This window comes from Streptomyces sp. NPDC003247, from assembly GCF_042888135.1.
Classification (GTDB): Bacteria; Actinomycetota; Actinomycetes; order Streptomycetales; family Streptomycetaceae; genus Streptomyces.
The window spans coordinates 634335-1009150 of sequence record NZ_JBIAPF010000003.1 but is presented as its reverse complement, the minus strand read 5'-3'; the positions used below and the strand labels follow the sequence as shown (position 1 = coordinate 1009150).

At 72.4% G+C, this 374816-nt stretch carries 291 protein-coding genes, 2 tRNA genes, 1 rRNA gene, 5 pseudogenes and 1 riboswitch (1 of these 300 only partly in view); of the genes and pseudogenes, 182 read left to right on the top strand and 117 right to left on the bottom strand.

Annotated elements, in window-relative coordinates:
* The 3 genes from rrf to ACFYWQ_RS13675 all read left to right on the top strand — a co-directional run.
* Positions 1-92 (top strand): 5S ribosomal RNA (gene rrf / locus ACFYWQ_RS13685); the annotation flags it as partial.
* A gap of 114 nt (positions 93-206) precedes the next feature.
* A complete protein-coding gene (locus tag ACFYWQ_RS13680) occupies positions 207-869 on the top strand; it encodes a DegT/DnrJ/EryC1/StrS family aminotransferase (RefSeq protein WP_389515968.1) in 663 nt (220 codons plus the stop codon).
* 75 nt (positions 870-944) lie between these two features.
* Positions 945-1017 (top strand) — tRNA-Thr (locus tag ACFYWQ_RS13675).
* A gap of 53 nt (positions 1018-1070) precedes the next feature.
* Here the strand turns inward: ACFYWQ_RS13675 and ACFYWQ_RS13670 are convergent.
* Positions 1071-3812: a SpoIIE family protein phosphatase gene (locus tag ACFYWQ_RS13670; protein WP_389515898.1), complete on the bottom strand. Its 2742-nt coding sequence runs from the start codon at positions 3810-3812 to the stop codon at positions 1071-1073.
* 327 nt (positions 3813-4139) lie between these two features.
* Between ACFYWQ_RS13670 and ACFYWQ_RS13665 the strand changes: the two genes are divergently transcribed.
* From ACFYWQ_RS13665 to ACFYWQ_RS13625, 9 genes are all read left to right on the top strand, one after another.
* On the top strand, positions 4140-9605 hold the full coding sequence (locus ACFYWQ_RS13665; protein ID WP_389515896.1) for a HAMP domain-containing protein: 5466 nt from the start codon (positions 4140-4142) through the stop codon (positions 9603-9605).
* 245 nt (positions 9606-9850) lie between these two features.
* Positions 9851-10537 (top strand): two-component system response regulator, encoded by a 687-nt coding sequence (locus tag ACFYWQ_RS13660; protein ID WP_389515895.1) that lies wholly within the window; start codon positions 9851-9853, stop codon positions 10535-10537.
* A 157-nt stretch (positions 10538-10694) separates the two neighbouring features.
* Entirely contained in the window at positions 10695-13415 is a 2721-nt protein-coding gene (locus ACFYWQ_RS13655; protein ID WP_389515893.1) for a DNA translocase FtsK, read from the top strand.
* Between the two features lie 257 nt (positions 13416-13672).
* On the top strand, positions 13673-14506 hold the full coding sequence (locus ACFYWQ_RS13650) for a helix-turn-helix domain-containing protein (RefSeq protein WP_389515891.1): 834 nt from the start codon (positions 13673-13675) through the stop codon (positions 14504-14506).
* Between the two features lie 184 nt (positions 14507-14690).
* Positions 14691-16160, top strand: a complete 1470-nt coding sequence (rimO, locus tag ACFYWQ_RS13645; protein WP_389515889.1) for a 30S ribosomal protein S12 methylthiotransferase RimO — start codon at positions 14691-14693, stop codon at positions 16158-16160.
* The gene (gene pgsA, locus ACFYWQ_RS13640; protein WP_389515887.1) at positions 16157-16888 is read left to right on the top strand and encodes a CDP-diacylglycerol--glycerol-3-phosphate 3-phosphatidyltransferase; all 732 of its coding nucleotides are present in this window, start codon (positions 16157-16159) and stop codon (positions 16886-16888) included. Before rimO ends, pgsA begins: the two co-directional genes overlap by 4 nt.
* A complete protein-coding gene (locus ACFYWQ_RS13635) occupies positions 16885-17430 on the top strand; it encodes a CinA family protein (protein ID WP_389515885.1) in 546 nt (181 codons plus the stop codon). The genes pgsA and ACFYWQ_RS13635 overlap by 4 nt, the downstream gene beginning before the upstream one ends.
* Before the next feature lie 109 nt (positions 17431-17539).
* Entirely contained in the window at positions 17540-17920 is a 381-nt protein-coding gene (locus tag ACFYWQ_RS13630; protein ID WP_167997591.1) for a helix-turn-helix domain-containing protein, read from the top strand.
* A 296-nt stretch (positions 17921-18216) separates the two neighbouring features.
* On the top strand, positions 18217-18687 hold the full coding sequence (locus ACFYWQ_RS13625) for a Dps family protein (RefSeq protein ID WP_389515883.1): 471 nt from the start codon (positions 18217-18219) through the stop codon (positions 18685-18687).
* 607 nt (positions 18688-19294) lie between these two features.
* On the opposite strand, the gene ACFYWQ_RS13620 is transcribed toward ACFYWQ_RS13625, so the two are convergent.
* Entirely contained in the window at positions 19295-20137 is an 843-nt protein-coding gene (locus tag ACFYWQ_RS13620) for an Fpg/Nei family DNA glycosylase (RefSeq protein WP_389515882.1), read from the bottom strand.
* Positions 20138-20175: 38 nt separating this feature from the next.
* The gene (locus ACFYWQ_RS13615; protein ID WP_389515879.1) at positions 20176-25077 is read right to left on the bottom strand and encodes an ATP-dependent helicase; all 4902 of its coding nucleotides are present in this window, start codon (positions 25075-25077) and stop codon (positions 20176-20178) included.
* Positions 25078-25372: 295 nt separating this feature from the next.
* Between ACFYWQ_RS13615 and ACFYWQ_RS13610 the strand changes: the two are divergent.
* The 3 genes and pseudogenes from ACFYWQ_RS13610 to ACFYWQ_RS13600 all read left to right on the top strand — a co-directional run.
* Positions 25373-26212: pseudogene (locus ACFYWQ_RS13610) on the top strand (AraC family ligand binding domain-containing protein); the annotation flags it as partial.
* Positions 26213-26235: 23 nt separating this feature from the next.
* The gene (locus tag ACFYWQ_RS13605; protein ID WP_389515877.1) at positions 26236-27000 is read left to right on the top strand and encodes an AzlC family ABC transporter permease; all 765 of its coding nucleotides are present in this window, start codon (positions 26236-26238) and stop codon (positions 26998-27000) included.
* Complete coding sequence (locus ACFYWQ_RS13600) at positions 26997-27305, top strand: AzlD domain-containing protein (RefSeq protein WP_389515875.1); 309 nt, start codon at positions 26997-26999, stop codon at positions 27303-27305. Before ACFYWQ_RS13605 ends, ACFYWQ_RS13600 begins: the two co-directional genes overlap by 4 nt.
* A gap of 239 nt (positions 27306-27544) precedes the next feature.
* On the opposite strand, the gene ACFYWQ_RS13595 is transcribed toward ACFYWQ_RS13600, so the two are convergent.
* Positions 27545-28489 carry a hypothetical protein gene (locus tag ACFYWQ_RS13595; RefSeq protein WP_389515873.1) on the bottom strand — a complete coding sequence of 315 codons (945 nt, stop codon included), beginning with the start codon at positions 28487-28489 and terminating at the stop codon, positions 27545-27547.
* Positions 28490-28568: 79 nt separating this feature from the next.
* Here ACFYWQ_RS13595 and ACFYWQ_RS13590 point away from each other — a divergent pair, with 79 nt between their 5' ends.
* The 6 genes and pseudogenes from ACFYWQ_RS13590 to ACFYWQ_RS13565 all read left to right on the top strand — a co-directional run bounded on the left by ACFYWQ_RS13590 (position 28569) and on the right by ACFYWQ_RS13565 (position 34330).
* Entirely contained in the window at positions 28569-28763 is a 195-nt protein-coding gene (locus tag ACFYWQ_RS13590) for a DUF3046 domain-containing protein (RefSeq protein WP_389515871.1), read from the top strand.
* Between the two features lie 60 nt (positions 28764-28823).
* Positions 28824-30080 carry an AI-2E family transporter gene (locus ACFYWQ_RS13585; RefSeq protein ID WP_389515869.1) on the top strand — a complete coding sequence of 419 codons (1257 nt, stop codon included), beginning with the start codon at positions 28824-28826 and terminating at the stop codon, positions 30078-30080.
* 363 nt (positions 30081-30443) lie between these two features.
* Entirely contained in the window at positions 30444-31571 is a 1128-nt protein-coding gene (gene recA, locus ACFYWQ_RS13580) for a recombinase RecA (RefSeq protein ID WP_389515867.1), read from the top strand.
* Positions 31572-31574: 3 nt separating this feature from the next.
* Positions 31575-32432, top strand: coding sequence for a recombination regulator RecX (gene recX, locus ACFYWQ_RS13575; protein WP_389515865.1), 858 nt, complete (start codon positions 31575-31577; stop codon positions 32430-32432).
* Between the two features lie 162 nt (positions 32433-32594).
* Positions 32595-32966 (top strand): annotated as a pseudogene (locus tag ACFYWQ_RS13570) (FtsX-like permease family protein); the annotation flags it as partial.
* Between the two features lie 398 nt (positions 32967-33364).
* Complete coding sequence (locus tag ACFYWQ_RS13565; protein ID WP_389515863.1) at positions 33365-34330, top strand: sugar ABC transporter substrate-binding protein; 966 nt, start codon at positions 33365-33367, stop codon at positions 34328-34330.
* 35 nt (positions 34331-34365) lie between these two features.
* Here the strand turns inward: ACFYWQ_RS13565 and ACFYWQ_RS13560 are convergent, their stop codons facing one another.
* The 8 genes from ACFYWQ_RS13560 to ACFYWQ_RS13525 all read right to left on the bottom strand — a co-directional run bounded on the left by ACFYWQ_RS13560 (position 34366) and on the right by ACFYWQ_RS13525 (position 40990).
* On the bottom strand, positions 34366-34767 hold the full coding sequence (locus ACFYWQ_RS13560; RefSeq protein ID WP_389515966.1) for a rhodanese-like domain-containing protein: 402 nt from the start codon (positions 34765-34767) through the stop codon (positions 34366-34368).
* Complete coding sequence (locus tag ACFYWQ_RS13555; RefSeq protein WP_389515862.1) at positions 34758-35306, bottom strand: cysteine dioxygenase; 549 nt, start codon at positions 35304-35306, stop codon at positions 34758-34760. The genes ACFYWQ_RS13560 and ACFYWQ_RS13555 overlap by 10 nt, the downstream gene beginning before the upstream one ends.
* Positions 35307-35392: 86 nt before the next feature.
* Positions 35393-35464: a putative leader peptide gene (locus ACFYWQ_RS13550; protein ID WP_309544753.1), complete on the bottom strand. Its 72-nt coding sequence runs from the start codon at positions 35462-35464 to the stop codon at positions 35393-35395.
* A 196-nt stretch (positions 35465-35660) separates the two neighbouring features.
* Positions 35661-37292 (bottom strand): FAD-dependent monooxygenase, encoded by a 1632-nt coding sequence (locus tag ACFYWQ_RS13545; RefSeq protein ID WP_389515860.1) that lies wholly within the window; start codon positions 37290-37292, stop codon positions 35661-35663.
* A gap of 175 nt (positions 37293-37467) precedes the next feature.
* Entirely contained in the window at positions 37468-38376 is a 909-nt protein-coding gene (locus ACFYWQ_RS13540; protein WP_389515858.1) for an amino acid ABC transporter permease, read from the bottom strand.
* The gene (locus ACFYWQ_RS13535; RefSeq protein ID WP_389515857.1) at positions 38373-39041 is read right to left on the bottom strand and encodes an amino acid ABC transporter permease; all 669 of its coding nucleotides are present in this window, start codon (positions 39039-39041) and stop codon (positions 38373-38375) included. Before ACFYWQ_RS13535 ends, ACFYWQ_RS13540 begins: the two co-directional genes overlap by 4 nt.
* Positions 39042-39274: 233 nt before the next feature.
* Positions 39275-40120, bottom strand: coding sequence for a glutamate ABC transporter substrate-binding protein (locus tag ACFYWQ_RS13530; protein ID WP_389515855.1), 846 nt, complete (start codon positions 40118-40120; stop codon positions 39275-39277).
* Positions 40121-40213: 93 nt separating this feature from the next.
* Entirely contained in the window at positions 40214-40990 is a 777-nt protein-coding gene (locus ACFYWQ_RS13525) for an amino acid ABC transporter ATP-binding protein (RefSeq protein WP_389515853.1), read from the bottom strand.
* 325 nt (positions 40991-41315) lie between these two features.
* Here ACFYWQ_RS13525 and ACFYWQ_RS13520 point away from each other — a divergent pair, with 325 nt between their 5' ends.
* Both ACFYWQ_RS13520 and ACFYWQ_RS13515 read left to right on the top strand, forming a co-directional pair.
* The gene (locus tag ACFYWQ_RS13520) at positions 41316-42002 is read left to right on the top strand and encodes a response regulator transcription factor (RefSeq protein ID WP_389515850.1); all 687 of its coding nucleotides are present in this window, start codon (positions 41316-41318) and stop codon (positions 42000-42002) included.
* A gap of 9 nt (positions 42003-42011) precedes the next feature.
* Positions 42012-43424, top strand: a complete 1413-nt coding sequence (locus tag ACFYWQ_RS13515) for an ATP-binding protein (RefSeq protein WP_389515848.1) — start codon at positions 42012-42014, stop codon at positions 43422-43424.
* 178 nt (positions 43425-43602) lie between these two features.
* Here the strand turns inward: ACFYWQ_RS13515 and ACFYWQ_RS13510 are convergent, their stop codons facing one another.
* Positions 43603-44601, bottom strand: coding sequence for a TAXI family TRAP transporter solute-binding subunit (locus ACFYWQ_RS13510; RefSeq protein WP_389515846.1), 999 nt, complete (start codon positions 44599-44601; stop codon positions 43603-43605).
* A gap of 412 nt (positions 44602-45013) precedes the next feature.
* On the opposite strand from ACFYWQ_RS13510, the gene ACFYWQ_RS13505 reads away from it, so the two are divergent.
* Positions 45014-45421: a MazG nucleotide pyrophosphohydrolase domain-containing protein gene (locus ACFYWQ_RS13505; protein ID WP_389515844.1), complete on the top strand. Its 408-nt coding sequence runs from the start codon at positions 45014-45016 to the stop codon at positions 45419-45421.
* Positions 45422-45527: 106 nt separating this feature from the next.
* Here the strand turns inward: ACFYWQ_RS13505 and ACFYWQ_RS13500 are convergent, their stop codons facing one another.
* Positions 45528-46751, bottom strand: a complete 1224-nt coding sequence (locus ACFYWQ_RS13500) for a cation:proton antiporter (protein WP_389515842.1) — start codon at positions 46749-46751, stop codon at positions 45528-45530.
* Positions 46752-46755: 4 nt separating this feature from the next.
* The gene (locus ACFYWQ_RS13495; protein WP_389515841.1) at positions 46756-47241 is read right to left on the bottom strand and encodes a cation:proton antiporter regulatory subunit; all 486 of its coding nucleotides are present in this window, start codon (positions 47239-47241) and stop codon (positions 46756-46758) included.
* A gap of 261 nt (positions 47242-47502) precedes the next feature.
* Between ACFYWQ_RS13495 and ACFYWQ_RS13490 the strand changes: the two are divergent.
* The 4 genes and pseudogenes from ACFYWQ_RS13490 to ACFYWQ_RS13475 all read left to right on the top strand — a co-directional run.
* Positions 47503-48426 (top strand): annotated as a pseudogene (locus ACFYWQ_RS13490) (histidine kinase); the annotation flags it as partial.
* Positions 48427-49154: 728 nt separating this feature from the next.
* Positions 49155-49865: a response regulator gene (locus tag ACFYWQ_RS13485; RefSeq protein ID WP_389515839.1), complete on the top strand. Its 711-nt coding sequence runs from the start codon at positions 49155-49157 to the stop codon at positions 49863-49865.
* Positions 49866-50024: 159 nt separating this feature from the next.
* Positions 50025-50192, top strand: coding sequence for a hypothetical protein (locus ACFYWQ_RS13480; RefSeq protein ID WP_389515837.1), 168 nt, complete (start codon positions 50025-50027; stop codon positions 50190-50192).
* Positions 50193-50234: 42 nt separating this feature from the next.
* Positions 50235-52130, top strand: coding sequence for an HEXXH motif domain-containing protein (locus tag ACFYWQ_RS13475; protein ID WP_389515835.1), 1896 nt, complete (start codon positions 50235-50237; stop codon positions 52128-52130).
* Between the two features lie 30 nt (positions 52131-52160).
* On the opposite strand, the gene fxsT is transcribed toward ACFYWQ_RS13475, so the two are convergent.
* From fxsT to ACFYWQ_RS13450, 5 genes are all read right to left on the bottom strand, one after another.
* On the bottom strand, positions 52161-56561 hold the full coding sequence (gene fxsT, locus ACFYWQ_RS13470) for an FxSxx-COOH system tetratricopeptide repeat protein (protein ID WP_389515833.1): 4401 nt from the start codon (positions 56559-56561) through the stop codon (positions 52161-52163).
* Complete coding sequence (locus ACFYWQ_RS13465) at positions 56558-57673, bottom strand: AAA family ATPase (RefSeq protein WP_389515831.1); 1116 nt, start codon at positions 57671-57673, stop codon at positions 56558-56560. Before ACFYWQ_RS13465 ends, fxsT begins: the two co-directional genes overlap by 4 nt.
* Before the next feature lie 86 nt (positions 57674-57759).
* Positions 57760-59250, bottom strand: a complete 1491-nt coding sequence (locus ACFYWQ_RS13460) for a hypothetical protein (RefSeq protein ID WP_389515829.1) — start codon at positions 59248-59250, stop codon at positions 57760-57762.
* Positions 59251-59317: 67 nt separating this feature from the next.
* The gene (locus ACFYWQ_RS13455; RefSeq protein ID WP_389515827.1) at positions 59318-60376 is read right to left on the bottom strand and encodes a hypothetical protein; all 1059 of its coding nucleotides are present in this window, start codon (positions 60374-60376) and stop codon (positions 59318-59320) included.
* A 499-nt stretch (positions 60377-60875) separates the two neighbouring features.
* Positions 60876-61649, bottom strand: a complete 774-nt coding sequence (locus ACFYWQ_RS13450; protein ID WP_389515825.1) for an IclR family transcriptional regulator — start codon at positions 61647-61649, stop codon at positions 60876-60878.
* 89 nt (positions 61650-61738) lie between these two features.
* Here ACFYWQ_RS13450 and ACFYWQ_RS13445 point away from each other — a divergent pair, with 89 nt between their 5' ends.
* The 5 genes from ACFYWQ_RS13445 to ACFYWQ_RS13425 all read left to right on the top strand — a co-directional run bounded on the left by ACFYWQ_RS13445 (position 61739) and on the right by ACFYWQ_RS13425 (position 66519).
* Complete coding sequence (locus ACFYWQ_RS13445; RefSeq protein ID WP_389515823.1) at positions 61739-62908, top strand: cupin domain-containing protein; 1170 nt, start codon at positions 61739-61741, stop codon at positions 62906-62908.
* Positions 62905-63753: a fumarylacetoacetate hydrolase family protein gene (locus ACFYWQ_RS13440; RefSeq protein ID WP_389515821.1), complete on the top strand. Its 849-nt coding sequence runs from the start codon at positions 62905-62907 to the stop codon at positions 63751-63753. Before ACFYWQ_RS13445 ends, ACFYWQ_RS13440 begins: the two co-directional genes overlap by 4 nt.
* Entirely contained in the window at positions 63753-64472 is a 720-nt protein-coding gene (locus ACFYWQ_RS13435; protein WP_389515819.1) for a maleylpyruvate isomerase family mycothiol-dependent enzyme, read from the top strand. Before ACFYWQ_RS13440 ends, ACFYWQ_RS13435 begins: the two co-directional genes overlap by 1 nt.
* A gap of 380 nt (positions 64473-64852) precedes the next feature.
* Positions 64853-66223 carry an FAD-dependent oxidoreductase gene (locus tag ACFYWQ_RS13430; RefSeq protein ID WP_389515817.1) on the top strand — a complete coding sequence of 457 codons (1371 nt, stop codon included), beginning with the start codon at positions 64853-64855 and terminating at the stop codon, positions 66221-66223.
* Positions 66224-66327: 104 nt separating this feature from the next.
* On the top strand, positions 66328-66519 hold the full coding sequence (locus ACFYWQ_RS13425) for a hypothetical protein (protein WP_389515815.1): 192 nt from the start codon (positions 66328-66330) through the stop codon (positions 66517-66519).
* A 6-nt stretch (positions 66520-66525) separates the two neighbouring features.
* Here the strand turns inward: ACFYWQ_RS13425 and ACFYWQ_RS13420 are convergent, their stop codons facing one another.
* Genes ACFYWQ_RS13420 through ACFYWQ_RS13405 form a run of 4 tightly spaced genes read right to left on the bottom strand, consistent with a single transcriptional unit; the run spans position 66526 to position 71874 of the window.
* On the bottom strand, positions 66526-66921 hold the full coding sequence (locus ACFYWQ_RS13420; protein WP_389515813.1) for an STAS domain-containing protein: 396 nt from the start codon (positions 66919-66921) through the stop codon (positions 66526-66528).
* Positions 66921-67280, bottom strand: coding sequence for a hypothetical protein (locus ACFYWQ_RS13415; protein WP_389515810.1), 360 nt, complete (start codon positions 67278-67280; stop codon positions 66921-66923). Before ACFYWQ_RS13415 ends, ACFYWQ_RS13420 begins: the two co-directional genes overlap by 1 nt.
* A complete protein-coding gene (locus ACFYWQ_RS13410) occupies positions 67277-67588 on the bottom strand; it encodes an STAS domain-containing protein (RefSeq protein ID WP_389515809.1) in 312 nt (103 codons plus the stop codon). The genes ACFYWQ_RS13415 and ACFYWQ_RS13410 overlap by 4 nt, the downstream gene beginning before the upstream one ends.
* Positions 67588-71874 (bottom strand): SpoIIE family protein phosphatase, encoded by a 4287-nt coding sequence (locus ACFYWQ_RS13405; protein ID WP_389515807.1) that lies wholly within the window; start codon positions 71872-71874, stop codon positions 67588-67590. The genes ACFYWQ_RS13410 and ACFYWQ_RS13405 overlap by 1 nt, the downstream gene beginning before the upstream one ends.
* Positions 71875-72410: 536 nt before the next feature.
* Here ACFYWQ_RS13405 and ACFYWQ_RS13400 point away from each other — a divergent pair.
* The 3 genes from ACFYWQ_RS13400 (at position 72411) to ACFYWQ_RS13390 (ending at position 75406) form a co-directional block, all read left to right on the top strand.
* Positions 72411-72779: an STAS domain-containing protein gene (locus ACFYWQ_RS13400; RefSeq protein WP_389515805.1), complete on the top strand. Its 369-nt coding sequence runs from the start codon at positions 72411-72413 to the stop codon at positions 72777-72779.
* Positions 72780-72863: 84 nt separating this feature from the next.
* A complete protein-coding gene (gene miaB / locus ACFYWQ_RS13395; RefSeq protein WP_389515803.1) occupies positions 72864-74393 on the top strand; it encodes a tRNA (N6-isopentenyl adenosine(37)-C2)-methylthiotransferase MiaB in 1530 nt (509 codons plus the stop codon).
* Positions 74394-74689: 296 nt separating this feature from the next.
* Complete coding sequence (locus ACFYWQ_RS13390; protein ID WP_389515801.1) at positions 74690-75406, top strand: class III extradiol dioxygenase subunit B-like domain-containing protein; 717 nt, start codon at positions 74690-74692, stop codon at positions 75404-75406.
* Between the two features lie 244 nt (positions 75407-75650).
* On the opposite strand, the gene ACFYWQ_RS13385 is transcribed toward ACFYWQ_RS13390, so the two are convergent.
* Together ACFYWQ_RS13385 and ACFYWQ_RS13380 are read right to left on the bottom strand one after the other, a co-directional pair.
* A complete protein-coding gene (locus ACFYWQ_RS13385; protein ID WP_389515799.1) occupies positions 75651-75920 on the bottom strand; it encodes an antitoxin in 270 nt (89 codons plus the stop codon).
* Positions 75921-75944: 24 nt separating this feature from the next.
* Positions 75945-76292 carry a hypothetical protein gene (locus tag ACFYWQ_RS13380; protein WP_389515798.1) on the bottom strand — a complete coding sequence of 116 codons (348 nt, stop codon included), beginning with the start codon at positions 76290-76292 and terminating at the stop codon, positions 75945-75947.
* A 182-nt stretch (positions 76293-76474) separates the two neighbouring features.
* Here ACFYWQ_RS13380 and miaA point away from each other — a divergent pair, with 182 nt between their 5' ends.
* The 6 genes from miaA (at position 76475) to hflX (ending at position 85147) form a co-directional block, all read left to right on the top strand.
* Positions 76475-77413, top strand: a complete 939-nt coding sequence (gene miaA, locus ACFYWQ_RS13375; RefSeq protein WP_389515796.1) for a tRNA (adenosine(37)-N6)-dimethylallyltransferase MiaA — start codon at positions 76475-76477, stop codon at positions 77411-77413.
* A gap of 108 nt (positions 77414-77521) precedes the next feature.
* Complete coding sequence (locus ACFYWQ_RS13370) at positions 77522-78031, top strand: hypothetical protein (protein WP_389515964.1); 510 nt, start codon at positions 77522-77524, stop codon at positions 78029-78031.
* 135 nt (positions 78032-78166) lie between these two features.
* Positions 78167-79036 carry a diaminopimelate epimerase gene (gene dapF, locus ACFYWQ_RS13365; RefSeq protein ID WP_389515795.1) on the top strand — a complete coding sequence of 290 codons (870 nt, stop codon included), beginning with the start codon at positions 78167-78169 and terminating at the stop codon, positions 79034-79036.
* A 299-nt stretch (positions 79037-79335) separates the two neighbouring features.
* Complete coding sequence (locus ACFYWQ_RS13360; RefSeq protein ID WP_389515793.1) at positions 79336-81654, top strand: RelA/SpoT family protein; 2319 nt, start codon at positions 79336-79338, stop codon at positions 81652-81654.
* A gap of 229 nt (positions 81655-81883) precedes the next feature.
* Positions 81884-83518 (top strand): M1 family metallopeptidase, encoded by a 1635-nt coding sequence (locus ACFYWQ_RS13355; protein ID WP_389515791.1) that lies wholly within the window; start codon positions 81884-81886, stop codon positions 83516-83518.
* Positions 83519-83653: 135 nt separating this feature from the next.
* Entirely contained in the window at positions 83654-85147 is a 1494-nt protein-coding gene (hflX, locus tag ACFYWQ_RS13350; protein WP_389515788.1) for a GTPase HflX, read from the top strand.
* Positions 85148-85353: 206 nt separating this feature from the next.
* Here the strand turns inward: hflX and ACFYWQ_RS13345 are convergent, their stop codons facing one another.
* Complete coding sequence (locus tag ACFYWQ_RS13345) at positions 85354-86577, bottom strand: trypsin-like serine peptidase (RefSeq protein WP_389515786.1); 1224 nt, start codon at positions 86575-86577, stop codon at positions 85354-85356.
* A gap of 284 nt (positions 86578-86861) precedes the next feature.
* Positions 86862-88202 (bottom strand): DUF6351 family protein, encoded by a 1341-nt coding sequence (locus tag ACFYWQ_RS13340; RefSeq protein ID WP_389515785.1) that lies wholly within the window; start codon positions 88200-88202, stop codon positions 86862-86864.
* Between the two features lie 202 nt (positions 88203-88404).
* Here ACFYWQ_RS13340 and ACFYWQ_RS13335 point away from each other — a divergent pair, with 202 nt between their 5' ends.
* The 4 genes from ACFYWQ_RS13335 to ACFYWQ_RS13320 all read left to right on the top strand — a co-directional run bounded on the left by ACFYWQ_RS13335 (position 88405) and on the right by ACFYWQ_RS13320 (position 95461).
* Positions 88405-90045: a diaminobutyrate--2-oxoglutarate transaminase family protein gene (locus ACFYWQ_RS13335; RefSeq protein WP_389515784.1), complete on the top strand. Its 1641-nt coding sequence runs from the start codon at positions 88405-88407 to the stop codon at positions 90043-90045.
* Between the two features lie 266 nt (positions 90046-90311).
* Positions 90312-92450: an IucA/IucC family protein gene (locus ACFYWQ_RS13330; RefSeq protein WP_389515782.1), complete on the top strand. Its 2139-nt coding sequence runs from the start codon at positions 90312-90314 to the stop codon at positions 92448-92450.
* 108 nt (positions 92451-92558) lie between these two features.
* Positions 92559-93179, top strand: a complete 621-nt coding sequence (locus ACFYWQ_RS13325) for a GNAT family N-acetyltransferase (protein ID WP_389515780.1) — start codon at positions 92559-92561, stop codon at positions 93177-93179.
* Between the two features lie 284 nt (positions 93180-93463).
* Positions 93464-95461, top strand: coding sequence for an ATP-dependent DNA helicase (locus tag ACFYWQ_RS13320; protein WP_389515778.1), 1998 nt, complete (start codon positions 93464-93466; stop codon positions 95459-95461).
* Positions 95462-95716: 255 nt separating this feature from the next.
* On the opposite strand, the gene lexA is transcribed toward ACFYWQ_RS13320, so the two are convergent.
* Complete coding sequence (gene lexA / locus ACFYWQ_RS13315) at positions 95717-96496, bottom strand: transcriptional repressor LexA (RefSeq protein WP_365458901.1); 780 nt, start codon at positions 96494-96496, stop codon at positions 95717-95719.
* A gap of 583 nt (positions 96497-97079) precedes the next feature.
* Between lexA and nrdR the strand changes: the two genes are divergently transcribed.
* Positions 97080-97649, top strand: coding sequence for a transcriptional regulator NrdR (gene nrdR, locus ACFYWQ_RS13310; protein WP_385064644.1), 570 nt, complete (start codon positions 97080-97082; stop codon positions 97647-97649).
* 163 nt (positions 97650-97812) lie between these two features.
* The gene (locus ACFYWQ_RS13305) at positions 97813-100707 is read left to right on the top strand and encodes a vitamin B12-dependent ribonucleotide reductase (RefSeq protein WP_389515775.1); all 2895 of its coding nucleotides are present in this window, start codon (positions 97813-97815) and stop codon (positions 100705-100707) included.
* Positions 100708-100807: 100 nt separating this feature from the next.
* Here the strand turns inward: ACFYWQ_RS13305 and ACFYWQ_RS13300 are convergent, their stop codons facing one another.
* Positions 100808-101341 carry a TerD family protein gene (locus ACFYWQ_RS13300; RefSeq protein WP_389515773.1) on the bottom strand — a complete coding sequence of 178 codons (534 nt, stop codon included), beginning with the start codon at positions 101339-101341 and terminating at the stop codon, positions 100808-100810.
* Between the two features lie 153 nt (positions 101342-101494).
* Between ACFYWQ_RS13300 and ACFYWQ_RS13295 the strand changes: the two genes are divergently transcribed.
* The 3 genes from ACFYWQ_RS13295 (at position 101495) to ACFYWQ_RS13285 (ending at position 103797) form a co-directional block, all read left to right on the top strand.
* Entirely contained in the window at positions 101495-102100 is a 606-nt protein-coding gene (locus tag ACFYWQ_RS13295; protein ID WP_389515772.1) for a YdbC family protein, read from the top strand.
* 119 nt (positions 102101-102219) lie between these two features.
* Positions 102220-102879 (top strand): histidine phosphatase family protein, encoded by a 660-nt coding sequence (locus ACFYWQ_RS13290; RefSeq protein WP_389515770.1) that lies wholly within the window; start codon positions 102220-102222, stop codon positions 102877-102879.
* A 12-nt stretch (positions 102880-102891) separates the two neighbouring features.
* Positions 102892-103797: an ADP-ribosylglycohydrolase family protein gene (locus tag ACFYWQ_RS13285; RefSeq protein WP_389515768.1), complete on the top strand. Its 906-nt coding sequence runs from the start codon at positions 102892-102894 to the stop codon at positions 103795-103797.
* A gap of 396 nt (positions 103798-104193) precedes the next feature.
* On the opposite strand, the gene ACFYWQ_RS13280 is transcribed toward ACFYWQ_RS13285, so the two are convergent.
* Positions 104194-105747, bottom strand: a complete 1554-nt coding sequence (locus ACFYWQ_RS13280) for an MFS transporter (protein ID WP_389515766.1) — start codon at positions 105745-105747, stop codon at positions 104194-104196.
* A 191-nt stretch (positions 105748-105938) separates the two neighbouring features.
* Here ACFYWQ_RS13280 and ACFYWQ_RS13275 point away from each other — a divergent pair, with 191 nt between their 5' ends.
* The 3 genes from ACFYWQ_RS13275 to ACFYWQ_RS13265 all read left to right on the top strand — a co-directional run bounded on the left by ACFYWQ_RS13275 (position 105939) and on the right by ACFYWQ_RS13265 (position 108064).
* Positions 105939-106562 carry a TetR/AcrR family transcriptional regulator gene (locus tag ACFYWQ_RS13275; protein ID WP_389515764.1) on the top strand — a complete coding sequence of 208 codons (624 nt, stop codon included), beginning with the start codon at positions 105939-105941 and terminating at the stop codon, positions 106560-106562.
* 93 nt (positions 106563-106655) lie between these two features.
* Positions 106656-107357 (top strand): ribonuclease HII, encoded by a 702-nt coding sequence (locus ACFYWQ_RS13270; RefSeq protein ID WP_389515762.1) that lies wholly within the window; start codon positions 106656-106658, stop codon positions 107355-107357.
* Positions 107358-107425: 68 nt separating this feature from the next.
* Entirely contained in the window at positions 107426-108064 is a 639-nt protein-coding gene (locus tag ACFYWQ_RS13265) for a hypothetical protein (RefSeq protein WP_389515760.1), read from the top strand.
* 325 nt (positions 108065-108389) lie between these two features.
* Here ACFYWQ_RS13265 and ACFYWQ_RS13260 read toward each other — a convergent pair whose 3' ends face one another.
* Positions 108390-109010, bottom strand: a complete 621-nt coding sequence (locus ACFYWQ_RS13260) for a hypothetical protein (protein WP_389515759.1) — start codon at positions 109008-109010, stop codon at positions 108390-108392.
* 761 nt (positions 109011-109771) lie between these two features.
* On the opposite strand from ACFYWQ_RS13260, the gene ACFYWQ_RS13255 reads away from it, so the two are divergent.
* From ACFYWQ_RS13255 to ACFYWQ_RS13215, 9 genes are all read left to right on the top strand, one after another.
* Positions 109772-111931 (top strand): RecQ family ATP-dependent DNA helicase, encoded by a 2160-nt coding sequence (locus tag ACFYWQ_RS13255; RefSeq protein WP_389515757.1) that lies wholly within the window; start codon positions 109772-109774, stop codon positions 111929-111931.
* A 462-nt stretch (positions 111932-112393) separates the two neighbouring features.
* Positions 112394-112540 carry a hypothetical protein gene (locus ACFYWQ_RS13250; protein ID WP_389515755.1) on the top strand — a complete coding sequence of 49 codons (147 nt, stop codon included), beginning with the start codon at positions 112394-112396 and terminating at the stop codon, positions 112538-112540.
* Complete coding sequence (locus tag ACFYWQ_RS13245; RefSeq protein ID WP_389515753.1) at positions 112537-114093, top strand: DUF4192 domain-containing protein; 1557 nt, start codon at positions 112537-112539, stop codon at positions 114091-114093. Before ACFYWQ_RS13250 ends, ACFYWQ_RS13245 begins: the two co-directional genes overlap by 4 nt.
* A 693-nt stretch (positions 114094-114786) precedes the next feature.
* Positions 114787-116706 carry a glycogen debranching N-terminal domain-containing protein gene (locus tag ACFYWQ_RS13240; protein WP_389515961.1) on the top strand — a complete coding sequence of 640 codons (1920 nt, stop codon included), beginning with the start codon at positions 114787-114789 and terminating at the stop codon, positions 116704-116706.
* Between the two features lie 132 nt (positions 116707-116838).
* Positions 116839-117597, top strand: coding sequence for an NUDIX domain-containing protein (locus tag ACFYWQ_RS13235; RefSeq protein WP_389515751.1), 759 nt, complete (start codon positions 116839-116841; stop codon positions 117595-117597).
* 75 nt (positions 117598-117672) lie between these two features.
* Positions 117673-119964, top strand: coding sequence for an ATP-binding cassette domain-containing protein (locus ACFYWQ_RS13230; RefSeq protein ID WP_389515749.1), 2292 nt, complete (start codon positions 117673-117675; stop codon positions 119962-119964).
* Between the two features lie 162 nt (positions 119965-120126).
* The gene (locus ACFYWQ_RS13225) at positions 120127-121014 is read left to right on the top strand and encodes a FadR/GntR family transcriptional regulator (RefSeq protein ID WP_389515747.1); all 888 of its coding nucleotides are present in this window, start codon (positions 120127-120129) and stop codon (positions 121012-121014) included.
* A 425-nt stretch (positions 121015-121439) separates the two neighbouring features.
* Positions 121440-122972 carry an RNA polymerase sigma factor gene (locus ACFYWQ_RS13220; protein WP_389515745.1) on the top strand — a complete coding sequence of 511 codons (1533 nt, stop codon included), beginning with the start codon at positions 121440-121442 and terminating at the stop codon, positions 122970-122972.
* A gap of 171 nt (positions 122973-123143) precedes the next feature.
* Positions 123144-124004, top strand: a complete 861-nt coding sequence (locus ACFYWQ_RS13215) for a S1 family serine peptidase (RefSeq protein WP_389515743.1) — start codon at positions 123144-123146, stop codon at positions 124002-124004.
* A gap of 124 nt (positions 124005-124128) precedes the next feature.
* Here ACFYWQ_RS13215 and ACFYWQ_RS13210 read toward each other — a convergent pair whose 3' ends face one another.
* Complete coding sequence (locus ACFYWQ_RS13210; protein WP_385064691.1) at positions 124129-124359, bottom strand: hypothetical protein; 231 nt, start codon at positions 124357-124359, stop codon at positions 124129-124131.
* 441 nt (positions 124360-124800) lie between these two features.
* On the opposite strand from ACFYWQ_RS13210, the gene ACFYWQ_RS13205 reads away from it, so the two are divergent.
* The 3 genes from ACFYWQ_RS13205 (at position 124801) to ACFYWQ_RS13195 (ending at position 129212) form a co-directional block, all read left to right on the top strand.
* Positions 124801-126924 carry a type IIA DNA topoisomerase subunit B gene (locus ACFYWQ_RS13205; protein WP_389515740.1) on the top strand — a complete coding sequence of 708 codons (2124 nt, stop codon included), beginning with the start codon at positions 124801-124803 and terminating at the stop codon, positions 126922-126924.
* A 138-nt stretch (positions 126925-127062) separates the two neighbouring features.
* Positions 127063-127623 carry a DUF485 domain-containing protein gene (locus ACFYWQ_RS13200; protein WP_389515737.1) on the top strand — a complete coding sequence of 187 codons (561 nt, stop codon included), beginning with the start codon at positions 127063-127065 and terminating at the stop codon, positions 127621-127623.
* Positions 127620-129212, top strand: coding sequence for a cation acetate symporter (locus ACFYWQ_RS13195; RefSeq protein ID WP_389515735.1), 1593 nt, complete (start codon positions 127620-127622; stop codon positions 129210-129212). The genes ACFYWQ_RS13200 and ACFYWQ_RS13195 overlap by 4 nt, the downstream gene beginning before the upstream one ends.
* Positions 129213-129256: 44 nt before the next feature.
* On the opposite strand, the gene ACFYWQ_RS13190 is transcribed toward ACFYWQ_RS13195, so the two are convergent.
* The 3 genes from ACFYWQ_RS13190 to ACFYWQ_RS13180 form a co-directional block, all read right to left on the bottom strand.
* Entirely contained in the window at positions 129257-129937 is a 681-nt protein-coding gene (locus tag ACFYWQ_RS13190; protein ID WP_389515733.1) for a response regulator, read from the bottom strand.
* Complete coding sequence (locus tag ACFYWQ_RS13185; RefSeq protein WP_389515731.1) at positions 129934-131604, bottom strand: ATP-binding protein; 1671 nt, start codon at positions 131602-131604, stop codon at positions 129934-129936. The genes ACFYWQ_RS13190 and ACFYWQ_RS13185 overlap by 4 nt, the downstream gene beginning before the upstream one ends.
* Positions 131605-131972: 368 nt before the next feature.
* Complete coding sequence (locus tag ACFYWQ_RS13180) at positions 131973-132911, bottom strand: sucrase ferredoxin (protein ID WP_389515730.1); 939 nt, start codon at positions 132909-132911, stop codon at positions 131973-131975.
* A gap of 333 nt (positions 132912-133244) precedes the next feature.
* On the opposite strand from ACFYWQ_RS13180, the gene ACFYWQ_RS13175 reads away from it, so the two are divergent.
* On the top strand, positions 133245-134438 hold the full coding sequence (locus ACFYWQ_RS13175) for a CobW family GTP-binding protein (protein WP_389515727.1): 1194 nt from the start codon (positions 133245-133247) through the stop codon (positions 134436-134438).
* 95 nt (positions 134439-134533) lie between these two features.
* Here ACFYWQ_RS13175 and ACFYWQ_RS13170 read toward each other — a convergent pair whose 3' ends face one another.
* Positions 134534-136990, bottom strand: a complete 2457-nt coding sequence (locus ACFYWQ_RS13170; RefSeq protein ID WP_389515725.1) for a DNA topoisomerase (ATP-hydrolyzing) subunit A — start codon at positions 136988-136990, stop codon at positions 134534-134536.
* 323 nt (positions 136991-137313) lie between these two features.
* Between ACFYWQ_RS13170 and ACFYWQ_RS13165 the strand changes: the two genes are divergently transcribed.
* The 4 genes from ACFYWQ_RS13165 (at position 137314) to ACFYWQ_RS13150 (ending at position 142253) form a co-directional block, all read left to right on the top strand.
* On the top strand, positions 137314-138696 hold the full coding sequence (locus tag ACFYWQ_RS13165; protein ID WP_389515724.1) for a M16 family metallopeptidase: 1383 nt from the start codon (positions 137314-137316) through the stop codon (positions 138694-138696).
* Positions 138693-140081, top strand: a complete 1389-nt coding sequence (locus ACFYWQ_RS13160) for a M16 family metallopeptidase (protein ID WP_389515722.1) — start codon at positions 138693-138695, stop codon at positions 140079-140081. Before ACFYWQ_RS13165 ends, ACFYWQ_RS13160 begins: the two co-directional genes overlap by 4 nt.
* A 244-nt stretch (positions 140082-140325) precedes the next feature.
* A riboswitch (cyclic di-AMP (ydaO/yuaA leader) is annotated at positions 140326-140493 on the top strand.
* 13 nt (positions 140494-140506) lie between these two features.
* Positions 140507-141262, top strand: coding sequence for a M23 family metallopeptidase (locus ACFYWQ_RS13155; protein WP_389515721.1), 756 nt, complete (start codon positions 140507-140509; stop codon positions 141260-141262).
* 298 nt (positions 141263-141560) lie between these two features.
* A complete protein-coding gene (locus ACFYWQ_RS13150) occupies positions 141561-142253 on the top strand; it encodes a GntR family transcriptional regulator (RefSeq protein WP_389515719.1) in 693 nt (230 codons plus the stop codon).
* Between the two features lie 361 nt (positions 142254-142614).
* Here ACFYWQ_RS13150 and ACFYWQ_RS13145 read toward each other — a convergent pair whose 3' ends face one another.
* Complete coding sequence (locus ACFYWQ_RS13145; RefSeq protein WP_389515717.1) at positions 142615-142896, bottom strand: HPr family phosphocarrier protein; 282 nt, start codon at positions 142894-142896, stop codon at positions 142615-142617.
* A 178-nt stretch (positions 142897-143074) separates the two neighbouring features.
* Between ACFYWQ_RS13145 and ACFYWQ_RS13140 the strand changes: the two genes are divergently transcribed.
* The 10 genes from ACFYWQ_RS13140 to ACFYWQ_RS13095 all read left to right on the top strand — a co-directional run bounded on the left by ACFYWQ_RS13140 (position 143075) and on the right by ACFYWQ_RS13095 (position 156352).
* Positions 143075-146053 (top strand): GNAT family N-acetyltransferase, encoded by a 2979-nt coding sequence (locus ACFYWQ_RS13140; protein WP_389515715.1) that lies wholly within the window; start codon positions 143075-143077, stop codon positions 146051-146053.
* A 325-nt stretch (positions 146054-146378) separates the two neighbouring features.
* Positions 146379-146975: a DUF5998 family protein gene (locus ACFYWQ_RS13135; protein ID WP_389515713.1), complete on the top strand. Its 597-nt coding sequence runs from the start codon at positions 146379-146381 to the stop codon at positions 146973-146975.
* On the top strand, positions 146975-148168 hold the full coding sequence (locus ACFYWQ_RS13130) for an alkaline phosphatase family protein (protein ID WP_389515711.1): 1194 nt from the start codon (positions 146975-146977) through the stop codon (positions 148166-148168). The genes ACFYWQ_RS13135 and ACFYWQ_RS13130 overlap by 1 nt, the downstream gene beginning before the upstream one ends.
* Before the next feature lie 49 nt (positions 148169-148217).
* A complete protein-coding gene (locus ACFYWQ_RS13125; protein WP_389515709.1) occupies positions 148218-148865 on the top strand; it encodes a thymidine kinase in 648 nt (215 codons plus the stop codon).
* A gap of 360 nt (positions 148866-149225) precedes the next feature.
* Positions 149226-149298 (top strand) — tRNA-Arg (locus ACFYWQ_RS13120).
* Between the two features lie 108 nt (positions 149299-149406).
* On the top strand, positions 149407-150540 hold the full coding sequence (locus ACFYWQ_RS13115; protein ID WP_389515708.1) for a gala protein: 1134 nt from the start codon (positions 149407-149409) through the stop codon (positions 150538-150540).
* Complete coding sequence (locus tag ACFYWQ_RS13110) at positions 150537-152354, top strand: ankyrin repeat domain-containing protein (RefSeq protein WP_389515706.1); 1818 nt, start codon at positions 150537-150539, stop codon at positions 152352-152354. The genes ACFYWQ_RS13115 and ACFYWQ_RS13110 overlap by 4 nt, the downstream gene beginning before the upstream one ends.
* Positions 152351-153565, top strand: a complete 1215-nt coding sequence (locus tag ACFYWQ_RS13105) for an AAA family ATPase (protein WP_389515704.1) — start codon at positions 152351-152353, stop codon at positions 153563-153565. Before ACFYWQ_RS13110 ends, ACFYWQ_RS13105 begins: the two co-directional genes overlap by 4 nt.
* A gap of 11 nt (positions 153566-153576) precedes the next feature.
* Complete coding sequence (locus tag ACFYWQ_RS13100) at positions 153577-154773, top strand: VWA-like domain-containing protein (protein WP_389515702.1); 1197 nt, start codon at positions 153577-153579, stop codon at positions 154771-154773.
* Positions 154774-154900: 127 nt separating this feature from the next.
* A complete protein-coding gene (locus ACFYWQ_RS13095; RefSeq protein ID WP_389515699.1) occupies positions 154901-156352 on the top strand; it encodes a hydrolase in 1452 nt (483 codons plus the stop codon).
* Between the two features lie 83 nt (positions 156353-156435).
* Here the strand turns inward: ACFYWQ_RS13095 and ACFYWQ_RS13090 are convergent, their stop codons facing one another.
* Positions 156436-156651: a DUF397 domain-containing protein gene (locus ACFYWQ_RS13090; protein ID WP_389515697.1), complete on the bottom strand. Its 216-nt coding sequence runs from the start codon at positions 156649-156651 to the stop codon at positions 156436-156438.
* Positions 156648-157583, bottom strand: coding sequence for a helix-turn-helix domain-containing protein (locus tag ACFYWQ_RS13085; protein WP_389515959.1), 936 nt, complete (start codon positions 157581-157583; stop codon positions 156648-156650). The genes ACFYWQ_RS13090 and ACFYWQ_RS13085 overlap by 4 nt, the downstream gene beginning before the upstream one ends.
* Positions 157584-157731: 148 nt before the next feature.
* Here ACFYWQ_RS13085 and ACFYWQ_RS13080 point away from each other — a divergent pair, with 148 nt between their 5' ends.
* Positions 157732-158259, top strand: coding sequence for an ATP-binding protein (locus tag ACFYWQ_RS13080; protein WP_389515695.1), 528 nt, complete (start codon positions 157732-157734; stop codon positions 158257-158259).
* A 45-nt stretch (positions 158260-158304) separates the two neighbouring features.
* Here ACFYWQ_RS13080 and ACFYWQ_RS13075 read toward each other — a convergent pair whose 3' ends face one another.
* Positions 158305-159108 carry a VOC family protein gene (locus ACFYWQ_RS13075; protein WP_389515693.1) on the bottom strand — a complete coding sequence of 268 codons (804 nt, stop codon included), beginning with the start codon at positions 159106-159108 and terminating at the stop codon, positions 158305-158307.
* A 307-nt stretch (positions 159109-159415) separates the two neighbouring features.
* Between ACFYWQ_RS13075 and ACFYWQ_RS13070 the strand changes: the two genes are divergently transcribed.
* Positions 159416-160267 (top strand): sulfurtransferase, encoded by an 852-nt coding sequence (locus tag ACFYWQ_RS13070; RefSeq protein WP_389515691.1) that lies wholly within the window; start codon positions 159416-159418, stop codon positions 160265-160267.
* Positions 160268-160355: 88 nt separating this feature from the next.
* Here the strand turns inward: ACFYWQ_RS13070 and sepH are convergent, their stop codons facing one another.
* The 3 genes from sepH to ACFYWQ_RS13055 form a co-directional block, all read right to left on the bottom strand.
* Complete coding sequence (sepH, locus tag ACFYWQ_RS13065; protein WP_389515688.1) at positions 160356-161387, bottom strand: septation protein SepH; 1032 nt, start codon at positions 161385-161387, stop codon at positions 160356-160358.
* Between the two features lie 415 nt (positions 161388-161802).
* Positions 161803-163122, bottom strand: a complete 1320-nt coding sequence (locus tag ACFYWQ_RS13060) for a D-arabinono-1,4-lactone oxidase (protein WP_389515685.1) — start codon at positions 163120-163122, stop codon at positions 161803-161805.
* On the bottom strand, positions 163082-164320 hold the full coding sequence (locus ACFYWQ_RS13055) for an MFS transporter (RefSeq protein WP_389515684.1): 1239 nt from the start codon (positions 164318-164320) through the stop codon (positions 163082-163084). Before ACFYWQ_RS13055 ends, ACFYWQ_RS13060 begins: the two co-directional genes overlap by 41 nt.
* Before the next feature lie 692 nt (positions 164321-165012).
* Between ACFYWQ_RS13055 and ACFYWQ_RS13050 the strand changes: the two genes are divergently transcribed.
* Together ACFYWQ_RS13050 and ACFYWQ_RS13045 are read left to right on the top strand one after the other, a co-directional pair.
* The gene (locus ACFYWQ_RS13050; RefSeq protein ID WP_389515682.1) at positions 165013-166140 is read left to right on the top strand and encodes a ferrochelatase; all 1128 of its coding nucleotides are present in this window, start codon (positions 165013-165015) and stop codon (positions 166138-166140) included.
* An 8-nt stretch (positions 166141-166148) separates the two neighbouring features.
* A complete protein-coding gene (locus tag ACFYWQ_RS13045; protein ID WP_389515681.1) occupies positions 166149-166964 on the top strand; it encodes an inositol monophosphatase family protein in 816 nt (271 codons plus the stop codon).
* A gap of 71 nt (positions 166965-167035) precedes the next feature.
* Here the strand turns inward: ACFYWQ_RS13045 and ACFYWQ_RS13040 are convergent, their stop codons facing one another.
* Complete coding sequence (locus tag ACFYWQ_RS13040) at positions 167036-167209, bottom strand: hypothetical protein (RefSeq protein WP_385070576.1); 174 nt, start codon at positions 167207-167209, stop codon at positions 167036-167038.
* A gap of 417 nt (positions 167210-167626) precedes the next feature.
* Here ACFYWQ_RS13040 and ACFYWQ_RS13035 point away from each other — a divergent pair, with 417 nt between their 5' ends.
* The 4 genes from ACFYWQ_RS13035 to ACFYWQ_RS13020 all read left to right on the top strand — a co-directional run bounded on the left by ACFYWQ_RS13035 (position 167627) and on the right by ACFYWQ_RS13020 (position 171204).
* Positions 167627-168280: a response regulator transcription factor gene (locus ACFYWQ_RS13035; protein WP_003993508.1), complete on the top strand. Its 654-nt coding sequence runs from the start codon at positions 167627-167629 to the stop codon at positions 168278-168280.
* Positions 168281-168284: 4 nt separating this feature from the next.
* The gene (locus tag ACFYWQ_RS13030) at positions 168285-169520 is read left to right on the top strand and encodes a sensor histidine kinase (protein WP_389515679.1); all 1236 of its coding nucleotides are present in this window, start codon (positions 168285-168287) and stop codon (positions 169518-169520) included.
* Positions 169521-169916: 396 nt separating this feature from the next.
* On the top strand, positions 169917-170213 hold the full coding sequence (locus ACFYWQ_RS13025) for a DUF4193 domain-containing protein (RefSeq protein WP_003993510.1): 297 nt from the start codon (positions 169917-169919) through the stop codon (positions 170211-170213).
* 13 nt (positions 170214-170226) lie between these two features.
* A complete protein-coding gene (locus ACFYWQ_RS13020; RefSeq protein ID WP_389515677.1) occupies positions 170227-171204 on the top strand; it encodes a hypothetical protein in 978 nt (325 codons plus the stop codon).
* Between the two features lie 594 nt (positions 171205-171798).
* Here ACFYWQ_RS13020 and ACFYWQ_RS13015 read toward each other — a convergent pair.
* The gene (locus tag ACFYWQ_RS13015) at positions 171799-172263 is read right to left on the bottom strand and encodes a DUF3093 domain-containing protein (protein WP_389515675.1); all 465 of its coding nucleotides are present in this window, start codon (positions 172261-172263) and stop codon (positions 171799-171801) included.
* Between the two features lie 58 nt (positions 172264-172321).
* Between ACFYWQ_RS13015 and ACFYWQ_RS13010 the strand changes: the two genes are divergently transcribed.
* The 6 genes and pseudogenes from ACFYWQ_RS13010 to ACFYWQ_RS12985 all read left to right on the top strand — a co-directional run bounded on the left by ACFYWQ_RS13010 (position 172322) and on the right by ACFYWQ_RS12985 (position 176173).
* The gene (locus ACFYWQ_RS13010) at positions 172322-172906 is read left to right on the top strand and encodes a PaaI family thioesterase (protein WP_389515674.1); all 585 of its coding nucleotides are present in this window, start codon (positions 172322-172324) and stop codon (positions 172904-172906) included.
* The gene (gene dut, locus ACFYWQ_RS13005) at positions 172903-173454 is read left to right on the top strand and encodes a dUTP diphosphatase (RefSeq protein WP_389515672.1); all 552 of its coding nucleotides are present in this window, start codon (positions 172903-172905) and stop codon (positions 173452-173454) included. The genes ACFYWQ_RS13010 and dut overlap by 4 nt, the downstream gene beginning before the upstream one ends.
* Before the next feature lies 1 nt (position 173455).
* Positions 173456-174226: a DUF3710 domain-containing protein gene (locus tag ACFYWQ_RS13000; protein WP_389515671.1), complete on the top strand. Its 771-nt coding sequence runs from the start codon at positions 173456-173458 to the stop codon at positions 174224-174226.
* A gap of 205 nt (positions 174227-174431) precedes the next feature.
* Positions 174432-174946 (top strand): annotated as a pseudogene (locus tag ACFYWQ_RS12995) (hypothetical protein); the annotation flags it as partial.
* A gap of 66 nt (positions 174947-175012) precedes the next feature.
* A complete protein-coding gene (locus ACFYWQ_RS12990) occupies positions 175013-175411 on the top strand; it encodes an OB-fold nucleic acid binding domain-containing protein (RefSeq protein ID WP_389515669.1) in 399 nt (132 codons plus the stop codon).
* Positions 175412-175414: 3 nt separating this feature from the next.
* The gene (locus ACFYWQ_RS12985) at positions 175415-176173 is read left to right on the top strand and encodes a DUF3159 domain-containing protein (RefSeq protein ID WP_389515667.1); all 759 of its coding nucleotides are present in this window, start codon (positions 175415-175417) and stop codon (positions 176171-176173) included.
* Positions 176174-176332: 159 nt separating this feature from the next.
* Here the strand turns inward: ACFYWQ_RS12985 and ACFYWQ_RS12980 are convergent, their stop codons facing one another.
* The gene (locus ACFYWQ_RS12980) at positions 176333-177010 is read right to left on the bottom strand and encodes a potassium channel family protein (protein ID WP_389515665.1); all 678 of its coding nucleotides are present in this window, start codon (positions 177008-177010) and stop codon (positions 176333-176335) included.
* Complete coding sequence (locus tag ACFYWQ_RS12975; protein ID WP_389515664.1) at positions 177010-177678, bottom strand: potassium channel family protein; 669 nt, start codon at positions 177676-177678, stop codon at positions 177010-177012. Before ACFYWQ_RS12975 ends, ACFYWQ_RS12980 begins: the two co-directional genes overlap by 1 nt.
* 394 nt (positions 177679-178072) lie before the next feature.
* Between ACFYWQ_RS12975 and ACFYWQ_RS12970 the strand changes: the two genes are divergently transcribed.
* The 3 genes from ACFYWQ_RS12970 to ACFYWQ_RS12960 all read left to right on the top strand — a co-directional run bounded on the left by ACFYWQ_RS12970 (position 178073) and on the right by ACFYWQ_RS12960 (position 182367).
* Positions 178073-180178, top strand: a complete 2106-nt coding sequence (locus tag ACFYWQ_RS12970) for an APC family permease (protein WP_389515663.1) — start codon at positions 178073-178075, stop codon at positions 180176-180178.
* Positions 180179-180291: 113 nt separating this feature from the next.
* On the top strand, positions 180292-181683 hold the full coding sequence (locus ACFYWQ_RS12965) for a class I SAM-dependent RNA methyltransferase (protein WP_389515661.1): 1392 nt from the start codon (positions 180292-180294) through the stop codon (positions 181681-181683).
* 396 nt (positions 181684-182079) lie between these two features.
* Positions 182080-182367: a hypothetical protein gene (locus ACFYWQ_RS12960; RefSeq protein ID WP_389515659.1), complete on the top strand. Its 288-nt coding sequence runs from the start codon at positions 182080-182082 to the stop codon at positions 182365-182367.
* Between the two features lie 168 nt (positions 182368-182535).
* Here ACFYWQ_RS12960 and ACFYWQ_RS12955 read toward each other — a convergent pair whose 3' ends face one another.
* On the bottom strand, positions 182536-183072 hold the full coding sequence (locus ACFYWQ_RS12955; protein WP_389515657.1) for a hypothetical protein: 537 nt from the start codon (positions 183070-183072) through the stop codon (positions 182536-182538).
* A 132-nt stretch (positions 183073-183204) separates the two neighbouring features.
* Here ACFYWQ_RS12955 and ACFYWQ_RS12950 point away from each other — a divergent pair, with 132 nt between their 5' ends.
* Complete coding sequence (locus ACFYWQ_RS12950; protein ID WP_389515655.1) at positions 183205-188055, top strand: hypothetical protein; 4851 nt, start codon at positions 183205-183207, stop codon at positions 188053-188055.
* Positions 188056-188344: 289 nt separating this feature from the next.
* Here the strand turns inward: ACFYWQ_RS12950 and ACFYWQ_RS12945 are convergent, their stop codons facing one another.
* Together ACFYWQ_RS12945 and ACFYWQ_RS12940 are read right to left on the bottom strand one after the other, a co-directional pair.
* Positions 188345-189013, bottom strand: coding sequence for a nucleotidyl transferase AbiEii/AbiGii toxin family protein (locus tag ACFYWQ_RS12945; RefSeq protein WP_389515957.1), 669 nt, complete (start codon positions 189011-189013; stop codon positions 188345-188347).
* Positions 189014-189018: 5 nt separating this feature from the next.
* A complete protein-coding gene (locus tag ACFYWQ_RS12940; RefSeq protein WP_389515653.1) occupies positions 189019-189411 on the bottom strand; it encodes a hypothetical protein in 393 nt (130 codons plus the stop codon).
* Between the two features lie 728 nt (positions 189412-190139).
* Between ACFYWQ_RS12940 and ACFYWQ_RS12935 the strand changes: the two genes are divergently transcribed.
* Positions 190140-190334 (top strand): ribbon-helix-helix protein, CopG family, encoded by a 195-nt coding sequence (locus ACFYWQ_RS12935; RefSeq protein ID WP_356122721.1) that lies wholly within the window; start codon positions 190140-190142, stop codon positions 190332-190334.
* A complete protein-coding gene (locus ACFYWQ_RS12930; RefSeq protein WP_389515651.1) occupies positions 190331-190723 on the top strand; it encodes a type II toxin-antitoxin system death-on-curing family toxin in 393 nt (130 codons plus the stop codon). Before ACFYWQ_RS12935 ends, ACFYWQ_RS12930 begins: the two co-directional genes overlap by 4 nt.
* Before the next feature lie 579 nt (positions 190724-191302).
* On the opposite strand, the gene ACFYWQ_RS12925 is transcribed toward ACFYWQ_RS12930, so the two are convergent.
* From ACFYWQ_RS12925 to ACFYWQ_RS12910, 4 genes are all read right to left on the bottom strand, one after another.
* On the bottom strand, positions 191303-191596 hold the full coding sequence (locus ACFYWQ_RS12925; RefSeq protein WP_389515649.1) for a hypothetical protein: 294 nt from the start codon (positions 191594-191596) through the stop codon (positions 191303-191305).
* 491 nt (positions 191597-192087) lie between these two features.
* On the bottom strand, positions 192088-192324 hold the full coding sequence (locus ACFYWQ_RS12920; protein WP_078992515.1) for a helix-turn-helix domain-containing protein: 237 nt from the start codon (positions 192322-192324) through the stop codon (positions 192088-192090).
* A gap of 35 nt (positions 192325-192359) precedes the next feature.
* Positions 192360-193127: a hypothetical protein gene (locus tag ACFYWQ_RS12915; protein WP_389515647.1), complete on the bottom strand. Its 768-nt coding sequence runs from the start codon at positions 193125-193127 to the stop codon at positions 192360-192362.
* Positions 193128-193431: 304 nt separating this feature from the next.
* On the bottom strand, positions 193432-193590 hold the full coding sequence (locus tag ACFYWQ_RS12910) for a hypothetical protein (RefSeq protein ID WP_157854403.1): 159 nt from the start codon (positions 193588-193590) through the stop codon (positions 193432-193434).
* Between the two features lie 243 nt (positions 193591-193833).
* Between ACFYWQ_RS12910 and ACFYWQ_RS12905 the strand changes: the two genes are divergently transcribed.
* Positions 193834-196593, top strand: a complete 2760-nt coding sequence (locus tag ACFYWQ_RS12905; RefSeq protein WP_389515645.1) for a tetratricopeptide repeat protein — start codon at positions 193834-193836, stop codon at positions 196591-196593.
* A 30-nt stretch (positions 196594-196623) separates the two neighbouring features.
* Here ACFYWQ_RS12905 and ACFYWQ_RS12900 read toward each other — a convergent pair whose 3' ends face one another.
* Positions 196624-197529, bottom strand: coding sequence for a serine/threonine-protein kinase (locus ACFYWQ_RS12900; protein WP_389515643.1), 906 nt, complete (start codon positions 197527-197529; stop codon positions 196624-196626).
* 336 nt (positions 197530-197865) lie between these two features.
* On the opposite strand from ACFYWQ_RS12900, the gene ACFYWQ_RS12895 reads away from it, so the two are divergent.
* Genes ACFYWQ_RS12895 through ACFYWQ_RS12880 form a run of 4 tightly spaced genes read left to right on the top strand, consistent with a single transcriptional unit; the run spans position 197866 to position 206545 of the window.
* A complete protein-coding gene (locus tag ACFYWQ_RS12895) occupies positions 197866-199131 on the top strand; it encodes a PD-(D/E)XK nuclease family protein (protein WP_389515955.1) in 1266 nt (421 codons plus the stop codon).
* Complete coding sequence (locus tag ACFYWQ_RS12890) at positions 199128-200273, top strand: hypothetical protein (RefSeq protein WP_389515641.1); 1146 nt, start codon at positions 199128-199130, stop codon at positions 200271-200273. Before ACFYWQ_RS12895 ends, ACFYWQ_RS12890 begins: the two co-directional genes overlap by 4 nt.
* Complete coding sequence (locus ACFYWQ_RS12885) at positions 200266-203772, top strand: hypothetical protein (RefSeq protein ID WP_389515638.1); 3507 nt, start codon at positions 200266-200268, stop codon at positions 203770-203772. The genes ACFYWQ_RS12890 and ACFYWQ_RS12885 overlap by 8 nt, the downstream gene beginning before the upstream one ends.
* Positions 203773-203803: 31 nt before the next feature.
* Positions 203804-206545, top strand: a complete 2742-nt coding sequence (locus ACFYWQ_RS12880; RefSeq protein WP_389515636.1) for a pPIWI_RE module domain-containing protein — start codon at positions 203804-203806, stop codon at positions 206543-206545.
* An 801-nt stretch (positions 206546-207346) separates the two neighbouring features.
* On the opposite strand, the gene ACFYWQ_RS12875 is transcribed toward ACFYWQ_RS12880, so the two are convergent.
* From ACFYWQ_RS12875 to ACFYWQ_RS12855, 5 genes are all read right to left on the bottom strand, one after another.
* Positions 207347-208321 (bottom strand): SGNH/GDSL hydrolase family protein, encoded by a 975-nt coding sequence (locus ACFYWQ_RS12875; RefSeq protein WP_389515633.1) that lies wholly within the window; start codon positions 208319-208321, stop codon positions 207347-207349.
* 351 nt (positions 208322-208672) lie between these two features.
* Entirely contained in the window at positions 208673-209677 is a 1005-nt protein-coding gene (locus ACFYWQ_RS12870) for an ABC transporter substrate-binding protein (RefSeq protein ID WP_389515631.1), read from the bottom strand.
* A gap of 23 nt (positions 209678-209700) precedes the next feature.
* Entirely contained in the window at positions 209701-210528 is an 828-nt protein-coding gene (locus ACFYWQ_RS12865; protein ID WP_389515629.1) for an ABC transporter ATP-binding protein, read from the bottom strand.
* On the bottom strand, positions 210525-211601 hold the full coding sequence (locus ACFYWQ_RS12860) for a FecCD family ABC transporter permease (protein WP_389515627.1): 1077 nt from the start codon (positions 211599-211601) through the stop codon (positions 210525-210527). The genes ACFYWQ_RS12865 and ACFYWQ_RS12860 overlap by 4 nt, the downstream gene beginning before the upstream one ends.
* The gene (locus tag ACFYWQ_RS12855; protein ID WP_389515626.1) at positions 211598-212650 is read right to left on the bottom strand and encodes a FecCD family ABC transporter permease; all 1053 of its coding nucleotides are present in this window, start codon (positions 212648-212650) and stop codon (positions 211598-211600) included. The genes ACFYWQ_RS12860 and ACFYWQ_RS12855 overlap by 4 nt, the downstream gene beginning before the upstream one ends.
* A 71-nt stretch (positions 212651-212721) precedes the next feature.
* Here ACFYWQ_RS12855 and ACFYWQ_RS12850 point away from each other — a divergent pair, with 71 nt between their 5' ends.
* The 3 genes from ACFYWQ_RS12850 to ACFYWQ_RS12840 all read left to right on the top strand — a co-directional run bounded on the left by ACFYWQ_RS12850 (position 212722) and on the right by ACFYWQ_RS12840 (position 214894).
* On the top strand, positions 212722-213531 hold the full coding sequence (locus ACFYWQ_RS12850) for a siderophore-interacting protein (RefSeq protein ID WP_389515953.1): 810 nt from the start codon (positions 212722-212724) through the stop codon (positions 213529-213531).
* A gap of 231 nt (positions 213532-213762) precedes the next feature.
* Positions 213763-213903: a hypothetical protein gene (locus ACFYWQ_RS12845; RefSeq protein ID WP_389515624.1), complete on the top strand. Its 141-nt coding sequence runs from the start codon at positions 213763-213765 to the stop codon at positions 213901-213903.
* A gap of 58 nt (positions 213904-213961) precedes the next feature.
* Positions 213962-214894 (top strand): GntR family transcriptional regulator, encoded by a 933-nt coding sequence (locus ACFYWQ_RS12840; protein WP_389515623.1) that lies wholly within the window; start codon positions 213962-213964, stop codon positions 214892-214894.
* Between the two features lie 64 nt (positions 214895-214958).
* Here ACFYWQ_RS12840 and ACFYWQ_RS12835 read toward each other — a convergent pair whose 3' ends face one another.
* The 3 genes from ACFYWQ_RS12835 to ACFYWQ_RS12825 all read right to left on the bottom strand — a co-directional run bounded on the left by ACFYWQ_RS12835 (position 214959) and on the right by ACFYWQ_RS12825 (position 217978).
* Entirely contained in the window at positions 214959-215339 is a 381-nt protein-coding gene (locus tag ACFYWQ_RS12835) for a DUF1330 domain-containing protein (protein ID WP_389515622.1), read from the bottom strand.
* 207 nt (positions 215340-215546) lie between these two features.
* Complete coding sequence (locus ACFYWQ_RS12830; protein ID WP_389515620.1) at positions 215547-217619, bottom strand: FAD/NAD(P)-binding protein; 2073 nt, start codon at positions 217617-217619, stop codon at positions 215547-215549.
* Positions 217616-217978: a hypothetical protein gene (locus ACFYWQ_RS12825; protein ID WP_389515618.1), complete on the bottom strand. Its 363-nt coding sequence runs from the start codon at positions 217976-217978 to the stop codon at positions 217616-217618. Before ACFYWQ_RS12825 ends, ACFYWQ_RS12830 begins: the two co-directional genes overlap by 4 nt.
* A 661-nt stretch (positions 217979-218639) precedes the next feature.
* On the opposite strand from ACFYWQ_RS12825, the gene ACFYWQ_RS12820 reads away from it, so the two are divergent.
* From ACFYWQ_RS12820 to ACFYWQ_RS12790, 7 genes and pseudogenes are all read left to right on the top strand, one after another.
* The gene (locus tag ACFYWQ_RS12820; protein WP_389515616.1) at positions 218640-219779 is read left to right on the top strand and encodes an LLM class flavin-dependent oxidoreductase; all 1140 of its coding nucleotides are present in this window, start codon (positions 218640-218642) and stop codon (positions 219777-219779) included.
* Positions 219776-220288, top strand: a pseudogene (locus ACFYWQ_RS12815) (GNAT family N-acetyltransferase); the annotation flags it as partial. The gene ACFYWQ_RS12820 and the pseudogene ACFYWQ_RS12815, both read left to right, overlap by 4 nt.
* A 169-nt stretch (positions 220289-220457) precedes the next feature.
* Positions 220458-221486 (top strand): amino acid ABC transporter permease, encoded by a 1029-nt coding sequence (locus ACFYWQ_RS12810; RefSeq protein WP_389515614.1) that lies wholly within the window; start codon positions 220458-220460, stop codon positions 221484-221486.
* On the top strand, positions 221483-222247 hold the full coding sequence (locus ACFYWQ_RS12805; protein WP_389515612.1) for an amino acid ABC transporter ATP-binding protein: 765 nt from the start codon (positions 221483-221485) through the stop codon (positions 222245-222247). Before ACFYWQ_RS12810 ends, ACFYWQ_RS12805 begins: the two co-directional genes overlap by 4 nt.
* Positions 222248-222321: 74 nt before the next feature.
* On the top strand, positions 222322-223302 hold the full coding sequence (locus ACFYWQ_RS12800) for an ABC transporter substrate-binding protein (RefSeq protein ID WP_389515611.1): 981 nt from the start codon (positions 222322-222324) through the stop codon (positions 223300-223302).
* 12 nt (positions 223303-223314) lie between these two features.
* On the top strand, positions 223315-224697 hold the full coding sequence (locus tag ACFYWQ_RS12795; RefSeq protein ID WP_389515609.1) for an FMNH2-dependent monooxygenase: 1383 nt from the start codon (positions 223315-223317) through the stop codon (positions 224695-224697).
* Positions 224698-224943: 246 nt separating this feature from the next.
* Positions 224944-226200 (top strand): acyl-CoA dehydrogenase family protein, encoded by a 1257-nt coding sequence (locus ACFYWQ_RS12790; protein WP_389515607.1) that lies wholly within the window; start codon positions 224944-224946, stop codon positions 226198-226200.
* Positions 226201-226360: 160 nt separating this feature from the next.
* Here ACFYWQ_RS12790 and ACFYWQ_RS12785 read toward each other — a convergent pair whose 3' ends face one another.
* The 10 genes from ACFYWQ_RS12785 to ACFYWQ_RS12740 all read right to left on the bottom strand — a co-directional run bounded on the left by ACFYWQ_RS12785 (position 226361) and on the right by ACFYWQ_RS12740 (position 236551).
* Positions 226361-227263: an ABC transporter permease gene (locus ACFYWQ_RS12785; protein ID WP_389515605.1), complete on the bottom strand. Its 903-nt coding sequence runs from the start codon at positions 227261-227263 to the stop codon at positions 226361-226363.
* Positions 227250-228041 (bottom strand): ABC transporter ATP-binding protein, encoded by a 792-nt coding sequence (locus ACFYWQ_RS12780; protein WP_389515951.1) that lies wholly within the window; start codon positions 228039-228041, stop codon positions 227250-227252. Before ACFYWQ_RS12780 ends, ACFYWQ_RS12785 begins: the two co-directional genes overlap by 14 nt.
* Before the next feature lie 43 nt (positions 228042-228084).
* Complete coding sequence (locus ACFYWQ_RS12775; RefSeq protein ID WP_389515603.1) at positions 228085-229191, bottom strand: aliphatic sulfonate ABC transporter substrate-binding protein; 1107 nt, start codon at positions 229189-229191, stop codon at positions 228085-228087.
* Between the two features lie 322 nt (positions 229192-229513).
* Positions 229514-229615: a putative leader peptide gene (locus tag ACFYWQ_RS12770; protein WP_389515601.1), complete on the bottom strand. Its 102-nt coding sequence runs from the start codon at positions 229613-229615 to the stop codon at positions 229514-229516.
* A gap of 139 nt (positions 229616-229754) precedes the next feature.
* Entirely contained in the window at positions 229755-230213 is a 459-nt protein-coding gene (locus ACFYWQ_RS12765) for an RrF2 family transcriptional regulator (protein ID WP_389515599.1), read from the bottom strand.
* Between the two features lie 28 nt (positions 230214-230241).
* Entirely contained in the window at positions 230242-231135 is an 894-nt protein-coding gene (locus ACFYWQ_RS12760; RefSeq protein ID WP_389515597.1) for a prohibitin family protein, read from the bottom strand.
* A 185-nt stretch (positions 231136-231320) separates the two neighbouring features.
* Positions 231321-232169, bottom strand: a complete 849-nt coding sequence (locus ACFYWQ_RS12755) for a class I SAM-dependent methyltransferase (protein ID WP_389515596.1) — start codon at positions 232167-232169, stop codon at positions 231321-231323.
* Between the two features lie 107 nt (positions 232170-232276).
* Positions 232277-233590, bottom strand: coding sequence for a DUF6379 domain-containing protein (locus ACFYWQ_RS12750; protein WP_389515595.1), 1314 nt, complete (start codon positions 233588-233590; stop codon positions 232277-232279).
* A 69-nt stretch (positions 233591-233659) separates the two neighbouring features.
* On the bottom strand, positions 233660-235021 hold the full coding sequence (locus ACFYWQ_RS12745; RefSeq protein ID WP_389515593.1) for an MFS transporter: 1362 nt from the start codon (positions 235019-235021) through the stop codon (positions 233660-233662).
* Between the two features lie 261 nt (positions 235022-235282).
* On the bottom strand, positions 235283-236551 hold the full coding sequence (locus ACFYWQ_RS12740) for an ROK family protein (RefSeq protein ID WP_389515591.1): 1269 nt from the start codon (positions 236549-236551) through the stop codon (positions 235283-235285).
* A 194-nt stretch (positions 236552-236745) separates the two neighbouring features.
* Here ACFYWQ_RS12740 and ACFYWQ_RS12735 point away from each other — a divergent pair, with 194 nt between their 5' ends.
* From ACFYWQ_RS12735 to ACFYWQ_RS12685, 11 genes are all read left to right on the top strand, one after another.
* On the top strand, positions 236746-237813 hold the full coding sequence (locus ACFYWQ_RS12735) for a Gfo/Idh/MocA family protein (RefSeq protein WP_389515590.1): 1068 nt from the start codon (positions 236746-236748) through the stop codon (positions 237811-237813).
* Positions 237810-238730 carry a sugar phosphate isomerase/epimerase family protein gene (locus tag ACFYWQ_RS12730; protein ID WP_389515588.1) on the top strand — a complete coding sequence of 307 codons (921 nt, stop codon included), beginning with the start codon at positions 237810-237812 and terminating at the stop codon, positions 238728-238730. The genes ACFYWQ_RS12735 and ACFYWQ_RS12730 overlap by 4 nt, the downstream gene beginning before the upstream one ends.
* Before the next feature lie 34 nt (positions 238731-238764).
* The gene (locus tag ACFYWQ_RS12725) at positions 238765-240249 is read left to right on the top strand and encodes a GMC oxidoreductase (RefSeq protein WP_389515586.1); all 1485 of its coding nucleotides are present in this window, start codon (positions 238765-238767) and stop codon (positions 240247-240249) included.
* 492 nt (positions 240250-240741) lie between these two features.
* The gene (locus tag ACFYWQ_RS12720) at positions 240742-241956 is read left to right on the top strand and encodes a pyridoxal phosphate-dependent aminotransferase (RefSeq protein ID WP_389515584.1); all 1215 of its coding nucleotides are present in this window, start codon (positions 240742-240744) and stop codon (positions 241954-241956) included.
* A gap of 52 nt (positions 241957-242008) precedes the next feature.
* Positions 242009-242404: a cell division protein SepF gene (locus tag ACFYWQ_RS12715; protein ID WP_389515582.1), complete on the top strand. Its 396-nt coding sequence runs from the start codon at positions 242009-242011 to the stop codon at positions 242402-242404.
* 108 nt (positions 242405-242512) lie between these two features.
* Positions 242513-243688: an ATP-binding protein gene (locus ACFYWQ_RS12710; protein ID WP_389515580.1), complete on the top strand. Its 1176-nt coding sequence runs from the start codon at positions 242513-242515 to the stop codon at positions 243686-243688.
* Positions 243685-244011: a nucleotide pyrophosphohydrolase gene (locus tag ACFYWQ_RS12705; RefSeq protein WP_389515578.1), complete on the top strand. Its 327-nt coding sequence runs from the start codon at positions 243685-243687 to the stop codon at positions 244009-244011. The genes ACFYWQ_RS12710 and ACFYWQ_RS12705 overlap by 4 nt, the downstream gene beginning before the upstream one ends.
* Before the next feature lie 210 nt (positions 244012-244221).
* Positions 244222-244683 carry a DUF6099 family protein gene (locus tag ACFYWQ_RS12700; protein WP_389515949.1) on the top strand — a complete coding sequence of 154 codons (462 nt, stop codon included), beginning with the start codon at positions 244222-244224 and terminating at the stop codon, positions 244681-244683.
* Positions 244684-244837: 154 nt separating this feature from the next.
* The gene (locus ACFYWQ_RS12695; RefSeq protein WP_389515575.1) at positions 244838-245761 is read left to right on the top strand and encodes an LLM class F420-dependent oxidoreductase; all 924 of its coding nucleotides are present in this window, start codon (positions 244838-244840) and stop codon (positions 245759-245761) included.
* 283 nt (positions 245762-246044) lie between these two features.
* Entirely contained in the window at positions 246045-247619 is a 1575-nt protein-coding gene (locus ACFYWQ_RS12690; RefSeq protein WP_389515573.1) for a 3' terminal RNA ribose 2'-O-methyltransferase Hen1, read from the top strand.
* A complete protein-coding gene (locus ACFYWQ_RS12685; RefSeq protein ID WP_389515570.1) occupies positions 247616-250171 on the top strand; it encodes a polynucleotide kinase-phosphatase in 2556 nt (851 codons plus the stop codon). The genes ACFYWQ_RS12690 and ACFYWQ_RS12685 overlap by 4 nt, the downstream gene beginning before the upstream one ends.
* A 135-nt stretch (positions 250172-250306) precedes the next feature.
* Here ACFYWQ_RS12685 and ACFYWQ_RS12680 read toward each other — a convergent pair whose 3' ends face one another.
* Both ACFYWQ_RS12680 and ACFYWQ_RS12675 read right to left on the bottom strand, forming a co-directional pair.
* The gene (locus tag ACFYWQ_RS12680) at positions 250307-251209 is read right to left on the bottom strand and encodes a hypothetical protein (protein ID WP_389515568.1); all 903 of its coding nucleotides are present in this window, start codon (positions 251207-251209) and stop codon (positions 250307-250309) included.
* Complete coding sequence (locus tag ACFYWQ_RS12675; RefSeq protein ID WP_389515566.1) at positions 251206-252408, bottom strand: SPFH domain-containing protein; 1203 nt, start codon at positions 252406-252408, stop codon at positions 251206-251208. The genes ACFYWQ_RS12680 and ACFYWQ_RS12675 overlap by 4 nt, the downstream gene beginning before the upstream one ends.
* Positions 252409-252578: 170 nt before the next feature.
* Between ACFYWQ_RS12675 and ACFYWQ_RS12670 the strand changes: the two genes are divergently transcribed.
* The 3 genes from ACFYWQ_RS12670 to ACFYWQ_RS12660 all read left to right on the top strand — a co-directional run bounded on the left by ACFYWQ_RS12670 (position 252579) and on the right by ACFYWQ_RS12660 (position 256521).
* Positions 252579-253802 carry an arginine deiminase gene (locus ACFYWQ_RS12670; RefSeq protein WP_389515565.1) on the top strand — a complete coding sequence of 408 codons (1224 nt, stop codon included), beginning with the start codon at positions 252579-252581 and terminating at the stop codon, positions 253800-253802.
* A 109-nt stretch (positions 253803-253911) separates the two neighbouring features.
* Complete coding sequence (gene argF, locus ACFYWQ_RS12665) at positions 253912-254919, top strand: ornithine carbamoyltransferase (protein ID WP_389515563.1); 1008 nt, start codon at positions 253912-253914, stop codon at positions 254917-254919.
* Positions 254920-255087: 168 nt separating this feature from the next.
* On the top strand, positions 255088-256521 hold the full coding sequence (locus ACFYWQ_RS12660) for an amino acid permease (protein ID WP_389515561.1): 1434 nt from the start codon (positions 255088-255090) through the stop codon (positions 256519-256521).
* Here the strand turns inward: ACFYWQ_RS12660 and ACFYWQ_RS12655 are convergent.
* Positions 256475-256933 carry an ATP-binding protein gene (locus tag ACFYWQ_RS12655; RefSeq protein WP_389515560.1) on the bottom strand — a complete coding sequence of 153 codons (459 nt, stop codon included), beginning with the start codon at positions 256931-256933 and terminating at the stop codon, positions 256475-256477. The two genes, ACFYWQ_RS12660 and ACFYWQ_RS12655, sit on opposite strands and share 47 nt — an antisense overlap.
* A 323-nt stretch (positions 256934-257256) precedes the next feature.
* Here ACFYWQ_RS12655 and ACFYWQ_RS12650 point away from each other — a divergent pair, with 323 nt between their 5' ends.
* Positions 257257-258084, top strand: a complete 828-nt coding sequence (locus tag ACFYWQ_RS12650; RefSeq protein WP_389515558.1) for an enoyl-CoA hydratase family protein — start codon at positions 257257-257259, stop codon at positions 258082-258084.
* Positions 258081-260489, top strand: coding sequence for a bifunctional salicylyl-CoA 5-hydroxylase/oxidoreductase (locus ACFYWQ_RS12645; RefSeq protein WP_389515556.1), 2409 nt, complete (start codon positions 258081-258083; stop codon positions 260487-260489). Before ACFYWQ_RS12650 ends, ACFYWQ_RS12645 begins: the two co-directional genes overlap by 4 nt.
* Positions 260490-260493: 4 nt before the next feature.
* On the opposite strand, the gene ACFYWQ_RS12640 is transcribed toward ACFYWQ_RS12645, so the two are convergent.
* On the bottom strand, positions 260494-261318 hold the full coding sequence (locus ACFYWQ_RS12640; RefSeq protein WP_389515555.1) for a PaaX family transcriptional regulator C-terminal domain-containing protein: 825 nt from the start codon (positions 261316-261318) through the stop codon (positions 260494-260496).
* Between the two features lie 15 nt (positions 261319-261333).
* Positions 261334-262950, bottom strand: a complete 1617-nt coding sequence (locus ACFYWQ_RS12635; RefSeq protein ID WP_389515553.1) for an AMP-binding protein — start codon at positions 262948-262950, stop codon at positions 261334-261336.
* Between the two features lie 169 nt (positions 262951-263119).
* Here ACFYWQ_RS12635 and ACFYWQ_RS12630 point away from each other — a divergent pair, with 169 nt between their 5' ends.
* Entirely contained in the window at positions 263120-264250 is a 1131-nt protein-coding gene (locus tag ACFYWQ_RS12630) for an acyl-CoA dehydrogenase family protein (protein ID WP_389515552.1), read from the top strand.
* The gene (locus tag ACFYWQ_RS12625) at positions 264247-264648 is read left to right on the top strand and encodes a RidA family protein (RefSeq protein ID WP_389515550.1); all 402 of its coding nucleotides are present in this window, start codon (positions 264247-264249) and stop codon (positions 264646-264648) included. Before ACFYWQ_RS12630 ends, ACFYWQ_RS12625 begins: the two co-directional genes overlap by 4 nt.
* 1 nt (position 264649) lies before the next feature.
* Here ACFYWQ_RS12625 and ACFYWQ_RS12620 read toward each other — a convergent pair whose 3' ends face one another.
* A complete protein-coding gene (locus tag ACFYWQ_RS12620; protein ID WP_389515548.1) occupies positions 264650-264838 on the bottom strand; it encodes a DUF5999 family protein in 189 nt (62 codons plus the stop codon).
* A gap of 229 nt (positions 264839-265067) precedes the next feature.
* Between ACFYWQ_RS12620 and ACFYWQ_RS12615 the strand changes: the two genes are divergently transcribed.
* A complete protein-coding gene (locus ACFYWQ_RS12615; protein WP_389515547.1) occupies positions 265068-265532 on the top strand; it encodes a DUF6299 family protein in 465 nt (154 codons plus the stop codon).
* Between the two features lie 182 nt (positions 265533-265714).
* Here ACFYWQ_RS12615 and ACFYWQ_RS12610 read toward each other — a convergent pair whose 3' ends face one another.
* From ACFYWQ_RS12610 to ACFYWQ_RS12575, 8 genes are all read right to left on the bottom strand, one after another.
* Entirely contained in the window at positions 265715-266989 is a 1275-nt protein-coding gene (locus tag ACFYWQ_RS12610; RefSeq protein ID WP_389515545.1) for an ATP-grasp domain-containing protein, read from the bottom strand.
* Positions 266986-267153, bottom strand: coding sequence for a hypothetical protein (locus ACFYWQ_RS12605; RefSeq protein WP_389515543.1), 168 nt, complete (start codon positions 267151-267153; stop codon positions 266986-266988). The genes ACFYWQ_RS12610 and ACFYWQ_RS12605 overlap by 4 nt, the downstream gene beginning before the upstream one ends.
* Positions 267154-267214: 61 nt before the next feature.
* Positions 267215-269053 carry a carbamoyltransferase gene (locus ACFYWQ_RS12600; protein ID WP_389515541.1) on the bottom strand — a complete coding sequence of 613 codons (1839 nt, stop codon included), beginning with the start codon at positions 269051-269053 and terminating at the stop codon, positions 267215-267217.
* Between the two features lie 44 nt (positions 269054-269097).
* A complete protein-coding gene (locus tag ACFYWQ_RS12595) occupies positions 269098-271329 on the bottom strand; it encodes an iron-containing redox enzyme family protein (protein ID WP_389515539.1) in 2232 nt (743 codons plus the stop codon).
* A 126-nt stretch (positions 271330-271455) separates the two neighbouring features.
* Positions 271456-272481, bottom strand: coding sequence for an SGNH/GDSL hydrolase family protein (locus tag ACFYWQ_RS12590; RefSeq protein WP_389515537.1), 1026 nt, complete (start codon positions 272479-272481; stop codon positions 271456-271458).
* Positions 272482-272719: 238 nt separating this feature from the next.
* Entirely contained in the window at positions 272720-273994 is a 1275-nt protein-coding gene (locus ACFYWQ_RS12585) for an MFS transporter (protein WP_389515535.1), read from the bottom strand.
* Positions 273995-274198: 204 nt separating this feature from the next.
* Positions 274199-275470, bottom strand: a complete 1272-nt coding sequence (locus tag ACFYWQ_RS12580) for an adenosylhomocysteinase (protein WP_389515533.1) — start codon at positions 275468-275470, stop codon at positions 274199-274201.
* A gap of 97 nt (positions 275471-275567) precedes the next feature.
* On the bottom strand, positions 275568-277016 hold the full coding sequence (locus tag ACFYWQ_RS12575; protein ID WP_389515531.1) for an MFS transporter: 1449 nt from the start codon (positions 277014-277016) through the stop codon (positions 275568-275570).
* A 494-nt stretch (positions 277017-277510) separates the two neighbouring features.
* On the opposite strand from ACFYWQ_RS12575, the gene ACFYWQ_RS12570 reads away from it, so the two are divergent.
* From ACFYWQ_RS12570 to ACFYWQ_RS12550, 5 genes are read left to right on the top strand one after another with little or no spacing between them, the layout of a single operon-like run.
* Positions 277511-278287 carry a hypothetical protein gene (locus tag ACFYWQ_RS12570; RefSeq protein ID WP_389515529.1) on the top strand — a complete coding sequence of 259 codons (777 nt, stop codon included), beginning with the start codon at positions 277511-277513 and terminating at the stop codon, positions 278285-278287.
* A complete protein-coding gene (locus ACFYWQ_RS12565; protein ID WP_389515527.1) occupies positions 278284-279534 on the top strand; it encodes an aminotransferase class V-fold PLP-dependent enzyme in 1251 nt (416 codons plus the stop codon). The genes ACFYWQ_RS12570 and ACFYWQ_RS12565 overlap by 4 nt, the downstream gene beginning before the upstream one ends.
* Positions 279535-279566: 32 nt before the next feature.
* A complete protein-coding gene (locus ACFYWQ_RS12560; RefSeq protein ID WP_389515525.1) occupies positions 279567-280436 on the top strand; it encodes a class I SAM-dependent methyltransferase in 870 nt (289 codons plus the stop codon).
* A 33-nt stretch (positions 280437-280469) separates the two neighbouring features.
* Positions 280470-281588, top strand: a complete 1119-nt coding sequence (locus ACFYWQ_RS12555) for a trans-sulfuration enzyme family protein (RefSeq protein WP_389515523.1) — start codon at positions 280470-280472, stop codon at positions 281586-281588.
* Between the two features lie 22 nt (positions 281589-281610).
* Positions 281611-282534 (top strand): homocysteine S-methyltransferase family protein, encoded by a 924-nt coding sequence (locus ACFYWQ_RS12550; protein WP_389515521.1) that lies wholly within the window; start codon positions 281611-281613, stop codon positions 282532-282534.
* Between the two features lie 573 nt (positions 282535-283107).
* Here the strand turns inward: ACFYWQ_RS12550 and ACFYWQ_RS12545 are convergent.
* The 4 genes from ACFYWQ_RS12545 to ACFYWQ_RS12530 all read right to left on the bottom strand — a co-directional run bounded on the left by ACFYWQ_RS12545 (position 283108) and on the right by ACFYWQ_RS12530 (position 285848).
* A complete protein-coding gene (locus ACFYWQ_RS12545) occupies positions 283108-283944 on the bottom strand; it encodes an HAD family hydrolase (RefSeq protein ID WP_389515518.1) in 837 nt (278 codons plus the stop codon).
* Complete coding sequence (locus ACFYWQ_RS12540; protein WP_389515516.1) at positions 283941-284381, bottom strand: hypothetical protein; 441 nt, start codon at positions 284379-284381, stop codon at positions 283941-283943. Before ACFYWQ_RS12540 ends, ACFYWQ_RS12545 begins: the two co-directional genes overlap by 4 nt.
* A gap of 64 nt (positions 284382-284445) precedes the next feature.
* Positions 284446-285153, bottom strand: coding sequence for an SDR family oxidoreductase (locus ACFYWQ_RS12535; RefSeq protein WP_389515514.1), 708 nt, complete (start codon positions 285151-285153; stop codon positions 284446-284448).
* Positions 285150-285848, bottom strand: a complete 699-nt coding sequence (locus tag ACFYWQ_RS12530; RefSeq protein ID WP_389515512.1) for a phosphoribosylaminoimidazolesuccinocarboxamide synthase — start codon at positions 285846-285848, stop codon at positions 285150-285152. The genes ACFYWQ_RS12535 and ACFYWQ_RS12530 overlap by 4 nt, the downstream gene beginning before the upstream one ends.
* Positions 285849-286567: 719 nt before the next feature.
* Between ACFYWQ_RS12530 and ACFYWQ_RS12525 the strand changes: the two genes are divergently transcribed.
* On the top strand, positions 286568-287908 hold the full coding sequence (locus tag ACFYWQ_RS12525) for an APC family permease (protein WP_389515511.1): 1341 nt from the start codon (positions 286568-286570) through the stop codon (positions 287906-287908).
* Here the strand turns inward: ACFYWQ_RS12525 and ACFYWQ_RS12520 are convergent.
* The gene (locus tag ACFYWQ_RS12520) at positions 287827-288609 is read right to left on the bottom strand and encodes a thioesterase II family protein (protein ID WP_389515509.1); all 783 of its coding nucleotides are present in this window, start codon (positions 288607-288609) and stop codon (positions 287827-287829) included. The two genes, ACFYWQ_RS12525 and ACFYWQ_RS12520, sit on opposite strands and share 82 nt — an antisense overlap.
* A gap of 551 nt (positions 288610-289160) precedes the next feature.
* Here ACFYWQ_RS12520 and ACFYWQ_RS12515 point away from each other — a divergent pair.
* The 7 genes from ACFYWQ_RS12515 (at position 289161) to ACFYWQ_RS12485 (ending at position 298292) form a co-directional block, all read left to right on the top strand.
* Positions 289161-290348, top strand: coding sequence for a LeuA family protein (locus tag ACFYWQ_RS12515; RefSeq protein ID WP_389515507.1), 1188 nt, complete (start codon positions 289161-289163; stop codon positions 290346-290348).
* A gap of 2 nt (positions 290349-290350) precedes the next feature.
* The gene (gene leuC, locus ACFYWQ_RS12510) at positions 290351-291814 is read left to right on the top strand and encodes a 3-isopropylmalate dehydratase large subunit (RefSeq protein WP_389515505.1); all 1464 of its coding nucleotides are present in this window, start codon (positions 290351-290353) and stop codon (positions 291812-291814) included.
* 17 nt (positions 291815-291831) lie between these two features.
* Positions 291832-292467, top strand: coding sequence for a 3-isopropylmalate dehydratase small subunit (gene leuD / locus ACFYWQ_RS12505; RefSeq protein ID WP_389515947.1), 636 nt, complete (start codon positions 291832-291834; stop codon positions 292465-292467).
* The gene (locus ACFYWQ_RS12500) at positions 292464-293639 is read left to right on the top strand and encodes a pyridoxal phosphate-dependent aminotransferase (protein ID WP_389515503.1); all 1176 of its coding nucleotides are present in this window, start codon (positions 292464-292466) and stop codon (positions 293637-293639) included. Before leuD ends, ACFYWQ_RS12500 begins: the two co-directional genes overlap by 4 nt.
* Positions 293640-293697: 58 nt before the next feature.
* Entirely contained in the window at positions 293698-295650 is a 1953-nt protein-coding gene (locus tag ACFYWQ_RS12495; protein WP_389515501.1) for an amino acid adenylation domain-containing protein, read from the top strand.
* A complete protein-coding gene (locus tag ACFYWQ_RS12490) occupies positions 295647-296861 on the top strand; it encodes a cytochrome P450 (RefSeq protein WP_389515499.1) in 1215 nt (404 codons plus the stop codon). The genes ACFYWQ_RS12495 and ACFYWQ_RS12490 overlap by 4 nt, the downstream gene beginning before the upstream one ends.
* A 267-nt stretch (positions 296862-297128) precedes the next feature.
* Complete coding sequence (locus tag ACFYWQ_RS12485) at positions 297129-298292, top strand: aminotransferase class I/II-fold pyridoxal phosphate-dependent enzyme (RefSeq protein WP_389515497.1); 1164 nt, start codon at positions 297129-297131, stop codon at positions 298290-298292.
* Between the two features lie 7 nt (positions 298293-298299).
* Here ACFYWQ_RS12485 and ACFYWQ_RS12480 read toward each other — a convergent pair whose 3' ends face one another.
* Positions 298300-298842 carry an Lrp/AsnC family transcriptional regulator gene (locus tag ACFYWQ_RS12480; protein ID WP_389515495.1) on the bottom strand — a complete coding sequence of 181 codons (543 nt, stop codon included), beginning with the start codon at positions 298840-298842 and terminating at the stop codon, positions 298300-298302.
* Positions 298843-298960: 118 nt separating this feature from the next.
* Between ACFYWQ_RS12480 and ACFYWQ_RS12475 the strand changes: the two genes are divergently transcribed.
* Positions 298961-299365 (top strand): DUF2000 domain-containing protein, encoded by a 405-nt coding sequence (locus ACFYWQ_RS12475; protein WP_389515493.1) that lies wholly within the window; start codon positions 298961-298963, stop codon positions 299363-299365.
* A 201-nt stretch (positions 299366-299566) separates the two neighbouring features.
* Entirely contained in the window at positions 299567-300652 is a 1086-nt protein-coding gene (locus ACFYWQ_RS12470; protein WP_389515491.1) for a branched-chain amino acid aminotransferase, read from the top strand.
* A gap of 313 nt (positions 300653-300965) precedes the next feature.
* Here ACFYWQ_RS12470 and ACFYWQ_RS12465 read toward each other — a convergent pair whose 3' ends face one another.
* Complete coding sequence (locus ACFYWQ_RS12465; RefSeq protein ID WP_389515489.1) at positions 300966-301400, bottom strand: VOC family protein; 435 nt, start codon at positions 301398-301400, stop codon at positions 300966-300968.
* A 271-nt stretch (positions 301401-301671) separates the two neighbouring features.
* On the opposite strand from ACFYWQ_RS12465, the gene ACFYWQ_RS12460 reads away from it, so the two are divergent.
* Entirely contained in the window at positions 301672-302712 is a 1041-nt protein-coding gene (locus ACFYWQ_RS12460) for a beta family protein (protein WP_389515487.1), read from the top strand.
* 136 nt (positions 302713-302848) lie between these two features.
* Here ACFYWQ_RS12460 and ACFYWQ_RS12455 read toward each other — a convergent pair whose 3' ends face one another.
* The 7 genes from ACFYWQ_RS12455 to ACFYWQ_RS12425 form a co-directional block, all read right to left on the bottom strand.
* Positions 302849-304117 (bottom strand): ABC transporter substrate-binding protein, encoded by a 1269-nt coding sequence (locus ACFYWQ_RS12455; RefSeq protein WP_389515485.1) that lies wholly within the window; start codon positions 304115-304117, stop codon positions 302849-302851.
* Positions 304114-305271: a hypothetical protein gene (locus ACFYWQ_RS12450; protein WP_389515483.1), complete on the bottom strand. Its 1158-nt coding sequence runs from the start codon at positions 305269-305271 to the stop codon at positions 304114-304116. Before ACFYWQ_RS12450 ends, ACFYWQ_RS12455 begins: the two co-directional genes overlap by 4 nt.
* Positions 305268-306656, bottom strand: coding sequence for a hypothetical protein (locus ACFYWQ_RS12445; protein ID WP_389515482.1), 1389 nt, complete (start codon positions 306654-306656; stop codon positions 305268-305270). Before ACFYWQ_RS12445 ends, ACFYWQ_RS12450 begins: the two co-directional genes overlap by 4 nt.
* 150 nt (positions 306657-306806) lie before the next feature.
* Positions 306807-309119, bottom strand: a complete 2313-nt coding sequence (locus ACFYWQ_RS12440; RefSeq protein WP_389515481.1) for a tetratricopeptide repeat protein — start codon at positions 309117-309119, stop codon at positions 306807-306809.
* 46 nt (positions 309120-309165) lie between these two features.
* Positions 309166-310488 carry a serine protease gene (locus ACFYWQ_RS12435; protein ID WP_389515479.1) on the bottom strand — a complete coding sequence of 441 codons (1323 nt, stop codon included), beginning with the start codon at positions 310486-310488 and terminating at the stop codon, positions 309166-309168.
* A 146-nt stretch (positions 310489-310634) separates the two neighbouring features.
* Positions 310635-310823 carry a DUF397 domain-containing protein gene (locus ACFYWQ_RS12430; RefSeq protein ID WP_389515477.1) on the bottom strand — a complete coding sequence of 63 codons (189 nt, stop codon included), beginning with the start codon at positions 310821-310823 and terminating at the stop codon, positions 310635-310637.
* A complete protein-coding gene (locus ACFYWQ_RS12425; RefSeq protein ID WP_389515475.1) occupies positions 310820-311671 on the bottom strand; it encodes a Scr1 family TA system antitoxin-like transcriptional regulator in 852 nt (283 codons plus the stop codon). Before ACFYWQ_RS12425 ends, ACFYWQ_RS12430 begins: the two co-directional genes overlap by 4 nt.
* A 163-nt stretch (positions 311672-311834) precedes the next feature.
* Here ACFYWQ_RS12425 and ACFYWQ_RS12420 point away from each other — a divergent pair, with 163 nt between their 5' ends.
* Complete coding sequence (locus ACFYWQ_RS12420) at positions 311835-312293, top strand: ATP-binding protein (RefSeq protein ID WP_389515473.1); 459 nt, start codon at positions 311835-311837, stop codon at positions 312291-312293.
* Between the two features lie 114 nt (positions 312294-312407).
* Here the strand turns inward: ACFYWQ_RS12420 and ACFYWQ_RS12415 are convergent, their stop codons facing one another.
* The 3 genes from ACFYWQ_RS12415 to ACFYWQ_RS12405 form a co-directional block, all read right to left on the bottom strand.
* Positions 312408-313937, bottom strand: coding sequence for a helix-turn-helix domain-containing protein (locus ACFYWQ_RS12415; RefSeq protein WP_389515471.1), 1530 nt, complete (start codon positions 313935-313937; stop codon positions 312408-312410).
* A gap of 84 nt (positions 313938-314021) precedes the next feature.
* Entirely contained in the window at positions 314022-314222 is a 201-nt protein-coding gene (locus ACFYWQ_RS12410) for a DUF4236 domain-containing protein (RefSeq protein WP_389515470.1), read from the bottom strand.
* Between the two features lie 77 nt (positions 314223-314299).
* Positions 314300-315271, bottom strand: coding sequence for an Lrp/AsnC family transcriptional regulator (locus ACFYWQ_RS12405; protein WP_389515469.1), 972 nt, complete (start codon positions 315269-315271; stop codon positions 314300-314302).
* A gap of 344 nt (positions 315272-315615) precedes the next feature.
* On the opposite strand from ACFYWQ_RS12405, the gene acnA reads away from it, so the two are divergent.
* The 5 genes from acnA to ACFYWQ_RS12380 all read left to right on the top strand — a co-directional run bounded on the left by acnA (position 315616) and on the right by ACFYWQ_RS12380 (position 322560).
* Positions 315616-318333, top strand: a complete 2718-nt coding sequence (acnA, locus tag ACFYWQ_RS12400; RefSeq protein WP_389515467.1) for an aconitate hydratase AcnA — start codon at positions 315616-315618, stop codon at positions 318331-318333.
* A gap of 191 nt (positions 318334-318524) precedes the next feature.
* On the top strand, positions 318525-319250 hold the full coding sequence (locus tag ACFYWQ_RS12395) for a response regulator transcription factor (RefSeq protein WP_389515466.1): 726 nt from the start codon (positions 318525-318527) through the stop codon (positions 319248-319250).
* Entirely contained in the window at positions 319247-320800 is a 1554-nt protein-coding gene (locus ACFYWQ_RS12390; RefSeq protein WP_389515464.1) for a sensor histidine kinase, read from the top strand. Before ACFYWQ_RS12395 ends, ACFYWQ_RS12390 begins: the two co-directional genes overlap by 4 nt.
* Before the next feature lie 161 nt (positions 320801-320961).
* The gene (locus ACFYWQ_RS12385; protein ID WP_389515462.1) at positions 320962-321174 is read left to right on the top strand and encodes a DUF4287 domain-containing protein; all 213 of its coding nucleotides are present in this window, start codon (positions 320962-320964) and stop codon (positions 321172-321174) included.
* A gap of 315 nt (positions 321175-321489) precedes the next feature.
* Positions 321490-322560: a lytic polysaccharide monooxygenase gene (locus ACFYWQ_RS12380; RefSeq protein ID WP_389515460.1), complete on the top strand. Its 1071-nt coding sequence runs from the start codon at positions 321490-321492 to the stop codon at positions 322558-322560.
* 482 nt (positions 322561-323042) lie between these two features.
* Here the strand turns inward: ACFYWQ_RS12380 and ACFYWQ_RS12375 are convergent, their stop codons facing one another.
* A complete protein-coding gene (locus ACFYWQ_RS12375) occupies positions 323043-324071 on the bottom strand; it encodes an acetylxylan esterase (protein ID WP_389515458.1) in 1029 nt (342 codons plus the stop codon).
* A gap of 225 nt (positions 324072-324296) precedes the next feature.
* Between ACFYWQ_RS12375 and ACFYWQ_RS12370 the strand changes: the two genes are divergently transcribed.
* Genes ACFYWQ_RS12370 through ACFYWQ_RS12345 form a run of 6 tightly spaced genes read left to right on the top strand, consistent with a single transcriptional unit; the run spans position 324297 to position 332247 of the window.
* Positions 324297-325289, top strand: coding sequence for an ABC transporter permease (locus ACFYWQ_RS12370; protein ID WP_389515456.1), 993 nt, complete (start codon positions 324297-324299; stop codon positions 325287-325289).
* Positions 325283-326164: a carbohydrate ABC transporter permease gene (locus ACFYWQ_RS12365; protein ID WP_389515454.1), complete on the top strand. Its 882-nt coding sequence runs from the start codon at positions 325283-325285 to the stop codon at positions 326162-326164. The genes ACFYWQ_RS12370 and ACFYWQ_RS12365 overlap by 7 nt, the downstream gene beginning before the upstream one ends.
* 38 nt (positions 326165-326202) lie before the next feature.
* Positions 326203-327888: an extracellular solute-binding protein gene (locus ACFYWQ_RS12360; RefSeq protein WP_389515452.1), complete on the top strand. Its 1686-nt coding sequence runs from the start codon at positions 326203-326205 to the stop codon at positions 327886-327888.
* The gene (locus ACFYWQ_RS12355) at positions 327885-329396 is read left to right on the top strand and encodes a xylan 1,4-beta-xylosidase (protein WP_389515449.1); all 1512 of its coding nucleotides are present in this window, start codon (positions 327885-327887) and stop codon (positions 329394-329396) included. The genes ACFYWQ_RS12360 and ACFYWQ_RS12355 overlap by 4 nt, the downstream gene beginning before the upstream one ends.
* Positions 329393-330181, top strand: a complete 789-nt coding sequence (locus ACFYWQ_RS12350; RefSeq protein WP_389515447.1) for a hypothetical protein — start codon at positions 329393-329395, stop codon at positions 330179-330181. Before ACFYWQ_RS12355 ends, ACFYWQ_RS12350 begins: the two co-directional genes overlap by 4 nt.
* The gene (locus ACFYWQ_RS12345) at positions 330178-332247 is read left to right on the top strand and encodes a beta-galactosidase (RefSeq protein WP_389515445.1); all 2070 of its coding nucleotides are present in this window, start codon (positions 330178-330180) and stop codon (positions 332245-332247) included. Before ACFYWQ_RS12350 ends, ACFYWQ_RS12345 begins: the two co-directional genes overlap by 4 nt.
* Here ACFYWQ_RS12345 and ACFYWQ_RS12340 read toward each other — a convergent pair.
* Positions 332241-334244 (bottom strand): alpha-glucuronidase, encoded by a 2004-nt coding sequence (locus ACFYWQ_RS12340; RefSeq protein WP_389515443.1) that lies wholly within the window; start codon positions 334242-334244, stop codon positions 332241-332243. The genes ACFYWQ_RS12345 and ACFYWQ_RS12340 overlap by 7 nt on opposite strands.
* Positions 334245-334589: 345 nt before the next feature.
* Between ACFYWQ_RS12340 and ngcE the strand changes: the two genes are divergently transcribed.
* The 9 genes from ngcE (at position 334590) to ACFYWQ_RS12295 (ending at position 347000) form a co-directional block, all read left to right on the top strand.
* On the top strand, positions 334590-336053 hold the full coding sequence (gene ngcE, locus ACFYWQ_RS12335) for an N-acetylglucosamine/diacetylchitobiose ABC transporter substrate-binding protein (RefSeq protein WP_389515441.1): 1464 nt from the start codon (positions 334590-334592) through the stop codon (positions 336051-336053).
* 28 nt (positions 336054-336081) lie between these two features.
* Entirely contained in the window at positions 336082-337008 is a 927-nt protein-coding gene (locus ACFYWQ_RS12330) for a carbohydrate ABC transporter permease (protein ID WP_389515439.1), read from the top strand.
* A 2-nt stretch (positions 337009-337010) separates the two neighbouring features.
* A complete protein-coding gene (locus ACFYWQ_RS12325) occupies positions 337011-337934 on the top strand; it encodes a carbohydrate ABC transporter permease (RefSeq protein WP_389515437.1) in 924 nt (307 codons plus the stop codon).
* A 307-nt stretch (positions 337935-338241) separates the two neighbouring features.
* Positions 338242-339441, top strand: coding sequence for an ROK family transcriptional regulator (locus ACFYWQ_RS12320; RefSeq protein WP_389515945.1), 1200 nt, complete (start codon positions 338242-338244; stop codon positions 339439-339441).
* Between the two features lie 123 nt (positions 339442-339564).
* Positions 339565-340656 carry a sugar ABC transporter substrate-binding protein gene (locus ACFYWQ_RS12315; RefSeq protein ID WP_389515435.1) on the top strand — a complete coding sequence of 364 codons (1092 nt, stop codon included), beginning with the start codon at positions 339565-339567 and terminating at the stop codon, positions 340654-340656.
* A gap of 274 nt (positions 340657-340930) precedes the next feature.
* Positions 340931-341722: an ATP-binding cassette domain-containing protein gene (locus ACFYWQ_RS12310; RefSeq protein WP_389515433.1), complete on the top strand. Its 792-nt coding sequence runs from the start codon at positions 340931-340933 to the stop codon at positions 341720-341722.
* Complete coding sequence (locus tag ACFYWQ_RS12305; RefSeq protein WP_389515431.1) at positions 341719-343149, top strand: sugar ABC transporter permease; 1431 nt, start codon at positions 341719-341721, stop codon at positions 343147-343149. The genes ACFYWQ_RS12310 and ACFYWQ_RS12305 overlap by 4 nt, the downstream gene beginning before the upstream one ends.
* A 210-nt stretch (positions 343150-343359) precedes the next feature.
* Positions 343360-345288: a 1-deoxy-D-xylulose-5-phosphate synthase gene (gene dxs / locus ACFYWQ_RS12300; RefSeq protein ID WP_389515429.1), complete on the top strand. Its 1929-nt coding sequence runs from the start codon at positions 343360-343362 to the stop codon at positions 345286-345288.
* A 185-nt stretch (positions 345289-345473) separates the two neighbouring features.
* Positions 345474-347000 (top strand): amino acid permease, encoded by a 1527-nt coding sequence (locus ACFYWQ_RS12295; protein ID WP_389515427.1) that lies wholly within the window; start codon positions 345474-345476, stop codon positions 346998-347000.
* Positions 347001-347034: 34 nt separating this feature from the next.
* On the opposite strand, the gene ACFYWQ_RS12290 is transcribed toward ACFYWQ_RS12295, so the two are convergent.
* Positions 347035-347421, bottom strand: a complete 387-nt coding sequence (locus ACFYWQ_RS12290) for an NTP pyrophosphohydrolase (RefSeq protein WP_389515425.1) — start codon at positions 347419-347421, stop codon at positions 347035-347037.
* Positions 347422-347538: 117 nt separating this feature from the next.
* Here ACFYWQ_RS12290 and ACFYWQ_RS12285 point away from each other — a divergent pair, with 117 nt between their 5' ends.
* The gene (locus ACFYWQ_RS12285) at positions 347539-348561 is read left to right on the top strand and encodes a hypothetical protein (RefSeq protein WP_389515423.1); all 1023 of its coding nucleotides are present in this window, start codon (positions 347539-347541) and stop codon (positions 348559-348561) included.
* Between the two features lie 81 nt (positions 348562-348642).
* On the opposite strand, the gene ACFYWQ_RS12280 is transcribed toward ACFYWQ_RS12285, so the two are convergent.
* The 4 genes from ACFYWQ_RS12280 to ACFYWQ_RS12265 form a co-directional block, all read right to left on the bottom strand.
* Positions 348643-350772, bottom strand: a complete 2130-nt coding sequence (locus tag ACFYWQ_RS12280; RefSeq protein WP_389515422.1) for a 3-hydroxyacyl-CoA dehydrogenase NAD-binding domain-containing protein — start codon at positions 350770-350772, stop codon at positions 348643-348645.
* Positions 350769-351986 (bottom strand): thiolase family protein, encoded by a 1218-nt coding sequence (locus tag ACFYWQ_RS12275; RefSeq protein WP_389515421.1) that lies wholly within the window; start codon positions 351984-351986, stop codon positions 350769-350771. The genes ACFYWQ_RS12280 and ACFYWQ_RS12275 overlap by 4 nt, the downstream gene beginning before the upstream one ends.
* Before the next feature lie 124 nt (positions 351987-352110).
* Positions 352111-353148 carry a LacI family DNA-binding transcriptional regulator gene (locus ACFYWQ_RS12270; protein ID WP_389515419.1) on the bottom strand — a complete coding sequence of 346 codons (1038 nt, stop codon included), beginning with the start codon at positions 353146-353148 and terminating at the stop codon, positions 352111-352113.
* On the bottom strand, positions 353145-355535 hold the full coding sequence (locus ACFYWQ_RS12265) for a glycoside hydrolase family 2 protein (protein ID WP_389515417.1): 2391 nt from the start codon (positions 355533-355535) through the stop codon (positions 353145-353147). Before ACFYWQ_RS12265 ends, ACFYWQ_RS12270 begins: the two co-directional genes overlap by 4 nt.
* 192 nt (positions 355536-355727) lie before the next feature.
* Here ACFYWQ_RS12265 and ACFYWQ_RS12260 point away from each other — a divergent pair, with 192 nt between their 5' ends.
* Genes ACFYWQ_RS12260 through ACFYWQ_RS12250 form a run of 3 tightly spaced genes read left to right on the top strand, consistent with a single transcriptional unit; the run spans position 355728 to position 358818 of the window.
* On the top strand, positions 355728-357041 hold the full coding sequence (locus tag ACFYWQ_RS12260) for an extracellular solute-binding protein (RefSeq protein ID WP_389515415.1): 1314 nt from the start codon (positions 355728-355730) through the stop codon (positions 357039-357041).
* Positions 357041-357991, top strand: a complete 951-nt coding sequence (locus ACFYWQ_RS12255; protein ID WP_389515412.1) for a carbohydrate ABC transporter permease — start codon at positions 357041-357043, stop codon at positions 357989-357991. Before ACFYWQ_RS12260 ends, ACFYWQ_RS12255 begins: the two co-directional genes overlap by 1 nt.
* Entirely contained in the window at positions 357988-358818 is an 831-nt protein-coding gene (locus tag ACFYWQ_RS12250; RefSeq protein WP_389515409.1) for a carbohydrate ABC transporter permease, read from the top strand. The genes ACFYWQ_RS12255 and ACFYWQ_RS12250 overlap by 4 nt, the downstream gene beginning before the upstream one ends.
* Before the next feature lie 102 nt (positions 358819-358920).
* Here ACFYWQ_RS12250 and ACFYWQ_RS12245 read toward each other — a convergent pair whose 3' ends face one another.
* From ACFYWQ_RS12245 to ACFYWQ_RS12235, 3 genes are all read right to left on the bottom strand, one after another.
* Positions 358921-360210 (bottom strand): HRDC domain-containing protein, encoded by a 1290-nt coding sequence (locus ACFYWQ_RS12245; RefSeq protein ID WP_389515407.1) that lies wholly within the window; start codon positions 360208-360210, stop codon positions 358921-358923.
* A gap of 353 nt (positions 360211-360563) precedes the next feature.
* Positions 360564-361226, bottom strand: coding sequence for a response regulator transcription factor (locus tag ACFYWQ_RS12240; protein WP_003993737.1), 663 nt, complete (start codon positions 361224-361226; stop codon positions 360564-360566).
* A gap of 310 nt (positions 361227-361536) precedes the next feature.
* A complete protein-coding gene (locus tag ACFYWQ_RS12235; RefSeq protein WP_389515406.1) occupies positions 361537-362205 on the bottom strand; it encodes a DUF3000 domain-containing protein in 669 nt (222 codons plus the stop codon).
* Positions 362206-362358: 153 nt separating this feature from the next.
* On the opposite strand from ACFYWQ_RS12235, the gene hemE reads away from it, so the two are divergent.
* Positions 362359-363426 (top strand): uroporphyrinogen decarboxylase, encoded by a 1068-nt coding sequence (gene hemE, locus ACFYWQ_RS12230; RefSeq protein ID WP_389515404.1) that lies wholly within the window; start codon positions 362359-362361, stop codon positions 363424-363426.
* A 12-nt stretch (positions 363427-363438) separates the two neighbouring features.
* Here the strand turns inward: hemE and ACFYWQ_RS12225 are convergent, their stop codons facing one another.
* Together ACFYWQ_RS12225 and ACFYWQ_RS12220 are read right to left on the bottom strand one after the other, a co-directional pair.
* Positions 363439-366279: a LuxR C-terminal-related transcriptional regulator gene (locus ACFYWQ_RS12225; RefSeq protein ID WP_389515403.1), complete on the bottom strand. Its 2841-nt coding sequence runs from the start codon at positions 366277-366279 to the stop codon at positions 363439-363441.
* 170 nt (positions 366280-366449) lie between these two features.
* Positions 366450-366911 (bottom strand): Lrp/AsnC family transcriptional regulator, encoded by a 462-nt coding sequence (locus ACFYWQ_RS12220; protein ID WP_389515401.1) that lies wholly within the window; start codon positions 366909-366911, stop codon positions 366450-366452.
* Positions 366912-367106: 195 nt separating this feature from the next.
* Here ACFYWQ_RS12220 and ACFYWQ_RS12215 point away from each other — a divergent pair, with 195 nt between their 5' ends.
* From ACFYWQ_RS12215 to ACFYWQ_RS12195, 5 genes are all read left to right on the top strand, one after another.
* Positions 367107-368600: an MFS transporter gene (locus ACFYWQ_RS12215; protein ID WP_389515400.1), complete on the top strand. Its 1494-nt coding sequence runs from the start codon at positions 367107-367109 to the stop codon at positions 368598-368600.
* Between the two features lie 92 nt (positions 368601-368692).
* Positions 368693-371356 (top strand): class III lanthionine synthetase LanKC, encoded by a 2664-nt coding sequence (gene lanKC, locus ACFYWQ_RS12210; RefSeq protein ID WP_389515398.1) that lies wholly within the window; start codon positions 368693-368695, stop codon positions 371354-371356.
* Positions 371357-371556: 200 nt separating this feature from the next.
* Positions 371557-374157 carry a class III lanthionine synthetase LanKC gene (gene lanKC, locus ACFYWQ_RS12205; protein ID WP_389515396.1) on the top strand — a complete coding sequence of 867 codons (2601 nt, stop codon included), beginning with the start codon at positions 371557-371559 and terminating at the stop codon, positions 374155-374157.
* A 147-nt stretch (positions 374158-374304) separates the two neighbouring features.
* Complete coding sequence (locus ACFYWQ_RS12200) at positions 374305-374445, top strand: hypothetical protein (protein WP_389515394.1); 141 nt, start codon at positions 374305-374307, stop codon at positions 374443-374445.
* A 279-nt stretch (positions 374446-374724) separates the two neighbouring features.
* Positions 374725-374816, top strand: partial view of a helix-turn-helix transcriptional regulator gene (locus ACFYWQ_RS12195; RefSeq protein ID WP_389515392.1) — the start only. It continues 2884 nt past the right edge of the window; only the first 92 of its 2976 coding nucleotides appear in the window; it begins with the start codon at positions 374725-374727; its stop codon lies off the right edge, out of view.

Genomic DNA, 374816 nt, shown 5'->3' with positions numbered 1-374816 from the left:
CGCCCGGTTACATTCCGAACCCGGAAGCTAAGCCTTACAGCGCCGATGGTACTGCAGGGGGGACCCTGTGGGAGAGTAGGACGCCGCCGAACAATCATTCAAAGGGTTGGGCCCTGAACTTCGGTTCAGGGCCCAACCCTTTTTTGTTTCCCGTCACTTGACGTTCATGTTCCGCGCCCAGCATCCACCGCATGGGTACTGCAGCAATGCTCAGGGCCGCAGGTGTCGGAATCGGAGACGAGGTCGTCGTGCCGGCCTTCGGGAACGTCGAAGTGGCCGAGGCGGTGACCCTGGCAGGCGCGTTCCCGGTGTTCGCCGACGTGGACCCGGTGACGTACTGCCTCGATGCGGAAGCCGTCGAACACGCCGTCACCCAGCGCACCGCGGCCGTCGTCGTCGTGCACCGGTTCGGGCGGCCGGCGGACGTCACCCGGCTGCACACGGTGGGGCAGCGGCACGGACTCCTCGTGCTGCAACAAGGAGAGTCCGAGGCGCCGTACGACGAGGTCGCGCGGCGCAGGGAACGGGCCGCCTTCCTGGACGCGCGACTGCGGGGAGTGCGGACGCCCGACGGCGGCGACGGGCACACCTACCAGCAGTACGTCGTGCGGGTTCCGGGCAATGGCAGGCCCGACCGGGACGCGTTCGCACGCGCCCTGCGGACGAAGGGCGTGGAGTGCCGGGTGCCGGTGAAGACACCCCTGCACCGGCTGCCCGAGTTCCGGCGGTGCGTCACGCTGCCGCAGACCGAACTGGCCGCCGACGAGACACTCGCACTGCCGGTGGACGCGTCGCTGACCAAACGGGACATGCAGCGGATCGTCGGCGCCTGCAACGCACTCGGCGGACTGCTCCAAGCCGCTCTCTGAGCGAATTTGGGAGTACGGCTTCGTTCGGGGTATGATCTATTCCGTTGCCGCAAGGGAAACCTCGCAAAGCAACCGGCCCCTATAGCTCAGTCGGCAGAGCGTCTCCATGGTAAGGAGAAGGTCAACGGTTCGATTCCGTTTGGGGGCTCGAAAAAAATCCCCCCGCCCATCCGGGCGGGGGGATTTTTCGTGCTCTCTCCCTCACGCCACCCGCATCGCCAGAATGGCCATGTCGTCGGACGGGGCGTCCGACGCGAAGCGCTCCACCGCGCGCATGATGCGGGCCGCTACCGCGCCGGCCGTCAGACCCGTACACGTCGTCAGAACGTCGGCCAGACCGTCGTCGCCGAGCATCCGGGTGCCCTCGCGGCGCTCCGTGACACCGTCCGTCACGCACAGCAGCACATCACCCGGGTCCAGCGTGACCGACTGCTCGTAGAGCTCCAGGTCCTCCATCACCCCGAGCAGCGGCTGGGGCTCGGCGGCCGCCTCGACCGTGCCGTCCTGGCGGAGGCGCAGGGGCAGCGGATGACCGGCACAGACCACCTTCAGTTCCGCGCTGCCGTCCTCCTGCGGGCGCATCTCGCCGTAGAGGAGCGTGAGGAAGCGGCTGCGGGCTCCCTCGTCGAGGATCGCGGAGTTCAGGCGCTCCAGGACCGCCGGGCCGCTGAGGCCCTCCCGTGCCAGCAGCCGCAGCGCGTGCCGGGCGAGGCCCGTCACCGCCGCCGCGTTCGGGCCCGTACCGCACACGTCGCCGATGGCGAAACCGTAGGCGCCGTCACTGATGGGGAAGATGTCGTAGAAGTCGCCGCCGACCTCGTTGCCCTCGCCGGCCGCGCGGTAGATGACCTCGACCTCGACGCCGTCGATCTCGGGCAGCTCCGGCGGCAGCAGGCTGCGCTGGAGGGACTGGCTGATGGCCGTGCGCTCCGAGTACAGCCGGGCGTTGTCCAGGGCGAGCGCCGCTCGGCGGCTCAGGTCCTCGGCCAGTTCCAGGATCTCCTGGCGGAAGTGTTCGTCGGTCGGCTTGCCGAGGGTGAGCATGCCGATCACACGGTTGCGGGCGACCAGCGGCAGGACGACCGTCTCGCCGCCCACCGCCGCAGCCGTCGCCAAGGTCGGGCCGATGCCCGACGCCACCTGGTGCGTCGGGCCGCCGGACAGCCCCAGACTGCGCATGGAACTGCGCAGGGCCGCCTCGTGCGCGGCCTCGCCGGGGGCCGACCAGACCCGGGCGCCCGGAGTGGGCACCGGATCCGGCGGGGCGATCTTCGAGAGCAACGACTTGATGCCGTCGATGAGTTCCTCGTCCTCGTGCAGGACGTAGGACAGGTACGGATCCGAGGCCTGGTCGGCGATCGTGTAGACGGCGCACCAGGTGGCGAGGGTGGGAACCGTCATCTGGGCCATCAGGGCGAGGGTCTGGTCGCGGTCCAGCGTCCCCGCCAGCAGATCGGAGGCCTCGACGAGGAAGCTCAGCGAGCCGCGGCGCAGCCGCTCCAGCTCGCCCAGGCGGGCCGACTCGACGGCCAGCGCGATCCGGTCGGCGGCGAACTGAAGGCGCAGCGCCTCCTCGTTGGAGTACCTGCCCGGGGACTCCGCCGCGACACCCAGGGAGCCGGTGAGACGGCCCTCGACCTTCAGCGGAACCGTCACCACCGAGCGCATGCCCGTGCCGTTCAGCAGGGGCACGGCGCCCGGAACGGCGAGGAGGTCCTCGTGGACGGCCGGCATACGGGCCGAGCCGTAGCGGCCGGGCCCCGCCTCGACGGGCACCCGCGCGAAGCGCTGGCGTGCCGAGGGCAGGCCGGTGGAGGCGCGGACCTCCAGCTCCGTCTCGTCGTCGGTCGCGAGGAGGAGGAACGCCGAGTCGCCGTCGAGCATGTCGCGGGCGCGCTCCACCGTCCGCTGGAGGAGACCGTCGAGGTCGTCCGGGGCGGGGGAGCCGATGAACACCTCGAAGGGGTCGGTGTTCTGGCCGTCCCCGGCGGGCGCCGCGTCGGCGGAGGCCGGGATGCGCGACGGCGTCTGCAACACCGCGCGTTCGTGGTCGCGGACCAGGAGGCACACCGTGGACGGGTCGCCGTCGGTGTCGCGGACGCGCAGGTGGGAGGCGTACACCGGGATCACGCGGCCGTGGGCGCCGCGAATGCCGTAACTGCCCTCCCAGCGGGAGAGCCGGAGGGCCTCGGCGATGCCGGTGCTGGTGCCGGGGGTGTGCGGCCAGGCGGCGAGGTCGGTGAGGGGCTTGCCGGTGACCAGGTCGGCCGGATAGCCGAAGAGATCCTCCGCGTCCTCGTTCCAGGACGAGATGCTGCCCGTACGGTCGATCTGGACGACGGCGACGCGGACCCGGCCGTCCGCGAGCGGCAGGAGGTCCGCGGGCAGGGACGGGCCGGCCGCGCGGGTGCCGACCGGACGCTCGGGCACGGCGAGCTGGAACCACACGTTCTTGTGCGTCGGGGTGTACTCCACGCCCCAGCGGCCGGCGATGGCCGCGCACAGCTGGAGGCCGCGGCCGCCCTCACGGTCCGGACTGCCCATGGAGGCGGGGGAGCCCTGGAGGGGCACCTCGCGCTCGGGATAACGGTCGGCGACCTCGATGCGGACGCCGTCGTCGGTGCGCAGGCACAGGACGTCGGCGTGGGTGCCCGCGTGGACGACCGCGTTGGTCACCAGTTCACTGGTGAGGACGACGGCGTCGTCGACGATGTCGGCGAACCCCCAGCCCTGAAGGGTGTCGCGGACGAAGGAGCGGGCGGTGGCGACCGACCGCCCCAGGGGCTCGAAGCTGGCGGCCGCGCGCGCGGTGATCACAGAACTCCTCGGCCGGTTGTCGACGTGCAGGGCTGCCCGGCCGTCCTGCTCCCGCCGCTGCTGCGGGAGCCCGTCCGACGGCCGGGGGTCCGGGGGCTGTCCCCCCGGGATCAGTCCGGTGGTCATGGTGCGGCCGCCCCTCCGATGCCCGCTCGTGCTCGTGCCACCGCCCAGACCGGACGGACCGGCGCGGCTGGACAGCCGCATGCAAGGTTACTTACCTTCCCCGTCCTCGCGGATGCCGGTCCGCTGTGATTCCGCCCCACGGGTTGTGCGGACGATGTGCGAAGCTGCCGAACTGTTATGGCCTGGTTCGGGGAGGGTGAAACACTGGGCAGGCTTCTTGTGAAGGTCGGGCAGACTGGGTGTCTTGAGTGGACGGTGGGCAGCAGTGCCTCGGGCCTGCCTGATTTCATCGGGCACTAGGACGGACGACCCCTGCGGGAGGGACAAGTGGAGTCTGGCGCAGCGACGCGGGGCACGGAGACGCGCGCGAAAGGCGGACAGTCCCTGAGCAGGCGGCGGGCGTCCCGGGGCGGGACGACGACGGTGGACACGGCGGCCCTGAACCGTCTGCTGGCCGCTCTCGGGTCCATGCGCGACGGGAACTTCCGCAAGCGGCTCACGGTTTCCGGCGACGGCGTGATGTCGGAGATCGCGGCCGTGTTCAACGAGGTGGCCGACCGCAACCTGCATCTGACGGGTGAACTGTCGCGGGTGCGGCGGATGGTCGGACGCGAGGGCAAGCTCACCGAACGGCTGGAGACGGGTCCCTGCGAGGGGTCCTGGGCGGCGGCCGTCGACAACTCGAACGCGCTGGTCGACGACCTCGTACGGCCCGTCTCCGAGGTCGGGCGGGTGCTGTCGGCCGTCGCCGAGGGTGATCTGTCGCCGCGGATGGAGCTGCGGACCCACACCCCGGAGGGGAGCGGGCATCCGCTGCGCGGGGAGTTCCTGAAGGTCGGGCGGACGGTCAACAACCTGGTCGACCAGCTGTCGACGTTCACCGACGAGGTCACGCGGGTGGCCAGCGAGGTGGGAACCGAGGGCAAGCTGGGCGGGCAGGCCCAGGTGCGCGGGATGTCGGGTTCGTGGAAGGACCTCACGGAGTCCGTCAACACGATGGCGGAGCGGCTGACCGCGCAGGTGCGCGACATCGCGCTGGTGACGACCGCGGTGGCCAAGGGCGACCTGTCGCGCAAGGTCACCGTGCACGTCGAGGGCGAGATGCTGGAGCTGAAGAACACCGTCAACACGATGGTGGACCAGCTCTCGGCGTTCTCGTCCGAGGTGACGCGGGTGGCCCGGGAGGTCGGCACCGAGGGCATCCTGGGCGGTCAGGCGCGGGTGTCCGGTGTCGACGGGGTGTGGAAAGAGCTGACCGATTCCGTGAACACCATGGCCGGGAACCTCACGGCCCAGGTGCGGGGGATCGCGGAGGTCACGACGGCGGTCGCCAACGGTGACCTGTCGCGGAAGGTGACCGTGCCGGCGCGCGGCGAGGTCGCGCAGCTCGCCGAGACGATCAACCAGATGACCGAGACGCTGCGGATCTTCGCGGACGAGGTCACGCGCGTGGCCAACGAGGTCGGTGGCGAGGGGCGGCTGGGCGGGCAGGCGAACGTGCCGGGGGCCGCCGGGACGTGGAAGGACCTGACCGACTCGGTCAACACCGTCTTCCGGAACCTGACCACGCAGGTGCGGGACATCGCGGCCGTGACGACGGCGGTGGCCAACGGTGATCTGTCGCAGAAGGTCACCGTCGACGTGGCCGGCGAGATGCTGGAGCTGAAGAACACCGTCAACGGGATGGTGGACCAGCTGTCCGCCTTCGGTGCCGAGGTCACGCGGGTGGCCCGGGAGATCGGTGTCGAGGGTGAACTGGGCGGTCAGGCGCAGGTGTCGGGCGCGGCCGGGACGTGGAAGGACCTGACGGACTCCGTCAACACGGCGTTCAGGAATCTCACCGGACAGGTGAGGAACATCGCCCAGGTGACGACGGCGGTGGCCAACGGTGATCTGTCGCAGAAGGTCACCGTCGACGTGTCCGGTGAGATGGCGCAGCTGAAGAACACCGTGAACACGATGGTGGACCAGCTGTCGTCGTTCGCCGACCAGGTGACGCGGATGGCGCGGGACGTGGGCACGGAGGGCCGGCTGGGCGGTCAGGCCCGGGTGGACGGCGTGTCGGGCACGTGGAAGGAACTGACGGACTCCGTCAACTCGATGGCGGGGAACCTCACCTCCCAGGTGAGGAACATCGCGCAGGTGACGACGGCGGTCGCCCGCGGTGACCTCTCGCAGAAGATCGACGTGGACGCGCGCGGGGAGATCTTGGAGCTGAAGAACACCATCAACACGATGGTCGACCAGCTCTCCGCGTTCGCCGACCAGGTGACGCGGGTCGCGCGCGAGGTGGGGACGGACGGGCGGCTCGGCGGTCAGGCGCAGGTGCCCGGTGTGGCCGGTGTGTGGCGGGACCTGACCGACTCGGTGAACGGCATGGCCGGCAACCTCACGGCCCAGGTGCGCAACATCGCGCAGGTCGCCACCGCGGTGGCCCGGGGTGACCTGTCCCAGAAGATCACCGTGGACGCGCGCGGGGAGATCCTGGAGCTGAAGAACACCCTGAACACGATGGTCGACCAGCTGTCGTCGTTCGCCCAGGAGGTCACGCGGGTGGCCCGTGAGGTGGGTACGGAGGGGCAGCTCGGCGGTCAGGCCGAGGTGCAGGGCGTCTCGGGCACCTGGAAGGACCTCACGCAGTCGGTGAACTTCATGGCGAACAACCTGACCATCCAGGTGCGTCAGATCGCCGAGGTCACGACCGCGGTCGCCAAGGGCGACCTGTCGAAGAAGATCACCGTGGACGCCAAGGGCGAGATCCTCGAACTGGTCACCACCGTCAACACGATGGTGGACCAGCTGTCGTCGTTCGCCGAGCAGGTGACGCGGGTGGCCCGGGAGGTGGGCACCGAGGGCATCCTGGGCGGCCAGGCGCACGCGTCGGGCGTCACGGGCATCTGGAAGGACCTCACCGACAACGTCAACCTGATGGCCAAGAACCTGACCATGCAGGTGCGCAACATCTCCCAGGTGGCCGCGGCCGTCGCCAACGGTGACCTGACGCGGACGGTGACGATCGAGGCGCGCGGTGAGGTGGCGCAGCTCGCGGACACCTTCAACACGATGGTGAAGACGCTGAGTTCCTTCGCCGACCAGGTCACCAAGGTGGCCCGGGAGGTGGGGACCGACGGCATCCTGGGCGGGCAGGCGCATGTGCCGGGTGTGGCGGGGACGTGGAAGGACCTCACCGAGTCGGTGAACCAGATGGCGTCCAACCTGACCGGTCAGGTGCGCAACATCGCCATGGTGACGACGGCCATCGCCAAGGGCGATCTGACGAAGAAGATCGACATCGATGCGCGTGGGGAGATCCTGGAGCTGAAGACGACCATCAACACGATGGTCGACCAGCTGTCGTCGTTCGCCGAGGAGGTCACCCGGGTGGCCCGTGAGGTGGGCACCGAGGGGCAGCTCGGCGGGCAGGCACGCGTGCGTGACGTCGACGGCACCTGGCGGGACCTGACGGAGTCGGTGAACGAGATGGCCGGGAACCTGACCCGGCAGGTGCGGGCCATCGCGCGCGTGGCGACCGCGGTGACCCGTGGCGACCTGAACCTGAAGATCGACGTGGACGCGTCCGGGGAGATCCAGGAGCTCCAGGACTACATCAACAAGATGATCGCCAACCTGCGCGACACCACGATCGCGAACAAGGAGCAGGACTGGCTGAAGGGCAACCTCGCGCGCGTGTCCGCGCTGATGCAGGGGCGGCGCGACCTGGAGGACGTGGCGTCGCTCATCATGAGCGAGCTGCCGCCGCTGGTGGCCGCGCAGCACGGTGCGTTCTTCCTGGCGATGCCGCCGGCCGACAGCAGCGGGGACCAGTACGAGCTGCGGATGCTGGGTTCGTACGGCTATTCGATGGGGTCCATGCCGACATCGTTCCGGCCGGGTGAGGCGCTGGTGGGGACGGCGGCCGAGGAGAAGCGGACGATCCTCGTCTCCAACGCGCCGAGCGGCTATCTGAAGATCTCCTCCGGGCTGGGCGAGGCGCCGCCCGCGCAGGTGATCGTGCTGCCGGTGCTGTTCGAGGGCAAGGTGCTCGGGGTGATCGAGCTGGCGTCGTTCACGCCGTTCACGCAGATCCAGAAGGACTTCCTCAACCAGCTCGCCGAGATGATCGCGACGAGCGTCAACACCATCTCCGTGAACACCAAGACGGAGCAGCTGCTGAAGCAGTCGCAGGAGCTGACCGAACAACTGCGTGAGCGGTCGGCCGAGTTGGAGCAGCGGCAGAAGGCCCTCCAGGCGTCCAACGCCGAACTGGAGGAGAAGGCCGAGCTGCTGGCCCGGCAGAACCGCGACATCGAGGTGAAGAACACCGAGATCGAGGAGGCGCGGCAGGTCCTGGAGGAGCGCGCCGAGCAGCTCGCCGTGTCGATGCGCTACAAGAGCGAGTTCCTCGCCAACATGTCGCACGAGCTGCGCACGCCGCTCAACTCGCTGCTGATCCTGGCCAAGCTGCTCGCCGACAACGCGGACTCCAACCTGACGCCCAAGCAGGTCGAGTTCGCCGAGACCATCCACGGCGCCGGGTCCGACCTGCTCCAGCTGATCAACGACATCCTGGACCTGTCGAAGGTCGAGGCGGGCAAGATGGACGTCTCGCCGACGCGTATCGCGCTGGTCCAGCTCGTCGACTACGTGGAGGCCACGTTCCGGCCGCTGACCGCGGAAAAGGGCCTGGACCTGTCGGTGCGGGTGTCGCCGGAGCTGCCGGCGACGCTGCACACCGACGAGCAGCGGCTGTTGCAGGTGCTGCGCAATCTGCTCTCCAACGCGGTGAAGTTCACCGACTCCGGAGCGGTCGAGCTGGTCATCCGGCCCGCCGGGACGGAGGTGCCGGTGGCGATCCGGGAGCAGTTGCTGGAGGCGGGTTCGCTGAACGATCCGGACGCCCCGCTGATCGCGTTCTCGGTGACCGACACCGGTATCGGGATCGCGGCCAGCAAGATGCGGGTGATCTTCGAGGCGTTCAAGCAGGCCGACGGGACCACCAGTCGCAAGTACGGCGGTACGGGCCTGGGGCTGTCGATCTCGCGGGAGATCGCGCAGCTGCTGGGCGGCGAGATCCACGCGCAGAGCGAGCCGGGGCGTGGCTCGACGTTCACGCTGTACCTGCCGCTGCACCCGAGCGAGCTGCCGCCGCAGGGGTACCAGCAGGTGGTGCCCGCGCTGGAGGCCGGGGACCTGGTGGCGTCGGAGAGCGGCGTGCGCGAGCTGTCGGAGCTGTCCGACGTGGAGATCGAGACGCCGGCCGAGGTGAAGTCGTACCGCGAGACGCAGAACGGTCCGGCCGCGCTGTTCCGGCGCCGGCGCCGCTCGGTGGCCGGGAGAGAGCCGACGGTGGGTCGGCCGGAGCAGTGGGCGCCCGTGGGGCACGAGGCGGCGTCGCAGGGGCACCGGGGGATCCGGTTCACCGGTGAGAAGGTGCTGATCGTCGACGACGACATCCGCAACGTGTTCGCGCTGACCAGCGTCCTGGAGCAGCACGGACTGTCGGTGCTCTACGCGGAGAACGGCCGCGAGGGCATCGAGGTGCTGGAGCAGCACGACGACGTGGCGGTCGTCCTGATGGACATCATGATGCCCGAGATGGACGGGTACGCGACGACCACGGCGATCCGCCGGATGCCGCAGTTCTCCGGGCTGCCGATCATCGCGCTGACGGCGAAGGCGATGAAGGGCGACCGGGAGAAGGCGATCGAGTCGGGTGCCTCCGACTACGTGACGAAGCCGGTCGATCCCGATCATCTGCTGACGGTGATGCGGCAGTGGATGCGGCAGGAGTGACGGGAGCCTTCCGGGGAGGCGGGAAGTCGCCGGCGCCCGGGGTGGTCACGGTCGTGTGGCGCGGCGGGATCCGGGAACCTTCGGGTCTCCTGCCGCGTTCCTGCAACGTGCACAGTGACATCACGGTGACAGGGTGTGGCGACGGTCGGGGTGGGGCTACGATGACCGGCACAAGGAAGGGCGGCGCAAAGGAGTCGTCCCCAGGGGCGGCGCCCGGTGCACTGCCGGGGCGAGGAGGGCGGGCCATGGTGCAGAAGGCCAAGATCCTCCTGGTCGATGACCGGCCGGAGAATCTGCTGGCGCTGGAGGCGATCCTCTCGGCGCTCGATCAGACGCTGGTGCGGGCATCGTCCGGGGAAGAGGCGCTCAAAGCACTGCTGACGGACGACTTCGCGGTCATTCTGCTGGACGTCCAGATGCCGGGAATGGATGGTTTCGAGACAGCCGCCCACATCAAGCGGCGGGAGCGGACGAGGGACATCCCGATCATCTTCCTCACCGCGATCAACCACGGTCCCCACCACACCTTCCGCGGGTACGCGGCGGGCGCGGTGGACTACATCTCCAAGCCGTTCGACCCGTGGGTGCTGCGTGCGAAGGTCTCGGTGTTCGTCGAGCTGTACATGAAGAACTGCCAGCTGCGGGAGCAGGCGGCTCTGCTGCGGCTCCAGTTGGAGGGCGGTGGCGCCAAGGCGCCGGTCGGCGGTGCCAAGGAGTCGCCGGGGCTGCTCGCGGAGCTGTCCGCGCGGCTCGCCGCCGTGGAGGAGCAGGCCGAGGCCCTGTCCAAGCAGCTGGACGACGAGTCGGCGGACGCGGCCGCGGTGGCCACGGCGGCGCACCTGGAGCGCAAACTCACCGGCCTGCGGCGGGCCCTGGACGCCCTGGAGCCGGGTACGGGCGGCGGTGCGCCGTCGGTGCCCTCGCAGACCTGAATCCCATCGGCGGGCGGGGTGCCGGGAGTTGCGGATGAGCGGGATCCGGCCTCCCGCCTGAGCGCGCGTCAGCTTCGCGCCCCCGCCGGGACGACACGAACGGGTGAAGCAGTGTGCACGCGTGTCCGCTGTCGTCTCCCCCGGTAATCTCACCTCCATGGCCTCACGTCCCTCCGCAGCCAAGAAGCAGCCCGCGAAGAAGGCGGCCGCTCCCGCGAAGGCCGCGGTGAGGAAGGCCGCCGCGAAGAAGGCCCCGGCGAAGAGGGCGCCCGCGAAGAAGGCCGCGGCGAAGAAGGTCGCGCCCAAACCGGCGCCCAGTCCCACCGGGGGCGTGTACCGGCTCGTACGCGCCGTCTGGCTGGGCTTGGCGCACGCCGTGGGCGCCGTGTTCCGCGGCATAGGGAACGGCGCCAAGAACCTCGACCCCGCCCACCGCAAGGACGGCGTGGCGCTGCTGCTGCTCGGCGTGGCCCTGATCGTCGCCGCGGGGACCTGGGCCGATCTGCGCGGGCCGGTCGGCGATCTGGTCGAGATCCTGGTGACCGGTGCCTTCGGCCGCCTCGACCTGCTCGTGCCGATCCTGCTCGCGGTCATCGCGGTGCGCTTCATCCGCCACCCCGAGAAGCCCGAGGCCAACGGGCGCATCGTGATCGGTCTGTCCGCGCTCGTCATCGGTGTCCTCGGCCAGGTCCACGTGGCGTGCGGCTCGCCCGCCCGCAGCGGGGGCATGCAGGCGATACGGGACGCGGGCGGTCTGATCGGGTGGGGCGCGGCGACCCCGCTGACGTACGCCATGGGCGAGATCCTCGCCGTACCGCTGCTGGTGCTGCTCACGGTCTTCGGGCTGCTGGTGGTCACCGCCACGCCCGTCAACGCCGTCCCGCAGCGGCTGCGGCAGCTCGGGGTGCGGCTGGGCCTGCTGCGCGATCCCGAGGCGGACGCGTACGGCGCGTTCGAGGACGACGACGCGCGCTACGACGAGCAGTGGCGCGAGGCGCTGCCCGCGCGCCCCCGTCGGCGCTCGGGCGCCCCGCAGGCGTACGACCCCGAGGGCGCCGAGCAGGAGGCCCTCTCGCGGCGGCGCGGCCGCCCCCGGCGCTCGGCGGTGCCGCAGCCCGCGATGGACCGTCAGCCGGACGCGGTGGACATCGCCGCGGCCGCCGCGGCCGACCTCGACGGCGCCGTGCTGCACGGCATGCCGCCCTCGCCGGTCGTCGCCGACCTCACCCAGGGCGTGAGCACGGGCGACCGCGAGCCGACCGCACCGGTCCCGGTTCCGGCCCCGGCCGCGCGTCCCCGGCAGGAGAAGCCGAGGACCGGGGCGGTGCCCGACCTCACCAAGTCCGCCCCCGAGGAGCCGCGCGACCTGCCGCCGCGCGCCGAGCAGCTCCAGCTCTCCGGCGACATCACCTACGCGCTGCCCTCGCTCGACCTCCTCACGCGCGGGGGCCCGGGCAAGTCGCGCAGCGCGGCCAACGACGCGATCGTCGCCTCCCTGACGAACGTCTTCACCGAGTTCAAGGTCGACGCCGCCGTCACCGGCTTCACCCGCGGCCCGACGGTCACGCGCTACGAGGTCGAGCTCGGCCCCGCCGTGAAGGTCGAGCGGATCACCGCGCTGACGAAGAACATCGCCTACGCCGTCGCCAGCCCCGACGTGCGGATCATCAGCCCGATCCCCGGCAAGTCGGCGGTCGGCATCGAGATCCCGAACACCGACCGGGAGATGGTCAACCTCGGTGACGTGCTCCGGCTGGCGGAGTCCGCGGAGGACGACGACCCGATGCTGGTCGCCTTCGGCAAGGACGTCGAGGGCGGGTACGTCATGCACTCGCTGGCGAAGATGCCGCACATGCTGGTGGCCGGCGCGACCGGCTCGGGCAAGTCGTCCTGCATCAACTGCCTGATCACGTCGGTCATGATGCGGGCGACCCCCGAGGACGTCCGGATGATCCTCGTCGACCCCAAGCGCGTCGAGCTGACCGCCTACGAGGGCATCCCGCACCTGATCACGCCGATCATCACCAACCCCAAGCGGGCCGCCGAGGCGCTCCAGTGGGTCGTTCGCGAGATGGACCTGCGCTACGACGACCTGGCGGCGTACGGCTACCGGCACATCGACGACTTCAACCGTGCCGTGCGCGAGGGCACCGTCAAGCCGCCGGAGGGCAGTGAGCGCGAGCTCCAGCCGTACCCGTACCTGCTGGTGATCGTCGACGAGCTGGCCGACCTGATGATGGTCGCGCCGCGGGACGTCGAGGACGCGATCGTGCGGATCACCCAGCTCGCGCGCGCGGCCGGCATCCATCTGGTGCTCGCCACGCAGCGGCCGTCCGTCGACGTCGTCACCGGTCTGATCAAGGCGAACGTGCCCTCGCGGCTCGCGTTCGCCACCTCCTCGCTCGCCGACTCGCGCGTCATCCTCGACCAGCCCGGTGCCGAGAAGCTGATCGGCAAGGGCGACGGGCTGTTCCTGCCGATGGGGGCGAACAAGCCGACCCGGATGCAGGGCGCGTTCGTCACCGAGGCCGAGGTCGCGGCGATCGTGCAGCACTGCAAGGACCAGATGGCGCCCGTCTTCCGGGACGACGTCACCGTGGGCAGCAAGCAGAAGAAGGAGATCGACGAGGACATCGGCGACGACCTCGACCTGCTGTGCCAGGCGGCCGAGCTGGTCGTCTCGACCCAGTTCGGGTCGACGTCCATGCTCCAGCGCAAGCTGCGCGTCGGCTTCGCCAAGGCGGGCCGGCTGATGGACCTCATGGAGTCGCGGGGTGTGGTCGGGCCGAGTGAAGGTTCGAAGGCTCGTGACGTTCTTGTGAAACCCGACGAGTTGGACGGCGTGCTAGCGGTGATCCGAGGGGAAACTGAAGGATAGTCGTTTCTTCGCGGGGGCAGCGGGCGTTCGTGACGCACCCGTTAGGGAGCTGTGGGCAACCGTTTCCCCTCGGCGTACGTCAAGTTGAGCGACTGGACAGGCGTGGCGTTCACCCTGGGCTCCGCACCTGGCCCGTCGTCGGGGTGTCCGGCCATTCCGATGGCGTAAATGCCCCACCGACCGGTTGCCCCTCCCTTTTGCCCCCCTCCTAGACTGAACCTCCAGCACAGGTGGCTACACGCTCGAAAGGCGCCCCCGTGTCCCTCGGCAACTCTCCTGAAGACGAGCGTCCGTTCGAAGACGTTCCTGAGGATGCCCGCCCCTCCATCGGCCGCGCCCTGCAGCAGGCGCGCATCGCGGCCGCACTGACCGTCGACGACGTCAGTACCGCCACCCGAGTCCGTATCGCCATCGTCCATGCCATCGAGTCGGACGACTTCGCCCCCTGCGGCGGGGACGTCTACGCGCGCGGGCACATCCGTACCCTGGCCAGGGCCGTCCGGCTGGACCCGGCCCCGCTGATCGAACAGTTCGACGCCACCCATGGCGGCCGTCCGGCGCCGACGCCGGCCGCACCCCTGTTCGAGGCGGAGCGCATCCGGCCCGAGCGGCGCGGGCCGAACTGGACCGCGGCCATGGTCGCCGCGATCGTCGCCGTGATCGGGTTCGTCGGCTTCACCGCGTTCAAGGGCGGCGACGAGGGCACCCAGGACGTCGCCGGCGGCGCCGCGCCCACCACCAGTGCCCCCGCCCCGCCCACCCCCAAGAGCGACAAGAGCATCGACGAGACGCCCGAGCCCTCCGACAGCGCCATCGCCGCCGCCCCTCAGGACAAGGTGACCGTCCAGGTCAGCGCCACCGACGGCAAGAGCTGGATCTCCGCCAAGGACCACAACGGCCGACTGCTCTTCGACGGACTGCTCAAGCAGGGGGACACCAAGACCTTCCAGGACAGCGAGAAGATCAACCTGGTCCTCGGGGACGCCGGCGCGATCCAGCTGTACGTCAACGGCAAGAAGATCGACGACGACTTCCGGCCGGGTGCCGTGGAGCGGCTGACGTACACGAAGGGCGACCCGGAGGCCGGGTGACGGGCTCAGGGCGCTTCTGACGGATCTCCGCGGCGTCGCGACGCCCGGCACGCCCCCTCGGCGATCCGTCAGAAGCGCCCTACCCACCGCGTGCGGGGCCGTCGACACCCGCCGGCCCCGCACGCAGGAAGATCGCCAACCCCGTCGGCGGGGGCTGTCAGCCGGACGAAGTAGTCTTGAGCCCATGCCTGAACGCCGTACCGTCGCACTCGTCACCCTTGGCTGCGCCCGTAACGAGGTGGACTCGGAGGAGCTCGCAGGCCGTTTGGAGGCGGACGGCTGGCACCTCGTGGAGGACGCCGCGGACGCGGACGTCGCCGTCGTCAACACCTGCGGTTTCGTCGACGCCGCCAAGAAGGACTCCGTCGACGCCCTCCTCGAGGCGAACGATCTCAAGGGACACGGCAGAACCCAGGCCGTCGTGGCGGTGGGCTGCATGGCCGAGCGGTACGGCAAGGACCTCGCCGAGGCGCTCCCGGAGGCCGACGGCGTCCTGGGCTTCGACGACTACGCCGACATCTCCGACCGCCTCCAGACCATCCTGTCCGGCGGCATCCACGCCGCCCACACCCCGCGCGACCGGCGCAAGCTGCTGCCGATCAGCCCGGCCGAGCGGCAGGACTCGGCCGCCGGTGTCGCGCTCCCCGGGCACGCTCCGGCGGACCTCCCCGACGGGCTCGCCCCGGCCTCCGGCCCCCGCGCGCCCCTGCGCCGCCGTCTCGACGGCGCCCCGGTCGCCTCGGTCAAGCTCGCCTCCGGCTGCGACCGGCGCTGCACCTTCTGCGCCATCCCCTCCTTCCGCGGCTCCTTCATCTCCCGCCGCCCGAGCGACGTGCTGAACGAGACGCGGTGGCTGGCCGAGCAGGGCGTCAAGGAGATCATGCTGGTCTCCGAGAACAACACCTCCTACGGCAAGGACCTCGGCGACATCCGCCTGCTGGAGTCGCTGCTGCCCGAGCTGGCGGAGGTCGACGGCCTCGAGCGGGTGCGCGTCAGCTACCTCCAGCCGGCCGAGATGCGGCCCGGCCTCATCGACGTGCTGACCTCGACCCCCAAGGTCGCCCCCTACTTCGACCTGTCCTTCCAGCACTCCGCGCCCGACGTGCTGCGCGCGATGCGCCGCTTCGGCGACACCGACCGCTTCCTGGAACTGCTCGACACCATCCGGAGCAAGGCGCCCGAGGCCGGCGTCCGCTCCAACTTCATCGTCGGCTTCCCCGGCGAGTCCGAGGCCGACCTGGCGGAGCTGGAGCGGTTCCTGAACCACGCGCGGCTGGACGCCATCGGCGTCTTCGGCTACTCCGACGAGGAGGGCACCGAGGCCGCGACGTACGACAACAAGCTCGACGAGGACGTGGTCGCCGAGCGGCTCGCCCGGGTCTCCCGGCTGGCCGAGGAACTCGTCTCGCAGCGCGCCGAGGAGCGCCTCGGGGAAACCGTGCGCGTACTCGTGGAGTCGGTGGACGACGAGGGCGTCCACGGCCGCGGGGCGCACCAGGCGCCGGAGACGGACGGCCAGGTGCTGCTCACGTCGGGCGAGGGACTCGTCGTCGGCCGTATGGTCGAGGCGAAAGTGGTCGGTACGGAAGGTGTCGACCTGGTGGCCGAGCCCCTGCCGGGCTCGATCGGGTGTCGTGAGGAGGCGGACAGATGACGGGTGTCCCGGCATCGGCCGCGGGCGGCGCCTCACCGGCGAAGGGCGCCGCGGCCGCTGCGGGCGCGTCCGCCGACGACGAGGCCCCGGGTGCCGGCAAGGCGCCGCGGGGCGGCAAGCTGGCGGCCGCGGCCGTCAACCAGGCGAGCGTCTGGAACGTCGCCAATCTGCTGACGATGCTCCGCCTGGTCCTCGTGCCGGGCTTCGTCGCGCTGATGCTGGCCGACGGCGGCTACGACCCGGCGTGGCGTGCGCTCGCCTGGGCGGCCTTCGCCGTCGCCATGATCACCGACCTGTTCGACGGTCATCTGGCGCGGACGTACAACCTCGTCACCGACTTCGGGAAGATCGCCGACCCCATCGCCGACAAGGCGATCATGGGGGCGGCCCTGATCTGTCTCTCCGCGCTCGGTGATCTGCCGTGGTGGGTGACGATCGTGATCCTGGGCCGGGAACTCGGGATCACCCTGCTGCGTTTCCTCGTCATCCGGTACGGCGTCATCCCGGCGAGCCGGGGCGGCAAGCTGAAGACGCTCACCCAGGGCGTCGCCGTCGGTATGTACGTCCTGGCGCTGACGGGCTGGCTGGCCACCCTGCGGTTCTGGGTGATGGCCGCGGCGGTCGTGCTGACCGTGGTGACCGGGCTCGACTATGTGAGACAGGCCATCCTGCTGCGCCGGCAGGGGATCGCCGAGCGCAACACGGTGGCGCAGGAGACGGAAGGGTGAGCTCCACGGCCGCCGACGTGGTCCGACTACTGACCGTGACAGGCCAGACGCTGGCCGTCGCGGAGTCGCTGACCGGTGGCCTGGTGGCCGCGGAGATCACCTCGGTCCCCGGCGCGTCCAAGGTCTTCCGGGGGTCCGTGACGGCCTACGCCACCGCCCTGAAGCAGGAGCTGCTCGGAGTCGACGGGGATCTGCTGGCCGCCCGGGGAGCGGTGGACCCGCAGGTCGCGGCCCAGATGGCGGCCGGGGTGCGCAGGGCGCTGGGCGCCGACTGGGGCATCGCGACGACCGGCGTCGCAGGTCCGGACCCCCAGGACGGGCAGCCGGTCGGGACGGTCTACGTCGCCGTGGACGGGCCGTCGGGGGCGGACCCCGGTTCTGCCTCTGGCGGAAAAGTGGAGGCCCTGCGGTTGAACGGCGACCGTGCGGAAATTCGTAGAGAGAGTGTACGGAGCGTACTCGCAGTGCTTCTGAAGGAGCTCGCGGGCGAACAGACCGGGAATGAGCGGGCACAGGATACGGAACAGAACGGGGGGTTTTGATGTTTGCAGCCCTGAGTGAACACGACATCGCTCCCCGCACGGCCGCAGCGCAAGGCGGTACGGTGGGGCGTGAAGGATGCGGCTACGCGGTCCGAGGAGGGAGCCACCGATGATTCTGCTCCGTCGCCTGCTGGGTGACGTGCTGCGTCGGCAGCGCCAGCGCCAGGGCCGTACTCTGCGCGAAGTCTCCTCGTCCGCCCGAGTCTCACTCGGCTATCTCTCCGAGGTGGAGCGGGGGCAGAAGGAGGCTTCCTCCGAGCTGCTCGCCGCCATCTGCGACGCGCTGGACGTACGGATGTCCGAGCTCATGCGGGAAGTGAGCGACGAGCTCGCCCTCGCCGAGCTGGCCCAGTCCGCTGCGGCCACCCCCAGTGAGCCTGTGCCCACGCCGGTCCGTCCGATGCTGGGTTCCGTGTCGGTGACCGGTGTGCCACCGGAGCGGGTGACCATCAAGGCGCCCGCCGAGGCAGTGGACGTGGTCGCCGCGTGAGACGCCCCTCGGCGGCCGTGCCGGCCGGCGGGTGTGCGCGAGGCGTACGGCACGAGTGCGGGTGAGTCGCTCACTGTGTGTGTGAGGCCCCGGCCGGGGCTCCTCCGGATCAGGCCGGAGGGGAGCGGTCGGGGTTTTTGCGTGGGGTTCTTGTCTGTCCGGGGGTTTCTTCTGCCGGTTCAGGTGCTGTGTGCCGGTTCGGGTGAGCTTGGGCTGATTCGGGTCCGTTTGCCGGTCATGCGTGCTGCGGTCATCGTGGAGGGGCATGACGGGAGCCGACCCACCCGGAGGTATGGATGAACGCCGTGAAGAGCCCGCTGCCCGACGCCGATCTCAAGACCGTCGCCGAAGCCCTGCAGGGGGCGCTGGTCGATCTGGTCGACCTCTCGCTCGTCGCCAAACAGGTCCACTGGAACGTCGTCGGGCCCCGTTTCCGGTCCATCCACCTCCAGCTCGACGACGTCGTGGCCAGCGCCCGCACACACACCGACGCGGTGGCGGAGCGCTCCTCGGCGCTGGGCGTGTCGCCCGACGGCCGGGCGGCGACGGTCGCCTCCGGCAGCGGCATCGACACGGTCTCCCCCGGATGGATCAAGGACGCGGACGCGGTGGGCGCCTTGGTGGCGGCCCTCGGTGCGGTGATCACCCGGATGAGGGAGCGGGTCGCGGCCACCGAGGACCCCGATCCGGTGAGCCAGGACCTCCTCATCGGGATCACCGCCGATCTGGAGAAGCATCACTGGATGTTCCAGGCGGAGAACGTGTGATGTGAGGGGTGAAGAGTGGTCCGCGCGACGGTGGTGCGCCCTCTCGGTGGTACGGGTGGGCGCTTCGCCGTCCTGTCGTCCCGCCGTCCCGCCGTCCCGCCGTTCCGCCGTCCTGTCGTCCTGCCGTGCGAAGGCAGTGGCTCGCCTGCGGCGGGCCGGTGGGGGCGGGTGGGAGGAGGTGACGGCCGTGGCGGGCCGGACAGTGGGCCGGGCGGCCTTCCTCGGGCTCGGGGTGCTGTGGTGGTGGGCCGTGCTGCGGCTCGCCGTGGTGCCCGAGGCCGGGGTGCTGGAAGGGGCCGTCGCCGCCGGGGGGTGGGGCCTGAGTCTGCTGCCGGTCCACTGTGTGGCCAAGGGGCGGGCGGTGGGGGCGGTCGCCGACGGGCGGTGGGCGGCTGCCTGGCGGGGGACGCGGGGTGGTCGGGGGGTGCCGGCGAGGGGGAGCGCGAGTGGGAGCGGGAGCGGGAGCGGGAGCGGGCGTGGGTGGCGGTGCAGGCGCGGCCTCGGCCGTATGCGGCGCCGGTGACGGGTGCGGTGCGTCCGGTGGCGGGGCGTATGGTCGCGCAGCCTCGCGCTCGCGCGCGACTGTTTCTCGTTGACCGGTGGGGCGTCAGACGGCCGGGTGTGAGCGGACCCGGCGGGTGGCCGGGGAGCCCGGGGCCGGGGCGGGTCCCGTCTGACAGCTCGGGCACCAGTACGTCGGACGTTCGCGGGAGCCGTCGCCCTGGTCGGCCACCCGCACCGGTGTCCCGCAGCGCAGACAGGGGCGGCGTGCGCGGCCGTAGACGAAGAGGTCCTGGCCGCGCCGGCCCGTGGTGACGCGGGTGGGGCGGTCGCGGTTCACCTCCAGGAGCCGCTGCGCGAGGACGGGCAGTTTCGCCGTGCGGTCGGCGGGGAGCTTCCCGACGGGCAGCCAGGGAGTGGCGCCGAGGAGGAAGCAGAGCTCGCACTTGTAGACATTGCCGATGCCGGCGAGGTTGCGCTGGTCGAGGAGGGCCTCGCCGAGGGGGCGGTCCGGGGCGGCGAGGAGGTTGGCGAGGGCCCGCTCCGGATCCCAGTCGGGACCCAGCAGGTCGGGGCCGAGGTGGCCGACGGCCCGCTCCTCCTCGCAGGTGCGCAGGAGTTCCAGGACGGGGAGGCGGTAGCCGACCGCGGTGCGGTCGTCGGTGCCGAGGACGGCCCGGATCTGGTGGGCCGGACCGCCCGTCCAGCGCTGGTCGTTCGCGTACACCTTCCAGGAGCCGTCCATCCGCAGGTGGGAGTGGAGCGTCAGGCCGCCCTCGACGCGGGTGAGGAGGTGCTTGCCGCGCGGGGTGACGTCCAGGACGGTACGGCCGGTGAGGTCGGCGGTGGCGTACTTCGGCACGCGCAGGTCGGAACGGGTCAGCACCTTCCCCGCGAGGGCGGTGTGCAGCCGCCTCGCGGCCTGCCAGACCGTGTCGCCTTCGGGCATGGGTCAAGGGTGGCACGGAGAGACGCGGCCGGGCGGCGTCAGGCTCTCAGTCTGAGGCCGCGGGGGGTCGCGATGAAGCCGGCGCCCTCCAGCAGGGTGCCCAGCGGGGCGGTCAGGGCCGAGGCGCCGTTGACGCGTTCCACGGTGACCGTGCCCAGGGAGCCCGCGCGGGCGGCGGCGGCGAGGGCTTCCGCCGCCGCGTGCAGGCGCGGGTCGTCGCCGACGGCGCCCTCGCCGTCCGCGGTGGCGGGCCAGGCCAGCAGGGTCTTGCCGCCGCGCTCCATGTAGAGGGTCAGCTCGCCGTCCACGAGCACCACCAGGGAACCCGCCTTGCGGCCGGGCTTGTGCCCGGCGCCGGTGGGCGGCTCGGGCCAGGACAGGGCGGCGCCGTACGCGTTCGCGGGATCGGCCGCGGCGAGCACCACGGCGCGCGACGCGGGGGAGGGCGTACGGCGGTGGCGGTCGGAGAATCCCGAGGCGTACGGGAAGCCGTTGCCGCCGCGGGGGCCGCCGGCGCCGGGGGCGGCGAGGTCGCGCGGGGAGAGGCGGCCGCCCGGTGCGGTGGGGGCCGCCGGGGAGTCGAAGGCTCCGTCGAGGCCGGGGACGTCCCAGCCGAGATCGTCGGAGGGGGCGGTGTCGGGGAAGGCGAAGCCGTCGGGGGCGTCGCTCTCCCCGGCCGGGGCGGGCAGCGTCTCGTCCCGGTCGCGGGCGTTGGCGACGGCGCGGACCCGGTCCACGGCGCCGTCCATGGCGAACTGTGCCGCGCCGAGGCCCTCCACCACGTAGCCGCGGCGGGCCTGGCCGCTCTCCTCGAAGACGGACAGGACGCGGTACGTCGCCGAGAACCCGCCCTCGATGCCCTCGGCCGAGACCGCGCCCCGGGTCACCACGCCGTGGCGGTCGAGCAGGGCGCGGGCGACGGCGTGGGCGCGGACGGTGGGATCGGGTTCATGGGCGGGCAGGAGCGACCAGCGGCCGGCGACGGTCGGAGGGCCGTTGCGGGAGGCCGACCGCGCGGCGGCCGTCAGTGAGCCGTAGCGCCCGCGCGGGACCGCGCGCTTGGCACGGTGGGCCGTGGACCCGGCGGTGCGGCCCGAGCCCAGCAGGGCGCGCATCGGCGCGAGCGTGTCGTTGGTGAGCCGGCCCGACCAGGCCAGGTCCCAGACGGCGTCGGCGAGTTGCGGGTCGGTCGCCTCGGGGTGCGTGGTGGCGCGGACCTGGTCGGCGATCTGGCGGAAGAACAGGCCGTAGCCGCCGGCCAGGGCGTCCAGGACGGACTGGTGCAGTGCCGTCAGCTCCAGCGGATGGGGCGCGGGCAGGAGCAGGGGGGCCGCGTCCGCCAGGTACAGGGAGACCCAGCCGTCCTTGCCGGGGAGCGCGCCCGCGCCGGCCCAGAGCACCTCCCCGGAGGCGGTGAGTTCGTCGAGCATCGCCGGGGCGTAGTCGGTCATACGGGACGGCAGGACGAGCTTCTCCAGGGCGGAGGCCGGCACGGACGCCCCCTGGAGCTGCTCGACCGCGCGCACCAGGCCGTCGACGCCGCGCAGGGCGTGGCCCTTGCCGATGTGCTGCCACTGGGGCAGGAACTGGGCGAAGGCGGCGGGCGGTACGGGTTCGAGTTCGTGCCGCAGGGCGGCCAGGGAGCGGCGGCGCAGCCTGCGCAGGACGGCCGCGTCGCACCACTCCTGGCCGATGCCGGCCGGGTGGAACTCCCCCTGGACCACCCGGCCCCCCGCGGCGAGGCGCTGGAGGGCGCCCTCGGTGACCGCGACGCCCAGGCCGAAGCGGCCGGCGGCGGTGGCCGACGTGAACGGGCCGTGGGTGCGGGCGTACCGTGCCAGAAGGTCGCCCAGCGGGTCCTTCACCGGCTCGGTGAAGGCCTCCGGCACCCCGACCGGGAGGGCGGTGCCGAGGGCGTCGCGCAGCCGGCCCGCGTCCTCGATCGTCGCCCAGTGGTCGGCGCCGGCGACACGGACCCGGATGGCGCGGCGGGCGGCCGCCAGCTCCCGGGCCCAGTCGGGTTCCGCACCGCGCTCGGCCAGCTCGGCGTCGGTGAGCGGGCCGAGCAGGCGCAGCACGTCCGCGACGCCTTCGGCGTCCTTCACCCGGCGGTCCTCGGTCAGCCACTGGAGCTCCCGCTCCAGTTCGGTGAGCACCTCCGCGTCCAGCAGCTCGCGCAGCTCCGCCTGACCGAGCAGTTCGGCCAGCAGACGCGAGTCCAGGGAGAGGGCTGCCGCGCGGCGCTCGGCGAGCGGGGAGTCACCCTCGTAGAGGAACTGGGCGACGTAGCCGAACAGCAGGGAGCGGGCGAAGGGGGACGGCTCCGGGGTGGTGACCTCCACCAGACGCACCCTGCGGGACTCCAGGTCGCCCATCAGCTCGACGAGCCCCGGGACGTCGAACACGTCCTGGAGACACTCGCGGACCGCCTCCAGGACGATGGGGAACGAGCCGAACTCGCTCGCCACCTGGAGCAACTGGGCGGCGCGCTGGCGCTGCTGCCACAGCGGGGTCCGCTTGCCGGGGTTGCGGCGCGGCAGCAGCAGGGCGCGGGCGGCGCACTCGCGGAAGCGGGCCGCGAACAGGGCGGAGCCGCCGACCTGGTCGGTGACGACCTGGTCGACCTCGCCCTTGTCGAAGACGACGTCCGCCGCACCGACCGGCGCCTGCGCGGCGTCGTACTCCGCGCCCGCCTTCAGCGGCTCCTGGTCGAGCAGTTCCAGCCCCATGAGGTCGGCGTCCGGCAGGCGCAGCACGATGCCGTCGTCGGCGTGCATGACCTGGGCGTCCATGCCGTACCGCTCGGAGAGCCGGGCGCCGAGGGCGAGGGCCCAGGGGGCGTGGACCTGGGCGCCGAAGGGGGAGTGCACGACGACCCGCCAGTCGCCGAGTTCGTCGCGGAAGCGCTCCACGACGATCGTGCGGTCGTCCGGGACGTGGCCGCAGGCCTGGCGCTGTTCGCTCAGATAGGAGAGCACGTTGTCGGCCGCCCAGGCGTCCAGACCGGCGGTGAGCAGGCGCAGGCGGGCGTCGTCCTCGGGCAGGGAGCCGACCTCGCGCAGGAAGGCGCCCAGCGCGCGGCCCAGCTCCAGCGGGCGGCCCAGCTGGTCGCCCTTCCAGAACGGGAGACGGCCGGGGACCCCGGGGGCGGGGGAGACCAGGACGCGGTCGCGGGTGATGTCCTCGATGCGCCAGGAGCTCGTGCCCAGGGTGAAGACGTCGCCGACCCGGGACTCGTAGACCATCTCCTCGTCGAGCTCGCCGACCCGGCCGCCGCCCTTCTTCGGGTCGGCGCCGGCGAGGAAGACGCCGAACAGGCCGCGGTCGGGGATGGTGCCCCCGGAGGTCACCGCGAGCCGCTGCGCCCCCGGGCGGCCGGTGATCGTGCCGGTGACGCGGTCCCACACCACGCGCGGGCGGAGCTCCGCGAAGGCGTCGGAGGGGTAGCGGCCGGCGAGCATGTCGAGGACGGCCGTGAAGGCGGATTCCGGCAGTGCGGCGAAGGGCGCGGCACGCCGGACCGTGGCGAGCAGGTCGTCGAACGGCCAGGCGTCCATCGCCGTCATGGCGACCAGTTGCTGGGCGAGGACGTCCAGCGGGTTCGCGGGAATCCTGAGGGACTCGATGGCGCCGGTGCGCATGCGCTCGGTGACCACCGCGGCCTGGACGAGGTCGCCGCGGTACTTGGGGAAGACCACGCCCGTGGAGACGGCTCCCACCTGGTGGCCGGCCCGGCCGACGCGCTGGAGGCCCGAGGCGACGGAGGGCGGGGACTCGACCTGGACGACCAGGTCGACCGCGCCCATGTCGATGCCCAGCTCCAGGCTGGAGGTCGCCACGACGGCGGGGAGGCGGCCCGCCTTGAGGTCCTCCTCCACGAGCGCGCGCTGCTCCTTGGAGACCGAGCCGTGGTGGGCGCGTGCGATGACCGGCGGGGCGCCCTGGGCCGCGCCGGAGCCGCCCATCAGCTCCGCCGGGGCGTGGTGCTCGTCGAGCGGCTCGCCGGTGGCCCGCTCGTAGGCGATCTCGTTGAGGCGGTTGCACAGGCGCTCGGCGAGGCGGCGGGAGTTCGCGAAGACGATGGTGGAGCGGTGCGCCTGGACGAGGTCGGCGATCCGCTCCTCGACGTGCGGCCAGATCGAGGGGCGCTCCGCCCCCTCGGAGCCGTCCGCGACCGGGGAACCGCCCAGTTCGCCCAGGTCCTCGACCGGGACGACGACCGAGAGGTCGAACTCCTTGCCGGACTCGGGCTGGACGATCTCCACCTTCCGCCGCGGGGAGAGATAGCGGGCCACCTCGTCGACCGGACGGACGGTCGCCGAGAGGCCGATGCGGCGGGCCGGCCTCGGCAGCAGCTCGTCCAGGCGCTCCAGCGAGAGCGCCAGGTGGGCGCCGCGCTTGGTGCCGGCCACGGCGTGCACCTCATCCAGGATCACCGTCTCGATGCCGGTCAGCGCGTCACGGGCGGCCGACGTCAGCATCAGGAACAGGGACTCCGGGGTGGTGATCAGGATGTCCGGGGGGCGGGTGGACAGGGCGCGGCGCTCGGCGGCGGGGGTGTCGCCGGAGCGGATGCCGACCTTGACCTCGGGCTCGGGCAGCTCCAAGCGCACGGCCTCCTGGCGGATGCCGGTCAGAGGGCTGCGGAGGTTGCGCTCCACGTCCACGGCCAGGGCCTTGAGCGGGGAGACGTACAGCACGCGGCAGCGCTTCTTCGGGTCGGCCGGCGGGGGCGTCGAGGCCAGCTGGTCCAGGGCGGCGAGGAACGCGGCGAGGGTCTTGCCGGAGCCGGTCGGGGCCACCACCAGCACGTCCGAGCCCTCGTGGAGGGCCTGCCACGCGCCCGCCTGGGCCGCGGTGGGCGCGGAGAACGCCCCCGTGAACCAGGCGCGGGTCGCGGGGGAGAAGCCGTCCAGGGCTCGGTGCGCGTTGCTGACCATGCGTCCATCGTGCACCCGGGGTCTGACAATGCGGCCGGGGCGGGGGTGCGGCGCGGGGCGGCGGGCGGGGGTGCGCCGGGCCGGGCCGGGCCGCGGGGGTGGGGCGGCGGCGCGCCGGGCGGCCGGAACCGGGGGTGTCGGGCGGCCCGGACCGGGAGGTGTCGGGTGGCCGGACCGGGAGGAGTCCGGCAGGAGCGCTTCGGGCCGGGGTGAGGGCACCGAGCGTTCGGGAGAGGGGCGCCGGGCGGGGTGGGGTCGGGCGGAGGGGGTGCGGAACGGTGCGCAGAATGGGGGTATGGCGGGATCGGGTGAGGTGGCGCGGCACTGGCGGTACGCCGAGCTGCCCGGGGTCGACCTGCTGCGCGCCCGGTACGTGCGGAAGAACTTCGTGCGGCACACCCACGAGCACTTCGTGATCGCCGGGATCGCCGAGGGCGTGGAGGTCTTCCACCACGGTGGGAGTGATCAGTACGCGGGAGCCGGCGCGCTCGCGCTGGTCAACCCCGATACGCCGCACACCGGACGGGCGGGGGTCCCCGAGGGGTGGCGGTACGGGGCCGTGTACCCCTCCGTGGAGGTCGTGGCCGGGATCGCCGCCGAGACGACCGGCCTGCGCGGCACGCCGGGCTTCGTGCGCCCGGTGCTCGACGACCCACAGGCCGTGCGGCTGGTGCTCCAGGTGCTGCGGGCCGCCGACGAGGGCAACGCGCTGGCCGCCGACACGCTGCTGCGGGTGGCCGTGACGCGGCTGCTGCGGTCGAACGGCGGGTCGCTGCCCGTTCGGCGGGTGCGTACGGCCGGGGGCTTGGTCGCCGTACGCGCGCGTGCCGTGCTGGAGGAGCGGATGGCCGACCCGCCGACGTTGGAGCAGCTCGCGCGGGAGCTGGAGACCGGTCCGTTCGCGCTGCTGCGCGCGTTCCGCGACACCTACGGGATGCCGCCCCACACCTGGCTCACCGACGCGCGGGTCCGTCGGGCGCGGCGACTGCTGGACGCGGGCAGGGCACCCGCGGAGGCCGCCCTCGCGGTGGGGTTCACGGACCAGCCGCACCTCAACCGTCACTTCGCCCGCATCGTGGGAGTGCCGCCGGGCGCCTACCAGCGTGAGCGCAAGAACGTACAAGACGCGCGACGGTGACCGCTCCTACCGTCCGACGTGTGGCAGAACAGGCAGAAAAAGCACGACAGACAGCTCGCTCGGACACCGGCGACGGCCGCCGGTACGGCAGGCCCGACGCCGCCGTCGTACGGGACGCCCTCGGCGTCGGGGTCGCCGTCGGCCTCTCCGGGTTCGCCTTCGGGGTGACCTCGGCGGGCAGCAGCCTCACCGTGTGGCAGAGCTGTGCGCTCAGCCTGCTGGTGTTCACGGGCGCGTCCCAGTTCGCGCTCGTCGGGGCGCTCGCGGCGGGCGGCAGCCCCCTCACGGCGGCCGCCGGCGCCTTCTTCCTGGGCGTGCGCAACGCGTTCTACGGCCTGCGCCTGTCGCAGGTGCTGGCCCTGCCGCGCGCGGTGCGTCCGTTCGCCGCCCAGTGGGTGATCGACGAGACGACGGCCGTCTCGCTGGCACAGCGCGACCGGCGGGGTGCGCGGATCGGCTTCGCGGTCACCGGGCTCAGCCTCTATGTGCTGTGGAACCTCACCACGCTGCTGGGCGCCCTGGGGGCCGAGGCACTCGGGGACACCGACGCCTGGGGGCTCGACGCGGCCGGCCCGGCCGTGTTCCTGGCGCTTCTCGCCCCCATGCTGAAGACCCGCACCGACCGGGCCGCGGCCGCTCTCGCGGTCGTGCTGGGGCTCGGTCTGCTGCCCGTCCTGCCCGGCGGCGTGCCGGTCCTGGTGGCCGCGCTCGCCGCACCGCTCGCCCTCTGGGGCGAGGGCCGTCGCGCGGGGCGTCCGCGGAACCGTCAGGAGGACGGACGATGAACATCTGGATCGCGATCGTGGCGACCGCCCTCGGCTGCTACGCCGTCAAGCTCGCCGGACTGCTCGTTCCCGCCGGGCTGCTCGAGCGGCCCCTGGTGCGGAGGCTCGCGGCCCTGCTGCCCGTGGCCCTGCTCGCCGCCCTCACGGCCCAGCAGACGTTCGCCGACGGGCGGGCGCTGGTGCTGGACGCGAGGACGGCGGGGCTCGCCGCGGCAGCCGTGGCGCTCGCCCTGCGGGCGCCGTTCCTGCTCGTCGTCGCGGCGGCCGTGGTGGTGACGGCCGGGGTGCGGGCCGTGGGGGGATGAGGGCGGCCGGGAGCGAGGGGCGGGACGGCTGAAGGAGGGAGGGAGACGGCCGGGATGCCGGCCCTCGGAGGACGGTGGTGACGGTACGGCGGCGGAGGCGGCCGGACGGCGGGGGTGGCGACGGTCGGGTGGTGGAGGTGGCGGGGCGGCCGGACGGACGGCGGGGGTGGTGGCGGCCGGGTGGTGGAGGTGGCGGGGGCGGTCGGGGCGGCCGGCCGCGGTGCGGATGTGGTCCGGCGTCAGCCGATGGGGCGTCCGTACGACCTCAGGGTGCGCAGGGCCTCAATGGTCGCCACGGGACGTGACTCCAGGTCGGTTCCCGGTGCCCAGCGGCGCCATCGGATCGGCCAGCCGCCGTCCTGCTGCTGGTCGGCGGCGAGGAAGTCCAGGGACCGCTCCATCTCGTCGTCGGTGAACCACGCGCGCGCGAGAGAGCCGGGCGTGCGGGCGTAGTCGTGGGGGAAGTGGTGCTCGCCGGGGGCGTAGCCGGGCGGGACCGGGGGCGTGTCGCGACGGTCCGGGTCCAGTACGGCGAGCCGGTGGGCCCGGACCAGGCGGCCGAGACGGTCGGCGGCCGCCTCCGCGCGCGGGCGGTCGGGCGCGGAGTCGAGGAACGCCACGGCGGCCTGGATCTCATAGGGGTGGGACGTCTCCAGGGAGTCCACCGCCTGCCAGCAGAAGTCGGTGGCCCTGAAGAGCCAGGCGTGCCAGACCTCGTTGCCGTGCAGGACGCCCACCGCCGGACCGGTGGCCAGCAGCTCACTGGGCGGGGCGTCCACGATCGGGACGAACGGAGCGGTGGGATAGCCGCGCTGGCTGGGGCGGATCGCCGGGAGCGCGCCGTCGGGGTTGGAGACGGAGGTGAGGTAGCGGCACACCTGTTCCACGCGCCGGCCCGCGCAGCGGCCCAGCGAGTCCAGGACGCGCAGGGCGCGCACCACGTGCAGGGGCTGGCTGACGGGCCCGCGCAGATCGGGCTCCAGCGCGTGGCCGTATCCGCCGTCGTCGTTGCGGTAGGCGTCGAGTGCGGTCTCCGCGGGGTCGGCGCCGCCGTGCAGGAAGTGGTGGGCGAAGAGGCGCTGCTCCAGCACGCGCGCGGTGAGCCAGACGAAGTGCTCGGCGCGGAAGAGCGGGGTGGGCGCCGGGGGCGCCGGGGGGAGTGGGGCTGCTCCGGTTTCGGCCATGGAGCAGACCGTAGGACGGAAAGCGGTGTCGGCAGGCGGTCACGGCCGGGGCCACCCCCGGGGGCGGGATACTGGTGTCATGCGGTTGACGGTCTTCTGGCAGCGGATGGCGGAGCACTTCGGTACGGGCTACGCCGACACCTTCGCGCGCGATCACGTGATGGCCGAGCTCGGCGGGCGGACGGTGCACGAGGCGCTGGCGGCCGGCTGGGACGCGAAGGACGTGTGGCGCGTGGTGTGCGCGGTGATGAACGTTCCGCGGGAGAAGCACTGATCAGCGGTGAAGATCGCGGAGGGCTCTCCGATTGTCGGTGCGGTGGGCGAGACTTGAGCCGTGGCACCCACTGACGAGTCCGGGCAGGCCGGCCCGCACACCTCCCCGTCGGACACGACGTCGCCCGCCCTGCCTCCGGACGGCGGCGTGGCCGCGTCGGGCGCGCGCATGCCCCGATGGCTCCCGCGCGCGATGGTGCTCGCGCTCGCCCTCTTCGGCGTGTTCCAGCTGGGCACCTGGGCCTTCCACCAGGTCATAGGCCTGCTGATCAACATCCTCATCGCGTTCTTCCTGGCCCTGGCCATAGAACCCGCGGTGAGCCGGATGGCCACCCACGGCATACGCAGGGGGCTCGCCACCTTCCTGGTCTTCCTCGGCCTGCTGATCGTGGTCGCGGGCTTCTTCACCCTGCTCGGCTCGATGCTCGCGGGACAGATCATCAGGATGATCGAGGGCTTCCCGGAGTACCTCGACTCCGTGATCAACTGGATCAACACGACGTTCCACACCGAGCTCAGACGCGTGGACATCCAGGAGGGACTGCTCCACTCGGACTGGCTGAAGAGGTACGCGCAGAACAGCGCAGCCGGTGTCCTGGACGTGTCCACGCAGGTCCTCGGCGGCCTCTTCCAACTGCTGACGATCGGGCTGTTCTCGTTCTACTTCGCCGCCGACGGACCCCGGCTGCGCCGCGCGCTCTGCTCCGTCCTGCCGCCCGCACGGCAGGCCGAGGTGCTGCGCGCATGGGAGATCGCCGTCGACAAGACCGGCGGCTACCTGTACTCGCGCGGACTGATGGCGCTGATCTCCGGAGTGGCCCACTACGTCCTGCTGGAGGCGCTCGGCATCCCGTACGCGCCGGTCCTCGCGGTGTGGGTGGGGGTGGTGTCGCAGTTCATCCCGACCATCGGCACGTATCTCGCGGGCGCGCTCCCCATGCTGATCGCCTTCACGGTCAGCCCGCTGTACGCGGTGTGGGTGCTGATCTTCGTCGTGGTCTACCAGCAGTTCGAGAACTACATGCTCCAGCCCAAGCTGACCTCGAAGACCGTCGACATCCACCCTGCCGTGGCCTTCGGCTCGGTCGTCGCCGGCACCGCCCTCCTCGGCGCGGTCGGCGCGCTGATCGCCATCCCCGCGGTCGCCACACTGCAGGCGTTCCTGGGCGCGTACGTGAAGCGGTACGCCGTCACGGACGACCCCCGGGTGCACGGTCACCGCAGACGGGGCGAGGGGCCGGGGCCGCTCGCGCGGGCGCGACAGCTGTGGTCCAGGTCGCGGGAGCGCATCGCGGGACGGCGGCGGAAGTCCGGCTGACGGCCTCGCGGCCTCGCGGCCTCGCGGCCTCGCGGCCTCGCGGCCTCGCGGCCTCGCGGCCTCGGGGCTTCCCGGCCTCGGGGCTTCCCGGCCACGTTGCCGCGAGCCGCGGATCTGTGACATCCGGCGGGGCGTACGTGTCCGGGCAGTGCTCGGTGTGCCGCGCGGTGCGCTTGACACGAAAATCGAACATCCATTCTTATTGGGGTTCCGGCAGGGCTCTCGGTGGGGATTTCGTCCTGGTTTGGGTAGGAAGGCAACCGAGTTATCCACAGGCCGGACCGGCGTCGGGGCGCATTGTCAGTGGCAGGCGTTAGCGTCTTTGACGTGAAGCGATCGACTCAAGCAAACCGGGTGGAACCCATGGCAGGAACCGACCGCGAGAAGGCCCTGGACGCCGCACTCGCACAGATTGAACGGCAATTCGGCAAGGGCGCGGTCATGCGCATGGGCGAGCGGTCCAAGGAGCCCATCGAGGTCATCTCGACCGGGTCGACCGCGCTCGACGTGGCCCTCGGCGTCGGCGGTCTGCCGCGTGGCCGCGTCGTGGAGATCTACGGACCGGAGTCCTCCGGTAAGACCACGCTGACCCTGCACGCCGTGGCCAACGCCCAGAAGGCCGGCGGCCAGGTCGCGTTCGTGGACGCGGAGCACGCCCTCGACCCCGAGTACGCGCGCAAGCTCGGCGTCGACATCGACAACCTCATCCTCTCCCAGCCCGACAACGGCGAGCAGGCCCTGGAGATCGTGGACATGCTGGTCCGCTCCGGTGCCCTCGACCTGATCGTCATCGACTCCGTCGCGGCGCTCGTCCCGCGCGCGGAGATCGAGGGCGAGATGGGTGACAGCCACGTCGGTCTGCAGGCCCGCCTGATGAGCCAGGCCCTGCGGAAGATCACCAGTGCGCTCAACCAGTCCAAGACCACCGCGATCTTCATCAACCAGCTCCGCGAGAAGATCGGTGTGATGTTCGGCTCCCCCGAGACCACGACCGGTGGCCGGGCGCTGAAGTTCTACGCCTCGGTGCGCATCGACATCCGCCGCATCGAGACCCTGAAGGACGGCACGGAGGCGGTCGGCAACCGCACCCGCTGCAAGGTCGTCAAGAACAAGGTCGCGCCGCCCTTCAAGCAGGCCGAGTTCGACATCCTCTACGGCCAGGGCATCAGCCGCGAGGGCGGTTTGATCGACATGGGCGTGGAGCACGGCTTCGTCCGCAAGGCCGGCGCCTGGTACACGTACGAGGGCGACCAGCTCGGCCAGGGCAAGGAGAACGCCCGCAACTTCCTGAAGGACAACCCCGACCTCGCCAACGAGATCGAGAAGAAGATCAAGGAGAAGCTGGGCGTCGGTGTGCGCCCGGAGGAGCCCGCCGCCGAGCCGGGCGCGGACGCGGCGGCCGCCACGGGCACGGCCGCCGACGACGCCAAGACGGTTCCCGCTCCCGCCGCCAAGGCCGCCAAGACCAAGGCCACGGCTGCCAAGAGCTGACCCGTGACACGACGAACGGACTGGGCCGAGTACGACGCCCACCCCGGCGTCCCCCGGGAGCCGGGGAGCCGGGACGGCGCCGGCCTCGCCCGGGGCGGCGACGACCGGCCGGCCGACGGCCGCCGCTACGGGAGCGACGGAACCCACCGCGACGGAACCGGCCCGGCCGGAACCGACGACGACGGCCGGCGCCGTGACGGCAGGAGCGGGTGGGGCGGCGGCCGGGCCGAGCGCGGCGGTGACGGCGGCCGGGGCGGTGCACGCGGCGAGCGGGGACGCCGTCGGCGCGGTTTCGGGGAACCGTCCACCGAGGACGAAGGCACCTTCACCTCGTCGAGGGCCGGGAAGGGGGAGCCTTCTGGGGACCCGGCTGAGCGGGCACGGGCGATCTGCCTGCGCCTGCTCACCGGGACCCCGCGCACGCGGAAACAACTCGCCGACGCGCTGAGCAAGCGGGAGATTCCGGACGACGTGGCCGAGGAGGTGCTCTCCCGCTTCGAGGAGGTCGGGCTCATCAACGACAGCGCCTTCGCGGACGCCTGGGTGGAATCCCGGCACCACGGCCGTGGACTGGCCCGGCGCGCACTGGCGCAGGAACTGCGGACCAAGGGTGTCGACTCCACGCTGATCGACGAGGCGGTCTCCCAGCTCGACTCCGAGCGTGAGGAAGCGACCGCCCGTGAACTCGTCGACCGCAAACTGCGCTCGACCCGCGGCCTCGACCGCGACAAACGGCTCCGCCGTCTCGCCGGGATGCTCGCACGCAAGGGCTACTCCCAGGGCATGGCCCTGCGCGTGGTCCGGCAGGCGCTGGAGGAGGAGGGCGAGGACACGGAGTTCCTCGAGGACGGGGACTTCTGAGGCCTTGGCCCGGCCCTGGCCCGGCACTGGGCCCTGGCCCCGATCCGGCCCTGGCCCCGATCCGACCTTGGGTCCCGATCCGGCTCTGGCCCCGGCACTGGGCCCAGACGGGGGCGTCGGGCCGCGGTTCGCCGTTCCCGGGCTGATGACTCCACCCTCCCCGTCGTCGACACGCTGGCCATGTCCGTCTCCGAACGGGTGAGGGAGTTCGCGCTGCTGCGTCTCGCCGGGGCGCCCCGCCGTCAGGTGCTGGGCATGCTCCGCATCGAGGCCCTGTCCCTGCTGCTCCTCGCCACGGCCCTGGGCAGCGCCGTCGCCCTGTCCGTCCTGACGGCGTTCAGCGTCGGCATGACGGGCCGGGCGGCGCCCCCGGTCACACCCCTCGCCTACGTCACCGTCGTCGCCGGGGCCGCGCTCGTCGCGACCGCGCTGCCCGGCCGTGTGGCGCTCAGGATCCCCGCGGTGACGGTGGCCAGGGCCGAGGAGCGACCCGGGCGGAGCGGCCCGCCCCGACCGTCGAGCGTTCGAGGCTAGGTGATGCCGCGCCGGACGAGCCCCCTGCGGAGCGCAGGATTACCTTGCGCTCCCGGGAGGGTGAGGTCCCGACGGCCCGGTTGTACCGTCTGCCTCCGTCGCGCCGCCGCAGGGAGCCCTCGGTCCCGTGCGAACCCCCGGCCTCGTACGACCCTCCTGCCCACACAGCCGCCGCGACCCGCACATCCCACTTCACCTCGCGCATCCGACTCCACCTCGCACGCCCCACTTCACTCGCACGTCCCCCTCGCACATCGCACCTGCCACGCCACCCGCACATCCCATCCACCTCGCACGCCCCACTCCACCCGCACGTCCGACTTCACCCCCCGCACGTTCCTCCCCTCCCCCCGGCACGTCCCTCCCACTACACCCGCACGTCCGAAAGGCGCCCAGCCATGCCCGTGTCCGTCCGCTCCCGAAGACCGCTGGTCGCCTCCGCCCTCGGCATCTGCCTGTTGAGTGGTTGCGGAGTGTGGGCGCCGCAGGAGTCCACGGGCGGGGTCACCGGGCAGATCACGCTCGGCTTCGTCAACGGCGGCACCTCCGAGTTCCACACCTGTCTGCAGGAGTCCGTCCGGCTCACGGCCCGCAACAACAACGTGGAGCTGCTCACGGCGAACTCGCGTCAGGACGCCGAGACGGAGGCCGCCAACATCGAGGATCTGATCGCCTCGGACGTCGACGCCCTGATCGTGCAGACCGTCGACGTGGACGCCCTCAAGGGCGACATCGCCGAGGCCAGGAAGGCGGGCGTGCCGATCTTCCTCACCTCGGTCACTCCCGACGACACCTCCGACATCCTCGGTGCCGTCGTCGTCGACCTGGAGGAGGTGGGGAAGCTGGACGCCGGGTGGATCGAGAAGGACGCCGGCGGCCGCGCGGTGTCGGTCGGGGTGATCGCGGGAGCCCCCGGCGCCGCCTCCGACGTTCTCGTCGACGCCTTCACCGACGGCCTGCCGGACAGCGCCGAGGTCGTCGCCAGCCGGCCCGGCATGTACGACCCCGACACGGCGCGGACCGTGGCCGCGGACATGGTGCGGGCCCATCCCGACCTGGACTACGCGTTCATCGCCAACGAGGAGATGGCGTTCGCCGCCCGGAAGGCCTTCGACGCGGCCGGCGCGCAGGACGTCCGGATCGTTACGGTCAACGGCACCGACGAGGCGCTGGCGGCGCTCAAGGACGGCCGGTTCTCCGCCACCGTCTCCAACTCGGCCGCCGACACGGGCGAGCTGGCGGTGGAGAACGTCATCTCCCTGCTCCGCAACGAGCGGGCCGACAAGATCGAGGCCACACCCGTCCGCCTCGTCACCGCGGACAACGCGGACACGGCCCCGCTGTACTGCCCGCCGGCCGGCTGAGCCCCACGCGCGCGTGGGGCCCCGCTCGCCCCGCTCTACGGCGTCACCGGCAGCCCCGCCGCCCGCCACGCCTGGAACCCGCCCACCAGGTCGGTGGCCCGGTGCAGCCCCAGCCGGTGCAGGGAGGCGGCGGCGAGGCTCGACGCGTAGCCCTCGTTGCAGACCACGACGATCCGCAGGTCGTGGCCGGTGGCCTCGGGGGCGCGGTGACTGCCCTGCGGGTCGAGGCGCCACTCCAGTTCGTTGCGTTCGACGACCAGGGCTCCGGGGATCAGACCGTCCCGCTCGCGCAGGGCGGCGTACCGGATGTCCACGAGCAGCGCCTCGCCCGCGTGGGCGGCCTCGTACGCCTCCCGGGCCTCCACGCGCGCGTACCCGGAACGCACCTGTTCGAGCAGCTCGTCGATGCCCGGGGGCCGCTCATCGCTCACTGCCAGTCCTCCGGGCGCTCGACCTGCTCCAGGCGCAGGACCTGTCCGGTGCGGCTGTAGCGGCGGATGCGGGGCAGCGGCGGGTAGTAGGCGTGCACGGAGATCGCGTGTTCCTCCGTGGACTCGTTGAGCACTTCGTGGACGTGGTGGTGTCCGAAGGCGCGGCCCTTTCCGGCCGGAAGCCGGCGCTCCCGGTCCACGCCCTCCGTCAGCTCCAGGGTCTTCCAGCCGTCGGTGGGCAGTCGCGCGGCGAGCGAGTGCTCCTTCAGCTCGCCCCGCGCGGTGAGGAAGGCGCCCAGCGAGTCGGCGTGGTCGTGCCAGCCGGTGCCGGTGCCGGGCGGCCATCCGATCAGCCAGGCCTCGCTGCCGCCGGGTCCCTCCAGGCGCACCCAGGTGCGGCCCTCGGGGTCGAGGGGGAGCGAGGCGATCAGATCGGTGTCGGCGGCCGTCCGCCGGACGAAGTCGAGGAGGTCCGCCTGCGTGGGAGCGGCGACGGGCGCGGCGGCAGGGGCGGAGGCAGGGTCGACTGAAGGGGAGACAGACACGTGTACCGTCCTGGGAACGTTCGCGGAGGAGCGCGCGGCGGCGCGGGAGCGCTCGGCGGGGCGCGCAGGGGGAGAAAGACGCGAATTCAGCAGGACGGACGACACACGCAGCCCGCGTAGCGGACGAGGTCCATATGGACCCTCCGCCACAGGCGCACGTCGGTGTCGGTCACGATCCGGAGTACACCATGCCGGTGCACACCGGTCAACTCGCTGTCACCATGCGGACCGCACGGTGACGGTGCGTGCCGGCGGTCGGCCGTCGATCGCGGAAGCCCTCGATCGCGGAGGCCGTCGATCGCGGAGGCCGTCGATCGCGGAGGCCGTCGATCGCGGAGGCCGTCGCTCGTACCGCTACTTCGCCCCCGCCCCGGCCCCGGCGCCCGCCCCGGCGTCGGCCCCGGCTCCGTCCTGCGCGCCGGCCGGGCCGCCCACCGCCGCCTCCGCCGCCGCGTACAGGTCGGCCGGGCGCACCCCGCCCAGCGCCGCGACGAGATGGCCGTCGGGCCGGATCAGCAGGACCGTGTGGGCGGCCGCTCCCGGGTAGCTCTCGGCCACCAGCAGCTCGGCCGGACAGGGCAGCGCGGTCACGGCGGCGGCGAGCCGGGGCATGACCCCGGCGCCCACCCAGTGCTTGCGCTCCCACACCCCCGTGCCCGGTGCGATCAGCAGGACGAGCAGGGCGCCCCGGCCCAGCCGGTCCTCCAGCCGTACGGAGGAGCCGTCCTCCGCCGTCACCCGTACGTCCTCCACCGGCGAGCCGGGGAGCGTGTCCACGGAGACCTCCGACTCCAGCCGCCCGGGCGCGAGGGGGGAGGCGGCGTAGGTGCCCGGCGCGCCCAGCGGGCCGCGGCCCAGATGACCGTCCGTGAGCAGCGCGTCGTGACCGCGGCCGGAGCCGGGGACGTACGCCCTTATGCCGCCGCCGCTCCGCAGCAGCGGCAGTGCCTGGTCGGCGGCGCGCAGCCGGGCGGCGACCACCGCGCGGCGTTCCGTCTGGTAGCTGTCGAGCAGTCCCTCGTGCGGCCCGTGGTGCCAGGCGAGGGCCAGCTTCCAGGCGAGGTTGTCGGCGTCCCGCAGGCCCTCGTCGAGGCCCTGGGTGCCGAGCGCGCCGAGCAGGTGGGCGGCGTCCCCGGCGAGGAAGACCCGTCCCGCGCGCCAGCGGCGGGCCAGCCGGTGGTGGACCGTGTGCACCCCGGTGTCGAGCAGTTCGTACACGGGGGCCGTCTCGCCGCTCCAGCCCGTGAGGGTCTCGCGGATCCGGCCGACCAGCAGCTCGGGCGTGACGAGGTCCTTGCCGGGCGGCAGCAGCCAGTCCAGCCGCCAGACGCCGTCCGGCAGCGGACGTCCGGTGACTTCCCCGACGGACGGCCCGGACGTCCGCCAGGGCGGCATCCGGTGGAGCACCGCCTCACCGGTCCAGGGGAGTTCCGTGCGCAGCGCGGCGACGGCGTGCCGTTCCACCGCCGTACGGCCGGGGAAGCGGATGTCCTGGAGCTTGCGGACCGTGGAGCGGGGGCCGTCGCAGCCGACCAGGTAACTCCCGCGCCACCACGTGCCCCGGGGGCCCCGGGTGTGGGCCGTGACGCCGGAAGGTTCCTGCTCCAGGGTGTCCAGGCGGCTGTCCACGGCGATCCGCACCAGCCGCTCGCGCGCGAGGGCCGCGCGCAACGCGCCCGTCAGCACGTGCTGGGCCAGGTGCAGCGGGGCCGGTCCGCCGTCCTCGAAGGTGATCTCGCGCGTCACCTGCCGGCGCCGCATCGCCCGCCATCCGGTCCAGCGCAGCCCGGCCCCGGCCAGGGACGTTCCGGTGAGCCGCTCGACGAGGGCCGTGGTGTCCTGGCGCAGGACGACGGTGCGCGCGAGGCGCGGCTCGTCCTTGCCCGGGCCCTCGTCGAGGACGATCGAGGGAACCTCCTGACGTGCCAGTGCCAGGGCGAGCGTGAGCCCCACGGGCCCCGCTCCGACGATGATCACCGGTTCCACGGCGTGGCGCCCCCTGCCCGCGACGGTGTCCTCAGGGACGTGGGTGAACAAGAGGTTGGAGCAGGGTGCACGATCACAGAACGTATGCAACCCATTGCCACCGCTTGCGTCAAGCGACGGAGGCAGTGGCGAGCACGCCACTGCCTCCGTACAGGTCACACCGCCTGAGTGCGCGTCAGGCCTTGTCGACCGGGGCCGCCCCGTGGAGACCGCCTACCTCCGCCGCGTTGATGTCGTCGACGTCCTCGGCGCCGAGCACCGCGCCCGTGCCGCGCTTGCTGCGCCGCAGCCGGCCCTCCAGCCAGGAGGCGAAGGAGGTGAGGAGGAAGTTCAGGACGATGAAGATGATCGCCACGACGATGAAGCTGGGGATGACGTTGGCGTAGTTGGCCGCCAGCGTGCTGCGCGCGTTCAGCAGTTCGGTGAACCCGAGCATCACGCCGCCCAGCGCGGTGTCCTTCACGATGACCACGAGCTGGCTGACGATGGCCGGCAGCATCGCGGTGACCGCCTGCGGCAGCAGGATGCTGGTCATCGTCTGGCCCTTGCGCAGACCGATCGCGTACGCGGCCTCCGTCTGGCCCCTGGGCAGGGCGAGGATGCCGGCCCGGACGACCTCGGCGAGGACCGAGGCGTTGTACAGCACCAGGCCGGTGACGACGGCGTACAGGGGCCGTTCCTCGCTGCTGACGCCCGTGGAGCGGACGTAGAACTCGTTGGCGAACAGCATCAGCAGCAGTACCGGGATGGCCCGGAAGAACTCGACCACCACGCCGGCCGGGACGCGCACCCAGCGGTGGTCGGACATGCGGGCGATGCCGAAGAACGCGCCCAGCGGGAGCGCGATGACCATGGAGAGCGCCGCGGCCTTCAGGGTGTCGCCGAGGCCGGGCAGCAGGTAGGTCGTCCACGCCTGGGAGGTGGTGAACGGCTCCCACAGCGCCCATTCGAGCTGGTTCTTCTCGTCCATCTTCTGCCAGATCCACCACAGCGCCAGGACGAGGAGGACCACGAAGAGGACCGAGAGGAGGACGTTGCGCCGCTGGGCGCGCGGTCCGGGGGTGTCGTAGAGGACCGAGCTCATCGCTTCACCGCCAGTCGCTTGCCGAGCCAGCCGAGCAGCAGGCCGGTGGGAAGGGTCAGGACCACGAAACCGAAGGCGAAGACCGCGCCGATGGCCACCGTCTGGGCCTCGTTCTCGATCATCTCCTTCATCAGGTAGGCGGCTTCGGCCACGCCGATCGCGGCCGCCACCGTGGTGTTCTTGGTCAGGGCGATCAGGACGTTGGCCAGGGGGCCGATGACCGAGCGGAACGCCTGGGGCAGCACGATGAGCGACAGCGTCTGGGTGAAGCTCAGTCCGATCGCGCGCGCCGCCTCGGCCTGGCCGAGGGGCACGGTGTTGATGCCGGACCGGATCGCCTCGCAGACGAAGGCCGCGGTGTAGGCGACCAGACCGAGCACCGCGAGACGGAAGCCCTGGAGTTTGAAGTCGTCGGCCGCGCCCATCGTCATGCCGAAGATGTCGGCGAGGCCGAGCGAGGTGAACACGATGATGACGGTCAGGGGGATGTTCCGGACGATGTTGACGTAGGCGGTGCCGAACCCGCGCATCAGCGGGACCGGGCTGACCCGCATCGCGGCCAGCAGGGTGCCCCAGACCAGGGAGCCGACGGCGGAGAGGAGGGTCAGCTTGACCGTCATCCAGAACGCCGCGAGGACGTCGTAGCCTTCAAGAAAGTCGAACACGATCTCCCGCGCTTCCGGGTGTGTGGCGTACGTGGAGGGAGGGCGGACGCGCACCGCCGTGATCGCGGCGGACGGCGGCGCGCCCGCGGAACCCCACGTCGGCCGCGGGATTCCGGGTCCGGTCGGCGTCCTCCCGTCGGCCCGCGCTTCGGGCGGACGACGGGAGGGCGCCGGCGGGACCTACGGCAGCGAATGCCGTATGGCGTGCGGAGGACGCCTTGCGTGACGACGCCTTACTTGACGACGACACCGATCTTCGGCGCCGGCTCGTTCTCGTAGTTCGCCGGGCCGAAGTTGGCGTCGACCGCCTTCTCCCAGGAGCCGTCGGAGACCATCTTCTCCAGCGCGGTGTTGATCTTGTCGACGGTGGCGGTGTCGCCCTTCTTGACGCCGATGCCGTAGTTCTCGTTGCTGAGCTTCTCGCCCACCAGCTTGAACTGGCCCTTGTACTTGTCCTGCGCGGCGAAGCCCGCGAGGATCGAGTCGTCCGTGGTCAGCGCGTCGACCGCGCCGCTCTGGAGACCGGCGACGCACTCCGAGTAGCCGCTGTACTCGCGCAGGTTGGCCTTCGGCGCGATCTTGTCCTTGACGTTCTGCGCCGAGGTCGACCCGGTCACCGAACACAGGTTCTTGCCGTTGAGGTCCGCGCCCTTGGCGATGTCGGCGTCGGCCTTGACCAGCAGGTCCTGGTGGGCCAGCAGGTACGGGCCGGCGAAGTCGACCTTCTGCTTGCGCTCGTCGTTGATCGAGTACGAGGCCACGATGAACTTCACGTCGCCACGGGCGAGCGCGTTCTCGCGGTCGGCGCTCTTGGTCTCGACGAACTCGATCTGGTCCGCGTCGTAGCCGAGCTGCTTCGCCACGTAGGTCGCCACGTCGACGTCGAAACCGGAGAAGGAACCGTCCGGCTCCTTCAGGCCGATACCGGGCTGGTCGTACTTGATACCGATCTTGATCTTCTCGCCGCCGCTGGACCCGGAGCCGCTGGAGGCGTCCTTGTCGTCGCCGCCGCACGCGGTGGCGGACAGGGCGAGGGCGAGGACGGCGGCCGAGGCGGCGGTGACCTTGCGAAGCTTCATGGTGAACTTCCTTTGGGTGGTGCCTTCGGATGACGAAGGGATACGGGCCGTCGAAAGGCGGGTGACGCAGGTCGTCGGGCGCGCCGGGGCGCGTCAGTGGTGCAGGATCTTCGACAGGAAGTCCTTGGCGCGGTCGCTGCGCGGGTTGCTGAAGAACTGGTCGGGCGCGGCCTGTTCGACGATGCGGCCGTCCGCCATGAACACCACGCGGTTCGCGGCCGACCGGGCGAAGCCCATCTCATGGGTCACGACGATCATGGTCATGCCGTCCCGGGCGAGCTGCTGCATGACCTCCAGCACCTCGTTGATCATCTCCGGGTCCAGGGCGGAGGTCGGCTCGTCGAAGAGCATGACCTTCGGATTCATGGCCAGCGCCCGCGCGATCGCCACGCGCTGCTGCTGGCCGCCGGAGAGCTGTGCGGGGTACTTGTCGGCCTGGGTGCCCACGCCGACCCGGTCCAGCAGCTCGCGGGCCTTCTCCGCGGCCTGCTTCTTGTCGGTCCTGCGGACCTTGATCTGGCCCAGCATCACGTTCTCGAGCACCGTCTTGTGCGCGAACAGGTTGAAGGACTGGAAGACCATGCCGACGTCGGCGCGCAGCCGGGCCAGCGCCTTGCCCTCCTGGGGCAGCGGCTTCCCGTCGATGGTGATCGTCCCCGCGTCGATCGTCTCCAGGCGGTTGATGGTGCGGCACAGGGTGGACTTCCCGGACCCGGAGGGTCCGATGACCACGACGACCTCACCGCGCTCGATCGTCAGATCGATGTCCTGGAGAACGTGCAACGCGCCGTAGTGCTTGTTGACGCTCTTCAGGACGACCAGTTCGCCGGGCGCGGCCGCGTCTTCCTTGGCCACCGATACTTCGGTCATCGCTCTCAGGCTCCGTCCTCCTCGGTTTCGGAGGACAGTAGTAACCAGTCTCGACCAGCGTCATTACATCTGAGAAAGATCTGAGCATCACGATCCGATAGCAATCGGACACGTGTCGTAGCACTCGAGATCAGCGCGCGTATCGGCCGGGTAACGGAAGCCGCGCGCAACCGGAACGCACTTGACGGCGTCCTCGTCCATCAGCGTGACTGCCATGGTGCGCACGGGGGTGCGCACCGCTGTCGCGCGCGGAACCGAACGCCCCGGGTGCACGACCGGGTCCACCGGGCGGGGCCGTACGACCGATGAACCGAAGGGGGCCGGGATGCGGCTGCTGCTCGTCGAGGACGACAACCATGTCGCCGCCGCGCTGTCCGCGGTCCTGAGGCGGCACGGTTTCGACGTCACCCACGCGCGCAGCGGCGAGGAGGCGCTCCGCGCGCTGGTCCCGGAAGGCCCCGGTTTCGGTGTCGTCCTGCTCGACCTCGGCCTGCCCGACCAGGACGGCTACGAGGTCTGCGGCAAGATCCGCAAACGCACCTCCACCCCGGTCATCATGGTGACGGCCCGCTCCGACGTGCGCTCGCGCATCCACGGCCTCAACCTCGGCGCCGACGACTACGTGGTGAAGCCCTACGACACCGGGGAGCTCCTCGCCCGGATCCACGCCGTCAGCCGGCGCACCGTCCCCGAGGACCCGGCCGAGGCCGGCGAGGGCGCGCTCAGCCTCGGGCCGGTGCGGATCGAACTGCCCACCCGACGCGTCACCGTGGACGGGACGGTGGTCCAGCTCACCCGCAAGGAGTTCGACCTCCTGGCCCTGCTCGCGCAGCGCCCCGGCGTCGTCTTCCGCCGGGAGCAGATCATCAGCGAGGTGTGGCGCACCAGCTGGGAGGGGACGGGACGCACCCTGGAGGTGCACGTCGCCTCCCTGCGGGCCAAGCTGCGCATGCCCGCGCTGATCGAGACCGTACGCGGCGTCGGCTACCGGCTCGTCGCCCCGGCCGGGTAGCGGGGACCGTTGCGCACACGTCTCCTGCCGCTGCTCATCGTGCTGATGGCGGCCGTGCTGCTCGCGCTCGGCGTGCCCCTGGCCGTCAGCGTGGCCGGCGCACAGCAGCAGAAGGTCGTCGTGGACCGTATCGACGACACCGCGCGGTTCGCGGCCCTCGCCCAGTTCGTCACCACCCCGCCCGCCGGCTCCGGCGAGGCGTCCACGTCCAACGACGAGCGGCGCGCGACCCTCGGCCGCGAGCTGACCAGCTACTACGAGGTCTACGGCATTCGCGCCGGGGTCTTCTACCGCAGCGACACCCCCATGGCCCATGCGCCGAGGGACTGGTACCTCCCCGAGACGGGTGAGGTCAGGGACGCGTACGAGGAGGCCTTCCTCAGCCGCCGGAGCCACGACCCGCGGCAGGTGTGGCCGTGGCAGCGCAACCGCCTGGTGGTGGCGTCCCCGGTGATCCGCGACGGTGACGTCGTCGCCGTCGTCGTGACCGACTCGCCCACCGGCGCGATGCGGTCGCGGATCCTGCACGGGTGGCTGGTGATCGGCGCGGGCGAGATCGCCGCGATGCTGCTCGCCATAGGAGCGGCCCTCCAGCTGACCGGCTGGGTGCTCAAGCCCGTACGCGTCCTGGACACCACCACCCACGCCATCGCGAGCGGCCGTCTGAAGTCCCGGGTCGCGGTCGCCAGCGGCCCGCCGGAACTCAGACGCCTGGCCCGGTCGTTCAACGAGATGGCGGACAACGTCGAGGACGTGCTGGAGCAGCAGCGCGCCTTCGTCGCCGACGCCTCCCACCAGTTGCGCAACCCGCTCGCGGCGCTGCTGCTGCGCATCGAACTGCTCGCCTACGAACTCCCGGAGGGCAACGAGGAGATCGCCTCCGTCCAGAACGAGGGAAAGCGTCTCGCCCAGGTCCTGGACGACCTGCTCGACCTCGCCCTGGCCGAGCACAGCGAGGCCGACCTGCGGGTCACCGACATCGGCGCGCTGGCCGCCGAGCGCGTCGCGGCCTGGGCGCCCACGGCCGAGGCCAAGGGCGTCCGCCTGCTGGGCGACTGCCCGCCCACCACGGCCTGGGCCGACCCGGTCACCCTGTCCAGCGCCCTGGACGCGGTGATCGACAACGCGGTGAAGTTCACCCCGGAGGGAGAGAGCGTGGAGGTGGCGGTCGCGGCCGACGGCGAGACCTCCACCGTCGTCGTCACGGACAACGGACCCGGTCTGAACGACGAGGAACTCGCGCGCGTCGGCGACCGGTTCTGGCGCAGCGGCCGCCACCAGAACATCAAGGGCTCCGGCCTCGGCCTGTCCATCTCCCGGGCCCTGCTCGCGGCCGGCGGCGGTTCGCTGTCCTACGACCGCCACGAGCCCACCGGGCTCAGGGTGACGGTGTCGGTGCCGCGGTCGCGGCCCCTGGCCTGAGCCCGCCGGGGGCCGGGTCCGGCCACGGCACGGCCCCGGAGACGGGCGCGTCCACGGCGTCGAGGAGAGAGGCTCGTCCTACGGCTGACGGACCGGTCTGCGGCGTGACGGCCGGTCTACGGCGTGACGGCCGGTCTACGGCGTGACGGCCGGTCTGCGGCTTGACGGACCGGTCTATCTACGGCTTGACGGACCGGTAGTAGCGTCGTGCGCCCTCGTGCAGGGGGAGCGGGTCGGTGTAGATGGCGGTGCGCAGGTCGACCAGCTGGGCGGAGTGGACGTGCGCACCGATGCCGTCCCGGCTCTTGATCACGGTCCGGGTCAGCCACTCGGTGAGCCGGGCATCGGTGTCCGTGCGGGTCATCAGCAGGTTGGACACCGCGATCGTCGCCACGGTGGCGCCGTTCTGGACGGTGGGGTAGGCCGACTCGGGCATGTTCGTGGCACGGTAGTAGCCCGCGGTGTCGTCCTGCTCGTGCATCTTGGCGACCAGCGCGGCGTCGATCGGCACGAACCGGAAGCTGAATCCGTCCGCCAGCTTCTCCAGCCCGGCCGTCGGCACCCCGCCGGACCAGAAGAACGCGTCGATCGTGCCCTGCTTCAGCTGCTCCGGCCCGGTGTCGATGCCCTCCGACACCGCACTGAGGTCCTTCGCCGGGTCCAGGCCCGCCGCCTTGAGCACCCGGTTGGCGATCAGCCGCACACCCGAGCGGGGCAGGCCCGTCGCGACCGTCCTGCCCTTCAGGTCGGCGACGGACCGGACGTCCGAGTCGCGCGGCACGACGAGCTGGACGTAGTCGTCGTACAGCCGCGCCACACCGCGCAGCCGGGCGGCCGAGCCGGGGTACTGCGCCTCGTACGCGGCGACCGCGTCGGCCGCGGCGATGGTGAAGTCCGCGCGGCCCTCCGCCACGCGCGCGACGTTCTCCTGCGAGCCGTTGCTCGTCGTCAGGTTCACGTCGAGGCCGGGCATGTCCTCGGCGAGCTCGGTGCGCAGACGGCTGCCGTACTCGTAGTAGACGCCGCTCGTCGTGCCCGTGCTGAAGGTGATCGATCCGCTCGGCGGATCCTCGCCCAGGGGCAGCAGCCACCACAGCAGCAGCCCGAGCACGACGGCGCCGGCGGCCGCGCCCTGGAGGGCCCGGCGCCTGCCGACAGGGGGGAACACCGTGGACATGAGCGCGATCCTGCCAGGCCGGGACGGGGACTGGCCAGGGCGGGGTGCACTCGCCCGGGACCGGCCGGGTGGGGTGCACTCGCCCGGGACCGGCCGGGTGGGGTGCACTCGGCCCGGACCGACCAGACGGGGCTCATATCCGGCGGACCGGCTGGGTGGGGTGCACTCGCCCGGGACCGGCCGGGCGGGGTGCACTCGGCCCGGACCGACCAGACGGGGCTCACACCCGGCGGGCCGGCCGGGGCGGGGGTTCACACGGTGCGGACCGGCCGGGCGGGGGTTCACATGGTGAGGTCCAACGGGGGCGGGTTCGTACCCTGCGGACTGGCAAGGGCGCGGCTCACACCCCGTGGCGGAAGGCGGCGGGCGGTCGGGGGGCGGGGGTGTCAGTGGGCGTCGCTACAGTCGGTGCATGAGTTCCTCGCCCGCCGACCTGGTCCGTGAGTTCCACCGAGCCTGCGGGCTCGACGTCCGCAGTACGCCCACGGAGGTGTCGCCCCGGCTCGCCGCGCACCGCGGGGAGCTGCTCGCCGAGGAGGCCGCCGAGGTCGCCGAGGTCTCGGTGAGCGGCCCGCTGGACCGGCTGGCGCACGAGCTGGCCGACGTGGTGTACGTCGCCTATGGGACGGCCCTGGTGCACGGCATCGACCTCGACGCGGTGATAGCCGAGATCCACCGTTCCAACATGACCAAGCGGGGCCCCGACGGCCGGATCGCCCGCCGCGCCGACGGCAAGGTCCTCAAGGGCGAGCACTACGAGGCCCCGGACGTGTCGGCGGTGCTGCGGCGCCAGGGGTGGGTCGCGGGCGGGGCGGACTGAGGGGCGGGGACGCGCCCACCGCGCCCAACCGCGCCCACGGCGCCCACCGCGCCCACCGGAGGTGCCGGCGCGGGCCCGCCCGGCGTCCGGACGGGCCCGCCTGCCGTCAGTCACCGACGCGGGATCCGGCCCGTACCTCGGCCGGCGGCCGTGCCGGGCTCTGGGGCGTGCCCCGCCGCCGTGTCCACCACGACGCCAGCGGTTCCGTGTAGCGGGCGGTGAGCGGTCCCACGACGACCAGGATCAGGACGTACGCCGTCGCCAGCGGGCCCAGCGAGGGCTCGATGCCGGCGGTGACCGCCAGCCCGGCGATGACGATCGAGAACTCGCCGCGCGCCACCAGCGCCCCGCCCGCGCGCCAGCGGCCCCGGACCGAGATCCCGGCACGCCGGGCCGCCCAGTAGCCGGTGGCGATCTTCGTCGCCGCGGTGACGACGGCCAGCGCGAGGGCCGGCAGCAGGACCGGCGGGATGCTCGCCGGGTCCGTGTGCAGCCCGAAGAAGACGAAGAAGACGGCGGCGAACAGGTCCCGCAGCGGGCTCAGCAGGGTGTGCGCGCCCTCGGCGACCTCCCCGGACAGCGCGATGCCCACCAGGAAGGCGCCCACCGCCGCCGACACCTGGAGCTGCTGCGCCACACCGGCGACCAGGATCGTCAGGCCGAGGACGACGAGCAGCAGCTTCTCCGGGTCGTCGCTCGACACGAACCGGGAGATGACCCGGCCGTAGCGCACCGCCGCGAACAGCACGAGACCCGCGACGCCCAGCGCGATCGCCAGGGTCACGCTGCCGGCCGCGAAACCGACCCCCGCGACCAGCGCGGTGACGATCGGCAGGTAGACCGCCATCGCCAGGTCCTCCAGCACGAGGACGCTCAGGATCACCGGGGTCTCCCGGTTCCCGACCCGGCCCAGGTCGCCCAGGACCTTGGCGATCACCCCGGACGACGAGATCCAGGTGACGCCGGCGAGGACCACGGCGGCCACCGGCCCCCAGCCGAGCAGCAGCGCGGCGGCCGCACCCGGCAGGGCGTTCAGGGCGCAGTCCACGAGACCGGACGGGTAGTGCGCCTTGAGGTTGGAGACCAGATCGCTCGCCGTGTACTCCAGGCCGAGCATGAGCAGCAGCAGGATGACGCCGATCTCGGCGCCGATGGCCACGAACTCCTCGCTCGCGCCGAGCGGCAGCAGCCCGCCCTCACCGAAGGCCAGACCGGCCAGCAGGTACAGGGGGATGGGCGAGAACTGGAAACGGGCCGCGAACCGGCCGAGCAGGCCGAGGCCCAGGATGATGGAACCGAACTCGATCAGCAGGACGGCGGAGGAATGCACCGGTTCACCCCCGCCCGAGTATCGCCGCGGCCGCGTCCACGCCCTCACGGGTGCCGATGACGATGAGGATGTCGCCTCCCGCCAGCCGGAAGTCCGGCGCCGGTGACGGGATGGCCTCGGCCCGCCGCAGCACCGCCACGATCGAGGCGCCGGTCTCCGTGCGCATCCGGGTGTCGCCCAGCAGCCGCCCGTTCCAGCGCGAGGTCGTGGTCACCTCCACGCGCTCGGCGACCAGTCCCAGGTCCGTGGTGTACAGCAGGCTCGCGCTGTGGTGGGAGGGCTTGAGCGCGTCGATCAGCGCGCCCGCCTCGGAGCCGGTCAGCCGCAGGGACTGGGCGCAGGAGTCCGGGTCGTCGGCGCGGTACACGCTCACCGTCCGGTTGCCGTCGCGGTGCGCCACCACGGACAGGTGCCGTTGCTCCCGCGTCACGAGGTCGTACTGGACGCCGATCCCTGGCAGCGGGGTCGTGCGAAGACGCGGAGCAGACACGTTTCTTCTCCTTGTGGAAGTGAGGGCCGACGTCGTGGTCGACGTGGTGCCGGTGGGGTCGTGTTCCCGGGGCCGGGATCCCGTCGCGGCCGACCGCCCACGGGTGCCCGGAGCAGCCATGCTGCCATCCCCCCGTACGGTGGCGACATGGGTGTCGCGACGGATGGACAGGATCGGTGCAGGACGGAGAGGCTGGTCACGGCGGTGCCATGGACGAGGACCCGGCGGACTGCTGGGCCCGGGAGAGGAGGATCCGCGCACGTGTCGCTGTTCTGGCGGATCTTCGCCCTCAACGCCGCCGGCCTCGTCGTGGCCACCGCGCTGCTCCTCGGGCCGATCACCGTCTCCACGCCCGTGCTGCCCGGCGAGGTGCTCGTCGTGGTGGCGGGCCTGGCCGCGCTGCTCGCCGTCAACGCGGTCGTCCTGCGCGTCGGTCTGGCCCCGCTGGGGCGGCTGGGCCGGGCCATGGCCGGCGCCGACCTGCTGCACCCCGGGGCCCGGGCCGTCGTCTCCGGGCCGGTGGAGACGGCCGAACTGATCACGACCTACAACGCCATGCTCGACCGGCTGGAGGCCGAGCGCGCCACCAGCGCCGCGCGCGCCCTGTCCGCGCAGGAACGTGAGCGCCACCGCATCGCCCGGGAACTCCACGACGAGGTCGGCCAGACCCTCACCGCCGTGCTCCTCCAGCTCAAGCGTGTCGCCGACCGCGTCCCGGAGGGACTGCGCGAGGAGGTGGGCCAGGCGCAGGAGGCCACCCGCGCCGGCCTCGACGAGATCCGCCGTATCGCCCGGCGCCTGCGCCCCGGCGTCCTCGACGAGCTCGGCCTGACGAGCGCCCTGCGCTCGCTCGCGGCCGAGTTCACCACCCACGGGCTGACGGTCCGGCGCGACCTGCGCGGCGGTCTGCCCCCGCTGACCGAGGAGACGGAACTGGTGCTGTACCGCGTCGCCCAGGAGGCCCTCACCAACACCGCCCGGCACTCCGGCGCCGACCGCGCCGACCTCAGCCTCCGCCCGGTCGCCGGCGGCGTGGAACTCCTCGTCCGGGACAACGGCACCGGTCTCGGCCCCGCGGCCGAGGGCGCCGGCATCCGCGGCATGCGCGAACGGGCCCTGCTGGTCGGAGCCACGCTCACCCTCACACCCGGCGCCGAGGGAGGGACGGACGTACGGCTGCGGATCGGACGGACCCGGAGCGGGGAGGGCCCTGGGGCAGTGACCGGGGAGGGCTCGGGGGCAGTGACCGGGGAGGGCCCGGGGGCAGTGACCGGGCAGGGCTCAGGGGCGGTGACCGGGGAGGGGCCGGGAGCCGTGACCGGGGCGGGCCCGGGGGCAGTGACCGGGCAGGGCTCAGGGGCGGTGACCGGGGAGGGGCCGGGAGCCGTGACCGGGGCGGGCGCGGGAGCAGAGCTCGGGGAGGGCCCGCGGACCGGCACCGAGGGGTGGCTTCCCGCCGACGCGGCCTGCGGCACCCGAGCCGTCGGCCGGGGGGCGGGCCGGTTCCGAGCCGCCGCCTTGCGTGACCGCCCCGCGGCCACCCCCGGCGGCCGCCGATGACCCACGAGACGCCCCCGCTCCCGCCCGCTCCGCCGACCGCGTCCGCTCCGCCGCGTACGTCCGCTCCGCCGCGTACGTCCGCTCCGCCGGCCGCGTCGTCTCCTCCCGCCGCGTCGGCATCTCCGGCCCGGCCGGCCCCGCCGGTATCTCCGGCCGCGCCCGCCCCTCCCGTCTCGCCCGCTTCTCCGGCCGCGCCCGCCCCTCCCGTCTCGCCCGCTTCTCCGGCCGCGCCCGCCCCTCCCGTCTCGCCCGCTTCTCTGGCCGCGCCCGCTTCTCTGGCCGCGCCCGCTTCTCTGGCCGCGCCCGCTTCTCTGGCCGCGCCCGCTTCTCTGGCCGTGCCCGCTTCTGCGGCCTTGCCCACTCCCCTGACCGCGTCCGCCCCTCCCGTCTCGCCCGCACCCCCAGCCCCGCCGGTCCGTGTGCTGCTCGCCGACGACCACACACTCGTACGCCGGGGCGTGCGGCTCATCCTCGACGGTGAACCGGACCTGACGGTCGTGGCCGAGGCCGGGGACGGGGCCGAGGCCGTGGAGCGGGCCCGGGCCGGGGACATCGACCTGGCCGTCCTCGACATCGCGATGCCCCGCACCACCGGGCTCCAGGCGGCCCGGGAACTCTCCCGCCGCCTCCCCGGCCTGCGCATCCTCATCCTCACCATGTACGACAACGAGCAGTACTTCTTCGAGGCCCTCAGGGCCGGCGCCGGCGGCTACGTCCTGAAGTCGGTCGCCGACCGGGACCTCGTCGAGGCGTGCCGGGCGGTCATGCGCGACGAGCCGTTCATCTACCCGGGCGCGGAACGGGCGCTCGTACGCTCCTACCTCGAGCGGCTGCACCGGGGGGACGGCATCGAGGGGCTGCCCGAGCGGCCCATCACCGAACGCGAGGAGGAGATCCTCAAGCTCGTCGCCGAGGGCCACACGTCGAAGGAGATCGGCGTGCTCCTCTTCATCAGCGCGAAGACGGTCGAGCGGCACCGCGCCAACCTCCTCCAGAAGCTGGGCATGCGCGACCGTCTCGAACTCACCCGCTACGCCATCCGGGCGGGCCTCATCGACCCCTGACGGCTCGTGCCACCCGCCCGGGAGGACCCGGAGCCCCTCCCGGCGCCGGCATTGGCCATTTGTGGTGCTCCCGGCGGGCCACCATCTTTCGCGAGCCCCTGGAATGCGTAACCATGAAGGGGGACGCCTGTGCCGCCGGTCTGACAAGGGGGACGAGCTGTGGATCTGTCGGCACCCGATGTCGAGACCGAGCTGGTGGATCTCTCGGAAGTGCCGCTGGCAGCCGTCGGCTCCCTCGCGTCCGCCGGGCTCGTCGAGGAGGCCCGTCGTCTGCTCGCGCTCGTCGACGAACCGCCGACGCTGGGCAACTCGTCGGTCGGTTGCTGACGTGGCCCGTGTGCCCCGGGCCGGTCCGTGGTGAGGAGAACCATGTCGGACCAGGGAGCCACCTCCTCCGTGGGGGGAACCGGGGGAACCGCGCCCGACCCCGGCCCGTCACCCCCCGCTCCGGCCCGTCACCGGCTGACGACGGAGCATCTCGTGGACCTCGCCCGGGGCGGCGGCCGGGACACCGTCGCGGTGCTGCGGTCCGGCCAGCGCAGCCGACGGCTGGTCCTGCTGCGGGCCCTGGTCGAGACGCTCGACGGGCACCCCCCGCCGGACGCCTCCTTACCGGCGGCACAACACGCCTGGGACCTCCTCGCCGCGGCGGAGACCGCGAACCGGCCGGCCGTGGAGGCGGTCCTGCTCCATCCGAGCGTGGGCAGCTGGCTCGCCCGCACCCTGCGCGCCCTGCGTCCCGGCGCCGGCTCCCCGGCTCCGCACGACGCCCTGGCCGACGCCCGGCAGGTGCACGCCCTGGCCGCCGCGGCAGCCCTCAGCGCCCGCCTGCGGTTCACCGCCCGCGTGCCCGTCCTGGAAGCCGGAGTGCTGCTGCCGTCGCTGGGCGGCGCCCCGCTCCCGCGCCCGACGTCCGCACCGGCGGTCGAGGTCTACCGGGACGCGAGGGGCGCCGGGGTGCGATGGCCCTCGGGCACCGTGCCCCTGCCCGACGACCTCACCGAGGACGCGCCCGGCTGGTGGGCCCTGCGACGGCTACGCTCGACCGGTGAGCGGCCCCCCGGCTCCCTGGTGCTGGACGATCTCGACCCCTGGCGGCACTACCTGCGCCGGCTGCCCGTCGAGCGGCTGGACGACACGGAGGCGGCCACCTGGCAGCGTCTCTACCGGGCGGCCTGGCGGCTCGTGGCCGGGCAGCGGCGCATCGACCCCGCCGGTGTCGCGGACTGCCTGCTCGCCCTCACCCCCCTGCCCGACCGCAGCCCCGCGGAACTGTTCAGCGGCAGTGCCCCCGAGGCGTACGGGGGCGTGCTGATGACCAGGCCCGCCGAGCCCGCCGAACTGGCCGCGGCGCTCGTCCACGAGGCGCAGCACATCAAGCTCAGCGCGCTCATGGACATGGTGACCCTGCTGAGCGGTGGACTGGAGGAGGTGCACTACGCGCCCTGGCGCGCCGACCCCCGGCCGTTGAGGGGGATGCTGCACGGCGTCCACGCGTTCCTCGGCGTGGCGTCCTTCTGGCAGGCCCGCCGTGAGCAGGGCGGGCTCGGGGACGCCGAACTCGCCCGGGCGGATTTCGAGTTCGCGTTGAGCAGGGGGCAGGTGGAGGAAGCGCTGGGCACCCTGTGGGCCGAGGGGACGCTGACCGGCATGGGGGAGCTGTATCTCCGGGAGGTCGGGGACACGCTCGCCGCGTTGCTGGAGCAGCCCGTTCCCCGGGAGCCGGCCCGGGCGGCCCAGGAGGCGCGCGACGACCACCGGACGGTGTTCCGGCTGTCCCACTCGCGCTGCGACTCCGCGCGGGTGAGCGCCTGGGCGGACGCCCTGGTCCGCGGGGAGCCGGCGCCCCGCCGCTTCCCCGAGGTGCGCCGGCGGACCGGGCCCGTGGTGCCCGACGTCCGGACGCGGCTCGTGCGCGTGCGCCTCGGCGACCCGGAGCGCTTCGCGCGGCTGCGGGCGGATCCGGTGGCGGGGGCCGGAGCCTCGGCGACGGACTACGCCTGGGCGGCGGGCGACCGGGCCGCCGCCCTGGCCGGCTACCGGCACCTGGTCGCGGAGGACCCCGACGCCCCGGCCGCCTGGGCCGGGCTGGGGCTGAGCCTGCCCGAGGGGCAGGCCCGTGAGGCGCTCCTGCACCATCCCGAACTGGTCGCCTCCGTCCACCGGGAACTGCTGCGCCGGGGGAGCGGGCGCACCCCGGAGGCGGTCGCCGCCTGGATCGGGGAGGCCGGCGCCCGGGCCCGGAGCGGGCCCGGGGGAGGCTGACCCGGTGCCCGGCCGTCCCGGACGGCCGGATCAGCGGTGCGCCTCCACGTCACAGTCCGCCCGGATGCCGCGCGAGCAGCCGGTGGTGGCCGGGTGGTTGCCGCCGAGCACCTGGCTGTAGCGCTCCAGGGCGTCGACCCGCAGCCGGGAGGCCTCCTCACCCCGCCCGAGCGCCCGCAGGTCCAGGGAGAGGTTCGTCAGGCAGGCCAGCGTGCCGGGATGGTTCTCCCCCAGACGCGCGCGGCACAGGGGCAGTGTGCGCTCGTTGATCTCGGCGGCTTCGGTGTAGTCGGCGACCCCGTAGTGGTCGCTGGCCAGGTTGACGGCGATGGACAGCGAACCGGGATGGTCCTCGCCCAGCGCCTCGCAGTGCAGCCGGTAGGTCTTCTGGTCCATGGTCAGGGCTTCCTGCGGATCACCGAGCGCGCGGACGGTCACCGCGAGGTCCGCGGCCGCGGCCAGCGTGTACGGGTGCCGTGGGCCGAGCAGCTCCTGCAGTGTCCGCAGGCAGTCGCCGCCCACCGCGCGGGCTTCCTCCAGCTCGCCGTTCTGCCGGAGGTCCATGGAGAGGTTGAGCACGGTGGCCGCCACGTTGAGGTTGCGCTCACCGAACCTGCTGCGGTAGAGCCGCAGGGTCTCGTCGTTCAGCTCCAGCGCTCCCGCGTGGTCGCCGGCCTTGCGGCGGTGCACGGCGAGGGTGCGGGCCGCGATCAGGCTGAGAGGCGCCGTACGGTCCCTGGTGACCTGCCGGACGAGTTGCAGGGTCTCCTCCTGCATGCGCCGGCTGCCGATGTAGTCGCCGTTCTCGCGGATGTCGATGGAGAGGTTGTTGGTGAGGAGCAGCGGCAGCAGGGCGTCGTAGCCGAGGAGCTGGACGGCGGCGTCCCGGGCCTGGGTGTCGATGCGCAGCGCCTCCGCGTAGTCGCCGACCAGGCGCAGGGCGAGGGCGTAGTCGTTGGCCGCGGCCAGGGTGGTGGGGTCGTTGTCCCCGAACTCGCGCACGGCCCGGCGCCAGCGGTCCTCCTCCAGTTCCACCGACCGGGCGAAGTCGCCGCGGATCTGGGCGTTCTCCGAGACGGCACCGACCGCGGCGAGCGTGTTGGGGTGGTCCTCGCCGACGCTCTCGCGCAGCAGGCGCAGGCTGTTGTCGTTCAGCTCCGAGGCTTCCCGGTAGTCGCCCAGGGTGCGCAGCGCGTGTCCCAGGGTGGCGGCCACGGTGAGGGTCTGCAGGTCGTTCTCGCCGAGCCGTTCGGTCCACGCCTGGACGACCTCACGGCCGTACTCCACGCAGGTCAGGTGGTCGCCCGAGCCGTGCAGGTAGCGGATGATGTTGCGGACCATGTCCCGCACCCAGCCGTCGTCGCACTCCTGGGCGCGCGAGAACCGGGCGTGCACCATGAGCTCCGAGTACCGCGGCCAGTTGACCGAGACCACGTCGCCCGGGTCGTAGTTGGCGAGCAGGACGTGGGCGGCGTGCCGCATGTCGGCCTGCTCCTGCGGGGACATCCGGCCGACCAGCACGGCCCGCACCAGTCGGTGCATCTGGATGGTGTTGTCCCGGTGGTTGATCCTGATGAGGGAGAACCGGTTGATCTCCCGGATGGCCTGCCCCAGTTTGACCGGGTCCCGGAGCACCTCGGTCAGTTCCGCGGGCAGTTCGACACCGCGCACGCCGGTGAAGATGCGCCGTGCGATCGGCTCGGGTGCGAAGAACGAGCACACCTGGAGCAGCTGGTGGGCCCCCGCGTGGCGCTCGGCCAGCCGTCCGAGGGACATGTTCCAGGCGGCGGCGACCGGCTCCGGGTAGTCGACGGGGACGCCCGCGGCGAGGAGTTCGCCGCGCTGCGAGTCCAGGTCCGCCCGTTCGTCCTCGAAAATCTGGAGGTACTCGTCCACGGGCATACCGGTTTCGGACAGCCACGCGGCGGCCTGCTCCAGGGCCAGCGGCAGATTGCCCAGGGCCTCGGCCACCCGGGCGGCCTGGGGGTGTTCGAGCTCCGGCCCGCGCCGGGCCAGCAGCTCGATGCTCTCCTCGGGGGTGAACACGTCGATGTCCACGGTCTGGGCGATCCTGCCCCACTGCGCGTTGCGCGAGGTCACGAGGATCCTTCCGGTGCCCCCGGTGGGGAAGAACTGGCGCACGGTCTCGGGATGCTCGGCGTTGTCGAACACCAGCAGCCACCTCCGGTAGGGGCGGCCCATGCGCAGGGCGCCGAGGACCGCCGCGATGGTGATCTTCTGCTCACCGCCGGTCTCGACACCGAGAACGGCTCCCAGTCGGGCGAGGGACTGCCGGATCTGCTCGGGGTGTTCGGCCGAGATCCACCAGACGACGTCGTATTCGTCCGAATGCCGGTATACGTACTCGACGGCGATCTGTGTTTTCCCCACACCGCCCAGACCGTGCAGAGCCTCGGGAAGAACCGCGGCCGATCCTTCGGTGGTGAGCCTCTGGTGAAGGGCATCCAATTCCTTGCCTCGCCCGGTGAAGGCCGGATTCCGGGGCGGGGCGTTCCACGCCGGGGGCAGATCTCCGGCCCGGCGCTCCTCCATGGGGGGAGAGCTCCCGACGAGGGGGACTGGCACAAAGGCTCCTTTCGTCGATGTGTCGATAAGTTCGTTCTCAGGTGTGTGGCCGCCCGAGGCCCCGGCCTCGGGCGGTCCGGAACCGGGCTTGTGACCGTAAGTCACGTGTGTCACCTCGGATTGACTGTTTGACCCCTCCTGTCCCGTGCCCGAGGCCGAGGGGGTGGGCGTGAACTGCTCCAGACGGCTGCGCAAGGACCGGGAGGACGCCAGGTACGGGCCACTGAGGGCCTTCGCCACTTTCACCTGAACGTGTGCGTACGGAATGAGCTGTTCGGGTAGCGGAAGGGTCGTCGCCTGCGCCTCGGGGTCGTCGAGCAGCGCTCCGAGATCGCGCAGCGGCTGCCAGCGCCGCCCGAGGCGCTCCAGCGTGCTGCGCAGCATGTACCGGGTCTCGTCCCGGGATCCGGCCGCGGACAGCATCAGTTCACGGACGCCGTCGTGGAATTCGTAGGCGATTTCCAGTTCGTCGAGCGGATCACTGCCGACCTTGCGCAGCAGGCCGCCCAGCATGACCTCGGCCAATTCGCCGGGCCCGGCTCCGGTGCCGCTGTGGTGCAGCACGTATTCCATCGTCGGCACGTTGAGCGGAATCGCCGCCAATCGGGCGGCGAGTTCCCAGGCGGCGGGGCTGGCGTCGGCCCGGAATCGGGTCACGCGCTCCATCGGGTCGGGGAATCCGGTCTCCCACCCGGCGTCCTCCGCCGGGACGCCCTGCTCCGGGGGCGTCGTCACCCAGACGTCGTGGTCGCCCGCCGTCGCCCCCGTCGCCAGCCGGGCCCAGCGCCCCAGCCACGCCGGGGACAGCTCCAGCACCGGCACCACCGGCCGGTCGTGCGGGCCGGCGCCCCGCACCCGCCAGGTGCCGTTGGGCGCTCCGGGGCCCGGAACGCGCACTCGGGCCAGGTGGGCGGCCAGTCCGGTGCGGTGCCAGACCGCCTGGGCGAGGACGTGCACCACGGCCACCGAGGCGTGCGGTGTCCAGTCGTCGAGCAACCGGGCCGCCCGTCCGCCGCGCCAGCCGGGGCCCACGCCGTCCGTCAGCACCAGGACCACCAGCCGCCCCCGGTCCGGCCACCCCCGGTCCGGCCGCCGCCCGGCCGGGTGCGGGCGCCCGGGGTGCCAGGGCGGATCCGTCTCCGCCGGCCGGTCCCCGTCGACGGTGTGCACCCGGATGTCCCGGAAGGCCCCGGTGTGCCGGACGGCCTGCTCGAACTCCGCCACGGTCCGCCGCCAGATCGCCATCGACGAGCTCACGTCGGCGACGAGGACGGCGTCCATCCAGCGCTCGCGCACCGGGCGGAACCGCGGGATCCAACGGCGGCTGAGCGCCGCGGCGTCCGCGGTCCTCTCCTCGTCCAGTTCCTCCTCGGTCGCCGAGTCGACCGTCCTCTTGAACGGCCGTAACGCGCGCGTGAGTTCCCGGGTCCGCCCCGGCGCCCGGAACGCCCGGGGTGCCCGGTGCGCCCGGTGCGCGGACATGCCCGGATCGCCCGTCGGCGCGGCGCCCGGCGTGGGCGTCCCGCCGGGCGGCTCGGCGCCCGGCGCCGAGCCCTCCGGAGCCCTGATGTGCGATTCCGGGCCGGGCGGCTCCTCCGGGCCGTCGGCGCCGGGGTCCGCCGACGGGGGAGGGGGGTCCGGGAGGCCGTCCGCGTCGCCCGGCGCGGGGTCGGCCGGCGGCGGCTCGTCCGGCCGCCCCGCCACCGGTTCCGCGCCGCCGCCGTATCCGTCACGGTCCTCGTCCCCGGCCCCGGCGGTGAGCAGGATCAGCGCGTCGGCTATCTCCGACCACGAGGCGCCGAACGGCTCCTTCCCGACTCCCTCGCCGCCGCCCTCGCGCGTCACGTCTCTGTCACGCCGTCGAGCCGGTGCCAGACGGCGCGCAGCAGTGCCTCCCAGTCGGCGCCACGGGAGTACGCTCCCGACGTCGCGAGCCAGATCGAGTTGAGCAGCTGGTCCGTGGCCAGTCCGCTCTCCTGCGCGCTGCGTTCCGCGAACAGCCGTACCAGCTCGGCGACCCGGGGGTCCGCGTCCTGGGGGCCGAGATGGGCGGCCACGATGCCGGCCAGCCGGTCCAGCCTCGGCTCCTCGACGTGCAGGTGGAGACACCGGCGCAGGAAGGCGGGAGGGAACTCGCGCTCGCCGTTGCTCGTGATGACGACCAGGGGGAACTCCCGGCACCGCACCCGGCCGTCGCGGATCAGGGCGGTGCGGCCGGGGTCGTCGGACTGGACCTCCACCACCGGCCGGCGGCTGCGCATCCGCGCCAGCTCGGGGACGACGAACTCGCCCGCCTCGAAGACGTCGAGCAGGTCGTTCGGCAGGTCCATGTCGCTCTTGTCGAATTCGTCCACGAGGAGCACGCGCGGGAGCCGGTACGGCAGCAGCGCCGTGCCCAGCGGGCCGAGCGCGAGGAACGAGCCGATGTCCGTCGTGGGGCCGGCCGCGTCCTCCTTGCCGGCCTCCCCGAAGCCGTCAGAGGTGGCGGCGGCGTGGATCCGGCTGACGGCGTCGTACCGGTACAGGGCGGACTTCAGCGTCGTCTTCGAGGTGACCGGCCAGCGCAGCACCCGTCCCAGCCGTAACTCCCGGCTGATGCGGTACGCCAGGGCCGACTTGCCCGTACCGGGCCGGCCCGTCACCAGGAGCGGGCGGCGCAGGATCAGCGCGGCGTTGACCAGGTCGGTCTCCGCGGCGTCGGCCGGTGTGCCCACGGGGCTCGCGCCGAGCCGGCGCCGCAGTTCCGCCTCGTCCTCCTGGGGCGGCGGCGGTTCGACGGATCCGGCCGGTCCGGCTCCTTCCGCGGATCCGGCGGGCCCGGCTCCTTCCGCGGATCCGGCCGGAGCGCCTCCTTCCGCGTCCCGGTGCGCGGAGGGGGACGGGGAGCTGCCGGTGAACGTCCGCCAGGGCGGCGCCGGGGGCAGCAGGTCGGTCAGCTCGATATCGTGCAGCGGCAATCCGGTGCCCCTGTACACCCACCAGGACCGCGGAACACGTGCGGACGGGGCACCCGTGCCGTTCCCCTCGGATCGTGCCGTGCCGGTCATCGACCGTCCACCCCCTGGTCCGGTCCGGTCAGCGGCTGGGGGTTCTCGATCGGCCTGGTCGGGTCGTCCCACAGGAGGACGGTGTGGTGCCCCGGATGATCGTCGCGGCCGTTCAAGGAACCCCCGTGGGCTTCGATGCGTAATTCTGTCACGGCCTCACGGAGCCCTGAAAGGTTGCGGAGCAAGCCGTATACGGTCTCGTCCGTTTTCTCAACTCCCTTGCGGGTCGCGGAGTTACGGGCGTCCCACACCAGTGCGGGTATCCCGCACCGAAGTCCCACGAGTGCTTCCTGCGCCCCATCGGTCGAGCCCTCCGGAGGCTGCGACAGGACGAGGCAGCCGATCGACCGGTCGCCTTTCAGGCGGGCGTCGAGCCCGGAGACGTCCCCGTGCCGGGGGTCCTCCGGCCGGCCGCCCCCCACCACGAGCGGCCGGGCCAGTTCGGGCGTGTCCGTGACGGCCGCCCAGCGCTGCCGCCACGCCCGGTGCCACCGCGGGGTGCGGCAGCGTTGCAGACTGCGGACGACCACGCAGTAGCCGACGCTCAGCGAGGACGGCGGGTCGCTGTCGAGTTCGGTGCGGAAGCGGTGCACCGGCAGGTTCAGGTCCTCCGGTCCGAGCACGAACTCGACGTGGAGGCGGTTGGCGTCCCGGGCCCAGTCCTCGTCGGCCTCGAACACCAACCGCTCGACCACCCGCTCCACCTCGGCCAGCGACACCTCCACACTGCCCTCCTGCCGGGGACGCCAGGAGGTCGGTTCGTCGGGGTCGTAGTGCCGCCACGAGGTGAGCTGGTAGCGGCCCGGCTCCTCGCGTCGCAGCAGCCGGATGACCAGGTAGGCGTTGCCGGGTTCGGGGGTGTGGGCGTAGGCCACCTGCTGCCGGAGGCTGCGCAGCTCGGTCAGCAGCGACAGGGCGTGGGCCCGGGCGTCGTTCCAGGCCCGCAGGGCGATACCGCGCTCGTAGGGGGCCTCGGCCGCCACGTACTCGACGAAGGCGAGGGTGGGCGGCAGCCCGTCGGGGCGGGCGTTGAACCGGCTGAGGCTCTCGAAGGCGCTCCAGGCGTCGCCGTACGGGGGGACGGGACGCAGGTCGGCGACGGCCCTGCGGCACAGCGCGGGCAGGTTGGGCAGGGCGAAGCCGTCCAGGAGCGGCCGCAGGGTGAGGACGTCGTCGGGCGGGAGGACGGGGTCGGCCAGCAGGCTGTCGGTGAGCGCCCGTACTTCCTCGACGTCCTCGTTGAGGGCCGACAGCGCCTCCAGCAGGGCCCGCATGGTGCGCGGGTTCTCCAGGCAGACGGCTGCCAGGTCGAGTAGGAAGTACTGGGTCACGTCGTACTCCCGCACCGCGGGCGGAGTGCCGAGCTCCTTGGCCATGAGCCGCAGGCACAGGGCCCGCGAGCCGCGCTCCTGCAATCCGCCGCACTTGCCCAGGGCGTCCGCGAACTCCTTCACGAGTCCGAGACCGCCGCCCCCGTAGGCAGTCATCCCTCACTCCTTCGAGCGTCATGTGGGGACCGGGTCCGCGCACGGGGAAGGTCCGGCGCCCCCGGTGTCAGACGAGCCGGTGCTCGTCCAGGTAGTGGCGTACCTGCCGCACGGCGGGCGTGTCGGGCCACAGCACCTCGAGCGCGTCCAGCAGCGACTGCCACCCGTCCAGGTCCTCACAGGTCCGCACCAAGGACACCGCCTCCAGGCGTGGGTTCTGCTGGCGGCTCGTCATGACGCCTACGCGCGGCAGCTGGTCGAGGAGCATCTGCCAGGACGCCGGAGCGGCGATGCCGGGCACGCGCAGCAGCAGCGTGGCCAGCTCGCCCGTCTGACGGGCGGTCAGCCCCTGCGGCGGGGTGGCGGGGGCGCGCGCCTCGGTCTGGGCGAGCAGCTCGAAGGCGAACGCGGCGGCGTGCCGGGCGGCCACCGGCTGCCAGTGGGCGTCGTGCCCCTCGTCCTTGTCGCCCAGGAGATCGGAGACGCCCCGGACGACCAGTGCCTGCACCCGGGGGTTGATCCGGGCCGCGGTGAGCAGGCCGAGCCCCTCCATCTCGACGGCCAGCGCGTCGCCCGTCACCTCGCGCAGCAGCCGGCCGGACGCCGACCCGGTGTCGGCGACCACCTTCGCGCCCGCGGCCAGCGCCCCGACGTATGCCGCCGGGGGCCGCGGGGGAGACGGCCGGATACGGCGCCGCCACCGGCCGTCGGCCGCGACCAGGCGCGCCCTCTGCACCAGCGCGAACGACGACGGCCAGGACTTGATCCGGGGCCGGAAGCCGTCGGCCTCGTCCCGGCCGCTCTCGTAGCCGTAGACCGTGTCGGCGGCCACCACGTCCCCCAGCCGGACGTCCTTGCGGCCGCCCGCGACGCCCACGAACAGCAGCACGGAGGGGCGCAGGCGGGCGACCGCGCGCTCGGCCAGCGCCGCGGCCAGCTCGTTCCCGGCGCCGCCCAGTTGCACGGCGACCCTGAGGCGGCCCCGCTCCCCGTGGAAGTGCCCCACCTCGTACGCGGCGCCGTCGGCGCTCCGTCTGCTCCGGCCGGGTTCGAGATGCCCGACGACGGCCCGGAACTCCGGCTCGACGGCGGTCAGCACGAACGCGTCGACGTCGTCGTCATCCACAGGCAGTCCCCCCGTCGCCGGCCGTTCCCCCCGGCCGCCTCACCCCCGACCGTCGCCGTGCCCGATCGGGACCTCCATGGTGAGGGATGCGGGGGGCCAGGGGAACAGGGCGGGGCGGGCGGGGGCCCGCTCGCGCCCCGGGCTCTGCCCCCCGGCCCGGGCTCTGGCCCCCGGCCCGGGCTCTGGCCCCCGGCCCGGGCTCTGGCCCCCGGCCCGGGCTCTGGCCCCCGGCCCGGGCTCTGGCCCCCGGCCCGGGCCCTGGCTCGCACCCTGGGCCCTGGCTCGCGGCCCCGCCTCCGCCCGCACCGTCGTACGGGCCGTGCGCGTCGGCGTCGACGCCGGCTGGGCGGACTGCGGGATGCGGGACGACCGTCGGCTTCAGGACGTCGTCGGCGGGCATCCCGCACTGCCTCACGGGCTGCCGGACGGCGACCCGCGGGGGCCTGTCGTTGGTGGCACGGGTCGCCCGGCCGCCTGCGCGATCCGTTCGGGTCTCCGGTCAGCCCGCGGCCAGGTCGGCCTCGATGCCGCGGGCGGCCGCGTTCAGGGTCGCGACCAGGGACTGGAGCCGGCCCGGGTCGTAGCGCACGCCCGGCATCGACACCGACACCCCCGCCAGGGCGACCCCGTCCGTGCCGCGCACCGGTATGCCGACGGCCACCAGACCCCGTTCGGAGCGGTCCTGGTTCACCATGAAGCCGCCGCGGCGCGCCCGCTCCAGGTCCGTGGCGAGCGCCGTGAGGTCGGGCCGCTCGCCGGGCCGGTCGTGGTAGCGCTCGACGGCGTACACCTCCCGGAGCTCGTCCTCGGCCAGCTCGGCGAGCAGCAGCAGTCCGGCGGTCGTGCGGTGCGCGGGGAAGACCATGCCCTCGCGGGACCCCACCCGCAGCGCCTGCGCGCACTCCACGCTGGCGATGAACCGGGCGGTGTCCCCGGTGCGGATCGTCAGGTTGGCGGTCTCCTCCAGCAGGCCGACCAGCCGGTGCAGATGCGGCAGGGCGACCGCGCGCAGCCGGGACACCTGCGACTGCGAGTGCGCGGCCAGCTCCAGGACCGGACCCGCGCGGTAGACCCGCTGCTCGTCCTGCACGGCGAAGTCCCGGTATACGAGCATCGCCAGCAGCCGGTGCGCGGTCGACCGGGCCACCCCGAGGCGCTCGGCGACCTGCGACACGGTCAGCCCGCCCTCCAGCTGGAGCATCGCCGCGGCCCGCAGGGCGTGGTCGACGCTGCTGATGGCGTATGGCGGCGGGTTCTTCAGCGGCTTGTCCAACGCGGCCTCCCGGTTCCGCTCACCCCCCGCACTGTTCTGTCCTCCAGAATCTACATGTCTTCCAGGTGAACGCGGCGCACTCTGAGCCCGTGACCGAAACCTCCCTCGCACCCGACATCGCCACGGGCTCCCCCGTCCGCCTGGAAGCCGTCTCGGCGCCGGGCCAGCCCGAGGTCACCCCGGCACTGGAAGACCTGTACCGGGGCTTCGAACAGGAACTCCTCGTCCCGCTGTGGACCGAGATCGGCGACCTGATGCCCGCCCACCCGCGCTCGCGAGCCGTGCCGCACCTGTGGCGCTGGGAGCAGCTGCGCGCGCTCGCCGCCCAGGCCGGCGAGCTGGTCCCGGTGGGCCGGGGCGGCGAGCGCCGCGCCATCGCCCTCGCCAACCCGTCGCTCGGCGGCCGGCCCTTCGCCACCCCGACCCTCTGGACCGCCATCCAGTACCTGATGCCCGGCGAGGACGCGCCCGAGCACCGGCACACCCAGCACGCCTTCCGCTTCGTCGTCGAGGGCGAGGGCGTATGGACGGTCGTCGGCGGCGACCCGGTCGCCATGCGGCGCGGCGACTTCCTGCCGCAGGCGGGCTGGAACTGGCACGCCCACCACAACGCCACCGCCGAGCCCATGGCCTGGATCGACGGCCTGGACATCCCCTTCCAGTACGCCTCCGAGGCCCAGTTCTTCGAGTTCGGCCGCGACGAGATCAGCGACGCCGAGCGCATCACCCCCGACCGGTCGCGCGCCGAGCGCCTGTGGGGCCACCCCGGCCTGCGTCCCGTCGCCGCCGGCGAACCCACCCCCGGCTCCCCGCTGCTGGCGTACCGCTGGGAGCACACCGACCGCGCCCTGGCCGACCAGCTCGCCCTGGAGGCCGAGGGCTTCGGCGGCACCGTCGAGCGCGGTCACGCCGCCGTCCGGTTCACCGACCCGTCGACCGGCGCCGACGTGCTGCCCACGATCCGCGCCGAGATGCACCGCGTCGCCCGCGGCACCGAGACCGCCCCGGCGAAGGAGACCGGCTCCTCGGTCTACCAGGTGTTCGACGGCTCCGGCACGGTCACTGTCGGTGACACCTCCTGGTCGGTCACCCGGGGCGACCTGTTCGTCGTGCCGTCCTGGCAGCCGTTCTCGGTCCGCTCCGAGGCGGGCGCCACCGACTCCGACTCCGGAGCGCTGGACCTGTTCCGCTTCAGTGACTCCCCGATCTTCGAAGCGCTGCGCCTCGACCGCACCCACGTGGAAGGAACCACCCGATGAAGCTCGCCACCATCCGTACCGAAGGCACCACCCGGGCCGTCCGGCTCGACGGTGACGTCCTGGTCGACCTCGGGGTCCCCGACGTGGGCGCACTGCTGGCCGAGGACGGCTGGGCCGAGCGCGCCGCCGCCGTCACCGCCGGGGGCGCCGCCACCTACGCCGTCGCGGACGCCGACTTCGCGCCGGTCGTGCCGGCCCCCTCCAAGGTGGTGTGCGTCGGTCTCAACTACCGCAACCACATCCAGGAGATGGGCCGCGACCTGCCCGAGCACCCCACCCTGTTCGCCAAGTTCGCCGACTGCCTGATCGGCGCGGGCGACGACATCCTGCGCCCCGACGAGACGGAGGAGTTCGACTGGGAGGTCGAGCTCGCGGTCGTCGTCGGCAAGCAGGTGCGCCGCGCCCGGGGCGCCGAGGCCGAGGCGGCCATCGCCGGCTTCACCGTCCTGAACGACATCACCTGCCGCGACTGGCAGTTCCGCACCCGTGAGTGGCTCCAGGGCAAGATGTGGGACTCCTCCACCCCCGTCGGCCCCTACCTGGTCACCCCGGACGACCTGCCCGGCGGCGTCCGCCCCGCCCTTGACGTCAGGCTGACCGTCGACGGTGAGGTCATGCAGTCCGACAACACCGGCGACCTGCTCTTCGACCCGGTCGCGCTGGTCGAGTACGTGTCGACGGTCATCCGCCTGAACCCCGGCGACGTCATCGCCACCGGCACCCCCGGCGGCGTCGGCCACGCCCGCAAGCCCTCGCGCTACCTGCTCGGCGGCGAGACCGTCGTCACCGAGGTCGAGGGCATCGGCCGCCTGGAGAACAAGGTCGTCAAGGAGAGTGCGGTCTGATGGGCCGCCCCGCCCGCACCTTCGACGACGCCCGCGCCTGGGAACGCCTCGGCACCGAGCTGTTCCTCAGCGCCGCTGGCGTGGACGACGCCGCGATCGCCGCGCCCAGCGCGCTGCCCGGCTGGAGCCGGGGCAACGTGATCGCCCACGTCGCCGCCAACGCCGACGCCCTGGGCAACCTGGTCCACTGGGCCGCCACCGGCGAGCCGACCCCGATGTACGCCTCCCCCGACGAGCGCGCCGCCGGGATCGAGAAGGGCTCCGTCCTCCCGGCCGCCGAGCTGACCGAATGGCTGCGCCGCTCCGCCGGCGAGCTGGCCGCGTCCACCGCCGACCTCGACGACGAGCAGTGGGACAACGAGGTCGTCACCGTCCAGGGCCGCACCGTCCCCGCGACCGAGCTGCCCTGGATGCGCTCGCGCGAGGTGTGCGTCCACGCGGTCGACCTCGGCACCGGCCTCTCCTTCGCCGACCTGCCGGACGGCTTCCTCGCCGCCCTCTGCGACGACGTCGTCGGCAAGCGTTCCCAGAACACCGCCGGGCCGGCCCTGCGGCTGGACGCCACCGACACCGCGGACAGCTGGGAACTGCCCGGCGAGGGCACCCCGACCGTGCTGGCCGGACCCCTGTTCCAGGTCACGGCCTACCTCACCGGACGGGCCCACGCCCTGACCACCGCCGCCGGCGCGCCCGCGCCGGAGATCGGCCCCTGGCTCTGACCCGCCGCGTCCGGGCCGGCTCCCCGCCGGCCCGGGACGTCCGGACCGAGCCCGGCGCGGACTCCACCATGGCCCGCGCGGACCGCCCGGCGACCTCCTGACGGACCGCCGGCCGCCCCCGGAACCCACCTGCCCGCCCACGGCCGGCCACCGGAGAACCGGCCGCCCGCCCACCCACCGCCGGTCACCCGGGGGCACCGGACCCGCCCGGCGACAGCCCGCCGCGCCGTGCCGCGCCCGCGCACCGGCGCCGGCCCCCGCGCCGTCGTACGCCTCCCCGCTCCGACGGCCCCGCCCTTCGACGCGCCCGCCGCCCGACGGGCACCCCGAGTCGACGGCAACGCCGCCGATGACCCACGCGACTCGATCGAGGAAAGACGATGAACCCTGCCACCCCTTCCACCGGCGACCAGCCCGACGTCCTCATCGTCGGCGGCGGCATCGGCGGTCTCAGCTCCGCGTTCGCCCTCGCCCGCCAGGGGCTGCGCGTGCGCGTCCTCGAACGGGCCAAGGAGTTCGGCGAGGTCGGCGCCGGCATCCAGATCGCCCCCAACTGCACCCGCATCCTCCACGAGTACGGCCTGCTCGACGAGGCCAAGGACCTCGGGGTGCTCCCCGAGAACATGGTCATGCGCGACGCCGTCGACGCCCGCGAGCTGACCCGCCTCGACCTGCGCGACCTGGAACGCCGCTACGGGTTCCCGTACATGGTCATCCACCGCAGCGACCTGCACGGCATCTTCCTGCGCGCCTGCCGCCGGGCCGGTGTCGAGCTGGTCACCGACAAGACGGTCACCGGCTACGAGCACACCGAGGGCGGCGCCCTGGTCCGGCTGGAGGACGGCACCAGCGAGTCCGCCCCGCTGGTCGTCGCCGCCGACGGCCTGCACTCCGTCGCCCGCCGGCAGCTCGTCGGCGACGACGTCGTCAGCTCCGACTACGTCGCCTACCGCGCCGCCGTCCCCATCGAGAAGGTGCGCGACAACGGCATCGCCGAGAAGGACGTCACCGTCTACGTCGGCCCCCGCTGCCACTTCGTGCAGTACGCCCTGCGCGGCGGCGACATGTTCAACCAGGTCGCCGTGTTCGAGTCGCCGAAGGCGCTGGCCGGCCGGGACGACTGGGGCACACCGGACGAGCTGGACGCCGCGTTCGCCCCGACCTGCGACACCGTGCGCAAGGGCATCCCGCTGATGTGGCGCGACCGCTGGTGGCAGATGCTGGACCGCAACCCCGTCGACACCTGGGTGCACGGCCGGATCGCGCTGCTCGGCGACGCCGCCCACCCGCCGCTCCAGTACATGGCCCAAGGCGCGATCATGGCCATCGAGGACGGCTGGGTGCTCGCCCGGCACGTCGCCCGGCTGCGCGCGGAGTCCGGCGCCGAGGCCACCGCCCCGCCCGACTGGGACGCCGCCCTCGCCGCGTACGAGGCGGTCCGCGTCGAGCACTGCCGCCGCGTGGTGGAGACCGCCCGCGCCTGGGGCAAGCTGTGGCACCTCGACGGCACCGAGCGCCTCCAGCGCAACGCGATCATGGCGGAGCGCGACACCTACGACTACGGCTTCACCGACTGGGTGTACGGCCCGACCGCCCTCACCCCCGACGAGGAGCCGGCCATGTTCACGCCGATCCCGCTCGCCTCCGCCGACCTCGGCCCGGTGTCCGGGGCCGCCTCCGCCGACCTCGGCGCCGGGGCCGGGGCCGGGACGGCCTCAGCCGCCGAACCGGTCGCGGGAGGCGCCCGCTGAGCGACGCCTTCCTCTCCGCCGCGGCCCGCACCCCCTTCGGCCGCTTCGACGGATCCCTCGCCGAGGTCCGCCCCGACGACCTCACGGCCGACGCCCTCACCGCCGTGCTCGCCCAGGCCCCGGGCCTCGACCGGGACGAGATCGGCCAGGTCGTCCGGGGCGAAGGCATCGGCGTCGCCGACCTCAGGCGGCGGCTGGAGGCGACGGCGCTGGGCCGACCCGCGACGCGCGGGTGCGGCCGCCGCGTCGGCGGCGTTCACCGCCACCGGCCGCCCCGGCGCTGCCGGTGGCGGTGAGCGCCGTCAGGAGGTTCCGCCCCCGCTGTCCGCGCCGCCGGGTGAACCGTCGGCGCCGCGCCCGGCCAGTGCGTCGGCCACCGTGGCGCGGACCGGCAGGATCAGGGAGAGACCGGTCATGTTGATCATGCGCTCCAGGCGGTCGGGCACCGCGGCCAGGACGAGCGAGCCGCCCGCCCCCTGGGCCGCGTGCCACAGCCCGATGAGCGTGCTGAGACCGGTGGAGTCGAAGAAGTCGACCCGCGCCAGGTCCAGGACGAGGTGCACGGTGCCCCGTTCGAAGAGGGCCAGGGCGTGCGAGCGCAGCGTCGAGGCCGTGTGCAGGTCGACGTCTCCGGTGACGGAGAGGACGGCGAGGCCTTCGTCGAGGTGCTGGACGGTCACCTGAAGGGTGTCGGTCATCACTCCCGGGCGAGGTGCGTGGGCGCTGCGGTGGGGTGGGCGGTGCCGGTGGTGCCGTCGTCGGCGGGGGCCTCGGCCGAGGGGACGGACAGGGCCGGCGGGGCGACGTCGGGCTCCGTCCCGGCGTCCCGGCTCCCGGCCTTCCGGCACCGCCGTTCGTGCCGCAGCTCCGGCTGGTCCCTCAGGGGCGCGGCCGGATCGGCGAGCGTGGCGCCGTCCGACGGGGTGCCGAGGACGTCGTGGCGGCGCACCGCCGCGGTCCGGGCGCGTTCGTCCCGGGGCGCGCTCGTCCCGGACGCCCGGCCCGGTCCGTCCAGCGCGCCCGCAGCCGCGCCGCACCGCGCCCGTCCCCCGGTCACCGCGGCGGCGCGCCGTCCGGGTCCGGGCCCCGGACGGTGGTCAGCCCGGCGAGACCCGAGACGGTCAGGACGGGCTCCAGCAGCGGCGTGACGACGAGCACCAGGCGGTCCGCGTGCGCGAAGAGCACGCTCAGCCCGGCGCTGTCCAGGTACTCCACCCCGGTCAGGTCCAGGACGAGGGGGCCGGAGGTCGCGTCGAGGGCGTCCGCCAGGGAACCGATGTTGCTCATGTCGATCTCCCCGGCGGCCACGAGCCGGGCGGTGCCGTCCGGGTTCCGGCCGGGAGTGAGGATCAGCGGGGTGGTCATCAGGCGATCCTCATCTGCATGTCGACGGTGGTGCCGGACGGGCCGGGAGTGATGGTGACGTGCTGCATCATGGCGCGCATCAGGGAGACACCACGGCCGCGGTGGGGGTTGAGCTCGGGCCGCGGGGTCTTCCACCGGCCGCTGTCGGCGACCGTCAGACGCAGGTCGTCGCCGAAGGCCTCGGCGCGCAGGCGCACCGCCTCCCCCGGGGTGTGCCGGTGGCCGTGCTCGATGGCGTTGGCACACGCCTCCCCGGCGGCGACGAGGACGTTCTGCACGGTGTTCGGCGGCAGGCCGCACTGGGCGAGCCAGCCGCGCAACGCCTTGCGGACCGGCGCGAGCTGCGACGACTCGGCCGGGAAGGTCATCTCCAGCGGCGACGGGTGACGGTAGAGCAGCAGGGCCACGTCGTCGTCGTAGCCCCCGGCCGGCGCGAGCTGTGCCATCACCTGCGTGGCCAGTTCGTCGACGGGCACGTTGCGGCCCTGCTGCACCGCCTGGCCGGCCAGGTCGATGCCGACGTTGAGCGAGCGCCGGCGGCGTTCGACGAGCCCGTCGGTGTACAGCAGCAGCGTGGCCCGCGCCGGCAGCGTGCAGGCGCCTTCCGGACGCTGCCGGCCCGGACGTACGGCGAGGGGGAGGGAACGCCCGTCGTCCAGCAGCCGGATCGTGCCGTCGGGGTGGGTGAGGATGCCCGGCGGGTGCCCCGCACTGGAGTAGGTCAGCAGCCCGGTCTCGGGGGAGAGCACGCCGCAGAAGACGGTGGTGCACATCGCGCCCGTGATGCCCGCGGCGAACTGGTCGAGGGCCATCAGCGTCCGGGAGGGGCTGGAGTACTGGAGCACGAGGGCACGGCAGGCGCTGCGCAGCTGGCCCATGACGGTCGCCGCCTCCAGACCGCGTCCGACGCAGTCGCCGACGACGATGCCGATCCGTCCGTCCGGCAGTGTGACGGTGTCGTACCAGTCGCCGCCCACCTCCAGGGGCGGAGTCGCGGGCTCGTAGCGGACCGCGAAGCCGTCGGGGAGCCGGGACGGACCGAGGATGGCGCGTTGCAGGGCGATCGCGGTCTCCCGCTGCTGGTCGATCTGGTGCGCCCGCACCAGCCCCTGCGCGAGGCGGCCGGCCAGCAGCGACAGCAGCAGGTGGTCCTCACGGGTGAAGGGCCGGTGTTCGTCCAGGTCGATCCAGAGGGCCAGCGGGCCGTCGGGGTGTTCCAGCAGGACGCCGGCCCCGGTGCCCTCGGCGACGGGGGTGAGCGGGGTCCGGTCGCGCAGACCGGCCAGCGCCTCCCGCCGCGCGGCCGGCAGGTCCTCCCACCGCGGCGGCGGGTCCGTCGCCGTCAGCGCCGGTACGGCCCCCTTGCCGAAGACCGCGGCCACGGCACCCCGGGCCCGCCACAGCCCCTTCAGCTCCTCCAGTGCACCCGACAGCGCCTGCGGCAGGCTCGACGCCAGGGACAGGGAGGTGCTCAGCGCGGCCAGCGCCGTCTCGCGCTGGACGGCGTAGTGCTGGGCGGTGACGTCGCGGAAGGTGCCGACGGTGACGCCGCGCCCGGAGTCGGGGTCGTCGACCCGGGCGAAGGTGACGGTCACCCACAGCCGGTGGCCGTCGCGGTGGCTGACCGGGACGGTGCAGGAGCCCCGGGTGCGTTCCAGCAGTCCGGCGAACGCCTCCCGGGTCCGCCGGTGCGCCTCGGGATCGGCGGCGGCGTCCGGCCACCACGGGGGGACCGGCGGGTACGGCAGGCCCTCCGGGCCGTAGCCGAGGATGTCGGCGAACGCGCTGTTGATCTCCACGACGGCCCCGGCCTCGTCGCAGACGAAGAACGCCTCCTGGAGGGAGTCGACGAGCGCGGTCCGCCAGCGGGCGTGATGGGTGCGCAGCCGCGCCAGTTCGACGTTGGCCCGCACCCGCGCGAGGAGCTCCGCGGCGGCGAACGGCTTGACCAGGTAGTCGTCCGCGCCCGCCCGCAGGCCCTCGATCGACGCCTCCTGCCCGGCCCGGGCCGACAGCAGCAGTACCGGCACGGAGGCCGTGCGCGGATCGGCGCGCAGCCGGCCCACCAGCCCCAGGCCGTCCAGCACCGGCATCATCACGTCGCTGACGACGAGATCGGGGGCGTCGCGGCGGACGGACCGGAACGCCTCCAGACCGTCGGTGACGGTGGTGACGTCGTAGCCCGCCCCGGTGAGCATCCGCGTCAGGTACTCGCGCATGTCCGCGTTGTCGTCGGCGACGAGCACCCGGGCCCGGCCCCCCGGCCCCACGGCCCGCGGCGCGCCGGCACTTCCCCCGGCCTCCGCCTCCGCCGCGCTGCCGGCCGGCCCGCCGGAGTGAGTGCCGGAGCCGTGACCGGGCAGCCAGCGCAGCGCCTCCTGCACATACGGAGCGGCGGTACCGGAATCGATGGCACCGGAGCCGATGGTCCCGGATTCAGTGGCACCGGAGCCGATGGTCCCGGATTCAGTGGCACCGGATTCAGCGACCCCGGAACCAGTGGCACCGGAGTCGACGGTCCCGGAGTCGACGGTCCCGGACTTGACGGTCCCGGAGCCGACGGCACCCCCCGTCCCCCGCACCACCGACTCGGCCGGCAGATGGGCGCTGCCGAACGGCAGCCGGATGGTGAAGCGGGTGCCCGCGCCCTCGGTGCTCTCGGCGGTGATGGTGCCGCCGTGCAGACCCACCAGCTCCTGCACCAGGGCCAGCCCGATGCCACTGCCCTCGTCGGAACGGGACCGGGCGTTCTCGATGCGGTGGAACCGCTCGAACAGCCGGGGCATCTCCGCCTCCGGCACCCCCGTGCCGCTGTCGGCCACGGTGACCACGGCCTGCGCGCCCTCACCCCGCACACCGACCCGTATCCCGCCGTCGAAGGTGAACTTCAGGGCGTTGCTGAGCAGATTGAGGACCACCTTCTCCCACATGCCGCGGTCGAGGTACACCGGCTCGGCAGGCGACCGGCAGTCGACGTCGTAGTCCAGCCCGGCCCTCTCGACCGCCGAGCGGAAGACACTGGCCAGCTCGGCCGTCACCGCGGCCAGGTCGACCGGCTCGTACCGGGCCTGCATCCGGCCGGCCTCTATGCGGGAGAAGTCCAGCAGCGTGTTGACCAGCTTGCCCAGCCGCAGCCCGTTGCGGTGGACGACGTCGAGCTCCTGCCGCACCGGCCCGTCGGCCGTGTCGGCCAGCCGGCCGCGCAGTTCCTCGACCGGCCCCATGATCAGCGTGAGCGGGGTGCGGAACTCGTGGCTGATGTTGGAGAAGAAGGCGGTCTTCGCCCGGTCCAGCTCGGCCAGTTCCTCCGCCCGCCGCTGCTGCGCCTCGTAGCTGCGGGCGCTGCCGATGCCGGACGCGATGTGACCGGCGGTCAGCTCGACGAAGCTGCGGTAGCCCGCGTCCAGTTCGCGGTAGCGGTTGAGCGCCGCGACCAGGAAGCCGTAGGGCGTGCCGCCCTGCTGGATCAGCGGCACCACGAGCGCCTGGACGGGCGGTTCGGGCCAGTCCCCGCGGGGCAGGCCGGCGAACGCGTCACCGGCCAGCGGCACGAGTCTCGTCCCGCTCTCGGCCAGGGCCGCGACCGGCCACACCGCGTCCGGGGCGTCGGCGGCGAGGACCGCCGGCGCGGCCGGGTGGCCGGCCGGGACACCGGCCGCGCCGGCGAGCCGGGCGGTCCCCTCGTCGAACAGGTAGGTCAGGGTGAAGGGCAGGTCCCGCCGGTTGCGGGCCAGCTGCCGGTCGACGAAGGCCAGCACCTCCTGCTCGGTGCGGATGACGCTCGGGTCGGACCCCAGGTCGCGCAGCGTGGCCATCCGCCGCTCGCCGATCACCCGTTCGGTGTCCTCGCTGACCACGCACAGCATGCCGACCACGTCACCGGAGTCGTCCCACAGCGGACTGTAGGAGAACGTGTGGTAGGTCTCCTCCGGGTAGCCGGACCGCTCCAGGAACAGCAGCAGCCCCTCGTCCCAGGTGGCCTCGCCCGTACCGAGCACCGAGTCGATGCGCGGGCCGATGTCGTCCCAGATCTCCGCCCACACCTCGTTCGCCGGACGTCCCAGCGCCCACGGGTACTTGCTGCCCAGCGTGTCGCGCCGGTAGGCGGCGTTGCAGAAGAACGTCAGCCGCTCGCCCCAGGCCATCCACATCGGGAACCGGGAGGAGAGCAGGATGCTCACCGCGGTCCGCAGGCTCTGCTGCCACCCGGCGGGCGGGCCGAGCGGAGTCGCCGCCCAGTCCACCCGGGCGAGGTCCTCGCCGACCTCCCGGTCGGCCGCGAACACATCGCCTCCGGCCGCTGTCGGCGGCCTGGGCCCAGCGTCGTCCGAACGTGCCACGCGACACCCTCCCGTCCTGCCGGTCCACCTCCGGCACCCTCGCCGTACCGACCGCGCGGGACCCCGACCGCGCAGGATCCCGACCGCGCCCGCCCCGACCGCTCGGGGACCCCGACCGCGCCCGCCCCGACCGCGCCCGCCCCGGCCGGCACGCGACGGACCGCCGCATCTCCGCGTCCCGCCGCTGACGGAGGGCCACCCCGCCCCTCCGCCCGGCCGACGGCTCCTCGCCCCGGCCCGGGCCCGCACCGTCACCGTGACCCCGGACGTCGTGCTGCCGGAGATCTCGGCGAGGCTCTGTGCGGGCTGTTGACGACCGATAGAGTATTCCAGCCGGTCGGGGAACCCGGTGCGCGTCAAGGGGGGGACGACCGATCCGCAGGGAACCGGGGACACACGCTCCCCGGACCGTGCGCCGGCACCCCGGCCACCGGACCCGCCCCCCCGGCATACCCCATCGCGGCGGCCGGGCAGGAGACAGGGTGACTGAGGAAGAGGGCCCGCTGGCCGTGGAGATCACTCCGCAGCCCGGCTCCGCGGGACCGGTGGTGCTGCGCGTCACCGGTGATCTGGACCACTACACGGGCCCCGACCTACGCCGGGCCGTGGACGAGGCGCTGCGCAACCCGGGCACGGGCGTCGTCGCCGATCTGTCGGGCCTGGACTACTGCGACTCCACCGGACTGACCGAGATCATCAGGGCATTCCACCGCGCCGAGGCGGCGGGCACGGCTTTCTCGGTCGCGGCGCTGACCCCCGCCCTGGACCGGCTCTTCCGCATCGCGGGACTCGACGAGCTGTTCCCCCTCCACCCGGCCGTCCAGGACGCCGTCGACGCCCTGAGCGGCTGAACGCCCGGCCGGACGCCCGAGGGTGCGCCGCGTGGGTCCCCGCTCGGCAGCGGGCCCGCTCTCCGGAACGCCTACCCTTGAGCCATGACCAGCAGCAGCGACCGGAGCCCGGCAGTGGACGTTCCCGCACCCAAGAGCTACGAGATCCGCACCTACGGGTGCCAGATGAACGTCCACGACTCCGAGCGGTTGTCCGGACTGCTGGAGGAGGCCGGCTACGTCCGCGCCCCCGAGGGCTCGGACGGCGACGCGGACGTCGTCGTCTTCAACACCTGCGCCGTCCGCGAGAACGCCGACAACCGGCTGTACGGCAACCTCGGCCGGCTGGCGCCGAAGAAGGCGGGCCGGCCGGGCATGCAGATCGCGGTCGGCGGGTGCCTCGCGCAGAAGGACCGCGACACCATCGTGAAGAAGGCGCCCTGGGTGGACGTCGTCTTCGGCACGCACAACATCGGCAAGCTGCCGGTCCTGCTGGAACGCGCGCGCGTGCAGGAGGAGGCGCAGGTCGAGATCGCCGAGTCGCTGGAGGCGTTCCCGTCGACCCTGCCGACCCGCCGCGAGAGCGCGTACGCCGCCTGGGTCTCGATCTCCGTCGGCTGCAACAACACCTGTACCTTCTGCATCGTGCCGGCGCTGCGCGGCAAGGAGAAGGACCGCCGCCCCGGCGACGTCCTCGCCGAGGTCGAGGCCCTGGTCTCCGAGGGCGTCTCCGAGATCACCCTCCTCGGCCAGAACGTCAACGCGTACGGCTCCGACATCGGCGACCGCGAGGCCTTCAGCAAGCTGCTGCGCGCCTGCGGGAGCATCGACGGCCTGGAGCGCGTCCGCTTCACCTCCCCGCACCCGCGCGACTTCACCGACGACGTGATCGCCGCCATGGCCGAGACGCCCAACGTGATGCCGCAGCTGCACATGCCGCTCCAGTCCGGCTCGGACACCGTCCTGAAGTCGATGCGCCGCTCCTACCGCCAGGAGCGCTACCTCGGGATCATCGAGAAGGTCCGCGCCGCCATCCCGCACGCGGCGATCACCACCGACATCATCGTGGGCTTCCCCGGCGAGACCGAGGAGGACTTCGAGCAGACCCTGCACGTCGTGCGCGAGGCCCGCTTCTCGCAGGCGTTCACCTTCCAGTACTCCAAGCGCCCCGGCACCCCCGCCGCGACCATGGAGAACCAGATCCCCAAGGCGGTCGTCCAGGCGCGCTACGAGCGTCTCGTCGCCCTCCAGGAGGAGATCTCCTGGGAGGAGAACAAGAAGCAGGTCGGCCGCACCCTGGAGCTGATGGTCGCCGAGGGCGAGGGCCGCAAGGACGGCGCCACCCACCGCCTCTCCGGGCGGGCCCCCGACAACCGGCTGGTCCACTTCACCAAGCCGGAGCAGGAGGTGCGCCCCGGCGACGTGGTCACCGTCGAGGTCACCTACGCCGCCCCGCACCACCTCCTCGCCGAGGGCGCCGTCCTCGGCGTGCGCCGCACCCGCGCGGGGGACGCCTGGGAGAAGCGCACCGCGGAGAAGGCGGCCAAGCCGGCGGGCGTCATGCTCGGCCTGCCCCGGATCGGCGCCCCGGCCCCGCTCCCGGTGGCCACCGGCACCGGCTGCGGCTGCGACTGACGGAGCCCGCCCACCCGGGGCCCGGAAACGGCCCACCCACCACGGCTCCCGACCGCCGCGCCGCCCGCTCGGGCGACGTGAACGCCTGCCGGCCGAAGACGCCGACGGACGTGCCGACGGACGCTGCCGACTGACGGGTGGCCGGGCGGGCCGACGGACGCGATGCCGGCCGGCGCGGCGGACGTGTCGTGCGACCCGTCGGCCGACGTACAGCCGTACAGCCGTACAGCCGTACGTCCATACGTCCGGACGTGCTGACCGCGGGGTGACGACGGGCGGGGACTACGCTGCCGATCATGCTTGTCGCCGCCGCAGTCTGCCCCTGCCCGCCGCTGCTCGTGCCCGAGGTCGCCGCGGGTGCCGCACCCGAGCTGGACGCCGCGCGTGCCGCCTGCTCCGAAGCCCTCGGCGTGCTCGCCGCGGCACGGCCGGACCGGCTCCTGGTCGTCGGACCCGCTGACGAGTCGGGGCGGGGCACCTACCCGGAGGGCACACGCGGCTCGTTCCGGGGTTACGGCGTGGACCTCGCCGTACGGCTGGGACGCGGCAGCGGCGAGGGCGTGGCCGAGCGCGAACTGCCGGCCTCCCTCGCCGTCGGCGCCTGGCTGCTGGCGCGGCACGGGTGGCCGAAGACCCCCGTCGAGGGACTCGGCGTCGCACCGCAGCTCGCACCCGAACGGTGCGCCGCGACGGGCCGGGAGATCGGCGCCCACCCGGGGCGGACCGCGCTCCTGGTGCTGGGCGACGCCAGCGCGTGCCGCACGCTGAAGGCGCCGGGCTATCTCGACGAACGCGCGGCGCCCTACGACGCGGAGGTCGCGCGGGCCCTCGGCGCCGCGGACCTCCCGGCGCTCATGGCGCTCGACGCCGGACTGGCGCGCGAGCTGAAGGCCGCGGGCCGGGCCCCCTGGCAGGTGCTCGCGGGCGCGGCCGAGGGCGCGGGCCTCGAGGGCACCCTGCTGTACGAGGACGCGCCGTACGGCGTCGGCTACGTGGTCGCGGCCTGGTCGTGACGTCCCTTGCGTGTCGGTCGTCCCCGAACGCTCGGACGGCGGACGGTCGGACGGCGGACGGTCGGACGGCGGACGGCCGCGTGCGTCGTCGCTCCGCGGCCGTCCGCCGGTCTGTCCGCTGATGTCGCTGTACTGCTGCTGTACTGCCGTGTTGCAGCTGTGCTGCTGTACTGCTGTACTGCTGCGTTGCCGTACTGCTGTACTGCTGCGTTGCCGTACTGCTGTTCCTGCCGTGGACCGCTGCTCAGGAGGATGGCGGGGGCGTCTTCGGCGGCGTGAACGTGTCGCCGCCCGCCCCCGGCTCGTGCCGGTGCGCGAGCCGGTCCATGGCGCCCTTGGCCTTGTCGGTGCCCGTGTGGATCCTGTCGCTGTACTTGCCCTTGGTCCTGTCGTCGACGACCTTGGCGGCCTTGTCGATCCCGTGCTGGATCCTGTCCCCGTGCTGGTGCGCGAGGCCGGAGACCTTCCCCTTGGCCGGAGCGAGCTTGGCCTTGAGATTCTTCAAGAGACCCATGGGTCACCTTCCCTGGCGGGTCCGTTACCTGCGGGCGCCCTCGCCGGCCTCGCTGCCGACGGTCTCCTCGGAGGACTGCTGCCGGGGGATCTCGACGCCGTCGGCGGCCGGGCTCTCGTCGGCCGACGCCACCGTCTCCCCGGCGCCACCGGCCCCGGCGGAGTCCCGCCCCGGCGTGTCCCCCACGGCCGACGCCGCTTCCGCGTCCTCCGCCGGCGTGTCGGCCGACGTCTCGGCGGTGATCTCCGTCTCCCGCGCGGTCACCTCCTCCGTGACCGTCTCCTTCGCAGCCGTCTCCGCCGCAGCCGTCTCCTCCGCAGCCGTCTCCTCCGTGGTCTTCGACCTCCGGAAAAGCCGCGCCAAAACGCCCATATCCACTCCATACGGTACTCGTGCGGGCGAAATCCCGCGTTGCCCGGTGCGTCCGTTTGCGCCGCCGGGATGTGCCGCCCCGTGAACGGGCGACGGGAATCTCGCAACGGGCAACGACACCGCGGCGGCCCCGTCACGTAACTCGTTCGAGAGCCGGGTGAGAGGTTTGCGAAACTGGTGCCGTGAGCAGCGCACCCCTCGCCCCCCGCGTCATCGCCGTCGTCGGACCGACCGCGGCCGGAAAGTCCGATCTGGGCGTCTTCCTGGCCCGGCGCCTCGGCGGCGAGGTCGTCAACGCCGACTCCATGCAGCTCTACCGAGGGATGGACATCGGCACCGCCAAGCTGACGCCCGAGGAACGCGGCGGCATCCCGCACCACCTCCTGGACATCTGGGACGTCACGGTCACCGCCTCCGTCGCCGAGTACCAGAGACTGGCCCGCGCCCGGATCGACGCACTGCTCGCCGAGGGCCGCTGGCCGATCCTGGTCGGTGGCTCCGGGCTGTACGTCCGCGGCGCCGTCGACAACCTGGAGTTCCCCGGCACCGACCCCGAGGTCCGCGCCCGTCTGGAGGAAGAGCTCACCCTGCGCGGCTCCGGCGCCCTGCACGCCCGGCTGGCCGCCGCCGACCCCGAGGCGGCGCAGGCGATCCTGCCCAGCAACGGCCGCCGTATCGTGCGCGCCCTCGAAGTGATCGAAATCACCGGCAAGCCCTTCACCGCCAACCTGCCGGGCCATGACTCCGTCTACGACACCGTCCAGATCGGCGTCGACGTGGCGCGCCCCGAACTCGACGACCGCATCACCCGCCGCGTGGACCGGATGTGGGACGCGGGTCTCGTGGACGAGGTGCGCGCGCTGGAGGCGCAAGGCCTGCGCGAGGGGCGTACGGCCTCGCGCGCGCTGGGCTACCAGCAGGTCCTTGCCGCACTCGCCGGTGAGTGCACCCAGGACGAGGCGCGCGCGGAGACCGTCCGTGCCACCAAGCGCTTCGCGCGCCGTCAGGATTCATGGTTCAGGCGCGACCCGCGGGTGCACTGGTTGAGTGGGGCCGCGGCGGACCTCACGGAACTTCCGCGGCTCGCGTTGGCGTTGGTCGAACGACCGGTTACAGCCTGATCACGTCATGGCATCGGGACGCTCAGGCCGTCATCCGGGCCTCCGGCCCCGTGCCATCATCGAGCTTCGATCGACCAAGTGGAGTCCGAGTTGGGAGGGCGCGTGGCGATGGAGGCCGGCCCTCGCGACACCGCACAAGGCACCGAGCACCTCACCACCGAACGGGGTGAACCGGAGCCGGAGGAAGGACGTCTGAGCCCGGACGGGCCGGACGCCGACGACACGCAGGACGGCGTGACCGCCGACGGGCCCGAACCCGAGGAGATGTTCGCCGGCGGCCCCGAGGTCGAGGTCGAGCTGCGGCCCCAGCGCCGGCTGCGGATCTGGCACCTCGCCCCCATCGTGGGCCTGGCCGCCACAGGCTCCCTGATGTTCGCGTTCCCCCTCGCCTTCGACTTCGGCGACAGCGGCGCCGTGATCGCGATGCTGGGGCTGCTGATCTGCTCCTGCGCGGCAGGCTGGGGCATGATGGCCGCGCGCCGCGTCGGACACACCTGGCCCGGCCTGCCCCAGCGCGGCTCCGGCCGCCGCCCCGACTGGCGGGTCGTCCTCGCGTACGTCCTGCTCGTGGCCGCGGTCGTGGTCCTGGCCGTGTGGCGGGTCGCCCGGCTCCGCTAGGGCCGACAGGGCCCGGGCGCCGCGGTCTCCCGCACCCCGCGGAACGCACCCCCGTACGCGCGCGTGCACGGCCGGGCTCCCCGGGCGCCGCGCCGACGCGGGCCCGGTGTCGGAGCCACCCCGTACGATCGAGGAATGAGCACGCGGATCGCCTTCCTCAAGGGTCACGGCACGGAGAACGACTTCGTGATCGTTCCCGACCCCGAGAACGCCATCGATCTCCCCCCGGCCGCCGTCGCCGCCCTGTGCGACCGGCGCGCGGGCATCGGCGGCGACGGGCTGCTGCACGTCGTGCGGTCCGCCGCCCACCCCGAGGCACAGACCATGGCGGCCGAGGCGGAGTGGTTCATGGACTACCGCAACGGCGACGGCTCCGTCGCCGAGATGTGCGGCAACGGCGTCCGCGTCTTCGCGCGCTACCTCCAGCACGCCGGACTCGCCACCGAGGGCGACCTCACGGTCGCCACGCGCGCGGGCGTACGGACGGTGCACCTTGCCAAGGACGGGGACGTCACCGTCGGCATGGGCCGGGCCCGCCTGCCCGAGGGGGACGTCACGGTGACCGTCGGCGAGCGCACCTGGCCCGCCCGGAACGTGAACATGGGCAACCCGCACGCCGTCGCCTTCGTCGACGACCTCACGCACGCCGGCGACCTGCTCGCCCCGCCGCCCTTCAGCCCCGCGTCCGCCTACCCCGACGGCGTCAACGTCGAGTTCGTCGTCGACCGCGGCCCGCGGCACGTCGCGCTGCGCGTGCACGAGCGCGGATCCGGCGAGACCCGCTCGTGCGGCACGGGCGCGTGCGCCGTCGCCGTGGCGACCGCACGCCGGGACGGCGCCGACCCGGCCGTCACCGGCACACCGGCCACGTACACGGTGGACGTCCCCGGCGGCCGCCTCGTCATCACCGAGCGCCCCGATGGGGAGATCGAGATGACCGGCCCGGCGGTCATCGTCGCCGAAGGCGCGATCGACCCGGAGTGGCTGGAAACCGCCGCCCGCTGACGGGTTCGCCGACTTGGCATCGGAGGCCGACACGGCCCGGTGGCGCACAGGTGTGCCGCCGGGACCAGGTCCGCGTCTTCGACTTCGCGACCTGCCGCAGGTCAGGCGGCGCAAAACCGTAAACCTCCGGACGGTCGCTCGAATGGGTGATCCGTTTCACGCTCGGGGAGAGGCGGTCGGTCGGGCGTGGTGGGCTCGGTAGCATCAAGCACCGGCCCGGACGGGAGACCGTTGCCAGGCCCCTGAGCCGTGTCCGCCCCGGGGCACTCCGTCCGCCGGTCCAGCAGCCGGAGGTGCCCATGAGTGCGGAGGCCACGAACCCCGCGACCCCAGGCCCGGTGGTGCCTGTCGCTTCCCGCAGGCGCAGTCGCCCCCGGATCGACCTGCGGCGGCTGGGCCGGGCCGCGTTGCTCGGCCCCGCCTCGCGCGGCCGGCTGCCCGACGCGATCGGCCATGTCGTCGAGGCGCACCGGGCCCACCACCCCGACGCCGACCTGGACCCGCTGCGCCGCGCCTATGTGCTCGCCGAGTCCTCGCACCGCGGCCAGATGCGCAAGAGCGGTGAGCCGTACATCACGCACCCCCTCGCCGTGACCCTCATCCTCGCCGAACTGGGCGCCGAGACCACGACGTTGACGGCCTCCCTGCTGCACGACACCGTCGAGGACACCGATGTGACGCTGGAGCAGGTCCGCGAGGAGTTCGGCGAGGAGGTGCGCTACCTCGTCGACGGCGTCACGAAGCTGGAGAAGGTCGACTACGGCGCCGCCGCCGAGCCCGAGACCTTCCGCAAGATGCTCGTCGCCACCGGCAACGACGTCCGCGTGATGTCGATCAAACTCGCCGACCGGCTGCACAACATGCGCACCCTCGGCGTGATGCGCCCCGAGAAACAGGCCCGCATCGCCAAGGTCACCCGCGACGTCCTCATCCCGCTCGCCGAACGCCTCGGAGTCCAGGCCCTCAAGACCGAGTTGGAGGACCTCGTCTTCGCGATCCTCCACCCCGAGGAGTACGCGCACACACGCGAGCTGATCGCCGAGAACGCCACCCGCGCCGACGACCCGCTCGCCGAGTTCGCCGACGCGATGCGCGGCGTGCTGCGCGAGGCCGACATCCAGGCCGACGTGCTCATCCGGCCCCGGCACTTCGTCTCCGTCCACCGCGTCTCCCGCAAACGCGGCCGGCTGCGCGGCTGCGACTTCGGCCGCCTGCTCGTCCTCGTCAACGAGGACGCCGACTGTTACGCGGTCCTCGGCGAACTGCACACCTGTATGACACCGGTCGTCTCGGAGTTCAAGGACTTCATCGCCGTCCCCAAGTTCAACCTGTACCAGTCGCTGCACACCGCCGTCGCCCGCGCGGACGGCCAGGTCGTCGAAGTCCTCATCCGCACCCACCAGATGCACAAGGTCGCCGAGGCCGGTGTCGTCGCACTCGGCAACCCCTACGCCGCCCCCGCGGAGGAACAGAACCTCTCGGGCGACGGCGAACGGATCGACCCCACCCGGCCCGGCTGGCTCTCCCGCCTCCTCGACTGGCAGGAAGCCGCCCCCGACCCGGACACCTTCTGGTCGACCCTGCGCGAGGACCTCGCCCAGGACCGCGAGATCACCGTCTTCCGTCCCGACGGCGGCACCCTCGGCCTCCCCGAGGGCGCCACCTGCGTGGACGCCGCGTACGCGCAGTACGGCGAGGACGCCCACGCCTGCATCGGCGCCCGTGTCAACGGCCGCCTCGCGACCCTCAGCACCGTGCTGCGGGACGGAGACACCGTCCAGCTCCTCATGGGCCAGGACCCGGCCTCCGAGCCCTCCAGGGAGTGGCTGGAGCACGCCCACACCCCGGCCGCCCGCATCGCCATCCAACGGTGGCTGGCCACGCATCCCGCGCCCGACGGCGGGGCGGAGGAGCCCGGCGACGGATCTGACGGCGGACTCGGCGGCGCATCCGACGGCGGATCTGACGGCGGATCCGGTGGACGGCCTCGGCCCGGCGGGCACGGCAGGCCCGGCGGGCATGGCAGGCGCGGTGGGCACGTCGGGTTCGGCGGGTTCGGCGGGGACACCGGGGGAGACACGACCGCCGGGGCGACGGGCGTGGGGGGAGCCGCCGAGGGTGTCTCCGCGCGACCCGCCTCCGAGGGGCCGTTCTCCCGGCCCGGCGACGCGATCACCGCCGTGGACCGGCCCCGGGCGAGCGTCCGGCTCGCCGGCTGCTGCACGCCCGTGCCCTCCGACGAGGTGACCGGTTTCGCCGTGCGCGGGGGAGCGGTGACCGTGCACCGTGTGGAGTGCGCCGCCGTGGCGCGTATGACGAACGCGGGGCGCGCGCGGGTCGACGTGCGCTGGGGAGACACCACCGAGTGCCGGGTCACCCTGGTCGCTGAATCGTTCGGCCGCCCCCATCTGCTCGCCGACCTCACCGAGGCGATGGCACTGGAGGGCGCGGAGATCGTCTCCGCGACCGTCGAACCCCCGAGCCAGCAGCGCGTACGCCACACCTACACGCTCCAGCTCCCCGACGCGGCCCACCTGCCCGCTCTGATGCGCGCCATGCGGAACGTGCCCGGCGTGTACGACGTGACCCGGGCACAGCACCACGCACCGGCCCCCTGAAACGCGCCCCGCCCGCCGGCGACCCCGCCCGGTCGCTGACCCCGCCCGGCCGCCGACCCCGCGCGGTCGGCGCCCCAGCCCGGCCGGCGAGGTGGCCGGGCTGGGAGGCAGCCGCGGCCGCCGACGCGGCGTCCGCCCGTCACCCACCACCCGCACCCGGGCAGTCCGTTCGAGTGGGCCGGTCGCGCGCCGTCGCGGAGCCGCACGCGCGCGCTGGTAGCGGTGGTGCATGCCCCACACCCCCCGCGCCCCCATCACCTCCAGCCCCACCAGCCTCACCGGCCAGATCGGCCAGATCGGCCAGATCGGCCAGATCGGCCTCACCGGCACTCCCACCCCCAGCGGCACCACCATCACCACCGGCATCCCTCTCACCCTCCGCCCCGACCGCCCCCGGACCGCCTCCCCGCGACGCCTCACCTCCGCGCTCCTCGCCTCGGCCGTCTCGGTCTGTCTCGTCGCCGCGGGCGCACCCGCGACCCCGCTCGGCATCGGCGACCGCCTCTTCCCGCACCTGGGCAACCCCGGGTACGACGTGACCGCCTACAACCTGTCCTTCACGTACTCCGGTGACAACAGCCGGCCGCTCCGGGCGGTCACCACCATCGACGGCCGGACCACCACCGCCCTGGACCGGATCAACCTCGACTTCGCCCACGGCACGGTCGAGTCCGTCGAGGTCGACGGAGAGCCCGCCGCCTTCGCCGGAGCCGGCGAGGACCTGGTGATCACACCGGAGGAGCCGCTGCGCGCGGGCGACCGGATGCACGTCACCGTGCGGCACACCAGCGATCCGGTGAGCGTCGCCGGACGGGACGGCGGCTGGGTGCGGACCACGGACGGCCTGGCCATGGCCAACCAGGCGGACGCCGCCCACCTGGTGTTCCCCTGCAACGACCACCCCTCCGACAAGGCCAGGTTCACGATCCGGGTCACCGCGCCCGCCGGCTACACGGCCGTCGCCAACGGTCTTCCGGCCGACGTCCACAGGTCCGGCCGCACGACCACCTGGACGTACCGCACGCACCACCCCATGGCCACCGAGCTCGCCCAGGTGTCCATCGGCCGCTCCACCGTCCTGCACCGCAAGGGCCCGCACGGACTGCCCGTCCGGGACGTCGTGCCCACCGGGGACCGCGAGCGCCTCGAACCGTGGCTGAAGAAGACCCCCGACCAGATCACCTGGATGGAGAAAAAGGTCGGCCGCTACCCCTTCGAGACGTACGGCCTGCTCATGGCCGACGCCGCCACCGGATTCGAGCTCGAGACGCAGACCCTCTCCCTCTTCGAGAAGGACCTGTTCACCGAACCCGCCTACCCCCGCTGGTACATCGAGTCGATCATGGTGCACGAGCTGGCCCACCAGTGGTTCGGCGACAGCGTCACCCCCCGCACCTGGTCCGACCTGTGGCTCAACGAGGGACACGCCACCTGGTACGAGGCCCTCCACGCGGAGGAGAAGGCGGGCCGCACCCTGGAGGCCCGCATGAAGGCGGCGTACGGCGCCTCCGACCGCTGGCGGGCGGCCGGCGGTCCGCCCGCCGCTCCCAAGCCGCCGGTGCCCGGCCAGAAGATCGGCATCTTCCGCCCGAACGTCTACGACGGCGCCGCCCTCGTGCTGTACGCCCTGCGCCAGAAGATCGGCACGCGCGCGTTCGAGCAGGTGGAGCGTGCCTGGGTGCGCGACCACCGGGACGCCACGGCGGGCACCGCCGACTTCCTGCGCCTCGCCGAAAAGACCTCCGGACGCGACCTCGGGGCCTTCTTCCGGGGCTGGCTGTACGGAAAGAAGACCCCGCCGATGCCCGGACACCCGGAGTGGACGTCGGCGGCGCCCGCAGCCACCGCGGAGGCCGCGGAATAAGACGGTGACGAGACGGGCCGTACCGTGCGACCATCGTCAGGTCGGCGCGGCAGGGGACGACGGGAATCTCCCGGGGTACTCGTGCGTTGACCATGAAGACCACCGAATCGGCATCCCCAACGACGTAAGGACCCAATGACCTCCTCTTCTTCCCCTTCCCAGGACACCAAGCGCTTCGCGCACGCCTACCCCGAAGGTCTTCGGGCCGATGCCCTGATGGAAGAGGACGTCGCCTGGAGCCACGAGATCGACGGAGAGCGGGACGGCGACCAGTACGACCGCTCCGAGCGCGCGGCCCTGCGCCGTGTCGCGGGCCTCTCCACCGAACTCGAGGACGTCACCGAGGTCGAGTACCGGCAGCTCCGCCTGGAGCGGGTCGTACTCGTCGGCGTCTGGACCTCGGGGACCGTGCAGGACTCGGAGAACTCCCTCGCGGAGCTGGCCGCCCTCGCGGAGACCGCGGGCGCGCTGGTGCTCGACGGCGTGATCCAGCGCCGCGACAAGCCCGACGCGGCCACCTACATCGGCTCCGGCAAGGCCGACGAACTGCGGGACATCGTGCTCGAGACGGGCGCCGACACGGTCATCTGCGACGGTGAACTCAGCCCGGGTCAGCTGATCCACCTCGAGGACGTCGTCAAGGTCAAGGTCATCGACCGTACGGCCCTGATCCTCGACATCTTCGCCCAGCACGCCAAGTCCCGGGAGGGCAAGGCGCAGGTCGCGCTCGCGCAGATGCAGTACATGCTGCCGAGGCTGCGAGGCTGGGGTCAGTCGCTGTCCCGGCAGATGGGCGGCGGCAAGGGCGGCGGCCTCGCCACCCGAGGTCCCGGTGAGACCAAGATCGAGACGGACCGGCGCCGGATCCGCGAGAAGATGGCGAAGATGCGCCGTGAGATCGCGGAGATGAAGACCGGCCGCGAGATCAAGCGTCAGGAGCGCAAGCGCCACAAGGTGCCGTCCGTGGCCATCGCGGGCTACACCAACGCCGGCAAGTCCTCGCTGCTCAACCGTCTCACGGGCGCCGGTGTCCTGGTCGAGAACGCCCTGTTCGCCACCCTCGACCCGACCGTGCGCCGGGCCGAGACCCCGAGCGGTCGGCTGTACACGCTGGCGGACACCGTCGGCTTCGTCCGGCACCTGCCGCACCACCTGGTCGAGGCGTTCCGCTCCACCATGGAGGAGGTCGGCGAGTCCGACCTGATCCTCCACGTGGTGGACGGCTCGCACCCGAACCCGGAGGAGCAGCTGGCCGCCGTCCGCGAGGTGGTCCGGGACGTCGGCGCCACCGACGTGCCCGAGATCGTCGTGATCAACAAGGCGGACGCGGCCGACCCGCTGACGCTCCAGCGGCTCATGCGGATCGAGAAGCGTTCCATCGCGGTCTCGGCCCGCACCGGCCAGGGCATCGACGAACTGCTCGCGCTCATCGACGACGAGCTGCCACGCCCGTCGGTCGAGATCGAGGCGCTCGTGCCGTACACGCTGGGCAAGCTGGTCGCCCGTGCCCACACCGAGGGCGAGGTGATCTCCGCGGAGCACACGGCGGAGGGCACCCTGCTGAAGGCGCGCGTGCACGAGGAACTCGCCGCGGACCTCGCGCCGTACGTCCCGGCGTCGCTCGCCTGACACCCTCCACCACGACGGCCCGCCCCCTGCCCGGTGCAGGAGGCGGGCCGTCGGCGTGCACGGGTTCTGCTCTGCTCGGGGAGTGCGATCGTCGTGACCGGCCCCGGTCGTCGCCGAGCCGGTCGACGCACACGACCGTCCTCAGCCCGCTCTGCGCCGGGCTACGGCGGCAGATGCCGGGCAGCCCCCGGCGCCCGCCGCGTGCATCACTGCCCGGCGAACTTTCCGCTCACCGAGTCGTACACGCTCTCGGCCACCTCACCCAGCCGCGGCCCCGCGAGCCAACCGGCCTTCACCGGGCCGATCGAGGTGTTGGACACCAGTGCCGGCTCGCCGTCCGAGCCGGTCGCCACCCAGCCGCCGCCGGACGCGCCGCCGGTCATCGTGCAGCCGATGCGGTACATCGTCGGGTCCGTGGCGTTCAGCGACAGCCGCCCCGGCGCATCCTGGCACTGGTACAGCTTCTGCCCGTCGTACGGCGCCGCCGCAGGGTAACCCGTGGCGGTCACACTGCCCACCTTCGCCACGGCCGGCGCCGCGAAGTCCACCGGCAGGGCCGAACCGATCGTCTCCTCCAGCGACTTGCCCGAACCACCCGCCTCGGGCGTCACATGGATCACCGCGAAGTCGTACGAGGCACCGTCACCGCCGGTCTGCCCGCCCTGCGCGATCCACTGGTCCGAGGTCTGCGCCCAGTCACCCCACCAGACGCCGTACGGCGCCACCTGCTCCTTGGTGGCCGTCTGCAACTCCGCGTCCGTCATGCCCGAGTCGTTGTACGACGGCACGAACGCGATGTTGCGGTACCAGCCGCCCTCCTTGCCGGCGTGCACGCAGTGGCCCGCCGTCCACACCAGGTTGGACTTGCCCGGGTGTGCCGGGTCCTGGACGACCGTCGCCGAGCAGACCATCGTGCCCTCGGGGGAGTCGAAGAACACCTTGCCCGCCTCGGGAGCGTTGGCGTGGTAGGCGGGCGACACGGCCGTCGCCTCCACCACCGCGGGCGTCGGGTCGGTCACGCCCTGGTCGTCCGTGAGGTCGCTGTCGTCGACCGCCCGCTCCGGGTCCTCGGCCTCACGCATCCGGTCCTCGTCCCACAGACCCTCGATGATCGGGTTGATGTAGTCCTGCGCCTCGCGCAGCCAGTCGTCCCGGTCCCAGTCCTTCCAGGCGCCGTTCTTCCACTTGTCGAGGTCGATCCCGTGCTCCTTGAGCCGGTCCTTGATGTCGTCCGGGATCGTGATCTTGCCGTCGCCACCCGCCGAGGCGGACGCGGTGGCCTCGCCTCCCGCGTCGGCGCTGCCCGAGTCGCACGCGGTCGCGGTGAGCACAAGCACCGAGGCGAGAGCAACAGCGCCCAGCAAGGGGGAAGTTCCGCGGCGGGCGTCCCTCCCCCGACGAACGGTCGACGACGGCCGTATGGATCGCATGGTCTGACTCCCCCTGCTGTCAACGAACTTGGAGCGGTGGCCGTTCCCGGCGCGGAACTCATGGTGATCTCACGCCTAGTTCATATGAGCCTCACGGCCCTGTGGAACGGCCTCACACGATATGCGCTCGCCGCGGGGGACTTCCGCCGTAACGGCAACGGTTCGGCTACAAGCCGCCTGACCTGCTCATCGTCCCTGTGGGGAGGGACGGTTCCCGGTGCTGCCGACGACGGTGGGGCGAGGGTGAGGACGCGACCCGGCGCGCCCCCACCGCCGAGACACCGTCAGCGACCACCGCCCTGACGGTCACGGCCGACCGTCAGGGGCGCGGGCCGGTACACGACGTAGGCCGCCTCGCCCAGACCGAGCGCGGTGGCCGCCCGCTGGAGCGCCGCCGGCGTCGCGGCGCTGCCCCAGTGCCCGGTGGTGACGCGGTGCTCCAGGGCGCGCAGGGCGGCCACCGTCTCCGCGGCGGTGAAGGTGCAGTGCCCCTGTCGCTCGACGTACGCCTGGCGCAACAAGGCGCCGGCACCCGCCGCGCGCACCCGGTCGCCGAACCGGCGCTCCTGCTCCACCGGCACGAGCGCGTCGGCCGTGGTGTGGACGTTCAGCAGCGGCACGGCCAGCCCCTGACCCGCCGACGAGGTGCGCTCGGCGGTGCGCACCGCGGCCGGATCCGCGGTGATCTCCGCACCGTCCGTCAGCGCCTCCAGATCGGCGCCCAGATCCAGCCCGGCACTCCGGTACAGGGCACGCACCTGCGGCGCGTGCACGGAGCGGGCCAGCAGGCGGGCGTAGTCGACGCCCCGGTTCCAGGAGTTGTTCCCTCCGACCGACTGTTCGACCGCGTACCGCCCTCCTTCGATGAACGACAGGACACCGCTCGCGAACCACGCGTACTGCTGTTCCTCCTGGCCCGCCCAGTCGTCCGCCGCGGGCCGGGCCTGGTCCGGGGCCCATGCCGGGAGGTTGAGGAAGGCCGCGGCCAGCGCGATGCGGGCCCGCCCCTGCGCAGTGGCCTGCGCCGCTGTGACGGCGTCGGTGAGCACACGGGCGGTGTCGGCCGCCTCGGCGGCCGAGCCGAAGCCCACCAGCTCGACCTGCTCGCCGGGCAGCAGCAGCCGGGCGAGCGTGTACTCGGCGTCGAGCTGATAGTTGTCCAGGTCGGTGCCGCCCGCCACCAGCCCGCAGAGCCCCAGCGCGCCGTCGATCCGGCCGGCTCCGTCCCGCGCGAGCTGAGCGTTGACGAGTCCTCCCATGGACTGCCCGACGGTGAGGGTGTGCTCGGGCTCCCCGATCTTCGCCGTGACCGCGTCCAGCGTGGCGAACTGGTCGCGTTCCGCACTGGCCAGCGCCCACTTCGAGCCGTTGGGGTCGTAGGAGGAGCCGGCCAGCGCGTAGCCCTCGGCGAGCAGTTCCGCGCGCACGGCTTCGGAGGGCGCGTTCTGCGCGGCGAGCGAGCCGAAGCCGTGGCTGTACAGGACGAGGGTGCCGTTCCAGTCGGCGGGTACGTCGGCGATCCAGGTGGCGCCGTCGTCCAGGGTGCCGGTGAGGCGGGCGACCGCAGGTTCCGCCTGCGCGGCCGGGGCTGACAACAGTGACGTGATGAGACTCGACGGCGTCACCGCACGAGTCTCGACGCAACCCGTAACCCGCTGGACCCACCGGGGTTGGTAGCCATGGGGCCTGCCGCCTGTGTGCTGCCCCGCGTGCGGAACTTCACCGAGGGTGGGGAACGCCCTCTCCCGAGGCTGACGACCCCTACACCGGCCCCCGAGGTTCCGCCACGCACCGACTCGCCTCTGCACAGCGGGAGGAACAGGAGCCGTGGCCGTGACCGAGCCTGTACCGGGGGAGGTGCCTTCGAGGCGCTCCGGCGACGACGGAGACGTCGCCCTGAGGACAGCCCCGGCAAGGGGACGCCCGGCCCATGAGGGGATCCTGCGGCGGCAGTCCCTGCGAGAGTCGGCGGCGCGCACCTACGCGCGCTCCCTGCCGATCGTCCCCGTGCGGGCCCGCGGGCTGACCATCGAGGGCGCTGACGGCCGCCGCTACCTCGACTGCCTGTCGGGCGCCGGCTCCCTGGCGCTCGGCCACAACCACCCCGTCGTGCTGGAGGCCATCCGCAAGGTCCTGGACTCCGGCGCACCCCTGCACGTCCTCGACCTGGCCACCCCCGTCAAGGACGCCTTCACCACCGAACTGTTCCGCAGTCTGCCGTCCGGACTCGCCGACACCGCGCGCGTGCAGTTCTGCGGACCGGCCGGCACGGACGCGGTGGAGGCCGCGCTGAAGCTGGTGCGGGCCGCCACCGGCCGGACGGGAGTCCTGGCGTTCACCGGCGCCTACCACGGCATGACCGCCGGCTCCCTCGAAGTATCCGGTGGTGCCGTCGACGTACGGGTGACGCGCCTGCCCTATCCGCAGGACTACCGCTGCCCGTTCGGCGTCGGCGGCGAGCGGGGCGCCGAACTCGCCGCCCGCTGGACGGAGTCGGTACTCGACGATCCCAAGTCCGGCGTGGGAACGCCCGCCGGGATGATCCTCGAACCCGTCCAGGGCGAGGGCGGGGTGATTCCGGCACCGGACGCCTGGATGCAGCGCATGCGGCACATCACGGCCGAACGGTCCATCCCGCTGATCGCCGACGAGGTCCAGACGGGCGTGGGCCGGACCGGCGCCTTCTGGGCGGTGGAGCACAGCGGGGTCACCCCCGATGTCATGGTCCTCTCCAAGGCGATCGGCGGCAGCCTTCCCCTCGCCGTCATCGTCTACCGCGACAGCCTCGACGTCTGGGAACCCGGCGCCCACACGGGTACGTTCCGCGGCAACCAGCTCGCCATGGCCGCCGGAACGGCGACCCTCGCCTACGTCCGTGCCAACGGCCTCGCCGACCGCGCCGCCCGCCTGGGCACCCGCATGCTCTCCCAGCTCCGGCAACTCGCCCAGCACCTCCCGTACATGGGCGACGTGCGAGGAAGAGGGCTGATGATCGGGATCGAGATGGAGGACCCCGAGGGCGCGTGCGACCGGGCGAGCGGCCCGGCCGGAGCCGTCCCCTCCACGCCGCACCTGCCGGCCGGTGCGACGAGTGCCGCGGCGGAAGCCGCCCATGGCGCTCACCCCGCCGCTCCCGGCCTGGCCGTGGCCGTCCAGCGCGAGTGCCTGCGCCGCGGCCTGATCGTCGAACTCGGCGGGCGGCACGGAAGCGTCGTCCGCCTGCTGCCGCCCCTGACGATCACCGACGAGCAGGCGGCCGCCGTACTCGACCGGCTGGCGGACGCGATGGAGGCGGTGGCCCGCACCCACGCCGACCGACCGTGCCAGGCCGGTCACCCGGGTCACGCCGGACGACCTGGCCACATCGGCCGCACGGGCCACACCCGCCACCACCGGCCCGGCCCACCGCAACAGACGACCGGTCCACCCCCGCCACCAGGGGCCGCCGATGCCGAAGGCGACAGCTGAACCGGCCCACGCCCGCACAGACCTGCCACGAAGGCCGAGCCCACCGGCGGCCCGTGTACCGCGACGCTCCCGCGACCCGTGACGGAGCAGCCCCACCGACCACCCGCGGCCACCCCCGTCACCTCGGGCCGGCCACTCCGGGTCCCTCCCGCCGAGAACCCACCTCCCGGCCTCGACGCGCATCCCCGCGTCTTCCGACGAACACACGCACCCTCGCACCTCGTTTCGTCGCCGACCGAGCCGCTCCCATCCGACGAGGAACGACCTTGACCACGTCCCCCCAGTCCGCCGGTTCCGCACCCCGGACACCTGCCCCTTCCCCCGCATCCGCGTCGACCCCTTTCGTCCCCTCATCGTTCTCCGCTCCCTCTCCCTCTTCCTCTCCCGCTCTCCCCGTCCCCCGCCAACCGGAGGACACCGGCCGCGCCGACCACGGGCACCGCACCGAGCACGCCGAACCGCAGGGCTCCGCCGACGCCAGTCCCTTGAGTGCCACCGATCCCCTGCACGACCCCGATCCGCCGACGGCGGCCCAGACGGCCTCCGTGGAGAACCTGCTGCGCTGCTGGGTCCGCGAGAGTGGCCTGACCGCCCCCGACGACAACCTCCTGCGCATTCCGCTGCCCGCCACCGGCACCGCGCTGCTCACCCCCGTCCACTACTGGTCCCCGACCGGCTGGCACCGCTTCGGCCTCCCGCGCCTGGTGGCCGCCCCTGAGCACAGCCCACCCGTGGACGCGGTCACGGTCGTGGCCCTACTGGCCCGCGAAGCGCTCCGCCCCCGCACCGCGGCCGCGGAACCCGCCGAGCGAGCCGTCGGCCGGGGGCCACACCCCGGCTCGCGTCAGGACGCACCCACCTCCGGGATCCCGGCACGCCGCCCCACGCCGTCCGCGCACGACGCCCTCGGCAGCGCCGACCTGGTCGCCCGCGTCGCCGACTCCGTCCGCCGCACCGCGACGTTCATCAGCGCCCACCGGAAACGCCCGGCCGACCGGCCCGACCTGTTCCTCTCCGCCGAACAGGCGCTCACGCTCGGGCATCCCCTCCATCCGACCCCGAAGAGCCGCGAAGGCCTCACCGACGCCGAAGCGGCGTTGTACTCACCCGAGGCGGGCGGCTCTTTCCCGGTGCACTGGCTGGCCGTCGCCCCGTCCCTGATCGCTTCCGACTCCGCCTGGACCGAGCGCGGTCGCCGTGTGCCCGCGGACCGGCTGACGCGCCTCCTCGCCGGTGCCGGGCTGCCGCTGCCCGAAGACCACGCGGCCCTGCCGCTGCATCCGTGGCAGATGCGCGAAGTCCGCCACCGACCCGAGGTCGCGGCCCTGCTCGACGCCGGACTGCTCCGGGACCTCGGTGTCCACGGCCTCCCCTGGCATCCCACCTCCTCCGTCCGAACCGTCTACCGTTCCGGCGCCCCGGCGATGCTCAAGCTGTCACTGGGGCTGCGTATCACCAACTCCCGTCGTGAGAACCTGCGCAAGGAACTCCACCGTGGTGTCGAAGTGCACCGCCTGCTGCGTACCGGCCTGTCCAGGCACTGGCAAGCGTCCCATTCGTGCTTCGACATCGTCCGCGACCCCGCATGGCTCGCGGTCGACGGACCCGACGGCCTTCCGGTGACCGGGCTCGACGTCGTCATCCGGCACAACCCGTTCACGCCGTTCGACGACGTCACCTGTGTCGCGGCCCTCGTCGCGCCCCGCCCGCACGTCCAGCGGAACGCCGGACCGGAGCACCCCTGTGCCGAGGCGGGCCGGCCGGTCCAGGACCCGGCTCCCCGTCTGTCGTCCCGTCTCGCCACGCTCGTCACGCGCCTCGCCCGGAAGACGGGCCGCCCGCTCGGGGCCGTGGCCACCGAGTGGTTCCTGCGCTACCTGGAGCAGGTCGTCCGTCCGGTGCTGTGGCTCGACGGCGAGGCGGGCGTCGCCCTCGAAGCACACCAGCAGAACACGCTTCTTCTGCTGGATCCGGACGGCTGGCCCGGCGGAGGCCGCTACCGCGACAACCAGGGCTACTACTTCCGCACGTCCCGTCGCGCGGGACTCGACGCCCGACTGCCGGGGATCGGCGAACGCAGCGACACTTTCGTCTCCGACGAGATCACCGACGAGCGCTTCGCCTACTACCTCGGGATCAACAACGTCTTCGGGCTCATCGGCGCGTTCGGCTCCCAGAGACTCGCCGACGAGAACGTGCTGCTCGCCGCCTTCCGCCGGTTCCTCACCGACGCGGCCCACGGCCAGGACCGGACGCGCAGCCCACTCCCCACCCGTCTGCTCGACTCACCCGTCCTGCGGTGCAAGGCCAATCTGCTGACCCGACTCCACGGCCTCGACGAACTCGTCGGCCCGGTCGACACCCAGTCCGTGTACGTCTCCATCGCCAACCCCCTGCACCCCTGACACGTTCATTCCCCTGACCACCGCTTTCACCGCCCCGGGGAGCCAGCCCCCTTCCTTCCTCCTTCCATCCGGCCCAGCCCCCTCCTGCCTTCAGAGAGGAGCCTCACCATGGCCCCCACAACCGTCGAGGACGTTCGGACCGAGCGTCCGCCCGCCGACGACCTGCTGGACCGTCTCGACCACGAGAGGCCGGTCACCACTGCGGCCGGCGCCTTCCGCCTGGCGTCGGTGCGGATCAAGAGGGACCTGCTCCGCATCGTCGGCTGGATGAACGACCCCGCTGTCGCCGCGTTCTGGGACCTGGCCGGCCCGGCGTCCGTGACCGAGGAACACCTGCGGCGCCAACTGGACGGCGACGGCCACAGCGTTCCCTGCATCGGCCTGCTGGAGGGCTCACCGATGAGCTACTGGGAGATCTACCGGGCAGATCTCGATCCGCTGGCCGGTCACTATCCGGCTTTGCCTCACGACACCGGTATCCACCTCCTCATCGGCGGGAACGCCGACCGTGGGCGCGGACTCGGCGGCGTTCTGATCGCAGCCGTCGCCGACCTCGTCTTCGGCGGCAGACCCGCCTGCGCACGCGTCATCGCTGAACCCGACCTTCGCAACATCGCCTCCGTAGCCGCCTTCCTCAACGCCGGCTTCCGGCTCTCCGCCGAGATCGACCTGCCCGCCAAGCGAGCCGCCCTCATGCTCCGAGACCGGAATCCATCCTTCCTGTCATGACTCTCCGCAATCAAGTCGTCACACATGGAACGGACCGGCCCGCGGGCCGGTTCCCCGCCGTCCGAACTTTTTTCCGCCCCCCGCCCCCTTTTCGCTGTCCTCAGCTCCTCCGGCCCCTTCGGCTCTTGCAGTCCTATCGGCCTCCAGTCCCGTCGGCTCCTTCCCTCTCTCGGGCCCGCGCCCGACCCGAGAAGCGTCCGAACAGTGATCACGTCTCCGTTCTCGCCACCGGTCACCTGTATGGCCACCCGTTTGTCAGTGCCGGGCCGTAGGGTGGTCGCGCTATGACGAAGCCCTCACTCCCCGAACTCCTCCATGCCGCCGTCGCCGCAGTCGGCGGTACGGAGCGCCCCGGCCAGGTGGCCATGGCCGAAGCCGTCGCAGAGGCCATCGACGACGGCTCCCATCTGCTGGTCCAAGCCGGCACCGGTACCGGTAAGTCGCTGGGGTACCTCGTGCCCGCGCTCGCCCACGGGGAGAGAGTCGTCGTGGCGACCGCCACCCTGGCCCTTCAGCGTCAGCTCGTGGAACGCGACCTGCCGCGCACGGTCGACGCGCTGCATCCGCTGCTGCGCCGCCGCCCGGAGTTCGCCATGCTCAAAGGCCGGTCGAACTACCTCTGCCTGCACCGTCTGCACGAAGGCATGCCGCAGGACGAGGAAGAGGGCCTCTTCGACCAGTTCGAGGCGGCCGCACCCACCAGCAAGCTCGGTCAGGACCTGCTGCGGCTGCGCGACTGGGCCGACGAGACGGAGGACGGTGACCGCGACGACCTGACCCCCGGCGTCTCCGACCGTGCCTGGAGCCAGGTGTCGGTCTCCTCCCGGGAGTGCCTGGGCGCCTCGAAGTGCGCGTACGGCGCGGAGTGCTTCGCGGAGATGGCCCGCGAGCGCGCCAAGCTGTCCGAGGTCGTCGTCACCAATCACGCCCTCCTCGCCATCGACGCCATCGAGGGCGCCCCGGTCCTCCCGCAGCACGAGGTGCTCATCGTCGACGAGGCGCACGAGCTGGTCTCGCGGGTCACCGGAGTCGCCACCGGCGAGCTCACCCCGGGCCAGGTCAACCGCGCGGTGCGCCGCGCGGCGAAGCTGGTCAACGAGAAGGCCGCCGACCAGCTCCAGACCGCCGCCGAAGGTTTCGAACGGCTGATGGAGCTGGCGCTGCCCGGCCGCTTGGAAGAGGTCCCCGAAGACCTCGGGTACGCCCTCATGGCGCTGCGCGACGCCGCACGCACCGTCATCTCGGCGATCGGTGCGACCCGTGACAAGTCCGTCCAGGACGAGGACGCCATTCGCAAGCAGGCACTCGCCTCCGTGGAGACGGTGCACGACGTGGCGGAGCGCATCGTGAACGGCTCCGAGTACGACGTCGTCTGGTACGAACGCCACGACCGCTTCGGCGCTTCCCTGCGCGTCGCCCCCCTCAACGTGTCCGGCCTGCTGAGGGAGAAGCTCTTCACGGACCGCTCCGTGGTGCTGGCCTCGGCGACCCTGAAACTGGGCGGGGACTTCAACGGCGTGGGCGCCTCACTGGGCCTCGCCCCGGAGGGCACACAGGGTGACGACGTCCCCCAGTGGAAGGGCATCGACGTCGGCTCGCCCTTCGACTATCGCAAACAGGGCATTCTGTACGTCGCCAAGCATCTGGCCCGCCCCGCGCGCGACGGCGACCGGACGGACATGCTGGACGAGCTGACGGAACTGATCCAGGCGGCCGGCGGCCGCACTCTCGGCCTCTTCTCTTCCATGCGGGCCGCCCAGCTCGCCGCCGAGGAGCTGCGCACGCGCATCCCCGAGTTCCCGGTCCTGCTGCAGGGCGAGGAAACCCTCGGTGAGCTGATCAAGAACTTCGCGGCGGACCCGAGGACCTGCCTCTTCGGCACGCTGTCGCTCTGGCAGGGGGTCGACGTACCAGGACCGAGCTGTCAGCTGGTGGTCATGGACAAGATTCCGTTCCCGCGCCCCGATGATCCGCTGATGAGCGCCCGCCAGAAGGCGGTGGAGGACGCGGGCGGCAACGGCTTCATGGCCGTCGCCGCCACACATGCCGCGCTGCTGATGGCGCAGGGCGCGGGCCGGCTCGTGCGCGCGTCGGGTGACCGCGGTGTCGTCGCCGTACTGGACCAACGCCTGGCGACAGCCCGCTACGGCAGCTACCTGAAGGCGTCCATGCCGGACTTCTGGTACACCACGGACCGCAACCAGGTCCGGAAGTCGCTGGCGGCGATCGACGCGGTGGCCAAGAAGGCGGAAGGCGAAGTCGTAGCGGCGACGGCGCGGTGAGGGAGGCCTGCCCCGGCTCCGGGGCAGGCTCACGCCGGGTGGTCGATCGGGCCGGGCAGGGGCTGATCGGACAGCCCCGATACAGACTGGTCGGACAGGCCGGATACGGCAGGCAGGCCAGGGCAGGGCGGTGCTCGGTCGGGAACTGATGGGGCACGGCATCCGGCCGAGCGCAGCACAGGGCCCCGGAACCGGCGCAGGGATCCCGGGGCCCAGTCAGGGGGGCGGGTCGAGAAGGCCCGTCCGTCGCCGGTGTCAGACGCGGCGCAGAACGGCCACCACCTTGCCGAGGATGGTCGCGTCGTCGCCGGGGATCGGCTCGTACGCCGCGTTGTGCGGGAGCAGCCACACATGGCCGTCCTCACGCTTGAAGCGCTTGACGGTGGCCTCGCCGTCGAGCATCGCGGCCACGATGTCGCCGTTCTCGGCGACCGGCTGGCGGCGGACGGTCACCCAGTCGCCGTCACAGATCGCGGCCTCGATCATCGAGTCGCCCACGACCTTCAGCACGAACAGCTCACCGTCACCGACCAGCTGCCGGGGCAGCGGGAACACGTCCTCGACCGACTCCTCGGCGAGGATGGGGCCACCGGCGGCGATCCGGCCCACCAGTGGAACGTATGACGCGGCGGGCTTTCCGGCGGTGTCCGTGGGCTGCACGGCAGCCGCCTGGTCGGAGCCCCGCACCTCGTACGCGCGCGGGCGGTGCGGGTCCCGACGGAGGAAGCCCTTCCGCTCCAGCGCCATCAGCTGATGCGCGACCGAGGAGGTGCTGGACAGGCCGACCGCCTGGCCGATCTCCCGCATGGACGGCGGGTAACCGCGCCGCTGCACGGAGTCCCGAATGACCTCGATCACCCGCCGTTGCCGATCCGTGAGCCCCGAGCTGTCCGCCCGGATGCCTGGAGGTCGGCCCGGCAGGGAGCGCTTGTGTCCCTCGGGATTCGTGGCTTCGTTCATCGCATGCACCGGCTCGAGTCGGCCCTGGGAGCGGTCCTGGGCGGTGATGGTGGCACTGTCTGCGGTGGTGGTCACGTCGGCCCCTCTCGATGGTCTCCCTGCTGGACAACGGTAGTTGCTTTCGAAAGGTTGCGCCAAACACACGTTCGAGTGAAAAAGCGTGTATTGCCTGACTTGATCATGTGTTTGGGTGTATGGCTAACGCGCTGACCGGCGGACGGGGGAGCTCATTGTTGTACTCTTCCCCGCCGGGGCCGATGGCCTTGCGGGGTGTCGCCCCAGTCTGCCATCCGCCCTCCCCTCGTCCGGGGACCGGGCCCAGCTCTGCGCGAGAGTCCTACCGGTCCTCCTTGTGGTGCTCACCGTATCCCCGTGGGTGCGGCGGTGCGGCGCCTGTGCACGCGCGCGTGAGCGTGGCTTTCGTGTGCCCGGTGTGACGCCCGAACAGCGGTGCGTGAGGGCTGTGGGTGCGACACGCGAAACAGCCTGGGCGAATGGGTCAAGCCCCATATCTAGTGGTTGGATGGCGGCAGCGGCCCACAAGTTGTGGTCCCCCGGGTCATCGCATGCTGATGGATCGCCTATGCTTGGGGCTGCTTCGAGGGGCCCATGAGGTCCCTGAGGCGCAAGAGTCTGCTGTGAGGAGGGTTGGGAATTCATGCACTGCCCCTTCTGCAGGCACCCCGACAGCCGCGTCGTCGACAGTCGTACGACCGACGACGGCACGTCGATCCGCAGGCGCCGCCAGTGTCCTGACTGCTCCCGTCGCTTCACGACCGTGGAGACGTGCTCGCTCATGGTGGTGAAGCGGTCCGGCGTCACCGAGCCCTTCAGTCGCACCAAGGTCATCAACGGCGTGCGCAAGGCCTGCCAGGGCCGGCCCGTCACCGAGGACGCCCTCGCCCAGCTCGGCCAGCGGGTCGAGGAGGCGGTGCGGGCCACCGGAAGCGCCGAGCTGACCACCCACGACGTCGGGCTGGCCATACTCGGACCGTTGCAGGAGCTCGACCTCGTCGCCTATCTGCGGTTCGCCTCCGTCTACCGGGCGTTCGACTCGCTCGAGGACTTCGAGGCCGCTATCGCGGAACTCAGGGAGCAGACGGGACACCCCGCCGCGGACGACGACGACCGCGAGGACGCCGAAGGCGCTGTCGCGGGGGGCCGGGAAGACGACGGCGGGCGCGGAGGGACCGTGCAGGTCCCCGAGCCCGCCCACGCCGCCGACTGACCGGCGGGCCGGGACGGGGCCAGGACCCCCGGATCCGGCCGGGCGGCGGCGAAGAAGACTTGCTGCGGGCGCAGGCGTGTGGTTGCCCGCAGTACCAGACACAACACCGTGCCACGGAACATCGTGGCATTTCAGGGCGTTTTTGCCTGTACAGGGAGGCGGCATGACAGAGACGGCGAGCGGTCCGGCACGAGGTTCCCGAGCGAAGGGCACCAAGGCCACCAAGGGGCTGCGTATCGAGCGCATCCACACCACTCCCGGCGTGCACCCGTACGACGAGGTGGCCTGGGAGCGCCGTGACGTCGTCATGACCAACTGGCGCGACGGCTCGGTCAATTTCGAGCAGCGCGGCGTCGAGTTCCCCGACTTCTGGTCGGTGAACGCGGTCAACATCGTCACCAGCAAGTACTTCCGGGGCGCCGTGGGCACCCCGCAGCGCGAGGTCAGCCTCAAGCAGCTGATCGACCGCATCGTGAAGACCTATCGGAAGGCTGGAGAGGAGCACCACTACTTCGCCTCGCCCGCCGACGCCGAGATCTTCGAGCACGAGCTCGCCTACGCCCTCCTGCACCAGATCTTCAGCTTCAACAGCCCCGTCTGGTTCAACGTCGGCACCCCGCAGCCCCAGCAGGTCTCCGCCTGCTTCATCCTGTCCGTCGACGACTCCATGGAGTCGATCCTCGACTGGTACAAGGAAGAGGGCATGATCTTCAAGGGCGGCTCCGGCGCCGGCCTGAACCTCTCCCGCATCCGTTCCTCCAAGGAACTGCTCTCCTCCGGTGGCAACGCCTCCGGCCCGGTCTCCTTCATGCGCGGCGCCGACGCCTCCGCCGGCACCATCAAGTCCGGCGGCGCCACCCGCCGCGCCGCCAAGATGGTCGTCCTCGACGTGGACCACCCCGACATCGAGGACTTCATCGAGACCAAGGTCAAGGAGGAGGAGAAGATCCGCGTCCTGCGCGACGCGGGCTTCGACATGGACCTGGGCGGCGACGACATCACGTCCGTCCAGTACCAGAACGCGAACAACTCGGTCCGCGTGAACGACGAGTTCATGCAGGCCGTCGAGCAGGGCGGTCAGTTCGGCCTGCGGGCGCGGATGACCGGCGAGGTGATCGAGAAGGTCGACGCCAAGTCGCTCTTCCGCAAGATCGCCGAGGCCGCCTGGGCCTGTGCCGACCCCGGCATCCAGTACGACGGTGTCATCAACAACTGGCACACCTGCCCCGAATCCGGCCGGATCACCGCGTCGAACCCGTGCAGCGAGTACATGCACCTGGACAACACGTCCTGCAACCTCGCCTCGCTGAACCTGATGAAGTTCCTGAAGGACGACGGCCAGGGCAACCAGTCCTTCGAGGCCGAGCGTTTCCAGAAGGTCGTCGAGCTGGTCATCACCGCGATGGACATCTCCATCTGCTTCGCGGACTTCCCGACCCAGAAGATCGGCGAGAACACGCGCGCGTTCCGCCAGCTCGGCATCGGCTACGCCAACCTCGGCGCCCTGCTCATGGCGACCGGCCACGCGTACGACTCCGACGGCGGCCGCGCCCTGGCCGGTGCCATCACCTCCCTGATGACCGGCACGGCCTACCGCCGCTCCGCCGAGCTGGCCTCGGTCGTCGGCCCGTACGACGGCTACGCCCGCAACGCCGACGCCCACAAGCGCGTCATGAAGCAGCACGCCGACGCCAACGGCACGGCCGTCCGCATGGACGACCTGGACAACCCGGTCTGGGCCGCCGCCACGGAGGCCTGGCAGGACGTGCTGCGCCTCGGTGAGAAGAACGGTTTCCGTAACGCCCAGGCGTCCGTGCTCGCCCCGACCGGCACCATCGGTCTCGCGATGTCCTGCGACACCACCGGCGTCGAGCCCGACCTCGCCCTGGTCAAGTTCAAGAAGCTGGTCGGCGGCGGTTCGATGCAGATCGTCAACGGCACCGTCCCGCAGGCCCTGCGCCGCCTGGGCTACCAGGAGGAGCAGATCGAGGCGATCGTCGCCCACATCGCCGAGAACGGCAACGTGATCGACGCCCCCGGCCTCAAGCAGGAGCACTACGAGGTCTTCGACTGCGCCATGGGCGAGCGCGCCATCTCCCCGATGGGCCACGTCCGCATGATGGCCGCGATCCAGCCGTGGATCTCCGGCGCCATCTCCAAGACGGTCAACATGCCGGAGACGGCGACCGTCGAGGAGGTCGAGGAGATCTACTACGAGGCCTGGAAGCTGGGCGTCAAGGCGCTCGCGATCTACCGCGACAACTGCAAGGTCGGCCAGCCGCTCTCCGCGAAGACCAAGGAGAAGGAGAAGGCCGAGATCACGGAGAAGGCCGAGGACACGATCCGTACCGCGGTCGAGAAGGTCGTCGAGTACCGCCCGGTCCGCAAGCGCCTCCCCAAGGGCCGTCCCGGCATCACCACCTCCTTCACGGTCGGCGGCGCCGAGGGCTACATGACCGCCAACTCCTACCCGGACGACGGTCTCGGCGAGGTCTTCCTGAAGATGTCGAAGCAGGGTTCCACGCTCGCGGGCATGATGGACGCCTTCTCCATCGCGGTCTCCGTCGGCCTTCAGTACGGCGTTCCGCTGGAGACGTACGTCTCGAAGTTCACCAACATGCGCTTCGAGCCGGCCGGTATGACGGACGACCCGGACGTGCGGATGGCCCAGTCGATCGTCGACTACATCTTCCGCCGCCTGGCGCTCGACTTCCTGCCCTTCGAGACGCGGTCCGCGCTCGGCATCCACTCCGCCGAGGAGCGCCAGCGGCACCTGGAGACCGGCTCCTACGAGCCGGCCGATGAGGACGTCGACGTCGAGGGTCTGGCCCAGTCGGCTCCGCGCCAGACGGACCTGAAGGCCGTGGCCACGCCGAAGGCGGAGGTCGAGGCGGCCGCGCCCGCCCCGAAGCAGGCCCACACCAGCGCCGAGCTGGTGGAGATGCAGCTGGGCATCCAGGCCGACGCCCCGCTGTGCTTCTCCTGCGGCACGAAGATGCAGCGGGCCGGTTCCTGCTACATCTGCGAGGGCTGCGGCTCGACCAGCGGCTGCAGCTGATACCGGGCGCCGTCGTGGCGTGACCTACTGATCAGGGCGGTGGAGCCGGTTACCCGGCGCCACCGCCCTGATGCATGCGTGCGCGGCTCGCGCGCGCGGATCAGTTCTGGTGCAGTCGGCCCATGATCTGCGTGAACGTCGCCGGGTTGTCCTCGAAACCCCGGACACCGGCGTCGAACGCCCATCCGTCGGCCGAGACACGCCTGAACTCCGCGACCGTCGCCGCCGTCGCGCCGAGGACGCCGCCGAAGTCGTCCACGGCCAGGTCGGTGTAGCCCTCGCGGATGCGGACGGCGGGGTTGAGCACGCTGACGAAGGTCCGATGGGCGGGCTGCTGCTGGATGACCACACCGACCACCACGCGCGCGTACCGGACATCCAGCCGGTTCAGCTCCACCACCATGACCTCGTCCCAGCCGAAGCCCTTGCCGTCCTTGCTGTCCCGGTTGAGATGGACGGTGCCGTCGGGGGAGCGGCTGTCGAAGTGCACCACGTAGGCGGGGGCGCCCTGCGGATCGTCCGCCAGGTAGGCCGCGGCCACCAGGTCCAGATCGGTGGGCGGCTGTCCCGCCGGACTGGGGTCCCACTTCAGCGCTATCTCGACCTTGCCGATCCCCTTGTTGAGGCCGTTCACCGGACTGCCCTCCCCGTTCCCCGTCTGTCTTCGCCCCGAACTGCCGGATCGTCAGGGCCGGTTGTCCATCCTGCCACGCGCGTGTACGCCCGCGCAGGACCGCTCGGTGCCCGAGGAGACCGGCACCACGCCCGGTGGCCGTACGATGGCGCGGTGCTGGTCAAGTGGATTCGCTGCACCGTGGTCGACCGCCGCGGTTTCGAGCGGGGGCAGCGGAAGTGGGCGGGGCTTCTGGGGGAGCCGGGATTTCGGGGACAGGGCGGGGGCTGGAGCAGGACACGGACCTCCGTCGCGCATGTCTTCTCCTTCTGGGAGAGCCGTGCCTTCTACGACTCCTTCATGGCGCGCTCCCACGACCGGCTCGCGGCCGCCCAGGCGGGCACCTTCACGGATGCCCAGGTCCGGCTGTTCGACCACCGCTTCGACGTGAAGACGGGCTTCGAACCCCGCTTCACCGATTCCGACCTGCTGCGGGTCGCCCTGTGCCGGGTGCGCGAGGAGCGCGCCGAGCACTTCACGCTCATGCAGGAGAAGGTGTGGAACCCCGCCATGGCCGGATCCCCGGGGATGATCCGCGGCCTGTTCGCGGAGGCGCCGGGCCACGAGTTCCTGGTGCTGTCGATGTGGCGCTCGGAGGCCGAGCACGGCAAGTACCGCGCCGAGCGTGTCGAGCGGCTCGCACTGCGTGCCCAGATCGAGGCGGACATCTCCTCCCTCACCGGTGACATCGTGCCCCTCGAACCGACCTGGACGGTTTGAGAACCGGACTCGCGGTGGGTGCGGCCTCGCGGGCGTTCCGACGTGGGATCCATGTGACGTACGCCGTACAGGGACCGTTCGATTGCCCGATCGGCCGCCACCCGATCTAGTGTTTCGGCATGGCACGACCACGGCGCATCGTCCTTGTCCGACACGGGGAGTCAACGGGCAATGTTGATGACACCGTGTACGAGCGTGAACCGGACCACGCACTGGCTCTGACCGAGCGGGGCTGGCGGCAGGCGGAGGAGACGGGGAAGACCCTCCGGGAGCTGTTCGGCTCCGAGCACGTCAGCGTGTACGTCTCGCCCTACCGGCGGACACACGAAACCCTCCGCGCGTTCCACCTCGACCCCGACCTGATACGGGTGCGCGAGGAGCCCCGGCTGCGCGAGCAGGACTGGGGCAACTGGCAGGACCGCGACGACGTCCGCCTGCAGAAGACCTACCGTGACGCCTACGGGCACTTCTTCTACCGCTTCGCCCAGGGGGAGAGCGGGGCCGACGTCTACGACCGGGTCGGCGGCTTCCTGGAGAGCCTCTTCCGCAGCTTCGAGGCCCCGGACCACCCGCCGAACGTCCTCATCGTGACCCACGGCCTCGCCATGCGCCTGTTCTGCATGCGCTGGTTCCACTGGACGGTCGCCGAGTTCGAGTCGCTGTCGAACCCGGGGAACGCCGAGATGCGCGTGCTCCTTCTCGGAGACGACGGCAAGTACCTCCTTGACCGGCCGTTCGCCCGGTGGCGAGACCCGGAGCCGTACGGGATCAGCGGATAGAGTGGCAGGAAGATGACCGCTGACTCCTCTCCCGAAGGGCGCCTGGAGCGTGCCCTGGCCGGCCTGCGCGGACTCGCGGTGGGGGACGCGCTGGGCTCGCAGTTCTTCGTGCCGGCGAACTACCCGCTGCTGAAGCGCCGCGAGCTGCCGCCCGGCCCCTGGCAGTGGACGGACGACACGGAGATGGCCTGCTCCGTCGTCGCCGTCCTGGCCGCCCACCACCGCATCGACCAGGACGCACTGGCCCACTCCTTCGCGGAGCACCACGACTTCGACCGCGGCTACGGCCCGGCGGTCAACCGGCTGCTGCGGCTGGTCCGGGAGGGCGGCGACTGGCGTGAACTGTCGGCCGCACTGTTCAACGGTCAGGGGTCCTGGGGCAACGGCGCGGCCATGCGCATCGCCCCCCTGGGCGCCTGGTACGCCGACGACCCCGAGCAGGCGACCCACCAGGCGGAGATCTCCGCCTATCCCACGCACCAGCACCGGGAGGCCGTGGTCGGGGCCATGGCCGTCGCCGTGGCCGCCGCGCTGGCCGGCTCGCCCGACGGGCCGCCCAGCCCCGAGGCACTCCTGGACGGCGTCATCGCCCTCGTCCCGAAGAGCGCCGTAGGGGCCGGCCTTCGCCGGGCCCGGGACATGCTCGACTACGGCGACGCCGCCACCGTCGCGGCGGTCCTGGGGTGCGGGCGGCGCACGACGGCCCACGACACCGTGCCCTTCGCTCTCTGGTCCGCCGCCCGGTCGCTGGGCGACTTCGAGAAGGCGTTCTGGACCACGGCCCAGGTGGGCGGAGACGTGGACACGACCTGCGCCATCGTGGGCGGCGTGCTGGCATCGGGGAAGGCGGGGGCACCTCCGAAGTCCTGGGCGGAGCGGGTCGAGGCGTTCCCGGCATGGGTGCCGACGGCTGTGTGACGGTGCCCTGAGGCGCGGCCGGGTCCTCCGGTAGAAACTGTCTGTGCCCGGTGGGAACTCAGCGTGACCGCGCGCTCGTTCTTCGGGTGTCCGCTGTGCGAGATCTGCGCACAGGAGGGCGTCCGGGAGAAGTGGGGACGGCTGAAGGGTCGGGGGTGGGGCATGCGGTTCGTGCCGGCGGTGGTGCTGGTCGTGCTGTTCGTGACCGGTCTCTGGTCTGTGGGGTCGGCGTGGTCGGTGAGAGCCCGGCGGGCGCCGACTCCGACGGTGCGGCGAGGCGCGGTTCCGCCGACCGCCGGGGCGGGGGGACCGCCCGGCTCCGAGCGCGTGCGCACGACGTTCGTCCTGACGTGCGTCGGCGACGGCCCGAAGCCGGCCCGTGAGCCCTGTGTGTCGTCAGCCGGCCATGGGTCCCGCCGTGCCGGACAGGGCCTCCAGGTCGCTCTTGCGGACCCGGATCACCAGCCATGCCGTCACCAGGGCGAGCGCGGCCATCGCGGCGGCCGGTACGAAGGCCGTAGAGATGCCCTGCGCGAGGACCTCGTGCCCCCAGGGCGCGGGAAGCTGGTGCTGGGTGGCGAAAGCGGCCTTCTGTTCCGCCGACCCGTGCGCGAGGAAGTCCGGCAGCTGCCTCTCCGCCTCGTCCTTGCTCGCCGAGCCGAAGACGGTCGTCAGGATGGCCAGTCCCAGCGACCCGCCCACCTGCTGCGTCGCATTGAGCAGGCCGGACGCGGCACCCGCCTCGTGCTGGGCGACACCCGACACCGCTGTGACCGTCGCCGTCACGAAGTTCAGACCCATGCCGAACCCGAAGGTGACCATCGGTCCGAGCACCCCACCCGTGTACGAGCTGTCGGGGCTGATGAACGTCTGCCAGGTGAGGCCGATCACCACGAGGGCGGAGCCGCCGAGCATGAACGGCTTGGGCCCCAGGACGGGCAGGAGCCGCTGCGACAGGCCCGCCCCGACCGCTATCGCGAGGGTGACCGGAAGGAAGGCGAGCCCTGCCTTGATCGGGCTGTAGCCCAGCACGTTCTGTACGAAGAGAACGATGTAGAAGAACATGCCGAACATGGCCGCGGCGAGACTCAGCATGATCACGTACGTGCCGGAGCGGTTGCGGTCGGCGAACATCTTCAACGGCGTGATCGGATCCGTCGCCCGCATCTCCGTGAAGACGAACGCGACCAGCAGGACCAGGGCGAGACCGAAGGCCCCAAGGGTCAGGCCGTCGTCCCACCCTTCCTCCGCCGCGCGGATGAAGGCATACACCAGGGAGGCCATACCGACCGTCGAGGTCAGCGCGCCCGCGATGTCGAAGCGGCCGGGGTGACGTTCGGACTCGCTGATGTACAGCGGGGTGAGCACGGCGATGAGGACGCCGATCGGCACGTTGACGAACAGCACCCAGCGCCAGTCGAGCCACTCGGTGAGCATGCCGCCGGCGAGCAGCCCGATGGCGCCGCCGCCCGCGGACACCGCGGCGAACACGCCGAAGGCCCGGTTCCGTTCCGGACCCTCTGGGAAGGTGGTGGTGATGAGCGCCAGCGAGGTGGGCGAGGCGATGGCACCTCCGATGCCTTGCAGGGCGCGGGCGGCCAGCAACTGCCAGGGCTCCTGTGCCACTCCGCCCAGGAGCGAGGCGAACGTGAAGAGCAGGATGCCGGCCAGGAAGACCCGGCGACGGCCGAGGATGTCACCGGCTCGGGCGCCGAGCAGCAGCAGACCGCCGAAGGTGAGCGTGTAGGCGCTGACCACCCAAGTGAGATCGGTGGTGCTGAACCTGAGCGCGTCTTGAATGTGCGGGAGCGCGATGTTCACAATCGTCGCGTCGAGTACCACCATGAGTTGGCACGCGGCGATGACGGTGAGCGCGATGCCCGGGTGTCCTTGCCGACGGGCTGCACCCGCACCTGGTTTCTGATTTCCGACTAACTGAGAGGTCGTCACTATGGGTCCCCCACAAAGGCGTTAGTGAACGCTGGCGTTCACTGTTGCGCCAACGGTAGTGAGTCCCCAGTAGTGAACGCAAGCGTTCACTTGAGGGGCCGTCCCCCGACCTGCCCTCGTCACTGCCGCCTGGCGCCTCTCTCCCCGCGATCCCCCTCCCCTTCCTTCCTCTGCTCGCTGGAGACACTCAGATGGTTACTTCGCGCTGGACTGCCGCCCCCGCTCGGGCGGCCTCCTCGCGCCGGCGTGGCGCCGTACTCGAACGCGCGATCCTCGATGCCGCTCTGGAGCAGCTGAGTACCGTCGGCTGGAACGGCCTCACGATGGAGGGGGTCGCGTCCGAGGCGCAGACCGGCAAGGCTGCCGTGTACCGCCGGTGGCCCTCCAAGGAGGATCTGGTCGCGGACGCCCTGCGTGCCGGGCTGCCCCGGCTGGACACCGTCCCCGACCGGGGCGGTGTGCGTGAGGACCTGATCGTGCTGTGTAGGACGGCGCGTGACGCGATGATGTCCAGACCGGGGCTGGCGGTGAGGTCGATCATTCACGAATGCGATCCATCGCAGGTGGAGCGCTTCCATGCGCTGATCGTGAAAGGGGTGGTGGAGCCGACGGTCAAGGTCCTGCGTGAGATCATCGGCCGTGGAGTGGAGCGGGGGGAGGTGCGATCCGGGGCGGCGAACGGTTACGTCCTGGACGTCATTCCGGCCATGATGATGTACCGATCGAAGATGTGCACGAGCGAATGGAATGATCGGGATCTGGAGGAGTTGGTCGACCAGCTCATGCTGCCGTTGCTGCGACCCGGCGCAGGGTGAGGGGAGCCCGGACGCGCTCGCCGCGGGCAGGGGAGCCGCACAGGGAAACCTGGGTGTCGCGAGAGGATCCAGGCGGCGTACCCTAAGGGCGCCATGCCGTACGAACCGCCTACTCACACCGTCGAGCGCTCCCTTCGCGCCACGACCGGAGCGAAGGTCATTGCCGGTGTCGACGAGGTGGGCCGGGGTGCGTGGGCCGGTCCCGTCAGCGTCTGCGCGGCGGTCACCGGACTCCGCCGTCCTCCCGTGGGGCTCACCGACTCCAAGCTCCTCTCCGTCAAGCGCCGCACCGCGCTCGCCGCGGAACTGGAGAAATGGGTGACCTCGTACGCTCTGGGTCACGCCTCGCACGAGGAGATCGACGACCTGGGGATGACGGCCGCGCTGCGGCTCGCCGCCGTACGCGCTCTGGACGCTCTTCCGATCCGTCCCGATGCGGTGATCCTCGACGGGAAGCACGACTACCTCGGTGCTCCCTGGAAGGTCCGCACGGTGATCAAGGGCGACCGGTCGTGTGTGGCGGTCGCGGCGGCTTCGGTGATCGCCAAGGTCCAGCGCGACAAAATGATGGCCGAACTGGGTATCGACCATGCAGACTTCGGATTTGCGGACAACGCCGGGTATCCGTCGCCCGTGCACAAGGCCGCACTGGAGGAGCGGGGCCCCACCCCGTACCACCGCTTGTCGTGGGCGTATCTTGATGCGCTGCCCCAGTGGCGGCATCTCAAGAAGGCCCGAAGCTGGGCGGACGGACGCGTTCCGGAGATCGAGGGTCAGCTCGGCTTCGACTTCTGACGATTCCGCTCGCACGTATGTGCCACCCGCTGGCGCGAGCCGCACCAACGTTTGATAAATAACAGCTCATGCCTCTCATTCCCGAGGAGCCTCAGATTCACGAGAGTGCCCAGGGTCCCCGCGCCACTCCGGCCAGCGGCCGCACCGCGCCGACCCCTCGTCCCGTACCCGGTCCCCGTCCCGCGGCTCCGTCGCGTCCCGGGCGTCCCGGACCTCAGCGGCCCGCGCCGCCGGTGCAACGCGTACCGCGCGACGTCGCCGCCAAGCCCGGGCCCCCGGCCCCGGCCGTCCCTGTCCCCTCCGCGGCTGCCTCCGCGGCTCCCCAGATCCAGTTGATCCCGGCTTCGGCCGAGGGCGCGCTGGATGCGGCTGAGGAGGCCCTGGACCTGCTCCTGGACGCGGGTCGCGCCCCGGGGGAGGTGCTGGTGATCACCACCGGTGAGCAGCACCCCTGGGCCGCCCACGAGCTGTCCTTCGGTGAGGCGTCCTACTGGGCGCAGCACGAGGCGGGGGACGACGTCTTCTACGCGGACGCCGCCGTCGTGGACCGGGCAGGAGTGCGTCCCGTGGTCGTGGTCGCCGTCAACGGCGGTTCCGAAGTCACGGCGGCCACCGTCCTGCCGTTGGCCCACAAGCGGGCCGGTGCCCTGCTGATCGTCTGCGGCGACCCGCAGCAGATCAACGCGGTGCTGGGCGCGGGCGTCTGATCCCGTCCCGGTCACCTGGGACGGCACCAAACCGGTGGAGGTGTCGCGGCTGCGGTACCTCCACGGTCGTCCTCGGTGTGCGCGGATGACGTGAGTCTCGGCGCGTACGTCTCGGCATGCCGCGGGAGATGTGCGCCGACGGCGCGTCGGACAGGCGTGCCGGGCGGTGCTCGCAAGGAGACCGCCGTATGTGCCGCCGCCGCGGGCGGTGTCCGCTTCCGCGGCGGCGGCACATACGGCGGTCGGCCCGGGCTCCTCGTCCCTCGGAAGGGGATCGAAAGGACGGGCGGGTTCCGCTGCGGCTCCTGTGTCCGGCCGAAGGGCCTCAGCGGGCGGCCGCGCGGCGCAGAACCTCCGAGGCGACGCCACCGGTGCGGGGCAGCGGAGGCGGGGCCTCCGACAGCCCGAAGGGCTCCGGAGCCGAATCCGCGTTGGGCCGGCGGCCGCCCCGGCCCTCACCCAGGACCTGCCAGCCGTCCCGCGTCAGCGTGATGTACGCCCCACAGCGCAGGCCGTGCAGGGTGCAGGCGTCGCGCAGCCCCCACATCCAGGCGCCGTCCTCCTCCGTCCAGCGTGCGTCGCCGTCGCGGCAGTAGAGCAGCACGGCGGTGCGCACCGGTGTGCGGCGCCGCAAGTCGTGCGGGATGACCCGGCGCAACTGTGCGAGCAGCGCGTTGCGGAACATCCAGCCGTCGGCGGACGCCTGACGCCGGGTGAAGGAGGCGCTGGCCAGCAGCCGCTCGTCGGGATCCAGTACGGCCACCACGGCGGTGGACGGCCTGGGCCGATGGCGTGCGTGCAGCCCGCTGACGACCTCCCGCGGACTGCGCAGCAGCGGAATGCCGGCCGCGGCCCACTCGGCAGGCTCGAGCAAGCGGTTGGCGGAAGCGGCGGACGTGGACGTCGACAACGATGCCGCCGAGGACGGAGCAAATCCGAGGGTCACGAGCCTCCCTTCGGCTACGGCCCACACTGCGGGCGGGTCGGTTTCGGGGGAGCGCACACCACGGCAAAGCCCTACCGGACCACGGGCGAGCCATGCGGGGGGAGCGGAACTCAATTCTTCCTGTCGAACTGGGATGCGGCAACGAGCAATTGGGGCCACCGGCCGTTATATGGCGGTGCGGGTCTTATATCCCTACCCACTGGGTGTGCCATGACGCGTCCGCCCGCCGTACACGTCTGGTTCACCCATCGTCGTGGTGGTGTTCCCGATGGCGCGCCGTCGGCAGGTGGAGACCTCGCGTCGTCGGGCGGCCGCGGTGCGGGCGTGGCAGCCGGTCCGGGCAGCACCTGGTCACGGACGTCCGGCGATCGTCCGGCGAGGCGGAAGCCTGGGAGCCGGTTCCGCCCGAGCGGTCCCGCGATCAGGACGGCGATCGTGATGAGAGCGAGCTGCCGGGCGGCGGACCACAACAGCCGGCCGCCGTCCGACGCGGCCCGGTCCTCCCCGGCGGACACCGTACCTGTCGGATTGTCGTCTTCTCCGTCGGCGTGGAAGTGGAGCGTGCGGTCCAGCAGTGCAGCTGCGAAGATCCGCATCCGGGGAGAGGAGGATGCCCGCGTCGCATCAGCATGCCAGAGCGGTCGGGTGGTGGGGGCGGCAGGCCGCAGGTCGATCGGTGCGAGGCCCGTGGACCGTTGGTGAGCCGGGTGTCACTTGGCGTGAGGTGGCCGATTGTCAGTGCCATCGGGTTGCATGGAGGCATGGACGACCTGGAGCTGCGCACCGAAGCCGACACCATCCTCGCCGAGCTCGTCGGTGACCCGGCGGGTTCCGCTCGGCTGCGGGAGGACCAGTGGCAGGCGGTGGCTGCCCTGGTGCGTGAGCGCCGGCGAGCGCTGGTGGTGCAGCGCACCGGCTGGGGAAAGTCGGCGGTGTACTTCGTCGCCACCGCCCTGCTGCGCCGGCGCGGCTCCGGCCCCACGGTCATCGTCTCGCCACTGCTGGCGCTGATGCGCAACCAGGTCGAGTCGGCGGCGCGGGCCGGTATCCGGGCGCGCACCATCAACTCGGCCAATCCGGAGGAGTGGGACACCATCCACGAGGAGGTCGAGCGCGGCGAGACCGATGTCCTCCTGGTGAGTCCGGAACGTCTCAATTCCGTGGACTTCCGCGAACAGATGCTGCCCAAGCTCGCGGCCACGACCGGTCTGCTGGTGGTCGACGAGGCGCACTGCATCTCCGACTGGGGACACGACTTCCGGCCGGACTACCGGCGGCTGCGGGCGATGCTCGCCGAGCTTGCGCCCGGCGTACCGGTACTGGCCACGACGGCGACGGCCAACGCGCGGGTCACGGCGGACGTGGCCGAGCAGCTGGGGACCGGTGCCGGCGAGGCACTGGTGCTGCGCGGCCCGCTCGACCGGGAAAGCCTGAGACTGGGTGTGGTCCAGCTGCCGGATGCCGCGCACCGGATGGCCTGGCTCGCCGAGCACCTGGACGAGCTGCCGGGGTCCGGGATCATCTACGCGCTGACGGTGGCGGCGGCGGAGGAGACCACCGCCTTCCTGCGGCAGCGCGGCTTCCGCGTGGCCTCCTACACGGGGCGCACGGAGAACGCCGACCGGTTGCAGGCCGAGGCCGACCTGCTGGAGAACCGGGTCAAGGCGCTCGTCGCCACGTCGGCGCTGGGCATGGGCTTCGACAAGCCGGACCTGGGCTTCGTGGTCCACCTCGGCTCGCCCTCCTCGCCGATCGCCTATTACCAGCAGGTGGGGCGTGCGGGCCGCGGTGTGGCCCACGCCGATGTGCTGCTGCTGCCGGGCAAGGAGGACGAGGCCATCTGGCGCTACTTCGCCGACACCGCCTTCCCGCCCGAGGCGCAGGTCCGGCAGACGCTGTCGGCCCTCGCGGGGGCGGGACGGCCGCTGTCCGTGCCGGCCCTGGAGGCGTCGGTGGACCTGCGGCGCAGCCGGCTGGAGACGATGCTGAAGGTGCTGGACGTCGACGGCGCGGTCAAACGCGTGAAGGGCGGCTGGATCTCCACCGGTGAGCGGTGGGTGTACGACGCCGACCGGTATGCCTGGGTCGCCCGGCAGCGCGCGGCGGAGCAGCAGGCCATGCGCGATTACGTGAGCACGGACGGATGCCGGATGGAGTTCCTGCGCCGGCAGCTGGACGACGAGGGGGCGACACCGTGCGGCCGCTGTGACAACTGCGCGGGAGCCTGGGCCGACGCATCCGTCTCGGCGGAGACGCTGACCGGGGCGGCGAAGGAGCTGGACCGCCCGGGGGTGGAGATCGAGCCGCGCCGGATGTGGCCGACGGGAATGCCCGCACTGGGCATCGACCTCAAGGGGCGCATCCCGGCCACGGAGCAGTGTGCCACCGGGCGCGCGCTGGGACGGCTCTCGGACATCGGCTGGGGCAACCGGCTCCGTCCGCTGCTGGCCGAGAACGCCCCCGACGGGCCCGTCCCCGACGACGTCCTGCGGGCGGCGGTGGCGGTCCTCGCCGACTGGGCGCGGTCGCCCGGTGGCTGGGCGCCGGACGTTCCGGACGCCTCGGCCCGGCCGGTCGGAGTCGTCGCCGTGCCGTCTCTGGCCCGCCCGCACCTCGTCGGCTCGCTCGCCCAGGGCATCGCGTCCGTCGGCCGGATCCCGTTTCTGGGGACACTGGCGTACACCGGCCCGGACGGCGCCCACGCTGCACGCCGCAGCAACTCCGCCCAACGCCTCAGGGCACTGTCCGGCGCCTTCGCCGTCTCCGAGGACCTGGCCGCCGCCCTGACCCGCTCCCCGGGCCCCGTCCTGCTCGTGGACGACTACACCGACTCCGGCTGGACCCTCGCGGTCGCCGCCCGTCTGCTGCGCCGGGCGGGCAGCGAACAGGTCCTTCCCCTGGTGCTCGCCGCGGCGGGCTGAGCCTGTCCGAGTCTGCTGACATCCTTGGGTGGTGCTCCTGACCGATCCCAAGGGTGTCGTGTTCTTCGACGTCGACGGCACCCTCGTCCGACGACGATGACCTGCGCAGCGTGATCCCGGCCCTGAGCCGCCTGGACCGGCGGCTCGGACTCCGGTGGTGCTCGCTGACGTGGACCGGACGGGACGTAGGCCACCCAGGGCGACGGCGCGTGCCGCTCACGGCCGTGTTCCGGACGCCACCCAGCCGGCGGACGTGGGCCGCCCCGGCGGTCCGGGACGGTGGCGTGAGGGGGCGCCATGACCAACGGCCACCTGAGTGACGTGTCCCTGATCGGACTTATCCACAGGGCAAAGCGGAGGATGGCGATCCGCGAGATCGTCGGCGCATGACGAACCACAGCGAAACCACGGGATCCTCCGAGAACGGCGACATCATCGGCGCTGACGGATACGACGTCCAGGATGGACCTACGCATGACGGCCGGGTCGGGAACGACGGTGTCCCGTACGACGGCCATGACCCGTGCGACGGGCGAGCCCCGTACGAAGGGCGAGCCCCGTACGAAGGGCGGCAACCGTCCTACGACCCGGGCCCCGCACACCAAGTGACCCTGCGCACCCCGGCGGAACTCGCCGACGCCCTTCCCTACCTCCTCGGATACCGGCCCGAGGACAGCATCGTCCTGGTCGCCCTGCACGACCGGGACGGGCGGGGCCGGTTCGGAGGGCGCGCCCGGCTCGGCATTCCCACGAGCCCGGACGACTGGGCCGCCGTGGCCAGGCAGTTGGCGCAGGGACTGGTGACGGGCAGCGAACGCAGGGGTGCCCGTCCCGCCCAGATGGTCGCCTATCTCTGCCAGGAACCGGCGAAGGGCGGGACGGGCCGCCAGGTCATGGAGCGGCTCCGACCGCTGGCCCAGCAACTCCGCATCGAATGCGGCCGGCTCGACATCCCCGTCATCGAGGCTCTGTGCATCTCCGAGGGCCGCTTCTGGTCCTACTGCTGCGCGGGCCAGGGCTGCTGCCCGGTGGAGGGGGCGCCGATGGGCCTGCCCGGCACGTCCGTCATGGCGGCGGCGGCCACCTACGCCGGCATCCAGGTCCGCGGCACGCTGAGGGAGCTGAGGGCCCGTCTGCTCCCTCTGGAGAACGGTGCGGCGCTGGAACAGGAACTCGCGCTCGACGCCGCCGGCAGGGGGCTGGTGCCCCGGATCCTCGAGGACGAGAGCCGCGCGGCCGTGAGGGAGGAGACGATCGCGTTGGCCGCCCGCGTCATGCGGCGCCTCACCGAGGCGCCGCCCGTGACCGGGGCCCTCGTGGCGGATCACCGGGACGACGAACTGCTGGCCCCGGACGAGGCGGCGACGCTCATTCTCGGCCTCCAGGACCGAGTGACGCGCGACCGCGCGGCCGAGTGGATGGAGGGGGACGAGGCAGCACCCGCTCTACGGCTGTGGCGCGCGCTCGCACGCCGTTGCGTCGGGTCCTACGCGGAACACGCGGCGGCGCCGCTCACGCTCGCGGGGTGGGTCGCCTGGTCCAGCGGTGACGAGTTGGAGGCCCGGGAGGCCCTCGCCATGGCCCTGGGAGCGGACCCCGACTACCTCTTCGCACGCCTGCTGCACCAGGCCTGCAACGAGGGCCTCGACCCGGAGTCCGTCCGGCGCTGCCTGCGGTCGGAACGCGCGGAGCGCGGCAGGAGCGTGACGGAACGGGCCGACCCTTCGATCGAGGACACGGGAGGGGAGAAGGCCGACGGGTGGTGTGGCGGCCACGCGGACGGTGAGGCCGATGGCCCCGATGTTCCCGGTGTGGCGGAGGATGTCACCGCGCCCGAGCCGTCGCACGTGAGCGCACCGGTGGCCGAGTCGGCGGGGACGGCTCCGGCGGCGACCGGGTCGGCGACGGGCCGTCGCCGTCGCCGTACGCGCTCCTCGGGGGCCGCCGGCGGCCACCCGCGGTCGGAGGCAGGGCAACGTCCCGAGCCACGAGCCGACACGCTCCGCCCCCGCACCCCTGCCCGTGGCACCGGTCCCGCCGCACCCGCACGGGGCGAGTCCCGACCCCGTTCCCGGGGCGCGATCCGAACCCCAGGCCGGCCTCGAGGCGCCTGCACGGACGGCGTGCAGACCGACGGAGGTGAGACCAAAGAGATGGGGTGAGGCTCCGTCGGTACCGCGCCGGGCGAAGCCGACACACGGTTGCTCGGCCATCGGCACCCGTTCGCCGAGCACCCGTCCGGCATCCGTTCGGCGAGCACCCGTCCAGTACCCGTTCGGCGAGCAGCCATCCGGCGCCCGTTCGCTGAGCAGCCGTCCGGCGCCTGGCCGTCGGGCGGCCGTCCCTCCTGCGAACCGCCCCGCCGAGGAACCGACCTGCGGCCGGCGACCGGCGGCCGGTGACCTGCCGCCGGTGACCTGCGGCAGCCGGCAGCTGGCAGCCGACTGCCAACCCGCCCGCGGCCGCCATTCGGTGGTGGCCTCCGCCTCGGGCGTGACCTGGGCGAGCCCCGCCCCGTTCACCTGAGTGGCGGAACGCCCGTGCGGGGCGTGCCGCCACAGCGCACCCTTCGTGCCGGAGCCTTCCACCGGCGCCGACCATGCCCGAGGCGCACAGAGAGCAGAAGAAGCCACCGTATGCATCAGCCGACTCCGCCCTCCGCCGTCGACCCACGTCCCGCCTCCGACAGCTACGAGCCTTTCCGCTCCCCGGGCGCCGAACCGCCGTTCACGGACGGGCCCCTCCCGCCGCCCGGCACAGCACGTCCGCCCGCCCCCGCCGCGCCCCGGGGGGTGGCAGGGGCGGCCGCCTCGGTGCCGCGCCGCTCCACCGACCTGCCCGCCGCGCACACGGCGATGATCTGCGTCGCCCTGCCGGGACTCGCCGTCTCCACCGAGCGGGGGCAGCTGACCGGACACGGGCTGGAGGGGTACTACCGGTCGGGGCGGCGCATCCTGGCCCGCTGCGAGGTCCGGGTGGCCGGACGCGAACCGCTCGGGGTGCAGGCACGGATGACCTCGGCCGACCGGGCCCGCTTCGTCGGCACGCTGCGGGCCACCCCGCACGGGGGCCCGGACCCGGACATCGTGGTCGAACGGACCCGCACTGCGGACGGGACGGAGCGGATCACCCTGCACAGCGCTGCCACGCGTCCGCTGCGCCTGCCGGTCGAGGTGTCCCTCGGTACGGATCTCGCCGGCCTCGGGGCGATCGCGGCCGGTGCCGTCGGTCCCGAGCTGCCGGCCAGCGTCCATGACTCCGGCCTGCGCTGGACCGGTGACGGCGGGACGTCGTCCGTCACCGCCGACCCGCCGCCCGCCGACGCGCTCGCCTCCGCGGGGCTCCTTCGATGGGAGGTCGACGTGCCGCCCGGCGGCAGCGTCACCGTGGAGCTGAGGGTCCGCCTGGAGGGCGCCGGGCCGGTGCGAGCCGTGGCCCGCGCCGCGACCAATCCGCTGGCCGCCGCGCGGGCGACGGCGGACGACCCGCGTGTCCCCGTACTGCTGAGCAGGAGCGTCGAGGACCTGGGGGCCCTGCTGGTGCGCGACCCCGCACACCCCGTGGACACGCACCTGGCGGCGGGAGCCCCGTGGCGCTGCGGGCTCGCCCCGGCCGAAGCGCTCGCCGCGGCCCGTATGGCGCTGCCTCTCGGTACCCGGCTTGCCGCGGGCACGCTCCGCACCCTCGCCCGCACCCAGATCACCGGCCGGGGACCGAGAGCGGGCCTGATCCCCGGCCCCCGGCGCGACGCGGGGCCGCACCTGCCGCCGGGCTGCACGGGCACCGAGGCCACCCTGATGTTCCCGGTGCTCCTCGCGGAGGCCCGCCGTTGGGGACTGCCCGACCGGGAGACCGAGGAGCTGCTGCCGACGGCCGAACGCTGCCTCACCTGGCTACGGGCCGCCGTGGGGGAGGGAACCCACCTGCCCGATCCTCAGCCCGGCGGCCCCGTCCGCTGCGAGACGCAGGCCCACGCCCACCGCGCGGCACTGCTCGGCGCCGACCTCCTCGACGCCTGCGGCAGACCGGGTGGGAGCGGGCTGCGGGACTGGGCGGGGGCGCTGCGGGCCGCGTTCCGGCGTGACTTCTGGATCGACGACCCGGGCGGCGGCCGGCCCGCCGCCGCCCGCACGCCGGACGGGCGCCCGGTGCCGTACCTGGGCGCGACCGCCGCCCACCTGCTGGACACGGGGCTGCTGGGGGGCGGCGAGCACGCCCCCGGGCTGCTGGACAAGGTGCGGACCGGGCAGCTCGCCCGGCTCCTCGGCAGCCCGGTCATGGACTCGGGCTGGGGGCTGCGCGGACTGGGCGCGAGGGAGACGGGCCACAACCCCTTCGGGCACCGCAGCGGCGCCGTGCGGGTGCACGAGACGGCGGTCGCCGTCGCGGGCCTGACCGCCGCGGGCTACGAGAAGGAGGCTGGCTCCCTGCTGCGCGGCGTCCTGTCCGCGGCCGAGGCCTTCGGACACCGCCTCCCCGAGATGTACGCGGGGGAGCAGCGCACCGAGGGGAGCGTGCCGCTGCCCCACCCGGCCGCGTGCCGTCCGGCGGCCACCGCGGCCGCAGCCGGGATCCTGATGCTGGCCACCGTGGTGGGCATCCGCCCCGACGCGCCGTCGGGGACCGTCACCCTGCGTCCCATGCGCAGCGCACCCCTCGGGGAGATCGCGCTGACGGGCCTGCGGGTCGCGGGCGCTCCGTTCTCCGTACGGGTCAGCAGGCTCGGACTCGCCCTGGTGGAGGAAGCGGCCGACGGACTGCAATTGGGGGTGTGACCTGGAATGACGCCCGGCTTCGACAGCAGCGGGGACCGGACGCCGGCAGTCGTGCCGGACCGGAGTCGATCAGCCACCGAAGCGACCGGCGAAGGGAGTGTTTATCGTCAGGGAGACGACTATGATCACCGCATGCCCTACGACCCGTCAGCCTTTCCGCCCTTCGCCGTCACCGTGGACCTGGTCGTGCTGACCGTGCGCCGCCATGCCCTGTGTGCGCTGGCGGTGCGCCGGGGCGAGCCGCCGTACCAAGGCCGGTGGGCCCTGCCGGGCGGCTTCGTACGGGCCGACGAGAACCTCTCCCAGGCCGCGGCGCGCGAACTGGCGGAGGAGACCGGACTGCACGCCCACGACCCTTCCGCCCCCGCCCAGGACTACGGCGCCCATCTGGAACAGCTCGCCACCTACGGCGACCCCGAGCGTGATCCCCGGATGCGTGTCGTCAGCGTCGCCCACCTGGCGCTCGCCCCGGACCTGCCCGCCCCCCGGGCCGGCGGCGACGCCAGCAACGCGCGCTGGGCACCGGTCGAGGAACTGCTGGAACCGGGCGGTTACGGCCGCGAGGGTGAACCGGCCGTACCGCTGGCCTTCGACCATGCCCAGATCCTGGCGGACGGTGTGGAACGTGCCCGCTCCAAGATCGAGTATTCGTCGCTGGCGACCGCGTTCTGCCCCACCGAGTTCACCGTCGGTGAGCTGCGCCGCGTCTACGAAGCGGTATGGGGGGTGGCGCTGGACCCGCGCAACTTCCACCGCAAGGTGACGGGCACCCCCGGCTTCCTGGTTCCGACGGGCGGCACCACCACACGGCAGGGCGGCCGCCCCGCCCAGCTCTTCCGGGCCGGCGGCGCGACCCTGCTCAACCCGCCGATGCTGCGCCCCGAGGTGTGACAGGCGCGTATCACTAACTACACATACAGGCGCGCGATACCAGAAAATGGGACATGCTGCGCTACCTTGCTACGGGTGATCCAGGCCTTCGGACTGACCAGCAATCCCCGCAACGAGCTTCCGCCCGCTCTCGACGACGTCTCCTTCGAGGCGCGGGCCGGTCGCGTCACCGTGCTGCTCGGTGCGCCGGGCGCGGGCAAGACCACGGCGCTGAGGCTCATGCTCGAACTCCAACAGGGCCGTGGCGTCACCTACTTCAGGGGACGCCCCCTGCACCGCATCGCCCATCCCTCGCGCGAGGTCGGCGTGCTCCTGGGTGACGTGCCGGGACATCCCGCCCGTACGGTCCGCGGCCATCTGCGCATGCTGTGCGCGGCCGCGGGCGTTCCGGCCCGCCGGGCCGACGAAGTCCTCGAGGTGGTCGGCATCGTCAGCCTCCGCGAGGAGCGTCTCGGCACACTCTCCCGCGGCATGGACCGCCGGCTCGGTCTGGCCTGCGCCCTTCTCGCCGACCCCCACACGCTCGTGCTCGACAACCCCGCCGAGGGGCTCTCCGAGCGCGAGAGCCGGTGGCTGCACGGCATGCTGCGCGCGCACGCCGCCCAGGGGGGCACGGTCCTGTCGACCACGGCGGACTCCAAGGAGGCCACGCGCATCGCCGACCGGGTCGTCACCCTGGACCAGGGCAGACTCGTGGCCGACCAGGAAGCCCGCGACTTCGCCCGCACCCGGCTGCGCCCCCGTGTCGCCGTCCGCAGTCCCCACGCCGCCCGCCTCGCCGCCCTGCTCGCCAAAGAGGCCCGCACCGGGAGGCGTTCCGTCGAGGTCGTGCAGGAAGGCGGCAACCGGCTCTCCGTGTACGGCAGTACGTGCGCCGACGTGGGAGAGACGGCGTTCCGGCACGGCATCCTCGTGCATCAACTCGCGGACGAGACAGGGGACATGGGGCCCGGCGCCGCAGAGAAGTGCCCGGAGGTCCGGGAGGACGACCGCCCGCCGGGCGAGGCCGCGCGAGCCTCGGCCGCACAAACGCCAGCCGCGCAAACGCCGGCCGTGCAAGCCCCGGCCCCTGGCCCGGCCCTCACCGCGGTCGGTGGCGAGCGGCGGCCTTCGCCGGTGCCGCACCAGCCGGTGAACCGGGCGGCCTCCCGTGGCACGGGCACGCCCCGCAAGAGGGGCCGGACCGAGCCCTCCGCTCCGGCCGCCGCCAAGGCCACGCCCCCCGGCACGGCCGACGCGGCCCCCGTCCCCGTCCCCACCACCACTGCCACCGGAGCCCGGGCATCCGCCACCGCACCTCGGCCCGCCACGGATGAGGCACCGGCGGCCATCACCGACGAGGCGCCGCCCTCTGCCACCCGTGAGGCATCGCCCGCCACCGCCCGTGAGGCATCGCCCGCCGTCACCGGCGATGCGCCATCCGCCGTCACCGGCGAGGTGCTGCCCGTCGCCGCAGGTGAGATGCCACCGCCCGCCTCGCGCAACGTACAGCCGCCCCTGGGCGCCGAGGTGTCGGCCGCGAGCGCAGGTGAAGCGTCACCCACGCGCACCGGCGAGGCCCTGCCAGCCCTCCCGCCTCCCATCTCCGTCCGCCCCGCCCCCAGCCCCCTGCGCCCCCTGCGCTACGAGGTGCGCCGTGCCTCCGGCATCAGCACCGGCTTCCTCACCACGGCCGCCGTACTGATCGTCTCCGCTGTCACCGCCCTCCTGCTGGCCCGTATCGGCCACACCCCCCACCCTCGGCTGCTGGCCGCCTGGCCCGCGCACCTGCCGCTGCCCCCGGCGGCGCTCGGCGCCGGCCTGGTCGGCGCGCTCGCCTTCGGCGACGAGTTCCGCCACCCCGCCCTCGCCGCGGACCGCGGCACCGTGCCCCGCAGACTGGGCCTGCTGACCGCGAAGCTCGTCGTCACCGCGGTCACCGCGGTGATGATGGCCTTCCTCACCGTGGGCTGTGACGCCGAAGTGCTCTATCTCGTCCACGGACGGGAGTTCGCGAAGGTTCCCGAGGACTGGCCGGCGCTCAGCGCGAGCTGGGTCGCACTCGTCGTCGGCTGTGCCTGGGCCGGTGTCCTGGCGGCGGGTGTCTTCCGGTCCACCACGGCCGGGCTCGCCGCGGTCCTCGCCGTGCCCGTGGTCGGTGTACCCCTCGTGCAGAAAGCGGTGGAGAGCGCGTCCGTGCGCACCGCGGCAGGAGTTTCGGTCCGTGCGCGCGAGGTGTTCCTGTTGCAGTGGCCCTTCGGCGGGGAACGCTACCTGACCGCGGCGGGTCGGGTGGTCGGTCAACCCGTGGGCGGAGCGCTGGCGTTGGCCTTGGCCGCCTTGCTGTGCACGTATGTGCTCACGACCCTGCGCAGCCGGGTCCGATGACGACCGTCCGTGCGCATCCGGACTCCGCATGTGCACAACTCCCCGCAGAAAGCCCGTTTCTTTCCGATAAGGCGTCAATTACGGCGTCGTGAGCGATCACCCTTTCGTGTGCTTTTCACCAAAGACCTCAAGGGAGTTGGAGGCGACGCCGACAAAGGATCCGTGAGTACCCTTGCGCACACCATGATGACCGCCGCCCGCTCCGCCGACTCCGGTCTGGCCGGCCCGGGCGATCTCGACCGCTACCCCTACGCCGAGGCTCCCGCCGCGGACCGCGTCGGAGCCCCCGTCTGGGAGAGCGCGGACCCCGAGCTGGGCCGTGTGGGCCGACGTGCCGCGGGCAGCCGCGGACGCGGGCTGCACGGCCAACTCGTCCAGCAGTTGGGCCAGATGATCGTGTCCGGCGATCTGGGCGCCGACCGCCCGCTCGTGCCCGAGGAGATCGGCCAGCGCTTCGAGGTCTCCCGCACCGTCGTGCGCGAGTCGCTCCGCGTCCTCGAGGCCAAGGGCCTGGTCAGCGCCCGGCCGAACGTGGGCACACGCGTGCGCCCCGTGAGCGACTGGAACCTCCTCGATCCGGACATCATCGAATGGCGGGCCTTCGGTCCGCAGCGCGACGACCAGCGGCGCGAGCTGAGCGAGCTGCGGTGGACGATCGAGCCGCTCGCCGCCCGCCTCGCCGCCGGACACGGGCGCGAGGAGGTCCAGCAGCGGCTGGCCGACATGGTCGAGATCATGGGGCACGCCATGGGGCAGGGCGACGCGCTCACCTACTCCCGCGCCGACGCCGAGTTCCACTCGCTGCTCATCCAGATCGCGGGCAACCGCATGCTGGAGCACCTTTCCGGGATCGTGTCGGCCGCCCTGCAGGTGTCGGGAGGTCCCGTCACGGGCTGTGACCGGCCGACCGAGACGTCCCTGACGCACCACGGCAGGATCGTCGACGCCCTCGCCGCGGGCGACGGCGCCGGGGCGGAGGCCGCCATGCGCCAGCTGCTCACCGTCCACCCCGAGGTGGAACGCGTCGTTCCGGCTCCGCGCGAGCACTGAGCACGCACCGCGGGCGGCAGGGTCGGTGAGCCCCCTCCCACCGTGTCACCCTCAGTCGCCGCCCCGCCCTCCGTCGGACCCCGCAGGACCCGATCACGGGCCTGCGGGGTCCGACGGTGCGACGGGGCGGATTGGGCCGCCGCGGCATGGGTAGACGTCGCTGGTGACCTTTTACGCCCGCGTCTGACCGTTTTTGAGCGCTTACGGGGTGTGACTCGGGCCACGAAGATTGGGCGTAACGCTCGTGGAAACAACGCGATGACCTAAGAGGTGACAGCCGCGGAGGGAATACGGACGCCGTTCAAGGCGCTGTGGAACTCCCCGGCCCCCGCCCGCACCGTCGGCCCATCCCCAGGCCGGTGGTCGGCTCCTGTCCACACCGGACGGGGCCGGAAGCCGTTTTCCAACGTTCCGAGAGGTTGTTCGTGTCGGCCAGCACATCCCGTACGCTCCCGCCGGAGATCGCCGAGTCCGTCTCTGTCATGGCGCTCATTGAGCGGGGAAAGGCTGAGGGGCAGATCGCCGGCGACGATGTGCGTCGGGCCTTCGAAGCTGACCAGATTCCGGCCACTCAGTGGAAGAACGTACTGCGCAGCCTCAACCAGATCCTCGAGGAAGAGGGTGTGACGCTGATGGTCAGTGCCGCGGAGCCCAAGCGCACCCGAAAGAGCGTCGCAGCGAAGAGTCCGGCCAAGCGCACCGCGACCAAGACGGTCGCGGCCAAGACGGTGACCACCAGGAAGGCCACCCCCGCCGCCCCGGTCGCGCCCGCTGCGGACGACCCCGCAGACGAATCCGCCCCCGCGAAGAAGGCGGTCGCCAAGAAGACGGTCGCCAAGAAGGCGGCCGCGAAGAAGGCCGCCCCCGCCAAGAAGACGGCGGCCAAGAAGACCTCCGCCAAGAAGGACGACGTCGAGCTCCTCGAGGACGAGGTGCTGGAGGAGGCGCCCAAGGCGGGCGACGAGCCCGAGGGCGCCGAGAGCGCCGGCTTCGTGCTCTCCGACGAGGACGAGGACGACGCCCCCGCGCAGCAGGTCGCGGCCGCCGGCGCCACCGCCGACCCGGTCAAGGACTACCTCAAGCAGATCGGCAAGGTCCCCCTGCTCAACGCCGAGCAGGAGGTCGAACTCGCCAAACGCATCGAGGCCGGTCTCTTCGCCGAGGACAAGCTGGCCAACGCCGACAAGCTCGCCCCGAAGCTCAAGCGTGAGCTGGAGATCATCGCCGAGGACGGCCGCCGCGCCAAGAACCACCTCCTGGAGGCCAACCTCCGCCTCGTGGTCTCCCTGGCCAAGCGCTACACCGGCCGCGGCATGCTCTTCCTGGACCTCATCCAGGAGGGCAACCTCGGTCTGATCCGCGCGGTCGAGAAGTTCGACTACACCAAGGGCTACAAGTTCTCCACGTACGCCACCTGGTGGATCCGTCAGGCGATCACGCGCGCCATGGCCGACCAGGCCCGCACCATCCGTATCCCGGTGCACATGGTCGAGGTCATCAACAAGCTCGCGCGCGTCCAGCGCCAGATGCTCCAGGACCTGGGCCGCGAGCCCACCCCGGAGGAGCTGGCCAAGGAACTCGACATGACCCCGGAGAAGGTCATCGAGGTCCAGAAGTACGGCCGCGAGCCCATCTCGCTGCACACTCCCCTCGGTGAGGACGGCGACAGCGAGTTCGGTGACCTCATCGAGGACTCCGAGGCCGTCGTCCCGGCCGACGCGGTCAGCTTCACGCTCCTCCAGGAGCAGCTGCACTCGGTCCTCGACACGCTCTCGGAGCGCGAGGCGGGCGTCGTCTCCATGCGCTTCGGTCTCACCGACGGTCAGCCGAAGACCCTCGACGAGATCGGCAAGGTGTACGGCGTCACGCGCGAGCGGATCCGCCAGATCGAGTCCAAGACGATGTCGAAGCTGCGCCACCCGTCCCGTTCGCAGGTGCTGCGCGACTACCTCGACTGAGACGCGGCTCGGCCACGACGACAGCGACGGCCCGGTTCCCCCGCTCGGGGGGCCGGGCCGTCGGCTTCCCCCCGGCGGGGGCCGGGCCGTCGGCGTGGCCGCGCGGGTGCGCGGTGTCACGAGCTGCCTCACCCTGGGTGTTCATCGATCACTCCAGAGTGAGGAGCGTTCATGCGTCGTTCCTTTGTCCGGGCCCTGGCCCGGCCGTTGGTCCTGACAGCCGCGGCCATGGCGATACCGCTGGTCGCGGCTGTACCCGCCGCTCCGGCGCCGTCGGACGGCGTCGTCGTGGGTGGCTTCCCGGTCGATGTCTCCACCAGCCCCTGGGCCGTCGCGCTGTCCAGCCGTGACCGGTTCGGCGGTATGCGGTCGGGACAGTTCTGCGGGGGTGTGGTGGTCGGGCCGTCCACCGTGCTCACGGCGGCCCACTGCATGGGGGAGGAAGTCCTGGGGGCGCCGAGGGCGACCGATCTGAAGGTCGTCGCGGGCCGTACGGACCTCTACTCGGACACGGGCCGTGAGATCCCCGTGGGGGAGGTCTGGGTCAACCCCGCCTACGACACCTCGACCAACTCGGGGGACTTCGCCGTGCTCAAGCTCACCGAGCCGCTCCCGCGGTCCTCGGTCATCGGCATGGCCGCGGCGGGCGATCCGGCCTACGCGCCCGCGACGGAGGCCCTGGTCTACGGCTGGGGCGACACCACGGGCATCGGGTCCTACGCGCACAGCCTGAGGGCCGCCCGCGTCCATGTACTGGCCGACAGCCTCTGCGAGGCGGCGTATCCCGGCCCGACCGACGGCAGGTACGTGGCACGGACCATGGTGTGCGCAGGCGAGGCGCGGGGCGGCCGCGACGCCTGTCAGGGCGACAGCGGCGGACCGCTGGTGGCGAAGGGCCGGCTCGTCGGGCTCGTGTCCTGGGGGAGCGGCTGCGGCCGGGCCGGGAGCCCGGGCGTCTACACACGGGTGTCCGACCTGGTCCGGACCCTGGGCTGGAGCACCGGCTCCCGGAAGCTGCCCAGGACCGCCTGACGCGGCCGGGCGGAAGGCTCCGGGCAACGACATGCGGGCGGCCGCCCCTGGGATGCAGGGGCGGCCGCCCACGTGCCGGCCTGCGCCGGAGCTGCTCGTCGTGGAACGCGTGGAACGCGAACGGTCAGCGTTCTTCTTCGGAGGCGGTAGCGGGAACGGCCGTCAGCCGCTCCGTCTCGTCCTGTATCTCAGCGGCGATCTTCTTGAGTTCCGGCTCGAACTTGCGGCCGTGGTGGGCGCAGAAGAGCAGTTCTCCGCCGCTGAGCAGGACGACGCGCACGTACGCCTGGGCGCCGCAGCGGTCGCAGCGGTCAGCGGCCGTCAGCGGGCTCGCGGGGGTCAGAACAGTAGTCACGTCGCCTCTTCTCTAGCTCGACGAGCTGTCGTACCAGGGTCAACATCCAACCAGCCCCAAAACGTTCCCGCTCGTGGCTTCTCCTCGAAAAAATCTTCCGAGGTGGCCGTCTGCTGCCGGTTTGGCGGCGAATGTGCCGTATTGCGTGTCTGTGTGTCTTACGGTTTCGCGCTGTCGGTCATGGTCGCGTCCTCCCGGCTGGATTGCCGGTTTGTTCAGGAGGACGTGCCCGGAGCCTAAATGGTTCATGCCTCGAAGGGAACGTGATATGTACTTCACTCCATCGAGGGATCGAACACTCATACGACTCTGGACTAGTCTGCGTTCAGACGAGGGTGGCGTTACAACGGCTCTACCAGGCCTCGGTACCCTCTTGGCGGCGACCGATGCCGCGCCCTTCCCCATGAGGGCCCACTTGAAATTCAGCGAGGAGCGAACCGCGTGACCGCCGAGACGTCCGTGCCGTCCACTGCGCTGCTGGCAGGAGCAGACAGGGACGGTTCCAACTACACCGCGCGGCACCTGCTCGTCCTCGAGGGCCTCGAGGCCGTACGCAAGCGCCCCGGTATGTACATCGGCTCGACCGACAGTCGTGGCCTGATGCACTGCCTCTGGGAGATCATCGACAACTCCGTCGACGAGGCCCTCGGTGGTTACTGCGACCACATCGAGGTGATCCTCCACGACGACGGCTCGGTGGAGGTCCGCGACAACGGCCGGGGCATCCCCGTCGACGTCGAACCCAAGACCGGCCTGTCCGGCGTCGAGGTCGTCATGACCAAGCTGCACGCCGGCGGCAAGTTCGGAGGCGGCTCCTACGCGGCCTCCGGCGGTCTGCACGGCGTGGGCGCCTCCGTGGTGAACGCCCTGTCCGCCCGCCTCGACGTCGAGGTCGACCGCGGCGGGCACACGCACGCGATCAGCTTCCGCCGCGGTGTCCCCGGCGCGTTCACGGCCGACGGCCCGGACGCCCGGTTCGAGGCCGAGGGCGGCCTGCGCAAGGCCAAGAAGATCCCCCGGACCCGCACCGGCACGCGCGTGCGGTACTGGGCCGACCGCCAGATCTTCCTCAAGGACGCCAAGCTCTCCCTGGAGAACCTGCACCAGCGCGCCCGCCAGACGGCGTTCCTGGTGCCCGGTCTGACCATCGTCGTCCGCGACGAGTACGGCCTCGGCGAGGGCGGCAGCAAGGGCGAGGAGTCCTTCCGCTTCGACGGCGGCATCAGCGAGTTCTGCGAGTACCTGGCCACCGACAAGCCCGTCTGCGACGTCCTCCGCTTCACCGGTCAGGGGACCTTCAAGGAGACCGTTCCCGTCCTGGACGACCACGGCCAGATGACCCCGACCGAGGTCACCCGCGAACTCGGCGTCGACGTGGCGCTGCGCTGGGGCACGGGCTACGACACCACGCTGCGCTCGTTCGTCAACATCATCGCTACCCCCAAGGGCGGCACCCACGTGGCCGGCTTCGAGCAGGCCGTGGCCAAGACGATGAACGAGGTCCTGCGCGCCAAGAAGCTGCTGCGCGTCGCCGAGGACGACATCGTCAAGGACGACGCTCTCGAGGGCCTGACCGCGGTCGTCACCGTCCGTCTCGCCGAGCCGCAGTTCGAGGGGCAGACCAAGGAGGTGCTCGGCACCTCGGCGGCCCGCCGGATCGTGAACACCGTGATCAGCCGGGAGCTCAAGGCGTTCCTGACGTCCACGAAGCGGGACGCCGCGGCCCAGGCCCGGGTCGTCATGGAGAAGGCGGTCGCCGCCGCGCGCACCCGCATCGCGGCCCGCCAGCACAAGGACGCACAGCGCCGCAAGACGGCCCTGGAGTCCTCCTCGCTGCCGGCCAAGCTCGCCGACTGCCGCAGCGACGACGTCGACCGCAGCGAGCTGTTCATCGTCGAGGGGGACTCCGCCCTCGGTACCGCCAAGCTCGCCCGCAACTCCGAGTTCCAGGCGCTGCTGCCGATCCGCGGCAAGATCCTCAACGTCCAGAAGTCCTCCGTGACCGACATGCTCAAGAACGCCGAGTGCGGCGCGATCATCCAGGTCATAGGAGCGGGTTCCGGTCGCACCTTCGACATCGACGCGGCCCGCTACGGCAAGATCATCATGATGACCGACGCCGATGTCGACGGCTCTCACATCCGCTGCCTGCTGCTGACCCTCTTCCAGCGCTACATGCGGCCCATGGTGGAGGCCGGACGGGTCTTCGCGGCCGTACCGCCGCTGCACCGCATCGAACTCGTCCAGCCCAAGAAGGGCCAGGACAAGTACGTGTACACGTACTCGGACCGTGAACTGCGCGACAAGCTGATGGAGTTTCAGACCAAGAACGTCCGGTACAAGGACACCATCCAGCGCTACAAGGGCCTCGGCGAGATGGACGCCGACCAGCTGGCGGAGACCACGATGGACCCGCGCCACCGCACCCTGCGCCGCATCAACCTCTCCGACCTGGAGGCGGCGGAGCAGGTGTTCGACCTCCTCATGGGCAACGACGTGGCACCGCGCAAGGAGTTCATCTCCAGCTCGGCGGCCACGCTGGACCGCTCGCGCATCGACGCCTAGGCCGACAGGAGTCGGCGGCGGGTCGGCAGGAGGACGATCACACGGAAGAGGGGGAGTGCGGGCGTCCCCATCACCTGATGGGGTGAAGAGCGGGGGGAACGAGAGTCGGCGATCTTCCCGTTCTGTCCATCCTTGGGCATGCAGTCAAGCAACGGCCGTGCCCGTGGCATCGGGCACGGTTCCGCAAGATCGGGCGATCATGAACACGACCACGGACCGGTGTTCGCCCGGACCGCCGGAGACGTGCGGTACGAGGATCCGTGGTACGACGCGCTCGCCTCGGGCTGGGGCGAGTCGGACGCCCTGAGCAGGCCCGTCACCGAGGTCCCGCCGGCACGGCGCCGGCAGGAGGACGCCACCGCGACGGCGGCCCGGGTCTACCTGGAGGTGCAGCGCAGCGCGGCCTTCCAGGAGGTGCGCAGCCGGTACCGGCGGTTCGTGGTTCCGGCGACCGTCGGCTTCTTCCTCTGGTACGTGGGGTACGTCGTGGCCGCCACGACCGCCCCCTCGCTGATGGCACGGCCCGTCGCCGGGGCGGTGAACGTGGCGCTGCTCGCGGGCCTCGGACAGTTCCTCAGCACCTTCCTGCTCACCTGGGCCTACTCCCGGCACGCGCGCCTGCGCAGGGACCGCGCGGCGCTCGAGGTGCGCTGGGAGACACAGGAGCTGACGCGCGAGGCGGGGGGCGGTGCGTCATGACCGGCGACCACCAGACGCTGGGACTGCTGCTGTTCGGCGCGTTCATCGCGGTCACGCTGGGCATCACGACGTGGGTGAGCCGGAAACGGCACGGCTCCGCGGAGGAGTTCTACGTCGGCGGGCGGCTGTTCTCCCCCATGGAGAACGGTTTTGCCATCGCGGGCGACTACATGTCGGCCGCCTCCTTCCTGGGCATCTCCGGACTCATCGCGCTCTTCGGCTACGACGGGCTGCTGTACTCGGTGGGCTTCCTGGTGGCGTGGCTGGTGGTGCTGTTCCTCGTCGCCGAACTGGTGCGCAACTGCGGGAGGTTCACGCTCGCCGACGTGGTGGCCGCGCGGATGGCCGAGCGACCGGTGCGGATCGCGGCGGGAACCTCCTCGGTCACCGTGTCCGTTCTCTATCTGGTGGCGCAGATGGTGGGCGCGGGCAGTCTCGTCGCGCTGCTCCTCGGCGAGACCGGTGAGGCGGCCCAGGCCTGGACCGTCATCGGTGTCGGCGCCCTGATGGTGATCTACGTGTCGATGGGAGGGATGCGGGCCACCACATGGATCCAGATCGTCAAGGCGGTCCTGCTGCTCGGCGGCACCGTCGCCCTCACCGTGCTGGTCCTGGTCCGCTTCCACGGTGACGTCGACCGGCTGCTGCACACGGCGGCGGAACGCAGCGGCCACGGCGCCGCGTTCCTGGCGCCCGGGCTGAGGTACGGCGGGGACTGGACCGCGCGCCTGGACTTCATGAGCCTGGGCCTCGCGCTGGTGCTGGGCACGGCCGGGCTGCCGCACATCCTCTCCCGCTTCTACACCGTGCCGACCGCACGGTCCGCCCGGCGCTCCGTCGTCTGGTCGATCGGGCTCATCGGCGGCTTCTACCTGATGACGATCGTCCTCGGGTTCGGGGCGGCGGCGATCGTCGGGCCCGATGCCGTCCGCGCGTCCAACGCGGCGGGGAACACGGCGGTGCCGCTGCTGGCGCTCGACCTGGGCGGCGGGGCCGGCTCCACGGGCGGCACGGTCCTGTTCGCCCTCGTGGCGGCCATCGCCTTCGCCACGATCCTCGCGGTGGTCGCCGGGATCACGCTCGCCTCCTCGGCGTCGGTGGCCCATGACCTCTACGCCTCCCTGCGGCGCAAGCGCGCCGAGCCGCGCGGCGAAGTGGCGGTGGCCCGGGTCGCCGCCGTCGGGATCGGCGCCGTCGCCATCGGCCTCGGCCTGCTCGCCCGCGACCTGAACGTGGCCTTCCTGGTGGGGCTCGCCTTCGCGGTCGCCGCCTCCGCGAACCTCCCGGTCCTGCTCTACTCGCTGTTCTGGCGGGGCTTCACCACCCGGGGCGCCGTATGGGCGGTGTACGGCGGTCTCGTCCCGGCGCTGGGCCTGGTCCTGCTGTCGCCGGTGGTGTCGGGCGGCCCCGCGTCGCTCTTCCCCCACCTCGACTTCCAGCTCTTCCCGCTCGACAACCCCGGCCTGGTCTCGATCCCGTCGGGCTTCCTCGCGGGCTGGCTCGGCACGGTCACCTCGGCCGAGGCCGCCGACGAGGCCAAGCACGCGGAGACCGAGGTGCGGTCGCTGACCGGGGCGGGGGCTGCCTAGAGGCGGCCAGGGGCGGACGCGCGCCGTCGACCCGGGCCGTGCTCTCAGGCGCGGGTCGCCCACGCGTATCGGTGCTCCGGGCGGCCCGCGTCGCCGTATTTCAGGGTCAGGCGGGCCCTGCCGGTGCGCTCCAGGAGCTTCAGGTAGCGCTGGGCGGTCTGGCGGCTCACGCCGGTCCGGTCGGCGATCTCCTGGGCCGACAGCGGGCCCGGCGCGGTCATCAGGGACTGACGTACGAGCTCGGCGGTCGTGGGGGAGTGCCCTTTGGGGAGTTCCGGCTCCGACGGAGCGGACAGCGCGCCGAAGATCCGGTCGACGTCGGCCTGTTCGGCCTCGCCGCCGCCGTCGAGCGTACGGCGCAGCTGTGCGTACGCCTCCAGCTTGGCGCGCAGGCCCGCGAAGGCGAACGGCTTGACCAGGTACTGCAGGGCGCCCTGCCGCATCGCCGCCCGCACCGTGGAGACGTCCCGTGCGGCCGTCACCATGATCACGTCCGCCGGGTGGCCACGGCGGCGCATCTCCTGGACGACCTCCAGACCCGTCCCGTCGGGGAGGTAGTGGTCCAGCAGGACCAGATCCGGACAGGGCGACGACTCCAACCGGCGCAGCGCCTCGGCCGCGCCGTGTGCCACGCCCGTGACGTGGAAGCCCGGCACCTTCTCGACGTACGCGGCGTTCACCCGGGCGACCCTCGTGTCGTCGTCCACGACCAGGACCTCGATCATCGGGACTCCTCTCCGTCCGTGCTCCGCGCGCTGCCGGCCGGGACGGTCTCCGGGCCGGACCCGGTCAGCGCCTCGGGCAGGACCACGGTGAACTCGGCCCCGCCGCCGCGTGCCGGACCGACCCGGGCGCTGCCGCCCTGCCGCTCGGCGAGCCGGCGCACCAGGGAGAGACCGATACCGCGCCCGCCGTGCGCCGGCGGCTCCTTCGTGGACCAGCCCTCGGTGAAGACCGACTCGCGGTGTTCGGCCGGGACCCCGGGCCCCGTGTCGCGGACCCGCAGGACGGCGGTGCCGCCCTCGGCGCGCAGTTCGACCTCCACGCGCGCGTGCGGCGTGCCCGCGACGGCGTCGAGGGCGTTGTCCACCAGGTTGCCGACGACCGTGACCAGCCCGCGCGGATCAACCAGCCGGTCGGGGAGCAGGGTGCCGTCGGAGATCCGCAGAGCGACACCGCGCTCGGCCGCGACCGTCGCCTTGCCGACGAGCAGGGCCGCCAGCAGCGGGTCCGCGATCTTCTCGGTCACCTGTTCCGCGGTCGCCCGGTGGTCGCCGACGACCTCGCCCACGAACTCCACGGCGTCGTCGTACATCTCCAGTTCGAGCAGGCCCAGTACGGTGTGCATGCGATTGGCGTGCTCGTGGTCCTGGGCGCGCAGGGCGTCGATCAGACCGCGGGTGGAGTCCAGCTCGCGGCCCAGCTGTTCGAGCTCGGTGCGGTCGCGCAGGGTCGCCACGGCGCCCCCGTCGCCGGTGGGCATCCGGTTGGCGACCAGGACGCGCTGCCCGCGCACGGTGAGCAGGTCCCGGCCGGTCACGCGGCCGGCCAGGACGTCGGCCGTACGGCCCTCGCCGAGCGCCGCGTCGGGCGAGCGCCCCACCGTCTCGTCCCCGATGCCCAGCAGACGCTGTGCCTCGTCGTTGAGCAGCCGGATGCGCCCCGCGCGGTCGAGGGCGACGACGCCCTCCCGGATGCCGTGCAGCATGGCCTCGCGCTCCGCGAGCAGCGCCGAGATGTCGGAGAAGGCCAGGTCGCGGGTCTGCCGCTGGACCCGTCGCGAGATCAGCCAGGCGGCCAGGGCGCCCACGGCGAGCGCGCCGCCGGCGTACGCGAACAGTCCCGGGATCGCGTGGACGAGCCGGGCGCGCACACTGTCGTACTCGATGCCGACCGAGACCGCCCCGACGATCTCGCCCTCGCTGTCGCGCAGGGGCACCTTGCCGCGGGCGGAGCGGCCCAGGGTGCCGTCGTCGATCTCCATGACGTCCTGGCCGGCCAGCGCCTGACTGGGGTCCGTGGAGACGTGGCCACCGACCGCTTCGGGGTCGGTGTGGGACCAGCGCGTGCCGTGGACGTCCATCACCACGACGTACTCGGCGCCGCTGGCCCGGCGGATCCGCTCCGCCTCCCGCTGCACCGGCCCGTCCGCGGCGGGCGGGGTGTCGCGCAGGTCCTCGGCGATCTGCGGCACCGCCGCGGTGGTCTGGGCGATGGCGAGCGCGCGGCGCATCGCCTGGTCGTCCAGCTGGTCGCCGAGCGGGGCGAGGAACAGCCCCGTCGCGAGCACCACGACTCCGGCGGCGATCGCCAGCTGCATGAGCAGCACCTGCGAGAACACGCGCCGGGGCATCCCGAGGCGCAGGCGTCGGACGGGGGGAGTGGGGCTCATGCCTCGACGGTACGTGGACGGTCCGGTCGAGCCGTAGGGGTGTGTGGCGGGGATCTCCTGATCGGCTCGAGCGGGTTCCCTCGGGCCGGTTCACACGAGCCGGTTCGTTCACACGAGCGGAGGTGCCGACGCGGGCGCCGGCAGTGGAGACCACGGTCGTCCGCCGACCGCCCCGCGTCCCGCTCACAGCCCGTCAGCCGCTCAGCCCGGCGGCGCCGGGGCTCGCTCGCGCAGCGCGACCGTGTCCATCCGTGCGGGTGGTGCGGGGACCGATGTCCCGCAGTTCGGCCCGTCGGCGCCGGGACTCGCTCGCGCACCGTGACCATGTCCCTCCGCGCGGGTGGGCCGGGAACCCCATGCCCCGCAGTTCAGCCCGCCAGTGCCGGGGCCCGCTCGCGCAGCGCGACCACGTCCATCCGCGCCGGTGATCCGAGGACCGACGCCCCGCAGCTCTCCGGGCGGGGCGGCAGCGACGCGCCCTGCGCCACGACCACGTTCCAGTGCCGTCCGTCGCTGTGCTCGACGGTGACCTCCCAGCGCGGCGCACGGCCCTGCGTCCGGACGACACGGAGGGCCTCCGCCGCGTACTCGCCGGTCGCCGCGCGCACGGCCAGTTCCGCTGCCTGGCCGGGCCGCTCCCAGGCCGAACCGCCCCGGCAGCCCTCCAGGACGATCCGCCCCTCCCGGACACCGTGCAGCACCTCCTTGACGGTGTGTGCCTCGGCCCGGCCGTAGGCGTAGCCGTACGGCAGGACGAGCACGGTCGGGGAGAAGCGGTGACCGCCCAGGTGGGTGACCTCCCACACGCCGTTCGCGCCCGAGGCGGTGAGTTCGGCCGCGAGGGGGCGGCCCAGCAGCGCGCAGCAGCGGTCGCGCTTTCCGTTGGTGCAGACGAGGGCGAGCGGATCGCCGGTGTGGGGGCGGCCCCGGAGCGCGGTGTCGAAGCCGTGGTGGTCGCCCCGGCCGAGCGCGGCGAAGTCGATGTCCAGCAGTCGGCTCGGGTCGTCCGTCACGGCTGAGCGCAGCCAGATCCGTCCCGGCACCGTGTGGGCCGCGTACACGCGGCGCAGCGACGGCGCGCCGGGGTCGGAGTGGCGTCCGGGGCGCCGGATGAGGGCCACGCGGACGCCGGTGCCCCGGGCGGCCGCTTCCAGGGCGCGGCCGACCGCGGGGTCCAGGTGGCTCGAGACCAGCGCGTCGGCTCCCCAGGGGCCGGGCTGTTCCAGCAGGAGCCAGGTACTCGCCGTGGGCGCGGTTCCGGACAGGGGCTCGCCGAGATTCCGCGAGTCGGCCGTGCAGGTACTCACAAAGGTGAGCCTAACCTGACCTGACAGGGTGTCGCGCGCGGGGCGCGCAGATGTCCCCTCTCCGGCCCACGCGCGCGGAGCCGCGCCGGAACGCCGACATCGGCGGGGAGGCGGAGGTCAGGAGGGCAGAGGTGGGTGTGAGGGCCGCGCCGCCCGGCCCGGGTGGCTCACGGCACGACAGCGCCTCGTCCGGCGTCCGCCCCGTTGGGTACTGCCGGCCGTCGGTCACTTCGCGGTGATCTTCCCGGCTCGTATCCTGGGTCCGCATGCCCGTCCTCGACCGTGCGCCGGGCTGCGAGCCGGTGCACGGGCAGGTCACAGAGAGGTCGCACGGTGACACAGAGCCGCAGCCCGCATCAGATCCAGGTCGTCGTCCTCGCCGGATTCCTCGGCTCCGGCAAGACGACACTGCTCAACCACCTGCTCCACCGCAGCGGCGGCAGCCGGATCGGCGCGATCGTCAACGACTTCGGCGCCATCGAGATCGACGCCCTGGCCGTGGCCGGCGCGCTCGGCGACTCCACCGTCTCCCTCGGCAACGGCTGCCTGTGCTGCGCCGTCGACGGCGGTGAGCTGGACGTCTACCTCGAACGGCTGGCCCGCCCCGCTGTCGGCGTCGACGTCATCGTGATCGAGGCCAGCGGGCTCGCCGAGCCCCAGGAACTCGTCCGGATGGTGCTGGCCAGCGAACAGCCGGGGATCGTGTACGGCGGGCTCGTCGAGGTCGTCGACGGTGCCGAGTTCGACGCGACCCGTTCCCGGCACCCCGAGCTCGACCGGCATCTCGCCCTCGCCGACCTCGTCGTCGTGAACAAGCTCGACCGGGCGCCCGACGCCGACCGGGTCCTCGGCCTCGTCCACTCGCTCACCGACCATGCCGCCGTCGTCCCCGCCACCTACGGCCGGGTCGACCCCGAGTTCCTCTTCGACTGCCGGCCGAGCGAGGAGCGCGTCGGACAGCTCTCCTTCGACGATCTGCACCTCCAGGACGACCCGGAGCGCGAGGACCACGACGACCACCTGCACACCGCGTACGACAGCCTGTCCTTCGTCTCCGCGGTCCCCCTCGACCCGCGCCGGCTGATGCCGTTCCTGGACAGCCGCCCCGAGGGCTTGTACCGGATCAAGGGGTACGTCGACTTCGGCCCGCACGACCCCGGCAACCGGTACGCCGTCCACGCCGTCGGCCCCTTCCTGCGCTTCTACCCCGAGCCCTGGGGAGCCGGGGAGGAGCGCCTCACCCAGCTCGTCCTCATCGGCTCCGGCATCGACGCGGACGCCCTCGGCAAGGAACTGGAGGCCTGCGCGAGCGACGCCCCGCACGCCGACGAGCACGGCATGTGGGGCGTCCTGCGCTACGTACAGGACCCGGAGGACCCGGAGGGCCCTGCGCGTCCCGGAGATTCCCGGGCCCCTGACGACCCCGAGGCCTCCGAGGACCGTGACGGCCTCGACGACCCTCACTGCCTCGACGACCCCGGCGCCCCGGAGGACCTGGAGGATCTGGACGACCTTCGAGGACCTTGAGGATCTGCACGACTGCCGAGGAACATGAGGATCCGGACGACTGCCGAGGACCGTGAGGATCTGGAGGGCTCCCAGGAGGAGCCCTCCACGGAGCCCTAGACCGGTCCCGCCACCACCGACACCGTCTTCGCCAGCGACACGCCCGAGCCGTCGCGGCGCGGGTCGATCTCCGGGAGCTCGGCGGGAGTGCCGTTCTTCTGCGCGGCTCGCGCCGGGGCGGCACCCGCCCAGGCCAGGGCCAGGCAGTCCTCGCCCTTGAGGAACCGGTGGCAGCGCACACCGCCCGTGGCGCGGCCCTTGCGCGGGTACTGGTCGAACGGTGTCAGCTTGGCGGTCGTCTGGACGGAGTCGTCCAGGGTGCCGCGCGAGCCCGCCACGGAGAAGACCACCGCGTCCACCGCCGGGTCCACCGCCGTGAACGAGATCACCTTGGCGCCGTCGAGGAGCTTGATGCCCGCCATGCCGCCGGCCGGGCGGCCCTGCGGGCGCACCTGCGAGGCCTGGTAGCGCAGCAGCTGGGCGTCGTCGGTGATGAAGACCAGGTCCTCCTCACCCGTGCGCAGCTCGATCGCGCCGACGATCCGGTCGCCCTCCTTGAGGGTGATGACCTCCAACTCGTCCTTGTTGGACGGGTAGTCGGGCACCACACGCTTGACGACGCCCTGCTCCGTGCCGATCGCCAGGCCCGGGGACGACTCGTCGAGGGTGGTCAGGCAGACCACCGTCTCGTCGCCCTCCAGGGAGACGAACTCCGCCAGCGGGGCACCGCCCGAGAGGTTCGGCGCCGACGCCGTGTCCGGGAGCTGCGGCAGGTCGACGACGTTGATCCGCAGCAGCCGGCCCGCCGAGGTGACCGCGCCGATCTCCCCGCGGGCGGTGGCCGGCACCGCCGAGACGATCACGTCGTGCTTGGTGCGCCTGCCGTCCGCGTCCTCGGCGAAGGGCTCGGCGTTGGCCGTGCGGGCCAGCAGTTCCGTCGAGGAGAGCAGCACCCGGCAGGGGTCGTCGGCGACCTGGAGCGGTACGGCGGCGGCAGTGGTGCCCGCCGACTCCAGCAGGACCGTACGGCGCTCGGTGCCGAACTTCTTGGCCACCGCGGCCAGTTCGCCCGAGACCAGCTTGCGCAGCTCCGCGTCGGACTCCAGGATCCGGGTCAGCTCGGCGATCTCCTCGTTGAGCTTCTCCTTCTCCGCCTCCAGCTCGATGCGGTCGTACTTGGTCAGCCGGCGCAGCGGTGTGTCCAGGATGTACTGGGTCTGGATCTCCGACAGTGAGAAGCGCTCGATCAGGCGCTCCTTGGCCTGCGCGCTGTTCTCGCTGGAGCGGATGAGGCGGATCACCTCGTCGATGTCGACGAGTGCCGTGAGCAGGCCCTCCACCAGGTGGAGGCGGTCGCGCCGCTTGCTCCGGCGGAACTCGCTGCGGCGCCGGACGACCTCGAAGCGGTGGTCGAGGTAGACCTCGAGCAGCTCCTTCAGGCCCAGCGTGAGCGGCTGGCCGTCCACCAGCGCCACGTTGTTGATGCCGAAGGACTCCTCCATCGGCGTCAGCTTGTAGAGCTGTTCCAGGACCGCCTCCGGCACGAAGCCGTTCTTGATCTCGATGACCAGGCGCAGGCCGTGCTCGCGGTCGGTGAGGTCCTTGACGTCGGCGATGCCCTGGATCTTCTTCGAGCCGACCAGGTCCTTGATCTTGGCGATGACCTTCTCGGGGCCGACCGCGAAGGGCAGCTCCGTGACGACCAGCCCCTTGCGGCGGGCGGTCACGGTCTCCACCGACACGGTGGCGCGGATCTTGAAGGTGCCGCGGCCCGTCTCGTACGCGTCCCTGATGCCGGAGAGGCCGACGATACGGCCGCCGGTGGGCAGGTCGGGACCGGGGACGTGCCGCATCAGGGCGTCCAGGTCCGCGTTCGGGTAGCGGATCAGGTGGCGGGCGGCGGCGATGACCTCGCCCAGGTTGTGCGGCGGCATGTTGGTGGCCATGCCGACCGCGATGCCGGAGGAGCCGTTGACCAGGAGGTTCGGGAAGGCGGCGGGCAGCGCCACCGGCTCCTGCTCCTGGCCGTCGTAGTTGGGTGTGAAGTCGACCGTGTCCTCGTCGATCGACTCCGTCATCAGGCTCGTCGCCGTGGTCTGACGGCACTCGGTGTACCGCATGGCGGCCGGCGGGTCGTCGTTGCCCAGCGAGCCGAAGTTGCCGTGGCCGTCGACCAGGGGCACGCGCATGGAGAAGGGCTGGGCCATGCGCACCAGGGCGTCGTAGATCGACGCGTCGCCGTGCGGGTGGAGCTTGCCCATCACCTCGCCGACGACACGGGCGCACTTGACGTAGCCGCGCTCGGGGCGCAGGCCCATCTCGTTCATCTGGTAGACGATGCGGCGGTGCACCGGCTTGAGACCGTCGCGTGCGTCCGGCAGGGCGCGGGAGTAGATGACCGAGTACGCGTACTCGAGGAAGGAGCCCTGCATCTCGTCCACGACGTCGATGTCGAGGATCTTCTCCTCGTACGAGTCGTCGGGCGGCGGGGTCTTCGTGCTGCGGCGGGCCATCGCTGCCGGCTCCTCCTGTTTCCTGGGCGCTCGCCTACGGGACGCTCGCGGCCCTTCGGCTCACTCTTGCTGAAGCGTGTGACGAGATCTGATGCGGACCATTGTGGACCGTGGCACTGACAGCGCGGGCCGGGGCCCGGGCGTCGGCGCCCGGCCCGGCCGGAGGGGTGTCTCCCGCACGGCTGCCCGCAGGCTACGCGATCTCGCTCTGGGCGTACGTCGTCCGGGAACTTCGCCGACGCTCCGCGCGCTTGCATACAGTGGCAGGACCGGCAGGAAAAGCGCGGTTTCGACGACCGCGTCCGCGATCGGAAGGGACGTACATGCCCATGGGTCACACGGCCACAGCCCAGGCAGGCTCCGGGGGCCTGACAGCGACCGAGCACCGCCTGGCCAACGGCCTGCGCGTGGTGCTCTCAGAGGACCACCTGACCCCTGTCGCGGCGGTGTGCCTCTGGTACGACGTCGGTTCGCGCCACGAAGTCAAGGGGCGTACCGGTCTTGCTCACCTTTTCGAGCACCTGATGTTCCAGGGCTCCGCCCAGGTCAAGGGCAACGGCCACTTCGAGCTGGTCCAGGGTGCGGGCGGCTCGCTCAACGGCACCACGAGCTTCGAGCGCACCAACTACTTCGAGACCATGCCCACCCACCAGCTGGAGCTCGCGCTCTGGCTGGAGGCCGACCGCATGGGCTCCCTGCTGACCGCCCTGGACGACGAGTCCATGGAGAACCAGCGGGACGTCGTCAAGAACGAGCGCCGCCAGCGCTACGACAACGTCCCCTACGGCACGGCCTTCGAGAAGCTGACCGCCCTCGCCTACCCGGACGGCCACCCCTACCACCACACCCCGATCGGCTCGATGGCCGACCTGGACGCGGCGACGCTGGAGGACGCGCGCGCGTTCTTCCGCACCTACTACGCGCCCAACAACGCTGTCCTGTCGGTCGTCGGCGACATCGACCCGGAGCGGACGCTCGCCTGGATCGAGAAGTACTTCGGCTCCATCCCCGCCCACGACGGCAAGCCCGCACCCCGTGACGGCTCCCTGCCCGACACCATCGGCGAGCAGCTGCGCGAGGTCGTCGAGGAGGAGGTCCCGGCCCGCGCCCTGATGGCCGCCTACCGTGTGCCGCACGACGGCACGCGCGCGTGCGACGCCGTCGACCTGGCGCTCACCGTCCTCGGCGGCGGCGAGTCCTCCCGCCTCTACAACCGCCTCGTCCGCCGCGACCGTACGGCGGTGGCGGCCGGCTTCGGCCTGCTGCGGCTCGCCGGCGCGCCCTCCCTGGCCTGGCTGGACGTGAAGACCTCCGGCGACGTGGAGGTGCCCGTCATCGAGGCCGCCATCGACGAGGAGCTCGCCCGGTTCGCCGAGGAGGGCCCCACGCCGGAGGAGATGGAGCGGGCCCAGGCCCAGCTGGAGCGCGAGTGGCTGGACCGTCTCGGCACGGTCGCCGGCCGCGCCGACGAACTGTGCCGGTTCGCCGTGCTCTTCGGCGACCCGCAGCTCGCCCTGACCGCCGTCCAGCGCGTGCTGGAGGTCACGGCGGAGGAGGTGCGGGAGGTCGCCGAGGCCCGTCTGCGTCCCGACAACCGGGCCGTGCTGGTCTACGAGCCCGTCGAGGGCGCTGAAGAAGGCGCCGAGGGCGCCGAGGGCGCCGACGACACCACCGACGCGGACGAGAACGAGGAGGCGGCCAAGTGACCGAGCTCGCCACGATGGACTTCCACCCCCAGCCGCAGGCGGGCGACGCCAGGCCGTGGGCGTTCCCGGCCCCCGCGCGCGGGGCGCTCGACAACGGCCTGACCGTCCTGCACTGCCACCGCCCGGGGCAGCAGGTGATCGCCGTCGAGATCATCCTCGACGCGCCCCTGGACGCCGAGCCGGCCGGTCTCGACGGTGTCGCCACGATCATGGCGCGGGCCTTCTCGGAGGGCACCGACAAGCACTCCGCCGAGGAGTTCGCCGCCGAGCTGGAGCGCTGCGGCGCGACCCTCGACGCGCACGCCGACCACCCCGGCGTCCGGCTGAGCCTGGAGGTCCCGGCCTCCCGCCTGGCCAAGGCCCTCGGTCTGATCGCCGACGCCCTGCGGGCACCCGCGTTCGCCGACAGCGAGGTCGAGCGCCTGGTGCGCAACCGCCTCGACGAGATCCCGCACGAGCTGGCCAACCCCTCCCGGCGTGCCGCCAAGGAGCTCTCCAAGGAGCTCTTCCCGGCCGGCACGCGCATGTCGCGTCCGCGCCAGGGCACCGCCGACACGGTCGAGAAGATCGACTCCGGGGCCGTCCGGGCCTTCTACGAGAAGCACGTCCGCCCCGCCACGGCCACCGCGGTGGTCGTCGGCGATCTGACGGACATCGACCTCGACGCGCTCCTCGGCGACACCCTGGGCGCCTGGACGGGCTCCTCGGCCCAGCCGCGGCCGGTGCCGCCGGTGACCGCCGACGACACCGGCCGGGTCGTCATCGTGGACCGCCCCGGCGCCGTCCAGACGCAGCTGCTGATCGGCCGCATCGGTCCCGACCGGCACGCGCGCGTGTGGCCCGCGCAGGTGCTCGGCACGTACTGCCTCGGCGGCACCCTCACCTCCCGCCTGGACCGCGTCCTGCGCGAGGAGAAGGGCTACACCTACGGCGTGCGCTCCTTCGGCCAGGTGCTGCGCTCCGCGCCGGACGGCACGGGCGCCGCGATGCTCGCCATCAGCGGCTCCGTGGACACCCCCAACACCGGCCCCGCGCTGGAGGACCTCTGGAAGGTGCTGCGCACCCTCGCCGCCGAGGGGCTCACCGACGCCGAGCGGGACGTCGCCGTGCAGAACCTGGTCGGTGTCGCGCCGCTGAAGTACGAGACCGCCGCGGCCGTGGCCGGCACCCTGGCCGACCAGGTCGAGCAGCACCTGTCCGACGACTACCAGGCGACGCTGTATCAGCAGCTCGCCGCGACCGGCACCGTGGAGGCCACCGCGGCGGTCGTCAGCGCCTTCCCGGTGGACCGCCTGGTGACCGTGCTCGTCGGTGACGCCGGCCGGATCAAGGACGCGGTCGAGGCCCTGGGCATCGGTGAGGTGAAGGTCGTCCCGGCCGAGTAGCGACGGGGGTCCCCCTGCGGCGAGGTGCGCGCCCCGAGGTGGCAGGGACGCGTGCGGGGCCCTGGCGACCGGCCGGTCGCCAGGGCCCTTCGACGTCTGAAAGGGATGTCCGAATTGAGGGAGAGGCTGCCTGTCTGCCCTGTGGCATGCGCTACAAAAACCCCGGCACGTTTGGGGATCGATCACGGGCGCGTCTAGGTTCGTCCGGGCTGTTCGTCGGGCAGTGCGCCGCGTCCGCGGCACCGGACAGCCATCGCCGAGTCCCCGTACGGCGCGAGCCAGGGGAGCCGGGGACCCAACGATGAAGTCCCTGGGGTGAATCGGACGCCCGCGCGTGTCGCGAGGGGGTCCGTAGGAGACCTTCCTGCTCCGAACCCGTCAGCTAACCCGGTAGGCGAGAGGGAAGGAAAGGACCGCTCAACTTCATGGCGTTCACCTGCGCCACCGGGAAGCACCGTCGTCCCGGCCGGATGAAGCGCACCTCCGCCCGCGCGGCGGGCATCGCGGCGCTCACCACCACCGGCGTCATCGGCACCGCCGCCTCCGGTCCCGCCCTCGCCGCGGAGCCCTCCGCCGAGCAGACCGGGCTCATCCCCGTCGTCGCCATCGGTGACACGGTCGCCGAGCGGATCGACGAGCAGGCCGCCGCGCAGAAGCAGGCCGCGCAGGCGGAGGCCGCGCGCAAGGAGGCCGCCGCCGAGGCCGCCGAGAGGGTCAAGGAGGAGCGCGAGGCACGTGCCCGCGCCGCCCGTGAGGCCGAGCGCAAGCGCCTCAACGCCTTCGTGGCGCCGATCACCGGCTCCTACGTCTCCACCGCCTACCGGGCGAGCAGCTCCCTGTGGTCGTCCGGGAGCCACACCGGCATCGACTTCCACGCCTCGACCGGCACCACCGTGCACGCGGTCGGCACCGGCACCGTCGTCGAGGCCGGCTGGGGCGGTGCCTACGGCAACCAGGTCGTGCTCCGGATGAGCGACGGCACGTACACCCAGTACGGCCACCTGTCGTCGATCAGCGTCTCGGTGGGCCAGAAGGTCACCGCCGGCCAGCGGATAGCCCTCTCCGGCGCGACCGGCAACGTCACCGGCCCGCACCTGCACTTCGAGGCCCGCACGAGCGCCGAGTACGGCTCGGACATCGACCCGGTCGCCTACCTCCGCAAGCACGGTGTGAGCCTCTGACCACGTCGGGGGCCGATCTCCTGAACGACGTCAGGGGCCCGGCCTCCGGCGACACCCGGTGACGCACGCGAACCGCCGGCACCACCCGGCGACGCGTCCCCGCCTGTGACGGCACCCGGCGACACATCCTCCCGCCCCGGCCCCCGCGGCCGGGGCTTTCGCCGTTTTCATGCGCCTCGTTGTCCAAAAAATATCCCTGGATTCCGGCCCGCCGTCGGAATGTGCGGCTCACTGCAATAGAGTCACTGAACACACGTCATTCGTCGACGTTTCACGGGGATTAAGGCGGAGGTCGGTCATGCGTATTCCGGCGCACTCGGTGTGCACGGCCATCCGGGACGACATCGTCGCGGGTGTCTACGAGCGCGGCAGCCGCCTCACCGAGGAACTCCTCGCCCGCCGCTACGGCGTCTCCCGCGTCCCCGTCCGGGAGGCGCTGCGCACGCTGGAGGCGGAGGGATTCGTCGTCACGCGGCGGCACGCGGGCGCGTGCGTCGCCGAACCGACCGAGCAGGAGGCCGCCGACCTGCTGGAGATGCGGATGCTCCTGGAGCCGCTCGGCGCCTCCCGGGCCGCCCAGCGGCGCACCGAGGCGCACCTCAAGGTGTTGCGCGGCCTCGTCCGGCTGGGCCAGGAGCGCGCCAGGAGGGGCAGCAGCGAGGATCTGCGCTCCCTGGGCGGCTGGTTCCACGAGACGCTCGCCCAGGCCTCCGGCAGCCATGCCCTGACCTCGACGCTCACCCAGCTCCGGCACAAGATCGCCTGGATGTACGCGGTGGAGGCGCCGGCCAACCCGGTGGAGTCCTGGGCGGAGCACGGCGCGATCGTGGACGCGGTGGCGCGCGGGGACGGCGATCGCGCGCGGTCGCTCACGGCGCTCCACACCGAGCGCTCCTCCACCGCGCACCGGCTGCGCTTCGGGGGCGGAGAACGCCAGGACCGTGTGAGGACTTCGCAACACGTCGTAAACATGTCGGGCCCGCGTCATTAACACGAGAGCCGTATACAAAGAAGTGATATTCGGCGGAGGTGTATTTCCGCTGCCCATTTTTCGGCGCGCCCGGAATTTCCGACGGCGCGTCGTTCGCATGCGTGGGCGCTTGATTCGGCATGCTTCCGGCAATTTCCCCCGGCAAGCCTCCGAATCCCCCGGTGAGCCTCCGAATCCCCCGGCAAGCCCCGGAATCTCCCGGCAGACTTCCGCGCCCCCGACGGGCCTCCGCGCCCCCCGGCAGACCTCCGCGCCCCCGGCGGGCCTCCGAATCCCCCGCCAGGCCTCCGAAAACGGCGGAGCCGCGCCGCCCGGTGAGGGTGGCGCGGCTGCGTGCGCGCGGCGAGCGGGGCTCAGACGGTCAGACGGTCTCGGGAAGCTCCTCGAGCCCCTCGGAGACCAGCTTGGCCAGCCGGTCGAGGGCGATGTCCGCGCCCTCGGCCTCGGAGGCCAGGACGATCTCCTCGCCGCCCTGGGCGCCCAGGCCGAGGACGGCCAGCATGGAGGCCGCGTTGACGGGGTTGCCCCCCGCCTTGGCGATCGTCACCGGGACGCCTGCGGCCGTGGCGGCTCGGACGAAGATGGAGGCGGGGCGGGCGTGGAGGCCCTCGGCCCAGCCGACGTTGACGCGGCGCTCAGCCATGTGTTGCTGCCCTTCGGTGTTCAGGGTTGTCTAGACCAGTGTTCCACACGTGAAGCAGGCCCGGAACGGTGCTCTGTCCCGTGCCGCCGTGGTCGCCGGGCCGCGGCCTCGGCCCGACGTTCCGTCCTCCACAGAGTGCCCCGCGCCGTTGTCGTACGCGAGCCGTACTCTGGGCCCCATGCAGAGCGCGCCGGACCGGCACGAGTACCCCGCCCACTGGGAAGCCGACGTGGTGCTGCGCGACGGCGGCACCGCGCGCGTCCGCCCCATCACCGTCGATGACGCCGAGCGCCTGGTCAGCTTCTACGAGCAGGTCTCGGACGAGTCGAAGTACTACCGCTTCTTCGCGCCCTACCCGCGTCTGTCCGCCAAGGACGTCCACCGCTTCACGCACCACGACTTCGTGGACCGGGTGGGACTCGCGGCCACGGTCGGCGGCGAGTTCATCGCCACCGTACGCTACGACCGCATCGGCGCCGACGGCATGCCCGCCTCCGCCCCGGCCGACGAGGCCGAGGTCGCCTTCCTCGTGCAGGACGCCCACCAGGGCAGGGGAGTGGCCTCCGCGCTCCTGGAGCACATCGGGGCCGTGGCGCGCGAGCGCGGCATCCGCCGGTTCGCCGCCGAGGTGCTCCCCGCCAACACCAAGATGATCAAGGTGTTCACGGACGCCGGGTACACCCAGAAACGCAGCTTCGAGGACGGCGTCGTCCGCCTGGAGTTCGACCTCGAACCCACCGAGCGGTCCCTGGCCGTCCAGCGTGCGCGGGAGCAGCGCGCCGAGGCCCGCTCCGTACGCCGGCTGCTGGTGCCCGGCTCGGTCGCCGTCGTCGGCACCGGCCGCGCCCCCGGCGGCGTCGGCCGCAGCGTTCTCGGCAACCTGCGGCAGGCCGGCTTCACCGGCCGTCTGTACGCCGTGAACAAGGCGTTCCCCGAGGACCTGAAGGAGCTCGACGGGATACCCGCGCACCGCTCGGTGCGCGAGGTCGACGGTCCCGTGGACCTCGCGGTCGTCGCCGTCCCCGCCGAGCAGGTGCCCGAGGTCGTCGCCGAGTGCGGCGAACACGGCGTGCAGGGACTCGTCGTCCTCTCCGCCGGCTACGCCGAGAGCGGTCCCGACGGACGCGAGCGCCAGCGCCAACTCGTGCGGCACGCGCGCGCGTACGGCATGCGGATCATCGGCCCCAACGCCTTCGGCGTCATCAACACCTCACCCGAGGTGCGGCTGAACGCCTCGCTGGCCCCGGAGATGCCCCGCACCGGCCGCATCGGCCTGTTCGCCCAGTCCGGCGCCATCGGCATCGCCCTCCTCTCCCGCCTGCACCGCCGGGGCGGAGGCGTCACCGGCGTCACCGGCGTGTCCACGTTCGTCTCCTCCGGCAACCGCGCCGACGTCTCCGGCAACGACGTCCTCCAGTACTGGTACGACGACCCCGACACCGACGTCGCCCTCATGTACCTGGAGTCCATCGGCAACCCCCGCAAGTTCACCCGCCTGGCCCGGCGTACGGCGGCGGCGAAGCCGCTGGTGGTGGTGCAGGGCGCCGGATCCGCCCCCCAGGGGCACGCCGTGCGCGCCACCCGGCTGCCGCACGCCACGGTGTCGGCGCTGCTGCGGCAGGCCGGCGTGATCCGCGTCGACACCATCACCGAACTGGTCGACGCCGGCCTGCTGCTCGCCCGCCAGCCGCTGCCGAGCGGCCCACGGGTGGCCATCCTGGGCAACTCCGAGTCGCTCGGCCTGCTGACGTACGACGCGTGCCTCGCCGAGGGGCTGCGCCCGCTGCCGCCGCGGGACCTGACCACGGAGGCGTCGGCGGAGGACTTCCACACGGCGCTGACCCGCGCCCTGGCCGACGAGACCTGCGACGCGGTCGTGGTGACGGCCATCCCCGCGATCGGCGAGGCGTCACCCGCTGACGCGGAGCTGGCGCAGGCGCTGCGCTCGGCGGCGGCCACCGGCCCCGCCAAACCGGTCCTCGTGGTGCACGTGGAGCTCGGCGGCCTCGCGGAGGCGCTGTCGGCCGCCACGAGCACCGCCCCCCGCCCGCGGACCGCGACGCCCGCCCCGGGGACGGCGGAGCCGGGACCCCCGGACGCCGCTGGCCCGGCCCCCGCCCCCGAGACCGGGGCCCCTGCGACGGAGGTCCCCGTGACCGGAGCCCCCGAGACCGGGGCCCCTGCGACGGAGGTCCCCGTGACCGGAGCCCCCGCGACGGAGGCCCCTGCGACGGAGGTCCCCGCGACCGGAGCCCCCGCGACCGAGGCCCCCGCGACCGAGGCCCCCGAGGACGCCCACCTCATCCCCGCCTACCCGGCCGCCGAACGCGCGGTCCGCGCCCTCGCCGAGGCCGTGAAGTACGCGCAGTGGCGCCGCGAGGCCGCCGACCCCGGCAAGGTGCCCGAGTACGACGACATCGACGAGAAGGGCGCCGCCGAGCTGATCGGCGGCCTCCTCGCACGCGGGCAGGGCCTCACCCTCGGCACCGACGAGACCCGCGCGCTGCTCGGCCGGTACGGCATCGACGTACGCCGGGCGACCCCGGCCCCGACCCCGGACGAGGCCGCGCGGGCCGCCCGCGCCCTCGGCTACCCCGTCGCCCTCAAGGCCACCGCCCCCCACCTGCGCCACCGCGCCGACCTCGGAGGCGTCCGGCTCGACCTCGCGGACGAGGAGCAGCTGCGCCGGGCCTACGCCGAGCTGACCGGCCTCTTCGGCAGGCCGCAGGAGGTGCGTCCGGTCGTCCAGGCCATGGCCCCGCGCGGCGTCGACACCGTCGTCCGGGCCGTCATCGACCCGGCGGCCGGAGCCGTGCTCTCGTTCGGACTGGCCGGTGCCGCCTCCCAGCTGCTCGGCGACATGGCGCACCGCCTGATCCCGGTCACCGACCGTGACGCGACCTCCCTGGTCCGCTCGATCCGGACGGCACCGCTCCTGTTCGGCTGGCGCGGCTCGACCCCCGTCGACACACCCGCCCTCGAAGAGCTGCTGATCCGCGTCTCCCGGCTGGTCGACGACCACCCCGAGGTCGTCGCCGTCACGCTGGAACCGGTCGTCGTCGCCCCGCACGGCCTGAGCGTCCTCGGCGCCTCCGTCCGTCTCGCGCCCCCACCCGCCCGCGACGACCTGGGCCCGCGGACCCTCCCGACGTACTGACGGCCGCGAACGCTCCCCGGCGGCCCCGGCGAAGCCCCGCCGCCGCGCGGTTCCCGGCGCCCTCGGGTTCTCGGGTCGTTCTCGCGTCGCTCTCGCCTCCGACGGCACCCGGTGCCTCTGGTGTTCCCCACGCGCGCGTGCTCCCGATGCCTCCGGTGATGCCTCCGGCAGTCCCCACGCGCGCGTGCTCCTGGTGCCTTCGGCGGTCCCCCCCGTGCGCGTGCTCCCGGTGCCACGAGTCCCCCCCGCGCCCCGCACGCTCCCGGCGGGCGTGAGGTTCCCCGCGGTCGTCAGAGGTCCCTCGCAGTCAGTGGGTCCCCGTAGGATGGACCGCATGGCCAAGACCAGTACGACGACCCAGGGGCTGCGTGCGGCGATCGAGCGCAGCGGCTACTACCCGGCCCTCGTGGCCGAGGCGGTGGAGGCCGCCGTGGGCGGCGAGCCCATCCGGTCGTACCTGGTCCACCAGGAGACCACCTTCGACCAGAACGAGGTGCGCCGGCACGTGACCGTGCTGGTCCTCACCGGCAACCGCTTCATCGTCAGCCACACCGACGAGCAGGCCGCCGACACCACCTCCCCGACGCCCTACGCCACCACGTCCACCGAGTCCGTGAAGCTCGGCCGGATCTCGTCCGTCGTGGTCAGCCGCGTGGTCGCCAACCCCGAGTCGTACACGCCCGGCACCCTGCCCCGCGAGGTCGTGCTGACCATCGGCTGGGGCGCCGTGTCGCGCATCGACCTGGAGCCCGCCGCCTGCGGCGACCCGAACTGCGACGCCGACCACGGCTACACCGGCAACTCGACGGCGGACGACCTCAGCCTGCGCGTCAGCGAGGCCGGGGACGGACCGGAGACGGTGCGCCAGGCCCTCGTGTTCGCCCAGGCGCTCTCCGAGGCGACCGCGGACCTCACCCGCTGATGGCTCAGCCCGTCTGGGACCACCCGGAACCCCTCGCCCTCTCCTCCGCCCCCGTCCCCGAGTACGGCACCGGCTCCCTCGCCGACCTGCTGCCCACGCTGGCCGCCGGCATGGGCGTACCCGGTATGACCGCGGCGATCCCCGAACTGGCCCCGGCCGACCGCGCCTGCGTCTTCCTGATCGACGGCCTCGGCTGGGAACAGATCAAGGCCCACCCGGACGAGGCGCCCTACCTGCACGCACTGCTCGGCAGCTCGCGCGGCGGCACCGGCCGCCCGCTCACCGCCGGCTTCCCGGCGACCACCGCCACCTCCCTGGCCTCCGTCGGCACCGGTCTCCCGCCGGGCGCCCACGGCCTGCCCGGCTACACCGTGCGCGATCCCGCCACCGGCGAGCTGATGAACCAGCTGCGCTGGCAGCCGTGGACCGAGCCGCGCGCCTGGCAGCCGCACCCCACGGTGTTCCAGCTGGCGGCCGCGGCCGGTGTGCACGCCGCGCAGGTGTCCTCGCCCACCTTCGAGAACACCCCCCTGACCAAGGTCGCGCTCAGCGGCGGAACGTTCCTCGGGCGCCTGACCGGCGAGGAGCGGATGGACCTGGCGGCCGCCCGCCTCGCGGCCGGCGACCGCTCCCTCGTCTACACGTACTACGCCGAACTCGACGGCGCCGGTCACCGCTACGGCGTCGCCTCCGACACCTGGCGCGGCCAGCTCATGACCGTCGACCGGCTCGTCCGGCGCCTCGCCGAGCAGCTCCCGCCGCGTAGCGTGCTCTACGTCACCGCCGACCACGGCATGGTCGACGTGCCCTTCGACGAAGAGCACCGCATCGACTTCGACGAGGACTGGGAGCTGCGCGCGGGAGTCGCCCTGCTGGGCGGCGAGGGCCGCGCCCGGCACGTCTACGCCGTACCCGGCGCCGAGAACGACGTCCTGACCTGCTGGCGCGAGGTGCTCGGCGAGCAGTTCTGGGTGGCCTCGCGGGACGAGGCGATCGACGCGGGCTGGTTCGGACCGCCCGCCGGGATCGACGAGCGGGTGTACGCCCGCCTGGGCGACGTGATCGCCGCCGCCCGGGACGACGTCCTGCTCATCGCCTCCCAGCGGGAGCCGAACGAGTCGGCCATGGTCGGCAACCACGGCTCGATGACCCCTGCCGAGCAGCTCGTCCCACTGCTCGAAGTACGCTCCTGAAGCGCCGCCACCCCTCTCTTCCCCCTTGCCGAAAGGTGCTCGTCCCCCCATGCCCGAGCTGGTCTTCTTCTCCGGAACCATGGACTGCGGGAAGTCGACGCTGGCTCTCCAGATCGAGCACAACCGCTCCGCGCGCGGTCTCCAGGGCATGATCCTCACCCGCGACGACCGCGCGGGCGAGGGCAAACTCTCCTCCCGCCTCGGCCTGGTCACCGACGCCGTCGAGGTCGAGGACGGACAGGACCTGTACGCCCACCTCGTCGACCACCTCTCCCACGGCGGCCGGGCGGACTACGTGATCGCGGACGAGGCGCAGTTCCTCGCCGAGGAGCAGATCGACCAGCTCGCGCGGGTGGTCGACGACCTCGGCATCGACGTCTACGCCTTCGGCATCACGACCGACTTCCGATCCAAGCTGTTCCCCGGCTCCCAGCGGCTCGTCGAACTCGCCGACCGGGTCGAGGTCCTCCAGGTCGAGGCGCTGTGCTGGTGCGGCAACCGCGCCACCCACAACGCCCGCACGGTCGGCGGCGTGATGGTCGTCGAGGGGGCCCAGGTCGTCGTCGGCGACGTCGACCAGGCCGACACCGTCGGGTACGAGGTGCTCTGCCGCCGCCACCACCGCCGCCGTATGACGGCGGCGACGGCCCGCGCCGCGGCACTGTCCCCCGACGTGCTGCCGGTCACACCGGCCTGATCCCCGCTCGGTCGGCACGCGCGCGCACCATGCCGCTCAGCGGGCACGCGCGCACCGTGCCGCTCGGCCTGGACGCGCGCACCGTGCCGCTCGGCCTGCACCCGCGCACCGTGCCGCTCGGCGGGCACGCCCGCACCATGCCGCTCAGCCGGCGCGCGTGCACCGCGACGGCGCGACGGCGCGTCGCGCACCGTCGCCCGAGGCCCGCACCGCCGGGATGCCGATGCCGGTGCCCCAGACGCTGGTTGCCCGGCGGCCGGTGCTCCGGACGCCGGTTGCCCGGACGCCCATTCCCCCGGGCGCCGAAGTCGCCGACAACTCCTCGCCACCGCAACGAATATGGCTATGATCATCCCAGGCAAGGCTGTAGCGCAGAGGTCGTCGCGCCCTAGCATCGAGCTGGAGGACGTCGGTTCGAATCCGACCAGCCTTGCCGCCCTTGTCGTGGAGGAACTCGATAGGCGTCGGTCCGTCCTGGGCGGGCGGGGGGCGATGCCGCCCTCGGCGAGCCGGGCACCGGCGACGGACCGGTGGAGTGGTGATGACGCAGCCGACACCCGTACGCTGCCCGGCGATCGAACACCCGGACATCCCGGTCGTCGATCCCACCCGGCTTGACCCGTTGCTGGCCCGGCTGAGGTCGGCGCGGGCGGTCGACACCGACGAGACCTTCCCGCTGGGCACCGTGCGCGCCGACGGACGGGTCGACCTGTGCAAGCAGGGGCTGGGCCCGGCCGGCGCCGCCCGCCTGATGCCCGTCGCCGCCTCCTCCCCGCACGCCGCGCACGTCCTGCTCGGCACCAACTCCATCGGGGACGAGGGAGCCTCGACGGTCGCGCGGGCGCTCGTCGACGGCCACGGCCTGCGCACGCTCTACCTCGGCTGCAACCGCATCGGCCCGGCAGGAGCCGACGCGCTCGCCGCCGCGCTGTCGACGGACGACACGGTCCGCGCGCTCTGGCTCAAGCGCAATCCGGTGGGTGACGACGGCGCCCTCGCCCTCGCCGCGATGCTCCGCCGCAACACCGCGCTGCGCACCCTCGACCTGGTCAACACCGGCCTCACCACCGAGGGGCTGCGCGCCCTGCTCGACGCCCTCACCAGCCGCCCCCGCCCGGTGGAACGCCTCTTCCTCGGCGGGAACGGCCTGACCGCCGACGCCGCCGGGCTGCTGGCGGCACTGATCCGCGACGCGGGGGTGCGCGAGCTGTACCTGCCCGCCAACCACCTCGGCGACGAAGGCGCCGCCGTCCTCGCGGCCGCGGCCGACTCCACGCGGCCCGTACGTCTCGGACTGGGCGGCAACGGCATCGGCCCCGCCGGCGCGCGCGCCCTCGCAGGCGCCCTGGCCGGGATCGAGGCGCTCGACCTCGGCCGGCCGATGTCCGAACGGAGCCTCGGCGCCACCACCAACTCCACCGGCGACGACGGCGCCCGCGCGCTGGCCGCCGCGCTCCCGGGCAGCCCCCTGCGCCGACTGGAGCTGTGCCACACCGGGCTCACCGGGCGGGGCGCGAAGTCCCTGCTGGCGGCCGTACCGGACGACTCGCCGCTGGAGTACGTCGGTCTGGGCCCCGGCCTGCCCCGGAAGGTCAAGCGGTCCTTCGGCCGGCGCCTGCGGCCCGCGGCCGGGGCCCACCCGGACCTGCGCGCGATAGGAAGTGTCTACCGTTGAGCCCCCGCCCCGAACTCCTGAGCTTCTCCTCCGAGGAGGCGGCGAGCCGACGGCGGATCCGCCGCTACGCGGTGCCCCGGGACATGATCGAGCGCGCGGCCGAACGCCGTGCGGCCGGCGACTGGCGCGGGGCGTGCGCGGCGGCCGGCGTGGACGTCGCCGTCGACCTGGCCGAGGTCGCCGAACACTTCGGCTCCGACGTGGCCGAGGCCCTGGAGGACGACCTTCGCCACCTGGTACCGGACCTGGTGCGCTGGCACCTGCCCAGGGTGCTCGGCGGGCGGACCACACTGGACACCGACCGGACCGTGGTCCTCGCCCGCTACCGGCCGGTGGAAGCGGCCGAACGCCGCCGCTCCACGCCGTACCTCCACCTCACCACACCCGCGATGCTCGAAGGCCCGCAGCGGATCACCCTGGAGTTCCGGACGGTCGTCGCCGAGACGGCCGTAGGCGTCTTCGGGCGGTCGACCGAGGACTGGCGCCACGCCCGGCACCTGTGGGACGCCCGGCACACCGCCGACCTGGCCTCGCGGTACGGCGGCGGCGAACGGCCGCCGTTCTTCCACCCCGACGGCAGGCCGCGCACCGCCGACGAACTGCCCACCGCCGACCCCGGCCCCGCCGACCCGGCGGCCCGCGCCGAATGGGCCACCCTGCTGCACCAGAAGGGCGACGTCCGGGCGGCCTTCACCGCGGCCGGGATCGAACTCGACCTGACACCCCCGACCGGCCCCGGCTGGTACCGCGCCGACCCCGAGCAGCTCATCGGCGCACTCGCGCTCGACCACACCCGCCTGGCGCCGGAGATCCGCCGACTGTCGGACCAGGGCCTCGGCGACCGCTTCGTCATCGCCGGCGACTGGCGGACCAACGTCCTGCTGGAGCCGACGGAGTCCGCTCCCGGCGCCGGACTGCGGGCCAGGGCCGCCAACCAGGACGACACCGAGAACGTGCCCTTCCTGGCCGAGGCCCTCTGGCGCAGGCTCCCCGACCTCGACCTCATGCGGGCCGGCGGAGTCGAGCCGCGGCACCTGCACCCACTGGTCCGCGAGGCGCTGTTCCCCGCCCTCGACGTCACCGGCGGTCCCGTCGGCCCGCCCGGTCCCGCCGCGCCCGCCCCCGTCCGGGTCAGGTGCCGCGGCGCCTGGCACGAAGTGGGCTTCCGCCCCGGCGGTCTGCTCCACATGCCGCACAGCGACGACGAACAGCGGCGCGAGCAGGCCCTGCGCGCGTTCGGCGGCGCCGTCGCCGGATGCTTCGCCGTCCAGCAGACGTGGACGTCCGGCGAAGGCCGGCTGCCGAAGGCGCTGCGCGCCCAGCGGCAGGACCTCTTCCTGCGCGCCCAGCACGGCGACACCCACGGCGTGCTCGCCCTCCTGGACGCGGGCGTGGACCCCCGGGTGCGCGACGCCGGCGGGCGCACGCTGCTCCACGTGCTGCACCAGCTCGACCACGAGCCGCTCCTGCCCCGGCTGCTCGCCGAGGGACTCGACCTCGAGGCGCAGGACCACCGGTACCGCACACCGCTGTACGTGGCGGTCAACGACGGCGGTTCCAGGGCCCTCGTGGAGGCGTTCCTCGCCGTCGGCGCCCGGATCGACGTGGTCGACCAGTCGGAGCTCTCGCTGGCCCAGACCGTCCGCCGGTACAAGCGCCACGACCTGGCCTTCCTCCAGGAGCGCGTCCAGGAGGAACACCCGGGCATCGGCGCCGACTGGTGGGACGAGTGGATGGACGAGAGGGAAGAGGAAGAGGAAGACGGCGACGGCGAGGAAGTGGAAGACGACGACGGCGAGGACGAGGACCTGTGAGCACCGCCCCCACCGCCCCCACCGCCCGGACCGGGGCGAACCCGCTGGCCGCCGCTGACGACCTGGTCAGCAGGCTGCGCACCCGGCGCACCGAACCCGCCGCCAACCCCCAACTGGAGGCCCTCGCACTGGCCGTGACCGCCAATCAGCCCGTCCTGCTGTGGGGCGAACCGGGCATCGGCAAGTCGGCCGGTCTGGAGCAGCTCGCCGCGGGGCTCGGCCTTCCGCTGGAGACGGTCATCGCCAGCGTGCACGAGCCGTCGGACTTCGCAGGGCTGCCGATCGTCGGGGACGACCCCGCCGTGACCGGTGTGCCGATGGCCCCGCCCGACTGGGCGGTCCGGCTCACCCGCGCCGGACAGGGCCTGCTCTTCTTCGACGAACTGTCCTCGGCGCCTCCGGCCGTGCAGGCCGCGCTGCTGCGGGTCGTCCTCGAACGCCGGGTCGGCAGCCTCGTCCTGCCCGACGCGGTGCGCATCGTCGCCGCCGCCAACCCGCCGTCCAGCGCCGCGGACGGCTGGCACCTGAGCCCGCCGCTCGCCAACCGCTTCGTCCACCTCGACTGGACCCACGACCCCCGCACCGTCGCGCGCGGCATGGCGGGGACCTGGCCGGAGGTGGCCGTCCCCGCGGTCGACCCGGCCAAGGTGCCCGGCGCCGTCGCGCGGGCCCGCGGTGCCGTCTCCGGCTTCCTCACCGCCCGGCCCGGCCTGGTCCACCACATCCCCGCCGACGCCGAGAGCCGGGGCCGCTCATGGCCGTCCCCGCGCACCTGGGAGATGGCGCTGCGGCTGCTCGCGACGGGGTACGCGACCGGCGCCGGCCGCGAGGCGCTGGCCGCCGCGCTCACCGGCGCCGTCGGGCACGGCGCGGGCATCGAACTGCTGTCGTACCTGGAGAACCTCGACCTGCCGGACCCCGAGCGCGTCCTCGCCCACCCCGAGGCGTTCGCGCTGCCCGAGCGCGGCGACCGCCAACTGGCCTTCCTGATCGCGGTGGTCGCCGCCATCCAGAGCGACCTCACCCGGCCCCGCTGGGAGGCGGGCTGGACGGTCCTGGCCAAGGCGGTGGACGCGGGCGTGCCGGACGTCGCCGCCCGGGCCGCCACCGACCTCGCGGCGATGCGCCGGCTCGACTGGCCCGTGCCGCCCGGCATCGACGGCTTCCTGGACCTGCTGCACATGTCCGGGGCCCTGCCCGGCGGCCGGTGAGGCGCACGGGCATGCCGGCATCCCGCGGGGACCTGGACATGACGAAGTTGCTCGCCGCCCGCTACCGGGCGGCGAGCGACCGGCCGTATCTCGCGTCGGCCCTGTACGCCCTGACCCTCGTGCCCAGCCCCGAGGTGCCGACGATGGGCGTCGACCGGCACTGGCGCTGCTACGTGTCACCCGCCTTCGTCGACGCGACCCCCGTCGAGGAGCTCGCGGGCGTGTGGGTGCACGAGGTGGCGCACCTGCTGCGTGACCACCACGGCCGCGCCGACCGGCTGCCCGCCGCCGACCAGCGCGACCGGCACCGCGTCAACGTCGCCCAGGACTGCGAGATCAACGACGACCTCCTCGCCGACGGCCTGCGCCTGCCCGACGGGCGCGTCGAACCCCGCCTCTTCGGCCTGCCCACCGGGCAGTTGTTCGAGGCGTACCTGGAACGGCTGCCGGCGCACGTACGCGGACACGACTGCGGATCGGGCGCCCACGGCTGCCCGACGCCCTGGGACCTTCCGGGATCCGCCGGTCCCACCCCGCTCGGCGAGGTCGAGGCCCAGGCGCTGCGCCGGCACACCGCCGAGGCGATGCGCGCCCACCAGCGCAGCCGCGGCACCCTGCCCGCGGGCTGGCAGCGCTGGGCCGAGGAGGTCCTCGAACCCACGGTGGACTGGCGGCAGGCGCTGTCCGGCGCCGTCCGGGAGGCCGCCGCCTGGGCCGGCGGGGCCGTCGACTACACCTACCGCCGCCCGTCGCGCCGCACACCGGCGCTGCGCGGCGTCGTCCTGCCGAGCCTGCGCCGTCCGCTGCCCCGGGTGGCCGTCGTCGTCGACACCTCGGGCTCGATGGGCGACGCGGAACTCGCCGCGGCCCTGGGCGAGGTCACGGGCGTCCTGCGCGAGGTCGGCGTACGGGGCAACCGCGTCACCGTCCTCGCCTGCGACGCCGACGTGCACGCCGTCTCCCGGGTGACGGCCACCGAGCAGATCGCCCTGGGCGGCGGTGGCGGCACGGACATGCGCGTCGGTATCGCCGCCGCCCTCGCCGCCCGGGACCGCCCGAGCATCGTCGTCGTCCTCACCGACGGGTACACGCCCTGGCCCGACGAGACTCCGTCCTGCCGCCTCATCGCCGCCCTGATCGGCGCCGAGGCACCCCAGCCCCCGGGCTGGGTGGAGACCGTACGCATCCCCGCCGGCTCTCCCGGGTAGCGGTGCGCCATCGTGCACGACCGCGACCACGACGCACCAGAGCGGGGCAGCGGTCTCGCCTCTTTGGGCACTCATCGTGCCCGATTGCTTCCTGACTCGGCGCCTTTTCTGCGTTTAACGTCCGGGAGTGAGCCTCTGGACTTCCCTCGAACCCGCCTCCGCGACCGTGGACCCGGGTGACAGTACGACGGTACGGCTGCGTCTGCGCAACACCGGTGACGTGGTGGACGAGTACCGCTTCGAGGCGGTGGGCTCCGTCGCCCCTTACACCGTCGTGGAGCCGCAGTCGCTGCGGTTGTATCCGGGGACGACGGGGACGGTGGAGCTGACGTTCGCGCCGCCGCGTACGCCGGATGCGACGGCGGGGCCGAATCCGTACGCGGTGCGGATCACGCCGACGGAGCATCCGGAGGCGACGACGGTTCCCGAGGGGAACCTCACCATCACTCCGTTCACGGAGATGCGGGCGGAGTTGGTGCCGCCGACGGTGAAGGGCCGTTTCCGTGGCCGTCCGAGACTGGCCGTGGACAACCTGGGCAACACGAAGCTGACGGCGTCGGTGAGCGGCAGCGACAACGGTGATCAGCTGTCGTACGAGATACGTCCGAGCAATGTGCAGATCGAGCCGGGCCGCGCGGCGTTCGTGGAGACGACGCTGAAGCCGCGGCGGATCATCTGGTTCGGGTCGGCGGAGCAGCGGCCCTACACCCTGGCGGTGCAGCGGTCGGGTGTGACGCCGCTGGCCGTGGAGGGCACGTACGTGCAGCGGGGTTTCCTGCCGCGCTGGCTGGCGGTCTTCCTCAGTTTCTCCATGGCGCTGGCGATCACGGCCGTGATGCTGTGGATCGCCTACAAGCCCCAGGTCCGCAGCGTCGCCACCGAAAGGCTCGAGCAAGCCGCCATCAGCACGCTGCCGCCTTCCGCCTCACCGACCCCCGAGGCGCCGAAGGCCCCGTCCGCCGAGGTCGAGGCCCCGGCCGCGACCGAGACACAGCAGGCCGGCGAAGCCGGAGACGGAGAGGGAGCCGGAGACGGGGCGGGGGGTGGTGGTTCCGAGGAGGAGGAGACCGAGGCACAGGAGGAGACCGCGGCGACCGCGGTCCTGCGACTGGCCGCGAAGGACCCGAGCGCACGGCACATCTGCTACCGCGTCTATACGTCGGACCAGGGCTGGTCCGACGCCGTGTGCGACGGCGTGACGGCGGGCTCGGCGGGCTCGGGGACACCGCTCAAGGCCGTCAACGTCGCCGTGTCCGGAACCAACGGCACATCCGGCAACGCCTACGTTTATAACTCCGCGTCGACCGATGGCAAGGGGTACTACCCCGGTCCCTGGACGAGTGCCGACGACGGCGTCGACAACTACGTCGGAAGCACCGAGAAGGACGCCCCGAACATGCTGGGACACATCATCACCGTCGATGGCGGCGCCAGCACCGTCTGCCAGTCCGCCTACGTCAAGGACGACGGCTGGACCAGCTCGGTGTGCAGCGACCCCGGCTCCACCACGTACAACTTCAGCTACGCCGGCACCTGGGACAACGACTCGTGGATCGAAGCGGTCAAGCTCACGGTGTGATCCGCTTTTCCACGGTCTACCCGTGCGCACGAGAGCCCTGCCGCCCGAAAGGAACCGGCAGGGCTCTCACGACCGTACGAGGGTCAGACGGACGCCTCCGACGAGGCCAGCCCGACGAACCCCGCCCAGGCCTCACGCGAGACCGTGAGCATGGGACCTGCCTCGGCCTTCGAGTCCCGGACGTGCACAACTGCCGTAGTAGGCGCGACCTCTACACAATCACCGCCCTCGGTTCCGCTGTAGCTGCTCTTGAACCAGGCGAGGCCGGAGGCGACGGTCGAGGACTCAGCGTTGTTCATAGCGATCCCAGCAACCCTTCGATGAGCTCCAGAGACTCTCGCGGACTGAGAGCCTGTGACCGGATAATCCCATAGCGGGCGGCGGTCAGGACCCCTTGTTCCGGGTCGGTCTGTAGCGAGCCGATGCCTTGTGCCTCGGCATACACGAACTTCTTGCCGTCCTTCCGTGTCACCACGGTGAACGGTCCGTTCACACCGGCATTGTCCTCGCGGTCGACCGGCATGACCTGGATCTCGACGTTGCGCCTCTGCCCGATCAGCAGCAGGTTCTCCAACTGCCCGCGCAGCACGGCCTTGCCTCCGTAGGGGCGCCGCAGGATCGCCTCGTCGAGCACGAAGCTCAGGAGTGGAGCGGGCCGACGGTCGAAGATGTCCTGCCGGGCCAAACGCGCCGTCACTCGCTGCTCGATGGTTTCTTCGTCCAGAGGTGGACGCCTCATGGCGAGCAACGCCCTCATGTACTCCTCGGTCTGGAGCAGCCCCTTGACCACCAGAGTGTCGTAGGCGAGCAGCTCGATGGCCTCTTTCTCCAAGGCGGCCATCCCCTGGAAGAACACCGGATACTGCGCCCGCTCCACCTGCTCCTTCCACAGGCACAGCAACCCGCCCGCCCCCAGCACCTCGTCGGCCCGCTCGATCGTCCGGGGTGACGGAATCCTCCGCCCCTGCTCGAACGACGCGACCGTGGACGCCGAGTACCCGAGCCGCCGCCCGAACTCCCCGCGCTCCAGGCCCTCCCGCAGCCGCAGCGTCTTCATGGTCTGCCCGAACGCGACGACGACGCCCCGCCCGGCGTCCTCCTCCGGTCGCCGCCCGGCCCCGTCGTCGTTGTCCCAGCCGTCCCCGAGACTCACGACCGTTCCCGAGTCGCCGTTCGCGTGCGATCCGGAAGCCGCCTCGGCCTCCGCCACCGCGTCCTCGCGCTCCGCCATGTCCATCACCGCCTCCTTGCCCCAACGCCCCCGCACGGGACGCCGTCACGGCGCGCAGCGCGTACCCGCGCGGACATGGCGCGTACAGCCGCCCCTGTCGCTGCGTCACCACTGGTCACGCTACGCGACCGGCGGGACCGTGAGGGGCGTGACGACGAAACCCATCAATCCCACCGACACCACCCAACCCACCACCCAACCCGCCACTCAACCCACCACCCCCTGCACCCCCTTGAAGGTGCCCCCGCCACCGGGCCGCTCCTTCAGGATGTGCTTCACCTCCACACCCCGCGGAGCCCGCCTCGCCCGCCGCCTCGCGGCCGTCCGCCTGGACGCGTGGGGCATCCCGTACGGCACCGAACCGCACGACGCGATCGTGCTGATCGTCGCCGAGCTCACCGCGAACGCCGTGAGCCACGGCCATGTCCCCGGCCGGGACTTCCGCCTCCGCCTCCACGCCACCCCCGACGGCCGCACCGTACGCGTCGAGGTCACCGACACCCGCACCGAACGCCCTCCCCGCCGCCCCGCCGCCCCGGAGGGCGCCGACGACGGCACCGAGGAGACCGGCCGCGGACTGCTCCTGGTCTCACAGCTCGCGGCCCGCTGGGACTGGCACCCGTGCCCGGACGGACCGGGCAAGACCGTCTGGGCCGAGTACGCCGAGTACGAGTAGGTACGCGCCGTCGCGCGGGAGCGGAGCGGGCCGTCCCCGTCCGTGTCAGCGCGGGCTGCGGACCAGCGCGAACCGCGCGCCCTCCGGGTCGGCCACCGTCGCCACCCTGCCGTGCGCCGTGTCGCGCGCCGGTGCGAGGACCCGCCCGCCCAGGTCGCTCAGCAGACCGAGCGCCTCCTCGACGTCGGCGACCTCGAAGTACGTCAGCCAGTGCGGTCCCCGGTCGCGGGGCAGCGTCCGGCCGAGGCCGCGGATGCCGGCGACCGGGCGGCCGGCGACGCGCAGGGTGACGTAGTCGCTGTCGCCGGAGACCGCGCGCTCCCGTTCGTAGCCGAACACCGTCTCGTAGAACTTGGCGACGCTCACCGACTCGAAGGTCAGCAGTTCGTTCCAGGCGGGCGTGCCGGGCACGCCGCTGATGTTCGTGCCGAGGTGGGCGGCCGCCTGCCAGATGCCGAAGACGGCGCCGGAGGAGTCGGAGCCGATGGCCATGCGCCCGGCCTCGGCGGCGTCCAGCGGGCCCACCCCGATCGTGCCGCCGCACAGGCGAACCGTTTCGGCCGTCCTGTCGACGTCGTCCGAGGCGAGGTAGGGGGTCCAGGCGATGGGCAGGCGGCGGTCCGGGGGCAGCTGGCCGATGCCGGCCACCTCACGGCCGTCCAGCAGGGCCCGCACGTACGGGCCGAGTTGCTGCGGGCCGGGCCGGAACTCCCAGCCGAACAGGCGGCCGTAGAACTCCTCGGTGGTGGTCAGTCCGTGCACCATCAGGCTCACCCAGCAGGGTGTGCCGGGCGCGTACCGGGCGTGTGCCTCGCCGTCTCGTCCGGCCGATCCACGTGCCTCGGTCATCGTCGCTCTCTCCTCGGCCCCTCGCGGTGGCCGCGTCGCTGCCGCCCTCCGGCCCTCGTGCCGATGCTCGCACCACCCGGGGTACCGCGCGCCCCGGGCGCGCCGCCGCGGCACGGTCCGCGCAGGGAGGTGCCCGGTATGCAGGTGCCGGTTCGTTTCCGCGCCATTTCGGGAGGTGCCGATCGAGTGTGCCGATCGAGTGGTACGGCATGTGCCCGAACCTGTACGTCAGGTGATCGGTCCTGTCCGGCGGAGCAGAGTAGCCGGACCTCGGCGGCGGGGCCACCCCGTGCGCAAGGATGGGGCCATGAACGCCATCATCTCCGCATCCGAACTCGCGAGCGCCCTGGCGGGGGAGAACCCGCCGGTCGTGCTCGACGTCCGTTGGCAGCTCGGCGTGGCGAAGGCGGCCGGGGAACCGCCGTTCGACGGCCGGGCCGCGTACGCCTCCGGCCATCTGCCCGGCGCCGTCTACGTCGACCTGGACCGTGAACTGGCCGGCGCGCCCGGCACGGGCGGCCGCCACCCCCTGCCCGACGTCGAGGAGTTCGGCGCCGCGATGCGCCGGGCGGGCGTGTCGGCGGCCCGGCCGGTGGTCGTGTACGACGGCGGCCAGGGCTGGGCGGCGGCCCGCGCGTGGTGGCTGCTGCGCTGGACGGGGCACCCGGACGTGCGCGTCCTGGACGGCGGGCTGCCCTCCTGGACGGGGGACCTCTCGGTCGACGCGCCCGGGCCGGCGGAGGGCGACTTCCGGCCGGTGCCCGCGTCCGACGGCCTCCTCGACGCGGACGGCGCCGCGGCGCTCGCCCGTTCCGGTGTGCTGTTCGACGCCCGCGCGGGGGAGCGGTACCGGGGTGAGGTCGAGCCGATCGACCCGGTCGGCGGGCACATCCCGGGCGCCGTCTCCGCGCCGACGAACGACAACCTGGGCCCGGACGGCCGGTTCCTGCCCGCCGAGGAGCTCGGGGACCGGTTCAAGGCGCTGGGAGCGGTCGACGGCACGGCGGTGGGCGTGTACTGCGGCTCCGGTGTCTCCGGCGCCCACGAGGTGCTGGCGCTGGCGGTGGCGGGCATTCCGGCGGCCCTGTACGTCGGCTCGTGGTCGGAGTGGTCGTCGGACCCGTCCCGGCCGGTCGCCGTGGGGCCCGACCCGCAGTGACGTGAGGCACGCTCGGGGGGCCGCGCCGAACGGCGCGGCCCCCCTTCGCGTATGACTCCTCGTGCGAACCGGTGACGTCCTGAGGGGCCTACTCCTGCTTCTTGCGCCGGGTGCCGAACACGATCTCGTCCCAGCTCGGCACCGCCGCGCGGCGGCCCGGGCGGACGCCGTCGGCCTCGGCCTGGCGGTCGGTGGCGCCGATCAGACGGTCGCGATGGCTGGTGACGGAACGCGGCATGAGGACGTCGGCGTAGGCGGAGCCGGCGGACGCGGCGGGCGCCGGGGGCTCCTCCTCGGCCGGTTCCTCGGCGGGCTCCTCCGGTTCCTCCGACGGCCGTTCGGGCACGACCAGGTCGCCGCGGAAGCTCGGGACCGCCTCCAGCAGGCTGGTCAGCGAGTCCCGTTCCCGCTCGCCGGTGCTCTCCTCGGCCGGTTCGGAGGCCTGCGCGGGCAGGCTCGGCCGTTCGAGAGCACGGTCCATCGAGCGGTCGCGCGGCAGCCGGGCGATGCGCGGCACGAAGGGAAAGCTGGGCTCCGGAGCGGCCAGGTCGTCGGACTCGCCGATCAGGGACCGGGCCTCGTCGTCGACGGCCTGGACGAGCCGGCGCGGCGGGTCGTACGTCCAGCTCGCCGAGTGCGGTTCACCCGCGACCCGGTAGACGAGGAGGACCTCCCACGTGCCGTCGTCCCGGCGCCAGGAGTCCCATTGGACGGTGTCCTTGTCGGCGCCGCGCAGCAGCAGCCGCTCCTGGACGGCCTCGCCGAGCTGGGGTCCCGCGTTCTCGCCGGGGCGGCGGACGGGCGTCTTGCGGGCCCGCTCGGCCATGAAGGCGCGTTCGGCGAGAACCGGACCCTCGAAGCGGCGGACGCGGTCGACGGGAATGCCCGCCATCTGCGCGACTTCCTCCGCCGTGGCACCTGCTCGTATACGCGCCTGGATGTCGCGGGGGCGGAGATGGCTCTCCACCTCGATCTCGATCTGGCCGAGGCGGGGACGGTCGCCGCGGACGGCAGCGCGCAGACGCTCGTCAATCGGAAGCGTGTACTCCGTGCTGTCCGCAGCCTTCAGCACCAGCCGTGTGCCGTCATTCGAGACGGCCACGACACGCAGTTCGGGCATGGGGACCTCCCGGGTGGTGCCTGCCGACGTCACGTGCGTCGCTGCTTCCGCTAGTCGAGTGTGGCCTGCCCGGGTGCAGCCTGCCACAACCTTGCCGAGTTGCCCGGCGTGTCGGGCACTGGCCCTGGTTCGCCGTTATGGCACGGTTACCATTTCACCACGCTGAGTGACCGGCTCGGTCACCCTGTGCAACCAGTCCCCTTCTGGCGGTCCAGGAAGGCCCCGGACATCCTGGCGGGAGACCGGGCCCAGGGCTCGCCACAGTACTCCATTCGGGCCACGCGCGTGGATCGGCGCGCCGCCCAACTTCTGGCAAGAGGTGCGACTTGACCGCCCCCTGCCCGATTCTCACGATCTTGAACGTGTCGAAGTTCACCCAACCGTCCGAAACGGAACCGGCCACCGGCCGGTGCCCCTACGCCCCCAGGACCCTCCTCAGGTAGTCGTTCCCGAACAGACGGTCGGGGTCCAGCCGGTCCCGCAGGGCGGTGAACTCCGCGAACCGCGGGTAGACCCGGGCGAGGTCCTCGGCGTTCCGCGTGTGCACCTTGCCCCAGTGCGGCCGCCCGTCGTGCGCGGTGAAGATGCGCTCGGCCGCCGTGAAGTACGGCTGGTACGGCGTCCCCTTGGCCATGTGGACGGCGATGTAGGCGCTGTCCCGTCCGGAGGCGGTGGACAGCGTGATGTCGTCGGCCGGCGCGGTGCGCACCTCGACCGGAAAGCTGACGCGCAGGCGCGAGCGGTCCACCATCGCCTTCAGCTCGCGCAGCGCCCCGGTCACCGCCGCCCGCGGCACGGCGTACTCCATCTCCACGAACCGCACGCGGCGCGGGGAGGTGAAGACCTTGTACGGCACGTCCGTGTAGGTGCGCGCGGACAGCGCCCTGCTGGAGATCCGGGCGATCGCCGGGATCGTGGCGGGTGCCGCCCGGCCGACCCACTGGGCGGCCTGGAAGACACCGTTGGAGAGGAACTCGTCCTCGAACCAGCCCGCGAGCTGCCCCACCGGCCTGCGCGGGCCCGCGCTGCGGTTGTTGCGCTTGGTGGTGGTGCTGCCGGTGTGCGGGAACCAGTAGAACTCGAAGTGCTCGTTCTCCGCCCAGAGGGCGTCGAAGTCGGCGAGCACCGCGTCGAGCGGCATCGGCTCCTCCCGCGCGGTGAGCAGGAAGACCGGCTCCACGGCGAAGGTGATCGCGGTGACGATGCCGAGCGCGCCCAGTCCGATCCGGGCGGCGGCGAAGATCTCGGGGTGCCTGTCCTGCGAGCAGTTGAGGATCGAACCGTCGGCCGTGACCAGTTCCAGCGCCGTGATCTGGGCGGCGATGGAGCCCGACGCGCGGCCGGTGCCGTGGGTGCCGGTGCTGGTGGCCCCGGAGACGGTCTGCTCCATGATGTCGCCCATGTTGGTGAGCGACAGGCCCTCGCGCGCCAGGGCCAGGTTGAGCCGCTTGAGCGGGGTGCCCGCCTCGACCGTGACGGTCATGTTCTCGCGGTCGACGTCACGGATGCCGGTCAGCAGATCAGGGCGGATCAGCACCCCGTCGGTCGCGGCGATCGACGTGAAGGAATGCCCGGTGCCGACCGCCTTGACCTTCAGCCCGTCCTCGGCGGCCCGGCGCACGGCCGCGGCCAGTTCGTCGGCGGAGGCGGGCGCGACCTCCCGTGCGGGGCGGGCGACGACGGTACCGCCCCAGTTACGCCATGTGCCGTTCTTCCCGCTCGCTGTGCTGCTCAACGGTGCCTCCCCGACCCGGAGCCGGCCTGCCGAGCCGGCGGTACCCCAGGAAACCGACCGCGGCCGCGACGGCACCGGCCACCGCCGGCACCCCGTACCCGGCCCGCGCGCCGGCCGCGTCGATGACCCAGCCGGCTACGGAGGAGCCGAGCGCGACGCCGACGGCGAGCCCGGTGCTCACCCAGGTCATGCCCTCGGTCAGTTGCGCGCGCGGTACGTGCTCTTCGATGAGGGACATGGTCGTGATCATCGTCGGAGCGATGGCCAGACCCGCAACGAACAGCGCCACGGCCAGGAACGGCAGGTTCCCGACCAGTAGGAGGGGGATCATACTCACGGCCATCATGAACACGCCCAGCAGCCAGCGCCGTTCCGGCGCCCCCTTGAAGCGCAGCAGCCCGAACACCAGGCCCGCCACGCAGGAACCCGCCGCGTAGAGGGCCAGGACCAGGCTCGCGGCACCCTTGTGGCCCTGCTCGTCGGCGAAGGCGACGGTGACCACGTCGACCGCGCCGAAGATCGCCCCGGTCGCCACGAACGTCGCCACCAGGACCTGAAGACCCGTCGAGCGCAGCGCCGAGCCGCCGCCCTGCCGCGCGCGCGGGTGCGGCTCCGGTTCGGTGGCCCGCTGGGCGGTCAGCCAGAAGACGCCGACGGCGAGGAAGCCCGCCGCCAGCAGGGGACCGGCCTCGGGGAACCAGGCGGTGGACAGCCCGATGGAGATGATCGGCCCGAAGATGAAGCAGACCTCGTCCACGACGGACTCGAAGGAGTACGCCGTGTGCAGCTGGGGAGTCCCCCGGTACACGGCCGCCCAGCGCGCCCGGATCATGGCGCCGAGGCTCGGCACGGAGCCGATCCCGGCGGCGCACACGAACAGCACCCAGTCCGGCCAGTCGAAGTGCGCGGCCAGCAGGAGCCCGGCCGACGCGGCGAGCGCGACCAGGGTCGCGGGGCGCAGCACCCTGCGCTGCCCGTACTGGTCCACCATGCGTGAGATCTGCGGTCCGATCGCCGCGGCCGCCAGGGCGATGGTCGCCGAGAGCGCGCCCGCGAGCCCGTAGCGCCCGGTCAGCTGGGAGACCATCGTGACCACGCCGATGCCCATCATCGACAGCGGCATCCGGCCGAGGAACCCCGCGGCGGAGAAACCCTTGGAGCCGGGAGCGGCGAACAGGGCGCGGTAGGGGCTGGGCACGGAGGTCTCCGGGGGTCCGGTCACGCGTGCGGGCGGCTCGGCACGGCGCGAGGAAAGGCGGCTCTGCGGGGCTCGGTCGGGCATGCGGGGGACGCGACCGCGCGGGTAAGGCGCGAACGCGGCCCATACAGCTTACGAGTTAGGCAACCCTAACGCACCTCCCCTTCACACCCTCCACGCGGGCGCCACCCGCCGGGGAGCCGCCGACCACGGCTCCGCCTCCTGCCGCCGTCCGCGGCCTCGCGGTTTCGTGGTCCGCCTCCCGCTGCCGTCCGCAGCTCCGCCGCTTCCTGGTCCGCTTCCTGCCGCTGTCCGCCGCTCCGCCGCTTTCCAGTCCGCCTCCCGCTGCCGCCTGTAGCCTCGCGGCTTCGCGGCTTCGCGGGACGCCTCCTGCCGCAGTCCGCGGCCCCGCCGCTTTCGGTCCGCCTCCTGCCGCTTCCCGGCCCACCTCTCGCCGTCCGCCGCCTCGCGGCTTCGCGGGCCGCCTCCCGCCGCCGTACGCAGCCCCGCCGCCTCGCAGCCCCGCCGCCCCCCGGCTCACCGCCGGCCGCAGACCCGCGCCCCGCTGCCGTCCGCCGTCCCGTCCTCGCCCGCGGCGGCGCGGGGGCTTCGACCCGCGCCGCCGGGGACGTCGTTTTTGTCCGGCACCCCGCCGTTTTCCGGCTGTCAGTGCCGGGTGGCAGGATCGAGACATGCCAGACGCGCTCGATGCCACCCCCTACGACGCCCTGCTCCTGCTCTCCTTCGGCGGACCGGAAGGCCCGGACGACGTGGTCCCGTTCCTGGAGAACGTGACGCGTGGGCGCGGCATCCCCAAGGAACGCCTCAAGGAAGTCGGACAGCACTACTTCCAGTTCGGCGGGGTCAGCCCCATCAACGACCAGAACCGCGCCCTGCTGGACGCCCTGCGCAAGGACTTCGCCGACCACGGCCTGGCCCTGCCGATCTACTGGGGCAACCGCAACTGGGCCCCGTACCTGACGGACACCCTGCGCGAGCTGGTCACCGACGGGTGCCGCCGCGTCCTCGTCCTCGCCACCAGCGCCTACGCCTCCTACTCCGGCTGCCGCCAGTACCGCGAGAACCTCGCCGACTCGCTGGCCGCCCTGGAGGCCGAGGGCCTCCCCCTGCCGAAGATCGACAAGCTGCGGCACTACTTCAACCACCCGGGCTTCGTGGAGCCCATGACCGACGGTGTGCTCCGGTCCCTCGCCGACCTCCCCGAGGACGTCCGGGACGGCGCGCACATCGCCTTCACCACCCACTCGATCCCCACGGCCGCCGCCGACACCTCCGGCCCCGTGGAGGACCACGGCGACGGCGGCGCGTACGTCCGGCAGCACCTGGACGTCGCCCGGCTGATCGCCGACGCCGTCCGCGAGCGCACCGGCGTGGACCACCCCTGGCAGCTCGTCTACCAGTCGCGCTCCGGGGCCCCGCACATCCCGTGGCTGGAGCCCGACATCTGCGACCACCTGGAGGAGCGGCACGCGGCCGGCGTCCCGGCGGTCGTGATGGCCCCCATCGGCTTCGTCTCCGACCACATGGAGGTCCTGTACGACCTCGACACCGAGGCCACCGCCAAGGCCGGCGAACTGGGCCTCCCCGTGCGCCGCTCGGCCACCGTGGGCGCCGACCCGCGCTTCGCCGCCGCCGTCCGCGAGCTCGTCCTGGAGCGCGCCTCCACCGAGAGCGGCCGGCCGGTCACCCCGTGCGCCCTGGGCGCGCTCGGCGCGAGCCACGACCTCTGCCCGGTCGGCTGCTGCCCGGCCCGTGCCCCCCGGCCCGCCGCGGCGGGCGCCGACAGCCCCTACGCGTGAGGACCGCCGTGACCGACCCCCTGCACACGGACCTGCTCGACCTCGCCCTGACGGCCGCCCGCCGGGCCGGCGAGCTGCTGCGCGACGGCCGCCCGGCCGACCTCGCGGTCGCCGCCACCAAGTCCAGCCCCATCGACGCGGTCACCGAGATGGACATCGCGGCCGAGAAGCTGATCACCGGCCTGATCGCGGAGCACCGCCCCGACGACGGCTTCCTCGGCGAGGAGGGCGCCTCCAGCGAGGGCAGCAGCGGCGTCCGCTGGGTGATCGACCCGCTCGACGGCACGGTCAACTACCTCTACGGACTGCCCACCTGGGCCGTCTCCATCGCCGCCGAACAGGACGGCGAGACGGTCGTCGGGGTCGTGGAGATCCCGATGCGCGGCGAGACCTTCCACGCGGTGCGCGGGGGAGGGGCCCGGGCGACCGGCGCCTGGGAGGGCGAGCGCACCCTCGCCTGCCGCCCCACGGCCCCCCTCGACCAGGCGCTGGTCTCCACCGGGTTCAACTACGTCACCGAGGTGCGCGCCCACCAGGCCGACGTCGCGCGACGGCTGATCCCGCTGCTGCGCGACATCCGGCGCGGCGGCTCCGCGGCCGCCGACCTGTGCGACGTGGCCGCCGGCCGCCTCGACGGCTACTTCGAGCGCGGACTGCACCCGTGGGACCTGGCCGCGGGCGACCTGATCGCCCGGGAAGCGGGCGCGCTGACCGGTGGACGCCCCGGAGAGCGCCCCTCACGCGAGCTGGCGGTCGCCGGTACCCCGGGCGTCTTCGAGCCCCTCCAGCGGCTGCTGGAGGACTTCGGGGCCTGGCACGACTGAGGCGGTCGCCGCCCACGCGAAGGGGCCCCGGCGCTGGATTCGCCGGGGCCCCCTCGCGTGCGCGAACTGCATCAGACGGCGGACGCGCCGACCTCCACACCGTGCTCGGCGGCGAGGCGGCGCAGGTCGTCGAGCTCGCCCTGCTCCACCTCGACGAGGAAGTCGTCGCCCTCGTCGCGAGCCCGCGTCAGGTCGGACTCGGTCGCCTTTATGCGCTGCAGAAGTCCTGCGGTGAATGCGTCCATGCTGCGCCCCCTCGTCCTTGGGTCGTGGGTCGGTGGCACGGGGGTGTGCCGGGTGGGAAGAGGCGATCACGTCTCCGGCGGATGCCCAGCGCGCTGCCCCGCTGGGCGGCGACGGTGCCGGGCACCCACGCCCGCTCTGCGGAAAGCGGTCGGAGTGCCACATGGTGCTACGGCACATGCAGAGCGTGATCGCGGGGTGTAAAGCCGTCCTCCCCCAGCTCTCTTCCGCGGAAACCTCAACCCGACGAGAAAATCTCGCATTCCCGGGCCCCTCACCCGTCGTTCATGGCCCGGGCCCCCCGCCTTACCGCCGACTTATGGCCGAAAAGGGCAGGATGGGACCACACACTCACCAAGACCCCTGCCCGCGTGCGCCCACGGAGCGCCTCGCGGGCAGACACAGGAAGGACAAGCGACGTGCGCGTACTCGTCGTCGAGGACGAGCAGCTGCTCGCCGATGCGGTGGCCACCGGACTGCGCCGGGAGGCCATGGCCGTCGACGTCGTGTACGACGGTGCGGCCGCCCTGGAGCGCATCGGCGTCAACGACTACGACGTGGTCGTCCTCGACCGCGACCTCCCGCTCGTGCACGGCGACGACGTCTGCCGCAAGATCGTCGAACTCGGCATGCCCACGCGCGTGCTGATGCTCACCGCGTCCGGCGACGTCAGCGACCGGGTCGAGGGGCTGGAGATCGGCGCCGACGACTACCTCCCCAAGCCCTTCGCCTTCAGCGAGCTCATCGCACGCGTGCGCGCCCTCGGCCGGCGCACCAGCGTGCCCCTGCCGCCCGTCCTGGAGCGCGCCGGCATCAAGCTCGACCCCAACCGCCGCGAGGTCTTCCGCGACGGCAAGGAGGTTCAGCTCGCCCCCAAGGAGTTCGCCGTCCTGGAGGTGCTGATGCGCAGCGAGGGCGCCGTCGTCTCCGCGGAGCAGCTGCTGGAGAAGGCCTGGGACGAGAACACCGACCCGTTCACCAACGTCGTGCGCGTGACCGTCATGACCCTGCGCCGCAAGCTCGGCGAGCCCCCGGTGATCGTCACCGTCCCCGGCTCCGGCTACCGGATCTGATCCCGTGGCCGCCACCCCGGCGCCTCCCCAGGCGCCTCCGAAGCCCACCTGGGACCCCAGGAGGCCCCAAGCCCCCTTTCCGTGGCTGCGCCCGACCATCCGGATACGCCTGACACTGCTCTACGGCGGGATGTTCCTGATCGCGGGCATCCTGCTGCTGTCGATCATCTACCTGCTCGCCGCGCACGCGCTGAACGTGGGCAGCGACCTGCCCTTCAAGATCGTCTCCGGCGGGGTGACGAGCGACGTCTGCAAGGTGCGCAGCGCCGAGCTGCCCGCGTCCGAGCTCAATCAGGCGCTGAACGACTGCGTCAACGAACAGCGCCAGCACGCCCTGGACGACCTCCTCAGCCGCTCGCTCCTCGCCCTGCTCGGCCTGGCCGTCATCGCCTTCGCGTTCGGCTACGCGATGGCCGGCCGCGTCCTGAGCCCGCTCGGCAGGATCCTGCGCACCGCCCGCGCGGTGGCCGGCTCGGACCTGTCCCGCCGCATCGAGCTGGACGGACCGGACGACGAGCTCAAGGAGCTGGCCGACACCTTCGACGACATGCTGGAGCGCCTGCAGCGCGCCTTCACCGCCCAGCAGCGCTTCGTGGGCAACGCCTCGCACGAGCTGAGGACCCCGCTCGCGATCAACCGCACGCTCCTCGAGGTGCACCTGTCCGACCCGAACGCGCCCGTGGAGCTCCAGCAGCTCGGCAAGACGCTCCTGGCCACCAACGAGCGCAGCGAGCAGCTCGTGGAGGGCCTGCTGCTGCTCGCCCGCAGCGACAACCAGATCGTCGAGCGCAAACCGGTCGACCTCGCCGAGGTTGCCGGGCAGGCCATCGACCAGGTGCACGGCGAGGCCGAGGCCAAGGGCGTGGAGGTCCGTGGCACCCGGGAGACGGCGATCGTGCAGGGCAACGGCGTGCTGCTGGAGCGGATCGCCCTGAACCTGCTGCAGAACGCCGTGCGCTACAACGTCCCCGAGGACGGCTGGGTCGAGGTGAGCACCGAGATCCGGCACGGGCAGGCGGTGCTCGTCGTGTCGAACACGGGACCGGTCGTGCCGGCGTACGAGATAGACAACATCTTCGAGCCGTTCCGGCGGCTGCGCACGGAGCGCACGGGCAGCGACAAGGGCGTCGGCCTCGGCCTGTCCATCGTCCGGTCCGTGGCGCGGGCGCACGGCGGTCACATCACGGCCCAGCCGCGTGAGGGGGGAGGGCTCGTGATGCGGGTCACCCTTCCTCTCTGAGATCATGTCGCCGACACACGCGGGGATGTTCGCTTTGCGCGGAATTTTCAGGGCTGTGATCCAGCTCCCTCGTGTGTGATCGATCACAAGGGCGATTTTCCGGCCATCTACTCAGAGTGATCATGAAGGCGGCCGGAACGCCCGGAAACTCCGGGTTTTCAGGGGTCCTGATCACGGGAAGTACACGGTGAGGCCCCTTTGAAGTGCGACATTCGGACCGTGTACGGTCCCCATCGCCATCCAACCCGATCACTCAAGAGGAGTCCGGTTGGGTGTCGATTGAGTAACAGACCTTGATGTGAGGCAAAATCTCCGCCTCGAGGCGGGCACAAGTCCGGCCTCTCACGCGTTACGTGCGCTGGAGACACCGCAGACACCCAGAGGGGGAGAGGCGAAATGGCAACCGATTACGACACCCCACGCAAGACCGATGACGATGTCGATTCCGACAGCCTTGAAGAACTGAAGGCCCGGCGGAACGACAAGTCCGCCTCCGCCGTCGACGTCGACGAGTTCGAGGCCGCCGAGGGGCTGGAGCTGCCCGGCGCAGACCTCTCGAACGAGGAACTGGCCGTCCGTGTGCTGCCGAAGCAGCAGGACGAGTTCACCTGCATGAGCTGCTTCCTCGTGCATCACCGCAGCCAGCTGGCCCGGGAGAAGAACGGCCAGCCGATCTGCCGCGACTGCGACTGAGGGCGGGTCGGCCGTGACTGGCTCGACCCCTCCTCGGAAGCGCCGCTTCCCCTTTCCGGGAGCGGACAAGGGGCCGTCCGACGGCCCTCACGGCGTGCGTGACGACGAGCGAGGCTCATCCGGCCAGGGAATTGCCCCGGCGGGATCGGCCTCGCTCGAAGCTACGGGTGACCGGGGTGACCTCCCGGCTCCGGCACCGGGCGCCGCGCCCGTCGCCAGGCTGGGGGTTCCCCCGCTCGAGCCCGGTCGAGGGTGGGGAAGGGCGGCGGTGGTCCGGGGCAAGGCCGTGGACCTGGCCAGAGAAGGCGTCCGCAAGGGCGGCAGCCGGGCCAGGGCGGGCCTGGCCCATCTCACCGACCGCATCATCGACATGGCCCCCAGGATCCCCGTACGGGACCTGCGGACGCTCCGTCGGCAGTTCCCCGGCCTCGGGCCGGAGCAGATCGCCGACAAGCTGGTGGCGGGCGCGGCGAACGCCACGTCCACCGTCGGAGCGGGCGTCGGCGCGGCGGCGATGATGCCCGTGCCGCCCGCGATGCCGACCGAGATCGCCGCGGAGATCACCGGCGTCGCGGCGATCGAGCTGAAGCTGATCGCCGAACTGCACGAGGTGTACGGCGTCCGCCCGCCGGGGAACCTCAAGGACCGCAGCACCGCGTACCTGCGCTCGTGGTCCGGCGAACGCGGCGTCGACGTGCTGAAGCCCGCCTCCTTCAACGGGGCGCTGAGCGGCCAGCTGAAGCGCGAACTGCGCCAGCAGATCATGAAGCGCATGGTGCGCGACCTGCCGAACCTGATGCCGTTCCTGGTGGGCGCCGCGGTCGGCGCGCTCATGAACCGGCGCGACACCAAGAAGCTCGCCGCCAAGATCCGAACCGACCTGCGCACGATCCAGGTGCCGTGGGACGCGCTGCCCGCCCTCCCGCCCCTGGAGAAGCCGGAGAACCCGCTGCCCCTCGGCGACGAGGACCCCGGACCCTCGGGGAACTGAGCACCTCTCGTGCGGTGCGGGCGAGGCGTTCCGCACGGTGCGGGCGACAGGCGTGCCTTTGCCGCCGTCCGCCGTACCGTTCTCTGCCGCCTCTGCCGCCTCTGCCGCCGCCTGCTGTGCGGCTGCCCGTGCGTGCCCTGCCCCAGTGCCCTGAGCGCCGTCCACCGCGCTGCCCGCAGTGCCCTGGCCCACCGGGCCCGGCCCGCCGCCCCCGGCGCCGTACGCCGTGCTGCCGCACCGCCCTCCGGGCGCTTCCGGGCCGTCCGTCGGTCGCTCGTGCCGCCCGCAGTGCTCCGGTCGCCGCCCCGGTGCCGTATGCCGCGCTGACGCGCGCGGAGGCCCTCCGGGAGTCCCCCGCGCCGCCCCTTGTCCCTGCGGCCCGCATGCCCGGCGCCGTATGCCGTACGTGCGCGCGCGGCGGCCTCCAGGTGTCCCCGCGCCCCTCTTCGTGCCGCCCGCATGCCCGGCGCCGTACGCCGTACGTGCGCGCGGCGGGTCACCGGGTGTCCCCGTGCCGTTGCCTCCCCGCGGCGCCCCGCGCGCTCGGTGCCGTATGCCGCGCCGGTCGTCGCGCGCGGTCAGCTGCCGGTGGGGCTACGCCGCCGTCTCGCGGGCCGTGCGCAGGGCTTCGGCCAGGCGTTCCGGCTCGCGTGTCGACAGGTACAGGTAGGGGGTCGGGTCGTCCGGGTCGGTGACCTCCACGCGCAGCGCGGTCGGGATGTAGGCGCGCAGCAGGAGGAAGGCCCGGGTGTCGGCCTTGTACGTGCGCCAGGCGCGCGCCTCCTCGCGGTCCAGGACCTCCGCCTCGCCCAGCGCCGTGACGGGCACCTTCGCGTCGCCCGCGATCAGGGAGTCCCCGACGACCCGGATGCGGACGGAACCGTAGGAACTGGCCACGACCGCCGCGAAGGCGGTGCCGCCCACCAGCCCGCCGAGCAGGGGCAGGGTGCCGAACGGCAGCAGGATCAGGGCGAAGGAGACACCCACGAGGAACGAGACGAACCACCATGAGCGGGGGGCGGTGAGACGTTCTTCGTAGGGGGTGGCGGAGAGCTGCATGGAGCCAAGCTTGGCACGGTGACCGGTATCGGCCGACGCGCGGGTAAGGTCTGCGGCTGTGAGTGGTACTTCCGCAGCTCTTCAGCCTCCGGCCGACGCCGTGAAACCGGTTCGGCACCCCGATGCCCCCGCGCCCGGCGAGCTTCTCGGTGCCCACTACGAACAGTGTTTCGGTTGTGGCGGCGCGCAGTCGCACGGGCTGCACCTGGAGGCGCGGGCCGGCGAGGGAGTCGCCCTCACCGCCGAGTTCACCGTGCGTCCCGCACACCAGGGCGCGCCCGGTCTGGCCCACGGCGGTGTCCTGGCCAGCGCGCTCGACGAGACGCTCGGCGCGCTGAACTGGCTGCTGCGGACGATCGCCGTGACGGGACGGCTCGAGACCGACTTCCTGCGGCCCGTGCCCGTCGGCACGACACTGCACCTGGAGGCCGAGGTGACGGCGGTGGCCGGGCGGAAGATCTACTCGACCGCCACCGGGCGGATCGGCGGCCCCGACGGGCCGGTCGCCGTCCGTGCCGACGCGCTCTTCGTCGAGGTCAAGGTGGAGCACTTCGTCCACCACGGCCGCGAGGAGGAGATCCAGGCCGCGATGAGCGACCCGGACCAGGTCCGGCGCGCCCGCGCCTTCGAGGTGAACCCGTGAGCCGGCCTCCCCTGGACGTGCAGATCCGGCGCGTCGACCCCGACGTACCGCTTCCGGCGTACGCGCACCCCGGTGACGCGGGGGCCGATCTGCGGACCACCGAGAGCCGGGAGCTGGCGCCGGGAGAACGGGCGGTCCTGCCCACGGGGGTGTCCATCGCGCTCCCCGAGGGGTACGCGGCCTTCGTGCACCCTCGTTCGGGGCTCGCCGCCCGGTGCGGCGTCGCCCTCGTGAATGCCCCGGGGACGGTTGATGCCGGGTACCGTGGGGAGATCAAGGTGATCGTGGTGAATCTCGACCCGCGCGAGTCCGTGCGGTTCGAGCGCTTCGACCGGATTGCGCAACTGGTCGTCCAGCAGGTCGAGAGGGTCCGCTTCCAGGAGGTCGCGGAGCTTCCCGACTCGGTGCGGGCCGAGGGGGGCTTCGGGTCCACCGGTGGCCACTCCGCGGTGGACGGCGGGAGCGGCACAAGCGGTCAGGCCGCCGTGGGCGGCGCGACGGGTGGGAATCGATACGCTTCGGTCGTATCCGACCGGGAAGGACAGTGACGTGTTCGGACGTCGCAAGAAGAAGGGTGCCGCCGAGGACGCGGCCGGCGAGGCCGAGCAGGTCGTCGACAGTGTCGACACTGAGGCGGACGAAGTAGAGGGCGAGGGCGAACGCGAGCGCGTCCGGCTCGAGCCGGAGCCCCGGCCCGACGGGCCCTGGGACAGCTCGGAGGTGCGTGACCCCGCCGAGGGCCGGGTGGACCTGGGCGGGCTCTTCGTGCCCGGTGTCGACGGCATGGAGCTGCGGGTCGAGGTCGCGGGCGACGCGATCGTCGCGGCCACCGTCGTGCTGCGCGACAGCGCCATCCAGCTCCAGGCGTTCGCCGCGCCCAAGCGCGAGGGCATCTGGGGCGAGGTGCGTGAGGAGATCGGCTCCGGCATCACCCAGCAGGGCGGCATCGTCGACGAGGTCGAGGGACCGCTGGGCTGGGAGCTGCGGGCCCAGGTGCCGGTGCAGCTGCCGGACGGCACCGGCGGCTTCCACGTCGTGCGGTTCGTCGGCGTGGACGGCCCCCGCTGGTTCCTGCGCGGTGTGATCTCGGGCCAGGGCGCGGTGCAGCCGCAGGCGGCCGGCCTGCTCGAGCAGATCTTCCGGGACACGGTCGTGGTCCGCGGCGACGGACCGATGGCCCCCCGCGACCCCATCGTCCTCAAGCTCCCGAACGACGCCCAGATGGTTCCGGAGGGCGTCCAGCAGGAGGAGGCCGGCTCTCGCTTCTCCGGCGGCATGGGCCAGCTCCAGCGCGGACCGGAGATCACCGAGGTCCGCTAGGCGTTCCGACGCCCGGGCGACAAGCCTTCCGGCGCCCGGTCCACAGGCGTTCCGGCGCCCGGGCCACAAGCGTTTCGACGCCCGACCCATAGGCGTTTCGACGCCCGACCCGTAGGCGTTCCGACGCCCGGTCCGCCGGGCGTTCCGGCCGCCGGGCTCTCCGGAAAGGGCCGCACCCGACCGTGGGTGCGGCCCTTTCCGCTGCCAGACCGGCTGGGCCGGTTCCTCCTGGCCGAAGGCCGCCGAGATCATCACGTACGCGTACACCGGCGGTGGGGCGAACTCCGGCCGCTTCGCGGCGTCGCCTACTGGCAGGGACAGTCCACCTGCGTCACCGGCCTCAGCCAGGAGACCTGCCGCGACTTCACCCACACCGGCTACGGCCTCTCGGCGATCTCCCATGTCGCCGAGACCAGCCCGAGACCAGCCGGATCCAGGCGCAGGACCTCTACGGCACGGACGTCGGCGAGCGGCTGCGCCACGCCCTCGGCCTCCACGCCAGGTACGAGCTCGGCACGGCCGTCCCGAGCCGGCTGTGCGGCGGCTCCCTGCACCTCGGTCTCGGCCCGGTCACCGAGGTCGGCTACAACGCCCCGCACCAACCGCCTGGGCATCGCGATGACGAACGCCGAGGCCCTCACCCTGCGCAACCGTCCGGCGGGCAGCAACAACCTCTTCGTCGCCTGGGAGACGCTGACGCACGGGGACATCACCGTGTGAACCGAGCCGTCCGGCGGCCCGGCGGGCGGGTACGGTCGTGACAGTGTGCCCCGGTACGCTTCTGGTATGAGTGCTGTTCCTCGTTCCGAAAAGCAGGCAGGCCGGTTCCGGCGCATGCTCGACCGGCTCTCCTCGTCGCAGGAGGACCTGGAGTCCGAGGAGCTTCGGGAGGACGCGGACACCGCCGGCTGTATCCGGATCGGAGACTGCCAGGACCGGCAGATCGTGACGGTTACTGGTACCTTGCGCACGGTCACCCTGCGGCCGCGCGCCGGAGTGCCGGCCCTGGAGGCCGAGCTCTTCGACGGCACGGCCGCGCTGGACGTGGTGTGGCTGGGCCGGCGTTCCATAGTCGGGATAGAACCGGGGCGCCGCCTCATCGCATCGGGCCGGATCTCCATGAGCCGGGGCCGCCGGGTGCTGTTCAACCCCAAGTACGAACTGAGACCCCTCGGTAGGGAGTAGCCGGTGACGTCGCTCGACAAGCCGACCGAAGACACTCAGCAGGACGACGCCCGCACAGTGACGGAGGCCGCGCTGTTCGAGGCGTTCGGCGGGGTGCGGGGCATGGTCGAGACGGTGCTGCCCGGCCTGCTCTTCGTGACGATCTACACGGTCAACAAGGACCTGCACATGTCGGCGATCGCCGCGCTCGCGGTGTCGCTGGTCCTGGTCGTGGTCCGTCTCGCCATGAAGGACACCGTGAAGCACGCCTTCAGCGGTGTCTTCGGTGTCGCCTTCGGCGTCGTCTTCGCGATGATGACCGGCAACGCCAAGGACTTCTACCTGCCCGGCATGCTCTACACGCTGGGACTGTCGCTGGCGTACCTCGTCACCACCCTGTGCGGCGTGCCGCTCCTCGGGCTGATCCTCGGGCCGGTCTTCAAGGAGAACCTCTCCTGGCGCACCCGCAACCCGGGCCGCAAGAAGGCGTACGCCAAGGCCAGCTACGCCTGGGGTCTGATCCTGCTCGGCAAGTGCGCCATCCTCTTCCCGCTGTACTGGTGGGCCGACACGACCCAGTTCGGGTGGGTGCTGATCGCGCTGAAGATCCCGCCGTTCCTGCTGGCCGTCTGGCTGACGTGGGTGTTCCTGGCGAAGGCCCCGGCGCCGATCGACGTGTTCGCGGAGATGGAGGCCGCCGAGAAGGCGGAGGAGGAGCGCAAGGCGACGGCCGCGGCGGAGCGGGGCGAGACCGAGAGCGGGCGTCACCGCCGGGGGGCGTAGGTCCCGGTTGCGGCCCCGGCGCCCCCCGTTCCGGCGCCGGAGAGGCTCGTTCCCCAGCAGCAAGCGAGAGGGCGCCCCTGGTCTCCAGGGGCGCCCTCGTCGTCGTATCCCCGAGGGATCAGCCGTATCCCCGAAGGGACCGGCCGTATCCCCGAGGGATCAGCCGCCGGTCTCCTGCCGTCGCACCGACAACAGGTCCTCCAACTGCTCCTCCCGCGCCGGCGCGGCCACGAACAGCAGCTCGTCGCCGGGCTCCAGCGAGTCCTCCCGGGACGGGGTGAGGACGCGCGTGCCGCGGATGATGGTGACCAGGGAGGTGTCCTCCGGCCACTCGACGTCGCCGACCTGGGTGCCGGCCAGCGCCGACTCCTCGGGCAGGGTCAGCTCGACGAGGTTGGCGTCGCCGTGGCTGAAGCGGAGCAGACGGACCAGGTCACCGACGCTCACCGCCTCCTCCACCAGGGCCGACATCAGACGCGGAGTGGACACGGCGACGTCCACGCCCCAGGCCTCGTTGAACAGCCACTCGTTCTTCGGGTTGTTGACACGGGCGACGACGCGCGGAACGCCGTACTCCGTCTTCGCCAGCAGGGAGACGACCAGGTTGACCTTGTCGTCGCCCGTCGCGGCGATCACGACGTTGCAGCGCTGGAGCGCCGCCTCGTCCAGGGACGTGATCTCGCAGGCGTCGGCCAGCAGCCACTCCGCCTGCGGGACGCGCTCGACCGAGATGGCGGTCGGCGCCTTGTCGACGAGCAGGACCTCGTGGCCGTTCTCCAGCAGCTCGCCCGCGATCGAGCGGCCCACGGCACCGGCCCCGGCAATGGCGACCCTCATCAGTGACCGCCCTCCGTCGGACCCTCGGCGAACGACGCCTCCACCTTTTCCACCTCGTCGGTGCGCATCATCACGTGCACCAGGTCACCCTCCTGCAACACCGTCTGCGAGGTCGGCAGGACCGCCTCACCGAGGCGGGTGAGGAACGCCACACGGACGCCCGTCTCCTCCTGAAGCTTGCTGATCTTGTGGCCGACCCAGGCGGCGGAGGCGTGCACCTCGGCGAGCTGGACCCCCCCGGTCGGGTCGGTCCACAGCGGCTCGGCGCCCGAGGGGAGCAGACGGCGCAGCATCTGGTCGGCCGTCCAGCGGACCGTGGCCACCGTCGGGATGCCGAGGCGCTGGTAGACCTCGGCGCGGCGGGGGTCGTAGATGCGGGCCGCGACGTTCTCGACGCCGAACATCTCGCGGGCCACCCGGGCGGCGATGATGTTGGAGTTGTCACCGCTGGAGACGGCGGCGAACGCGCCGGCCTCCTCGATGCCGGCCTCGCGCAGGGTGTCCTGGTCGAAGCCGACGCCGGTGACCCGGCGGCCGCCGAACGAGGAGCCAAGACGTCGGAAGGCGGTGGGGTCCTGGTCGATGACGGCGACCGTGTGCCCCTGCTGCTCCAGGGTCTGGGCGAGAGCGGAGCCCACTCTGCCGCAGCCCATGATGACGATGTGCACGACCGTCCTTCCGAGGTCAAGTGTTGCTGACTTGGCTGTAACAGGGTCTCAGACCGCCGACCAAGCTACACACGTGCGGTCGGTGGACGGCACCCCTGTGCACGGTCGGCGGCCTCAGCGACGGCTGATGCTCCACAGGCTGAGGGCGGTGAGAATGCCGAGGCCGACAAGGGTGCCTGCGGCACCGATCAGCTCCGCGGTGGTGTGCATGGAACCTCCCAGGGACGGGAGCGGGCGGGGGATTGTCATATAGGCATGGCGATCGCTCCGGGTGCACACTCCGTAGCCGCGCCGTGGCTGATTTCACCCGTGAGGCAGACGCGGCACGGCATCACCCGCCCGACCCCGGGGGAGGGTGGGCGGCCCGGTGTTCGAAGGCATACGATCCACTGTTGTGTCCAAACTGACCGACGTGCCCAAGCGGATTCTGATCGGGCGCGCACTGCGCAGTGATCGGCTCGGAGAAACGCTCCTGCCGAAGCGCGTCGCCCTACCCGTCTTCGCCTCCGACCCCCTCTCCTCCGTGGCCTACGCGCCCGGGGAGGTGTTGCTGGTCCTGTCCATCGCGGGTGTGTCGGCCTACCACTTCAGCCCGTGGATCGCGGTCGCGGTCGTCGTCCTGATGTTCACCGTCGTCGCCTCCTACCGGCAGAACGTGCACGCCTACCCCAGCGGCGGCGGTGACTACGAGGTGGCCACCACCAACCTCGGCGCCAAGGCCGGCCTCACCGTCGCCAGCGCGCTGCTCGTCGACTACGTCCTGACCGTCGCCGTCTCCATCGCCTCCGGCATCGAGAACCTCGGCTCCGCGGTGCCCTTCGTCGTCGAGCACAAGGTGGCCTGCGCGGCCGCCGTCGTCGTGCTGCTGACGCTGATGAACCTGCGGGGCGTCAAGGAGTCCGGGAAGCTCTTCGCGATCCCGACGTACGTGTTCGTCGCGGGCGTCTTCATCATGATCGCGTGGGGTGCCTTCCGCGGGCTGGTGCTCGGGGACACCATGCGGGCGCCCACGGCCGAGTACACGATCAAGCCCGAGCACCAGGGGCTCGCCGGGTTCGCCCTGCTCTTCCTGCTGCTGCGGGCCTTCTCCTCCGGCTGTGCCGCGCTCACCGGCGTGGAGGCCATCTCCAACGGCGTGCCGGCCTTCCGCAAGCCCAAGTCGAAGAACGCGGCCACCACGCTCGCCCTCATGGGCCTGCTGGCCGTCACGATGTTCTGCGGCATCATCGTCCTGGCCCTGGTCACCGACGTCCGCATGGCCGAGAACCCGGCCGCCGACCTGATGAAGAACGGCGTGGCCGTGGGCTCCGGCTACGTTCAGAACCCGGTGATCACCCAGGTCGCCGAGGCCGTCTTCGGCAAGACCAGCTTCTTCTTCGTGATCCTCGCGGCGGCCACCGCCCTGGTGCTCTTCCTGGCGGCCAACACCGCCTACAACGGGTTCCCGGTGCTCGGCTCCATCCTCGCCCAGGACCGTTACCTCCCGCGCCAGCTGCACACCCGCGGCGACCGCCTGGCCTTCTCCAACGGCATCGTGCTGCTGGCCGGCGCGGCGACCCTGCTGATCGTCCTGTACGGGGCCGACTCCACCCGCCTGATCCAGCTGTACATCGTCGGTGTGTTCGTCTCCTTCACGCTCAGCCAGACCGGCATGGTCCGCCACTGGAACCGCCACCTGGCGACCGAGACCGACCCGGCCAAGCGCCGCCACATGGTCCGCTCGCGCGCGATCAACACCTTCGGCGCCTTCTTCACCGGCCTGGTCCTGATCGTCGTCCTCGTCACCAAGTTCACCCACGGCGCCTGGGTCGCCCTGCTCGGCATGGTGATCTTCTACGGCACGATGACCGCGATCCGCCGCCACTACGACGGCGTGGCCGCCGAGATCGCCGCCCCCGAGGGGCCCAGCGACGACAGCGTCCGCCCCTCGCGCGTCCACTCGGTGCTGCTGATCTCCAAGATCCACCGGCCGACGCTGCGCGCCCTCGCCTACGCGAAGCTGATGCGCTCCGACACCCTGGAGGCGCTCACCGTCAACGTCGACCCGGCCGAGACGAAGACGCTGCGCGACGAGTGGGAACGGCGCGGCATCGAGGTACCGCTGAAGGTCCTGGACTCGCCCTACCGGGAGGTCACGCGACCGGTCATCGAGTACGTCAAGAGCCTGCGCCGGGAGTCGCCGCGCGACGCGGTGTCCGTGATCATCCCCGAGTACGTGGTCGGCCACTGGTACGAGCACCTGCTGCACAACCAGAGCGCGCTGCGGCTGAAGGGCCGGCTGCTGTTCACGCCGGGCGTGATGGTGACGTCGGTGCCCTACCAGCTCCAGTCCTCCGAGGCGGCGAAGAACCGGGCCCGCAAGCGGCAGGACTGGAGCGCTCCGGGCTCGGTGCGGCGCGGACCCGTGGTCGAGGGGCAGGCGAAGGAGCCGTCGGGTTCCAGCTCCTCGGGACCGGCTTCGTCGGGCTCGGGCTCCCCGGGGACGGGCCCCACGAGCTGACCGGGCCGGTCCCCGTGCGGGGCGGCTCGTGGTGAACGGCCGGACGACAGCCACGTAGACTGGTGGGCTGTTGTCCGGCCGTTCCTCGTTCGACGTTGTGGAGTCACCCCGCCATGCAGGCAGAACCGAAGAAGTCGCAGGCGGGCTCCCGGACGGGCTCGCAGGCGGGCGCCCCGGAGGGCTCGCCGGTGGACTCGCTGGTGGGCGAGGAGTACGAGGTCGAGATCGGCCCCGTCGCCCACGGCGGCCACTGCATCGCCCGTACCGACTCCGGGCAGGTGCTGTTCGTCCGGCACACGCTGCCCGGCGAGCGGGTCGTGGCCCGGGTGACCGAGGGCGAGCAGGGCGCCCGCTTCCTGCGCGCGGACGCGGTGGAGATCCTGGAGGCGTCCAAGGACCGGGTCGAGGCCCCCTGCCCCTTCTCCGGCCCCGGCCGCTGCGGCGGCTGCGACTGGCAGCACGCCAAGCCGGGCGCCCAGCGGCGGATGAAGGGCGAGGTGATCGCCGAGCAGCTCCAGCGGCTCGCGGGCCTCACGCCCGAGGAGGCCGGCTGGGACGGCACGGTGATGCCGGCCGAGGGCGACAAGCTGCCGGCGGGCCAGGTGCCGCAGTGGCGCACCCGCGTGCAGTACGCGGTGGACGCCGACACGGGCCGGGCGGGGCTGCGCCGGCACCGCTCGCACGAGGTCGAGCCGATCGACCACTGCATGATCGCCGCGGAGGGCGTCAGCGAGCTGGGTGTGGAGAAACGCGACTGGAGCGGCATGGCCTCGATCGAGGCGATCGCGGCGACGGGCTCGCAGGACCGTCAGGTGATCCTCACTCCGCGGCCGGGCGCACGCCTGCCGATCGTGGAGCTGGACCGGCCGGTGTCGGTGATGCGGGTCGGCGAGAAGGACGGCGGCGTCCACCGCGTCCACGGCCGCCCCTTCGTCCGGGAGCGCGCCGACGGCCGCACCCACCGGGTCGGCAGCGGCGGCTTCTGGCAGGTCCACCCGAAGGCGGCGGACACCCTGGTGACCGCCGTCATGCAGGGCCTGCTGCCCCGCAAGGGCGACACGGCCCTCGACCTGTACTGCGGCGTCGGCCTCTTCGCGGGCGCCCTCGCCGACCGGATCGGCGAGAAGGGCGCGGTGCTCGGCATCGAGTCCGGCAAGCGCGCCGTCGAGGACGCCCGCCACAACCTCGCCGATTTCGACCGGGTCCGGATCGAGCAGGGCAAGGTCGAGAGCGTCCTGCCGCGCACCGGGATCACCGAGGTCGACCTCATCGTCCTGGACCCGCCCCGCGCGGGCGCCGGACGGGCCACGGTGGACCACCTGACCTCGCTCGGAGCACGGCGGATCGCGTACGTGGCGTGCGACCCGGCGGCCCTGGCACGGGACCTGGGGTACTTCCGGGACGGGGGGTACCGGGTGCGGACGCTGCGGGCGTTCGATCTGTTTCCGATGACGCATCATGTGGAGTGCGTGGCGATTCTTGAGCCTACAGAGAAGGGGCTCTGACCTGCGGTTTTCGTAAGTTCCTCAGGCGGGGTCGGGCGCGCTCGACCTGTTTCCCGGAGTGCAAGGGGTGGGGCACGCCGCATGCCGTACGACCGCCTCTGACCTGCTGTTTTGGTCATTGCTGGGAACACGGGCGTGTGGTGTACGCGGCCGCCGCCGGGGCTGCGCAGGGCAGTCGTGACGCTCGTGTGACGCTCACGCTGATGAGGCGTCAGGTTCTGGCGTGGCGACGTGTGTCCTTGTTCCTGTGATGCTCTCGGGGGCGCGGGTGATCCGCTATTACACCCGCCCACCCGTCTTGCCCGGGACCCAGCGGTGGTCGTAGTGCCTTCTTCCGAGGCGCACTGCTTCGAGAGACCGATCCGCTCGCGAGTCGGCGTCCCTAAGGTCATCCACATGAGCGACGCAGCGCGGAGGACCGCCCGCGACCGGGCCCTGGACGTCGTCCGGGGTTACGTGGACCACGACTCCGTCGCGGTTGACGAAGCGTTGGACGGTCTGGATGCGGCTGGCTCGCTGGAGGTGTACGCCATTCTGAACGGCCTGTTGCGCTCTACCATCAGCATCATGGAGCTGACCGGCAGGCCGTGGCGGCGGGACGACCTGGTGCGGCGGGCCGACGAGGTCGCCGTCTCGGCACCACCGCCATACGAGTTCGCCGTGGCGGAGGCGACGCGGGCCTGAGCCCGCGGAGACGAGTCGGCGATGCGCGTGGCCTCGTGCCGGGGCGGACCAGTAGCTTTGCGTCGGCGTCACACCGGGAACGCGGGGCGGCACCCAGGAACTCCTCCCCGGCCCCCAAGTAAGGAGCGGGATGGTTCCGGACCCGCGGTCCTCCTGCCGGCGGACGTGCTATGGGAACTCGTCGGCGCGCGTCCTTGCCGAATCGGAGGGTTGCCGGGGTTCCGGCAGGCCGGGAACGGTGGAGGCTCTCCGCCCCCTTGGCATGGCGCCCCACGGTCGGCGGAGCCCCATCGCCTTCTGGGCCGCGGACACCATGTCATGCCGCCCCGTCGATGCCGCTGACAGCGCCTCCGCTCGCTCGGACGCGGACCCCGCGTCCTTCACTCGGCGTTGAAGACGAAGGAGCGTCTCGCCGGCGCGCACCACGTCAGGGGGCGACAGCAGACGCAGCCGCGTCAGCTGATTGCGCATCTCGCCGTACTGCCCGTCCATCGCCTCGGCCGATGAGATGTCAGGCGGCGTCGCCGACACCTTCGCGAGGTCGGAGTGCTTCCAACTCGCCGCTAGGAACGCGACGAACGCGTCCGTCAGGGCCTCGCGCGCCCATTGACGTTTCTCCCTGCGTCCCCCGACGACCGTCGTCACCACCAACGTGGCGGCACTCGTCACCGCAGCGGCCCACGCCGCGTACCCACCCGCGTCCATCACTCCAGTATTCCTGGCCGCGTCCTGCTGTCCAATCTGAGCAGACGCCTCGTGTCCCACCTTGCATAAGGGTCGGCCAAGTAGGTTCGAACACCGCATGGTTGAGAGGGGAAGGTTTTACTATCGGGCGGTATGACGCGCCTCTTTGAGCAGGACGGTACTGGCACCGTGGACGAGGAGGAAGTGAAGTGGCGGGAACGGGTGGCGCAGATCGTCGAGCGTGAGCTGGGGATGCCTGTGAAGGTCACATACCTGGACGGTTTCGCCGACGGATTCACCGCCGCCCGGGTTACCCGCTGCGACCTGATGGGCGACGGCCGGGCCCGCCTGGAAGGCCAGTACATCCTGAAGGTGTCGGACGACCCCGACGACCGTCAGAACGAGGCGCACCGGCTCTTCACCGAGCGGCTCACCCCCTTCGCTGACCGGCGCGTGCCGCCGCTGGAGCTCTCCGGACACGACGAACAGCTCCGCGTCGACATCTACAAAGTCGCCGGTGAGACGCGTGGCGTGCGCCCAGCCCGCGTGGCGACCACGGCAGTCTCGATCGATGCACTGTCGGAAGTTAGCCGCGAACTGCTGGAAGCGCAGTTCGGGCACCACGCTGGCGGCGAGCCCATGACTGTCCGGCAAACTCTCGAAGCATGGATGGGAGCGGGGTTCTTCGGCGGTCAGAAGGGGGAGGCGCTTCGGGAGGCCCGGCGGTTGGCTGGCAGCGCCGGCACCATGTTCGCCTTCGCCACTCAGGTGCTGCCCGACCCTGTATCCGTACTGGAGCAGGACAACGAGCTCTCCCACGAGGTCGAGTTCGTCATGCGGGGTTACAACCATGGCGACCTGCACACGCGCAATATCCTTCTGGACGGCGTGAGTGCGGACGAGGTGGGGTACTGGCTCATCGACATCGCCTGGGATGGTGACGCGCCACTCCTGTATGACCACGCCTATCTGGAGACGGCCACCCTGCTCGTCGGGCAAGAGTTGCTGCGGCAACAACTCCCCCTAGCAATCCTCCAGGACTGCGACCTCCGCGACCCGAGAAGGGCCGTACCCCTCGCGTGGGAGGGCAACGTCAGGCTCGTCGAGAGTATCCGGCGGGGCAAGGACGAAACGATCGAGGCGCTCCAGCCGGCCCGTAAGGGATCGCTCCGACACCAGTACCTGGTCGCGCGGCTCGGCGCCGCGCTGAACTATGCGGCCAAGCGCAAGTCACCGGACCAGCAGCGTGTCACGGCGTATCGGCTGGCTGGATGGGCCACACACCTCCTCCTCACCGAGTACCACCCGACGCTCCTGGAACGGGTTCTCGCCGGCGCCCACCAGCCGCAGACCCTCGTGCCCAGCAGGGAGGTTTCGGCAGCCGGCGCGAAGGCGGTCGCGGAGGAGATGGTGGAACAGGTGAAGCCTTTTGTCGCCGACACCCATAACGCGTTCGACCGCTTCCTCGTCGTCGAGCACGGCGTGAGACACAAGGACCTCGCCTGCCTGCCCGACCACCGCTGGTCGGTGATCATCGATCTCAATTCCGACAGCGAGACGACCGGCCTCGCCCACGGATTCGATCGGGAGACGGCCGAGCACCAGATCGTCGTTTCGGGACGGCACGGGGGGCCTGCGCCCGGCCGCAACACGGTGTCGTGGCTGATGGCGGATGGCTGGGACCGTCTGGGCGAGCAAAGGCCGCCGGACTTCCGGAGCTGGCGCTCGACCTATCAGGACCTCGTCCGCGAGGTCCTTGAGCGGCACAGCAGGAACAGCGTCAACCGTGCGGCCGCCGTCATGTGCCTCACCGCGGGAGACGAGCCGGACCAACGCGCGGAGCGGGTACTGGAGTTCATCGACGACCTCTACGAACCGCCGGTGAAGATTCTCCGAGCCAGACCCGGCGACGGACGGTTCGAGGCTCTCCTCAACGTCTTCGCGGACACCGGAGCTCTGCCGCGCCCCGAACGACTCGCCACGCTGCCTGGCGCGAAAGGGCCGATCCGTTTCTCCCGCCCCAGGCTCGCCGATCTGGAAGCCGACCTCGTCGTGCTGCACTCCCAGATCCTGGACGAGGAACTGCACGACCAGGCGGTCGACGCGTTCTGGAGGGGGCGCCCGGCGAACTGGCTGGACCTTGATGCCGGTCAGGACGTTCCCCGGGCGCTGCAGCCCTCGTTGCAGACGGCCATCGCCGACGTCCTGGGCCGCCAGAGCTCGGCCAGCTTCGAACTGTTCCACGCGCCCGGCGCGGGCGGCACCACTCTGGCCCGCCGCATCGCCTGGGACCTGCACCGCGAACATCCGGTGCTGCTGCTTCATCACTACAGCCCAGACACGGTCGAGCGCGTCGACAGCGTCTACCGGCGCACCGAGCGGTCGCTCGTGCTGGTGGCGGAGAGCGCCGACATGGGGCAGAGCGACCGGGAGGACCTCTACCGCAAGCTGCACGAACGTAACACCCCTGTCGTGGTGCTCTGGGTGACGCGGAGTAACGACTCGGCGCCGGACAACGGGGACGAGCTCACCAACAACGTCATGTACCGCCTGGCCGAGCCGATGACCCGGGAGGAAGCGCGGGAGTTCCGTACCAGCTTCGGCCCCCGCGCCCGCTCTCCCAAGGCCAAAGCGGCGGTGGAGGCGCTGGTCCCATACGGCGTACCGGACCAACAGGTGACCCCGTTCTACTTCGGTCTGTGTGCCTTCGAGACGGAGTTCTCGGGCACGGCGAAGTACGTAGAGAGCCACGTCAGCAAGTTCACCGAGGAACAGCGACGCGTGGCCTCCTACCTGGCCCTCGTGACCCGGTACGGACAGATCGGGCTGCCATACTCGCTCGTCCACCGGTGGATCACCGGAGAGTGGGGCGGGCATGCCGCGTCCCTCGCGGAGTACACGACCGACCTTGAGAACATCCTCGGCGCGGACCTTCGTCACCTGGTCGTCGAGGATGGCCGACAACTACGCATCCTGCACCCGTCCATCGCCGACACCCTCCTGGAGGTGCTTCTGGAGGCGAAGACCGGGGACGCCAGGTGGCCGTCGAGGCTGGCGAACACGGCCATCGAGTTCATCGGGCAGTTGGTCGGCCACCTCGGATCCGCCAACGTGGAGACGCGGGCGATCCTCGACAACCTCTTCATCCGTCGCGACAGATCAGGCTCCGGAACGCACCAGTTCGCCGAACTGATCAGAGCCTTTGGCGCCGGTCAGCAGCCGGGCCGGGAGCAGGCGTACCGAATCTTCAAGGAGCTCACGCGCCGGTGCTCCGAAGAGCCGCATTACTGGCTGCACCTGGCTCGCTACCACCTGGACTTCAAAAAGCACGAGGACGGGCAGGCGGAGAAGTTCATCAACCGGGCGATCGAACTCTCCAAGGAACAGGATCACGTGCTGTTCCACGCCCTGGGGATGCTGCACCGGGAGTGGGTGTACGCGGGACTGCGTCAATTCAGTACCGGTACCGGTCGCGAGGCCGCCCTCATCGAGCACGTACGCGACCGGTACGACGCGGCGCTCAGCGTGTTCGCCAGGGCCCGCAAGCTTAAACCGGAGGATGAGCACAATTACGTCTCTGCGATCCAGATGATCGTCAAGGTCCTCAGCAAGCTGGTCAGGGCCTCCCTGCACAAGAGCCTCGTCGACCTCCTGACCGCGGGCGGCGACGTCGGGAGCTGGGCGGACGAGCAGTTGAGGGTGGCGCTCTCGCTGCTGGACGAGTGCGAGTCGGTACGCCCCGACAGCGCCGACAGCCCGTACCTCCAGCGCTGTCGTGAGGAGATCGAGATCGCGCATGGCGAGATCGAGGCCATGGTCCGGGCCTGGCGCGAGGTGATCGTGAACTCCCGCAGTCGCTCGGGGCTGGCCCTGGTCCTGGCCCGCGAGTTCCTCAAGGAGCAGGGTCGCGACTGGAAGGAAACGCCCACCGAGGTCTTCCGGGCCGTCGTGGAATTCTTCGACGCGGCGTTCGAGGAGTGTGGCGATCTCGCCGACCATGACGTGGAGTTGTGGTTCCGCTGCTATCGCAGACTTCCCGAGTACGACGACCTCGCCGCTCTGGAACGCCTCTCGATCATCGCCGGATTGCGTACCAGTCCGATGTGCAGCTACTACCTGTATGTCGTGCACTTCCTGCGCTGGCTTAACCAGGAGGAATACTCGCAGGACGAGGCGCTGCGCCACTGCAACGAGGCCGCGCGGCTCAACCCCGGCCGCGACAGGCGGTGGAGCTACGAGTGGGTGGCGAAGGGTGTGTCCGAGGGCCATGCGGCGGCGCGTCTGGCGAACTTCAGGGAGCTCGGAGAGTACCGGCCCACGAGTCGGGACTGGCAGCTTTCCGGGCAGGTCTGTCAGCGCGTCCGCGGCGTGGTCCGGCAGATCGAAGGACAGCGCTCGGGGCAAGTTGCCGTGGAGGACGGCGACATGAAGGCGTTCTTCGTACCCCGTGAGGACTTTACGAACTTCGAGCATCAGGGGAAGGTGGTCGAGTTCGACCTCGGGTTCGCCCATGACGGACTGAGGGCCTGGCGCGTGGAACTCGCCCAGGAGCAGGAGTTGTTTCGTAATGTCCGGGCACGGATTACGGAGGTGGCCGTCCCGCCGGTGCCGCAGCACTCCCAGGTCGGTTCGGCGCGAGCTTCCGGGCAGGTGGGTGCCTCAGGACGAGTGTCTTCATCCTCACACACGCCGTCACTGGCGCCACGCCCGAGGCCCGTGGCCTCGACGCCGGAGATTCGGCAGGAGGCCCGTCGGCGGGCGGAGGCCGACGGCCCGGAGGAGGCAGGTCGGTTCGTCATCGGCCACTTGCTGTCCGCCGAGACCGGCGGACTCGGTGTCACCTCCTTCCAGGTGGGCAAGGCCCTCACGGACACTCTCGGGAAGGAGACGTATCGGCAACTGCGCGGCGGTGCCTCGCTCGGTGCCCTCGTGGAACGGCTCGGCTTTGCCGTACGCCCCACGGCGAACGGACAGTTCGTGGTGGAGCCCACAACGACGGGCTGACGGGGGGATCCCGGGGGGCGTCAGTGAGGCCGAGGGGCGCGTGCGGTGTGAGGCCGTGGCCAACTGGCGTCGGCCAGCCGGCGCCCCCGGGCACTGTCGGTGGGGAGAACGAAGCCAGCATCGGCAGGCCGCGGTGGTCCCGGCCGCTGGGGCGGCCGGCGCCGCATCGCGATGGTACTGGTGTCCGCCCTTTGCCCCGTTGCCGATCTCCTTCCTACCTACTGATTTCTGGCTCCTATCCAGGTTGGCATCGTAGGCAGCTTGGAGATCCGGTCCCGCCCGACCGTGATCAGTCGATGTCCGGATCATCGGCCTCTTCGAGGAGACGAGCAGCGAGGTCGTCGGCCCACTCCACGGCCCAAGCACGGAGCGCGGTGATGGTGGCGTAATCGAGCCCGTAGGCGGCGAAGGCTTCGTCGTCGGTCCACTCGGCGCCCGTGAGGTTCGACTGCAGATCCTCGCGCTCGAAGCGGCCGCGGGCGTGGCGGCGGCCGAACTCCTCGAGCTCGGCCTTGGTCCAGCGACGGGAGGCCGCGAACACGTCGATCAGGTCGCGGGGCGCTCCGCGGTCGGCGAGGGCGCGGACCTTGGTCCCGATCACGTCCTCCTCCGCGAGGACGGGCCCGTACGGGCTCTGGGCGACCGGCCGCCAGAAGATCTCCTTGAGGATGTCGACTTCGCATTCCTGCCCGGTGGCCGGGTCGGACACGGTGAAGCGGGCGGACAGCGGGGCGGTCTCCAGCGCGTGCACCTTCCAGCCGCGGGCTTCCAGGCCGGCGCGGAGCGTGGCCGCGATGTCGGCCATGGGCGCCGGGTTCTCGGTGGCGACATCAAGGTCCTGGCTGGGGCGGCTCACGAGGCGATGCGCCCGCACGGCGTATCCGCCAGTAAGGACCAGGGGATATGGGGAGCCGAGCGCGATCACATCGGCCAGGAGCCGCGTGTGCAGCTCCGGCATGTCCGTCACGCGGCAGCCCTGGTGCGGGAGGCGAGCTGGGGGAAGGCGTCTTCCCATACAGTGCGCACCGTACGGCCGACGAGGGTGCGCAGCACCGGCCACAGCTGGAGGAGCAGGTCCTGGTTGAGGTAGCGGGGCAGGTCGTCGCGCAGGCCCTCGTGCAGGACGGTGCGGTACAGGCCCATGCGCTGGCGCGGCTTGCGCAAGTCGTACGAGATCATCCCGGACCAGGCCATGTGCAGCGGCAGATCCACGACACCATGAGTCGGCCCTTGCAACTCGTCCAGCGACTCCGGCAGACGGCGCCGGAACTTCTCCCGGTACAGCGCGAGGTCCTCGGCGACCGCGCCCGAGAGGTCGCTCGGCGTGGGTGTGGCGTGCTGTGAGCTGGAGGGCATGACTCCATTATGGCGGCCGGAGAAGTGGTGAGGGTCATGATGTGCGAGCTTGCGTCCGGAGCGAGCGGGAGCGGGCTCGTGCAGATGAGCTGGTCGTGGCAGCCTGTCCCGCCAGAAGGGGAGGGATGGACTGTGGGTCATGACGCTCGTTTGACGCTCTCGGCGCACGCACGCGGGACAGTGAGCCGATAAACCGGCTCTGACCTGGGAGTTTCCGAGATTCGGCCAGGCTAACATCTTCCCGATGGCGTCGCATGTGGAATGCGTGGCTATTCTTGAGCCTGCCGCAAAGGGCCTCTGAGCTGCTATTTTGCATTTCAGGTGGTCAGCTCGACCTGTTTTCGCTCGCGGAATGCTTCGACTGAGGTTCGCTTGTGCAGAACGGTCTGAGCTGCAGCTTCAAGGGCTGGGGCGGGCCTCGCGGCGACGTGGCGATGCGGAATGTAGAATTTTTGACGCTCGGATGACGCTCGAATATCGGAAGTCTCCACCTCGCGGACCTCTCCGGCCCTGAGCCGCGCGGACCGGGGCCGTCGGCGCGGGGCAAGGAATCCGGTTCGGGGGGCCGACTGCACCTCGCCAGCGGCGGCGCGTGCTGCTACCTCGTCGCACACAGCTTGGAACCGAGACCGCGGCTCGACCGGGCACGAAGGACGGCGTTGTAGTCCGAGGTCTTGAGTGGCTGGTATCACCTCACCACCCAGATACCAGTCCGGTATCATTCCTGTATGGCGATGACACTCCGACTCCCCGACGACCTTGACGCGAAGCTCACCGAGCGAGCTCGTCGGGAGCGCCGCAGCAAGCAGGAACTTGCCATTGAGGCCATCCGTGACGCCCAGAATCGGGCCGAACTGAAGGTCGATGACGTCCTGGTCGAACTAATGGACAGCGATGCGGAGATCCTGGACTACCTGAAGTGACCGAAGTGCGCTACATCCAGATCGACGAGATCCTGGCCATCGCTCGGACGGTCAACGATACCGAGCACAGCGTGCGTGACATGGGACTTTTGGTGTCAGCGATCGAACGGCCCCGGACGAACGTGTTCGGGGCCGAGCTGTATCCCACGCTGCACGAGAAGGCGGCGGCACTGCTGCACTCCGTTGCCCGCAATCACGCGCTGATCGACGGCAACAAGCGCACCGCCTGGCTCGCCATGCGTGTCTTCCTGCGGTTCAACGGCGTCAGCGCCAGTGCCGCCCCGCCACCTGTTTCCATTGCCGGCCCGTTCGTCGAGGAAGTCGCGCAGGACAACATCGATGTACCGGCTATTGCCAAGCGCCTGTCGGCCTGGTTCCCCGTTTCCTGACGTTCGACGTCGTGAGTACGGGACGGGATGAGGTTCCGGGAGCGGTGCTGGATCCTGGCAGTCCGCCGGGCGGACTGATCCCGTTCCTGTATTACCCGTTCGTTCAGCGGGCTGACTCGTATGTTTTCGCGAGATGGGCAGCGGGTCCGCTCGGCGTGAAATGGCGTCCTGAGAGCGCCTTCCCGATTGGGCAGCAGGCAAGCTCCACATCGGCTACGGCGGTCTCTTCCCAACCAACACCCGCCCCTGCTTTCCCAGCGGTCACGAAACGCGCTGTCCGTGCCCCTCGCGCGCCCCCCGTGCGCAATGAGCCGGTCCTTTCGCCTCGAACAAGCTGTGTCTGCGGTGATCCACCGTCCACGTCCACAGCTTGGAGGGGGACAAGATGCCGGAGGAGTGGATACGGGCTCTCGTGGCGGACTTTGGATCCGAGTGCAGGGAGCGTCTGCGGGTCAGCGACACGGAAGCGTCCATCAGCCTGCCGGTGGCGAAGCTGGTGGAAACATTCCGGGCGCGCTGGAAGCTGAGTCCTCGCCTTCATCCTGAGTATCCCTTGCCCGAGGCCCGGGTGCGTCCGGACTACGCGGTGGAGACTTCGGGGCGCATCACCGGCTTCCTGGAACTGAAGGCGCCAGGGCACGACGTCACTCCCGACGGCTTCACGAAGCGGGACCGGGAGCAGTGGGAGCTGATGCGCGGACCGCGGTGGCCCGGTACCAGTCCGGTCCCTGCGGGCACAACTCGGGCGCACAGGTGCGCCCGGACGAGGGCTCGTGCGGCGGTGACGCGGTCGGGGTTCTCGTCGGTGGCCTCGGCAGCGTCGAAGGCCGGGATGCCGCCCAGCCCGTGCTCCGCGTCGTCGAAGTTGTCCAACCTGGTCTTCGGTACGGGAGACGCCGTGTAGGCGTCGCTTCCCCAGTCCTGCCGGTCGGAGAAGAGTGAGTGGGTGCCAGTCCTTCGTGCCCACGACGACGAGGTTCGGGGTCATCCCCTCGAAGGCGGTCGTGGCGAGCGGTGCGTAGGGCTGGGCCACCGGGCCGTTCAGATCCGCGCCCCGGCCGGGCGCGGCGATCATGACGCGGGCGCCGAAGCGTGCGTCGACGGCTCACCGGCAGGTTCGGGGTTGACGGGCGTGCTCGCCGTAGCTCGGGTCGGTGATAGCCGGCGGGTTCACGAACTGGCCGACGCGCGCGGGCTGTCGGCCGCCGAACCGCTCGGCGAAGAAGGAGGGCATCCCTTCGCCCTCCGATTGCCGAGCAGCCGTGGAGAACCGTGCGGCGCACGTCGGCGGCGAACGGCCCGTCGTAGGAGGCAGGGCCGTGCGGCTCCGTGGCCGATGCCACGGAGCCGCACGGTGGTTACCGTCAGAAGCCGACGCTCGGATCGTCCGTGTCCTCTTCCGGGTCCACGCTGTACAGCGGGCGGTCCTCGATCCCCAGGGCGCGCATCAGCTCGTTGGTCGGAATCCTGTACCTACGTCCGATGCGGAGGACGGGGCAGGGGAACTCGTGCTCGCGGATCAGCCGGTACGCGGTCGTCGAGCCGATTCCGAGTGCTCGGGCCGCCGTGCGCAGGTCCACTGCGACGGGCAGGTCGAACATCTCCGTGAAACTGAGGCGGCCCTCTGCCGGGTCCTTCACCCTCGCCTCCCCGCAGGGCGAACCGGCCGGGTGTCCGCGCGGCGCTCGGGCCGTCGCCTCTTCCCGGGGCTGTGACCCGCTGAACGGTCCTGCGGCCCGTCGTCGGTGTCGATGAAGATTCCCTGTCGGCGCAGATGCTCCGGGCGCACCCGGAAACGCAGCGGTGCGCACAGCCCGTCCGGGCCGTCCGGACGGTCGACCCGTACGTCCAGGCTCTCCGCCGCCGGAGCGTCCGCCTCCTCGCCGGACGCAGCGAGAGCGGGCTCCTCGGTGATGCGTTCGATCTGGGTGGAAGGAAGCTCCCGCAGCCCTTCCCGGGCGAGATGCCACGCCCTGGCGCGCGCCGCGTGCAGCAGGGAGGAGTCGGTGAGACAGCTCGCGCCGTCCCGATCCGCCAGCTTCTCCAGGAGAGCCAGGACCATCTCGGCCTCCACGTCCGACCGGTCGGCCCGCAGGCGCGTGCAGACCCGGTGGACCGTCCCGGTCAACCGGGGCAGGGCCAGCCAGATCGCCAGGAGTTTCCCCGTGCTGTCTGGAGTCAGGTCGCTCTGCGCCGTGCGGATGACCTCCTTCCAGACCGCGGTGGCGAACTGCGGGTCGGAGCCGGGGCCGTACAAGGCCTCGTGTGTCTCGGCGGCGGTCAGCCGGACCGGATCAGCCTCGTCGGCGTCCGTGGGGACGAGCACGAAGACCGCGTCACTGGTCCGGGGATCGTCGAAGTGCCGCCTCACCGAGGCGAACGCACTGCTGTGCGGTGGATACATCAGGAAATATCCTCTCTTCGGAATACGGAAACCTGAGTCCGGAGGTGCTGGAGATACCGAGATGCTGGACGAGGTGGGTCCTGTGGTGGGGACGTACCGCCTCATATTCGCGTCAAGCGGAGACCAGTCCCACCAGCCTCACTTTGATGCGTGAGCATGCGGTAGTGGTCTTCTCGACCAGGTAACGCCGCCTTTGACCACGAGCGTGTAACAAGCGCGGCAGCCAGGCCGCGAGCTCGCCGGTGACGAAGTTCGCGAGGCTGGTGGGTGCCCGTACAGAACGGGCACCCACGAACTGTTGCGCTCAGGCGGTCTCGGAGGACGAGGTGTCCGGCGCCTCGGTGGGCGGGGTCGCCGGGGTGGTGTCCTCGGTCCGGACGGCCGCCCGCCGGCGGCGGCTCGGCGGCCAGTCGGGGGACTGGCGCAGACGGGCTGCCCGGCGGTTGCGCTGACGGCTGTTCATCGGGTTCGCGGTTCCTCTCTGATGGGTCGATGGATGACTGAGCCGCCGTTTCGTGCTTCTGCGAGCGGCTGGTGCCATCGTGCCCGGGGGTGAAGCGGGGCCGCAGAGCGAAAACTGAGGGATAACTGAGTCCCCGGGGGGCGTGAAGAAGCAAGCGTGTGTGAAGCGGCACAGCGCGGCGCACAGAGAAGGAGTGCCGGCGAGGGCCGGATCACTGACTGCGGCGCGGTGAGGGGGAGGGCGATGGAGGGATATGTGCTGGGCCCGGTGCGGGCCGAAGGGGACGGCGGCAGGAGGGTGGTCGAAGGGTCGAAGGTGGCGGCCCTGTTCGCGCTCCTGGTGACCTCGCCAGACTGCCGATGTAAGAGGAAGGACATAGCCGACGTCCTCTGGGAGGGCGTCGAGGAGGTCGGAGACCTGGTTAACCGCGTCGTCGCCGACCTGCGGAAGCGGCTGGGCCAGGAGTCCGTGCCCCATAGCGGCAAGTCGGGTTACTGCACGCTTCGCGTGCCGGTGGGAGACGTCGACCTGCTCCGTTTTCGCGAAAAGGTGAAGCAGGCTGAGGGACTGACCTGCAAAGCGCAGTTCGAGCTGCTCGGAGCGGCCTTGGAGGAGTGGGACGGCGAGGACGAACCGCTGCACGGACTGTCCGAGACCGGCTTCCACTTGCGTCGGGAGGAGTTACGGGCTGAGTTGATGGCCGCCGTGTACGCGCGGCTGGACGCAGCCTACAAGTCCAGGGAGGTCAAATGGCTGCGCGAGGAGACGGAGAAATGGTTCGAGCGTGCGCCGGAACTGCCCCAGATCTTCCGATTTTACCTGCTCGCCCACGCAGACCTGCCGGAGTCCCGACGTGAGCGGCTCATCAAGAAGTGGGAGAAGCGCAACGGAAGAGCGGGCGTCGATGTACAGGGCGCCATCGACCAGGTCCGGGGAGAGGGCCGCCGGCCGGGCGGGGCGCTCCTGCCCCCCGTTCCCGACCAGTTGCCCGGCGGCAGGCGCAAGCCGATCGGGCAGGACGAGCTGATTGGCGACCTCTTCGAGGCCGTGTGCGAGGAACAGGACGCCGGCAATCTGGCGCTGGTCCTGATCAGCGGCATGGCGGGCGTCGGGAAGACCACGGTGGCCGAGAACCTCGCCGGTCGGCTGCGGGAGCGGTTTCCCGACGGGGTGCTGCGCGGCGAACTGAACGGATTCGCCGACGGAGACGTGCGGCCCGCCGAACCGGACGAGATCCTGGACGGCTTTCTGGCCGCGCTGCCGCCCTACACCACGGTGACCGGAACGGAGAGCAAGAGCAACGCGCTGCGGTCGGCGCTGGCCCACCGGTCGGTGCTCATCGTCCTCGACGACGCGCTCAGCGCCCAGCAGGTGCTGCCGCTGCTTCCCGGAGACGGTACCTGCGCCGTGATCGTCACCAGTCGTAACGACCTCTTGCGGCTGCAGTCCGAGAGAAAGGTGCTGTTCCGCAAGATGGAGCCGCTGCACGAGGCGGACGCCTTGGAGGTACTCCAGGAGAAAGTGTCGGCCGAGGACCGGGCCAAGCACGCCGTGCCCTTCAGCAAGCTGGTCCACCTCTGCGGTCGGCTGCCGTTGGCCCTCGTGGTGGTGGCCCGGCTCTTGGAGGTCGGTGCGCGTCCGCTGCACACCCTCCCTGCCCTGGTGCGGGAGCTGGAGAAGGAGCTGGAGCGGGCGAAGCTGGACACCCTGGACCTGCCCGAGCACGAACTGTCGGTCCGCGCCGCGCTCAACTGCTCCGTGCGCGTGCTGAATGAGGAAGCCCGGCTGCTGCTGTGGCAGCTCGCCGTCCACCCCGGGCCCAGCGCTTCCTGGGAGGCGGTGATGGATCTGGGACGGGCAGTGGACGAAGGGACGCGTACCGACCGGGCCCTGGTGGACCTCGTGGCGGCGAACCTCGTGGAACATCACGGCGACCGCTTCGGGCTGCACGACCTCGTGCGGGCCTTCGCCCTTCGGCACGTGCGGCCGGTGTCGGACGGAGAGAACGCGGAGATCGAGCGGGCGACCGTACGGCAGGTGCTGGAACACCAGCTGCACAACGTCCGAGCCTGCGACCGGGTGCTCGACCGCGAACGCACCCTGCCCACCGGCGAGCCCGGAGCGGTCAGGGTCACCGACCCCGCGGACCTCGCGGAGGCGATGGCGTTCCTGGACGAGGAGTACGCCACCGTCCAGCGAGGCATTCACTTGGCGATCAATCGGCGTATCGACCGGTACGTATGGCTGCTTCCGATGGCCCTGGTCATCTACCAGTGGCGCCGCCGCCTGCTCGATGATGCGCGGCAGAACCTCCGGTACGCCGCCGAGGCGGCGGAAACCGTCGCCGGTCCGGTCGATCGCGCCATGGTCCACCGGTCGCTGGCAGGGACCCACTGGCGGCTCGGTGAGTACGACTTGGCGGTGGGCGCCCTGCGCAGGGCCGTCCGGCTCAGCGAGGAGGACCGCAGCGCGGAAGGCCGGCTGAGTCTGGCCCGTACGTTGCACCGGCTCGGGCTCACCCTGCGCAAGCAGGGCGACCGGACGGGAGCGGAGGAAGCGCTCGGCCGCGCACTGGAGTTGTGCCGGGAGGTGTCCGACCGGGTCGGGGAAGCGGCTGTTCTGAACGTCCTCGGCGCGATCCACCTCGACCGGGGCGAGCACGAGCAGGCGCTCCGTCAGTGCGCCGACGCCCTGGGCGTGGTGGAGCGCACGACGGAGCGCAGCGGCCTGGCCGATGTGCTGTTCACCCTCGCCAAGGTGCACCTGGCCCGTTCCGAACGGGACGAGGCCATCACCCTGTACCGGCAGGCCTCCGCCATCTACCGCGAACAGGAGAACTGGCCCAACGAGGACAAGGTACGGATGCTCTTCGCTGATGTCCTGGTGGCCGCGGACGACACCGACGCGGCGGTGCGGGAGCTGGAGAGAGTCGTCGTGCTGCGTGAGTTGATGGACGGTGAGGGGGTGCGGGAGGTCCGAGAGCGGCTGGAAGGGCTGAGGTGACCCGCCCGGTCGACGGCCGTCGGCTCACCGTCAAAGCCGGGGCGGATGCGTGCGGTAGTACTCGGTCGGGTCCGGGCGCAGGGGCTTCGGTGGCCGTTGCGAGCCGAGCTGGGGTAGGTAGCAGCGGAGCCGATCGAACACTTCACGGACATCCGCGGGGCGCTCCGCCGCCTTCCACCGGACCATCCACAGCGCCAGGGAGGCGAACTCCGGGGGTAGTTTGGCGAGCCGATCGGCCGGCAGCACCGGGGTACCCGCTTCCGCCAACTCTTCGAGCCCGCCGTAGGGCAGCCGCATCACGGTCATCTCCAGCAGGATGCAGCCGAGTCCGAAGATGTCGGCCCGTCGTGTCAGCCGTCCTGCCGGGCACGCGTCGGACTGCTCGGGAGAGGCCCAACCGCGGGTGCCACGTGCCCAATCAGTCTCTTCACCCGCCACGACCGCGAGGCCCATGTCGATGAGCCGGAGGCGACCGTCCGGTTGCACGATGACGTTCTCGGGTTTGAGATCGCAGTGCACCAGATTCCGGTCGTGGACTTCCGCCAGGATTTCGCACAACTGGCCGATGACGGACGCGATGATCCCTGGATGCTTAACGGGCCGAGCCGCCAGCAGGACGTTGTGCAGTTGGCGGCCCTCGACGAATTCCATGATCAGGCATCGGCGTCGTCGGTGTGTTCCCATGGCGATGATTTCGGGGATCGCCTGGATTCCCGACAGCATCACCATGTGTGATCCCTCCTTGACCAGATGCATGCCGGCCGAGCGGAAGGCGCTCTCGGGTCCGAGGTCCCGGGCTTTCTGAAGCTTCAACGCCACCTTCCGCCCGTTGCTGCGGTCACGCCCGAGGAAAAGGTCGCCCTGGCCGCCGTCGCCGACCATGTCCAGCACTTTGTAGCGCTTCTCCACATCGCCGATCTCCTCGATCTCCCTCATGGCCGTCCACCTTTCCTCCGTACGGAAATGGAGCATGAAATGTCGCAGCCATGGCTACCCCCCGACGGGGTGACCCGCACCTCCGAAGTCATCACGGTATCCGCCGGAATGTTCAAGGGGGGAGAGTTCCGATGCCCCGCCGCTGACGCTCTCAAGACCCGCGGCTACCACACCACCGACCCCGTACCGCGGCGCCGTGAGCGGTTGGAGCACTTTGCTCTGGGCCCCTTCATGGCTGCCTGCGACATCCGTTCGGGGTCTGCCGGCCGCCCGCCCCGGACACGTACCGGGCCTCTGCACGACGGTCTGCGGACCTGGTCGGAGCACGGCGTGAAGATGTACGAGGCGGCTTTCCCCCTCGACCCGGAACGCCCTCTGCACGAGGTGCCCGAGCCGTGGACGTACCGCTACCGGCCGTCCGGTCCCGACCCGCGCGACGCCCAGGAGTACCGCCTCACCGTGTGGGGCCGCTGCCTGGCCTCCCCAGACGGTGCCTACCGCGAGCTTCGTCTGCCCGTGCACCGCCTGCGGGACCTGCCGCCCGACGGGTTCACCGCGGCCGTCGCCCTGGTGCTGGCCGAGGGCGCTCCCGGACCACCGCCGGGGCATGTACGGATCGTGGAGTTCGCGCTCTTCGACGGCCGTACGCGGGAACTCTTCGCGGGAAGCCGGGAAGAGGCGCGCGCCCGGTACCGCGAACACGGCCCCGCTGCCCTGGCCGGCGTACTGGACGGACGGGAATACCGCCCGGGGGCCGCCTGTGGCGGATGCCCCTACCTGTCGGTGTGCCCAGCCCTGCGCACAGCGCCCGGACTGCTGGGCATCGAGGCGCACGACCGGCCCCGCCGCACCTGGTCGGTCACCAACGGGCGGGCCTACCGAGCCTGCCCGGCGCGTGACCACATGCGCCGGCTGCACCTGCCCACGGCGGATTCCGTCGAACGCGAGGTGACGGCCGAGCGCGGCCGGGCGCTGCACGCCTACCTCGCCGAACGGCACGCCCACGGATCGCCTCGGCCCTGCACGGTCGAGGTCCCCGAGGAGTGGGTACCGGAGGGATTCGACCTGCCCGCACACGAACGCGCACTCGGCGCCCTGCTGTTGCGGCGGCACGCCGCGGTCTGTCCGCTGCGGTACGTCGGGGACGGTACGGATGTGCGGACCGAGCCCCGGGTGGTGCGGCACGACACAGCCGCCGACGTGGTGGTCCTGGCCGCGCCCGACCTGCTCTACCGGGATGCCGGGTCATGGGTGTGGCGCGAGACCAAGACCTCCGTCACCGATCGGCGGTCCGACCGCCCCCTGCTGGAGCGTTATCCGCAGTTGGCCCTGGCCGTCGTGCTGATCGCCCGCGGTGACCTGGGCGGTGATCCGTTCCGCGCGCGGGTCGAGCTGGAGGTGCTGCGCCCCGGCGGCGCCGATCTGGAGATCATCGATCCCTTTGCCCCGGCCAATCGGGTCACCGCCGAGAAGGTACTGCGGGCGATGGTGGCCGCCTGGCACGGGGACGACCAGTACGCGGCCCGGCCCGGACGCTCCTGCGAGCGGTGCGAAGTGGCCCGCTGGTGCACGGCGTCGTCCGTCAGCGAGGCCGCGGCATGAGGGTGGGGTCGGCCGGCCGGGCCGATCGGCCGGACGCCGGCGAGGCGCCCGAGGGCGTGGGCAGCGACCTCTTCGGCGAACTCGCCCGCATGGTGGCGGCTCTCTCCGAGGTCCAAGGGCTCCGCTCCTTCACCCTGCCCTATCCCGGCCTCGCCCAGCGGGCGCTGGATCACACGGTGATGCGCTGCCTTGATGTGGGGGAGGCGCCGCCGAAAAGTCTTCCGGAGCTGTGGGAGTGGTGCCGGACCAGGCCGTCCGACGACCCACTCTTTGCGGTCCCCTCCTCCCTGGTCTCGCCGGGCACCACGCTGGTGCACCGGGTCGGCCGGATGCCGACCCGGTCGTGTCTCGAGGTGGCCTCGCACGGACCGGGCGGAGACGTGGCGGCACACGCCCGCGCGCTCCTCGGGGACCTGCACGCGCGGAGTGGAACGGAGGAGAGCTACCGGCAGTGCCGGGCGTTCCTGGCGCGTCACCCGGTCGTCCACCAGCAGGACCGCTTCGCGCAGGGTTGGAACAGGGCGGTCTGGAGCCGGGTCAAGAGCCTCTACGGTCCGTTGCCCGAGTTCCTGCTCGTCGACGGAGACTTCCTGTACTGCCCCTCGTGCAGGCTCCCCGCGCTGCCCCGGGACAGTGCCGTGCCCGTACCCGGACCGTCCGGCACCGGCGCGGAAGTCTGGTGCGAGGGGGAGGACTGCCCGCGCGACGCCCCTCCGCGGCTCATCCGTGAGCCGGACCAGGCGTGGATCCTGCAGCGCTCGCTGCGGTGGTACCTCGTACTGCCGCACCGCACCGACGAAGCCGCCCGGGAGGCACTGGAGCGCGCCGAAGTCGCGTACGAGACCCTGCCCGGTCTTCTGCCCGCCTACAGGCTCAGGGACGCTGGCCCCCGCATCGTGGACATCCAGGTGTACGACCGCCTGCAGCCAGCGCTCCTCGCAGCCCATCTCACCGACAACACACCCCTCGCGGACCGCACCCTCGTCGTGGTCCCCGACGCGCTCGCCGGACGGGACGGCTACCGGCAGGCCTTCACCGACGCCCTTCCCGCGCTCCTGCGGGACCGGCTGGTGCTCACCACCCCCATGGACCTCGTGCCCGACCTGGGACAGGCCCGGCGAGAGGAGAAGGACGATGCGTAGCCTCCCCCCGCCCTTGACCGGCGTGTTCAACGCGCTCAAAGCATTTCTGGGGTACTCCGTACCCCAGCCCGCGCTGGAAGCCCTCTGCCAGGTCGAACTCGGCCTGTACCTCCAGGAGAAGATGCTGCCGGGCAGCCCCGCGGGCAGCGCCTGGGTGCTGTTCAGCGGGTACGGGTTCGCCGAGGCGCACCGGGCATCGCTGCCACCCGATGCGGCGAAGACCCTGCGTATCGCCAGGTACTCGCTGTGGACGCTGCGCCGGAGCCGTACCTGGCTCGAGGCGCTGGACACCTACCAGAGGTTCGACCCCAGGGTGCGCGCCTACGACGTACCGGACGCCGAGACACCCGCCGCCCGCCGCGACCTCTCCGTCGCCGGTGACCGCTTCTCCGTCTACGAGCAACTGCTGCGTGCCGCACCGCCGCTGGCGGGCAGGCGCCTGCAGGTCGCGGGTCAGGGCCCGCACGCCTTCCCCGTCAGTCGCACCATGGCCGTCGTCGACCTGCCGCCGGTCCCCCGCATCCCCCTCGTCGCCCACGACATGGACCTGGAACCGGCCGGCGGCGGCAAGCCCTTGATCTTCACCAGGGAGGACCTGGAACGCACGGTGGCGGAGATGGACGCCCAACACGCTCGCTCCGGCAAGGGCCGGGCACCACGGTGGCTGGAGCGGCTACGGTCGTTCGACCTCTCCACCAAGGAGAACGGAACCTTCCACAAGGCGAGGGAGGACGAGGACTTCGCCTTCACGGTCGATGGCATCCAGCACCTGCTCGGCATCGTCGGCGCCGGCAAGAGCACACTGCGCGACATCATCGCCGTCTATCTCGCCAAGCTAGGCAAGCGCACCACCATCGTCGTCACCGATGTCGCGGAGGTGCTGAAGCTCGTCCGGCTCTACGACCTCTACACCGACGGCGCCGCCGCACCCGTGCTCGGCTCCTCGGGCCGTGAGCGGCACGCCCAGCGGTTGCACCGTCGGCTGGCGGGCCGGGGCGAGCACCGACTGCTCGCCCACGACGACCCCGCCTTCGCCTACCTCGGGACGTCCTGCCTGCTCAACGTCAGACGGCAGGGCGCCACGTCGACGACCGAACCAATCGCCTACGGTGAGGCACCCTGCTCCCGGCTCCGCCCCCCCTCGGCCCTGCGGCGTGACCCGAGCGACGGACGGCACTCCGCGTGGCAGAAGGGGGTGACGAGCTGCCCGTACTGGTCCGCCTGTCCCCGTCATCACGGAGCTCGCACCCTGGTTGGCGCTCTGATCTGGGTGGCTACGCCGGCCGGACTGATCGATGCCGAGCCGCCCCGCCCCCAGAACGGCGAGCGCATCCGCTTCCTCGAACTCGCCTGCCGCCGTAGTGACCTTGTGATCATCGACGAGGCCGACCGTGTCCAGATGCAGCTCGACCAGACTTTCGCACCCGCCGTGGTCCTCGCCAGCGACGAGGACAAGGGCCTCATCGACCAGCTGAGCCGGCACAAGATCCGGGAACTCGCGGCCGGCGGACGCACCCAGCTCTCCGAACGGGACGTCGAGACCTTCGCCGCCGCCCTCAACACCGCAGGCGCGGCCACCGACCGGCTGTACGCGATGCTCGTCGCCGGGTACGAGCTGCGCAAGTGGGTGCGGACGGGCTACTTCAGCGCCTGGACGCTCCAGCTGGGGCTCCTAGACGAACGCTACGAACTCCCCGACGACAGCGGTCCGGACCACCCTCATCACGCCCCCCGCGAGGCTCTCGGGATACTGCTCGACGCGTTCCGGGACAACCCCTTCGGTGACCGTCACCGCAGGACGGAGGAGGACTTCAGCCGGCTGACCGCCCTCCTCAACGAACTGCTCCACACCGGCAACCCGGAGAACACCCGGCGCCGCCTCACCGAGGTCATGGACGAGGTCTTCGCCATCGACCCGAAGTACATGGCTGCCCGGCAGCGGAAGTACCAAGAGGCGTACGACAAGTGGCGGCGGGAGGAGGAACAGGGGAAGAAGCGGGGGCGCCGCAGCAAGCCCAAGCCTCCGCCCCAGACTCCCGAGGAATGGCGGAAGCAACTCGCGGAGCGCTTCGAGTTCACACTGTTGCTCAGCGCCCTGGAACGACGGCTCGCCATGATCAGCGCCATGTGGCCCCGCGTCGAGGCCGCCCTCAGCCTGGGCTTCAACACGATGTACCGCCGACCTCTCGACTACGGCCCGATGGTGCCCGAGGCCCCGATGGGCAATGTGCTCGGCTTCCAGTTCCGGGTCCCGGGTGAGGACAAGGGCGGAGTCCGCAGCGGCGAACTGACCTTCTTCCGTTGCAGCGGCGTCGGACGTGAGCTGCTGCGCGCCATCCCCGATCTCACCTCCGTAGACGCCAGGCCCGGTGCCCACTTGCTGCTCATGTCGGGCAGCAGCTGGGCGGGCGCGTCCAGCCGCTACCACGTCTGCGTCCCGGTCGGTGTGGTCATCGAACCGCCGGCCGAGGTGACCGAACGCATCGCCAACGAGAGCTCCATGCGCTTCGAGTTCATCGACGACGGCGACGAGAAACTGCGCATGTCGGGAACCCACCCGGACGACCGCCCGGAGAAGCTGCGCCGCATCGCGTGCCATCTAGGTGAGGGCGGAGACGAGTACGAGGTCACTGAAGGTGGTCCGCTCCAGCAGGAGTTGCTCTCTCTTCCTCCCGGGCGCGACCAGATCCTTCTGCTGGTCGGCAGCTACGCCGAGGCACGTGTGGTGGCCGACACACTGCACAACCTCAACGTCCGCTGGCGCAACAAGGTGCTGTGCCTGGTGTCGGACGACGAGGAGATCACCGCGGAGGACGAGGCGCCGTCGGCCTACCACGCCCGATCACTGCGCCGGGGCGACGTCGAGCACCTGAAGGACCTCGAGGCGGACATCCTGGTGGCGCCCCTACTCGCGCTGGAACGCGGCCACAACATCCTCAACGAAGACGACGAGGCGGCCATCGGCACGGTCTACTTCCTGGCACGGCCCCATCCGCACCCAGAGGACCTCCACCTGGCCGTCAACGCCGTCAACGACTGGGTCGTCCGCGCCGTCACCGGTCGTGACTTCGCCACCCTGGTACAGGGAAAACCCACCGTCGAGGAAGGAGCGGAGGAGTTCCGCCGCCTCGCCCGTTCGTACTGGTACCAGGTACTCGCCCGTTCTATGGCGTGGAGCCGTCTCGACGACGACGTACGGGAGCAGGTCACCTGGGACATGCTGGTCCTGTTGTGGCAGGTGATCGGGCGACTGGTACGCGGTGGCGTACCGGCCCGGGTGGTCTTCGTCGACGCCGCCTTCGCCCCCAACCGCGGCGCCGTACCGGCGCGGCCCGACACCCCCGAATCCAGTCTGCTGCACAGCGTCCTCGCCGTCCTCGACCCGTATTTCGACGGCGGCACGACGACCGCGGAGGAGCAGTTCATCGTCCGCGCCCTGTACGCGCCCCTGCGCAGCATGCTCACCCGCCTGCTCGCCGCCGTACCCGCCCACCCGTAAGCGCCGAACCCCTGTCCCAGGAGGTAATTCCGTGTACCACCACATTCGCGTCGCGGCCTACGAACCCGACCCGCTCCACGGACCCTGGCGGGAGGAGATGAACGTGCTGCGGCTCGGCGAGGACCTGCACGCCGAGCTCACCGGGATGCATGCCGAGGCGGACAAGAACTCCGTCCACCCCCACCGGCTCCCCGTGCGCAGGCTCAACTCCCTGCTCCAGGCGATGGCGCCAGGCGTCATCGCGACCGGCCGCAACGCCGGGACGGATGGCCGTCTGCCGTGGCTCTACGCGCGGGAAGCCGTCCCGCCGGACGTGCTGGCCCCGGTGGTAGGAGCTTGGGCGGCGGGCATGCACCGGGAGGACGACGACTCGGAGGGCGCCGATCTCGAGGAGAGGCTCCGCTCCGGTGACCCGGCCGAGACGGTACGTCTGCCCCACTGGGAGACGGAACCGGTCGACCTCGCCGAGAGCGTGCTCTCGGCGGGCGGAACCGCCGAACCCGCCGCGCGGCTCTACAGCCTGCTGCCCGAGTGGATCGCCTTCCGGCTGGCCGCCCGGACGTTCCGCACGGGCGGCACCACACTCCACTTCCGCGTCGAGAGCTCGGGTGACGGCGCGCGACTCGTCTCCTGGCCGCCTCAGCGATACGAGCGCCGACGGCAGACCTGGTACTACTCGGCCTGCCTCACCATCACCGTCCACACCGTGCCGTTCGCCCCGCGGTTCCGCGTCCATGTGTCCACCCAGGTACGCCGGTGGGCCACCCGACTGGACGTACGACCCCACCAGCTCGGCGGTACGACCGTCCTGCTCGACGCTCCACTGCCGTGGCCGGAAGGGCCGGACCGGGGCCACCGGCTGATGGTGAACACGCTGGGCTACGACCGGCGGTCGAAGGAACTGGCCTGGCGCCGGCACAGCCCCGCACCGCTCGTGCCCGAGCTGGACATCGTGCGCAACTATCCCCGGCCCGAAGCGCTCTTCTCCGACCCCGAACGCTGGATCAACGGTTCCGGGGACGTGGCCGCCGGCATCGTCTACCACCCGTCGATCGGCCCGCACGAGGTCGGACCCGGGCTGATGCCACGGGAGCGGGCGGATCTGGACGCCTGGGTCGAGGAAGGGCTGCGCCCCCTGCTGACCCGGGTCCCCGACCTCACGCGCGTCTCCCGGAGCAACACACCCTCCCTGCTGCCCCGTTCCGGCCCCGGACGCGTCCCGGGCGTCCGCGACGCCCAGCTTGCTCTGCAACGGCGGGCGGCGCTGACACGCGCACTGAACGGCCGCCCCCTGGAGATCGACGTCTTCTGGCAGTCCCCGGAAACCCGTGCGGCGCTGCTCGCCGAGCTGCCCAAGCTCATTGGTCTTCCCGCCGGGCAGCAAGTGCCGTCGGCCGACGGGGAGACCTGGCAGTGGCAGTGCGAGGGGGTCGACATCCGCGTCCGGGCCCGGCCCGCGGGACCCTTGGCCGACGCCCTGCCGACCACCCGAGCCCGCGGGCGCCTCAGGGCCGTCCGGCTGGCCGAGGCCATCGAAGGGCGCTGCGGGCTCGTGGCGGACCGGGCGGACCCGTTCCTCGGCGGGGCCGGAGTCGTGATCACGGAGATCGCCGGCAAGGAGCGCTTCGCCGCTGTCCCGGACTCCGACCCCAAGCACGCGCTGCGCATCGCCTGGGCACGGCAGGGACGGCTGACGCAGTTCGTGAACTCGCCCGACGACACCGACAGCGCTCTGGAACACCGGGCCAGGTGGACCTGGCTGGACGCCTTCCGGCAGCTGGGCGCGATCAGCCCGCCCGCCCATCGGGTGGGAGCCGGCATTCCGGGCGACCTTCAGTACGCGGCGTTCTGGCTCGTACGCCACACCAGGAAGGGGCCCACGCGATGCCCCGTCCACCGGCTGGTGGCGGTGCGGGTGCGCCTCGGGGACGGACCGGGCGTCATCGAGGGGTGGGACGCAGAACGAGCCGAATGGGTGCCGTATCCGAAGCTGTTGCTGCTGCTCTCCCAGGCACGGGAACCGGCGGCGAGCGGCGGGAAGGAGACCGGCACGGGGAAGCTCGTCGATGACTCGGCAGCCCCGGGAGGATCCCGGCCCGCTGCCCGCCCGGGCGTGAAGCAGGACAGGCAGCGGGAGATCGAGCGGCAGATCCGGGCACTGCTCTTCCAGCTCCGCGACCGCCCGACGCTGCTGCTGGCGGACGTCGGAAATCTGCGCCAGTGCTGGCCTGGCCTGCGCAACGGTGCACTGGACCGCGACACGCTCGGCTTCGGGGCCGAACCCGCCCAGCGGCACACGCTCTACGGCCACGACCTGCGGGTGCTGCTCGTACGGGACGCCAACGCCCGGGGTGAAGTGGCGGAGTGGTACGCCCACGACACCGAGGACGGGGTCGGCTTCGCCGAGGGTGTGTGGGGGACGGCGGATACGGAGGGCCGTGTCTTCGCGAGTACGGCCTCGAAGCCGCACACGGTGGCGAAACTGCCGAAGGGGCTCATGAAGCTGGTGCCCACGGCACAGGGCCGGACAGCGCCCGGGAAGACCGCGTGGAACCCCGGGCAACTGGAGATCACCGTGCTCGGCTGTCTGTCGGAGAAGGCGCTGACGGACTCGGGGCGTGCGGGTGACCCGCCCGACCGGCCGGCGGAGTGGGCGACGCTCACGCACCAGCTGCGTTACCACGACGACTACCCGCCGCTCGCCCGGCCTCTCCCGCTGCACTTGGCGCGTCTCGCCGGTGAGTACGTACTTCCGGTGGCCGGAACGAAGTAAGCGGGGAGTACGTCATCCGCTTCCTGAGCGACGTGCCGCCTGAATGGGATGTCCCAAACGATCGACGCTGATAAGGATCAATGCTTCCCTCGTGTGAGCGCCGAAGCCTGAACCTGACCACGGGGACGGCGTCTGGTGCACTCCTTGCTGGGATCACTGGGCGTCCGCCGTGACGCTCGTTTGACGCTCTTCGCACCTGGTGGCCCCAAGACGGAGACGAGGGACGGACCTGACCTGCGGTTTTCTCTGAGTTCACCCGGGTGACATGCTTCCGATGACGCACCACGTGGAGTGCGTCGCCATCCTCGAACCGGCTCATAAGGGCGCCTGACTTGCGGTCTGCGCGTGCGCATGGTGTGCCGTGCGGGCGTTGTGGGCGACATCCGGACGTTGGTCGACGCTCACGTGGCACTCGCCCTGATGGTGCGTCGTGCGCCTATCGGCACTGTTCGGAGTGTGTGTCGGCACAGGCGGCCAAGCATGATCGGAGGGAGCGTGGCGCGGTTCTCGTACTCGCGGCGGGCCTTGCGCCGGGCCGGGGCGGCCCCCCTCGCTGGGCTCCCGTTCGGTCCTGCGGAGGAAGTCGGCGACCTTGCCCGGCATGTCGACGGTGACCGGCAGCTCCGGGGCCGGGGAGTTCCTCGCGGTCGGCGGGGTGTGTTCGGGGGCGGGCGAAGGCCGGAGCCGCCTCCGGACGGCGGGCCGGAGGCAGCTCGTTGCGGGAGCCGGGGCTGGGGCTGGGGCGGGTGTGGACGCGGGTGCGGGTGTGGACGCGGGTGCGGGTGTGGACGCGGGTGTGGGTCAGTCCGCGCTGATGCTGTTCAGGATCGCCGATGTGACGTGATCGGCGGCGTTCCTGTGGCCCCTGGCGTTGGGGTGGACTAGGGCCGGCTGGGTGGAGCCGCTGGTGAGGATGCCCTCGACCCACTTGCCGGCGTCACAGACGCTGTGGTTCCGGGAGGAGTCGTAGAGGTCGACGAAGCCGGTGGAGCCGTGCGTGCCGGCCGACTTCTCGATGACCTTGTTGAGGGGTTCCAGGACGTCCTGGCGCAGCCAGTCCAGGTCGCCCTGGGTGATCGGCCCGAACTGTTCCAGGTCGTTGTACCGGCACTTGGAGGTGTCCTCGGGGATGACCGTGGGGTAGCCGACGGCCAGGATCTTGGCGTGCGCGGCCCGTTCGTGGAGCACGGTGAGCATCTCGTCGTAGTCCTTGCCCACCTTGGTCAGCCGGCCGGGGATGTCGTCGGCCAGGTCGTCCCTGCACGGGGTGCCGACGCCGCCGCTGCCCGAGCCCAGTTCCAGGCACGTGCGCAGGATGTCGGCGAATCGAAGGGTGTTGCCGCCCACCCCGACGGTGATCACGTCGGTGCCGGGGCCCACCGCTTCGGACTGGGGAGGCACCGGGGGGAACGGGTAGTCCGGGTCCTCGGAGAAGGGCGGCAGGTGACGGCCGATCGGCTCCTGCGCCCGGAAGGTGACGTTCTCGATCGTGGCCGCGCCGCAGCTGACGTTGGTCAGGTCGATGAGCCCGCCGAGGTCGCGGTCGATGACCTGGGGGTAGGACCGGTCGGTGCGCTCGCAGCCGTCGCGGGGGACTTCGAAGGTGTCGCCCGCGGCCGGGATGACTCCGGCGGTGTAGGAGTCGCCCAGGGCGACCCAGTCGTAGGACGCCGCGGCGGCGGGTTGTGCCCCGGCGAGTTGTACGGGCGCGAGGGCGCCCGCGGCGAGAGCCGCGGCCGGGAGCAGCAGGGCCAGCCGAGTGCGGAAGCTTGCCACGAATCCTCCAGGGATACGGTGTTGGCGTCGCTTTTGAACCTATGGGGACGTGACGCGTGGTACTAGATCCATTGCGGACAGTCACGTCCCGTGGGGTTCGGGGGTGTTTCCCGTCGTGGCAGGCAGGTTCTGAAAGGGCGAGTCCGGTATCCGGACCGCCTGGTTCCGTCGGGTGACCGGCCCTGCTCGGTATGTGTGTGAACCGTGGTGCGCCTGCCCGGTCCGCGGCTCTCGCGGTCTGCCGTACGGCTCTGACCGGCTGTCTCATTCGTGATCACCGGCTGCACGCGGGGAGGTGCTGTCCGCCGGCGGCGGTTGCTCAGCCTCTCGGTTCGGGTCGGGCGCGAACCGTCAGTCGGTGACCGTCCTGGCGTCGGTGATCCAGCCGGCGAGCTGCTCCATGTAGTCCGCCTGCGACACGTAGTCGAGTGCCGCGGAGACCCACGGGTGTATTTGGCCGGCGGCGAGCGCCGCGTTGCCCGCGATCGTGGGCTGCTTCTTCAGCTGTGCGCTGTCGTAGCCGGCCTGCTGGAGCAGCCACATGTCACCGCCCACCTGCCCGGCGTTCTCCCAGCTGTAGTTGCCCCAGTAGTAGCCCTCGGGCTTCGGTTCGAAGAACTGCACGCCGAGGCCGGCGTACAGCTGGAGCGCCGGGTCGTCCTGGGCCTTGGCCACGCTGACGCCGTCGCTGTCGGCGTAGAGCGACGTCACCGTGACCGGGTTCGCCGTCGCGGCCTTCTCCAGGGCCTCCGAGGCGGCGTCGTACCGCTTCTTCGCCTTCGCGACGGTGCCGGGGTCGGCGCCGAGCGCGTCGGCCAGCTCCGTGGTGCGGTCGACGACGTCCGCGCCGTCGCCGCCGAGCAGGATCGTGACGACGGGGGCGATCGCCTCCACCTGCTTCTGCTGGGCGAGGTCCTTGAAGCCGTAGTCGGGCTGCGTCGTGTCGATCGTGCCCTTCTCGTCCGTGGGGTAGACCTCGGAGACGATGACGTCGGGCCGTTCCGCGGCGAGCTTCTCCAGGTCGATCTCGCCGTAGGCGGTGCCTACTTGCTCGATGCCGGAGGTGTCCAGGTCGTCGAAGCGGGCGTCGTCCTCGATCGCCGAGTAGCCCCACGACGCGACCGGCTCCAGCCCGTAGTGCATCAGGGGGACGATCTGGTCGTTGACGCCCGCGACGCGGGTCGGCGCCCGGTCGAGCGTGACGGTTCTGCCGAGGTCGTCGGTGAAGGACCAGGATTCCTCGGATGCGGCGGCGTTCGAGGTGGACTCGTGCGTCGTCGAGGAGCAGGCCGAGAGGGCGGCGAGCACGAGGATGACGGCGAGCGGGAGGAGGCGGGGGCGGGATACGGTTCTCATGGTGCAACTTAGCTTAGGCTAACCTAAGTCATTGCGGGAGGGTGATCCGGGAGGGCGATCGGCTCGTCGTCCTCCTCCGGCAGCACGAGCGGAGTGCCGGTGACCGGGTCGGGGACCACCCGCGCGCGCAGGCCGAACGCGCGCCGCAGCAGCCGCGGTTCGAGCACGTCGCGAGGAGCGCCGTCGGCGAGCACCCCTCCGTCGCCGATGACCACCAGACGGTCGGAGTAGCGGCCCGCGAGGCCCAGGTCGTGCAGCACCATCACCACGGTCGTTCCCGACGCGCGGTTCACCCGGCGGACGAGCCGCAGTACGTCGAGCTGGTGGGCGAGGTCGAGGAACGTGGTCGGCTCGTCGAGCAGCAGGGTTCGCGCCTCCTGGGCGAGCACGAGGGCGATCCACGCGCGCTGGCGCTGGCCCCCCGAGAGCTCCGTCACCGCGCGGTCGGCGACCTCCACGAGCCCGGTGTCGGCGAGCACGCGCTCCACGACCGCGTCGTCCGCGGGCGTCCACGGCCGCGCCCAGCTCTGGTGCGGGTTGCGGCCCCGCATCACGAGGTCGCGCACGCTCGTGCCCGCGGGGGCGACCGGGTTCTGGGGCAGGATCGCCAGCCGGCGCGCGACGGCGCGTGAACGCGACCGCCGCAGGGGCTGCCCGTCGAGCAGCACCGTGCCGGCGGTCGGGGTCAGCAGGCGGCCGAAGGCCTTCAACAGGGTGGACTTGCCGCAGCCGTTCGCGCCGACCAGTGTCGTCACGGTGCCCGCCTCGATCGAGAGGTCCAGCCCGTCGAGCACGGTGCGTCCGTCGTAGCCGAGGATCACGCCGCGGGCCTCGAGCGCGGGTGCGGTCACCTCGTCGTCTCCTTGCGGTTCCTCAGCAGCAGCCAGATCAGACAGGGCGCGCCGATCGCGGTCGTCACGATGCCGACGGGCACGTCCCACGGGAAGACGGTGCGGGCGAACGTGTCGGCGAGCAGCACGAGGCAGCCGCCGGTCAGTCCCGAGAGCAGCAGCGGCGGACGGGTGGCACCGGCCGCCCGCACGGCGATCTGCGGCGCCACGAACGCGACGAAGCCGACCGGCCCGGCCGCCGCCACGGAGGCCGCGGTCAGCAGCACCGTGAGCGCGACCACCACGAGCCGGTGCAGCTGCACCGGCAGTCCGACCCCGCGGGCGACCTCGTCACCGAGGTGCGACACGGCGAGGGCCGCGGACCCGGCGAGCGCGAGCGGTACGAGCACCGCGACGGCGGTGAGCAGCGGCCACACGGCGTCCCACGACGAACCCGAGAGGGAACCGACGAGCCACTCCGACGCGGCCGCCGCCTGCGTGATGCGCGCCTGCACGAGCAAATAGCTCGTGCCCGCCTCGAGCACCGCCCCCACTCCGATGCCGACGAGGACCAGCCGGTAGCTCTGCACGCCGCCGCGCCAGCCGAGCCCGTACACCAGCGCGGCGGCGAGGATCGCGCCGAACGCCGCCACCGCCGGCACGCCCGCTCCCGGCAGCGCACCGCCGACGCTCTCCCCGCCGCCGCCGACGAGGATCGCCGCGACCGCGCCGAACGACGCGCCGGAGGAGACGCCGATCACGTCGGGCGTGGCGAGCGCGTTGCGGGTGACGGTCTGCATGAGCGCCCCGGCGACGCCCAGCGCGAGGCCGACCAGGACGCCGGTGAGCACGCGCGGCATGCGCAGGTCCAGCACGATCAGCCGGTCGAGGCTGTCACCCCGCCCGGCGAGCGTGCGCAGGATGTCGGCCACCCCGACCTCCGCGCCGCCGACCGCGATCGCGGTGACCACGAGCGCGCAGGCGAGCAGGAGTGCCGCGAAGGTCATGAGCAGGGTGCGGGGCCGCCAGGCGAACCCGAGCGGGCCGACGAGGACCCCGCGGCGGGCGTGCGCCGCGGTCGGTGCGACGGTCACAGGCTCACCAGCGATCGGCGGCGGGCGACCGCGACGAAGAACGGTCCGCCGATGACGGCCAGCACGATGCCGACCTGCACCTCCGAGGGGCCGTGGACGAGGCGGCCCACGATGTCGGCGAGCAGCACGAGCAGGCAGCCGACGAGCGCGGCGGCGGGCAGCAGCCGGCGGTGGCCCGACCCGACGAGCGCGCGTGCCAGGTGCGGCACCACGAGTCCGACGAAGGCGATCGGTCCGGCCGCCGCCGTCGCGGCGGCCGTGAGAAGGGTGATGGCGGCCAGGCCCACCGCGCGCGCCACCAGCAGGTTCTCGCCCAGACCGCGGGCGAGTTCCTCGCCGAGGGCGAGGTTGTCGAGGGCGCGGGCGTTGAGCGCCGCGAGCAGGAGTCCGGCGGCGGCGAACGGCACGGCGCCCCAGACCTCGTCGAGCTGTCGGCCGGAGAGCGAACCGACCACCCACAGCTGGTAGGCGCGCAGGCTGTCGCGGTCGGCGAGCGTCAGGAACGACGTGACGGCGGTGAGCAGCGCCGACACCGCCGTACCCGCGATCGCGAGCGGCACCGGGTTCGCCGTACCGCTGCCGGCGACCGTGATCGCGAACGCGGCGAGACTCGCCGCGAGCGCGCCGACGAGCGCGAGGCCGACGGTGGCGCCGGTGCCCGACACCCCGGACACGACCAGGCCGAGCACCACCGCGAGGCCGGCGCCCGCGGACACGCCGAAGAGGCCGGGGTCCGCGAGGGGGTTGCGGGTGTGGCCCTGCATGACGGCCCCGCCGACCCCGAGGCACACGCCGACGAGGAGGCCGATGACCGTGCGCGGGACCCGTGAGCCGTAGACGACGTCGGCGTCCGTGCCCGCCCCGGGGTGGAGCAGGCCGTGGAGGACCGCCGCGGGTGCGAGCCGGTTGCTGCCCAGCAGGAGGCTCGTGAGGCACACGACGGCGACGGCCAGGACCAGGGCGAGGAGGATGCCGGTGCGCGCGGCGGGCGAGGACCGCGGCCGGCGCGTCCGGCGTACGGATTCGGGCGGCGCCGTGGCTGTGATCACGAAGTTAGCTTAGCCTAACCTTCATGGCCTCCACCGTGACCACCACCGTGACCACCACCGTGACCACCACCGTGACCTCCACCGTGCGTGCGAAGCCGCGCGATCCGCGCCTGTTCCCCGCCTCGGTCGTGTCGAGCACGCGCCTCACGCCCAGCATGCAGCGGGTGACCGTGCGCGGTGAGGCGCTCCGGGCGTTCCCGTGGCGCGGCTACGACCACTGGTTCCGGCTGTTCTTCCGCCACCCGCACCAGGAACGCTTCCACGTGCCGGAGGTCGCCGGCGCGACGTGGTGGAAGCCGTACCTCGCGATGCCCGACGAGGCGCGGCCCTACTGCGCCAACTACACCGTGGCCGACTTCCGCGCCCGTACCGGCGAGCTCGACATCGACGTCGTCGTGCACCGGGGCGCCGAGGGCGCGATCGAGGGCGGCGTCGCGATCTGGGCGTGCTCGGTCGAGCCGGGTGAAGAGCTGGCCCTGCTCGACCAGGGCGTCATGTTCGAGGCGCCCGCCGATGCCTCGAGCGTGCTGCTCGTCGCCGACGAGAGCGGTCTGCCGGCCGTCGCGGGTATCCTGCGGTCACTGGCGGACGGCACGGTCGGCCGGGTGCTCCAGGAGGTGCCGACGGAGGCCGACTGCCGTGCCCTGGCCGGACCGCCCGGCATGCGCGTCGACTGGATCCCGCGCGCCGACCCGCACGCGGTGCCCGGCGCCGCGGCGCTCGCCGCGCTGCGCGATCGCGACGACGTCGACCCGCAGGGGTACGCCTTCGTGGTCGGCGAGCAGACGCTCGCGACGGAGGGGCGCCGCCATCTGCACCGCGCCGGCATGCCGAAGGACCGCATCACCTTCTCCGGCTTCTGGAAGACCGGGCGGCGCTGACGGTCGGCGGTGCTCAGGCGATCCGGGCGGCGCTGAGGGTCGGCGGTGCTCAGGCGATCCCGGCGGCGCTGACGGCCGGTAGTGGTCAGGCGATCCGGGCGGCGCTGAGGGCCGGTAGTGGTCAGGCGATCCGGGCGGCGCTGAGGGCCGGTAGTGGTCAGGCGATCCGGGCGGCGCTGACGGCCGGTAGTGGTCAGGCGATGCCGATGGCGCCGGTCGGGACGGGGGCTCATGGTGCGGTGGGAGACGGTGGAACACCGCACCCGCCTCTTCCGGCGGTCCACGGGCCACGAGCGGTGGCGGGCGCCGGCCGGTCCCCACTTCGCCGCTCCGCCGCAGGTCGAACACCTGTACTCGGTCCTCGCCCCATGACCGAGGCCGGGACCGCCCGGTCCCGGCCGCCCCGGTCCCTTCCCGCGGAGGCGACGCCATGACCCCGCCCACGGTGCGCGACGACACCACCGACGCGGACGTGGCCGTGACCCCGCTCACCCGGCAGACCGCGGACCGCATCGCCGAGTACATCGGCGGCAGCGACCTCGCCGAGGGAACCCGACTCGTCGGGCGGTCCCTGGCGGAACTGCTCAAGGTCTCCCGCTCACCGGTCCGCCGGGCCCTGCGCCTGCTGGAGCGGCAAGGTGTCGTCGAACCCGCGGAGCGGGGCGGGTACGCGGTGGCCCTCGTCCGCACCGAGATCGCGGGGAGCGCCGCACGCGGCCCGGCGCAGGACCCCCTCGAGGAGGTCTACCTGCGCATCGCGGCGGACCGCCTCGACGGACACCTGCCGGACCGCGTCACCGAGAACGCGCTCGTCCGCCGGTACGCACTCCAGCCGGGGCAGCTCACCCACCTGCTGCGCCGCATCGCCGTCGAGGGCTGGATCGAACGGCTGCCCGGCTACGGCTGGGAGTTCCAGCCCATGCTCACCACCATGACCGCGTACGAGGACAGCTACCGGTTCCGCCTCACCATCGAACCCGCGGCCGTCCTCGAACCCGGCTTCCTCCTCGACCGGCCCGCCCTGGAGAACGTCCGGGCCCAGCAGCAGCGCCTGGTCGACGGGGACATCCGGACCATCGGCAACGCGCAGCTCTACGACCTCGACAGCCGCTTCCACGAGGTCGTCATGGCGTGCAGCCGCAACTCGGTGTTCATCGACGCCCTCCACCGCGTCGACCGGCTCCGGCGGCTGATCGAGTACCGCCGCTCACTCGGACGCGACCGGGCCGTCGTCCGCCGCACGGAACACGTGGAGATCGCCGACCTGCTCCTGTCCGGCCACCGGTCCCGGGCGGCCGAAGCCCTGCGCGAGCACCTCGCCACCGTCTCGGAGGAGAAGACCGGCCGCGACGCCCCTCGGTGAGACGCCAGGCCGGCCGGGGGCGGCGGCGTAGCCGACGCTCCGGGCCACGCTCCGGGCCGCGTCCTCAGTGCGGCGCGGCGGGAGGCGCGGCCGGCCGCTCCGTCCGCTCGGCCTCGGCACGGAGTGCGGCGGCCCGCCGCGTCGGGTCGTAGCGCGGTCCCACGCCGTCGATCAGCACGACGTCACCCTCGATGTGGTCGGTACGCAGTCGCAGGATGTCCTGGTACCCGGGCGAGCGGTACCAGGCGCGCGCCTCGTCCAGGCCGGGGAACTCGATCAGCACCATGCTGCCGGGCCACGTCCCCTCCACCACCTCGGCCGGCGGTCCGTGAATGACGAAACGGCCCGCGAAGGGGTCGAGCGTGGCCTGGATGCGCTCCAGGTACTCGATGACGTCGGGATGGTGGCGGCGGCTGCGGAGATGGGCGAAGCCATAGGCGGACATGGTCGGGTCGGGCTCCTTCTTCCGTTCGTACCGGTCGGGGAACGACGACCAGAACGTAGCCGGGAACGACCGGGGCGGCGATTACCTCACGGGTCATCACCGCGGCCGGTGCCCGTCCGGGCCGGGAACGTGGTGGTGGACCCGGCGGCTCCCGCGGCCCTGGCGGCCCCCGCGGCCCCGCAGCCCCGGCCGTCCCGCCCGGACGTCTCACGTCGAGTGCGTCGCGACCCTCGGTCCGGGCGCCGAGCGCTCCTGGTCCGTGTCCTCGGCGGTGCGGGGGGTGAGGGAGCGGTCGCCGTCTTCCGGCGCGGCGGTCCGTGCCCGGGGGACGGCCGCTTCTTCCGCCGCCGCCAGTGTCCGGAGCAGCGCACGGGCCACCGCGTCGTTCTGGCGGAAGGCGGGGGCGTTGGTGCGGGGGCGGGCGAAGGCGGCGACGGCGCGGCTGTTGGTGGGGGCGCCGATGGCGATACGGCGGGGGTGGGCCTCGCCGAGGGTGGGGTCGAGGACGTGGCCGTGCGCGGGGGTGACGGTCAGCAGGCCCGAGCGGTGGGTGTGGGTGGGGTCGGTGATGACCTCCTCGGTGAGGGCGCCGGAGCGGAGCAGGGCGCGCAGGAGCGGGTCCCCGGTGCGGTCGAGGGTGGGGCGGGGCAGGTAGGCCTCGATCAGGGCCGTGGCGTGGACGGTGTGTCCGGGCACGGTGGGGCTGGTCGCGGTGAAGGTGCCGGTGGAGTCGTCGGTACCGACCTGGAGGTCCGCGCCGAGGAAGCGGACGATGCCGGCCCGGGACAGGGCGAGCAGCTGGCGCAGCCGGAAGCCCGGCGGGCCGGAGGCGAGGAAACTGAAGAAGCCCTGCCACCAGCCGTCCAGTCCCGCGGCGACGGAGCGGGCGGTCAGCCGGCCGGCGGAGACGAGACCGGGCAGCTGTCCGTAGACGGAGAGCAGGGCGAGGAAGGCGCCGAGGTCGGCGCTGTGGGCGGGGTCCTCGCGGCGGCCGACGTCCTGGGTGATGTGGTCGCGCAGGTGGTGCTGGAAGGAGTGCGGATCGGGGAACGTCAGGCCCGCCAGGGGGCGGTCGAGGGCCTCGAAGTCCAGGCGGTCCTCCGGGTCCGGCACCGCCGCGGCGACGAGGGCGGCCATCGCCTCGGAGTACCAGTCGAGGCGGTCGTAGGCGGCGAGGAAGTCCGCCCAGGGCAGCGCGGTGCGCTCCGGATGGGCGTGGAACAGCTCGTGGTAGTGGCCGAAGCCGATCTCCTTGGCCATCAGCGGCCACACGTCCCGGCGCAGGTCGAGGGGGCGGTCGAGGGCGAGCAGGGCATCGACGGCCGCGGGGCCGAAGTGGCGCGGCAGCGGTGGCCGGGGGCCCTGGAGCCGGTAGCGGGTCTTGGAGTGGTACGGCACACCGCGCCGGGACCCGACGTGGAGGACGGGCTCGCGGCCGGAGGGGAGGTAGGTGAGGGTGCCGTCGGGCTCGGTGCGGTAGGTGCCGCCGCGCCCCTCGGTGAGCAGCACCATCAGGTCGACGAAGGCCAGCCCGAAGCCGCGCAGGACGACGTGTTCGCCGGGGCGCAGGCCGGACAGGTCGGCGTCGGAGGAGAACTCGGGCGGGAGGTGGAAGCGGCCGTGGCGGGCGGCGAAGGCGGCGTGGTCGTGGTGGCCGGCTTCCGGGGCCGCGTCCAGATGCCCCTGCGCGAGGACGACCAGGTCGGCGGTGAGGGGGGTGTCGCGGTCGGCCAGGTGCACCTGCTGGGGCCCGTCCGCCGGGCCGGTGACGGCCGTCGCGACGGTGCGGTGCCACACGACGCCGATGGACGGCGGCAGTTCGGCCAGCGCCCGGCGGAACACCCAGTCCAGGTAGGCGCTCTGGGCCCGTCGGGTGGGGAAGTCGGACGGTTCCAGGGAGCGCAGCTCGGCCAGGACCTCGGGGTCGGCGGGTTCGGGGGCGGCGGGTTCGGTGTCGGGGGTGAGGCGGGGGCCCCGGCCGGAGAACCGGGACGCCCACTCGGCCAGCGAGGGGCCGGGCCGTACGGGACCGTCCATCTCGGAGGTCTCGTCGGTGAACATGGTGACGTCCTCGGCCATGGAGTTCATCCGCAGCAGCGGTGACTGCTCGTGCCGCCAGACCCGTCCCGGCCCCGGCGGGTACGGGTCCACCAGATGGATGGTCAACGTCCGCCGTCCGTCCCACAGTTCGGGAGCGTTGGCGGCGATGCGCTCCAGCAGGCCCGTGCCGCGCGGGCCCGCGCCGACGACGACCAGGACGGCCGCGGGGACGGCGTTCACCGGTCACCGCCGATCGCGGGGCGGGCGTCGGCGGCGGTCCGGACGGCGGTCCGGACGGCGGTCCGGACGGCGGACCGGGCGCTCGCGGCGGCCGCCGCCGCGGTCGCGGCCGGCGGCCGGCCGGCGCGCCGGCGCCGCACGATCGCGGGCAGGTCGCCGGACGCGGAGCCGGACGCGGAGCCGGGCGCATAGCCGGACGCGTAGCCGGGCGCGCGGCCGGGCGCCTTCGCCCGGGGGACGGGCGGGAGCGGCGGGGCGTCGGGAGCGGTGACGTCGGAAGGCGGGACCATCGGGGTCTCTCCGGGGGAGGAGTCGCGGGCGTCGGTGACCACCCGGCGGCGGCCGGGTGCCGGTGTCATCACGAGCGCCACGTCCCTCAACGCGGCCGGAGGGGCCGCTGCCGCACACGGCGGAGCCCGTCCGTCGCCGATCGTATGTGCCCGGTGCACGGACCTGTCAACAGTGCGTGCCGATCGGTCGGTACCGGTCCGTCACGTGGTCAGTGGTTGACGGGAGGCAGAATGTACTGCTCAATTAAGCGCATGAATGCTGATCAGCGCCTGGTTACCCGGGGCCACATCGACTTCGGTCGGGTGTGGTCCGCGGCGTGTCGCGGCTGAATCGGCAGCGGGCTGTCTGACCGGCCCTTCCCTCCCTCGGTGACCCCGTCGCGGGCCGAGATCTCCCTCCGCACCACCGTCGTACGCGGGCTCTGACCGGCGTACGGGCGGACACGCGGAACCGGACGCGCGCTGCCGCCGCTCCACCCGCCCGAGGCCCCCGCCCCGGCGTCATCACACCTGCACTGCACCCTCAGCACCCCCAGCACCCCTGCGTCAACAGCTCCCTGAAACACCGTCACACCCGGTGTCACGGACGCCGTCACGCACACGGCCGTCACGGACGCCGTCACGCACACGGCCGTCACGGACGCCGTCACGCACGGCTGTCATGAGGGCCACCGCACCCTGCCCGCGTGCGGACCAGCACCCCCGAAGACTTGAGGAAAGGCCATCTCCCATGCCCGTGGAGTTCCTCGGCATAGCCGCCACCCACGACGGGTCCGAGACGACGGCGCGCTCCGGCGCCGCCTTCGACAAGGACTACACCCTCCGGCTCGCCCGCGCGCACGAGGACCACGGCTGGGACCGGGTGCTCTTCGCCTACGGATCCGGATCACCGGACCCCGCCCCGGCCGCCGCGTACATCGCGAGCAGGCTGGACCGCCTCCAGATCCTGCTCGCCCACCGGCCCAACGTCTCGTACCCCACCTTCGCCGCGAAGACCTTCGCCACCCTCGACCAGATCAGCGAGGGCCGGCTGACGGTCCACTTCATCACCGGCGGCAACGACCACGAGCAGGGCCGCGAGGGCGACACGCTCACCAAGGACGAGCGCTACGCCCGCACCCGCGAGTACATCCGCATCGTCAAGAAGATCTGGACCACCCACGAGCCCTTCGACCACGAGGGCGAGCACTACCGCTTCCATGACTTCGTCAGCGACGTCTTCCCCGTCCAGCAGCCGCGCCCGAACGTCTCGTTCGGCGGCTCGTCGCCCGCCGCGTACGCCGCCGGCGGTGCCGAGGCCGACATCTACTGCCTGTGGGGCGAACCCCTGGAGCGGACCGCCGAGCAGATCGAGGCGGTGAAGGCCGCCGCGCGGGCCGCGGGCCGCACCGAACCCCCGCGCATCCAGGCCGCCTTCCGCCCGATCATCGCCCCGACCGAGGAACTGGCCTGGGAGAAGGCCCACCGCACGGTCGGCGCCATCAGGCAGCGGCGCGAGGCCGGTCTGGTACGGCACCACCGCAGCGGCGCCCCGGAGAACTCCGGGTCGCAGCGGCTGATCGCCATCGCCGAGGCGGGCGAGCGCTACGACCGCGCGCTGTGGACCCCGACCGCCGCCGCCACCGGAGGGGCGGGCAACTCCAACGCCCTGGTCGGCACCCCGGAGACGGTCGCCCAGGCGCTCCTCGACTACTACGACCTCGGCGTGGACATCCTCTCCGCCCGGGGCTACGACCTCCTGGGCGACGCGATCGACTTCGGGCGGTACGTCATCCCGATCGTCCGCGAAGAGGTCGCCAAGCGCGACGCCGAGCGCGACGCCGAGCGCGCGGCGCGCGGCACCCAGGCCCTCGCGGCGGTGCGCGCATGACGTCCGTCGCCCAGCCGCCCGCCGACGCGACCGCTCTGACGGTCGTCCAGGTCCCCGTGTCCGACCCGCGCGTGCAGCCCCTGCTGCGCGAACTCGGCGACGAGTACTCCACCCGCTACGGCAAGGACGCCCACGCCGAGCTGGCCCGCTACCCCGACGAGGAGTTCACCGCACCGCACGGCGGCGTGCTGCTCCTGCTGCTGGAGCACGGCGAGCCGGTCGCGGGCGGCGCCTTCCGCCGCTACGACGAGGCCACCGCCGAACTGAAGCGGATCTGGACGCACTCCGCCCACCGGCGGCGCGGCCTGGCCCGACGCGTCGTCGCCGAACTGGAGCGCGTGGCGCGCGCCCGCGGCTACCGGCGGGTCTACCTCACCACCGGACCGCGCCAGCCGGAGGCCCGCGGCCTGTACCTGGCCACCGGCTACACACCGCTGTTCGACACCGAGGCCGATCCGGAGACCATCGGCCCGCTGCCCTTCGAGAAGCACCTGACCGCCCCGGCACCCACCCGCGGCCCGGCACCGGCACCGTCAGAAGACGCGGCCGTCGAGGAGCCGGTCGAGGACGGCGCCCATGCCCGGATCCCCGACACGTGGGGAACCACCGCCTCCGCGACCGACGCGTCGCGGATCAACCCGCCCGAGCACACGTAGAGACGTAAGCAGGAACACCACGATGGGACTCACCACCGACCCCGCGTCCACGCCGCCCGGAGCGGCCCTCCAGGACGCGGGCCCCCACGCCCCGCCCGCCGAGGACGACCCGGCCTCCCTCGAGGTCGTCCCCGCCCGCCACTACGGCCGGTGGGTGGCGACGGTCGCCGTGGCCGTGCTGGTCGCCCAGTTCGTCCACGGTCTGGTCACCAACCCGGTCTGGGAGTGGGGGGTCTTCCGCGACTACGTGCTGTCCGAGACGATCGTCCAGGCGGTGTGGGTCACCCTCCAGCTCACCGTCTACGCCACCGTGCTGGGCTTCCTCCTCGGCACCGTCCTGGCCTTCATGCGGCTGTCGCGCAGCCCGCTGCTCCAGGCCGTCGCCTGGGCCTACATCTGGATCTTCCGGTCCATCCCGATGATCGTCCAGCTGGTGTTCTGGTTCAACCTCAGCGCCCTGTACCGGGAGCTGGGGGTCGGCATCCCCTTCGGGCCGGTGTTCTGGTCCGTCGACAGCAACACCCTCATCGGCACGATCGGCGCCGCCGTCATCGGGCTGTCGCTGCACCAGGCCGCCTACGCCGCCGAGGTCGTCCGCGGCGGAGTCGTCGCCGTGGACCACGGACAGCTGGAGGCCGCCGCGGCCCTGGGCATCCCCCGGCTGCGGCAGATCCGCCGGATCGTGCTGCCGCAGGCCATGCGCGCCATCCTGCCCACGGCCGGCAACGAGATCATCGGCCTGCTCAAGGGCACCTCGGTGGTCTACGTGATGGCCATCGGCGAGCTGTTCTACCAGGTGCAGGTGGTCTACGGCCGCAACGGCCGGGTGATCCCGCTGCTGCTCGTCGCCACCGCCTGGTACGTGGTCCTGACCTCCGTGCTGTCGGTCGCGCAGTACTACGTGGAGCGCCACTTCGCCCGGGGCGCGAACCGCACCCCGCCGCCCACCCCCCTCCAGCGTGCCCGGCGGTTCGTCCGCACCCTGCGCGCGGCGGCGGCCCGGCGCGACCAGCCCGTCGTACCCCTGAAGACCCCGGGAGACATCCGATGAGTGAGGCGATGGTGGACATCCGCGGTGTCCACAAGAGCTTCGGCCCGCTGGAAGTGCTGCGCGGCGTCGACCTGACGGTCCGCGCCGGCGAGGTCACCGTGATCCTCGGCCCGTCCGGCTCCGGGAAGTCCACGCTGCTGCGCACCGTCAACCACCTGGAGAAGGTCGACCGCGGCTGGATCAGCATCGACGGTGAGCTCATCGGCTACCGCCGCTCCGGCGGCAAGCTGTACGAGCTGAAGGAGAAGGACGTTCTGAAGCAGCGCACCCACATCGGGTTCGTGTTCCAGAACTTCAACCTCTTCCCGCACCTGACCGTGCTGGAGAACCTGGTCGAGGCCCCCGTCTCCGCGCTGCGCCGCCCCCGCAAGCAGGCGGAGGAGACCGCCCGGCGGCTCCTCGACCGGGTCGGTCTCGCCGACAAGGCGGACGCCTATCCCCGGCAGCTCTCCGGGGGCCAGCAGCAGCGCGTGGCCATCGCCCGCGCGCTCGCCCTCGAACCGAAGGTGCTGCTCTTCGACGAGCCCACCTCGGCGCTCGACCCGGAGCTGGTCGGCGAGGTCCTCGACGTCATCAAGGACCTGGCCAGCACCGGTACCACCATGATCGTCGTGACCCACGAGATCGGCTTCGCCCGCGAGGTCGCCGACACCGTGGTGTTCATGGACGACGGAGTCGTCGTGGAGCAGGGGCCGCCCGCGGCCGTCCTGGACACCCCGCGGCAGGAGCGCACCCGCGCCTTCCTCTCCAAGGTCCTCTGACCCCACAGGACTTCCGTCCTGTTCGTCCCGCTCTTTCCCGTCCCCCGCCCCCTCCGCACGCAAGGAGAACCACCGTGTCCACCCTCGCCCGCCGTACCACCGCAGCAGCATTCGGACTGGCCGCCGCCCTCGTCCTCGCCGGCTGCGCCAACCCTTCCGACGGCGGCACCGCCGAGGTCGCGGACACGTCGGGTACCAAGACGAAGATCAACATCAGCCCGGACCAGGACCGCGTCACCACGGACAAGGTCGACTCCATAGCCGCCGAGGTCCCGGAGAAGATCCGCGACAGAGGCACCCTGGAGCTCGTCCAGTCGTCCACCTCCGCGGCCCCGCTGGGCTTCCACGCCACCGACGACAAGACCGTCATCGGCGTCGAGCCCGACATCGCGTACCTGGTCGCCGATGTGCTCGGACTGAAGCTGCACATCAACCAGGTGTCGTGGGAGAACATCTTCGTCGGCCTGGACAGCGCCAAGTACGACGTCGGCATCGCCAACATCACCGTCACCGAGGAGCGCAAGGACAAGTACGACTTCGCCACCTACCGCGAGGACAACCTGGGCTTCGAGGCGAAGAAGGGCAGCGGGCTGAAGATCGACGGGCCCGAGGACGTGGCGGGCCTGACCGTCGCCGTGCAGAGCGGCACCAATCAGGAGAAGCTGCTGGTCGAATGGAGCGAGGAGAACGAGAAGGCCGGCCGGAAGCCGGTGGACATCAAGTACTACCAGAACGACAGCGACACCTACCTCGCTCTCCAGTCCGGCCGGATCGACGTCTACCTCGGCCCCAACCCGATCGCGGCCTACCACGCGGCCACCACCGGCAAGACGGAGGTCGTGGGCACCTACTCCGGTGCCGGTGAGACCCTCCAGGGTCTCATCGCGGCCACCACCAAGAAGGACAGCGGACTCGTCGACGCGCTCGCCGACGCCATCGACCACGTGATCGAGAACGGGACGTACGGCGAGGTGCTCGAGCGGTGGGGCCTGTCCGACGAGGCCGTGACCAAGTCGGAGATCAACCCGCCCGGCCTGCCCCGGACCGACCAGTAGGGGCCCGACGCCGTGCGCCGACCCCTCCACCTCTCCGTCGCGCTCGACGGGACCGGCCACCGTGCGGCAGCCCGGGCCGTCGACGCCGGTCCCGCGGCGCCCTTCCCGGGCGCCCGGTGGGCCGCCCTGGCCGTCCTCGCCGAACAGGGCGCCCTCGACTTCGTCACCGTCGGCGACTCCTCCGAGCCGCCGACGGACGGCCGGGCCGGACGGCTCGACGCGGTCGCCGCCCTCGCCCGTGTCGCGCCCCTGACCCGCCGGATCGGGCTCGTCCCGACCGTGACCGCCACCCGCACCGAGCCGTTCCCCACCTCCACCGCCCTGGCCGGCCTGGACCTCGTCAGCGAGGGCCGGGCCGGCTGGCTGGTCGACGTCCCCACCGCCGGGGCCGGGGGCCGCCCCCCGGCCCCGGCGGGCGAGCTGTGGGCCGAGGCGGCCGAGGCCGTCGAGGCCGTCGCCCGGCTGTGGGACGGCTCGGAGCACGCCCCGGCGACACGGGACACCGTCACCGACCGCTCCACCGCCTCTTCGGCTGACCGCTCCACCGCCCCTCCGGCCGACCGCCCCGCCGCCCCTACGGCCGACAGCTCCACCGCCCGCTCCACCGCCCCTCCGGCCGACCGCTCCACCGCCCCTCCGGCCGACCGCCCTGCCGCCCCTTCGACCGACCGCTCCACCACTCCGTCAACCGACCGCTCAGCCGCCCGCTCCACCGCCCGCGACGGCCCGCCCCCCGGCGACATCGACGGCCCGCGCTCCTCCGTGCGCGGGCCGTCCACCGTGCCCCGTCCGCCGCAGGGGAGGCCGCCCGTCGTCGTCGCCCTCGACGTGCACGACGCGGACGGGCAGTGGGAACTGGCCGCGCGTCACGCGGATGTCGTCCTGCTCGACGCGGACGGACCGGCCGCCGCACGGCTCGCCCGCGCGGCGCTGCTGCGCCGGGCGGCGGAGGCCGGACGCGGCCCGGACGCGCTGCGGGTGCTGGTACGCGTCGCGGTCGGTCTCGGCGGCACCGGGACCTGCGCGCTCCCGCCCGCCGAGGCGCGCTTCACCGGCGCCGCCGCAGAGCTCGCCGCACTGCTCGCCGACTGGCACGCGGCCGGCGGCGTCGACGGCTTCCACCTCCTGCCGGCCTCGGCCGGCGCCGATCTGCCCGCCGTGGTCCACGAGCTCGTACCGTGGCTGCGCGAGCGCGGACTCTTCCGCGCCGGCTACGACGGCCGCACCCTCCGCGACCACCTGGGCCTGCCCCGTCCCGCCGGCCGCCCCGCCCGGGAGACGGAGACGGCCCCCTGGCACCCGGCGCACCGGCCGCGCCGGCGACCACGACGCCCAGGACCACCGCGGCCACCCGACCGACCGGGTCCCGCCGACCGGTCACACCCGACGAGCTGACCGGCCTCCGAGGCCTTTCCGCCACCTGCTCCGGGGGCCGATCATTGTCGGCCAACTCGCCGGGGGAAGGCGGGATTCCGCGATCGAACACCTGCCCCTGAGCGGGGGCGACAGGGTATTCTCTAGTATTCCTACCGGATTTATAGGGAAGTCTTGAGGAGGAACGTCAGTGGGAACTGCCCCAGCGTGTGCGTCCGGCGCCCTCGCGTCCTCTTCCTGTACCCGCCCGCGGCGGGGGGAGCGGCCGTGACGGTGGAGGACCTGTTCACGGTCGACCAGCAGAGCGGCACCCGCTGGCTGCACATCGCCCGCGAAGTGGCCGACGACCTGGCCACGGACGCGGTCGTCCGCGACCAGGCCGGCAAGCCCCCGTTCGACGAGGTGGCCCGGCTGCGCGAGGCAGGGCTCCTCACGCTGCTGGTACCCGCCGAACGCGGTGGGGGAGGGGCGGACTGGGCAACGGCCTACGCGGTCGTCCGGGAGGTCGCCGCGGCCGACGGGGCGATCGGCCAACTGCTCGGCAGCCACTACGTCCTGTCGGCAAGCGCCCGGTTCTTCGCCGGCGCGGACCTCGTCGCCCGGCTCGAACGGGAGTCCGCGGCGGGCCAGTGGTGCTGGGGCGGAGGCTTCGCCGCCCACGAACCGCCCCTGATCCTGACGCCGGTCGCTCCCGGCCGCTATCTGCTGAACGGGCGCCAGAGCTGCGCGACCGGCATCCGGGTCGCCGACCGGCTGGCGGTCCGCGCCGCCCGGCTCGACACCGGTGAACCGCTGGCCGTGGTCGTCGATCCCACCCGCGCCGGCGTGGTCTGCGGCGACGACGGGGACACCTTCGGCCAGCGGCTGTCGGCCGGCGGCAGCATGGAGTTCGACGCCGTGCCGGTCACCGAGGACGAGGTGCTGGGGTCGCTGTCCTCGGACGAGGGCGCCCTGCCGCCGTTCGCCGGTCTGGCCGCCGCCACCGGACGTCTCGTCTCCGCCCACCTCTGCCTCGGCATCGCCCAGGGAGTGCTCGGCGAGGCCCGTGAGTACGCCAGGGCGGGGAACCCGTCCTGGCGGCCCTCCTGGCCGCCCCCGCAGTCCTACCCGTCGTACTCGTCCTACCCGTCCTGGCCGGACAGCCGGTCGCAGGACGCGCATGTGCTGATCACCTACGGAGAGCTCACCGTCGCCGCCCGCGCGGCGTCCGCCCTCACCGATCAGGCGGTGGAAGCCCTGGACGGCGGACTCGCGCGCGGCGACGACCTCACCGACGACGAGTGCGCCGAGATCTGCGTCCTCGCGGCCGCGGCCGAGGCCGCCGCCGCGCGGGCGGCGCAGGACATCACCGCCCGCACCCTGGACGTCATCGGCCCCGGCTCCGCCTCCTCGCGGTACGGATTCGACCGCTTCTGGCGCAACGCACGGACCCACACCCTGTACCACCCCGTCGCCCACCGGCTCCGTGACGTCGGGGACTACTTCCTCAGCGGAGCACACCCGCCGTTCACCCTACCCGCCTGACCGCGCGCCCCGGCCCCCTCCCCGGAGGAGGGGGCCGCACACGGCGGCACCCGCTCCACCGGGCGATGCCCATACGGTGGAGCGGGTGCCGTGCGCGAGATGTTCCGATGTGTGCCGGCGGGCCGCGCCGTCCCGTGCCGGCCGGTCGCGGTGCCGTCGTTCAGCGGGTGACCAGCAGTCCCCGGCCGCGCAGTACCCGTCGCTCCAGCGGACTGAAGACCAGCAGGTCGACGGCGATGCCGACGACGAGGATCAGGAAGATGGCGAGGAAGACCTGGGACATGCTGGAGTTGTTGCGGCCGTTCTCCAGCAACTGGCCGAGTCCGACGCCCAGATCGGGTGAGGACGCGATGATCTCGGCGGCCATCAACGACCGCCAGGAGAACGCCCAGCCCTGCTTCAGGCCGGCCAGGTACCCGGGCAGCGCCCCCGGCATCACGATGTGCCAGGCCCCGCGCAGTCCCGTGGCGCCCAGCGTCTTCCCCGCGCGCAGGAACAGCGGCGGGATCTGGTCGACACCGGCCACCAGGCCGTTGGCGATGGACGGCACGGCGCCGAGCAGGATCACCGCGTACATCATGCTGTCGTTCAGCCCCAGCCAGATCACGGCGGGCGGCACCCATGCCACGGACGGCAGGGACTGGAGTCCGGACAGGATGGGCCCGATCGCGGCCCGCACGAACCTCACCCGGGCGACCAGCAGTCCGAGCGGCGTACCGATGACGAGCGCCAGGAAGAAGCCGAGCAGGCCACGCGAGACGGAGGTCCAGACGTATTCCAGCAGGGTGCCCCGCAGCCACGCGTCGGACACCTCGTCCCACACCGCGGACGGTGAGGGCAGCTTGTAGTCGGGGGCGACCTGCGCCCACACCAGCGCCTGCCAGACCGCGAGGACCAGCAGGACCGCGCTGACGGGGGGCACCACCTTCTGCACCAGGGTCTGCCGCAGCGGCGTCCGGCCGGCCTGCACCGTGTCCAGCGCGTCGAGCCCGGCCTCCAGCCCCGCCAGATCCTGTGTGCCGTCGTCCTTCCTCAGGTCGGGCCCGGTGTCAGTGCCGGCCATGTCGGCGGATCTCCTCCCGTAGTTGTCCGGTTATCTCCGAGGACAGTTCGGCGACCGCGCTGTCCTCGATACGGCGCGGGTGCGGGATGTCCACCGTCCACTCCCGGGCGATCCGCCCGGGCCGGGACGACAACAGCACCACCCGCTGGGCCAGTCGTACCGCCTCCCGCACGTTGTGCGTGACGAACAGGACGGAGAGGCCCGTCTCCCGCCAGATGCGGGTCAGTTCGTCGTGCAGCACGTCCCGGGTGATGGCGTCGAGGGCCGCGAACGGCTCGTCCATCAGCAGCAGCCTGCTGCCCTGGGCCAGCGCCCGGGCCAGCGCGACGCGCTGCCGCATACCGCCGGAGAGTTCGTGCACCCGTTTGCCGTAGGCGTCCTTCAGCCGCACGAGTTCGAGCAGCCGCTCGGCCTCCGCGCGGCGCTCGGGCTTGGCGACGCCGCGCAGCTTCAGGGCGAGTTCGACGTTCCTGCCCGCGGTCAGCCACGGGAACAGGGCGTGCTCCTGGAACATCAGGGCGGGCGGGCCGTCCGTGCTGATCGCGCCGGCGGACGGCCGGTCCAGTCCCGCCACCAGGTTGAGCAGCGTGGACTTGCCGCAGCCCGAGGCACCCAGGAGGGTGACGAATTCGCCGGAGGCGACATCGAGGGTGATGTCGTCCAGGACGAGCTGCTGTCCGGCGGGGCCGTCGAAGGACTTCGAGACGTGCTCGACGCGGGCGGCCCGGGCCGCCGTGGCGGCGCCACCGTCGCCGGCCTTGGCGATCGTGGTGGCCATGGTCGTCACCTCCTGGGAACTCATCGGGACTGCGTGCCGGGTGCTACTCGGCGCCGAGACCGGCGTCGTCGACCTGGTCCTCGCCCGCGGCCTTGAGGACCTTGTTGAGCGGGGCGAGGTCGTAGATGCCCTTCAGGTTCGGCTCCTCCAGCAGACCCGCCTTCACGGCGTGCTCCGCCTCGGCGTCGAGGGTCGAGGCCAGCGGGTCGTCCAGGAACTGGATGGACTCCCAGGCCGGGTCCAGGACCTCCGTGGGCAGTGCCTTGCCGGAGAGCTCCTTCAGCGCCGCGTTCGCCGAGGTCTTGGCCTTGTCGGGGTTGGCGTTGATCCACTGGTTGGTCTTCACCGAGCCGCGCAGCACGGCCTCGACGACGTCGGGGTGCTCCTTGAGGAACTTCTGCGACACGATGATGTTCGTGATCACGAACTTCTTGTCGGGCCACAGGTCCGCTTCGTCGATGAGCACCTTGGCGCCCTCGGAGACCAGCTTGGAGGCGGTGGGCTCGGGCACCCAGGCGCCGTCGATGGAGCCGGACTTGTAGGCGTCGGGGGTGATCTTGTTGTCGGTGCGGACGACGGAGACGTCGCCCTTGCCGCTCTCGGCGTCGACCTTCCAGCCCTGGTCGGCGATCCAGTTGAGGAAGGCGACGTCCTGGGTGTTGCCGAGCTGCGGGGTGGCGATCTTCTTGCCCTTGACGTCCTTCACGGACTTGATCTTGTCCGGGTTGACGACGAGCTTGACGCCGCCGGAGGCCGAGCCGCCGATGATGCGGAGGTTCTTGCCCGAGGACTTGGTGTAGCCGTTGATGGAGGGGGAGGGGCCGATCCAGCCGATGTCGATGGAGCCGGAGTTGAGGGCCTCGATCTCGGACGGCCCCGCGTTGAAGGTCGCCGTGGAGATCTTGGTGCCGCCGAGCTCCTTCTGGAGGATGCCCTCCTGGACGCCCACCAGGGCGGTGGCGTGGGTGAGGTTCGGGAAGTAGCCGATCTTCACCTGGTCCGCGGAGAGCTTCTCGGCGTCCGCCGCGACCTGGGTCTGCTTGTCGTCGTCGGTGGACTCGGAACCGTAGCCGCAGGCCGTCAGCAGGAAGGGGAGTGCCGCTATGGCGGCGAGGGCGCGCAGGGCGGTGAGCGGTCTTGCGGCAGACACGGAGGTGTCCTTTCCAGGAGGAATGGGTGATCAGGGAGGTACGGGCGTACGGGACGCAGGGCTGTCGGCACGCGCGCCCACGCCCTTCGCCGGCGACGGTCCGCCGTCGCGGGGCGAGGAGCGCAGGGTTGTCGATGCCGGGTGTCGGGTGCCTCGGGGCCGATGCCGGGCCTCCGCCGCGGCCACGGCGCACGCGCGGGCGTGCGGTCATGGGGAGGCGGGGAGAGACGGCGGCGTGACGAGGCGGAGAAGGCGCCCGCCGGACGCGGCGGGGCGGTGACGAGCACAGCCGTGCGTGGGGGAGCCGGTGGAAGGACCGGCCTCAGACGGCTCGACAGATGGCGCTGGACGTACGGACCAGGTCGATGTGCCGACGGGAGGTCAGAAGGAGCCGCGTGCGGACCGCGTGGTTCAGCGTACTCATGGCCACCCCCTCAGTTCCCTAGTTTCCCCACCTGGTTGATAGGGATCGTGGCAGAAGGCGGCGCCCTTACCAAGGGGCTTCTCGCATCGCGGACGCCCCCGTCTCACGTTGTGGTATCAGTGAGGTCGGGGCCGGTTTTTCAGGGGTTCGTCCACGCGCCCGGGGCGTCGGCCCGGGCGGACACACCGGCAGGCAGCTCGGCCGAGGCGACGTCGGCGAGCGTCACGCCTTCGAGGATTTCCCGCACGTTGGACCGCAGCGCGATCCACAGGGGCAGCAGCGATTCGGCGGGCCCGTTGTAGGACAGTTCCGGTGGACGGACTCCACGTACTGAGACGAGTGGTCCGTCCACGACGCGGATGACGTCGGCGATGCTGATCGATCCGGCGGACTTGGCCAGCCGGTAGCCGCCGTTGCCGCCCCGCTGGCTGACCACGAGCCCGCCGCGGCGCATGTCGTTCAGGATGCCTTCGAGGAACTTGTGCGGGATGCCCTGGGCATCGGCGATGGCCAGCACCTTGACCGGCTCGTCGTCCCGTGACGTGGCGAGCTGCAACGCGGCGCGTACCGCGTAGTCCGCCCTGGCTGAGATCCGCATGCGGGCATTATCCCGTACGCCCGGCGGGCTACTGGTCGCCGGTCCCGTCCACGATGACCGGGGTGCCGTCGGAGTCCGTGCCGCAGGGGACGGCGTAGACCGGGTTCGCCTTGGCGGCCTCGCGGTAGGCGGTCAGGCACTGGTTGTAGAGGACCTTGTCGGTCAGCGAGCGTTCGAGGATCTTGTTGGCGGCGGCGGTGCCCTCCGCCTCGATGCGCTTGCGCTCGGCCTCCGCCGTGGCGGTGCGCTGCGCCTCCACGGCCCGCTCCGTCGCCTGCTCCTGCTGGATCTTCTTGTCGATCTGCTTCTGGAGCTCGGCCGACGGCTTCACGTTGCGCAGGTTGACGACCGTGACGTCGATGCCGCGCGGCGCCAGACGTGCCTTGATGAGGGCGGCGATCTCCGAGCCGATCTGCTCGCGGGCGGAGGCGTACCCCTCCTCGCTGGTGTGCTGCGCGAAGACGTTGCGGATGATCTCGCGGCTGTCCGGCAGCACCAGCCGCTCCTCGACCCCCTCCTCGCTGCCCGCCAGCCGGTACAGCGCGACCGCCTTCGCCGGCACCACGGCCCACTTGACGGTGACGTCCGCGTACAGCACCCCGCCCTGCGAGGAGCGGACCTCGACGGTGTCCTTGTCGTTCAGGTCGAGGTCCACCGGCCGGGTGGAGAAGGTCGTGACCTCGGTGAACGGTGACTTCAGCTGGATGCCCGAGGTCAGCGGAGCGCCCACGCCGCCGAAGGTCACCGGTACGCCGACCTCGTAGGCGCTCACGACGTGGACGCAGGAGAAGACGCCCGCCAGCACCCCCGCCACGGCACTGATCGCGGCGCCGATCCGCAGGCCGCCGACGGTGGTGCGGCCGCGGCCGACGAGGAAGAGCACGACTGCCGCTATGAGCAGCAGGACGGACAGCACGAACACGGGTATCCCCCCTCGGAAAGGGACGCGCGCCCCCCAGGCACGCGATCCGCAGCGCAGCGTAGGGGATCAAGGCCCCCGCCGGCCGGGCTCCGATCGGCTGTTCGCCTGCCCGACCGCCCGATGTCACCCGCGCGTCGTTCGGGGCGCCGCCCGGGCGTACCTCCCACTCGGGTGACCGTCCGGCGTCACCGCCTGTACGACACCCCCAGTTCGATGAGGTAGCGCTTGGTCACCCGGCCGCCGTACGTCCCGTCGATCAGGGCCCCGATGCAGGCGAGCAGCCCGTTCCGGGCGGCTTCCGGCAGAGCGCGGTGGCCCGAGTAGGTCCGCAGCAGGTCCAGGTACCGGGACGTGGTGTAGGTGAGGTCCCGCTCGTGGCGGCGGAAGACCGTGGGGCCGAAACGGCCGCTGCGCGCGACCTCCCGCGCGTGGTCCGAGCCGTCGACGCCGGCGGCCGCGGGAGGCCGCAGCCCCGGCGTCGTGTCCGGGTCGAAGCGCTCGTAGCAGCGCTGGACCTCGGCGAAGAACTCCTCGGTGCCGCCCCCCACGTGCTGGGTGCGCACCACGGCGAGCGCCCCGCCCGGACGCAGCGCGTCGGCGGCCTTGGCCACCCGTACGGCCGGGTCGATCCAGTGGAACGCCGTCGCCGAGACGACCGCGTCGAACGGCTCCGGCGGCAGCGGCCAGCTCTCGAACCGCGCCGTCACCACCTCCACCCCGGTCGCCCCGGCCAGGTTGCGGCGGGCGACGGCGGCCATGTGCGGTCCCGCCTCGACGGCGGTGATCCGGCAGCCCCGCCGGGCCAGGGGCACCGTCGCCTGGCCGGTCCCGCAGCCCACCTCCAGGACCCGGCTGCCGCCGCGGACGCCCGCGAGGCCGGCGAGATCGTCGTACAGCTCCGCCGGGTAGCCGGGCCGGGCCCCGTCGTACAGCTCCGCGTCCTCGTCGAAGATCCGGCTCAGACGGGCCCGCCGGGCCTCGTCGGGTCGGTCGTCGCGTCCGGCCTGCGTACCGCAGGGGGTGTCGTCGGGCATGCGGTGAGGCTAGCGGCTCTAGCGGCTCCGCCGACGGACCGGCCGGGAACGGGGACGGCTCGTCCCCGTTCCCGGCCGGTGCGGCCGGGCTGCGCGGCGGCCGGACCTCAGGCGTCCAGGGTGCGGAGCAGGGCGTGCTGGCGGCGTACCTGGTCGCGGCCGCGGTAGGGCTCGCGGCGGCCCTCGTACTCGCTGGACAGCCAGCCGCTCCAGCCGGCGTCGCGCAGGGTGGTGACGATGTCGTCCCAGGGGACGTGCAGGTCGTGGAGCCGGTCGTCGATCTCGAAGAACTTCGCCTGGATGAAGTGGACGTGGGGGAGCACGTCCACGAGGTCGGCCATCGGGACGGCCAGGGGCTCCAGGAACGGGGGGCGCTTCTTGCCCTCGAAGCCCTCGTGGCCGTCGTCCACCGGGGCGGTCTGGAAGATGCCGGTGTCGATGAGCAGCTTGAAGTGCTCGCTGCCGGTGCGCTCGATGAAGTCGAGGTAGCCCTGGGTGACGGGGTTCTTGATCGGGGTGGGGCTGTGGATCTCCGGGCAGATGACGATGTCGAGGTCGGCGGCGAGGTCCAGGACCCGTTCGACGGCCGGCTGCCAGATCGGGTGGGGTTCGAGCTCGGGGGAGACGACGCCGAACTTCGGGCGGATCGAGGTGAAGCCGAGTTCCTTGGCCAGCCGCAGGTCCGTCTCCAGCTGGGCGCGTCCCTCCTCGGCCGTGAGGTCCCGCTCGCGCCACATCGCGGTGTCGACCCAGGAGCCGTAGTTGGTCGGCGTCAGGCCGTAACGCTCCAGCAGGCCGTGCCAGTCGCGCACCCAGGCGGCGTCGGGGCGGGGGTAGCCGGGAATGTTGCCCTCGCCGAGGATCTCGATGCCGGTGGCGCCCAGGTCGGCGATGTCGGCCATTGCGTCCTCGAGGGTCATCGAGGTGTAGAGGTCGCCGGAGTAGCTGTAGAGCGAGACGCCGTACCTCAGGCCGCTCGTGCCGCCGGTCGCGGGGACGACGGTGCCCGTCGCGGAGGACCGGAAGACGGAGGGGCCGGCGACCTCGGGGATGTACGGCCGGCGCAGGTGGACGGCGACGTCGACGCGGTGGGTGCCCGCGGCCAGCCCGCCCGGCCTGGGCACGGTGACGACGGCGACCTCGTCGAGCTGCCAGCGGACGTCGGTGCTCGCGCGCAGCTCGTCGAGCGTGAAGGTGCGGCCCTGAAGGGTCCACCGGGTCCGGTCCGCGGGGTGCTTCTCGCCGTCGACGATCACCTCGACGCCGTCGACGAGGCTTCCGGCGATGCCGCGGTAGTTGGGGTTGCGCAGGTGCAGCTGGAAGCCGGTGACGGCGCCGTTCTCGACGACGTTGCGGAAGCCGCGCTGTTGGATGATGTTGCGTTCGAGCACCGTCGGCTCGTCCTTTCTCGGACTGCTCATGGGGGAGTGAGGGAGGGGCGGAGTGGGGGTGCGGGGGCTGCCCGTGCCGGTGGCGGGGCAGCCCGTGCGTCATGCCGTCGGCGAGGGGGCGGGGCGTTCGAGGTCGTACAGGGCCATGCACGCCGCCTGCACCAGGCACAGCACCAGCGGGAGGCCGACGAAGGCCCACTCGATGGCGGTGGAGGCGCCGGCGCTGACCTCGTCGGCGTGGTAGCCGCCCCAGGCGAGCGCCCAGGCGAAGAAGGTGCCGCCCAGCGCGGTGCCCACCTTCGTCGCGAAGCTGTAGCCCGCGTACAGCAGGCCCTCGTCGCGGCGGCCGGTGACGCCCTCGTGGTGGTCGACGGTGTCGGAGACCAGGGCGGGCGCCGCGACCAGGCCGAAGCCGCCGAGGAGGTTCGCGACGAGGAAGACGGCGAGGAACGCGGCGGGGCTGTCGTGGAGCGGGAACAGCAGCGCGTAGAGGACCGCGGTGGCCACCAGGCCCAGGACGATGCCCCGGCGCTTGCCGGTGCGGCGCAGCACCCAGGGGGTGACCAGGGATCCGGCCAGGGCGGAGAGGGAGAAGGCGAGGAGGATGTAGGTGGTGGCCCACGTGTCGTGCAGGACGTCCCGGGCGTAGTAGACCGCTCCGGCGGTGATCACGCCGAGCCGCACGAACGCGGCCAGCGAGGAGAGGCACACGCCCAGCCAGTGCCGGTTGCCGAACAGCGCCTTGACGGCGTGCCCGGTGGCGGTGTCCTCGCCGGGCGCCTGGGGTGCGACCCGCTCGCGGCACAGTGCGGCGACCGCCCAGTACAGCAGCGTGCCGGCGACGCCGAAGACGACGGCCATGCCGGTGAAGCCGCGCCCGAGGTCGCCGGCGCCCAGCAGGCCGACCAGCGGCATGACCGCCACGGAGACCGCGATCAGTCCGAGCGAGGCGCCGACGAACCGGTAGCCGCTCATTTTGAGACGGGTGTCGTTGTCGGAGGTCAGCATCGGCAGCATCGCGCCGTAGGGCACGTTCACCAGGGAGTGGCTGATGCCGACGGCGACGAAGGTCACCCCGGCCCAGACGGCCGCGGTGGTGCCGCTGCCCACGGAGGTGAAGGCCAGCGCGAAGGCGGCGGCCAGCACGGGGGAGCCGAAGATGAGGTAGGGGCGGGCGCGTCCGAAGCGGCTGCGGGTGCGGTCGACGGCCAGACCGACGAGCGGGTCGATCACCGCGTCGGCGATCCGGCCGAGCAGCAGGACGGTGCCCGCGGCGGCGGCGGCGAGGCCGGCGACGTCGGTGTAGAAGAACAGCAGGAAGGCCGTGAGTGTGGTCCAGGTCAGGTTGGACGCCAGGTCTCCGAGCCCGTATCCCAGCTGTGCGGCGCGGCCGAGGGGCTGTGCGGCGGCGGGAGGCGCGTCGGCGGGCGCGCCGGTGGCGGGGGAGGATGCGGCACTCATCGTCGAGTCCCTTCGATGGGGAGGGGGCGTGCCGCCTGGAGGGGCATGAGGCCGGGGGACGGGGGCGGCTGCCGTTGACGACGGGCGAGACTCGTCCGGAATTCGCCCGTCGGTGACGGAACTTATGTTTGCCACAAGCCAAAGTCAATGGTTCTGGATGGTGATGTGCTGGATGTGTGCCGTTTCCCTCCTCGCGGGGGTGTCGCGGGTGTCCCGGGTGTCCCGCAGGGTGTCCCGGGTGCCGCGGGGTGTCCCCGGGGATCAGGCGCCGGCCGTCAGGCGGTCCGGGTCGACCGCGGACGGGCTGCCCAGCGGTGTCCACGCCGCCATGGCGTCGGCCGACAGCAGCGCCTCCACGGCGAGGTGCGCCCCGCCCGCGACGCCGCCGAGGTCGCCCAGCGCGGAGCCGCGGATCACCAGGTCCGTCGCCGCCAGCGGCAGGGAGCGGCTGCGCACCGTGTGGTCGACCACGCGCAGGAAGGCGTCCCCCACCGTCAGGACGCCGCCGCCGAAGACCAGGTGGGCGGGGTTGTAGAAGTTGACGAGCGTCGCCATGAGGCTGCCGACCCGCTCCGCGGCCCGGGCGACCGCCGTCAGGCACCAGGCGTCGCCCACGGTGACGCCGCGGCCGATGTCGGCCGGGGTGATCTCGCCGTGCGCGCCGTGGATCTCGGCGAGGTACCGGCTGCGCCCCTCGTGGACCGCCGTCACCGCGTCGCGGGCCAGTGCCCAGCCGCCCGCCAGCGCCTCCAGGCACCCGGTCCGCCCGCACCGGCACATGACCGAGTTGTCCTCCAGGACCCGGGCGTGCCCGATGTCACCGGCGGCCCCCTTGCTGCCCCGGTGCACGCGCCCCTCGCTGACGAGGCCGGCGCCGATGCCCGTACCCACCTTCACGAAGATCATCTCGTCGGCGCCGGCGCCGCTGGCGCGGGCCTCGCCCAGGGCCAGCAGGTTGGCGTCGTTGTCCACCCACACGGGAGCCCGGTGCCGTCCCTGGAGCCGGCCGCGGATGTCGAAGCCGTCCCAGCCCGGCATGATCGGCGGCTGTGACGGGCGCCCGGTCGAGAACTCCACCGGGCCCGGGACGCCCAGGGTGATCGCCCACAGCGGGGTGTCCCGGCGGGTCTCCAGCAGGCCGGTGAACTCCGCGTCCAGGGCGGTCAGGGTCTCCTCGGGGCCGCGGGCGATCGGCCACTCCAGGTGCCGGTGCTCCAGGACGCGGGCGTCCAGGTCGGTCACCGCCACGTCCAGCGCGGCGGCTCCCAGCACCGCGGAGAGGACCAGTCCGCGCCCGGCGTTGAAGCGCAGCTGCCGCGGGGCGCGGCCGCCGCTGGACGGGCCGGTCTCGGCGTCCTCCAGCAGGCCGAGCTCGATCGCCTGCTCGACCCTCTGGGAGATCACCGTGCGGCCCAGGAGGGAGGCGGCGCCCAGCTCGGGCCGGGTGCGGGCGCGTCCCGAGCGGACCATGCGCACGACGGCGGACAGGGCGTCGTAGTGGTCGACTGCGGTGGGAGTACGGCGTGTCATACCCGGAATCATCGCGTACTTCTGCCGCTGCGGACCAAACCCTTGACGACTTTTGCATGCTGCGTGCAATAGTGGGGGTGTTCACCGCACCAGAGCACACCAGAGCACAGCAGAGCACAGCATTGCCCGTGCTCAGCAGAGCAGAGCACTGCTGAGCACGGCAGAGCAGCGCAGAGCAGCAAGGACGCAGCCGTATGCCACAGCCGGTCAGGGCCGCCATCGTCGGCACCGGATTCATGGGAGCCGTCCACGCACGGGCCGTCGGCGCCGCCGGAGGGCAGGTGCGTCTGGTCGCCGGTTCCTCGGCCGACCGGGCGAAGGCCCTGGCCGCCTCCGTGCCGGGAGCCGAACCCGCGGAGTTCGAGCGGGTGCTCGACTCCGACGTGGACGTCGTACACCTGTGTACGCCCAACCACCTGCACCACCCCATGGCCCGGCGGGTCCTGGAGGCCGGCAAGCACGTGGTGTGCGAGAAGCCGCTGGCGGTCTCCGTGGAGCAGGCCGCGGACCTGGCCGGCCTGGCCGCCGACTCCGGGGCCGTCGCCACCGTCCCGTTCGTGTACCGCTTCTACTCCTCCGTCCGCCTGGCCCGCGCCCGCCTCGCCGCCGACGCCCGGGCCCCCTGGCTCCTGCACGGCAGCTACCTCCAGGACTGGCTCGCGGACCCGGCGGCCGACAACTGGCGCGTCGACGCGGCCCTGGGCGGCGCCAGCCGCGCCTTCGGCGACATCGGCGTCCACTGGTGCGACCTCATGGAGTTCGTCACCGGCCAGCGCATCACCGCCCTCCAGGCCACCCTGGGCACCGCCCACCCCGTCCGCGGAGGGCGCCGGACCACCACCGAGGACGGCGGGGTCGTCACCTTCCGCACCGACGCCGGGGCGATCGGCTCCCTGGTCGTCAGCCAGGCCAGCGCCGGCGCCAAGAACCGGCTCACCTTCTCCTTCGACGGCCCGGACGCCTCCTACGCCTTCGACCAGGAGGACCCCGAGCGGCTGCGGATCGGCGGGCGCGCCGAGAACCGCGTCCTGCTCCGCGACCCGGCCCGCCCGCACGAGCGCCCCGGCGCCCTGCCGGCCGGACACCCGCAGGGCTACCACGAGTGCTTCGCCGACTTCGTCGCCGACACCTACGCCGCGATCCGCGGCGACGTGCCCGACGGCCTGCCCACCTTCGCCGACGGCCTGCGCGCCGCCCGCGTCACCGACGCCGTGATGCGCTCCGCGACCGCCGGCTCCACCTGGACGGAGATCCCCGGATGAACCTCGGCATGCTCACCGCCTGTCTGCCCACCTGGTCGCTCGACCGCATCGCCGACTGGGCCGCCACCGCCGGGTACGAGCGTCTGGAGGTCGCCGTCTGGCCCGGCACCGGCAGCCGGGACTTCGAGGCCTCCCACATCGACACCGCCCGCTTCGGCCCCCGCGAGGCCGACCGGGTCCGCGCCGTCCTGGACCGCACCGGCCTCGGCATCTCGGCCCTGGCCTACTACGAGAACAACCTGCACCCCGACCCCGTCCGCCGGGAGGGGATCCGCGAGCACCTCAAGCGCGCCGTCGACGCCGCCCAGGCCCTCGACGTCCCCTACGTCGGCACGTTCATCGGCCGCGACCCGGCCCGCAGCGTCCCCGAGAACCAGCGCGAGGCCGAGCGCGTCCTGCCCGAACTCGTCGAGTACGCGGGCGAACGCGGCGTGCGGATCGTCATCGAGAACTGCGTCATGGAGGGCTGGCACCCCGACGGCCACCCCGGCAACATCGCCTACTCGCCGGAGCTGTGGGAGTGGATGTTCTCCCTCGGCCTCCACCTCAACTGGGACCCCTCCCACCTGATGTGGATCGGCATCGACCCGGTGGCGACCATCACCCCGTACGCCGACCGCATCGCCCACGCCCAGGCCAAGGACATCGAGATCGACCCCGTGGCCCGCAACCGCTACGGGTTCTTCGGGACGACGGACAAGAAGGGCGACCCCTGGGCCACCGGCTGGTGGCGCTACCGGGTCCCCGGCCGCGGACAGGTCGACTGGCCCCGCGTCGTCGACCGCCTCTACGAGGCCGGCTTCACCGGCACCCTCTCCGTCGAACACGAGGACCCGCTGTGGGGAGGCACCCCGGACAAGGTGTGCCAGGGACTGACCATCGCCCACCACACCCTGCGGCCGCTCATCACCGGCTGAACCGCCCGGCCGCCCCAGACCCAGGAGCCGAACCATGTCCCTCCCCCCGGCATACGACTACGACGTCGTCGTGGTCGGCAGCGGCCCCACGGGCTGCACCTACGTCCGCGAGGTGTTCGAACAGCACCCCACCGCCCGGATCCTCCTCGTCGAGGCCGGACCGCGGATCACCGACCCGCCCGGCGGCCATGTGAAGAACATCGCCGACGACACGCTGCGCGCCCGCGCCCAGCGGGCCTCCGAAGGCCCCTCGCCCGCCTCGCCCGGCCGCCCCGGCACCCGCCTCCTCGGCACCCCGGAGATGCCCGCCGCCGCCGTCTCCACCAACGTCGGCGGCATGGGCGCCCACTGGACCGCGGCCTGCCCGCGCCCCGGGGACGGCGAACGCATCCCCTTCGTCCCGGCCGACGAGATGGACCGCCACCTGACCCGGGCCGAACAGCTCCTGCACGTCAGCGCCCACGCCTTCGACACGGCGCCCTTCGCCGACGAGGTGCGGCGCCGCCTGGCCGGCCACTTCGACACCGACCGCCCCGCGTCCCGCCGCGTCGCCCCGATGCCCCTGGCCGTCACCACCCGCCCCGACGGCACGGGCGTCTGGAGCGGCACCGACGTCGTCCTCGGCCCCGCCGCCCACGACCCCCGCGTCGACATCGCCGACCGGTGCCTGTGCCTGCGCGTGCTGCACGACGGCGGCACCGTGACCGGCGTCGCCGTCCGCGACCTGGGGGACGGAGGGGAGGGACGGGAGGCGACGGTGACCGCACGGGCCGTCGTGGTCGCCGCGGACGCCCTGCGCACCCCGCAGATCCTGCACGCCTCGGGCATCCGCCCCGCCGCGCTCGGCCGCCACCTCAACGACCAGCCGCAGATCGTCCACGCCGTCCGGCTCCCCGACGACCTCGTGACCGCACACCGCGCCGTCACCGACCGCACCCGGCGGGACGACGGCGGGATCATCCCGCAGAGCGGCGTCAGCTGGGTCCCCTTCACCGACGACCGGCCCTTCCACGGGCAGGTCATGCAACTCGACGCCTCACCCGTCCCCCTCGCCGGGGACGCGCTCGTCGAACCGGGCAGCATCGTCGGACTCGGCTGGTTCTGCGCCAAGGACATCACCGCCGACGACCGCGTCACGTTCGACGACGGCGAACTGGACGCCTTCGGCATGCCGGCCCCCGTCATCCACTACCGCTACACCGACCGCGACCTCGCCACCATCGAGGCCGCCAAGAAGGCGGTCGCGGAGGCCGGAGCCACGCTCGGCATCCCCCTCGGCGAGGCCCCGATGCTCCTCCCCGCGGGCAGCTCGCTGCACTACCAGGGCACCACCCGCATGGGCCCGGCCGACGACGGCACCAGCGTCTGCGACACCCACAGCCGCGTCTGGGACACCGTCGGCCTCTGGGTGGCCGGCAACAACGTCATCCCGACCGCCACCGCCTGCAACCCCACCCTCACCTCGGTCGCCCTGGCCTCCCGGGGCGCCGGGGCACTGGTCCACCACCTGACGCACTGAGCGCCGGGTCTCTCCCTCCGCACAGACCGCGGGGCGACCCGCGCGCCACCCCGCCCGACCGTCGGGTGGCGGCTCCTCCGGGGGGCCGTGCGGGCGGGGAGGGACGCGCCCGCGTCTCCCGGCCTGCACCGACGTACGGGGCACGGGGCACGCCCGCGTTTCCGGCTCTCGCCGAGATCCGACGGCACGGTACGTGCCCGCGTCGGCGCCGCTCTCGCCGACGCGGCGAGGGCGTGCACGCCCTGCCCGCCCCCGCACCCGCCCCCGCACCCGCACCCGCCCCCGCACCGGTTCCGCTCCCGCCCCCGCTCCGCCCCCCGGTACAGCTCCGCCCCCACCAAAAGCACCGTGGCCTGCCCTACCCCCGTCGGGTCGGGGGTCGCGGAGCCGTGCCGGGGGCGCGTCGGCGACCATGGCAGGGACGGTCCGCACCGCCGGCTCGTCCTGACACCTGTTCGTCCGTTCGTCATCGAGCCAGCCGGAGACCGCCTCATGAGGATCTCGCAACGCGCCCGGGCCGTCGCCCCCTTCTACGCCATGGAGTTCGGCAAGCACGCCGCGGAGCTGGAGGCCCAGGGGCACCACGTCGTCAAGCTCAACCTGGGCGAACCCGACTTCGGCGCGCCCCCGGCCGTGCGGGAGGCGATGCGCGAGGCCATGGACGGCAGGCCCATGGCCTACACCGCCGCGCTCGGCCTGCCCGCCCTCCGGCAGGCGATCGCGGGGTTCTACGGCGACCGGCACGGAGTCGAGGTCGATCCGGCCCGGGTGGTCGTGACCGCCGGTGCCTCGGCCGCCCTGGTACTGGCCACCGCCGCCCTCGTCGACCAGGGCGACGAGGTGCTCATCGCCGACCCCTCGTACCCCTGCAACCGGCAGATCGTCGAGAGCTTCGGCGCCCGCGTCACCCTCGTGCCCACCACGGCCGGGACCCGCTACCAGCTGGACGCGGCCACCGTGCGCGCGCACTGGACGGACGCCACCCGAGGCCTCATGGTCGCCACCCCGTCCAACCCGACGGGCACCTCGGTCCCGGCCGGCGAACTGGCCGAGCTGTGCGGCCTGGCGCGCGAGCGCGACGCGTGGCGCCTCGTGGACGAGATCTACCTCGACCTCGGCGACCACGACGACCGGGGCAGGCCGCCGCGCACCGCGCTGACGCACGACCCCGACGCCGTCGTCGTCAACAGCTTCTCCAAGTACTTCGGCATGACCGGCTGGCGACTGGGCTGGTGCGTGGTCCCGGAGCCGCTCGTCCCGGCGATCGAACGCCTGGCCCAGAACTACTTCCTCTGCGCCTCCACCCCCGCGCAGCACGCCGCCCTGGCCTGTTTCACCCCCGAGTCGCTGGCCGTCTGCGAGGACCGCCGCGCCGCGTTCCTCCGGCGGCGCGCGATCGTCCTCGACGGCCTGGAGCGGGCCGGGCTGCCGGTCCCGGTCCCGCCCGACGGGGCGTTCTACGTGTACTTCGACGTCAGCGGCACCGGCCTCACCTCGTGGCAGTTCTGCGAGCGGGCGCTGCACGAGGCGCACGTCGCCCTCACCCCGGGCCGGGACTTCGGCGTGCGCACGGCGGACACCCATGTGCGCCTCTCGTACGCGGCGTCGGCCGACGAGCTCCGTGAGGGCCTCGCCCGGCTGGAGAAGTTCGTGGCATCGCTGCGGGGAAATGTCGCGGACCGTGTCGTTGTTGGGCCGAACGGGTGACTTGGCGTAAGAATTGGCTGGTGCAGGCATTGAGTGAGAGCGAGTCCGGGGGGTGCCGGTGAACCGTTACGACGTCACCGATGAACAGTGGGAGGGGCTTGCTCAGGTCGTTCCGTTGCGGGGCCGGGACGCCTGGCCGTCGTCGGTCGGCCACCGGGCCCTGCCGGACGCGGAGACGGCGGCCCGCCGACGTTTCGTCGTCCTCAGGGTCAACGTCTTCGCGGACGCCCGTGAGGTCGCCGAGACCCTCATGGCGGGCATCCCGGTCCTCCTCGACCTCACCGGCGCGGAGACCGAGGTGGCCAAACGCGTCCTGGACTTCTCCACGGGCGTCGTCTTCGGCCTGGCCAGCGGGATGCACCGGGTCGACCGCAACGTGTTCCTGCTGACCCCGCCGGGGACCGAGGTGAGCGGAATCATGCAGGGCGCCGGGGTGCCCGGCGTGTGAGGCGGCGCGCTCCGGCGCGTCCCTCCGCGGCGGCAGCGGTCGCCCGTTCGTAGGAAGCCCACGAGGGTGGAACGGTTCGCCGCGCGACGGGAGCCCTACGGTCCGCGTATGGCCCTCCCGTCCCCCTCCGCCACCCCGTCCACCACCCCCGCGGTCCTTCCCGTGCCGCGCCCCGCCCGCCCCGGTGTCACCGAGCTGCGGCTGTCCGCCTTCGCCGGGCACCGGGGGGCCGGGTTGCCGATCGGGGCGGTGACCCTGTTCGCCGGGCCCAGCGGCAGCGGCAAGACGACCGCGCTGCGGGCGTACGAGGCGCTGGCCCGGCTCGCCGCCGGGGCGCGGCTCGGTGAGGTGTTCCCGGATCCGGCCGCCTGTGTGCCGGAGGGGACGCGGCCCGACGGCCGGCGCCGGCGGGGCTTCCGCATCGGCTGCACGGCCGACGGTCCCGCGGGCCCGGTCCGGCTCGACCTCGCCGTCCAGGCCGAACCGGACCTGCGCGTGGTGGGGGAGCGGCTGAGCGTGGGCGGGCTCGTCCTGCTGGAGACGGCCCTGCGCGATCCGGGCCGGCGCACCGTGCAGGCCGCCTGGCACACCGCCGGTCCGTCGGAGGTCACCCGCGCCCCGCTGCCCGACGACCGCCTGGGCACCGCACTGCTCCCGCTGCGCGTGGCCGGCCGGACCGACGGGCAGCGCCGTGTCCTCGCCGCCGCCGAACAGATGCTGGTGGCCCTGCGTTCCGTCTTCGCCTGCGACCCGCGGCCCGAACGGATGCGCGCCCCCGTGCCCGCCGGCTCCGGGCGGCTGCTCGGCGGCTGCGACAACCTCGCCGACGTCGTCGGGCGCACCCGCGCGGAGTGCGCCCGGCGGCACGCGCAGCTCGTCGCCGCCGTCCGGGGCGGATGTGCCGGGCCGGTGACCGACGTGCGGGCCGAACCCCTCGGCGACGGCACGGTCCGCGCCGTGCTCGACCGCGGTACCGCCCGGCGTACCGAGCTGGCCCGCCTCGGCGACGGCGAACTGCGCTATCTGGCGCTCGCCCTGGTGCTGCTGACCGGCCCCGGCGTGCTGGACGTGGACCCGCCCGGCGAGGTGCCCGACGCGATGCGCGCCCTCACCGTCCTCGCCGACGGCTTCGACCGCGCGCTGGACGTACGCCAGCGCCGGGAGCTGCTGCGGCTCGCGGTCCGCACGGGCCGGCGCGGGCACCTCCGCTGCGTGGGGGCGGTGAGCGACGCCTCCTGGGCCGCCGGGACCGACGGCGTCACGGTGGTACACCTTGACCCGTGACAGAACACCTCGACGTGGCGAAGTTGCAGCGCAGGCTGGCCGAGTTCGCGGCCGCGCGGAACTGGCAGCCGTTCCACACCCCGAAGAACCTCGCCTCCGCGCTCAGCGTGGAGGCCTCCGAACTGGTCGAGATCTTCCAGTGGCTGACGCCGGAGGAGTCGGCCCGGGTGATGGACGACCCGGACAGCGCGCACCGGGTGACGGACGAGATCGCCGACGTCCTCGCGTATCTGCTGCAACTGTGCGAGGTGCTCGGGGTCGACCCCCTCGTGGCGCTGGACGCGAAGATCGACCGCAACGAGGGCAGGTTCCCGGCACCGTGAGGCGGGGCCGGGCCGCCCGCCGGCACCACGGGAACACGATCATCCGCTCTCACTCTCCGGAGTTGTTCGGGCGATCGAAACCGATTTGTTGTCCACAGATTTCCGTCTTCCTCTGGCTTTTCGCCCCACAGGCCCTCACTCTGGGTAGTGGACACATGAGTTCGGGTGACGGACGTGCGCGGAGCACGTCGGGACGGACGGGGGCGGCGCATGGACGCGGTGCGGCTCATCCTGACGAGCAGGCGCGCTCTCGCGCGCAGCGACGACGGGCCTCGGACCCTGACGGAGGTGTGGCAGGCGCAGGCCCTGGCCCAGGCGATCGGCAGCCGCCTGGCCGTCTCCGGGCCGCCCGAACTGCGCGGTGAGGCACTGGGGTTGACCGAGCTGGCGGGCCGGGGCTGCGGGGTGCTGGACGCGCCGGTCCTGGACCCCGGGGACCTGCTGGCCGCCCAGCTCACCGAGTTGGACGACGCCCGCGAGGCGCTGCTCTGCCTCGGCGGCCTGCTCGGCGAGGTCGGCATCGCGCTCGTCGGCCTCGCCAGCGCGGCGGACGGAGAGGGCACGTACTGGCAGTGCATGGAGGCCATCGACGCGGCGGACGAGGCACGGGACCGGGTCAGGGAGATGCTGCGGAAACTGGCGGCGCGGGAGGGGGCGCTGCCGGAGCGGTGACGCCCCGCCCGGGCGCGGGCTGGCCGGGCGGGGGACCGGCGTGGGCGACGGGTGGTCCGGAGCGCAGGACGGGACCGGTGGGGGCGACGGGTGGTCCGGAGCGCAGGACGGGACCGGTGGGGGCGACGGGTGGTCCGGAGTGCAGGATGGGGGCATGGACCTCCGCATCTTCACCGAGCCCCAGCAGGGGGCGACGTACGACACCCTCCTCACCGTGGCGAAGGCCACCGAGGAGCTCGGCTTCGACGCCTTCTTCCGCTCCGACCACTACCTCAAGATGGGCGACGTGGACGGCCTGCCCGGCCCCACCGACGCCTGGATCACCCTCGCCGGCCTCGCCCGGGAGACCAAGCGCATCCGCCTCGGCACGCTGATGACCGCCGCCACCTTCCGGCTGCCCGGCGTCCTCGCGATCCAGGTCGCGCAGGTGGACCAGATGTCCGGCGGCCGCGTCGAGCTCGGCCTGGGCGCGGGCTGGTTCGGGGAGGAGCACACGGCGTACGGCATCCCCTTCCCGAAGGAGAAGTTCGGCCGCCTGGAGGAGCAGCTGGAGATCGTCACCGGCCTGTGGGGCACGGAGACCGGCAAGACCTTCGACTTCCAGGGCACCTACTACGAGCTGAAGGGCTCGCCCGCGCTGCCCAAGCCCGCCCAGGCGAGGATCCCGGTGCTGATCGGCGGTCACGGCGCGAGCCGCACGCCCCGTCTGGCGGCACGGTACGCCGACGAGTTCAACATGCCGTTCAGCTCGGTCGAGGACACCGAGCGGCAGTTCGGCCGGGTCCGGGCCGCCGCCGAGGCGGCCGGCCGCCCGGCCGACGCGATCACCTACTCCAACGCCCTGGTGGTCTGCGTCGGCAAGGACGACCAGGAGGTCGCCCGCCGCGCCGCCGCGATCGGCCGTGAGGTCGACGAGCTGAAGGAGAACGGCCTGGCGGGCACCCCGGGCGAGGTCGTCGACAAGATCGGCCGTTACGCCGAGGTCGGCTCCCGGCGCATCTACCTCCAGGTCCTGGACCTGCACGACCTGGACCACCTGGAGCTGATCTCCGCCCAGGTGCAGTCGCAGCTGTCGTGACGCCCGGTTCCGACGGGCCGGACATCGTTGTCCGGCCCGTCGGACGAGCCCCCCCGCCGGGAACCACCCGGCCCGTCACCTCGGCACCGGAAAGCTCGGGGTCGGACCCTGGAAGCGGGCGACCGGGCAGCGCGGAAAATCCCGGGTGCTCCCGCGCCCTTTCTCGGTACGTTGACGGTGTGCGCGGGCACACCACCAGCGCATTCGCGTCCCCCGACCCCTTCCTCCGCCCCCTTCGAACCTTCCGTCCGGCCCCTTCCGAGCCCTTTCGAGGCAGCCCACCGTGTTCCTGACCGTCACCACCACCGGCACCCCCGAACGCCCCGCCACCGACCTGGGCTTCCTGCTGCACAAGCATCCCGACCGGGCGCAGGCGTTCTCCACCTCCTACGGCACGGCGCACGTCCTCTACCCCGAGGCGGACACCGAGCGCTGCACGGCGGCGCTGCTGCTGGAGGTGGATCCCGTGGCGCTGGTCCGGCGCGGCAAGGGAAAGGGCCGCGGCGGCGCACCCGACGCCGCCCTCGCGCAGTACGTCAACGACCGCCCGTACGCGGCCTCCTCGCTGCTCGCGGTCGCGCTCAGCGGCGTGTTCTCCAGCGCGATGCGCGGAGTCTGCGCCGCCCGGCCCGAACTGCCCGACCGGGCGCTCCCCCTGCGCGTCGAGGTGCCCGCGCTGCCCGCCCGCGGCGGCCCCGGCCTCGTACGGCGTCTCTTCGAGCCGCTCGGCTGGACGGTGACCGCCGAACCGGTCGCGCTGGACACGCGGTTCCCGGAGTGGGGCGACTCGCGGTACGTCCGTCTCGTGCTGGAGTCCGAGGCGCTGACGCTCGCCGCGGCCCTGCGCCACCTGTACGTGCTGCTGCCCGTGCTCGACGACGCCAAGCACTACTGGGTCGCCCCCGACGAGGTCGACAAGCTGCTGCGCGCCGGTGAGGGCTGGCTGCCCGGCCACCCCGAGCAGAACCTGATCACCAGCCGCTATCTGTCGCGCCGCTGGTCGCTGACCCGGCAGGCGAGGGAGCGGCTGGAGCTGGTGCGGCTCGCCGAGGCCGACGACACCGAGGTCGAGGAGATCGACAACGCGGTCGCGGCGGAGGCGGAGACGGAGGAACGGCCGACCCCGCTCGCGGTGCGGCGCCGGGACGCGATCGTCGCGGCGCTCCAGGAGGCCGGAGCCGCCCGGGTGCTCGACCTCGGCTGCGGCCAGGGCCAGTTGGTGCAGGCGCTGCTGAAGGACGCCCGGTTCACGGAGATCGTCGGCCTCGACGTGTCGATGCGCGCGCTCGCCATCGCCTCCCGCCGGCTGAGGCTGGACCGCATGGGCGAGCGCCAGGCCTCCCGCGTCACCCTCCGCCAGGGCTCCCTCGCCTACACCGACGACGGGCTCAAGGGATACGACGCCGCCGTGCTCAGTGAGGTGATCGAGCACGTCGACCTGCCCAGGCTGCCCGCCCTGGAGTACGCGGTGTTCGGAGCGGCCCGTCCGCGCACGGTCCTGGTGACCACCCCGAACGTCGAGTACAACGTCCGCTGGGAGACCCTCCCGGCCGGCCACGTCCGGCACGGCGACCACCGCTTCGAGTGGACCCGCGAGGAGTTCCGGACCTGGGCGGAGACCGTCGCCGCGCGGCACGGCTACGACGTGCGCCTCGCGCCCGTCGGACCGGACGACCCCGAGGTGGGACCGCCGACCCAGATGGCCGTGTTCACCCTGAGCACCCCGAACGACACGCCGGGCCCGAAGCACACGCAGGACCCGAAGCACACGCAGGCCCCGGACGACACACCGGCCCACAAGGGCACACCCGCGCAGACCGGCACCCCGAACGAGAAGAAGGAGGCGGAGGCGGCATGACCGAGACCCCGGCCACCACCCCGCGGCAGGGCCGCGTCCTGCCCGTCACCGACCTCTCCCTCGTCGTGCTGATCGGCGCCTCCGGCTCGGGCAAGTCCACCTTCGCCCGCCGGCACTTCCGGCCCACCGAGGTCATCTCCTCCGACTTCTGCCGCGGTCTGGTCTCCGACGACGAGAACGACCAGAGCGCCACCCGGGACGCCTTCGACGTCCTGCACTACATCGCGGGCAAGCGGCTCGCGGCCGGCCGGCGCACCGTCGTCGACGCCACCAGCGTGCAGCAGGACGCCCGCCGCCAGCTGATCGACCTGGCCAAGCGGTACGACGTGCTGCCCATAGCGATCGTGCTGGACGTGCCGGAGCAGGTGTGCGCCGAGCGCAACGCGGCCCGCGCCGACCGCGCCGACATGCCGCGCCGGGTCGTCCAGCGCCACACCCGCGAACTCCGCAGATCCCTGCGGAGCCTGGAGCGCGAGGGCTTCCGCAAGGTGCACGTGCTGCGGGGCGTGGAGGAGATCGAGCACGCCACCGTCGTCACCGAGAAGCGCTTCAACGACCTGACCCACCTCACCGGCCCCTTCGACATCATCGGCGACATCCACGGCTGCGCCGCCGAACTGGAGGCGCTGCTCGGCAAGCTGGGGTACGCCGACGGCGTGCACCCGGACGGCCGGCAGGCCGTCTTCGTCGGCGACCTCGTCGACCGCGGCCCCGACAGCCCCGGCGTGCTGCGCCGCGTGATGGCGATGGTCGCGTCGGGCAACGCCCTCTGCGTCCCCGGCAACCACGAGAACAAGTACGGCCGCCACCTGCGCGGCCGCGCGGTGCAGCCCACCCACGGCCTGGCCGAGACCATCGAGCAGATGGCGGGGGAGAGCGAGGAGTTCCGCGCCGAGGTGCGGGAGTTCATCGACGGACTGGTCAGCCACTACGTCCTCGACGGCGGCCGGCTCGTCGTCTGCCACGCCGGCCTGCCGGAGAAGTACCACGGCCGCACCTCCGGCCGCGTCCGCTCGCACGCCCTGTACGGCGACACCACCGGCGAGACCGACGAGTTCGGCCTGCCGGTGCGCTACCCGTGGGCGGAGGACTACCGGGGCCGGGCGGCCGTGGTCTACGGCCACACCCCCGTTCCGGAGGCGACCTGGCTGAACAACACCATCTGCCTGGACACCGGCGCCGTCTTCGGCGGCAAGCTGACCGCGCTGCGCTGGCCGGAGCGGGAACTGGTCGACGTACCGGCCGAGCGGGTCTGGTACGAGCCGGCCAGGCCGCTGCGATCGGAGGCGCCCGGCGGGCACGACGGACGCCCGCTGGCGCTGTCGGACGTGCACGGGCGGCGGGTCGTCGAGACCCGGCACCAGGGCCGGATCTCGATCCGCGAGGAGAACGCGGCGGCGGCCCTGGAGGTCATGAGCCGCTTCGCCGTCGACCCGCGTCTGCTGCCCTACCTCCCGCCGACCATGGCGCCGACGGCCACCAGCCGGGTGGACGGGTACCTGGAGCACCCGGCGGAGGCGTTCGCACAGTACGCCGAGGACGGGGTCGCGCGGGTCGTGTGCGAGGAGAAGCACATGGGCTCGCGGGCGGTGGCGCTGGTGTGCCGGGACGCGGAGGCGGCCCGCAGGCGGTTCGGCGTCGACGGGCCGACCGGCTCGCTGTACACGCGCACCGGCCGCCCGTTCTTCGATGACGCGTCGGTGTCGGAGCTGATCCTCGACCGTGTCCGCACGGCGGTCGGCGAGGCCGGACTGTGGGACGGGCTCGACACCGACTGGCTGCTGCTGGACGCCGAGTTGATGCCGTGGTCGCTGAAGGCGGCCGGGCTGCTGCGCTCGCAGTACGCGGCCGTGGGCGCCGCCTCGGGAGCCGTCTTCCCGGGCGCCCTCGCCGCACTGGAGGGCGCCGTCGCCCGCGGGGTGGACGTCGCCGGCCTCCTGGCCCGCCAGCGCGAACGGGCCGCCGACGCGGCCGCGTTCACCGAGGCCTACCGGCGCTACTGCTGGACCACGGACGGCCTCGACGGCGTCCGCCTGGCACCGTTCCAGATCCTCGCCGTCCAGGGCCGCAGCCTTGCCGGCCTGCCCCACGACGAGCAACTCGCGCTCTTGGACCGGATGGTGGAACACGACGGCACCGGGCTCCTCCGGACGACGCGGCGCCTGTACGTCGACACCGCGGACCCCGAGTCGGTGCGGGCCGGCGTCGACTGGTGGCTGGAGATGACGGGCCGCGGCGGCGAGGGCATGGTCGTCAAGCCGCTCGGCGCCGTGGTCCGCGGCGACCAGGGCCGCCTGCTCCAGCCGGGCATCAAGTGCCGGGGCCGCGAGTACCTCCGCATCGTCTACGGCCCCGAGTACACCCGCCCCGACAACCTCGCCCGCCTGCGGCAGCGCTTCCTGAACCACAAGCGCTCCCTCGCGATCCGCGAGTACGCCCTCGGCCTGGAGGCCCTGGACCGCCTGGCCGAGGGCGAGCCCCTGTGGCGCGTCCACGAGGCGGTGTTCGGCGTCCTGGCCCTGGAATCGGAACCGGTCGACCCAAGACTGTGACCCACCGGTCCCCGGGCCCGCCGCCCCGCCGGTGTCGCCGAGGCCGACGCGGTCGACAAGGCCGACGCGGCCGGTGCCGCCCGGGGCGTCGGTCCTCAGCCCACCAGCCGTATCCTCAGCCCACCAGCCGTATCCTCAGCCCACCAGCCGCAGGCGCCGCTCGCACACGCCCACCCGGACCGTCTGGCCCCAGGTCAGTTCCAGGGCGTCGGTCTCCACGCCGTCCCCGAAGGCGATCAGGCGTTCGGACTCGACGGTGAGGCGGAGGCGGGCCGACGGGGCGAGTTCCCCGGCCACCAGGGACGTTCCGGTGGCCGGGGACGGCCAGGCCTCGCGGACGAACCACAGCAGGCGTTCGTCCGTGGGCGCGGGCAGGCGCAGCCCGCCGCCCCGCTCCCGCCACACCGACCGGAGCCACCCGGTCGCCCCCGTGCCGGTCCCCACCAGCACTCCGGAGGAGGCCTGGGCCTCGACGACACCCCCGTCGTCCTCGAGGCCCAGGCGGTATCGGGCGGTCTGGTGTCCGGCCGCGCCGAGGTAGATCTCGTTCAGGGCCACCAGCCGCTGCGTGTCGTCGGCGACGGCCTCGACCATGGTCAGCTCGTCCACCCGCGGGCCGGCCGCCGCGAGCGCGGACGGCAGGAGCGCGACGGCGTCCCGCGCCCGGTGGCGGACCAGCACGCCGGGGTTGCGCCCGGGGTCGGTGTCGATGCCCACCACCGGCTGCCCGGTCAGGTACTTGGCGGCGTTCGCCACCAGCCCGTCCTGGCCGACCACGACCACCACGTCCTCGGGCGCGAACAGGAAGCGGTCCAGGTCGGCCCGCTCCACCCGGGTCTGACGCCATGTCAGCGGGATGGCGGCGGTCACCTCGGCCAGCGCCCGCCGGGTGCCGCGGTGCCGTTCGGCCACCTCCTCGATGTCCCGGCCGCGCGAGGCGAGGAAGAAGGCGGCCTGGCCGTGCGTGCCGTGCCGGGCCACCAGTTCCTCGTACTCCGTGGTGCGGTGGACGAGCACGGCCCGCGGGGCCAGGCTCACTCCCGGCCCCCGGCCCCGAGCCTGGCCAGCAGCCCGGTCAGCACGTCCGGCGAGACGGTCACGCTGTCGATGCGCGGCAGGTTCTCCGCGAGCCGGGTCCCGGTGAGGGCGTGCAGCGTCGCCACGTCGACGTCGGCGTGCACCCGCAGCCACGCCGCCTGGGCCTGCGCCCGCGCCTCGCCCACCTCGCGCGCGGCCTCCGCCTCCGCGCGGGCGAGCCGTACAGCGCGGGCCGCCTCCGACTCGGCCAGCCGCTCCGTGCGCCGGGCCTCGGCGTCGCCCAGCCGCACCTGCTTGTCGGCCTCGGCCTCGGCCAGCTTCACGGCCCGGGAGGCCTCCGCCTCCGCGAGTTTCACGGCCCGCGCCGCCTCCGCCTCGGCGAGTTTCACCGAGCGCGCGGCCTCCGCCTCCGCCAGCCGCACGGTACGGGACGCCTCCGCGTCCGCCCGGACCTTGTCCGCGGCCGCGCTCTCCTCCGCCTCCCGCCGGGTGTTGGTGCCGCGCTGCTCGACCAACTGCTCCTCGCGCCGGGCGAGTTCGATCCTGCTGGCGAGCTCGTTCTCGGCGATGGTCCGCTCCCGCTCGACGGCCACCGCCCGCCGCTCGTACGTCGCCCGGTCGGCCTCCTGCTGGATCTGCTCGCGGGCCGGGGTGCGCAGCGCCCGCTCCACCTCGGGCTCCGGCCGCAGCGCGACGACCCGCACGGCGACCACCTCGATGCCCGTGGCCGGCAGCCGGGGCTCGGCCGCCAGACCCGCCGCGACGCGTTCCCGCACCGACGCCACCCCGTCCACCAGCGCCGCCGACAGCGGCGTACGGGCGAGGACGTCCAGCGCGTGCTGCTGGGCCGTCTCCGTCAGCAGGGTGCCGAGCTGCTCCAGGGGCGCGCCGCGCCAGCCGCCGGTGTCCGGGTCGATGGAGAAGTCGAGGCGGGCGGCGGCGACGGCGGGGTCGCTGATGCGGTAGGTCACCGTCGCCTGCACGGCCACGTCCTGGAAGTCCGCGGTGCGGGCGTGGAAGGTCATCGCCAGTTCCCGGTCGTCGACCGGCACTTCGGAGAGCGCGGCGGTCAGCGAGCGGTACCAGAAGCTGAGGCCCGGCCCGTCGTGCGCGAGCTTGCCGGAGCGGTGGTGCCGGATGTGGGCCGTCGGGGCGCCCCGCAGGTGGCGCCAGCCCAGGCGCCGGGTGATGTCGGCCATGAAAGAGGTCCCCCCTGGACGTCGTGGATCGCACCATATTTCGTCAGTGCGACGATAACGGGAGGGGCTGCTTGTCGTCAAGGGGACGAAAAGTGGCGGGAGTGAGCGGATCCGCGGGGAATCGGGGCCGACAGGGGGTGAAGGCGGTCCGCGACGGCCAGGATGAGGTCATGGGATTCCATGTCGACTCCGAGGCCGGGCGGCTGCGCCGCGTCATCCTGCACCGGCCCGATCTCGAGCTCAAAAGGCTCACCCCCAGCAACAAGGACGCCCTGCTCTTCGACGACGTGCTCTGGGTGCGCCGGGCGCGCGCCGAGCACGACGGCTTCGCGGACGTGCTGCGCGACCGCGGCGTCGTCGTCCACCTCTTCGGCGATCTGCTCACCGAGGCCCTGGAGATCCCGGCGGCCCGAGAGCTCGTCCTGGACCGGGTCTTCGACGAGAAGGAGTACGGGGTGCTCGCCACCGACCACCTCCGCGCCGCCTTCGAGAACCTCCCCGCGCCCGCCCTCGCGGAACTCCTCGTCGGCGGCATCACCAAGCGGGAGTTCCTGGAGGCGCACCCCGAACCGACCTCGGTCCGCTTCCACGTCATGGAACTCGACGACTTCCTCCTCGGTCCGCTGCCCAACCACCTCTTCACCCGCGACACCTCCGCCTGGATCTACGACGGCGTCTCCATCAACGCGATGCGCTGGCCCGCCCGGCAGCGCGAGACGGTCCACTTCGAGGCGATCTACCGCCACCACCCCCTCTTCCGTGACGAGACGTTCCACCTCTGGTCCGAGGGGCAGGCCGACTACCCCTCCACCATCGAGGGCGGGGACGTGCTCGTCATCGGCGACGGCGCCGTCCTGATCGGCATGAGCGAGCGCACGACCCCCCAGGCCGTCGAGATGCTCGCCCACAAGCTGTTCGCCGCGGGCTCGGCCGAGACCATCGTGGCCCTGGACATGCCGAAGCGGCGCGCGTTCATGCACCTGGACACCCTGATGACGATGGTCGACGGGGACACCTTCACCCAGTACGCGGGCCTCGGCATGCTCCGCTCGTACACCATCGAGCCGGGCGTCGGCGAGAAGGAGCTGAAGGTCACCGACCATCCGCCGGAGCACATGCACCGCGCGATCGCCGCCGCGCTCGGCCTCAGCGAGATCCGGGTGCTGACCGCGACCCAGGACGTGCACGCCGCCGAGCGCGAGCAGTGGGACGACGGCTGCAACGTCCTGGCCGTCGAACCGGGCGTCGTCGTCGCCTACGAACGCAACGCCACCACCAACACCCACCTGCGCAAACAGGGCATCGAGGTGATCGAGATCCCGGGCAGCGAACTGGGGCGGGGGAGGGGAGGACCGCGCTGCATGAGCTGTCCGGTCGAGCGGGTGGCCGTATAGGTGTTCGGGCGGGGGCGGTATGGGGCTCTGTATATAAATGCTGAGCGTCGTATAGACTTCCAAGGGTCCCTGTCACTGCACCTCATGCACCGCACCTCTGGAGCGCCCCATGGCGACAGTCCCGACCGCCCTCGCCGGCCGCCACTTCCTCAAGGAGCTGGACTTCAACCAGGAGGAGTTCCGCGGCCTGATCGAGCTGGCCGCCGAACTGAAGGCCGCGAAGAAGGCCGGGACCGAGGTCCAGCACCTGCGCGGCAAGAACATCGCCCTCGTCTTCGAGAAGACCTCCACCCGCACCCGCTGCGCGTTCGAGGTGGCCGCCGCCGACCAGGGCGCCTCCACCACCTACCTCGACCCCGTGGGCTCCCAGATCGGCCACAAGGAGTCGGTGAAGGACACCGCGCGGGTCCTCGGCCGGATGTTCGACGGCATCGAGTACCGCGGCGACAGCCAGCACAAGGTCGAGGAGCTGGCCGCCCACGCGGGCGTGCCCGTCTTCAACGGCCTCACCGACGACTGGCACCCCACGCAGATGCTCGCCGACGTGCTGACGATGACCGAGCACTGCGCCAAGCCGCTGTCCGACACGGCCTTCGCCTACCTCGGCGACGCCCGCTTCAACATGGGCAACTCCTACCTGATCACCGGCGCCCTGCTCGGCATGGACGTGCGGATCGTCGCCCCCAAGAGCTACTGGCCCGCCCAGGAGATCGTCGACCGGGCCCATGAGCTCGCCGCGGCCACGGGCGCCCGCGTCACCCTCACCGAGTCACTGGAGGAGGGCGTGCGCGGCGCCGACTTCGTGGCCACCGACGTGTGGGTGTCGATGGGCGAGCCCAAGGAGGTCTGGGACGAGCGGATCGCCGCCCTCGCCCCGTACGCGGTGACGATGGACGTGCTGCGCGCCACCGGCAACCCGGACGTGAAGTTCCTGCACTGTCTGCCGGCCTTCCACGACCTGGGCACCAAGGTCGGCCGCGAGATCCACGAGAGCCACGGCCTGGACTCCCTGGAGGTGACGGACGAGGTCTTCGAGTCGGCCCACTCGGTCGTCTTCGACGAGGCGGAGAACCGGCTGCACACCATCAAGGCCGTCCTCGTGGCGACCCTGGCCTGACCGCACCCCGCCGCACCCGCACCCGCACCCGCACCCCACCTCGCACCCCCGCACGACGCCCGTCACCGGGCCTTATGCTGTCCGGCGGCCCGGAGCCACCCCTTCCGAGGCCGCCGAGCGACCGGATCCGGTCACACCCCCGCACCACCAGAAACGAGCACCACCCGCATGCCCCGCATCAAGTCCCCCGCCCTCCTGGTGGCCGCGTCCGGCGCCGACCGTGAGGGCCACGGCCTGCGCCGAACGATGGGCCTCTTCCAGCTGGTCTGCTTCGGCGTCGGCGCGATCGTCGGCACCGGCATCTTCGTCGGCCTGTCCGACTCGGTCGCCCAGGCGGGCCCGGCCGTCGTCGTCTCCTTCGTCCTGGCCGCGATCACCTGCGTCTTCACCGCGTTCGCGTTCGCCGAGCTGGCCGGCGCCATCCCGGTCTCCGGCTCCTCGTACTCCTTCGCCTACGCGAGCCTCGGCGAGGGCACTGCCTTCCTCGTCGGCTGGTGCCTGCTCCTGGAGTACGGCGTCTCCGTGTCCGCCGTCGCCGTCGGCTGGAGCCAGTACGTCAACGAGCTGCTCGACAGTCTCACCGGCCACCAGCTGCCCGCCGCCCTGTCCGCCGGCCCCGGCGACGGGGGAGCGGTGAACCTGCCCGCCGTCCTCGTCATCGCCATGGCCGCCGTCCTGCTGGTGCGCGGAGTGCGCGAGAGCGCCCGGGCCACCGCCGCCATGGCGGTCCTCAAGATCGCGATCCTCGTCGTCTTCTGCGCGATCGGCCTCAGCGCCTTCCGGGACGGCAACCTCACCCCGTTCACCCCGGCCGGCCTCGGCGGCATCGGCGCCGGCACCACCGCGGCCTTCTTCTCCTACATCGGCTTCGACGCGATCACCACGGCCGGCGAGGAGGCCAGGAACCCCCGCCGGGACGTGCCCGTGGCGATCCTCGTCTGCATGGGCGTGGTCACCCTGCTGTACTGCGCGGTCGCGCTCGCCGCGATCGGCGCCGTCGGCGGCGACGAGGTCGGCGGCCGCCCCGCCGCCCTGTCGCACGTGGTCGACAAGGTCACCGGATCCTCCGTCGGCGGCGGGATCATCGCCTTCGGCGCGGTCGTCGCCATCGCGTCGGTGGTCCTCGCGGTGATGTACGGCCAGACCCGCATCCTGCTGGCCATGGCCCGGGACGGACTCGTGCCGCGCGTCTTCGAGAGGGTCTCGCCCCGCACCGCCACGCCGGTCGCCGGCACGCTGATCGTCGCGGTCGTCTTCGCGCTCCCGGCGGCCTTCGCCTCCCTGGACGCGGTGATGAACCTGTGCACCATCGGCACCCTGGCCATCATGGCCGTCGTCAACATCGCGGTCATCGCCCTGCGCCGCCGGGACCCCCACCTGGCCCGCACCTTCCGCGTACCGCTGTTCCCGCTGCTGCCCCTGCTCGGCGTCGGCTGCTGCCTGTACCTGATGTACGAGACGGGCTGGGCGACCTGGGTGCAGTTCGCCCTGTTCCTCGCGGCGGGTCTCGTGCTGTACGCCCTCTACGGGCGCCGCCACTCCCGGCTGCCGCAGGTCACGCGGGACGCGGACGCCGCTGTGGCGGAACCGCAGCCAGCCTGAACCACACCGCCTTGCCCCCAGCGGTGGGGCGGTGGCCGCAGGACGAGCTCAGGGCGCGGATCAGCAGCAGACCGCGCCCGTGCTCCTGCCAGGGGTCGGGCTCCCCGCCGCGGGGGCGGGTCAGATCGCCGGGCGGAACCGGGTCGGCGTCGTGCACCTCGACCTGGCAGCCGGCCGGCAGCAGCTGCACCACCAGCTCTATCGGGTCGTCCCCGGCGGTGTGCTCCACGGCGTTCGCCACCAGCTCGGCGGTGAGCAGCTCCGCCGTGTCGCTGTCCGCCCCGTGCTCCAGCCCGGCCAGGGCCGTACGGACCAGGGCGCGGGCCACCGGCACGGCCGCGGCGGAGTGCGGCAGCGCGATGCGCCAGGAGGCGGGCGGGGCGGGGTGTTCGTGCACGGCGGGTCCGTTCATGGCGCAGGTTCCTGTGCTCGACATCAGGCGGTCCTGCTTTCGGCTCGGGGAATGGTACGGCGGGCCTCCCGCCGAGGCGCGGAGCGGTCGCCGTCCGGGACCGCCGACCGCGTCACCGGTCGGCCTACCCTGCTCAACGGCCCCGCTCGCGCCCCCGATCCCGCTGTTGCCGGGTTGTCGAGGACCGGTGACGGCTGTGACGCGAACAGGTCAGACGGCGACTCCCCGGGGGGCATACCCGCCGCCTCTATCGCGCACTCCTGACGACAGTCACGTACGAGTGATAATTTCGAAGGTGACCGCTCGTCGAGGAGGCCGCCCTCATGAGTCCCTTCACCGGCTCCGCCGCCCGCACCCCCGACTGGCACCACCTCCGCGTCGACCACGCCGACGGCGTGGCCACCGTCACCCTCGCCCGCCCCGAGAGACTCAACGCGCTCACCTTCGGCGCCTACGCCGACCTGCGCGACCTGCTCGCCGAACTCTCCCGCGAGCGTTCCGTGCGCGCCCTGGTGCTGGCCGGCGAGGGACGCGGCTTCTGCTCCGGCGGCGACGTCGAGGAGATCATCGGCGCCACCCTCGCCCTGGACACCGCCCAGCTCCTGGACTTCAACCGGATGACCGGGCAGGTCGTGCGGGCCGTCCGGGAGTGCCCGTTCCCGGTGATCGCGGCCGTCCACGGCGCGGCCGCGGGCGCCGGCGCCGTCCTCGCCCTGGCCGCGGACTTCCGGGTCGCGGACCCCACCGCCCGCTTCGCGTTCCTCTTCACCCGCGTCGGCCTCTCCGGCGGCGACATGGGCGCCGCCTACCTGCTGCCCCGGGTGGTGGGCCTCGGCCACGCCACCCGGCTGCTCATGCTCGGCGAACCGGTGCGCGCCCCCGAGGCCGAGCGGATCGGCCTGATCAGCGAACTGGCCGAGGACGGCGGCGCGGACGCGGCCGCACAACGCCTGGCCCGCCGCCTGGCCGCCGGCCCGGCCCTCGCGTACGCGCAGACGAAGGCCCTGCTGACGGCCGAACTGGACATGCCGCTGGCGGCGGCGGTGGAACTGGACGCGGCCACCCAGGCCCTGCTGATGAACGGGGAGGACTACGCGGAGTTCCACGCGGCGTTCACGGAGAAGAGGGCGCCGAAGTGGCAGGGGCGGTGAGGCCCGACCGACGGCACCAGCCGGCCGACGCGAGGACGCCGGGCCCGGGGGCGCGGGGCCGCCTCGACACGCGGCTCCGCCACGGGGCGCCACCAGCCCCCACCGGCCCGCGCCCGCGCGACGAGACGAACGGCCCCCGACGCGTCGCGGTCATCGGCGGCGGCCCCGCCGGCCTCTACGCCGCCGCCCTGCTGAAACGCCGGGACCCCGGCCGCGCGGTCACCCTCTGGGAACGCAACGCCCCCGACGACACCTTCGGTTTCGGCGTCGTCCTCTCCGACGACACCCTCGGCGGCATCGAACACGCCGACCCGGTGGTCCACGAGGCCCTGCGCGAGCACATCGTCCACTGGGACGCCGTCGACATCGTGCACCGGGGCGTCCGCCACACCTCCGGCGGCCACGGCTTCGCCGCCCTCGGCAGGCAGCGGCTGCTGCGGATCCTGCACGACCGCTGCCGTTCCCTCGGCGTCGACCTGCGCTTCCGCGCCGAGGCGCCGCACCCGGCGCGGCTCGTGGACGCGTACGACCTCGTCGTCGCCGCCGACGGGGTGCACAGCACCACCCGCGAGGCGTACGCCCAGGTGTTCCGGCCCCACGGGGTCGGCCACCGGTGCCGCTACCTCTGGCTCGCCGCCGACGTCGCCTTCGACGCCTTCCGCTTCGAGACGGCCGAGACCGAGCACGGCGTGATGCAACTGCACGGCTACCCGTACGCGGCCGACGCCTCGACGGTGATCGTCGAGATGCGCGAGGAGGTCTGGCGCGCGGCCGGCTTCGCGGAACTGGGCGAGCGGGAGTCCGCCGAGCGCTGCGCCGGGATCTTCGCGGACGCGCTCGGCGGCCGGCCGCTGAGGTCCCACCGGTCCGCGTGGACCACCTTCCGCACGGTGGTCAACGAGCGCTGGTCGCACGGCAACCTCGTCCTGCTGGGCGACGCCGCCCACACCGCCCACTTCTCCATCGGCTCCGGCACCAAGCTCGCCGTCGAGGACGCCCTCGCCCTGGCCGCCTGCCTGGACGGACAGCCGTCCCTGGAGCGGGCGCTGGCCGCCTACGAGGAGGAGCGCCGGCCCGTCGTCGCCTCCACCCAGCGTGCCGCCCGGGCCAGCCTGGAGTGGTTCGAGGACCTCGCCCTGTACGTGGACCAGCCGCCCCGCCGGTTCGCCTTCAACCTGCTCACCCGCAGCCGCCGCGTCACCTACGGCAACCTGCGGCTGCGCGACCCCCGCTTCACCGGCGCGGTGGAGCGGGAGGCCGGCTGCGCGCCCGGCACGCCCCCGATGTTCACGCCCTTCCGGCTGCGCGGCCTGACCCTGCGCAACCGCGTCGTCGTCTCCCCGATGGACATGTACTCGGCGACGGACGGCCTGCCCGGCGACTTCCACCTCGTCCACCTGGGCTCCCGGGCCCTCGGCGGGGCCGGTCTGGTGATGACCGAGATGGTGTGCGTGTCCCCCGAGGGGCGCATCACACCCGGCTGCACCGGCCTGTACACCGGCCGGCAGGCCGAGGCGTGGCGGCGGATCACCGAGTTCGTGCACACGCGGGCGCCGGGCACCGCGATCGGCGTCCAGCTCGGCCACTGCGGGCGCAAGGGCTCCACCCGGCCGATGTGGGAGGGCATGGACGAACCGCTGCCCGACGGCAACTGGCCGCTCGTGGCCGCCTCCCCGCTGCCGTACAAGCCGGGCGGCCGGCCGCCCCGGGAGCTCGGCCGAGCGGAACTGACGGATCTGCGCGAGCAGTTCGCGGCCGCCGCCCGGCGGGCCGCGCGGGCCGGCTTCGACCTGCTCGAACTGCACTGCGCGCACGGCTACCTGCTGTCCGGCTTCCTCTCGCCGCTGGCCAACCGCCGTGACGACGCCTACGGCGGCTCGCTCGCGCGGCGGCTGCGCTTCCCGCTGGAGGTGTTCGACGCCGTCCGGGCCGAGTGGCCCGAGGAGCGGCCCATGACGGTGCGGATCTCCGCCACCGACTGGGCCGAGGGCGGCACGACGGCCGAGGACGCCGTCGGGATCGCCCGCGCCTTCGCCGCGCACGGCGCCGACGCCATCGACGTCTCCACCGGGCAGGTCGTCGCCGAGGAGGCACCGGAGTTCGGGCGGTCGTACCAGACGCCGTTCGCGGACCGGATCCGCAACGCGGTCGGCGTCCCGGTGATCGCGGTCGGCGCGATCTCCTCCTGGGACGACGTCAACTCGCTGGTGCTGGCCGGACGGGCGGACCTGTGCGCCCTGGGCCGCCCGCACCTGTACGACCCGCACTGGACCCTGCACGCCGCCGCCGAACAGGGCTACGACGGCCCCGGCGTCGTCTGGCCGGCACCGTACCGGGCGGGCAGCCGCCCTCCGCGCACCGGCCGCGCGGACGCGCCCGGACCCCGTCCGTCGCCGGGGAGCTGACCCGTCAGGCGATCGCGGGCACCCCGGCGAACTCCGCGCCCGCGTCCCGCAGCCGCTCGTGCAGCCCCTGGAACACGGCCGCCGAGCGCGCGCCGGGCCAGTCGTCGGGGAGCAGACGGGCGGGCAGGCCGGGGTCCGCGTAGGGCAGGTGGCGCCAGGAGTCGAGGGCGAGGAGGTAGTCGCGGTAGGCCTCCTCGGGAGGGGTGTCCGCGCGGGCCTCCCAGGCGCGCAGCACGTGTTCGTGCCGGTCCAGGAAGTCCTCGTGCTGCTCGGCCACGGCCGCCAGGTCCCACCAGCGGGCCACGGCCTCGACGGTCGGCGCGAAGCCCAGGTGCTCGCCGCGGAAGAGGTCCACGTACGGGTCGAGCCGCAGCCGCCGCAGCGTGTTGCGGGTCTCCTCGTGCAGGCGGGCCGGCGCGATCCACACGCCGGGGGCGGCCGTACCGAAGCCCAGACCGGCCAGCCGGGACCGCAGGACGTGCCGCTTCTGCCGCTCCGACTCCGGCACGGAGAACACCGCCAGCACCCAGCCCTCGTCGCCGTGCGGCGCGGTGGCGTAGATCCGCCGGTCGCCGTCGTCCAGCAACTGCCGTGCCTCCTCGGACAGTTCGTAGCCGGCCGCGTTCTGCGCGGTGCGGGCCGGCAGGAGCAGTCCGCGGCGCTTCAGCCGGGAGACCGAGGAGCGCACGGAGGGCGCGTCGACGCCGACCGCGGCGAGCAGCCGGATCAGCTCGGCGACGGGCACCGGGCCCGGCGTGAAGCGGCCGTACGCGCCGTAGAGCGTGACGATGAGAGACCGAGGTGCAGGCTGGTCGGACACGTTGATCATCTTAGGTCGTCGGCATCACTGCTGGTCACCATCGGTGTCGGCATCGGCGTCGGCGGTGGTGCGCAGCCGGAACCGCTGGAGTTTGCCCGTCGCCGTGCGCGGCAGGGCGTCCAGGAGGACGATCTCGCGCGGGCACTTGTACGGCGCCAGCTCGGCCAGGACGAAGGCGCGCAGCGCCTCGATGTCCGGCCGCGCCCCCGCGCGCAGCACGGCGAACGCCACGACGGCCTGCCCGCGCGCCTCGTCGGGACGCCCGACGACCGCCGCCTCGACGACGTCCGGATGCCGCAGCAGGGCCTCCTCGACCTCGGCCCCCGCGATGTTGTACCCGGCGGAGACGATCAGGTCGTCGGCGCGGGCGACGTACCGGAAGTAGCCGTCGCGGTCGCGGACGTAGGTGTCGCCGGTGATGTTCCAGCCGTCGCGCACGTACGCGCTCTGCCGGGGATCGGCGAGGTAGCGGCAGCCGACCGGTCCGCGCACGGCGAGCAGCCCCGGCTGTCCGTCGGGGACGGGCTCCCCGCGCTCGTCCTGCACGCGCGCCTGCCAGCCGGGGACGGGGACGCCGGTGGCGCCGGGCCGGATCCGCTCGTCGGCGGCGGAGAGGAAGATGTGCAGCAGTTCGGTGGCGCCGATGCCGTTGATCAGCCGCAGCCCGGTCCGCTCGTGCCAGGCGTGCCAGGTGGCCGCGGGCAGGTTCTCGCCCGCCGAGACACAGCGCCGCAGCGACGACAGGTCGTGCCCGTCGAGGTCGGCGAGCATCGCGCGGTAGGCGGTGGGCGCGGTGAACAGCACCGACACCCGGTGCCGGGCGACGGCGTCCAGCAGCTGCCGGGGACCGGCCTGTTCGAGCAGCAGCGCGCTCGCCCCGGCCCGCATCGGGAAGACGAGCAGCCCGCCGAGACCGAAGGTGAAGCCGAGCGGGGGAGAGCCGGCGAAGACGTCGTCCGCCCGCGGCCGGAGCACCCGCGCCGAGAAGGTGTCGGCCACGGCGAGGACGTCCCGGTGGAAGTGCGCGCACCCCTTCGGCCGCCCGGTGGTACCGGAGGTGAACGCGATCAGCGCCACGTCGTCGGCGGCCGTGTCCACGGCCCGGTACGGGGTGTCCGGCGCGGGCCGGCGCAGCAGGTCGTCGGGGGCGTTCCCGCCGTAGGTGGTGATCCGCAGGCCCGGCACCCCGGCCCGGGCGAGGTCGTCGACGGCCCGGACGTCGCACAGGGCGTGCTCCACGCGGGCTATCGCGCACATCGTGCGCAGCTCGCGCGGGCGCTGCCGGTCCAGCACGGTGACGGCGATCCCGCCCGCCTTCAGCACCGCCAGCCAGCAGGCCGCCAGCCACGGCGTGGTCGGCCCGCGCAGCAGCACCCGGTTGCCGGGGACGACCCCGAGGCGGCCGGTGAGCAGGTGCGCGAGCCGGTCGACGCGGGCGCGCAGCTCGCCGTACGTCCAGGCGGGGCCGGCGGGGGTGCGGAAGACGGGCCGGTCGGGGGCGGGGCCGGTGAGGAGCTCGGCGGCGCAGTTCAGCCGTTCGGGGTAGCGCAGCTCCGGCAGGTCGAAGCGGAGTTCGGGCCACTGGCCGGGCGGCGGGAGATGGTCGCGCGCGAAGGTGTCGACATGGGCCGAGTCGTTCATGGCGGATCGCCCCCTTGCCTGGAGGGCGCCTTCCGGGCGCCGTGACGGGCGTCGTGGTGGGCTCGCGCCCCGAGCGTATCGTGTTGGTGACGGCAGTCAACGGTTCGCGATACCGTCGGACGGGGCGGCGGGAGGCCGACGCGAGACCGCCGCGGAGAGGGGTCCGGTGATGCCCGCATTCTCACTCGAACCGGAACAGACCGCCTGGTGCGCCACCCTGCGCGCCCTCGCCGCCGACCGGCTGCACCCCCTCGCCGACCGGGGCGAGCCGGGCCGCGTCAACCGCCCGCTCGTCGCCGAACTGGGCCGCCTCGGACTGCTGGCCCGCCTGTTCACCTCCGGCGCGGTCGACCTGTGCCTGATGCGCGAGTCCCTGGCGTACGCCTGCACCGAGGCGGAGACCGCACTGGCCCTCCAGGGACTGGGCGCGCACCCGGTCCACGCCCACGGCACCCCCGCCCAGCGCGCCCGGTGGCTGCCGCGCGTCGCCGACGGCAGCGCGGTGGCGGCCTTCGCGCTCAGCGAACCGGGCGCCGGCTCGGACGCGGCGGCGCTGTCCCTGGCCGCCGAGCCGGACGGGCCGCACGCCTGGCGCCTGACCGGCGAGAAGTGCTGGATCTCCAACGCCCCGGAGGCCGACCTGCACACCGTCTTCGCCCGTACCACCGAGGGCGCCGGCGCCCGGGGCGTCACCGCCTTCCTGGTCCCCGCCGGCCGCCCCGGCCTCACCGGCTCCGCACTCGACCTGCTCTCCCCGCACCCCGTCGGCACCCTCGCCTTCGACGCCGTCCGGGTCACCGCCGACGACGTGCTCGGCACGCCCGACCGCGGCTTCCGGGTCGCCATGGACACCCTCAACCTGTTCCGCCCCAGCGTCGGCGCCCTCGCCCTCGGCATGGCCCAGGCCGCGCTCGACGCCACCCTCGCCCACACCGCCCGGCGCGACGCCTTCGGCGGCAAGCTGCGGGACCTCCAGACGGTCGCCCACCAGGTCGCCGAGATGGCCCTGCGCACGGAGGCGGCCCGCCTGATGGTCTACGCGGCGGCCACGGCGTACGACACCGGCGCCCCCGACGTCCCGCGCCGCTCCGCCATGGCCAAGCTGCTCGCCACCGAGACCGCCCAGTACGTCGTCGACACGGCCGTCCAGCTGCACGGCGCCCGGGCGCTGCGCCGGGGACACCTGCTGGAGCACCTCTACCGTGAGGTGCGCGCCCCCCGGATCTACGAAGGGGCCAGCGAGGTCCAGCGCGGCATCATCGCCAAGGAGCTGTACGCGGCCGCGGAGGCGCGGCGGTGACCGCCGAGCGGGTGAACCCGCCCGGGCTGTCCCCGCCGGCCGGCTTCTCGCACGCGGTCGTCGCCACCGGCTCCCGCGTGGTGTTCCTGGCCGGCCAGACCGCGCTCGACGCCGACGGCGAGGTCGTCGGACGGACGCTGCCGGAGCAGTTCGAGCGCGCGCTCGGCAACCTGCTCACCGCGCTGCGGGCCACCGGCGGCACCCCCGCGGACCTGGCGCGCGTCACCGTGTACGTCACGGACGTCGCCGCCTACCGGGCCTGCGCCGCCGAACTCGGCCGCGTGTGGCGGCGGTCGGCGGGCCGGGACTACCCGGCGATGGCGGTCGTGGGGATCGTCCGGCTGTGGGACGAGCGGGCCCTCGTCGAGCTCGACGGGTTCGCCGTCCTCGCGGACTGAGTCAGGCGGCGACGGCCGGCCGCGCGGCCGTCGCCCGGTGCGGGGCCACCACCCGGCCGTCGGGCAGCAGCTCGCCGGAGTCGTCGAAGACGATCGTGCCGTCGCACAGCAGGCTCCACCCCTGCTCGGAGCGGGCGGCGACGACGTGTGCCGCGTCGGCGGACGCGCTCGGGGAGCTGTGGTCGCACATGGCGCACCTCCACGTCGGTGGGACCGGCCCTCCGGCGGCCCCGTGCACCGACCATGCGCCCGCCGGACCGCCGTCGCCAGGGGCGGGCCCCGATCGTGACAGCACCAGGACGACTCCACGACCGTCCGCCGACGCGCGGCGCGGACTCGCCACCGAAGGAGTGACGGTCACGGGATCGGAGGCGATCGCCCGGTACCAGTGGAAGCCCCCCACAACAGGAGGTCCTTCCATGTCGTTGCGCCCCGCCCTGACCGCGGTCGCCGGTGCCGCCCTGCTCCTGCTCGCCGCCCCGGCGGCACCCGCCGCCGCCGACACGTCCGAGTCGGTCACCGTCGACCCGACCGGCCGGATCGCCGAGGACGGCACGGTCACCCTCTCCGGCACCTACCGCTGTGTCGGCGACTCGGGCTCCGTCGTCCTCAGCACGTCCATCGGCCAGAGCAACTCGCCCACCCAGTACGGCATCGGCGGCACCCGCGCGGTGTGCGACGGCGCCGAGCACCGCTGGGTGAACACCGGCAAGGCCGCACCGGACGCCCTCACGCCCGGCGAGGCCCACGTCCAGGCCACGCTGATGGAACTGCGGCCCCACGGCTTCGTGCCCCTGCCCCACTTCCACGCGGCCGAGGACGAGGACATCACGCTGACCGGGGAGACCCAGCAGGAGGGCACGCCGGCGAAGACGGGCCGATAGCAGCCGGTCACAGCGGACCGAGGGCCGAACGGCCGAACGGCCGAACGGCCCGGTCGGCGGCCCCACCGCCGCCGACCCGGCCGCCATGCCGGCGGGCTGCCCGGGGCTTCCCGGGCAGCCCCGGCGAGGCTCCAGGAGCCCCCGGATGCGGGCCGCCCCGGCCGGAGCCGCCCGCGTGCGGGTCACTCCCGGTACGTGGGCGCCAGGTGGGCCAGGGCCGCGTCGGCGTCCGCCGCGGCCTGGCCCGGGGTCGCCGCGCACGTCATCACGTGCCCCAGCCGCTCGTGGCTGTGGGACGGCCAGGTGGTCCGCTGCCCCGGGGCCGCCTTCACCCGGAAGGCGACGACCGAGGGGAAGTTCTCCAGGACGCCGGTGTCGGGAACGGACTCCACCGTTGCCGTCCGGCCGGCGATGAAGCGGATGGCGGCCCCCCGGGCCCGCGTGGGCGTGAGGTCGGGACGTCCGCCGCTGTGGGCGACGACCGAGGCCCGCAGCAGCGGCACCCCCGTCCCGTGTTCGACCAGATCGGGGATGAAGTCCCCTCCCGTCCTCGCGTTGATCTCGATCAGCACGGGCCCGCGCGGCGTCAGCTTGGCCTCCACGTGAGCCGGACCGAAGTCGAAGCCGATGGCGTCCAGGGCCGCCACCGCCAGGTCCGCCGCCCGGTCCGCCGCCTCGCCCACGGACGACGGGAACGTGTGGCCCAGCTCGACGAAGTGCGGTGTGGGGCCCAGCAGTTTGTCGGTGACGCCCAGGACCGTCGTGGAACCCGCGACGGTGAAGGTCTCCACGCTGACCTCGTGCCCGAACAGGCACTCCTCCAGCAGCGCGCCCGGAACGCGGGGCTGGCCCTTGGAGTTGGTCGGCCGCCCGGCGATGTCGGCGACCCGGGCGACGGTCTCCTCCCGGGTGCGGCACAGGGCGACACCGATGCTCGCCGACTCGTCGATCGGCTTCACGACACAGGGCAGGCCGGTCACGGCCAGCGCCGCGTCGACCTCCTCGGCGTCGTGGACGAAGCGGAACTCCGGCACCGGCACCCCGCGTTCGGCGCACCGCACGCGGGTCTTCAGCTTGTCCCGGGCGATGTCCGCCGCCGTGGGGTCCAGCCCCGGCAGCCCCATGCGGTGCGCGGTGGCCGCCGCCGTGGGCACGTAGTACTCCATGACCGTCATCACGCCGGCCACCGGTGCCGCGGAGGCGAGCAGCGCCTTCTCGATCGCCTCCGGACTCTGCGTGTCGCAGTGCAGGATCTCGTCCGCGACCTCGCGGATCGTCCGTGCCGTGTCCGGGTCCACGGAGTAGCGGTCGAGGTCCGAGGTCACGAAGAGGGTGCGCAGCCCCAGGGAGCGGGCCAGCCGCAGCGCCTGCATGCCCGTGCCGGTGAGGTTGCTCTCGACGAACGCGAGGGCGCGGGCCGGACCCTCCGCCCCCGGACGGGCGTCGGACGTCGTCATCGGACGGCCGCCTTCCGGCCCGTGACCCCACCGGTACTGGTGACCCAGTAGGTGCCGGCGCCCCGGTCCAGGCCGCGGGCGAGCGGGTCCCTCACCAGCCGGGCGAGCAGTCCGGCCGGGACGACCAGGACGTAGTAGACGATGGACAGCAGCAGGTTTCGCATCGAGGTCCTTCTCGTGTGGTGCTGCGCCGCCGACGGCCCGTCGGACGGCGGTGGGGCCGGCTCAGTCGAGGGGGATCGCTTCGCGCCAGTCTTCCGTCTCGCGCCAGGCGGGCTGGTCCTTCTTCTCCAGCAGCAGATCACCGAGGACCAGCACGTCGATGTTGCTGCGCATGAAGCAGGTGTAGGCCTCGCGCGGCGTGTTGACGATCGGCTCCCCACGGAGGTTGAACGAGGTGTTCACCAGCACGGGGCAGCCGGTCCGCTCCTTGAACGCGGACAGCAGCCGGTGGTAGGCGGGGTTGTCCTGCTCGCCGACGGTCTGCACCCGCGCCGAGTGGTCGACGTGGGTGACCGCGGGGATCGTCGACCGCCGCACCTTGAGCAGGTCCAGGCCGGTGACGTCGCCGGCGGTCTCCTCGACGGCGAGCCGCTGGGACGGGGCCACCCCCGCGACCACCAGCATGTAGGGGCTCTCCTGGGGCAGGTCGAAGTACTCCTTCACGTCCTCGCGCAGGACGGACGGGGCGAACGGCCGGAACGACTCCCGGAACTTGATCTTCAGGTTCATCGCCGACTGCATGTCCGCGTCCCGCGGGTCGCCGAGGATCGACCGGGCGCCCAGCGCCCTCGGGCCGAACTCCATCCGCCCCTGGAACCATCCGGTGATCGCGCCCTGCGCCAGGCGGTCGGCCACCACACCGGGGGTGTCCCGCGGGTCCAGCTCCGTGTAGACGGCGCCGACGCCGTCCAGGAACTCCCGTGTCTCCCGCGCGCCGTACGCGGGGCCGAGCAGGGAGCCCGACATGGCGTCGCGGCCGGTGCCGAGGTGGGGCCGTCCGGCTCCCCGTTCGAGCGCGACCGCGAGGGCCCCGCCGAGCGCACCGCCCGCGTCACCGGCCGCCGGCTGGATCCACACCTCGTCGAACACCCGCTCCTGGATGACCTTGCCGTTGGCGACGCAGTTCAGGGCGACGCCCCCGGCGAGGCAGAGCCGGCTCTCACCGGTCACGCGCCGCGCGGTGCGCGCCAGCCGCAGGACGACCTCCTCGGTCACGGCCTGGACGGACGCGGCGAGGTCGAACTCCCGCTCCGTGAGCGCCGCCTCCGGCTGCCGGCGCGGACCGCCGAACAACTCCTCGAAGGCCCGGCCGGTCATCACCTGGCCCGCCAGGTACGCGAAGTACCGCATGTCGAGCCGGAAGGACCCGTCCTCCTTCAGGTCGATGAGCTTCTCGCGGATCAGGCCGGCGTACCGCGGAGTGCCGTACGGCGCCAGCCCCATCAGCTTGTACTCACCGGAGTCGACCTTGAACCCGCAGAAGTAGGTGAAGGCGGAGTACAGCAGCCCCAGGGAGTGCGGGAACCTGATCTCGGCCAGCGGCTCCAGGCTCGTGCCCCGCCCGTGCCACAGCGTCGTCGTGGCCCACTCGCCGACCCCGTCGACGCACAGGACCGCGGCGGACTCGTAGGGGCTCGGGAAGAAGGCCGACGCCGCGTGCGACTCGTGGTGCCGGCGGGCGACGACCTCCGGGACCCGGCCCACCCCCAGCTCCGCCAGACCGTTGCGCACGGTGCGCACAGTGGAACGCTTCCAGGCCAGCCACTCGGGCAGCGACGTGCGGAAGGAGGCGGCGCCGTGCGGCACGGCGCCCAGGTACGTGGCGAGGACCCGCCGGAACTTCAGCGCCGGATCCTCGTAGTACGCGACGGCCGCCACGTCGTCGAGCCGGACCCCCGCCTCCTCCAGGCAGTAGCGGACCGCCTGCCCGGGGAAACCGGGGTCGTGCCGGGTGCGGCTGAAGCGTTCCTCCTGGGCCGCGGCGACCGGGACGCCGTCGGCGACGAGGGCGGCCGCACTGTCGTGGTAGTACGCCGAGATGCCCAGAACCAGATCGGCCATGTCACGTTCCCTTCCGCTCAACGCTTCCGCTCATCGTTTTCCGCTCATCGTTTTCTGCTCTGCCACCGGGCCCGCCGGTCCGCCAGCCAGGCGTGCACGCCGGTGGGCGGGCTGAGGGACCGGTAGCCCTCCCGCACCCGGCGCCAGGCCGTCTCGCGGGCCTGGAGCCCGCTGCCCACCGCGGCCGAGGACATGAACGCGTCGATGGCGTCCGCCGCCCACGCCGAATGTCCCGTCGCGACGTTGTCGATGGTGTTGTGGATGTCGACGAACCGCGTGCTGAAGCCGTGCTCGCGCAGCGCCAGCCGGGCCCGCCGGTAACTGCCGCCCACGCCCGAGAGCTCCATGGCGAGGTTCAGCCCCAGCACCTCCGGCTGGAACGTCCGCGGGAAACGGCCGATGCTCAGCCAGAACACGGGCAGGTCGAAGGAGCCGTCCCGGAACCCCGGCCAGCGGGCGAACTCCGCCGAGCCGGTCGGCGGGAGGTCCACCCCCATGTCCGCGACCAGCTCCCGGTAGATGAGCGGGTGGTTCAGCCGCGGGTGGCCGTTGCCGAGCTCGTCCCAGTACGTCTCGAACAGCGAGTGGCCGATGTCCGAGGACGCCAGGTGGTAGTCGGTGAACCCCTGGAGCCAGGCGCCGTCGATCATCGTCAGCGGGGCCAGCTGGAGCGTCGACTCGATCAACTGCTCCCGGGTCGGCAGCCCGGCGTCCGAGGTGCGCTCGAACTCCTCGGCGTGCCGGTCGTGCTGCCCGGACAGCCACGGCCGCAGCCCCTCGGCGGGCCAGCTGTCGGGCAGCGGCATGTCCTGCCGGGCCATCCGCACCCGGGCCCGGCCCAGCCACCCGTGGACGTACTCCAGCGCGTAGCGGCGTACGGCCGGGGTCTGGGCGCGCCGTTGCAGCAGGACGTACGCCTCCCGCAGGTCCGCGGGGGCCCGGCCGTCCGGCGGCTCCTCCTCCAGGACCGTACGCACCGGGGCCCAGTGCCGCGGGGACGGCCCGTCCGCAGCCGCAGTCGCGACCCCGCTCGCCCGCCGCGCGGGCGGGTCCTCGGAGGCGCCGTCGCCATCGCCGTCGTCTCCGTCTCCGTCGGGGAGGGACGCGATCCAGCGGCGCAGGACCGCCAGGTCCTCCTCGGAGAAGACGCGGAACATCGCGCCGCGCTCACCGACCAGACCGTTGACGAGGGGGCTGCGCTCCGGACGGCCCGGGCGGACCAGTGAGCTGCCGGCGAGCGCCGTGAGCAGCGGGTACGGGTCGTCGCGGGCCTCGTCGAGCCACTCGGCGAGCGGCCGGCCCTCCAGCTGGAAGGAGCGGTGGTAGACCGCGCCCTCACGGGCGCGCAGCCGGATGAGCTCGGCGGCCTGCCGGCGCGGGTCGAGGACGCCGGCCAGCTCGGCGCGCAGCGCCTCGTGCCACTCCCGCAGCGCCGTGAACGCCCACCGGGCCCCCGCCAGGACGCGGGCACGCGTCTCGGACGGCGACTGCTCCAGCAGGGCGTCGACCGCGGCCAGCGACGCCTTCAGCCCGCCCGCCGGCTCCTGCGGCCGGGGCGCGCCGGGATGCAGCGCGTCCCAGTCGACGCCCGCGTCCACCAGGTCCTTGAGCGGCGCCAGCGCGGGCAGCAGGCCGACCTGCCGGAGGCAGAGGTCGGCGCCGAGGATCTCGGCCCGGAAGTCCTCCGGCCGCCGGCTCATCAGGAGCAGGAGCGCCGGGAGGACGAACGCGTCCTCCCGCACCCGCGTGTCGAGCGCGGTACGGGCGGCCGGCACCGCGTTCTCCGCCACCCGCAGGCCTTGCAGCAGGGCGAGGTGGGCGTGGCCCCGGGAGGCGCGCGGATGACCGACCCCGACGTCCGAGGCGTACAGGGTCAGCGCGCTCAGGGCCGCGGGGTCGTCCGCCTCGGCCATGCTGCTCAGCCACTGCAACCACGCGCCCGACACCAGGTTCAACGGCGAGCAGTCGAGCGCCAGCCGCTGCGCCACGCGTTCACGGACGGCCTCCTGCCGGGCCCGGCCGGCCAGGTCCCGGAAGACCCGCGTCTCGTCGGCGGCCCAGGCCTCGGCCTCCCGGCACAGTGCCTCCAGATCCTCGGGGGCGTGGCCGGACGGTACCGACCGGTCGATCGCGTCGCGGACGTCGGCCACCGGTACCCGGTCCGCGTGCGGGCTCTCCGGATCGCAGAACGCGGCGTACCACGCCCTGGCCCAGGAGGGGGGCCGCGCGGTGTCACGCGCGGCCTTCCCCGTCGGCCGCAGGACTGTCGAAGACATCGTTTCCGGTCCTCCCCCCTAGAACATCGGATAAATGGAGGCGTCGTTGTTCCGCTTTCTGCGGCGGCGCCGGAAGAGAGCATCGACGATTTTGCGGATGAATCCCATGGAATTCCCCTTGTCAGGTCACCGGAGGGTGAGTTGTTCGGCGAGCAGGCCGGCCACGATGTCGTGTCCCTCGTCGGTGAAATGAATACGGTCCACGAACACCCAGTCCTCGTCCTTGACCGCCGAGCCGAGCACGGGGTTCAGGTCGAGGAAGGGAACGTTCAGCTTTTCGCAGCCGCCGCGGAGTTGATCGGCGTACCGCCGCCCCGCCTCGATCGTGCAGATGTCGCCGTACGCCTGGCTGAAATTGGCGATGCCGTCCAGCTCGTCGAAGAGCAGTTGTTCCTGGCGGGCCGGCCGCTCGCGCACCCACGGCGCGAGGGGCTGGAGGACGAAGGTGAGCCGGGCCCCGAGGCCCTGGGCGATCAGCCGCCAGGTGTCGAGGTGGCGCAGCGTCAGCTCGACGGCGAGGTCCAGCTGGCCGGAGAGGTCCGGAGCGGTCAGCTCCGCCTCGGAGCGCCGCGGCGCCCGGCGGGCCGACCACCGCGACTGCCCGCTCGCCCGGCGCTGCCGGGCCTGGAGCTCCTGCACCTGCTCGAAGTACTCGTGGCCGTTGAAGAACGCGCCGCTGTCGCCCTGCATCCAGCGGGGCAGCCGGGCGAGGCCCAGGTTGTTGAACCCGGTGAACAGGACGATCTCCTCGATCTGCGGCACCAGGTGGCGGTAGAGCGTGAAGAGCAGCAGCTCCTGGGCGGAGTTGAAGCTCCGGCCGCCGAAGTTCAGCCACGGCAGGGCGGGCGCGTGACGGTCCCACAGCCGGGAGGCCAGGGTGTCCGCGTCCGAGGAGGCGCCGATCCCGAAGACGGTGGAGCTGCCGGCGATCAGCCGGACGGGCCCCTCGGGCACCCGTCCGCCGGCCGACGCCCGCTGTCCCTGCCCCTCGGACAGGCGGAAGCCGAGCCGGTCGGTGTTCACCACCTGGGACCGGTGGTCCGAGGCGTGGAAGTACATCAGGTAGGGCAGCCAGCGGATCTCACCGCGGTCGTCGAACTTCTCGGCGTACTGGAGCATCTGCGGGGTGAGTTCCGCGCGATGAGAGGTCATGGACGAACCGCCTCCTTTCGGTCGATCCGGCCCGGCACCGGCGTGCCGGGCGGCGGAAGTCGGGACGTGCGGTCTTACGGCTTCGGCATGTGCGGTCGTACGGCTTCGGGACGTGCGGTCGTACGGCTTCGGAGGTGCGGGCGTACGGTTCCGGAGGTGCGGTCGTACGGTTTTCGGATGTGTGGTCGTACGGGTTCGAACGGTCGGACGGCCGCGGGCGGTCAGGCGGCCGTGGACGTCAGACGGCTTCGGAGGAGAGGGCGGCGGGCTTGCCCGCCGGCGGCAGGTCGGCGCCCGGCGCGTACCGCGCCCTGGTCGACTCCGCCCAGCGCACGACCGCCGGGGCGGCCAGGCCCGCCGCGAGGAACAGGGCGCCCATCACGTGCCAGCCCGGTTTCCCCCAGCCGATACAGAGCCAGGTCAGCAGTGCCGGGCCGAACGACTCGGCCAGTCCCATGCCGATGCCGAAGACGCCCAGGTACTGGCCGATGGCGTGCCGGGGCGCGAGCACGTTGGACACCTCGAAGCCCCCGGCGGCCTGCCACAGTTCGCCCACGCTGTGGACGACGACCGCGGCTCCCAGCAGGGCCACGGCGGCCCAGGCCGGGGATCCCGCCGCCCACGCGACGGCGGCGCACGCCGCGCAGAAGGCCCACCCCGACCGGCGCAGCGCCAGCGCGGCACGGCGGGGGGTGTCGACCCGGCGGCCGACCGCCACCTGCAACAGGATGATCATGGCCGTGTTCACCACGACGGCCGCCGAGATCACCCAGCGCGGTGCGGAGGTGGCGCTCACCACCCACAGCGGCAGGGCGACGGTGAGCACGCGGTACTGGATGGACAGGACACCGTCCAGCAGCGACAGCGCGAGATAGGGCCGGTCGCGCAGGGCGGCCCACCGGCCGCGGGTCTGCTCGGGCGCCTCGACGATCTCCGTGCGCGGGATCCGGAAGGCCGGCAGCAGCGCCACCAGGAAGCAGGCGCAGTTCAGCAGGATCAGCCGGTGGTACGCCGGTGTGGTGTCCGCCTGCGCGGCCCAGCCGGCCGCCATCGCCCCGACGGCGATGCCCACGTTGGTGACGGACCTGATGTACGCGCGCAGTTCCTGCGGCCGGCCGTCGGCGATGTCGTTGATGATGGGACCGCGGGCCACCAGGAGCGTGGCCTGGGCGACGGTCGCGAGGACGACGACGAGCAGCACCGACCAGGAGGCGTGGACGAGCAGGAACGCGCCGGTCGCGGCGGCGCTCAGCAGCAGGCTGGCCACGAAGACGGCCCGGGGCCCGCGCCGGTCGGCGACATGGCCGGCCGGGACGCCGAGGAACAGGGACACGAACCCCGCGATGCTGAAGGCGACCCCGATCTCCATGGCCGGTAAGTGGACCACGCGGATGAAATAGAGGACACCGGCGGTGAGGAAAATTCCTTTTCCGGTGGAACTGGCCAGCGTGGCAAGGGCTAATGCGCGCTGCGCCCCCGAAGCAGGCAGGACTGCGGACCCCCGAATGCGCACAGCAAACCCCCGTTTGAACGCGTGACAGCGAGGTTACTGACGTGTTATTGACAGCGCAACGGGGATCTCGGCACCTGAGACGCCGCACGCCAGAACGGTTCCGATTTACGTGGCCGGGACAACGAACGGGCCGACAGGCGGAGTTCGCCTGCCGGCCCGTGGCCGTTCCGGTTCCGACCGGAGATCCGACCGGACGGGAAACGATCAGGAACCGTACTCCCAGGAATTCATGTATTCGTTCTGGTCGTCGGTGAACGAGTCGATCGTCACGCCCATGCTGTCCAGCTTGAGCCGGGCGACGGACTTGTCGATCTCGGTGGGCACCTCGTGGACCTGCGGGGCCAGGGAGGCGTGGTTCGCCGTCAGCCACTCGGCCGTCAGCGCCTGGTCCGCGAAGGACATGTCCATCACCGAGGCGGGGTGGCCCTCGGCGGCGCCGAGGTTGACCAGCCGGCCCTCGGCGACCAGCAGCAGGCTGCGGCCGTCGGCGAGCACGTACTCGTCCGTCTGGTGACGGATGCGGGAGCGCTTCTCGACCGCCATGGCCTCCAGCGCCGCGACGTCCACCTCGACGTCGAAGTGGCCGGCGTTGGACAGGATCGCGCCGTCCTTCATCACCTCGAAGTGCTCCTGGCGCAGCACTCCCCGGTTGCTGGTGACGGTGACGAAGACGTCGCCGATGCGGGCCGCCTCCGCCATCGGCATCACCCGGTAGCCCTGCATCAGCGCGTCCAGCGCCTTGGTCGGGTCGACCTCGGTCACCACGACGTGGGCGCCCAGGCCGGCCGCGCGCTGGGCGACGCCCTGGCCGCAGTAGCCGAAACCGGCGACGACGACCGTCTGCCCGGCGAACAGCAGGTTGGTGGCCCGCATGATCGCGTCGAGCGACGACTGGCCGGTGCCGTACCGGTTGTCGAACATGTGCTTGGTGTCGGTGTCGTTGACCGCCACCATCGGGAACTTGAGGGCACCGGAATCGGCCATCTGCCGCAGCCGGACGACGCCGGTGGTCGTCTCCTCGCAGCCGCCCTTGATGGTCCCGAGCAGCTCGGTGCGGGCGGTGTGGACCGTGTTGACCAGGTCGCAGCCGTCGTCGAAGACGAAATCGGGGTTGATGTCCAGCGCGGAGTCGATGTGCCGGTAGTACCCGTCACGGTCGATGCCGTTGACGGCGAAGACGGAGATGCCGTACTCGACCACGAGCGCCGCGACCGTGTCGTCCTGCGTGGACAGCGGGTTGCTGGCACAGGCCGCGATCTCGGCGCCGCCGGCCTTCAGCGTGCGCAGCAGGACGGCCGTTTCCGTGGTCATGTGCATACACGCGGCGAACCGGACGCCTTCGAAGGGCTTTTCCTTGGCGAACCGTTCTCGTACCTGGCGCAACACGGGCATGTTGCGCTCGGCCCACTCGATCCGGCGCACACCCTGCGCGCTCAGTGTCTTGTCCTTGACATCGTGCTGGGGCAGTTCAGACATGGCGGGACGGGCCTCGCTCTCCGGTAGGCAGGGTGGTGGTCGGCCCATGGCCGTCGACCGCCCGGGGCGGGCGGTCGCGGTCGGACCGAGATCGGTGTCAGGCCGTGGCTTCGGTACGTGCCACGGCCCGGTGCCCGGGCAGGGCGACGGCCACCAGCAGCGTGGTGACCAGGGCGACGACGGCGCCCGCGGTGAAGGCCGTCTGGAATCCGGCGGCCTGGTGGTCGGGGGTGGGATCTCCGAGCGACTCGGTGCGGGCGGTCGCCAGGCTCACCAGGATGGCGACGAAGGCGGCCGTACCGACCTGCTGGAAGGTGTTGAGCAGTCCGCCGGCGAGACCCTGGAGCCGCTCCGGCACCCCGGCGGTGGCCGCCATCATGGCGGTGGAGAAGAAGGCGGCGAACCCCATGCCCATGAGGATCGTGCCGGGCAGTACGTCGGCCGCGTACCCGCTGTCCGCCTCGATCCGGGAGAGCAGGAACACCCCGGCGGTCACCAGGGCGCCGCCGACGACGCACACGCCCTTCGGCCCGAACCGGCCGGCCGACAGGGCGGACAGGGGCCCCGCCACGACGACGGACAGGCCCAGCGGCAGGAAGGCGAAGCCCGTCTCCAGGGCCGAGCGCCCCTGGACCTGCTGGAGGAAGAGCGACAGCTGGAGGGCCGTGGTGCCCATGACGCCGGGGATCAGGAAGCTGGCGACGTTGGCGACGCTCAGGGAGCGGCTGCGGAAGATGCCGAGCGGCACCAGCGGGGCGGCCGACCGGGCCTCCACGACCACGAAGACGACGAGCAGGACGACGCCCACCGAGCAGCTGACCGCCGCGTGGGTGCCGTCGTCGGGCACCTGGCTCAGTCCGTTGATCAGGGCCACGAAGCCCGCGGCGGACAGCAGGACGCCCGGCAGGTCGTAGGCGCGCTCGCCCCGCGCGCCGCCGGCCCCGGGCAGCACCTTGAACGCCGCGAGGAGGGCGGCGGCCGTCAGCGGCACATTGACGAAGAACACCGCACGCCAGCCCGCGAGTTCGGTCAGTACGCCACCGAGCAGCACGCCGATGGCGAAGCCGCTGGCGGACGCGGCGCTGAACCAGCCCAGGGCCCGGTTGCGTTCGCCCTCGTCGGGGAAGCCGGTGGTGATCAGGGAGAGCGCGGCCGGCGCGATCAGCGCGGCACCGACGCCCTGCACGGCCCGCATGGCGATGAGCGGTTCCGGGGCCGTGGCCAGCCCTCCGACCAGGGAGGCGGCGCCGAACGCCGCCACGCCCACGACGAGCATCAGACGCCTGCCGAGCAGGTCCGACAGCCGCCCGCCGAGCAGCAGCAGACTGCCGAAGCCGAGTGCGTAGGCGCCGACCACCCACTGGGTCCCCACGGCGCCGAGTCCGACGGAGGACTCCATGCTGGGCAGCGCCACATTCACGATCGAGAAGTCCAGCAGCAGCATCAGCTGCACACCGCAGAGCAGCACGAGCGCGCCGGGCCGGTTCCTCTGCGCCGCGACCTGGCTTCCTGTGCTCTCCCGATCAAGCGCTCCGGCTTCGGACATGCAGGAACACAGCCTTTCGACAAGGGGGATTCGGTCCGGGCTCGGCGAGCTTAGCCGAACGATCCACAATGACATCCGGACGCCGATGTATGAGGCATCTGCTTTCGGACAATCCGCGGGCGGCGTCTGGCCTGCGGCGCGGACCACTGTCCGGATGTCCGCCGGGGATTTTCGGCCATCATCCCGGAATTATCTCGGATGGTGGACGGGGAGATGCCTTGTCCGAAGCGAGGGTGCGGGGATACGTTCGAAGCGCTGAAAGGGGGAACCACAGTGTCGCCCATAGAAACGACTCGATGTCGTAGAAACTCGTGCACGACGCCCGGCGTTCTGTTAAGCGCACCGCCGGCGGGCCGGCGCCCGCCGTCCTCGGCACCGTCCGATTCCCTCCCGTGTCTTCCCGTTCGCCTCACGGCCGACCTGCCGCCGCCTTCCAGAAAGCGGCGCGTGTCCAGGTCCGGCAGGCGAGGACGGGGAAGCGCGGGAGGGTTTGCATGAAGCTCGACCTGCAGCGGCTCTCCCGCCACTACGTCGTTTCCCGGTCGCTCGACAAAGACCCGAACTGGAATGCCTCCCTCCATATGGACGGAGTGGTCTGCCGGTCGATAGCCAATTGGTACGGCCAGGCCCCGCTCACCTCCGGGACGAAGGAAGAGGCCCTTCAGTACCAAATGCTGAAGGAAGACACGCTCGACCAGTTCGAGGTGTTACGGGAAAACGGCGTCACCATCGAACCGTGGCTCTCCGAGGGACAGCCCTACACTTCTTCCGCCACCCTGTCCGACCAATTGCACGCCGACCGGAAACTCTATGTGTTCCTCACGGCGAACGGACACGGGCAGAACGGGCAGCAGAGCGGGACACAGGACGCCCAGCGTCCTGAGGACCACCCCATGCTCGAACCCTCGCCGGTCTCCTCCCGAGGGGTCCGGCTTCTCTTCAACGACCTTTTCCGCGCCGTTCACGACGCGTTCGGCCACGCGGCGCGCGGAAATCGCTTCACCGCACGCGGCGAGTTCATGGCGGCCTGGGACCACATGAAGATGTACCGCCCCGCCTGCCATCCCGTCCTGCTGTCGGAGACCGTCGGCCAGATCTGCTGGTTCTACTTCGGCCCGCATCTGCGCCGGCCCGACGGGTCCGTGCCCGGCCCCTCCGACCACGACTACGTACCGCCGTCCCAACGGCCGTACTCCCCGCAGAAGACCGTCCCGATGCCGGACGAGCTGCTGTCCGCCTTCCGTTCTCTCTTCAAGCAGGTGAGCAGATGACTGCCGACGTCCGGGAACACTTCCCCATCCTGAACCAGCAGGTGGACGGCCACCCCCTGGCCTACCTCGACAACGCCGCCACCACCCAGAAGCCGCGCCAGGTCCTCGACGCCGTCGTGCGCTACTACTCCGAGTCGAACGCCAACGTCGGGCGCAGCGTGCACGCCATGAGCATGCGGGCGACGGACGCCTACGAGGCCGCGCGCGAGACCGTCCGCGCCTTCGTCAACGCGGCCGACGCGGCGGAGATCGCGTTCACCAAGGGCACCACGGAGTCGGTGAACCTGGTGGCCGAGGGCTACGCCGCCCAGGTCGTGGAGGCCGGCGACGAGGTCGTCATCAGCGGCATGGAGCACCACTCCAACCTCCTGCCCTGGCGCCGCCTGTGCGAGCGCAAGGGCGCCGTGCTGCGCGTGGTCCCCACCGACGCCGACGGGGAGCTCTCCGCCGAGGCGTTCGTCGAGCACCTCACCGACCGCACCCGGTTCGCCGCGGTGGCGCACGTGTCCAACGTGCAGGGCACGGTCAACCCGGTCGAGGAGATCGCCGCCGCGACCCGGTCCCGCGGCATCCCGCTGCTGGTCGACGGCGCCCAGGCGGTCGCCCACCGGCCGGTCGACGTACAGGCGCTGGGCGCCGACTTCTACTGCTTCTCCGGCCACAAGATGTACGCGCCCATGGGCATCGGCGTGCTCTACGGGCGGGCCGAGCTGCTGGAGCGCATGGACGCGATGCTGGTCGGCGGCGGCATGGTCAAGCAGGTCACCGTCGCGGGGCCGCTCGCCGTCGCCAAGGCGCCCACCCTCTTCGAGGGCGGCACGCCGAACATCGCCGGGGCCGTCGGACTCGCCGCGGCCGTCGACTACCTCACCGCCCTGGGCCTGGACCGGGTCCGGGAGCACGACACGGAGCTGACCGCACGCGCCGCCGCCGGGCTGCGCGCCCTGGACGGGGTCCGCGTGTTCGGGGCCCAGCAGCCCTCCGGCGGTCTGGTCTCGTTCGGCGTCGACGGTCTGCACCCCTACGACGTGGGCAACCACCTGAGCGCCCACGGGATCATGGTGCGCACCGGGGTGCACTGCGCCATGCCCTTCGTCGACAGCCTCGGCGTGGTCGGCACCGTGCGGGCCTCGTTCGCGGTCTACAGCACGACCGACGAGGTGGACCGGCTCGTCGAGACGGTCGCCACCGCCGAGAAGGGCTTCTGGACCAACGAACACCCCGACGAGCGCTTCCTCGACCTCTGAACGGCGCGGCCCGCGAAAGGACGGTCCATCCCTTGACGGACAACCAGAACGCCGCGTCTGCCTTCAAGGCGCAGCAGGAACGCAACTGGCACGAACTCAGCTCCGGCTGGGACAGGTGGTACGAGCTCTTCGAGCGAGGCGCCGACCCGGTGACCCGCATCCTCCTCGAAGGGTCGCACCTGCGGAACGCGGGCTCGGTGCTGGACATCGGCAGCGGCACCGGCCAGCCGGCCCTCGCCGCGGCCGCGCGGGTGCCCGAGGGCCGGGTGGTCGGCGTGGACCAGGCCGAGGGCATGCTGGCCGTGGCCCGGCGCCGGGCGGTCGAGCAGGAGCTCACCAACGTCCGGTTCCTCCGGCAGGACGCCGAGGAACTGGACCTGGAGGAGGGCGAGTTCGACGCGGTGGTCAGCCGCTGGAGCCTGATGTTCCTCCCGGACGCCGACCGCGTCCTGCACACCGCCTTCCGCGCGCTCCGCCCCGGCGGCACCTTCACGGCCGCCGTCTGGGGCACCCCGCCCCAGGTCCCGATGCTCAGCCTGGCCTTCGGGATCGCCGCGGCCCGGCTCGGCCTGCCGGCCCCGCCGCCGGGCGCCCCGGGGCCGTTCAGCATGGCGGACGCCGAGGCGCTGTGCGAGCGGTTCACCAAGGCCGGCTTCCAGGACGTCGACCACCAGGAGTGCCGGATCGTCTTCACCCCGCGCGACGTGGCGGAGTTCGTGGACTTCTCCTGGGACCTGCTGCCCGGCTGGCTCCGGGCGAAGCTGGCGGAGACCTTCGGCGACGAGCGCGACCAGCGGACCGTCCAGGCCGTCGCCACGGCGGCCAGGGACTTCGAGACGGACGGCGGGGGCCTCGCGGTCCCCTGCGTCGCTCACTGCGTACGGGCCGTCAAGCCCGCCTGAGCCAGACCGTCCGACCTCCCAGGGAGACCCCTCATGGAATTCGACACCAAGCTGGTCCAGGTCGGCCAGGAACCCCATCCCGGCACCGGCGACATCGTGCCGCCCATCCACCTGGCCTCCACCTTCGAGCAGCGGGCCCAGCAGGACCTGCGCTACTTCTACGGCCGCGGCGAGAACCCGACCCGGGAGGCGCTGGAGCGCTGCCTCGCCTCGCTGGAGGACGCCTCGCACGCCCTGGCCTTCTCCTCGGGCCAGGCGGCCGGCACCACCGCCCTCAGCCTCCTCTCGCCCGGCCAGAAACTGATCTCCTCCGACGACGTGTACGGCGGCACCTTCTCGCTGTTCGACCTGCTGCCCCGCTACGGGATCACGGTGGAGTACGTCGATCTGACCGACCTCGACGCCCTCGACGCCGCCCTGACCGACGACACCGGTCTGATCTGGATCGAGACCCCGACGAACCCGCTGCTGAAGGTCGCCGACGTGAGCGCCATCAGCGAGCGGGCCCATGCCGCCGGTGTGCCCGTCCTGGTCGACAACACCTTCGCCAGCCCGGTCGTGCAGCGTCCGCTGGCGCTGGGCGCCGACATCTCGCTCTACAGCACCACCAAGTTCATCTCCGGCCACTCCGACGTCATCGGCGGCGCCCTCGTCTACAACCGGGAAGACTTCCACACCTCGTTCTTCCGGTACCGGACCTCGGCCGGGAACGTGCCCGGGGCGCTGGACTGCTACCTGCTCCACCGCGGTGTGAAGACGATGTCGCTGCGCGTCCGGCGGCAGAACGAGTCGGCCGAGCGGCTGGTGGAGCTGCTGAACGGATCGCCGAAGACCGGCGCGGTGCACTACCCGGGGCTGGCCGCGCACCCGCAGCACGACATCGCCGCACGGCAGATGGACGGCTTCGGATCGATCATCTCCTTCGAGTACCTGGGCGACGTGCAGGAACTCCTGGAGAAGGTCGAGCGGTTCGCCGTGGCGGTCAGCCTCGGCGGCGTGCGGTCCCTGATCGAGTGCCCGGCGCTGATGACCCACCGGCCCATCCCGGCGGAGACCCGCAGGCGGCTGGGCATCGGCGACAACCTGGTCCGGCTGGCGGTCGGCATCGAGGACGTACGGGACCTCGCCGCGGACCTGGAACGGGCGCTGTGATCCGGCGGGCGCGGGAGGCACGGTGAACCCGGCGGCCGGGGCGGGGGCCGTGCCGTCCCCCGGCTCGCCGGTGCTCGTCGACGGCGCCAAGGGGACCGAACTGCAACGGCTCGGGATCAGCGTCACCGAGCCGTGGTGGACCAGCGCCGCCCTGCTGGACCTGGAGGGACAGCGGCAACTGGCCGACATCCACCGGCAGTACGCCGCCGCCGGCGCCGACCTGGCCACCGCGATCACCTTCCGCACCAACCGGCGCACCCTGCTGCGCGCCGGGGCCGACGAGCACGCGTCCGAGGTCCTGGTCCGCCGGGCCGTGGCACTGGCCCGCGGCTCGGTCCGGCCGGACCCCGACGGGCGGTCCCCGGTGCTCGCCGCGTCGGTGATCCCGGTGGAGGACTGCTACCGGCCGTCCCTGGTGCCGCCGGAGGAGGAACTCCGGGCGGAGCACGCCTGGCTGGTGCGCCAGCTCGCCGCGGAGGGCGTCGATCTGGTGCTGGCGGAGACCATGAACACCGTGCGCGAGGCGGTGGCCGTCGTCGAGGCCTGCGGGCGCGAGGGCCTGCCCGTGTGGGTGAGCTTCGTCTGCGGTCCCGACGGCGCCCTGCTGTCCGGCGAGCCGGTGACGGACGCGGCGCGGGCGGTCGCGACGGCGGGCGCGGCGCTGGTCTGCGTCAACTGCACCACCCTGGAGGGCACCGACCTGGTGCTCGACCGCTGGTCCCACGACTGCCCGGTCCCCTTCGGGGCCTATCCCAACCTGGAGGACCGCTCGGGCATCGCGGACTGGACACCGGTGGACCGCTACGTCCCCGTCCGGCACGACCCCGAGGAGTTCGCGGACCTCATGGCCGAGCGGACCGGCCGCTACGGCCTCTCCCTGGTCGGCGGCTGCTGCGGCAGCACCCCCGACCACATCGCGGCCCTACGCAAACGCCTGCCCGGCTGAACCAGCGCCGACCTGCCTGCCCGGCGGTCCGTCTGCCCGGCGGTCCGTCTGCCCGGGGGTCCGCCTGCCTTGCGGTCCGCCTGCCTGGCGGTCCGTCTGCCCGGGGGTCCGTCTGCCCGGGGGTCCGTCTGCCTGGCGGTCCGTCTGCCCGGGGGTCCGCCTGCCTGGCGGTCCGCCTGCCTGGCGGTCCGTCTGCCTGGCGGTCCGTCTGCCTGGCGGTCCGCCTGCCCGGAGGCGGCTCACCCGGCGGCGGACGTCGGGCTGGCCCGGCGGCGGTTCGGCGGGCGTCGGCTTGTGCTGGCGGCGGTCCGCCCGGCGGCGGTCCGCCGAACGCCGGGCCGGCCCCGCGGCGGTGCGCCCGGTGTCCGGGCGTACCGGGGGGCGGTCTGTCCGGCGTCCGGCTGGTCCGTGCGGTCCTTCGCCCGGCCCGCGCTCACTGCACGGGGTGGACAGCCGGGCGGGGGCACCGGGCGTGTCGGACGGCCGGTCCGCGCTCACCGGGCGGGGTTGACCGGGCGGGGCGGACAGCCGGCCGGGGTTCACCGGCCCGCGCTCAGGACGGTCGGTCCGTGCTCATCGGGTCGGGCGGGCCGCCGGGGCGGGCAGGCCGGCGCAGATGGCCTCGACGAGTCGTGCCACGCCCTCCTGATCGTTGGCGGGCAGGACGAGGTCGGCGGCGGCCAGTACCTCCGGGTGGGCGTTCGCCACGGCCGCGGCGAGCCCCGCGGCCCGCAGCATCGGCAGGTCGTTGGGCATGTCGCCGACGGCCGCGGTGGCCGTGACCGGCACGCCGTAGTGGCCGGCCAGCCGGCGCAGCGAGGCGCCCTTGTCGACGCCGCGCGGCGAGATCTCCACGAAGTGCGGTGTCGAACGGGTGGCCTCCACCGCGTCGCCCGGCCGCACGAGCAGGTCCCCGAGCGGTGCCGCCGGCAGCCCGGCGTGCACGGCCAGGACCTTCACCGGCGGATCGTCCGCCGCAAGGGCCGCCACGGCGTCCGGCACCGCCGTGTGCGTCCAGCAGTCGGGCACCAGCTCCGCGAACCCCGGCTCCAGCCAGAGCCCGCGTACGGTGTCCACCCCCAGCACCACACCGGGGACCCGGGCCCGCAGGCGCGCCAGCAGCCGCGCGGCGTCCCCGGCGGTGAACCCGCGCCGCTCCAGCACCCGGCCGGTGGACGCCTCCGCGGTCACCGCCCCGTTGCTGCACACGACGAGCCCCCGGAACCCGTGGTCGTGGACCGCGCCCAGCGCGTCCCGCAGGGGCCGGCCCGTCACGTAGGCCACGGGCAGGCCCCTGCGGTCCGCCTCCGCCAGGGCGGCGCGGGTGGCCGGGCCGACGGTCCCCGCCGCGTCGAGCAGCGTGCCGTCGAGATCGGTGCAGACCAGCCGCACACCGGCCACGCCGTTCACCGCGGTGTCCCGGCGCCGCGGTCGGCCGTTCCGCTCACCGGGACCCACAGCCGCACGCGCAGCGGCAGGTCGCCGGTGAGCCAGACCTCCACCCGGCCCTCGCGGACCAGCCGGCTCCGGTCGGGACCGTCGCCCAGCGGCATCCACACCCAGTCGCTGTCGGGGTCGAGCAGCCAGCGGATCACGCCCCGGTCGCCCGGCTCCCCGTCGTCGGCGCGCCGGGCCCGGGGCACCACCCGCGCCATGATCTCGGGGACGTCGAGGAGGTCGACGGTGGTGGGCTGCGCGTGGTCGTCGAGCCAGATCCAGACGCGGGAGTGGAAGGTGACCGTGGCCCGCTGGGCGTGCGGTGCCAGGCCGTCCGCCCGGATGGTCAGGACGCCGATGCCGGCGTCCCAGTCGACGGACGGACGGGTGGTGGTGCCGGGCTCGCTCATGGTCTCCTCCGCGTTCGTACGGCCTGCGGTCGGGACGGCCTCCGCTCTCGCGCGGCCTGCGGTTTCATACGGCCTGGAGACGGTCCAGGCCGGTGACGGGTACCTCCTCGGGCAGCCGGGCCGGACGCAGTTCCACCTCACCGACGACCGTGTCGCCGGGCGCCTCCAGCACCCACCGGACCGTGGCGGCCACCGAGGAGGTGGCCATCTTCAGCGGTGAGGTGTCACCGGGCAGGTTCGCGATGGCGCCCGGGCTGACGAGCGTGGTGCCCACCCCGTGGTGGCGCTCCTCCAGCAGCAGCACCTCGGTGATCGCCTTGAGCGCGGCCTTGGTGGCGCAGTAGGCCGCCCCTCCCTCGAAGAACCGGCTCCCCGCGTGCGAACCCATCAGGACGATCCGGCCGCCGCGGGCGCGCAGGGACGGCAGTGCGGCCTGGACCAGCGCGATCACCGAGGTGAGGTTGACGTCCAGGGCCTCCTGCCAGCGCTCCAGGGGCAGCGTGGCCAGGTCGCCCAGGGCGCGTTCCACGCCGTTGGCGACGACGGCGTCGAGACCGCCGGCCCGTTCGGCCGCCTGCCGGACGGCCGGGCCCACGTCCTGCGGCCGGCGCAGGTCGCAGTGGACGTTCTCCACCCCGGGCAGGTCGGCCGGTGTCCGGCCCAGCCCCCACACCCGCCAGCCGGCCGCCCGGAGTTCCTCGGCGACCGCCCTGCCGGTTCCCCGGTTGGCACCGGTCAGCAGCACCGTGCGGCCGCCTCCGGCCGCCGTCATCCCCGGACCCGGCGGACCAGGTCGGTCCAGGTCGAGATGATCGTCGCCGGGTCGGCGCCCTGCCGGAAGAGGTCCTTGTCCAGGGGGTTGCCGACGTCGTCGCGCAGCCGCATGCAGTCCGGGGAGATCTCGGAGTTGATGACCGGCCGGCCCTCGCCGTCGACGCCGATCACCAGACAGAAGTCCCACAGGTCGAGCGGGGCCAGCCAGGAGCGCAGCAGGGCGTTGGTCTCCAGGGCCACCTCGCGGAACGCCTCCACGTCGGTGCCGGCCGCCCTCAGGTAGTCCTCGCCGATCGGCTGGTCCTCGGGGTCGATGCGGTAGTCGAACTTCACCACCGGCGGGTTGAACCGGTGGCCCTCCGGAAAGAGCCCCGGATACTTACGGGTCGTCGACCCGGTGGCGAGGTTCTTCACGATCACTTCGAAGGGCGGGGCCGGAATGTAGGAAGCGCGGTAGGAAATGTCACCGAGTCGTTCCAGGAAAACCGTGCGCACTCCCTTCTCGGCGAGTCTCGCGGCGGCCAGTTCGTAGAAGTCGAGCCGGAGCCGCGCGGTCTGCGGGATCATCTCGTCACGGTCGTAGGTGTAGCTGCGCAGACTCGGAATGAGTTCGATGTCGCAGGTTCCGTCGTCATTGAGCCACAGTCGCTTGCTGCGACCCTCGATGTCGGGCTGCCGGTCGATTCCTGCCATTGTCTTGTCCTCCCCTACTCGATGGCCCCGTGCGCGGGGGCCCGACGGTGGAATGGAGCGGAACACGGCACGCGGAGGGAACAAGGCTCTCGGAGCCGTCGCCCTCGGCCGGGAAGTCGGAGGAAACGCTCTGCGCATGAGGCGCGGACCCGCGCACCGCACTCAGTCCCCGGTGCGGTCGCGGTACAAGCCCGTGGAGGCTGGAGAGACCTTACCTCCCGCCGGATCGCCGGAAACATCATCGACTTCGCGGTCTCAGAATTCGGAATGCTCGTCCGCCGCGCTGCCGGCGGAACGGGTCGGAAGCATTGATTCCATGCCGCCGTTTCGACGTGACATCGCCCGGTATGGGGGTGGCCCGGCCGCGCTCGGGAAAGGTGGCCAATTTCCATCGGTCGGCAGCTGGGAAACGACGGGAAACGACGGGAAGCGACGGGAAGCGGCGGCGCCGGCGGGTGGTGTCCGGACGTCGGCAATGGGCGGTGGAACGAGAGGTAATCCTGGCGGCCACATGACCGGTGGTGCACGGATGGCGCCGAATCTTGTTCGCGCGCGAGCACGGATTCCGCGGGTGCGCCGAACATTCGTACGGCATCCGTGTGGGCGGCCGGGGCCGCTGCCTAGACTTTCCACGGATGATCAGCGGGGGACCTCGCTCTGCCGTGTCTCGAAGGCCGGCGGGCAGCGCGTGATCGTCCGATGTGGAAGGGGAACGTTTCATGCACGGGGGCCGCCTCGGACTGGGGCAGGGAACAGCTCTGTACATCGGCGCCGTCCTGGGGCCGGGAGTGCTGGCACTGCCGGCACTGGCGGCCGCCGCGGCGGGGCCCGCCTCGATGGTCTCCTGGGCCGTCCTGCTGCTGCTCAGCGTCCCCGTCGCGGTGACGTTCGCCGCGCTCGGCGCGCGCTACCCCGACGGCGGCGGCGTCGCCAACTTCGTCGCCCGCGCCTTCGGCCCCCGGGCCGCCGCCTGCGTGGGCTGGCTGTTCTACGCGGCCGTACCGGCCGGCGTGCTGGCCGGCGCCATGGCGGGCGGCAACTACGTCGCCGAGGTGCTGGGCCTGTCGCACCGCGCCGGATACGGGGCGGCCGCGGTGATCCTCGCGGTGGCCGTCGCCGCCAACTACGCCGGACTCCAGGTGTCCGGACGGCTCCAGCTGGTCCTCGTCGGACTGCTGGTGCTGCTCCTCGCGTGCGCCACCGTCTTCGCCGCGCCGCACGTCACGGCCGGCCACTTCACCCCGTTCATGCCCGAAGGGTGGCTGTCGATCGGCTCGGCCGCCCTGGTGCTGTTCTACGCCTTCAGCGGGTGGGAGGCGGCCAGCCACCTGTCCGCGGAGTTCGCGCACCCCCGGCGGCATCTGCCGCGGGCCACCGTGATCACCCTGACCATCGTCGGCGTCCTCTACCTCGGCCTGTCCTTCGTCACCATCGGCGCGCTCGGGGAGCGGGCGCGCAGCTCCGACGTCCCGCTGATGCTGCTGCTGGAGCGCGGCGTCGGGACCGGCGCGCGCGGACTGACCGCCGCCGCGGCCATCTGCCTGAGCCTGGGCGCGGTCAACACCTTCATCGCGGGCGCCGCCCGGCTGGGAGCGGCGCTGGGCCGCGACGGCGCGCTGCCCGGCCTGCTGGCCAAGGGCGGGGGAGCGGGCCAGGTCCCGCGCCGCAGCCTCACCGTGCAGGCGGTGCTCACCGGCGCCCTCACGCTCGTCGCCGCGCTGCTGACCGTTCCGCTGGATCCGCTCATGCGGGTCACCTCGGCGTTCCTGGCCGCCGTCACCGCCGCCGGGATGGCCGCCTCACTGCGGCTGCTGCCCCGCCGTACCCCGCTGTGGTACGCCGCCTGCGCCGCCGTCGTCTTCACCCTGGTCGTGATGGCGTTCAGCGGATGGCTGCTGGTGCTGCCGCTCGCGGTCGCCGGCTGCGCGGCGCTGTACTGGCGGCGCCGGCACGGGCCCGGCGCCGGCCGTCCCGTCGTTCAGGCCGAGGAGCCGGCCGCGGTCGACGCCGCCGCGGTGACGAGCTCGCCCAGCGCGGCCCCCGGCTCCGGACGTTCGTAGAGGTAGAAGTGGCCGCCGGGGAAACCCCGGTGGACGGGCGGTACGACACAGCTCTCGTCCCAGCGCGACCGCTCCTCCTCGGGCAGCGTGGCGTCGTCCGTGCCGTACCAGACCTGGTGCGGCACGTCCGTCGGGCCGGGCCGCGGGAGCGTGTAGGTGTCCGCCAGGTGCAGGTCGTACCCCATCAGGGTGATCGTCGCGTCGACGAAGTCCGGGTCCTGGAGCAGTTCCGGCTGCACACCGCCGAAGGCGTGCAGGTCCCCGAGGAGTGACGCGCGGCTGCGGACGACGAACGGCTCGTCCGGCATCGGCGCGGTCTCGGCGGTGGACGCGGCCGATCGCGAGGCGGAGACGATCACCGTGTGCACCAGGTGCCGCCGGTCGTCCGGGAGCAGGGCGGCGACGTTGTGCGCGAACAGCGCGCCCAGGCTGTGGCCGATGACGACGACGGGTCGGTCCACGATGTCCACCGCGTCGGCGGCGAATCGCGCACAGGCCTCCGCGTAATCGGCCGCCGGTGCCCCGTCCGCGTCGCCGGACCGCCCGGTGAGTTCAAAAACGAACGTCTCGCACAGGCCCGGAAGACTCCGGGTGAGCGGCAGGAACGACAGTGCCGACCCACCCCCGTGGTGAAAAGCGAGCAGGCGGACCGGGGCATTCCGTTCCCCTGTCCTGAGATAACTCTTCTCGACTGCCGGCATGCGGCGCTCCTTCCCCGGACCGATCAGGACTCTGCCATCTTTTCCGGCGGGTGTGTCAAGTGATTCAAAGAAATTCTTTGCCCTTTCTGGAAGGTGCCGGTCCGTCGGGGTGACCGAATATGTGCGCCGCGCGTTGCGGAATGTTTGGTGCCGCACGCCGCCCGTTCGGCGAAACCGCCACCCTGGCGGAAAATTTACTGTGCAGTGCCCGAACCTCGGGATACCGCATGCCGCCCACCGTGCATTCGGGAGATTGCCTTCGGTCGATCCCGGGCCGGCCGGTGTTCTTGAAGGGCCGTCGACCGGAGTGTGAACATGGCTTTGCAGTCAGGGATTCCGATGGACCGTCGCAAGGGCGTGGGGTAGCCTCGAAGCGACCGATTCCCGAGAGATCACTCTCCGTGTGTGCCGCACATCTCCCAACGGGCATACCCGACTTCGTCGATTTCGATTCCCACCCCTCTTGGCCCAGCTCAGCGCCGCTTTCTTCGCGTGCCGCAGTGGTAGGGGAAAGGGGACGGACGAGTCGGGTATCGGATGGAAGGACGCCAATGCAACAGGAATCCTCGGTACGTCGCGTTTCCGTTTTCGACACCACGCTCCGGGACGGCGAGCAGGCTCCCGCCAACGCCATGCGCCCGGAGGACAAGCTCGATCTGGCCCTGCGTATCGAGGCGCTGGGCGTCGATTCCATCGAAACCGGTTTCCCCGCATCCTCGCCCAGCGAGTTCCAGGCCACCCGCCTGATATCCCAGCACCTGACCCGCGCGAAGTTCGTCACCTTCTGCCGGGCGGTCCGCGCCGACATCGAGACGGCCGTCGAGGCCGGCGGCGTGGACAACCACGAGGTCCAGGTCATGGCCACCGGCAGCGACCTGCACCTGGAGCACAAGCGGCAGATCACCCGGAAGGAAGCCGTCGACGAGGTCGTCGACGCCGTCTCCTTCGCCCGCAGCCTCGGCGTCACCTCGGTCTCGGTGCCCATCGAGGACGCCAGCCGCGGCGAGCACGACCTGCTCCGCGAGATCACCGTCCGCGCCGTCGAGGCGGGCGCCGACTGCTTCGTCATCGGCGACACCTCCGGCTGCCTGACCCCGCAGGAGTACGGCGACCTGATCGCCGCCTTCCGCTCGTGGGCGCCGTCCCCGGTGCGCATCTCCACCCACTGCCACAACGACTTCGGCCTGGCGCTCGCCAACGCCGTCGCCGGTCTCCAGGCCGGCGCCGACGAGGTCCAGGCCACCCTGGGCGGCATCGGTGAACGGGCCGGCAACACCGCGCTCGAGGAGATCGCCGCCCTGCTCGCCTACAAGAGCGAGGAACTCGGCCTGCGCACCGACGTCACGACGGAGGGCCTGTACGAGGCGTACGCCGCGCTGCGCGAGGTGATCCGGCTGGAGGAGCCGAGGAACAAGGCGATCTTCGGCACCTACGCCTTCGGCACGGCCGCCGGCGTCCACCAGCAGGGCGTGCTGCGCAATCCGGCCACGTACGAGTACGTCGAGCCGGCGCGCTTCGGACGGCAGCGTTCCATCCTCATCGGCCGCCACTCGGGCCGCTCCGTGCTGCGCTACCTCCTCGACGACCTCGGCGTCCAGGTGAGCGACGAGAAACTGACCGAGCTGTACCGGACCCACGTCGAGGAACGCGTCGGAGGCGACTGCGAGGAGCTCTCGGTGGTCCGGGAACGGCTCGCCCGCGAACTCGCCGTGACGCCCGCGACCACCACGGGGGTGTAGTGGTGCGTCCCCGCACCCTGGCGGAGAAGATCTGGGAACGGCACCGGGTGGCCCGGCCGGCCGACAGCACGGCCGGCACGGACAGTCCCGCCGGCACCGACAGCACGGCCGGCACGGACAGCCCCGCCGGCACCGAAGACCTGCTCTACATCGACCTGCACCTGATGCACGAGGTCACCTCACCGCAGGCCTTCGACGGACTGCGGCTGACCGGACGCACGATCCGGCGCCCCGACCTGACGGTCGCGGTCGAGGACCACAACGTCCCCACGGACACCGGCGAACTGCACGACCCCGTGGGCCGGCTGCAATTGGAGACCCTGCGCCGCAACTGCGCCGAGCACGGCGTCCAGCTCTACCGCATGGGCCACGCCCGGCAGGGCATCGTCCACGTCGTCGCCCCGCAACTGGGCCTGGTCCAGCCGGGGATGACCGCCGTCTGCGGCGACAGCCACACCTCCACCCTCGGCGCCTTCGGCGCGCTGGCGTTCGGGATCGGCACCAGCGACGTCGAGCACGTCCTGGCCACGCAGACGCTGCCGCTGCCCCGGCCGCGCACCATGGCGGCGGAGTTCACCGGCACCCTGCCCGACGACGTCACCCCCAAGGACCTCATCCTCGCCCTCATCGCCCGGATCGGTCCCGGAGGCGCCCAGGGGCACCTGCTGGAGTACCGCGGCGAGGCCCTGCGGACCCTGTCCATGGAGGGCCGCATGACGATGTGCAACATGAGCATCGAGGCCGGGGCCCGCGCCGGGATGTTCGCCCCCGACGAGACCACCTTCGCCTACCTGGAGGGACTGCCGCACGCACCGTCCGGCCAGGCCTGGCAGGACGCGCTCGCCGACTGGCGGACCCTGCCGACGGACCCCGGCGCGGTCTACGACCGCACGGTCACCCTCGACGTCTCGGCCCTCTCCCCGCAGGTGTCCTGGGGCACCAACCCCGGGCAGACGGTCTCCGTCTCGGGCACCGTGCCCTCACCGGAGGAGTTCGCCCACCCGCAGGAGCGGGCGGCGGCGGCCCGCGCCCTCCAGTACATGGGGCTCACCCCCGGCACCCCCCTGCGGGACGTGACCGTCGACGCGGTCTTCGTCGGCTCGTGCACCAACGGGCGGCTGGAGGACCTGCGGACCGCGGCGGACGTGCTGCGCGGCCGGCGGCTGGCCACCGGCACCCGCATGCTCGTCGTGCCCGGCTCGGCCGAGGTGCGCCTGCGGGCCGAGGAGGAAGGGCTCGACCAGGTGTTCAAGGCGGCCGGCGCGGAGTGGCGGCTGCCGGGGTGCTCGATGTGCCCCGGACTCAACCCCGACCGCGCCAGCGGACAGGAACGGGTCGCCACCACCTCCAACCGCAACTTCGAAGGACGGCTCGGCGGACGCTCCCGGGTCCACCTGGTCTCGCCCGCCGTCGCCGCGGCCACCGCCGTGACCGGCCGCCTCACCACCCCCAAGGACCTCCCGTGACGTCGGCACCGAACCTCCTGCGCCCGCTGGTGCGCCACACCGGCCGCACCGTCCCGCTGCGGCGCGGCAACGTCGACACCGACCAGATCATGCCCGCCGAGTTCTGCAAGCGCGTGACCAAGTCGGGCTTCGAGGACGCCGTGTTCCACCGCTGGCGGGCCGAACCCGGCTTCGTCCTCGAACGCCCCGAGCGGGCGGGCGCCAGTGTGCTGCTGGCCGGGCCCGACTTCGGCACCGGAAGCTCGCGCGAGCACGCGGTGTGGGGGCTGCGCGACTGGGGATTCGTCGTGGTCCTGTCGTCCCGGTTCGGCGACATCTTCCGGCGCAACGCCCTCAAGAACCGGCTGCTGGCCGTCGTCCTGCCCGAGACGGCCGTCGAGACGCTGATGACCGCCTCGGAACGGGACCCCTCCCTGGAGGTCACCGTCGACGTCGCCGCCGGCACCGTCACCGGGGGCGGCGACAGCTGGCCCTTCGAGCTCGACGCGCGCACCCGGTGGCTGCTCCTCAACGGGTACGACGACATCGCCGTCACCCTGCGCGACGCCGACGCCATCACCGCGTACGAGACGTCACGGCCCCACTGGCTGCCCTCGATCCGCCCGGACGACGAGGCCGTCCCGCGCGGCCGGACCCCCCAGGAGGCGACATGACCACAGCAGCCCCCGCCCCCGCCGGCGCCCTGCCCCGCGCCGCCGCCCGCGTCGGCGCCCTCCCGGCCGGCTCCCTCGCCCAACTGCTGCACCTGGGCAAGGAACTCGGCGCCCTCGACCTGGCCGGCGGGGTGCCCGGCAGCCCCCTGCCGCCGCCCGCCGTCCTCGAGGCCGGCGCCGGGCAGCTGCTGCACGGCGACAACCAGTACGAGGACACCAGCGGCAACCTCACCCTGCGCGAGCAGATCGCGGACACCCTCCCCGGCCGCCCCGACCCGCGCACCGAACTGACCATCACCACCGGCGCCTCGGAGGCGCTGAGCGTGGCCACGCTGGCCACCGTCGACCCCGGCGACGAGGTGGTGCTGCTGGAACCGTTCTACGAGAACTTCCTGGCCGCGCTCGCCCTGGCCGGCGGCGTCCCCCGCTTCGTGGGCCTGAAGGCACCCGACTGGCGCTGGGACCCGCGGGAACTGGAGGCCGCGTTCGGGCCCCGCACCCGCGCCGTGATCGTCAACTCCCCGGCCAACCCCACCGGCCGGACCCTCACCCGGCCCGAGCTGGAGGAACTGGCCGCGCTCTGCGAGAAGTGGAACGTCACCCTCATCTCCGACGAGGTGTACGCGCCGTTCGTCTACGACGGCGCACGGCACGTGTCCGCCGCCGAGGTGCCCGCCCTGCGGGACCGCAGCATCGTCATCGGCAGCCTGTCCAAGGCGTACGCGCTCAGCGGCTGGCGGATCGGGCACCTGCGGGCCTGTCCGCAGATCACCGAGCGGCTGCGCGCGGTGCACCTCGCCACCAGCTTCAGCGCGAGCGGTCCGCTGCAACGCGCGGTCGCCGCCTCCGGAGTCCTCCGGGACGCCTCCTGGCAGCCCGCCGCGCGACTGGAACACCTGCGGGACCGGATGGTCGGCCTGTTCACCGCCGCCGGGCTGCCCTGCCGGGCGCCCGAGGGCGGCTGCTACATCATGGCCGACATCCGCGGCATCACCGACGAGGACTGCGACACCTTCGTCCGGCGGCTCGCCACCCGGCGCCGCGTCCTCGTCGTGCCCGGCCGCTGCTTCTTCCGCGACCACACCACCGACTCCGGGCACGTACGCATCGCTTTCAACAAGAGCACCGACGTGCTCGCGGAGGCCGAACGCCGACTGGCCGACGGCCTGTAGGCGCCCGCGAGCACACCACCAGGGTGCCCCGCCGATCGTTCTTCCCAAGGAGAAACCTGTGACGGCAGTGACTGCCCCCGACCTGTACCGCCTGGTCCGCGCCGACGACGGCACACCGAGCGTGTGGCCGTCCGGCCGGCCGCTGCCCCCCGGCTGGCACCCGACCGGCCACGACGGCACGCGCGACGAGTGCGTCGCCCACGCGGACGCCCTCACCGCCGACGGGCACGACCTGCCCGCCGCGCCGCCGGGCAGTCCCGGCACCCTGGTCGAACTCTTCCGGAACACGGCCCGCCGCCACCCCGACCGGCCCGCCGTCAGCGACGACACCACCTCCCTGAGTTACGCGGAACTCGACCGGCGGTCCGACCTGGTGGCCGCCCTCCTGCGCGAGCGCGGCATCGGCCCCGAGCACCGCGTCGCCTACCACCTGCGGCGCGGAACCCCCGTCTTCGTCACCCTGCTGGGCATCCTCAAGGCCGGTGCCGCCTACGTACCGGTCGACACCCGCTACCCCGACGCCCGCCGCGACCTGATGCTGACCGAGAGCCGCCCCTCGCTGGTGGTCACCGACCCCTCGGAGAGCGCGCGGGCCGCGGCGGCCGGCACGGACGTCTGGGAGTTCGGCCTCGACGGCCTGGCCCAGCCGGCCGAACCGCTGCCCGACGTCCACCGGCGCAACGCCGCCTGCCTGCTGTTCACCTCGGGCTCGTCCGGCACGCCCAAGGGCGTGGTGCTGGAGCACCACAACCTCGTGCACTTCGCGACCAACCCGGCGCTGCCCGCGCTGACCGAGCAGGACCGCGTCGGGCACGTCTCCAGCCTGTCGTTCGACGCCTTCCACTTCGAGACCTGGTACGCGTTCGCGGGGGGCGCGGAGATCGTGGTCCTGCCGACCATGCCGGACCTGCTCACCGGGGACATCGGCCGCGAACTGCGGCGCCGGCGCATCACGGCGATGCTCGTGCCGACGATGGCGTTCAACCACGTGGTCAAGGAGGACCGGGACGCGTTCGCCACGCTCCGGGTCCTGCACACCGGCGGCGACGTCGTCCTGCCGGAGGCCTGCCGCCAGCTGCTCTCCGGCTCCTTCGCGGGCGAGTTCCACAACCTCTACGGCCCCACCGAGGGCACGACCGCCTGCTCGGCGCACCGTGTCTCCGGCGTCGCCGACGGCGAGGACAGCGTGCCCATCGGCCGGGAACTGGCCGGCACCGGACTGCTGGTGCTCGACGCCGGCCTCGACGAGGTGCCCGACGGGACGGTCGGCGAGCTGCACATCACCGGAGCCGGTGTGGCCCGCGGCTACCTGGGCCGGCCCGGCCTCACCGCCGAAAGGTTCCTGCCCGACCCGCACGCCACGGGCGCCCGGATGTACGCCACCGGCGACCTGGTCCTGCGCGGGCCCGACGGCGCGCTGCGCTACGTGGGACGCGCCGACGACCAGGTCAAGATCCGCGGTTACCGGGTCGAACCCCGGGAGGTCGAGCGGATCCTGGCCCGCCACCCGCAGCTGCGGGAGGTCGCCGTGCTCGCGGCGGGCACCGGCACCGACCGCCACCTGGTCGCGCTGGTGGTGCCGCACGACGAGGTGTCCCTGAAGGAACTGCGCGCCTTCGCGCAGGAGGCGATGCCCGACTTCATGGTCCCGAGCTCGATCGTCAAGGTCGCGGAGATCCCCGCCAACGACCACGGCAAGCGGGACACCAAGCGCCTCGCCGAGCTGATCGACGCCCATCTGCGGCACCGGGCGGACCACGTGCCGCCCCGGGACGAGACGGAGAAGTTCCTGGCGGAGCTGTGGAGCGAGCTGCTCGCGGTCGAGGAGATCGGCGTGCACGACGACTTCTTCGCCCTCGGCGGCAACTCGCTGCTGGCGTTCCGCATGCAGCGACGGCTGGTCCGCGAGCTGGCGGTGGACATCAGCGCGCGGGAGATCCTGACCACCAGTGAACTGGGCGCCCTCGCCGGGATCGTCCGCACCAGGCGTGAGGAGCCGGTGACCGCATGAGCACCGTACTGACCATCGATCTGACCGATCCGGACGCCTTCGTCGCCCAGCGGCACTACGACATGCTGGCCTGGCTCCGGGAGAACGACCCCGTCCACTGGCACACCACGGAGGACGGCGGCGGCTTCTGGGCCGTGACCCGCTACGACGACGTCGCGCGCCTCTACAACGACCACGAGGGCTTCAGCTCCGAGGGCGGCCCCATGCTGGGCGGCTCCTTCCGCAGCCAGGCCGACCCGTCCGCCGGACGCATGCTGGTGGCCGCCGACCCGCCGCGGCAGCGGCAGATCCGCCAGGTGGTGCACCGGGCCTTCACCCACCGGATCCTGGGACGCATCGCCCGCCAGGTCACCGAACTGGTGGACGCCGCGGTGGACCGCGCACGGGCCGACGGCGGCTGCGACTTCGCCACCGACATCGCCCCGGAACTGCCGGCCGGCGCGGTGATGGCGATGATGGGCGTCTCCCACACCCAGGCCCGCGAACTGATCGACCTGACCCGCAAGATGATCGGCTTCCGCGATCCCGTCTACGTCGACACCGACGACGACGAACGGCTGCGGCTCGCCGTGATCCAGGCCGAGATCTTCGAGTTCTTCGCGGAGATCGTCCGCGAGCGGCGCCGCAACCCCGGCGACGACCTGATCAGCTTCCTGATCGAGGCCGAGCGCAACGGCCGTCCCTGGCCCGAGGAGGACATCCTCTACAACTGCATGAACGTCGCGGTCGGCGGCAACGAGACGTCCTCGTACACCGCCTGCACCGGCCTGCTCGCCCTCCACGACCACCCCGAGCAGCTCGCGCTGCTCAGGCGGCGGCCGGACCTGATGGACAGCACGGTCAACGAGATCCTGCGCTGGAGCTCCACCAACGCGTATGTGATGCGGGTGGCCACGAGCGACCTGAGGATCGGCGACCGCGAGGTGCGCGAGGGCGACTCGGTCACCTTGTGGAACGTGTCGGCCAACCGGGACCCGTCGCAGTTCGAGTCCCCGGACGTCTTCGACATCAGCCGCTCCCCGAACCGCCACCTGTCCTACGGCGTCGGCATCCACCGCTGCATCGGGGCGATGGTGGCCCACACCGAACTGGGCATACTCTTCCGCCGCATCACCGACCCCGAGCTCGGCATCGACCTCGCCGGACCGGTCCGGCGGCTGCGCTCGAACTTCATCCAGGGCATCACCCGCATGCCCGTCACCCTGCACTGACGCCGGCGGACGACGACCGCCGGGGCCGGGCGCCCGTAGGGTCACGGGAGACACCCGTGCCCCGGCGCCCGGATGGGCACGGGTGTTCCCCGCGACCCTGCGTCCGGATGGCACCCGCCGCACGGGCCGGACCGGCTCCTGGGAGCGGGCCGGGCGGACACCGCGACCAGCGGCCCGCCCGGCCCGCCCGCGGCGTCCGCCCCCCTTCATTCCCACCCCGGGCCGCAGCCGGCCCGGCAGAGCGAGGAGCGTGTCACCACCATGGCCGTGAGCTGGTCCCCAGCGGAACGCACCCACCACTTCGGGACGTCGATCTTCACCGAGATGACCCGGCTCGCCGAGCGGACCGGCTCGATCAACCTCGGCCAGGGCGTACCGGAGCTGCCGAGCCCGCCGGAGATCCTCGCCCACGCGGTGGCCGCGATCGACGCCGGCCGCAACCAGTACCCACCGGCGACCGGGCTGCCCGAGCTGAAGGAGGCGGTGGCCCGCCACCGGTTGACGACCACCGGCGTGAGCTACCGCCCCGACGACGAGGTCCTGGTCACCACGGGCGCCACCGAGGCCGTCGCCTCCGCGCTGCTCGCCTTCTGCGATCCCGGCGACACCGTCCTCACCTTCGACCCCTGCTACGACTCCTATCCGGCGGCCGCCCGGATGGCCGGCGCCGACGTGACCGCCGCCCCGCTCGCCGTCACCGCGGACGGGTTCGCCCTCGACGCCGACGCGCTGCGCCGGGCGGTCGGCCCGCGGACCCGCGTACTGCTGCTCAACTCGCCGCACAACCCCACCGGCAAGGTCTTCACCCCCGGGGAACTGGCGCAGATCGCCGCCGTCTGCGAGGAGCACGACCTGACGGTCGTCACCGACGAGGTCTACGAGCACCTGGTGTACGACGGCGTCCGCCATGTCTCCATCGCCTCGCTGCCCGGCATGCGCGAGCGCACGCTGGTCATCTCCTCCGCCGGCAAGTCGTTCAACGTCACCGGCTGGAAGATCGGCTGGGCCTGCGGCCCCGCGCCCCTGGTGGCGGCGGTGGCCTCCGCCAAGCAGTACCTGACGTACGCGTCCGGCACGCCGTTCCAGGCGGCCGTGGCCGCCATGCTCACCTCCGGCCTGGACTGGGTGGCCGGGCTCCGCGACGAGCTCCAGCAGAACCGCGACCGGCTGTGCGAGGGGCTGCGCAAGGCCGGACTGCCCGCCGTCCCCGGCCAGGGCGGCTACTTCGTCCAGGCCGACGTCCGCCCCTGGGGGTACGAGGACGGCACCCGGTTCTGTCGTGAACTCCCGCTGCGCGCCCAGGTGGTGGCCGTACCGACGAGCGCCTTCTACCAGGGCGCCGGTGCCCCCGCCTGGCTCGCGCGGTTCAGCTTCTGCAAGAGCGGCGACCTGGTGGAGGAGGCGGTGTCCCGGCTGGTCGCCGCCCGCTGAGTGCCCGTCAGGCGTCCTTGGCGAGGCGGCCGGTGCTCCGCGCGCGCCCCGCTCCGCGGGCCGGTGCCGGGGCCGCCGCGGACGCGGGGTACGCCTCCGGCAGGGCGGACAGCAGCGGCGTGGGGGCGTGCTGGAAGATCACGATGGTCCGGAAGCCGACCACCTCGCGCCGCTGGCTGAGGCGGTCCATGAGGAAGGCGTGCAGGGCCTCGTTGTTCTGCACGGCGACGTGGATCAGGAAGTCGTCGCCACCGGCGACGACGAAGACGCCCACCACCTCCGGCAGCTTGGCGACCGCCTCCTGGAAGGAGGTGATGACCGTGCGGCTGAGCGGCCGGACCTGCGCGGCGACGAACGCCTGGTAGTGCCGGTTCAGCGCGGCGAGGTTCAGCTCCGCGCGGTAGCCGGTGATCACCCCCCGCTCCTCCAGGGAGCGCACGCGTTCGAGCGAGGTGGACGGGGCCACCCCGATCTGGCGGGCCAGTTCACGGTTGGACTGCCGGGCGTTCAGCTGGAGATGCCGGATGATCGCCGAATCAAGTTCGTCCATGCGGCCCATTGTGGCATGCACGTACCTCAAGTGTTCGGCTGATCAGCCCAGTTGACGTCCATCGGACTACTCTTCGCGGGAAGTGATGGACACACGGCCGCTACTGAGGTGAAAGACCATGCAAACGAAAGTCGCCCTCGTGCTCCGCGACGACCTGCCCCCGGCGCACGCGGCGAACACCTCCGCCGTGCTCGCCCTCTCCCTCGGCGGCCGGATCGGCGACTCCGTCGGGCGCGACGGCGAGGACGCCTCGGGCGGCGTCCACCCCGGCCTCAACACCCACCCCATCCCGGTCCTGACCGCCTCCGTGCAGGAACTGACCACACTGCTGGAGCGCGCACGGGCCGCCGACGAGGTACGCCTGGTCGCGCTCACCGAGACCGCGCGCAGGGCGCGGGACTACGAGGACTACCTCACCGACCTGAAGGCCACCCCCGCCGAGGAGATCGAGTACCTCGGCGTGATCGTGCACGGCCCGAGGAACAAGGTGTCGAAGCTGACCAGGCACCTGTCCCTGCTGTGAACGGCCCCCTCCCGCGGCGGTGAGGCGGCAGCCCTGGAGGGATACGAGGGGCCGGCCGGGCCGGCTGTGCCCAACGGGCCCCGCTCCCGTGCGCGCGCGCTGCCGCGAGGGCGATGACCTGGCCTAGCATGACGGACCGGGTGCGCGCGGGAGCGGCTGCTCCCGCGCGCACACGACCCGTCACGGCGTGAGGAGTTGGCCATGGTCCCTGACTACCCCCTGTCCCGATCGACGGATCCGGTCCCGGAGGCCGAGCGCAAGGCGATCCTCGCCGAGCCGGGGTTCGGCCGGCACTTCACCGACCACATGGCCACCGCGGTGTGGACGCCGGACGGGGGCTGGCACGACCGCGGGATCGGCCCGCTCCGGCCGTACACGCTGCACCCCAGCGCCGCCGTGCTGCACTACGCGCAGGAGATCTTCGAGGGGCTCAAGGCGTACCGGCACGCCGACGGCAGCGTCTGGCTGTTCCGCCCCGAGGCCAACGCCCGCCGCTTCGCCCGCTCCGCCCGCCGCATGGCACTGCCGGAGCTGCCCGAGGAGGACTTCCTCACCAGCGTGGAGGGGCTGGTCCGGGCGGACGAGGCGTGGGTTCCGGTGCCCGGCGGCGAGGAGAGCCTGTACCTGCGCCCGTTCATGTTCGCGAGCGAGGCGTTCCTCGGCGTACGCCCCGCCGCCGAGGTGGTCTACTCGGTGATCGCGAGCCCGGCCGGCCCCTACTTCGCCTCCGGCGTCACCGGGGTCACCCTCTGGGTGAGCAGCCGCTACACCCGCGCCGCCCGGGGCGGCACGGGAGCCGCCAAGTGCGGCGGCAACTACGCCGCGAGCCTGGCCGCGCAGATCGAGGCGCAGGAGCACGGCTGCGACCAGGTCATGTACCTGGACAGCGAGGGCGGGGGCACCCTGGAGGAGTCCGGCACGATGAACCTGTGCCTGGTCACCTCGGACGGCCGGCTCGTCACCCCGGCCCTCGGCACCATCCTCGACGGCGTCACCCGCGACACGGTCCTCGCCCTGGCCGCCGACTTCGGCCTGACCCCCGAGGAGCGGACCGTCACGCTGGACGAACTCCGCTCGGGAGCCGCCGACGGCAGCGTCACCGAGGTGTTCGCCGCGGGCACGGCCGCGGTGGTCACCCCCATCGTCCGCTTCAAGGGCGACGGCTACGAGTTCACCGTCGGCGACGGCGAACCCGGCAGCCGCACCGTGGCCCTGCGCCGGCACGTCCTGGACATCCAGTACGGCCGCGCGGAGGACCGGCACGGCTGGATGCGCCGCGTCCTCTGAACCCTGGGTCGGCCTGCCCCGCGTCTTCCGGGCCTGGGTCGGCCTGCCCCGCGTCTTCCGGGCCGGCAGGTCGCCGCCCGCAGCGGCGACCTGAGCGGGCTGAAACGGCTGGCCATCACCGGAGCTGTACTCGCTGATGCGCGCCCCGAGAACCCCACCCGCCCTCATGCCGGCGCTGCGCGGCACGGCGTCCTGGGCGGGCCGTGCGGGACACGGCGCGGCGTGGACGGAGGTCGTCGCGGACGTCGGGTGAGACCTCGCGCGGTGACGGCGAGAGCCCGTGAGGGCGACGGCCGCCCACGCCGGAGAACGCTCAGTCGAGACAGAACTCGTTGCCCTCGACGTCCTGCATCACGATGCACGACTCGTTCTCGTCGTCGGCGGGCAGGAGCCGCACGCGTACCGCGCCGAGCGCGACCAGCCGTGCGCATTCGGCCTCCAGCGTGGCCAGGCGCTCTTCCCCCACGAGACCGGTGCCGGCCCGCACGTCGAGATGCACCCGGTTCTTTGCGACCTTCCCCTCGGGAACACGCTGGAAGAACAGCCGCGGGCCCACACCCGAGGGATCTACGCAGGCGGACCATGCGCCCTGCTCCTCAGCAGGCAGCGAGCGGTCGACCTCGTCCCAGGTGGCGAACCCTGCCGGAGGCGGGGGCAGCACGTACCCCAGCACCTCGCACCAGAAGCGGGCGACGCGCTCGGGATCCGCGCAGTCGAAGGTGACCTGGAACTGCCTGACCGATGCCATCGGGTCACCGTAGCAGGGGGGTTCAGCCGCTCGACTCCGGGTGGGAATGGGCGAGGAACAGTGTGTGACGGGCGGGTGCACCAGCCGATCGTTCCCGCCGGAAAAGACAGGTGACAGCGCTGCGCCTCGCCGCACCATGGCTGATTGGCGCCCTTTCGGGCCTTCCTCGCTGGTTTCACCCTGAAACGGAACGCAGAAAGCCCGGGAGGACGACGAAAGCGCGGCAGAACGCAAGAAGAACCGGGCACGGGCAGCGCCGAGGGGGAACGCCATGTCCGTACCGCTGTACGTTCCCGTCCTGCCGACCCGGCCTCACGCGGCGGCCGCCTACCACGCGCTGACGCCGGACGTACGGCGTCGGGTCGCTCCGCTGTGGACGATGCCGCCCCGCCCCGGCATGCTGCCGAAACCACTGGCCGATCGCATCGGCAAGGAGGCCGGTGACATCTCCACCGCACAGCGCCTCGGCCCCGGGTGGCTGGACGCGCCCTTCGCCGACGACATCGAAGCAGCGGTTCTGGCCGACGTCCTGACCCCCGAGTGGTGGGACCACCGCAACCTGCGGCCGGTCACCGGCCCCGGGCGCCCCGACGCCCAGCAGTCCCTCGCCCTCGCCGCGGCCCGGCATCGCGAGGACGGACTCGGTATCCGTGTACGGCTCCCCGGCGACTGGAACGACCGCACGGCCTCGGAGGTCGCCGCGCTGCTCGACCGGCTTCCCACGGGCCACCCCGCCGACCTGTTCCTCGACCTCGCCACCGTCCTGCCCGACCGCCCCGACGCCGCCAAGGAGGCTGTGCGCGCCCTGGACACCCTGATCTCGCTCGCTTCCTGGCGCACGGTGACCGTCATGGCCGGCGGATTCCCCGAACCGCCCGACGATTTCCGGGAGGGCGTCCCGTACGAGGCACCACGCACGGACTGGGACACCTGGCACGAGATCCGGCACAGCGAACGTCCTTACCTGCCCCGACTGCGCTACGGCGACTACGGGATCCATCCTGCCGTCTACGTCACCCAGACCCCACCCGCGCGCAACGGGGGCCCGCCATGGGGCGCGCTGCGTTACACGACCGCTCGCTCTTACCACCTGTGCAAGGTGCCGTACGGCAGGCAGTACGACGACGCCAACCGGCAGGCCGCGCGCTGTCTCACCGGTCTCGCGGACTTCCGGGGCGTGAACGCGGGAGCGGGGGAGAGGTGGTTGCGCGACCGTGCCCAAGGCTCCGTCGGTACCGGTAACCACTCCACCTGGAACCGAGTGGGAAACGAGCAGCACATGACGTTCGTCGTGCGGAATCTCGGGGGGTGAACGTGCACCGCGTCGGGCTACGGCTGCCGAACCTGTGACTCGGGCCGCATCTGCCGTCCGGGAGCAGGTGTGCCGGTGGACGGCACACGGACTCCGCCCGGACGGTCTTGCCCGGGGCCGTGCGCCGCCCCGTCGCTCACCGCGTACTGCACACCGTCTTCGGAGCCGCTCTGTTGCCCGCGCCTTGCGCGGCCTGTGCGTCCTGCACCCTCTGCACATCATGGAGGAGGCCCGGGATGTCGGGATCCTGACCGGCGGCGGCCCTCGCGGTGGTCAGCAGGACGGCCTCGTAGAAGGCGTCCCGCACGGCGGGTGCCATGACGTCCGAGGCGTCCAGGCAGCGGGGCCCCGCACCGAGCCGTTGTGCGATCTCCTGTTCGATCGTGCCGCCCTGCGGTGTCACTTGACGGTTCGCCGAGAAGACGTCCGCCAGATCGGCCCACTTCTGCTGGCCCTCCTGGGACGCCAGCCGGCGGATCAGTTCCCGGGCCCGGGGGCTGTTGCCGAACAGCGCCGCGAAGTCGCCGGTCACCTCGTGGGCCCGGACCTGGCTGCCGCCTCCGGGCAGGAGTGGGGCGGAGTCCATCAGGGCCGCGTTCCGCGCGTCGTTCTTGTAGAAGGAGAGCGCGAAGGAGCCCTGGTGCTCCAGCCCGCACCCGCCCCAGCCGTCGAACAGCAGCCCGTTGCCGTCCGGGGCGCCGCGATGGTCGGTGAGCAGAGCGTGCTCGGCCGCGTCCCGGTCCTGCCGGAGCAGACCGGCCCACGCCTCCCAGGCGCCGCGCACCGCATCACTCCGCCACCACTCCACCTCGCCGCTGCCCAGCGCCCAGTCCTCGTAGACGTCCGGGCCCTCCCGTTGCAGTACGAGGTCCTCGATCCAGTCGGTGCCGGGCCAGCCGGAGGCGCCGTCGTCACCCATGCCGATGCACCAACTCCCAACTGGAGCAGACGTGTTGGCGGGCCGGTGACCCTGGCGGTACCAGACGATGCTCTTCAGGTCCGCCTTGACCGGGACCCAGTAGACGTGCTCGGAGGGCGAGCCGGTCGACTTCCAGGGTGCGCCGTACTCCTCGGGGTCGTAGAGGTCGTCCAGCGGTTCGAGGAGGTCCTGGTCGGCGTACTCGGCGAGTTCACCGAGGCCCGGCATGATCACGATGTCCGGCGGCTCACCCGACTGCACCTTGGACAGCAGCACCTCCCGCTGGGCCGCGGTGCCCTGGTAGCGGAAGGGGATGCCGAAGCCCCGCAGCACGGTCTCGAACTGCTCCGCCTGCTTGGCCGTCCACGTCCCGAGAATGGTCACCGGCTCCTCGTCGTCGTGCTGCGCCCAGACCACCACCATGCCGCCGGCGGCGATCAGCAGCATGACCACACCGAAGACCAGCACCTTGAACCGCCGGGTCACCGTCGCCTCCAGTAGTCGTCGTCGAGCCGGAGACCGAGCCCCAGCACGGGCAGGACGACGGCCAGCAGGCCGCCGACGAGCGTGCCCCGGTACATCCTGTCGGCCCAGGCGCCGTCGGCCGTCTGCTGCCGGACCTCCTCCGACTTCTCCGTGACGCGCTGCTGCGCATCGGCCAGCCCCGGGCCGCTGTGCCGGGACACCGCGGTGATCTGCCGCAGATCCCTGACCGCCCCGTCCAGGTCGTCCTCCGTGGAGGACGCCGTCATCAGCGGGACCACCGCGAGCAGCACGGTGAGGACGAAGGCCGCGAGCAGGTACGGATCGACGTCACGGCCGCAGCGGTCGCGCAGCACGAACAGCGCCGACAGCAGGGTCAGCGCCATCGCGGCCAGGGCGAGTTCGGCGAGCCACCACCCGCTGCGCTGCCACAGCCCCATGGCGGCCGTGGCTTCGGCGTGCCGCAGCTGGACCCGTTGCAGTGCGTCCAGGCGCGGGGCGAGTCCCACCGTCTCGCGGGTGAGCAGCGAGTCCGCTTCCTCGAGCTTCTGCTCCCGCATGAGGGGCTGGTCACGGTAGAGGGACGTGCCGAGGCTGAGCGAGTTGCTGTAGGTGGCGAGCAGGCCCTTGACCGTGCCGAGGTCCTGGTCGGTGCGGTCGGCGATCCGGGTCAGTCCCTGGTCGGCGGCCGAGAGCTGGGACCGGTAGGTCTCGCCCGACCCCGCGACGCCGACGAGGTTCATCTTCACCAGGGTGTGGGCCTCCTGGTCGGCGCGCAGGGCGGCGAGCCGGGTGGCGGCGAGCCCCTGCACGGCCGGCGCCTCGCGGGACGCGAGTGCTTCGGCGCTGTGCTGGAGTTGACGGCAGGAGAGGAACAGCGCGGTCGACGCCACGGTCGCGAGCAGGAACAGAGCCAGCAGGTGCGCCTCCAGCAGCCGGCGGGTCCGCCAGGGGCTCAGGCGCCTGCGCCAGAAAGCGGCGGGGGAGTACCGGTGCCGGAGAGTGGCGGGGGAGTACCGGTGCCGGAGAGTGGCGGGGGAGTACCGGTGCCGGAGAGTGGCGGGGGAGTGCCGGTGCCGGACAGCGGTGAGGGAGTGCCGGTGCCGGAAAGAGGCGAAGGGGTGTCGGCGGCGGGAGGTGGCGCGTCCGGCCGTCACAGCAGCTTCTCCCCGCACGCGATGCAGTAACGGGCCTCGCTCCCGGCCGGGGTCCCGCAGCCGCCGCAGTGCGGGCCCGGCCGCGTACCGACGGCGTCGGCCAGGGGGCCGCCGGGGCGGGACCCGGCGCGCAGGATCATCGGGCCGAGGGTGTCGGCGTCGACGGTGCGCGGCCGGACCCGCCCCGCGGCCGCGTCCTCGATGTCGGCGACCGTGCGGATCTCGTCCAGCACCCAGTCCGTGCCGAACTGCGCCGCCAGCCGGGCGGCCTGCCCCAAGCAGTCCTCGGCGGTGTCCCACCGGTGTTCCTGAAGAGCGGTGAGTCCCCGGCGAAGAGCGCTCCGCATCCGGGCGGTGGCATTGAGGTCACGCACACTGTCGGCACCCGCCGGGGCGTGGGGCGGGGACTGCTCGGGGAGGTGCCAGCGGGCGGTGACCGGCACATGGACGTCACCGATGGAGACCATGGCGAACTGCAACTCGGTCTCCAGCGGGTCGGCGTCGGAGTCGGCGACCAGGGTGAGCAGGTAGTCGCGTCTGCCCTGCTCCCACTGGTAGGTCGGAAAGCGCCAGCGGTGCGGTCGGCCGGGCTGGGGCAGGCCCCCGAGGCGGTGCGGCCGGGGCGCCTTCTCACTGAGCGAGACCTGGCGTACGGAGGGCCGCACGGTCACTTCGATCGGCAGTTGGGGAGTGTGCACCCGGCGCAGTCGCTGAAGGGCGGCGGTGATCGCCTGACCGAGTCCGTCGTCCACGAACTCGGCCGTGCCGTGCAGCCGTTCGGCGAGGGTGAGCAGCGGATCGGGGGTCCAATCCGCGCCCACGGCGAAGACGTCACAGGTGAACTGCCCCGCACAGAGGTCCAGTTCCTCTTCGAGACGGGTCTCGCCGACGGCGCTGCTGCCGTCGGTGATCAGCATCAGATGGCGTACGGACACCGGTCGGCCGGCGAGCAGCGCGCGCGATCGGGCCACCCAGGCGGCGTACCCGGCAGGACGCGCCCCCTCCCGGTGCAGCGGAAGCGATCCCGCGACGAAGGCGGCCCGGCGCCGCTCGTCCCGGTCGGCGACGGCCCACTCGTCGTCACCCCGCGGATAGCACCGGGCCGGCTCGGGTCCGCTGCCGAGCAGAGCGAAGGAGATGCGGTCGGGCAGGGCGCGCAGCGCCGCCGGCAGGGCGTGCCGGACGGCGGCCCGGTGGGGTTCGGCGACGTCCACCGCGATGATCACGGCGAGCTGGACCGCGGGCAGGTCGGTGGGAGCGCCGTCGGCGGCCACGTCGACCCGCAGATGGGCCTCGATCTTCGCGCTTCGGTGCGGGCGCAGATCGCCGCCGAGGTCGACGTGCAGTCGGATGCCCGGCTGCGGCGGCCGGGTGTGGCTGCTCATGTCGTACATCACCCTTCCTTCACCTGCGGTGCCGTGCACACGGTGTGCTGCCGGGTGCCGATTCCCTCTGCCGAGTGCCGTGCTGTGCCGTGCTGTGCCGTGTCGTGCGGTGCGGTCACGTTCTGCTCTGCGGTCACGTCTGCTCTGCGGTCACGTCCTGGTCTGCGGCCGTACCGCGTGCATGAGGTCCACGAGGTGTTCGTGGGCGGCGGCCGGCTCCTGGTGGCGTGTCGCCAGTCGCCGGTAGTGCGACTCCAGCTGCTCGCGCAACGCGCGCTCCGACGGGCTCAGACGTCTCAGACGGCGGGCGCTGAGCCGTTCGGCGCCCCTTCCCGGGGAACCGGTCTGGTCGCTGAGGCGGTGCACCGCGTCCAGTTTCCATTCGTGGAGTTCGGTGCTCAGGCGCAGCGCCTCGTCGTCGGACAGGCTCGGCTCCCCGGCGCCCGGTCGTCGGCCCACGAGGCCGCGGAGGAGGGCCAGTGCCGCGTCGACCTCGGCGGGCGCGGGCAGTGGATCACCGTCTCCGGGCAGCCGGGCCGCGCGGATGCGCAGGGCGGCGATCCGGGCGACGGTGTGGTCCAGGGTGCCCTGCCGGACCCGGCCCAGCACGTCGATGGCGGCCCGGCGGTCGTGTGCGCGGAGCGCGATCCTGGCCAGGCCGAGGGCGGCGCCGCCGTGCGCGGGGTTGCGGGCGAACACCGCCGCGTACAGTTCCTCGGCGGTGGGCTCGGCCGTGTCGTCGCCGCCGAGCCGCTCCGCGCAGTAGGCGAGGGCCAGTTTGGGCGCGTACTCGCCGGGCAGTTCGAGGTGTACCTGCGTGAAGTGGGTCCTGGCCTCGGCGACCTGCCGGGGGTCGTCGTCGAGGTCGGCGCTGTGCAGCGCGAGCAGGGCGCGGTGCCACTCCAGCCGCCACCGGCGCACGGCGGACGGCCCGGGGACGGAGTCGGCCGTGTCGAGTTCCTCCTGGGCCCGCCGCAGGTCGTCGCGCGTGTTCCGGGCCAGCAGGACGCGCACGTTGTGCAGGCAGATCTCCACCGAGCGCGGCTTCTCACCCTCCTGCGGGAGGAGCTGGCCCGGGTCGTAGCCGCTGCTCACCTCGAAGCGCGCGGTCTGCGGATCGCCCGGATAGGGGCGCGGCACCGGCAGACAGCCGGCGATCTCGGTGGGGGTGGGGGCGCCGAGGTCGAGGGCCGGTGCCACGGGCGGCTCGTACCGGTCGCGGCGGGGGCGGTCCAGCCAGTGCTCGATGCCCGGCACCGTGCCGAGCCGGGCGCCGAGCAACTGTGCGGACGGCCGGAAGTAGTCGGAGGGCTCGGGCGGGTCGTTCTTGCCGCGCAGCGCACGGATCTCCCGCAGCGCGCCGCGCAGCTGGCCGACCATCTCACGGGCGTCGGCGAAGCGCCGGCCCGGGTCGGTGCGGACGGCACGGTCGACGACCCGCTGGAAGGAGGCGGTGCCGAGGCCGGGCACCTCGGCGACGGCCCAGCGGGCGAGTTCCCGCAGGGTGACGCCGACGGTGTGCAGGTCGTGGGCGACGGTGGGGAGGGCCGACGCCCCGGTCTCGGGCGCCATGTAGTCGGGCGTGACATGGGCGGGCGGCTGGCTCTGGCCCTGTTCGCGCATGCCGCCGAGGTCGATGACCTTGACGCCGGCACTGTGGTGCACGACGTTGGAGGGCTTCATGTCCCCGTACACGAAGACCCGTTCGCCGTCGGCGTGCAGGTGGACGAAGGCTTCGAGGATCTGGCAGCCGTATGCCGCGACGTGCTCGATGTCGAGGACGGACTCACCGCGCCGGACCTCCTCGACGACTTTCGCGAGGGTGCCGTCGCCGACGTCGTCCATGACGATGTAGCCGCCGGTGACCTGGCCGGTGTCGTCGCTGCGGGCGACGAAGTCGCGGATCTGGACGATACGGGGGTGGCGGATGGCGACGAGGTTGCGGCGTTCGACGTCGGCGAGCCGGGCGCCGTCGTGCTCGTACCGGTTGAGCAGTCCCTTGACGGCGACGACGTCACCGAGATGGGTGTCCTCGGCGAGGTAGACCCAGCCCTGGCCGCCGTGCGCGATGGGGCCCATGATCTTGTACTGGTCGCGCAGCAGGTCGCCCTCGGCGAGTTCGGGCCGGTACGAGTAGCGCTCGCCGCAGGCCGGGCAGAAGCCCTCGACCGGCACCGGGCCCTCGGTGTAGGGCGGGGTGAAGGTGATGCCGCAGTCGGCGGACGAGCAGCCCATGCGGATGCGCAGCGGCGCCTCGGGACGGATGAGGCGTTCCCCGGCGGGGCGTGGCTCCCGTTCGGGGAGCGCGAGGAGTTCGCGGGGGCCGAGCAACCGTGGGTCCTCGGGCAGGGCGGGCAGCCCGGGGCCGTTCTCCGCGCGGCCGCACACGGCGCAGTGGCCGGTGGGCAGCACGGTGCCGCCGCAGGGGGCTCCGGTGAAGCGCCGGTGCGGGCAGGTCGTCATCCTCTCGTGGTCCTCCTCCCTTGTGCGGGCCGGGCGGAGCACCGCGTCACCGGTCCCCGTGGCGGCGCAGGTCGGCGCGCAGGGTCCTGATCAGCGCGCGCAGCCGGGTGAGTTGTTCCTGCGGGTCCCGCACGTCGTCGATCAGGCGGCGTGCGGCCGCGTGCCGGTCGGCCGTCTCGGTCACGGAACCGAGGGAGGCGCTGTCGACGACGTCGCGGCGGATCGCCTGGCTGAGCTCCGCCTGCCGCAGCCGGTGGAGCAGCGTGTCCGCGTGGCGGAGGAGCGCGGGCCGCAGGAGCAGGTCGCGGGAGGCGGTCCAGACGGGGCCGCCCTCGTGGCGGAAGACGAGCAGCAGCCGGAAGCCGAACTCCCGAAGCCGGCCCAGGAGTTCGATCAGGGCGCCCGACTGGGGCTCCTCGTCGAGGCCGTCGACGAGGACCGTGACCGGTCGGCCGGGCGCACGGTCGGCCGACCGCGCGGGCCGGGGCTTGGCGCCGCGCAGCCAGTCCCAGTACGCCAGGTATTCGCCGGCGGGGAAGGCGACCTGGTCCAAGGCGTGGTCGATGAGGTCCGGCCGGCCGGCGCCGCCGCGGTGGACGACGTGGGCGCGGTGCGTCAGATGGCGCAGCGAGCGGTCCTTGCCGCTGCCCGGAGGCACCACGGTGATCTTCACCGGGTCCTCGTCCGGGTCGTCGAACCACCGGGTCAACCGCTCCTCGAAACCGTGGTCCCAGGCATACGGGCTGCTCAACTCCTTTACCAACGGCGAGAGTTCGGCGATCCGGTCGAGGGGGATCAGGTACGAGAAGGAGAGCCGGTTGTCTTCGGGCAGCGCCTCGCCCAGGTCGCCGCGCCAGCTGACGACGAGGCCGACGACACGGGCGGGACGGCCTTCCTGGGGCCGGGTGCACACGGCGGCGCCGCTGAAGCCGGCGCGCACCACCTCCGTCCTGGTGACGGCGTCGAGCTGCACCCGCTCACCGCTGGCACCGCCGATACGCCCCCACAGGCTCATGCCGTCGTCGAAGCCCTCCGCGTAACCGGTCGCGTACACCTCCATCCCGCCCCACAGCCTGGGCTCCAGCGGGGCGCGGCGCGCCTGCGGGCGAGGGCTGTCCAGGCGCAGCACGGCGACGTCCTCGCCGCTCTCGCCCTCCGGCAGCCAGCCGCCGGGCAGGACGTGCGCGGAGACCGGTTCGAGCTCGCTGTTCTCGGCGAACTCCAGCCACATCACGGCGTCCCGGTGGCGCACCACGTGCGCGCAGGTCAGCGCCGTGTACTGGTCGACGAGCACGCCCGCGCCACAGATGGGGCCGTGCGCGTCCTCGCGCCGCAGCCTGAGTCTCCAGTCCGCACGCAGTTCCCCCATACCGTCTCACAGTACGCGCAAAGCGTGGTGCGTCCCTAGAGTTGTGAGCGGGGTGGATCGGTCAATACCCCCCGAGGGCTACACCGCCCCTTGTCGAGTGAACGGCAACGCCCCGCGTCGGACGGGTCCGGCGCGGGGCGTGAGGGTCAGCTCTGGGCGGCGTAGGAGACGAAGTCGCTCCACGCGGTGGGGGAGAGGGCGAGTTCGGGGCTCCGCCGGACCTTGGAGTCCCGGACGTGGATCGCCTGCGTACCGTTCGCCACCTCGACGCAGGCGTCGCCGTCGGAACCGCTGTAGCTGCTCTTGAACCAAGCCCGTTCGTCGATGCTGCTCATAGCGCTCCTCGAAGTTGCTTCAGCAGGCTCCTGGAGTCGTCGGAGGTGAGAGCCTGTGAACGCAGTCTCGCATACCGCTGGAGCATGATGCTGACCTCCTTCGGGTCCGAGATCAGCAAGCCTCCACGCTGGCCCTCCGCGTAGCCGAACCACTTGTTGTCCGGGGACTCCAGGAGCATCAACGGTCCGTCGAACCCGGCATGGTCCGGTTGGTATCGCGGCATGACCTGCAACTCGACGTTGAACTGCGACGACCGTTCCAAGAGGCTGTCGAGCAGTTCCCTCGTCACATCAGGGCCTCCCGTGCCGCGTTCGACCAGCGCCTGCTCGATGATGAAGCTGAACGCGATCGGAGGCTTGCGCTCGAACAGTCGCTGGCGCTCCAACCGAGCCGCAACCTGCTCGGCCACCTGCTCCTCGTCCTTCACGGGTGGCACGCTCTCGGTCACGGCTCGCGCGTACCGCTCGGTCTGGAGCAAGCCGGGAATCACCCGGCACTCGTAGGTCCACAAGGTCACCGCCCGCGCCTCCAGCCGAGCCCACTGCCGGAACCAACTCGCCAGCCCCGCTTGCCGCGACAGATGCGGCGCGGCCTTCCGCAGGGCCCCCGTGTTGCCGAGTGCCTCCTCCGCGCGCTCGACGAAGTCCCGGTCCGGCATCCGGCGGCCCTGTTCGACGGAGGCGACCGTGTGTTTGGAGAAGCGGACCAGGCCGCTGAACTCCTCACGGCTCAGGCCCGCGTGTTCCCGCAGGGCCTGGACGACCGCGCCGAACGTGCGCAGACTGTCCGACGCCCCCGGTTCCGCGCTGCCCGCTCCCGTACCGCCGTCCGTGCATTCGTAGGCCACCGTCGGCCACCTCCCGCGCACCCGCCACGCCCGTACCGCTTCTGACTCGGCTCCATCGTCACGCAGAGTGCCGCGTACCGTCTACCGAATGTGCGCGTACGCTGACTCTGCGTACGCGGGTCGCTGCTGGCGAACACCCTCAGACTGCCGCCAGATTGGGCATATGACACCACCGTCCACCCCCGCGACCCGTCAAGGACCCGTCACCGTACGTGTGTTCACGCAGCAGTTCAGCTCCACCCCGCGCGGAGCCCGCCTCGCCCGCCTGCTCGTGCTGCACCAGCTCGACGCCTGGGGCGTCCCGCAGGGCAGCGACGCGTCCGACACCGCCGCCCTGCTCGTCGGGGAACTCGCCGCCAACGCCGTCACGCACGGCCGTGTCCCGGGCCGGGACTTCGAGGTCACCGTCGGTCTCCTCGGCCGGACCCTGCGCATCGAGGTATCCGACACCCGGGACGAGGTACGGCCCCCGGCGCCCGGCGCTCCCCGCCCCGCGTTCCAGCCGCTCGCGGAGACCGGCCGGGGCATGCTCCTCGTGGAGGCGCTCGCCGACCGGTGGGAGGTCCTGGACCGCGCCCCCGTCGGCAAGACGGTCGCCGCCGAGCTGGACCTGACCGGCTGACGGCCCGGACGTCGGGCCCCACAGGCCGTGGCGCCGAGCCGGCGTGGCCGAAGGACTCGTGGCACTGATCAACAACCAGATCGCTACGAAGACCAGCCGCGCATCCGAGAGGCGTCAGATGTCCCGGAAGATCTCGATCTGCGCCCCCACCGAGTTCAGCCGTTCGGCCAGGTCCTCGTAGCCGCGGTTGATGACGTACACGTTGCGGAGTACGGAGGTGCCCTCCGCCGCCATCATCGCCAGCAGGACGACGACCGCGGGGCGCAGGGCCGGCGGGCACATCATCTCGGCGGCGCGCCAGCGGGTCGGGCCCTCCACCAGGACGCGGTGCGGGTCGAGGAGCTGGAGGCGGCCGCCGAGGCGGTTGAGGTCCGTCAGGTAGATGGCGCGGTTGTCGTAGACCCAGTCGTGGATGAGGGTCTTGCCCTGGGCTACGGCGGCGATGGCCGCGAAGAAGGGGACGTTGTCGATGTTCAGGCCGGGGAACGGCATCGGGTGGATCTTGTCGATCGGTGCTTCCAGCTTGGAGGGCCGGACGGTGAGGTCCACCAGGCGGGTGCGGCCGTTGTCGGCGACGTACTCGGGCGTGCGGTCGTGGTCGAGGCCCATCTCCTCCAGCACGGCCAGCTCGATCTCCAGGAACTCGATCGGCACCCGGCGCACGGTCAGCTCGGACTCGGTGACCACGGCGGCGGCGAGCAGGCTCATCGCCTCGACCGGGTCCTCGGAGGGGGAGTAGTCGACGTCGACGTCGATGTGCGGCACGCCGTGCACGGTGAGGGTGGTGGTGCCGATGCCCTCGACCTTGACGCCGAGCGCCTCCAGGAAGAAGCACAGGTCCTGGACCATGTAGTTGGAGGAGGCGTTGCGGATGACCGTGACGCCGTCGTGGCGGGCGGCGGCCAGCAGGGCGTTCTCGGTGACGGTGTCGCCGCGCTCGGTCAGCACGATCGGGCGGTCCGGGCGGACGGCACGGTCGACCTGGGCGTGGTACTGCCCCTCCGTCGCGGCGATCTCCAGCCCGAACCGGCGCAGCGCGATCATGTGCGGCTCGATGGTCCGCGTACCGAGGTCGCAGCCGCCGGCGTACGGCAGCTTGAAGGCGTCCATGCGGTGCAGCAGCGGGCCGAAGAACATGATGATGGAGCGGGTGCGGACGGCGGCCTCGGCGTCGATCGCCCCCATGTCCAGCTCGGCCGGCGGCACGATCTCCAGGTCGACGCCGTCGTTGATCCACCGCGTCCGGACGCCGATCGAGTTCAGCACCTCCAGCAGGCGGTAGACCTCCTCGATGCGGGCGACCCGGCGCAGTACCGTGCGCCCCTGGTTGAGCAGTGCCCCGCACAGCAGGGCCACGCACGCGTTCTTGCTGGTCTTGACGTCGATGGCACCGGACAGCCGCCGTCGGCCCACGACGCGCAGATGCATCGGTCCCGCGTAGCCGAGCGAGACGATCTCGCTGTCGAGGGCCTCACCGATCCGCGCGATCATCTCAAGGCTGATGTTCTGGTTGCCGCGCTCGATGCGGTTGACGGCGCTCTGGCTGGTTCCGAGCGCCTCGGCCAGCTGCGCCTGTGTCCAGCCACGGTGTTGCCGGGCGTCACGGATGAGCCTGCCGATGCGTACGAGGTAGTCGTCTGCCATGAGGCTGAGGTTATCTCAGATATGAGATCACGCCTCTTCCGGGGGGTCATTCGGGTGACGGCGGCGGTGGGGGGTGACGGCTCGTCAGTGGCGCTTGGCCGTCCGCGTGCGACGCCACCCGAAGGGTCCGGGCAGATCCATCGACGTCGTACGGCGTCCGGTGCTGCTGTGGGTGTGGCGCGGGCCGTGCGAGCCGCCGCCGGTCGTGATGGACCACGACCGCCGGTTGATGTTCAGCCGCACGCCCGGCAGGATGCGGAAGCTCTTGCGGAAGGTGAGGGGCATCGGAACCTCCTTCTGTGGACCGTGGGACCGTGCCTCGCCCTTCGTCTACCCCGGCCCGGACGGGCCATGACCGTCCCTCACCGGCCCTCCGCCGTAAGGGCCTTGACCCGCCGCAGTGTCAGTACGGTCTCCGCCTCGCGGACGTCGGCCAGGGCGCCCGTCCTCTCGTCGAGGAAGGCGTACAGGTCGTCGGTGGTCCGGCACAGCACCGAGACGACGAGGCCCGCCCGGCCGGTGACGGCGGCGGCGAAGCGGACCTCGGGACGGTCGGCGACGGCCCGGCCCGTCGCGGCGAGGGCGTGCGGCGGGACGGTCAGCCAGCACAGGGCCTCCACGCTCTGCCCGAGGGGCTCGTGGTCGTACTCCACCGCGAGGTACAGCACGCCCGTCGACCGCAGCCGTTCCAGGCGGCGCTTGACGGTCCCCTCGGCCTGGCCGGTGGCCGCCTGGAGCTCGGTGAGCGTGGCCCGGCCGTCCCGTCGCAGCAGCTCCAGCACCGTGCGGTCGGCGGGTTCCAGGTCGACCGGCGTCCTCGCGGGCGGCGGCGCGGGCAGCCGCAGCGCCCTCTCCTCGTCGGGATCGAGGGCGCTGAGCTTGCGCAGCCAGCGCAGGGAGTTGCCGTAGTAGGTGTGCAGGACGCAGTGGGCGCCGACCGAGGTGACGTACGGGGTGCGCTGGAGACGGTCCAGGAGGAGGTCGTCGCGTTCCCTGGGGGTGCGCGGGGTGATCGCGCAGACGACCTCGGTGCCGCCGGCGACGAGGTCGACGTAGTGGGTGTCGGGGCGCCCCGCGAGGGCGGCGGCCACCTGGGGCGCCGTATTGCGTTCGCAGCCGAGCCGCACGATCCACGTGGCGAGGCCCAGGCGGCCCTCGTCGACCATGCCCGTCACCCGCAGGCGCGCCAGCGTGCGCAGACGCCGGTAGCGGCGCGCGACGGTCTGGTCGGAGACGCCCAGCACCTGCGCGATCCGGCTGAAGGGCGCCCGCCCGTCCAGTTCCAGCGCCTGGAGCAGCTTCAGGTCGACGGTGTCGAGAGACGGAGACGGCATGGGCAGACGATAGATCCCGACCGCGCCGGCCCCGACCTGACCCCGCCCGGTCTCGGTCTCGACCCCGCCCGGTCTCGACCCCGCCCGGTCTCGGTCTCGACCCCGCCCGGTCTCGATCCCGACCCGACCTCCCGGCAGGGCTGCGACGGGCGCCACGGGGAACCCGGGCATGACCAACCAGCCCCCATGTACTAGAGTTATCTCGACATCGAGATATCTGCCGAGGCGCACCGCAGCCGCCACCCTAGTAAGGGTTACCTAACTTAGCCTGACCTTAGCGGATTGGCCAAGCCCGCGTGGCGGCAGAGTGCGGTGGTACGCGCACATCAATGAAGGAGACTGTCGTGTCGGCGAACAGCTTCGACGCCCGCAGCACGCTGCAGGTGGGCGACGAGTCGTACGAGATCTTCCGGCTGGACAAGGTGGAGGGCTCGGCCCGGCTGCCGTACAGCCTCAAGGTCCTGCTGGAGAACCTGCTCCGCACGGAGGACGGCGCGAACATCACCGCCGACCACATCCGCGCCCTCGGCGACTGGGACGCGCAGGCCCAGCCCAGCCAGGAGATCCAGTTCACGCCGGCCCGCGTGATCATGCAGGACTTCACCGGCGTGCCCTGTGTCGTCGACCTCGCCACCATGCGCGAGGCCGTCAAGGCGCTCGGCGGCGACCCGGCGAAGGTCAACCCGCTCTCGCCGGCCGAGATGGTCATCGACCACTCCGTCATCGCCGACAAGTTCGGCACCCACGACGCCTTCGCGCAGAACGTCGAGCTGGAGTACGGCCGCAACAAGGAGCGCTACCAGTTCCTGCGCTGGGGCCAGACCGCCTTCGACGACTTCAAGGTCGTACCGCCCGGCACCGGCATCGTCCACCAGGTGAACATCGAGCACCTGGCGCGCACGGTCATGGTCCGCAACGGCCAGGCCTACCCCGACACCCTGGTCGGCACCGACTCGCACACCACCATGGTCAACGGCCTCGGCGTCCTCGGCTGGGGCGTCGGCGGCATCGAGGCCGAGGCCGCGATGCTCGGCCAGCCGGTCTCCATGCTCATCCCGCGCGTCGTCGGCTTCAAGCTGACCGGTGAGCTCAAGCCCGGCACCACCGCCACCGACCTGGTGCTGACGATCACCGAGATGCTGCGCAAGCACGGCGTCGTCGGCAAGTTCGTCGAGTTCTACGGCGAGGGCGTGGCCGCCACCTCGCTCGCCAACCGCGCCACCATCGGCAACATGTCGCCGGAGTTCGGCTCCACCGCCGCGATCTTCCCGATCGACGGCGAGACCCTGAACTACCTCAAGCTCACCGGCCGCTCCGAGCAGCAGGTCGCGCTCGTCGAGGCGTACGCCAAGGAGCAGGGCCTCTGGCTGGACCCGAAGGCCGAGCCGGACTTCTCCGAGAAGCTCGAGCTGGACCTGTCCACCGTCGTCCCGTCGATCGCCGGCCCGAAGCGCCCGCAGGACCGCATCGTCCTCGCGAACGCCGCCGAGCAGTTCAAGCTGGACGTCCGCAACTACGTCGACGTCGTCGACGAGGCGGGCCAGGAGTCCTTCCCGGCCTCCGACGCCCCGGCCGTCGCGCCCAACGGCGCCCCGTCGAACCCGGTCACCGTCACCGCCCCCGACGGCTCGACGTACGAGATCGACCACGGCGCGGTCACCGTCGCGGCCATCACCTCCTGCACCAACACCTCCAACCCGTACGTCATGGTCGCCGCCGCGCTCGTCGCGAAGAAGGCCGTGGAGAAGGGCCTGACCCGCAAGCCGTGGGTCAAGACCACCCTCGCCCCGGGTTCCAAGGTCGTCACCGACTACTTCGACAAGGCGGGCCTGACCCCGTACCTCGACAAGGTCGGCTTCAACCTCGTCGGCTACGGCTGCACCACCTGCATCGGCAACTCCGGCCCGCTGCCGGAGGAGGTCTCCAAGGCCGTCAACGACCACGACCTCGCGGTCACCTCGGTCCTCTCCGGCAACCGGAACTTCGAGGGCCGGATCAACCCCGACGTCAAGATGAACTACCTGGCGTCCCCGCCGCTGGTCGTCGCGTACGCCATCGCGGGCTCCATGAAGGTGGACATCACCCGGGACGCCCTGGGCGCCGACCAGGACGGCAACCCGGTCTACCTGAAGGACATCTGGCCCTCCGAGGCCGAGGTCAACGACGTCGTGGCGAACGCCATCGGCGAGGACATGTTCAGCAAGTCCTACCAGGACGTCTTCGCGGGCGACGCCCAGTGGCAGTCCCTGTCGATCCCGACCGGCGACACCTTCGAGTGGGACCCGGAGTCGACCTACGTCCGCAAGCCCCCGTACTTCGAGGGCATGACGATGGAGACCACCCCGGTCTCCGACATCACGGGCGCCCGCGTCCTCGCCAAGCTGGGCGACTCGGTCACCACCGACCACATCTCCCCGGCCGGCGCCATCAAGGCCGACACCCCGGCCGGCAAGTACCTCACCGAGCACGGTGTGGAGCGTCGTGACTTCAACTCCTACGGCTCCCGCCGAGGCAACCACGAGGTCATGATCCGCGGCACGTTCGCCAACATCCGCCTGCGCAACCAGATCGCGCCGGGCACCGAGGGCGGCTACACCCGCGACTTCACCCAGGACGGCGCCCCGGTGTCGTTCATCTACGACGCCTCGCAGAACTACCAGGCCGCCGGCACCCCGCTGGTCATCCTGGGCGGCAAGGAGTACGGCTCCGGCTCGTCCCGCGACTGGGCGGCCAAGGGCACGGCCCTCCTCGGCGTCAAGGCCGTCATCACCGAGTCGTACGAGCGCATCCACCGCTCGAACCTCATCGGCATGGGCGTCCTGCCGCTCCAGTTCCCGGCCGGCCAGTCGGCCGACTCGCTCGGCCTGACCGGCGAGGAGACCTTCTCCATCACCGGCGTGACCGAGCTGAACGACGGCACCACGCCGAGCACGGTCAAGGTCACCACCGACACGGGCGTCGAGTTCGACGCGGTCGTCCGGATCGACACCCCCGGTGAGGCCGACTACTACCGCAACGGCGGCATCATGCAGTACGTGCTGCGCAGCCTGATCCGCAAGTAGGCGGTCGGGCGGGCCGCCCCGCAGGGCGGCCCGCCCCAGGCGGCCGAGGGCCGCATCCCCGGTGCCGGGGGTGCGGCCCTCGCCGTGTGCCGTGTGCCCTGTTCCAGGACTTCGCCGCGTTCGCCCCGGGTCATCACCTACCCTCAGGTGGAACACAGGGTTCCCTCAGCGGGCCGGGACAGGATCGGGACATGACTGCCGCCTCCTCGTCCCGAACCGGCCGCGTCCGCGTGCTCATCGTCGACGACGAGCCCGCGCTGACCGAGGTCCTCTCCGTGGCCGTGACCGAGGCGGGCTGGCGCCCGTACCCCGCCCCCGACGGGCAGAGCGCGCTGCGGCTGGCCCGCGGCTGCGCCCCGCACGCCGTCGTGCTCGACGGAATGCTGCCCGACCTGGACGGCATCCAGGTCCTGCGCCGGCTGCGCCACGAGAACCCCGGGCTGCCGGTGCTCATGCTGACCGCGCGGGACACCCTGGAGCACCGCATCGACGGGCTGGAGAACGGCGCCGACGACTACGTCACCAAGCCCTTCTCGCTGGAGGAGGTCGTGGTGCGGCTGCGCGGGCTGCTGCGCCGCGCCGGCGCCGAACGGACCCGCACCGACAACTCCGTCCGGGTCCTCGGCGACCTCGTCGTGGCCGTCGAGTCGCGCGAGGTGCACCGCGACGGCGACCGGATCGCCCTCACCGCCAAGGAGTTCGACCTGCTCGGCCTGCTGATGGACCATCCGCGGCAGGTCCTGAGCAAGGCACAGATCCTCGACCACGTCTGGTCCAGCTCCTTCGACGGCGGCGGCAACCTGGTCGAGGTGTACATCTCCAGCCTGCGCCGCAAGATCGACCGCGGCCGCGCGCCGATGATCCACACCGTGCGCGGCGTCGGATACGCCATCAGACCGGTGGGGGCCCGCTCATGACCCCGCCGCGGACCGGCACCGCCCGCCGTCGCGGCCCGCGCGCCCTGCGGCTGGCGGGCCGCTCCCTGCGCACCCGGCTGCTGGTCCTCATCGTCGTCACCCTGGTCGGCGTGTGCGCGGCGATGGCCGTCACCACCGTCCTCACCCAGCGCGCCTTCCTCTACGGCAACCTCGACGGCAGGGTGGACAACGCCGCCGCCCGCGCCCTGGGCGGCGCGTGCCTCCACCCCGAGCTGGCGGCCGATCTCACCTTCCTGAGGGAGAGCGGGCAGCCGTTCGGGATGATCGCCGCCCGCTACGACGAGGACGGCACCATCCTGTCCGCGGCCGTCGTCCGCCAGGACGCCCCGCCCATGATGTTCAGCTCCGCCCAGGTCGCCGCCCTGGAGGGCATCCGCGCCGACGGCGCCCTGTACAACCGCACCCTGCCCGGCCTGGGCACCTACCGCCTCACCGCCCGCGAGAACAACGACGTCCGGGTCATCGTCGGCCTGCCGAGGGACCAGGTCGAGGGCCTGATCGGCGGACTGGCGGTGGTCGAGGCCGTCATCGCCCTCGCCGGACTGGCCGTCGCGGGATGTGTGTGCGCCTTCGTCATACGACGACAGCTGCGCCCCCTCGGCCGGGTCGCCGCCACCGCGGTCGAGGTGTCCCGGATGCCGCTGTGCCGCGGCGAGGTCGCCGTCCTCACCCGGGTGCCCGAACGGGACACCGACCCGACCAGCGAGGCCGGGCAGGTCGGCGCCGCCCTCAACCGCATGATCGACCACGTGGAGTCCTCGCTCGCCGCCCGCCAGCGCAGCGAGGAGCGGGTCCGCCGCAGCGAGGAGCGCATGCGCCGCTTCCTCGCCGACGCCAGCCATGAACTGCGCACCCCGCTCGCCTCCATCGCCGGGTACGCGGAACTCATGAACCGCGGCACGGACCGCATCGAGCCGGGCGTGGCCTGGCGCCGGGTGACCGCCGAGTCCGCGCGGATGACCGGTCTGGTGGAGGACCTGCTGCTGCTGGCCCGGCTGGACGAGGGCCGGCCGCTGGAGTCCGCCGAGGTGGACCTGGCCGCGCTGGTCGCGGAGGCGGTGTGGGACGCGCGGGCCGCGGGCGGCGACCACGACTGGCAGCTGGAGCTGAGCCTGGACCCCCCGCCCCTGGTCCTCGGCGACGAGGCCCGCCTCCACCAGGTGGTGGCCAACCTGCTGGCCAACGCGCGGGTGCACACCCCGGCGGGCACCAGGGTGACCACGGTGGTGACCGTGCGGGACGGCCGGTGCGCCGTCCGGGTCCGCGACGACGGTCCCGGCATCCCGCCGGACCTCCTGCCGAGCGTCTTCGACCGCTTCACCCGGGCCGACACCTCCCGCGCCCGCAGCACCGCGGCCACCGGCGCGGGCCTCGGCCTCGCCATCGCCGCCGCGATCACCACGGCGCACGGCGGGCGGATCGACGTCCGCAGCGAGCCGGGGCGCACGGAGTTCGTCGTCGAGCTGCCGGCCGTGGCGGAGACGGAGGCGGAGGCGACGACGTGGGAGGCGGAGGCGTCGGTCCCGTGAGGACGGCGCCGTGAGGACGGCCCCGCACTCCGGACGGCCGGAGCGAGTGTCGTAGATCACATCGCTAGGGCGATCACTTTCCCGTGCCGGGGCGGTCGTAGCGGACGACATCGTCGACCCGCCCAGGAAGTCGACCAGCCCAGGAAAAGGACCCGACCGCCATGACCGCACCCGTGAAGGGCCCCGCGAGTTACTTCCCGTCGATCGAGAAGAAGTACGGCCGTCCCGTGGCGGAGTGGAAGGACCTGATCCGCTCCTCGCCGCTGACCCGGCACATGGAGCTGGTGAACTGGCTGAAGGCCGAGCACGGCCTGGGGCACGGCCACGCCAACGCGCTCGTGGCGCACACGCTCGCCGAGGACGCCGGCGCGTAGCGGCGCCGGGAGGGGCGGTGCCCGTCGGAAGTGCGTCGTCGAACGGCGGCGCACGGGGCGACACCGCCGAAACGGCAGCGTCCCACCCCGTTTACAAGCCGGTCTTTCCGCGCTACCTTCCGCCTCAGGTGGAGTGGGAGCGCTCCCATATCGGCGGACCGGAACCCGCCCGGGAGTGCTCCCCCTCCGCCCATCCCTCCCGGCCGGTCCGGGGCACCCCCCTCTCCGCACCACACCGGTGCCCCCGCCGCCGTACCCCCTGTACCCGCACGCCGGTCCGTACATGGAAGGACGGACTCCGCCATGGATCATGTCATGATCACGACATGTACCTCCCGCTCGGGATCACGTACCAGAGCCCTCTTCCTCGTCCTCGTCTCCCTCCTCGCCGTCGTCCCCGCCCTCGGCCTGATCGTCGTCACCACCGGCGGTGAGGCCGAGGCCCACGGCACCCCCATGAAGCCCGCCAGCCGCACCTTCCTGTGCTGGCAGGACGGGCTGACCGACACCGGTGAGATCAAACCGGTCAACCCGGCCTGCGCCAACGCCCAGCAGGTCAGCGGCACCACGCCGTTCTACAACTGGTTCTCGGTGCTGCGCTCCGACGGCGCCGGCCGCACCCGCGGCTTCGTGCCCGACGGGCAGCTGTGCAGCGGCGGCAACACCAACTTCACCGGCTTCGACGCCCCCCGCGACGACTGGCCGCTCACCCACCTCACCTCGGGCGCGACGGTCGACTTCTCCTACAACGCCTGGGCCGCGCACCCGGGCTGGTTCTACGTCTACGTCACGAAGGACGGCTTCGACCCGACCCAGACCCTCACCTGGGACGACATGGAGGACCAGCCGTTCCTCACCGTCGACCACCCGCCGCTCAACGGCACCCCGGGCACGGTCGAGGCCAACTACTCCTGGAGCGGACAGCTCCCGGCGAACAAGTCGGGCCGCCACATCGTCTACATGGTCTGGCAGCGCTCCGACAGCCAGGAGACCTTCTACTCCTGCTCCGACGTCGTCTTCGACGGCGGCGACGGCGAGGTCACGGGCATCCACGAGCCGGGCGACCCGGCCGAGCCCGTGCCCGGCACCTGCACGGCGACCCGCACGACGACGGGCTCCTGGACCGGCGGCTACCAGTCCGAGGTGACCGTCACCAACTCCGGCGACGTCCCGATGCTCGGCTGGATGGTCGACTGGACCCTGCCGGACGGCCAGACGGTCGCCAGCCTGTGGAGCGGCAACGCCACCTACGACGGCCAGGCGGTGATGGTCCACAACGCCGACTGGAACGGCTCGCTCAGTCCGGGCCAGAGCACCACCTTCGGATACGTCGTCTCCGGCACCGGCGGCGACAGCACGACGACCCTTCCCTGCCGGGTCGGCTGACCGACGGCCGCCCGGCCGACCGGCGACCGCCGCAGGCCCGGATCGGGTGGCTGCACCGGGAACGGACCGGGTGGCCGCCGCAGGCCCGGATCGGGTGGCTGCACCCGGCACAGACCCGGCGACCGCCGCCGACATGAACCCGGCGGCCGCCGCCGGCCACGGACCCGGTGGGCGCACGAGCCGCGTGCCCACCGGGTCCGGTCACGGCGCACGGCAGGGCCGGGCGGATCGGCGGCGGGGGCGGGGGCGGGGCGGGGGTGTAGACCGACAGGGGCGCGGAGCGGCCGGGATGTGCGTCAACGGGGACGCGGACCGGCCGGGACGCGTGTCGGCGGGGACGCGGACCGGCCGGGACGCGTGTCGGCGGGGACGTGGACCGGCGGGGACGCGTGTCGGCGGGGACGTGGACCGGCGGGGACGCGTGTCGGCGGGGACGTGGACCGGCCGGGACGTGCGTCGGCGGGGACGCGATCCGGTAGGGATCAGGCGGACCTCGCCCGCTCCCGCCCCAGCACCCCCGCCAGCCAGCCCAGTTGCCGCCGCACCTGCTCGGCCTCGCCCCCCTCGTGCCCGTTGTACGGATACGCGTGCAGTTCCTTGCGCACGCCGTCCCCCTCGCCGTCACCCCCGCCGCCGGCCGTCTCCCCGTACCGGTTGAAGGCGGCGTACGTGCCGCTCGGCGGGCAGACCGTGTCGCGCAGGCCGGTGCCGAAGTGGGCCGGGGCGTGGGCGCGGCGGGCGAAGGAGACGCCCTCGACGTAGGAGAGCGTGCGGTACGCGGCCCGTTCCCGGCCCCGGTGGACGGAGAGGTACGCGGCGATCTCGCCGTAGGGACCCGCGTCGGTGAGGTCCAGGGCGCGGCGGATGCCGCACAGCAGCGGGGCGGTGACCAGCGCGGCCGCCAGCCCGGGGACCAGGCCCGCGACGGCCAGGGCGAGACCGCCGCCCTGGCTGTTGCCGACGGCGGCGACCCGCGTCCCGTCCACGCCGGGCAGCGACCGCACCGCCGCCACCGCCCGCACCGCGTCCGTGATCAGACGCCGGTAGTGGTAGTCGTGCGGGGCGAGGAGGCCGCGGACGGCCGGGCCGGGGCCGCCGGGCGCGACGGCGTGCGGATCGGCGGTGGCGCCGCCGTTGCCGTACTGGTCGCCCTGGCCGCGGTTGTCCATCAGCAGATGCGCGTACCCGGCGTTCACCCAGGTCAGCCGCTCGTGGGGGAGGCCGCGGCCCCGGCCGTAGCCGACGTACTCCACCACGGCGGGCAGCGGGCCGTCCACGTCGGCCGGCCGGCTGAACCAGGCGCGCACCGGGTCGCCGGCGAAGCCGCGGAAGGTCACGTCCCAGGTGCGGGTCAGGCGCAGACCGGTCTCCACGGGCGCCACGGACACCAACGGCTCGTGCCGGGACGCCTCCTGGAGCGTGTCGCGCCAGAACGCGTCGAAGTCGACGGGCTCTTCGAGCGCCGGACGGTACTGCTCCAGCTCCCTGGGCGGCAGGTCGAACGCGGGCACGGCGACACCTCGCAGGAGTCGGTGGCAAGGAGGAAACTTGCGGAGACGGCGGGCGTGGACTCCCGGGTTCTACCCCGCTGTCCGGGCGTTCCAACGCCGCATCCGTGTCGCGGATGATCCCCGCACGCCCATTGACAGCGCTTTCTGGGTGCCCCTAAGTTGCCGCGAAGTTACCGGTAAGAGCTCGAAAGTTTCGGTACCGCGTCCCCCACGGGAGGCCCGAGCATGAGCACCTCCACCACGCCGGCACCACCCCCCGGCACCCAGGACCCACCACCCCCCGACCGGACCCCCTGCCCCGCCCGCCCCACCGCGCGCACCGGCCTGCGGCGGGCGCTGCGCCGCGACTGGCAGCTGTACTCGCTGGCCGTCCTGCCCCTGCTGTTCTTCCTCGTCTTCCGCTACCTGCCGATGATCGGCAACGTGATCGCCTTCCGCCGCTTCGAGCCGGGCGGCTCGATCCTGGGCGAGCAGTGGGTGGGCCTGCGGTACGTGGAGATGTTCCTGTCCGACCCGACCTTCTGGCAGGTCTTCCGCAACACGCTCTGGCTGGGCGCGCTGACCCTGGTGTTCTGCTTCCCGGTCCCGATCGTGCTGGCGCTGCTGCTCAACGAGGTGCGTCGCACGGCGCTCAAGCGGTTCGTGCAGTCGGTGTCGTACCTGCCGCACTTCCTGTCGATCGTGATCGTCGCGGGCATCACCATGCAGATGCTCGCCACCGACGGGCCGGTCAACCACGTCCTCGGCTGGTTCGGCCACGACCCGGTGCGGTTCATCCAGGAACCCGAGTGGTTCCGCACGGTCTACGTCGGCTCCGAGATCTGGCAGACCGCGGGCTGGGGCACGATCCTCTACCTCGCGGCGCTCACCACGATCGACGACGACCTCTACGAGGCCGCCCGCATCGACGGCGCGAACCGCTGGCAGCAGATCTGGCACGTCACCCTGCCCGGCATCCGCCCCACCATGATCACGCTGCTGATCCTGAACATCGGCACCTTCATGGCCGTCGGCTTCGAGAAGATCCTGCTGCTGTACAACCCGCTGACCTATCCCACGGCCGACGTGGTCTCCACCTACCTCTACCGGACCGGCGTGGAGTCCAACAGCTTCAGCTACGCCGCCGCCATCGGCCTGTTCGAGGCGGTCATCGGGCTGGTGCTGATCACCTCCGCGAACCAGCTGTCGCGCCGCACGGTGGGGACGAGCCTGTGGTGAGCCCCGACCGGCCGACCCGCGGCTACCGGATCTTCCAGGGCGTCAACGGCGTGATCCTCGGCCTCGTCGTGCTGGTGACCCTCTACCCCTTCGCCAACATCGTCGCCCGCTCCTTCAGCGGCGAACGGCAGATCCGGGCCGGTGAGGTGACGCTGTGGCCCAAGGGGTTCGACCTCACCACCTACGACATCGTCCTCAGGGACACGATGTTCTGGCGCAACTACGGCAACACGGTGCTCTACACGGTGGTCTCCACCGCCGTCGCCATGACCCTGACGACCTGTTACGCCTACGTCCTGTCGAAGAAGAACCTCAAGGGGCGCGGCGTCCTCGTCGGCGTCGCCGTGTTCACCATGTTCTTCTCCGGCGGCCTGATCCCCCACTACGTGCTGATCACCAGCCTCGGACTGAAGAACTCCGTGTGGGCGATCGCCCTGCCCAACGCGATCAGCGTCTTCAACCTGCTGGTGATGAAGGCGTTCTTCGAGAGCCTGCCGGCCGAGCTGGAGGAGGCCGCGGAGATCGACGGCCTGAGCACGTACGGCATCCTGCTCAGGATCGTGCTGCCGCTGTCCAAGGCGGTCATCGCGACGATGGTGCTGTTCTACTCGGTGTCCTTCTGGAACTCCTGGTTCTCCGCCTTCCTCTACATGGACAGCGCCGACCTGATGCCGGTCACGGTCTACCTGCGCAACCTCATCGCGGGCGCCACCGGCGCCACCAGCGCCGGCGCCACCACCGAGCAGGGCACCCAGGTCGCGGCGAACATCCAGGCGGTCACCATCGTGCTGACCTCGCTTCCCATCCTCTGCGTGTACCCGTTCGTCCAGCGCTACTTCGTCTCGGGCGTGATGCTCGGCGCGGTCAAGGGCTGACGGTCCCGCACCCGACGTACGGACCCAAGGGAGTATCCGTGAAGAACGCGGCACAGAAGAAGGCGGAGCGGGCGAACCGCGGACAGCTGTCGCGGCGGCAGGTCCTGGCCGCCGCCGGTTTCATCGGCCTCGCCGGCCTGACCGGCTGCGGCAGCGGCGACGACGGAGGGGGCTCCAAGGACCTCTCCAAGAAGCGGAACGGCGCGATGAAGGAGTACCGGGCCGGCCAGCAGTTCAAGGCGGCCGGGGCGCTGTCCTTCTCGGTCCTGCACAACGACAACCCGGGCTACCCGATGAAGAAGGACTGGCTGTTCTGGAAGGAGCTCACCCGGCGCACCGGCGTCACGTTCAAGCCGGTGTCGGTGCCGCTGAGCGACTACGAGAAGAAGCGCAGCCTGCTCATCGGCGCGGGCGACGCCCCCTTCCTGATCCCGAAGACGTACCACCCGTCGGAGGTCGCGTTCGTGGCGTCCGGCGCGATCCTCGCGGTCAGCGACTACACGCACCTGATGCCCAACTTCCTCGACAAGGTGAAGAAGTGGGGCCTGGAGCCCGAGCTCGACTCCATCCGCCAGTCCGACGGCAAGTACTACCTCCTGCCCGGCCTGCACGAGAAGGTCAAGTCCGGCTACTCGCTGTCCCTGCGCACCGACGTCCTCGACCGGCTCGGCCTGGCCCTGCCCACCACCTGGGACGAGGTGCACACCGTCCTCCGGGCGATCAAGGCGGAGTACCCCGACCGCTACCCCTTCACCGACCGCTGGAGCACCAACACGCCCTACCCCGCCGCCGCCCTCTTCAGCTACCTCGGGCAGGCGTACGGAGTCCGGGCGGGCTGGAGCTACGACAACATCAGCTGGGACGACCCGGCGGGGGAGTTCGTCTTCACCGGCGCGACGGACGCCTGGCGCGAGATGCTCGCGTACCTGAGGAAGCTGGTCGCCGAGAAGCTCGTGGACCCCGAGAGCTTCACCCAGACCGACGACGACGCGGTGAAGAAACTGCTGTCCGAGAAGGCCTTCGCGATCAGCGCCAACCCCCAGGAGCTGGTGCAGAACTACCGCTACAACCTGGAGAAGCAGGTCCCGGGCGCGACCATCGAGATGGTCCCGGTACCGCTCGGCCCGGCCGGCCCGGTGGTGATCGGCGGCGCCCGCCTGGAGAACGGCGTGATGGTCTCCCGCAAGGCGCTCGACAGCGACGGCTTCGTCGCGATGATGCAGTTCGTGGACTGGCTGTGGTACTCCGACGAGGGCCAGCGGTTCGCCAAGTGGGGCGTCGAGGGCGTCACCTACACCCGCTCCGGCGACCGGTACACGCTCGAGGACGGCATCAGCCTCATGGGCTCGGACCCCGACGCCCCGAAGGACCTCCAGAAGGACTACGGCTTCTTCAACGGCGTCTTCACCTACGGCGGCAGCTGGGCCCTGGTCTCCTCCTCCTTCAGCGCCGACGAGAAGACGTTCCAGGACGCCATGGCCCAGCGGCAGCAGCTGCCGATCGGCCCCGCCCACCCGCTCCAGTCGGTGGAGCAGGAGCAGGCCACCCTGTGGGACACCCCGCTGCGGGACCACGTCACCCAGAACGCGCTCAAGTTCGCCCTCGGCAAGCGCCCCCTGTCCGAGTGGGACGCCTACGTCGGCGAGCTGAAGGCGAAGAACATGGACCAGCTCGTCGCCCTGCACAACAAGGCGCGCGAGCGCTTCGCGAAGGAGAACGGGTGATCCGCGTCCCCGCGGAGGCCACCGGCCGGCTCTCCGACGCCTGGCGGCACTGCGTCGGCACCGGCCGGACCGAACTCGCCCTGCGCCGCGACCACCAGGACTCCCTCGCCCTCCTCCAGCGCGAGATCGGCTTCCGGCACATCCGGGGCCACGGCCTGTTCAGCGACGGCATGGGCGTGTACCGGCCGTACGAGCACCAGGGCACCCGCCGGGTCCACCACGCCTTCACCTACGTCGACCAGGTCGTCGACACCTACCTCGCCCTCGGGATCCGCCCCTTCCTCGAACTCGGCTTCATGCCCACGGAGCTGGCCTCGGGGGAGCGGACGGTGTTCTGGTGGGGCGGCAACGTCACCCCGCCCCGCTCCCACCGGGAGTGGGCCGACCTGGTCCGCGCCACCCTCACCCACCTCGTCGACCGCTACGGCCTCGCCGAGGTCCGCACCTGGCCGATCGAGGTGTGGAACGAGCCCAACCTGCCCGACTTCTGGCAGGACGCGGACGAGAAGGCGTACCACCGGCTGTACGAGGTGACCGCGCACACCGTGAAGGAGGTGGACGCGGGCCTCCAGGTCGGCGGGCCCGCGATCTCCCCGGGCGCCGACGACTGGCTGGTCCGGTTCGCCGGGTTCGCCGAGGACCGCGCGGTCCCCCTCGACTTCGTCTCCCGGCACGCCTACACCTCCGGGCCCGCCCAGCACGTGCCCTTCGGCGTCCACCAGACGCTCGGCCCGGCGAGCGGCCTGCTGGAGCAGTTCGCCACCCCGCGGCGTCAGCTCCGGGACACCCGGTACGCCGCACTGCCCGTCCACATCACCGAGTTCAACTCCTCCTACCGCCCCGACAACCCCGTCCACGACACCGCGTTCCACGCCGCCTACCTGGCCCCGGTGGTCGCCGCGGGCGGCGACCTGGCCGACTCGTTCTCCTACTGGACCTTCAGCGACATGTTCGAGGAGACCGGAGTCCCCACCGCCCTCTTCCACGGCGGCTTCGGCCTGCTCACCCACCGCCAGGTGCGCAAACCGACGTACCACCTGTACGCGTTCATGGCCCGGACCGGCCCCGAACTGCTCGCCCGCGGCGACGACCACCTCGTCACCCGCCACCCCGACGGCCGGGTCGCCGTCCTGGCCTGGGCGCCCGTCGACCCGACCGGCGCCACCCCCGGCCCCGACCGCCACGACCTGCACCTGTCCGTCCCCCTCGCGGCCCGCGGCGAGGCCTTCGTCCGCCGGTCCACCGTGGACGAGGAGCACGGCAACGCCCACACCGCCTGGCGGCACATGGGCAGCCCGCGCTCGCCGGGCCCCGGGCAGCTGGACGTCCTGCACGAGGCCGCCGAACCCGCCCGCGGCCACCGCCGCCTCCCCCTGCACGACGGCCGCGCCGACCTGCGCCTGACCCTGGCCCGCCACGAGATCACCCTCGTCGAGCTCACCCCGCTCACCGACGAGACCCCACCCTGGTGGGACGAGCGCCGACTGCTCGGCCGGGAGGCGCCATGAGCACCAGCACCGTACGCACCGCGGACCCCGGCTCCGGGTCCCGCTCCCGCACCGCGGACCTCGGCTCCGGGTCCCGCTCCCGCACCGCGGACCTCGGCTCCGGGTCCCGCTCCCGCACCGCGGACCCCGGCACCGGACCCCTCTCCCGCGCCGCCGCCCTCCTGCACACCCTCCTCACCGTCGAGGCCCTGCTCCTGGCGACCGCCGCCCCCGGTCTCGCCGTCCTGTTCCTGCTCGGCCCCGACCCCGCCAACCTGCCGCTCGCCGCCGTCTGCCTGCTGCCGCTCGGCCCGGCCGTCTCGGCCGCCGTGTACGCCCTGCACCACCGCGGGCGCGACCTCACCGACCTGCACCCGGCCCGCGTCTACCGGCGCGGCCTGCGCCTCAACGCCCTCCCCGCGCTGAAGCTGTGGACGCCGCTGCTGGCCTGGCTGACGGTGATCGCCTTCACCCTCACCCACTTCGCCGCCACCGGCCTGCCCACCTGGTGGGCCGCCCTCCTCGGCGCGGTCGGCGCCGGCTCCCTGCTGTGGGGCGCCCACGCCCTCCTGCTCACCTCCCTCTTCGCCTTCCGCGCCCGCGACACCGCCCGCCTCGCCGCCTACTTCCTGCTCCGGCACGGCCGGGCCACCCTCGCCGCCGCCTCCCTGCTCGTCCTGACCGGCGCGCTGACCGCCCTGCTGACCGAGGCCCTGCCCGCTCTCCTCGCCGCCCCGCTGCTGCTCTCCCTGCTCCGCTCGAGCCGCCCGGTGATCGCCGAGACCCAGGAGGACTTCACCGTATGACCGCCCCCGCCCCCGCCACCGGAAACCCCGGCGACCGCCCGCACCCCGGCCACCTCCCCACCACCGCCAAGATCGCCTACGGCGGTGACTACAACCCCGAACAGTGGCCGGACGACGTGTGGGACGACGACCACCGCCTGTTCACGCGGGCCGGCGTCGACACGCTCACCGTCGGCGTCTTCTCCTGGTCGCTCACCGAGCCCACCGAGGGCGCCTACGACTTCACCGTCCTGGACCGGATCCTCGACCGCGCCGCGGCCGAGGGCCGCCGTGCCGTCCTCGCCACCGGCACCGCCGCCGTCCCGCCCTGGCTCGCCAAGGCGTACCCGGAGGTCAACCGCACCGACTTCGAGGGCCGCCGGCACCGCTACGGCCAGCGCCACAACTTCTGCCCCGCCTCACCGGCGTACCGCCGCCTGTCGACGGCGCTCGCCGGCCGGCTCGCCGAACGGTACGCCGGCCACCCCGCGCTGCTCGCCTGGCACATCAACAACGAGTACGGCGGCGCCTGCTACTGCGACCTGTGCGCCGAGGACTTCCGCGGCTGGCTGCGCGCGCGGTACGGCACGCTCGACGCCCTCAACGACGCCTGGTGGACCACCTTCTGGTCGCACCGCTACACGGACTGGGACCAGATCGAGCCGCCGAGCGCCCTCACCGAGCACTGGCGCGGCCCCGACCACACCGCCTTCCAGGGCATCACCCTCGACTACCAGCGCTTCATGACCGACGCCCTGCTCGGCTGCTTCACCGCCGAGAAGGAGGCGATCCGCGCCCACGACCCCGCCACCCCCGTCACCACCAACTTCATGGGCGCCTACCGGCCGCTCGACTACCACCGCTGGGCCCCCCACCTCGACTTCGCCTCCTGGGACAGCTACCCGCCCCTGGGCGCCCCGCCCTCCCGGCCGGCCCTCGGCCACGACCTGATGCGCGGACTGAAGGACGGCGCCCCCTTCTGGCTGATGGAGCAGACCCCGTCCACCACCGCCTGCCACGACGTGAACCCGCTGCGCCGCCCCGGCGAGCTGCGCCTGGCCACCTGGCAGGCGATCGCCCACGGAGCCGACGCCACCCTCTACTTCCAGATGCGGGCCTCGCGCGGCGCCTGCGAGAAGTACTTCGGCGCGGTGATCGGGCACGCGGGCCGCGACGACACCCGCGTCTTCCGGGAGGTCGCCGCCCTGGGCGAGGAGCTGACCGCCCTCGGCGACGCCACCCTGGGCGCCCGCACCCCCGCCCGGACCGCCCTGCTCTTCGACTGGGACAGCTGGTGGGCGCTGGAGATCTCCGACGGCCCCTCCCGGCTGGTCCGCTACCCGGACGTCGTCCACGCCTACTACCGGGCCGCCCGCGAGGCGGGCGCCGACGTGGACGTCGTCCCCGTCACCGCCGACCTGACCGGCTACGACGTGGTCCTCGCCCCCGTCCTCCACCTGGTCAAGGGCGATCTCGCCGACCGCCTGGAGGAGGTGGCCCGCCGCGGCGGCACCGTCCTCGCGACGTTCCTCACGGCCCGCTGCGACGAGCACGACCGGGCGTTCCCCACCGACGTGCCGGGACCGCTGGCCGGCCTGCTGGGCATCCGCGTCGACGAGTGGGACGCCCGCCCCGAGGACGTCGTCCAGCCCGTCACCATCGGCGCGTCGCGCCACGGGGCCCGGCTCGTCTTCGAGATCGTCCAGCCGCGCGGCGCGGAACCGGTCGCCACGTACGGCGCCGACTTCTACGCCGGCACCCCGGCCGTCACCCGCCACCGCTTCGGCGCGGGAGAGGCCTGGTACGTGGCCACAGCCCTGGACCAGCCCGGCGTCGACGACGTCGTCCGCCGCGTGCTGGCCCGCCACGGCCTGATCGGCCCCTACGCCGACCGGCCCGCCGTCGAGACCGCCCACCGCGTCACCCCCGACGGCACGCGCCTGCTCTTCCTCCTCAACCACGCCCCGGAGCCGGCCCCCCTCACCGCGCACACCGACGCCACCGACCTGCTCACGGGCAAGCGGATCGAGCGGGGTGCCCCCCTCACCCTCGACCCGCTCGGCGTGGCCGTCCTCCGGCTTCAGTAGACGGTCCGCCCCCGCTCGTCCGGCACCCCCGACTTGCGCAGGAAGTAGCTGTTCACCTGGTCCCGCCACTCCCGGGCGCTCCGCAGCTGCTCGGCGTACCGCTCGGCCACGCGCGCGTGGCGGGCCGGTGCCACCAGGTCCGCGAGGCCCTCCCACACCCGGAGGGCCTCCTCCGTCTCCTCGACGCCCTCGAAGTGGCTGTCGTAGATGTGCTGGATCACCGTCTTCCCGCTGTGCAGGACGTGCCCGTAGGGGACGTGGTGGAAGAACAGCAGCAGTTCGTCGGGGCACGAGCCGGGGGACTCGTAGACCTCGGCCCACGCCGTGCCGTACTGGGCGGCGTACCCGGTGCCGGTGGCGGCGCTGCGGTCGACGCCGACGCCGTCGCGGTCGGCGAAGTGGTAGGTGCCCCAGGGGCTGTACTCGTAGCCGTCCACGCTCGGCCCGTAGTGGTGCCCGGGCTGCACCATGAACCCGACGCCGAGCGGCGCGGTGTACTTCTCGTACGTCCGCCACGAGCCGTGCAGCACCGCGCGCAGGCCGGTGACCAGGCGCTCGGGGGCGGAGGGGAAGGTGAGGCCGATCCACTCGCCGAGGATCCGCCGGGGGTCGTCGTCCGGCCGCCAGGCGAGGCGCCCGAAGGTGTACAGGTTCGCCTGGGCCAGCGGATGGCCGGTCCAGAACGGGTCGTCGCCCACGTTGGACACCGCGACGAGTCCGCCCCGCGCCACCTCCCCGACGCATCCCCCGGCGTCACCGTCCGGCCGGAACCGCAGCGCCTCGCTCCACATCGGGCCGAGCCAGCACACGTGCCGCTGCTGCCCGGTGTACTCCTGCGTGGCCTGCACCTCCACCGCGAGCCGGGTGCGCGGCATCGCCCCGAGCACCGGGGAGACCGGCTCGCGCACCTGGAAGTCCATCGGCCCGTGTTTCACCTGGAGCACCGCGTTGTCCGCGAACTCCCCGTCCAGCGGCGCGAAATGGTCGTACGCGGCGCGCGCCCGGTCCGTCGTGCGGTCCCGCCAGTCCTGCCGGTGGTCGTAGACGAACGCGCGCCAGTGGACCGTGCCGCCGTGCGGGGCGAGCGCGGCGGCCAGCGCGTTCGCGCCGTCCGCGTGCGAGCGGCCGTAGGCGAACGGTCCCGGCTGGCCCTCCGAGTCGGCCTTCACCACGAACCCGCCGAAGTCCGGGATCGCCGCGTACACCCGCGCGGCCGCGTCGGCCCACCAGGCCCGCACGGACGCGTCCAGCGGATCCGCCGTGGCCGGCCCCCCGAGCAGCACGGGCGCGGCGAAGGTGACCGACAGATGCGTGCGGACGCCGTACGGGCGCAACGCCGCCGCGATGTCGGCGACCTCACCGAGCCGGTCGGTCAGCAGCCGTGCCTCGGTCGCGTGCACGTTGACGTTGTTGACGCAGACGGCGTTGACCCCGCAGGCGGCGAGCAGCCGCCCGTACGCCCGGACGCGCTCCAGCTCCCCGCGAGCCCGCCCGTCCCGCCAGAACAGCGAACCGCCCGCGTAGCCGCGCTCCACCTGGCCCATGACCGGGTGCACGGCCACGTTGTCCCAGTGGTCCAGCATCCGCAGCGCCACCGCCGGCCGGTGCACCTCGCGCGGCTGCTCGCCCCGGAAGGCGTCCTCACCGAGCCGCACCACGTGGAACAGGCCGTACAGCAGCCCCCGCGGGCCGGACGCGGTGACCGTGGTGGTGCCGTCGGCCCGCTCCCAGGCGAACCCCTCGTCGCCCAGGTCCTCCGGGCCGGCGGCCCGGCACAGCACGAGGTCGTACGGGGCGGCCGTGCCGTCGTCGTCCCGTACGACCTCTCCGCCGAACCGGCGGCATGCGTCCGCCACTTCCCCGTGCACCGTCTCCACGAGCGGCCCGGAGCCGCGGATCAGGGTCCGCCGGGCGCCCAGCGGCCGGAAGGCCTCCGGGGGCAGCCAGGCGGGGTCGATTCCCTCGGGCAGGACGGGCACGGGCACGGGAAGCGGCATGAACCCTCCGGTGACGGGACGGTCGCCGCGCATCTCCCGCGCGCGGCGCCGCCGTGGGGAACGGGGCGCCTGATCATTATGGAACAGATGTGCAGGGCGGGTCAGTGGGTGAACGCCGTCGGTCGCACGTTTTCCGGCACCGGGTTGCCGATCCGCTTGTATTTCCGGGAGGTCTCAACTCGGAAAAGACCCACGGCCAACCCTGTATCCGATCTTGCCCCCTCGGCGAGAAGTGGACTATACCTGTCGGCGATCCACGTGACCGCACGACCTGCTTGACCTGACCGCGGTGCCGGCCCGGATCCGGTTCACCGCCTGAGTCCTGGAGAAGGCGAGGACTTGAGCATGGGATCCACTTCCGCATCGGCGTCCGAGAACAACGGCTCCGCGGGTTTCGGCCGCCGCGACCTGATCAGACGGTCCGCGGCACTCGGCCTGATCTCGGTCCCCACGATGAGCTTTCTGGCCTCCTGTGCCAGCAGTGGGGGCGGCGGCGACCAGGACAAGGCGAAGGCCGGCAAGAAGACCGAGCAGAACCCGCTCGCGGTCAACGAGACCGCCCCCCTGGAATTCGTCCTGTTCGACGGCGGTTTCGGCAAGGAGTACGCCGAGGACGCGGTGAAGATCTACGAACAGAACTTCCCCGACGTCGAGGTGAAGTTCTCGGCCACCCAGAAGATCCAGTCCACGCTCCAGCCCCGCTTCAACCAGGGCACCCCGCCCGACCTCATCGACAACTCCGGTGCCGAGCAGATGGACATGGGCGTCCTGGCCGGCAAGAACCAGCTCGCCGACCTCACCCCGCTGCTCGACGCCCCCTCCTACGACGACCCGGCGAAGAAGGTCCGCGACACGCTGAGGCCCGGCATCGTGGAGATGGGCCAACTCGACGGCGACCCCGTCTGGATCCTGTACTACGCCTACACCGTCTACGGCGTCTGGTACTCGCAGAAGCTCCTGGACTCGCTGGACGCCACGTACCCCGAGACCTGGGACGAGATGCTCGCCGTCTGCGAGAAGGCGAAGAAGAAGGGCATCGCGGGCTGGACGTACGCCGGCAAGTACCCGTACTACCTCCCCTTCTCGCTGTACCCGATGATCGGCAAGGTCGGCGGCCGCGAGGTCCTCGACGCCATCGACAACCTGGAGCCCAAGGCCTGGGAACACCCCGCGGTCAAGACCTGCTTCGAGGCGTACTACGAGCTCTACCAGAAGGGCTACGTCCTCAAGGGCACCCCCGGGCTGGACCACATCCAGTCGCAGACCGCGTGGGCCCAGGGCAAGGCCCTGTTCCTCCCCAACGGCTCCTGGGTGGAGAACGAGTCGGCGAACGTCATCCCGGACGACTTCGACCTGGCCGTCTCGGCGCCCACCGGCATCGACTCCTCCGACGCGCTGCCGTTCGGCGCCCTGTGGGCCTCCGGCGGCGAGCCGTTCGTCGTGCCGGCCAAGGCGAAGAACGCGGCGGGCGGCATGGAGCAGCTGCGCATCATGCTCGGCGAGGCGTCGTCGAAGAACTTCACCGCCAAGGTGAAGTCGCTGACCGCCTACGACGGCGGCACCGACGGCATCACCCTCACCCCCGGGCTCAAGGCCGGCGTCGCCGCGCTGGAGAAGGCGGGCGAGAACGTGCTCAACCCCCGGCTCCAGGACTGGTACGTGAAGTTGCAGAAGGAGCAGATCGGCGTGTCCGGACTCGGCGAGATGATGGCCGGCCGCCTCACCCCGGCCGAGGCCGTCAAGAAGATCCAGAAATTCGCCGACGACACCGCGAAGGACACGTCGATCAAGCACTACAAGCACCAGTAACGGGAATTCACACGGCACCGGAGTGGTGATGCAGCACGGCAAGTACCGCTTCATCGTGGGGTTCCTGGCGCTGCCCCTGGGACTGTACGCGCTCTTCGTGATCTGGCCGTTCGTCCAGTCCATCTACTACTCGTTCACGGACTGGACCGGTCTGAGCCCCGAATTCGAGATGGTCGGCCTCGACAATTACCGCAGGATGCTGGACGACGACGTCTTCTGGAAATCCCTGTGGCACAGCCTGACGTTCGCGGTCGTGGTGCCGCTGATCACGATCGGCTTCGCGCTGTTCCTCGCCTTCATGATCAATGTCGGCGGACGGAGGAGGAAGGGCGGCCCGGCGGTCTCCGGCGTCCGGGGCTCCTCCTTCTACAAGATCGTGTACTTCTTCCCCCAGGTGCTCTCCATCGCGATCGTCGCGCTGCTGTTCGCCTTCGCGTACAACCCGGACAGCGGCGCGGTCAACTCCCTGCTGCGGGGGATCGGACTGGACGGCGTCCAGCCGCTGTGGCTGGGCGACCCGGACCTCGCGCTGTGGTGCGTGATGGCGGTGCTGGTGTGGTCGACGGTCGGGTTCTTCGTGGTGCTGTTCTCCGCGGGCATGGCGTCGATCCCGGCGGACCTGTACGAGGCCGCCCTGCTCGACGGCGCGAACCGGGCCACCACCTTCTTCCGCATCACCCTGCCGCTGCTGTGGGACACCGTGCAGTCCGGCTGGGTCTACCTGGGCATCCTCGCCCTCGGCGCGGAGTCGTTCGCGGTCGTGCAGATCATGACGACCGGACCGGGCGGCCCCGACTACTCGACCACCGTCATGGTCCTGTACGTCTACCAGAAGGCGTTCCGTGACGGTCAGGCCGCCTACGCCACCACCATCGGCGTCGCCCTGCTCGTCGTGACGCTGGCCTTCGCCGCGCTCGTGATGCGGCTGGGGCGGCGCGAGCGGCTGGAGTACTGATCATGAGCATCGAGAAGACCACGGAACCCGCCGCGCCCGTGCCCGCGCCCGTGACGAAGACGGACCCGCCCCCGCCCGGCCGTCCGTCCGGGCGGAAGGGGGAGGGGCAGATCCTCAACGCCTTCTCGCACGGCATCCTCGCCCTGTGGGCGGTCATGGTCGTGCTGCCGCTGCTGTGGGCGGTGATGACCTCCTTCAAGGACGACGCCTCCATCTTCGGCTCGCCGTGGTCGCTGCCCGACGCCCTGCACCTCGACAACTGGGCCCGGGCGTGGACCGAGGCCGACATGAGCGACTACTTCCTCAACACCGTGCTGGTGGTGGGCGGTTCGCTCGTCGGCACCCTGGTCCTCGGCTCCATGGCGGCGTACGTCCTGGCCCGCTTCGACTTCCCCGGCAACCGCTTCGTCTACTACCTGTTCGTCGGCGGCATGAGCTTCCCGATCATGCTGGCGCTGGTCCCGCTGTTCTACGTGGTCGACACCATGGGGCTGCTCAACACCCTCCACGGCCTGATCCTCGTCTACATCGCCTACTCGCTGCCGTTCACGGTGTTCTTCCTCACGGCGTTCTTCCGCACCCTGCCCACCGAGATCGCGGAGGCGGCCTTCGTCGACGGCGCCTCCCACAGCCGCACCTTCTTCCGGATCATGCTGCCCATGGCCCGGCCCGGCCTGGTCAGCGTGGGCATCTTCAACTTCCTGGGCCAGTGGAACCAGTACATGCTCCCCACGGTCCTCAACACCGACCCCGACCGGCGCGTCCTCACCCAGGGGCTCGTCCAACTGGCGGTCAGCCAGGGCTACAAGGGCGACTGGTCGGGGCTCTTCGCCGGACTCGTGATGGCGATGCTGCCGGTCCTGGCGGCCTACGTCGTGTTCCAGCGGCAGGTGGTGCAGGGGTTGACAGCGGGCGCGCTGAAGTAGACCTCGCGCCTTCAGGCGGCGTACGCGGGCTCCCGGGGCGCAGGGGGCGGCGTGCGCCGCCTTATGTGTGCTTCCGTCCGCTTTTCATGCCTGGTGCGCCCGCCCGCCCGCCCGATTCCCGCAACACCGCGCACCCGCCTCCGCACACCCCGCAACGTCGGTCGCCGCCGGCGTCCGTCTCTTTGTTCGAGCACGCGGATACTGTTCAACCTCTTGACGGGAGGCGACCCGAACAGCTCAGCTTAGAGTTCACTAGTTGGACATGGACGGGGCCCCATCGCTGCGGTCCCGCGCGCAGGAGGTCGTCGTGGAGACTCCGGGGTCGCAGTCGTCGCTGCACCGAGCCAACCTCGAGCGGGTCGTACGGGCCGTGCGTCTGGCCGGGTCCCTGACGCAGGCGGAGATCGCCCGGACGACCGGTCTGTCGGCGGCCACCGTGTCGAACATCGTGCGCGAGCTGAAGGACGGCGGAACCGTCGAGGTCACGCCCACCTCGGCGGGCGGACGCAGGGCCCGCAGCGTCAGCCTCAGCGGTGACGCCGGCATCGTCATCGGCGTCGACTTCGGCCACACCCACCTCCGGGTCGCCGTCGGCAACCTCGCCCACCAGGTGCTCGCCGAGGAGTCCGAGCCGCTGGACGTGGACGCCTCCTCGGCCCAGGGCTTCGACCGGGCGGAGCAGCTGGTCGAGCGTCTGATCGAGGCCACCGGGGTCGACCGGTCCAAGATCGCCGGGGTCGGGCTCGGCGTGCCCGGCCCCATCGACGTGGAGTCCGGCACGCTCGGCTCCTCCGCCATCCTGCCCGGCTGGATCGGCACGCGCCCCGCCGAGGAGCTGCGCGGCCGTCTCGGGGTGGCCGTCCACGTGGACAACGACGCCAACCTCGGCGCCCTCGGCGAGATGGTCTGGGGCAGCGGCAGAGGCGTACGTGATCTTGCTTACATCAAGGTCGCGAGCGGTGTCGGCGCAGGTCTGGTGATCGAGGGGAAGATCTACCGGGGTCCCGGCGGCACCGCGGGGGAGATCGGGCACATCACGCTCGACGAATCCGGCCCGGTCTGCCGCTGCGGAAACCGCGGCTGCCTGGAGACGTTCACGGCCGCGCGGTACGTACTGCCGCTCCTCCAGCCCAGCCACGGCACCGACCTCACGATGGAGGGCGTGGTGAGGCTGGCCAGGGACGGGGATCCGGGCTGCCGTAGGGTGATTGCCGACGTCGGACGCCATATCGGCAGCGGAGTCGCCAATCTCTGCAACCTGCTGAACCCGAGCCGGGTGGTGCTCGGCGGCGATCTCGCCGAGGCCGGGGAGCTGGTGCTCGGACCGATCCGGGAGTCCGTCGGCCGCTACGCGATCCCCAGCGCGGCGCGCCAACTCTCCGTTCTCCCGGGGGCACTCGGGGGCCGTGCGGAGGTGCTCGGGGCGCTCGCCCTCGCGCTCAGCGAGATGGGCGATTCGACTCTTTTGGACGGAACGCTGTCCTCCGCCGCACCCGCCTTCACTTAGAGAACGAATGACCCCGTTGCCATCTCGTTAAGTATTTACTTCTTGACGTCGAACTTGCGGCCGAGTTGACTTCGAGCCACCTCGGCCGCAGCGTTGCGGCCCTGTCAGGGAGGCACAACCCACATGAACGCAACGATGCGTAGAGTCGTGATCGGCGCCACCGCCGTGTCCATGGCCCTGTCGATTGCCGCGTGCGGCAAGGCGGGCGGCGACGACTCCGACAGCAGCAGCTCCGACAGCAAGTCGATCGGCCTGCTGCTCCCCGACACCGTCACCGCGCGCTACGAGAAGTTCGACAAGCCGTACTTCGAGGCCAAGGTGAAGGAGCTCTGCTCCGACTGCAACGTCGAGTACGCGAACGCCGCCGCCGACGCCGCCAAGCAGGCCCAGCAGGTCAGCAGCATGGTCACCAAGGGCGTGAAGGTCATCGTGATCTCCGCCCAGGACTCCGCCGCGATCAAGTCCTCCATCCAGTCCGCGGTGGACAAGGGTGTCAAGGTCATCGCGTACGACCGTCTCGCGCAGGGCCCGGTCTCGGCCTACGTCTCCTTCGACAACGTCAAGGTCGGCGAGCTCCAGGGCCAGGCCCTGCTCGACGCCCTCGGCTCCAAGGCGACCGCCAAGTCCAAGGTCGTCATGATCAACGGTGACGACGCCGACCCGAACGCCGCCCAGTTCAAGGAAGGCGCGCACAAGGCGCTCGACGGCAAGGTCGACATCGCCTACGAGCAGTCCGGCCTGTGGAAGGACACCGTCGCCGCGCAGAAGGTGTCCGCCGCGATCACCCAGCTCGGTGCGAAGAACATCGCTGCCGTCTACTCCGCCAACGACGGCATGGCCGGTGGCATCGCCAACACCCTCAAGGGCGCGAAGATCAGCGGCATCCCGCTGACCGGCCAGGACGCGGAGCTCGCGGGTATCCAGCGCATCGTCGCCGGCACCCAGTCCTCCACCGTCTACAAGGCGTTCAAGCCCGAGGCCGACGCCGCCGCCCAGCTCGCGGTCAACCTGCTCGAGGGCAAGGACATCAAGTCCCTCGCCACCCAGACGCTGACCAGCGGCTCCGGCGACAAGGTCCCCTCCCAGCTGCTGACCCCGGTCTCGGTCACCAAGGCCAACATCAAGGACACGGTGGTCGCGGACAAGCTGTACACGGTCGAGGAGATCTGCACCGCCGAGTACGCCGCCGCCTGCAAGACCGCCGGTCTCCAGTAGCGACACCGCGCGCCACGCGCACCCGGCCCGGGTCCCCACGGGGAGCCGGGCCCAGACCGCCCAGCGGTCCCGCGAGACTCCTCCGACGCCTGCCCCACCTCACACCCCGCTGCCGGGGCGGGCGTCGGACGGAACCGTTGCCGAGCGCGACGGTCTCGCGCATGTTCATCTTGTAAACCTCGTGCGTCGACGGCGCGTTCCGCGTCCCGTCCCGCACACCCTTCCGCGCCTTTCCCAACAGCGCGGCATCCCCGCCGGTCAGGCGGCGAAGGAGATGGTTCACGTGTCCGCTACGCCCGTGCTGGCGTTGCGCGGAGTCTCCAAGCGATTCGGTGCGGTCCAGGCCCTCACCGACGTCGAGCTGGAGGTCCACGCCGGAGAAGTGGTCGCCCTGGTGGGCGACAACGGCGCAGGTAAGTCGACCCTGGTCAAGACGATCGCGGGTGTCCACCCCATCGATGAGGGCGTCATCGAGTGGGAGGGCAGGCCGGTCAGCATCACCAAGCCGAACGACGCCCAGGCACTCGGCGTCGCGACGGTCTACCAGGACCTCGCCCTCTGCGACAACCTCGATGTCGTCGGCAACCTCTACCTCGGGCGCGAGCTGCTCCGCCGCGGCGTCATCGACGAGGTGTCGATGGAGAAGAACGCCCGGGAGCTGCTGTCCACGCTCTCCATCCGCATCCCGAGCGTGCGCATCCCGATCGCGAGCCTCTCCGGAGGCCAGCGCCAGGTCGTCGCCATCGCCCGCGCGCTGATCGGTGACCCGAAGGTCGTCATCCTCGACGAGCCCACCGCCGCCCTCGGCGTCGAGCAGACCGCGCAGGTCCTCGACCTGGTCGAGCGGCTGCGCGAGCGGGACCTCGGCGTCATCCTCATCAGCCACAACATGGCCGACGTCAAGGCGGTCGCGGACACCGTCGCCGTGCTGCGCCTGGGCAAGAACAACGGCTCCTTCCCCGTGAAGGACACCAGCCACGAAGAGATCATCGCCGCGATCACGGGTGCCACGGACAACGCCGTCACCCGTCGTGCGGGGCGTCGCACCGCGGAGGCGGCCAAGTGAGCGACACGTCCAAGACCGTGAAGAGCGACAACGCCGAGGCCGAGAAGGCCGCGCAGGGCGACAGCGCCGAGGCCGCGAAGGCCGTAAAGGGCGACGGCGCCGAGGCGCCGAAGGCCACCAAGGTCGAGAAGACCGACGGCGTCGTCGAGAAGCAGGCGACCGTCGCCCCCGCCGACGACCCCACCGCGGCCCCCGTCGCCGTCGTCGACCCGCGCCTGCTGGTCCGCGAAGAGGGCCTCAAGGGCTACGTCACCGAGTTCAAGCGCAAGGTGAAGGGCGGCGAGCTGGGCTCCCTGCCGGTCTTCATCGGCCTGATCATCATCTGGACGATCTTCCAGCTCCAGAACGACCGCTTCCTGAGCGCCGAGAACCTCTCGAACGTCAGCTACTTCCTCTCGGCCACCGGCATGCTCGCCATCGGCCTGGTGTTCGTGCTGCTGCTCGGTGAGATCGACCTGTCCGTCGGCTCCGTCAGCGGTCTGGCGTCCACCCTGTTCGCGGTGTTCGTGGTCGACCACACCATGAACCAGTGGGTGGCGCTGTTCCTCACCGTCCTCACCGGTGTCGCCATCGGCGCCCTGCACGGCTGGTTCTTCGCCAAGATCGGCGTCCCCGCGTTCGTCGTCACCCTGGCCGGCTTCCTCGGCTGGAACGGTCTGATGCTGTGGCTGCTGGGCTCCAGCGGCACCATCAACATCCCGGCCGAATCCGGCCCGGTCCACCTGCTCGGCCAGAGCTCCTTCTTCATGGACCAGGCCATCGTCGGCGCCTACCTGCTGGCCGGCCTCGGTGTCGTGCTGATGCTCGTCGGCAACTTCGGTGAGCAGCGCCGCCGCAGGATCGCGGGCGTGCCGTTCCGGCCGACCAGCGAGATCCTCATCCGGGTCGGCGCGCTCGGCATCGCCTCCTTCGTGGCCGCCGCCGTGCTGAACAACGCCGCCGGCGTCTCCAACGCCCTGGTCATCTTCCTGGCCTGCCTGGTCATCGTCGACTTCGTGCTGCGCCGCACCACCTACGGCCGCAAGGTCTTCGCGGTCGGCGGCGGCATCGAGGCCGCGCGCCGGGCCGGCATCAACGTGGCCCTGATCCGGATCACCGTGTTCGCCATCGCCGGTGGCTTCGCGGCGGTCGGCGGTATGTTCTTCGCCGGCCAGACGGCCAGCGCCACGCTGAACGCCGGTGGCGGCAACACGCTGATGCTGGCGATCGCCGCGGCGGTCATCGGCGGCACCAGCCTCTTCGGCGGCCGCGGTTCGGTGTGGTCGGCGCTGCTCGGCATGCTGGTCATCCAGTCCATCCAGACCGGTCTGGACCTGCTCAACATGAACACCTCGATCCAGTACATGATCACCGGTGGTGTTCTGCTCGGCGCGGTCGTCATCGACTCCGTCTCCCGCAAGAGCCAGAAGGCCGCGGGGCGCGGCTGACGCTCCCCGGGACCGCGCCGTCGTGTCCCGCACGCCCGTGCCCGGCACCGTCCTCGGTGCCGGGCACAGCGCTGTCATAGGAACCGTCCGACATGGGTACGGCCGACGGGTGACCTATGACGCACGGGCCGTGGTCCACGGGCCGAGACGGAACATTAGACTCGACGAACCCGGCAACAGCTCGATCAGCTCTACTGCAAGGAGGCACGGGTGCCGCTGCTGACCCGCATCACGGGACCGCGCGATCTGGACCGGCTCAGCCCGGAGGAGCTGGACCGGCTGGCGGGGGAGATCCGCGCCTTCCTCGTCGAAGCCGTCTCCAAGACCGGCGGCCACCTCGGGCCCAACCTCGGCGTGGTCGAGCTCACCATCGCCCTCCACCGGGTCTTCGAGTCGCCCAGGGACAAGGTGCTGTGGGACACCGGCCACCAGTCCTACGTGCACAAGCTGCTCACGGGACGACAGGACTTCTCCCGGCTGAAGATGAAGGGCGGCCTGTCCGGCTACCCCTCGCAGGCCGAGTCCGAGCACGACGTCCTCGAGAACAGCCACGCCTCCACGGTGCTCGGCTGGGCCGACGGCATCGCCAAGGCCAACCAGCTCCTCGAACGCGACAGCCACGTCGTCGCCGTCATCGGTGACGGCGCGCTGACCGGCGGCATGGCCTGGGAGGCGCTGAACAACATCGCCGAGGCCAAGGACCGCCCGCTCGTCATCGTCGTCAACGACAACGAGCGTTCCTACGCCCCCACGATCGGCGGCCTCGCCAACCACCTCGCGACGCTCCGCACGACCGACGGCTACGAGCGCTTCCTCGCCCGGACGAAGGAGATCCTCGACCGCACCCCCGTCGTCGGCAAACCGCTCTTCGACACCCTGCACGGCGCCAAGAAGGGCCTGAAGGACTTCATCGCCCCCCAGGGCATGTTCGAGGACCTCGGCCTGAAGTACGTCGGCCCGATCGACGGGCACGACATCGAGGCCCTGGAGTCGGCGCTGGCCCGCGCCAAGCGGTTCGGCGGGCCCGTCATCGTGCACTGCCTCACCGAGAAGGGCCGCGGCTACCAGCCCGCCCTCCAGGACGAGGCGGACCGCTTCCACGCCGTCGGCAAGATCCACCCCGACACCGGTCTGCCGATCTCCACCTCCGGCGCCGACTGGACCTCCGTCTTCGGCGACGAGATGGTCGAGCTCGGCAAGGAGCGCAAGGACATCGTGGCCATCACGGCCGCCATGCTCCAGCCGGTGGGCCTGGACAAGTTCGCCAAGGCCTTCCCGGAGCGCGTCTACGACGTGGGCATCGCCGAACAGCACGGCGCCGTCTCCGCGGCGGGCCTCGCCCACGCGGGCGTGCACCCCGTCTTCGCCGTCTACGCCACCTTCCTCAACCGCGCCTTCGACCAGGTCCTCATGGACGTCGCGCTCCACAAGTGCGGGGTGACGTTCGTCCTGGACCGGGCCGGGGTCACCGGCACCGACGGCGCCTCCCACAACGGCATGTGGGACATGTCGATCCTCCAGGTCGTGCCGGGGCTCAGGCTGGCCGCGCCGCGCGACGCCGACCAGGTGCGCGCCCAGCTGCGCGAGGCCGTCGAGGTCGACGACGCCCCGACCGTCGTCCGCTTCTCCAAGGGCGCCGTCGGCCCCGCCGTGCCCGCCGTGGGACGGGTGGGCGGCATGGACGTGCTGCGCGAGCCCGGCACCGACCGGCCCGACGTGCTGCTCGTCTCGGTCGGCGCCCTCGCGCCCATGTGCCTGGAGATCGCCGGGCTCCTCGACCGGCAGGGCATCTCCACCACCGTCGTCGACCCGCGCTGGGTCAAGCCGGTCGACGAGGCGATGGCCCCGCTCGCCGACCGGCACCGGGTGGTCGTCACCGTCGAGGACAACTCCCGTGTCGGCGGTGTCGGCTCCGCGATCGCCCAGGCCCTGCGGGACGCCGGCGTCGACGTCCCGCTGCGCGACTTCGGCATCCCGCCGCGCTTCCTCGACCACGCCACCCGCGCCGAGGTCATGGCCGAGATCGGTCTGACCGCCCCCGACATCGCCCGCCAGGTCACCGGCCTGGTCTCCCGGCTCGACGGACGGTACGACAGCACGGAGGCCGAGGTCGACTCCGTGGAGTCCGCCCGCGACTGACGCACTGCAAGGGCCCTGCCGCGCCGGAGACGCCCGGACGGACAGGCCGAACGCGCCGGAAAGGGCCGGTTGTGCCACCGTGAGGAGTGGTGCGACCGGCCCGTCCGCGTGACACGCCCACGCCGGGGCATACGCACCACGCGCTCTCGATCATGTCGAGGACGACCAGCGTGGGAGGTACGCCCGTGAGCAGCACCCTCTTCCGGACGAAGAAGGTCGAGCAGTCCATCCTCGACACCGAGGAACCGGAGCACGCGCTCAAGAAGTCGCTGTCCGCGCTGGACCTGACCGTCTTCGGTGTCGGTGTCATCATCGGCACCGGCATCTTCGTCCTCACGGGCACGGTCGCCAGGAACAACGCCGGTCCGGCCGTCGCCCTCGCCTTCGTCGTGGCCGGGGTCGTCTGCGCGCTCGCCGCGCTCTGCTACGCCGAGTTCGCCTCCACCGTGCCGGTGGCGGGCTCCGCGTACACCTTCTCGTACGCCTCCCTCGGGGAGCTCCCCGCCTGGATCATCGGCTGGGACCTGGTCCTGGAGTTCGCGCTGGGCACGGCGGTGGTCGCCGTCGGCTGGTCCGGCTACCTCGCCTCGCTGCTGGACAACGCGGGATGGCACCTGCCGGCGGCGCTCGGCACCAGGGACGGCGCCGAAGGGTTCGGCTTCGACATCCTCGCCGCCGCGCTCGTCCTCGTGCTCACCGCCATCCTCGTGGTCGGCACCAAGCTGTCCGCGCGCGTCACCTCGGTCGTCGTCGCGATCAAGGTGACCGTCGTCCTCGTCGTGATCATCGCGGGTGCCTTCCTCATCGAGAGCAGGAACTACGACCCGTTCATCCCGAAGGCGCAGCCGGTGCCGGCGGGCGACAGCCTCCAGTCCCCGCTCATCCAGCTGATGTTCGGCTGGGCGCCGTCCAACTTCGGCGTGATGGGCATCTTCACCGCCGCGTCCGTGGTGTTCTTCGCCTTCATCGGCTTCGACGTCGTCGCCACGGCCGCCGAGGAGACCAGGAACCCGCAGCGGGACATGCCGCGCGGCATCATCGGCTCCCTCCTCATCTGCACCACCCTCTACGTCCTGGTGTCCATCGTCGTGACCGGGATGGAGCACTACAGCAGGCTGAACATCACCGCGCCGCTCGCCGACGCGTTCAAGGCCACCGGCCACCCCTGGTTCGCGGGCTTCATCAGCTTCGGCGCCGCCGTCGGTCTCACCACGGTCTGCATGATCCTGCTGCTCGGCCAGACCCGGGTCTTCTTCGCGATGAGCCGCGACGGGCTGCTGCCGCGCTTCTTCTCCCAGGTCCACCCGCGGTTCAAGACCCCGCACCGGCCGACCATCCTGCTCGGCGTGCTCATCGCGGTCCTCGCCGGCTTCACCCCGCTGAGCGAACTCGCCGAACTGGTGAACATCGGCACGCTCTTCGCGTTCGTGGTCGTCGCGATCGGCGTGATCGTCCTCCGCCGTACCCGCCCCGACCTGCACCGGGCGTTCCGCACGCCCTGGGTGCCGGTCCTCCCGGTCCTCTCGGTGGTGGCCTCCCTCTGGCTGATGGTCAACCTGCCCGCCGAGACCTGGGTCCGCTTCGCCGTCTGGATGGTCATCGGCTTCCTCGTCTACTTCCTCTACGGCCGCTCCCACAGCCGGCTGGGCCGCCACGAGGAGACCACGGTCGAGGAGGTGGCCCACCCGCACCGGGGGGACGGCACCCTCTGACCCGCCCCCCGGCGTGTCCCGTACGGTGCCGCCCTCAGCCGAGCACGGCCCGCGGTCCGGCGACCTCCGCGCCGTGCTCCGTCACCCGGCGGCGCAGTTCCCGGTCGGCCGTGACGACCAGGCGGGGGCGGCCGGCGGAGCGGGCGGCCAGGTCGACGATGTGGTCGTCGCCGCTGCCGGGGGCCGACTCCACGCGCACACCGGGCACCGACTCCACCCCCCGCGCGGCGCCCTCGACGACCAGGACGATCTCCCGCGGTCCGGGGAGTCCGGGGAGCCCGCCGGCGGCCAGCCGGTCGCGCAGCCGCTCCGTGGCGCCCCGCCGGTCGCGCCACCAGCCGTCGGGCACCGATCCCACGACGTTCGCGGCGTCGACGATCACCAGCAGGGGGGAGGCGTGGTCCCCGGGCTCAGTGTGCATGGGCCCAGGGTGGCACGGACGGCGGCCCGGCGTGCGCCCCGAGCGGCGGCACGGGACTGCTGCGGGGCGTGCGCCCCGGGCGGCGGCCCCGGACGGCGGCCGACATACAGTGAGCGGGTGAACGGCGAATGGCTCATACGCGGCCGCGACGGGCGGCTCAGTGTCTACCTGACGTCACACGACGCCGTGCTGTGCCGGGCGGAGCGGACCGGGGGCGGCCCCTGGGACCCGCCGCGCACGGTGGCCGGCGAACAGCGGGTGCGGCCGGACGGCGTGGCCGTCGGGCAGGGCGCCGACGGCTACGCCCATCTGGCCGCCTGGCGGCCGACCGCGTCGGGGGAGGCGGTCCTGGTGCACTCCACCCACTTCCGGCCCCTGCTCGCGGCCCTGGACTGGGCTCCGGTCGGCCACCCCAACAAGACGGGCGGGCGCACCGGCTCGCCCGCCGTGGCCGTGGACGCCCAGGGGCGGGCGCACGTCTTCGTGCGCAACGTCGGCACCGGGATCAGCATGGTCGCCCAGAAGGAGAAGGGCGGCTGGGACCCGTGGCGCGACCTGAAGGGGCAGGGCGTGCAGGGCCCGCCGGTCGCCGTGACGGGGGAGTCCGGCCGGGTCGAGGCGTACGCCGCCGTCTCCGGCGCCGTCCTGCACTGGCGGCAGACGGAGCCGGGCACGGTTCCGGCGTGCGGCGAGCCCCTGGCGGCGGCGGTCCGCCCCGGCACCCTGCGCGCCCTCGCCACCTCCGCCGAGCACACCACCCTCTTCTTCACCGACGACGACTCCGGCGAGGTCTGCGCCTGGCGCCCCGGCGGCAAGCCGGTCCCGCTGCTCGCCGCCGCCGGCCCCGGCCCGGTGGCCGCCGTCCGCTGCGAACTCGACGGCCACGACTGCACGTTGCTCGCCCAGCGCGCCGCGAGCGGCCGCGTCGCCTTCGCCGCCTACCCGACCGAGGACGAGACGGCCGGCGCCTGGTGGACCGAGTCCGGCCCCCACCTGCCCGACGACGCCGTGGTGGCCCTCGCCCGGGACCACGGCGGCCGGGTGGTCGCGGCGACCCTGTCCCCGTCGACCGGCCGCCTCCTCACCAGCCGCCGCAAGGAGGAACCGGGTCTGGCGCTGACGGCGTGGCAGGAGGCGTGAGCGGCCGGGACCGGACGCCGCGGGCACAGACACGAGGGCCCCCGCCGGACGGCGGAGGCCCTCTTCACGTCCCCGTGACGGTCAGGCGGGAACCGATGCCACGCCCGGCGCCAGGAACCGCTTGCCGTTCACCCGTTCCGAGACGCCCTCGCGGTCCAGGTACGGCGTGACGCCGCCCAGGTGGAAGGGCCAGCCGGCGCCGGTGATCAGGCAGAGGTCGATGTCCTGGGCCTCCGCGACGACGCCCTCGTCGAGCATCAGCCCGATCTCCTGCGCCACCGCCTCCAGGACGCGCGCCCGCACCTGCTCCTCGGTGAGGACCGTGTCGCCCTGCTTCAGCAGCGCGGCGACCTCGGGGTCCAGCTCGGGCTTGCCGCTGTCGTAGACGTAGAAGCCGCGCTTGCCCGCCTCTACGACCGCCTTGAGGTTCGGGGAGACCGTGAAGCGGTCCGGGAACGCCCGGTGGAGCGTCTCCGAGACGTGCAGGCCGATCGCGGGACCGACCAGCTCCAGCAGGACCAGCGGCGACATCGGCAGGCCGAGCGGCTCGACCGCCTTCTCCGCGACCTCGACCGGGGTGCCCTCGTCGATGACGTTCTGCACCTCTCCCATGAAGCGGGTGAGGACGCGGTTGACGACGAACGCCGGGGCGTCCTTCACCAGGACCGCCGTCTTCCTCAGCTTCTTGGCGACGGCGAACGCCGTGGCCAGCGAGGCGTCGTCGGTCCGCTCGCCGCGCACGATCTCCAGCAGCGGCAGCACGGCGACCGGGTTGAAGAAGTGGAAGCCGACGACCCGCTCGGGGTGCTTCAGCTTCGACGCCATCTCGGAGACCGAGAGGGAGGAGGTGTTGGTGGCGAGGATCGCGTGCGCCGGGGCGACCGCCTCGACCTCCGCGAACACCTGCTGCTTGACGCCGATCTCCTCGAACACGGCCTCGATGACGAAGTCCGCGTCCGCGAAGCCCTCGGCCTTGTCCAGGACACCGGTCACCAGCGCCTTGAGACGGTTGGCCTTGTCCTGGTTGACCCGGCCCTTGGCGAGCAGCTTGTCGATCTCGGCGTGGACGTAGCCGACGCCCTTGTCGATGCGCTCCTGGTCGATGTCGGTCAGCACGACCGGCACCTCCAGGCGGCGCAGGAAGAGCAGGGCGAGCTGCGAGGCCATCAGGCCCGCGCCCACCACGCCGACCTTGGTGACCGGCCGCGCCAGCGACTTGTCCGGGGCGCCCGCGGGGCGCTTGCCGCGCTTCTGCACCAGGTTGAAGGCGTAGATGCCGGAGCGCAGTTCGCCGCCCATGATCAGGTCGGCGAGCGCCCGGTCCTCGGCGTCGAAGCCCCGCTGGAGGTCGCCGTCCTTGGCGGCGGCGATGATCTCGAGGGCGCGGTAGGCGGCCGGGGCCGCGCCGTGCACCTTGCCGTCGGCGACGAACCGGCCGCGTGCGACGGCCTGGTCCCAGGCCTCGCCGCGGTCGATCACCGGGCGGTCGACGACGATCTCGCCCTTGAGGACGGAGGCCGTCCACAGGAGCGACTGCTCCAGGAAGTCGGCGCCCTCGAACAGCGCGTCGGCGATGCCCAGTTCGTAGACCTGCGCGCCCTTGAGCTGCTTGTTCTGGTTGAGGCTGTTCTCGATGATCACCGAGACGGCCTTGTCGGCGCCGATCAGGTTCGGCAGCAGCGAGCAGCCGCCCCAGCCCGGGACCAGGCCCAGGAACACCTCGGGGAGGGAGAACGCCGGAACGGCCGCGGACACCGTGCGGTAGGTACAGTGCAGGCCGACCTCGACACCGCCGCCCATGGCCGCGCCGTTGTAGTACGCGAACGTCGGGACCGCGAGGGACGACAGGCGCTTGAAGACCTCGTGGCCGCCCTTGCCGATGGCGAGCGCGTGCTCGTGCTCCTTGAGGAGCTCGACGCCCTTCAGGTCGGCGCCGACGGCGAAGATGAACGGCTTGCCGGTGACCCCGACGCCGACGATCCCGCCGTCCGCGGCCTCCTGCTCGACCTGGTCGATCGCGGTGTTCAGGTTCGCGAGGGACTGCGGGCCGAAGGTGGTCGGCTTGGTGTGGTCCAGGCCGTTGTCCAGGGTGATCAGGGCGAACCGGCCCCCACCCAGCGGCAGGTCGAAGTGGCGTACGTGCGCGCTGGTGACGACCTCGTCCGGGAACAGCTCGGCCGCACCCTTCAACAGCTCGGCGGTGGTGCTCACTTGTCCCCCTCGAAGTGCGGGTTCTCCCAGACGACCGTCGCGCCCATGCCGAAGCCGACGCACATGGTGGTCAGGCCGTAGCGGACGTGCGGCTGGTCCTCGAACTGGCGGGCCAGCTGCGTCATCAGGCGGACGCCCGACGAGGCCAGCGGGTGGCCGAAGGCGATGGCGCCGCCGTACTGGTTGACGCGCTCGTCGTCGTCGGCGATGCCGTAGTGGTCGAGGAAGGCCAGGACCTGGACGGCGAAGGCCTCGTTGATCTCGAACAGGCCGATGTCGGAGATCGACAGCCCGGCCTGGGAGAGGGCCTTCTCGGTGGCCGGGATCGGGCCGTAGCCCATGACCTCCGGCTCCACGCCGGCGAAGGCGTAGGAGACCAGGCGCATCTTGACCGGCAGGCCGTTCTCGCGCGCGAAGTCCTCGGAGGCGATGAGGGAGGCGGTGGCGCCGTCGTTCAGACCGGCCGCGTTGCCCGCGGTGACCCGGCCGTGGACGCGGAACGGCGTCTTCAGGCCCGCCAGGTTCTCCAGGGTGGTGCCCGGGCGCATCGGCTCGTCGGCCGTGACCAGGCCCCAGCCGGTCTCCCCGCCCTCGGGGGAGGTGCGGCGCACCGAGATCGGCACCAGGTCGGCCTGGATCTTGCCGTTGGCGTACGCCTTGGCGGCCTTCTCCTGCGAGCGCACCGCGTACTCGTCCGCGCGCAGCTTGGTGATCTGCGGGTAGCGGTCGTGCAGGTTCTCTGCGGTCATGCCCATGAACAGGGCCGACTCGTCGACCAGCTTCTCGCTCACGAACCGCGGGTTGGGGTCCACGCCCTCGCCCATCGGGTGGCGGCCCATGTGCTCGACACCGCCGGCGACGGCGACGTCGTACGCGCCGAAGGCGACGGAACCGGCCACCGTGGTGACGGCGGTCAGCGCGCCCGCGCACATGCGGTCGATGGAGTAGCCGGGGACCGAGGTGGGCAGGCCCGCGAGGATGCCGGCGGTGCGGCCGATGGTCAGGCCCTGGTCGCCGATCTGGGTGGTCGCGGCGATGGCGACCTCGTCGACCTTCTTCGGGTCGAGACCGGGGTTGCGGCGCAGCAGCTCCCGGATCGCCTTCACGACGAGGTCGTCGGCGCGGGTCTCGTGGTAGACGCCCTTCGGGCCCGCCTTGCCGAACGGGGTGCGGACGCCGTCGACGAAGACGACGTCCCTGACGGTACGAGGCACGATGGCTCTCCTCCAGGGTGCGGGATGGCACTGCTGCGACGCGCATGCGCTGAGCGCGCGCTCAGGACCCATGCTACTTATGGGTAACGTAGCTGCCCAGTCCCGGAGGGCCAAGCGGTGAAGGTCACACCCCCGGAGGTGCCGTCGACCCCCGGGGCGTCAGCACCGGCGTCGGCACCGGGTGCGATCCCGGCCCCGCCCCCGTGACCACCCCGAACAGCGTCCGCGCCGCCTCCGCGCCGAAGCCGAACACGTCATGGCTCATCGCGGACAGCGTGGGGTGGGTCAGCCGGCACAGCTGCGAGTCGTCCCAGGCCAGCAGGGACACGTCCCGCGGCACGGACAGCCCCATCTCGGCCGCCACCGACAACCCCGCCACGGCCATGATGTCGTTGTCGTAGACGATCGCCGTCGGCCGGTCCGGCGGGGCGGCCGCCAGCATCGACCGGGTGGCCCGCGCCCCCGCCTCCCCGGAGTAGTCCGTCGCGACCTGCCACGCCCCGGCCAGCCCCAGACTCCGCGCCGCCCCGTCGAACGCGGCCGCCCGGATCACCGTGTGCCCGAGCGCGGCGGCGCCCCCCACCCGGGCGATCCGGCGGTGCCCCAGCGCGGCGAGATACCGCACGGCCTCCGTCACGGCGGTGGCGTCGTCCGTCCACACGGACGTCAGGGAGCCGGTCAGCGAGGGCTGCCCCACGGCCACCACCGGCATCCCCAGCCGCTCGACCGCCGCCACCCGGGGATCGTCGGCCCGGAAGTCCACCAGGATCGACCCGCCGACCTGCCGCCCCCGCCACCAGGACTCCTGGATCGCGACCTCCTCCTCCACCGTCCGCACCAGCCGCAGCAGCAGCGAGCAGGAGTGCTCGGTCAGCACGCTCTCCACCCCGGAGACGAACTCCATGTAGAACGGCTCCAGGCCCAGCATCCGGGCCGGCCGGCAGATCGCCAGCCCCACCACGTCCACGCGCGAGCCGGCCAGCGACCGCGCGGTCAGGTTCGGCTCCCAGCCCAGCTCCCGCGCCGCCGCGAAGATGCGGTCCCGGGTCGCCTCCGACAGCCCCGGCTTGCGGTTGAAGGCGAGCGAGACCGCGCCCTTGGACACACCGGCGCGCGCGGCGACGTCCTTGATGGTGACGCGGGAGGACGGGGAAGCTGTCATCGAGCGGGCTCCTGGCAGTACAGCGCGGCACGGGCGGCGCCGGCGTCCGGAGTCTCCCAGCCCGTGACGCCGATCGTCACCCGTTCCCCGGGAAGCAGGGTGACGAGCCCCCGGCCGGCCCGCGCCCCCGGCGCCAGCCGGTCCGCCTGGAGCAGCAGGTCCCGCACCAGGGTGCGGGCGCTCACCTCGACGCCCCCGGGGACGACGGCCACCTCGAACTCCGGGCGCGGATAGGGGATCTCCCGGTCGGGCACCGGGAAGTGCACGGCCCGCAGCCCTTCCCCGCCGTCGGCGCCCGGCACGTCGGCCACCAGGAACTCCTTCGCCCCGGCGGGCTCCAGCTCCGCCGGCACCTCCACCCCGGCCACCGTCCGCGGCTCCGCCGCGAACGCTGCGTCGGCCGTGGCGAGCACCTCCCCCTCGACGGACATCCGCCGCAGCGACACCGTTCCCGTCCACCGCCCGGCCGCCTGGTTGACGACGGCCAGCAGCAGTCCGCCGGACCGCCGCCGCACGGTGAGCAGCCGGTCGGCGTACACCCGGCGCAGCTCGTGGTAGAGCGGCTTCTCCCGCCCGTCGCCGTCGATCGCCGCCCAGGACGTCACCGGCCAGCAGTCGTTGAGCTGCCAGACGACGGTGCCCGCGCACACCGGCCAGTGCGCGCGCCAGTGCTCGATCCCGGCGGCGACCGCACGGGCCTGGTTGACCTGGGTGAGGTAGTGCCAGCGGTCGAAGTCCCCCGGCGGGACGGCGAAGTGCCGGGCGAGCCCGCGCTCCAGCTTGCCGTTGCCGTCCTCGGCCTTCTGGTGGTGCAGCATGCCGGGGGAGCCGGCCGCGAGCTCCTCCCCGGGCAGCGCCCGCCGCAGCGTGGCGTACGCGGGCGGGGCCTGCCAGCCGAACTCGGCCACGAACCGGGGCACGGTGAGCCGGTAGTCGGCCCAGTCCTCGCGGTTCCACACCTCCCACGAGTGGTGCGTGCCGTGCGCGGGATCGTTCGGGTGGTGCCGCCACGACCCCGACCAGGGACTGCCCGCCGTGTACGGCCGCGTCGGGTCCAGCTCGGCCACCACCCGCGGCAGCAGCCCGAGGTAGTACCCCTCCCCCCACGAGGCGCCGCCGAGCCGCTCCTCCCACTGCCAGTCCCGGAACCCCCACAGGTTCTCGTTGTTGCCGTTCCACAGCACCAGCGACGGGTGCGGCATCAGCCGTACGACGTTCTCCCGGGCCTCCGCCTCCACCTCGCCCCGCAGCGGCTGCTCCTCCGGGTAGGCCGCGCACGCGAACGGGAAGTCCTGCCACACCAGCAGGCCCAGCTCGTCGCAGGCGTCGTAGAAGTCCTCGCTCTCGTAGATCCCGCCGCCCCAGACCCGCACCAGGTCCACGCCGGCGCCGGCGGCCTGCCCGAGCCGCTCCCGGTAGCGCTCCCGCGTCACCCGGGAGGGGAACACGTCGTCCGGGATCCAGTTCACGCCCCGCGCGAAGAGCCGCTCACCGTTGACGACGAGCGTGAACCCGGTGCCGTGCGCGTCGGCGGAGGTGTCCAGCTCCACGGTCCGGAAGCCGACCCGCCGCCGCCACGCGTCCAGCGGGGCCGCCCCGTGATGCAGCGTCAGCTCCACCTCGTACAGCGGCTGCCCGCCGTACCCGCGCGGCCACCACAGCTCCGCGCCCGGCACCTCCACCCGTACGGCACCGGCCGTGCCCGCCACCTCGGCCCGCACCCGCCGGCCGGCCACCCGGGCCTCCAGGGTGAGCGCGGCCTCCACCCGGGTCCGCTCCACGTCGACGCGCAACTCCACGACCCCCACGCCCCCCTCCACGGTGACGAGCGGGCGCACCCGGGCGATCCGCGCCGTCGACCAGCGCTCCAGCCGCACCGGCCGCCAGATCCCCGCCGTGACCAGGGTCGGCCCCCAGTCCCAGCCGAAGGAGCAGGCCATCTTGCGGATGTACTGGTACGGCTCGGCGTAGGCGGCCGGCCGCTCGCCGACCCGTCCGCGCACGGCCTCCGCCTCGGCGTAGGCGGACCGGAACCGGACCGCCAGGGTGCCGCTCGCCCCGGTCACGTCGAAGCGGTACGAGCGGTGCATGTTCCGTACCCGGCCCAGGACCTGACCGTCCACCAGGATCTCGGCGGCCGTGTCCAGCCCGTCGAAGACCAGGTCGGTCTGCTCGTGCCCGGCCCCCGCCTCCGGCAGCCGCGTCTCGTACGTCCACTCCCGCCGCCCCACCCACCCGAGCGCGGTCTCGTTGCGGCCGAGGAACGGGTCCGGGATCACCCCCGCCGCGAGCAGGTCGGTGTGCACACACCCCGGCACCACGGCCGGGAGCGCGTCCCGACCGTGCCGCAGGATCCATCCGTCGGTGAGCGGTGTCGCCTCCAGCATGCGCACTCCCTAAACCGGTAAACCCGAGTGTTTGGGCGCCGTCCTTCATCCTTGGCGGGAATGGGACTTTACCGGTTGAGAAAGCGCTGCCAGAGTGCCGAACCAGCCAACCCGTACACGCTCCACCGACCCGTAGTACGCGCTCCACCACCCCGCACGTGCTCGTCCGTCCCGTGAACGGAGCTGATGCACATGAACCGCCGTACAGTCCTCGCCGTCGTCGCCGGAGCCGCCCTGCTGCTCCCCGGCTGCACCGGTACAGCCGGCACCTCCCAGGGCGCGGAGGCCGCGGCGCCCACCGATCCCGCGAAGGTGAGCGGCACCATCACGGTCCTCACCGTGCGCACGGACCTCGTGCAGGACGGGACGATGAAGAAGTACGCCGCCGAGTTCAACAAGACGTACCCCAAGGTGAAGGTCGAGTTCCAGGCCCTCACCAACTACGAGGCCGAGATCAAGATCCGGATGAACACGGAGGACTACGGCGACGTCCTGCTGATCCCCGGCGTGATCAAGAAGGACGACTACCCGAAGTACTTCGCCTCCCTCGGCACCGTGGCCGAGCGCTCGAAGAAGTACCGGTTCACCGACTTCACCGCCGTCGACGGCAAGGTCTACGGCCAGACCCCGGTCGGGGTGATGCCCGGCTTCGTCTACAACAAGCGGGTGTGGCGGGAGGCCGGGGTCACCGCATGGCCCACCACCTCGGCCGAGTTCCTGGCCGCCCTGAAGGCGATCAAGACGAAGACGGACGCGATCCCCTACTACACCAACTTCGCCGCCCAGTGGCCGCTGACCTCGTGGACCTCCGTCAACGGCTCGGTCAGCTGCGACCCGCAGGCCACCACGAAGCTCGCCGAGGGCGATCCGTGGGCGGCGGGCTCCGACCTGCGCACCGGCGACCGGCTGCTGTACGACATCGTCCGGCAGGGCCTCGCCGAGAAGGACCCGACGACCACCAACTGGGAGCTGTCCAAGCCGCAGTTGGCGAAGGGCGAGATCGCCACCCAGTGGCTCGGCACCTGGGCGATCGTGCAGTTCCAGGACGCCGCGAAGAAGGCCGGCGTGAACCCCGACGACATCGGCTTCATGCCCTTCCCCGCACAGGTCGACGGCACGTTCTGCGCCACCGTCGGCCCCGACTACAACCAGGCCGTCAACATCCACTCGAAGCACAAGGAGGCGGCCCGCGCCTGGATCGACTGGTTCACCGACAAGTCCGGCTACGACCGGGACAACCTGGCCATCTCCCCGCTCAAGGACGCGCCCATGCCCGAGGTGCTGACGCCGTACGAGGACGCGGGCGTGAAGCTGATCGAGCTGGACGACTCGGCGGGCGCGAAGGTCAAGCTGATCGACGACGAGTCCGAGGTCGGCATCAACAAGCCCGAGTACCGGCAGGACCTCGTCGACCTCGCGCGCGGCGCGAAGAAGGGCAGCCTGGACGACTTCCTGGCCGGCCTGGGCGAGAAGTGGACCGCGACGCAGAAGAACGTGACCGGCTGATGGCGCACACCACCGAGAGGGCGATCTCCGAGGCCGCGGCGCCGGCCTCGGAGCGCGCCGCCCCCGCACCGGCCCCGCGGCGGGCACGGGTCTGGCGGACCGTCACCCCGTGGCTGTTCCTGCTCGCCCCGCTCGCCCTCCTGATCACCTTCACCTACGCGCCGATCGCCAACATGGTCGCGTACAGCTTCACCGACTGGGACGGCGTGAGCCCCGAGCTGCACTACACGGGCACCGGGAACTACACGGAGATCTTCACCCGGGAGGACCTCTTCCAGGTGTTCTTCGTCAGCGGCTACTACCTGGCCGCCTCGGCGCTCCAGATCGTCGCCGCGCTGTACTTCGCGACGGTCCTCAGTTTCGACCTCCGCCTCCGGAACTTCTTCAAGGGCGTGCTCTTCTTCCCCTCCCTGGTCAACGGCGTCGCGATCGGCTTCGTCTTCCTGTACTTCTTCCAGGACGGCGGCACCCTCGACACGGTCCTCGGACTCTTCGGCTACCACACCGACCACGCCTGGCTGGGCACGCCGTTCTCCGCGAACACCTCGCTCGCCGGCGTCTCGGTCTGGCGCCACCTCGGCATGAACTTCGTGCTGTTCCTCGGCGCGATCCAGTCCATCCCGGGCGAGCTGTACGAGGCGTCGGAGCTGGACGGCGCGAACCGCTGGCACCAGTTCCGCCACATCATCCTGCCCGGCATCAAGCCGGTGCTGACCCTGACCGTGATCCTCTCGGTCTCCGGCTCGCTGTCCGCCTTCGAGATCCCGTACATCATGACCGGCGGGGCGACCGGCACCGAGACCTTCGTGATCCAGACCGTGAAGCTGGCCTTCCAGTTCAACAAGACGGGCCTCGCGTCGGCGGCCGCCGTGGTGCTGCTGCTGATCATCCTGGCGGTGACCTGGGTGCAGCGGCGTCTCGTCCCCGACGAGAGGGTGGACCTGGTATGACGCGCCGAGCCGTTGCCCGCGCCCTGGTGTACCTGTCGCTGGTCCTCGCCGCGGTGGTCGTCCTGCTCCCGCTGGGGGTCGTCTTCCTGACCGCGCTGAAGACCGGGAACGAGACCGCGAACGGCGGCGGGGCCCTCACCCTCCCGCGCGACCCGCTCAACTTCCACAACTACGTGACGGCGTTCAGGGACGGCGGCATGCTCACGGCCTTCGGCAACACCGCCTTCATCCTGGTGGTGTCCGTCGGCGGGACGGTCCTCATCGGCTCGATGACGGCGTACGCGATCGACCGCTTCACCTTCCGCTTCCGGAGACTGGTGGTCGCCCTCTTCCTGGTCGCCGCGCTGGTGCCCGGGGTGACCACGCAGGTGGCCACCTTCCAGATCGTCCACGGCTTCGGCCTGTTCGACACCCGCTGGGCGCCGATCGCCCTCTACCTGGGCACCGACATCGTGTCGATCTACATCTTCCTCCAGTTCGTCCGCTCGATCCCCATCTCCCTGGACGAGGCGGCCCGCCTCGACGGCGCCAACGCCTTCACCGTCTACCGGAGGATCATCCTGCCGCTGCTGAAACCGGCGATCGCGACGGTCGTGATCGTGAAGGGGATCGCCGTCTACAACGACTTCTACATCCCCTTCCTCTACATGCCCTCGCAGGATCTTGGCGTGATCTCGACGTCACTGTTCCGCTTCAAGGGGCCCTACTCGGCCCACTGGGAGACCATCTCGGCGGGAGCGGTCCTGGTGATCCTGCCGACCCTGATCGTCTTCCTCGCCCTCCAGAAGTACATCTACAACGGCTTCATGCGGGGCGCGTCCCGGTGAACCGGAAGCGGCCACGACACCTCGCGGCCGCCGTGGGCGGAAGCGGCCACGACACCTCGCGGCCGCCGTGGGACGGACGGGTCCCACGGCGGCCGGGCGTGCTCACGCGGACAGGGCCGCGACCAGCACCGGCGTCACCTGTTCGACCTGCCAGGGCCGCGCCCCGAGCGCCGACAGCGCGGCGGCGATCGACTCCCCGTCGAGCGGGGCGGGCGGTTCCCAGCAGACGCGCCGTACGGAGTCCGGCGCGACGAGGTTCTCCTGCGGCATGTTCAGCTCCTCGGCCAGGGCCGACACCGCGGCCCGCGCGGCCGACAGCCGGGCGGCGGCCGCCGGGTCCTTGTCGGCCCACGCCCGCGGCGGCGGGGGCCCCGCGACCGGCTGCCCCGGCTGCGGCAACTGCGCCTCGCTCAACGCCCTCGCCCGGTCCACGGCCGCCTGCCACTGCTCCAGCTGCCGACGCCCCATCCGGTGCCCGAACCCGTTCAGCGCGGCGAGCGCGTGCACGGTGGACGGCAGGGACAGCGCGGCCTCCACGATGGCCGCGTCCGACAGCACCTTGCCCGGCGACACGTCCCGCCGCTGCGCGATCCGGTCCCGGGTCTCCCACAGCTCCCGCACGACGCCGAGCTGCCGCCGCCGGCGCACCTTGTGCATGCCGGACGTACGGCGCCAGGGGTCCTTGCGGGGCTCGGGCGGCGGGGCCGAGGCGATCGCGTCGAACTCCTGCCGGGCCCACTCCAGCTTGCCCTGCCGGTCCAGCTCCTTCTCCAGCGCGTCACGCAGGTCGACCAGGAGCTCGACGTCCAGGGCGGCGTAGCGCAGCCACGGCTCGGGCAGCGGCCGGGTCGACCAGTCGACGGCGGAGTGCCCCTTCTCCAGGACGAAGCCGAGGACGCCCTCGACCATGGCGCCGAGGCCGACCCGCGGGAACCCGGCGAGCCGTCCGGCCAGCTCGGTGTCGAACAACCGCGTCGGCACCATGCCTATCTCGCGCAGGCAGGGCAGGTCCTGGGTGGCGGCGTGCAGCACCCACTCGGCGCCGGACAGGGCGTCGCCCAGGGCGGTCAGGTCGGGGCAGGCGACGGGGTCGATCAGCGCGGTGCCGGCGCCCTGGCGGCGCAGCTGCACCAGGTAGGCGCGCTGGCCGTAGCGGTAGCCGGAGGCGCGCTCGGCGTCGACGGCGACGGGGCCGGAACCGGCGGCGAAGGCCGCGATCACGGCGGCGAGGGAGGCCTCGTCGGCGATGACGTCGGGGACGCCCTCACGTGGTTCGAGCAGTGGTGTCGGCGCCCCGGAAACAGGTGAAGCAGTAGTTCCGCCGTCGTCCGGAGGGGCGCCTCCGGTGGTTCGCAGTGAGCTGGCTGCTGCGGTTTCTTGGGCGTCGGTCACCTGTCAAGGGTATCCGTGTGTGGACGGCGCCCGCCGACGGAACGTTCCGTCGGCGGGCGCCGCAGGGTCGTAAACCGGTCAGGTCCGCCGACCGGGACGCGCGGTCCCGGGGAGGGCTTCCGGGGGTGGTGAGGGCGCGCGGTCCCGGCCGGGGGCGGCCGGCGGGGGGAGTGGCGTGGGTCGGGGCGGCGTGGATCGTGGCGGTCGCGACGGAACGTGACGGGAAGCCGGGCGGGAGGCGTGACGGGAGTCGGGGCGCAAGCCGGGCGGGAAGCGTGACGGGGGTGCGGGGCAGGAAGCGTGATGGGGATCGGGGCGGGGATCGGGGTGGGAGGTGGGGCGGCGGACCGGGGTCAGTGGATGATCCCGGTCCGCAGGGCGACCGCCACCATGCCGGCGCGGTCGCCCGTGCCGAGCTTGCGGGCGATCCGGGCGAGGTGGCTCTTGACGGTCAGCGCGGACAGGCCCATCGAGACGCCGATGGCCTTGTTCGACTGGCCCTCGGCGACCAGCCGCAGCACCTCCACCTCGCGGCCGGACAGCTCGCGGTAGCCGCCCGGGTGGCTCGGGGCACCCGGGGGGCGGCGGTGGAGGCGGGCGGCGGCCGCGCCGATGGGGGCGGCACCGGGCCGGGTGGGGAGCCCGACGTTGGTGCGGGTGCCGGTGACGACGTAGCCCTTCACACCGCCCGCGAGGGCGTTGCGCACGGCGCCGATGTCGTCGGCGGCGGAGAGGGCGAGGCCGTTGGGCCAGCCCGCGGCGCGGGTCTCCGACAACAGGGTGAGGCCGGAGCCGTCGGGCAGGTGGACGTCGGCGACGCAGATATCCCGGGGGTTGCCGATGCGGGGACGAGCCTCCGCGATGGACGAGGCCTCGATGACATCGCGCACACCGAGCGCCCACAGGTGGCGGGTGACGGTGGAGCGGACGCGGGGATCGGCCACGACCACCATGGCGGTGGGCTTGTTCGGGCGGTAGGCGACCAGGCTTGCGGGCTGCTCGAGGAGAACGGACACCAGGCCTCCTGGGGTGCGGGACGGGGCCGGCTCGGGGGATGAAGCCGGGGGGAACCGTGCTTTCAAGGTCACAGTCGTCTTCGGCAGCGAACCCGGGGTCCTTTAGAGAATGATCACGATCTAGTGAGTAACAATCTGTCAATTCGGACACACGATCGATCATCCGAAGATCGAGTCGGTTTGGGTGGGTGCCGTATGAGATCGAAAGTGGCCGTATCGACAAAGAGACGGTCATGGAGGCGGCCGAACGAGGTACCCGGAGGTGTGATCGGCGCGGTCAGCGCGACGGCCGCCGCCGGCGCGAGTGCCGTCAGCGCGACTGCGGGCCGCGCCGCTGCGGCAGCGTCACCACCGACGCGTCCCCCGGTCCGGCCGGCGGCAGCCCCGCGACCTGGGCCAGCAGATCGCACCAGGACGCCAGGTGCCCGCCCGTGTCCGGAACCCCGCCCAGGCCCTCACGGGGCGTCCAGGAGGCCCGGATCTCGATCTGCGAGGTCGCCGGGCGCTCCGCCAGCCCGCCGAAGTAGTGCGAACTCGCCCGCGTGACGGTCCCGCTCGGCTCGCCGTACGTCAGTCCGCGCGCCTGGAGCGCGCCCGTCAGCCACGACCAGCAGACCTCCGGCAGCAGCGGGTCGACGGCCATCTCGGCCTCCAGCTCGGCCCGCACCAGGGTCACCAGGCGGAAGGTGCCGTGCCAGGCGTCGTGCCCGGCCGGGTCGTGCAGCAGCACCAGCCGGCCGTCGGCCAGGTCCTGGTCGCCGTCCACCACCGTCGCCTCCAGCGCGTACGCGTAGGGGGCGAGCCGCTGGGGGGCCGGTGTCGGCTCCACCTCGATCTGCGGCCGCAGCCGCGCGGCCCTCAGCGCGTCGACGGCGGCCCGGAAGGCCGGCGGTGCCGACCCGCCCCCGTCCCGGTCCTCCCCGTTCGCGTCGTCCATCCCGCCCGTGCCGTCCGACAGTCGTCCCTGAGCCGCAGCCATGCGGGGAAGATTAAGGGGAACGGCGGCTTCGCGCAGGGCAAGACACCCGCGCGCGGGGCCCCGGCGGGTGCGCGCTGGGCGAACAGGCGCACGGTCCGCGGGCCCGGCAGGGGGCTGCTCCGGCGGCCGCGGCGGCGTGCGAGACTTGCCGTCGTGAGCGTGAACGAGAGCCCCGCCGGCCGGCGGCCGACAGCGACGTACGACAGCCCCTTCCTCAAGGCGTGCAGGCGTGAACCCGTGCCGCACACGCCCGTGTGGTTCATGCGGCAGGCCGGGCGCTCCCTGCCGGAGTACCGCAAGGTCCGCGAGGGCATCCCGATGCTCGAGTCCTGCATGCGGCCCGAGCTGGTCACCGAGATCACCCTCCAGCCGGTGCGCCGGCACAACGTGGACGCGGCGATCTTCTTCAGCGACATCGTCGTCCCGCTCAAGGCGATCGGCCTCGACCTCGACATCAAGCCCGGCGTCGGCCCGGTCGTCGAACAGCCGGTCCGCACCCGCGCCGACCTCGCCCGGCTGCGCGACCTCACCCCCGAGGACGTCTCCTACGTCACCGAGGCGATCGGACTGCTCACCCGCGAACTCGGCCCGACCCCGCTCATCGGCTTCGCCGGCGCCCCGTTCACCCTCGCGAGCTACCTCGTCGAGGGCGGCCCCTCCCGCACGTACGAGAACGCCAAGGCGATGATGTACGGCGACCCCGAGCTCTGGGCCGACCTGCTGGACCGGCTCTCCGAGATCACCGCGGCGTTCCTGAAGGTGCAGATCGAGGCGGGCGCGAGCGCGGTCCAGCTGTTCGACTCCTGGGCGGGCGCGCTCGCCCCGGCCGACTACCGCCGCTCCGTGATGCCCGCCTCGGCGAAGGTGTTCGACGCCGTCGCCGGGTACGGCGTCCCGCGCATCCACTTCGGCGTCGGCACCGGAGAGCTGCTGAAGCTCATGGGCGAGGCCGGCGCGGACGTCGTCGGCGTCGACTGGCGCGTCCCGCTCGACGAGGCCGCCCGCCGGGTCGGCCCCGGCAAGGCGCTCCAGGGCAACCTCGACCCGACGGTCCTGTTCGCCACCACGGAGGCCGTCGAGGCGAAGACCCGCGAGGTGCTGGACGCGGCCGCCGGACTGGAGGGCCACGTCTTCAACCTCGGGCACGGCGTCATGCCCTCCACCGACCCGGACGCGCTGACCCGGCTCGTGGAGTACGTCCACACGCACACCGCCCGCTGAGTCCTAGCCGGGTCACCCGGCGCGGCGCAGGAGGACGGACAGGGCGAGCCGGGACGAGACGTCGAGCTTGCGGTAGACGCGCGACAGATGCGTCTCCACCGTGCGGGTGCTGAGGAAGAGCCGCTCGGCGATCTGGCGGGAGCGCAGCCCCGTCGCCGCCAGCTCGGCTATCTCGCGTTCGCGCTCGCTGAGCAGGGCGAGGGAGTGCGCGGTCCGGTGACGGTCGGACAGCTCGGTGCGCGTGCGGGCCACCCGCTCCTGCACGAGACGGGCCCCCGAGGTGCGGGCGACCGCCTCCGCCGAGTCCAGCCGGCTCAGGGCCGCGGCCCGGCCCTGGGCCGCGGCGAGCGCGGGCGCGCCGCTCGCCAGCGTCCAGGCGTACTGCACCGGCATGCCGGCGGAGCGGAAGGCCGCCGCGGCCGGTTCGAAGAGCGCGGCGGCCGCCTCGTGCTCGCCCTCGGCCAGGTGGAGCCGGGCGCGGGCGTCGTGCACGTAGGCCTGCTGGACCGCGAGCCCCAGTCGTCCGGCTTCCGCCTCGGCCGTCCGGACCATGCGGTGCGCGCTCTCGTGGTCACCGCACTCCAGTGCGGCCGTGGTCAGCAGGGCGAGCGCGAAGGGCCGGGAGAACGGGCGGACCAGCGGCAGCTCCTCGCCGCCCCCGTTGTCCAGCAGGGTCCGCCGGCACCCGGCGGCGTCGCCGGCGAGCAGCCGTGCCTGGGCCAGCAGACCGGTCGCGGAGGTGCTCCACCAGCTGTGGCCGGGCGGGGAGGCCGTCGTCGCCTCCTCGACGAGCGCGATCGTCTCGGCGGCGTACTGCCGGCCGTGGGACCACACCAGCGTCGTCGCGCGCATCGCCCGGGCCAGGGCCACGGCGTCCGGGGCGCCGAGGGCGTGGGCCAGGGCCTCGACCTCGCGGGCCCGTCCTTCGGAGGCGGCCAGGCGGCCGGTCCACTGCTCGACCATGGCGAGCGCGAGGAGCCGGTGCATCAGGATGGGCCGGTGGGCGTCCGATCCGGTGGCGTCCAGCCCCCGGCCGAGGTGGCGGGCGGCGTCCGCGAACCGCTCCAGGTAGAGCTCGGCGCAGCCGAGCAGGGCGAGCGTCTCCGGGATACGGCCGGCCATGGGGTCGGGCAGGGCGTCCAGGAGCCCGGCGCAGCGGGTGACCTCGGGTCCGGCTTCGGCGAGGTCACCCGAGTGGGTGGCGCAGAGCGCGGAGAGGACGCGCAGCACGGTGCGGTCCGTCCGGTCCGCCTCGCCCGGCGTCCGCGCGGCCTCCCGGAGCAGGTCACGCGCCTGGTCGTGCCGGCCGCGCACCACGTGGACCAGGCCGTACTCGATGACCAGCCCGACGGCTTCGGCCGGTAACGGATCGGGCAGCGGCCGGGGCAGCGCGTCGAGGGCGGCGCAGACCATGGCCGTCGCCTCCTCGTACCGGCCGAGCTGCCGCTCGGCGTCGGCGCAGACGGCGTGGGCCCGCAGCGACTGCCGTTCGCTCAGGTCCGCGCGGGGGTCCGCCAGCAGTTCGTGGGCGCGGGCGCGGGCCTCCTCCGGCTGCCCCGAGGCGATCAGCGCGCGGCAGCAGGCGAGTTCCAGCTCGGTGCGGGAGCCGGGGGTGCCGTCCCGGCCGGGCGGTGACTCCAGGGCCAGGCGCAGCCAGCGTGCCGCGGTCGCCGGTGCCCGCGCGGCGATGTCCGCGGCTCCTTCGGACAGGGCGCGGGCGGCGAGGGCGGCGTCGGTGCCGAGCAGGTGCTCGGCGTGGCGCGCCCGTTCGTGGGCCCGGCCGCCGCGGGCGGTGAGCAGGTCGAGGGCGCGGTGGTGGGCTCGCAGCCGGAAGGACAGACCGGCCCTCTCGTAGGCGACGTGGCCGACGACGGGATGGCGGAAGCGCAGCCTTCCGCTCCAGTCGGCCGGCCGTACCAGGTCGGCGCGCTCCAACTCTGCGAGGGCGTCGAGGGTGTCGTCCAGCCCCAGCCCCGCGACCTGGGCGACGTCCTGCGGCCGGAACGGGGAACTGAGCACGGCCGCCGCCGACAGCGCGACCGCGGCCCGCGGCGTCAGCGCGTCGACCTCGGCGATCAGCGGTTTCGCCTCGCGGAGCAGCCCGTCGGCGTCGGTTCCCGAGCGCTCGGGCCAGTGGCCGGGGTGCCAGTCCGCCGCGACGAGCAGGCGCAGGTACTGCGGATTGCCCCCGGCCGCGGCGCACACCTGACCCGCGAACCCGTCGAGCCCGGCCGGGTCGTGCGGCCCGGTGCCCTCGGGCGTGCGCCATGAGGTGAGCAGGGCGGCCACCGCCGGGGGGTCGAGGGGGCCCGGCTCGATCCGTGTCACCGTGCCGGTCCGCACCCCGTCCTCCAGCGCCTCCAGCAGTCCGGGCGGGGTCTGCCGGGGCCGGTGGGTCAGGGCGAGCACGAACGGGCCGGGCTCGGGGGAGCGGGCCAGCCGTGCGAGCGCGGCCGTCGAGCGGGGGTCGCACCCGTGGACGTCGTCGAGCACCAGGACGCCGCCCGCGGCCCACCGGGCGGGCGTCAGCCGGCCGTCCTCGTCGAACGGCTCCGGCCCGTTCCCGGCCGCCTGCGGGAAGGACCGCCGTGCCGTCCAGGCGTCGCGGAACACCTGTAACGGGGTGGGGTCCGCGCGGGCGGCACGGGCCCGGGCGACCGGGAGTCCGCGCCGCGCGGCCAGTTCCGCCAGGGCCGTGGCGAGGCGGGTCTTGCCGATGCCGGGTTCTCCGGCGATCTCCACGACCGAGCCGTGGCCGTTCCCCAGGGCCTCCACGATCCGCGCGAGCGCGGCGAGTTCGGCCTCCCGTGCCACCGGGAGTTCCCCGGCGGCCGGTACGGGCACTGCGACCATGGGTGCCGTTCCCCCTCCGTGTGCGGTCCGGCACCCACCTGGTCCGGCTCCGGCCACGAGGATCGGCCGGAACAACCGTACGGAAGTGGCGAGGCCGCTCGACTTACTTTTCTTAAGCTACCTATGCGCCTGAATACCGTATTAAACGTTCTCGGGGTTCCGTGGCTGTTTCAGTCCGGGATGTCCCAGGTGAACCGGTGCACGTGGATGCCGAAGTACGGGAAGGACTCCACCGAGCGCACGCCCGGGAGCGTGCGGACCCTGTCGTTGATGATCAGCGACAGGTCGTCCATGGTCCGGCACACGACCTCCGCGAACAGGTCGCAGGAGCCGGCCGTGGACACCAGGTAGATGACGCTGTCGATGCGCTCCAGCGCGTCGATGGTCTCCTTCAGGCCGCCGTCGACCTTGATGGCGAGCAGTGCCATGACCGGCAGTCCCAGTCTCAGCGGATCCGTCACCGCGGCGAACTGGAGCAGTCCGCGCTCCGTCAGCCGCTGCACCCGGGCCCGTACCGCCGGCGCGGACAGTCCCACCTCCTTGCCGAGGTCGGTGTACGACGCGCGGCCGTCCCGCTGGAGCAGCCGGATGAGGGTCTTGTCGACCGTGTCCAGTTCGATGGGGGCCGTCACCGATCGTCTTCCCTTCCCCGGGGCGCGTTGGGACGCGACCGTACCAAGCCGGGCGGAGCGCGTCCCGGGCCCGACCACGTGGACAAGGCGCTCGCATACCGCCCCTCGACCGTTGCCGAACCCGCCGTGCCTAACGTCACGTCCGCCGGGGCGGTGACCGTTCCGGGGCCTCTGCGGACGGACGGGGACGGCATCGTGAACGCCTCATCGCCTGGCGGCGTCAAGCTCAGCGGGATCAGGGACTTCCGGCTGCTGTGGGTCGGCGGCCTGCTGACGTCCCTGGGCGCGCAGCTGACGTCCATCGCGCTTCCCCTGCTGGTGATGCGCCAGACCGGTTCGGCCGTCCAGGCGGGCGCGGTGGGCAGTGTGGCGGTCGGAGCCCTGCTGATCAGCATGCTGCCCGCGGGGGCGCTGGTCGACGTGGTCGAACGGCGCCGGCTCATGCTGTGGTGCCAGGCGGGCAGCGCCGTCCTGGTCGGCTCGCTCGCCGCGGCCGTGGCGCTGGGGCGGTCACCGCTGGCCCTGGTGATGCTGGTGGCCGTGGCCAACGCCGTGATCGCCGGCCTCGTCGGACCCGCCTCCCTGGGGCTGCTGCGGGCCGTGGTCCCGGAGGAGCGGCTCACCGCGGCCTCGGCCCAGTTGCAGGCCAGGTCCTCGGCCGCGCGGCTCGTCGGACCGCTGGTCGGCGGGGCGTTGTTCGCCGTCCATCCGGCGCTTCCCCTCGGAGCCGAGGTCGTCGGCCTGCTGGTGTCCGTGATCTGCCTGGTGTGCGTCCGGACCCGCTCGGCGCCCGCTGCGGCGGCCGGTCCCGCGTTCAGCAGGCGGGAGTTCACCGCGGGCATGGCCTTCATCTGGCGGCGCCCGTACCTGCGCACCGTGCTGCTCGTCTTCGGGCTGGGCATGAACGCGGCGTTCAGCGCGCTGATGTTCGTCTCGCTCGCCACGGCCTCGGACGAGGGCCGGTCCGGTATCGGCGGCGGCACGGTCGTCTCCCTCACCGCCGCCGGCGCGCTGGCCGGCGCGCTGGCCGCGGCGCGCCTCCCGGCGGGCCTGCGCCCGGGACCGCTGATCGCGGGCACCTGCTGGGCCTGCGCCGCCGCCGCCCTGCTGATGACGCTCAGCCAGGACGTCTGGTACCTCGGTAGCCTGTCCGCGTTGTGCCTGGCGCTGGCGACGATCGCGGGCATCGGGTTCACCGGTTCGATGCTGCTGGCCGCGCCGGAGGGCATGGTCGGGCGGGTGCAGAGCGCCGGGGGGTTCCTCTCCTCGCTCGTCCAGCCGCTCGGTCCGCTGGCGGGCGGGGCACTGCTCTCCGTCTCGGGGCCGGGGACCACGTACGCCGTGCTGGGCGCGGTCTTCCTGCTCTGCGCCGTCCTGGTGTCGTGGGCGCGCTCCGACGACGCGGTGTCCTCTGGCGAAGCGGTGTCCTCTGGCGAAGTGGTGTCCTCCGGCGAAGCGGGCTCCTCCGACGCATCGGGCCTCTCCGGCGACGCGGTGTCCGGCGGCGTAGTGCCCTGCGGCGACGCGGTCTCCGGCGACGCGGTGCCCGCTGGCGACGCGGTGCCCGGCGCGTTCCGGCAGGAGGCTCCCGCCGCCGCCCCGCAGGGCACCGCCGGTGACCGGCAGGTCCCGTTCGGACCAGCCCCGGCGCGCGGGGCCGAGGAGCGCCACGGCTCCGGGCCGGGCTGATCCGCGGACACACCCCGCGGACACCCCCCACGGGCCGCCGGCCGGCCCGGACCACGTGCGAAGAGCCCGACGCGCCCATGGGAGAGAGCAGGATGGCAGACCCGCAGGAAGCCCTGGTCCACTGTGCCGCGGACCCCGACTGGTTCGAGACGCCGGACCGGCTCGCCGACGAGGAGACCCGCTACCCGCAGACCCGCGCGGAGGTGCCGCCGGGCTGGCGGCGCGGCGCCTACGGGCTGTGGACCACGATGACCCCGCTGAACGCCCCGCCCGTGGCACAGGGCTGGAAGATCCACCTGTCGGCGGTCCCGGAACACGCGCGAACGACCCTGGAGAAGGCCACCCGGATCCTCCTGGCCCGGAACGTCCCCTTCAAGTTCCTGCGCAGCGAGGCGGCCCTGCGGCTGGTGTCCGAGAAGTACATGAGCCGGGGCAGCAGCGGGAAGTTCGTCGCCGTGTACCCGGCGGACGACGCGCAGTTCACGGCCCTGGTCGGGGAACTCGCCGAGGCCCTCGACGGTCTGCCCGGCCCCTACGTCCTCAGCGACCTGCGGATCGGGCCGGGCCCGGTCCACGTCCGCTACGGGGCCTTCGCGGAGCAGTGGTGCACGGACGAGGACGGGACGCGGGTGCTGGCCCTGCGCACCCCCTCCGGCGACCTCGCCCCCGACGAGCGGGGCCCGGTCTTCCGGACCCCCGAGTGGGTGCGCCTGCCCCCCGTGCTGGAGCCCCACCTGGCCGCCCGGCGGAACGCCGGATGGGGCGACTTCCCGTACACCGTCCGCAGCGCCCTGCACCATTCGAACGCGGGCGGCATCTACCTCGCCGAGCACCGCGTCACCGGGGAGCGGGTCGTCCTCAGGGAGGCACGTCCGTACGGCGGCCTGGACGCCGCGCGCGACGACGCCGTGGAGCGGCTGCACCGCGAGCACCGCGCCCTGCGCCGGCTGCGGGGACTGGACTGCGTGCCGCGGGTCCACGGCGTCGCCACCGTCTGGGAGCACCTGTTCCTCGTCGAGGAGTACATCGAGGGCGAACGGCTGCTCGACGCGATGATCGAACGCTACCCGGTGCCGGGCCGCGACCAGTCGCCGCGGGCGCTCCGGGACTACGCCCGCTGGGTGGCCACCGTCACCGACGGCCTGGCCGCGGCACTGGACGCCGTCCACGGGCGGGGACTGTGCTTCCGGGACGTCCACCCGGGCAACGTCATGGTCCGTCCCGACGACTCGGTGGTGCTGGTGGACTTCGAGTACGCCACCGACCTCACGCGGCCCGACCTGCCCCGGGTGGGCGCCGCGGGGTTCGCCGCACCCGCCGGGGCCACCGGCGCGGAGGCCGACCGGTACGGTCTGTGGGCCACCTGGCTGAGTCTGCTGATGCCGATGGTGGAGACGCTGGAGCGCGACCCGGGGAAGGCCGACCGCCTGGAGGCGGTGGCACGGGAACGCTTCGGGCTGTCACCCGCCGACGGGCCGCGCCGACCCGTGATCGGCGGCGCGACGACGGCCGGCACGACGCCCCGGGGCGCGGGCCGCGACCGCGACGACCTCTTCGACGGTCCGGCACCGTGCGACGGTTCCGCCCTGTCCGACGGTCCCGCCCCGTCCGACGGTCCCGCCCCATCCGGCGGTCTGGCTACGTCCGGCGGTCCGGCTACGTCCGACGGTCCCGCCACGGACTGGCCCGCCGTCCGCGAACGGCTGCTCGCCGGCCTTCGCTCGTGCGCCACGCCCGACCGCGAGGACCGGCTCTTCCCGGCGGACCGGCGGGTCTTCGCGTCCGGCGGCCACGCGGTCGCCCACGGCGCGGCGGGGGTGCTGCTCGCCCTGCGCCGGACCGGCGCCGAGGTGAGCGAGGAGTACACCGACTGGCTGGTGGCGGCGGCCCGGCGCGCCCGCCCGGGTGCGGCACCCGGCCTGTACGACGGTCTGCACGGGACGGCCGTCGCCCTCGACGAACTCGGCCGGCGCGACGAGGCGCTGGAGGTGTTCGACCGCGCCCGCGCGGCCGGTGACCCCCGACAGGCCGGCCTCTTCGGCGGCCAGGCCGGAACGGCTCTGAGCCTCGGCCACTTCGCGGCCGTCACCGGCGACGACGCCCTGCTGGGCGCCGCGACGCGCACCGCCGACCGGCTGGACGCCCTCGTGCGCGGCGAGGCGCCGTCCGGCGTGGTGGCGCCACCGTACGCCGGACTGATGCACGGCTTCAGCGGTGCGGCCCTGCTCCAGCTGAAGCTCTACCGGACGACCGGGGAGCAGCGGCGCCTGGCCATGGCGCGCGCGGCCCTGCAACGGGACCTCGACCGCTGCGTCACGATGCGGGACGGGATCGTGCAGGTGAAACAGGGTCACCGGCACCTGCTGTACCTGGACGAGGGCAGCGGCGGCATCGCCCTGGTGGCCCGGGAGTACCTCGAACACGTCGACGACCCGCGCCTCACCGCCTTCCTGGACGCGGTGTGCCGCGGCTGTGCGTCGCACTTCGTGCGCGAGCCCGGCCTGATGCGGGGCCGGGCCGGACTGATCGCCGTGCTGGGCGGCCTGGGCGGCCCCGAGCGGCGCGGCGAGGTCGACGCGGCGGTCCGCCGGCTCGGCTGGCACGCCGTCCACCGCGACGAGGGCCTGTTCTTCCCCGGCACCGGGCTGCTGCGCCTGTCCGCGGACCTGGCCACCGGAGCGGCGGGCGTCCTGCTGGCCCTGCACACGGTGTTCGAGGGAAAGGGCGGCCTGCTGCCCCTGCTCGCCACGGGCTGACCCGCGGCGCACGGACGACGTACACACGGACGACGGCGGGTGGACGACGACGTACGGCGCGTCGACGACGACGTACGGATGACGACGTACGGACGACGTACGCACGGACGACGGCGCACGGATGACGACGTACGGACGACGTACGCACGGACGACGGCGCACGGACGACGACGCATGGACGACGACCGGAGGAGAACCCCTTGTTCGATTCGCTCGGCGAGGCCATCGCGGACGAGCAGTTCTACGCGCCGCTCGCCACGATGGCCGACCCCGGCCCCCGCTTCGCCCCCGCCCGGGTCCCGGCCGGCTGGCGCGGAACCGACCGGGACATCTGGACGGCGTGGAGCGGCCCGCGGGTCCGGCGTGCCGAACAGGGCTGGAAGATCCACGTCTCGGCGCGGCTGGAGCGCGCCCAGGAGGTCCTGGACGTGGTGGCGGACACCTGTTTCGCCGAGGACGTGCCGTTCAAGCACGTGTCGGCACGGTTCTTCTTCCTCTTCCTCCACCACAAGCACGCCCCGCGGGCGCAGTCGGGCAAGTTCTGCGCCGTCTACCCGCCCGACGACGACACCGCGCGACGCCTCCTCGGCCGGCTCGCCGACGCCCTGCACGCGGAGGACGGCACCTACGTCCTGTCCGACCGCCGCTACCGGGACTCCAGGACCGTCCACTACCGCTACGGCGCCTTCACCCGCCGCGGCCGGCTGCTGCCCGACGGCACCAGGGAACCGCTGCTGCGGGACGGCCACGGACGCGACGCCGTCGACCTGCGGCGACCGGCCTTCACCCTCCCCGACGGCATCACCGACCCCTTCGTCGCCGAGGAGCCGGCGCCGCACAGGGGCGCGATCCGGATCCGCGACTACGAAGTCCTCCAGGTGCTCCAGCCGAGCAACGCCGGAGGGGCCTACCGGGCCCGGGACACCCGCACGGGGCGCCTCGTCCTGCTCAAGGAGGCGCGCGCCCACAACGGCTACACCTGGGACGGCGCCGACGCCCGGCAGCGGCTGCGCCACGAGTACGACGTCCTGACCGCCGTCCACGAAGCCGCGCCGGGGGTGTGCCCGGAGCCGCTGGACCTGTTCACGGAGTGGGAACACGACTTCCTCGTCATGGAACACGTCGAGGGAGTCGCGCTGCGCGACTGGATCGGCCGCGGCTCGCCCGTCCTCCAGGCCGGCCGGCCCGCCGAGGACTTCGACCGGTACCACGCCGACTGCCGGCGCGTCCTCGCCTCCCTGGACGCCGCCCTCGGCCGGCTGCACGCCCTGGGGTACCGGTTCGGCGACGTCAGCCCCGGCAACGTCATCGTCACCGAGGACAAGGAAGCCCGGCTCGTCGACTTCGAGTCCGTGACGCCGGCCGACGCGGCCCCCTCCCGGATGGGCACCCCGGGCTTCGTCCCGCCCCCCGACGTGGTCGCCGCCCACCCCCTCGACCCGTTCCTCGCGGACCGCTACGGCACGGCCGCCGTCGCGCTCACCCTGCTGGCCCCCTTCCCCAACACCCCCCGGCTGACGTCGGCGAACCTCGCCCTGCTGCACCGCGACCTGGCGGCGGCGGCACCGGTGCCGGGCGACCTGTGGCGGCGGGCCACCGCCTTCCACCGGCCCGCCGCCGACACGTCCGCGGCGCTGCCCTCCCCCGCGGAGGTGGAGGCCGACCCGTCGGCCTGCCTGGCGCGGCTCGCCGAACGGACCGCGGCCGGACTGCTCGCCATGGCCGACCCCGCCCGCCCGGACTGGGTCTTCCCGCCCCCGCCCCCGGCGTTCCGCACCAACACCGTGTGCGTGGCGTACGGGACCGCCGGAGTGGTGCACGCCCTGCACCGGGCGGGCACGCCGATCCCGGACGACATCGACAAGCGGCTGCGCCGGGACGCCCTGTCCTCGGCGCGCCCGGCGGACCCGGCGGACGAACTGCCGCCCGGCCTGGAGGCGGGGCTGGCGGGCGTCGCCCGGGTCCTGGTCCGGCTGGGCCACCTCGACGAGGCGCTCGACCTGCTGCGCACCGCCGACGGCCATCCGCTGACCGCGTCGTCGGCCACGCTCGCCGGCGGACGGGCCGGGGTCGGCCTCGCCTGGCTCGCCCTGCACCGGCGCACGGGCGACGCCCACCACCTGGAGCGGGCCGCCGCCGCGGGCGACGCCCTCTCGCACACCGCCGACCTGAGGCCGGCCCTCGGTCGCCACGACGCCCGCGGACTGTTCCACGGCCGCTCCGGAGTCGCGCTCTTCCTGCACCACCTCGCCCACGACACCGGCGACGAGCGCTACCTGGCGGCGGGACGGCGCCTGCTGCACGAGGAACTGGACCGCGCGGTGGCGCTTCCCGACGGCTCCCTGTCGTTCTCCGACAACGGCGTGAACCAGCGCGTCATGCCCTACCTGGGCGCGGGCTCCGCGGGCGTCGGAACCGCACTCCTGCGCTACGTCGCGTCCACCCGGGACGAACGCTGCGCCGCGGCCCTGCCCCGCATCGTCGCCGACGCCCGCAAGGTCTGCGCGATCCGGGCGGGCCTGCACGGAGGGTTCGCCGGACTCGTCCACTTCATCGCGGACCACGCCGACCACACCGGTGCCGCCGCCGACCGCGAGGACGCGGTACGGCTCGCCACCGGGCTCCTCAAGTACGCCGTCCCGCACGGTGACGGCGTCCGCTGGCCCGGGGAGGACTCGCTCCGGTTCAGCGCCGACCTGGCCGGCGGTGGCGCCGGGGTCCTGCTGGCCCTGCACCGAGTCCTCCACGGACCGGGTGACGACTGGTTCACCCTGGAAATCCCCGAACCCACGAGAAAGTGAAGGTGGTCGACCATGACCGAGATCCTCGCCCTCCAGCAGCTCGAGACCCAGGACGAGGAGGCGGCCGTGCCCTGTTTCAGCATCTGGGCCAGCTCCTGGGTCGACATCGCGAACTAACCGGCCGCCGGAGGACAAGGAGACCTCACCATGGCGCAGATCCTCGCCTTGCAGACACTCGCCGACGACCTCGCCGACGACCTTGCCGACGACCTCGCGGAGGGCCTCCGGGCGGAAGGGAAGTACCCCTGCCTGAGCATCTTCGCGAGTCACTACTCCGAGACCCTGTGACCCCGTAGAGCACGGCTCCGCCGTGGACACCGCAGCCGGCCGCGGCCGGTGTCCACGGCTTCTACGTACGACCGCATTACGTAGTTCCTCTGATGCCCCGGACGACCGAAGTCTGTGAAGCTCTCCACGGCTTTGTGCAGCCGACGAACGCGCAGGCAGTGCAGACCCGTCCGTCCGAGAGCGAGGCGAAGAGTGGACCACGCACAGACCGCCACGGAGATGCCACGCACGGAGGTGCCGCGTACGGAGGTGCCGCGTACGGAGGTGCCGCGTACGGAGGTGCCACGCACGGAGGTGCCGCGCACGGAGGTGCCGCGCACGGAGGTGCCGCGCACGGAGGTGCCGCGCACGGTCCGGTTACCCGGTGGACG

Excerpts from the sequence above, each read along its gene's own strand:
- ACFYWQ_RS13680 (WP_389515968.1), top strand. The coding sequence starts at position 207 with ATGCTCAGGGCCGCAGGTGTCGGAATCGGAGACGAGGTCGTCGTGCCG.
- ACFYWQ_RS13670 (WP_389515898.1), bottom strand. The coding sequence starts at position 3,812 with ATGACCACCGGACTGATCCCGGGGGGACAGCCCCCGGACCCCCGGCCG.
- ACFYWQ_RS13660 (WP_389515895.1), top strand. The coding sequence starts at position 9,851 with ATGGTGCAGAAGGCCAAGATCCTCCTGGTCGATGACCGGCCGGAGAAT.
- ACFYWQ_RS13655 (WP_389515893.1), top strand. The coding sequence starts at position 10,695 with ATGGCCTCACGTCCCTCCGCAGCCAAGAAGCAGCCCGCGAAGAAGGCG.
- rimO (WP_389515889.1), top strand. The coding sequence starts at position 14,691 with ATGCCTGAACGCCGTACCGTCGCACTCGTCACCCTTGGCTGCGCCCGT.
- pgsA (WP_389515887.1), top strand. The coding sequence starts at position 16,157 with ATGACGGGTGTCCCGGCATCGGCCGCGGGCGGCGCCTCACCGGCGAAG.
- ACFYWQ_RS13630 (WP_167997591.1), top strand. The coding sequence starts at position 17,540 with ATGATTCTGCTCCGTCGCCTGCTGGGTGACGTGCTGCGTCGGCAGCGC.
- ACFYWQ_RS13625 (WP_389515883.1), top strand. The coding sequence starts at position 18,217 with ATGAACGCCGTGAAGAGCCCGCTGCCCGACGCCGATCTCAAGACCGTC.
- ACFYWQ_RS13620 (WP_389515882.1), bottom strand. The coding sequence starts at position 20,137 with ATGCCCGAAGGCGACACGGTCTGGCAGGCCGCGAGGCGGCTGCACACC.
- ACFYWQ_RS13615 (WP_389515879.1), bottom strand. The coding sequence starts at position 25,077 with ATGGTCAGCAACGCGCACCGAGCCCTGGACGGCTTCTCCCCCGCGACC.
- ACFYWQ_RS13600 (WP_389515875.1), top strand. The coding sequence starts at position 26,997 with ATGAACATCTGGATCGCGATCGTGGCGACCGCCCTCGGCTGCTACGCC.
- ACFYWQ_RS13595 (WP_389515873.1), bottom strand. The coding sequence starts at position 28,489 with ATGGCCGAAACCGGAGCAGCCCCACTCCCCCCGGCGCCCCCGGCGCCC.
- ACFYWQ_RS13590 (WP_389515871.1), top strand. The coding sequence starts at position 28,569 with ATGCGGTTGACGGTCTTCTGGCAGCGGATGGCGGAGCACTTCGGTACG.
- recA (WP_389515867.1), top strand. The coding sequence starts at position 30,444 with ATGGCAGGAACCGACCGCGAGAAGGCCCTGGACGCCGCACTCGCACAG.
- ACFYWQ_RS13565 (WP_389515863.1), top strand. The coding sequence starts at position 33,365 with ATGCCCGTGTCCGTCCGCTCCCGAAGACCGCTGGTCGCCTCCGCCCTC.
- ACFYWQ_RS13540 (WP_389515858.1), bottom strand. The coding sequence starts at position 38,376 with ATGAGCTCGGTCCTCTACGACACCCCCGGACCGCGCGCCCAGCGGCGC.
- ACFYWQ_RS13530 (WP_389515855.1), bottom strand. The coding sequence starts at position 40,120 with ATGAAGCTTCGCAAGGTCACCGCCGCCTCGGCCGCCGTCCTCGCCCTC.
- ACFYWQ_RS13525 (WP_389515853.1), bottom strand. The coding sequence starts at position 40,990 with ATGACCGAAGTATCGGTGGCCAAGGAAGACGCGGCCGCGCCCGGCGAA.
- ACFYWQ_RS13520 (WP_389515850.1), top strand. The coding sequence starts at position 41,316 with ATGCGGCTGCTGCTCGTCGAGGACGACAACCATGTCGCCGCCGCGCTG.
- ACFYWQ_RS13510 (WP_389515846.1), bottom strand. The coding sequence starts at position 44,601 with ATGTCCACGGTGTTCCCCCCTGTCGGCAGGCGCCGGGCCCTCCAGGGC.
- ACFYWQ_RS13505 (WP_389515844.1), top strand. The coding sequence starts at position 45,014 with ATGAGTTCCTCGCCCGCCGACCTGGTCCGTGAGTTCCACCGAGCCTGC.
- ACFYWQ_RS13475 (WP_389515835.1), top strand. The coding sequence starts at position 50,235 with ATGTCGGACCAGGGAGCCACCTCCTCCGTGGGGGGAACCGGGGGAACC.
- ACFYWQ_RS13460 (WP_389515829.1), bottom strand. The coding sequence starts at position 59,250 with ATGACTGCCTACGGGGGCGGCGGTCTCGGACTCGTGAAGGAGTTCGCG.
- ACFYWQ_RS13440 (WP_389515821.1), top strand. The coding sequence starts at position 62,905 with ATGAAGCTCGCCACCATCCGTACCGAAGGCACCACCCGGGCCGTCCGG.
- ACFYWQ_RS13435 (WP_389515819.1), top strand. The coding sequence starts at position 63,753 with ATGGGCCGCCCCGCCCGCACCTTCGACGACGCCCGCGCCTGGGAACGC.
- ACFYWQ_RS13430 (WP_389515817.1), top strand. The coding sequence starts at position 64,853 with ATGAACCCTGCCACCCCTTCCACCGGCGACCAGCCCGACGTCCTCATC.
- ACFYWQ_RS13420 (WP_389515813.1), bottom strand. The coding sequence starts at position 66,921 with ATGACCGACACCCTTCAGGTGACCGTCCAGCACCTCGACGAAGGCCTC.
- ACFYWQ_RS13410 (WP_389515809.1), bottom strand. The coding sequence starts at position 67,588 with ATGACCACCCCGCTGATCCTCACTCCCGGCCGGAACCCGGACGGCACC.
- miaB (WP_389515803.1), top strand. The coding sequence starts at position 72,864 with ATGACCAGCAGCAGCGACCGGAGCCCGGCAGTGGACGTTCCCGCACCC.
- ACFYWQ_RS13390 (WP_389515801.1), top strand. The coding sequence starts at position 74,690 with ATGCTTGTCGCCGCCGCAGTCTGCCCCTGCCCGCCGCTGCTCGTGCCC.
- ACFYWQ_RS13385 (WP_389515799.1), bottom strand. The coding sequence starts at position 75,920 with ATGGGTCTCTTGAAGAATCTCAAGGCCAAGCTCGCTCCGGCCAAGGGG.
- ACFYWQ_RS13380 (WP_389515798.1), bottom strand. The coding sequence starts at position 76,292 with ATGGGCGTTTTGGCGCGGCTTTTCCGGAGGTCGAAGACCACGGAGGAG.
- ACFYWQ_RS13370 (WP_389515964.1), top strand. The coding sequence starts at position 77,522 with ATGGAGGCCGGCCCTCGCGACACCGCACAAGGCACCGAGCACCTCACC.
- dapF (WP_389515795.1), top strand. The coding sequence starts at position 78,167 with ATGAGCACGCGGATCGCCTTCCTCAAGGGTCACGGCACGGAGAACGAC.
- ACFYWQ_RS13360 (WP_389515793.1), top strand. The coding sequence starts at position 79,336 with ATGAGTGCGGAGGCCACGAACCCCGCGACCCCAGGCCCGGTGGTGCCT.
- ACFYWQ_RS13355 (WP_389515791.1), top strand. The coding sequence starts at position 81,884 with ATGCCCCACACCCCCCGCGCCCCCATCACCTCCAGCCCCACCAGCCTC.
- hflX (WP_389515788.1), top strand. The coding sequence starts at position 83,654 with ATGACCTCCTCTTCTTCCCCTTCCCAGGACACCAAGCGCTTCGCGCAC.
- ACFYWQ_RS13345 (WP_389515786.1), bottom strand. The coding sequence starts at position 86,577 with ATGCGATCCATACGGCCGTCGTCGACCGTTCGTCGGGGGAGGGACGCC.
- ACFYWQ_RS13325 (WP_389515780.1), top strand. The coding sequence starts at position 92,559 with ATGGCCCCCACAACCGTCGAGGACGTTCGGACCGAGCGTCCGCCCGCC.
- ACFYWQ_RS13320 (WP_389515778.1), top strand. The coding sequence starts at position 93,464 with ATGACGAAGCCCTCACTCCCCGAACTCCTCCATGCCGCCGTCGCCGCA.
- nrdR (WP_385064644.1), top strand. The coding sequence starts at position 97,080 with ATGCACTGCCCCTTCTGCAGGCACCCCGACAGCCGCGTCGTCGACAGT.
- ACFYWQ_RS13305 (WP_389515775.1), top strand. The coding sequence starts at position 97,813 with ATGACAGAGACGGCGAGCGGTCCGGCACGAGGTTCCCGAGCGAAGGGC.
- ACFYWQ_RS13290 (WP_389515770.1), top strand. The coding sequence starts at position 102,220 with ATGGCACGACCACGGCGCATCGTCCTTGTCCGACACGGGGAGTCAACG.
- ACFYWQ_RS13285 (WP_389515768.1), top strand. The coding sequence starts at position 102,892 with ATGACCGCTGACTCCTCTCCCGAAGGGCGCCTGGAGCGTGCCCTGGCC.
- ACFYWQ_RS13275 (WP_389515764.1), top strand. The coding sequence starts at position 105,939 with ATGGTTACTTCGCGCTGGACTGCCGCCCCCGCTCGGGCGGCCTCCTCG.
- ACFYWQ_RS13270 (WP_389515762.1), top strand. The coding sequence starts at position 106,656 with ATGCCGTACGAACCGCCTACTCACACCGTCGAGCGCTCCCTTCGCGCC.
- ACFYWQ_RS13265 (WP_389515760.1), top strand. The coding sequence starts at position 107,426 with ATGCCTCTCATTCCCGAGGAGCCTCAGATTCACGAGAGTGCCCAGGGT.
- ACFYWQ_RS13255 (WP_389515757.1), top strand. The coding sequence starts at position 109,772 with ATGGACGACCTGGAGCTGCGCACCGAAGCCGACACCATCCTCGCCGAG.
- ACFYWQ_RS13250 (WP_389515755.1), top strand. The coding sequence starts at position 112,394 with ATGGACCTACGCATGACGGCCGGGTCGGGAACGACGGTGTCCCGTACG.
- ACFYWQ_RS13240 (WP_389515961.1), top strand. The coding sequence starts at position 114,787 with ATGATCTGCGTCGCCCTGCCGGGACTCGCCGTCTCCACCGAGCGGGGG.
- ACFYWQ_RS13235 (WP_389515751.1), top strand. The coding sequence starts at position 116,839 with ATGCCCTACGACCCGTCAGCCTTTCCGCCCTTCGCCGTCACCGTGGAC.
- ACFYWQ_RS13215 (WP_389515743.1), top strand. The coding sequence starts at position 123,144 with ATGCGTCGTTCCTTTGTCCGGGCCCTGGCCCGGCCGTTGGTCCTGACA.
- ACFYWQ_RS13200 (WP_389515737.1), top strand. The coding sequence starts at position 127,063 with ATGCAGTCAAGCAACGGCCGTGCCCGTGGCATCGGGCACGGTTCCGCA.
- ACFYWQ_RS13195 (WP_389515735.1), top strand. The coding sequence starts at position 127,620 with ATGACCGGCGACCACCAGACGCTGGGACTGCTGCTGTTCGGCGCGTTC.
- ACFYWQ_RS13190 (WP_389515733.1), bottom strand. The coding sequence starts at position 129,937 with ATGATCGAGGTCCTGGTCGTGGACGACGACACGAGGGTCGCCCGGGTG.
- ACFYWQ_RS13185 (WP_389515731.1), bottom strand. The coding sequence starts at position 131,604 with ATGAGCCCCACTCCCCCCGTCCGACGCCTGCGCCTCGGGATGCCCCGG.
- ACFYWQ_RS13170 (WP_389515725.1), bottom strand. The coding sequence starts at position 136,990 with ATGGCCCGCCGCAGCACGAAGACCCCGCCGCCCGACGACTCGTACGAG.
- ACFYWQ_RS13165 (WP_389515724.1), top strand. The coding sequence starts at position 137,314 with ATGCCCATGGGTCACACGGCCACAGCCCAGGCAGGCTCCGGGGGCCTG.
- ACFYWQ_RS13155 (WP_389515721.1), top strand. The coding sequence starts at position 140,507 with ATGGCGTTCACCTGCGCCACCGGGAAGCACCGTCGTCCCGGCCGGATG.
- ACFYWQ_RS13150 (WP_389515719.1), top strand. The coding sequence starts at position 141,561 with ATGCGTATTCCGGCGCACTCGGTGTGCACGGCCATCCGGGACGACATC.
- ACFYWQ_RS13145 (WP_389515717.1), bottom strand. The coding sequence starts at position 142,896 with ATGGCTGAGCGCCGCGTCAACGTCGGCTGGGCCGAGGGCCTCCACGCC.
- ACFYWQ_RS13140 (WP_389515715.1), top strand. The coding sequence starts at position 143,075 with ATGCAGAGCGCGCCGGACCGGCACGAGTACCCCGCCCACTGGGAAGCC.
- ACFYWQ_RS13135 (WP_389515713.1), top strand. The coding sequence starts at position 146,379 with ATGGACCGCATGGCCAAGACCAGTACGACGACCCAGGGGCTGCGTGCG.
- ACFYWQ_RS13130 (WP_389515711.1), top strand. The coding sequence starts at position 146,975 with ATGGCTCAGCCCGTCTGGGACCACCCGGAACCCCTCGCCCTCTCCTCC.
- ACFYWQ_RS13125 (WP_389515709.1), top strand. The coding sequence starts at position 148,218 with ATGCCCGAGCTGGTCTTCTTCTCCGGAACCATGGACTGCGGGAAGTCG.
- ACFYWQ_RS13115 (WP_389515708.1), top strand. The coding sequence starts at position 149,407 with ATGACGCAGCCGACACCCGTACGCTGCCCGGCGATCGAACACCCGGAC.
- ACFYWQ_RS13100 (WP_389515702.1), top strand. The coding sequence starts at position 153,577 with ATGCCGGCATCCCGCGGGGACCTGGACATGACGAAGTTGCTCGCCGCC.
- ACFYWQ_RS13090 (WP_389515697.1), bottom strand. The coding sequence starts at position 156,651 with ATGAACAACGCTGAGTCCTCGACCGTCGCCTCCGGCCTCGCCTGGTTC.
- ACFYWQ_RS13085 (WP_389515959.1), bottom strand. The coding sequence starts at position 157,583 with ATGGCGGAGCGCGAGGACGCGGTGGCGGAGGCCGAGGCGGCTTCCGGA.
- ACFYWQ_RS13075 (WP_389515693.1), bottom strand. The coding sequence starts at position 159,108 with ATGACCGAGGCACGTGGATCGGCCGGACGAGACGGCGAGGCACACGCC.
- ACFYWQ_RS13070 (WP_389515691.1), top strand. The coding sequence starts at position 159,416 with ATGAACGCCATCATCTCCGCATCCGAACTCGCGAGCGCCCTGGCGGGG.
- sepH (WP_389515688.1), bottom strand. The coding sequence starts at position 161,387 with ATGCCCGAACTGCGTGTCGTGGCCGTCTCGAATGACGGCACACGGCTG.
- ACFYWQ_RS13050 (WP_389515682.1), top strand. The coding sequence starts at position 165,013 with ATGCCAGACGCGCTCGATGCCACCCCCTACGACGCCCTGCTCCTGCTC.
- ACFYWQ_RS13040 (WP_385070576.1), bottom strand. The coding sequence starts at position 167,209 with ATGGACGCATTCACCGCAGGACTTCTGCAGCGCATAAAGGCGACCGAG.
- ACFYWQ_RS13025 (WP_003993510.1), top strand. The coding sequence starts at position 169,917 with ATGGCAACCGATTACGACACCCCACGCAAGACCGATGACGATGTCGAT.
- ACFYWQ_RS13015 (WP_389515675.1), bottom strand. The coding sequence starts at position 172,263 with ATGCAGCTCTCCGCCACCCCCTACGAAGAACGTCTCACCGCCCCCCGC.
- ACFYWQ_RS12990 (WP_389515669.1), top strand. The coding sequence starts at position 175,013 with ATGAGTGCTGTTCCTCGTTCCGAAAAGCAGGCAGGCCGGTTCCGGCGC.
- ACFYWQ_RS12980 (WP_389515665.1), bottom strand. The coding sequence starts at position 177,010 with ATGAGGGTCGCCATTGCCGGGGCCGGTGCCGTGGGCCGCTCGATCGCG.
- ACFYWQ_RS12965 (WP_389515661.1), top strand. The coding sequence starts at position 180,292 with ATGCAGGCAGAACCGAAGAAGTCGCAGGCGGGCTCCCGGACGGGCTCG.
- ACFYWQ_RS12960 (WP_389515659.1), top strand. The coding sequence starts at position 182,080 with ATGAGCGACGCAGCGCGGAGGACCGCCCGCGACCGGGCCCTGGACGTC.
- ACFYWQ_RS12955 (WP_389515657.1), bottom strand. The coding sequence starts at position 183,072 with ATGGACGCGGGTGGGTACGCGGCGTGGGCCGCTGCGGTGACGAGTGCC.
- ACFYWQ_RS12950 (WP_389515655.1), top strand. The coding sequence starts at position 183,205 with ATGACGCGCCTCTTTGAGCAGGACGGTACTGGCACCGTGGACGAGGAG.
- ACFYWQ_RS12945 (WP_389515957.1), bottom strand. The coding sequence starts at position 189,013 with ATGCCGGAGCTGCACACGCGGCTCCTGGCCGATGTGATCGCGCTCGGC.
- ACFYWQ_RS12940 (WP_389515653.1), bottom strand. The coding sequence starts at position 189,411 with ATGCCCTCCAGCTCACAGCACGCCACACCCACGCCGAGCGACCTCTCG.
- ACFYWQ_RS12935 (WP_356122721.1), top strand. The coding sequence starts at position 190,140 with ATGGCGATGACACTCCGACTCCCCGACGACCTTGACGCGAAGCTCACC.
- ACFYWQ_RS12920 (WP_078992515.1), bottom strand. The coding sequence starts at position 192,324 with ATGTTCGACCTGCCCGTCGCAGTGGACCTGCGCACGGCGGCCCGAGCA.
- ACFYWQ_RS12915 (WP_389515647.1), bottom strand. The coding sequence starts at position 193,127 with ATGTATCCACCGCACAGCAGTGCGTTCGCCTCGGTGAGGCGGCACTTC.
- ACFYWQ_RS12910 (WP_157854403.1), bottom strand. The coding sequence starts at position 193,590 with ATGAACAGCCGTCAGCGCAACCGCCGGGCAGCCCGTCTGCGCCAGTCC.
- ACFYWQ_RS12905 (WP_389515645.1), top strand. The coding sequence starts at position 193,834 with ATGGAGGGATATGTGCTGGGCCCGGTGCGGGCCGAAGGGGACGGCGGC.
- ACFYWQ_RS12900 (WP_389515643.1), bottom strand. The coding sequence starts at position 197,529 with ATGAGGGAGATCGAGGAGATCGGCGATGTGGAGAAGCGCTACAAAGTG.
- ACFYWQ_RS12895 (WP_389515955.1), top strand. The coding sequence starts at position 197,866 with ATGTACGAGGCGGCTTTCCCCCTCGACCCGGAACGCCCTCTGCACGAG.
- ACFYWQ_RS12890 (WP_389515641.1), top strand. The coding sequence starts at position 199,128 with ATGAGGGTGGGGTCGGCCGGCCGGGCCGATCGGCCGGACGCCGGCGAG.
- ACFYWQ_RS12885 (WP_389515638.1), top strand. The coding sequence starts at position 200,266 with ATGCGTAGCCTCCCCCCGCCCTTGACCGGCGTGTTCAACGCGCTCAAA.
- ACFYWQ_RS12870 (WP_389515631.1), bottom strand. The coding sequence starts at position 209,677 with ATGAGAACCGTATCCCGCCCCCGCCTCCTCCCGCTCGCCGTCATCCTC.
- ACFYWQ_RS12845 (WP_389515624.1), top strand. The coding sequence starts at position 213,763 with ATGGTGCGGTGGGAGACGGTGGAACACCGCACCCGCCTCTTCCGGCGG.
- ACFYWQ_RS12840 (WP_389515623.1), top strand. The coding sequence starts at position 213,962 with ATGACCCCGCCCACGGTGCGCGACGACACCACCGACGCGGACGTGGCC.
- ACFYWQ_RS12835 (WP_389515622.1), bottom strand. The coding sequence starts at position 215,339 with ATGTCCGCCTATGGCTTCGCCCATCTCCGCAGCCGCCGCCACCATCCC.
- ACFYWQ_RS12825 (WP_389515618.1), bottom strand. The coding sequence starts at position 217,978 with ATGACACCGGCACCCGGCCGCCGCCGGGTGGTCACCGACGCCCGCGAC.
- ACFYWQ_RS12820 (WP_389515616.1), top strand. The coding sequence starts at position 218,640 with ATGCCCGTGGAGTTCCTCGGCATAGCCGCCACCCACGACGGGTCCGAG.
- ACFYWQ_RS12810 (WP_389515614.1), top strand. The coding sequence starts at position 220,458 with ATGGGACTCACCACCGACCCCGCGTCCACGCCGCCCGGAGCGGCCCTC.
- ACFYWQ_RS12805 (WP_389515612.1), top strand. The coding sequence starts at position 221,483 with ATGAGTGAGGCGATGGTGGACATCCGCGGTGTCCACAAGAGCTTCGGC.
- ACFYWQ_RS12785 (WP_389515605.1), bottom strand. The coding sequence starts at position 227,263 with ATGGCCGGCACTGACACCGGGCCCGACCTGAGGAAGGACGACGGCACA.
- ACFYWQ_RS12780 (WP_389515951.1), bottom strand. The coding sequence starts at position 228,041 with ATGGCCACCACGATCGCCAAGGCCGGCGACGGTGGCGCCGCCACGGCG.
- ACFYWQ_RS12770 (WP_389515601.1), bottom strand. The coding sequence starts at position 229,615 with ATGAGTACGCTGAACCACGCGGTCCGCACGCGGCTCCTTCTGACCTCC.
- ACFYWQ_RS12765 (WP_389515599.1), bottom strand. The coding sequence starts at position 230,213 with ATGCGGATCTCAGCCAGGGCGGACTACGCGGTACGCGCCGCGTTGCAG.
- ACFYWQ_RS12755 (WP_389515596.1), bottom strand. The coding sequence starts at position 232,169 with ATGCCCGACGACACCCCCTGCGGTACGCAGGCCGGACGCGACGACCGA.
- ACFYWQ_RS12750 (WP_389515595.1), bottom strand. The coding sequence starts at position 233,590 with ATGAGCAGTCCGAGAAAGGACGAGCCGACGGTGCTCGAACGCAACATC.
- ACFYWQ_RS12745 (WP_389515593.1), bottom strand. The coding sequence starts at position 235,021 with ATGAGTGCCGCATCCTCCCCCGCCACCGGCGCGCCCGCCGACGCGCCT.
- ACFYWQ_RS12740 (WP_389515591.1), bottom strand. The coding sequence starts at position 236,551 with ATGACACGCCGTACTCCCACCGCAGTCGACCACTACGACGCCCTGTCC.
- ACFYWQ_RS12735 (WP_389515590.1), top strand. The coding sequence starts at position 236,746 with ATGCCACAGCCGGTCAGGGCCGCCATCGTCGGCACCGGATTCATGGGA.
- ACFYWQ_RS12730 (WP_389515588.1), top strand. The coding sequence starts at position 237,810 with ATGAACCTCGGCATGCTCACCGCCTGTCTGCCCACCTGGTCGCTCGAC.
- ACFYWQ_RS12725 (WP_389515586.1), top strand. The coding sequence starts at position 238,765 with ATGTCCCTCCCCCCGGCATACGACTACGACGTCGTCGTGGTCGGCAGC.
- ACFYWQ_RS12720 (WP_389515584.1), top strand. The coding sequence starts at position 240,742 with ATGAGGATCTCGCAACGCGCCCGGGCCGTCGCCCCCTTCTACGCCATG.
- ACFYWQ_RS12710 (WP_389515580.1), top strand. The coding sequence starts at position 242,513 with ATGGCCCTCCCGTCCCCCTCCGCCACCCCGTCCACCACCCCCGCGGTC.
- ACFYWQ_RS12700 (WP_389515949.1), top strand. The coding sequence starts at position 244,222 with ATGGACGCGGTGCGGCTCATCCTGACGAGCAGGCGCGCTCTCGCGCGC.
- ACFYWQ_RS12695 (WP_389515575.1), top strand. The coding sequence starts at position 244,838 with ATGGACCTCCGCATCTTCACCGAGCCCCAGCAGGGGGCGACGTACGAC.
- ACFYWQ_RS12685 (WP_389515570.1), top strand. The coding sequence starts at position 247,616 with ATGACCGAGACCCCGGCCACCACCCCGCGGCAGGGCCGCGTCCTGCCC.
- ACFYWQ_RS12675 (WP_389515566.1), bottom strand. The coding sequence starts at position 252,408 with ATGGCCGACATCACCCGGCGCCTGGGCTGGCGCCACCTGCGGGGCGCC.
- ACFYWQ_RS12670 (WP_389515565.1), top strand. The coding sequence starts at position 252,579 with ATGGGATTCCATGTCGACTCCGAGGCCGGGCGGCTGCGCCGCGTCATC.
- argF (WP_389515563.1), top strand. The coding sequence starts at position 253,912 with ATGGCGACAGTCCCGACCGCCCTCGCCGGCCGCCACTTCCTCAAGGAG.
- ACFYWQ_RS12660 (WP_389515561.1), top strand. The coding sequence starts at position 255,088 with ATGCCCCGCATCAAGTCCCCCGCCCTCCTGGTGGCCGCGTCCGGCGCC.
- ACFYWQ_RS12655 (WP_389515560.1), bottom strand. The coding sequence starts at position 256,933 with ATGAACGGACCCGCCGTGCACGAACACCCCGCCCCGCCCGCCTCCTGG.
- ACFYWQ_RS12650 (WP_389515558.1), top strand. The coding sequence starts at position 257,257 with ATGAGTCCCTTCACCGGCTCCGCCGCCCGCACCCCCGACTGGCACCAC.
- ACFYWQ_RS12640 (WP_389515555.1), bottom strand. The coding sequence starts at position 261,318 with ATGATCAACGTGTCCGACCAGCCTGCACCTCGGTCTCTCATCGTCACG.
- ACFYWQ_RS12635 (WP_389515553.1), bottom strand. The coding sequence starts at position 262,950 with ATGAACGACTCGGCCCATGTCGACACCTTCGCGCGCGACCATCTCCCG.
- ACFYWQ_RS12630 (WP_389515552.1), top strand. The coding sequence starts at position 263,120 with ATGCCCGCATTCTCACTCGAACCGGAACAGACCGCCTGGTGCGCCACC.
- ACFYWQ_RS12620 (WP_389515548.1), bottom strand. The coding sequence starts at position 264,838 with ATGTGCGACCACAGCTCCCCGAGCGCGTCCGCCGACGCGGCACACGTC.
- ACFYWQ_RS12615 (WP_389515547.1), top strand. The coding sequence starts at position 265,068 with ATGTCGTTGCGCCCCGCCCTGACCGCGGTCGCCGGTGCCGCCCTGCTC.
- ACFYWQ_RS12610 (WP_389515545.1), bottom strand. The coding sequence starts at position 266,989 with ATGACGACGTCCGACGCCCGTCCGGGGGCGGAGGGTCCGGCCCGCGCC.
- ACFYWQ_RS12605 (WP_389515543.1), bottom strand. The coding sequence starts at position 267,153 with ATGCGAAACCTGCTGCTGTCCATCGTCTACTACGTCCTGGTCGTCCCG.
- ACFYWQ_RS12600 (WP_389515541.1), bottom strand. The coding sequence starts at position 269,053 with ATGGCCGATCTGGTTCTGGGCATCTCGGCGTACTACCACGACAGTGCG.
- ACFYWQ_RS12595 (WP_389515539.1), bottom strand. The coding sequence starts at position 271,329 with ATGTCTTCGACAGTCCTGCGGCCGACGGGGAAGGCCGCGCGTGACACC.
- ACFYWQ_RS12590 (WP_389515537.1), bottom strand. The coding sequence starts at position 272,481 with ATGACCTCTCATCGCGCGGAACTCACCCCGCAGATGCTCCAGTACGCC.
- ACFYWQ_RS12580 (WP_389515533.1), bottom strand. The coding sequence starts at position 275,470 with ATGTCTGAACTGCCCCAGCACGATGTCAAGGACAAGACACTGAGCGCG.
- ACFYWQ_RS12575 (WP_389515531.1), bottom strand. The coding sequence starts at position 277,016 with ATGTCCGAAGCCGGAGCGCTTGATCGGGAGAGCACAGGAAGCCAGGTC.
- ACFYWQ_RS12570 (WP_389515529.1), top strand. The coding sequence starts at position 277,511 with ATGAAGCTCGACCTGCAGCGGCTCTCCCGCCACTACGTCGTTTCCCGG.
- ACFYWQ_RS12565 (WP_389515527.1), top strand. The coding sequence starts at position 278,284 with ATGACTGCCGACGTCCGGGAACACTTCCCCATCCTGAACCAGCAGGTG.
- ACFYWQ_RS12555 (WP_389515523.1), top strand. The coding sequence starts at position 280,470 with ATGGAATTCGACACCAAGCTGGTCCAGGTCGGCCAGGAACCCCATCCC.
- ACFYWQ_RS12540 (WP_389515516.1), bottom strand. The coding sequence starts at position 284,381 with ATGAGCGAGCCCGGCACCACCACCCGTCCGTCCGTCGACTGGGACGCC.
- ACFYWQ_RS12535 (WP_389515514.1), bottom strand. The coding sequence starts at position 285,153 with ATGACGGCGGCCGGAGGCGGCCGCACGGTGCTGCTGACCGGTGCCAAC.
- ACFYWQ_RS12530 (WP_389515512.1), bottom strand. The coding sequence starts at position 285,848 with ATGGCAGGAATCGACCGGCAGCCCGACATCGAGGGTCGCAGCAAGCGA.
- ACFYWQ_RS12525 (WP_389515511.1), top strand. The coding sequence starts at position 286,568 with ATGCACGGGGGCCGCCTCGGACTGGGGCAGGGAACAGCTCTGTACATC.
- ACFYWQ_RS12520 (WP_389515509.1), bottom strand. The coding sequence starts at position 288,609 with ATGCCGGCAGTCGAGAAGAGTTATCTCAGGACAGGGGAACGGAATGCC.
- ACFYWQ_RS12515 (WP_389515507.1), top strand. The coding sequence starts at position 289,161 with ATGCAACAGGAATCCTCGGTACGTCGCGTTTCCGTTTTCGACACCACG.
- ACFYWQ_RS12500 (WP_389515503.1), top strand. The coding sequence starts at position 292,464 with ATGACCACAGCAGCCCCCGCCCCCGCCGGCGCCCTGCCCCGCGCCGCC.
- ACFYWQ_RS12490 (WP_389515499.1), top strand. The coding sequence starts at position 295,647 with ATGAGCACCGTACTGACCATCGATCTGACCGATCCGGACGCCTTCGTC.
- ACFYWQ_RS12480 (WP_389515495.1), bottom strand. The coding sequence starts at position 298,842 with ATGGACGAACTTGATTCGGCGATCATCCGGCATCTCCAGCTGAACGCC.
- ACFYWQ_RS12475 (WP_389515493.1), top strand. The coding sequence starts at position 298,961 with ATGCAAACGAAAGTCGCCCTCGTGCTCCGCGACGACCTGCCCCCGGCG.
- ACFYWQ_RS12470 (WP_389515491.1), top strand. The coding sequence starts at position 299,567 with ATGGTCCCTGACTACCCCCTGTCCCGATCGACGGATCCGGTCCCGGAG.
- ACFYWQ_RS12465 (WP_389515489.1), bottom strand. The coding sequence starts at position 301,400 with ATGGCATCGGTCAGGCAGTTCCAGGTCACCTTCGACTGCGCGGATCCC.
- ACFYWQ_RS12460 (WP_389515487.1), top strand. The coding sequence starts at position 301,672 with ATGTCCGTACCGCTGTACGTTCCCGTCCTGCCGACCCGGCCTCACGCG.
- ACFYWQ_RS12445 (WP_389515482.1), bottom strand. The coding sequence starts at position 306,656 with ATGAGCAGCCACACCCGGCCGCCGCAGCCGGGCATCCGACTGCACGTC.
- ACFYWQ_RS12440 (WP_389515481.1), bottom strand. The coding sequence starts at position 309,119 with ATGACGACCTGCCCGCACCGGCGCTTCACCGGAGCCCCCTGCGGCGGC.
- ACFYWQ_RS12435 (WP_389515479.1), bottom strand. The coding sequence starts at position 310,488 with ATGGGGGAACTGCGTGCGGACTGGAGACTCAGGCTGCGGCGCGAGGAC.
- ACFYWQ_RS12430 (WP_389515477.1), bottom strand. The coding sequence starts at position 310,823 with ATGAGCAGCATCGACGAACGGGCTTGGTTCAAGAGCAGCTACAGCGGT.
- ACFYWQ_RS12420 (WP_389515473.1), top strand. The coding sequence starts at position 311,835 with ATGACACCACCGTCCACCCCCGCGACCCGTCAAGGACCCGTCACCGTA.
- ACFYWQ_RS12415 (WP_389515471.1), bottom strand. The coding sequence starts at position 313,937 with ATGGCAGACGACTACCTCGTACGCATCGGCAGGCTCATCCGTGACGCC.
- ACFYWQ_RS12410 (WP_389515470.1), bottom strand. The coding sequence starts at position 314,222 with ATGCCCCTCACCTTCCGCAAGAGCTTCCGCATCCTGCCGGGCGTGCGG.
- ACFYWQ_RS12405 (WP_389515469.1), bottom strand. The coding sequence starts at position 315,271 with ATGCCGTCTCCGTCTCTCGACACCGTCGACCTGAAGCTGCTCCAGGCG.
- ACFYWQ_RS12395 (WP_389515466.1), top strand. The coding sequence starts at position 318,525 with ATGACTGCCGCCTCCTCGTCCCGAACCGGCCGCGTCCGCGTGCTCATC.
- ACFYWQ_RS12390 (WP_389515464.1), top strand. The coding sequence starts at position 319,247 with ATGACCCCGCCGCGGACCGGCACCGCCCGCCGTCGCGGCCCGCGCGCC.
- ACFYWQ_RS12385 (WP_389515462.1), top strand. The coding sequence starts at position 320,962 with ATGACCGCACCCGTGAAGGGCCCCGCGAGTTACTTCCCGTCGATCGAG.
- ACFYWQ_RS12380 (WP_389515460.1), top strand. The coding sequence starts at position 321,490 with ATGATCACGACATGTACCTCCCGCTCGGGATCACGTACCAGAGCCCTC.
- ACFYWQ_RS12370 (WP_389515456.1), top strand. The coding sequence starts at position 324,297 with ATGAGCACCTCCACCACGCCGGCACCACCCCCCGGCACCCAGGACCCA.
- ACFYWQ_RS12350 (WP_389515447.1), top strand. The coding sequence starts at position 329,393 with ATGAGCACCAGCACCGTACGCACCGCGGACCCCGGCTCCGGGTCCCGC.
- ACFYWQ_RS12345 (WP_389515445.1), top strand. The coding sequence starts at position 330,178 with ATGACCGCCCCCGCCCCCGCCACCGGAAACCCCGGCGACCGCCCGCAC.
- ACFYWQ_RS12340 (WP_389515443.1), bottom strand. The coding sequence starts at position 334,244 with ATGCCGCTTCCCGTGCCCGTGCCCGTCCTGCCCGAGGGAATCGACCCC.
- ngcE (WP_389515441.1), top strand. The coding sequence starts at position 334,590 with ATGGGATCCACTTCCGCATCGGCGTCCGAGAACAACGGCTCCGCGGGT.
- ACFYWQ_RS12330 (WP_389515439.1), top strand. The coding sequence starts at position 336,082 with ATGCAGCACGGCAAGTACCGCTTCATCGTGGGGTTCCTGGCGCTGCCC.
- ACFYWQ_RS12325 (WP_389515437.1), top strand. The coding sequence starts at position 337,011 with ATGAGCATCGAGAAGACCACGGAACCCGCCGCGCCCGTGCCCGCGCCC.
- ACFYWQ_RS12315 (WP_389515435.1), top strand. The coding sequence starts at position 339,565 with ATGAACGCAACGATGCGTAGAGTCGTGATCGGCGCCACCGCCGTGTCC.
- ACFYWQ_RS12310 (WP_389515433.1), top strand. The coding sequence starts at position 340,931 with ATGGTTCACGTGTCCGCTACGCCCGTGCTGGCGTTGCGCGGAGTCTCC.
- ACFYWQ_RS12290 (WP_389515425.1), bottom strand. The coding sequence starts at position 347,421 with ATGCACACTGAGCCCGGGGACCACGCCTCCCCCCTGCTGGTGATCGTC.
- ACFYWQ_RS12270 (WP_389515419.1), bottom strand. The coding sequence starts at position 353,148 with ATGACAGCTTCCCCGTCCTCCCGCGTCACCATCAAGGACGTCGCCGCG.
- ACFYWQ_RS12265 (WP_389515417.1), bottom strand. The coding sequence starts at position 355,535 with ATGCTGGAGGCGACACCGCTCACCGACGGATGGATCCTGCGGCACGGT.
- ACFYWQ_RS12260 (WP_389515415.1), top strand. The coding sequence starts at position 355,728 with ATGAACCGCCGTACAGTCCTCGCCGTCGTCGCCGGAGCCGCCCTGCTG.
- ACFYWQ_RS12255 (WP_389515412.1), top strand. The coding sequence starts at position 357,041 with ATGGCGCACACCACCGAGAGGGCGATCTCCGAGGCCGCGGCGCCGGCC.
- ACFYWQ_RS12250 (WP_389515409.1), top strand. The coding sequence starts at position 357,988 with ATGACGCGCCGAGCCGTTGCCCGCGCCCTGGTGTACCTGTCGCTGGTC.
- ACFYWQ_RS12235 (WP_389515406.1), bottom strand. The coding sequence starts at position 362,205 with ATGGCTGCGGCTCAGGGACGACTGTCGGACGGCACGGGCGGGATGGAC.
- ACFYWQ_RS12225 (WP_389515403.1), bottom strand. The coding sequence starts at position 366,279 with ATGGTCGCAGTGCCCGTACCGGCCGCCGGGGAACTCCCGGTGGCACGG.
- lanKC (WP_389515398.1), top strand. The coding sequence starts at position 368,693 with ATGGCAGACCCGCAGGAAGCCCTGGTCCACTGTGCCGCGGACCCCGAC.
- ACFYWQ_RS12200 (WP_389515394.1), top strand. The coding sequence starts at position 374,305 with ATGGCGCAGATCCTCGCCTTGCAGACACTCGCCGACGACCTCGCCGAC.